The 461,373-nt window shown below is 41.8% G+C and carries 401 protein-coding genes, 1 rRNA gene, 1 other RNA gene and 2 pseudogenes (1 of these 405 only partly in view); 143 read left to right on the top strand and 262 right to left on the bottom strand.

Translation table 11 applies throughout. The annotated features are described in order from the left end of the window. The 6 genes from J8M00_RS13460 to J8M00_RS13435 all read right to left on the bottom strand — a co-directional run. Positions 1-278: the 5' end (the start) of a DUF4145 domain-containing protein gene (locus tag J8M00_RS13460; protein WP_211010874.1), read on the bottom strand. Its footprint begins 604 nt before the window's first position; 278 of the gene's 882 nt are visible here — the first part of the coding sequence; the start codon lies at positions 276-278; its stop codon lies beyond the left edge, outside the window. Further along, positions 278-1,639 carry a restriction endonuclease subunit S gene (locus J8M00_RS13455; RefSeq protein WP_211010873.1) on the bottom strand — a complete coding sequence of 454 codons (1,362 nt, stop codon included), beginning with the start codon at positions 1,637-1,639 and terminating at the stop codon, positions 278-280. The genes J8M00_RS13460 and J8M00_RS13455 overlap by 1 nt, the downstream gene beginning before the upstream one ends. After that, entirely contained in the window at positions 1,639-4,047 is a 2,409-nt protein-coding gene (locus J8M00_RS13450; protein ID WP_211010872.1) for a type I restriction-modification system subunit M, read from the bottom strand. The genes J8M00_RS13455 and J8M00_RS13450 overlap by 1 nt, the downstream gene beginning before the upstream one ends. A 225-nt stretch (positions 4,048-4,272) precedes the next feature. Continuing rightward, positions 4,273-5,412: an HNH endonuclease gene (locus J8M00_RS13445; RefSeq protein ID WP_211010871.1), complete on the bottom strand. Its 1,140-nt coding sequence runs from the start codon at positions 5,410-5,412 to the stop codon at positions 4,273-4,275. Beyond that, the gene (locus J8M00_RS13440; protein WP_211010869.1) at positions 5,412-6,116 is read right to left on the bottom strand and encodes an OmpA family protein; all 705 of its coding nucleotides are present in this window, start codon (positions 6,114-6,116) and stop codon (positions 5,412-5,414) included. Before J8M00_RS13440 ends, J8M00_RS13445 begins: the two co-directional genes overlap by 1 nt. Further along, a complete protein-coding gene (locus J8M00_RS13435; RefSeq protein WP_211010867.1) occupies positions 6,116-7,882 on the bottom strand; it encodes a MotA/TolQ/ExbB proton channel family protein in 1,767 nt (588 codons plus the stop codon). Before J8M00_RS13435 ends, J8M00_RS13440 begins: the two co-directional genes overlap by 1 nt. A gap of 147 nt (positions 7,883-8,029) precedes the next feature. Here J8M00_RS13435 and J8M00_RS13430 point away from each other — a divergent pair, with 147 nt between their 5' ends. The 3 genes from J8M00_RS13430 to J8M00_RS13420 are packed head-to-tail and all read left to right on the top strand — an operon-like array spanning position 8,030 to position 10,940. Further along, a complete protein-coding gene (locus J8M00_RS13430) occupies positions 8,030-8,257 on the top strand; it encodes a hypothetical protein (RefSeq protein WP_211010865.1) in 228 nt (75 codons plus the stop codon). A 57-nt stretch (positions 8,258-8,314) separates the two neighbouring features. After that, positions 8,315-8,551, top strand: a complete 237-nt coding sequence (locus J8M00_RS13425) for a hypothetical protein (RefSeq protein ID WP_211010863.1) — start codon at positions 8,315-8,317, stop codon at positions 8,549-8,551. Between the two features lies 1 nt (position 8,552). Further along, positions 8,553-10,940 carry an ATP-binding protein gene (locus J8M00_RS13420; protein WP_211010861.1) on the top strand — a complete coding sequence of 796 codons (2,388 nt, stop codon included), beginning with the start codon at positions 8,553-8,555 and terminating at the stop codon, positions 10,938-10,940. A gap of 580 nt (positions 10,941-11,520) precedes the next feature. Here the strand turns inward: J8M00_RS13420 and J8M00_RS13415 are convergent. Beyond that, positions 11,521-12,012, bottom strand: a complete 492-nt coding sequence (locus J8M00_RS13415; protein ID WP_211010933.1) for a VOC family protein — start codon at positions 12,010-12,012, stop codon at positions 11,521-11,523. A 125-nt stretch (positions 12,013-12,137) separates the two neighbouring features. Between J8M00_RS13415 and J8M00_RS13410 the strand changes: the two genes are divergently transcribed. The 3 genes from J8M00_RS13410 to J8M00_RS13400 all read left to right on the top strand — a co-directional run bounded on the left by J8M00_RS13410 (position 12,138) and on the right by J8M00_RS13400 (position 15,495). Further along, positions 12,138-13,025: a LysR family transcriptional regulator gene (locus J8M00_RS13410; protein WP_211010860.1), complete on the top strand. Its 888-nt coding sequence runs from the start codon at positions 12,138-12,140 to the stop codon at positions 13,023-13,025. Positions 13,026-13,572: 547 nt separating this feature from the next. Then, positions 13,573-14,238: a hypothetical protein gene (locus J8M00_RS13405; protein WP_211010858.1), complete on the top strand. Its 666-nt coding sequence runs from the start codon at positions 13,573-13,575 to the stop codon at positions 14,236-14,238. Between the two features lie 351 nt (positions 14,239-14,589). Continuing rightward, on the top strand, positions 14,590-15,495 hold the full coding sequence (locus tag J8M00_RS13400) for a DUF1444 family protein (RefSeq protein ID WP_211010856.1): 906 nt from the start codon (positions 14,590-14,592) through the stop codon (positions 15,493-15,495). 346 nt (positions 15,496-15,841) lie between these two features. Here the strand turns inward: J8M00_RS13400 and J8M00_RS13395 are convergent, their stop codons facing one another. Together J8M00_RS13395 and J8M00_RS13390 are read right to left on the bottom strand one after the other, a co-directional pair. After that, positions 15,842-16,114 carry a helix-turn-helix transcriptional regulator gene (locus J8M00_RS13395; protein ID WP_247687363.1) on the bottom strand — a complete coding sequence of 91 codons (273 nt, stop codon included), beginning with the start codon at positions 16,112-16,114 and terminating at the stop codon, positions 15,842-15,844. A 561-nt stretch (positions 16,115-16,675) separates the two neighbouring features. Continuing rightward, positions 16,676-17,971, bottom strand: a complete 1,296-nt coding sequence (locus J8M00_RS13390; RefSeq protein WP_211010854.1) for a PD-(D/E)XK nuclease family protein — start codon at positions 17,969-17,971, stop codon at positions 16,676-16,678. A gap of 218 nt (positions 17,972-18,189) precedes the next feature. On the opposite strand from J8M00_RS13390, the gene J8M00_RS13385 reads away from it, so the two are divergent. Beyond that, positions 18,190-18,696, top strand: coding sequence for a GNAT family N-acetyltransferase (locus J8M00_RS13385; protein ID WP_211010852.1), 507 nt, complete (start codon positions 18,190-18,192; stop codon positions 18,694-18,696). 478 nt (positions 18,697-19,174) lie between these two features. Here the strand turns inward: J8M00_RS13385 and J8M00_RS13380 are convergent, their stop codons facing one another. Next, on the bottom strand, positions 19,175-23,167 hold the full coding sequence (locus J8M00_RS13380) for a hybrid sensor histidine kinase/response regulator transcription factor (RefSeq protein ID WP_211010850.1): 3,993 nt from the start codon (positions 23,165-23,167) through the stop codon (positions 19,175-19,177). Positions 23,168-23,481: 314 nt separating this feature from the next. Here J8M00_RS13380 and J8M00_RS13375 point away from each other — a divergent pair, with 314 nt between their 5' ends. The 7 genes from J8M00_RS13375 (at position 23,482) to J8M00_RS13345 (ending at position 29,819) form a co-directional block, all read left to right on the top strand. Beyond that, a complete protein-coding gene (locus J8M00_RS13375; RefSeq protein ID WP_211010848.1) occupies positions 23,482-25,059 on the top strand; it encodes a hypothetical protein in 1,578 nt (525 codons plus the stop codon). Positions 25,060-25,971: 912 nt separating this feature from the next. Next, positions 25,972-26,253: a helix-turn-helix domain-containing protein gene (locus J8M00_RS13370; protein ID WP_023402153.1), complete on the top strand. Its 282-nt coding sequence runs from the start codon at positions 25,972-25,974 to the stop codon at positions 26,251-26,253. Between the two features lie 12 nt (positions 26,254-26,265). Next, positions 26,266-26,844: a hypothetical protein gene (locus J8M00_RS13365; protein ID WP_211010846.1), complete on the top strand. Its 579-nt coding sequence runs from the start codon at positions 26,266-26,268 to the stop codon at positions 26,842-26,844. Between the two features lie 535 nt (positions 26,845-27,379). Next, complete coding sequence (locus J8M00_RS13360; RefSeq protein WP_211010844.1) at positions 27,380-27,655, top strand: helix-turn-helix transcriptional regulator; 276 nt, start codon at positions 27,380-27,382, stop codon at positions 27,653-27,655. A 16-nt stretch (positions 27,656-27,671) separates the two neighbouring features. Next, positions 27,672-28,292, top strand: a complete 621-nt coding sequence (locus tag J8M00_RS13355; protein WP_211010843.1) for a hypothetical protein — start codon at positions 27,672-27,674, stop codon at positions 28,290-28,292. Between the two features lie 132 nt (positions 28,293-28,424). Beyond that, positions 28,425-28,952, top strand: coding sequence for a hypothetical protein (locus J8M00_RS13350; protein ID WP_211010841.1), 528 nt, complete (start codon positions 28,425-28,427; stop codon positions 28,950-28,952). A gap of 279 nt (positions 28,953-29,231) precedes the next feature. Continuing rightward, complete coding sequence (locus J8M00_RS13345; RefSeq protein WP_211010839.1) at positions 29,232-29,819, top strand: hypothetical protein; 588 nt, start codon at positions 29,232-29,234, stop codon at positions 29,817-29,819. Between the two features lie 12 nt (positions 29,820-29,831). Here the strand turns inward: J8M00_RS13345 and J8M00_RS13340 are convergent, their stop codons facing one another. Then, positions 29,832-30,656: a substrate-binding periplasmic protein gene (locus tag J8M00_RS13340; protein ID WP_211010837.1), complete on the bottom strand. Its 825-nt coding sequence runs from the start codon at positions 30,654-30,656 to the stop codon at positions 29,832-29,834. Positions 30,657-30,696: 40 nt separating this feature from the next. Next, entirely contained in the window at positions 30,697-32,199 is a 1,503-nt protein-coding gene (locus tag J8M00_RS13335; RefSeq protein WP_211010835.1) for a DUF3612 domain-containing protein, read from the bottom strand. Between the two features lie 267 nt (positions 32,200-32,466). On the opposite strand from J8M00_RS13335, the gene J8M00_RS13330 reads away from it, so the two are divergent. Beyond that, positions 32,467-32,952 (top strand): malate synthase, encoded by a 486-nt coding sequence (locus tag J8M00_RS13330; protein WP_211010833.1) that lies wholly within the window; start codon positions 32,467-32,469, stop codon positions 32,950-32,952. Positions 32,953-33,162: 210 nt separating this feature from the next. Next, a complete protein-coding gene (locus tag J8M00_RS13325; protein WP_211010831.1) occupies positions 33,163-35,322 on the top strand; it encodes a cation:dicarboxylate symporter family transporter in 2,160 nt (719 codons plus the stop codon). Positions 35,323-35,399: 77 nt separating this feature from the next. On the opposite strand, the gene J8M00_RS28615 is transcribed toward J8M00_RS13325, so the two are convergent. The 10 genes from J8M00_RS28615 to norR all read right to left on the bottom strand — a co-directional run bounded on the left by J8M00_RS28615 (position 35,400) and on the right by norR (position 47,098). Next, positions 35,400-35,780 carry a DUF1294 domain-containing protein gene (locus tag J8M00_RS28615; protein ID WP_211010829.1) on the bottom strand — a complete coding sequence of 127 codons (381 nt, stop codon included), beginning with the start codon at positions 35,778-35,780 and terminating at the stop codon, positions 35,400-35,402. A 42-nt stretch (positions 35,781-35,822) separates the two neighbouring features. Then, on the bottom strand, positions 35,823-38,009 hold the full coding sequence (locus J8M00_RS13315; protein WP_211010827.1) for an exonuclease domain-containing protein: 2,187 nt from the start codon (positions 38,007-38,009) through the stop codon (positions 35,823-35,825). Between the two features lie 68 nt (positions 38,010-38,077). Next, the gene (locus tag J8M00_RS13310) at positions 38,078-40,786 is read right to left on the bottom strand and encodes a PAS domain-containing hybrid sensor histidine kinase/response regulator (RefSeq protein ID WP_247687362.1); all 2,709 of its coding nucleotides are present in this window, start codon (positions 40,784-40,786) and stop codon (positions 38,078-38,080) included. Further along, complete coding sequence (locus J8M00_RS28305; protein ID WP_247687361.1) at positions 40,684-41,406, bottom strand: hypothetical protein; 723 nt, start codon at positions 41,404-41,406, stop codon at positions 40,684-40,686. The genes J8M00_RS13310 and J8M00_RS28305 overlap by 103 nt, the downstream gene beginning before the upstream one ends. Then, positions 41,403-42,620, bottom strand: a complete 1,218-nt coding sequence (locus J8M00_RS13305; protein ID WP_247687360.1) for an ABC transporter substrate-binding protein — start codon at positions 42,618-42,620, stop codon at positions 41,403-41,405. Before J8M00_RS13305 ends, J8M00_RS28305 begins: the two co-directional genes overlap by 4 nt. A 75-nt stretch (positions 42,621-42,695) precedes the next feature. After that, positions 42,696-43,538, bottom strand: a complete 843-nt coding sequence (locus J8M00_RS13300; RefSeq protein ID WP_211010826.1) for an alpha/beta hydrolase — start codon at positions 43,536-43,538, stop codon at positions 42,696-42,698. Position 43,539: 1 nt separating this feature from the next. Next, entirely contained in the window at positions 43,540-44,127 is a 588-nt protein-coding gene (locus tag J8M00_RS13295) for a TetR/AcrR family transcriptional regulator (protein WP_211010823.1), read from the bottom strand. A 220-nt stretch (positions 44,128-44,347) separates the two neighbouring features. Beyond that, on the bottom strand, positions 44,348-44,839 hold the full coding sequence (gene bfr / locus J8M00_RS13290) for a bacterioferritin (protein WP_211010821.1): 492 nt from the start codon (positions 44,837-44,839) through the stop codon (positions 44,348-44,350). A gap of 3 nt (positions 44,840-44,842) precedes the next feature. Then, the gene (bfr, locus tag J8M00_RS13285) at positions 44,843-45,313 is read right to left on the bottom strand and encodes a bacterioferritin (protein ID WP_023402135.1); all 471 of its coding nucleotides are present in this window, start codon (positions 45,311-45,313) and stop codon (positions 44,843-44,845) included. Between the two features lie 213 nt (positions 45,314-45,526). Continuing rightward, positions 45,527-47,098, bottom strand: a complete 1,572-nt coding sequence (gene norR, locus J8M00_RS13280) for a nitric oxide reductase transcriptional regulator NorR (protein ID WP_211010819.1) — start codon at positions 47,096-47,098, stop codon at positions 45,527-45,529. Between the two features lie 162 nt (positions 47,099-47,260). Between norR and J8M00_RS13275 the strand changes: the two genes are divergently transcribed. From J8M00_RS13275 to J8M00_RS13255, 5 genes are all read left to right on the top strand, one after another. Beyond that, the gene (locus J8M00_RS13275; RefSeq protein WP_211010817.1) at positions 47,261-47,509 is read left to right on the top strand and encodes a hypothetical protein; all 249 of its coding nucleotides are present in this window, start codon (positions 47,261-47,263) and stop codon (positions 47,507-47,509) included. Next, complete coding sequence (locus tag J8M00_RS13270; RefSeq protein ID WP_211010815.1) at positions 47,509-48,723, top strand: NnrS family protein; 1,215 nt, start codon at positions 47,509-47,511, stop codon at positions 48,721-48,723. Before J8M00_RS13275 ends, J8M00_RS13270 begins: the two co-directional genes overlap by 1 nt. 13 nt (positions 48,724-48,736) lie before the next feature. After that, the gene (hmpA, locus tag J8M00_RS13265; RefSeq protein WP_211010813.1) at positions 48,737-49,900 is read left to right on the top strand and encodes an NO-inducible flavohemoprotein; all 1,164 of its coding nucleotides are present in this window, start codon (positions 48,737-48,739) and stop codon (positions 49,898-49,900) included. Between the two features lie 503 nt (positions 49,901-50,403). After that, a complete protein-coding gene (locus J8M00_RS13260) occupies positions 50,404-51,321 on the top strand; it encodes an esterase/lipase family protein (RefSeq protein ID WP_211010811.1) in 918 nt (305 codons plus the stop codon). Then, on the top strand, positions 51,318-52,187 hold the full coding sequence (locus tag J8M00_RS13255) for a lipase secretion chaperone (RefSeq protein WP_211010809.1): 870 nt from the start codon (positions 51,318-51,320) through the stop codon (positions 52,185-52,187). Before J8M00_RS13260 ends, J8M00_RS13255 begins: the two co-directional genes overlap by 4 nt. Before the next feature lie 53 nt (positions 52,188-52,240). On the opposite strand, the gene J8M00_RS13250 is transcribed toward J8M00_RS13255, so the two are convergent. The 4 genes from J8M00_RS13250 to J8M00_RS13235 all read right to left on the bottom strand — a co-directional run bounded on the left by J8M00_RS13250 (position 52,241) and on the right by J8M00_RS13235 (position 56,070). Beyond that, positions 52,241-52,753: a hypothetical protein gene (locus J8M00_RS13250; protein ID WP_211010807.1), complete on the bottom strand. Its 513-nt coding sequence runs from the start codon at positions 52,751-52,753 to the stop codon at positions 52,241-52,243. Positions 52,754-52,783: 30 nt separating this feature from the next. Continuing rightward, positions 52,784-53,875, bottom strand: a complete 1,092-nt coding sequence (locus J8M00_RS13245; protein ID WP_247687359.1) for a YHYH protein — start codon at positions 53,873-53,875, stop codon at positions 52,784-52,786. A gap of 151 nt (positions 53,876-54,026) precedes the next feature. Continuing rightward, complete coding sequence (locus J8M00_RS13240; protein ID WP_211010805.1) at positions 54,027-54,434, bottom strand: nucleotide triphosphate diphosphatase NUDT15; 408 nt, start codon at positions 54,432-54,434, stop codon at positions 54,027-54,029. Between the two features lie 151 nt (positions 54,435-54,585). Then, positions 54,586-56,070 carry a bifunctional 2-methylcitrate dehydratase/aconitate hydratase gene (locus J8M00_RS13235; RefSeq protein WP_211010803.1) on the bottom strand — a complete coding sequence of 495 codons (1,485 nt, stop codon included), beginning with the start codon at positions 56,068-56,070 and terminating at the stop codon, positions 54,586-54,588. 223 nt (positions 56,071-56,293) lie between these two features. On the opposite strand from J8M00_RS13235, the gene J8M00_RS13230 reads away from it, so the two are divergent. After that, positions 56,294-56,767 (top strand): hypothetical protein, encoded by a 474-nt coding sequence (locus J8M00_RS13230; RefSeq protein WP_211010802.1) that lies wholly within the window; start codon positions 56,294-56,296, stop codon positions 56,765-56,767. A 186-nt stretch (positions 56,768-56,953) separates the two neighbouring features. Here J8M00_RS13230 and J8M00_RS13225 read toward each other — a convergent pair whose 3' ends face one another. Then, positions 56,954-57,817 carry a serine hydrolase domain-containing protein gene (locus tag J8M00_RS13225; protein ID WP_211010800.1) on the bottom strand — a complete coding sequence of 288 codons (864 nt, stop codon included), beginning with the start codon at positions 57,815-57,817 and terminating at the stop codon, positions 56,954-56,956. 262 nt (positions 57,818-58,079) lie between these two features. Between J8M00_RS13225 and J8M00_RS13220 the strand changes: the two genes are divergently transcribed. The 4 genes from J8M00_RS13220 (at position 58,080) to J8M00_RS13205 (ending at position 60,542) form a co-directional block, all read left to right on the top strand. Beyond that, complete coding sequence (locus J8M00_RS13220) at positions 58,080-58,556, top strand: low molecular weight protein-tyrosine-phosphatase (RefSeq protein ID WP_211010798.1); 477 nt, start codon at positions 58,080-58,082, stop codon at positions 58,554-58,556. 108 nt (positions 58,557-58,664) lie between these two features. Then, positions 58,665-59,375, top strand: a complete 711-nt coding sequence (locus J8M00_RS13215) for a CTP synthase C-terminal region-related (seleno)protein (RefSeq protein ID WP_211010796.1) — start codon at positions 58,665-58,667, stop codon at positions 59,373-59,375. 65 nt (positions 59,376-59,440) lie between these two features. Beyond that, complete coding sequence (locus tag J8M00_RS13210; RefSeq protein WP_211010794.1) at positions 59,441-60,085, top strand: 2OG-Fe(II) oxygenase; 645 nt, start codon at positions 59,441-59,443, stop codon at positions 60,083-60,085. Between the two features lie 133 nt (positions 60,086-60,218). Continuing rightward, positions 60,219-60,542, top strand: coding sequence for a hypothetical protein (locus J8M00_RS13205; RefSeq protein WP_211010793.1), 324 nt, complete (start codon positions 60,219-60,221; stop codon positions 60,540-60,542). Here J8M00_RS13205 and J8M00_RS13200 read toward each other — a convergent pair. The 6 genes from J8M00_RS13200 to J8M00_RS13175 are packed head-to-tail and all read right to left on the bottom strand — an operon-like array spanning position 60,539 to position 67,756. Continuing rightward, the gene (locus J8M00_RS13200; RefSeq protein ID WP_211010791.1) at positions 60,539-61,831 is read right to left on the bottom strand and encodes a sensor histidine kinase; all 1,293 of its coding nucleotides are present in this window, start codon (positions 61,829-61,831) and stop codon (positions 60,539-60,541) included. The two genes, J8M00_RS13205 and J8M00_RS13200, sit on opposite strands and share 4 nt — an antisense overlap. After that, positions 61,831-63,165, bottom strand: coding sequence for a sigma-54-dependent transcriptional regulator (locus J8M00_RS13195; protein ID WP_211010789.1), 1,335 nt, complete (start codon positions 63,163-63,165; stop codon positions 61,831-61,833). Before J8M00_RS13195 ends, J8M00_RS13200 begins: the two co-directional genes overlap by 1 nt. A 58-nt stretch (positions 63,166-63,223) precedes the next feature. After that, positions 63,224-64,426 carry an ABC transporter permease gene (locus J8M00_RS13190; protein ID WP_211010787.1) on the bottom strand — a complete coding sequence of 401 codons (1,203 nt, stop codon included), beginning with the start codon at positions 64,424-64,426 and terminating at the stop codon, positions 63,224-63,226. 13 nt (positions 64,427-64,439) lie between these two features. After that, complete coding sequence (locus tag J8M00_RS13185) at positions 64,440-65,753, bottom strand: ABC transporter permease (protein WP_211010785.1); 1,314 nt, start codon at positions 65,751-65,753, stop codon at positions 64,440-64,442. Position 65,754: 1 nt separating this feature from the next. After that, on the bottom strand, positions 65,755-66,477 hold the full coding sequence (locus tag J8M00_RS13180) for an ABC transporter ATP-binding protein (protein WP_211010925.1): 723 nt from the start codon (positions 66,475-66,477) through the stop codon (positions 65,755-65,757). Positions 66,478-66,493: 16 nt separating this feature from the next. After that, on the bottom strand, positions 66,494-67,756 hold the full coding sequence (locus J8M00_RS13175) for an efflux RND transporter periplasmic adaptor subunit (RefSeq protein ID WP_211010783.1): 1,263 nt from the start codon (positions 67,754-67,756) through the stop codon (positions 66,494-66,496). A 233-nt stretch (positions 67,757-67,989) separates the two neighbouring features. Here J8M00_RS13175 and J8M00_RS13170 point away from each other — a divergent pair, with 233 nt between their 5' ends. Together J8M00_RS13170 and J8M00_RS13165 are read left to right on the top strand one after the other, a co-directional pair. Continuing rightward, positions 67,990-68,463, top strand: a complete 474-nt coding sequence (locus J8M00_RS13170; protein ID WP_211010782.1) for a SixA phosphatase family protein — start codon at positions 67,990-67,992, stop codon at positions 68,461-68,463. 144 nt (positions 68,464-68,607) lie between these two features. Continuing rightward, positions 68,608-68,802, top strand: coding sequence for a CVNH domain-containing protein (locus J8M00_RS13165; RefSeq protein WP_023402106.1), 195 nt, complete (start codon positions 68,608-68,610; stop codon positions 68,800-68,802). 83 nt (positions 68,803-68,885) lie between these two features. On the opposite strand, the gene J8M00_RS13160 is transcribed toward J8M00_RS13165, so the two are convergent. Further along, a complete protein-coding gene (locus J8M00_RS13160; protein ID WP_211010780.1) occupies positions 68,886-70,325 on the bottom strand; it encodes a PLP-dependent aminotransferase family protein in 1,440 nt (479 codons plus the stop codon). 167 nt (positions 70,326-70,492) lie between these two features. Between J8M00_RS13160 and J8M00_RS13155 the strand changes: the two genes are divergently transcribed. After that, on the top strand, positions 70,493-71,068 hold the full coding sequence (locus J8M00_RS13155; RefSeq protein WP_211010778.1) for a GNAT family N-acetyltransferase: 576 nt from the start codon (positions 70,493-70,495) through the stop codon (positions 71,066-71,068). Continuing rightward, a complete protein-coding gene (locus tag J8M00_RS13150) occupies positions 71,065-71,658 on the top strand; it encodes an FMN-binding negative transcriptional regulator (RefSeq protein WP_211010776.1) in 594 nt (197 codons plus the stop codon). The genes J8M00_RS13155 and J8M00_RS13150 overlap by 4 nt, the downstream gene beginning before the upstream one ends. Before the next feature lie 2 nt (positions 71,659-71,660). Here the strand turns inward: J8M00_RS13150 and J8M00_RS13145 are convergent, their stop codons facing one another. The 4 genes from J8M00_RS13145 to J8M00_RS13130 form a co-directional block, all read right to left on the bottom strand. After that, positions 71,661-73,490 carry a peptide-N-glycosidase F-related protein gene (locus J8M00_RS13145; protein ID WP_211010774.1) on the bottom strand — a complete coding sequence of 610 codons (1,830 nt, stop codon included), beginning with the start codon at positions 73,488-73,490 and terminating at the stop codon, positions 71,661-71,663. Positions 73,491-73,689: 199 nt separating this feature from the next. Then, complete coding sequence (locus J8M00_RS13140; protein WP_211010772.1) at positions 73,690-74,133, bottom strand: Hsp20 family protein; 444 nt, start codon at positions 74,131-74,133, stop codon at positions 73,690-73,692. A gap of 249 nt (positions 74,134-74,382) precedes the next feature. Beyond that, positions 74,383-75,495, bottom strand: coding sequence for a response regulator (locus J8M00_RS13135; protein ID WP_211010770.1), 1,113 nt, complete (start codon positions 75,493-75,495; stop codon positions 74,383-74,385). 157 nt (positions 75,496-75,652) lie between these two features. Further along, positions 75,653-78,229, bottom strand: coding sequence for a TonB-dependent receptor plug domain-containing protein (locus J8M00_RS13130; protein ID WP_211010768.1), 2,577 nt, complete (start codon positions 78,227-78,229; stop codon positions 75,653-75,655). A 509-nt stretch (positions 78,230-78,738) separates the two neighbouring features. Here J8M00_RS13130 and J8M00_RS13125 point away from each other — a divergent pair. After that, positions 78,739-79,782 carry a type III polyketide synthase gene (locus tag J8M00_RS13125; protein WP_211010766.1) on the top strand — a complete coding sequence of 348 codons (1,044 nt, stop codon included), beginning with the start codon at positions 78,739-78,741 and terminating at the stop codon, positions 79,780-79,782. Positions 79,783-79,855: 73 nt separating this feature from the next. Here the strand turns inward: J8M00_RS13125 and J8M00_RS13120 are convergent, their stop codons facing one another. From J8M00_RS13120 to dapA, 4 genes are all read right to left on the bottom strand, one after another. Continuing rightward, positions 79,856-80,521: a GntR family transcriptional regulator gene (locus J8M00_RS13120; protein ID WP_023402097.1), complete on the bottom strand. Its 666-nt coding sequence runs from the start codon at positions 80,519-80,521 to the stop codon at positions 79,856-79,858. 159 nt (positions 80,522-80,680) lie between these two features. Beyond that, entirely contained in the window at positions 80,681-82,180 is a 1,500-nt protein-coding gene (locus tag J8M00_RS13115) for an aldehyde dehydrogenase (NADP(+)) (protein ID WP_211010764.1), read from the bottom strand. A 37-nt stretch (positions 82,181-82,217) separates the two neighbouring features. Then, a complete protein-coding gene (locus J8M00_RS13110) occupies positions 82,218-83,219 on the bottom strand; it encodes a 4-hydroxyproline epimerase (protein WP_211010762.1) in 1,002 nt (333 codons plus the stop codon). 11 nt (positions 83,220-83,230) lie between these two features. Further along, positions 83,231-84,145 carry a 4-hydroxy-tetrahydrodipicolinate synthase gene (gene dapA / locus J8M00_RS13105; protein WP_023402094.1) on the bottom strand — a complete coding sequence of 305 codons (915 nt, stop codon included), beginning with the start codon at positions 84,143-84,145 and terminating at the stop codon, positions 83,231-83,233. Positions 84,146-84,350: 205 nt separating this feature from the next. Here dapA and J8M00_RS13100 point away from each other — a divergent pair, with 205 nt between their 5' ends. After that, entirely contained in the window at positions 84,351-85,589 is a 1,239-nt protein-coding gene (locus J8M00_RS13100; protein ID WP_211010760.1) for an NAD(P)/FAD-dependent oxidoreductase, read from the top strand. A 30-nt stretch (positions 85,590-85,619) separates the two neighbouring features. Then, positions 85,620-86,834, top strand: a complete 1,215-nt coding sequence (locus J8M00_RS13095) for a M24 family metallopeptidase (RefSeq protein ID WP_211010758.1) — start codon at positions 85,620-85,622, stop codon at positions 86,832-86,834. A gap of 45 nt (positions 86,835-86,879) precedes the next feature. On the opposite strand, the gene J8M00_RS13090 is transcribed toward J8M00_RS13095, so the two are convergent. After that, the gene (locus J8M00_RS13090) at positions 86,880-87,611 is read right to left on the bottom strand and encodes a hypothetical protein (RefSeq protein WP_211010756.1); all 732 of its coding nucleotides are present in this window, start codon (positions 87,609-87,611) and stop codon (positions 86,880-86,882) included. Positions 87,612-88,107: 496 nt separating this feature from the next. After that, a complete protein-coding gene (locus tag J8M00_RS13085; RefSeq protein WP_211010754.1) occupies positions 88,108-88,521 on the bottom strand; it encodes a hypothetical protein in 414 nt (137 codons plus the stop codon). A 1,028-nt stretch (positions 88,522-89,549) separates the two neighbouring features. Between J8M00_RS13085 and J8M00_RS13080 the strand changes: the two genes are divergently transcribed. Beyond that, positions 89,550-90,803, top strand: coding sequence for an aromatic amino acid transport family protein (locus tag J8M00_RS13080; protein WP_247687358.1), 1,254 nt, complete (start codon positions 89,550-89,552; stop codon positions 90,801-90,803). Positions 90,804-90,841: 38 nt separating this feature from the next. Here the strand turns inward: J8M00_RS13080 and J8M00_RS13075 are convergent, their stop codons facing one another. Continuing rightward, positions 90,842-91,771: a GGDEF domain-containing response regulator gene (locus tag J8M00_RS13075; protein WP_211010752.1), complete on the bottom strand. Its 930-nt coding sequence runs from the start codon at positions 91,769-91,771 to the stop codon at positions 90,842-90,844. Positions 91,772-91,922: 151 nt separating this feature from the next. After that, on the bottom strand, positions 91,923-92,486 hold the full coding sequence (locus J8M00_RS13070; protein WP_211010750.1) for a YSC84-related protein: 564 nt from the start codon (positions 92,484-92,486) through the stop codon (positions 91,923-91,925). A gap of 426 nt (positions 92,487-92,912) precedes the next feature. Between J8M00_RS13070 and J8M00_RS13065 the strand changes: the two genes are divergently transcribed. After that, entirely contained in the window at positions 92,913-93,788 is an 876-nt protein-coding gene (locus J8M00_RS13065) for a carboxylate/amino acid/amine transporter (RefSeq protein WP_211010748.1), read from the top strand. 16 nt (positions 93,789-93,804) lie between these two features. On the opposite strand, the gene J8M00_RS13060 is transcribed toward J8M00_RS13065, so the two are convergent. Next, positions 93,805-94,239, bottom strand: a complete 435-nt coding sequence (locus tag J8M00_RS13060) for a GNAT family N-acetyltransferase (RefSeq protein ID WP_211010747.1) — start codon at positions 94,237-94,239, stop codon at positions 93,805-93,807. A gap of 410 nt (positions 94,240-94,649) precedes the next feature. Here J8M00_RS13060 and J8M00_RS13055 point away from each other — a divergent pair, with 410 nt between their 5' ends. Further along, on the top strand, positions 94,650-96,194 hold the full coding sequence (locus tag J8M00_RS13055; protein WP_211010745.1) for a basic secretory protein-like protein: 1,545 nt from the start codon (positions 94,650-94,652) through the stop codon (positions 96,192-96,194). 257 nt (positions 96,195-96,451) lie between these two features. After that, on the top strand, positions 96,452-97,621 hold the full coding sequence (locus J8M00_RS13050) for a response regulator (RefSeq protein ID WP_211010743.1): 1,170 nt from the start codon (positions 96,452-96,454) through the stop codon (positions 97,619-97,621). Here the strand turns inward: J8M00_RS13050 and J8M00_RS13045 are convergent. Together J8M00_RS13045 and J8M00_RS13040 are read right to left on the bottom strand one after the other, a co-directional pair. Continuing rightward, positions 97,613-101,029 (bottom strand): hybrid sensor histidine kinase/response regulator, encoded by a 3,417-nt coding sequence (locus tag J8M00_RS13045; protein WP_211010741.1) that lies wholly within the window; start codon positions 101,027-101,029, stop codon positions 97,613-97,615. The genes J8M00_RS13050 and J8M00_RS13045 overlap by 9 nt on opposite strands. Positions 101,030-101,292: 263 nt before the next feature. Further along, the gene (locus J8M00_RS13040; protein WP_211010739.1) at positions 101,293-101,688 is read right to left on the bottom strand and encodes a MerC domain-containing protein; all 396 of its coding nucleotides are present in this window, start codon (positions 101,686-101,688) and stop codon (positions 101,293-101,295) included. A gap of 289 nt (positions 101,689-101,977) precedes the next feature. Between J8M00_RS13040 and J8M00_RS13035 the strand changes: the two genes are divergently transcribed. From J8M00_RS13035 to vioE, 6 genes are all read left to right on the top strand, one after another. Continuing rightward, the gene (locus tag J8M00_RS13035; RefSeq protein WP_211010738.1) at positions 101,978-103,360 is read left to right on the top strand and encodes an MATE family efflux transporter; all 1,383 of its coding nucleotides are present in this window, start codon (positions 101,978-101,980) and stop codon (positions 103,358-103,360) included. 736 nt (positions 103,361-104,096) lie between these two features. After that, positions 104,097-105,395 carry a flavin monoamine oxidase family protein gene (locus J8M00_RS13030; RefSeq protein WP_211010735.1) on the top strand — a complete coding sequence of 433 codons (1,299 nt, stop codon included), beginning with the start codon at positions 104,097-104,099 and terminating at the stop codon, positions 105,393-105,395. 54 nt (positions 105,396-105,449) lie between these two features. Beyond that, complete coding sequence (vioB, locus tag J8M00_RS13025; protein ID WP_211010733.1) at positions 105,450-108,485, top strand: iminophenyl-pyruvate dimer synthase VioB; 3,036 nt, start codon at positions 105,450-105,452, stop codon at positions 108,483-108,485. 2 nt (positions 108,486-108,487) lie between these two features. Next, entirely contained in the window at positions 108,488-109,777 is a 1,290-nt protein-coding gene (locus J8M00_RS13020) for an FAD-dependent oxidoreductase (RefSeq protein ID WP_211010731.1), read from the top strand. Beyond that, complete coding sequence (locus tag J8M00_RS13015) at positions 109,777-110,913, top strand: tryptophan hydroxylase (protein WP_211010729.1); 1,137 nt, start codon at positions 109,777-109,779, stop codon at positions 110,911-110,913. Before J8M00_RS13020 ends, J8M00_RS13015 begins: the two co-directional genes overlap by 1 nt. A 1-nt stretch (position 110,914) precedes the next feature. Then, on the top strand, positions 110,915-111,517 hold the full coding sequence (gene vioE / locus J8M00_RS13010; protein WP_211010727.1) for a violacein biosynthesis enzyme VioE: 603 nt from the start codon (positions 110,915-110,917) through the stop codon (positions 111,515-111,517). Positions 111,518-111,593: 76 nt separating this feature from the next. Here vioE and trpS read toward each other — a convergent pair whose 3' ends face one another. Next, positions 111,594-112,592, bottom strand: a complete 999-nt coding sequence (trpS, locus tag J8M00_RS13005; RefSeq protein ID WP_211010725.1) for a tryptophan--tRNA ligase — start codon at positions 112,590-112,592, stop codon at positions 111,594-111,596. A 550-nt stretch (positions 112,593-113,142) separates the two neighbouring features. On the opposite strand from trpS, the gene J8M00_RS13000 reads away from it, so the two are divergent. Continuing rightward, the gene (locus tag J8M00_RS13000; protein WP_211010723.1) at positions 113,143-118,572 is read left to right on the top strand and encodes a glutamate synthase-related protein; all 5,430 of its coding nucleotides are present in this window, start codon (positions 113,143-113,145) and stop codon (positions 118,570-118,572) included. Between the two features lie 13 nt (positions 118,573-118,585). Next, a complete protein-coding gene (locus J8M00_RS12995; RefSeq protein WP_211010721.1) occupies positions 118,586-120,376 on the top strand; it encodes a sulfite reductase subunit alpha in 1,791 nt (596 codons plus the stop codon). 59 nt (positions 120,377-120,435) lie between these two features. Here J8M00_RS12995 and J8M00_RS12990 read toward each other — a convergent pair whose 3' ends face one another. Beyond that, positions 120,436-121,365, bottom strand: coding sequence for a glycerophosphodiester phosphodiesterase family protein (locus J8M00_RS12990; protein ID WP_211010719.1), 930 nt, complete (start codon positions 121,363-121,365; stop codon positions 120,436-120,438). Positions 121,366-121,914: 549 nt separating this feature from the next. Here J8M00_RS12990 and J8M00_RS12985 point away from each other — a divergent pair. Then, a complete protein-coding gene (locus tag J8M00_RS12985) occupies positions 121,915-122,760 on the top strand; it encodes an ADP-ribosylglycohydrolase family protein (RefSeq protein WP_211010718.1) in 846 nt (281 codons plus the stop codon). A 31-nt stretch (positions 122,761-122,791) separates the two neighbouring features. On the opposite strand, the gene J8M00_RS12980 is transcribed toward J8M00_RS12985, so the two are convergent. The 3 genes from J8M00_RS12980 to J8M00_RS12970 are packed head-to-tail and all read right to left on the bottom strand — an operon-like array spanning position 122,792 to position 124,701. After that, a complete protein-coding gene (locus tag J8M00_RS12980) occupies positions 122,792-123,211 on the bottom strand; it encodes a hypothetical protein (RefSeq protein ID WP_211010717.1) in 420 nt (139 codons plus the stop codon). A gap of 26 nt (positions 123,212-123,237) precedes the next feature. Continuing rightward, positions 123,238-123,600 carry a nuclear transport factor 2 family protein gene (locus tag J8M00_RS12975; RefSeq protein WP_211010716.1) on the bottom strand — a complete coding sequence of 121 codons (363 nt, stop codon included), beginning with the start codon at positions 123,598-123,600 and terminating at the stop codon, positions 123,238-123,240. Positions 123,601-123,660: 60 nt separating this feature from the next. Next, entirely contained in the window at positions 123,661-124,701 is a 1,041-nt protein-coding gene (locus J8M00_RS12970) for an MBL fold metallo-hydrolase (protein WP_211010922.1), read from the bottom strand. A gap of 191 nt (positions 124,702-124,892) precedes the next feature. Between J8M00_RS12970 and J8M00_RS12965 the strand changes: the two genes are divergently transcribed. Continuing rightward, the gene (locus J8M00_RS12965; RefSeq protein WP_211010715.1) at positions 124,893-125,504 is read left to right on the top strand and encodes a TetR/AcrR family transcriptional regulator; all 612 of its coding nucleotides are present in this window, start codon (positions 124,893-124,895) and stop codon (positions 125,502-125,504) included. Further along, positions 125,501-126,190 carry a tRNA (adenine(22)-N(1))-methyltransferase gene (locus tag J8M00_RS12960; protein ID WP_211010714.1) on the top strand — a complete coding sequence of 230 codons (690 nt, stop codon included), beginning with the start codon at positions 125,501-125,503 and terminating at the stop codon, positions 126,188-126,190. The genes J8M00_RS12965 and J8M00_RS12960 overlap by 4 nt, the downstream gene beginning before the upstream one ends. A gap of 25 nt (positions 126,191-126,215) precedes the next feature. Here J8M00_RS12960 and J8M00_RS12955 read toward each other — a convergent pair whose 3' ends face one another. The 8 genes from J8M00_RS12955 to J8M00_RS12920 all read right to left on the bottom strand — a co-directional run bounded on the left by J8M00_RS12955 (position 126,216) and on the right by J8M00_RS12920 (position 132,742). After that, on the bottom strand, positions 126,216-126,668 hold the full coding sequence (locus J8M00_RS12955) for a hypothetical protein (RefSeq protein WP_211010713.1): 453 nt from the start codon (positions 126,666-126,668) through the stop codon (positions 126,216-126,218). Positions 126,669-126,716: 48 nt separating this feature from the next. Continuing rightward, complete coding sequence (locus tag J8M00_RS12950; protein WP_211010711.1) at positions 126,717-127,226, bottom strand: GNAT family N-acetyltransferase; 510 nt, start codon at positions 127,224-127,226, stop codon at positions 126,717-126,719. Between the two features lie 17 nt (positions 127,227-127,243). Beyond that, entirely contained in the window at positions 127,244-127,879 is a 636-nt protein-coding gene (locus tag J8M00_RS12945; RefSeq protein WP_211010709.1) for a LysE family translocator, read from the bottom strand. 107 nt (positions 127,880-127,986) lie between these two features. Further along, on the bottom strand, positions 127,987-129,339 hold the full coding sequence (creD, locus tag J8M00_RS12940) for a cell envelope integrity protein CreD (RefSeq protein WP_211010705.1): 1,353 nt from the start codon (positions 129,337-129,339) through the stop codon (positions 127,987-127,989). 71 nt (positions 129,340-129,410) lie between these two features. Then, positions 129,411-130,853 (bottom strand): two-component system sensor histidine kinase CreC, encoded by a 1,443-nt coding sequence (creC, locus tag J8M00_RS12935; protein WP_211010703.1) that lies wholly within the window; start codon positions 130,851-130,853, stop codon positions 129,411-129,413. An 8-nt stretch (positions 130,854-130,861) separates the two neighbouring features. Further along, positions 130,862-131,527: a response regulator gene (locus J8M00_RS12930; protein ID WP_211010701.1), complete on the bottom strand. Its 666-nt coding sequence runs from the start codon at positions 131,525-131,527 to the stop codon at positions 130,862-130,864. Between the two features lie 118 nt (positions 131,528-131,645). Continuing rightward, positions 131,646-132,122, bottom strand: a complete 477-nt coding sequence (locus J8M00_RS12925) for a macro domain-containing protein (protein WP_211010699.1) — start codon at positions 132,120-132,122, stop codon at positions 131,646-131,648. Next, the gene (locus tag J8M00_RS12920; protein WP_211010697.1) at positions 132,119-132,742 is read right to left on the bottom strand and encodes a LysE family translocator; all 624 of its coding nucleotides are present in this window, start codon (positions 132,740-132,742) and stop codon (positions 132,119-132,121) included. Before J8M00_RS12920 ends, J8M00_RS12925 begins: the two co-directional genes overlap by 4 nt. 244 nt (positions 132,743-132,986) lie before the next feature. On the opposite strand from J8M00_RS12920, the gene J8M00_RS12915 reads away from it, so the two are divergent. After that, on the top strand, positions 132,987-134,762 hold the full coding sequence (locus J8M00_RS12915) for a two-component system response regulator (protein WP_211010695.1): 1,776 nt from the start codon (positions 132,987-132,989) through the stop codon (positions 134,760-134,762). Between the two features lie 246 nt (positions 134,763-135,008). Here J8M00_RS12915 and J8M00_RS12910 read toward each other — a convergent pair whose 3' ends face one another. From J8M00_RS12910 to J8M00_RS12895, 4 genes are read right to left on the bottom strand one after another with little or no spacing between them, the layout of a single operon-like run. Beyond that, entirely contained in the window at positions 135,009-135,443 is a 435-nt protein-coding gene (locus tag J8M00_RS12910; RefSeq protein ID WP_211010693.1) for a response regulator, read from the bottom strand. Positions 135,444-135,446: 3 nt separating this feature from the next. Next, positions 135,447-136,889, bottom strand: a complete 1,443-nt coding sequence (locus tag J8M00_RS12905) for a sensor histidine kinase (protein ID WP_211010692.1) — start codon at positions 136,887-136,889, stop codon at positions 135,447-135,449. A gap of 11 nt (positions 136,890-136,900) precedes the next feature. Continuing rightward, on the bottom strand, positions 136,901-137,878 hold the full coding sequence (locus tag J8M00_RS12900) for an ABC transporter substrate-binding protein (RefSeq protein ID WP_211010690.1): 978 nt from the start codon (positions 137,876-137,878) through the stop codon (positions 136,901-136,903). Between the two features lie 57 nt (positions 137,879-137,935). Then, positions 137,936-139,042: a hybrid sensor histidine kinase/response regulator gene (locus tag J8M00_RS12895; RefSeq protein WP_211010688.1), complete on the bottom strand. Its 1,107-nt coding sequence runs from the start codon at positions 139,040-139,042 to the stop codon at positions 137,936-137,938. Positions 139,043-139,700: 658 nt separating this feature from the next. On the opposite strand from J8M00_RS12895, the gene J8M00_RS12890 reads away from it, so the two are divergent. Continuing rightward, entirely contained in the window at positions 139,701-141,410 is a 1,710-nt protein-coding gene (locus J8M00_RS12890; protein ID WP_211010686.1) for a two-component system response regulator, read from the top strand. A 44-nt stretch (positions 141,411-141,454) separates the two neighbouring features. Here the strand turns inward: J8M00_RS12890 and J8M00_RS12885 are convergent, their stop codons facing one another. The 7 genes from J8M00_RS12885 to J8M00_RS12855 all read right to left on the bottom strand — a co-directional run bounded on the left by J8M00_RS12885 (position 141,455) and on the right by J8M00_RS12855 (position 149,096). Beyond that, a complete protein-coding gene (locus J8M00_RS12885; RefSeq protein ID WP_211010684.1) occupies positions 141,455-141,790 on the bottom strand; it encodes a zinc ribbon domain-containing protein YjdM in 336 nt (111 codons plus the stop codon). A 159-nt stretch (positions 141,791-141,949) separates the two neighbouring features. Continuing rightward, a complete protein-coding gene (locus J8M00_RS12880) occupies positions 141,950-143,029 on the bottom strand; it encodes a lipocalin-like domain-containing protein (protein ID WP_211010682.1) in 1,080 nt (359 codons plus the stop codon). Between the two features lie 8 nt (positions 143,030-143,037). Then, the gene (locus J8M00_RS12875; RefSeq protein ID WP_211010680.1) at positions 143,038-145,449 is read right to left on the bottom strand and encodes an ABC transporter permease; all 2,412 of its coding nucleotides are present in this window, start codon (positions 145,447-145,449) and stop codon (positions 143,038-143,040) included. After that, a complete protein-coding gene (locus J8M00_RS12870) occupies positions 145,442-146,098 on the bottom strand; it encodes an ABC transporter ATP-binding protein (RefSeq protein WP_211010679.1) in 657 nt (218 codons plus the stop codon). Before J8M00_RS12870 ends, J8M00_RS12875 begins: the two co-directional genes overlap by 8 nt. 127 nt (positions 146,099-146,225) lie before the next feature. After that, positions 146,226-146,681, bottom strand: coding sequence for a response regulator (locus J8M00_RS12865; RefSeq protein ID WP_211010678.1), 456 nt, complete (start codon positions 146,679-146,681; stop codon positions 146,226-146,228). A gap of 3 nt (positions 146,682-146,684) precedes the next feature. After that, positions 146,685-148,190, bottom strand: a complete 1,506-nt coding sequence (locus J8M00_RS12860; RefSeq protein WP_211010920.1) for a PAS domain-containing sensor histidine kinase — start codon at positions 148,188-148,190, stop codon at positions 146,685-146,687. A gap of 102 nt (positions 148,191-148,292) precedes the next feature. Then, positions 148,293-149,096, bottom strand: coding sequence for a substrate-binding periplasmic protein (locus J8M00_RS12855; protein ID WP_247687357.1), 804 nt, complete (start codon positions 149,094-149,096; stop codon positions 148,293-148,295). Positions 149,097-149,233: 137 nt separating this feature from the next. Here J8M00_RS12855 and J8M00_RS12850 point away from each other — a divergent pair, with 137 nt between their 5' ends. Beyond that, positions 149,234-149,983 carry a spermidine synthase gene (locus J8M00_RS12850; RefSeq protein WP_211010677.1) on the top strand — a complete coding sequence of 250 codons (750 nt, stop codon included), beginning with the start codon at positions 149,234-149,236 and terminating at the stop codon, positions 149,981-149,983. Here J8M00_RS12850 and J8M00_RS12845 read toward each other — a convergent pair whose 3' ends face one another. Both J8M00_RS12845 and J8M00_RS12840 read right to left on the bottom strand, forming a co-directional pair. Next, positions 149,984-150,520 carry a hypothetical protein gene (locus tag J8M00_RS12845; protein WP_023402040.1) on the bottom strand — a complete coding sequence of 179 codons (537 nt, stop codon included), beginning with the start codon at positions 150,518-150,520 and terminating at the stop codon, positions 149,984-149,986. 100 nt (positions 150,521-150,620) lie between these two features. After that, the gene (locus J8M00_RS12840; protein WP_211010676.1) at positions 150,621-151,493 is read right to left on the bottom strand and encodes a LysR family transcriptional regulator; all 873 of its coding nucleotides are present in this window, start codon (positions 151,491-151,493) and stop codon (positions 150,621-150,623) included. Between the two features lie 105 nt (positions 151,494-151,598). Between J8M00_RS12840 and maoP the strand changes: the two genes are divergently transcribed. Then, positions 151,599-151,943: a DUF413 domain-containing protein gene (maoP, locus tag J8M00_RS12835; protein WP_211010675.1), complete on the top strand. Its 345-nt coding sequence runs from the start codon at positions 151,599-151,601 to the stop codon at positions 151,941-151,943. Continuing rightward, positions 151,943-152,938 (top strand): ATP-grasp domain-containing protein, encoded by a 996-nt coding sequence (locus tag J8M00_RS12830; protein WP_211010674.1) that lies wholly within the window; start codon positions 151,943-151,945, stop codon positions 152,936-152,938. Before maoP ends, J8M00_RS12830 begins: the two co-directional genes overlap by 1 nt. Positions 152,939-152,964: 26 nt before the next feature. Here J8M00_RS12830 and J8M00_RS12825 read toward each other — a convergent pair whose 3' ends face one another. Together J8M00_RS12825 and J8M00_RS12820 are read right to left on the bottom strand one after the other, a co-directional pair. Further along, positions 152,965-153,714 carry an SDR family NAD(P)-dependent oxidoreductase gene (locus tag J8M00_RS12825; RefSeq protein ID WP_211010673.1) on the bottom strand — a complete coding sequence of 250 codons (750 nt, stop codon included), beginning with the start codon at positions 153,712-153,714 and terminating at the stop codon, positions 152,965-152,967. A gap of 262 nt (positions 153,715-153,976) precedes the next feature. Continuing rightward, positions 153,977-154,705 carry an Ig-like domain-containing protein gene (locus J8M00_RS12820; RefSeq protein ID WP_211010672.1) on the bottom strand — a complete coding sequence of 243 codons (729 nt, stop codon included), beginning with the start codon at positions 154,703-154,705 and terminating at the stop codon, positions 153,977-153,979. 409 nt (positions 154,706-155,114) lie between these two features. Between J8M00_RS12820 and J8M00_RS12815 the strand changes: the two genes are divergently transcribed. Beyond that, a complete protein-coding gene (locus tag J8M00_RS12815; RefSeq protein WP_247687356.1) occupies positions 155,115-155,585 on the top strand; it encodes a DMT family transporter in 471 nt (156 codons plus the stop codon). 127 nt (positions 155,586-155,712) lie between these two features. On the opposite strand, the gene J8M00_RS12810 is transcribed toward J8M00_RS12815, so the two are convergent. After that, positions 155,713-155,850, bottom strand: coding sequence for a hypothetical protein (locus tag J8M00_RS12810; RefSeq protein ID WP_211010670.1), 138 nt, complete (start codon positions 155,848-155,850; stop codon positions 155,713-155,715). A 210-nt stretch (positions 155,851-156,060) separates the two neighbouring features. Between J8M00_RS12810 and J8M00_RS12805 the strand changes: the two genes are divergently transcribed. From J8M00_RS12805 to J8M00_RS12765, 9 genes are all read left to right on the top strand, one after another. Further along, positions 156,061-157,665, top strand: a complete 1,605-nt coding sequence (locus J8M00_RS12805) for an esterase-like activity of phytase family protein (RefSeq protein ID WP_211010668.1) — start codon at positions 156,061-156,063, stop codon at positions 157,663-157,665. Positions 157,666-157,715: 50 nt separating this feature from the next. Beyond that, complete coding sequence (locus J8M00_RS12800) at positions 157,716-158,585, top strand: hypothetical protein (RefSeq protein ID WP_211010666.1); 870 nt, start codon at positions 157,716-157,718, stop codon at positions 158,583-158,585. 330 nt (positions 158,586-158,915) lie between these two features. Beyond that, positions 158,916-159,863: a PKD domain-containing protein gene (locus J8M00_RS12795; protein WP_211010665.1), complete on the top strand. Its 948-nt coding sequence runs from the start codon at positions 158,916-158,918 to the stop codon at positions 159,861-159,863. A gap of 240 nt (positions 159,864-160,103) precedes the next feature. Next, complete coding sequence (locus J8M00_RS12790) at positions 160,104-160,433, top strand: hypothetical protein (protein ID WP_211010663.1); 330 nt, start codon at positions 160,104-160,106, stop codon at positions 160,431-160,433. Between the two features lie 431 nt (positions 160,434-160,864). Next, entirely contained in the window at positions 160,865-161,332 is a 468-nt protein-coding gene (locus J8M00_RS12785; protein WP_211010661.1) for a GNAT family N-acetyltransferase, read from the top strand. A 467-nt stretch (positions 161,333-161,799) separates the two neighbouring features. After that, positions 161,800-162,381, top strand: coding sequence for an NAD(P)H-dependent oxidoreductase (locus J8M00_RS12780; RefSeq protein WP_211010659.1), 582 nt, complete (start codon positions 161,800-161,802; stop codon positions 162,379-162,381). 127 nt (positions 162,382-162,508) lie between these two features. Beyond that, positions 162,509-163,051: a GNAT family N-acetyltransferase gene (locus J8M00_RS12775; protein WP_211010657.1), complete on the top strand. Its 543-nt coding sequence runs from the start codon at positions 162,509-162,511 to the stop codon at positions 163,049-163,051. A 457-nt stretch (positions 163,052-163,508) separates the two neighbouring features. Then, the gene (locus J8M00_RS12770; RefSeq protein ID WP_211010655.1) at positions 163,509-164,102 is read left to right on the top strand and encodes a GIN domain-containing protein; all 594 of its coding nucleotides are present in this window, start codon (positions 163,509-163,511) and stop codon (positions 164,100-164,102) included. 22 nt (positions 164,103-164,124) lie between these two features. After that, the gene (locus J8M00_RS12765) at positions 164,125-165,381 is read left to right on the top strand and encodes an amidohydrolase family protein (RefSeq protein WP_211010653.1); all 1,257 of its coding nucleotides are present in this window, start codon (positions 164,125-164,127) and stop codon (positions 165,379-165,381) included. Positions 165,382-165,699: 318 nt separating this feature from the next. On the opposite strand, the gene J8M00_RS12760 is transcribed toward J8M00_RS12765, so the two are convergent. Then, positions 165,700-167,028, bottom strand: coding sequence for a hypothetical protein (locus J8M00_RS12760; RefSeq protein WP_211010651.1), 1,329 nt, complete (start codon positions 167,026-167,028; stop codon positions 165,700-165,702). Between the two features lie 102 nt (positions 167,029-167,130). Further along, entirely contained in the window at positions 167,131-167,949 is an 819-nt protein-coding gene (locus J8M00_RS12755) for a substrate-binding periplasmic protein (protein ID WP_211010650.1), read from the bottom strand. Between the two features lie 242 nt (positions 167,950-168,191). Here J8M00_RS12755 and J8M00_RS12750 point away from each other — a divergent pair, with 242 nt between their 5' ends. Further along, positions 168,192-170,696 (top strand): M1 family aminopeptidase, encoded by a 2,505-nt coding sequence (locus J8M00_RS12750; RefSeq protein WP_211010649.1) that lies wholly within the window; start codon positions 168,192-168,194, stop codon positions 170,694-170,696. 56 nt (positions 170,697-170,752) lie between these two features. On the opposite strand, the gene J8M00_RS12745 is transcribed toward J8M00_RS12750, so the two are convergent. Further along, positions 170,753-171,361: a glutathione S-transferase family protein gene (locus J8M00_RS12745; protein WP_211010648.1), complete on the bottom strand. Its 609-nt coding sequence runs from the start codon at positions 171,359-171,361 to the stop codon at positions 170,753-170,755. 35 nt (positions 171,362-171,396) lie between these two features. Further along, positions 171,397-172,071 (bottom strand): type 1 glutamine amidotransferase domain-containing protein, encoded by a 675-nt coding sequence (locus J8M00_RS12740; protein WP_211010647.1) that lies wholly within the window; start codon positions 172,069-172,071, stop codon positions 171,397-171,399. A gap of 146 nt (positions 172,072-172,217) precedes the next feature. Here J8M00_RS12740 and J8M00_RS12735 point away from each other — a divergent pair, with 146 nt between their 5' ends. Further along, positions 172,218-173,093 (top strand): LysR family transcriptional regulator, encoded by an 876-nt coding sequence (locus tag J8M00_RS12735; protein ID WP_211010646.1) that lies wholly within the window; start codon positions 172,218-172,220, stop codon positions 173,091-173,093. 174 nt (positions 173,094-173,267) lie between these two features. Here the strand turns inward: J8M00_RS12735 and gloA2 are convergent, their stop codons facing one another. After that, positions 173,268-173,654 (bottom strand): SMU1112c/YaeR family gloxylase I-like metalloprotein, encoded by a 387-nt coding sequence (gloA2, locus tag J8M00_RS12730; RefSeq protein ID WP_211010645.1) that lies wholly within the window; start codon positions 173,652-173,654, stop codon positions 173,268-173,270. Between the two features lie 305 nt (positions 173,655-173,959). On the opposite strand from gloA2, the gene J8M00_RS12725 reads away from it, so the two are divergent. Both J8M00_RS12725 and J8M00_RS12720 read left to right on the top strand, forming a co-directional pair. Next, positions 173,960-176,194: a M14 family zinc carboxypeptidase gene (locus J8M00_RS12725; protein WP_211010644.1), complete on the top strand. Its 2,235-nt coding sequence runs from the start codon at positions 173,960-173,962 to the stop codon at positions 176,192-176,194. A 353-nt stretch (positions 176,195-176,547) separates the two neighbouring features. After that, positions 176,548-178,563 carry a tetratricopeptide repeat-containing sensor histidine kinase gene (locus J8M00_RS12720; RefSeq protein ID WP_211010643.1) on the top strand — a complete coding sequence of 672 codons (2,016 nt, stop codon included), beginning with the start codon at positions 176,548-176,550 and terminating at the stop codon, positions 178,561-178,563. 155 nt (positions 178,564-178,718) lie between these two features. On the opposite strand, the gene J8M00_RS12715 is transcribed toward J8M00_RS12720, so the two are convergent. Then, entirely contained in the window at positions 178,719-179,879 is a 1,161-nt protein-coding gene (locus J8M00_RS12715) for an alpha/beta hydrolase-fold protein (protein ID WP_211010641.1), read from the bottom strand. Between the two features lie 745 nt (positions 179,880-180,624). Between J8M00_RS12715 and J8M00_RS12710 the strand changes: the two genes are divergently transcribed. Both J8M00_RS12710 and J8M00_RS12705 read left to right on the top strand, forming a co-directional pair. Beyond that, a complete protein-coding gene (locus tag J8M00_RS12710; RefSeq protein ID WP_211010640.1) occupies positions 180,625-181,467 on the top strand; it encodes a hypothetical protein in 843 nt (280 codons plus the stop codon). A 154-nt stretch (positions 181,468-181,621) separates the two neighbouring features. Next, positions 181,622-182,101 (top strand): hypothetical protein, encoded by a 480-nt coding sequence (locus J8M00_RS12705; RefSeq protein ID WP_211010638.1) that lies wholly within the window; start codon positions 181,622-181,624, stop codon positions 182,099-182,101. 62 nt (positions 182,102-182,163) lie between these two features. On the opposite strand, the gene J8M00_RS12700 is transcribed toward J8M00_RS12705, so the two are convergent. After that, positions 182,164-183,051 (bottom strand): LysR family transcriptional regulator, encoded by an 888-nt coding sequence (locus J8M00_RS12700; RefSeq protein ID WP_211010636.1) that lies wholly within the window; start codon positions 183,049-183,051, stop codon positions 182,164-182,166. A 100-nt stretch (positions 183,052-183,151) separates the two neighbouring features. Here J8M00_RS12700 and J8M00_RS12695 point away from each other — a divergent pair, with 100 nt between their 5' ends. Beyond that, complete coding sequence (locus tag J8M00_RS12695) at positions 183,152-184,258, top strand: FAD-dependent monooxygenase (protein ID WP_211010634.1); 1,107 nt, start codon at positions 183,152-183,154, stop codon at positions 184,256-184,258. Between the two features lie 258 nt (positions 184,259-184,516). On the opposite strand, the gene J8M00_RS12690 is transcribed toward J8M00_RS12695, so the two are convergent. Together J8M00_RS12690 and J8M00_RS12685 are read right to left on the bottom strand one after the other, a co-directional pair. Then, positions 184,517-184,987, bottom strand: a complete 471-nt coding sequence (locus J8M00_RS12690; protein WP_211010633.1) for a hypothetical protein — start codon at positions 184,985-184,987, stop codon at positions 184,517-184,519. A gap of 480 nt (positions 184,988-185,467) precedes the next feature. Next, a complete protein-coding gene (locus tag J8M00_RS12685) occupies positions 185,468-186,928 on the bottom strand; it encodes a hypothetical protein (protein WP_211010632.1) in 1,461 nt (486 codons plus the stop codon). Positions 186,929-187,096: 168 nt separating this feature from the next. On the opposite strand from J8M00_RS12685, the gene J8M00_RS12680 reads away from it, so the two are divergent. Further along, positions 187,097-187,780, top strand: a complete 684-nt coding sequence (locus J8M00_RS12680; protein WP_211010631.1) for a hypothetical protein — start codon at positions 187,097-187,099, stop codon at positions 187,778-187,780. Positions 187,781-188,213: 433 nt separating this feature from the next. Here the strand turns inward: J8M00_RS12680 and J8M00_RS12675 are convergent, their stop codons facing one another. The 6 genes from J8M00_RS12675 to J8M00_RS12650 form a co-directional block, all read right to left on the bottom strand. Continuing rightward, complete coding sequence (locus J8M00_RS12675) at positions 188,214-189,572, bottom strand: DUF3526 domain-containing protein (RefSeq protein ID WP_211010630.1); 1,359 nt, start codon at positions 189,570-189,572, stop codon at positions 188,214-188,216. Beyond that, on the bottom strand, positions 189,559-191,001 hold the full coding sequence (locus J8M00_RS12670; RefSeq protein WP_211010629.1) for an ABC transporter permease: 1,443 nt from the start codon (positions 190,999-191,001) through the stop codon (positions 189,559-189,561). Before J8M00_RS12670 ends, J8M00_RS12675 begins: the two co-directional genes overlap by 14 nt. Positions 191,002-191,072: 71 nt before the next feature. Continuing rightward, entirely contained in the window at positions 191,073-191,795 is a 723-nt protein-coding gene (locus tag J8M00_RS12665; RefSeq protein ID WP_211010628.1) for an ABC transporter ATP-binding protein, read from the bottom strand. 160 nt (positions 191,796-191,955) lie between these two features. After that, on the bottom strand, positions 191,956-192,408 hold the full coding sequence (locus J8M00_RS12660) for a hypothetical protein (protein WP_023401996.1): 453 nt from the start codon (positions 192,406-192,408) through the stop codon (positions 191,956-191,958). Between the two features lie 14 nt (positions 192,409-192,422). Further along, positions 192,423-193,691, bottom strand: coding sequence for an MDR family MFS transporter (locus J8M00_RS12655; protein ID WP_247687355.1), 1,269 nt, complete (start codon positions 193,689-193,691; stop codon positions 192,423-192,425). 4 nt (positions 193,692-193,695) lie between these two features. Further along, positions 193,696-194,517, bottom strand: coding sequence for a nicotianamine synthase family protein (locus tag J8M00_RS12650; protein ID WP_211010627.1), 822 nt, complete (start codon positions 194,515-194,517; stop codon positions 193,696-193,698). Between the two features lie 165 nt (positions 194,518-194,682). Here J8M00_RS12650 and J8M00_RS12645 point away from each other — a divergent pair, with 165 nt between their 5' ends. Beyond that, on the top strand, positions 194,683-195,855 hold the full coding sequence (locus J8M00_RS12645) for an efflux RND transporter periplasmic adaptor subunit (RefSeq protein WP_211010626.1): 1,173 nt from the start codon (positions 194,683-194,685) through the stop codon (positions 195,853-195,855). Then, complete coding sequence (locus tag J8M00_RS12640; RefSeq protein ID WP_211010625.1) at positions 195,852-198,956, top strand: efflux RND transporter permease subunit; 3,105 nt, start codon at positions 195,852-195,854, stop codon at positions 198,954-198,956. Before J8M00_RS12645 ends, J8M00_RS12640 begins: the two co-directional genes overlap by 4 nt. A 63-nt stretch (positions 198,957-199,019) precedes the next feature. Here J8M00_RS12640 and J8M00_RS12635 read toward each other — a convergent pair whose 3' ends face one another. Beyond that, positions 199,020-201,143, bottom strand: a complete 2,124-nt coding sequence (locus tag J8M00_RS12635; RefSeq protein WP_211010623.1) for a TonB-dependent siderophore receptor — start codon at positions 201,141-201,143, stop codon at positions 199,020-199,022. 278 nt (positions 201,144-201,421) lie between these two features. Here J8M00_RS12635 and J8M00_RS12630 point away from each other — a divergent pair, with 278 nt between their 5' ends. Beyond that, complete coding sequence (locus J8M00_RS12630; protein ID WP_211010622.1) at positions 201,422-202,516, top strand: hypothetical protein; 1,095 nt, start codon at positions 201,422-201,424, stop codon at positions 202,514-202,516. 203 nt (positions 202,517-202,719) lie between these two features. Here the strand turns inward: J8M00_RS12630 and J8M00_RS12625 are convergent, their stop codons facing one another. Next, a complete protein-coding gene (locus J8M00_RS12625) occupies positions 202,720-203,778 on the bottom strand; it encodes a Kelch repeat-containing protein (RefSeq protein WP_211010620.1) in 1,059 nt (352 codons plus the stop codon). A gap of 482 nt (positions 203,779-204,260) precedes the next feature. Here J8M00_RS12625 and J8M00_RS12620 point away from each other — a divergent pair, with 482 nt between their 5' ends. Further along, positions 204,261-205,394 carry a helix-turn-helix domain-containing protein gene (locus tag J8M00_RS12620; protein ID WP_211010618.1) on the top strand — a complete coding sequence of 378 codons (1,134 nt, stop codon included), beginning with the start codon at positions 204,261-204,263 and terminating at the stop codon, positions 205,392-205,394. Between the two features lie 148 nt (positions 205,395-205,542). Then, positions 205,543-206,220 carry a DUF4386 domain-containing protein gene (locus J8M00_RS12615; RefSeq protein ID WP_211010616.1) on the top strand — a complete coding sequence of 226 codons (678 nt, stop codon included), beginning with the start codon at positions 205,543-205,545 and terminating at the stop codon, positions 206,218-206,220. Between the two features lie 160 nt (positions 206,221-206,380). On the opposite strand, the gene J8M00_RS12610 is transcribed toward J8M00_RS12615, so the two are convergent. Then, positions 206,381-209,119 (bottom strand): tetratricopeptide repeat protein, encoded by a 2,739-nt coding sequence (locus J8M00_RS12610; protein WP_211010615.1) that lies wholly within the window; start codon positions 209,117-209,119, stop codon positions 206,381-206,383. Positions 209,120-209,416: 297 nt separating this feature from the next. On the opposite strand from J8M00_RS12610, the gene J8M00_RS12605 reads away from it, so the two are divergent. Beyond that, positions 209,417-210,406 (top strand): hypothetical protein, encoded by a 990-nt coding sequence (locus J8M00_RS12605; protein WP_211010613.1) that lies wholly within the window; start codon positions 209,417-209,419, stop codon positions 210,404-210,406. An 83-nt stretch (positions 210,407-210,489) separates the two neighbouring features. On the opposite strand, the gene J8M00_RS12600 is transcribed toward J8M00_RS12605, so the two are convergent. The 3 genes from J8M00_RS12600 to J8M00_RS12590 all read right to left on the bottom strand — a co-directional run bounded on the left by J8M00_RS12600 (position 210,490) and on the right by J8M00_RS12590 (position 215,217). Further along, positions 210,490-212,121, bottom strand: coding sequence for a PKD domain-containing protein (locus tag J8M00_RS12600; protein WP_211010611.1), 1,632 nt, complete (start codon positions 212,119-212,121; stop codon positions 210,490-210,492). Between the two features lie 510 nt (positions 212,122-212,631). Beyond that, the gene (locus J8M00_RS12595) at positions 212,632-214,200 is read right to left on the bottom strand and encodes a HEAT repeat domain-containing protein (protein WP_211010609.1); all 1,569 of its coding nucleotides are present in this window, start codon (positions 214,198-214,200) and stop codon (positions 212,632-212,634) included. 45 nt (positions 214,201-214,245) lie between these two features. Next, positions 214,246-215,217 (bottom strand): hypothetical protein, encoded by a 972-nt coding sequence (locus J8M00_RS12590; protein WP_023401979.1) that lies wholly within the window; start codon positions 215,215-215,217, stop codon positions 214,246-214,248. Positions 215,218-215,639: 422 nt separating this feature from the next. Here J8M00_RS12590 and J8M00_RS12585 point away from each other — a divergent pair, with 422 nt between their 5' ends. Then, a complete protein-coding gene (locus J8M00_RS12585) occupies positions 215,640-215,897 on the top strand; it encodes a hypothetical protein (RefSeq protein ID WP_211010608.1) in 258 nt (85 codons plus the stop codon). Positions 215,898-215,996: 99 nt separating this feature from the next. Here the strand turns inward: J8M00_RS12585 and J8M00_RS12580 are convergent, their stop codons facing one another. The 3 genes from J8M00_RS12580 to J8M00_RS12570 form a co-directional block, all read right to left on the bottom strand. After that, on the bottom strand, positions 215,997-216,599 hold the full coding sequence (locus J8M00_RS12580) for a GNAT family N-acetyltransferase (RefSeq protein WP_211010607.1): 603 nt from the start codon (positions 216,597-216,599) through the stop codon (positions 215,997-215,999). 86 nt (positions 216,600-216,685) lie between these two features. Next, complete coding sequence (locus J8M00_RS12575; RefSeq protein ID WP_211010606.1) at positions 216,686-218,230, bottom strand: sigma-54-dependent transcriptional regulator; 1,545 nt, start codon at positions 218,228-218,230, stop codon at positions 216,686-216,688. Continuing rightward, the gene (locus J8M00_RS12570) at positions 218,230-220,671 is read right to left on the bottom strand and encodes an ATP-binding protein (RefSeq protein WP_211010605.1); all 2,442 of its coding nucleotides are present in this window, start codon (positions 220,669-220,671) and stop codon (positions 218,230-218,232) included. Before J8M00_RS12570 ends, J8M00_RS12575 begins: the two co-directional genes overlap by 1 nt. A gap of 290 nt (positions 220,672-220,961) precedes the next feature. Here J8M00_RS12570 and lnt point away from each other — a divergent pair, with 290 nt between their 5' ends. Continuing rightward, positions 220,962-222,503, top strand: a complete 1,542-nt coding sequence (gene lnt / locus J8M00_RS12565) for an apolipoprotein N-acyltransferase (protein ID WP_211010604.1) — start codon at positions 220,962-220,964, stop codon at positions 222,501-222,503. 72 nt (positions 222,504-222,575) lie between these two features. Here the strand turns inward: lnt and J8M00_RS12560 are convergent, their stop codons facing one another. The 6 genes from J8M00_RS12560 to J8M00_RS12535 all read right to left on the bottom strand — a co-directional run bounded on the left by J8M00_RS12560 (position 222,576) and on the right by J8M00_RS12535 (position 229,683). Next, complete coding sequence (locus J8M00_RS12560; RefSeq protein WP_023401972.1) at positions 222,576-222,944, bottom strand: hypothetical protein; 369 nt, start codon at positions 222,942-222,944, stop codon at positions 222,576-222,578. 319 nt (positions 222,945-223,263) lie between these two features. Further along, complete coding sequence (locus tag J8M00_RS12555) at positions 223,264-224,439, bottom strand: ABC transporter permease (RefSeq protein ID WP_211010603.1); 1,176 nt, start codon at positions 224,437-224,439, stop codon at positions 223,264-223,266. Between the two features lie 4 nt (positions 224,440-224,443). Continuing rightward, on the bottom strand, positions 224,444-225,121 hold the full coding sequence (locus J8M00_RS12550; RefSeq protein ID WP_211010602.1) for an ABC transporter ATP-binding protein: 678 nt from the start codon (positions 225,119-225,121) through the stop codon (positions 224,444-224,446). Continuing rightward, positions 225,114-226,997, bottom strand: a complete 1,884-nt coding sequence (locus J8M00_RS12545; RefSeq protein WP_211010601.1) for an efflux RND transporter periplasmic adaptor subunit — start codon at positions 226,995-226,997, stop codon at positions 225,114-225,116. Before J8M00_RS12545 ends, J8M00_RS12550 begins: the two co-directional genes overlap by 8 nt. After that, complete coding sequence (locus J8M00_RS12540; protein ID WP_211010599.1) at positions 226,990-228,564, bottom strand: TolC family protein; 1,575 nt, start codon at positions 228,562-228,564, stop codon at positions 226,990-226,992. Before J8M00_RS12540 ends, J8M00_RS12545 begins: the two co-directional genes overlap by 8 nt. Before the next feature lie 612 nt (positions 228,565-229,176). Next, a complete protein-coding gene (locus J8M00_RS12535) occupies positions 229,177-229,683 on the bottom strand; it encodes a hypothetical protein (RefSeq protein WP_211010597.1) in 507 nt (168 codons plus the stop codon). 904 nt (positions 229,684-230,587) lie between these two features. Between J8M00_RS12535 and J8M00_RS12530 the strand changes: the two genes are divergently transcribed. Together J8M00_RS12530 and J8M00_RS12525 are read left to right on the top strand one after the other, a co-directional pair. Continuing rightward, positions 230,588-230,962 (top strand): hypothetical protein, encoded by a 375-nt coding sequence (locus tag J8M00_RS12530; RefSeq protein WP_211010596.1) that lies wholly within the window; start codon positions 230,588-230,590, stop codon positions 230,960-230,962. A gap of 90 nt (positions 230,963-231,052) precedes the next feature. After that, on the top strand, positions 231,053-233,047 hold the full coding sequence (locus J8M00_RS12525) for a TonB-dependent receptor plug domain-containing protein (protein ID WP_211010594.1): 1,995 nt from the start codon (positions 231,053-231,055) through the stop codon (positions 233,045-233,047). 154 nt (positions 233,048-233,201) lie between these two features. On the opposite strand, the gene J8M00_RS12520 is transcribed toward J8M00_RS12525, so the two are convergent. Further along, positions 233,202-233,690 (bottom strand): DUF1579 domain-containing protein, encoded by a 489-nt coding sequence (locus J8M00_RS12520; protein WP_211010593.1) that lies wholly within the window; start codon positions 233,688-233,690, stop codon positions 233,202-233,204. Positions 233,691-234,058: 368 nt separating this feature from the next. Between J8M00_RS12520 and J8M00_RS12515 the strand changes: the two genes are divergently transcribed. Next, positions 234,059-236,230: a M3 family metallopeptidase gene (locus J8M00_RS12515; RefSeq protein WP_211010591.1), complete on the top strand. Its 2,172-nt coding sequence runs from the start codon at positions 234,059-234,061 to the stop codon at positions 236,228-236,230. 130 nt (positions 236,231-236,360) lie between these two features. Here J8M00_RS12515 and J8M00_RS12510 read toward each other — a convergent pair whose 3' ends face one another. The 14 genes from J8M00_RS12510 to J8M00_RS12445 all read right to left on the bottom strand — a co-directional run bounded on the left by J8M00_RS12510 (position 236,361) and on the right by J8M00_RS12445 (position 245,876). Beyond that, complete coding sequence (locus J8M00_RS12510) at positions 236,361-236,750, bottom strand: hypothetical protein (protein ID WP_211010589.1); 390 nt, start codon at positions 236,748-236,750, stop codon at positions 236,361-236,363. A 174-nt stretch (positions 236,751-236,924) separates the two neighbouring features. Next, positions 236,925-237,203 (bottom strand): hypothetical protein, encoded by a 279-nt coding sequence (locus tag J8M00_RS12505; RefSeq protein ID WP_211010587.1) that lies wholly within the window; start codon positions 237,201-237,203, stop codon positions 236,925-236,927. A 150-nt stretch (positions 237,204-237,353) separates the two neighbouring features. Continuing rightward, entirely contained in the window at positions 237,354-237,785 is a 432-nt protein-coding gene (locus J8M00_RS12500; protein ID WP_211010585.1) for an RDD family protein, read from the bottom strand. A 160-nt stretch (positions 237,786-237,945) separates the two neighbouring features. Continuing rightward, positions 237,946-238,182 (bottom strand): hypothetical protein, encoded by a 237-nt coding sequence (locus J8M00_RS12495; protein WP_211010583.1) that lies wholly within the window; start codon positions 238,180-238,182, stop codon positions 237,946-237,948. A gap of 48 nt (positions 238,183-238,230) precedes the next feature. Further along, entirely contained in the window at positions 238,231-238,596 is a 366-nt protein-coding gene (locus J8M00_RS12490; RefSeq protein WP_211010582.1) for a Fis family transcriptional regulator, read from the bottom strand. 94 nt (positions 238,597-238,690) lie between these two features. After that, positions 238,691-239,047, bottom strand: coding sequence for a nuclear transport factor 2 family protein (locus J8M00_RS12485; RefSeq protein ID WP_211010580.1), 357 nt, complete (start codon positions 239,045-239,047; stop codon positions 238,691-238,693). A gap of 43 nt (positions 239,048-239,090) precedes the next feature. Further along, entirely contained in the window at positions 239,091-239,837 is a 747-nt protein-coding gene (locus J8M00_RS12480) for a hypothetical protein (protein ID WP_211010579.1), read from the bottom strand. 309 nt (positions 239,838-240,146) lie between these two features. Further along, complete coding sequence (locus J8M00_RS12475; RefSeq protein ID WP_211010577.1) at positions 240,147-240,620, bottom strand: GNAT family N-acetyltransferase; 474 nt, start codon at positions 240,618-240,620, stop codon at positions 240,147-240,149. A 42-nt stretch (positions 240,621-240,662) separates the two neighbouring features. Next, the gene (locus tag J8M00_RS12470) at positions 240,663-241,178 is read right to left on the bottom strand and encodes a hypothetical protein (RefSeq protein WP_211010576.1); all 516 of its coding nucleotides are present in this window, start codon (positions 241,176-241,178) and stop codon (positions 240,663-240,665) included. Continuing rightward, the gene (locus J8M00_RS12465; protein WP_211010574.1) at positions 241,159-241,524 is read right to left on the bottom strand and encodes a c-type cytochrome; all 366 of its coding nucleotides are present in this window, start codon (positions 241,522-241,524) and stop codon (positions 241,159-241,161) included. The genes J8M00_RS12470 and J8M00_RS12465 overlap by 20 nt, the downstream gene beginning before the upstream one ends. A gap of 32 nt (positions 241,525-241,556) precedes the next feature. Next, positions 241,557-242,819: an EAL and HDOD domain-containing protein gene (locus J8M00_RS12460; RefSeq protein WP_211010572.1), complete on the bottom strand. Its 1,263-nt coding sequence runs from the start codon at positions 242,817-242,819 to the stop codon at positions 241,557-241,559. A gap of 13 nt (positions 242,820-242,832) precedes the next feature. Next, complete coding sequence (locus J8M00_RS12455) at positions 242,833-244,026, bottom strand: HD-GYP domain-containing protein (protein WP_211010570.1); 1,194 nt, start codon at positions 244,024-244,026, stop codon at positions 242,833-242,835. 271 nt (positions 244,027-244,297) lie between these two features. Next, the gene (locus tag J8M00_RS12450) at positions 244,298-244,435 is read right to left on the bottom strand and encodes a hypothetical protein (RefSeq protein ID WP_211010569.1); all 138 of its coding nucleotides are present in this window, start codon (positions 244,433-244,435) and stop codon (positions 244,298-244,300) included. A 175-nt stretch (positions 244,436-244,610) separates the two neighbouring features. Next, positions 244,611-245,876 (bottom strand): serine hydrolase domain-containing protein, encoded by a 1,266-nt coding sequence (locus J8M00_RS12445; protein WP_247687354.1) that lies wholly within the window; start codon positions 245,874-245,876, stop codon positions 244,611-244,613. A 155-nt stretch (positions 245,877-246,031) separates the two neighbouring features. Between J8M00_RS12445 and J8M00_RS28610 the strand changes: the two genes are divergently transcribed. Both J8M00_RS28610 and J8M00_RS12435 read left to right on the top strand, forming a co-directional pair. Then, positions 246,032-247,759 carry a histidine kinase gene (locus J8M00_RS28610; protein ID WP_211010567.1) on the top strand — a complete coding sequence of 576 codons (1,728 nt, stop codon included), beginning with the start codon at positions 246,032-246,034 and terminating at the stop codon, positions 247,757-247,759. An 11-nt stretch (positions 247,760-247,770) separates the two neighbouring features. Next, positions 247,771-248,484: a LytR/AlgR family response regulator transcription factor gene (locus tag J8M00_RS12435; protein ID WP_211010565.1), complete on the top strand. Its 714-nt coding sequence runs from the start codon at positions 247,771-247,773 to the stop codon at positions 248,482-248,484. A 103-nt stretch (positions 248,485-248,587) separates the two neighbouring features. Here J8M00_RS12435 and J8M00_RS12430 read toward each other — a convergent pair whose 3' ends face one another. The 5 genes from J8M00_RS12430 to J8M00_RS12410 all read right to left on the bottom strand — a co-directional run bounded on the left by J8M00_RS12430 (position 248,588) and on the right by J8M00_RS12410 (position 252,923). Continuing rightward, positions 248,588-250,348 (bottom strand): ATP-binding protein, encoded by a 1,761-nt coding sequence (locus J8M00_RS12430; RefSeq protein WP_211010564.1) that lies wholly within the window; start codon positions 250,346-250,348, stop codon positions 248,588-248,590. Positions 250,349-250,965: 617 nt separating this feature from the next. Next, the gene (locus tag J8M00_RS12425; RefSeq protein WP_247687353.1) at positions 250,966-251,601 is read right to left on the bottom strand and encodes a L,D-transpeptidase family protein; all 636 of its coding nucleotides are present in this window, start codon (positions 251,599-251,601) and stop codon (positions 250,966-250,968) included. A 143-nt stretch (positions 251,602-251,744) separates the two neighbouring features. Then, positions 251,745-252,005 carry a hypothetical protein gene (locus J8M00_RS12420; protein WP_211010560.1) on the bottom strand — a complete coding sequence of 87 codons (261 nt, stop codon included), beginning with the start codon at positions 252,003-252,005 and terminating at the stop codon, positions 251,745-251,747. A gap of 51 nt (positions 252,006-252,056) precedes the next feature. Then, positions 252,057-252,323, bottom strand: a complete 267-nt coding sequence (locus tag J8M00_RS12415) for a hypothetical protein (protein WP_211010558.1) — start codon at positions 252,321-252,323, stop codon at positions 252,057-252,059. Positions 252,324-252,587: 264 nt separating this feature from the next. Next, positions 252,588-252,923, bottom strand: a complete 336-nt coding sequence (locus tag J8M00_RS12410; protein WP_211010556.1) for a hypothetical protein — start codon at positions 252,921-252,923, stop codon at positions 252,588-252,590. 449 nt (positions 252,924-253,372) lie between these two features. Here J8M00_RS12410 and J8M00_RS12405 point away from each other — a divergent pair, with 449 nt between their 5' ends. After that, complete coding sequence (locus J8M00_RS12405) at positions 253,373-255,418, top strand: protein-disulfide reductase DsbD family protein (RefSeq protein WP_211010555.1); 2,046 nt, start codon at positions 253,373-253,375, stop codon at positions 255,416-255,418. Next, positions 255,402-256,010, top strand: a complete 609-nt coding sequence (locus tag J8M00_RS12400) for a redoxin domain-containing protein (RefSeq protein WP_211010554.1) — start codon at positions 255,402-255,404, stop codon at positions 256,008-256,010. The genes J8M00_RS12405 and J8M00_RS12400 overlap by 17 nt, the downstream gene beginning before the upstream one ends. Before the next feature lie 121 nt (positions 256,011-256,131). On the opposite strand, the gene J8M00_RS12395 is transcribed toward J8M00_RS12400, so the two are convergent. From J8M00_RS12395 to J8M00_RS12365, 7 genes are all read right to left on the bottom strand, one after another. Further along, a complete protein-coding gene (locus tag J8M00_RS12395) occupies positions 256,132-256,356 on the bottom strand; it encodes a hypothetical protein (protein WP_211010553.1) in 225 nt (74 codons plus the stop codon). A gap of 2 nt (positions 256,357-256,358) precedes the next feature. Continuing rightward, a complete protein-coding gene (locus J8M00_RS12390; RefSeq protein ID WP_211010551.1) occupies positions 256,359-257,426 on the bottom strand; it encodes a hypothetical protein in 1,068 nt (355 codons plus the stop codon). 281 nt (positions 257,427-257,707) lie between these two features. After that, positions 257,708-258,487 carry a hypothetical protein gene (locus tag J8M00_RS12385; RefSeq protein WP_211010550.1) on the bottom strand — a complete coding sequence of 260 codons (780 nt, stop codon included), beginning with the start codon at positions 258,485-258,487 and terminating at the stop codon, positions 257,708-257,710. A 337-nt stretch (positions 258,488-258,824) separates the two neighbouring features. Beyond that, the gene (locus J8M00_RS12380; protein ID WP_211010548.1) at positions 258,825-260,039 is read right to left on the bottom strand and encodes a hypothetical protein; all 1,215 of its coding nucleotides are present in this window, start codon (positions 260,037-260,039) and stop codon (positions 258,825-258,827) included. A 516-nt stretch (positions 260,040-260,555) separates the two neighbouring features. After that, positions 260,556-261,458, bottom strand: a complete 903-nt coding sequence (locus J8M00_RS12375; RefSeq protein ID WP_211010547.1) for a hypothetical protein — start codon at positions 261,456-261,458, stop codon at positions 260,556-260,558. 786 nt (positions 261,459-262,244) lie between these two features. After that, positions 262,245-262,955: a cupin domain-containing protein gene (locus J8M00_RS12370; protein WP_211010546.1), complete on the bottom strand. Its 711-nt coding sequence runs from the start codon at positions 262,953-262,955 to the stop codon at positions 262,245-262,247. Positions 262,956-263,460: 505 nt separating this feature from the next. Further along, positions 263,461-264,180, bottom strand: a complete 720-nt coding sequence (locus tag J8M00_RS12365; protein WP_211010544.1) for an SDR family oxidoreductase — start codon at positions 264,178-264,180, stop codon at positions 263,461-263,463. A 294-nt stretch (positions 264,181-264,474) separates the two neighbouring features. On the opposite strand from J8M00_RS12365, the gene J8M00_RS12360 reads away from it, so the two are divergent. After that, a complete protein-coding gene (locus J8M00_RS12360) occupies positions 264,475-265,374 on the top strand; it encodes a LysR family transcriptional regulator (RefSeq protein ID WP_211010543.1) in 900 nt (299 codons plus the stop codon). Between the two features lie 99 nt (positions 265,375-265,473). On the opposite strand, the gene J8M00_RS12355 is transcribed toward J8M00_RS12360, so the two are convergent. Beyond that, the gene (locus J8M00_RS12355; RefSeq protein WP_211010542.1) at positions 265,474-266,100 is read right to left on the bottom strand and encodes a hypothetical protein; all 627 of its coding nucleotides are present in this window, start codon (positions 266,098-266,100) and stop codon (positions 265,474-265,476) included. A gap of 174 nt (positions 266,101-266,274) precedes the next feature. Here J8M00_RS12355 and J8M00_RS12350 point away from each other — a divergent pair, with 174 nt between their 5' ends. Both J8M00_RS12350 and J8M00_RS12345 read left to right on the top strand, forming a co-directional pair. Beyond that, entirely contained in the window at positions 266,275-266,826 is a 552-nt protein-coding gene (locus J8M00_RS12350; RefSeq protein ID WP_211010541.1) for a TetR/AcrR family transcriptional regulator, read from the top strand. Positions 266,827-267,026: 200 nt separating this feature from the next. Beyond that, positions 267,027-267,923, top strand: coding sequence for a hypothetical protein (locus J8M00_RS12345; RefSeq protein ID WP_211010539.1), 897 nt, complete (start codon positions 267,027-267,029; stop codon positions 267,921-267,923). Positions 267,924-268,195: 272 nt separating this feature from the next. On the opposite strand, the gene J8M00_RS12340 is transcribed toward J8M00_RS12345, so the two are convergent. Next, the gene (locus J8M00_RS12340) at positions 268,196-268,549 is read right to left on the bottom strand and encodes a VOC family protein (RefSeq protein WP_211010538.1); all 354 of its coding nucleotides are present in this window, start codon (positions 268,547-268,549) and stop codon (positions 268,196-268,198) included. Positions 268,550-268,888: 339 nt separating this feature from the next. Between J8M00_RS12340 and J8M00_RS12335 the strand changes: the two genes are divergently transcribed. The 4 genes and pseudogenes from J8M00_RS12335 to J8M00_RS12320 all read left to right on the top strand — a co-directional run bounded on the left by J8M00_RS12335 (position 268,889) and on the right by J8M00_RS12320 (position 272,369). Continuing rightward, on the top strand, positions 268,889-270,472 hold the full coding sequence (locus J8M00_RS12335) for a pentapeptide repeat-containing protein (RefSeq protein WP_211010536.1): 1,584 nt from the start codon (positions 268,889-268,891) through the stop codon (positions 270,470-270,472). Between the two features lie 10 nt (positions 270,473-270,482). Continuing rightward, on the top strand, positions 270,483-270,698 hold the full coding sequence (locus J8M00_RS12330; protein ID WP_211010534.1) for a hypothetical protein: 216 nt from the start codon (positions 270,483-270,485) through the stop codon (positions 270,696-270,698). A gap of 51 nt (positions 270,699-270,749) precedes the next feature. Beyond that, positions 270,750-271,097 (top strand): annotated as a pseudogene (locus tag J8M00_RS12325) (endonuclease); the annotation flags it as partial. After that, positions 271,098-272,369 carry a hypothetical protein gene (locus tag J8M00_RS12320; RefSeq protein ID WP_211010533.1) on the top strand — a complete coding sequence of 424 codons (1,272 nt, stop codon included), beginning with the start codon at positions 271,098-271,100 and terminating at the stop codon, positions 272,367-272,369. A gap of 376 nt (positions 272,370-272,745) precedes the next feature. Here J8M00_RS12320 and J8M00_RS12315 read toward each other — a convergent pair whose 3' ends face one another. From J8M00_RS12315 to J8M00_RS12305, 3 genes are all read right to left on the bottom strand, one after another. Next, complete coding sequence (locus J8M00_RS12315; RefSeq protein ID WP_211010532.1) at positions 272,746-274,167, bottom strand: hypothetical protein; 1,422 nt, start codon at positions 274,165-274,167, stop codon at positions 272,746-272,748. Between the two features lie 351 nt (positions 274,168-274,518). Beyond that, positions 274,519-274,812 carry an energy transducer TonB gene (locus tag J8M00_RS12310; protein ID WP_211010530.1) on the bottom strand — a complete coding sequence of 98 codons (294 nt, stop codon included), beginning with the start codon at positions 274,810-274,812 and terminating at the stop codon, positions 274,519-274,521. Positions 274,813-275,129: 317 nt separating this feature from the next. After that, positions 275,130-278,702, bottom strand: coding sequence for an amino acid adenylation domain-containing protein (locus tag J8M00_RS12305; protein ID WP_211010529.1), 3,573 nt, complete (start codon positions 278,700-278,702; stop codon positions 275,130-275,132). 423 nt (positions 278,703-279,125) lie between these two features. Between J8M00_RS12305 and J8M00_RS12300 the strand changes: the two genes are divergently transcribed. After that, complete coding sequence (locus J8M00_RS12300; protein ID WP_211010527.1) at positions 279,126-280,025, top strand: hypothetical protein; 900 nt, start codon at positions 279,126-279,128, stop codon at positions 280,023-280,025. A gap of 328 nt (positions 280,026-280,353) precedes the next feature. Beyond that, entirely contained in the window at positions 280,354-281,901 is a 1,548-nt protein-coding gene (locus J8M00_RS12295; RefSeq protein ID WP_211010526.1) for a glycosyl hydrolase family 18 protein, read from the top strand. A 1,171-nt stretch (positions 281,902-283,072) separates the two neighbouring features. Here J8M00_RS12295 and J8M00_RS12290 read toward each other — a convergent pair. Both J8M00_RS12290 and J8M00_RS12285 read right to left on the bottom strand, forming a co-directional pair. Further along, positions 283,073-283,705, bottom strand: a complete 633-nt coding sequence (locus J8M00_RS12290; protein WP_211010524.1) for a hypothetical protein — start codon at positions 283,703-283,705, stop codon at positions 283,073-283,075. Continuing rightward, entirely contained in the window at positions 283,698-284,648 is a 951-nt protein-coding gene (locus tag J8M00_RS12285) for a hypothetical protein (RefSeq protein ID WP_211010523.1), read from the bottom strand. Before J8M00_RS12285 ends, J8M00_RS12290 begins: the two co-directional genes overlap by 8 nt. A 950-nt stretch (positions 284,649-285,598) precedes the next feature. On the opposite strand from J8M00_RS12285, the gene J8M00_RS12280 reads away from it, so the two are divergent. Beyond that, complete coding sequence (locus J8M00_RS12280; RefSeq protein ID WP_211010522.1) at positions 285,599-286,381, top strand: hypothetical protein; 783 nt, start codon at positions 285,599-285,601, stop codon at positions 286,379-286,381. A 184-nt stretch (positions 286,382-286,565) separates the two neighbouring features. Here J8M00_RS12280 and J8M00_RS12275 read toward each other — a convergent pair whose 3' ends face one another. The 6 genes from J8M00_RS12275 to J8M00_RS12250 all read right to left on the bottom strand — a co-directional run bounded on the left by J8M00_RS12275 (position 286,566) and on the right by J8M00_RS12250 (position 293,683). Next, positions 286,566-287,114, bottom strand: a complete 549-nt coding sequence (locus J8M00_RS12275) for a hypothetical protein (protein ID WP_211010521.1) — start codon at positions 287,112-287,114, stop codon at positions 286,566-286,568. 575 nt (positions 287,115-287,689) lie between these two features. Next, positions 287,690-288,889 carry a DUF642 domain-containing protein gene (locus tag J8M00_RS12270; RefSeq protein WP_211010520.1) on the bottom strand — a complete coding sequence of 400 codons (1,200 nt, stop codon included), beginning with the start codon at positions 288,887-288,889 and terminating at the stop codon, positions 287,690-287,692. Between the two features lie 569 nt (positions 288,890-289,458). Beyond that, positions 289,459-290,283 (bottom strand): sulfite exporter TauE/SafE family protein, encoded by an 825-nt coding sequence (locus tag J8M00_RS12265; RefSeq protein ID WP_247687352.1) that lies wholly within the window; start codon positions 290,281-290,283, stop codon positions 289,459-289,461. Between the two features lie 88 nt (positions 290,284-290,371). Further along, positions 290,372-291,400, bottom strand: coding sequence for a methionine synthase (locus J8M00_RS12260; protein WP_211010518.1), 1,029 nt, complete (start codon positions 291,398-291,400; stop codon positions 290,372-290,374). A 24-nt stretch (positions 291,401-291,424) separates the two neighbouring features. Further along, on the bottom strand, positions 291,425-292,411 hold the full coding sequence (locus tag J8M00_RS12255; RefSeq protein ID WP_211010517.1) for a DUF1852 domain-containing protein: 987 nt from the start codon (positions 292,409-292,411) through the stop codon (positions 291,425-291,427). A 621-nt stretch (positions 292,412-293,032) separates the two neighbouring features. Then, the gene (locus tag J8M00_RS12250) at positions 293,033-293,683 is read right to left on the bottom strand and encodes a hypothetical protein (RefSeq protein ID WP_211010516.1); all 651 of its coding nucleotides are present in this window, start codon (positions 293,681-293,683) and stop codon (positions 293,033-293,035) included. A gap of 633 nt (positions 293,684-294,316) precedes the next feature. On the opposite strand from J8M00_RS12250, the gene J8M00_RS12245 reads away from it, so the two are divergent. After that, positions 294,317-295,213: an ABC transporter ATP-binding protein gene (locus J8M00_RS12245; protein ID WP_211010514.1), complete on the top strand. Its 897-nt coding sequence runs from the start codon at positions 294,317-294,319 to the stop codon at positions 295,211-295,213. Then, complete coding sequence (locus tag J8M00_RS12240) at positions 295,210-295,947, top strand: ABC transporter permease (RefSeq protein ID WP_211010512.1); 738 nt, start codon at positions 295,210-295,212, stop codon at positions 295,945-295,947. The genes J8M00_RS12245 and J8M00_RS12240 overlap by 4 nt, the downstream gene beginning before the upstream one ends. A 212-nt stretch (positions 295,948-296,159) precedes the next feature. On the opposite strand, the gene J8M00_RS12235 is transcribed toward J8M00_RS12240, so the two are convergent. Continuing rightward, positions 296,160-297,068, bottom strand: coding sequence for a LysR family transcriptional regulator (locus J8M00_RS12235; RefSeq protein ID WP_211010511.1), 909 nt, complete (start codon positions 297,066-297,068; stop codon positions 296,160-296,162). A 117-nt stretch (positions 297,069-297,185) separates the two neighbouring features. Here J8M00_RS12235 and J8M00_RS12230 point away from each other — a divergent pair, with 117 nt between their 5' ends. Continuing rightward, positions 297,186-297,968 (top strand): hypothetical protein, encoded by a 783-nt coding sequence (locus tag J8M00_RS12230; RefSeq protein WP_211010509.1) that lies wholly within the window; start codon positions 297,186-297,188, stop codon positions 297,966-297,968. Positions 297,969-298,369: 401 nt separating this feature from the next. Here the strand turns inward: J8M00_RS12230 and J8M00_RS12225 are convergent, their stop codons facing one another. From J8M00_RS12225 to J8M00_RS28695, 7 genes and pseudogenes are all read right to left on the bottom strand, one after another. Continuing rightward, positions 298,370-298,882, bottom strand: coding sequence for a hypothetical protein (locus J8M00_RS12225; protein ID WP_211010508.1), 513 nt, complete (start codon positions 298,880-298,882; stop codon positions 298,370-298,372). A gap of 112 nt (positions 298,883-298,994) precedes the next feature. Further along, a complete protein-coding gene (locus J8M00_RS12220) occupies positions 298,995-299,345 on the bottom strand; it encodes a hypothetical protein (protein ID WP_211010507.1) in 351 nt (116 codons plus the stop codon). Positions 299,346-299,371: 26 nt separating this feature from the next. Beyond that, complete coding sequence (locus J8M00_RS12215; RefSeq protein WP_211010505.1) at positions 299,372-299,896, bottom strand: hypothetical protein; 525 nt, start codon at positions 299,894-299,896, stop codon at positions 299,372-299,374. Between the two features lie 550 nt (positions 299,897-300,446). After that, positions 300,447-300,929, bottom strand: coding sequence for a hypothetical protein (locus tag J8M00_RS12210; protein WP_211010504.1), 483 nt, complete (start codon positions 300,927-300,929; stop codon positions 300,447-300,449). Between the two features lie 484 nt (positions 300,930-301,413). Further along, positions 301,414-301,929 carry a hypothetical protein gene (locus J8M00_RS12205; RefSeq protein ID WP_211010502.1) on the bottom strand — a complete coding sequence of 172 codons (516 nt, stop codon included), beginning with the start codon at positions 301,927-301,929 and terminating at the stop codon, positions 301,414-301,416. 508 nt (positions 301,930-302,437) lie between these two features. Beyond that, positions 302,438-302,938, bottom strand: a complete 501-nt coding sequence (locus J8M00_RS12200; RefSeq protein ID WP_211010500.1) for a hypothetical protein — start codon at positions 302,936-302,938, stop codon at positions 302,438-302,440. A gap of 213 nt (positions 302,939-303,151) precedes the next feature. Further along, a pseudogene (locus J8M00_RS28695) lies at positions 303,152-303,388 on the bottom strand (DUF6348 family protein); the annotation flags it as partial. Positions 303,389-303,546: 158 nt separating this feature from the next. Here J8M00_RS28695 and J8M00_RS12195 point away from each other — a divergent pair. Beyond that, a complete protein-coding gene (locus J8M00_RS12195) occupies positions 303,547-304,764 on the top strand; it encodes an alpha/beta hydrolase family protein (RefSeq protein ID WP_211010499.1) in 1,218 nt (405 codons plus the stop codon). Positions 304,765-305,236: 472 nt separating this feature from the next. On the opposite strand, the gene J8M00_RS12190 is transcribed toward J8M00_RS12195, so the two are convergent. The 15 genes from J8M00_RS12190 to J8M00_RS12120 form a co-directional block, all read right to left on the bottom strand. Further along, positions 305,237-305,569, bottom strand: coding sequence for a hypothetical protein (locus J8M00_RS12190; RefSeq protein ID WP_211010497.1), 333 nt, complete (start codon positions 305,567-305,569; stop codon positions 305,237-305,239). Position 305,570: 1 nt separating this feature from the next. Continuing rightward, on the bottom strand, positions 305,571-306,065 hold the full coding sequence (locus tag J8M00_RS12185) for a hypothetical protein (protein ID WP_211010496.1): 495 nt from the start codon (positions 306,063-306,065) through the stop codon (positions 305,571-305,573). A gap of 542 nt (positions 306,066-306,607) precedes the next feature. Then, positions 306,608-307,036 (bottom strand): hypothetical protein, encoded by a 429-nt coding sequence (locus J8M00_RS12180; RefSeq protein WP_211010495.1) that lies wholly within the window; start codon positions 307,034-307,036, stop codon positions 306,608-306,610. Next, positions 307,033-307,221 (bottom strand): hypothetical protein, encoded by a 189-nt coding sequence (locus J8M00_RS12175; RefSeq protein ID WP_211010494.1) that lies wholly within the window; start codon positions 307,219-307,221, stop codon positions 307,033-307,035. The genes J8M00_RS12180 and J8M00_RS12175 overlap by 4 nt, the downstream gene beginning before the upstream one ends. 123 nt (positions 307,222-307,344) lie before the next feature. Continuing rightward, positions 307,345-307,686, bottom strand: coding sequence for a GNAT family N-acetyltransferase (locus J8M00_RS12170; RefSeq protein WP_211010493.1), 342 nt, complete (start codon positions 307,684-307,686; stop codon positions 307,345-307,347). 184 nt (positions 307,687-307,870) lie between these two features. Next, on the bottom strand, positions 307,871-308,275 hold the full coding sequence (locus J8M00_RS12165; protein WP_211010491.1) for a hypothetical protein: 405 nt from the start codon (positions 308,273-308,275) through the stop codon (positions 307,871-307,873). A 115-nt stretch (positions 308,276-308,390) separates the two neighbouring features. Further along, complete coding sequence (locus tag J8M00_RS12160) at positions 308,391-308,870, bottom strand: DUF1203 domain-containing protein (RefSeq protein ID WP_211010490.1); 480 nt, start codon at positions 308,868-308,870, stop codon at positions 308,391-308,393. A gap of 776 nt (positions 308,871-309,646) precedes the next feature. Continuing rightward, positions 309,647-310,267 carry a hypothetical protein gene (locus J8M00_RS12155; RefSeq protein WP_211010489.1) on the bottom strand — a complete coding sequence of 207 codons (621 nt, stop codon included), beginning with the start codon at positions 310,265-310,267 and terminating at the stop codon, positions 309,647-309,649. A 271-nt stretch (positions 310,268-310,538) separates the two neighbouring features. Then, positions 310,539-311,159 carry a hypothetical protein gene (locus tag J8M00_RS12150; protein WP_211010488.1) on the bottom strand — a complete coding sequence of 207 codons (621 nt, stop codon included), beginning with the start codon at positions 311,157-311,159 and terminating at the stop codon, positions 310,539-310,541. Beyond that, positions 311,156-312,082, bottom strand: a complete 927-nt coding sequence (locus J8M00_RS12145) for a hypothetical protein (protein WP_211010487.1) — start codon at positions 312,080-312,082, stop codon at positions 311,156-311,158. Before J8M00_RS12145 ends, J8M00_RS12150 begins: the two co-directional genes overlap by 4 nt. Next, complete coding sequence (locus J8M00_RS12140; protein WP_211010486.1) at positions 312,072-312,590, bottom strand: hypothetical protein; 519 nt, start codon at positions 312,588-312,590, stop codon at positions 312,072-312,074. Before J8M00_RS12140 ends, J8M00_RS12145 begins: the two co-directional genes overlap by 11 nt. Positions 312,591-312,622: 32 nt before the next feature. Further along, entirely contained in the window at positions 312,623-314,503 is a 1,881-nt protein-coding gene (gmtZ, locus tag J8M00_RS12135; protein WP_211010913.1) for a gamma-mobile-trio integrase GmtZ, read from the bottom strand. A gap of 104 nt (positions 314,504-314,607) precedes the next feature. Then, a complete protein-coding gene (gene gmtY, locus J8M00_RS12130; RefSeq protein ID WP_211010485.1) occupies positions 314,608-316,077 on the bottom strand; it encodes a gamma-mobile-trio recombinase GmtY in 1,470 nt (489 codons plus the stop codon). 184 nt (positions 316,078-316,261) lie between these two features. Then, positions 316,262-316,358, bottom strand: an RNA gene (gene ffs, locus J8M00_RS12125) — signal recognition particle sRNA small type. 147 nt (positions 316,359-316,505) lie between these two features. Beyond that, positions 316,506-317,420, bottom strand: a complete 915-nt coding sequence (locus J8M00_RS12120) for a DUF3014 domain-containing protein (protein WP_211010484.1) — start codon at positions 317,418-317,420, stop codon at positions 316,506-316,508. A gap of 361 nt (positions 317,421-317,781) precedes the next feature. Between J8M00_RS12120 and J8M00_RS12115 the strand changes: the two genes are divergently transcribed. Continuing rightward, positions 317,782-318,927 carry a patatin-like phospholipase family protein gene (locus J8M00_RS12115; protein ID WP_023401871.1) on the top strand — a complete coding sequence of 382 codons (1,146 nt, stop codon included), beginning with the start codon at positions 317,782-317,784 and terminating at the stop codon, positions 318,925-318,927. Here the strand turns inward: J8M00_RS12115 and J8M00_RS12110 are convergent. Further along, positions 318,924-320,921 carry a monovalent cation:proton antiporter family protein gene (locus J8M00_RS12110; RefSeq protein WP_211010912.1) on the bottom strand — a complete coding sequence of 666 codons (1,998 nt, stop codon included), beginning with the start codon at positions 320,919-320,921 and terminating at the stop codon, positions 318,924-318,926. The two genes, J8M00_RS12115 and J8M00_RS12110, sit on opposite strands and share 4 nt — an antisense overlap. Before the next feature lie 196 nt (positions 320,922-321,117). Here J8M00_RS12110 and J8M00_RS12105 point away from each other — a divergent pair, with 196 nt between their 5' ends. Next, a complete protein-coding gene (locus J8M00_RS12105) occupies positions 321,118-322,014 on the top strand; it encodes a GGDEF domain-containing protein (RefSeq protein WP_211010483.1) in 897 nt (298 codons plus the stop codon). Between the two features lie 42 nt (positions 322,015-322,056). Here the strand turns inward: J8M00_RS12105 and J8M00_RS12100 are convergent, their stop codons facing one another. After that, entirely contained in the window at positions 322,057-322,398 is a 342-nt protein-coding gene (locus J8M00_RS12100; RefSeq protein WP_211010482.1) for a hypothetical protein, read from the bottom strand. Continuing rightward, the gene (gene tilS / locus J8M00_RS12095) at positions 322,388-323,710 is read right to left on the bottom strand and encodes a tRNA lysidine(34) synthetase TilS (RefSeq protein ID WP_211010481.1); all 1,323 of its coding nucleotides are present in this window, start codon (positions 323,708-323,710) and stop codon (positions 322,388-322,390) included. The genes J8M00_RS12100 and tilS overlap by 11 nt, the downstream gene beginning before the upstream one ends. Positions 323,711-324,376: 666 nt before the next feature. Here tilS and accA point away from each other — a divergent pair. Then, on the top strand, positions 324,377-325,336 hold the full coding sequence (gene accA / locus J8M00_RS12090; protein WP_211010480.1) for an acetyl-CoA carboxylase carboxyl transferase subunit alpha: 960 nt from the start codon (positions 324,377-324,379) through the stop codon (positions 325,334-325,336). A 71-nt stretch (positions 325,337-325,407) separates the two neighbouring features. Here the strand turns inward: accA and dnaE are convergent, their stop codons facing one another. The 16 genes from dnaE to rpsB form a co-directional block, all read right to left on the bottom strand. Further along, the gene (gene dnaE, locus J8M00_RS12085) at positions 325,408-328,899 is read right to left on the bottom strand and encodes a DNA polymerase III subunit alpha (protein ID WP_211010479.1); all 3,492 of its coding nucleotides are present in this window, start codon (positions 328,897-328,899) and stop codon (positions 325,408-325,410) included. 2 nt (positions 328,900-328,901) lie between these two features. Continuing rightward, on the bottom strand, positions 328,902-329,495 hold the full coding sequence (rnhB, locus tag J8M00_RS12080; RefSeq protein WP_023401864.1) for a ribonuclease HII: 594 nt from the start codon (positions 329,493-329,495) through the stop codon (positions 328,902-328,904). Continuing rightward, complete coding sequence (lpxB, locus tag J8M00_RS12075) at positions 329,485-330,639, bottom strand: lipid-A-disaccharide synthase (protein ID WP_211010478.1); 1,155 nt, start codon at positions 330,637-330,639, stop codon at positions 329,485-329,487. The genes rnhB and lpxB overlap by 11 nt, the downstream gene beginning before the upstream one ends. Positions 330,640-330,751: 112 nt before the next feature. Continuing rightward, a complete protein-coding gene (gene lpxA, locus J8M00_RS12070; RefSeq protein ID WP_211010477.1) occupies positions 330,752-331,522 on the bottom strand; it encodes an acyl-ACP--UDP-N-acetylglucosamine O-acyltransferase in 771 nt (256 codons plus the stop codon). Between the two features lie 2 nt (positions 331,523-331,524). Continuing rightward, complete coding sequence (gene fabZ / locus J8M00_RS12065; protein WP_023401861.1) at positions 331,525-331,977, bottom strand: 3-hydroxyacyl-ACP dehydratase FabZ; 453 nt, start codon at positions 331,975-331,977, stop codon at positions 331,525-331,527. 11 nt (positions 331,978-331,988) lie between these two features. Then, complete coding sequence (gene lpxD, locus J8M00_RS12060; RefSeq protein WP_211010475.1) at positions 331,989-333,029, bottom strand: UDP-3-O-(3-hydroxymyristoyl)glucosamine N-acyltransferase; 1,041 nt, start codon at positions 333,027-333,029, stop codon at positions 331,989-331,991. Further along, positions 333,029-333,547, bottom strand: a complete 519-nt coding sequence (locus tag J8M00_RS12055) for an OmpH family outer membrane protein (RefSeq protein WP_211010473.1) — start codon at positions 333,545-333,547, stop codon at positions 333,029-333,031. The genes lpxD and J8M00_RS12055 overlap by 1 nt, the downstream gene beginning before the upstream one ends. A gap of 11 nt (positions 333,548-333,558) precedes the next feature. Further along, complete coding sequence (gene bamA / locus J8M00_RS12050) at positions 333,559-336,030, bottom strand: outer membrane protein assembly factor BamA (RefSeq protein WP_211010472.1); 2,472 nt, start codon at positions 336,028-336,030, stop codon at positions 333,559-333,561. A 72-nt stretch (positions 336,031-336,102) separates the two neighbouring features. Beyond that, positions 336,103-337,455, bottom strand: a complete 1,353-nt coding sequence (gene rseP / locus J8M00_RS12045; RefSeq protein WP_211010471.1) for a sigma E protease regulator RseP — start codon at positions 337,453-337,455, stop codon at positions 336,103-336,105. After that, positions 337,455-338,663, bottom strand: a complete 1,209-nt coding sequence (ispC, locus tag J8M00_RS12040) for a 1-deoxy-D-xylulose-5-phosphate reductoisomerase (protein ID WP_211010469.1) — start codon at positions 338,661-338,663, stop codon at positions 337,455-337,457. The genes rseP and ispC overlap by 1 nt, the downstream gene beginning before the upstream one ends. Next, positions 338,660-339,526 (bottom strand): phosphatidate cytidylyltransferase, encoded by an 867-nt coding sequence (locus J8M00_RS12035; RefSeq protein ID WP_211010468.1) that lies wholly within the window; start codon positions 339,524-339,526, stop codon positions 338,660-338,662. The genes ispC and J8M00_RS12035 overlap by 4 nt, the downstream gene beginning before the upstream one ends. Positions 339,527-339,537: 11 nt before the next feature. Continuing rightward, complete coding sequence (locus J8M00_RS12030) at positions 339,538-340,311, bottom strand: isoprenyl transferase (protein ID WP_211010467.1); 774 nt, start codon at positions 340,309-340,311, stop codon at positions 339,538-339,540. A 218-nt stretch (positions 340,312-340,529) separates the two neighbouring features. After that, positions 340,530-341,087 carry a ribosome recycling factor gene (gene frr, locus J8M00_RS12025; RefSeq protein WP_211010466.1) on the bottom strand — a complete coding sequence of 186 codons (558 nt, stop codon included), beginning with the start codon at positions 341,085-341,087 and terminating at the stop codon, positions 340,530-340,532. A gap of 104 nt (positions 341,088-341,191) precedes the next feature. Further along, positions 341,192-341,932 carry a UMP kinase gene (pyrH, locus tag J8M00_RS12020; protein ID WP_023401852.1) on the bottom strand — a complete coding sequence of 247 codons (741 nt, stop codon included), beginning with the start codon at positions 341,930-341,932 and terminating at the stop codon, positions 341,192-341,194. Between the two features lie 141 nt (positions 341,933-342,073). Next, positions 342,074-342,925, bottom strand: coding sequence for a translation elongation factor Ts (gene tsf / locus J8M00_RS12015; protein WP_211010465.1), 852 nt, complete (start codon positions 342,923-342,925; stop codon positions 342,074-342,076). A 104-nt stretch (positions 342,926-343,029) separates the two neighbouring features. After that, positions 343,030-343,758 carry a 30S ribosomal protein S2 gene (rpsB, locus tag J8M00_RS12010; protein ID WP_211010464.1) on the bottom strand — a complete coding sequence of 243 codons (729 nt, stop codon included), beginning with the start codon at positions 343,756-343,758 and terminating at the stop codon, positions 343,030-343,032. A 290-nt stretch (positions 343,759-344,048) separates the two neighbouring features. Between rpsB and map the strand changes: the two genes are divergently transcribed. The 4 genes from map to J8M00_RS11990 all read left to right on the top strand — a co-directional run bounded on the left by map (position 344,049) and on the right by J8M00_RS11990 (position 349,308). Next, positions 344,049-344,837 (top strand): type I methionyl aminopeptidase, encoded by a 789-nt coding sequence (gene map / locus J8M00_RS12005; protein ID WP_023401849.1) that lies wholly within the window; start codon positions 344,049-344,051, stop codon positions 344,835-344,837. Positions 344,838-345,027: 190 nt separating this feature from the next. Continuing rightward, positions 345,028-347,646, top strand: a complete 2,619-nt coding sequence (glnD, locus tag J8M00_RS12000) for a [protein-PII] uridylyltransferase (protein ID WP_211010463.1) — start codon at positions 345,028-345,030, stop codon at positions 347,644-347,646. Between the two features lie 11 nt (positions 347,647-347,657). Continuing rightward, complete coding sequence (gene dapD, locus J8M00_RS11995; protein WP_211010462.1) at positions 347,658-348,485, top strand: 2,3,4,5-tetrahydropyridine-2,6-dicarboxylate N-succinyltransferase; 828 nt, start codon at positions 347,658-347,660, stop codon at positions 348,483-348,485. Positions 348,486-348,603: 118 nt separating this feature from the next. Next, the gene (locus J8M00_RS11990) at positions 348,604-349,308 is read left to right on the top strand and encodes a hypothetical protein (protein ID WP_211010461.1); all 705 of its coding nucleotides are present in this window, start codon (positions 348,604-348,606) and stop codon (positions 349,306-349,308) included. A 130-nt stretch (positions 349,309-349,438) separates the two neighbouring features. Here J8M00_RS11990 and putP read toward each other — a convergent pair whose 3' ends face one another. Continuing rightward, on the bottom strand, positions 349,439-350,917 hold the full coding sequence (gene putP, locus J8M00_RS11985) for a sodium/proline symporter PutP (protein WP_211010911.1): 1,479 nt from the start codon (positions 350,915-350,917) through the stop codon (positions 349,439-349,441). A 274-nt stretch (positions 350,918-351,191) separates the two neighbouring features. Here putP and J8M00_RS11980 point away from each other — a divergent pair, with 274 nt between their 5' ends. Next, positions 351,192-352,415: an EAL and HDOD domain-containing protein gene (locus J8M00_RS11980; protein WP_211010460.1), complete on the top strand. Its 1,224-nt coding sequence runs from the start codon at positions 351,192-351,194 to the stop codon at positions 352,413-352,415. A 228-nt stretch (positions 352,416-352,643) separates the two neighbouring features. Then, positions 352,644-354,671, top strand: a complete 2,028-nt coding sequence (locus J8M00_RS11975) for a TonB-dependent copper receptor (RefSeq protein ID WP_211010459.1) — start codon at positions 352,644-352,646, stop codon at positions 354,669-354,671. Between the two features lie 63 nt (positions 354,672-354,734). Here the strand turns inward: J8M00_RS11975 and J8M00_RS11970 are convergent, their stop codons facing one another. The 10 genes from J8M00_RS11970 to ccmA are packed head-to-tail and all read right to left on the bottom strand — an operon-like array spanning position 354,735 to position 362,473. Next, positions 354,735-355,466, bottom strand: coding sequence for an MlaA family lipoprotein (locus J8M00_RS11970; protein WP_023401842.1), 732 nt, complete (start codon positions 355,464-355,466; stop codon positions 354,735-354,737). Beyond that, positions 355,467-356,741, bottom strand: coding sequence for a c-type cytochrome biogenesis protein CcmI (gene ccmI / locus J8M00_RS11965; RefSeq protein ID WP_211010458.1), 1,275 nt, complete (start codon positions 356,739-356,741; stop codon positions 355,467-355,469). Next, the gene (locus tag J8M00_RS11960; RefSeq protein WP_211010457.1) at positions 356,738-357,214 is read right to left on the bottom strand and encodes a cytochrome c-type biogenesis protein; all 477 of its coding nucleotides are present in this window, start codon (positions 357,212-357,214) and stop codon (positions 356,738-356,740) included. The genes ccmI and J8M00_RS11960 overlap by 4 nt, the downstream gene beginning before the upstream one ends. Beyond that, positions 357,214-357,783, bottom strand: a complete 570-nt coding sequence (locus J8M00_RS11955; protein ID WP_211010456.1) for a redoxin family protein — start codon at positions 357,781-357,783, stop codon at positions 357,214-357,216. Before J8M00_RS11955 ends, J8M00_RS11960 begins: the two co-directional genes overlap by 1 nt. Before the next feature lie 2 nt (positions 357,784-357,785). Next, positions 357,786-359,738, bottom strand: coding sequence for a heme lyase CcmF/NrfE family subunit (locus J8M00_RS11950; protein ID WP_211010455.1), 1,953 nt, complete (start codon positions 359,736-359,738; stop codon positions 357,786-357,788). Position 359,739: 1 nt separating this feature from the next. Further along, complete coding sequence (gene ccmE, locus J8M00_RS11945) at positions 359,740-360,219, bottom strand: cytochrome c maturation protein CcmE (RefSeq protein WP_211010454.1); 480 nt, start codon at positions 360,217-360,219, stop codon at positions 359,740-359,742. Continuing rightward, positions 360,216-360,422, bottom strand: a complete 207-nt coding sequence (ccmD, locus tag J8M00_RS11940) for a heme exporter protein CcmD (RefSeq protein WP_063383319.1) — start codon at positions 360,420-360,422, stop codon at positions 360,216-360,218. The genes ccmE and ccmD overlap by 4 nt, the downstream gene beginning before the upstream one ends. A gap of 2 nt (positions 360,423-360,424) precedes the next feature. Further along, positions 360,425-361,162: a heme ABC transporter permease gene (locus J8M00_RS11935; protein ID WP_211010453.1), complete on the bottom strand. Its 738-nt coding sequence runs from the start codon at positions 361,160-361,162 to the stop codon at positions 360,425-360,427. A gap of 1 nt (position 361,163) precedes the next feature. Continuing rightward, positions 361,164-361,850 carry a heme exporter protein CcmB gene (gene ccmB / locus J8M00_RS11930; RefSeq protein ID WP_211010452.1) on the bottom strand — a complete coding sequence of 229 codons (687 nt, stop codon included), beginning with the start codon at positions 361,848-361,850 and terminating at the stop codon, positions 361,164-361,166. After that, complete coding sequence (gene ccmA / locus J8M00_RS11925; protein WP_211010451.1) at positions 361,850-362,473, bottom strand: cytochrome c biogenesis heme-transporting ATPase CcmA; 624 nt, start codon at positions 362,471-362,473, stop codon at positions 361,850-361,852. Before ccmA ends, ccmB begins: the two co-directional genes overlap by 1 nt. Positions 362,474-362,578: 105 nt before the next feature. On the opposite strand from ccmA, the gene J8M00_RS11920 reads away from it, so the two are divergent. The 3 genes from J8M00_RS11920 to J8M00_RS11910 all read left to right on the top strand — a co-directional run bounded on the left by J8M00_RS11920 (position 362,579) and on the right by J8M00_RS11910 (position 366,471). Next, positions 362,579-365,083 (top strand): flagellar hook-length control protein FliK, encoded by a 2,505-nt coding sequence (locus J8M00_RS11920; protein ID WP_211010450.1) that lies wholly within the window; start codon positions 362,579-362,581, stop codon positions 365,081-365,083. 2 nt (positions 365,084-365,085) lie between these two features. Continuing rightward, the gene (locus J8M00_RS11915) at positions 365,086-365,382 is read left to right on the top strand and encodes an EscU/YscU/HrcU family type III secretion system export apparatus switch protein (protein WP_023401831.1); all 297 of its coding nucleotides are present in this window, start codon (positions 365,086-365,088) and stop codon (positions 365,380-365,382) included. Positions 365,383-365,598: 216 nt separating this feature from the next. Next, complete coding sequence (locus J8M00_RS11910) at positions 365,599-366,471, top strand: PD40 domain-containing protein (RefSeq protein WP_211010449.1); 873 nt, start codon at positions 365,599-365,601, stop codon at positions 366,469-366,471. Positions 366,472-366,974: 503 nt separating this feature from the next. On the opposite strand, the gene J8M00_RS11905 is transcribed toward J8M00_RS11910, so the two are convergent. Next, positions 366,975-367,892, bottom strand: a complete 918-nt coding sequence (locus J8M00_RS11905) for a glycosyltransferase (protein ID WP_211010448.1) — start codon at positions 367,890-367,892, stop codon at positions 366,975-366,977. A gap of 98 nt (positions 367,893-367,990) precedes the next feature. Between J8M00_RS11905 and J8M00_RS11900 the strand changes: the two genes are divergently transcribed. Beyond that, on the top strand, positions 367,991-368,209 hold the full coding sequence (locus J8M00_RS11900) for a hypothetical protein (RefSeq protein WP_211010447.1): 219 nt from the start codon (positions 367,991-367,993) through the stop codon (positions 368,207-368,209). A 92-nt stretch (positions 368,210-368,301) separates the two neighbouring features. Here the strand turns inward: J8M00_RS11900 and J8M00_RS11895 are convergent, their stop codons facing one another. The 31 genes from J8M00_RS11895 to J8M00_RS11745 all read right to left on the bottom strand — a co-directional run bounded on the left by J8M00_RS11895 (position 368,302) and on the right by J8M00_RS11745 (position 401,183). After that, on the bottom strand, positions 368,302-369,420 hold the full coding sequence (locus J8M00_RS11895) for a serine hydrolase domain-containing protein (protein WP_211010446.1): 1,119 nt from the start codon (positions 369,418-369,420) through the stop codon (positions 368,302-368,304). A 187-nt stretch (positions 369,421-369,607) separates the two neighbouring features. Beyond that, on the bottom strand, positions 369,608-370,036 hold the full coding sequence (locus J8M00_RS11890; RefSeq protein WP_432652270.1) for a DUF2802 domain-containing protein: 429 nt from the start codon (positions 370,034-370,036) through the stop codon (positions 369,608-369,610). Next, positions 370,037-370,534 carry a chemotaxis protein CheW gene (locus J8M00_RS11885; RefSeq protein WP_023401824.1) on the bottom strand — a complete coding sequence of 166 codons (498 nt, stop codon included), beginning with the start codon at positions 370,532-370,534 and terminating at the stop codon, positions 370,037-370,039. A 24-nt stretch (positions 370,535-370,558) separates the two neighbouring features. Further along, complete coding sequence (locus tag J8M00_RS11880; RefSeq protein ID WP_211010444.1) at positions 370,559-371,344, bottom strand: chemotaxis protein CheW; 786 nt, start codon at positions 371,342-371,344, stop codon at positions 370,559-370,561. Then, positions 371,337-372,122, bottom strand: coding sequence for a ParA family protein (locus J8M00_RS11875; RefSeq protein WP_023401822.1), 786 nt, complete (start codon positions 372,120-372,122; stop codon positions 371,337-371,339). Before J8M00_RS11875 ends, J8M00_RS11880 begins: the two co-directional genes overlap by 8 nt. 59 nt (positions 372,123-372,181) lie before the next feature. Beyond that, complete coding sequence (locus tag J8M00_RS11870) at positions 372,182-373,327, bottom strand: protein-glutamate methylesterase/protein-glutamine glutaminase (protein ID WP_211010443.1); 1,146 nt, start codon at positions 373,325-373,327, stop codon at positions 372,182-372,184. Between the two features lie 84 nt (positions 373,328-373,411). Beyond that, positions 373,412-375,670 carry a chemotaxis protein CheA gene (locus J8M00_RS11865; RefSeq protein WP_211010442.1) on the bottom strand — a complete coding sequence of 753 codons (2,259 nt, stop codon included), beginning with the start codon at positions 375,668-375,670 and terminating at the stop codon, positions 373,412-373,414. Positions 375,671-375,685: 15 nt separating this feature from the next. Next, positions 375,686-376,453, bottom strand: a complete 768-nt coding sequence (locus tag J8M00_RS11860; RefSeq protein ID WP_023401819.1) for a protein phosphatase CheZ — start codon at positions 376,451-376,453, stop codon at positions 375,686-375,688. Between the two features lie 20 nt (positions 376,454-376,473). Next, positions 376,474-376,857 carry a chemotaxis response regulator CheY gene (gene cheY, locus J8M00_RS11855; RefSeq protein ID WP_010364893.1) on the bottom strand — a complete coding sequence of 128 codons (384 nt, stop codon included), beginning with the start codon at positions 376,855-376,857 and terminating at the stop codon, positions 376,474-376,476. 47 nt (positions 376,858-376,904) lie between these two features. Beyond that, entirely contained in the window at positions 376,905-377,639 is a 735-nt protein-coding gene (locus J8M00_RS11850) for an RNA polymerase sigma factor FliA (protein WP_023401817.1), read from the bottom strand. 2 nt (positions 377,640-377,641) lie between these two features. Next, complete coding sequence (locus J8M00_RS11845) at positions 377,642-378,502, bottom strand: MinD/ParA family ATP-binding protein (protein ID WP_023401816.1); 861 nt, start codon at positions 378,500-378,502, stop codon at positions 377,642-377,644. After that, complete coding sequence (gene flhF / locus J8M00_RS11840) at positions 378,495-379,994, bottom strand: flagellar biosynthesis protein FlhF (protein ID WP_211010441.1); 1,500 nt, start codon at positions 379,992-379,994, stop codon at positions 378,495-378,497. The genes J8M00_RS11845 and flhF overlap by 8 nt, the downstream gene beginning before the upstream one ends. 22 nt (positions 379,995-380,016) lie before the next feature. After that, positions 380,017-382,116, bottom strand: a complete 2,100-nt coding sequence (gene flhA / locus J8M00_RS11835; RefSeq protein ID WP_211010440.1) for a flagellar biosynthesis protein FlhA — start codon at positions 382,114-382,116, stop codon at positions 380,017-380,019. 58 nt (positions 382,117-382,174) lie between these two features. Next, on the bottom strand, positions 382,175-383,305 hold the full coding sequence (flhB, locus tag J8M00_RS11830; RefSeq protein WP_211010439.1) for a flagellar biosynthesis protein FlhB: 1,131 nt from the start codon (positions 383,303-383,305) through the stop codon (positions 382,175-382,177). Between the two features lie 9 nt (positions 383,306-383,314). Beyond that, entirely contained in the window at positions 383,315-384,094 is a 780-nt protein-coding gene (fliR, locus tag J8M00_RS11825; RefSeq protein WP_023401812.1) for a flagellar biosynthetic protein FliR, read from the bottom strand. Between the two features lies 1 nt (position 384,095). Next, the gene (gene fliQ, locus J8M00_RS11820; protein WP_023401811.1) at positions 384,096-384,365 is read right to left on the bottom strand and encodes a flagellar biosynthesis protein FliQ; all 270 of its coding nucleotides are present in this window, start codon (positions 384,363-384,365) and stop codon (positions 384,096-384,098) included. 1 nt (position 384,366) lies between these two features. Continuing rightward, the gene (gene fliP, locus J8M00_RS11815; protein ID WP_211010438.1) at positions 384,367-385,110 is read right to left on the bottom strand and encodes a flagellar type III secretion system pore protein FliP; all 744 of its coding nucleotides are present in this window, start codon (positions 385,108-385,110) and stop codon (positions 384,367-384,369) included. A gap of 5 nt (positions 385,111-385,115) precedes the next feature. Further along, positions 385,116-385,475 (bottom strand): flagellar biosynthetic protein FliO, encoded by a 360-nt coding sequence (gene fliO / locus J8M00_RS11810; RefSeq protein WP_247687350.1) that lies wholly within the window; start codon positions 385,473-385,475, stop codon positions 385,116-385,118. Between the two features lie 23 nt (positions 385,476-385,498). Then, complete coding sequence (gene fliN / locus J8M00_RS11805) at positions 385,499-385,894, bottom strand: flagellar motor switch protein FliN (RefSeq protein ID WP_023401808.1); 396 nt, start codon at positions 385,892-385,894, stop codon at positions 385,499-385,501. Positions 385,895-385,918: 24 nt separating this feature from the next. Further along, the gene (fliM, locus tag J8M00_RS11800; protein WP_023401807.1) at positions 385,919-387,013 is read right to left on the bottom strand and encodes a flagellar motor switch protein FliM; all 1,095 of its coding nucleotides are present in this window, start codon (positions 387,011-387,013) and stop codon (positions 385,919-385,921) included. 9 nt (positions 387,014-387,022) lie between these two features. Next, positions 387,023-387,544: a flagellar basal body-associated protein FliL gene (gene fliL, locus J8M00_RS11795; protein WP_211010436.1), complete on the bottom strand. Its 522-nt coding sequence runs from the start codon at positions 387,542-387,544 to the stop codon at positions 387,023-387,025. Between the two features lie 46 nt (positions 387,545-387,590). Continuing rightward, complete coding sequence (locus J8M00_RS11790) at positions 387,591-389,849, bottom strand: flagellar hook-length control protein FliK (RefSeq protein ID WP_211010435.1); 2,259 nt, start codon at positions 389,847-389,849, stop codon at positions 387,591-387,593. A gap of 83 nt (positions 389,850-389,932) precedes the next feature. Then, on the bottom strand, positions 389,933-390,379 hold the full coding sequence (gene fliJ, locus J8M00_RS11785) for a flagellar export protein FliJ (protein ID WP_211010434.1): 447 nt from the start codon (positions 390,377-390,379) through the stop codon (positions 389,933-389,935). After that, positions 390,379-391,722: a flagellar protein export ATPase FliI gene (gene fliI, locus J8M00_RS11780; RefSeq protein WP_211010433.1), complete on the bottom strand. Its 1,344-nt coding sequence runs from the start codon at positions 391,720-391,722 to the stop codon at positions 390,379-390,381. Before fliI ends, fliJ begins: the two co-directional genes overlap by 1 nt. Before the next feature lie 20 nt (positions 391,723-391,742). Then, positions 391,743-392,561 carry a flagellar assembly protein FliH gene (gene fliH, locus J8M00_RS11775; protein WP_211010432.1) on the bottom strand — a complete coding sequence of 273 codons (819 nt, stop codon included), beginning with the start codon at positions 392,559-392,561 and terminating at the stop codon, positions 391,743-391,745. A gap of 3 nt (positions 392,562-392,564) precedes the next feature. Next, positions 392,565-393,605, bottom strand: coding sequence for a flagellar motor switch protein FliG (gene fliG, locus J8M00_RS11770; protein WP_023401801.1), 1,041 nt, complete (start codon positions 393,603-393,605; stop codon positions 392,565-392,567). Next, on the bottom strand, positions 393,598-395,316 hold the full coding sequence (gene fliF / locus J8M00_RS11765; protein WP_023401800.1) for a flagellar basal-body MS-ring/collar protein FliF: 1,719 nt from the start codon (positions 395,314-395,316) through the stop codon (positions 393,598-393,600). The genes fliG and fliF overlap by 8 nt, the downstream gene beginning before the upstream one ends. A 25-nt stretch (positions 395,317-395,341) precedes the next feature. Next, a complete protein-coding gene (fliE, locus tag J8M00_RS11760; RefSeq protein WP_023401799.1) occupies positions 395,342-395,677 on the bottom strand; it encodes a flagellar hook-basal body complex protein FliE in 336 nt (111 codons plus the stop codon). Between the two features lie 153 nt (positions 395,678-395,830). Continuing rightward, complete coding sequence (locus J8M00_RS11755) at positions 395,831-397,240, bottom strand: sigma-54-dependent transcriptional regulator (RefSeq protein WP_211010431.1); 1,410 nt, start codon at positions 397,238-397,240, stop codon at positions 395,831-395,833. After that, positions 397,237-398,343 carry a sensor histidine kinase gene (locus tag J8M00_RS11750; protein WP_211010430.1) on the bottom strand — a complete coding sequence of 369 codons (1,107 nt, stop codon included), beginning with the start codon at positions 398,341-398,343 and terminating at the stop codon, positions 397,237-397,239. The genes J8M00_RS11755 and J8M00_RS11750 overlap by 4 nt, the downstream gene beginning before the upstream one ends. A 236-nt stretch (positions 398,344-398,579) precedes the next feature. Beyond that, the gene (locus J8M00_RS11745) at positions 398,580-401,183 is read right to left on the bottom strand and encodes a leucine-rich repeat domain-containing protein (RefSeq protein ID WP_211010429.1); all 2,604 of its coding nucleotides are present in this window, start codon (positions 401,181-401,183) and stop codon (positions 398,580-398,582) included. A 185-nt stretch (positions 401,184-401,368) separates the two neighbouring features. Here J8M00_RS11745 and J8M00_RS11740 point away from each other — a divergent pair, with 185 nt between their 5' ends. Beyond that, a complete protein-coding gene (locus tag J8M00_RS11740; protein WP_211010428.1) occupies positions 401,369-401,974 on the top strand; it encodes a DNA-3-methyladenine glycosylase I in 606 nt (201 codons plus the stop codon). Positions 401,975-401,990: 16 nt separating this feature from the next. On the opposite strand, the gene J8M00_RS11735 is transcribed toward J8M00_RS11740, so the two are convergent. Both J8M00_RS11735 and J8M00_RS11730 read right to left on the bottom strand, forming a co-directional pair. Continuing rightward, on the bottom strand, positions 401,991-403,427 hold the full coding sequence (locus tag J8M00_RS11735) for a sigma-54 dependent transcriptional regulator (RefSeq protein WP_211010427.1): 1,437 nt from the start codon (positions 403,425-403,427) through the stop codon (positions 401,991-401,993). Between the two features lie 149 nt (positions 403,428-403,576). Next, positions 403,577-404,365, bottom strand: coding sequence for a flagellin (locus J8M00_RS11730; protein ID WP_211010426.1), 789 nt, complete (start codon positions 404,363-404,365; stop codon positions 403,577-403,579). Between the two features lie 225 nt (positions 404,366-404,590). Here J8M00_RS11730 and pseB point away from each other — a divergent pair, with 225 nt between their 5' ends. From pseB to J8M00_RS11715, 3 genes are read left to right on the top strand one after another with little or no spacing between them, the layout of a single operon-like run. Beyond that, the gene (gene pseB, locus J8M00_RS11725) at positions 404,591-405,592 is read left to right on the top strand and encodes a UDP-N-acetylglucosamine 4,6-dehydratase (inverting) (protein WP_023401792.1); all 1,002 of its coding nucleotides are present in this window, start codon (positions 404,591-404,593) and stop codon (positions 405,590-405,592) included. Continuing rightward, positions 405,589-406,767 carry a UDP-4-amino-4,6-dideoxy-N-acetyl-beta-L-altrosamine transaminase gene (gene pseC, locus J8M00_RS11720; protein ID WP_211010425.1) on the top strand — a complete coding sequence of 393 codons (1,179 nt, stop codon included), beginning with the start codon at positions 405,589-405,591 and terminating at the stop codon, positions 406,765-406,767. The genes pseB and pseC overlap by 4 nt, the downstream gene beginning before the upstream one ends. Positions 406,768-406,776: 9 nt before the next feature. After that, the gene (locus J8M00_RS11715) at positions 406,777-407,910 is read left to right on the top strand and encodes a Gfo/Idh/MocA family protein (protein WP_211010424.1); all 1,134 of its coding nucleotides are present in this window, start codon (positions 406,777-406,779) and stop codon (positions 407,908-407,910) included. 37 nt (positions 407,911-407,947) lie between these two features. Here J8M00_RS11715 and J8M00_RS11710 read toward each other — a convergent pair whose 3' ends face one another. From J8M00_RS11710 to pseI, 4 genes are read right to left on the bottom strand one after another with little or no spacing between them, the layout of a single operon-like run. Further along, the gene (locus J8M00_RS11710) at positions 407,948-409,498 is read right to left on the bottom strand and encodes a class I adenylate-forming enzyme family protein (protein WP_247687349.1); all 1,551 of its coding nucleotides are present in this window, start codon (positions 409,496-409,498) and stop codon (positions 407,948-407,950) included. After that, positions 409,467-411,056 carry a pseudaminic acid biosynthesis protein PseG gene (locus J8M00_RS11705; RefSeq protein ID WP_211010423.1) on the bottom strand — a complete coding sequence of 530 codons (1,590 nt, stop codon included), beginning with the start codon at positions 411,054-411,056 and terminating at the stop codon, positions 409,467-409,469. Before J8M00_RS11705 ends, J8M00_RS11710 begins: the two co-directional genes overlap by 32 nt. Next, positions 411,053-411,301, bottom strand: a complete 249-nt coding sequence (locus J8M00_RS11700) for an acyl carrier protein (protein ID WP_211010422.1) — start codon at positions 411,299-411,301, stop codon at positions 411,053-411,055. Before J8M00_RS11700 ends, J8M00_RS11705 begins: the two co-directional genes overlap by 4 nt. Further along, the gene (gene pseI / locus J8M00_RS11695; RefSeq protein WP_211010421.1) at positions 411,301-412,341 is read right to left on the bottom strand and encodes a pseudaminic acid synthase; all 1,041 of its coding nucleotides are present in this window, start codon (positions 412,339-412,341) and stop codon (positions 411,301-411,303) included. The genes J8M00_RS11700 and pseI overlap by 1 nt, the downstream gene beginning before the upstream one ends. Positions 412,342-412,507: 166 nt before the next feature. On the opposite strand from pseI, the gene J8M00_RS11690 reads away from it, so the two are divergent. From J8M00_RS11690 to J8M00_RS11565, 26 genes are read left to right on the top strand one after another with little or no spacing between them, the layout of a single operon-like run. Further along, positions 412,508-413,251 carry a cytidylyltransferase domain-containing protein gene (locus tag J8M00_RS11690; RefSeq protein ID WP_247687347.1) on the top strand — a complete coding sequence of 248 codons (744 nt, stop codon included), beginning with the start codon at positions 412,508-412,510 and terminating at the stop codon, positions 413,249-413,251. An 8-nt stretch (positions 413,252-413,259) separates the two neighbouring features. Further along, entirely contained in the window at positions 413,260-414,324 is a 1,065-nt protein-coding gene (locus J8M00_RS11685) for an FkbM family methyltransferase (RefSeq protein WP_211010420.1), read from the top strand. Between the two features lie 25 nt (positions 414,325-414,349). Next, positions 414,350-415,297 carry an NAD-dependent epimerase/dehydratase family protein gene (locus tag J8M00_RS11680; protein ID WP_211010419.1) on the top strand — a complete coding sequence of 316 codons (948 nt, stop codon included), beginning with the start codon at positions 414,350-414,352 and terminating at the stop codon, positions 415,295-415,297. After that, entirely contained in the window at positions 415,294-415,905 is a 612-nt protein-coding gene (locus tag J8M00_RS11675) for an SIS domain-containing protein (protein WP_211010418.1), read from the top strand. The genes J8M00_RS11680 and J8M00_RS11675 overlap by 4 nt, the downstream gene beginning before the upstream one ends. Beyond that, complete coding sequence (locus J8M00_RS11670) at positions 415,898-416,893, top strand: GDP-mannose 4,6-dehydratase (RefSeq protein ID WP_211010417.1); 996 nt, start codon at positions 415,898-415,900, stop codon at positions 416,891-416,893. The genes J8M00_RS11675 and J8M00_RS11670 overlap by 8 nt, the downstream gene beginning before the upstream one ends. 7 nt (positions 416,894-416,900) lie before the next feature. Then, entirely contained in the window at positions 416,901-417,563 is a 663-nt protein-coding gene (locus J8M00_RS11665; RefSeq protein WP_211010416.1) for a class I SAM-dependent methyltransferase, read from the top strand. Between the two features lie 36 nt (positions 417,564-417,599). After that, entirely contained in the window at positions 417,600-419,066 is a 1,467-nt protein-coding gene (locus J8M00_RS11660) for a GSCFA domain-containing protein (protein ID WP_211010415.1), read from the top strand. Next, complete coding sequence (locus J8M00_RS11655; RefSeq protein WP_211010414.1) at positions 419,066-419,866, top strand: transketolase; 801 nt, start codon at positions 419,066-419,068, stop codon at positions 419,864-419,866. Before J8M00_RS11660 ends, J8M00_RS11655 begins: the two co-directional genes overlap by 1 nt. Then, positions 419,866-420,786 carry a transketolase family protein gene (locus tag J8M00_RS11650; protein ID WP_211010413.1) on the top strand — a complete coding sequence of 307 codons (921 nt, stop codon included), beginning with the start codon at positions 419,866-419,868 and terminating at the stop codon, positions 420,784-420,786. Before J8M00_RS11655 ends, J8M00_RS11650 begins: the two co-directional genes overlap by 1 nt. Then, complete coding sequence (locus J8M00_RS11645; protein WP_211010412.1) at positions 420,783-421,379, top strand: HAD family hydrolase; 597 nt, start codon at positions 420,783-420,785, stop codon at positions 421,377-421,379. Before J8M00_RS11650 ends, J8M00_RS11645 begins: the two co-directional genes overlap by 4 nt. Next, positions 421,376-422,380 (top strand): aminoglycoside phosphotransferase family protein, encoded by a 1,005-nt coding sequence (locus tag J8M00_RS11640; protein ID WP_211010411.1) that lies wholly within the window; start codon positions 421,376-421,378, stop codon positions 422,378-422,380. Before J8M00_RS11645 ends, J8M00_RS11640 begins: the two co-directional genes overlap by 4 nt. After that, on the top strand, positions 422,377-423,429 hold the full coding sequence (locus J8M00_RS11635; RefSeq protein ID WP_247687346.1) for a zinc-binding dehydrogenase: 1,053 nt from the start codon (positions 422,377-422,379) through the stop codon (positions 423,427-423,429). Before J8M00_RS11640 ends, J8M00_RS11635 begins: the two co-directional genes overlap by 4 nt. 4 nt (positions 423,430-423,433) lie before the next feature. Continuing rightward, a complete protein-coding gene (locus J8M00_RS11630; RefSeq protein ID WP_247687345.1) occupies positions 423,434-424,453 on the top strand; it encodes a radical SAM/SPASM domain-containing protein in 1,020 nt (339 codons plus the stop codon). A gap of 54 nt (positions 424,454-424,507) precedes the next feature. After that, positions 424,508-425,152 (top strand): formyltransferase family protein, encoded by a 645-nt coding sequence (locus J8M00_RS11625; RefSeq protein ID WP_247687344.1) that lies wholly within the window; start codon positions 424,508-424,510, stop codon positions 425,150-425,152. Then, the gene (locus J8M00_RS11620; protein WP_211010409.1) at positions 425,149-426,420 is read left to right on the top strand and encodes a hypothetical protein; all 1,272 of its coding nucleotides are present in this window, start codon (positions 425,149-425,151) and stop codon (positions 426,418-426,420) included. The genes J8M00_RS11625 and J8M00_RS11620 overlap by 4 nt, the downstream gene beginning before the upstream one ends. Continuing rightward, positions 426,413-426,916, top strand: a complete 504-nt coding sequence (locus J8M00_RS11615; RefSeq protein ID WP_211010408.1) for a WbuC family cupin fold metalloprotein — start codon at positions 426,413-426,415, stop codon at positions 426,914-426,916. The genes J8M00_RS11620 and J8M00_RS11615 overlap by 8 nt, the downstream gene beginning before the upstream one ends. Further along, on the top strand, positions 426,909-428,117 hold the full coding sequence (locus J8M00_RS11610) for a DegT/DnrJ/EryC1/StrS family aminotransferase (protein WP_211010407.1): 1,209 nt from the start codon (positions 426,909-426,911) through the stop codon (positions 428,115-428,117). The genes J8M00_RS11615 and J8M00_RS11610 overlap by 8 nt, the downstream gene beginning before the upstream one ends. A 10-nt stretch (positions 428,118-428,127) precedes the next feature. Further along, a complete protein-coding gene (locus J8M00_RS11605; protein ID WP_211010406.1) occupies positions 428,128-429,420 on the top strand; it encodes a class I SAM-dependent methyltransferase in 1,293 nt (430 codons plus the stop codon). Further along, positions 429,401-430,462, top strand: coding sequence for a Gfo/Idh/MocA family protein (locus J8M00_RS11600; RefSeq protein WP_211010405.1), 1,062 nt, complete (start codon positions 429,401-429,403; stop codon positions 430,460-430,462). The genes J8M00_RS11605 and J8M00_RS11600 overlap by 20 nt, the downstream gene beginning before the upstream one ends. Continuing rightward, positions 430,441-431,328: an SDR family oxidoreductase gene (locus tag J8M00_RS11595; RefSeq protein WP_211010404.1), complete on the top strand. Its 888-nt coding sequence runs from the start codon at positions 430,441-430,443 to the stop codon at positions 431,326-431,328. Before J8M00_RS11600 ends, J8M00_RS11595 begins: the two co-directional genes overlap by 22 nt. Continuing rightward, on the top strand, positions 431,316-432,779 hold the full coding sequence (locus J8M00_RS11590) for a PfkB family carbohydrate kinase (protein WP_211010403.1): 1,464 nt from the start codon (positions 431,316-431,318) through the stop codon (positions 432,777-432,779). Before J8M00_RS11595 ends, J8M00_RS11590 begins: the two co-directional genes overlap by 13 nt. A 1-nt stretch (position 432,780) precedes the next feature. Further along, positions 432,781-433,482, top strand: a complete 702-nt coding sequence (locus J8M00_RS11585; protein WP_211010402.1) for a nucleotidyltransferase family protein — start codon at positions 432,781-432,783, stop codon at positions 433,480-433,482. Positions 433,483-433,488: 6 nt separating this feature from the next. Next, on the top strand, positions 433,489-434,946 hold the full coding sequence (locus J8M00_RS11580) for an AMP-binding protein (RefSeq protein ID WP_211010401.1): 1,458 nt from the start codon (positions 433,489-433,491) through the stop codon (positions 434,944-434,946). Next, positions 434,943-435,200 (top strand): acyl carrier protein, encoded by a 258-nt coding sequence (locus J8M00_RS11575; protein WP_211010400.1) that lies wholly within the window; start codon positions 434,943-434,945, stop codon positions 435,198-435,200. Before J8M00_RS11580 ends, J8M00_RS11575 begins: the two co-directional genes overlap by 4 nt. Next, positions 435,193-435,927, top strand: coding sequence for a hypothetical protein (locus J8M00_RS11570; protein WP_211010399.1), 735 nt, complete (start codon positions 435,193-435,195; stop codon positions 435,925-435,927). Before J8M00_RS11575 ends, J8M00_RS11570 begins: the two co-directional genes overlap by 8 nt. After that, complete coding sequence (locus J8M00_RS11565; RefSeq protein WP_211010398.1) at positions 435,924-436,757, top strand: AAC(3) family N-acetyltransferase; 834 nt, start codon at positions 435,924-435,926, stop codon at positions 436,755-436,757. Before J8M00_RS11570 ends, J8M00_RS11565 begins: the two co-directional genes overlap by 4 nt. Here the strand turns inward: J8M00_RS11565 and J8M00_RS11560 are convergent. The 23 genes from J8M00_RS11560 to rrf all read right to left on the bottom strand — a co-directional run bounded on the left by J8M00_RS11560 (position 436,736) and on the right by rrf (position 461,279). Beyond that, positions 436,736-438,115, bottom strand: coding sequence for an FAD-dependent oxidoreductase (locus tag J8M00_RS11560; protein ID WP_247687343.1), 1,380 nt, complete (start codon positions 438,113-438,115; stop codon positions 436,736-436,738). The two genes, J8M00_RS11565 and J8M00_RS11560, sit on opposite strands and share 22 nt — an antisense overlap. A gap of 53 nt (positions 438,116-438,168) precedes the next feature. Then, positions 438,169-438,834, bottom strand: coding sequence for a class I SAM-dependent methyltransferase (locus J8M00_RS11555; RefSeq protein WP_211010397.1), 666 nt, complete (start codon positions 438,832-438,834; stop codon positions 438,169-438,171). After that, positions 438,834-440,138, bottom strand: coding sequence for a DUF4910 domain-containing protein (locus tag J8M00_RS11550; RefSeq protein ID WP_211010396.1), 1,305 nt, complete (start codon positions 440,136-440,138; stop codon positions 438,834-438,836). Before J8M00_RS11550 ends, J8M00_RS11555 begins: the two co-directional genes overlap by 1 nt. Positions 440,139-440,141: 3 nt before the next feature. Continuing rightward, a complete protein-coding gene (locus tag J8M00_RS11545) occupies positions 440,142-442,229 on the bottom strand; it encodes a motility associated factor glycosyltransferase family protein (RefSeq protein WP_211010395.1) in 2,088 nt (695 codons plus the stop codon). 18 nt (positions 442,230-442,247) lie between these two features. Further along, a complete protein-coding gene (locus tag J8M00_RS11540; protein WP_036977307.1) occupies positions 442,248-442,544 on the bottom strand; it encodes a hypothetical protein in 297 nt (98 codons plus the stop codon). Then, entirely contained in the window at positions 442,534-442,962 is a 429-nt protein-coding gene (fliS, locus tag J8M00_RS11535) for a flagellar export chaperone FliS (protein ID WP_211010394.1), read from the bottom strand. The genes J8M00_RS11540 and fliS overlap by 11 nt, the downstream gene beginning before the upstream one ends. A 17-nt stretch (positions 442,963-442,979) precedes the next feature. Next, positions 442,980-444,404 (bottom strand): flagellar filament capping protein FliD, encoded by a 1,425-nt coding sequence (gene fliD / locus J8M00_RS11530; RefSeq protein WP_211010393.1) that lies wholly within the window; start codon positions 444,402-444,404, stop codon positions 442,980-442,982. Positions 444,405-444,425: 21 nt separating this feature from the next. Then, positions 444,426-444,836 carry a flagellar protein FlaG gene (locus tag J8M00_RS11525; RefSeq protein ID WP_211010392.1) on the bottom strand — a complete coding sequence of 137 codons (411 nt, stop codon included), beginning with the start codon at positions 444,834-444,836 and terminating at the stop codon, positions 444,426-444,428. Between the two features lie 86 nt (positions 444,837-444,922). Next, positions 444,923-445,882: a flagellin gene (locus J8M00_RS11520; protein ID WP_211010391.1), complete on the bottom strand. Its 960-nt coding sequence runs from the start codon at positions 445,880-445,882 to the stop codon at positions 444,923-444,925. A gap of 159 nt (positions 445,883-446,041) precedes the next feature. Continuing rightward, positions 446,042-447,004: a flagellin gene (locus J8M00_RS11515; RefSeq protein WP_211010390.1), complete on the bottom strand. Its 963-nt coding sequence runs from the start codon at positions 447,002-447,004 to the stop codon at positions 446,042-446,044. Positions 447,005-447,464: 460 nt separating this feature from the next. Then, entirely contained in the window at positions 447,465-448,424 is a 960-nt protein-coding gene (locus J8M00_RS11510) for a flagellin (RefSeq protein WP_211010389.1), read from the bottom strand. A gap of 335 nt (positions 448,425-448,759) precedes the next feature. Further along, on the bottom strand, positions 448,760-450,004 hold the full coding sequence (gene flgL, locus J8M00_RS11505) for a flagellar hook-associated protein FlgL (protein WP_023401747.1): 1,245 nt from the start codon (positions 450,002-450,004) through the stop codon (positions 448,760-448,762). A gap of 2 nt (positions 450,005-450,006) precedes the next feature. Continuing rightward, positions 450,007-452,043: a flagellar hook-associated protein FlgK gene (gene flgK, locus J8M00_RS11500; protein WP_211010388.1), complete on the bottom strand. Its 2,037-nt coding sequence runs from the start codon at positions 452,041-452,043 to the stop codon at positions 450,007-450,009. 1 nt (position 452,044) lies between these two features. Then, positions 452,045-453,034 (bottom strand): flagellar assembly peptidoglycan hydrolase FlgJ, encoded by a 990-nt coding sequence (flgJ, locus tag J8M00_RS11495; RefSeq protein WP_211010387.1) that lies wholly within the window; start codon positions 453,032-453,034, stop codon positions 452,045-452,047. Between the two features lie 106 nt (positions 453,035-453,140). Further along, positions 453,141-454,235, bottom strand: a complete 1,095-nt coding sequence (locus J8M00_RS11490) for a flagellar basal body P-ring protein FlgI (protein WP_211010386.1) — start codon at positions 454,233-454,235, stop codon at positions 453,141-453,143. Positions 454,236-454,246: 11 nt separating this feature from the next. Beyond that, entirely contained in the window at positions 454,247-454,927 is a 681-nt protein-coding gene (flgH, locus tag J8M00_RS11485; RefSeq protein ID WP_211010385.1) for a flagellar basal body L-ring protein FlgH, read from the bottom strand. A gap of 16 nt (positions 454,928-454,943) precedes the next feature. Beyond that, complete coding sequence (flgG, locus tag J8M00_RS11480) at positions 454,944-455,732, bottom strand: flagellar basal-body rod protein FlgG (RefSeq protein WP_211010384.1); 789 nt, start codon at positions 455,730-455,732, stop codon at positions 454,944-454,946. Between the two features lie 18 nt (positions 455,733-455,750). Then, positions 455,751-456,515, bottom strand: a complete 765-nt coding sequence (locus tag J8M00_RS11475) for a flagellar basal body rod protein FlgF (protein WP_211010383.1) — start codon at positions 456,513-456,515, stop codon at positions 455,751-455,753. A gap of 110 nt (positions 456,516-456,625) precedes the next feature. Further along, positions 456,626-457,975, bottom strand: a complete 1,350-nt coding sequence (flgE, locus tag J8M00_RS11470) for a flagellar hook protein FlgE (RefSeq protein WP_211010382.1) — start codon at positions 457,973-457,975, stop codon at positions 456,626-456,628. A 38-nt stretch (positions 457,976-458,013) separates the two neighbouring features. Further along, the gene (locus tag J8M00_RS11465; protein WP_211010381.1) at positions 458,014-458,691 is read right to left on the bottom strand and encodes a flagellar hook assembly protein FlgD; all 678 of its coding nucleotides are present in this window, start codon (positions 458,689-458,691) and stop codon (positions 458,014-458,016) included. A gap of 15 nt (positions 458,692-458,706) precedes the next feature. Continuing rightward, on the bottom strand, positions 458,707-459,138 hold the full coding sequence (flgC, locus tag J8M00_RS11460) for a flagellar basal body rod protein FlgC (protein ID WP_023401738.1): 432 nt from the start codon (positions 459,136-459,138) through the stop codon (positions 458,707-458,709). A gap of 2 nt (positions 459,139-459,140) precedes the next feature. Next, on the bottom strand, positions 459,141-459,554 hold the full coding sequence (gene flgB, locus J8M00_RS11455; protein ID WP_023401737.1) for a flagellar basal body rod protein FlgB: 414 nt from the start codon (positions 459,552-459,554) through the stop codon (positions 459,141-459,143). 1,610 nt (positions 459,555-461,164) lie between these two features. Then, positions 461,165-461,279 (bottom strand): 5S ribosomal RNA (rrf, locus tag J8M00_RS11450). Between the last annotated feature and the right edge of the window lie 94 nt (positions 461,280-461,373).

The raw sequence follows: 461,373 nt of genomic DNA, 5'->3' as shown, positions 1-461,373 counted from the left end.
TCTTGATAAGCACTATAAACCGCTACTAACAATGGTAACCAAGTTCCATTGGACTTGGTTATCGTTTCAATGCTCTTTTGGCTACTTTGTTGCTGCTTTTTCTTTTCCCCTCGGTACTTTCTATTGGCTTCAAGTAAGACCTTTTCTGGAGCGACACGGGTTTGTACACTATCTCGCTCTAATATCAGAGAATGCTTGTTGCAATGAGGGCAAGGTAATGTCGGGTACTTATCAATTGCAACAAAGTTAGAAATTCCCTTCCATAAGTTTAAATCCATTACGCCACTTCCTCTTCACTCACTTTAGGCTTTTTCCAATTGCGTACATCAATTTTACCCGTGACTGCGGCTGATATTAATGCTGTACGGCGCTCATTTAACAGTTGGATGGACAATTCTGCATTTAACACTAACTTGTCAAAAGCGTCTGATTGCTTATCTAAATATTCTGCTATTTTCTTCTGTTCATTAATAGGTGGTAATGCAACCGAAAGTTTCTTTAGCAAATCTTGGCTCAGAGAAGCTCTAGTGACTAAGTTCATTTCTTTAATGAAGAAAACTCTCATCAATGAGCTTCGAAAGTAATATTTGGAAAATCCAGAAAAAAGAGCGTCTGTTTCAGGCCTAAATCTAATTAAAAAACCTGCAAAAGTTGCATCTTTAACTGTCTTCAAACATGTAGATGAAAAGCCAATTTCTTCAACAGTTTCAGACGTTCTAGTAAATATTACATCACCAGTTTTAACAGAATATATTTCTCTATCTTGCTCTGTTGATTGAACTAAGCCGCTACCATTCTCAGGGAGCACTTCATTTTTATAAGCGTCACCGTAACTGATAAACGGGTAACCAGAACCAAAGCTATCTGCACCAATGTTTATTCCATTTTGGCAAGTTCCTAAATATCTTAGTCGCTTAATTCTCCAATGTTCTGGAACATCACCTAACCATTCCACACCTGAATCTTTCAATCGTACTTCAGGATTCAGACCTTTAGTCACCGCATGGCTGATCACGGCTTGGCGCTTTTCTTTTAATAGCTTAATAAGCTGTTGTTGCTTTTCGATAAGGGTATCGATTTTGGCGGTTTCGTGATCAAGGTAATTGGCAATCTGAGTTTGTTCACCTTCCGATGGGGAAGCGTATGTATAGTTAGTTATTGTTTCTGAGGGAACACGTTTTAACCCACCAGCTCCGGTCATAGAACCGATAGCCATATCCATAAAGCCATCTTCTTGTAGTCGATAGAATAAAAATCTTTTATCTACTTTTACACTAGCTCGAATGGTATATATTTCAGAAGAACCAAAACCAATCTTATTTTTAAGTCCACTAGCAATGGCTATATTTTTATTTTCGAAACACGGTGTAACCTTTGCCAACAATATGTCGCCATCAGCAAAGTAGGTATAACCGTCATATACATCGCCTACCTTTTTTGTTTCATCTAGGATGATAGAGTCAGTTTTGAGCTTTTCCATAGGTATGAAACTACAATCTATACTTCGATCAACCATTGGCTTTTTAGGTGTCAATTCCGCAACATATTTCACTCTAGTCAGCTGCCAATGCTTCGGAACATCTCCTAATAAAGAGTCTTGCGAATCCTTGTATTCAGGGTACGGTTTATACTTGCTCATTACGAATGTACCTCTTGAAGTAACATCATAATATCTTTACTGACTTCATCTAGATCTTTATCTATCTCTTCCAATGCTCGAGGTGGTTGATAGATATAGAAATGACGGTTAAAGGGTATTTCATAGCCGACAACACCGATTTCACCGTCTTTTTCATCTCGTTTAGTGGCATTGATCCATGCATCTGCGACGTGTGGTGCAACTTCTTTATTAAAGTAGGTTTCGATTAAATCAGATGTGGTTATTTCAGGAGTGCTCTTACCTTTTTCATAAGCTCCGCTTAATGGCACATTCTCGTTATCGCGCAAGTCGCCATCTTGCTTAAATGACACCACTTTATTTTGCCATTTGGTGACATCACCTTGGTATTCAAACGCACCATAAAGCTCATCAACATCCGTTTTTAAGGCTTTATCAACAACGCGTTCTGCGTCTGGGTTTTTATTGGTGACAGCATCTAAGAATTGCTTTTTCTCTTTAGTATCAAATTTAACATCGATGGCTTTTAGCGCTTTGTTGTAGTCAATATCAAACTGGTTAAAGTCATCAGAACGGTTTGCTTTACCACCTAAAGTATCACCAAGCTGCTCCTGAAGGTTGTGTACTTTCTCCATTAGCATTTTTTGGAACAACCAGATTTTGCTATCCAGCACATCTTTGATTTGCTTTTCTTTTAGCTCACTGAACTCAGCTTTGATAAGCTGGCGGATTTCGCTTTCAACTTCACTTAACTGACCATAGGTTTCGTCAGTCCAAGACGAATTATAATCTTGATATATGCGCTGCATGATTGAGTTGTATGGCTTTGGCGCAAAACGCAGTGATTCAATTGCTTCATCTGTTATTTGCGATGACAACCTTAATGGACGCTCAATGGTTAAACGACGATAGCCAAACTCGTAAGTATTGAAAATTTTGCTCGCAAAGGTTTTCGGCGCTTCTGTTTTAGGGGTCGTTGATTGACGCCCACGGTTAGACTTTTCTTGCCCTTGTGAAGAGATGGGCTTATCAACAGGTCGTACGTCTATCACTTCAAAGTCACCAAAAGCACGGGTGATGGTTTTAATATCATCATCACTCATCAAGTTACGTTTAGAGCCAAGTGATTTGCGCATTTTTCCGCACAAATTAGAGCCATCTATTAACTGTACTTTGCCTTTGCGCTCTGCTTCTTTTTTATTGGTAAGCACCCACACATACGTGGCGATACCCGTGTTGTAGAACATATCAGTTGGTAAAGCGATAATCGCTTCTAGTAAGTCAGCTTCTAGAATATGGCGGCGGATCTCGCTCTCACCACTGCCTGCACCACCTGTAAAGAGTGGTGAGCCATTTAAGATAATACCAATACGACCACCATCGCTGATATTGCCTGCAACAGAGGTAGTGTCACGCATCTTACTGATCAGGTGCATTAAAAACAGTAGCGAGCCGTCGGATACACGGGGAAGACCTGCGCCGAAACGACCATCAAAGCCTTTTAAAATATGCTCATCTTTAATATCACCTTCGATCTTTTTCCAATCTACACCAAATGGTGGGTTAGATAGCATGTAATCGAATTGCTCAGCTGGTAGTTGGTCGTTTGATAAGGTATTACCCAACTTAATACGGCTAACATCTTGCCCTTTGATCAGCATATCGGCTTTACAGATAGCGTATGACTCTGGGTTAAGCTCTTGACCAAAGGCGCGCATCACCGCTTTTGGGTTTAGCTCATGCACATATTCCATGCCTGATGATAGGAAGCCGCCTGTACCTGCTGTTGGATCGTATATGGTACGGATTATACCCTCTTTGGTTAGGGCGTCATCGTCTTCCATAAAGACTAATGACGTTGTTAAACGTACGATATCACGTGGGGTAAAGTGCTCCCCTGCGGTTTCGTTAGAGCTTTCAGCAAATCGGCGTATTAACTCTTCAAACACTAAACCCATGTCGTGGTTTGAAATCGCTTTAGGGCTTAAGTCTGTGTTAGAAAACTTTTCAACCACCTTATAAAGCAAGTTAGCATCGTCAAGCAGGCCAACAAATTCATCAAACTTAAAATGTTCAAAGATTTCACGGGCATCTTTAGAGAAGCACTGAATGTAGTTTTCAAGGTTGTCTTTAATATCACTCTGACCCATTTTGCCAAGGTTCATTGGTGAGGTATTAAAGAATGACAAACCATTTGTTGCCCTAAGCAGCATTTTTTCCTGTGCTTCTTCAGGTAGGTTCATGGCCTTTACTTTTTCAGCCTGTGTAACAACAACCTCTTTTGGTTCTGATAACACACACTCAAGACGGCGCAGAAGGGTAAAAGGTAAAATAACGCGGCCATATTGAGATTGCTTAAAGTCACCGCGAAGTAAGTCAGCTACTGACCAGATAAAAGCAGCGGTTTGAGAGAAGTTATTATTCGTCATTTATTTTTCCAACAAGTCATTGCACGAAGCAATGACTTTTAATTTATTTCCGGTCGTGAATTCATCAACTGATATATCACAAGCGATTTGTTAATTCGTTCCAACAGGTGCCATCTAATTTAGGTTTTACGCACTTAGGCAATTGACCTTGTTTGCTAGCTGAAAACCAAAACCACCTGTTTTTAATGGCAATATCATACCCTTTTTGCTACCTAAAATTGAGCCCTAACGGATGTATTTTTGCATCACATAAAAGTTGGCGAGCCCGTCACTGGCTAACCATACATCCCAGCCCAATGCTCTTAATGCTACTAGTTGTGAGTGCTCTATCACCACGGCAAACTTTTTACGCGGCCAAGCGAGGTCAATCGATACCAATTCATTGCCAAGTTGTATGCAAATACCTAACTCAGGCGTGGGTAAGTTGTGTTTTCTGCACTTTAGCAATAACCCTTCTAATGCTGAGTCTGCATATTGCAGGACATCTGAGTATTCACTACAGTCAAATTTATGTTGCTCTCTTCGGAGTTGATTTATTAAAAGCTGGTCTTTGTGAGTCACCTGCATATATTCATGCTTTGGCTGTTTTTTATGGCAATCTAAGCACAGTGCACGCATGTTATTACTGGAGTTATCTGTCTTTACCCCGTTAATATGATGTGTATGTAAAAGCCACTTGTATTGGTTCAAGTCAACGCCGCACTGCTCACATGTATAATTTTGTGTTTGTCTATATTGACTAGATATTTGTTTCCAGTCTTGCGTATAACTACCAATTGATGTCTTCTGTGTAGGATAGTATTTGAAGTAAGAACTATAGGTTGAAAACAATTCAGGTAATCTTAGGCTTTGGAAAATTTCATTTCGTTCATTATAATTTTTATCAGCATAGCCCTTATAATTAAGAACCTCTAAACAGTTCATGCATACACCTAATTCTGCTATTCCTTCGACTTCTCCTTTAGTTATTTTGCTTTTTCCTTTAACTAAATATTTTCCATTAATATCATTAGTCACAAAATAACTATCATAACGACCATCATTCCTCATTGCTTCCAATGTTCTACACTCAGCGACGTGTAGACGTTTAGCTCTTTTTAACTTTCCATTTTTTATTACGTCTTCAATGGGTAGTGTTTGCAAAGGTATGTAGAGTAAAACTTGCCGACCCTTATATGATAAAATCCCATTATCGTTATCAATTTCAGTTAATTGTAAATCTTCCCCTAACACCAGACCTTTACCAAGACCACTATCTATTTCATTTAATCGACCCAGCCCTGAGTCGAGTTTAATCTGTTTATCCGGCGCCCCCATTCTAGCTACGGCTGCTTGTAGCCCACTGAGGTCTATTTCAATTTCCATTACTCTTGCGCCTCTAAAATGCGCTTAATCTGAATGTGTGCATTGGTGATGGCCCTAAAGCTCACTCGCCGTGATTGCTCGGCGTCTTCTTTGCCGTTTTCAGTCAAAATTAAACGCGACGAAGAAAAGCCAACTGCCGCGATATTGCGTTTTATCCAAGCCGTTTCCTCTGGCACTAAGTTATATAAATAGGCTAAAACCGCCCGAGTTCTGCCTTGTGACAGCTTCATATTTTTAAAATAGGCTTCTTCTTCGGTGCTATCTTTGTTCCACTCGCTACTGGTGTGGCCTTCAATCCTGACTTCATCAATTGAACTACGAAATGGCTTGAGTACGTTTAAATATCGCGGGAAAAAGTCATCTAGTATGCGTGCAAATCGTGGTTTAATGTCAATTTCGCCGCCGTCAAACAACACATCTGGTGATTGAAAATTAAAAGCCAGTGTTTCTTTGTCGATCTCAGCGCCCCATTTTGCTAAGTCTTTTTCAAACTCTTTCATCAGCGAGTCATAAATGGCGACTTGGTTTTCTTGATAAGCGACTGCAACACTCTTTATTTTTTCATTTTCTTTCATGGTGTGGCGCATAAATACAATGGCGATAAATAAAAACACCATCATTAAGCCTGCCATCAAGTCTGAGATAGACAGCCAATGCTCACCGCCCTCTTCTGACGCTTTGCGCTTACCAAAAATATGCTCCATTACACCGTCGCTCCTTGGTCAACCACCCGCTTCATTTGCTGTGTTAGCACTTGGTAGTCATCTGCAAATTTGCCAGAGATTTGGCCCAGTGAATTAGCCATCAGCTGTAGTGCCCGCGTGAGTTCTTCTTGCATCGACTGGTCAATCATTTTGAGCTGATTTTCAACAGTTTCATGTGTTTTAGTGAGTTGTTGGTTCGCGGCTTCTTCAATGGCCACAAACGTGCGCTGGGTTTGTTGCATTTGCTCTTGAGCTACTTGCTCAACAATGCGTTTAATATGTTCGGAGACTTCATTATTGGTTGCAACTAAGGTATCCCTTGCTTGTTTGGTATCTTGCGCAAGCTCCGAATTTGCCTCTTTAAACGTGGTGGTCATGGTGCGTGCTTCAACGACCACTTTTTCAATTAAGTCACGCATGTTGTTGTTTAAATCAGAAACCGCGTCTTTAATGTGTTGCTGCATCTTGTCACTGCCATCTGCTAAATGATCTGAGCTGGTTTGCAAGCTTTCATTTGTTCTGGAGGCTGAATGTGTAAACTCTGTACTGGCAAGATCAAGCGCTTTACCCATATTTTCTGAGCTACTGATCAGTTTGTTGCCAACAGCGTCAATACCTTGCTCAGTAGTACTAACAAACTTATCTAATAGCGCTTCTGAGCAGCTTATGTGTTTATTAATGTATTCGTCAGAATGCGTTAATAATGATGTGTAATGTATGCTTGCTTCTTCTACTGCCGCCCCAATATCCTGTACGGTTTGTTGAACATGTTGCTGTATTTGAGGCACTGCTTCAACAGCTTTGTCGCGCATTTGCTCAAACGCGGCTAAATGCCTTTCTAGTTCAGCCAATTGGTGCTGATTGACTTCCATGACTTCAGTGAGGTTATCCATAGACTGCGGAATTGATTTTGCGTGCTCGTTAATGCTTGCCACTGACCCTTCGGTTTTAATAATGGCTTCAACTCCATGGCTGTACTGTGCTTTCATTTCTTCGAGTTGAAGGCGGTAGTTTTCTTGCCACTCAACGAGTTTAAACACTGCCTCATTAAGCTGTTTAAAGCTGTCGCCAAACTGCTCGGTGAGCTTTTGATTAAAGTCGGTAATCACGTTATTTAAAGCGGCAATAATTTCTTCTGTAGCCGATTTAGACAATGTATCTGCAAAATCTTGCAGTTTGATCCAAAGCTTATCGGCAAATTCTGTTTGCCTTTGCGACTGTGCCTCAAATTGCTCTTTTTGCAATGCTTGTGCTTGCTTAAAATTATCGTTGCCATCTGAACGCAATATTTTAATTTGGCCTAGCAAAGTGCTTTCTTCATTTCCAACTAGTGCATCTTTTAGCTCGCTGGTTGCAACCGTTTGCGCTTTTATCGCTGCTAAAATGGCCTCTGGTGAGGCATCTGAGACTACTTCGCTACCTTGATCTACAAAACGCGTCGTCAATAAGGTTTTAAATATGATTGACAGTAACAGACCTAACAAACTTGTAAAAAATGCAGTCTTTAAGCCAAACAATAAATTGGAAATGCTGGAGTCTATTTGAGTGTGATCAAAATAATACAGCCCCATTACAATACCGGCGAAAGTACCAAATATCCCCGCAGTCGTTAAAAGCGTTGGTACATAGTTTACAAACTCACTTTGCTTTTTATTTTTTCCAAGATAGAGCCCGATGATAAAAATCATAAAGAGTATCACACCAAACCCAATAGTTATGGTGCCTGAACCAGACTCAAAAAATGTCGCCTGCACTGAGGGTTGCATATAATTTCCTTTTGCAGAATATGTATAAATTATTACACATTACTTTAAATCAATTACTCTAAATATTACAACACATTACAGTATTTAAACTGAAAATTATTACCATCCCCAACTCTTTATTTCTAAAATAACAACAATAGAAATATTTTGCTCAGATTCACCACACGGATCAGCCTAAAAGATATTGGTTACCCCAACCCGATAGCCAATGTCGAAAAGATAAAAGTACAGGAGCAAGAGCAGGCGCTCCTGACTCATGAAGATATAACAAAGTTGTTCAAAGCAATTGAAGGTGAAAGGTCTCGCTTGAATGAAGCCAACTACATCTATATTGATTGGCCTTACGAAGTAGAATATGCTTTATCTAACAAATAAAAACCAAAGACACCACTCTCAGCCTACAAAGTTTCTTAAAAAATAAAAGGAAATTTTATGCCAAGACCAATGTATCAAGCAAAGAAGTTTTTAATACAGAAGCACAATTTTATTAGCATCATTCTAAACATTGTGAATTTAACAATTGCCATATATTGGTTGCTCAATCCAGACGATGGTGGTTTGGAACCTCTTTTGGTGACAGCTATAGCTTTTTCAAGCGCACTAAACTTCATTCTCTCCTTGCTGAAAAGTAGAGAGGAAAAAATCCTACCACTTGAAATTAGGAGTTGACATGTCAAAGGAAATATACAATCCCATGCCGCATATTATTGACTCCTTCTTACTATCTGAAAGTTGGCTTGACAAATTCATTAATGAGTACGAGAAATCATTTTCAGCTGAAAAAAGTAAAGAAAAAGAAAGAATAAAACAAGTTAAAAAACTTAGGCGTGATGCAAAAAACCTCTCATTAAACGAATTTAAAAAATATTTAATAAAAAATTACAAAGAAAAAGATGGTGAAATTTCCACCAGGGCACAATATTTAAAACAGAAAAATTGCCTCTTGATTTTCGGAGGTGTTGGCTCAGGAAAGACAACTGTCACCGATATAATAAAAGAAAGAGCAAAATGTTATTTTGACTTCAATGAACATATAAGATCTCAAGGAGCAAAAACTTCGATAAAGTTGTTAGAACAAAACTTTAGCTTTTTTAAAGAAAAGTACAGCTATTATGATGATTTTATTATTTTTATCGACTCACTGGAAGAAGTTATTGAACTTACGGGTTCAAATACCAGCGACATAATTGAATTCATAAAAAACTCAACAGTATTTAAAAATTCAAAGTGGGTTATCACTACCTCAGATACCGCTAACATCATATATGATTCAAATTATAAAAAAATAACAAGCTTTGGCTTTGAGGCGAGTAAAGAAAATGCAAACGGAAGCTCATCTGAATTTTACTCTCTTTTTGATGGCTGGTATAACCTAGATAAACTGAACAAGGAAAAGTCAATAGGGCATAAAATATGGAAATCAAACATTATTGACTCAACTCATGATTATAAATATGAAAAAATTGAGCACTTCCCTCCCGCACTAATTGAAATTTTGTCTAAAAACATCCACCGAGGGAATTTTGATACTATTGATAATATTGACATTTTCCATGTAATTGTGAGATATATCTTCGAAAAGGTTGGAGTCATTACAAGTTCAGAAGAACAAGCTAGACTAATGCTGCTTTTTAGAAAGATATCATATTACCAAGTGGATAAAGAATTTTTAAAAATAAATTTTTGCCCCCTAGGAAAAATTGAAAATCAAACTGAAGAAGTTGCACTAAAAGTCCTACCAGAAATTACGAAGTTCAAGTTCCTCACGCACATATTTAATATAGAAAGTAGTCATTATTTTATCAGATACCCTCATGTTTGGGCATACAACCTTGCCAGCTCATTAATATTGGCCAATAAGGAAGAGTTTTCAAACCTTAAACTTTTAAAAAGTTTAAAAAACAACCAGCTAACTGTAACAACAAAACTGTGCATTTTAAAATACCAAATTGAAAAACAAGAAAAAGAGCTTGATGAAATCATTAACGGTTTAGAAGATATTGAATACTTAGTATTTTTGATGGAATATTCTAGTAGGGATTTTATTAAAAATGTCCTGGAGAGAGTAACTAAGTACATCAAAAAAAACATAAGTGAGAACTCAAGAAAAATTACAAGAAGAAAGGACGGAGTAAAGGTTTTAAGTTATATATTTCATTTAACTTTGAACTCTGTAGAACTGAGCAATCGTTCTACCAAAGAAGTAAGTCAGTTTTGTATAATAATATCTGCAATTTTCAAATCTATAAAACAAGATGATGTACTTTCTTTGCAGTCCACATTCGAGGTGATCGAGTCGTTCTTCTATAGAGTGAGAGAGTATTCCAACTTAGTAGTACACACGCTATTAGAGCTCTTCTCTATGATACGGATTAAAAACCTTAGCCCCATTCACGAACACTTTCTTTATCAAGTATGTAACTCTTTTTTCCAAATAACCAACTTTCATCAATCTTCATTTGAAAGCCTTTTCCACTCAAAAGGCTTGCAAAATAAAGCATACAAAGGATTTTATAGGCTAACACCATTTTTCTTCTCTAGAGGCTTCTCGTATTACCTAAGAGGAGGCCGTTTCGAAAGTAGAGATACAACCGCAGAAGTCTTCTTAAGAACATTAGTAAATAAAAGAATATATGAAGGAAGAACAAAGAAAAATAACAAAGATCTTACTATAAATTTTAATTTTCATATTCGAGCGGGTTTCCACAAAGCTGTAGGATCATTAATTCGTGAAAGTTACAAGCGAGACTCTGCAATAGCTAAAAACTCATTATTTGTAATTACATCACACTTCAATAAAATGATTACTCAGCTCACAAATAGAAAATATGAAAAAGAAAATTTAAAAAGAGGCATGTTGTATATTATAAGACATATCGACATATCGAAAAGCACTGATGGGACCTTTACCCTTCCAGAAGACTTTAAAGAAATTGTGATTTCGAATATAAAAAATAGAAATGAGCTAATTAAATTCAAATTTATAAGCAAGAGTGAATTTATAAATCATATAGAGGAAAGAATGAATACGATATTAAATACCTCTACTGACTCATAAACCTTAAGTTCTCTACATAAGTCAAACGATACGTGATACCTAGAGGATTTTAGCTTGCATCTTCCACATTTAAAACACGGCTGCGGCTCAGTAAAATTTTCAGGTAACTCTGTTACTATTCAACTAGAATGCTTTATAGACCCGTGATTATTAGCCAATAGTAAAACGGCATAAATTAACAAAAAAAGTCACTCAACCTTACTAAATATATTTATTAAGGTTAGTGACAACTCTATACTGTAACAGCTCTATTTTATGATGGCTCTACACGCTATAACTATTAAACACAACAAGTAAAAAAATTCTAAATGATTTAAGCTGCCATATACAAAATCCTTTTTACAAATATAAAAAATGAAAAATCATTATTGTTATATTATTAAATCGCAACGACTGTATCGACTTACTCTGGCTATGACTTGTTCCATGCGGAGCAATCATTGACAATGATGCTTGATTTATCTTCTTTGAATACACTTTTGAAATTTCAAAAAATATAAATTGATATATAAATGCTTTCACAAGTCATTTTTCGTACTCAATTAAACCCCTCTACCCCACTTCCTTCTACCCACTCTTCTTACTCATACTCTGACGCATACGTATCTTCATAAGAATGTGAATAGAATTCAAATAGATTGCCAAAAGGGTCTTCTAGATAAACCATTTGCGCTTGTTTTAACTCATCTTCTGGATGATAGCGCATGATATCCATTCGTACTTTACCGCCATATTCTTCAACACGGCTGATTGCATTATCAAACTGCTCTTTTGGTAGCTGTAAACAGAAATGGAAGATCCCCAAGCGAGAGAAATCAACAACGTGACGTGCATCACGGTCCACCATTTCAAAAAGCTCAACACCGATACCATCACTCGTTACTAGGTGCGCAATATTAAAACCCTTAAATCCTTCGCCAAATACTGCAATACACATGCGACCAATGGCAGACTCTCGTTCTTCTGTTACTTTCGTGTTGTTCATTACAACTCTAAGACCTAGCGCTTTAGTGTAAAACTCAACCGCTTTGCCCATATCGCCAACCATGATACCAACGTGATTCATTTTCATCATTTACCCCTGGATATCTCTTTAACCTATGATCTAATTGTTGAGCAAATGATATGAAAAGCCTTTGATTAGATAAAATTATCAAATATTATTAAAATGATAATTTAAAATTATTGAAGGTGTTTATGCTAAACCCAATCTGGTTAGAAACTTTCATTACGCTTGTGGATACCGGGCACTTTACGCAAACGGCAGAAAAACTGTATATGACTCAGCCCGGAGTTAGTCAGCACATCAATAAACTCGAAGAAGCGTGCGGGCATACCTTGATCAAAAGAGAGAAGAGATCATTTGTCATTACCGAGCAAGGTCAACTCGTCTACAACTACACTAAAAAATTGCTCAGAGGTGAAAAGTCTCTCTTTGAGCAGCTAAGCTTTGACGACCCTTTTTCTGGACAATATTCTTTAGCATGTTCAGGCTCAGTATCATTGTTGCTTTACCCAAAGTTATTAAAACTTCAAAATAAATATCCAGATATTTACATCAATATTAAAGCTGCACCCAATCATCAAATTTTGAGTGATATCAAGAGAGGGCATGTTGACCAAGGAATTGTGACAGATATACCAAAAGAAAGTTTTTTTGATTTTGAGGAGCTTGGTCAAGAAGAGCTTTGTTTGATATTACCGCACAAGACTGACGTTAATAAAAACTGGAAGCAGCTATTGTTAGATCTAGGGTTAATTTCTCATCCAGATGCCGAGCATTATTTATCGTTGTACTTCGGGCAATGTCAAGAACAAGCGTTAAAGCAGCTTGATATCAGCAAAATCCCTGTCGTAGGTTCAATTAATCAAATTAGCCAAATCTTAGAGCCGCTCGCTCACGGAATTGGATTCACGGTCTTGCCTAAAAGTGCCGTGGATAGCTTTCATAGCCCAAACCTCATAAAGGTCCTCAAACCTCAACAACCTGTGATGGAAAGTTTATATTTGGTTCGCCAGAAAAATAGACAGCTACCCGTTCGTTATGAAACCTTGAATTCAATTATCCGAAAGACATGGGCTTAAATCGACTATTTAGCCCTAGACCCCCTCAATAAAAATCATCGATAAGCACACTTTAAACTGAATTTTACCTATTGATATGCGGTTACAGGTCTTTAAATTTACTCCATAGAATTACGAATATAGTGCCCTCTGGCAAGGAGATTTATATCCGATTATTGCATATTCATTATCGTCGTCGTGGCTATTTACCATTTGTAGATAATGGCAAAAGTTAACAAAAAATTTAAGAGTGAATCCTTAAGTAGACGCAACACCTCATAACTCATCCAATACAGCAACGGCCCCCTATAAATAGTTTAATCGCCTTTATTTTTTGATGTAGTGTATTCAGTAGCGCGCACTCCCCCTAAATAAGATATATCTCAGTGCTTTTACATCACTCATTTCTTCAAACAAGCCCGTGACGTGACCCTTTTCTCCAATACTGAACACATAAAAAAGTAAACCAGCCAATTGAGTAACAAAAAACAACACAAAAATACACATTGATTACATTATTGAAAATATGTTATTTTTATTTTGATTTTTTAAACACAAAGGAAATAATGTGAATAACAAAAAACTAAAAACAACCATTATGACAACTCTCTTTGGGCTGACTCTAGGCGCAGGTTCTTTCTCTGCAATGGCAGATAAAGTTAATTGTCGCATGGAAACCACATCTCAAAAAAATATCTACAGTGGTACTGCACAATGTACAGGAACATTTTGGTATACCACCTGGGAAAATAAGCGCATTGTCAGAAAGCAAGGTTCTAAGTCATTGCAGCAATACTTTGACCCTACACCAAACTCAAGTGCCATCCTATCAGGTATCGCATACGTAACGACCAGTTCATATGGCGGGCAGCCTTTGAATGAATCATTCGTTGTGAAATGCTCTGCAAGCATTCCATTCAGTCATAAAGAAGATGTCAAAGAGGAAGTATGTGACAACACGCCAACTGCTTATGTTGGCGTAAACCACCACGAGTTTTGGGATGTTAGTTTTTGGGCTAGCGGTCGAGATGAAGACGGTACCATTGTTTCAAAAGAACTGTGGATCGATGGTGTAAAACAATCAAGCAGCAGTGTGTGGAAAACTTCCTCACAAGATCGCACTTACAATATTCGTGTTCGTGTAACAGACAATGATGGTTATTCATCAGAAGCAACGCGCACCTATCGCGCAACAAACAAAGGTCCTTTAATGTGTGGTAAGTACCCTTGCTAATCATTATTTAAGTATCGATTAATACATTTAAACAGCGTCGTCCTATGTCGGCGCTTTTTTATGCAGCATACAGCAGCTAGCTAATTTGACGCTAACGGATAAACGGCGCTATCAAGCCCACTCTCTTTTGGGCAATTTTCATCCTCGACGTACCTTTTTTTGGAGCGGCTTCCCAAATCCATAATTTTTATAATCACATCACAGTGTCGGCTTAGTTAAATCTCGAAGTACCATAACATTGCAGCCACGCATGATGCGCGAATTATTAAATATATAATAAAAACAAACACTAAAGACACAGAAAGCAAATGCAGTTATTATATTGAAAAATTTCGACTAAGGATTTAATTAATGAAAAAAGCGCTATTTCTCTCTTTGGCAGTAGGGTTATCGTCTTCGTTTTACGCTGTATCATCACCAAGTTCGGAGGCATTGCTTTCTGAGCAGGCGTTCACAAAAGCTTATTTGAAAGAGGTAAAAAAGCACTTCAAGGATGCACAATTTAAGGTTACTGATAATTTATCTATTGAAGTTACGTACTCAACAGGCGCGACTTTTTCAACAAATCTCGTAAACGCTTATTTAAGATACTCAGAAGAAAAAGACACACTTGAAGATATATTTGCAGATTATATAGATTCGACTAAAAGTGCTCGCCAGTTATCAGAAAAGTCAAAGTTACAAGTTAGCCAATTAAGGCCCGTTATTAAGCCAATCTCTTATATCGAACATATAACGGCTAAAATAAACCAATCAAGTGATAAAAAGGTCCCTTTCCCATTTTATTACGAAAAAATTAACAATGAGCTCGTTCTGCTATTAGCAATAGATACACCTGCAAGCATTCAGTATGTCAGTAAAGAGAAGATGGATGAATTTAAGCTACCTGTTGAGCAACTCAAAGAGATTGCGAAGTCTAACTTAGATACACACCTCACTGAACTAGGTGCAAAATTCCAAAGAATTGAACAAACAGAAGGCAGCAGTAACATACATATGTTTATTGCTGACGAGACCTACGAAGCCAGCGCTGTTTTCTCAAATTATTTTAAGCAACAGGTCAAAGCGACATTCGAAGGCCCGGTCGGACTAGTTTTCCCCAATAGAAGCAACGTGTTGGTTGTACCACTAAATGATGAGACTGCACTTTATCAAATTGCGATGCTCGCTTATTCTGAGTATCCAAACCTATCTTACAACGTATCACCATTTGCATATGAATATAACGATGGTGAGCTAAAGCGCATTCAGTTTTAAGTTTTGGGCCTCCTGCCTCTTGCTCACAAGCAAAAGCTAGAGCTCCATTTTTGAAACAAGCCCCTCATTAGGCGTTTTCCCTTGCAATCACCGTAAGGTCTAAAACGCCTGTCACTCCTCGACCTTACCTGTCCACAACTGAAGTGAGTCTGGAACATATTGCAGTTAAAAAAGCAGTTTGCCATTTTTGCCCAGCCGTTTTTCACCAACGAGTTGCTCAGGATACTTTCTGATAACGATCCTGTACTGACATTTTTAGTTGCTTTGCGTGGTTGAGAATGGAATACAGGTAAGCCTCGTCACTGCATATCTTTGCCACGCAATTTCTCGATGTAATATCGTGTATTTACTTCCTTTCAAAATACTGGATATTCGGTAAACAAAACTCATCGCCAAATATTAAATACATCTCGTACACCAGCTCCATGGTCATATAGGTTTTACCGGTTTCAAAATTACTGATCGTCGCTTGGTCAACGTTGAGTTTATCCCCAAGTTGCTTTTGCGTTAAGTTGTTACTTTTTCTGGTGCTCCTTAAATTGTTTTGCATTTCGACCATCAATTTATTTATTACTAACCTGCGCCTGACTGCGTCATGTCTCATAAATCTACTAACCATACAATTTCCTTATAAGTAAGTGATCAAGTTATTTAAACGGTATCCATTTTATATCCATTGTAGATCACCTAAAAATTATCCTATGAAAAAATAGTGTTAAGATTTTAATCTGCTGGGTGTGAAAAAATCTTCAATTACCAATGAGATATTGGGTAAGTGCATGAATTTAATGTTATAAAGCAGCCTCAGTTAGAATCATCAAAGTGTTGGTGTACAAGTCATGATATAACTTGAAATGTTCTCAGTCACAAATAACAAGTTCGGACTCTGCAAATAATAAGCGTCTTTATCGTCCACTTGAGCACTGTAAAACAGCCACTAAACACGCGCTAAATCAGGTCCTTTTACATAAAATATATAGCCCAAAGCGAAACCAATATATTGAAGCTGAAGCCATGCCAAATTCAATTTAAACAATAGTGAAAATATACAACTAATGAGCTTTACTGATTAACAAAAAGACGGTGAGATGTGCCTTATTACTATGTTGGCATACAGGCAACTAGTTGCGCACTCTGCCATTTATTAAACCTTGTTCATTGTTTTTGATTACCTTGAACCTTACTGGTTTTCCAACACATTGTAAGGTGTTAGGCGTTTTTCAAGCTCAACCACAGCAAGAAATACATCACTTTGCTCATTAAAATCAAGACTATCAAATCGTTCGATTAAACTCAGGTGTCTAAATCGCCAGTTGCTCTGTCGTTTCATCTCATAAGATTCAGCAACTTGCTCCGCTAGTTCATGGTGGCTCTTTAGGCCTTTTCTACACACATGGATTGTGAGGGTGTAGTAAATTTCATTGTCATCTGATTTTTTACGCTCAAAATCAAGATAATATGGCCAATACCCACTTGCGGGGCGGTGTTTTTTAAGCATGCAAATCACCGAGTCTGAATAGATCTCAGTAACAAAATTAGGAAACGTCTTTTTTATCCATTCGTTAAATAAATCAAACTCATTGAGGCCATGAAGCTGCTCAAACACGTTGTGATGCTTTTGCACAATAAGTGCCTTTTGAAGGGTATCATCGTCATACTTCTGTTTGGCGGGGAGTATTTTTCCAAAAAACATTGCTGGTGTTACAGTGATCAAAGCGCAGCGCCGCGTGCCAACCTTAATAAACTCAGACTCAAGTTGACGGATAAGCTCACAGTGACCTGCCGACACCTGTTTTAATAACTTGCTGCGACCTTGATAATAGGGATCTGTTTTTTCTGACCAAGTACCAAATACATAATGATACAAGTCTTTGAGCTGATGCTCGTGTTTAGATGTAAGTAATGCCCTGTCAAACAAATCTCTTAACGCATCCTGTAGCCATGTGTCGTCAACTTTCACATAACGTTTATCATATTGCGCACCATGATGTTGAAAGTGGCTATCAGATAAAATATATACCTTTTTCCAACCTGAGTAGTTTTTCTCTGCCCAGTTGGCATATTTTTTAAGTTGATCGTTATGAAGCTTCGAGCCATCTTTTCGCTCGATGATTATCAATAGCTCCTGATTAGGGTCCAGCAATGCGAGATCAATACGCGCGCTATTGGCTTGTAGTTCTGTCATCACTTTTGTTTGGCAAAATGAGCTTGAGGCAAGTTCAAAAGCTGAGGGGAATAGCTCAAGCTGCTCATCACTGGCGCAGCTGTATACATGATTTAGCAAAGCTCTTAAAAAATAATCCCCCTGTTGGTGGCCCGCCATAGGATCTAGCAACCAGGCTAACACAGCTGACTTACGATTTTCATCTAATGAGAACAGTTCAAGTACTGAGTTTTGCTCGCAGCGGCTGGTTAACGCCTGAAAATCTTTATCAATAACAAGGTTACACAGCGCTTTTAAAGTTTGAGTACTCATGATCCCTCCTTGCGACATAAAGTTGCAACATAGCATCTCTACTCTATTTTTATCAAGCACTTATACTTTGAACATCAGATGGCATGACGCATTTTTTAAGTGTTGAAAACAACTTTGCTCCCATCACCCTATTGACCTGTCTATTACTTTACAGTTTAGAGTCACACTCATCGTAATAAAGCATCGCAAAAAATACCAATGACTATCTAGGAGTCAAAATGAACGTTTATATTCGAGACGAACAATCCCGTGACGCAGAGCACATAGAGTCGCTAACTCAAGCCGCATTTTCTGAAGTTACGTATTCAAATCAGTGCGAACATTTTGTGATTCGAGCTTTGAGGCAGGCAAATGCACTCACAATATCGCTCGTGGCTGAGTATGAAGGTGCAGTAATAGGCTATGTGGCTATCTCCCCAGTTGTACTCTCGGACAATCAAAATGGCTGGTTTGGATTGGGCCCTGTAGCAGTTTCCCCTGCTCAGCAAGGTCAAGGCATAGGTTCGCTATTAATCAATAAGGCGCTTGAAGTGCTTAAGCATACACATGCTAAAGGCTGTGTGGTGCTTGGAGATCCGGCGTATTACAGCCGCTTTGGATTTGTGACCAATGAAAAGCTAGTGTTAGCCGACGTGCCACCAGAATACTTCCAGGTGTGTGCATTTACCCAATACGTGCCTACTGCTGTCGTCACGTATCACAACGCCTTTAGTGCAACATCTTAAACCAAGTTAGCGGGAGAGAAGCTTAACGCTCCCGCCTTATTAAGCTACAAATACTTTTCCTGTAATGCGCTCACCGAGCAACCTTTTAAGGCTACCTGTTTGGTTCCTCACCACAATATAAACTCGCACTGCTATAGGCCGGAGACTTTAACGCTAATTAATAAAGAATATACAATGTAATTAGCTTCTCTCATTTCAATGCCTGCACTCATTTGCGCCGCTTCTTTTAATACACAAGTAAGCAACATCGACATCAAGTTAACACTAAGTAATACCCAATCATTATTTGCGTGTTTCCTATGGTATTCACCAACTCCATACTCAAGCAATGTAGGGTGGCAATCGTCGCAGATCAGAGCTGTGCTCTAAGAATGTCGCCCAGAGAGGGATCTGAAAACAACTGAGCTATTTTAAATGTATAACTCAATTGCCAATGTTGAGGAATACTTAGCACCCAACACTGGCTATTTTGACATTATTACAATTTTAACTGGTGTTTATCTCGTTGCTTTTGCACATAACTTTTGGCCGTCATGCCATATTGCTTTTTAAAGCATGCACTAAAGTAAGATGCCGAATTGAACCCAACCAGTTCCGACACAACCGCCACACTTTTACCATGCAATAAAGGGGTGATCGCTTGATACAGGCGGTACGTTCTAAGGTACTCATTTGCCCCCATGGAAATGATCGCCGTGAGTTTTCGATGCAGTTGCCGCTCACTCAGTGCCATCTCTTTAGCAAGCTCAGACACGGTAATGTCTGGGTTTTGGTAGCGCTCGTGGATCACCCCATCTAGTTTATCCAAAAAGTCATAGATGTGCGGTTCATCTTTAAACTCAAATTTTGGCAACATAGGTAAACTGTCAGCTGCTTTTTTATCCCCTTGCTCAATGCGCGCATGCCATCTTGCAGCATTGGCTGCATAGTGCGAAAACACATTGCGGACTTTAAGCTCTAACGCTGGTACGCTAAACGGTTTAGTTATGTAATCATCGGCTTGACGGCTGAGACCTTCAAGTTCTCTCTGTTCATTTAAGTTGGCCGTTAATAAAATAACCGGAATATGCGCAGTTAACGGGTCTTGTTTAATACGGCTCAGTAATCCAAAACCATCAAGCTTTGGCATCATCACATCGGAAATAATCAGATCTGGAAGTTGTGCTTTTGCCACTTCAAGGCCTTGTGCACCATCGACAGCAACCTCTACTTTGTAGTCATGCTCAAAAATACTACTGAGCAAAGTCAGCATATCTGGCGTGTCGTCGACGATAAGAACAGTCTTATCGCTCAAATCATGGCGCGAACTAGATACTAGGGCCTCATTTTCAGAACCCGATATGGCAGGAAGTGCATTGAAGGCCAAACTAAACTCACTGCCCTTGCCTAACGACGACACAACATCAATGGACCCGTTCAGTTCATCTGCGATCGCCTTTACAACACTCAATCCGATGCCCAAGCCAACGTTTTGCCGTTTACCTGTATCGGTTCGATATTCGGGTGTAAAAATGGCATCCAATTCACTTGGCTCAATACCTACCCCTTCGTCTTGAACTTGCAAAATACAGCGGGGCTCTGTTTCATCACCTTGCAAACTCAGAGAGAGGGATACAGTTTTACCCACAGCGCTATATTTAATCGCATTGCTTAATAAGTTACTCACACATTGTTCGAGTTGATCTGGGCGAGCCAAAACATGGATATCGTCTTCAACATTTGTGTTAATCGTAATGTCGCTTTGTTCAGCCATTGGGCCAAATGCAGCTATCTGCTCTAGACAAATTTGGGACAAATTAAAGCTGGTGAGTGACTGCGTCGGGCTGACAATCGGCAACTGAGATTCTTGATTAAGGTTAGACACCCGCATTAACTGCTCTATTAATACCTTTAAACGCTTGGCATTGCTAATCACGATGTTTGCCATTTTGCTGCGCTCATCAGGCTGTTGAGCTCTGTTGAGTTGCTCAGCTGGCCCTTGAATTAAAGAAACAGGCGTCATAAGTTCGTGAGAAAGTGTTTTTAATAGCAGAGTTCGCTGTGCTTGTGCTTGTGCCAATGCCTCAGACTTTTCTGTAAGCAGCTTGTTTTGTTTACTTATTTCTCGTGTTTGCTCAGCAACTTCGGTCTCCAATGCGGTTTGGATCCGTTTCAAAGCTGCAATGCGAATTTGATAAACAATATATAACATCAATATCGCACTGAGGGCATATACACAATACGCCCACACAGTCGCATACCATGGCGTTTTAATCGTAAAAGAAAATCCACTGATGTTCTGCGACCAATTTCCGTCACTGTCTGTACTTTGCAGTAGCAAGTTGTATTGGCCATGAGCCAGTTTGGGGATCATTAATACACGGCTTTTTCCCAGATCAACCCAAGTGTTAGCGACCCCTTCAAGCTTATACCGAAATTGTTGTTTAGAAACACTGGTAAAGTTGTTGTTAGCAAGCACAAAGCGCATACTTGCGTGCTCGTAAGGAAGCGCCAACAAATTCTCTTGATGAAAATAGCGCTTCGATTGCCCGTTTGCAAAAGTGAGTTCAAACTCACTTACTTTAGGCATCGCATCAGAAAAACCAAGTTTGTCAGGGCCGAGTAAAGTCATGCCATCTGGCGCAATAAAAACAAGTTGTCGCTCAAAAACAGTACCAGCACTACCTAAGTACCCTTGTGTAAACAGGCCATCCCCTTTGTCAAAATAGCGAACCTTCGAATCTGAACTGTCAGGAGACCATCCCATCACACCAAAACTACTAGCAAACCACGCATAGCCCGTTTCATCAAACACAATACTGGTATTTGTCAGTTTGTTGAGCTTGTCAGGTAGGGGCTTCCATGACTGGGTTTTGAGATCGAGTGCCCGTAAACCACTTTCAGTTTGAACAAATAAGAAGTCAGTTGGGCTGAGAAATAGATCATAAACCGCATTTGAAACCCCTTCACCTAACTCTGTTTTTAGTTCAAAGCGCTGTGTACTGACATCAAACGCTTGCAGCCCATTTGATGTAGCCACCCACAGGAGGTTTTTATGAAGAACCAAGCTATGTATTTCATCGCTTAACAGGCCTGAGTTTCCACTATGAAATCGCTCGATGAGTTTGGTATGTGGGTTTAACCGCGTCAAACCATCAAAACTATGGGACAGCCATATGGTTTGCTCATCTTGAATTGCAATGCTGTATATCGCATCGGGGATATTATATTTTTCAAAGTCAAACTGTTGAACCACAGTCATTGATTGGGGTTCGACCTTTACCAAGCTTTTATAGAGGCTGATCCACACATGTTTACTCGGTGATACAGCCATAGCTTGAGCTGATAAGTCTTCGGTATCAAGACAGCGTTGAAAGTCCCCCTCCAGCGAGTAACGGCATACTCCAGCTAATTGATCAGCAAGCCAAATAGACTCATCCGCAATTATTACATCATTAATTTCATACTGCTCGGTTTCGCTTGGGTGAGTAAACGCTCGGTTTTTAATTGCATTGTGATTGGCTGATAGCAGCGAAACACCTTCGCTGTAAGTGCCATAAGCCTTTACTTGTTGATCTTGATATAGAGAGAGCAATGGCGGTAATCCATTACTGACCTCCACCTTACCATTGCTTAAAGTCAGTAGGCCGGTGTTCAGTGACGCAGCATAAAGCTTGCTTTCACTTTCTTGGATATCAAATACATAACCAACAGTGTCAAACTCGTTCTCGTCGATATAGCGCATATCGAGCTTACGCTCGTTGGGCTCATAGGTAGCCAAGCCATAGCCATGAATGCTTAACCAAATTGACCCATTATTTAGACGCCACACTTTGTCAGCAAAAGTTGGCTGGCCATTTTCTTGTAATAAGTACTCGACTCGCAACGTATTCGTATCAACAAGCATAATACCGCTATCAGTCGCGAGCATCATTTTGGACTGCTCGACCTCGGTTATCGACAAAACTTGAGGCGTAATTAAACGTCCATCCAGCATCAGCGTTAATGGGTTAAGTTGATTTTGTACAAACTGGTAAAGGCCAGATCTCGCGCCAACCCATACGATACCATCGCTTGATTCAAAAACACTGTATGCATTTAACTGTGGGTGTGGCTGTGGCGGCTCTATCTGTTCAAAGCGCTCACTTTTAGCACCTAGTACTCCGACGCCCTGATCTCCAACAGCCCATAATCGATTTTGAGAATCAAACAATAAATCACGCACGCGTGTCGACTGGCTTGTATTTGGTGTTTTATGAGCGAAAAAGCGCACCGTGTTAGCACCATCAAATCGGGCAAGGCCTTGACCGGTGGCAATCCACATAAACCCAAGGTGATCACGTTCGATGTCAAACACACGATTGCCCGGCAATCCATCTCCCACGCCCAAAGCCAAATGCGTATCAGATTTGCCAAAGCTTTCGCTGCTAAAAAGCACACTAAAAATAATTAAAAAACCGACATAAAGCGCGGTGATGAGATTACTATGCATATTATTAATATATTGTTTTTATTGCTTATTTTTATACTTAACGTTGATAGACTCTGTACCTGCTCTACATAATAACAACAACTTAGCAATTATCAAACTTTGTTGTTATTTGTGATTTAAGGCAGATTATTACGCATTTTTGTCTGTTTTTCGCTATCTGTCGCGCCCCTAATTTCCCTATAATTACCACATTGACTCAGCCTGAGCCTTTAATTGAACTGAGCTAGTCAAGATTCTAATAACAATAGTTAAAGACACATTTGAGCTAAATTCAGCAGTATCCAATAAGCCTGCGCCAATAATAAGGAACGTGCATGTATAAATCACATTTAAAGACCCTCTCACTGGCCATACTCTGTAGCACCTTATTTACGGGCTGTGGTGGCGGCGGCGGTGGCCCCAAAGGACCCAGTATTGATCTGAGTAATAACAATAATACGCCTAGCCAAAATACCGGCTCGACAGCGTCAAATAATAACAATACAACCACAGGTACGGTGAATAACAATGGCGGAAATACCTCAACCAACCCACCCATTACGGATGATCATAGCCGCTATGCTCGACGTGGACGAGTGATAGACGGCTACGTGCAAGGAGCAACCGTTTGGCTTGATTTAAATAACAATGCGGTTAAAGATGAGAACGAACCCTCTGTAATTTCAACAGATAAAGGTAGTTATGAATTAGAGCTCACTGAAGAGCAAGCCCAGTGTGCTGCCTATGTACCAACTTATGTAGATGTGCCAGTTGGTGCCATTGACGAAGATCTTGGTGAAGTGACAAAAGCATATCAAATGGTTCTCCCACCTACTCTAACGAGCCTAGAAGGTGAAGATCAGCAGCACATTACACCACTTACCACGGTACTGTGGCAGTCGCTATACAAAACCGATGTATATAAAGATAAAACATGTACCGCGATACTTGCAGACAATGCGCTTCAAGAGCAGCTAAAAATTGTAATGCGCGAAACCATCGTTCAGGTTATTGAGCATTACAATATTTCTGAGCAGCAACTCTTCAGTGACTATATCGAGAGCGGTGACGAAGCACTACAAAAACTTGCTGAAGACATTGTTAAAGGACTTCAAGCAAGTGTTGAGAAATATCTAAAGCTTGCAAAAGAGTATGTAGACGCGCATGAAATTCGTGTTCTACACTATCTCGATACACCGCCAGAGCAACCAGATAGCAACGAGCTTGTTTGGTATAGAAGTATTCTTATTTATGGAAAAGACGGAAGCACACCAGTTAATCAGCGCGTACGCATGGATGACAATCTTGAGACGGTGTTATTTGTCCAATATGACCGTAAAAGAATAACCAGTCCTTGGAGCGATAACCACACCTATATTCAATCAACAGATTTGGTAAAAAACAGTGCTGACGATATCGGCCACTGCTTCCAGTCTGAGAAATTAGAAGTCAAAATTGACGGCATAACCTATGAGCTAAACAACTGGAAACGCATTGAGCGTACATCACAACAGCAAGCTTGTGATGACAAAGTTGACTTTAGTGATACAAAGAATCGCGTTCTATCTGTGTCTTACAGTAAAGATAGAGTTTCGTATCTGACCGAGTTTCATCAAGATGCAAATTCAATCGCTGAGCTCGACGACTGGTTAAATATGAGTGGTAAGTCAGAGATTCTAGACGTAATTGTGTTAGTGGCGTACTTCTCTTTGGCAGGCTACGAGTTTGAAGATGACGTCAACATTCCTTTTTCTTCTTGGCACAAGCGCATTACCGATGATTCGGGTGACAACCGTATCATCACCTCAAGAGACAGCGATGGCACATGGCAGCGCCAAACATATCAAGACGATGGTACTTATGTGCAGGAATGCAGTACTGATGGGCAAACCTGGACCACATGTAGTGATTAATTAAGACCTATTTTAAGGGCTGCTTTTATCAAAGTAGCCCAGAGTTCTCCCACAAAACGGTGTAAGGATTATTCAACTTACACCGTTTTTTGTACCTACAATTTGCCCCATAGACAGCCCTTGTCAGCTTTGCTTGTACTACCTACTGAATGGCCGAGTAAGCACCTAGAAAAAGCCAACATCAATATCCATATTCAGGCTCCAAAAGAGCCTTTTATTTAACTTTAGCCTCTTGTACGTGTAAATACTCAATCACACCATTTCAACTAACTTCTGAATGCACATCAACTATGCATACTGTGTGAACTAACACCCGTCCAAGCTAAATACAGACGGTGACGAACACTCAACCAATGCTGCACAAAGCAAACTTTTTTGTTTGATCTTTCAACCATAACAATGCGTAGTTAAATACGCTCATTGACTCAAGGTGATTAAAAAACAATCTTGAACAAGCGAGTGAGTTTGAAAAACAGACGGGTATCTTAAAATTAAATTATTGCGTTTTTATATCCAATATGGCGATGCAATAATGACAATATAGCATTACACTGTGATTCTTCAGCTTTTTATTGTTCATAATAAATGAACAATACAATAAAATTCATTAAAAAACATTCCACGCTACACTAATACTTTGTCATTAAACACCCTGTTATAAAAAACAATAAATTTTTTAATTTTTTGTCACTTCAAGGTTTATTTCTTAAAAACACCTTGATATTATCAACCGCAACAAATGAAATATTTAATAAACATCAGGTTTAAAAAAATCGAGTAAACGTTAAATTACCAGTTAGATAACATGATAATATTAATATTAGCTGCTATGCATCGCTAAATGCTTGCAATTACAGGCTTTTCAGTGATAGCTTTTGTTAAATTTGTTATCAAAAGGTAATGTTGGAACATATGAAACTTAGAATTCGACAACTAGGATTGTTTAATGGCTTATGGGGAGAAGCAGCCAAGTCGATAAGATCGATGCGTAAGGATGCAGGCCTCACACAAAGTCAATTAGGACAGAAACTTATCCCTGTAGTGGACCAAGCAACGATATCCAATTGGGAAACTGGTAAAACTCCAGTCCCATTAACGAGTTATTTTTTAATATGCTTTATTTGCGGCTTTAGCCCTGAAGAAAAAACTAAGCAACTACTCGAAAGTCAACAACCAGAAAACAAAAGAAATTAAAGGATATATCTGATGTTTGCTTATGAAAAATTTGCTGCTATATATGATGCAATTTCATATATGCTGATACCAATATACGTTATTTCTATGCTAGTTGCTTGGAAAAATATTAATATTAGGTATCTAATTGGTGTGGTTTTGGCCATTGAAATATTCGATGTTCTGACCCTTAAGTTTGCATTCAGCTTAGGCAATAATTTTTATCTTTGGGCTATTGTTGTAAATGTACTATTCTTTTTTGTACCTGTATTAGGAAGAAGGTTAATCGCGGCCAATTTAAGATCAAGGTTTAAAGTTTTCGAAAAGATTTATTTGGAATATAACTTTACTAGGCAAGAAGGTGGCTTGATTTTTCTATATGCATTAGCAACTTTAGTTTGTTTCATGGCATTTATTGAGGCGTCTCTTTATACTGCTGAGGTAATCACTGTATTCCCAATTATCGAAAATATATATGGTCCCGTAGCCTCAATTGCGCACATGCTTGAAGCTTTCCTGATTCTTAGTTTGGCTATGAAAGGTAAATGGGGTTCTATAATTGGAAAAGCGGATAAGCCAAACAACTATTCAAGCTTAAAAAGAAACGTATAGAATTCGGATAAAAAATAACAACTTGATTTCTCTTTCCCTCAAAAGAGCTTACTGAATGTAAGAGCTGTGATGTTATCAATTACGAAGCAAAAGTTCAAAGTTACAAAATGGATAACATCCACTATTCTAAAAGAGGTTTGATATGAAAGTTGTTGTGAAAAAACTAAAAGAACTCTCGTTATACGAGGCAAAAAATGTCAAGGGAGGCTGGGCTACAGGTGCCAGTGGACCAAACCCTGATGAACCTAAGTAAACACAAAAATTTGATTGTGAGTGTTAGGTTTGCGATATATTTTAAACATCCTCTGACACTTGCAATGTAGTTTTCACCTATCATAAAATTTTAAAAATGGTTTATAAAAATAACTATAAAGAGCTTTTCTTCGCATCAAAATACAGTGCATTATCAAGGCTTACATCTTGCTCGAAAAGCAACCTTCCCAATCAAAATATCTCAGCCTATTTATTTCCACTTTCATTATTGAAGTTTCGATGACGAATGCTATGGAGAAATATTAGTGGAAATATTAAGTTTATGAAGTTTAAAGCACTAATTATCAATGCTATAAAGTTACTTTGGTTAGAAATATCTATCGTAACTAAGTCAATGCGTCTAGATTCAGGGCTGAGTCAATGCGAGTTAGGGAAAAGACTACTTCCCTCAGTCAACGAGTCAACGATTTCTGCTTGGGAGGAAGGAGAGGAGCCCATCCCAGTATACCAATTTATAATGATTTGTTTTGTATGTGGGTTTACTTCTGAAAAGAAAACCAAACAACAATTAAAAAATCAGCGTACTGATAAAAAATAAGAATTGTAGGTGCCCAATGTTTAGCTATGAAAACTATAAAGCATTCTATGATGGCGTTGCTTTTTTCATTACTCCCATTAATTTTATCTGCCTACTAATTGCTTGGAAAAGCATCAACACGCGGATGCTATTAATTTCACTGATAGCGCTCGAAGCCATCGACACATTACTTACTGGCTGGTCATATACTCTAGGCAACAATTACCACCTTTATGGCGCATTTATATGCTCTATGTTTTTGTTCGCCGTTGTGTTCAGACGGTTGTTAGCAAAACTGCTCAGTAAGCATGTAAAGTTATGCAATGATGTATACAACAATTTCAGTTTCAGTAAGCAAGAAGCCGCTATTACTTTTATGTATGTTATTTTTGTCTTACTACATGTAATTGGGTTTATTGAAATAAAGCTGTATCAATATGATATTATTGATGTTTACCCTTTTAGGAACAATGTATTTCCTCCAAGTATAACTATTCTACACTTGCTAGAAGCACTCATGCTATTAAAACTATCAATTAAGCATATTCCTATTGATGAGTATGTACAGCATATAAAGAGCAAGTTTACAAATAATAGAAAGGTAGAGGGAACGAATAGTTACCGAGAATCTACTGAAGATAGAAACGATCGCTCGTAACTGCGTCTGTTAAAGGCTGCTCAAAGTTTTTGATGCTAACTGATGAAAAGTACTTTTCTTTTAATGCACTTGTTTTATTTGGTTAAAATAAGTGTTTTTCACTTAAAGTAAAACGCGCACAGGATTGATAACTTGCTCAATAGCGAATCTCTCAATTACATTTATTATGTAATTGGTCAAATTTCAACGCCAGTGTTTTTTATCGCGCTTATTGCCGGCTGGAAAAGCGTTAATACTCGGAGTTTGTTGTTAATTCTGCTCGTTGTAGAGGCCATCGACACCTTGGTATCAAATATCGCACTGTCTTGGCGATACAACTTTTACCTTTGGGTCTTTTTTTATAGTCTGATCTATATCTATGTTGTATTTGCCAGAAGATTGATAGCAATAAAATTGAGCCCCCATTTTAAGTTTTTTGATGAGGTTCGTAAAAACTACTACTTTAGTAAACAAGAGGGCGGGCTTATTTTTGTATATGCCTGTGCAAGCCTATTTTTATTTATTAACCTAATTGAAATCAAGCTGTATCAATATGGCGTGCTGGGCAGTTTATTTATAGTAGAGCAACTTTTTAGCCCCGCCCTCACCCTACTCTACTTGGTAGAAGCTTTACTGCTGCTCAGGTTATCGATTCGGACCCTACCGATTGATAATGACTAAGTGCACCTATAGCACAGCTGTGTTTGTGTAATAATGCGCTTGCTATCACATTTCCCCACTGTATTTAAAGTAAAACTTTGTATGAACAGAAAAAACTAAGTTACAAATAAAAGGTCCACAATGCATCAAAAAGTATTATATTAAACGCCCATTTTAGGGTGATTGTCACTTTGCATCATTTTATAGCGGATTCATCTTATTAGAGGTCCATTACAAATAAGAACACTATAAACTAAGTAAAAACATGTACTCGCACGTAACTTTGAAAGGCCAACACACTTGCTAGAAGCGTTTTCAATAAATTCCATTTATCATGCAATTAGCTTTGTTAGCTTGCCAGTAATGATCATTGCTTTATTTGTTGGCTGGAAGAGTATCAATACTCGCTGCTTATTATTGATGTTGGTTGCACTTGAGTTAATGGATACTATCTTTACTGAAATAGCCATCAGCTGGGGAAATTATTACTACCTGTGTGTGTTTATAATTAGTTGGGCGTATGTCTATGTTGTTTTTGCTCGTAGATTGATAGTTTCTAAACTTAAAAGTCGCAGTAGGCTTTGCAAAGACGTTTACGACAACTACTATTTCACAAGACAAGAAGGGGCATTGCTTTTTGTCTATATATCCTATGTATTTGTTACTTTCATCGCGTTAGTCGAGCTTGGCCTCTTTGTGTTGTACGTAATAGATTCATTTCCATACATTAGATACCTGTTTAGCCCTTTACTAACCTTCTTCTGCCTCATGGAATCGATAGTGATCCTTTGGCTGGCCACTCGGACAGCGCCGGTTGACGAGCATGTATTGGCAATCAAACATGCTCGAAAAATGCGTAAAAATAACCACTCTGATAGACGCAAGTAAGGCTCAATGGTTTTAGTCTGCGCCATAGCGCTGCTTATACCTTTGAACAACCTCTTCAATGCGTTGTCTGTTTTTGATAATAGCTAAATTAAGCTGCCTCAGTTGTGGCTCGCTGAGCATGCCAGGTCTTAGCATATAGTGAATGGGGTTGTCGTAAATTTTAATCGCTGTGGCTCGAATCACCCCTTTGTAACTAGTCTCCTGAGTTAAATGAGCACCTGTTAAAATGTCTTCTACTGCATATTCAACCCGCTTGTGTTTTATTAAATTAAAACGTTCGTGGGCAAAATTGGTCTCTACTACACAGTCCTCACAAACCTTTCGAAAGCCCTCAAAGCCTTGTCCGTAAACACTGCCTCGGTTAATTGCAATCAAGTTGTTTTTTAGGTGTCTTAAAAGCGCAGTGCTTGTAATTGAACTTTCTTGCATCACTGTGTCTGTGTTGTCTTGATGTGCAAATAGCAACATTACTTCTTGTCGATATGGCAAGCTGAATTCAGCGTATTTTCGTCGAGATTGTGTAAAGCTAGCAGCTGGGATAAGGTCAACTTTGTTTTCTTGAAACTGCTTAAATGCGCGGCTTGATGAAGGCAGCTCAACATATTGCCAACAAAAACCAGCCTCTTTCAACACTAGCTCAACAACTTCAACTTCCAAACCCTCATATTGCCCGTTTACTCGCTGTGAATATGGTGGCCAATTACCACTGATACTTACACGTAAGGTCTTCTCACAACTGTATGCAGCTCTGCTTAGTGTTACAGCCACTAACATCAGAGTAAGCGTACACACATTAAGCATAAGTTCGCGGTAAAGTTTGCTCGTTGCTTTTATCAATCTACTTGGTGCCTTGTTCTTTATAAGCTTTTATCCAGTCCTAGCCAGTTTCATAGCAGCTTGGCTGTCTCGGGCACGCTGTCCCTCTGGTGCAAATGACTCGTACATCATTGTTGATCCCTCTGTCTATCCAATTGATGTTGAGAATTTTTGCTACGCTCATGAGCTGCTTTTTCAGATGCCATGGTACAACACTTGCGCCACCTTGTTTAATACAAAGTGCCTGTAACTCTTGCACTACTTCATCAGCACTTATCCCCTGTGCGTCAATTGCTGGATTTAGGTCTATGCCAGCACACAGTACATGGGCATTCTCTACAAGGTCATTCACTTTAAGTGACTCACAACAGTATAGATGAGGCTTGCCATTTACATTGAGAATGGAGAGTTGCGCACTTGACTGCTGAGACTGTGCAACAAACTTTCTAAACACCGCCCAGTGCTGACAGGGATCTTCAACACTGCGCATATTCCCCCACGGTAAAGGTATACCATTGCCGCGATAAACGGCTTTTAACTTTCCAGGTAAATAGGCGTCAAAGTAATGCCAATGCGGATACGGAGACACAACAGTCATACGGCGCATTGCAACCGACGGAGAAATATTTAAATGTTGGTGAATATCTATTTCATAACCATATGAATCAAGTAACTGACGGTAGGCAACTTTTGGACACAGCAAAGCACCCGCAAAAAAGCTCGACTCAAAATCATGCCATGCTGTCAGAATATCCTGCGCGTTTGGCGTGGTGTCTGTAGCTGGCAGTACTGCAGTATTAAAACCTCCTGTTCGCAACACACAGCGCAGTCCTTTTAGTTCATGCAGCACACTATGACCAATGTGCACAGCTAAGTCATATTTTAGCCTTGCTGGATTTTTCTCAAGCAAGCGGTTTATATGTACCACGTTGGGCTCTTCGAAATAAGAGGTGATCAAATGATTAAAAACATGCCCACTGTCATCCATCACTTCATTTGGCACTTCATCAAACCAGTTCAGCTTCAGACCTTGCTTTTTTATCAGCACCATTAAGTCTTCAACACTTAAATAGAGGTTTTTGTCACCGACTTCGTCGGCGGCGCGCTCAAGATCTGGAAAGTGGTTTTGATGGTGCTCTTGATGCGCTCGGATCAAAAGGTGGGCAAACTGTCTGCCACTGATCCCTGTTTGCGATAGCATCTCTGGTATCGCAATTTGTAGTATGTCATTAGAAAACAAAAAGTTTGGCTCCAGTGCCATCCCCTCAATCCCCCCTGAGCGGCCTTTTTGTGGGGTGATGGCATCTGGCTCGGGATCTGTGTCTAAAAACCACGACAGTGGCTTTTGAAAAACTTCTGCAAAGTTCTCTAACATATCACTACTTGGCGTGCGTTTACCGCGCTCAATCATGGACAAATATGACACCGAAGGCGCAGTGTGTGGGTCTACTCGGATACACCGCGCAGACAAATCTTCTAGCGTTAAATGGTTACGTTTTCGAAGGTTACGGATCTTGGTACCGAGAAAGTGAGACTTGCGCATCAGCTCTGAGCTTTTTTTCATTTTAATACCAATCCTTCTCATTTAAGCGACTTTAATCAATTTTATCGACATTTTTACTACATGTTCATGATATAAAAGAGCATAAATTCGACCATTTTACAACAAGAGGTCTGACCAGATTTTGTAAAATTTACACTGTAAAATTCTTTTTGTGAAATTTATTGATAATTTTTTATACACTGAAATTGTAGTCAATTAATCAGCACACGTTATGTGGCAACCGTAACGTTTCACAACAATTTAATTTCGGTAACTGGGGATACATCAATGAAAGCACAACTTCAAACAACACCACCACTAAGTGAAGAATGTCAAAAGCTCGTTATTGCAAAACAATTTTTAGATCAACACTGCCCGCTCGAATTTGGCTCTCATACTCAAGTCAGTGCTTACGTTGTATATTACAATCACTTGATGGTGTTTTTTGCGGATGGACAGCACTGCGGACTGAAAAACACCAAACAATTTGTAGCCCTTTGTGGTCATAAAGAAGCACCGTCTACCATTTTATTGCAAAAAGACGATGGGCTACACATTGAATTAAGTTTTAACATTGCTGGTGAAACTGGCAAATATGACAAAGCCCATATTAATGATGTGCAATACGAAACGCCATTTAGTGCCATCGACACACAAAACCGCAAGCACACCAAATTGTGGATGAGCTTTATTGACGGTGTCCAGCACACTTTGCTCGAAGAGTCGCGTTGCAAATGCTATCGCAGCAAAAATGGTGAAGATTACGAAATCTAATCTTCAACTTTAAAATTTTCTGTTTTTATTTGCTGTGAATTTTTATCTTGGCCGCAATACAATTTGCGGTCAAATGTGAATACTTACTCGCATCAAATCCATATTTTTTCAAAGCTTACACCCCTATCGCCTTATTTCATTCCATGCATTCAGATTAATTTCAGCTAACCTCAATATAATCGCGCACCAATTTAACTGCGACGGGTGATCATGAATAAACTATTCAACTGGATAAAAAGTATGAACTGGATGCTATGGGCATTGATCCTTGGCATTGCAACAGGACTTATTTTTGGTGAGCGAGTTGCGTTTTTAAAACCAATTGGCGAAGGCTTTGTCAGCCTTATGCAAATCACTATCTTTCCTTACATCGTGGTCAGTTTGATTGTGGGGTTGGGTAAATTCAGCCCAGATCAGGTTAAAACCGTGCTGGCCAAAGCCGCCATCACCATGGTTGCGCTTTGGGTGATTGGCCTCGCGGTGATCTGGTGTTTTACCCTAACCTTGCCAAGCCATGACGCTGGGACTTTTTTCTCCCCAGCATTGGTAGCACAAGCACCTGATATCAATTTCGTTCAGCAGTATATCCCGTCAAACCCTTTCGCTTCTATGGCTGACGGAAATGTACCTGCGCTGGTTATCTTTTGTATTGCACTGGGTTTGGCACTGATCTCCAATGGGCGGAAAAACCAATTACTCGATGTGCTTGAAGTAGTCGGGCAAGGCTTGACTGTGATGTCTAAAAAAGTGATTAAATTCTTCCCCATTGGTATTTTTTCTATGACCGCCAGTACGGCGGGTACAATCGGTCAAGAAGAGCTCAGTAATTTACAAATCTACTTGGTATTGGTTATTTGCTTAGGTTTTTACCTCATGTTTGCCCTGTTGCCAATGCTAGTTGCGGCACTTACACCTGTGAAATATCGAGACTTAATCAAAGTCATGCGCAATGCCTGGATCACTGCGTTTAGTACAGGAAATGTCTTTATCGTGCTACCCGTTATCACCGAGGGCATTAAGTCACATTTACAAAAAATTAAGCGCAGTGATGAAGAGTCTGATCACATTGCTGAGGTGTTAGTCCCCATTGCTTATACGTTCCCAAGCTTGGGCAAACTCACTACCCTTATGTTCGTTACATTTGCAGCTTGGTTAACAGGTAACCCCATTGCCCTAGAGCAGATCCCCAATGTCACGCTTTCTGCCATGCTCAGTTACTTTGCCAATGTACACATAGCTATCCCCTATATGCTGGATAGCCTAAAAATTCCGGCCGACAGTTATCAACTTTATTTGTCGATGTCGGTGTTAACTGCCAAGGTGGTATCACCAACAACCGTTGTTTATATCTTTGCGGTCACGCTACTGTGCATCTTTTACAATAAACAGCAGCTGCATTTAAAGCGTATCCGCTCCCTGTACTATCTCACTCTGCTGTCGGCGTTTTTACCCGCTTTTATGGTGCTCAGCTTTACCACCAATAACTACTTGGCACAAAGTACCAAAGGTGCTGACGATGTGATTGCCAACATGGTTGTATCTGATCAAGTGCCCAATGATGTGCTCAATCACGTGCCAAAAGCATACCAAAGCGGCGAATTGTCGTTGACGAATATCGACATCATCAAAAAGCGTAACGTACTGCGGGTCGGATACTTAGTCGATAATGTACCCTTTAGTTATTTCAACCAAAAAGATGAACTGGTAGGTTTTGATATAGGCCTTGCCCATAAATTAGCTGCCGATCTACAAGTGAAAGTGGAGTTTATTCCATTCAAAAAACACCAACTGGCTGAATACCTGAGCAAGGGGTATTTTGACATCGCCATGTCGGGTTTAGAAATGAGCATTATCGATTTAAGCACTGTTCGCTTTACTAACCCTGTTTTAGAGTTGCAGCTGGCGTTGGTTGCCAAAGATCACCGTCTTAAGGAGTTTGCTTCCAAAGAGCAGGTATTAACAAAAGACAATCTTAGCCTAGCTCATGTAGAGTACCAGCCGTTGATGCGCGATGTTGCCAATAAGTATAAGCAGATCAGTGTTAAACAACTTGGTAATCACCAAGCATTCTTTGAAAAAAGCAGTGATTTTGATGCGCTGGTTATCAGTGCAGAAGCTGGGTTTGCGTGGAGTATGTTTTACCCAGAATATGGTGTAGTGGTACCAAAAGGTGCAGAGCTTAAGTACCCGGTTGGATTTGCCGTCGCAAAGCGCAATGTTGATATTCTCAATTACGTCAATACATGGCTGGCAATTCAGCAAAGCAAAGGCACCATTCAAAATAGCTATGATTACTGGATTTTGGGCAAAGGAACTCAAAGTAAAGAGCATAGATGGTCGCTATTAGATGAGTTTGCCGAGCAAAATTAAACACAACGAAAAAGCGCCAGTCATAGCTGGCGCTTTTTATATTGACTCAAGCGTGTTGTGTTAACCAATCAAATTAACTAAACGTACACTTGGACAAACCAAAACACACTCAACGACAATTGCAAAGTGATTGCTGCCAACAACTTAAGCTGAAACGACCACTTGCTGGTTTTATGTTGCGTAAAGTGCATAGTCAAATGCGTGGTACAATGCAGTGCCAGCATCGACAATACAATAAGTGTTTTTTCGGAGATCCTGCGAGCTTCATTTTTGGCGTTGCGTTTGTCTTTATAAAACCCCAGATACATCACACCATTTGCAATAACCAACCCCGCGATAAGCGCTATTGATAATACAGGGTTACTACTCACCAGAGGCACAATCAGCATACCTAATGCACACAAAGAGATGGCAACCCCGCACTTACTAATAAACATAATCAAAGTATTAAAAATCACGGTGTCTCCCAGTAATGACTCTATCTCGTTGTATATGCATCGTTATTGCGTGTCCTCTTGCCGCTTATCCTTGGTGCTTTCACTCGCTTCTATACGTCGCTGATTGATTAAATTAAATAATTCAACGGTTGCCAGTGCATCGTTGAGCGCTCTGTGATGTCCATTTAGTTCTATGTTCAATGCTTGGCAAATTTTACCCAGTGAATAAGAAGCGTGACCCGGCAGCCACTTTCTGCCCAATTGCACAGTACATAGTTTCGCTCTTTTAAACGGTCGCTCTAAGCGTGCAAATTCTGCTTTGATAAAGCCATAATCAAAGTTGACATTGTGCGCTACAAAAATTGCATCTCGACCAAACCTGTCAATATCATCAACAACTTCACTAAACACAGGAGCATCTTTGACCATTTCATTATCAATACCAGTAAGCTCTGTTATGTACCTTGGGATCCGCCGCTGAGGGTTAATCAGGCTATGCCACTGCCCCACTATTTTGCCATTTACCACCTTCACCATAGCGATTTCGGTGATCTTATCATGCTCCTTTTTTCCGCCAGTGGTTTCAATATCAACAATGACGTAGGGTTGATCTGGTTGAACTTGCCATTGGACGGTTTGCACGCTCACCTCAAATCCAGACTCAATCAGCTTTTTTATCGTGATCAATTGGTTACGTCGCAAACTATCACCTGGCGCTTTGACTTCAACGAATTTAACGCCTTGCTGGCACAACATTAAGTCTGGATACCCATCTTTTAAGCCATTGAAATCTTTACTCATCGCACGCAAATGCGCACATACAGCACCAATAGGTGCATGTTTTGCAAATTCAAATAATTGAGCGAGGCAATCAGGGTCCCAGAACATCAATCTGCTGTGTTGATTGAATTTGTCAGCAGCTTGTTTTATCAGCCAGTTTAACAAGTGATTATTGTCGACAAACGTGGTGAGTCGCTGTTCAATTTCGGCTTCGAATACACTGTAAAACGAGTTGTCTTTGAGGCACTTTGGTGTGTGTTCGAACTCGTTAGAAAACGCATTTCGCTCATCCTCAAATAGCTCGTGCCAAAAGCTTAAACAAAATAAGGCACGCCACAACATATTTTCACAGTGATAAGCCCTTACATTAGAACGTCCATAGTGTTCGATTAGTCCTTGCTCTACATAACCAACAAATGCTTCATCAAGGCAAATAGGCTGACCACTTGCACGCAGCATATCGGTTAGCAGCGAGGTTCGCTTTTCAGTAAACTTAAGTCGATAAAAATCCTCCGCGAAAAACAACAGCTGCTCGTCGCCAGGCGTGTCTAACAGCTGCTCAATCAGCTCTTTGCATTTTTCATGTTCACCTTTGGCATACAATGACCTGATGTATTTCTCTTGCGCTTTGGGGTGTGCGCTCAACGTTAGTAGCGATTCACTCAGTACAACATTGTGTTCAAGCACCAAATTGGCCAATTTATAGCACAGATGATCGTATTTAAGCTTTGCCAATGACCCTATCGGGCTGGTGTAGCTTTGTGTTGTGATGTTGTCCGCTAACTCAAGAAGTGATTGTTGTGGCAAGGTTTTTAAATCGTTGTATAGGTTGCAGTACAAAAATGCACTTTGTGCTTCTTCTCTCGACTCAAAATGCGCATTGCCCTGCACTCGTTGTCGATGGGTTTGCATTACCCCCAAATCCCGCATGGAAAACTGCGATAATGCCCCCCCTAACTTACCAAAAAATAAAAACAGAAAATAAGCCAAGTCTGATTTAAACGTAGAGGTAAAGTAACCTGGAAGTATAGCCGATGGAGCCGCTTCAATACTCGCAAGTTGGCCGCATATATGCTCATGCCATAGTGCTTTTTTAGCAGACTTGACCGGTGTATCTTGAAAATCAAACTCCTTAGCCAGCGCCATTAATTGAGATTTATTTAGCTCAGATATCAACGTACTTAACATGGCTGAGTCTTGCGCTTGAGTGAGCCAATTTTGTTCATTTAATAACTGATAGGCAGCGTGATAGTCGTCTATTTCGTCATAAACTAACTCTTCACTGCAAACATAATGGCGTTTTCGATTAACAACCCGAATGAGTAAACACTGAGCATCTTGCGGCAATAACTTAAAGGCATTCAATTTCGAACGCTGCACGTCACTTACTAAATGCCAACTAGTTTGCTCTAAGTAATCTAACAATTCGAAGAAATGTGTTAGATAGTATTTTTCGGGCAGCGTTTTCAAAATATAAAACCTGTATATTTAGACAGTACTTAAATATGCCAAAATTAAGGTCAATTAGCTATCTATTTTTACTCCGCCACATCAGAGCGTACACTTTGTGTACTCAAATGCGCTTTCAAACATTGCATTAAGGTGTTGGGTTGAATTGGCTTAGTGAGATAGTCATCCATACCCGCATCTCGGCATTTTTTTTCGTCGCCACTCATAGCGTTTGCGGTTAGCGCTATGATTGTAATATCTTGATTACCGTTACCAGCTTGTCCTTTTCGAATATTCCCTGTTGCTTCATAACCATCCATTTCAGGCATTTGACAGTCCATGAGTACTAAGTCATAGGGGTTCGAATGCTGACAGTGGCGTAGCGCATTTATTGCCTCTTGACCATTGGTAACCACATCTACAAACTCAATACCCAATTTTTTCAACATACTTGTTGTAACAATTTGATTTACATGGTTGTCTTCTGCCAGTAGTAACCTTGGCTGAGGATCCCATACTAGGTTTTCTGAGACTTCACTCTCTTTAAACGATTTGAGGTAATGAGAAGTGACAATTGGCTTGGCATTGGCCAATGCCTCCCCATCTTCTCCAACTACCGATAAAGCATTGTATAGATCTGTAGTCGTCGCGGGTTTTGGAAAATACCCAGAAAAACCACGCTTGGCAAAGTAGGCAGCATCGCCCTGATGACCCATTGAAGTCATCATAATAAGTTTAATACTGTTGAGCCTCGGGTCACTTTGCATTTCCTCACCCAGTTGAGCCCCATCCATTACCGGCATTTGCATATCTAGTAACGCAATATCAAACAGGGTTTTATTCGGATCTTTTAAACGTGCTTCACACTGAGAAAGCGCCTCAATTGCCGAAGATGCCTCGGTGACTTTAGCGCCCCAAATCTCTAGCTGCTCTCTTAATACTGTGCGGTTAGTTCGATTGTCATCAACAATCAGCAACTCAAGTTTACTAATATCAAATTTTGGCATTGAGCGGTTATTTTGCTCGCCTGCTTCTAACATAATTGAAAAATAAAACTCGCTGCCATGGCCTTCATCGCTTCTAACGCCAATACTGCCCCCCATCAATTCACATAACTTTTTAACGATGGATAGGCCAAGACCTGTTCCGCCATATTTGCGTGTGGTTGATGAGTCTACTTGCGAGAATGTTTCGAATAGCTTGTGTTGCTTAGATAGCGGAATGCCAATACCAGAGTCAATAACTGAGCAATCTAAGCGTAATTTCCCCTGAACCTCAGTAAGCTCCGCACGTATGATGATCTCTCCCTCATCAGTAAATTTAATGGCATTACCAACTAGGTTTGACAGCACCTGACGCAATCGACTGGGATCACCTTTTACCACGGAGCTGTCGACTTTAACTATGTCCAGAACCAGCTCTATCCCTTTGCTCTGCGCTTGTAGTGCTGCAGATTCTGAAAAGTCTCCAAACAGTTCTCTCAGGTCAAAGTCCAATAATTCTAACTCAAGCTTGCCAGCATCAACTTTAGAAAAGTCCAAAATATCGTTAATAAGATTGAGTAGCGAATTGGCACTGTTCATTGCCAATCTAGCTCGGTGTTTTTGCTCATCATCTAGTGGGCTATTCATCATTAAATTCAGCATGCCTAACACCCCGTTCATAGGCGTGCGGATTTCATGACTCATCGAAGCCAAGAAGGCGCTTTTAGCTTCACTGGCTTGCTCAGCTTGCACCTTGGCATCAGCCAAAGCTTTTTGTTGCCTAATTTGCTCCGTAACATCCTGTAAAATTCCGACATATGCAATCAGCTTTTTGTTTTCGTCCAACACCGGACCAATGTGCATATTATTCCAAAATGGCTCTCCATCTTTACGATAATTCAGAATTTTTTCTCGGTGTGGTTGCTGCATTTTAATGGCTTCGCGAATGGCTTCCAGAGCTGCCTCTGAGGTTTGTTCACCTTGTAAAAATCGGCAATTTTTACCAATTACGCTGTCGTCATAGCCAGTTATACGTTTAAACGCTGAGTTTATAAAACTCAAAGGCATGTCCTTTTTATACGCATCGGTTATCACAATTCCAACATCGCAAGACTCTATGGCATATGCCAATAAATCATTGTGTTCTTTGGCTTTTTTGAGTGCTTCTTGATACATTTTTTGGTCGGTAATGTCAGTCAAGGAGCCTGACATTCGCACCGCTCTGTTTACACTATTTCTCAGTGCCAAACCTTTTGAACGGTAAAAGCGGTACTCACCGTCACGGTTCCTCATTCTAAACTCAACATCAAACACATCGTTGTTTTCTAGATGCGCGTTGAGTGCGCCAAATGTGTGGGTTTTGTCTTTTGGATGCATGCCTTTTTCAAGGCTTTCAAATACATCCGGGAAACCGTTGGTATCATTGCTATCATACCCAAGTAATTCGCGAAAGCGCGGGGAGTAAAACATACTGCCTTTCTCAATGTCCCAATCCCATATTCCATCGTTACTGCCTTTAATGGCTAGTTTAAATCGTTCCTCGCTTTTTTCAGTTTCTCTTTGCGACAACTGTAATTGCTTAAATGGGTTGAGTAGTAGCTGACGCCCAAAGAAAAACAGCAGTAAAAATGACAACAGCAAACTGATCACAACAGCTTTTGCGATGGCAAAAATGAATATATTGACATTATCTTGGATCATTTGCTGATCGATTAAAAACTTAACGTCAACATCGGTATCAGGCAAACGACTTGCAAACAGTTGCAGATAATCATGACCCGATGCCGTATTGCTGTATTGCTGTATTTTACCCATTGTCCGGTTAGTTCTACTGCTAGCTCAGTTTGTGCTGTGTCTATAGCTAATAGAGACGCTATATCAGTCATAAACTCAGAAATTAAAACGCCTTCTGTGAAACCGTTATATTCGATTGGCACCGCTAAAATAAATTTAAATTGTTGGTCTTCATGTTTTAACACCACAGCTTGACCTAGCTCTCCTAGCAACATTTGGTCTAGCCAAGGTTCTTTGCTGAATTTACCACTGTATAAAGGCGAATTTGTAAAAACTGGTTCAGATAACACATTGTACAAATGCAGCGGCACATTTTGCCCCAACACTTTGTAATCTTTCAAAAAGTCTGATAGCGATGCGCGAGAAATATCACTGCCCATCACAGCATTAGACAGCATTGGAATTTTGGCCAAATCTCTTAGCAGTATTAATCGGGTAGAAATAAATTGGCCGAGATTGCTTACAGCAAGCTTGGCTTCAGTCTGTCTGGCTTGTAACTGCAACTCTTTAACTGAGCTATCAGCTCGACTACCAACCAAAGACAGGCTAATAACAATAGACAACACCAAGCTACACAATAAAAATGCGTAAAAAGCTCTGTCCGAAGACATGCTAAAAACCTGATTTAGCCAGCGCTTCATGAATTGTCCACCAGTACTTTGGTACTGCCATTAGATTCAAAATATGCCATGCACAAATCCTCAATTCCTAGCGCTTCATGTGCATCTGGGTTTTGTGCACTCCATTTAGAGTAGGGTTTTTGATAAGTTTTTATAAGGCCAGCAACAGGCGTATTAAGTGACTCTAAAGATTGTCGAAATGCAGCCCTATCTTTTGACATATCTCCTGTAAGCTCAATTTGTGCGAGCGCCGCTAATGCCACTTTTGCTATGTCATAGCCATGTATAAAACCTGTTGGTGCAAATAAAAAGTCTCGTTGGGAAAACTCATCGGGGAATAAATTTTTGGCTCTATTCCACACTTTTGTGGCTTCGTTTGATAGTGGACGTCTTTGGAAAGAAAAACAGCTTTGGATAAAGTGCAGATCAATACCAGAGGCAAGATCAACCTTTGCTTGATTAAAAAAGTCACCGCCAGTGATCCCCCAGTGGCTGATGATCGGGATGCGTTGCTCCTGCGGGTAATCAGCCATTGCTGAGACCAACTGTTTCCCTTCGATGGCATTGCCGACGAATAATAAACAGTCGCTGCCCTTTGCAAGCATCTCCCTGATATGTATTTTGGCACTGCTTGCTTTCATTCCCCAATCAAACCAAGTCACACTCGGCTCAAGCTTACCTAGCGCCTGACCGATTGATTTATAGTTTGATTTCCCCCATGGAGTTCTTTCTAAAAATAGATGCGGGTTTTTACATGCTCTTTGATTGGCAAATTGGACTAAAGTAACACCTGCTTTAGTATCATCAACTGATAGCCGATATACCCAGTTTTCACCTTTGTCATAACGGGTAATAGGTCCACCAGCCGCCCAAGGAACAAGCAGTGGAATTTGGTTTTTATTAATAAACTCTCGATACTTAATATAAGGTGGAGAGTGCAGCCCACCCAATACAAACAACCCGGAAGGGTCTTTTAAAAAGCGCTTAAAGTTCAAAAAACTACGATTACTGTTACCGCGATGATCACGGGACAAAAACTTCAGTTTAAAGCCTTGAGTCTTGCTATCTACTTCGCTCAAGGCGGTAAGAAATCCCATTTTAATCGCGATGGCAGACTCTCTATGTGTACTATAGTCTGAGTCATGATAGATATGTAATTCAGGCAGACCTCTATCATTGGCAAATAAAAAGCTCGACAAAAACACACAGAGCACGGCGCAGCAATATTTGAACATAAGCACTAATCTATTTATTTTGGCTAAATATAAAGTTAGTCTATCTTCGCCGTTAATTACAATTCACTCAAAGTATTAAATATCAATTAATTGTCTAATCGCCTGCCAAGTTTGAGGGCTATTTATTACTCTGCCGTGTCCTTGTCCTTGCGTGCTCAACAAACTCGCATGATCATGCTGAGCAACTTGTTGTAATGTATGTTGATATAGTGCGTACTTATCTTCTTTATCGTGCACCATTAGAATGTGATCTTGTTTGCCTAAATGAAACTCAGCCTGTAGTGACTTAAACACCATGCCATGCTCTGCTTCTACTTCATTAAGTAATTTCTCAACCAACTGATTGGCAATTCCAGTGGCGTATATCCGCTCTTGAAATGAATTATAGAAATCAAATGTTGGCGCAATCATCACGTGACGGCCTTTCTCTATTGCATTAACAGCACCGATGGTGCCCATTGAATGACTCACAATACCTTTAATTTGGTCATCTTTATGCTCAGCCAAGACGTGCTTAAGACCCTTAATAAATAACGGCAGGTTCGCTATCTTGCCGTCGCTCTGCCCATGCCCATAGTGATCGAAACCAACCACTGAAAACCCATGTTCCATCACTTTTTCCATCAAAGGATAAAATTGGCTTACGCCACCGGACCACCCATGTGTGAAAATAACCTTTGGACCGCTACCACCTTCAACAAGGTTGAGACCACCGTAAGGTGTCGCAAGTTTACGGCTTTGCATATTTTTTGGCAGCGCAACTTTTTTTCGTCCCGCCGCAGGCGTTAACAATAATTTGCGTGTTGCTTTTAGACTCGTTTTAGGTGCAACTTTTGCCATCAAACTAGATACACTGCGGGTTAGGTGATAGCTCATGGATTTTTTACCACTGTCCGAAAAGTATATTTTGCTACTCATATTAATTTGCTCCGTGTTTTGCTAGCAATGCATTAAAACCAGCTTGAAAGCGGCTGCGATTATCATCTTCAAGTGCCAACCAGCGTAAATTTTGGCTACCGAGATAAAGAGAATAAAGTTCAAACACAAACTGTTGAGGACAGGTATCTGGGGCGAAGTCGCCATCTTGGACTGCTTGGGTCACGATATGCTGCAAATAGCTTAACCAGTTTTTTAATGTTGCTTGAATATGGTCTCGCAGCGCACCTGGTTGGTCGTCAAATTCGGCTGCTGCATTGATGAATATGCAAGTAGCCGCGTCTGGTTTGTACCAATTTAGCCAGTTTTGACATAGCTGGTTCAGCTTAACCAAGCCTCTAATGTCTCTATCACAAGCCAAGATCACATGCTCTTTGAATAGCTCAGACGCGTATTCGAGCACATTTAGCTGCATGGTCTCCTTAGAATTGAAATGCCCAAATAGCCCTGACTTAGACATGCCAGCAGCCGTCGCCAGCATACCTATGGTCAGATCATTTAAGCCAGTTTCAGAAGCAAGCGCCAAACCCTTGGCCAAAATTTGCTGCTTCGTTTGTTTACCTTTTCCCATCTCTCACCAAAAAAGTACGAACGTTCGTTTTATGTTAGCGGATAATAAGTATGGATCAAGGTTTATTTTTAATTCATAGCAAAAGCACATTCAGTGCGACTCTTGAAAGGGGCTAAAAAATAATGGCTTAACAGATTAAACAAATTTATTTTTTGCCAAAAAGATATAAAAAAAGAGCGCTTGATGCGCTCTTTTACTTTGCTTAACATGCTAACTCGCGTTAGCTGCCAGATCCTGAATCACCATTCATTTGGCTTTGAATGTAATTTTGGATACCGATTAAGTCTATGAGTCCGAGGTGCTGCTCAAGCCAGTAAATGTGGTCCATTTCTGTGTCATCCAGCAGCTCTTCAAGGATCTCTCTTGTCACGTAATCTTGCTCTTCTTCACACACTGCAATGACTTTTTTCAAGTGGTCTTTAACCACAACTTCTGCTGCTAAGTCATTTTCGAGCATTTCTTTGACGTTACTACCTACGTGGATAGGCGCGCGTGAAGCAGTATCTGGTGTGCCTTCTAAGAACAAGATCCGCTCTGAAATGCGTTTTGCGTGATCTAATTCTTCTTCATATTCATGAGATAACTTTTCATGCAGTCGCCCCATGCCCCAGTCTTCATACATTTTCGAATGGGCTAAATATTGATCCATTGAACTAAGTTCAAGGGTGAGTTGCTTGTTGAGCAAATCGATAACTTTTTTTACGCCTTGCATAATTTAGTCCTCCATCTGTGACTGAAGATAGTTTTCAATACCAGTATTTTTGATAAGGAAGTCTTGTGTTTCTAACCAGTCTACGTATTCCTCTTCATATTCTAGAATATCTTCGAGTAGCTCTCTGCTAACGTAGTCCTGCTCTTTCTCACATAAATCAATGGCTTCACGCAGTGCTGGTAATTGCTCATGCTCAAATGCTAGGTCACAACTGAGCATTTCTTCGGTGTGTTCACCAATGCGTAGTTTCTCGAGATGCTGTAAATTAGGTAAGCCTTCTAAAAATAAAATACGCTCAATCAAATCATCGGCTTGCTTCATGTCTTTGATTGACTTTTTGTAGGCTTTTTCGTTGAGTTCTTCCAATCCCCAATTTTTATACATACGTGCATGTAAAAAATACTGGTTAATAGAAGTCAGTTCGAGTGTCAAAATTTTATTCAAAGTGACGATTACTTGCTTGCTACCCTTCATAGGGCCCCCTAGTAACAAATTCAGTTAGACGCCATTTAACACTAGTCCAATATTTGTACTTGGCAAGACTAAATAAAAATAACAAATAAGTTTTAATATCCTTTTAAAATAAATAACTTATAAAAGAATTAAGAACAATTTTCATTGCCAATTACACTAGGGTTTAAGTCTCTATTAACACTTTAAACTCACTATTGCGTTTACCGAAGTTGACTACTTAACTTTCTTCACAGTTTCGACGCCTAAGCGTTTAGCTAAACGCACTAAATTGGCTCTGTCGACGCCAAGTTCGCGCGCAGCCGCAGCCCAATTAAGTTGATGTGTTTTGAGGGCCTGTAAGATCTGTTTCTTTTGAAACTGCTCAGTGGCTTCTTTTAATGGCAGTGCAAAGCTTTCTAGGCTTTTTACCTCACTCGGTTCTGTAGTGATTTGTGGCGCTTCAAAGCTTAGCTCACAGTGGGTCGACATAATCTTTACAATGTCCTTTTGCCAATTAGAATGTTTGGCTTTGAGCGCTGCACGGCTCAGCACATGTTCAAGCTCTCGCACGTTACCAGGCCAATCGTGCGCTTTTAAGCAATCAAGTAAACCACCATCGAGTAAAAGCTGCGAAACGCCTAACTTTTTGCGTAGCTGTTCGGTAAAGTAGCCAGCCAAAGGGACAATATCTGAAGGGCGGTTTCTGAGCGCGGGCACCTGTAGAGGAAACACTTGCAAACGGTGAAATAAATCCGAGCGAAAGCGGCCTTCTTCGACCTCTTTTTGCAAATCACGGTTGGTGGCTGCGACAATTCTCACATTAACAAAATGGGGCGTATCACTGCCGACAGGTTGAATTTCTCCACTTTGCAGCGCCCTCAGTAGCTTGCTTTGAATATGTAGCGGCAACTCACCGATTTCATCCAAAAATAGAGTCCCTTGATCAGCAACCAAAAACTTCCCTTCTCGATGGGCATCTGCGCCCGTAAACGCGCCTTTGCGATGACCAAAAAACTCACTCTCAGCCAAATTGTCTGGTAAAGATGCACAATTCACTTGTACAAAAGGCGCATTGCAACGACTAGATTGCGCGTGTACCTGCCTAGCAACGAGCTCTTTACCCGTGCCTGTTTCTCCTTGGATCAGCACACTCAAATCTGAATTGGCCACTAAATTGATGTCCCCTTTGAGCTGTTTCATCGGCGCCGAGTCACCGACCATGGTGTACTGCTGATGGCTCAGCTCATGTAGCATAGCGATGCCAGATCTAGCCCGCTTGCAAAGCTGATGCATATTGTCGACGGCACTAAAGTGACTCGATACAGAAGCTTGCACCATCGTCAGTAACGACTGGCTATAACTATCGAATGCGTTGGGGCTTAAACTATCAAAGGTTATCACCCCTAACAGCACATCCTGCTCATACATCGCAAACCCCATGCAAGCATGAACCGGGATGTCACCTGTCTCAGCAAGCAACATACCGTCATAAGGGTCACTCAAAGTGCAGTCTGAAGGAAATATAACGGGCTTTTTAGCGCTCTGAGCGATCTGCGCAAGCCTCGGATGTTCAGAAAGTTGAAATCGCCTGCCCATTACTTCAGGTGCCAGCCCTGTTGCAGCAAGAGGTACCAGTGCACCTTGCTGGTGACTCAATACAGCAATTGCATCAGCACCAATAAAAGCTTTGAGCGCGCTGGTAATTGCTCTGCAATAAGGGAGGAGCTCTACTTCATTGGTTTTTGGCAGCGCTTCTGCGAGGGATTGATTCAAAGTGAGTAGTTGAGATAGTGCACGCTGATCCATGTCATTTTGACCTTTATGAATTAATTTGACACATATAAGAGTATGTCAAAATGACTTACAAATTCAATATTAAATTTTTAACTTGTTGATTTATAACAAATATAAAATTGGCACACCTTGTGTATTAAGTAATACATCGAATACTGTTAGATGAGCGTAATCATGCAAACTCAGCAAGGCAATTTCAATCAAGCTTTTACCGTGTTATTAAGCGCCGCAAACTGGCTACTTATTGTTAGTGTAGCGGGTTTTGGTTTGGCTATCATGGCGAGTTACCCTCTTGCTCACGCCTTATCTATTCCAGTACAAATAACGGCACACATCAGCAGCTTACTATTCGCTACCATGCTAAAAATCGGCTATGTCGTGCGCTGTTTATGTCAATACAACTTGGGCTTAGAGGTACGTTAATGAACATACTACCTATTGAAGAGCCCCTCCCGAAGGTGAACCTTTTTAGACCTAATACATGGCCATTTTTAATGCTCGGATTTCGCCCTTTATTTTTACTAAGCGGGATCTGGGCAATTGTAAGTATGTTGATTTGGGCTGGTGTACTGTCGGGCGCTTTCTCTTGGCAAGGTAACGCACCTGCAACCTTGTGGCATGCACATGAAATGCTGTTTGGCTTTGCCAGTGCTATAGCCGTTGGGTTTTTATTTACTGCTTCAAAGAATTGGACTGGCGTTAACACCATGAATGGTAGCCACTTATTGGTGTTATGCAGCCTCTGGACTGTCGCTAGGTGGATATTTATCTCTCTAGAAGAACCGTATTTATGGTTAGCAATATCACAAGGCCTGTTCTGGCTAGTCAGTATTTGTCACCTGGCCAACACACTGATTCAGGCTAACAGTAAACACAACTACCAGTTTATTGTCATTTTATCGCTGGTGGCGAGCTTAAATTTAACCTTTATCTGGCTTTTAGCAACTGAGAAATACATGTTTGCACTGACATTTTCTCACTTAGCTGTATTGGGGTTTACGTTTTTGATCAGTGTGATCGCTGGGCGTGTAACGCCATTTTTTATAGCCAGAGGACTTGGACTTAAAGAGCAAGTTTCCACCAAAAGACTAAACCGAGCTTTATTTTGGTGCTCGCTCATCGGCATGAGCGGATTCTTTGCCCACCATGTTTTGATGAGTCCATTAAACCCTGGATATGTGCTCATACTTACAGCAGTTCTACACCTCATTCGCTGTGTTTACTGGTTCAATATTGGCATCGTGAAAGTACCTCTGCTGTGGTCTTTGTACGCTGCATATTTTTGTATGAGCCTTGGGCTTCTGGGCTTTGGCGGTGCTTATCTAGGATTGCCGTGGCAGGCGAAAGACGCCTTGCATTTAATCACAATCGGTGCGATGGGCCTGATGATTTTATCGATTATGTCTCGTGTATCACTTGGTCATACTGCAAGACCGCTTAAAGCTCACCCTTTGATGAGCGTGGCTTTCATTTTATGCCTGCTAGCAGCTGCTGTCAGAAGCTTACTTCCGTTATTTATCAACCCGCACGATACATGGCTCGCCAGCGCGATTTTATGGGCGCTTGCTTTTGCCATTTTTGTTGCGATTTACACCCCTATTTTAATGAAAAAACGCCTCGATGGGCGTCGTGGTTAATTGGAGATTATCTATGCTATCAACTCAAACAATTAAACTGGTTAAGGATACCATTCCTCTGCTCGCTAACGCAGGTCCCGCGGTTACGGACCATTTCTATAAACGCATGTTTAGCCACAACCCTGAACTGCTAGATATATTCAATATCAGCAACCAAAAGTCAGGCAAGCAACAATTTGCCCTATTCAGTGCGCTGGCAGCATACGCAACACATATTGATAACCCAGCAGTGCTCGCACATGCCATTGATCGAATAAACCACAAACATGCCAGCTTAAATATTTTGCCTGAGCACTACCCCATTGTTGGCACTCATTTACTTGCTACGTTACAAGAAATGTTTCCCAATGAATGTACGCCAGAAATTATTGACGCATGGGCCGAAGCATATGGCTTTTTAGCTGACTTATTTATCACGCAAGAAGAAGGCATTTATCAAAATAACGAGAACAAGACAGGTGGATGGCGAGGTCGACGTCGCTTTACGATCTCAAAAATAGTCAAAGAATCAGAAGTTATTAAGAGCTTTTATCTAGCACCGTCAGATGAGCGCCCTGTCGCAAGCTATCAAGCTGGACAATACCTTGCTGTGGACTGCAAAGTAAATGGCAGTGATAATCGTCAGATCCGTCAGTATTCATTGTCACAAAGCAGCCAACCGGATCACTATCGAATTTCTGTCAAAACCGACGGCTTGGTGTCTGGTTATTTGCACACGCTCAATGAAGGCGACGAAATTGACGCATACCCACCAGCGGGAGACTTTGTACTGCAAAATACACCAGCGCCCAAAGTGTTCATTAGCGCAGGGGTTGGGATCACGCCAATGATGGCCATGCTTGAAACAACCAAGTTACATTCAGCTGAGACTCCTTGTTGGTTTTTGCATGCTGCACGCACCCACACCGAACATGCATTCTATGACGTGGTTGAATCTTACAAAGACCAAATGCCGTCACTACGCAGTCACTATTGGATTGAAAAAGATGCAAATACACACACTCAAGGCCTAATGCAGCTAGCGCCACTTGAAACGCAACTGCCTTTGCAACAAGGTGAGTTTTATCTTTGTGGGCCCAGTGCATTTATGTCTTTTGTGAAACAACAGCTACTTGAATTAGGTGTACAAGACAGTCAAATCTTTTATGAAGTATTTGGTCCACACCAAGACGTCTAAAAGTAACTGTTAAAAGAGCCGCAAGGCTCTTTTTATCTTATTCTAAATAGATTGGAATATTGCTTGGTAATTGAGCAACTCAAATCAAGGAGCGGCCATGTATATTGCCAATCTCCCTAACAGCTAATTGCCATACTCGGGGGTTATTCGAACCCAATAAGCAGCCGCAACGTATGATGATCACCAAGTACTTCTCTAAAAGCTTGAACGCTATCAATTCGACATTAACATCAGCGCCTAACCTAGCCTCCTAATTGAGGTCTCCTTAGACAAGTTATAACTTCATCAACTTGCCAACAAATTATTTCCATTACTTTCAGATATGTAGCTCACAACATAGCAAATAAAAACAACCGTATTTATTGCAAAAAATAACCCCAATTGAAGCGCTGAAATTATTTATCTAAATCGCCTTTATGTTTATTTTTTACACAAAAAGGCTTGACCTCTGACCACTCTGAACTAGCATTTTGTTACTCAACTGTAAATATTGGAGCAAATACATGAAAAAAATAGCACTGACTATCCTACTCGGTATTATGTCACTCTTTGCACATATGGCGCATAGCAACGACAGGCTTGAATACCCGGTTGTATTAGTACATGGCCTGTTTGGTTTTGATAATTTATTGGGTGTAGATTACTTTTATCGCGTGCCTTCTGTCATTGAACAAGAAGGCGGTACCGTCTATGTCGCGGAGGTTTCGTCCGCTCATAACTCAGAACTAAGGGGAGAGCAGCTGCTCGAGCAAATCGCACTTGTTAGAGCACTTACAGGAAAGGATAAGGTCAATTTAATTGGTCATAGTCAAGGGGCGCAAACCATTCGATACGCCGCTTCTGTCAAACCGCAATGGGTTGCATCTGTCACCAGTATTGGAGGGGTGAACTGGGGCAGCCGCTTTGCAGATATCGTACGAAATGGCGTAGATAGAGACTCTTTTTCTGAGCAGTTTTTAGCGTCTTTAGCAAACGCGCTTGCCAGCCTAATCGACCTACTATCGGGAAAAGCCACTGCGCCTAAAGATGCGTTGCAAGCTCTTGATGCACTAACCACTGAGGGCACACTTGTGTTTAATCAAAAGTACCCTGAAGGCGTACCGAGTACCTATTGTGGCCAAGGCCGAATGCGTGATGACAATGGCGTGTATTATTTCTCATGGAGTGGTAGCAAAGCATGGACCAATGTATTTGATCCAGCCGATAGTCCACTGGCGTTAATTTCTCAGGTATTTGATGAGGCCAATGATGGGCTCGTTTCTGCCTGTTCTAGTAACTTGGGTTATGTCATCGGCAATCAATTCAAAATGAATCACTTAGATCAGGTAAATCAAACCATTGGTATACACCACTTGTTTGAAACAGATCCCCTTACTCTATACCGACAACACATCCGCCGTCTGAAAGGGTTAAACTTATGACTCGTAAGCAACTTTTCATACTCTGTTGTGCTAGTGTTGGCGGGGTGTTGCTGTGCTTAACTCTAGATACTGTAGAGCCGACGACATCCTATCATTTTACAATAAAACAAACCGATACGGTGTCCACACCTATTCGGCAAGGGGAGGTGGCACATACGCCGCCTCCTCCATCAGCGCCTTGCGGCGCGGTCAGTAAAGCACATAAGCATTTGCTAGACGACTGGATTTTAGCATTGCAAAGCCAGCAGCAACTTGGCAGCTGGCAACAATCGCTAAAGGCACTTCCGCACTGCCTGCAAGATGTCGCGCATAGCTACATGCTTTACAAACAAGCACTTACCCATGTTGATGAGAACTTGACGATTGAAGAACGCTTTGATTTATTAAGCTCATTGCAGACCGAATATTTTTCTCAACTCGTGATCAAAGCTTGGTTTAGTGAGGAGAATAGCTGGCACGCTCACGCGTTGACGCGATGGCATATCCTGTCAGACAAATCCCTCGGCAAAAATGAGCGCGACGCTCTACTTAGTGCACACATTAGTCAACTCCCCGAGGAGCAACACCACACTATTGAAGCCGCTCAGGCCTTTTTGCAATTACAACAGCATTGGCATTCGATGGACTACAACGACTTTAGCGCAAGCTTTGGTAATGAAGCAGCGCGGCGACTTGTGCAGGCTCAGCAAGACCAACAAAAGTGGCAACTGCGAGTCGACAATTACATACACAAATATAAGGCAATCAAGGAAACGACACCTGTGGCATTACAATCACAAAAAATGGATACACTTAAACAGTCGCTATTTAACGTACATGAGCAAAAGCGGCTAAATGTGGTGATGGCAAATGAGTCACTATATTAACTTAGTATGCCCACAGAGCAGAGAGCAGCCTGAAAGCGGTATTTTAGCTTGCGCTAAAATACCTTTGCATATTGTTGCTTTGGGGTAAGCTCAAATCCTTGCTTTAAACCGAGAAGCTTATATTTTGCCGTCATCTCTAGCTTTGTATGTGCGCCATCTCCGTACAAGGTATTGTGAAAAGACAGGCCCTGTGTGTGATCTATATTGATAAACTTACCCATGACAACAATTTGATCTATGTCCGTGCCATCTCCATGGTGTGAGGCTTGTGGAGACAACATTAGACCATCTATTTGCTTTATTTTATCCGCTTGTTGCATATACACGCCACCAAGTGTTTTGGTAAAGATAATGTCTTTAGCCTGCTTAAACTCGTTAAAAGACAATTGGCCATTATTATCTAAATCCGCTTCGGAAAAGTTTGATGATGCAAGTGAAATGACTAAGTATGCACCTGTTTCGTCAAAATTCAGAGTGCCATGATCTGCAACCATTAGGTGCGCATGCGTTGACATGCTAAGTATAAAAAAGCCAAACACAGCGTATTTTTTTATCATATTAAACATACAAACCTCGTTATCTTATCACTCTGAATTTTATAGCTCGCCTTTCACACAGCGTTGAAAGTATGGGTAGCTATCTGTTGCATAGTAGTGGTAAATACCTTGTGGAAACTCTGGGGTCACGCCATAGCGGCCATTGCATTCATCAAGGTCCCCGCTGCCAGCAACATACTCCCAATCTTGCGCAAACGTACCCAGCGCATACACTGACGTTGAAGGTCTACTATTACTGACACCTTCAACCAGTTGATAACTACCTTCCATGACTTTAAGCGCTGATTGTGCATTTTCAGCGTCGCTGTAACCGTAACGGGCATATATTGGAAAACCATCTGCCGCCCACCCTATCAAGGTCATGGTGGAGTCTGAGCCACCTCGAAGTGCAATAAAGCCTTCTGGCATACCGTGATAGTGATAAGAACCGTCAGGCTGTACATGAGCATTGTTATCATCTGTTCCAAAATCAAAACTCGTTTGGCCCAATGCTTCGATACTCCAATTGCCGGTGTTACCGACTAGAGAGCAATTATCGCCTGAGTCATCGCATGATCCTGCTGTATTGGCATCAATTTTAACCCCATTTAAAACATAACCTGTTGCCCCTCTCGGCCCTCCTAAAGTTGAACTATTGTCAGTTTTAGTTGGCGTTAGGGTGTAGCTAATAGAAACAGACGTTTCACTGATCGTATTGGGGTTACCTGGATTAGGAAATGTGCCAGTTTGATGGTCAGGGATCCCGTTTGCCGTTAAAGTTCGCGCAGTACCTGTACAGCTCCAGTCCGCATTGCTCGTCGCCTGTACAGAGGCTGAGTCATTAAATTCGTTGTAAAAATAATCGCACAACACGCCATCTGTTGAATTAGCGACTAACGCAGTTCCATTATCCGCCTCCGTTGTATTTTGCACAGTGCTTGAATTACTGTCTGCTGTTGTAGTGTTACTACTGGCATTATTATTCGAAGTGCTTGTTGTTGCAGTTGTGCTTGCTGTATTTTGCGTCTGTGCTATTGCTTGGGTTTGTGTACCGTCACCATCACTTGAACTAGAGCCACAGCCAGACAACATCATCAAAGTAATACTGGCTGTGATCATTGAAATAGGTGGTATGCTCAAACTTTGCTTCATATCGCTTGCTCCCATAAAAAATTAACAACTAACGCAACCGTTACGCACGGTACTATTGCTTTTTTTTCACTATAGGGGCGGATTGTGCAAACACTGTGCAACAAGCAAACAATTTTAAATTTGACGAAAAAGTGTAAAGTTATTCACTCAATTATCTCAACGGACTTGCCTGTTCTTTGAGGAAGTTAGCCATGGGAATAAACAGCGGCTTAGGCAATTCATCAAGGCTAAACCAGCGCCATTGTTTGCATTTATTTGGTTCAAGTACTTTTGCATCACCATCACGGCACTGGGCTATCACAAATATCGTAATGTAATGCTTATTCTCGCTGATAAAAATATCATTGGTAAAGCCAACTTCTTTTATCTCTGTCACGCTGAGGCCTGTTTCTTCAAAGACTTCTCTTTTTGCACAGCACTCGATGCGTTCACCAAACTCTAAATGCCCCCCCGGCGTTGCCCATGTATTGGCACCATGCGCACCAATGCGCTCACCAAGCAATATTTTGTCACCTCTTTTTATAATGACGCCAACACCAACACGTACTGCTTTACTCATGGTAGTTCCTTTCAACAGAATGAATCAGCACGGGATTTTATACGTCAAACAAGGATAAACAAGACAAATTTAGTTATCACGACATTGTCAATTGACCCAACCACCTATAAAAACACATCGCGATTGGGCACACAGTGATTAACCTAGAGAGTTAAATAACAAACATATCCATAAAGCGATTAACTGGTGTTTTTAGCAGCTTTTCTTTATCTTCAAATAGATCAATGATTTGCTCACAGCGGTATTTAGGGAAACGTGTCGCTAAGTTATGTTCAAACTTCGCCTTTAATACCGGATTACCTTCACTGCGACGGCGGCGATGTCCAATTGGGTATTCTACTTCTACTTTTTCTGTGCTGCTGTCATCGTTGAAGAAAACCTGAATCGCATTGGCAATTGAGCGCTTTTGTGGGTCGTGATATTCCTCGCTGTAGCGCTTGTCTTCAATAATCGCCATCTTGCTTCTCAACTCATCAATTTCTGGATGCGCTAGATGGAATTGGTCTTCATAGTGCTCCGCGCTGAGTGTGCCAAATAAAAGTGGCACCGCTACCATGTATTGCAAACAGTGATCCCTATCGGCAGGGTTTGCCAATTCACCCTCTTTTGAAATGATGCGAATAGCTGATTCATGGGTTGTGATCTCAATACGTTTTATGTCACTCAGTCTATGCTTTATTTGCTCATGTAAGATTACAGCTGCTTCACAGGCTGTTTGAGAATGAAACTCTGCTGGAAAACTGAGTTTAAAGAGAATGTTTTCCATTACATAAGTGCCATACTCCCTTTGAAAACTAAACTTTCTTTGTGCAGCAGGTTTCAAAGCAAGATCTTTATTGGTCTGGCTAAATGATACGTCGTAAAACCCCCACTGTGGAGCAGTCAATACGCCCGGTATGCCCATCTCGCCTCTCATTGACATGTCAGCTAGCCTCACACCACGAGATGTTGCGTCCCCAGCAGCCCAAGACTTACGGGAACCAGCGTTAGGTGCATGACGGTATGTTCGCAAGGAAGAGCCATCCACCCATGCCTGAGAAATCGCAGCCATGATTTGTTCTCTATCACCGCCCATCATATGAGTAACCACAGCGGTAGTTGCAACACGCACCAATAACACATGGCACAGGCCAACGCGGTTGAAGCTGTTCTCTAACGCTAATACACCTTGAATTTCGTGTGCTTTGATCATTGCTGTAAAAATATCTTCGAGTGTTAAAGGTTCACCTCCAGTTACAGCTTGCTGTTGAGCAATGTGATCAGCTACTGCCAAAATTCCACCTAAATTATCCGATGGATGTCCCCACTCAGCAGCGAGCCAGGTATCATTAAAATCCAACCAACGAATAATACATCCAATGTCCCATGCGGCCTTTACAGGATCCAAAACAAACTGTGTACCCGGAACACGAGCGCCAAAAGGCACCACAGTGCCTTTTACTAGGGGACCTAAATGCTTGCTGCATTCAGGAAAGCCAAGCGCAAGTAACCCACATCCCAAAGTATCCATTAAACAGTTAATTGCTGTATCAAGCGCTTCTTGAGATTCAATTCTATAATTAATCACATAGTCGGTAATATCTTGAATTTCCTGATCGTAATTTGGGCGATTTGCTAAATCGACATTCGCACTCATAGTGCCACTCCTGTAGTTTCGCTGTTAGATGATTTTTATGTGAGGGCGTCATGTATTGCATAACTCATCCTCGAAAAGATAGCTGAGGTCGTTTTTAGTTTAATTAGGATATTAACCACAACTCTTTGCAAATGATATTTATTTTCATTATCATTTGCAACCGTGAGTTTTACGGCAATAAATGAAATGCCATCACTTTATTTCACTAAGCAAAAGGATAAAAATGTCAGCTCATTTACTTACTTTGGTTTCATCTACAGACACAAATTCACCTGCTATGGAATACAATCGACTTATCGATCGTGCACAGTCAGCCTACTTGTTTGGTCATCAAGAAAAAGCTGCAAACTGCTATACGGATGCGTTTAAAATCAGCCTGCAAATATTAAAACAACCTAACGCTAACAAGGTCTCGATAAACCGAATGGTCGAAATTTGTAATTTTTGTTTTGATTACTGCCCGATTTTTGAGGACTCCGAGGATTACTTCTTTTTGGAAGAGGCAGCCTCTGTATTGAGCCAAATAGTACAAAGTCAAAAAGCACTCAAGATCAGAAAAAAAGCTCTTGAAGGGTATAAAGATATTGCCTGTTTGGCATGTGAACTGGTGCGCTTTAATCAAAGTATTCGCTGCCAAATTATTATTGATCAATATGTTCAAATTGAGTCCAAACTCGCGCGATATTTGTCACATTAAATATTCACACAAGGTAGACGCTGGCTGTGTCATGCATCGACACAGCGCAACTAGCTACATTTAATTGAAATTGGTTGTATAGGCACCTAAGTATGTTTAATGATTGCCTTTTTTTGTTCAAACGACACTCAAACGCATCTGCCGTTCCTACATTCCTTTGGCAAGCATATGATTTTTCAAGTCAATTTAAGATCCAGCTCTAGCGAGTATCACGGCTTTATTTTCAACTACGCTTTGATCTTGGCATTGTTTAAATACCGCAACAGTCTTCGGCTTTTGGAGCTTAAAATGGTGCACAGCGATGACACTGCCAGGGCCCATACCTGTGTGCCCAACGGTGTCCAAATTTGCATCCCGATTGCACATCAGACCCAACCCCGCAGCGGGGGTTGTCCATGGTCGCTCACCAACATCTACGTTTAACTTATAAAGTGTTTGCATTTCATTTAAGGCATTCTGACTAACCAATTCACCACGCATCAAATAGTGCAAAAACAGCGCTGCATCTTCTATATTACCAGCCAATAATCCATGATAGCACCAATTGGGATCATAACCCTTAGGACCCACCTGAAGCATATTGAAAGCAGCAAGATCCTCGACCAGAAAAGCGCTCTTCAAATTAAGCTCTTTAACTAAAAAAGCCGTTGTGATGTCAGGCAATGCCATATCGTAAATTCGTTCAATCTCCATACGCAACAACAGATAACCCAAATTTGAATAACACCACCCACGGCCGGGTTCAAAGCGCAATTCATCAACTTTGACTTTGTTCATCAATGTATCCACAGGCCACGAAGGTTTACTGTTTGCGACGGCTTGATGATACTCAGGCAAAAAGCTGTAATCATTCAGACCTGAAGTATGTTGCAGCAATTGTCGATAGGTAAATGGCCTTTTTGGCAATTTCGAGTCTAAATTTAATTTGTCATTATCACAAAGTCGCATTGTGAGCGTTGCAAGGACAGTTTTGGTAAAGCTCCACCATGGCACCAAGCGATGTGCAAGTGGGCTTGTTCTACCCAACTCATCAACCACACTGTGTATCATTCATTACTCCAGTTAAAATCAATGTTTACAACACTACAAGACTTTTTATGGGCGGATAAATTAAGTCTGTTAGATTTACTTTTCCGCAAGGATTGATCTTTTTCGTGCCAAGTTAATCACAAAATATTGATGCAAACTCATAATGATATTAAAAACTTAGCATGTACATGAATTTATCTCACGAACACTTTTATTGCCCTGTTGAGAATGTTAGTTTATTCACCTCTTTAAAGTGATAACTCAATCTTTAGGGCTTGCTAACATGGTTCAAAATCACAAGTTAAGTAATATATTGGTTGTTTGTATGGGTAATATTTGCCGCTCCCCGACAATGGAAGCCGTTTTAAAAGCCAAAGCTCAGACCAATAAGCTAACTTTAAATATTGATTCCGCGGGAACGATTAACTACCACGAAGGAAGCACGCCAGATAGAAGGAGCGTTAAAGCAGGTCAAAAGCGCGGCTATAGCTTTTCAGGTATATACTCAAGACCAGTTTGCCAAAACGATTTTGCTTCCTTTGATCTTATATTATGCGCTGACAAGCATAACATGGCAGATTTACATGCCACTTGCCCAACCGAATACCATCATAAAATACACCTATTCCTAGACTATGCGAACTTAACTGAGCAAGAAGTCCCTGACCCATATTATGGTGAAGGAGATGGATTTGAATTGGTGCTTGACCTTATCGAACAAGCCAGCGACAACATCATTAAGCGTCTATTAACAAGATAATAGGTACACATTACCTTACAGATCTAAGTGCAGTAGCACTAGACGACAATTTTTGAATTACCCATAATAAAAACACATTAGTAATAAGCTAAAGCTTAAGGAAAAGAGATGAAAGAACTCGCCATCGCCTTAGTCGGAGATTTTGACGATACAGTACCCGCTCACCAAGGGATCCCACCCTCAATAGACCTCGCTGCAGAAGACCTGAAAATAAAAGTAACGGCCACTTGGTTAGGCACAGACAAAATCAAAGATACTGACTTGTCACTATTTGATGGAATTTGGTGTGTACCAAAAACCCCGTACGTTGACCCAGAAGGCGCATTAACTGCAATTCGATATGCTAGAGAAAATTTACTTCCTTTTCTTGGTACTTGCGGCGGATTTCAGCATGTTGTTGTTGAATATGCACGAAACGTCATCGGCTGGTCGGATGCTGCCCATGGAGAGTCTTCTCCAAACGCAAATAGGCAGGTCATCTCAGAGCTCAGTTGTGCACTAATAGAAACAACTGAAACCATTAACTTATTTCCAAAGAGCCAGCTTGCTCGGATTTACGATACACTGTCAATTCAAGAAGGTTATCGCTGCCGTTATGGATTAAACAATCATTTTCGAGAGGCGCTTTTACAAGGCCCTTTGGTCGCAGCCGCAGATGACGATACAACAGAGATACGCGCCGTAGAGCTGACGATTCACCCATTTTTTATCGCGACTTTATTTCAACCTGAGCGAGCAGCATTGAGTGGTAAACGCTCACCACTTATCAATGCATTTATAAATGCCTGTGCGCAAAATCAAGGTTTATCCGGTAAGTAACAAGATGCGCTTGCCTTTTAGCACGTGATTCGGTAAAAAGCCTGCACATTATCTGGAGGTGCGACTTGTCTGACTTTGACACTGAAAACGTATATGAGCAAATTGCCAATGATTTGCGTGCGACTGGCTTAAGTATTATTGAAAATGCTATTGACCCATCCATTATTCAAGCACTCAATGAACGCATTGCGAGTTTAGAAGCGGATACATTTCAAACCGCAGGCATTGGTCGACAAAATGACCATGAAAAAAACGCCGAGATCCGCCGGGATAAAATCCGCTGGCTTGATAAAAACAGTCAGCAAGAAGCGGGTTATCTAAATGCTATGGATGATTTAAAAGACTACTTAAATCGTCGTCTATTTATGGGCTTGTTTAGCTATGAAAGCCACTTCGCACATTATGAAGCTGGTGCTTTTTATAAAAAACACTTAGACGCATTTAAAGGCAAAGCGAACCGCGTATTGACCACAGTCTTTTATCTCAACGATGATTGGCAACCCCAAGATGGTGGTGAACTGGTTATTTTTGATGCTGAAGATCATGAAAAAGAGCACTGCCGTGTCTTGCCTAAAAAGGGCACTTTGGTCACTTTTTTAAGCGATGAGTTTCCCCATGAAGTGCTCGCGGCTAAGAAATCGCGCTATTCTATTGCCGGATGGTTTCGGATCAACGCCAGTACTGCTGGTCATATTGATCCACCAAGGTAATCAATTAGATGCGGTAGTGCTCGCTATCGCATCACCCTTCCCTAATTCTCGAATGCTACACCTAATTACAATAATTAACTTTCAAATTATTTGTGATAGCTATATCGTGGCAAAAAAATGAAAGGAAAGTTCTATGCGATTACCACTTCTTTGCGTTTTGCTTATGGTTGTATTAGCTGGGTGTGTCTTTGTTTCTAAAGAAGTCCACTATTACGATGAACAGTGTAATGTCACGAAACGAAAGTACGTATTAACAAGTGAACAAGTCGCTTCGCTTGGTGCATGTTCTGGACAAGCATGTGCGCTGGCAATGGCTGGTGCAGGCATTGTTTCAGCAGCCAGTTTAGTTGTGTCGGGTACCATAGTATTAAGCAAAAATACGTTATCTTGGCTTGAGCAAAGCGAGGGGTGTACAACTCCTAAGCCCTCCACAATAGAATCCCAAGTACGCGGCTAATCAGGTAATATAACCTCAACCATTAGCCCCCCCTCAGCTCTGTTGCTGATGCTGATGTGACCATTGTGTGCGTCTATAATCTCTCGGCACAGAGCAAGTCCTAACCCTGAACCACTTGCCTTGGTTGAATAAAATGGCACTAGCGCATTTGTAAGTACTGCTTGTGTCATACCAGGTCCACTGTCAGACACACGGAACTTCACGCCCTTGGGAATGGCGACAATATCCAGTTCGATTGAGTCCGGCTGCGATCCAGATTCATGCGCATTTTTTAGTAAGTTAATGAGCAACTGCTCCAATTGACCACGATCAGCATGTACGACGCTCACTTCACATGAAACGGTACAAGGCCATTGCATTTGCATTGCGTCTAGCAAAGGCAATAGCTCAACTTTCTTAATTTGTGGGACTGGCAACTTCGCAAATGTGCCATACCCTTGAATAAACTCACATAAGTGTTCAATTCGCTCATCAATCGTACTAAATACTCTATTTAAACGCGACTCATCTAGCTTATTGGCAATGATTTTACCGCTATGCAACATAGACGAAATAGGCCCCAATGAGTTATTCAGCTCATGGCTAATCACTCGAATGACCTTTTTCCATACCGCGACCTCTTGCCTATTTAGCTCCCTTGTTAACTGCTTAAAAATATACAAGCTATGAGGTTGGTTATTCAGTATCAATTTACCAACGGCACTATGCCATATCTGCTCCTCACTGTGCGGCGACTTCACGCTCACCAAACCGTCGGTATGTTGCGTGATAGCATGCATTATTTCCTTGGGGACACCATGTGTTAAATCTGCAACCTTGCTACCTTCTAAAGGAGACGAGCTACCAAGTAAACGCTGAGCACTTGGATTTGCAAATACCACAACCTCTTGATCATTTACGAGCAACAATGCCTGTGGTGCACTTTGCAACATTTTGTCTAGCATCATTTCCCGTTGATAAAGCCACTGTTTTTCAGTTCTTAACTGTTGCGCTGTATCATTATATAGTCGACATAAATCACCAAAGTCATCGTTCGATTGATAGGCCAGCTGATTTGAAAAGTCACCATCTTTGAAATTAAGCAACCCAACTTGAAGTGCATCAAGGGTTTGTAAAAACGGCTTCAGCAATAGCTTTAAGACCACACAAGCCAATATCCAAGCGCTTAACGTGATCCAAAGCCATACCGGCCAAGACACTAGAAACCCCACGGGCAAACAGGCAAGTGCCAAACTTACGCCTATGGCCAAGCCCGCTCTATGGGTCAGTTTACGGTGGGTTTGCTCCATTAATATTCAATTCCATATTTTTGCAAGCGTCGGTACAAGGCTTGGCGACTCATGCCAAATTGCCTCGCTACTTTGGCTATAACACCTTCACATTGACGCATGGCTTGCTGAAGCTCTTGCTTCGACGGTTCACGGCCCTGCACTGGTGGCGCTGATTTTGCTGCAATTGTTGTAAGCCCAAAATCGGCAGCATCGAGTTCACCTGTGGGCTTCAGCACGCCCGCTCTTTTACACGCATTTTCTAGCTCTCTAACATTGCCGGGCCATGAATGAGCACACAGTGACTTTTCTGCACTAAGGGTCAACACGCGAGTCGGCAAAAAGTGCTGAACCAGGGGTAATATATCATCGACTCTTTGGCTGAGGTTTGGCAGTTGTATCTCAATAACATTCAGTCGATAATATAAGTCTTCTCGAAAGCGACCTGCGGCAATGTCATTTAAAAGTTGTGCATTGGTAGCTGAAATCACCCTGACATTCACTTGGCGAGTTTCTACAGAACCAAGACGTTCAAATTCTCCAGTTTGTAGCACTCGTAGCAGCTTCATTTGACCTGACAAAGGTAAGTTACCTATCTCATCCAAAAAAAGCGTGCCGCCATCAGCGGCTTCAAACCGGCCAATTCGCTGTTTATTTGCACCGGTATACGCCCCGGCCTCAGCGCCAAATAACTCAGCTTCGATTAAATTGTCTGGTAGTGCACCTGCATTTACTTTAATAAACGGTTTATTCGCGAGCCTAGAGTTGGCTTGGATTATCTCTGCAACTTTTTCTTTCCCGCTGCCATTGGCCCCCGTGACAAGCACTGCAACATCAGACTTGGCAACTTGTACAGCCATTTCAACAGCGCGCTGCATAGCAACACTTTTATATATCAGACCACAAAGCTGAGCGCCCTCATTGAATTGTGCCCTTTCTTGCTCTTGCCGTTGCAGCTGTTTACTGTCTTCACTGGCTTTGCCAAGCGCTATTAAATTAGCCACGCTCACAAGTAACTTTTCGTCATCCCAAGGTTTAGCTAAATAGTCTGCGGCCCCAGCTTTGACGAGAGAAATTGCCATTTCCAGTTCAGTCCATGCGGTTAGCAAGATGATGGGCAAGCAAGGGTTAATCGCTCGCAGCTTAAAAAACAGCGCCTTACCCTCTTCGCCTGAAGTTGTATCAGCAGAAAAGTTCATGTCCTGAATAACCAAGTCAATTCGTTGATAGCGCACAACTTGTTCAGCCTCAAAAGGAGTTGAAGCCTCGACCACTTGGTAATCATGTAGCTCAAATAATAGAGATAACGACTGCAAAACAGCAGGGTTATCGTCAATAATCAGTATTTTATCCATGTGCTTTTTATAGTTATGTTACACCCTTTCGAGTGTAACATAGTGTTGTTCCTAATTTTTAAATACTTCGAGTTGCCACACTTGGAGAAATATTTGCGGCACGCCGAGCAGGTGAATAGACGGCAATAAAGCTCATCAATAGCATCATCATTGCAGTTATTAAGACTGCACTTGTTTCAAGCGGAGGCACACTATAGTGCCCCATCAGCTCTCTCCCTAGCACCAGTGCACCAACACCGCCAATCACCACACCTAAAGCGGTGACCAGCAAGTTCTCCAATAAAAAGTATTTGAAAATGGTCGATTTTCTCGCTCCCAGCGCACGCCGAGTACCGATCTGCTTTGTGCGTTTACTGATATTAAAATGTGTTAGACCAAATATGCCCAGCGCAGTAATAATCACTAAAAACACGACAATTGCAATTAACATACGGATCATTAATGTGTCACCGGCATAAGTATCCGCTTTTGACGTGTCCAGCCCTTTGATATTCATAACGACTCGACCACGGTCGAGATCTAGCAATAGAGGCTCTATTTGCTTTATGACCTGTGCGCGTTTTTGTGGCGTCGTCTTGACGATAAATTTTTGGTAAGTTAACGCTTCTTCAATGGGAAGAAATATCAAGCTATTTCCCATCTTTGAACGTGGCCATTGGCTTTTCAGCGTATCGATGATCCCGATTATTTTGAATGCATCATCTCCGCTATAAACAGTTTCATTTAACCCATTACCTTTTCCAAAAAGTTTGTCAGCGACTGCTCTGCTTACAATGCCAACTGATGGGTAATCACCATCTCTGCCATAAATCACATCACTTTGCGCAAAGTCTCTTCCCTCGTTAATGGTTAACCCCAGTGCGCCAATAACATGATGATTTGCTCGAATATACCCTGAGTCTGCAGTTTTACCGCTATGCTCTTCTGGATCGGTACTTAATGTCCTTGATCCGCCGCTGCGCGACAGAGGGATAGAGCTTACCGCCAACGCATCAATCACACCATCCAGCGCTTTAAGTTGTCTAATGTCTTCTTTAAATTGTTTTGGTATGTCGGTATCTTTGTCATAAGTTAATAGGGTATAAGATATGATCCCTTGTTCATCATACCCGGTGGTTTGGTTTATCTTTTCTGCTCTGTCTGCAACGATAGACATTGCGTTGCTCACAAGTGCTAAGGTAATGGCAATTTGCATGACCAGTAAAATGGCCCCGGTTTTTGACCGTGTTAAGGCGCTTAAAATAGGTTTGATCTCAGACATTTAAAGCACTCCTTTATTGTATTTTTAAGTGTGTAGCTGGTGATGTTTTACATACAACCCAGGCAGGGAAAAGACCTGCAATTAAACATGCCAAGATAGAAATAACAGGCGAGATCAACAACATCTGCCAATCCATGGTCGCGATCAGTTCATAACCTGATTTAGACTCTCTGATCCCCGCCAAGCCCAACTGCGCCAAAACCACACCAACCACAGAGCCAAGTAACCCCAATATAGCCACCTCAACCAAGTGTTGATAAAATATCTGGCGCTTACTTGCCCCCAGCGCACGCCTTACACCAGCATCGGGCGCGCGTTTTAGAAATTTCGCCAGTAGCATCCCTAATATGTTTGCAATGCACACGGCTAAAAACATAAAGCTCAATCCAACCAATATTTTATTGTCTGCACTCACCACATGATTGTACTTTAGCCACTGCATCACAGGCTGCAAATTGTACTCTAGCTCTTTGCGATTAAAGCGGCCTAGCTGTTGTTGTTCGCGCATATAATCTAGCAAAAACTGCCCGTACTGTGCTTTTTCTGACGCAGAATTAAGTTCAACCCAAAACTGCAACCACACCGTTTCTGAGTTTAAGAATTGCTCAAAAGAGTTAATATCTTCATTCTTCCAGCCATTGGTATTTCCCCAACTTGAAACTCGATAAGCTTCAGCGTGGCTCAGCGGAATAAATACTTCTTCAGCGAGATCAAAGGCGCTATTGTTTACGTCATAAAACTTCACTGCTGGATGCCATTTTTTTGTAACGCCGACAACTTCATGGCGGCGATCACCTAAATACACGGATTCACCTAAGGCATTCTTTCGGCCAAATAATTTTTCCGATAGCACCTCACTGATGACAACAACAGGTGCGGCTTGCTCACTTTGAGCTTCACTCCATACGTTTCCATATAAGAAAGACATACCGAACATGTCGAAAAAATCTCTACTTGTTACCCTCACGTCTTTAATAAAAGGCGCACTGTCGGGCTTATCTAAATGAATCGCAGCGCCCGACTTGAACATCGCAACTTTTTTTTCCAATGATGAATGCTCTAGTAAATACATCGCATCCTGATAAGTTACCTGTTGCGGCAGGTTATCTGGTGTGCGCCAAGTCTGACCATCATCCATAATCTGGAGCTGCAAAGCATGAAGCCGTGCGCTTTTATTCGGAATAGGATCCGCGCTTTTCATGTGATAAACAGATAAAGTTGTCATCGTCACGCCGATCCCTATACCAATCGCGATGACCATCAATACGCTGATAAAGGGCGTCTGTCTGATGTTTCGCCACGCTAAATCGCAATAATGTAGCAACATATTAAACCCCCAATGGCACTTGTGTGTTTTCACGCGTACCTTGTACACCTTGGTATAAGGTAAAATCAGCAACTTGCCCGTCTACAATTTGAATGTTACGCGGTGTTCTTCTCGCAAGCTCTTGATCGTGCGTCACCATCACTATCGTTGTACCCGCCCTATTTAATTCCTCCAACAATGTCATAACCTGCTTTGCCATTAAGCTATCTAGATTTCCTGTCGGCTCATCTGCTAGTAAAAAGCGCGGCTCACCAGCCAGTGCACGTGCAATTGCGACACGTTGCTGTTGGCCTCCAGACAATTGCTGTGGTAAATGACGCGCGCGCCCAGCTAATCCGACTTGTTCTAGACATTGCTCAACACGTCTTTTTCGCTCCGCTGTTTTAATCCCACGATAGCGCAGCGGCACTTCTATATTTTCAAACAGATTCAGGTCTGGAATTAGATTAAACCCTTGAAAAATAAATCCTATTTTTTGATTTCGCAGGTCCGAACGCTGATTATCATTGAGCTTCCCTACATCAACGCCATCGAGCATGTATTGACCAGATGAAAATGGCTCAAGCAGCCCTGCAATGTTTAGAAATGTTGTCTTTCCTGACCCTGAAGGGCCAGTCACAGCAATAAATTCACCTTCATTGACCGTTAAATTAAACTCTCTCAGTGCTTGTGTTTGGACCATTTCGGTTTGATATAACTTACCGATATCTTGCATTTGTAACATCACATGTCTTCCTTATTTATTGTCTGATTAGCACTGAACTTGCATCGCTGAACGCATCATAGCCAGAGACGATGATTTCGTCACCCTCTTGAAGTCCTGCAATGATTTCAATGTCTTTTAAACTACTTGAACCAGTTTTGATATCTACACGCTGCGCCACATTGTCATGCAAGCGATAAGCGATATATCCACCGGTATTTAAAAACGGGCCACGCTTCACTTTCAGCACACTTTGCTTACTTTCCAGTTGAATACGGGCATGTACTCGTTGATTCTGGCGAATACCAGAAATGTCTTGATTGGAAAACTTTACTCGGGTGGTCACTTCACGATCGCTGACCTCTGGCGATATGGCACTGAGTTTACCTTCAAACTCTTTTGCGCCAATACGCATGAGTACAGGCATAGACAAACCCAACTCATTGGCATAACTTTCAGGGACTTGCAACTCGACTTCATAGGCTGACAAATCAACCAATGTCATCAAGGGTTGGTTCTGGCTCACTGCCGATTTATTTTGCACCAATAAGTTACCAACAATCCCGTGCACCGATGCTCGTACTTGTAAATTGGTCACTCTGCGTTTTATTTCTTCAACCACAATAGCCTGACGCACAACATTACTTTTGACAGAGGCAAGTTCAAATTTCAGCGTATCACGGCCGATCTCCGCTTCTTTTTGTGCATGAGTAAAGTTCAGCTTGGCGCGTGCAAACTCGTCCTGTGCTTGTTCCAGATCTATTTGGCTAATTAAGCTTGTCTTAATCGAAATCTGTGCTCGCCGATTCTCTCTTTCAGCAGCATCCAGCGTGACTCTGGCTAAATCTAAAGACTTTTCAAGCGCCAGAGCCTGACGCCGTGACTCTAATTGCTGCCTTTGCCATTCGCTTTCTAGACGCGATAATTCTGATTCTTGTTGTTTCAACTCACTGCTTAACTCGGGGCTATGTAACTGAGCAACGAGCTGCCCTTTATGCACACTGTCACCAGCATTTACATATAAGGTCGTCACACCTATTTCCGGGCTGTAAATGGTTGGCGCATGTGCTGCTACAATTTTGCCTTGGGCACCTACTTCGCGTACTAAATTGCCAAATTCTACTTTGGCAATATCTAACTGCTCTCTCTCGATAGAATGCTGTGCTTGTGGCGATAACTGCAACCACAACAACACCCCAAACAACGCCGCGCCCGCTCCGATTATGGAAGCTCTCTTGCGTTTATAAATTGGCCGCTTTTTCTGAACGCTTTGATCCTGTCCACTGGTATCTTTAATCATTTCAATCACTCATTTATATCCTGATGCATTGAGATATACCAATACCATGCCAAAAATAAGTCATTGATTTGTATTAACTTTATTTTTTATGGTAGGTAAAAAAGCGTCCGCGGACAGAAATTGTGTCCGCAGCGGACAGGTATTGTACTCGCTATGAAATCACTGATACGGGTGCGCCATAGAGCAGAACACGATATAGTACGACAGAGCACAAGAAGATAAGGAGACTCACTATGCGTACTGTATTAATTCTGCTTTTGGGCCTATTGAGCTTTTCAAGCTTCGCTATGCCAGAAAATATCATTCTCGTCAGACATGCCGAGAAACAAAAAGGCGTTGATCCCAGCTTGACACAGCAGGGGATCAAACGCGCGCACTACATCGCGCAAATGATGCTCCCCTATGAGCCTACAAAACTTTACTCAACTGACTACAACCGTACTAAAGCAACACTAGCGCCACTTGCTGATCTAATAGATACGCATATTTCAATGTATAACCCAGGGAAGTTAGAAGAGTTTGCAGACATGCTCAAAAAACAGACAGGCACCATAGTCGTTGCAGGCCACAGCAATACAACACCCACTTTGGTTGCACTGCTAACTGGTCGAGCTGTCAGCATCGCTGAGGACGAATTTGACAAAGTTTTTGTGATCACATTTGAAGACGAAACCGGTAAATTAAAAATCCGCAGTTCAAATAGATAGATTTATTCAGCGGCTATTGCCCGTGTAATAATGTGTAATGTTTATAGCAGTTAATTCCCTTTATAGTGGACATCATCACTTTGTTGGAGCAGCTTAGTTTAGAACAAGCTGCATTGTCATTAACCAAAATGGAGTACTTGATAGATGTCTTTCATAACCCCCCCAGGCTCATATAAATCGAGTTGCCGTAATATCCACTTTGAGGGGATCCCTGGCGAAGAAGATTGCTATATCATCGCATTATGCCAAAAAGAAGATGGTAGCTGGGTTGAAAGCAGACTCAAATATGACATTGCAAATATAAACGGGCAACTTGCTTGGGCGCCTGATAGGAAATAAAGCATTCCCTTTTAAAAAAACATGCAATCATATGTCGATACAGTGGGCCTAGGCATGGGCCTTTTTTCCTGCTTAATTAGACCTCAAAGCAACGCAAACATCCGTTTTAGCCCCGCCGTAATATTCTCTGCACTTTGACCTGCAAACCCGAGCCGTATGTGGCTATATGACGCCTTCGGTGAACCACAAAATGCGTGCTCAGTCAGCGCATAAATACTCGCCTCATGTAATTTATTGGGCAAAAAAGCAATGTCGCGCTTCAGGTCGACCCAAAAAGCCATGCCGCCATCTGGTTGTTTGAAGTCAATGTCATGTCCTTGGCTTTGAAACTGAGACAACTGCGCAGCCATTAAATCACAGCGTTGTTGATATAACTTAGTCATACGTCGTAAATGACGCTCAAAACACCCCGTTGCCATCCAATCTGCAATAGCAAATTGCAACAATACATCATTTTTATGGTTTATTAGCTGTTTTAATCTTATCAATTGCTGTAATACGACAGGCGCCGCTGTGACATACCCTAACCGTGCACCCGCAAACATGATCTTAGAAAAAGTCGACAGGTAGATCACTATTTGAGCCGGATCATTTGCCGCGATGGGCTGTAACGGTGGACAACGATAATGAAACTCATGATCGTAGTCATCTTCAACAATAAACACCCCATGCTGTGCACACAACTTGTAAATCGCCAGTCGGCGGGCAACCGACATGGTGATCGTGGTCGGGTACTGGTGTAAGGGCGTTAAGTACACTAAACGTATATCCGCACGTGACAGACATTCTGCCAGTGAATCAACACACAACCCCTGTTCATCTTGCGCAATATCATGAATGACACCACCAGATGCAAGAAATGCTTGGCGTGCGGGGGGGTAACCTAACGCCTCCATCGCCACGCCTTGCCCTGGCGATAAAAATGCCTGTCCTACTAAAAACAAAGCTTCTTGAGAGCCGTTGCAAACTAAAACATCTTCACAACTCAGTCCGCGCCCTTTTCTTAAATATGCTTTTAGCTGCTCCCTAAGTACAGGCTCTCCTGCGGTATTTTGGTAATGAAATGCTGCCGCGTTACTGCTCCGGCAGATCCGGTTCATACTGCGCCTAAATTCGTCGAATGGAAAATGCTTCACATCGGGTAACCCACCAGCAAAATTATATTGATAGTCACTTAACTGAGTTGATTTTACTGCTGCCAGTGGGTTAGCAAATTGGGGCAATACTGGTTGATACTGCTCGTTTTTTAGTTCTACTTGTGCACTTTCCACCACAGGTAAATGCTGATTAACCTTGTAACCCTTTCGAAGCTCTGAGATCAGCCACCCTTCGGCGACCAAATTTTGCAAGGCTAACATGACTGTGTGCCGATTAAGACCAAATAGTTGCCCTAATGTGCGTGCTGACGGGAGTTTTTCTCCCGGTTTTAATTGACCACTTTGAATCGCTTCGCGCACTTGTTGAGCCATCTGAGCATGTTTAGCGGTTTTAACAAGCTCATCGAGCGGACGACCTGTAAACATAATAAATTTGATAAATATCACGGTAGCCTTAGCGTATAAAAAACACACCTTACTGACAAGCTGGTATAGCAATTTATTTAAAACTGGTTGTTTTAACCTAACCAGTTTCAAGTAGGCTAAAACCTATCGCATCAAGCATGCTTTTCGCCATCATAAAAGGAGTCACCATGTTAAAAGCAATGACATTATCGACCAGTAAAGTAAGATTAGAGCCACTTTCCCAAGCACACCTGAGCCAATTGCAACAGGTAGGCCAAGCAGAAGAGCTTTGGCGCTGGGTGCCCAGTCGCTATTGTCAATCCCAAGAAGTCTTGCAAACTTGGTTTGAACAAACAGCACAGTTTGATCCTCAAGAACAAGTTGTGTTTGCGATTATTGACGCACAAACCAATCAAGTTGCTGGCAATACTCGAATTTTCAGATTAGATACGCACAATTTACAAGCCGAAATTGGCCATACTTTTATTGGTCTAGACTGGCAGCGCAGCCACATTAATACCCATGCAAAGTATCTTTTACTTCAGCATGCTTTTGAAACTCTTGGCTTGGTTCGCATTGAATTCCAGACCCATGAGCAAAATCACAAATCTCGCAGTGCCGTTGCAAGGCTGGGTGCTCATTTTGAGGGCATTCACTTAAAAAATCGAAAACTACCTGATGGCGGTTTTAGAAACACAGCACGTTTTAGTATCATCGACGATATGTGGCCCGATATTAAACAACGTTTGGAATCTTGGTTATGAATTATCCTGTCAAAACCTATGTGGAAAGTGACAACGATGCACTATTTGACGTCATTGAGCGCTTTCCATTGGCAACGCTGTTCTGCAAAGGCGGTGAAACGGCACCATCACATATATGTCACTTGCCAGTCAGCCTATGCAGAGATACTCTGACCATTTTTGGTCATGCAACAGGTGAAAACCCCATAAAGCATTTTATTTCGTCATCGATAGAGGTTGTGTTTCGCGGCCCGGATACTTATCTATCGCCCAAGCAAATCGAAGGTATAAAGTTGCCAACCTGGGATTATGTCACGGTACATTGTACTGGTACGTTGGAATCAATCGATGACTTTGAACAGCAAGTGCTCACCATGCAACATATTTTGAATGCCTTTGAAAACGACAAAGATCCGTGGCAGTTAAGTTCGGTGCCAGAAAAACAATTGATGGCAATGTGTAACGCGCTCATATTTTTCAAAGTAAAACTCGATACCCTCACCGGGAATTTTAAGCTTAGTCAAAATAAAAGCGCTGAAACTCGGGCTGAAATTGCCAATCTTTTGTGCAACACCAACCCGCAAATGAGTCGCTACTACGACAAAAAATAAGCTTACAAGGCGCTGCCATCACAGTAGCTAACTGCATGCCAAGCATCGTAAGGCCCAGCTCTGTCAGGTGCAAAATTATAACTCCAATGACGCGCCTGATATATCACGCCCTGATAGGCAACTTGCTGCCCAGGAGTTTGATATGCCACATCTTTTTGCCAATCGCTTGCAGCACAACCACCAAACTCAAAACCTATTGTGATAGGAATGGATAGCTCGCGCCCAAAGTCAGCTTCTAGCCGAGTTACGTGAGCATCGGCTTCACCACTGTGATGCAGTTTAATTTCACCTTTGCCTTTTTGTTGATTAAAAAACGGAAATGCGAGGCCGTCATGTTCGCTGTCGTTAATTTTCAGTGTATAACATCCTGCGGGCACATCGAGTGGTAGTGCATGCCAAGCTGCGTTCGAAAACGTTGCCCATTGCTTTACGGTATTTTGGTCTCTATCGACGATCGATACACTGGTTTCTGCTCCTTGTTTTCCCGATAACAAATGCAATACGGCGCTTGTGCCTAGCGCAACAGGTGCCTTCATTTTCACCGTTTGGGTATTATTTATGCCCTGTTGATCTGCGGTGCTTCGCACAGCCACAGTAAGCTCAGAACCATTGGCAGCAAACCTTCCCATGTATGCTGTCGCAAAGTTAATTTGCTTAGTTTCTCCCGCTGGCAACTCTCCTTGCCAATAATATTGTTGCGCCTTTTGTCCTTCGACGCCATAGTCAAACCAGAGCTCATCAATGTCCGAATTGCCTAAGTTTTCAATTTCCACCTCTATTTCGCCACAAGACATACCAAAGCGATCTGGCATCGTAGCGTTAGGTTTTAAAATCCGTTTAAGTGCAATATCTTCCTTGAGGTCATAATCTCCGTATGTTACCAATAACGCATTCACAATATACCGAGGAGCATCTTTACCATATTGAGAAGGCTGCCAGCTGTATGCTTGCCAATCTAGGTCAAATTGAGCGCGCGTTTTGTCTGTAGAAACAGAAAAACTAAATGGCGCTACCGCTTCCCCTGGACACCAATTTGCGCGCGAAAATAAGTACGTTCCCCCCTGAGGGAAAGTTGCACTCTGATCGCAGTTATCACGCCATAAGTTTTGTTTGACGATTAGCTCATTGTCTTGACTGAGCGTGAAATAACGGTCACACCACTCTCCACATAACTCTGCTTTGCCTTCGGGGTTGTCATAAGACAGAGCATGGCCGTGCGCCGACACTATCATCTTAATTTCAGCATGTATTTCACCCGCTTCAAATGTCACTGATTTAGCTGGCAGTAAATTGGCAAAATCCTGCGCCGTTTTATATGGCCAACCTTCAGAGCCCGACTCGTACAACGGGATCACCCTTTTCACTTGTCGATTGTAAAAACCCGGTTGAGAAATTAGCTTTGCGCTCACACCAAATGCACTTTTTTTGGCGCCCCACCCACCATAATGCACATTAAATGTGCCTTCACCACTTAATACCGGGGCAAGATGAGAAACATCAAAATAGTAGGTTCTGCGCCAACTGCGATCAAAACCGTGCATTCCTCTTTGCATATAGCCCGCATAAGGAGTGATCAAACGGCCCATTTCATAGCGTGTGTCTCCTTGGTGCCACTCAAACCTCACGGTGTAATCCCAATCACTGCACCCTTGCTCTGCACACCCTAACTCAAGCTCAAGCATATGTCGTCCACTGGGGTCTACTGGGGTTAAATTGACTGCAAAACGGTGATCACCGTGTTGGGTAAATGAGGTATATTCTGTCAATACTTGCGTTTTAGCCACAGCTGCGAAACTCAACCACACAAGAAATACGTAAAAAATCGATTTCATCACACAATCCTTGATTACAAAAAATTAACATAACCATACGGATTGCAAGAAAACATGTAAAGAGCAGCTGTTCCTTTTTTACCTAAATATTTAATTAAAAATGGAAGGGGCTTTTTAGCAATAAAAAAAGCCGCCTAACGGCGGCTGGTTGGAAACATCAATAAACAAATAACAAGGAATAAGGGAAAAGTAACAGCGCTTAGTCGAGCAATTTATTAGCGCCGATTGCGATTTTTCGCGGCTTCATAGCTTCTGGTACTTCGCGTTCCAGATTTATTTTTAGCAAGCCATTTTCTAAATCTGCGCCAATCACTTTAATGTGATCGCCCAGTTGGAACTTACGTTCAAAGTTACGCTCTGCAATGCCTTGATGAATGAACTTTCGCTCTGCTGCGGCTTCTTTATTTTGTTTCTCACCTTTTACGGTCAGCGTGTTATTTTCCGACTCAAGTGACAGCTCCTGTTCGCTGAAACCTGCAACGGCCATGGTAATTTGGTACTTATCTTCGTCTAAGGCTTCAATATTATACGGTGGGAAACCTGACTGTTTTTCTGAACTTCTTTGCGCTGAATCCATTAACGTGGCCAAGTGATCTAGGCCGATAAATGAACGATAAAGTGGTGATAAATCTACTGTACGCATAAGTGTATCCTCATAAAGCGATATTGCACCTATTTCACTCTTCGAAAAGCAGGAAAATAGGCTTATTAAACAATGTATTAAGTAATTTTTCGGCCCCTTACGGCGACCTCATAACTATATCTATGGACAAGGGGAAATGATTTCAAGAAAAAATGCGCAAAAAAATCAACTTAATCTCTAACACACTGATTTTTATTATTTTTAAATTATCACTTTAGGGGCGCAACAGTGTTGCGCTCTTTTGTTACTTTAAAATAGGGTCGCATCAGAGGTGGTCATACTTTCTTTAAACAAAAAGCGTAACTCTTGTGGTGGCTTTTTCAAACTGCCTAAAATTGCGCTGATCTTCTCCGCGTTGTCGCCAAACGCTTCGACCATGCCTATCAAATCATCACTTGAACTGGCGATGAGTTCATCCAAATCATTTTCGTCTTGAAGGTCAAACTGTGAAATAAGACCCGAGTCAAACAATTGCTGTTTAAGGTTTGTGTTAGATTTCGCCTTTGTGTCTTTTAAACTCGCCAAGATCTCTTTGTTGGTTTTTTCAATCGAGAGTATTTGCTCCACCATCTCGGCTCTACGATTGAGATTGCAAATGGCCAGCTCCAACGCATCCATAACGTGCGCGCATATGTCACTTAACTCTCCAACGTTTTTAACCAATAAAATACTGCTTCGCCAGTTAAAAATCATAGGTCCATGATCAAACTGATGGACACGCTCAAAGTCTTCATGGTGCAACAATAACTCTTTCTCGAGCTTTGCGACGTTACCAGATGTACTGCGAAAAAGCGTTCTGTCTTTGAAATGAACGACAGCGCGAAGATCCAAGCTCGATAAGGTATTGATGAAGATCTTTTGTAGTACTTCAAGATCGCTACAATAGTGGGTCGCTTGCATAAACAACCCAATGGTTTTCATACTGGCATTTTGTCTTTGTAAATCCAGTAATAAACACTCTTTTTCAGCAATATCTGCGTGGGCTTCAAAATAGTCATGATCAGCTTCTAGAATTGCCACAACCTTGCTTTTAAGCTCTTCTGGGTGAGTTGTTTTGCACACATAATCGTTTGCCCCAATTTCAAATGCTTTCAAACGACAATCTGACGACGACAAATTGGATATAAAAACAATGGGGGTATGTCTCAAGTGCTCTACTTTCCTAAGCTCAGAACAGGTTGCATAGCCATCCATACCCGCCATCACAATATCTAGCAAAATGACATGGGGTTTTAACTCAATGGCCTTTTTTAAACCCTCTTCACCACTAGATGCAACACTGACGTCATATTCCGCGAAAACCTGTGAGAGTAAAGTACGATATGTGTTGTCATCATCAATTACTAAAATTCGGACGCTCATCCCAACTCCAATTCATTGTTGCTTTCTCACAATATAGACGTTAAACGACATTACGTTACATTTAGCCCACAAATATTTAAAAAAAAAGGGCTGCAAATACTGCAGCCCTTTTGGTCCCTCTACGGAGAGTGTGAAAAATGAATTTTTACCCTTGATATTAAAATTGGATGTTCATACCTGCGTATACATACCTCCCAAGAGTGTCATACGTGTAAGGGTCGGTATTCGAATCATTGTTTCCTGAGTAATAAGGGGGTTGCTTGTCAAACAGATTATTGATCCCACCTGTCAACTTAATCGTATCGCTTACAAAATAGCTCCCTGAAATATCGTGATAAACCATACTTGGTGTACTCGGAGCGTAACAACTCGTTGGATCCTCTAGGCAACTAAAACTATCCATACCAGATAAGTAGCGTACTTTGTAATTGGCACTCCATGACTCTGCTTTCACCGCTAACGATAAGCTCGATTTAATATCCGCATAGCCGCCCAAGCCGGAAGTGATCAGCCCTGTGTAGTCGACCGTTTCTCCTGCCATAGTTACTGTACGCTCTTTCAAGATTGATGTATCCCAGCCTGCGCGCCAGTTTAAGCCAGCTGCATCAAAGCTATAAGCAACGTTGACGTCATAACCTTGTGTTGTTTCGTCACCAATATTTTGCAACTGGTTGTTAAACGTCGCTTTGCCATTAGAGATTTGCATGTTGGCTGAAGCACATACCGGTGAACTTTGATTGATCAACCCCCCATTACTATCAACACAATTGTCTATGATGTACTGGTTATTAACTTCACTAATCGCATTTGTAATGGCTATGTCGTAGTAATCTAAAGTCAGTGACAAACCTTCAACGAAACTCGGCTCGTATACTAAACCAAAGGTCAAAGTGTCTGCTTCTTCAGGAGTTAAGTTGGCATTGCCCCCCACAATCACTTCAGCTTGACTGTCTAACAAAGGATGAGAGATCTGCTCGAACGACGGTGATTTACCGCCGTATAATTCATCCACTGTAGGTGCTCGAAATGCCGTTGATTTCACACCTCTAAACATTAACTGATCGTTCAATTTCCAAGTGAAACCAAGCTTCCAAGTAGAGTCACTACCAAAGCTGGAGTAGTCAAATGCCCGAATTGCAGCGCTCAAATCTAGATTTTGCGCAAACGCTTTGTCTGCCAAAATAGGAATAGCAAATTCTACAAACGCTTCATTGACATCGTATGAACCACTAGTAGGCTCCACTTTAGGGTCATTAGCCAGACCTTGAGAGGTAAGTGAATCTGGCGTATACCACGCTTTTTCTGTGCGCTTTTCAATACCGGTTGCAAAGCCTAAATAGCCCGCAGGCAACTCTATAATATCTCCAGCCAAAGATGCGCTGAAGTTCAACATTTGGCTGCCCCCCGTATTTTGCTCGGTATACAAATAATCTGTCATATTGTCTGCTGACCAAGATGCCTGATCGAGTGGGTTAAAATTACCCAGCTCAATGTCTTCGGTCAAACTGCCAATATTGTGTAAATTTGATAACTGGTCGACAGAGTCATTGCGACCAAAATTAACGGCAACGTCCCAACTCCAATCGTTATCTAGTATGCCTTCAACACCAACAACCGTTCTCACTGTGTCAACAACCTGCGAAAAATCTCGTGTGCCAGTGTCTGTCATACGACGACGGTAGTGAACTGTATCACCGTACTCTGCACCATGTTCTAATAAATCATCCCCCATGGCTTCGGTATAGGTAAAGTCAAACCATACTGGTTGTGGCGCCATTTGCTGTTCTGACCACCGTTTCGAGTACATTGCTTCAGTGAACAATGAAGTATTGTCAGTCAATTCATAATTTAGCACGCCAGTAAGATTTAACCTTTGCATGGGGGTGTACAAATAACTATCTGAAGCATAGTTGTACGGGTCCGTTTCAGGGTTATATTCCGCATAGTTACCCTCTTCGTCACCCTGTAACTCTTTACCATTTTCAAGATAGAGGTGACCATTTGGGGTAATTGTTGATCCACCACATGTCAGCGACTTTCCACCATCAGTCTCATTCAATGGGCATGACGAAAAGTCTCGATCTGCCTGGCTCGCAGATCCACGTTCCATGTATTGAACGCCAAACACCATGTTACCTCTGTCAAAACTAGTACCCACTGTCAGGTCGATATTGTGCTGCTCAGCATCCCCCTCACCAGATAAGCCAGTCTGAGCATTGAGCTCTGCGCCTTCAAAATCATCTTTTAGAATGATGTTTACAACACCTGCCACAGCATCAGTACCGTAAACTGCTGAAGCACCATCTTTTAATACCTCAATATGCTTGATCATGGCGACCGGAATAGTATTTAAGTCCACCGTTGATGCAGCCCCAGTCCCTGAATTAATCATTCTACGACCATTGACCAACACCAGTGTACGCTGTGCCCCTAACCCACGTAAGTTGATGCTCGCGTTACCACCTGAGCCGTTGTTTACTCCGGGGTTAGTCATGGCCCCTGCCGCAGCTGTGATGTCTTGTAATACATCATCGATCGTCACAGCACCGCTCGCTTGGATAGCATCAGCGCCAATAAACGTGACCGGGCTGGCAGTTTCCATATCAGAGCGTTTAATACGAGAGCCTGTAACTTCTATTTTCTCAATTTGTGCGGCCTGCTCATCTGCAAATACAGGGGTGATTGCACCTCCTGCCGACATTGCTATCGCTATACTGATCGCGGTTTTCTTCATAGATACTTTCCTAAATTGATGTTGGTTTTACTTGCCATGGCGCTTGACTCGACATTAGAGCGAGAAAAATGAATGAAAAATTAATAAAAGCGCAATAAAGAATCAACTGACAATTTTTACTCAGAAAGTTATTTAAAATTTGGCCTTTAAAGTTATAAAAAACTTAAAATACAACAACTTAAAAACAATGAAAAGATAGGAAAAGATGCGTAAAGATGCGTTTTCGGTTGTAAATCAATGTTACTTTCATTGATTTACAGGTAGAATGTAAGATTTAACACTCAAAAAAAATGCATAGTACGCAACAATCATCCCCCCTCAAAATTGAACGTACTTTGGCTCTAAAAACAAATCATCCAAACGCAAAAAAGTTAAAAATATAAATCACTTGAAATCAATCACTTAAATTAAATTAGAACAAATAAATTAAAACTCTTTAAAAAAATGTGAAATAAAAGAAAGCAGCGTTAGGTCTTGCTTAGTGTCACTCAATTAAGGAGAAATTAGTCATGACAACTTTAAGTAAACCAGCAACTTACTATCCAAATTATGAAGTAAACGCCGATGACATCATGACGGTTATCGAAATTTGCCACCCCGACAGCCCGCACAAAAAACGCGCTTTTGATATGATTCAAAATGCACAAGTAAAAAAAAGACATCTCATCATGCCTTTAACAGATGTTGTCAAACAAGGTGACTTTGGAGAGCGAGCCAAAGTATATCAAGATGCGGCCATAGAAATGGCGGAAAATGTCGCGCGTGAAGCTATCCACAATGCCAGACTCAACGTGGATGAAATTGATATGGTTATCGCCACTTCATGCACTGGATTTATGATGCCTTCTTTAACAGCACACCTTATCAACCGCCTGTCACTTAGGCCGGATACAAAGCAGATCCCGATAGCACAAATGGGCTGCGTTGCTGGCGCATCGGCAATTGGTCGTGCATTTGAATACTGTGAACACCGCCCGGATAGAAACGTATTGATTGTGTGCGTTGAAACGTCCTCACTGTGCTTTCACAAAGAAGCTGGCCGCCTACAAGATTTTATCAGTAACTCACTGTTTGCCGATGGCGCCGCTGCTGTTGTGATGCGCGGAGACGATCAGATTTCGGGGCTGCGGCTAACTCACAACCAAAGCGTCACTATTGAAGACACCATGCCCTACATCGAATACCAGTTAACCGACAAAGGATTCAAGTTTTCTCTGGACAAAGATGTAATGCATTCAATTCCACATGTTGCGCCTTACTTGCAGTCATTTTGCAAAGACAAATTGGATATCGATGCCAATAATGTCGACAATACGATTTTTCATACTGGCGGAAGGCGCATATTAGATGAACTAGAGCGCTGCTTAGATCTAGCACCTGAAAAAGTTAAACATTCGCGGGCATGCTTGGCAGAAACAGGCAATACATCGAGTGTTGCCGTAATTGACGTGCTGCGCCGAACTTTTGATCATGCAACCAAAGGAGACACCAGTTTACTTGCTGCATTTGGACCAGGATTCACCTCAGAAATGAGCGTAGGAGTATGGCAATAAGCGAGCAATAAAAGTAAGACGGGCGATAAGCCATTTTACTCATCAAACTGAGCTAAATGGCTTGCCACAATCCTTACGCATCTTCTTCAATTTTCAATAAAAGTGCTTTGATGCCGTCTTTTGCGTTTAGAATATGGCATTTTAAGTATTCACACGCACCGTCAATGTCTTTGTCACGGCATAATTGCAACAACTGCCTGTGTTCTTCGGGCGCAGTGTTAATGCCGCCTGCCAATAAAATATGCATACGCACATAACGTTCAGAGTTTTTGCTATAAACAGCAACGAGCTCTCTTGTTTGGGGACGATTTGCGCGTCCATACAACTTGTTGTGAAACTCAGTATTGAGTTTGCCTGTCGCTAATTGAGAGTCCCCCGCTTCAACGGCGTCTTCTAAATCGGCTAAAATCGCTTCCGCTTCCAATAAGTCGCGGTTGGTTAAATGCGTGATTGAGTGACGCAGTAATTCAGCTTCTAACAAGGCACGCAAATCAAATATTTCATCAATTTGATCGGCACTTAAGCTGGTTACCGTAGCGCCTTTATGCGCTTCAAAATTCACTAAGCCTTCCGCTTCTAATTGCAGCAAAGCCTCACGAACTGGAATACGGCTCACATTAAGCTCTTCGGCGAGTGCAGCTTGACGCAACGGCTCTCCAGCTTTAATTTCACCGCTTAAAATTTTGTCTCTAATCGCTTCGGCAACAAGTTGAGTTCTAGTTTTATGTACAATCGCCATAGGGTTAATCAAAAATTTACAGTGGCTTACATTATACGTAGCTAAATCTAAATTGCACGTGAGCCACACTTGAACTTTGCTAAGTTAATCCAATAATAAAGTCTACTTAGTAAAAAAGTAGACTTTATTGAGTAAGAATAGATACCTACCCCTACTTTACTATTGGTCACCTTGCACGCATAACGGACGTAAGAATCGCGTCATTGCTTTAGTACCAACTGAAGTACTTCTTACATCAGTAGAAGAAGGGAAAGGTCCACCATGATTCATAGACATACACACTTCTACACCGGTAGGCGCTTGGCTGTAAATAATACGCCCAACTTTAAAACTCAATGCCTCAATCAGCTTCGCTTGCTCCTTCAGCTCTTGAGTTTCACCGTAAATACTCGCCGTCAATTGACCTGCTAATCCGTCAATGGCCAGCAATAGTTCATCATAACTTCTGTATTTCACTAGTAAGGCACAAGGTCCAAACACCTCTTCTTGCAAATCTACATCCTTCACAAAATCTTGTATATCACAGGAAAACAAATGCGCAGACGCATGATAGTCCTTCGTCTGTGGTCCTTTTGCTAGCAGCGACACTGCATCGTGCTCGTTCAGCGCAGTAGTACTGCGATTGAAAGCCTGTAAAATTCCCGGTGTGAGTAAAGTATCCGAAGGAGTCGCCTCTATCGCTTTAATAGCAGCGTCGACTAAATTGTCATCTTCACTCGGCACAAACCAAACGCCTGGACTTGTACAAAACTGTCCATGGCCCATCGCCATAGAGCTCACCAATTGAGTCGCTAACACGCCACCTTGTTTTTGGCTGTAATCTTGTAAAACAATTTGCGGGTTTACACTACCAAGCTCGCCATAAAAAGGAATGGGCTCAACCCGTTGATGAATTGTTTTAAGCAGCGCATTTGCCGCCCCTAAAGAACCTGTGAACCCTACTGCTTTAACCATAGGTTCGCTCACCAATTGATGAGAGGTCTTGTGTTCGCTGCCCTGTAGCATAGAAAACAAGCCGTCAGGCATGGCACACTTTTCAATTGCACTCGCTATTGCTTTGGTCATTAATTCATTCGTTGCGGGGTGCGCTGGATGAGCTTTGACAACGACGGCACAACCGGCCGCGAGGGCTGAAGCAGTATCACCACCGAGAGTAGAAAATGCGTAAGGGAAATTTGACGCACCAAAAACGGCAACAACCCCAACAGGTAAATAAGTCAGCGCCGTTTTAGGTTTTGGAATTGGTGTTCTTGTCTCATCACCTTCTTCCGCACAGCTCAGTTTCAACGGAGCTAAATCTTGCTGTAATACATCAGCAAATACACGCAGCTGATTTACCGTACGCATACGCTCACCTTCAAGGCGCTGACGAGGTAAATTAGTCTCTAGCATGGTTGTTTCAATGAGAATGTCGCCAAGCGCTAAGATCTCATCTGCGATGGTGTTTAAAAACTCGCTACGCTGCTGATTTGAAATACTTCGATATTGCTTAAAAGCTGTATGCGCGGCATCGGTAGCCTGTGAAATTTGCTCGTCCGATACCTCATAAAAGCGAGTCGGTAAATATTCATTCGTGCCAGGACAAAACCCTTGAAAAACGTTACCTTGGTTGTTCTCAAGCCATTGTCCAGCAATATAACTTAAACCTGTAAATGTCATGATTGCCTCCTGTTTTTTGATGTGTGCACAAAAGTAGTTAGATCACTTGAAACCCAAATGCATAAGGGTCATCGTCATCGACGGTGATACAGTTGGTGCCCGTTCGAATGGCCCAGCCCTGTATACTAGGACGAATTGCAGCTTTGCCAGCCACTTCGGTTACGTCTTCTATTCGGCCGATAAACTGGCTACCTATGTAGCTTTCGTGGATAAATTCTTGTTGCGGTTGCAGCTGTCCCTTTGCAAACAGCTGTGCCATACGAGCACTTGTGCCTGTGCCACAGGGCGAGCGGTCAATGGCTTTATCTCCGTAGAAAACCGCATTGGCCGCTGAGGAATTTGGTTTTTGAGGTTCACCAGTCCAAAGTACATGGGATGCGCCAGATACACTCGGATCTTCTGGGTGTATGCAATCAACTTTTGCGTTGACCGCAGCCCTCACCTCACGACTTAGCTTTATTAACGTATCGGCATCTACTTGCTCAGTTCCTTTGAAGTTTGCTTGAGGCTCAACAATAATATAAAAGTTACCACCGTAAGCGACATCGACCACCAGCTCTCCCAGCCCCGATACCTCAATCGTCAACTCAGAATGAGCCAAATATGCAGGGACATTTAATAGCTTCACCCATTTTACCTTGCCCTCGCTTTGCTCATACTCGGCATTGACTCTCCCTGCAGGCGTGTCAATTTTTACTTTTCCAGGTTGTTTGGGATGAAGTAACCCCTGCTCAAGCGCAAATGTTATTGTACCAATGGTGCCATGACCACACATGGGTAAGCACCCAGAGGTCTCAATAAAGAGAATACTGATGTCTCCATCTTCAGTGCAAGGAGGGTAAAGAAAAGCGCCCGACATCATATCGTGACCTCGAGGCTCAAACATCAAGGCTTTTCTGATCCAGTCATACTCGGCTAAAAAGTGCTGCCGCTTGTCAGCCATTGTGGCCCCCTTTAAGATCGGGTGGCCACTTGTGACAAGACGTACAGGGTTGCCACAAGTGTGGCCATCAATACAAAAAAATGTACCCCTGTTCATTTCGATATTCCTTAATCAAGCTTATATTTGCTTAGGTCAATACGATTGGTGATGGCTTCATCATACAGACGACTCACATAAGCCTTGTCTTCTTGACTCAATGTCAAACGTGGCGCACGTGTTTTCTCACTACCACGTCCAGCAAGCTGCTCTGCATATTTGATGCATTGCACTAATGTTGGGATCGTATCTAAGCGCAGTAATGGTAAGAACCAACGCCACAACTCTCTGGCTTCTTCGTATCTACCCTGTTGAGCAAGCTTGTAAATCGCCACTGATTCACGCGGGAATACATTGGTCAAACCTGAAATCCAACCTGTTGCACCTAGCATTAAGCTCTCTAGTGCAATGTCATCTACACCGCCAAATACGACAAAGCGATCGCCAAATGCAGCAAATAGCTCGCTAATGCGGCGTGTATCTTCAGTCGCCTCTTTAACCGAAACAATATTTGCTTCTTGAGCAAGTGTACGCATACCCTCAATCGAAACATCTACGCCATACGTGATTGGGTTGTTGTAAATCATAATGGGCAATGCGGTAGAACGTGCTACCTGCTGATAGTGATAAATCGCTTCTCGCTCGGTTGAGCGATAAACCATACCGGGCAATACCATAAAGCCATCAATCCCGATTTCTTCAGCATCTTGTACAAATTCAACTGCTAGCGTAGTCGTTGTTTCTGCCACACCTGAAATTAAAGGTACGCGACCTGCCACAACTTCTTTTGCCATGGTCAAAATCTGTCGTTTTTCTTCTGCACGCAAAGAGCAATTCTCACCCACAGTACCCAAAACAATAATGCCGTGTACCCCTTCTTCGATCAGTGAATTGATCATTGATTTGGTCGTGTCAAAGTTAATCGATTCGTCATCATTAAACTGTGTGGTTACCGCTGGGTAAACCCCCTGCCATTCTACATTCATGGTTTTTCCTCTGTTATCGTTCTTGCTTTTTACTATAGGTATATTGTATACAATAATCAATATTCTATTTTAGGAAATTTCATAATGTCTGAGAAAAATCATGAAAATCAAAACTAAAATACTGATATATAAGGGTTTAATTTTTTTCGTTAGCAATAAGCATTACTTTTAAGCGATAGATGCAATTTAAAATGAGGGTAAAACAATGACCAAAAATAAAAAAATTGCAGTAATCGGAGCAGGAATTGTCGGATTGTGTAACGCGCTTCAGTTACAGCGACACGGTTATCAGGTTACTCTGTTTGATCCCAATGGGATTGGCACTAAATGCTCAATCGGAAACGCGGGCCATTTTGCAACCGAGCAAGTTTTTCCACTTGCTGATAAGGCCTTGCTTGGCAAATTACCAAAAATGCTCATGGATAGTTTGAGCCCATTGAGGATTGATTGGCGCTATATTCTTAAAGCATTGCCTTGGTTTGCAAGGTTTTGCGCCAATATGCCGACAGATAAATACCGACGAAATAGCACGGCACTCAAGGCACTTAACACCCCCGCCCTCGATTCATACAAACGATTGTTGGGCGACAACTTTAATGATCATATAAAACTCAATGGTAGCCTGTTAACTTTTGAAAATTTCAGCCTCCGGGCAGTTGAAAAGGTGTATCACACTTATTCATCTAACGGTGTAAATGTCGAACTGCTTGATAGACAAGCGGTGCATGCTTTAGAACCTCAGCTGAGCGATCAGGTCAATTATGCATTGCTGTTTAAAGATGTTGGGCACACTCCTGACCCTCATCAGTTATCTCTTTGTATTTATGATATGTTCGTAAATCTTGGCGGTGAATTTATAGAACAAGCAATCACCGAAATAAATGTTCAGAGCAACTCCGTTGATCTCACAACACCGCAGAGCGAACACAACCACTTTGCCAAAATTGTGATCTGTACAGGTGCTTGGAGTAAAGACCTTTGTGCACAGTTGGGATACAAGCTTCCAATTGAAGCTGAACGTGGTTATCACAATATGCTCAGCACACATGCATTAACACGACCCGTCGCCTCTGCAGATAGACAGTTTATCATGACCCCGATGCAATCTGGATTAAGATTGGCTGGCACCGTTGAATTTGCTGGGTTAAATACAGCACCACTGTACACGCGCGCTGCGCGCCTACTCACCCACGCAAAAGCAATGCTCAAAGCCTTTGCAGATGTTGAGCAAGGCACCCACTGGATGGGCCCTCGACCATCATTACCCGACTCACTACCAGTGATTGGGGCAGCCCCTAATCACCAAAATGTGATTTTTGCACTGGGTCATCAACACTTAGGATTAACACAGGCCGCTATCACCAGTGAACTCATCGCAAACGTGGTTGCAAAGCAGCCAACTGTATTTGATATTACTCCCTACAGCATTGCTCGCTTTCAGTGATGCTGGATTTTAACTAACTAGGATATATTTATGATAGGTATAGGTTTTCAAACTAAGCAGGCAGCCTTAGATAGCCTCAACGATATGACCGCTGGGGCGACTCCCATTACCGAAGCCGAATATCGCGCACGCATGCACAAAGCTCAAACTTACATGCGTGAACACAACATTGATGCTTTATATCTCAATGCAGGTACCAATTTAAAGTACTTCACCGGTTTAAGCTGGTCAGCCAGTGAAAGGTTGGTTGGCGCTTTATTACCTGCAAACGGTGATGTTTGTTTTATCGCTCCCTATTTTGAACTAGGTACTATCAGCGACTATCAAGTTGTACAAGGTAAAATTTATGCCTGGCAAGAAGAAGAGTGTCCATATCAACTACTTGGTCAGGCTTTGTCAGAGTTTGGGATTGGGCAAACCGCAACCTTAGCAGTAGACGAAAGCACTGCTTTTTTCACTGTCGACGGGATAGTAAACGCAAACTCGCAATTGAGTGTGATCAATGCTCATAAAGTTACTAGTCATTGTCGTATGCATAAATCAGACAATGAACTTGCCTTGATCCAGCGAGCAATGGACATGACCTTAGCTGTACACCAAGCTGCCGCTTCAATGCTCCATGAAGGCATTACCACCACTGAGGTGGAAGCGTTTATTGAACAAGCGCATAAAAAGGTCGGTGCACCGGGTAACTATTTTTGTATTGTATTATTTGGTAAGGCGTCTTCATTCCCACATGGCGTCAAAGAACCGCAAACTCTTAAAAGAGGTGATGTTGTTCTTATCGATACTGGATGTAAGTTACATGGATACCTCAGCGATATCACACGTACTTATGTGTACGGAGAAGCTTCTGAGTTCCAACGTGAAATGTGGCAGCATGAAAAGCAAGCACAATTGCAAGCATTTAATGCAGCGCAAATTGGTGCAACATGCGGTGATGTAGATCACGCTGCAAGAAGCTATCTCGCGGCCCAAAGCTTAGGACCTGACTATCAGCTTCCAGGTTGTCCACATCGAACTGGCCATGGGATCGGGTTAGATATTCATGAACTTCCATACCTAGTCAAAGATAATCCACAGGCTTTGGCACCGGGCATGTGTTTTTCAAACGAACCCATGTTGGTGGTCCCTGATGAATTCGGTATTCGTTTGGAAGATCACTTTTATATGACTGAGGCTGGAGCTAAATGGTTTACGGAGCCAAGCTATAGTATAGACGACCCGTTTGGGCTAGAAAAATAAGTCAAACGCTGCGAGTAATGACTCGCAGCTTTTTGAATATGAAAATTAGTTTTGCTGCTCTCGGATCCCCTGTAAATTAACTTTACCCGAGCCATCATCGATCAGTTCAAATGACTGTGCATTTTTTACTGAAATACTGCCTGAACCATCATCGACAGACACTTTGCCCGACACATTTTCAACGACTATTTTCCCAGAACCATCCTCGATAGAAACATCGCCTTTGACATCCTCCACAGAAAGCTTACCCGAGCCATCATCAATAATAAGCTCACCCTGCACGCCCGAAACTTCAATGCTGCCAGACCCATCTTCAATTTCAAGTGCGATCAAGTTGTCATTAACCTGAATAGAGCCGGAGTTATCATCGATATGTTGAATACTCACACCTGACACATCGAGTGAACCCGAACCGTCTTTGATCCGAGTCACAAGTGACTTAGGCGCTGTTATCGATAAGTGAATCAAAGTGTAATTAGTTTCGTGATGACAGACATTGGACTTGAGTAGCGCTTTACCGTTTGACTGCGTAAGATCCAAACAATAGTCATCACTTTCTTGAGATTGATAGATTTCGGCTGTTACGCTTATTTTATCCGTGTCCGCACCAACTACACGCAGCTCTCCTGCCCCAGCTTCTATTTTAAACTGGTTAATATCTGCGACTGGCAAAGACAATGACGTGCTTTTTACAAACTCAAAGTCAGACGAGTAAAACTGGTGAGCCGACGCGTTAAGTGAACAAGCCGCCAGTGCGGCCATCATGAATGCTTTCATCCTATGGTCCTTGTTGTGTGATATTTTTAAAGTAAGACGCAGTGAACGAAAAAAAGGTTTAAACACGGTGAATTTTTTTGGAAAAAATTTACTGTCAATGCTTCCAGCTCAAATTGCAAGCTCGACTTATGAATTCACAGAGGTGGATTTGTGATATCGCTCGATTATACTCATTCACCTATTTGATACTATAGCTGCCTTTGAAAGCCAACTGCTAGATAAAGCACATTTTTCCAGTATCTTCCACAGATTCATTCAAAGTATTGAGCTTACTCGAAAAAAGCAGAATATTTATATCACCCGCCAATTTAAATTAAGATTTAAAAACAGAGTAAAATAACAACAAACTCGTTTAATAAACCCACACCATGACGAAATAAAAATCAAAATATAAATTAAATCATTTTATATAAATTTAGCTGGCAAGAATTATTTAATTTACAATGGCAATTCTTGCCCACTTATTAATTATCACTTCCCTGCAAAGAGAATTAATTTACTTACAGCTAAAGGAAAGGTTTATCTGGTATGGTTCACCCATTGAATCTTCAGCAATGCCGCCACCAATCCACATTGCCGTACCAACATCATCGACATGACCCCCACCAAAAATAGACATGCCAGCACCAGCAACTTCAACAGCTTCAGCAAGGTTGCGATTTTTCAAATACTCTTGCTCAGGCATTGACCCCATGTATGTGATCGTTTCATTGATAACATAGGCTTGTGACGCACCATTTTCAGTGCAATAGTGGTTTGCTTGATCAAGCGCCTCTTTACCCGCTTTTTCTCTAGTTTCCGCAGTTAAATTAGCGTAGTGTTTGCCATCTTCCGCAGGCCTTACATTGTTGTGATGTGCACATCCACTTGCCAAAACGGCGATCATAGATACTGTCAAAAGTTGTTTCATTGTTTTCCCCAATCATGTTTGATGAACAAAGCATAGGACAAGCCGCTGTGTGAATCAGTCAGGGAGTGTTTAAAAATGTAACTCCTGCAACAAACACTTTGACAATTCACCCATTTCGTAAAGTTTTAGGTCAACCTTTTACAAGCAAAACTTGCGCTTTTTCAGGGAAGGAGGGCTTCGGAGAAAAATTTAACACGAAAAAATGTTACCAAACTCACAGTTACATTATTCAGGTCATTACCAGTGCATAGCCAGCTTGAGCATGCACTAAAGTTAGCCTGTCAATCTCATCATTATATCAATCTAAGAAAGATGACGTTTTCTTAAAAAGAAGGAAACAAAACCATACAAGGGAAAGAACAAACAAATAATAAAGCATTCGAAACTACCGTTCTCAACAAAGTTCTAGCACTTAAATGTGCATAAATTAATCTTAAAACAACACCATAATTATACCACCCGATTAAATAACTATTAAGAGCGAGCTTGTATAAATTGAAAATAATATGAAGAAAATCATCTTTAATAAATACCCACATAAAAAACATATCTAATTAATAAACATACATAAAATATAAACCAGAAAAAATTATAGCAAATTGACTTAGTGCTTTTTCTACTCATTCAAAACCTAGACAATTGGAAAGTAGCGTGCAAGATACCAAAAGTAATAGTGGCAACTCATTTGCTTAATTTATTGACCTTTTCGTAAGGGTCCATACTTATTGGACTCAGCAGTTTAACCAGCATTCTTAGATACGGGTTGTGCAATCAAAACCTCACCAACCCTAGACGACATTGGCCGCAGCCACTTGCCAATCGACAGCTAAGAAACGCAGATATAGTCAAAGAACATGCTTTCGATATGCCTAACAGTTGCGCATCAAGAACGCTAAAATATGAATGGTTATTAACCGCAAAAGCCCTTCCCTGTCTATAAAACACGCAAACGAACCGAATAAACATGCATCAGCCATTGAATTTCTATATCATCCGCGCGATTAAAATTAAAACTTAGGACAACAAGTATGAGTAATTCACAGGCGGGAGATTCTCGCACTATGGCAGATATGAGCCATAGCCGCTGGACCCAACATGACACTAATTGGGTATTGAGCCTATTTGGTACGGCTGTAGGCGCGGGGATCTTATTTTTACCAATCAACATTGGCATCGGTGGATTCTGGCCACTATTAATCATGGCTTTACTTGCTTTCCCAATGACCTATTTGGCCCATCGAGGGTTAGCCAGATTTGTGCTTTCATCAAAAAACAATGACTCTGATTTTACAGACGTGGTTGAAGAGCACTTTGGGGCAACCAGTGGTCGCCTTATTTCCTTACTGTATTTCTTTTCAATTTTCCCTATCTTACTTATCTATGGCGTAGGATTAACCAATACAGTCGACAGCTTTATGGTCAATCAGCTGGGTATGGAATCTCTACCACGCGTTTTGCTTTCAGGTGTGCTCGTTGCTGGTATGATAGCCATCATGCTTGGCGGTGAAAAACTCCTGCTACGTGCATTTGCCATTTTAGTTTACCCTCTTGTGGGGGTTTTGCTGTTCTTATCACTATACTTGATCCCCAACTGGCAACTGCCCGCGATTTCATCTCCAGATTTGGGCTCTTTGACAGAAACTCTGTGGCTCTCTGTGCCCATCGTGGTCTTTTCATTTAGCCACGCAGCGGCTATTTCAAGCTTCGCAAATACACAGCGTAAGCACTACAAATCTGAAGCGACAGTCAAAGCCGAAGGAATTTTACGAAATACCGCACTCATGCTCATTGCATTTGTTTTACTATTCGTCTTCTCTTGTATATTTTCACTCACACCTGAACAAATGGCCGAAGCTAAAGAAGCCAATGTATCGGTTCTATCCTACTTAGCAAACGTGTATAACAACCCATTTATCGCGACATTAGGCCCACTTGTGGCATTCATTGCGATCACATCGTCATTTTTAGGTCACTTTTTAGGGGCAAGAGAAAGTTTTAACGGTCTGCTGACCAAACAAACTTCTATTGGCTATAAAGCAGCAGACAAAATTGGCGTGGTTCTGATGTTCATCTCTATTTGGATTTGTGCTGTAATTAACCCAAGCATATTAGATATGATGGGCGCGATATCCGGTCCAATTATCGCATTGATCTTATTTGTGATGCCAACAATCGCCATTTATAAAGTGCCAGCGTTACAAAAATATAAAGGTAACTTAAGTACTTACTTCGTACTGATCGTTGGCTTACTTGCGGTATCTGCATTGCTGTTTAATATGTAATTCTTTGCAAAAGGTGCAATCGTTATAATTGCACCTTTCTACTTAGGTTCTTTGGCAATCAAATAAGCCTGATCCCGACCGTTAGTCTTCGCCAAATACAGACCCTCATCTGCTTTTTGGATTAAATCTTCAATATTATCATAAGCTCCATAGTGGCCCACAGCGACACCAGCACTCACCGTCACTACATCAAATTGAGATTTGCAGTGTGGGATCTCTAAGCCCTTTACCGCATTCACTATAGACTGAGCAATCTTAAGCGCGCCTTCTTCACTGGTATTGGGAAGTAACACTGCAAACTCTTCTCCCCCATAGCGAAACACACTATCAAGCGGCCGGTTAACCATTTTCATTGCTATTTTTGCCACGTCCTTAAGCGCATCATCTCCTTGTAAATGCCCATATTTATCGTTAAACAACTTAAAATAGTCGATATCAAGCATGATGACTGATAAACATTGCTGTTGCCGTAAGTTTTGCCTAAACAAACGCTTGCATTCCATATCAAAGTATCGGCGATTAAATACTTCTGTTAATCCATCAAAAAACGAGTATTGCTTTAATATGTCTGTTTGACGTTTGTACTTTAAGTGAGTCCGAACTCTGTTTACTAGTGTCCTGGCAACAATAGGCTTTCCTAAAAAGTCGACAGCCCCAGCATCCCAACACAGTTCTTGCTGGTTTTCGTTGGTGTTTGATGTCACAAAAATGATCGGGATTTCGTTAAGCTCATCCATAGCTTGAATTTTTTTACACGCCTCCAAGCCAGTCATACCACCTAAAATCCAGTCCATCAAAATCAAATCAGGTGCAGACTTTAGGCAGTAATCGATTGCATCTTCAGCACAGTCGACTGCATCAACTTTACACAGCCCCTCTAAACAAGCACTCAGTACTTTTTGCGTCAGCGCAGAGTCTTCTACAATCAAAACTAAGCTATCACTGAGGTCGTCAATTTCCTTAAACACGCTACCCTCTACAATAATTAAACATGCCTATGTTGTTTATAGCGAATACTTTTGTCCCTCACAAGATCAAAAAGTAAATTCATATAAAAAATGCGTTTGTAGACGCGTCCCAACGCTGCATAAAACCTCTTCAGCTCATTAAGATGAAAAACTAATTCAAAGATTTATCAGGCCAAAATTTGGTTCCCTTCACAGTAGCCTGCAGCGCCAAACCACTTTGCGTTAAAGTGTAAACAGACAGATCACCGTAATATACTTCGCCTTGAATTGCAGCGCCCTTTTCAGATGCTTTCGCTGCGGCATCGGCATTGCCGCCAAAGGTCCAACCGTTATTCACAAATGTATCGAGTGCTGCCGCAGTATGAAAAACGACGATCAGTCTATAATCTTTGACACCTAGGCCCAAACCAACTCCACCTTCAGCCATATTCATATAAGTAAATTGACCCGTTTGATTGTTTTGCACCACCCCATAGCCTGTGCCCGCTGAAACCAACAGTAAGTTAATGTTTGCATTTGAAAACACTGCGTAACCAACCGCTGATCGCAGCTGCGCTCGTGTATCCGGTTTTTCTTGATACAATTGCGCCAAAGTTTCGTTTTTCATTTCTATTATTTGTGCACGTTTTTGCACATTGTCCCCCGGCCCCATCGATGCACAACCACTGATTGCTAACATCATCAGTAAAACACTGGCTTTAAAAAAATATGTCATTTCTTACTCCTCAATTACTACCAAATTTGCCTAAGCCTTATGCCGTAGCGCACCAGTAGCATAAGATGCAAGCATCAAGTTTAGCCTAAGATGAACAGCGCAATGCGCAATTGTATAAAAGTGTAGAGTGAGCTTAGAAAAAGCAACCAATGAGGGACTCAAAATAAAAAGGCCACCATAAAATGGTGGCCTTTAACACATCATGGGTAATCATGAAAGGGATAAATGTGAAAACAACTTCATTGTAGCGACTAGGTAGTAAATTAAAATCATATTATAATGGGCAATTAGTTCGAATTTTTCGAACAGTTTCCACCCAGTCCCCCCGCTTCGAGATCGTTTAAGGTTATTTTGTTCTTTCATGGCCATTTACTCGATTTATTGAGTGCGAACTTTTACCATACACAAAAACTTTATATCGACACTATGCATTATCTTTCATTTGTAACCGTGCTCTGGGCATTTTCATTCAGTTTAATTGGAGTGTATTTGGCCGGACAAGTAGACTCTTGGTTTGCGGCGTTTAGCCGTGTCGTCATCGCATTATTGGTTTTTTTGCCTTTTACCAAAATTACCAATGTAAAGCCTCATGTTGCAGTCAGATTAATGGTGATTGGCGCAATCCAAATTGGTCTAATGTATGGATTTTATTACCATTCTTTCCTATATCTCAGTGTACCGGAAGTACTGCTTTTTACTGTAATGACGCCTGTATATATCACCGTAATTAGTGATTTACTAGAGAGGAAAATACAGCTTCATCACCTGTTTGTAGCGCTAATTGCTACATGTGGAGCAATCACCATTCGTTATGCCCAGCTCAATGATGACTTTTGGTTTGGTTTGATGCTAGTGCAAGGTGCCAATATCTGCTTTGCCTTAGGTCAAGTATTGTACAAACGTTTGCTTGCCACAGAGCAGCTACCAGCACAACATACCTGCTTTGGTTTTTTCTTTTTTGGCGCACTCATTATCACAGGACTCAGCTACGCCATTTTAGGCAATGAAAATAAACTTCCTACGACTCAACTGCAATGGGGTGTACTCATATACTTGGGACTAGTCGCCTCGGGCCTAGGTTATTTTTTATGGAATAAAGGCGCGACCCTCGTCTCCGTCGGTACATTGGCAATTATGAACAATGTACTGATCCCAGCTGGTGTACTAGTCAACATTGTTATATGGAATAAAGATGCCGAATTAACCTCTCTGTTAATTGGCAGTGGCATCATTTGTGTAGCGTTGATCTTAAACTTTATTTTTGAAAAAAATGCTGCCAACAAAGAAACGGCTTCGCACTAGCAAAGCCGCGCTCAACCTATAGCGTTTTTAGAAAATGAATTTTACTGTCTGTGCCATCTTCTAGAGGGTGGCAGTCGACAATGTGATAGTTATTTTTTAATAGCATCATCAACATAGACCTAAAACGGTTCATAGACTTAACTGCAATACTATGAAACCCATGTGCTTTACACCAGCGCTCCTGTTCGGTTAATAAAGCTTGTGCAATGCCGGCACCACGGTATTGGGGTATCACTGCACCTAACCAACTATAAAAACGTCGCGCATCGACCGCATAACCCAACTTGTACGCTACAGGCAAGCCATCTACTTTCGCTATCAACAGCAACACTTTTTTCCCTTGCAATCGAGCGTCTAAAATTTCTCTCGTTTTTGGTGTTGCGAATTCAGGGATTTGATTTTCTATGTCTATGAGATCTTCCACACAGCCCTGTTCAATATGCCACTTCATTTATCACTCCAACATCGCCTTTTTACATTTTTTGACATGCCATACTAGCTATGCGTTTTTTATTTGGTCAATTTTCTTACTTATCGACTGAGCTTTCAACTTTTCTCAAATTAAATTATTGAAAAATCGATTTTTTAACGGTGAAAAGTTGGGAATATTTAACCACTACACCTTTTAAGAAAGCCATATAAATATTCTTAGAACCAATGCAAATCGGATATTAAAACACCTAACTAGTTACAAAACTGTAAAAAAACCTTTGACAAAGTTCAAAATACAACCAATTATTTAAAACGTTCCAACTCAATTGGCAACAATAATGCCTGTGAAAAAATAACAACAATCAAGAAGCCAATAAATACAGTGGAACAAATCACAATCATTTTTTGGAACGATACAAGGTTGAATATATGAAAACTCAAATTACACACGTGTCACTGAAGAAAACTAGCTTAGCCTGTCTACTCAGCGCTCTTTTTTCTGCGTCTGTCATCGCACAAACAGACCTTACATCAGATAATCCAAATGCGATCACCGCATCGGGAGAAAATGGTAACTTTGAGGGCAGAACAAAAGCGTTTGATAATAATCAATACAGTAAATGGCTGACTTTCTCGTCATCAGGTTGGATAAGTTACCAGTTTTCTCAACCACAAAGAGTGACTTCCTATACACTTACCTCAGCAAATGACGTACCTAGCCGAGACCCTCAAGATTGGCAGCTACAAGGCTCCAATGATGGGGTCAATTGGTTTACCCTTGATACCAGAAACAACCAATCATTCAGTACCCGACATCAAACTAAACAATTTACGGTGGCAAACCCGCAAACATACTCATTTGTAAGACTCAATGTATTCTCAACAAATGGTGCCAATATTCTACAAATTGCAGAAATCGAAATGTTCGGCTCAGATGTTGTGACACCACCCGATAGTTTACCTATTTCACAAAGCAACACATTGAATGCCGGACAGTGGCAGCACTTTGGGCCATTTAATGTAGCGAACAAGATTGTTGCAACTACTTCGGGTACGGGCGATGCTGACCTATACATGCGACAAGCAGCTCAACCAACAACTCAAACTTTCGATTGCTCTAGCACGAGCCCCAATGCAGATGAGTCTTGTTCACTACAAGGTAATGATGTGTATGTCTCAGTGTATGGGTATTCAAACACAAGCTATACCATTAATATAAAAGAAGAAGTGGCGACTCCACCAAACGGCGAATGGAAAAAGCCACAAGTGAACTTTGTCGATGTAGATCCGCATACACAAGGTTCAATATTATTCAAACGCATTATCTCAGATCCAGCGGGGCATATGGCTAACCGCTGTGTCGACGTCGCAAAAATACTCTATCGTGATGCAGTTGAATCCAACAGATTCCGGAACCTACAATTTGAACTGAGAGCCAAAGATCATTGGGGCAATGAGTTTGTTGCCTACAAAATGGGAGAAGACGGTTCTGGTGAAATGACCATTGTTGTCAGTACCAGCCACTTAGAAAAAATTTACCGCGACAATGGTAATTCAGATTCAGCGATCCGCGATGAAATAGACGGCATTTTATCTCATGAAGTTACCCATGGTTACAATAACTCTCCACTTACACACGACAACTACGGGGACGGTAAAGCCTATTGGGCATACACAGAAGGACTCGCTGACGCCGTAAGAATTGGTGAAGGCTTACACAAAACCCGCACGCCTAATGTGAATGATCCGAAAAAATGGCTCGGTGGCTACACCACAACAGGGTTTTTCTTACACTATGTTCGAGTAACCCACGACCCAGATTTTCTTTACAAGTTTAACAAGGCGGCGAAGGATCTAGGCAATTATACTTGGTCATTTGAAGCAGCCTTTCAGCATGTACTAGGTCGTGGTGTAGATGAGCTATGGCAAGAGTATGTCACCTTCATAAATAATGGCGGTCAATTACCGTACTAACCAAAAAATATCAGCGAGAGTGCAATACCTCTCGCACATTCTTCACTTAATTCACGTCACCTTATTTAGATTTTATAGCCACGCACACATCATCCTAGTATCCACATTAGAACATGCATCCAGAATTTTGAATTAGTTTAAATAATTTACTCTATACTCCATACTAAATACTTAGCATATGTCACAGTTGTACACTATGCTGATGAGAGTCAAAAGATTATGAATATTTTATAGTTCTGTGCAGGAGTATGTGTGCTATGACAGACATTGCCAAGGTTCTTATTGTTGATGATGAAGAAGCAGTAAGGGATATGATCACCGCAGCACTAAAGCCTTTTTTTGTTTGTGAGCAGGCTGAATCAGCAAGCGATGCCTTCGCAATTTTAGAGCACTTTGATCCTCAAGTCGTCCTAATGGATATTAGTATGCCAGGTATTGATGGCTTAGCTGCATGTGAAAAAATAAAAACTGAGATTGCACCTGCAAATTGCGCTGTATTTCTTGTGTCTGGTTATAACAACCTCGATATGCGGTTACGTGCTTTTGATGTAGGAGCCGATGACTTTATCGCCAAGCCATTTCAAATGAAAGAACTAGTTACAAAGGTGCAACGAGTCTGTGAATTTATCAACTCGCAGACGCTGCTTAAGGCCAGTGAACAAGAGTCTATAACGCTCGCGCTTTCCTCAATGCAACAAGCGTCACACTACAGCTTGGTTATGCAATTTTTTAAACTTCTAAATCAATGTAGTGATCAACAACAAGTTATCAACCAATTCTTCTCTACGATGAAACAATTGGGCATGCTAACCAGTATTATGATCAAGCAGGAGCAAATGCACTTTTATGGCCCAGGAGGTACTCAAATAAGTCCAATTGAGCAAAATATATTTGAGCTATTATGCACAAAAGGACGCTTACACAATTTTGGTAGGCGTCTGATTGTCAACGAAAAGCACATTTCATTTTTAATAAAAAATATGCCTGAGTCACCAGAGGAAAATGGCGCTATACAGGATATTTCAGTTGCCATAATTGAAGGGGTCGAAGCCAAGTTAATTGATCTCGGTAGACAGCACGCAGTTGAAAAAATTGTATTAGATATTACCAATGGGATCAGTGAACTTCATACAATTTCCGAAGAGTATAAAAGCCTGATCCTTGATGTGACCAATGATCTAAATCAGCAAATCTCTTCCAGTTTCCATATTCTTGATTTAACCGAAGAACAAGAACTCTTTATTGCCAATCTAATCGCCAAAGAAGCCAAAAAACTCAGTGCAATCGAGCCAAAAATGGATCTCCTGAAGTCAAATTTAACTGACATCATTGAGCAAACTGATAAATACTTCGCCATGGAGAAAAAGTCAGTGCCCGAAGCGGACACAAATATGGATATAAATACCACCAAGCCTGAATTATTTTAGGCATAACTGAGACACTCGATTGAGTAATTCCTGAGGGCGAAAAGGCTTGCGTATCAGGCTCTCATATAACTGCGGGTCAAAATCCGTGACTTTCTCGATGTCGACATAACCACTGATCATTTGCACTTTGATGTCAGGCCGCACTTCACGCGCCCTTTTGGCCAAACTAAAGCCATTTAAGTCCGGCATTAGGACATCTGAAATTACCAAGTCGTACTGCGTACTTTGCAGTGCACTCAATGCATCTAACGCACTTTCATAGATATCCACTTGATGGCCAACTTGACGTAATAATTTCGCCACGACGTCAGCCAAAGGTAACTCATCGTCTACAACAAGAATTTTCTGCGAGGCGTGATGTGGCTGATTAGTCACCATTTCAACCACTGAATTTTGCTGGGCTTGCGACTCAATTGCAGGAAAGTAGATTGAAAACACAGTGCCTTTTTCACTCGTTTTAACTTCTACTTGCCCCTTGCTTCGCTGTATGAATGCATACACTTGACTAAGACCTAGGCCCGTCCCTTTTTCTCCTTTGGTTGAAAAGAAAGGGTCAAAAATACTGTCTAAGAACTCCTCTGGGATCCCTGTTCCAGTGTCCGACACCTCGCACCTCACATGTAAACTTGGCGAAGCGCCGACAAGATCATTTTGATACCATTGAGTTGAAGTTTTAATGATAACCGTACCGGCTTCGTTTATGGCATGTACACTGTTTATCACTAAGTTTAGTATCATGTCGTCGAAATCGTGTTTATCTAGATTCACGCTCGGTAGCTCTTCCGCTAACTCGAATATCAATTTAACATCGGCTTTGAGTGACTTTTCTAAAAGCTGCTGACTCTCTAGCAGCGCCTTGTTTAAGCTAAATATTTCACTCAATTCACTTTCTTTTTTCGAAAAACTTAATAACTTTTGAGTTAAATTTGTAGCACGCTCACCCGCTTTAACAATGGCTTGAATGTAGCTTCGTGAATCCTCATCTAACCCTTCTTGCATCATGATAATATCGCTATAACCTAGCATGATACCAATCAAGTTATTGAAATCATGCGCGATCCCCCCGGTTAATTTACCTAACGCATCCATTTTCATCGAGCGCCTCAACTGCTCTTCCTTTTCCTTTATATTGGTCAAATCAACACAGTTGCCAATGAAGCGACGAACACCATTGGGCATAAGAGGTAATTCACTGATTGATAAGTGCATTGGAAAAACACTGTTATCTGCTCGCTTTCCCACGACTTGACGACCAATGCCAATTACTTGCTTTTGTCCAGTTGTCATATAATTTGAAATGAATTGGTCGTGATGCTTTGCAAACTCATCTGGCATGAGCGTCTTGACGTTTTTGCCAATAACGCTTTGTGCCTGATATTGAAAAGCCACTTCTGCGGCCTTATTGAAGGTGAGTATTTGCCCTCTATCATTTATCGTGATAACTGGGTCGACCATAGATTGCAAAACTTCATCCTTTTCAGCTTCTTTTAACTCAAGTGATTCAATAACGTCGTGCAACATCGTAATGTCAGAGATCAAGGATGCATAACGCGGCGGCTCGCTCTGTGTATCAAACACCGTAAAGCTCTGCCACTCCGTCACTCTTTGCTGACCTTTTGCATCTGAAATAGCAATTAGCTGCTTGGCTGCATATTCATCTGACATGGTACTGAAGAGGTAACGCTCAAGTTCAACATTAAATTCTGAGGTGACAACTTCTGTCAAATTGCTACCAATCAGCGAGGTTTGGCTAACACCAAACAGGTCTGAGGCTGCCTGATTGCAAAATACGATGGTCAGAGATTTATCCCATTCAATAATTGCAAGCGGTGCGTGACGAACCAATCCAGCTAGTCTTTTTTGTGTTTGCTGTAGTGTATAGTCGGTTCTCTTTTGAATCGTAATATCGGAAATAACGCCGGCCATCGCGTATTTGCGATCTGCTCTTTTAACGATGGGAAAAAGCGTGATTGCACTATAAAAGGTCTCGCCACGCCGCTTATAATGAACCTCTTCTCTTATATAGCTATCTCCGGTCATGACCGAGTTCATGCGGTTATCTATAAAGTCCGCAATATTTTTTGGACAAGCTTGCAGTAGCTCTTGTGCGTTTTTAATAGGCGTAGTGACAGATAAAAACTGTTTTAGCTGACTGTTTAGATAGGCCACTTCTGCATTTTCTTGTAGTAAAAATACACTTTCGGGAATGTTTTCAATGATGGAATAAAATTTACGCTCACTTAGCTGCAGCTGTAAATTCAATTCAAATTCTTTTTGTTGGTCAACAAATGCTACCAAGTAGAAACCTTGTGCCTGTTTTTTTAAATTCAGTTTAGTGACGGACAAGTTTATTGAATGCCATTTTTCTCGATACAGCCAGAAACTTTTCACGCTTTTTCCGCTATTTCGTTCAGCCTCAATTGACAAGCTTAACAACTGATCAGTATCGCATGTATGAGACAGCTTGAAGAATCGCTTGAATTTCGCGAATGATTGCGGTTGAGATGTAAGGTAAGACTGAGCGACATGATTAAGATCTAAAATATGGCCCTGCTCGTTAACGATAACCACAGCATCGGTGATCCCTTCAAACAAAGCTTGAAAATAATCTTTTTGTTCTCGGGTTGCCGCGTGACTCGCCGCTAGGTCTTGAAATAGCCTATTGCTTCTGCGAGCAAGTTCACTGATCTCATCCTTTCCGCCTATCTCTATTAAAGTAGTACTATTATTTGAATTATAAGTATCGAAGTGACGAAAAATTTTCTGCAGCCGATTTCGAATCGATACGTGAAATATAAGCGCAACTAAAAGCGCGGTTACCAACATAATCACAAATAATGGTGTAAATGCGTGCATCGTTGAATTTTGAATGTACCTTGCCACAAGTGAATAATCAGCCAAAATTACAAGGTGTTTATTCTGATCGACGTTTTGCCCAAGTGAAATAACGCCAACCATCACTAACATATTGGTTGTTTTATCAAAATATGAGTAATCTTGCTCGTTTGACAGGGCATTGAGAACCTCAAGAGTTAGCTCAGGTGGCATGTCAAATGCCGTGGTCAATGCCTGAGCGGTAACACCACGATACTTTTGATTTGTACTAATTTCAACGTGACCTTGGGTATTGAACACCACAGCTAGAGCAACTTCTGAATGGGTTTTCATTAAACTCAGATACTCTTCAACCACATCCATTCTGTTTTCAGAAACCATAAATTCAATGGCCGTTTTAGCTTGCACAAACAGACTGCTCACTTCGTCTAACCTTGTCTCCAAATGGCTATCGGCCGTCTGTTTCAGTGTAAATATGTGCAAGGTTGCTACTTGCGCAAGTAATCCAAACACCACAACAACAAAAATCTTAAGGGCAATAGGAATTCGAGCAAAATTACTAAGCCGCTGCATAATTCAGACTGAAACGAATTGACGACGGAGCGAGACAGAAGTAATCGATAGCAAAGTAACCCTGCTAAAAACCACAACGTGTTGAATAAGAGGGACAATTCTAACCACATATACTCCTGCAACATAGCATCAATGCATTGAGCATAGTACAAGGTGATTAAATCACCTACTCGCAAAAGATTTGGTATCGATGTAATGAGTGTGATGCCAAAGGAGCTGTGTAAGGGGTCATTGCTCCCCTTACACTCTATAAATGAAGCAAGTTAATCACAGCAAACCGTATTTCGACATGCTCTAATATTATTGATATGGCAATATGCAACAATCAGGCTTCCTATCATAGTCAAGATAGTTTCCCCGTAATCACCAATCAAGTCGTGACCAAAAAGCGCAGCTACGCTTAACGTAAACAGGCCAACAATACCGGTCGTGAAAATACGCCATTGCTTATGAGCTTTGCAGCCGCTGTACAGGGCCAAAATACTGGTTAGCAACACACCAACCAATAATACTTGATGAAATGCCTCTTCTTTTAAAAAACTCGTAGCTAAAAAGGGCAACAATGTGATTGCAATAGGTAAAACCAAACAGTGCGCCAAACACATCACCGCCAAACCGATAGACACTCTGTCACCTGCTAATTGATAGTTGCCAAGCATTAATCTCTCCACACACCAAAAAGAGATAATATAACATAATATTTCAGTAATAGAATGCTCCATATCCACTATCAAAAACGAATACATGCTCCCTAGAACCTATGGATGTTTTAAAAAATCATAAAAAATACATGCCAAAATCATCAAGGATTTTTACTTATTCGCTTAGATAACCCTTACCCGAAAAGCAAATAAACATAAAAACCCAAACAACAAAACAAATAATTAACCCCATTAATGTTTTTTCAGTAAACTAGCGAGATAAATTAACAGTTCACAAGGATCATTTATGAGTACGACTACCGCAGACATTGAAATCGCACAGCAGCAGGATTCCCCATTGCTAACCGCCCCCATTTTTAAACAGTTTTGTTTTTTAGCAATCCCTACTATTTTAGGAATGCTAATCAGTGGCTTATACAGCTTTGTAGATGCCCTCTTTATATCTCAGGGTATTGGCGCACACGCTATGGGGGCTGTTTCTGCTGTATTTCCAATACAAATGCTGTTGATCGCGATTAGTACTATGTTAGGTAGCGGCATGGCATCTTTGGTTTCACGGTATTTGGGAGCAAATCGCCAGCAAGACGCCAACCAAGTATTTTCAGCTTCTTTTTTACTTGCTATTGGATCCGCATTTATATTGTGTGTTCTAACGTATCTTAACCTAGACAGTATTTTTAATTTGCTGGCTGTGCCTGAGTCACTTAAAGCGCAGGCCACCAGCTATATCACACCGATCATACTATTTTGGGTGGTAGGCTTTATTTGTAATCAAATTACTGAAGGGTTTCGTGCTTCAGGCAACCCAAAAGCAATGATGCAAGTGTTAACTACGGCCTCAATCTTGAACATCGTACTTGATGCCCTCTTTATCTTTGTATTTGAGTGGGGAGTTGCAGGAGCGGCTTGGGCAACGATTTGCGCTATCAGTATTGCACTGGCTATCGCAATACAGTTGCAACTAAAAGGTGAAAGCAAAGTCCAGTTTCATAAGCAGCAAGTTTTTAGCCCGCTACAAATACACACAAAAATTTTAAGCCTCGGACTGCCTGTTTTGTTATCCCATGGCGGATTTTCTGTCATCCTTGGTGCAACGGTGTACTCAATATCTACGGTATTTGCAGATAATTCTGAGCCGCTTATCACAGCGCATGGAATTTTAGTGCGCAGTTACATGTTCTTATTTTTGCCCGTTATCGGCATGATGGTAGCGCTGCAAACCTTAGCGGGCTTCAATTATGGTGCAGGTCAATACCAGCGTGTTTATAAAGCATATATAGTCGCATGTGCGATGAGTTTCGCTTGGGGACTTATCGTGACCTTTATATTGTGCTTTAAAGCCCAATGGCTGATTGCCATGTTTACTCAAGATCAGCAAGTCACTGAACTGGGTGTTCAAATCGCACTCATCTCATTTTGTGGATTTGCCCTATCAAGCTTTTGCATGATGTCTAGCGGTCTGTTTCAGGGAATGGGTAAAGCAATTCCCGCTACAATGCTAGATGCCGCCCGTACCTATATTCTACTTTTACCCCTCATGGCAGTGCTACCTGAACTGTTCAACCCAAGTGCTCTATGGTGGTCTTTCCCCATTGCAGACATCGTTGGCGGTCTATTTGCGCTGAGTTTTTCACTCATCACCCTTAAAAAGCTAATAAAAAATAACTAGATCGGCACCAAGTTATAAAAAATTCATCTTAGTTTTTACATTGCAAATAAACAAATACCGATTTACCTATTGTTTTAGCACTTTAGGTAATCGGTACAATTGCAAAGCAAATTCAGATAAAAAATTCAAGCAATCACTTGTAAAACTTACCCACTCCCCGGCACTGGCATACTTTGATTAAATCGCGAGCAAAACCTTCAATTTAACTAAAAAAACCCTTTAGAATCTTATTATTATGAAATAGTCCGATGAGGCTATTTACATCCCCTGTCCCTAAACTTAGCGCCACGTGTAATGCACTGAAATCAACTCTCCATAATTCATACATATTTATCCCCAAATTGAAAACAAAAATTCATGTACCAATCATGAAACTTGAACACAACTTTATCCCAAAAAAACAAACTAAAGCTGATTTTGCAATAAAGTAAATGCACAAATTGCAATAAATAAAACAATTTAAGTTTTGTTACAGACCGAAAATATCATTATTTTAATAACATTTCAGTGATCATTGTTAATTATTGCAAACGTTAATGGTATCATTCTCCACAACAGATATAGCGAGTTTAATTAATCATAATCTATTGATTTTATGGAATACGAATTTAACACTTTCGTGTTTCAGTGAATAAACCGGCTTAACAATGATTTTTAATATTTAAATAATGTTAATTATTAATGAAGTTTCATTTAGAGCTACAAGTTTTTAGGAAAACTCAAGGAAACATGGAACATGACGGTTAGAGAAAACACCATCTCAATCATCGGAGCGGGCATTTCAGGTATTTTTTGCGCGCTAACGTTAGCAAAATCAAAAGAGTGTAAAAATACAACCATTCGGGTTTATGAACATAAGGATCGCGTAGGTGGTCGCGCACATGCAATAAAAGTCAATGATCATTATGTAGACTTAGGTGCAGGACGCTTTTCTTCGGGGCTTCATCATAATGTCAAAGAGCAAGTTAAGTTGCTTGATTTGGCGTATGAAAAATTCCCTTTTACACAACTAAAACGACCGCAAGCATTGCATAAAAGTTTAAAGAGCATTCTGAAAAATTTGAAACCACTTTGTGATGAACATCCCCACGATTCATTTGAAGAATTTTTAACTATTTACGTAGGTAGAATCCAAGCAAGAGAGATGATCAACGCATTAGGTTATGACTCTTTAGCTCTGCCGAATATTACGCCTCATATCGCTTACGATATAATTGAAAAACACCCCGAAATTCAGGGGTTTTCTGACAATGCCGGCTATGAGTGGTTTAACTTAAAGGAAGGCTTTTCGGCACTGACCGAGAAGCTTTATGAGCAGGCTCTGGCACACGGTGTTGAGTTTCATTTTGGGCATGAGCTGATCAGCCTAGAAGCTGATACCACAGCCCCTTCACTCATATTAAAGAAAGACAATCAGCAAACAGTAGTCATAGACGAAGGTGAAATGATTTTAACTTTTCCTCCAACAGCTATGAAAAAGCTAGATTGTGGTTTCCCACAAGATTGGAGCAACTACACCTATGGTTCAATTCCATTGTTCAAAGGGTTCTTGTTTTATGATACACCTTGGTGGCAAGAGCTAGACTTAGCCGATCATGTTGTCATTGCCAACAGCCCGATGCGCAAGCTGTATTTTAAGGACAACAGATATGTATTTTTTTATACCGACAGTGAATATGCCAACTTTTGGCGTGACGCCACATTAAAAGGTGAAGCACATTACTTACAAACGGTAAAAGAACTTATGGCAGAGGCGCTAAAGTGTCATGTAAGCCAACTCCCTGATCCAAACAATCACACATACAAACACTGGGTACATGGTGTTGAGTTCTCTCAAGAATCTTGCCCAAACCACCCTGAGACACTTGAACATAAACAGTCTCATATCATCTCAGCATCAGATGCTTACACATCTCATTGTGGCTGGATGGAAGGCGGCATCATGGCCGGGACGAGTGCTGCAAATACCTTACTTGCGCGAATTAAGCAATCCCAAGTAAAGGCTGTAACAAAGAGTGAGCTTGAACACGTTTAACTGTCATTTGATAAAGACATACTGTAAACAAAGTAACTAGGAAGTTTTAAATAAATGAGTATTCTCGATTTTCCCCGAGTTCATTTTAAAGGGGTTGCGCGTGTCAATGTGCCAACAGGTAACCGTAATATCAACAATACCTTGGATATATCGACAAACACGGCGATCAAGGATGGTAAACCCTACGACGTATCAAAACCGCCGCAAGCCTTTCATGACTACGTAAAGTCACTGGGGCCAAAATTTAATGCGCAGGGCCGTCTGGACGATGAAGGTGAATTTAACCTCGCTGCTGGTTACAACATGTGTGGTAATAACCACTTCAGCTGGGAAAACACCTTAATTACATCGGTTCAGCTAAAACCTGGAGAATACATTACCGAAGATAAGTTAGTCGGCAATAAACTGTCGCTATGGGGGCATTACAACGAATATTTGAGAACATCATTTAATCGCGCACGCTGGGTCGACAACGACCCGACTCGAAGAGATTCGGCACTCATTTATGCTGGTCAACTAACTATCACGGACCCAAAATCGTCTGCCAATACTGCACATATTTTGTCAGCAGACATTGACTGCACACATGGCGTGCGATGGATTAACCGTGGCTATATTGAAGAGCCGATTAACCACTTTCTCCATGAAGAAATGAGCGAAGCTCGCCTGTTTCAGTTCACGGTAAAAAAAGACAGTGAAGAATTTATATTTAATCAACTAGGTCTTGAGTCAGAATTTCTATCAGCATTGAAAGATAAGCTACAAGACCCAACGGTGAAAGGCTTAGTGGTACAGTACTGTGTAAGTAACCTGTCTCCACCTATGACACCTAACAAACCCGTTTTTTGCGAATTACACGGCTCCATTGGTTTGTGGTATGACGATGATATGAAAACCTCACCAACAGGACGAATTTTAAGGCCGGATAATAGCGAGCAGTACGCGCCTATAGCGCTATCAGTTAAAGATAATTGGCTCAGTTTAAACAGTGCGATTAGTTTTCCCCATCAAAATTATGAGCAAGCTATTCCCGTTCAAAACGGCATGCCACCCGCACTAAGTGACAAGGTTGACTTAGGTAACCTGTACTTAAAATCTAATAGTGGTCAGGTGGTAGCCGTCATACAACCACAAGACTATTTAAGCAATCACCTTAATGCGGGTATCATTGATATTCAATTGCCTGAGATCGATGCACAATTTCATCAGCAATCTCTCAAGTTATGCTCAGAGCGCCACACTTGGTACGAAAGTGACTGGTATATTCAAGCTGAGCAACACATCCTCTCTATGGAAAGTCCAAACACGAAGCTAAATAAGCCAAGTACCCAGGCACTGGATATACGCAGTTACTACCGAGGTGAACCTGCATCCGTTAGCCAATTGGCCACTCACGTGTTAACACCTGACAAAGTGGCTTGCTCTCCTTTTGTCGAAACAGATCAAAATGGACGAGGAAAACTCGACATTGAGAGCCTTAGTGCAGGCAGTGCAGAACTCTTTTTAGGTGAGTTTTACAGTCCAGTGCAAATCCGTGTGCTTGCAGATGATTGGGCATTGGCTGACACGCCGACAGAGCTGGTTGACTATGACTTTCTCTATACCCATGTAATGGCCTATTACGAACTTTTTTATCCATTTATGACTGAAGCGGTATTCAGTATGGCGGATAAGTGTAAATGTGAAACCTATGCCCGACTAATGTGGCAAATGTGTGACCCAAAAAACCGCGACAAAAGCTATTACATGCCAAGCACTCGGGAAATGCCGGAAGTTCACTCACAGCTATTTTTAAAGTACCTGTGTAATGTAGAGCAATCTGCGATGCCAAATATATTGCCATCAGCGCAATCCGAGGCCAAGATCAGCGGCAAAATCAAAAATAAGAAGCAGCTGATCAGCGCACTAAAAGACGCTGTGGATCTAGAACTTTCAATTATGCTGCAATATATATACAGCGCCTATTCATTGCCCAATTACGCCATAGGCGAACACTTGGTCTCGATCGGACGTTGGAACGAGCAACAACTAGAACTTGTAAACGGTGGCGAAGACAGACGGCTCAATAGCGGCTGGCGCGGTGCATTACTTGAAATCGCACACGAAGAAATGATCCACTATTTAGTGGTAAACAATCTCCTTATGGCATTGGGCGAACCATTTTATCCGGGTAAGCCAGTTTTGGGAGAACAAGCAAAAGACACCTTTGGTCTCGATACAGAGTTTTCGTTCGAACCATTTTCAGAGCACATAGTTGCTAAGTTTGTTCGCTTTGAGTGGCCAGCATTTTTCCCAACCGTCGGGAAGTCTATTGCAGACTTTTATGCCGATATCACAAAAGCAATCGATGAATTACCTGACTTATTTGGTGCAGAAAAGATCAATTTGGGCGGCGAGCACCATTTGTTTCTTAATGAAATTATCAATCGAGAATATCCGGGCTATCAGTTTGAAGTTTATGATAAGGAGACAGCCTTATTCGCTATTAACTTCGTGACTGAGCAAGGCGAAGGTGTTGCCGCAAACTCCCCCCAATTTGAGGTCAGTCACTTTAGTCGTTTGCGAGCGATCTCGAAAACCTTAACTAACAGTGATATCCCATTTGAACCAGCATATCCAGTGCTGAAAAATCCAGTATTTGAAGCGCGAAGCGGGTGTAACCTCGTGACGGACCCCGCAGCAGTAGAACTTATGCAGTTTTATAAAGGTTGTCATGAATTAATGTTCCAGCTGATGATGCAACACTTTGCTATCAGGCCGCTGGGCAGTATGCGCCGTTCACGATTAATGAATGGTGCTATCGATCTCATGACGGGGATTTTAAGGCCACTTTCAGTGCTACTTATGACATTACCTTCAGGCGTACCAGGGAGAAATGCGGGTCCACCTGTGCCTGAAGCTATTGACACACACGTATTTCCAGACCTAGAGCAAGGGTGTATGGCCATATCTGAGCAATGTAAAAAGCTTGCAGCTATGGGCAGAGCTATGGTCTGTGCAAAACCTCCAACAACACAAATCGAGTTATTAGAGTTTTTTCAAAATCAGATGCATGAAATCGCAACTGGCAAACTTTCAAGGGAAGCTTAATCATGAAGAAAATAATTGTCATTGGCGGCGGTCTAGCCGGTGGCCTGACAGCCATATACTTAGCAAGACGTGGATACGATGTACACATCATAGAGAAACGTGGAAACCCTCTATTGAGCCAAGCAGACTACATTGATCAAGTCAGCTCACGCGCCATTGGTGTAAGTATGACGGTGCGGGGCATAGAGGCTGTGGTTGCGGCAGGGATCCCGCTTGAAGAGCTTCAAGCATGCGGTGTAGAAGTATCTGGCATGTCATTTTTTGTTAAAGGAGAGCCAAAAACACGTGAACTACCACCGCTTGATAAACTCAAGCCGCTATCTCTTAGTCGCAGTGCTTTTCAAGTTTTGTTAAACAAATATGCAGAGCTTGCTGGTGTGAACTATCACTATGATCAACGCTGTATCGAAGTCAATTTAGATAACTGCTCAGTGATGACAAAAGACAGCAATGACACTTTTGTCACTCATAAAGGTGATTTACTTATCGGTGCAGATGGTGCGCGCTCGTGTGTCAGAGAAGCGATGCAGTCTCATTGTAGACGTTTTGAGTTCCACCAATCTTTTTTCAAACATGGTTATAAAACACTGGTTGTACCCGATGCATCTAAAGTCGGACTGCGCAAAGACCTACTCTATTTCTTTGGTATGGACTCAGCAGGACAATTTGCAGGGCGTGCTGCGACAATCCCCGACGGTAGTATCAGCTTTGCAGTTTGCCTTCCTTATACTGGTCAAGTGAGCTTGCACAGCGACGACAGCACAGCGATGCGAGCATTCTTCGACAAATACTACCCAATGGTCCCGGAAGATATTCGTCAAGATATGTTTGAGCAATTCATGATTAAGCCGAGCAATGACTTAATCAACGTGCGGTCATCTACTTTCCACTATAAAAACACCGCATTACTAATTGGCGATTCAGCCCATGCGACAGCACCATTTTTAGGTCAAGGGATGAATATGGCGCTTGAAGATGCCTATGTGTTAGATACCTTATTTGATCAGTATGGCGATGACTTTGCAAAGATCCTCGAAGAATTCACCGCTCAGCGTAAAATTGAAGCCGATGCAATGCAAGATATGGCTCGTGCCAACTATGAAGTCCTTAGTTGCTCAGACCCCATCTTTTTTATGCGCGCTCGATTTGCTCGCTATATGAATCAGAAATTTCCAGATCATTACCCGCCAGATATGGCAGAAAAACTTTACTTCACATCAATGCGTTACAGTGAATTAAGAGACAAGCAAGAAAAGCAAAACGTTTGGTACAAAATAGGGAGAATGAATTAATGAAGATTTTAGTTGTTGGTGCCGGTCCATCAGGTTTGATGTTTGCAAGTGAAACCAAAAAGTTAAAGCCAGAGTGGGAAATTCGCATCATTGAGAAAAACCATCCTGACGCAAACGTTGTTGGTTGGGGTGTAGTTCTGCCAGGGAGAGCGCCGCATCACCCAGCTAACCCACTGTCTTATATAGAAAACCATGAAATATTGGACGCCCAGTATTTAGAAGACTTTAAACTAACGCATCACAATCAAAGTGCGTTAAAAAGTACAGGCGTTACCTTATGTGGTGCCGAGCGAAAGTCGATGGTGCGTGAACTTAGGCAATTATGTCAAAGCTTAGGTATCACCATAGATTATGAACAGCCTGCCGTAGAAGATGCAGAGCTATTGTGCAACGAATACGATTTAGTCGTTGTTTCAAACGGCATCAACCACACCACGACTTATTACCGAGACACCCTTAAACCCAAAGTGGAATTCGGTAAAAACCGCTACATGTGGTACGGCACGCCAAAAACGTTTGATGCCATGAACTTGATCTTTAAGTCGCACTCAAAAGGTATTTTTGTCGCACACTCTTATAAATATTCAAGCACGATGAGCACATTCGTCGTCGAGTGCAGTGAAGAAACCTATCAAAAATCGGGGCTTGATGAAATGTCGCCGCAAGAAGCAGAGAAATTCATCGCTTCTGTCTTTGAAAGTGACTTAGACGGCAATCCGGTTATGGCGCAAGAAGGCTTAAAATGGCGTAACTTTATGACGCTTAGCCATGAGAAAGCATATGACGGTAACGTTGCTCTGCTCGGTGACGCATTGCAGTCGGGCCACTTCTCTATCGGTCACGGTACGACCATGGCCGTGGTTGGCGCACAAATCTTGGTTAAAGCCGTTTTCGATAACCCCGACAATGTTGAAGCTGCATTGGCTGACTTTAACCAGCACGTTATGCCAATCATGCGCCTATTTGACCAGCATGCCACCATCAGCCGCCTGTGGTTTGAAACGGTCGAGGACAGAATGCATTTGTCTACGGGTGAAGTCGCTCAGAGCTTTGCTGAGCGCCGTGGCGAGCTTCCACCATTACCCGCAGCTTTAGGCCAAGCGCTTGAAAGAGCCCTTGCCCGCGGAGACAAATAATATGGATCTGCACAAACAAAAGCAGCCCCCTAAGCTCCCTGCGCAGTGGAATAGCAGTTACATTTCGTACTGGCAACCAATGCAGCCGGAAGACCATATCACGTCCGGTTATTGTTGGTTTGATTACAGTAATAATGTTTGTCGAATAGATGGTTTGTTCAACCCTTGGTCTGAAGAAAAAACCGGCCATAGATTATGGATGTCGGAGATAATGTACCCGGCAACCAATGAATCTTTTAAGTCCAAAATCGCTTATAGTCGTGCGCACATGGATCAGCAAAGCTCGTTTCAAGAGCAAATATTGAACGATGAGGTTGACCCTTGTCACGAGTTGATCTTAATGCAAGATGTGCTTGAGCAATGCAACGCCGAGTTGATAGGCACATGTGAGGTGATGGGCATTGAAGCTGATATTTGGCACTTTGAACGACCTAACGGCAAAGGACCAGCCACTTACTATTTCAAAGCGGATACCAATCAACTTTTGCGAATGGTCACAGGCGATCCACAAAAAATGGCATCGGTGCGAGATTTCCCCAATTTTAATACTCGAGAAATTGACCCAGAAATTTTTCAACCGACCCCATTAAAGCAACCAGAGTAAGACACCCAATCGCATTGGGAATGAGGCGTGCCGACCACCGTTTATTTAAACCGTGGTCGGTCACATAATACTCCTTTCAAAAAACACTTAAGCCAAATGCGCTTTTCACTCTACCTAATACTTGCTGTGACTTTTGATCAGCTTGCTCAGTGCCGGCTTTAAGCAAGGCTTTCAACTGATGTTGATCCGCTAAATAGTGCGCTCTTCTCTCTCGAATGGGCGAGATTAAATTAATTAAACAATCCACCAATATGCCTTTTAGTTTGCTGTCACCAAGCCCGCCGCGTCGATAATGCGCTTTCAGTGACTCGATGTACTGCTTGTCTTCATGAAATGCATCTAGGTAAGTAAACACCACATTGCCTTCAACCTGCCCAGGATCTTGGACACGCAGATGATTTGGGTCAGTGTACATCGCGCGCACCGCTTTAACTATTTCGTCATCTGTGCTGCCAAAGGTGATGACATTACCCAATGACTTAGACATTTTTGCTTTTCCATCCACGCCAGGTAACCGAGACACCTTGCTTAGCAATGGTTTTGCCTCCACCAATACTTGCTGTCCGGCAATATTATTGAGTTTTCGAGCAATTTCGTTGGTAAGTTCTATCATCGGAAGTTGGTCTTCACCTACTGGCACCAAGGTCGCGTCAAAAGCAGTTATATCTGCCGCTTGACTGATCGGATAATTTAGAAAACCCGCGGGGATTGATGCGCCAAAATCCTTGCTGGCAATTTCAGCCTTCACTGTCGGGTTGCGTTCAAGCCGCGATACACTCACTAGGTTTGCGTAATACATCGCAAGCTCCGCCAAAGCGGGTAGCGCTGATTGCAAGCAAATGGTGGTTTTAGTAGGGCAAATACCCACTGCTAAATAGTCAGCCATCACATTAAAAATATTGTCAGCAACTTTTTTCGGGTTATGACCATTGTCCGTCAGCCCTTGCATGTCAGCAATCAAAATCGTTTGATTGTGTTGTTCTTGCAGCGCAACTCGATGTTGCAGTGAGCCGACAAAATGTCCTAGGTGCAATGGGCCGGTTGGTCTGTCACCGGTAAGAATGGTATGTGTCATAGCTGTCTCCTTGTTTAGTTGGCTACCGAAAGAGACAGTGTTTTTGATTCAACCCTTACCTTTCGGCAGCAGTTGAACACACGTATTCAAGCGCCGCTCTATTAAGAGCGCCACCAAGAAAATTTGATAAGTGTTTCAAAGATAAAAGTATTCATAACAGATTTAAGCTAACACAGGGCTGTGTATACAGCAAGATCATTTTTTGTTAAATAAACAGGCATTGCAATACGACCTCGAACAACAAAAAACCTCATGTCGAAAGCTGATGAACACAATATAAATTCACTGGCGTGAAAAATATTCAACAAGCCATCAACTGCTATCCAAAACTAGGTAAAACAACTAAAAATCAATAACATAAATTAACACCATTTAGTTTTCACACCGCAAGAATTGGCGTAAAAACCAGATCAAAGAGAATACAAATATTTATCATTTGCATATAAATTCACAAAGAAGTAGCTTGGAAAGCCTGCTTAAAAAATGTGTAGCTCGTTTTCAAAGGCAAATACTAGGATGAGCACACCCGTTTTACTGAATTGGGTACACTATGAAACGATATTTATTTGATAAAGACCTCGATAAGTCTAGTTGTGGTGTCGGCTTTATTACTCACAAGCAGAGCTTAAAAACACACCAACTTATCCAACACGCACATCAGGCACTTTGTATGATCCCACATAGAGGTGGAATGAATGCCGAAGGAATTGGCGATGGCGCTGGTGTAAATATTGATTTATCTCTCACATTTTTTAGAAAAGTGACCAAACAACCTACTCTTGAGCTGGGTGAGTTTGGTGTTGCTAACTTTTTCCTGCCAAATGACAATGCCAATCGAGAAGATGCATTGTCTTTGATAAATACAGTACTGCGGCAATATGAGCTAGACGTGCTGACAACCCGCGATGTTGCAACCGATGCCGCAGTGCTAAATAGCGCAAGCCAGCTGGCACAACTAACCATAAAACAGCTCATTTTTTTGCGCCCCGCTCATATCCACAGTCAGGCAGTTTTTGAATCTCTTATTCATCAAGCGCTTGAAGAAATTGAGCTACACGCGTTTACCACACAAAAGCTTCGGGGTTTATATCCACTGTCCATGAGTTCCAGAACGCAGGTTTTAAAAGGCCGATTGAACAGCTGGGAAGTGGTCCCCTATTTCAAAGATCTCAATGATCCTGACCAACAGATACATACACTGTTTTTTCACACCCGGTTTTCAACTAATACGGCCCCTAATCCCATGTTTGCCCAACCATTTAGACGTATGGCACACAATGGAGAATTAAACACCGACCGTAAGAACCGGCTCAGTGAAAACGCCATTGCGAAGTATAAAAACAAACGGCTTATCTTTCCGGCCGGACAATCAGACTCCGCGCGGCTAGATCAAACCCTTGCTCGGCGTGTCATTGAAGATGATATGCCTATTGATGTCGCCGCTCTTGCGATGATGCCGCCAGCTTGGGAAAACGATGACAGCTTGTCCGAGCCTGTGCGTGCGATGCTAGAGTATTTCTCGCTTTACGAAGAGAAAAATGATGGCCCAGCCGCCTTTATTTTTGGCGATGGCGTAAAGGTAGGCGCAAGACTCGACAGACTTGGCCTGCGACCTTTACGTAGTGTCGAAACTCATGACTATTTGGCCGTGATGAGTGAAGCAGGTCAGATAGACTTTCCCGCTGAGGAAATTATTCGCAGAGGAAGGATTGAAGCTGGCGGTATGATTGTATTTGACCATCAGCACAAAGAGATTAAATTCACTGCTCAAATTCTAGAAGAGCTCGCCTCAGAGCATGACTATGCGACCTTGTTAGATGAAGCAAGGCTCACGCTCGCTGAATTACCCGATGTAACGCACAGTGATATAACGCAAAACACCCATTTAAACATTACTGCGCAACATGTCGCTTATAGTATGAACCAAGAAAGCTTTAAGTTTATGCTAGATCCTATGCTGCAAGATGGCTCAGAGAAAATATCGGCAATGGGCTATGGCCTTGCGCCCAATGTTTTGACCCGAGAGGAAGGTGGCGTTTCTCGCTATTTTAGTCAGCGTTTCGCCCAAGTGACTAACCCACCGTTAGATAGCATACGCGAAGTTGACGGTATGACGCTGCGTGTTGCTCTGGGGGCAAAACCCAATATTAGCTCGACTAGCCATCGTCAAATAGTGCTTAATTCTCCACTATTAAAACCCCATGATTTAGCCAAAATTAAGGCGCAGACTGCACTCAAAGTCGAAACACTACCGATGCTCTTCAATGTTGATACAAGTTATACAGACCATCAACAGCAACTACTTGATGCACTAAAAACTCTGGCCTGTCGAGCACAGCAGCTAGCCTGTGAAGGTTGCGATATCATTGTACTGAGCGATCACAAGGTTACGCACCAACAAGCAGCTATTCCCGCGCTACTTGCCGTTGCTACTATCAATCAAAAGTTGATTGCCGAAGGTCTGCGCTTCAACACCAGTTTAATTTGTCACACCGGACAAGCCGCGAGCACACATGACATTGCCTGTCTATTAGGGTTTGGCGCATCAGCAGTCTGCCCTATCACCGTTTACAATCGTGCGATCGAGCTATTTAAAGACGAAGATATGGTTTTTGATGCGCTTGCCAGATACCAAAAAGCGGCTGAAAAAGCACTGATGAAAACAATGGGTAAATTTGGTTTGTGCACTGTCGAGAGCTACATTGGTGGAGAGTTTTTTGAAGCCAACTTCATCGACACACACGACCCACTGCTCAAAGCTATTTTTCCAAATATTCACTCGCCAGTTGGCGGAGCTCGTTTTAAAGATCTGGCTGATAGTGCCATTACATGGCACAAAAAAGTATTTGAGGTTCAAGCCGAAGATCAAATTCCTGTGCTCGGCTTGTTTAAGGAGCGAGCCCAAGGGGCTGGCCACAGTTTTGGCACAACTGCCGTACGTGAATACATCAATATGACCGAGGAAAAAATTCAATATATTGATGAGTCACAGCTCGAGTCCACTGATACTGGCGTTATTTTACCCGAAGATGACGGCTATAAAGATCTTGGCTACAAAGCCAGAACCCCCGCGCAAATAGCCCAATTTGAAATCACACAAGCTTATCGAGATTTTAGTCACAACCTACTTGTTGAACGACATCATCGTCCAGCTGCACTGCGAGATGTGCTTTCTCTACCGCTTGATTTTACGCATCTTGATAGCACACAGGCCTTTGTTGATGCTCTAAAACTGATAGAGATCTCAGGTTCCTATAAAGTCAATATTAGAGGTTTAAGCGTAGAGCCGATCGCTCAACATAAATGGCTGCTTAGCCACAGTGCAAAAAACCCAAAAACCAATTTGCACCTCGCAGAGGCATTAAACCAGTTATTCAAAACTGAAGTGTATGAGGTGCTACCAGCCAATGATAAGATCCTAATAGTCACACGAACCAACTCTACGCTAGATAAACTGTGCGGAAAACTTTGTACAGGGGTGGCGCCTGTGTCTCTGGCCAAAGTACAACCCGCCCACGAAATCACTGCCTCTTTCGCTTCTGGCGCTATGAGTCACGGAGCACTCGTTGAAAAAGCCCATGAAGCCGTAGCACAGGGCACCAACATCGCAGGTGCGATGAGTAACTCAGGAGAAGGCGGAGAAAACTCCCGCCGTTACAATACGGTCAAAGCCAGTAAAATAAAGCAATTTGCTTCTGGGCGCTTTGGCGTTTGGACCGGCTATTTAGCCGACCCGGCACTTCAAGAAATCGAAATCAAAATTGGCCAAGGTGCAAAACCAGGTGAAGGTGGTCAGCTTCCTGCGCCCAAAGTCAATGTCGTGATAGCCGCGGCACGTGGTGGCACACCGGGTGTTGAGTTGGTTTCTCCACCGCCACACCATGATACATACTCAATAGAGGATTTGGGCCAGCTGATCCACGATGCCAAAGCGGCACGAGTCAGAGTTATTGTTAAACTGGTTTCTTCAGAGGGTATCGGTACGATTGCCGTTGGCGTTGCCAAAGCTGGGGCTGATGTCATCAATGTCGCTGGAAACACTGGCGGTACAGGCGCGGCACAAGTAACGAGCTTGAAACACACTGGCCGAGCAGCAGACATTGGCATTGCTGAAGTACATCAAGCACTCAGCGAAAACGGCCTCAGAGATAAAATCACACTGCGCTGTTCCAATGCGCATCAAACGGGTAGCGATGTAGTTAAATCCGCTATGTTAGGCGGAGATTCATTCGAATTTGGCACCACTGCACTTATGATGCTCAAGTGCGTTATGGCTAAAAACTGTAATTTAAAGTGCCCTGCTGGACTCACCACTAACCCAGAAGTATACCGAGGCGATCCAAGAGCACTTGCACAGTATTTTATGAATGTAGCACACGAAGTACGAGAGATCTTAGCCAGTATAGGCTATCACTCTTTATCTGAAGTGCGAGGACGCTCAGATTTACTGCATCTTGTCTCCCACCCTGCCATGGTTGGCAAGTTAGATATGACTGCAATGTTAAAGCCTGCCGAAGAGATAAAATTCGACTCGCCAGTCTATTTGGAAGCCAATTTTGACATTGATAACAAATGGCTAAAACAGTTACAAAGCGAGTTTGTAACAGCAAATAAAGTGTGTTTTGACAGTGAGTCAATCAAACTCAATAACTGCAATAAAACCGTTGCAGGTCAATTAGCTATCGACATTGAGCGCATTTTAAATTACCAACTGTCAGATAAAGATATCAACGCCCACCCCGCCATCATGCGTCTTGAAAATGGCCGTATTGTACTCAAACCGCATAGTGTTAACTTGCACACCTCAGGCTCTGCTGGTCAAAGTTACGGGGCCTTCAATAACTCAGGCATGTCACTTCGCCATATTGGAACGTGTAACGATGGGGTTAGTAAAGGTGCCAGTGGCGGTCATATCACCATTACCAGCAGTGGTAAAAATATCGATGAAAATGTCCTAATTGGAAACTTCGCACTATTTGGAGCAACTGGCGGACAGCTCTATGTTTGCGGTCAGGCAGGTGACCGATTTGGAGTGAGAAACTCCGGCGCTGTCGCTGTCGTAGAAGGCGTTGGCGACTTTTGCTGTGAATATATGACCAATGGCGCTATCGTCAACCTAGGCGCTTATGGTAAAGGGTTTGGCAATGGCATGAGTGGCGGAACCGCGTATCAATATGATCCATCGGGACAAATTAGTGAATTGTGCTCGCAAGACTCAGTGTCGACGCTGTGCTTGTCTACCGACAATGAACTAAGCCGCGGACAGGAACTGGCGCTGTTGCAACATTTGCGTGAACACCTCAAAGCTACTGGCTCACCACGCGTGCAGGTACTTTTAGATAACTGGCCATCCGCTAAGCAACATTTTTACGTGCTTATTCCAAACGCACTTTACCAGTACCACTGCGCAGAACAGATTCTCCTGTCATTAAATAGGCGGACAATGCTCGAAGAGCTGTCGCTCGGCTGGGCAGATAAGTCTGTCAAAGCTATCCAGCTTGCATATCACAAGTATCACAATGACGCAGCATGCCTGTTTTCTGGCAAGCTTCCGGACTATGGCGATTGTGATACTGAATTAGTTTACAACTACATAACTAGTGCGGGAGTGCTTCACAGAGCGGAGCAGTTGGCGCAAAAACAACATACACAAGGTTACACGGAGATCACCGCAAAGTACTTATTTGAAACCTTAGATCACAAACTAATTGATGCACTTGCCAAAGATGCAAAAGAAGCCTTGGCTAGTTATGACGATCAGGCTCTTAGCTGCCTGTTGGCTTTAAAACGCGTTCAAGATTACAAAGATGCGCTCTCGCTCAGAGAAGTCTGTGACTCACATGCGTTAGGTACGAGCGTGTGGATCATACACAGAGACAGAGCCGTGCAAAAAGCACTGCTCAAGTACCGTAGTGTCGATGAACTGCTCGCTACACACTATTGCTATGTACTGTCTGAAGCCGTTAAAACCGCTGCGTAAGAAGGAGAACCTTATGGAACAATTAAAAAGCAACAAAAAAGTCCCGTTTTTACCACAAGATATTCCGTTTAATGACGATCAACGGCAGTGGCTAGGCGGCTTTTTAGCTGGACTACACACGCGTTTATTGGTTAAGGAAGAGCATGTTTCGACCACCAGCGCCCCCCAACAGCAGATCAAGCCGCTAACCATTATTTATGGTTCGCAAACAGGCAATGCCGAAGGCGTTGCAGAAGAAGCAGCAGAGATTGCTAAAAACCATGGACTGTCTCCGCTTGTTATTGACATGGATGACGCTGACCTTACACAGTTAAGCCAAGCCGAACGATTGCTGGTCGTCACCAGTACCTATGGTGAAGGAGAAATGCCTGACAATGCCCAAGCTCTGTGGGACGATATTTCGAGCGCAAACGCACCGCGTTTCGACAATACTTATTACTCTGTACTAGCGCTTGGCGATACCAACTACGACGATTTTTGTCTAGCGGGCATTCAATGGGATGAACGCTTAGAAGCATTGGGGGCCACACGGATTGCTGAGCGGGTCGATTGCGATGTTGCCTTTGAATCTCCAGCACAGGAATGGATCGCAGAGACACTGCCAACCATCGCGCAAAAAGGCAGTAATGGACATAGTGATGTCGTGCCCAGTGCAGCCCCTGCGGCAACAAAAAAGGCAAAATCCAAATTCAATCGAGATAACCCGTTTGAAGCAGAGCTAATCAGTACGTATATATTGAATAAACCGGGCTCTGGCAAAGAAACATGTCACTACGAGTTTTCACTACTCGATACAAACGAGAGCTACGACGCTGGTGATGCCATTAATTTAATTCCATCCAATCGACCAGATATAGTCGAAGAGTTGATCAGCATACTCGGCGCAAGGAAAGAACAACACGAGCAATATGATGGGCATACTCTTGCATTGCAAACCATCTTCAGTGAACATTTGGAGATCCGAATACCTAGTAAAGAGTTTATCGCTGAGGTAGCCGCACGCAGTGGCAATGCCGAATTTATTGGCAAGCTCGAAGAGGGCCCGCAGAGTCTCAATGATTTTCTTTGGGGACTAGACTGCGTTGACCTATTAACAAAATATGCGCCCACTGCCTTTACAGCCAGCGATTTTATACGTCTCGCTAAGCCCCTTGCTCCGAGAGCCTATTCCATCTCCTCGAGTATTAAGAAACATCACAACCAAGTGCATTTAACGATCGCAAGCGTCCGTTATACTCAGGATAACCGCACACATAATGGCGTTTGTTCAACGTTTTTGGCCGACATTTGCAAACCAGGTGACAAGGTTAAGTGCTACTTCGCACCCAATAAACACTTCTCCGTCCCAGAGGACGCGTCAGCCCCCATTATCATGGTCGGTCCAGGCACTGGTATCGCGCCATTTAGAGGCTTTTTAGAAGAGCGCGCAGCAACACAGGCAACTGGAGACAACTGGTTGTTTTTTGGCGACAGACAAAAGGCGTGCGACTTTTTGTACCAAGAAGAGTTAGAGGCAATGCAACAATCTGGGATTTTAACCCGCCTAGACTTAGCATTTTCCCGAGACCAAACACAGAAAATCTATGTTCAAGACAAGATGCAAGAACAAGGCGCAGAACTATTTTCATGGCTCGAACGCGGTGCGTACTTCTACGTCTGTGGAGATGCATTTAGAATGGCCAAAGATGTCGACAAAGCCCTCCATGATGTGGTAGCTGAACATGGCGGATTAGATGCTGAACAAGCCCAAGCCTACGTGGCGAGCCTGAAAAAACAAAAGCGTTATGTCAGAGACGTGTATTAATGAAAAAGAGGCTGCAAGTTGCAGCCTCTTCGCTATTATATCAATGTCACTCGACCTGCCTATTGGCTTTTTGCCGCCTCAGCTAAGCCATACATATCTGCGGTAAACAAACCGATCCCTTGCTCCCTATAATCGCTCTCTTTGGCGTAAGGTTGCTTGGTTTGATACAAGTATACTTCGCTGCCATTTTGCTGGGCGCGCGCAGCAAATTGATCCGGCCACCCCCACAATATGCGACCAAATTGCTCAGGTAACACCAGTGTTGTGTTGGCACAAGATTTTGGATAATAACGAGACCAACCAATAAAGATATATTTCACCAAACAGCGCTTACCCACTTCTTTTGAGTACGTCTTTTGGTTTGGGAATTTTTCTATGATCCCTTCAGATACACTTTGAAGACCAATAAAGCTTAAACGATTGCGCTGCGCTTCAGAAAGCTTTTCCAAATGATTCGTAAGCACTTCAACGGCGTCTGGCCCAGCTGTTTTTAGGTTGAGTAGAAATGACTTTTCAGGAAACTGCTCTAGTACTTCCGCAAGGGAAGGGATAAGCCCGAGCCCTTTACCTCTCAATGGGTAGGTCTCCTCTTCACCAACACGGTAGCCATACCCGGCATCCAGTGTTTTGAGGTGCGCCATTGTTTGCTTAGAGGTCACACCTTCGCCATTGGTTCTGCAATCTAACGTCCAATCATGAAACACAGCCAACTGCTTGTCTGTTGTAGCATGAATGTTTAGGTGTACCGTGTCTGCACCTAGCTCAAATGCTTTGTCTATCGCAGGTATGGTATTTTCAATATAAGGGTGTTCAACAGAGGAAAGTCGACGTGCTGTGCAAGTTTCATTTGTTACACCTGAATAATCCGTAGGTTGTACTAATCCTTTATACGAAATGGTTTTTCCTTGATGATCCAGTTCAAGGTCAGGTTGCCTAGCGACCAATATGATAACTATTAAGACGGATATACGTACAGCCCAGTGTTTCATGAAACTCCTCAAAAATAAGCTCTTAAGCGCGCTATTTTAACAAAAATGTCTTACTGAAGGAATTATCAAACCCCTTACCTGGGCACAAATGATACAGTGGAGCCTGATCGCAACGGAAGGTGCTTTATTTTTATCCATAGCAATGATAAAAATACCCATAAAAAATACAAAGCCACTCTGAACGGTATCCGTCGTTATGTAGTCAAGCGTATTTATGATAAAAAAGCGTTGTTTATAGCCTGTTGATAGGCCTTTTGGTTTGCTCATGCCGCCTAAAATCATAACAATGATGGATAAAGTAAGTGCACAGCAAATCTCCAATGCATGAAGTTACACCCTGAATTATTAAATAGAGTGTCGTTAGTCGAATGGGTCACGTTTTGAGTATCGCTGTTAAGTACTAGCTCCTAACCTTTATGACCTACAACTCAGGATATAATACAGAAAATCAAACCTTCACTTTTTACTTATTTAAAAAGCTAAACGGCCAGCTCAGCAATGACAAAGGTAGAAAACTAATTTACTGATGGAACAATTAGAGGAAGTTACATGTTACTAGAAATCGCTATCGGTGACGCTTACGGTGCAGGCTTTGAGTTTGCTAGCAAAGAAAAAGTTACAAACTTTAATAACCTGACAGCCTACCATGAACACGGTTTAGGTATTGCACCAGGCCATTATACAGACGACACACAAATGTCGATTGCGTTAGCAGAACTCATAGTAAGCTCTGAATCATGGACTAAGGAAAGTATTACACGAAAGTTTGTTGAGTGTTTTAAACGGGACAAGCGACTTGGGTATTCAAAAGGGTTTTATGCCTTTTTGGAATCAATTGAATCAGCGGATGAATTTTTGGCAAAAATAAAGCCCAATAGCACAGCAAACGGCGCGGCAATGCGCTCAGTCCCAATAGGGTTGTTTCCCAACATTGACGATGTTCTCAACAAGGCAAAGCTACAGGCTTGTGTGACTCACAACACACCCATCGGTATTAATTCTTCTCAAGCTGTCGCGCTAGCTAGTCATTACTTTTACTATCAACTAGGACCCAAACAGCAAGTCGCTAATTTTGTACAATCTCATACCGATATTGAGTGGGATGTTAACTGGAGTAAAGAGGTCGCTTGTTGCGGTCATGAAACCGTAAACGCCTTACTCACTGTTTTAATTAACGCACGCAGTTACGCTGAAATACTCACTCAATCGGTCGCATTTGGTGGTGATGTTGATACGGTCGCAGCATGTGCGCTGGGTATTGCAAGCTTAAGTGAAGACTACGTTAATGATTTGCCTGCCTTTTTATTTGCAGAGCTTGAAAACAAGCAGTATGGTCGTGACTACTTAATTCAGCTGTCCTCACAATTAAAGCGTGCAGTAAACAGCCTTTCATAACACCCATATTTAAACTTACTTGTGTTTAATATCACCTCACTTGCGGCAACAAGGGGGTGATATTATTGCCATAATAGGCAAATACCGTTTTGAGTTGTTTATCTAAATAAATAAGCTCAGCTAGACACATATTTTGAAAAGACAAATTAGCAGCCCCCCGGCCATAATTTAATACCAAATTACGCCTGATCCACATTTTTAAATGAGTAACATGTAACGGATCACCGCCTTTTAGACATACTTCTACAAATTTGCGCCCAGCATCTATGTATGCGGCCAAGTTATCAATATTGGCAGGGTTATGTTTAAGGATCATTGCCTTTACTGCAAATTCCGCACTTGCGTTTTGATACGCTTTTTCAAAAGCGTCTTTAGCAATTAGCTGTTGATAATTCATCCTGAAGGTAATTTGGTCGTTGATATTGATAATAATAATCAATATCAACAACACTGTAAATGCTGCGAATGATCTAAATATTAGCCCATAAAAGTGACTTTACAGATAAGGCCATCTTTTACTTCGTATGCAGCAACCACTTTAACGCTATGATCAATCTCTTTACTGGGTAGAGTTGACGATTGAGCCAGCTCATGATCGATTAAAAAGTGCCCCTGAACAATACGCGTCAAAGAAGAAGCATTTAAGTAACTAAGGCTTGAAAACTTTTTGCCATAACGTTCAATGAGCGCTTGCTTCCCTTTAAAGACCAAAGTTTGAGATTGGTAAATTTCTACGTCTTCACTATAAGTTGCAGCAAATGCGTCGATATCTTGATTGTTATAGGCTTCAAGCTGTCGGTCGACAATATTAATGGTGGTTTGTTCTATTTCTGTATACATAGGTCTGGTCCAAAACAAGATTGCTTTGGACCGGTATACTATACAAACAAGACGCGGCTGTTAACCTTTCGACATCAGAGATTTCCACCAAAAGGCATTGTTATGAGGCGTGCCGGCCGTGATCACTTCCCCTACAATCGGCGTGTTTATTGTCACCTGCTCATGCTCAGCCGCTTTGCTCACACGCTCAAGCGGGTCGTACCATGAGTGGAAAGCCAAATCGAATGTTCCATTGTGAATAGGGAACATGACCTCACCATTTAAGTCGAGATGCGCCTGCACGCTCTGCTCTGGGGTCATGTGGATATCTGCCCAATCTTTGTCATATGCACCAGTTTCAATGAAGGTATAATTGAATGGCCCATAGCGACGACCAATTTCTTTAAATCCATCAAAATAACCGGAGTCGCCACTGAAATAGATACTTTGATCGCCAGCCTTAATTACCCATGACCCCCACAATGTTTTGTTACTATCTCCCAATCCTCTACCGGAGAAGTGTTGAGTTGGTACAAATGATACTAGGCTATTGTTGTCCGTGTGCTCTTGCCACCAGTCAAATGCCTTGATCTTAGTGTCATCAACACCCCATTGTTTTAGGTCACCTTCAACGCCAAGTGGTACAAAGATCTCTTTAGTTTTATCTATGAGCGCCAATACACTGTCTTTGTCCAAATGATCGTAGTGGTTATGAGAGATCAGAATACGTTCAATGGGCGGCAAGTCTTCAAGGGAAATAGGCGTGTCTTGAAAACGTTCAGGACCTGCAAAACTGAAAGGCGAAGCACGCTTTGAAAATACCGGATCAAGCAGCCAGTACTTGCCGTACACTTTCAGTAATACCGATGAATGACCCAGTTTTATCATATGGATCTGCGTATCTGACAACTGAGTCAGCATAGATGTGCTTTGCTGTACCATAGGTAAAGGCTTACTCGGCACTGGCGACTGCTTGGTTTCAGTAATATAACGCCAGAAAATGCCTAGGGTTTTTCTCATGTTGGGCTGTTCAGTTTCATTGCTATTATGAAATTTACCCGCTTTAAACTGTGTTGAGTAATAACCCGCTTCATTCACTTGTGCATCTAAGTTTGAAACCATAGTGCATCCTCCAACCGTTAATCCAAATAATACTGCTGCAAAAAGGGAGATTTTATATCTAGCTTTCATTTGCCATCACCAAAAGTAAACTACACGGTGCAGTTTTTCACATCCAATATAAAAAGTAAACTATGCAGTGCAACTTTTTTTAAATTCAGCTACACTAGCCTCGTCAAAATGAGGAGTTAACAATGAAGCTGTCCGAAAAAAAACGTCTGCAAATCATTCAAGCAGCAGAGCTTTTATTCGCTGAACATGGAGCACAACAAACCAGTATGGATTTGGTGGCACAAACTGCCGAAGTATCAAAACGTACGGTTTACAATCATTTTGATAGTAAAGAAGCGCTACTTTACGCCGTGATCGAAAACATGCTCGACCAAGTGACACAAGAGCAGGAGTTGATCTATACAAGTGACAAAAGTATGCGCCAACAGCTTATAGAAATTGCGCGCTCCGAAGCAAAAATGCTGACTTCAGCGCCCTTTTTACGTATTGCCCGGGTTGCGTTTTTAGAGTTACTGCAAAACCCAGATATGGCTGCACATTTGAACAACACCAAAGTCGGTTGTATGCGTTATTTTGAAACTTTCATAGATCATGCAATCGCAGCTGAGCAGCTTGAAATAGACGATATTACATTTGCGACCAAACAGTTTGTCTTTCAACTTAAATCATTCATATTCTACCCACGTCTATATGGTTTTGAGATGGACGCCCATATTACTGAAGATAAAATCATTGAAGAGACGGTGGATACATTTCTAGCTCGCTACCAAGTCAAAGGTGATAAGTTAAAATGAAGCTAGGTAAACGACTTGCTCAAATAAGTGCATTGATTGAAGACCGCTACACCCATATATGGGATTGCTGCTGCGATCACGGTCTACTTGGTGCCGACCTGCTCAATAAAGACCTCAATGCCAAGATTCACTTTGTCGACATTGTGCCCCACTTAATACAAGACCTTGAAGTGAAACTACAGCAATTCTATCCACACAAAAGTGACCAGTGGCAAACCCACTGTTTGGACGTCGCCAAGTTGCCACTAAGTGAGAAGCAAGGCAAACACTTAGTGATTATTGCAGGTGTTGGCGGCGATCTATGTAGTGCATTTGTGAAAAAAATATTGATCGATAACCCGAATGCAGATATCGAGTTTGTGCTCTGCCCTGTGCATCATTTATATGCATTGAGGCAAGATCTCAGTGCTCTAAAACTACATTTAATCGACGAAGTGCTGGTCAAAGAGAACAACCGTCATTACGAGCTGCTAAAATTGTCAAATAAAGAAACTAACCAAACAGCATTTGACGACATCTCGCCTGTTGGTGAAAAGATTTGGTATTACCGTGACGAGCAAGCCCGTGCTGTGGCGTCAGAATATCTTAGTAAAACCATTGCCCACTATAAGCGTATAGACCAAGGTGGTGGCGATGTATCTGCCATTGTTGCGGCCTATGAAAATGTTGAGCTAATAGCTAAGTAGTCCTTTACATCGCCTTATGGAACGTTCAAGTACGATGCACTTGCCTAACATATTGCCGCTTTATCCATGAACATATGAGTGTAACTGACCACAGTATCAAAAAGTAGCCTAGAGAAAACCACGCGCCAGTAATTGGCGCAAAATTGCGCCCCGTATCTGATACTACTCGTTGCATCGCTTTTTGTTGCTCTGGTGTTCTCTCGGTCTCCGAAAAAAAACCGTCATTATTGAGGTCAAAAGCCTTAAGCTCTTTCTCTAATTGATGATCTACATAGGAAACGTTTATCAGTAAAGAGGCATAGCATACAAACGTAGCGATCGCGGATAGCCAAACTGGGCGGTATTTACGCTTTAGTACGCTCGCATTGAGCCAATATAGCAATATGGGGGTCAGGCATAAAATAACGAGTATCATCATGCTTCCAGTACAATTGAACACGCTCATATCGAGGCCGACAGATATAAAAGATGACCACACATTACTCGGCCACCTTATACATCTGTAAAATGATTTAGCAGGTGTTTGTTATTGAGGGGCGTTTATCGTATAAATATCCCGATATAAGCCGTCAGGGAAACACATTCTATCAGTTTTAACACCACCCAAACGCTCTACTAAAGCGCGAGCGGGGGCATTATCGTCATTCATATAGGTTTGCACATGTTCAAAATTCAGCTCGTCATATGCATGTTTTATAGCAGCTTCAGACGCTTCAATAGCATAGCCTTTGCCACGACCTTCGGGTAGCAACCACCATGTCAGTTCCGTTGGCCAGTTGTAACCACGCCAAAAGCCACATGTACCAATATACTTTCCCGTTGCTTTTTCCTGCACGACCCACACGCCGAAACCATACAAATACCAACAACCTAAATCGGCTTTAAGCCTTGCCAGTACTTGCGCCGGTTCGATGGGGCCACCATACATTTTTGATGCGTCTGCGTCGGTATAAAACTGTAAATACGCGTTTAGGCAATCCGTTGTGGGCGCGATTAATTTCAGTCGCTCTGTTTCTAATGTTGTTATTGTTGTCATTTATGTAATCCAAATTATTATTCTTTTGAAAGCGCTAATCTCGCTGCTAGTGCTAGAAATAACGTGCCAAGAATACCGTCAAAGTGTTGCGCTAATTTAAATTTGCCAGCAAAAGCGCTCGCTACTTTGCTGAAAATAATAGAAAAAGCAAAGTTAACTAGCAAAACGATAGTGCATAGTAATATACCTAAGGTGATGATTTGAGATACCATCGGCTGCGTATCATTTGTAAATTGAACTAAAAACACGCTAAAAAACAAAATGGCTTTAGGGTTCATTAAATTATTTAAAAACCCTTTGATAAGAAGGTTTTGAGAAGACAGCGGTGTGGCTTTAACTGACTTTTCAGGTTGCGTTTTATTTATCCACCATGTTTTTAGCATATTCACACCAAGCCAAGCTAAATATAAGGCACCGAGTAACTTTACCATCATTATTAGTGGTGGAAACTGTTGCATTAACTGCCCTAAGCCCAAAGCAACGCCCAACGTTTGCAACAGGCCCGCAATAAAAATTCCCAGTGATATCCTCACCCCAGCTAATACACCTTGTCCAGAAGAGTAAGCAGAAATCAATACCAAATCAGGTCCCGGTGAAATCGCAAGAAGTAAGCACGTCATGGCAAACAGTGGTAAAATCGAAAGCTCTAGCATTTATACAATCTCCATCATTATTGCTGCAAAAAACCAACAATTTTGCCACACATTGTCTATCTAAATAAATCACCTTTAATTATTGATTTTATTGGCCCTGATCCTCGCTAAGTCGCAGGGGACTGGTTTTTAATATTTGCAGTGGCTTCTGTGGCACTTTGCTGACTACGAGCATGGCCATACCAATTCACTTTGCGCGTTAAAATCATTACCAAAGAAAGCACCATAAAACACATTAAACTGCCCATCAGAAGTGCATAGTCTTCTGCGCCTAACATGCTATAGAGCAAGCTATACAACATGATCAGGCCAGCACTGAAGTAGAGCCCCAGTTTGATACTTTTGAGTATCCCTGTGACATACCAACCAAGTAAACCAGTTGCACTTAACGTGGAAATTAGATAAGCAAATCCAAACCCAAGATGCTCACTTAATGAGATTAGTAGTAGATAAAAGATTGCCAACGCTAGTCCAACAAAGCCATATTGCACTGGATGGATTGGCTCTGAACGCACCAGTTCGAGCAGGAAAAAGCTTGCCATTACCAACAAAATAACCAGTAAAGCATAATTAATTGCTCGATGACTTTTCAAATAGTGGTCGACCGGATCGACTAACGCAACACCCATAGTTCTGTTGTATAGCATCTGACATTGACTGCGCATGACACAATTAGTAAAAATGCTTTGCATATTGGTTGAGAAATAACTCGCCTGCCAGCGTGCTGTAAATGACTCGTCACTGATATCAGAGCGCAAAGGCAAATATTCACCTTCAAAACTTGGGTGAGGCCAATTGGCGGACATACTCAAATGCGTTTCACTGCCAAGCGGCGACACAGAAAGCCTTGTCATCCCTTGTAAATGCAGATCCGCTGAAAAGGTTAAAGTCTCGTTCGCCAATTGCGACACTGAAATTGGCGCATGTACCCCCTCTTGGATGCTGTTCAAAAGTGTCCCGGGTAACATCTCGGCCTCTTGACCAGACACCTTTAATATTGAATCTAACCCGATACCTCTAATGTCCTTGATACCAAATACCAAGCTTGCACCTGTCACTTGCTCTGCTCGCAGTGCGTGTAGATGAGCAATCGAAAACTCACCTGAAATAGTATTGATGGAGCGATACAAGGTCGCTTTGTAAATACTTCGATATTTCTCAAGTGTATCTAATTTGCTGTGTACTTTAAGCGTTTCAGGTAATACAAAGGCTTTGTCCTTAATCACCTTGGTTTCATTTTTCTGCTCTACTTCTCGCTCAAATTCGATATATAAAAATGGACCGATTAAACGTTGCTCATCGCTACTGCTTTTAGCTATCTCACGCTGGACCTGCTGCTGCATTTGACTGCGCTCATCAATCAAATCTTTGATAAGCATTAACGGTATCATCAGAAAGATAATAATCCCGATTAAGGTCGCAAATTTTACACCCATTTTTTCTTTGTTTTGATTATTCATGATTAACTCCTCAGGTTTACCAACAGTCTAATAATTTTATTTGGCTTACATGTGGAGTTAATGTGGAGACTTTATGGAGTTTTCACTGCCAACGTCACTTCGACTCCCCTATCGCGGTTGCGAATTTGCAAGTAACCAAAGTGTAGCTTGGCCACTTGATCAACAAAGTTAAGTCCAAGCCCTGTGCTTTTATTGCCGTTGGCTCTGGGCAATGAATAAAAACGTTCGGTGAGGCGAGCAAGCGCATAATCTGGGATTGGCGGCCCTTCATTAAAAATAACGAAACAACAATGTTCATCTCGTTGCACTATGTGTACCTCAAGCTCCCCGCCATGAGTAACAAAATCCAATGCATTATCAAACAGATTAAGTAAAGCTTGGCGCAGTAAAAAGATATCGCCGACAATAGCAATGCTATGTGTATCGTCAAATTGATATTTAACCGCTTTTTGTTCCATCTTGATGTTCAGCGTATCTGCAACATAGTGCACTAAATCGGCGCTATTAATATCACTTGTTTGTTCAAGTTCAGGCTGTTTTTCTAGTTTTGCCAGCACTAATAGTTTGTCAATCAAAGACTGCATGCGTTCAGACTCGCGCTCAATATTTGTCGCGAATCGCTGTCGTTTAGCCTCTTCTAGCGGCATCTGTAATAGCTCACTTGCCCCTTTTATCCCTGAGAGCGGGCTTTTCAATTCGTGGGTCAGTGTTTCAACATATGACTCAACGTAATTTTTACCGTCGAGTTGATTTCGCATATCCGCCAGTGCGTCACTGAGCTTTCCATATTCATAAAATACCCTGAAAACTGGCTTTGCCGCCTTCTCACCCCGCCCCATTTTATAAGCGTATACAGAGAGTTTCTTCAATGCTGAGTTAATGCGCCATGCAATCACGGCCCCAACCAATAACACCAGCACACTCATGACGGCGAGCCAATTAATCACTCGCTGTTTTGACAGATCAATAAATGGCTGTACAGAGCGGTTCGCTTTGGCAACCGTTAAACTCCCTATGGTTTGACCTTGATATATGACTGGCGCAGCCACATGCATGACCGTTGACAGTGGATCATTTGGATCTGTCGCAGTGGAACGAGCGCCGTATTGGCCCCTTAACGTAAGGTACACGTCATTCCAGCGCGAAAAATCACGCCCTACGTCCTGTTGCCAAGAATCTGCAACCACAATACCCGACATATCAGTGACATAAATTCGGTGAGTCATGGATTTCTTGTCGACCCCCCAGATCGCCGCATCGACACTGCGATTGCCAAACTGCTGAATTAAGTGGGCAATTTTACTACTTTGTAAGGTGTCATTGGCTAAGTCATCGGCCACCAATACCGCTAGTAAATTTGCCATATCAACGAGCGTTTCTTCTGTGGTTTGACGCACTGTTGGTTTGATTTCCTTGAGCAGTGTTGAGCTGACAAAATAGGTCGTCATAATCACAATGACGAAGTAGAGCAAAAATAATCTCAGTCCGAGTGGAATTTTAGGCCAGCGCTGCATCGTACTTCCTAATCTTCAAAGTAATAACCAAAACCACGCTTGGTCTTTAAGTTATCACTCATTTGCACAGATTTCAGCTTATTGCGAATGGATTTGATATGCGAATCAATGTTTCGCTCATAAGCTTCTTCAATCGGCATATCAGCAAAATCCATCAGCTGTTGCCGGCTAAGGACACGTGGCGATGCGGCGATCAGCGCATAGAGCAAGCGAAACTCCAATGCAGTCAGACCTAATGCGACACCATTTTTATGATAGTCGTAATTTTCTTCTGTTAAGCCGGATGTAGGTTTATCTTTGGCATGCAATAGTGTTTGCGGTCTAGGGTTTAGTCTTAATTTGATTCGCGCTAACATCTCTCTTGGACTGAATGGTTTAGTGACATAGTCATCAGCGCCTATTTCCAACCCAACAACGCGATCAATTTCGTCTGACCGTGCCGTCAAAAAAATAATTGGCAGCGTTGAAAACGCACGGATCTGCTTACAAAGGTCAAAGCCATTACCATCAGGCAAGCCAACGTCCAGTACCAAAAGATCGGCATGTGCTGAACGTAAATACTCAATTCCTGCACCTGCGGTATTGAACCACTTCACCTCAAAGCCATCTTGCTCCAACACGTGTGTTAATGTATCCGCGATTGCCGGCTCATCTTCAATAATGACTATATTCAAAGCACCCCCTAGACTTGCTTGACAGCATATGATCGTTTTTAAGCCGCTTAGTATAGGGCAGCACGAGATATTCTTCTATAAAAGTATATAAAAAACGGTAGCTTACAAAGAGAAAACGTCACCGTGTCGACACATACTTAACGACTCTAACAGCTACAGGACTGTCAATGTCTTTGAGTGTTTTCATGATGCACTGAAAACACCAGTCCGCCGATCTGTTGCCAGAACCGGCGCCAATTAGCGGCATAGCGATTTCCTTAAACCCGTGTTGCTGAGCTAGGTTTAGTGCATTTTTTACTGACTGGCTTATAGAATATTCGGTGGCAAACCAACACAAATTAATCCCCGCAACATGAATGATCCCTTTGAAATTTAATTCACCCGCAGATGTAAAACGCGCCTCCCCAAGTGGAATAGCACCATATTTCGCCACCTCTTTAAAAGGGTTAGTGCCTGCTTTTCGTTTGATTGCCCCAGAGACCCCTTGTGGTAAAAGTAACCACCAAGGAATGATATTGCGATTCCAACTATTGACGATCGCTTCAACATCTTGCTCTAAAATATCCCCGTGTACTACGGTTACTTTGACGCTCATAATCCCTTCTCGCCGAGCTGTGTATACACTTCAAACATCACAGGTATTACAGATAAAACCAAAAGAGCAGCCATAAAATAATTAAAATATACTCTGGATTTTTGCTGCTTTAATACACGTTGTAGAACAGACCCACACAATAGCCAAATACCAACACAGGGAAATGCAGCAATCAAAAATATCAATGCAATTGTCATATTTTGACCGTAATAGCCTTCACCTATAGAGGTAAAAGCGGCAATTGCGCCAGTTGCTACAACCCATGCCTTGGCATTCACCCATTGAAATAAAGCTCCGTTAATAAACGTAAGTGGCGTTTGTGCTTGTGATTCCATAGTTGCTCCGCCTGAGCGAGCAATTAGCCAAGCGAGATACAGCAAATAGGTGACACCCGCGCACTTAATCACTAAATGCAAATCCGGAAACCAGTTAAATACTTGCCCAAAGCCCAGTCCCACCACCAGCAACATCAAACTAAATCCAACACAAATTCCCGACAGTAAGGGTAAGGTTTTTTTAATACCAAAGTTTAAGGCACTGGTCATCACCATAATGTTGTTTGGCCCCGGAGTGATCGAGGTGGAAATTGCAAATAGGGTTACGGCAATCAAATACTCCATTTTCAGTATTTCCTCATGCGGCATTGTTCTAATCAAGTCAATATCACTATACAAGCATATTTTTTCAATCAATGTATATAAAAAGACACACCTTATTCACGCTATCGTGATTGGCAGGATCAATTTATAGGCGCTATTTTCTTTCAACACTTTCACTTCAAAGGGTTTGGTCTAGAGTTAAAGTGGAATAACCCAGAAACAACATTTGTTGTCTCGATGCTGAATATGCAAGGAATAGGACCATATGACCTACACAAAGTTACTTGTCGTTGACGATGATGCAATTGATAGAAAAACGGTGATAAAAACACTTTCTGGCGAGCAGCAACATTATGATATTGTCGAGGCCAGTAGCCTTATCGAAGCGTATCAACTCATTCAAGAGATTCAAGTTGACGTCATCTTACTTGATTTCAATATGCCGCTGGTTAACGGTGTAGAAGCGATCATCGAGTTAAGAGGCAATTGCTACCTAAAACATACTGCAATCGTGATGACCTGTAATATCTATGATCAACAACTTGCATTGGATTGTATTAATGCAGGCGCCCAAGACTTTTTGCTCAAGCAAGAAATCACTGGTTCTCAGTTAGCACGCTCCATATTACAAGCTCGAAAGCGCCATGAACTAGAGCAGCAGTTACATGAAAGTTATATACATATCAAAGAGCTGGCTGAGAGGGATTCATTGACTGGTTTGCATAATCGCTTCCACTTTGAAGAAATGTTGAATCGTCTGCTCTGCTCCCGAGCTCGCCGCCAGAACGAATTAACTGCTGTAATGATGTTAGACCTCAATAAATTTAAACATATCAACGACAATTTTGGCCATCATACTGGTGATAGATTGCTAGGCGCTATTTCTGGCAGGATAAAAGAAGTATTGCGTGAAAATGAGTTACTCGCCCGACTAGGTGGGGATGAGTTTGCATTTGCTTGTGGTGAGCTATCATCAATATCGCAAGCACAAGTCATCGCTAGGCGCATACTCGCTACCCTTGATACGCCTTTTGAAATCTCAGGTCATGCGCTGCATTGCAGCGGCAGTATTGGCATTGCCATCGCGCCTTACAATGCAGAACACAGTCAAGATTTGATGAAACTAGCTGATATCGCAATGTACCGAGCAAAGCGCAAATCTGGTGAGCAGATCGAGATTTTTCAAGATAATATTCAAGCGCCCTTTTTACTTAAATACAAAGTTGAAGCTGAGCTGCGTCAAGCGGTCAACAATAAAGAGTTTGATATAAAATACCAGCCTATTATCGACAGAGAGTCCGAAAAAATCGTGATTCTAGAAGCCTTGATCCGCTGGCCTATTGCAACAACGACTCAACTACCTGCCGAGTTTATACCAATTGCCGAAGAAGCCGATTTGCTCCAGTCAATTGGTCAATGGGTTTTAGAATCAGCATTTAAACATTTCGCCGCTATGCTGCAAAACCAACAGTACCAATTTAAGCTCGCAATCAATGTTTCACCAGGCCAGTTGAGCAAAAGTGGCTTTGCTTATATGGTAATAGAAGCGCTTACTAGATTTAAAATACCACCGGATCGACTGATCCTCGAGTTAACCGAAGAAGCACTATTGCAAAATTCATCAATGATCAATGAAACCCTAGCCAGTCTCTCTGAGCAGGGAATTGGGCTAGCACTGGACGACTTTGGTACCGGTTTTTCGTCTCTGCCATATTTGCTCAAATCCCCCATCAAAATTGTCAAAATAGACCGTTCGATAATTCAAAGTATCTCGCAGCCAGACTCAACTAGTCACGACATGCTTAAAGGGCTGACTTACATGCTCACTAAATTAGATTTTGATATTGTCGCTGAGGGTGTTGAAACAAGTCCACAATCAATAACCTGCGCAGATTTGAACATTAATTTATTACAGGGTTTCTTGTATTACCAACCCATGAGTGAGCACAAAATAAAACAGTTACTTGAAGATGAAAATAACACAAACCATTTATCGGTTGTGAATAGCAACTCACCTTTGAGTCAAGGTACAAAGAAATAACACGGTTAGCCTCAAAAGCGCCTGCTATTCCTCACAAAGAGATGGGGAGTTAAGGCGTTTTCGCATTAACTTGACCTATTAGACAATACGGAAAAGGAAGTGCCTAATTCATTTTAAGGCAACAACGTTTTAATTGATGGCGCAAAGCTATACTGTGATTACAACACAACTTACCCCACATACCTATACGTCACACATTGCATAGCAAATAGAGTAATTAGATAGCTTTGGACATTAGTCGGCTCTTCAGCTGTTTGAGTCGGCCATCAATCTCAGCTGCTCTGTTAAACACTCAACGCCATATGCGCCTTTGATAAAATAACCTTTCACTTGAGAGTGACTCAACGCCATTTTTCTATCTTGCTCTCTTTCCGAGCTACTAAACATAACAATGATAATTGAATCAAGGCTTAGCTTTTTAACCACTCCCTCAAATACTCTTAAAAACTCAAAGCCTCCCATCAGTGGCATATTGATATCTAGGAATATAAACTTTGGCGGATAAACCTCATCACTCATTGCTGCATGTTGTTTACTGTCTTCAAAAAAATCCACAGCATTGACACCATCACACGCTTCAAATACCTTGCTAATGGGTAATTTTGAATCCCTTAGTTGTCGCTTTAAAATGTACCTATCATCTTCATTGTCATCAACTATCAATACTGAAAATGGCGTCATTGTCTATTTATTCCTTTTAATGTGTATCGTAAATCGAGTTCCCTGATCGGACGTATCAAAATTGATATAACCCTTCAATTTATCAACGTGTTTTTTGACAATTGCAAGGCCAAGTCCGGAACCAGAAGATAGCTGAGGGTGGAATCGCTTAAACATATCATAGACTTCGTGATGATACGTTTTTGGTATACCAACACCGTTATCTTCAACTTCAAGCATAATCCCATCATGGTCATTATCTTTCAAAGTAACTGTGACAAAACACTGCTTTTTAGCAGCGTCTTTGTATTTAAAAGAGTTAGATACCAAGTTTTCAATTATTTGTTTATAACGCACTCGCTGTCCAAATATTTTTGGGTCGTCCATATCAACTTTCATAGTCAGCACACACTCTTCGGTGTGAAAAAAAGTGTCTATTTTAGCTTTGACTTCACTTAGTAAATCATGAACATCAAGAAATTCATCTCTTTCTGTCACCAGATCAACACGGGTTAAAGACAACACGTCGTCGACCAGGGATTCCAACTTAGACATTTGATTAAAAATGCGTTCAACACTGCTGGTTGCTTCTTGTAAATTACCACTTTTAATATCTTCCAATACGTACTTAGCAAGCTGCTTAGACGCGGTCAGTGGAGACTTTAAATCATGCGAAGTTCGATAAGAAAACTCACTGAGGTCTTCATTTGCAGCCTCAATTTTTTCTAAGTTGTCATTCAATTTAACCCGCATTGTTTCCAATGAATGACTCAAAACAGCAAACTCTGTCGGCGACTCTATAACCAGCTTATTATCAAGCTTTAGCATTGACACATTTTCTGAAAACTGCGTGATTTTAGTTAATGGGTTAAGAAATAAATATCTATAAATAAAGGAGGTTATGACAAAAAGTAACATTAAAATAAACGCACACACCCAAAATACAGCAAAGCCAATTTCATATAAAAGCCCGCTCGCCTTAGATAGCGGATAGATGCCGTATATTTCCCACTCCCAAGGGGAAAATACATGTTTGGAATAGATATATTGCTCTGCACCGATTTTAACCACATTGACGCCATCAAGGACATCAAAGCCGATTGCACTTAAATGCGTCTTAGACTCACCCTTTAAATAGCCTTCTTTGTAAAACCACTTATCGAGGGTCTTATCAAAAATTAAAAAGCTGCCGTCGTAGTGCTCATAGCTTTGCTTAACTTCTAACAGCACCTCTTTTTTATACGCATTTACATAGCTCGGATAGCTATCCAGTTTGTTTTTAATTAAGGTCTGATTTCGTGACTCAACATGTAAGCCTATAAAATCTGTCGTATGCATATCATTTAGCAATGTTAATTTTTCGAAAGTTGTTTGCTCAATAAACTGATATGCAATAAACCCCACCGCAGCTGGACCAAGTACCATTAAGGGGAAAAAAATTATAAATAAAAGATACTTAAGTTTCATATTGTCGCCCGTTAATGATACACATGTTCGCCTGCTATTTTGAGCAAGCTAAAGGGTATAACAACGCCCAGCGATGTGGCGGTTTTGACGTTAAATGCGAGAATATTCTTTGACGCAGAGCGAATTTCAATTTTGTTGGCAGGGGTACCACTTAATATTCTAACGACAATATTAGCTATTTCTTTCCCTGTCCACTCTGGATCAGGAATAACCGTAAACAACGCGCCTTGTTGCACTGATTTAATATTTGCACCATACAAGATAGGTTTCAAAATGGACATGGCAGGGACAAATTCACTCTTTTCGCTAAGTGGTCCATTCACAGACCAGAAAAAGTCCACTTGTGATTGAATCGCACTTGCAGCTTGATACGCTGCTAAATAGGTATCATCTAGTGAGGCGTTACTCACATCCTGATACTCAATGACTTTTTTAGTTAATTGAATGTTTTTATATTCTTTGGCTATTACCTCAATCCTGCGTATGTCTGTCAAAGCGGCTGGATATGTTGTCGCAACAATACCAATGTTTACTTTATCATTCTTAAATAGTTGATTGACGATCTCTAACTTGGTGCCGCGCCTTACTGAATATGCTCTACCCGTAATAAAGTGATTGCTGGAGTTGTCAGCCATGGTTAGCCCGGCACCTTGTGGATCAGCAACTGTCACAAACACCATAGGAATACCTTGATCGACCAGCAGTTTTTTACCTATTTTCGCAGCAAGTGTGCCATTAGCGATCAGTAAATCAAAGCAGCGACAAGCAAGCTTTTCTTGTATATGCGCTTCTATGAGAGCGCTTTGCCCATTGCCATCAAATACATCAATTTCCAATTGGTTATCCAATCGTTTCAATCTGGACACTATGTGCTTGGTGTGAGTGGTGACAATAGGGACCTGAAGCGTTTCTACAATCAGTATTCTTTGGGCTTCGGCATTTGAAGATAGCACCAATAAAAACAGTAATATGAATCGACCTATAAACACACTATATCTCCTTGGAATACTCTTGCAGACCTGCTTATTCACTTACCCAATTTTGACCTACCTGAGCGCTTGTTCTTTTTCAGATACCTTCAGTTTTTTAGAGACAGAAAAGTGTAGCTTACTGCCTTGACCACATTCACTATCTGAAAAATAGATATCTCCACAGTGTTTGTTGACGATTCTTTTTGCAGTAGCCAACCCTAACCCGGACCCTGCGTAAGATTCACTATTGTGTAAGCGGGCTAATGGCTCAAACACTTTATGTCTCAATTGTGGTGGAATACCAATACCATTATCTTGTACGGTGAAATGCCAACAAGTTTCATCACACTGACAAGAGATATCAATAAATGGCTGACTTTCAGAGTATTTAAGGGAATTTTCTAAGATGTTTTGAAACAACTGTACAACGAAGCTTGGGATCGCCGTAATGGACGGTAAATCTGAACATGTAATTTTAGCACTGGAAGATTCAATTTGAGTGGTGAGATTCGATATTGCTATTTCAACACACTTGTTAAAATCCGTTTTTTCAAAAAGGTGTGAATCGTCTAAATCTAGCTGGGTATAACATACCAATGCATCAATTAGCCCATACATTTGCAACGATGATTGGTTGATCAGAGTCAGTTTATCCAACACATTGGCAGGAACACATTGATGATAATTTTGTACAATCACTTGGCTCATTTTTTGAACTGCGTTTGCCGGCTGCTTTAGATCATGAGCCAATACGTATGCAAACTGCGAAAGCTCTCTATTTTTCTCCTCAATTCTGCGATGCAACCGCGCAGAGTGCATTGCAGAATTGATTGATTTCATCAATGACAGGTGCGTGAGACCGCCTTTGCTTATGTAGTCTGATGCACCATTTTTGATAGACTCCGCAGCCACTGTTTCACTGCCCTGCCCTGTGAGCATTATAACGGGCAATAGCGGAAACTGTTTATTAATGGCCGATAACGTCATTAATCCATTGGTGCCAGGTAACGAATAATCTAACAGAACAATATCAACCTGATGGCTTTTCAATATATCCAAGCCATGTTCACCTGACTCCGCCTCCAAAATATGCCAATGAGATCCATCGCTCGTCAGTGTCCTCTTTAAAAAATAGCGATCGTCCTCACTATCATCTACTAACAAAACATTCAAAACGTCCATCTATACTCCTTTATACCTCACCCCAAACCAAATCAGCGATTTACCTGCTTAAGCTGTGCCCAAGCTCATACCTAAACGACCATTATTATCAATTGAATGCAAGCCCTGCCCTTGTGTCGTTCTCAACTGGCATATAGCCAAATAATGGCAGCATTATCTTCTCAACGCTTTTACGTCGGCTTTTTTGTTTGTGTGCACACTCTCAAAGATGCGCTATGAGCGCTTCAATATCCGTGTTTATTTAGGTAATTGCGCGACCTTACAGCCATTGCACTTGTTCTTTTTTAAAGGCGCAATGAACACCAACCATACCGTCCCAGTGCGTCTATGCGCTTCGCTTCAAAAAGTATAGTAAACCACTGGCTAAGTTTTCCATGTGAACTAAAAAATGTATGTTGCCACTGACAGCATAAGCCACGATTTCGCACGGCTCTTTAGCAACCATGACCAACGTATATTGGTATCCTGCACTGCCGCCCTATCCACCTAAAAAAAGCATCCTTAATCAAGATAAACATCAACTAAGAGTAATACTAAGTTAGTAAATAAATAGCCACTTCGCTAGCCAAATATTTACTCCTAAACTAGGCTGATTATTAACACTAAAATACATCAGAAGATCAGGCCACAGCCACCGTGGCGACAGGGAGCGCAGCAAATGAACATATTGCTGGTTGATGATGAAAAAATTGACCGTGAGCTGGTGAAAGAAGCTTTAATTTGCTCGGGGAAAAAATTTAATATAAAAGAAGCAATTAGCGCCGAGGACGGGCTGACTGCTATCGCACAAGATGAATTCGATATTGTATTGTTAGATTATCAAATGCCCAAGCAAAATGGGCTTCAATTATTGATGACATTAAAATCGAAAAACATCTGCGAGGATTGTGCGATCATTATGATCACAAACAATAGAGATGAAGAGTTGCTGGTTAACTGTATTAATGCCGGTGCTCAGGATTTATTGCTCAAAGATGAAGTCACTTCAACCCAACTCATTAGATGTATCAAACAATCTCAAAGAAGAATAGACTTACAGAACAAACTTACTCATAGCTATCAACAAGTTAAGCAACTAGCCGAGCGCGATACATTAACCGGGCTTTTCAACCGTAGATATTTCGAAAATGCACTAACTTCGCTGCTGGTCAATATGCGTAGCCTCGATGGATATGTAGTTGTGATGTTGTTAGATATCGATGGGTTCAAATTGATTAATGACAGTTTAGGGCACTCAGCGGGCGATGTTGTTTTAAAAGAGTTTGCTAACCGGGTTAAATCAAGCTTTAGAGAAAGCCCCCTATTTGCAAGGCTTGGCGGGGATGAGTTTGCATTCGTATTTTCTGGCGTTAGGGACTCAAACGCAGCCTTGGCGATATCTGAGCGACTACTGTCTAGTTTCGACGAGCCATTTCACTATGATAAACATCAAATTTACAGCACTGCCAGCATAGGTATTACGCTTTGCGCTTCAAAAACCACAGCGGAAGACATGCTAAAACAAGCTGATATCGCCATGTATAAAGCGAAAAAACAAAAAGAAAACAAAGCCTGCTTTTTTGATGAATCTTTGGAGCGGGAATTTTATCGGCTCTTTCAAATTGAAAACGAACTTAGAACCGTGATAAAAAACCACAACTTTGACGTTTTTTTTCAACCTATTTTTAATACAACAGGCGCCAATATTATTGCCATCGAAGCCCTTGTAAGACTCCCTCTCGGTGACTCCAAAGCCTCACCAGCTGAGTTTATCATCGCTTCAGAAAAGCTTCGACTGATTGAAACATTTGGCAGGATGATCATTCAAAAGTCATTGGCTAAATACGCACAACTGGTCGATGAAACAAACTCCAACAACATCGCGCTGTCAATCAACCTCTCTCCTTTGCAAATTCATGATTTAAACCTCAACGCATTTATCATAGAGCAAGCTAAAGAAAATCACGTCAACCTCAACAATGTTATTGTGGAAGTGACCGAGACCGCACTGCTGGAAAATAATACCGCAACTTTGGAAACCCTGAAATTAATCAAAAGCAGCGGGTGCAAAATTGCCCTCGATGACTTTGGCACCGGGTTTTCTTCTATATCGCACCTGTTAAATTACCCGATTGATATTGTTAAGCTCGATAAAAGTTTAATTGAGAGAACAGTTGATGATAAAAAAGCCCAAGCGATGCTGGATGGACTCACATCCATGTTACATGGGATCTCAATCGAAACTGTCGCAGAGGGCGTAGAGTGCAAAGCGCATGTAGATGTGTGCCAGCGAGCTGGAGTATCTCGCCTACAGGGGTACTTTTTTGGTAAACCTATGCCTGTCGATACATTAATCGAGTGTATTTTAGATAATTCGACAGAAGATTGAGTGCACTGCTTATGCTGCTCAGTGCACTAGTGACTATTGGTATTTTATGCTTTTTTGACGAACTTTGCAGTTACCATCATTTCACCTACACCATCAACTTTACAGTCAAGCTCGTGGTCTTTTTTGTCCAACACGCGCCTAACTAGGGCTTTAGTGCCGATTTTTATCACCTGTGAACTGCCTTTAATTTTAAGGTCTTTAACCACTGTTACTTTATCACCATCAACGAGCAATGTGCCGTTGGCGTCTTTTACTTGCGGTGTATCATCTTCCTCAGATTCAGACGGATCCCACTCATAAGCGCATTCTGGACAGATTAATTGGCTCTGATCCTGATATACATACTCAGAGTTACACTTTGGACAAGGAGGGCAAGACATACTTTACTGCCTATATAAGTTTCTTTGTGCGCATGATAATCCCTCCTTCGCAACATCGCGAGAAAAAATCCACACAATGTTGGAATTTTTTAACACAAACAATTATTCGCCTGATTTTGATCAAACGTCTATTGCTTTAGTAACCTGCAAATTAATGGGTTAGTACCCTACTAACTCCCCATACCCTGCACCTGAAAACCCGCCACGGCTCTTCACTCGCCCTTCCCAATAAGGAATGCTCAGCTTATTGCGCGAGTCAGGGTTAATGCTCTGAATCTCAACTGGCTCAATCCCTTCGACCCTAAGCTGCCAACGCGTTGGGTAAGTAACATCTCCCAATTGAGTATGTTCTAATACTTCTAATGAAACTTGATCATTATTAAATGCCTGAGCTTGCCCATTTTCATCAATCTTCGTCGCGCTGCAATATTCATAGCGGCGACTCGATGAGCGAATGCAAAAAGCCATTAATCCGCCATCTGCCGGGTTATCGGCTTGCAAACTAAACCAGTCCCACCCCGCCTGACTCGGGTCAATAAATGCTGATGACCACTCTCTATCAAGCCAAGCTCGCCCTTTGACTGTGTGAAGCTGGGAGTCAAACTCCACTTCCCCTGTGACGTCTAAAAATGGATAGCTGTAGTACATTGACGCATGACCATCCTGAGTTTTTTGGCTATACCCCTGCTTGCCATGCAAGACTCTTGGGCTGTTGTCGAGCTGCAGTGCAACACGATACCCTTTTTGGCTGGCAGTTAAGCTTAAGGGCAAAAAGGACTCGTCAACACTTTCCAACGACCAGTTCTTTAGCCTAGCTTCAAACGGAAATGCATTAATCGTAACATCTGATACCCTACCCGACTTTTCGAATGCCATATGTTGCGTGTCAGTTTGCACAGCAAAGTGAGCAAAATAGAACTGTCCATCCCACCAAGGGCTCGATGTTTCAGAAGAGACTTCTGGCATACTTACTCTAAACAATGTCCATTGCACACCCAGCTTTTCACCTGTTGTGCTTTCTAAATTTGCGGTCACATACCACCACTCAATGCCTTGCTTAGGGTGAATACCATGATCTTTAGGAAACGCTAAAGTGGTCCCTGGCTCAACCTCCTCACCACTTTGCAAGGAAAAAAGGTGAGCACTTGGCAGCGTATTTGTCACTTCATCACCCATTTGCAATAGCGCGGCAATCACTATCACAAAACCTATTATTATTGCTGTAAACTTTGTTTTCATTTGACTCTCTATAGCTTAGCGACACTATCTGCTACATTGCGTTTTAACAGTCTCAGCATAGGTAGTGCGCCAACAAACATGGCTAGGCTCAATACCACCAGGCTAAACGCGAATATACTCTGCCAATCCAAAACCATCGCCATGCTCCAACCAAATGCCAAAGGCATCACATAAGTCAGGAGCACCCACCCCAATAAAATCCCCAAAGGTATTGCCAATACAATGGTAACTGTCAAAATAATCAAGGTTTGTAGGAGCTTGGCGCGCAATAATTGTGAGCGAGTCACGCCCAAAGTTTGCAGCACAGCCATAGGCTGAAGTTGTCGTCTTCCAAGTGTCAAAAAGCTCACCCAAACACCAAACAACGCGATTAACATAATAAATATGTTTAACGCATGAGTGACGCTAAACGTGTTTTCAAATAGCTGTTTTGCATACTGCTTGAACACTTTATTTACGCTCACCTGCGTGCGCTCAATGGACAGTTGCTCAACTAGATAATCAGTTACCATATTTATATCGCCGTCATTGATGAGCGTGAGTGAAAACCCAAATGCTTGATACTTAAAATCACTGTGCTCTATGACACTTGTGGCAGTCAACAATGTCGCTTCCTGTTCGCCGTAATCATAAAATATCCCGGTAACCAAACATTCAAACACCTGCCGTCCCTGCCTAACCTCAACAGTACGTCCAGTTTCAATGCCATATAAACGCCAACCAGGCTCATTTACCAAGCACCGAGGCATACCCGCTTGATGGGGAGAGATATGCTGCGCCGTTACCTCATGGCCTCCCAGTAACGTAACATGCTGATGAAAGCTTGCGTCGCGACCAAAACTAACGAGCTTAACGGGTATTTGCCTACTCTTATCAATCAGCTCGCTACGTGCTTGCCAATACACCCCTACCCTCTCAACTTGAGGCATTTTCGCCAATTGACTATGCATTTGTGTGGTAACCTCTGCCGGGCGTACATACAAATCGGCACTTAGCCTGCTTTCCAAATGGCCGTCTAACGTATGGCTAAAACTTTTGACCATCACTAGCATGCCAATTGCAGCGCCCATTGCCATCAAAGTTGCCAATACGGCACTTAACAAAGATTTAAGTTGCCCTTGACTGTCTGCTTTGAGCCACAATATCAGAGGCGATTGCGTAGGCCAGCGAGATGAAAACACTCGAGTGATCACACTCGGTGTAATACAAAAGAAAATCAGCAATATAACCGCGCATAATAACAAGGCGACAAGTTTACTTTTAGCAAACAAAGCAAGTAATACCGCACCACTGCAAAGCCCAGCCAGTACAAGCCATATAACTCCTTTTTTCGCGAATAGGTAGGTGAGTCGATTTGAAAAAAAGAAGCCTGACAACACAGCGATATTAAGCACAAATCCCAGTGCCACCATTGACCAATTTAGGTGCACTATTAATGCTCTATCTAACTGATAAAAACTGCGCAAAACCTGCGTGACATCAGCAACCAACACATTAGCCAGCGAAACACCAAATAACGCTCCCAAATAGGCACACACTAACCCAAGTAAACCCAACTCTATAAACATGGCTTGCTTTAACCTGCTCGGTTGACAGCCCATCAAATAGAGCTGTTTGTGCAAGATTGTCCTAGCAGAAAATGCCAGCTTAACTGCGTTAAAGCTTAAAAATGCGCCAACAATGTAACCCAGTAATGCCAAAGCTTGAAGGTTAAAGAAAAATGGTCCTGAAAGCGTGTCAAACGCCTGAGAGTCGGCCCGCTCTAATCTTGCATTACCTTGCAGCGCTTGCTTCAAATAAATAGTGGCGGCTTCATCTATGTCAAACAACTCCAGATAGCTCACTTCACCTTTGGCATTGAGTAACCTATCCGCCAAACTGATGTCCATAAGCGCTTGATAACCCAACCCTTCAAATGGTGAAATGTGATAGCTGACGCCATTGATACTAAGTGAGTTCGAGCCTAACCTTGCAATCATTTTGGGGTCTAAGAAAACCGTATCAAATAGTGCTCCGCGAGCATGGTTTTGCTCATTCAAGGCTGTTTGCGAACTTGATGCCGATTGCGAGGCCCAATGAAGTAAATTGACTCCTTTGATACTGAGCCATTTGTTATTTTCCAGCTGTACACGGCCCTCTAAGACGACTTCAAAATGAATGTTAGTTTGGCGCGATAATTGTTTTCTCACCGACTCAGGGAGGCGCTGTGTACCGAGGTTAGGTTTAACAAAGTGAGTAACCGGGACTGCGAGTAACGCACTGCTATTGGTATAACGCTTAGACGCTTCTAGATTTAAGCCATAAATAGCGCTGATCAAAGCCGTGCCCAAACTAAAACCTAATATAAAAAGTAAAAAAAGTCCCTTGTGACGAAGATAAAACTGCCAATAAGCGAAAAATATAAGCCTAAATTCAGTCATGTAGCTGCCCATTTTTGAGCCTCAACTGCCTTTCAAACTGAACGGCCAGTTTTTCACTATGCGTTACCATCACTAAGTTGATTTGATGCTCTTTGCATAATGACTGTAGTAACTCTAGTACTTCTTGACTGCGTTCACTGTCTAAATTTCCGGTTGGTTCATCTGCCAAGATCACCTTGGGCTGGTTGATAATGGCCCTTGCAATACCAACTCGTTGCTGCTCTCCGCCACTCAATTCACAAGGCAAAGCCGTGAGCTTGTGTGCAATTCCGAGTCGCTGAGCGAGAGTAGAAAGCGTTTGTTGTGATACTTCGAGGCCATTTAAACGCGCTTGAAAGGTAATATTATCCGCCACATTTAATGCTTCAAGTAGCTGATAGTGTTGAAATATCACTCCTATTTTACGCCGATATAGGGCGAGCTGATTGTCATCGAAGCCAGAGATCACGGTACCATTAACTTTGATTTCACCGCTGTCAGGCATCAATAATCCGGCCAGTAAATTTAACAGAGTCGTTTTTCCCGAACCACTGTCGCCCACCAAGGCGACTTGCTGCGCGCCCTCAATTGTCACAGAAACATTATTAATAATACGTCGTTGAACCGCGCCATCGGCTCTAGAAAATACAACATTTTTTAACTGGATCATGTCAGCCTCGAGATGTTTACGTACCTATTGTGCACCCTCAGGCCTGCTTGATCTAGTCAGAAGCAAAAATTAAATTGTAACAATTTTTGGGTAACTGTTTGAAACTATTAGCGTCTACTGCACAGTGTTAGTCATAGCCATCTATTGTGGGCAATAGCGCAACATTAAACCAGTAGTCTTTTAGAACCTTAAAGGCATTTGCCAAGTCGTCAAATTCAACGGGTTTTTGAATATACGACGCAGCGCCTAAGGCATAACAAGATTCAATATCTTGAGGGTCGCTTGAGGTTGTTAACACCACAATGGGAATAGAACACATTTTAGGATCAGCTTTGAGCTCTCTGAGCAATTGTCGGCCATCGACACCGGGCATATTTAAGTCAACCAGCGCCAGAACGGGCCTTTTTAAATGTTCATGCTCGCTATACTTGCCCGTTTTATACAAAAAGTCTTTCGCATCTTGGCCCGATTGGCACCATTGAATTGGATTCATAAAGTGACTTTTTCTTAAGCTTCTTAAAATCGCTTCAAAATCATCGGGATTATCGTCGACCAGTAACAGCAGGCCCAAATCTTTATCCATTTCTCACTCTCCCAACTTTAGGGTGAAATTAAAACAGCTACCTTGTTCAAGTTCCGATTCGACCCATATTTGACCATTGTGTCTCTCCACAATCTTTTTAACAAATGTGAGCCCTACGCCCGTGCCACGCACCGAATCATCTTCTTCATTAAGCCGTTTAAATATTCGAAAAATATCTTCAAAAAAGCGCCCTTCAATACCTATGCCATTGTCTTTTACATAAAAAACCTGATGCTCCAATACATTAGAATGAGGGTTTACACAGGACTTGACCCCGATTTCTATCTCTTTTCGAGCTGAATTATTGTACTTCACAGCATTAGATATCAGGTTGCGAAATAACTCTGACACCCGAGGTTTATCGCAAGTAACTTTGGGCAGCGCTTTTGGGATTAACAAATGCACACTTTGAGTAGTTTCTTCCGGTAAGGTGAGCTCTGCTACACTGTCAATTAGTTCATTTAAATCTACTTCTTCAACCGCCAAGTCTTGACGGCCAAGTCGAGAGTAATACAGTAAACTATCAACGAGCTTTTCCATCCGGGTACATAAAAAGCGGATCCGAGCAATGCGTCTAAGCCCTTCTCCTTCTAGGGAGTCGGCATGATCTTCTTCCAAAAAAAGTGCATTGTTCGCCAAACCCCGTAATGGCTCTTTCAAATCATGAGAAGCAATATAAGCAAATTGGTCGAGCTCTGAATTACTTATCTGCAATTTTCGAATATAGGAATCTATGGCTATTTCTGCAGCTTTTCGTTCAGATATATCGCGTACAGTACCGACAAACATTGTTTTGCCCTGCACGGTCATTTCATTTACACCCAGCTCCATAGGAAATAAATAACCATTTTTGCGCTTGCCTGTTATTTCGCGCCCGATACCAATGATTTTCTTATCACCTGTTGTATGATAATTATCTAGGTAGGAATCATGTTCAGATTGAAAGGGTTCAGGCATCAGCATTTTAACATTGCGACCGATCACCTCTCGAGCACGAAAACCAAATATAGATTCAGCCGCCGCATTAAAACCGTGGATCACACCTCGCATATCTATGGTGATAAGCCCATCCAGTACCGTATCCATAATGGTTTCGATATGTTCAACATAAGACTTGATTGACAGCTCAGCTTGTTTTCGCTCAGAAATATCTCGCACAGTGCCAAGCACAATATCATTAGAGGGTAAAACACTTATGGCAAGCTCAAGTGGAAATGTATTGCCATCTTTATTCAGAGCAATCATTTCAATGCCTATACCGTAGTCTTTACTTTCTTGCTCACCAAATGTTGAGTTGGTGACATCAAGCAAATACTGAGCATATTTTGGCTGTTCGGAGTCAGGCAGAAGTAGGGAGATGTTTTGGCCAATGACTTCGTGTTTATCGTAACCAAAAATTTGCGTTGCTGAGTAATTAAAGCTGAGGATCTCCCCGCTTTTGTTGGTCATAAAAAAGCCATCTTTAACGCTATCCAATACAGTATCTAGCTGCAACTCCCTTGTTTCCATCACGCTTTTGTTGTTTCCTGACTTTGAGATGATGATCAAAGTGTAGTCAATGAAAAATCATAGCGCTGATAAATCGAATAAAAATAAGTTCCCGCTATAGGGCTAATTGATAAACCGCCATTTTTTGACTATCTCATCGTAGCGTCCCGAAGCCTTTATCGCCGCAAGGGAATGCTTGAGTTTTTGCGCATCCAACTTGGAAAATTGCGGATTGGCTGCAAGGTGAAGTTCAGAAGGAAAATCGTGTAACGTCAGCTTGTATTCGAGCAGCTGTGGATCTAGCCCGAGTTCATCTAACTCGCGTTTTAGCGTTCTTGTGTTGGTTAAAATGAGGTCGGTACGGCCTTTGTACAGCATTTGCCACATACTTTTGTAATGAGACACCAACACCAAATCATGCTCCTCAGAAAAGCCTGCTTCTTTTAAATACTGCTCACTGTAATACCCTCTGATAGTACTCGTGCGCAGGCGTTTTGCATCGTCAAGCTGACTCAGTTGGACGACATTGCTTTTTAGTCCAATCAATGATGCAGAGCTTTGGCACATAGAGCCCAAAAATTGAAAGTGTTTTTCTCTTCTCGGCGTTTTTAACCAAGCCAACATTACAACATCAAATTTTGTCTGCAATTCGTGGTGGGCCCTTGCCATCGGCAAAATCTCTATTTTTGCATCAAGTCCACTGTGTAATTGGAGTTCTTTGGCGATGTCGACCAATACACCATCAGGTTTTCCCTGCTCATTTAAATAGTGATAGGGCGGCAGATCTTCGGCAACAAACCTAATTACCTTGGCTTGAGCAGAAGTAACAATGAGTCCACAAAAGACCATGATGAAAACAAAAAGACAGCGACGTAACATTGTTTTTATTTTTGCTATAAGGGTCGTTGAGTTTGACTGGTTTCGCATAAAAGATCAACAGCACTCACTTTGTATCTTAAAGTGATACAAGCGAAGCAAATCATCACTAACATAACTGATTTATATTACAAAACTAGAAATAAAACGCTAAGATGAACAATCGGTCCAACTCCTGATCTGGTCTTATGAGTGATTCACCTGTAAATTCGACGCCGCCAAACGTACTGTTAAATACAGTAATTGAGCAACACACATTCGAAGTATTCGAAAACGATACATTGCGCTGGTTTTGCCTTGACGGCGTTTTACAAACCGCTATGTCAAAAGCGGAGCCTGAGAGCTTAATGTTTCCTCATATGTTATTTATGACCATTCCGTTGTTAGAGGCTGTGCAGGTAAACTCTGTACTTGAATTGGGCTTAGGTGGTGGTGGCCTGCTTCGATATCTCAATGCCCATAATCCAGATATACAGGTTGAAACCGTTGAAAAAAGTGCACAAGTTATAGAAATATACAATCAATTCTTTAATCCGCAGCAAACAAACAACCTGATCCACTGTGCGGATGCATATGATTTTGTGCAACAAGCACCTAAACATGAGATTGACTTGTTAATAGTGGATATTTTTGCTTCCCAAACGCTCGTGCCCTTTATCTTTGATAGCAACTTTTACACTAACCTGAAAAACTTACTAGCGAAAAATGGCTGGCTTGTTATCAATACCGTATTCACTGAGCAGTCACACATTGAGCAACTTTCCAATGTGCTCACCGAGCTATACCCTAACGCCCTCATTTATGGTTTTAAAGCGGCGCAGTTTGCGAACATTGTGTGGGTGATGAGTTGCGAAGGTAAAAAGCTTAGCTCAGTTTGGCATCAACAAGCATTTTTTACCTCCAGCAAAGCACAAGGGCTGTCTTATCATTTAACCTAACTATAGCTGATGCGCTTGCTTGTCCATCAAAGCAATTTTGTAGGCTGCCTTTAACATTACGCCGATAGCGACCACATTCAAGACAATACTAAACCAAGCTTCAAACATTAATAACTCGACTTGAAAATTACGCAGGTAACTGGCTAGCTGATCAACTATTTCAATGGATATACCTATCACAATCAGCATAAAGCCATAGTATTCTGATGTTTCGTTTAACATTTTATGTTGTTCTAGATTAGGGTCTTGTTTACTGTCCCAAGCCCTTTTAGAGAGAATCTTTCTGCCATCCATCACTGCGCCAAAGCCAATTAATAAAATCGTGATAGTCGCTTCATTATCAATGATATTTTGGTAGCCATGTTCGTCCATATGCCCAAATAAAAAGCGTAGATCTTCCACCGTAATATTGGTCACCAACAAACAGATCAACACTAAAGGAAACAGTAAAAAAGCTCTATTCAGTACCACTGTATAGATTAACTGGCTTGTTCTAGATTTTGGCATAGGGTGCTCAGCAGTTAAGTAATGAAACATTTCAAACGCTCGATCTTAGCTAGATATCCTAGATTGACAAGTCTCCAAGACCGATTTATGAGGGCAAAACACAAATTGGCGTGCCGATATTTGTTACTCTCTATGGTGTTAAAATAGAAGGCGCTTCTGGTTCTTCCTTTCTCAGCATTTTTCTAATCTCATGCAATTTGTCTGCATTTTCATTGTCTTTATGATAGGCGACAAACAGTTCTCTGGTGAATGTTGGTAAATCATCCAAACGATAGAGCAACTTTTGGTCTATGTAGGGCTCTACAATCACATCTGGTAAGTAGGTGCTACCACCACATTGTAATATCAGATCTAGCGCAATCCGAGCGGTACTAGTCCTAACTGACGGGATCGCGATATCTTTCAATTCTTTCGCATGCCAACTATTAAAGTTCGTTCCCCAGTCCACCATAATGTAGCGTTTTACTTCTTCAGGGTTTTCCACTTCTGCTGCAAAAGTGGAAACGGGGATAAGCTCAAATGTGTGCAAGTGCTCAATTTTTAATTCATCCACTTTAGGTGGATCAAATAGAATCGCAACGTCTAATGTGCGTTCAATTAAATGGCGCGAGATCTGCTCACGGGACTGAATTTCAGCTACCAAGCTTAAATTTGGATGCCGAGCATAAATTTTTGAGATAGCATCATGGATATAAGTATCCCAAGTGTTCGGCGTCCCCGCTAAACTGATCTGAGTTAACTGCTCTGTTGTGAGCGCGACATCTTGTTTTGCCATTCTCAGTGTTTTAATCATGGTTTCAGCATGGCTAACTAGCCTTTCACCTGCGGGGGTTAGCTGGATATTATTGCGATTTCTTACAAAAAGCTGTACTCCAAAATACTGTTCCAATTGTCTAATTCTAGAGCTAACAGCAGCTTGCGTTAAATATAGGTTCTCCGCTGCTTTCCCAAAGTGACGACTATCCTTCACTTCAATAAATGTTTTTATTAGCTCAATATCCACCGATTACCTCTTATCGTTACGATAAAATTATATTGTTGTACACGGACTTAATTCATCCGCATACTCCGTGAAAATACCATTGATTGTCAATATGAGCATTGCGTTATGGAACTATTACATGGCTTTTTAAAATCTAGTAACTTCTATGATGATATCAACTTTCCCAACGGCTTCAACAGAAGCGGGCACTTCACTATTCAAGAGTCGGAAATGCTCACTCTAGTGGGAAGAAGGTTATTTATTCTAGAGCAAGGTATCGAGGCGCCAGCCAATCAAGTAGAAGAGCTGTTTTTGCAAACAATAGACGGCTCAAAGCAAAGCGATACAAGAATTGAAAGGCTCTGGCAAAAATACAAAAAGCTCACCCAAAAACGATGTATACACACATTAAGTTCCACATCTAAACCAAGCAATCAAGATTCATACAGCGATACAGAGGAAAACTATTAGTGCGAGGCTGGATAATATACAAAGAAAATGCGAGTTTATTGCGACAAGAAGCCTATGAAATTCACAGGCTAGTAGAAGTTGCAAAAGAGGAAAATATAGAGCTCGAGGTATTCTCTCCAGATCAATTTGATTTAACTGTTACCCGAGATGATGAAAAAAGTATTCTCATTGATGGGAAAAAGCATCAGCTACCCGACTTCGTTTTACCACGTATGGGGGCGGGCACAACTTATTTTGCATTGGCTATTATTCGCCATTTAGAGCGATTAGGTGTGTACTGTGTCAACAGTTCAAATTCTATCGAAACAGTAAAAGATAAGCTATTTGCTCAACAAATTCTAGCGGAGAAGAATCTGCCAACCCCAGATACAATGTTGGTCAAGTTCCCGGTTAATGTCGCACTTGTAGAGCGGCAAATTGGTTTTCCTGTTGTAGTGAAAACACTTTCAGGCTCACAGGGAAGCGGCGTATTCTTATCCAAATCGAAAAGCGAATTCGATGATTTGATGCAACTAATAGAAGCCACTAACCCTAAAGCAAACATCATCTTGCAACAGTTTGTAAAAGCGAGTCATGGCAGGGATTTACGCATTTTCACCATCGGTGGGCGAGCGGTTGCCTGTATGGAGCGTAATTCCAATGGTGAAAACTTTAAAGCCAATGTAAGCGCTGGTGCCAAAGGTCGACCTCATCCAATCACACCAGAAATTGAATGGCTAGCCACGCAAACTGCCAATGTTCTGGGATTAGATGTAGCGGGTATTGACCTGCTATTTGATCAAGAGCACTTCAAAATTTGCGAAGCGAACTCTTCCCCTGGTTTTGAAGGACTAGAAACGGCTTTAGACATTAATGTACCAAAAGAGATCTTCCACTTTATTCGGATCCGCCTTGGTATCTTTGACAAAACACCAGCAGATACAAAAAAAGCGGGTGCTGCTAAAAATAGTTCAAATGTGCAGCCTCAAAAAGAAACTGAGTCAGTGAAAGGCTAACATCAACAAGAAGCCGAGCAAAGATATTAGTCTGCCTTTGCTCGGCTTTTGCTTCCTAACATCAACCTCACGAAACCTTTAAAGGGCATAAAGCGCATTAATAGCGCGATTAACTGCCACCTTTTAGTAACATAGGCAATACGCTTTTTCTTCTCGATAGCAGACAGAATTTGTTGTGCAGCTTTGTCCACGGGGGCCAGCCAAAAGATGCCATTGCCTTTGGCCATGTCAGTGTCGACAAACCCTGGTCGTATATCCGTCAACGATATATCAATACCGTCTCTATAGGCTCGGCAATATAGACCTTCAAGGTAACTGGCAATGTAAGCTTTAGATGCGTTATATGATGCGCATGGCCCACCTCTCAATGACATAATTGATGACGTCGCAACTAGGTGTCCCGCCCTTTGCTGAGCAAAATAGTGGTAAGCCGTATTGGCGATACCAGTAAAACCTGTCACATTGACAGCTATTGTTTCGAGCTCTCCACTGAGCGGGAAATCAGGCTCGCAGCTGCCTATTCCCGCATTGATAATAATGATGTCGACACCTTGCATCTGTTCAATCAAATATTTAAGCTGCGCAATCGCGTTTTGTGGCTGAGCAATATCCATCACGGAAATACAAGTTTGAGTGCCTAGTTGTTGTTGCAATGAATGCAGAAGATGTTCACGCCGCCCAGTTAAACCAAGTTTATAACCCTGTTTTGCCATATGAATGGCAAGTGCTTTGCCAATGCCTGAAGTGGCCCCAATAATAATGGCTTTTGCTGACATGTTATTTTCTCATGATTTTTTATTTTTTTGTAATAGGCGATACTGAAAAAGCATCGGAAGCGCTTTTGAATTAAAACACGTTAATGCGCCCACTCTCAAGCGCCGCAATGTAAATATACCGTTTTAGATAGTTTGATTTAATCTATGACCATAAAACACTACACATAAAAGAAAATAGCATCCATTAGCAAAATTAAACCAAGGTATTGATTGAAATGCGCAATAGCCTGTATTGCGCACTATAACCTAAATACGTATTAAATTAGTTTACGTCAACAGTGACTGTTGCAGGCGCACTGGAAATATCATATAAATTATTTCCTTTAATGCGATATTTAAATGAATCTTGCCCAACAAACCCGGCATTTGGTGTGTAAGTGATCGTTTTGTCATTGTTTACAGTGACACGTCCATTGGCCGCACTGGCATATACTTCAACGCCAAAGTAATAGGGAACATCACTGTCATTGGCTTTTACATCAATAGCAACGGGTTGACCCATACTAGTTTGTGAGAAGTCATCGCTTGGATAAACATCATAGTGCCCGTCAAATGCATTATCTAGGCTGATCCTGATTTCTCCCCACTCGGAAGCTTCCCCCGCGGGGTTCAATACCCGAAATGGGATGGTCTCAAATTTATTTGTGCCATCAGATACAGCCGCAAAGTATAAAACTTTTCCTTTGAACTTAACCCAACGCCTGTCAACGGTATTGTACGCAATCGCTTGGCCATATTGAGTTCGGATTTTATCGTAAAAGCCAATCTGGCTATATGACTTATCAGGACTGAGTTGGATCCTTAGCTCCTGACTTGCATAGTTTGGGTCAATGACATTGTCATCTTTTAAAATATTAAACTCTTCTTGAATATAAAGTCCGGCATTAAACTCATGAATGGCCTTATTCAAAACAGGTGCGGCTTGGGCTGTGCTCATCAATAAGGTTGAGCCAGCTAAAGCCATAAGCGCTTTATATGTATTTTTAATCATTTAAACAATTCCTTCTTTATTACTTTTTATTGCAAATAAAACAATTTTAAATTTCCACAAAATGTAGATTAAAAAATCCCACACAATATAAATCTATTTATAATTAGTTTCTATGATCCAAACGAAAATTCACATCCTTACTTGTATTCCATTATTGACTTCAGCATTTACAGCTAATATTCATGACCATATACACCCTAGTGCCAATTAATTTGTCAACAATCACGCTATGGCTGATTTTAGCTTTTCAATCACAGGTAATGGCGCGCCGTCAATCCAAACCATTAAGCGGTTAACACGTTCAGTGAAATAAATAATCCGGATTTTACAACTGCTGTGATGGTGGATAAAGTGACGGCTGACAATTACTCAAGTACAGACCACAACATATAGAAACGAGGAAAACAACATGCTCCAAGGAACACAGAACTTTATGCTATACGGATTCATTATGTTTGTTGCGGGCTTGGGTATTCCTATCATGGCGGCATTAAATGGTGGACTTTCTAATAAACTGCAAAATACAGCCCTTGCAGCTGTCATTTTACTTTTTGTTGGATTCTGTATCGCACTTACCTACCTGTTTACCACCAGCGGATTGCCCAAAACACTCTATGCAACAGGCACACCTTGGTACTTTTATTTCGGTGGATGTTTTGTCATGTTTTATATTCTGACTATTAGCTGGGTGGCGCCTAAATTTGGCATTGCTAATGCCATCGCTTTTGTATTGCTAGGTCAACTCATCGCAATGGTAGTGATTGATCATTTCGGCTTTTTTGGGGTCAAACAGTACGCGTTAGATTATAAGCGCCTCACGGGGTTAACTTTGATGATTGCAGGAATAGTGCTCGTGCTGAGCAAACCACAACAGAGTTAATGAGCACTTCAAACGCTTTGCAGCATACTTTTAGCAACTAAAAAGCGCGCCAAGTGAGACACCGAGCGCGCTATTTAATTACATTCGTGAAAACCTATTCGATTACCGTAAAAAACGTTTCTAGTAATTATTCTGGTTTATTAAATAACCATGTCATTTTGGTTTCACAAGATTGGCCCACTTCATAATCACATACAGTGATACCCTCTTGTGCGTACTCAATCAGCTCAAATGTCCACTCTTTATCATCGAGTTTAAAACGCATTTGCCCTTTTAAGCGATGATCTGACTTTCAGTAGCATCAACTAGACAAAGCCAGCTTTTATAAACTTGCCCTTTTTTGATCCCCAAAGCCGGCTCGACATATCAAACTCTTTCTTTGTTTATTGTCATAAATCTATGACCAGAGATGTATATGCTAGCTCACATTTTAATCAAAGCATGCCTTTGAGCATTACATAATAAGGAGTTAAAAATGAATAAGGTTAATTTAAGTCTAATAACGTGTTTATTAGCAGGGCTTTTAAGTGCTTGCAGTGGTGACGACGGCAAAGATGGTTCAAATGGACAAGCAGGCCAAAACGGCGCGGAAGGTTCCGCTGGTAAAGATGGAAATGCAGGCCTAGCGAGCCTCATCGATCAACAAGTGCTCAATATGGGCGATACCCATTGCTTTTTTGGCGGTGTAGCTGTGCACTCTGGGGTCGATCAAAATAGTAACGGCGCGCTAAATAACAATGAAATCAATCAAACTAATTACGTGTGTCAGCCTTCTCCTCTCACCGCCAATGGCGCAAAGCTGCCCTATACAGCACTGAGAAAAGATATACAAAACGGCAGTGTTGAAGGCAGTGTATTCGAAATTCGTAACGGCGGATATGGCTCAGATATGGTGGCGCACCCAAGCATTAAAAATCAATTTTATGCACTCACAGATCGAGGCCCAAATGCCAGTTTCACGGGCGACTACGGCAAAGGAAAAAAATTCCCTACTCCTGACTATACGCCGCGTATCGGTCTATTCGAATTGACCGCCACTGGTAAGGTAAATAAATTAAAAGAAATCCTTCTCAAAAGGCCCGATGGCACACCTATTAGCGGCCTGCCTAACACTTCCGATCTAGGTGGAACCGGAGAGACGCCATACACAGTTGAAGGCCAACCTGTTTTGGTTGATCAAGCTCAGCCTTTTGATCAAACGCACAACCCAATTAAGTTGGATGATTATGGATTAGACGGCGAAGGGCTTGTGGCTCTGTCGGATGGCAGTTTTTGGGTGAGCGACGAGTACGGTCCGCACATTGTGCACTTTGATAGCGACGGTAAAGAGATAGGTCGTATCAATGCATTTTCCCATGATGAACGTGTCACTATCAATTTACCGCAAGAATATGAACATCGCAGGGCAAATAGAGGCATGGAAGGCTTAGCAATCACACCTGACGAAACAACACTTGTGGGGATTATGCAATCAACGCTCTACAACCCGGACAAAGCGGTTAAGGCACTCGATATCACTCGCATTGTGACCGTTAACTTGAAAACGAAGCAAATTGGGCAGTTTTTATATAAACAAGAAAAAGCGCAAAACTCCAATTCAGGCATTGTGGCGCTTTCGAATACCGAATTTTTAGTTATTGAACGAGATGGTGCATTTTATGAGCAAAACCCTGAAGCCATGAAACGCATTTATAAAATTAACCTCGAAGGAGCAACCGATCTTGAACAGGTAGCTGAAACAACAGACCTTACGCAAGATCCCAACTTAGGTTTATTGGTCGCGGGAAAAACGCTCGAGCAAACAGTGCTAGAGTCAGGATGGGATACACTCTCAGCGCATGCGATCACGCCTGTTAGCAAGTCTCTGGTATTGGATCTAGTGCAAGAAATTGCATACCCCCATGACAAGCTTGAAGGTATGTGGCTAATAGATAACAGTCGACTGGCCGTACTCAACGATGATGACTTTGCTACTTGGTCAACCGGTGGCGTTTTGGAACAAAAGTACTTAGATACCGCCAAATCAAAAGTTGATGGCAACACACTCTATTTATTTGAAAACCTCACACTCGACAAATAACCATTTGAGCGGCTTCGGCCGCTTTTAACCACAATATAATAAGGAAAGTTATGAACTACCGAGCTACTCTCCCCCTGCTTGCTTTTTGCTACGCCAACATGGCATGCGCCAACCCTGTTGTCGACTCAAAAGAGTACAAACTCATGTTAGACACGAGCTTATTCACCAAATCAACAGAGTTGTCAGATGTAAACAGCGTATTCACAGAGCTGGCGTCTCTCGCTCGCCAAGCTACCAGCAAAAATACGACTGGTTCAGTATTTTTGGCAAAAACGCGCGAGGTCACTTTTTATGACATCATCCATGAATGTACTCTCGCAAAACTAGGTTATGTGTTTAGAGAAAGAACAGATCAAGATGGATCTGAGGTCACGTTAAAATACCGCCATACCGATCGTTACCTATCTGCATTTGAAGACTTATCTGCCGACTCTAATGAAGCAAAAACTAAGCTCGAAGCCGACTACAGTATTGCGGCATCAGGAAATTGGAAGGTCACCTACAGTCATTCTACCAAAACCCCTAACACACGTAATATCAATGAAGTAAAAGATATTAACTATCACTTTTCGGGATTTCACCAAAAATACCAGCTTTCAAGCTCCCTACCTTTACAGGCGGTTTCTGGATTAGCAATCTCTGAATATGTTTACGAAGGCATTGTGATTGATTTAGGCGAACAAGACGCGGAGTTTGCACTGACACTCTGGTACACCGCCCAGCAATCAAATACCCCTTTAATTGCCGAATTATCATTTAAGTACCAAGATAATCAGGGAGATTACAGCCAAAAGGTTGCATCACGTGCGGCCGATTTATTTGACAAGCTGGCAAGCGAACACAGTGCTGTTAACGCCCTTAGCCTAACCAAAACCCAGTTTGTCTATCAGTATCAGCCTAGTTTCTGTGCTGAAAATTAAACAATTCGTCTTCTTCCTGCAATGCACTACTTGGTCATTTAAATAATAAAAAATGCATCAGAAACGCAATAAAAATAGATAATTCAACCCAAGAGTTTAAGGGGTATTTATAATTAAAAATACTATGGACATGCTTAATAAAATTAAAAGTGGCCAAGTAAAGTTCATATTTAAGACTTCATGAACTTCGCATGATTGCACGTTGAATACATAGTTAATAATTCAACGTTAAGCCATATAACCGTCATAAATACATTTAACAATACTAATTTACAACTCTTAATTATTGTTAATTTGAAAAGATTAATATCACAATCAAGGAAATCAATTATGCACGTTTCTCTGTTGAAAACTTCAGTGTTGTCTATGGCTATATTGTTCAACTCAATAGCCAGCGCCGATGTAACCACTAGAGGTCATGTTTTGACCAGCACCATCTGGAATACCAACAGCATTCATGTCTGCTGGGAAAACCTCAATGACTCGACAGCAGCAGATAGAGCATCAGTACGGGAAGCTGTCGAAAACTCTTGGGAAGCCAATTCAAACGTAAACTTTTTTGGTTGGAATGAATGTGAAAGAAGCTCAGATGGCATCAGGATTCAAGTGGCTGATAGCACAGAATTTGGAGCGCATGTAGACGGGCTAGGCACCAGAATACGTGGGCGTCAAAATGGTATGAGTTTAAACTTCACATATGAGAATTGGAATCAAAACTGTCAATCCTCCCGCAGGTGGTGCAATGAAGTTATCGCTGTACATGAGTTTGGTCATGCCCTTGGGTTTGCTCACGAACAAAATAGACAAGACACACCGGATACATGCGATGAGCCTACACAAGGGACAAATGGCGATATCGACATTGGCCGCTGGGACTTGAGCTCTGTCATGAATTACTGTAATCCGCAATACAATGGTAATGGCGAACTAAGTGAGACGGATATTTTGATGGTGCGCACATTTTACGGCCCCGAAGTACAAACTAGCGTATTGTTAGACAACGACCATTATTCCGTATACGTTGGCAGTAACCTTACGATTAACGCCGCCTATTCAATAGAAGATATCGTAGATTCAACCTCTTGGTTGTGGTCTTTAGGAGATGGAGCGAGTTCAAGCTCGCAGAATTCTGTAACTCATAGCTATGCCAATAAAGGACGTTACAATGTGACGGTTTCTGTATCTGACTCCGAAGGGTATTCTGCGGATAAAAGCGCTGAAGTTTATGTTTATGGTTTCGAGGCATTGCTCCCTGCAATCAACATGATGATGTTTTGATTTTATAACCGAATGTGTTGCAGTTATTATTGAAAAGTGATGGCTGCATCACGGCAATCATCATAAATTGAAAGAGGCTAGGAATGTACATTTCTTGTTTTCAAATTGTATTATATAAATACCTAACTACAAATAAGTCACAACCTAAATGAGCGCGCTGTATGGCCTCCGTTCATTTATTACAAAAATATAATAGCGTTATCTATTCACCAAACTAACGATTATAACTATGGAGAGATCATGAAATTTATTTTTTTAACTGCCGCACTTGCTTCACTTTTTTCTTTTAATGCCGCTGCCGAGTGTGCAGGAGTAAGCTGTACTAATGTCAAAATCACAAGAATTGTTACTATAGCTAAAGGCGGCGTATCCGTAAGTACTTCTGGTGACGAATCAAAGCTATCATGCAATGCTGGAAGCTCTGGTTATATAAAATTACGCCCTGAAGACTCAAATTATAACGCCGTGTATTCGCTTTTATTAACAGCCCATACTACAGGCCACCCTATTTGGATAAGAACATCGGAAAGTGGTGAGTGCTCACTTGTCTATGCGGTATCTGATAAATAGACATTAGTAAATGGAACCAGCCACTTTAGCATATGTGTATACATAAGGCATGGTTCCTTTTATTATCTAACAGACAGTACTTTAGCTTATAAACATATATTTATAACTTCCTTATTAATGAACAATTAGCTCCCCTCCAGCTCAAAAATATAAACCAAGGCTAAATCCATTTACGCCGCGTGCTCACTAAAATTAACCAACAAATTAATTGCAGGAAAAGTTGAAAGCCATGCTTTGCCACTTCTTCTTCAAATCAAAAAATATATAGATAACTGAAGACAAAGTGATACTCTGTAGAGAGAGGAAGACATAGAAGGTTAACCACACCTTATAAAAAAGGTTAACACTATTTAGCGCTAAATTTACCTAAGTATTTCCCCCCAAAACTGTAAGCTTTATGCAAATAAAAAATGAAAAACTAAGAAGTTAATATGAAAAACAACGTAGTAATAAGACAAGCAAATGACCATGACAGAGCGTTTATTTTTGAGCTTTCTCCTTCTTTAGCTGAGGTTGCAAAATTAGATTGGCATACTGATGAAGCGATCCAAAAAATGCAAGACGATTACATTACACAAATGCTCTCAAAGACATCAGTTCCAAATACCACTTTGATTGCCGAGGTTCACAATACGCCTCAAGGTTTTGTACATGTTCGAATGCACCAAGATGGCATTACTGGCGAAACATGCGGTACCGTTCCACTGCTCGCCGTATCATCCAAATCTCAAGGGCTAGGTATTGGAAAATTATTAATGGCCAGCGCCGAAGAGTGGGTCAAAAGCCAAGGGTGTCGATTATTACACCTCGAAGTATTTGCCAATAACCTAAAAGCCAATCAGTTTTATGAAAATTTAGGTTTTAAGCCTGAAATGTTACATATGATTAAAAGTATATAAGGTCGTTATCGACCTTCATGTTTTGGGCGGTGTTGCCCTGCTAGATGGAGATCCCTTTCAATCACTCTGGCAAAATGGGACATAAGCTACGCAAGACCTAAAACCTGTTGGTGTGTAGAGCAGCTACGAAAACCACAGACACACAATGCGCAATGACAACTTTGAATTGAAGGCAAACTCGATACTTCGATTACCTATTGTCATGCGGCCCATTAGATCTTCGCAGCGTTAATATCGCCTCTTTCGATGAGTCGCATTTGTTTTCAAAATTTATACAGATTGCGCTTGCTAAGTATCACAGCGCTGTGGATACTAATGACGCATTGGGATTATTGCTAATAAGGGATAATGCCGTAATCAGCCCACAAAGAGACACTCGCCGCCAACGCTCAACCATGCCATAACGGTCTGTGTTTCATGGTATGCGAAAAGTCTATCCCAACCGTTAAGTGCACAAGGAGGCATTGGTGAATTGTTTAGTTGTTTTAGCCCACCCACTGGAAAACAGTTTATGTAAACACTTGGCCGAAAAAGCAATTAACCGCTTAGAGTCCAAAGGCTACACCGTCACTGTTAAGGATCTCTATCAAGAAAAGTTTGATCCTGTGTTGACCAAAGGAGAGCGAGAGAGTTATTACCAAAGCCAATTTGACCAGTCACAAATCGAGTTAGATATTGCTCAGCTAAAACAAGCTGAGTCGTTAGTTTTGATTTTCCCCACCTGGTGGTTTAGTTTCCCCGCAATTTTGAAAGGCTGGTTTGACCGCATATGGGCACCAGGACATGCTTACGAACATGCTTCCGATTATGGACCGATAAAACAATCCCTAAACAATCTCAAGGAAATGACTGTTATCACTACCCTTGGCTCGCCTTGGTGGGTGGACTTTTTTATCTTAAGAAAACCTGTAAAAAAAGTTCTAAAAATCGCGTTGCTTGGCGCCTGCGCAAAAAACTGTAATTTCAAAATGCTGTCACTATACAAAAGCGAAAGCCTTACAGAAGCTCAAATTGCCAAGTTTGTAAAGAAAATAGAAGCTAGGTTATAAATCACACAAAATTTGGATATTATAAGAAGAGATGGACTCTTGGCCCAAAATAAGGCTTTCGTACCTATCCAGTAACCTGAATAAGTTTGTATCCTACAAAGTAGCTAGGTGTATAAAAGGTGTTTAGATGTCTTCCATAGAAATAACAACTCACAACTTCATTATTCGCCCTTTTGAACGAAAAGACTTGGTGAAATTTGCGAACTACCGAGCATCAGAATCAGTCGCTAGATACCAGAGCTGGGCAGATTACACCTATCAAGATGCGATTAAGCTATTTGAGAGTATGGATTACGCCACTTTTGGCGCTGCTGGACAATGGTATCAATTAGCTATTTCAGATAAGAGTAATGATGCCATAGTTGGAGATCTCGCTATTCATTTCATTGATGCTGAACAAGTTGAAATTGGTTTTACTGTCGCACCTGAATTTCAAGGTAAAAATGTGGCGACAGAAGCGATCTCTGGCCTAATAAACTATCTGTTCGGCTGTTTAGGTAAGCACAGAATCATTGCTACGACCGATACAAGAAATATTGCTTCTTATAAGTTACTCGAGAAGATGGGCTTTCGTCGAGAAGGCCACTTTATAAAAAATATATTCTTTAAAGGTGAATGGAGTGATGAATACCAATATGCCTTGCTGCGTTCAGAGTCGAAAATTATATAACAAAGCATTGGGAAAAGGTCACAGACAGATGATGCATACACAATTTACAGACAGATTAAACTTGGCTTAGCAGTCGAACTGCTGATGCTTTATCAAGAATTTCAACTAGAGAAAAGTGCACACGCGACAGCCCTTAATATGAATGAGCCTTTACCTGCCAGACTTGATTTTTATGGTTGCATCAAACGAGACATTGAATAACTGCGGTGTGCCAAAAGCGGTCATTGGGTAGATATAAGTCAATGATTCTGATTTCATTAATTTCAGCACAAAAATTATGCTGCCTTAACCAGTTTAATCAGCACAATTGGTTACTTTCTTAATCACCACTCAATCTCATAAACTACTGCTTTTTAGACAAATGACAAATGTCATGTTTTTTTCATGACATTACTCCATTACTTACATCTAGCGTTTTCTCAATAATACCCACATCAATAAAGCGCTAGGGGCTAATATGCATCACTCACTATCTATTGTTTTAATCTTATTCACCACTATTTTGTCAGGCTGTACCAACTTTATCTGTCAGCAAGAAATAAGAGAAGTCAAAGATTTTGACAGTATTGTTGTTGGTGGACTTGCTGATGTCTTTATCACTCAATCCGATCATCAACAAATCAAAGTATTCGCCCGTGGCATACCCATAACAGATGTAATCACACACATTGAAAATGGCACCTTAACCGTGACCACCCAAGGCTACCACAGTGGTGAGTCGGTAAAAGTTTACGTGTCATACAAAAAATTAAAAAACATTAAAACCTCTGGTTCTGCCACATTAACAGGCGAAAACCAATTGATCGCAGACCAAATCTCTATTGAGACCACAGGATCCGGCGATATCACAAGCTTATCCTTAACTGCCAAACAACTCAGTGTACAAACTAACGACACTGCTAACGCGAATCTTGTCGTTCAAGTAGAAAACTCAAACATAGAAATGAATGACGCTGGTGACCTTGATATCCGTGGAGTGGCTAAACTACAGCAACTGCGTTCGAACGGCTCCAGAGGTACTTTGAACAACACCAAATTAAAATTTAATTAAGACCAATAGCCGGAGAAAAGTTATGAAAAAGCTCTTTGCATATCTGTTAGTATTTTTAATTATTTCTGGTTTAGCGTTGGTGCTAGCGTATAAACACGACCTGTACACTTGGGAAAAACCGCAACAAAATATGTGGATACAAGGCGGCACTTTATTTGACGCCACCTCAGAATTTGCAACAAGCAACCCGGGCATATTGGTAGCTGATGGTAAAATCGCTTGTCTTGGAGAAAGTTGTAATGTTACGGAAGCAACTTTGATAATTGACGCCACGGGAAAGTCAATTATGCCTGGTCTAATTGATTTGCATGGCCACTTCTTTGGGGGGAAAGAACAATCCAAACATGACAACATGCTAAATACAATTTGGGCTCAACTTCGCTTTTTACCCAGTGTTAGACAAGACCTAATCCAAGCTGGCGTAACCAGTTATCGTTCGCTTGGAGACATAGCGCCAGCCATCTTTGATTTAAAAAAATCATTGTCTCAAGATAAATTAGCTGGTCCTCGATTATTTGTCGCGGGCCCAATTTTTACCGTTGCAGGTGGTCACCCCACCCAACGTAAAGACATTCCAGCCTGGGTACTAAAACAAATGACTTTTCAGTCAGATTCACCAGAGCAGATCACAACACAAATCGAACAGTTAATGTCACAAGGGATTGACGGTATTAAGGTTGTTTATCAAGGTCACACCGACAGCGTTAATGATATTGAAATGCCTCGAATGTCTCGGGAAACACTGGCTACTATCACCTCGCTTGCAGAAAAGAATGGCCTTTGGGTCGCGGCGCACACAGGTGGTCAAAACGAAACAATCGAAGCAATTAACACTGGGGTGACAAGTGTTGAACACGGTATTCGACATGGAAACATCATTCGCCAAGAAACTCTTGATGCTGTTACAAACAATCAAGTGACTTATGTTCCCACGCTCGCCCGAGAGCCAAAGGGTCACTTAAACATCCCACACTTGGCACAATCTGATGTCATGTTAGGAGTTGGCACTGATTCACCGGTAAAAGTACATGGTCAATACAGTTATCATATGGAATTAAAACGTTTAGTTGATGCTGGTTTAAGTGATACTCAAGCCGTTATCGCCGCGACAAGAAATGGCGCAATAGCCCTTAAAAAGTCAAAGCAACTTGGAACCATTGAACAGGGAAAACTTGCCGATATCCTCATAATAAATGGCTATCCGTGGGATAATATTAGGGATATAGAGAAAATCGACACCGTCATAATCAACGGCCGTATCGGGCATACCATTAACTAAGCTGACAGAGACAGACTTGTCGTTCTTGATTACATTAGCGGATTACAAAGACACCAGAACCATGAAATACCGTGAGAGGAGTTAAGCCTCTCACCCTACATTAATCTTATATTTTTAAGCTTATTTTTTGGCTACTTGCACTATTTTCGGTTGCGGTGTCGAAGCGGTTATTATGAGATTGGATTTCCTATTACTACTCATTTTATCGACTACCCTAGGCCGCTTGCATCTGCCTCTAAGGTAAAGTCTAAGCTTGTTCACCTAAACTGTAAGATCAGGTATGAGCCACTACACTTGTTACGTGTTAACAACGCTATGCTACACATGCTCACTCCCTGATTTCCTAGAAAGCTCAATCTCCCTTAACTCGGAGTCAAACCCAGACTCAAAATGCCACTTGAAGCTTTCACGTATTTCATCTCGAAGCTGCTGTTGCTTTACCCCTGAGTTATCTTTGTTTGCATCAATTTGCTCTGCGAGGTTATCAATTGTCGTCTTCCCAGTGTCGTCATTCACCTCAATCCACTGCTGCCAAACATCAGCTCTGTCAGATGCATCAACGTCACGTAATAACTGTGCAGCCTCATTTAGAAAATCAGCACCCTGGGTTTTATGCAAAGCTAATATATCCGCCATCATGCTCTGGCGCTGCTCATCAGAGTCCGTATTATAGGCGTAATAAAGCTTAACAAGGTGCTTGTCCTCACTATCTTGGTTTTTACTCGCATGATAAAAAGACGTAAATTCCAGTTTGTCCGATTGCGCCCCAAACAGTTCGAAGAGTGCGTCTGTCTGCTCACTTGGTTCACTAAGTAGGTTAATAAAAGCCCCTTTCTCATGCTTCGACGAGAGTGCGGCCATATCGACTATGCCGCGAACAGCTAAGTAGCTACGCCCTTCTATATTTTGGCCCAGCATAGTTAATTCATCTGAAGTTAGCTGCTCGGCAGCCTTAGTTAAACGCTTAACCATCTGTGCACCGATTTGGTCATCGCTAATAAACCCTTCCGTGGGGTGTTCATAATCAGGCTTATACAAGCGTTTGTTCTCAGTTGTGCCCCACATAATCCCCGGCGGGTAGCGCTTGCTCACAGACCTTTCAAGTAACTCTTGCTCGCCAATATCAAGCAATTGCTTGGTCAAGCCTAGTGTAGTTTTAAGTTTGTCATCCGACATGGTCGCCAATCCATGTACATAGTCAATAATTTGCTCTGGCATATAGTTTTGATTTAGCACTTGATCTTTATGAAGTGAAAACGCGCTATCAATTACCGTTTCGATTTGTTGCGTTGTAAGCTTATCAGTGAGATCTAAAAATGATTCATCAACAGGTAAATAACGCAATTTGTCTTGGTGTTCCATAGACACGCTCTCAAATACTGCCATAAATTCATTGACCTGTTCTGGAGAGTTAAGTTTGCTATAGCCAATAAGCTGCCCTTCACCATTGACTTTAGCGGCATCGACTAGGTCAGCCGAATTCGCAAGACGTTTAGATGTGCTCAGCAGTGGATGCATTTTTTTTGACTCTGGCGAGAGCGAAACCTTATCAAGGCTTGCCGCCCCCTCATTTGAAGGTCGCCTAGGTTGCTTGGGAGTATACGCGAGTGAATAAACAGCCATTTGGCTGTTCGAAGTTACTTTCATACTTATCCTTATAATCCAGTTATTTCTCGATATCGGCAGGTCGGCTCAGAGCTTAAGGTGGGGAGCAAGATTAATTGCGCTAAATCAATTTTTTAAGGGAGTTCAATTGCTGTCTTCAATCGACTCACTGGGGTCCGTCAAAACACCTGACCATTTTTGTTTAATGTGTTTTAAGGTGCCATTTTTTGAGATCCGCTGGCGGCCTAGATCAAATTGTTTCAATAATTTTTTCGCCATTGGATTGGCATAATAAGCAGCGATAAACTCTTTGTTGCTGTCAAACATAGGTAATTTAGTGAATTCTGCTTCAAGGTTATGCCGTTGCAATACAATGTCCCATATGCCTTCATACCCAGCAAATCCATGAACCCGGTTACTCTTAAGCATTTCAAACCCTTGAATGATTTTACCAACATCATACTTTTTTATACCTGTTGCCGCTTCCCATTGAGCGCCGTAATTAAACCCGCGCATTTGTGCGATGGTTTTTCCGTTCAAAGTATCCAATGAATTCCAATCAAATGACTGTTCTTTTAAAACATAAACGCGGTAATAGACGGTATTTACGTACTCTTTAGAGTACTTATATATTTTTAGGCGCTCTTCGCTAATGCTCACAGGAAAAATTAAGTCAACTCGCCCACTCTCAAGGTAAGTTAATGCCCTCGCCCAAGGTACGACCCAAAGTTCAACAGTGTAGCCCATCTCGTGAAAACTTTCGCGTACAACATCCCATGCAAACCCTTGAAAGTTAGGACTATCTTCACCTGGTGCGACACGCGCTACATGTGTGTCACCCTGATCTAAAAAGCCAAATGGAGGATAATCTGGAAGAGTTATAACAGACACGGTTTTAGCTGCATGACAAGCATAACCAAAAAATAAACATATCAGGATAAATGCTCGTAACAACAGGGCCATTTTGCCGCCTATAAAAATGTCTCTCTTACTGAGCTTAGTTAAGTTCGAAACATCTGACAAAACAAATATGACCGTATTACTATAATTTCACCTTTTTTACCTAGCATATTTGGGACCATGTTCTCAATTAAAAACTAGATATTATGTGCGACTTGAATACAGGCTCTGTATTATGCTGGCAAACACAGTACCTTCTTTTTCTATTTGGAAGACCCAAATAAAAAAACCTCAATGGGAATTATATGAGTTTTACGCAAATTGGTTATGTAGTTGTCTTATGCATGAGTTTATGGCTAGGTGCAGCCTATGCTGCAGAGCACCGCTTGCCACAGCATTTATCACTGCAACAACAAATAGTGCATTTAGAGTTGGACCCTAATAAGGTTACACTTATAGGTTCTACAACGCTTGAGTTTAAGTTAGAAAAGCCCAGTCAAATACTGGCTTATCACAGTAAAAACCTGAATATCAAAGAAGTGCAACTTATTTATCAAGGTAAGCACTGGTCACTCCCCGTCACCTCCCCCAACCGATATGAAATTATTGAGCATGAATTACCTCTAGTGGTGGAAAGTTCTGCGCAATTACATATTGTCTATAGCGCACGGTATTCCCAACATGTTGAAGGGGTTTTTCAGGTTAAAGGTAACCAAGGCAACAATTATTTACTATCCCAATTCCAATCCATGGAAGCACGCAGGGTATTCCCAACGCTTGATGAGCCAGATAAAAAGACACAATTTACTTTTCACATTACTACGCCCAAAACTTATTCAGTACTACACAATACAAACTTAAGGTCGGTTGAACTCAGAGATAACATGAAGGTCTCGGAGTTTTCTACCACACCTCTTATGAACACAGATATTCTTACATTGGCCGTTGGAAAGTTTAAAACCCAAGCCTTTCCTGACACTCGTTTGAACACCAAGGTGTATAGCCCAGCTGGCAATCAAGTATCACTACCTGACTACTTCAGTAGTACAATAGAAGGCGCTCTCTCATTTCTTGAGCAATATTTAGCAAAGCCCTTTCCATTTAAACGATTGGACTTTGTTATCGGCAACTTCGGCAGTGTCGCAGCAATGGAAAACTTGGGTTTAATATCTTTAAATGAAAATCAAATTCCACAGCCAAACGCATCAATCCATGCACATTGCCAATTTAGAAAATTGCTTGCCCACGAAGTCGCACATAGCTGGTTTGGCAATGACATTACGATGGCATGGTACGATGATTACTGGCTCAATGAATCGTTCACCGAGTTTATTGCAGCCAAGGTGACTGAATCTCTTTACCCAAATGACGCTGCTTGTACCCATATTCCACAAGCAAAAGCGTTTTATGATGACAACAGCCATGCTTTACCGCTTATATTTGACGTTAAAAACCGCGAAGATACATTAGCCTATGGTCAATTGCACTACACCAAGGGCAGAGCAATCCTAGAAATGCTCGAACAAGCCGCTGGTGAGTCTGCTTTTCAGAAACACATTCAGCAATATGTACTTTCCTTCGCTGGTGGTAATGTCAGTACAACACAGTTTTCTGAATTGTTTAAAGCACGTGATTTACAACGCTTTATTGCTAGTTTTACACAAAGTACTGGCTTCCCTCTTATTTCTGTCTCTAAAAACAAACAACATTTGGTGTTTGAACAGCAAGATTGGTTAAACAGAGAAAATCAATTTTGGACTGTCCCACTGACCATCAAACTTTGGGATGGACGTAGCCTTTCTCAGCGTAAACTCACACTAGAAGGTGATCAGGAAACACTGTCAATCACACCCCAAACTAAAGCGGTATTCATCGATGCTGGTGGCGTCGGATATTTTCGCTATGTGGACAATACTGGGCTCGAAGAGTTTCCGTTTTCAAAATTGAACGCCTCTGAGCAGGCATCCTTTAGAGATAATCAACAAGCACTTGCTATAACTGGGTACATCAATTATATGGATTATATTCAAGGTATTGTAAAAGAGTTAAACCAACTCGATATTGATACCTCTGAAGCAAATGAGCTCATTGGTAAACTACTTGACGCATTTTTGGAACATGCACAACTCGGCAGCCAAGAAAAACTCGCCGACTACTTGAATAGGCATATAAAACACAAACTCGATTGGTCAGATATTCTCGCTCAACCATTTGGAGGGGATACACTTAAGCTATTCGGTCTATATTTAAAAAGACCTACTGCCATTGCTGCCGCATTGCACCATTATAGAAAACCGCACAGTCAATCACACGCATACTTTTCAGATATGGTATCCGTATTGGCAAACAGTGCCACAAAGTCAGAATATAAGCAGCTGATAAAACAGTTTAAGCAGATGCCCAGCTCTGTCAAAAACGATATGCTCTCCGCACTTGGCTATGTAAGTAGTGAAGAAAACGTTGCACTCTATTATGACCTGTTACTCAGTGATGCCACGCAAGGTATGGTAATAGACTATCGTTTTCAGTACCCAATTTTTAATCCTGCGCTTAGGCTAGCCAGTGCAAAACAAATAAAAAAGCGTGAATCAGAAATTTTTAAACGGGTTGCTCAATCTGCCCTGCAATGGTTTCCTTATAACTTTTTATTGGCCTGCTCAAGTGCTCAAAAGCACGCTGTTGAACAGTTATTTCTCGACTGGCAACACATCGAAGGGATCAAAGGGAAACTAGACATCGTGAAAGATAATATCGATCAATGTACACAAAGATCGCAAAAGATCAGCAAAAGTATCTCTGCTGCAAACTAAACCCTAAAAAGAGCTGGGACCAGCTCTTTTATTTACCTTATATCTAGCCAAAATACCTAACCAAACTCGCGTGCTTTTTTATAGGCAGTTCGCTCCTGAATGCGAGCAAGATATGATTGGATATTAGGCCTGTTTTCCAACAGTCCTAAACTGCCCGCTATCTCTAAAGATATCGCCATCATGATATCTGCCGCGCTAAATATAGCGCCAGCGAAATACGTGCGCTGCGCAAGTATTGAATCGATATAGCTCAAATCTAAATTCAGTTCCTTGGTTATATATCCATCTAGAGGCGCATTTCCAGATCGAGTTTCCATTTGCATTAACAAATGGGTGATCATAGGCAGCCCAAGTGACCCTTCAGCAAAATGCATCCACTCCAAATACGCATAATATTCACTACTTTGTTTGTCTGGGCGCAGGTGGTTTTGCGTACTCTGGTCAAGAATGTACTCCAATATAGCCCCAGACTCGCAAATTATATGGCCGTTGTGCTCTATAATTGGAGCCTTATTTAGAGGGTGGATCTTGCCAAGACTAGCTGGTGCCAGTTTAGTGGTTTCATCTCTCAGATATTGCACCACATGATATGGCATAGCCAGCTCTTCCAATAACCAAATAACGCGTGTTGAGCGGGATGCATTTAAATGGTGAACGGTTATCATTAATTAATTCTCTATCTATTCCGACATACGCTAACCTAGCGCGCAATCTTGCTCACTAATAACTCGCCAACAGCATGCGCACTGGCAGGGTTTTGCCCAGTGATAAGCCTATCATCTTCGATTACGAAGCTCTGCCAAGGTTGTACTTTGTTAAACTGAGCAGCCTTTCGCGTTAAAGACTCCTCAAGCAAAAAAGGAATGTCTTCAATGGTGCCAAAGTCCACTTCTTCCTCTCGCGTAAAAGACGTGACTTTTTTATCCGCTAACAATAACTCGCCAGAACTCAAAGTAATTGGCAAGAGCGCAGCAGGCCCATGACATACAGCAGCTATGATGCCGCCACTTTCATAATGCTTGGCCGCCAGTGAAGCCATCACCTTATCCTCGGCAAGATCATTTAGTAAACCAAAACCACCGGGGTAGAAAATAGCGTCATAGGATTCAATGTCGAGTTTAGAAATGACCTGCGTATTGTTCACTTTATCCATGAAATCAGGATTTGAGAGTACGTCAGAATTAACTTGATCATCTTCAATATCAGTACCATATAGTGGCACTTCGCCACCAGCGAGGGATGCTATGTCAAACCCGATATTGTGAGCATTTAGAATAGCGACAACATGTGTTAACTCAGGCGCATAGGTACCATTTGGCTGCTCTGTGCTACCTAACGTAGGGTGATTTGTTACAGGGATCAAAACTTTTTTCATCTTAATTGACCTTTGGCTTTTGTTATCTCGATAAGTACTTTATATTTTTTCTATATAAATGATAATTAGCTAAATTGGTTAAACTCTTTTGCTAATTAGCAATAATAGTAGACACTCATGAATACGTGGTAAGAAGTGGAGTCCAAATGGATAGTTTTGAGGGTATCTTTGAGTTTGTCGCTGTTGCAGAAAGCGGCGGGTTTTCCTCTGCTGCCAAAGTACTAAATTGCAGTACAAGTCATATAAGTCGGCAAGTTGCTCGTTTAGAACAACGAGTTGGGTGTAGTTTATTTGCACGTACAACAAGGCAGATAAACCTCACAGAAAATGGGACATTTTACTATCAACAAAGCAAACAACTGATCACAGGTTTACAGCAAGCAAACGAGCAATTAGCACAGCAACAATTTAACCTCAGTGGCACACTCAGAGTAAGCGCAGCAGGTGGATTTGCTGAAAACTATATTGCACCAGCCCTTATGGAGTTTGCAAAACTGCACCCCGAGCTATCTATCGACATTGATTTCAACAGTCGCATGGTCAATTTTGTTGAAGATGGTATAGACTTCGCTATTCGCTATGGTGAACTCAATGACTCGAATCTGATCGCACGTAAACTGGTGAGCCGTTCAATGATGGCAGTGGCCAGCCCAGCCTATTTAAAAGAGTATGGCACCCCTACTCACCCCTTGCAGTTAAAACAACACAACTGCGTAATTGCAAACAACGATAACTGGGTATTTCAAATTGACGATACTAAACACACAATAAAGGTGAAAGGCAATTGGCGCAGCAATAATGCCAATGTGGTTGTGTCTGCCTGTGCCGCAGGATTAGGTATTGCCTATATGCCACAGCGCACATTTGATAGTGCAATATCAGAGCGCACGCTCATACCCGTACTGGCGCCTTTTTGGAGTTCCGGCGCTACCAGCTGGATTGTCTATCAAAACCGTCAATTTCAGCCCCTTAGGACACGGCTTGCAATTGAATTCTTGCTCAAGTACTTTGAGCATTATTAAGGTCTCGAACTTTTATAGTCGCATACTCTCATGTGAGCGTCATATTCTGGGCAATGTTTGCCAGAGCACTGTGACCACTTAAAACACGGCTTTAGATTCAGTCAATATAAACCGCTCTCCCATTTCGATTATTTGATCCGTTAGGTAGCGACTAAGCAAATTCTGTATTTGTCACTAGGTCACTTCATAGAGTTCTAGTGGCAATCCATCCGGATCTTGGAAAAATGTAAACTTTTTACCTGTGTACTCATCTACTCTAACAGGCTCTGTAGACACTCCCTGTTCATGCAGATCTAAAATTGCGGCTTCAATATCAACTACTTTAAATGCGAGGTGACGAAGCCCTGCTGCTTCTGGCCTACTGGGTCGCTCTGGTGGTTCAGGGAAAGAAAAAAGCTCAATTTGGCTGCCATCTTCCAACGCTAAGTCAAGCTTATATGAATCTCTTTCCTGCCGATAGTTTTCAGCAACTATAGTGAAACCAAGTACTTCGGTGTAAAACGCTTTGGACCTTTTATAATCTGAACATATAACCGCCACGTGATGAAAGCCATTCAACATATTATCTACCGCCTAATGAAAGTTTATAGTTAGTGTTACGCTATCATTGGATATGATAGTAAAGGTAGACCTCACTGAAAAAACAACAAGCTCAAGCCAATCTTATTATAAATCTTTTAATATAAATAAAAAGCAAAAAGCAACGCACGCACCAAAAATAAAAATATACATTAATTACATCAACTTACACTTTCAAAACTCAACTGAAGCAGAGAAATAAAAAATAGAACAAAATATATACTTAACAAGAAAAGTATGAAAGTATGGGTAATGAGAGTTAAAAGATAAATATAAAAGGACATTGAATGAATAAAAACATAATAAAGGCAAGCATTTTATCAGCACTCAGTATAGTTACTTCAAGTGCTTACACTCACAACGAAAAAACACCCGAACAATTTTTAAACCAGCAAGAAAACCAATCAGCCTATTTACTTTACTTTAATAGCCCAGAGCAAAAAGCACATTATTCTGGGCTATACCATGAAAAAATAATTGATGCATCGCACAATGCATTTAAACTTTCATTAAACAAGGAGGAATATAATACTATACTTCAGACCGGAGTGATTATTGTCGAGCAAAATATAGCAAAACCTTTCGCCGCACCGACTCTGCCAAAAGCAATGAAAAGTATGTCCGCAACGCCTACATCAGGCGCTGAAGTATTGACTTCAATTCCAAATTTCCCTTGTTATCCAACCGTAGAAGAAACACATAAACGAGCTCAACAGCTCGCCGAAAAATACCCGGATTTTGTTGAGCTAAAAACCATAGGCCCATCTTGGGAAAAAAGCCAAAGTATAGGCGGCTACGACTTAACCGTCTTGGTGTTGAAAAACAAAAAACGTAATAAAAATAAACAACTTCCAGCTCTGTTTATGCAAAGTGTATTACATGCTAGAGAATACACCCCCGGAGCAACAACCCTGCGCCTCGCTGAGCACCTGTTAGAAAATAGAACGACGGATGCCGACATTCATTGGATTTTAAATCAAAGAGAGATCCACATTCTTCTGGTTGCCAACCCAGATGGACGTAAATATGCCGAGCAGGGTCTGCTATGGCGCAAGAATACCAATACAAGCTATTGTGCACAAAGCGAGCAAGACCGTGGTGTTGACCTAAATCGAAACTTTGACTTCGCTTGGGCGGCAACTTCAGGATCGACAGATGAACAATGCGCCAGTACATTCCATGGCCCAGTTCCCGCCTCTGAGCCTGAAACACAAGCTATTCAAGCTTATGTCAAAGCATTATTTGGAGACAACCGTGGTGACTCACTCACTGATGCTGCGCCATTAGATACTCCGGGCGTATTTATTGATATTCATAGCTTCAGCCGTTTTGTTATGTGGCCTTGGTCACACGACACGACGCCACCACCAAACGCGGCCGGATTGTCTATGTTAGGTCATAGAATGGCAGCTTACAACGATTACCTAGCGCTACAAATCAGTGAACAATTTAATGCCGGTGGTTCAGCTGACGGCTACGCATATGGCGAGTTAGGCGTGGCGGCTTATACGTTTGAACTCGGTTCAACCTTCTTCGAGAATTGCTCTAATTTCGAAGGGGAGATTTTACCCAATAACCTTCAGGCACTTATTTACGCTGCGAAAGTAGCGAAAAAACCATATAAGCTCTCAGGTGGACCACAAATTGTAGATTTCAGGTTAGAAGGCGCTGGGGAAACAGCTGTACCGGCAGGGACCCCGATAAACCTTATTGCTGACGTACATGATGATGCATTTGGCCCATCCCTATCTGGTGTTGCACCACCGAGCCAGGCTATCAAAAAAGTAAGGCTAACCGTCAGAAAACAAGGAGAAGGCCGGATCCAGCGCCTCATACTTCCCCCCGCTGACGGCATTTATGATTCCCCACGAGAAAAGATTAACTATGCCCTAGATACAAGTGATTGGGATGATGGCCGCTACACGGTCATTATTAAAGCGCAAGATACGACAGGGCAATGGGGCGTAAAATACGCCAAGTATTTAACCATTGATGATGATGCCAGTGAGCAAAACCAAGCGCCGATAGCTAACTTCACACCAAATTGCACATTTGGTGCGTGTAAATTTGACGCTTCCAACAGCACCGATGACAAAGCAGGCTTAAAATACCGCTGGTACATAAGCAATGACGCAACTCAGTTTGAGTACTTTGGTAAACAAATAGAGTTTGTCAATCGACGAGCGGGCACCTACAAAATTGCATTGGAGGTAGAAGATGCCAACGGAGTACGCGCCAACAAAGAGGTGACTATGGACTTACCGGGCACAGTTCCTCCCGTTGCGAATTTAACCTATCAGTGTAACGGCTTGACCTGCGAGTTTGACTCTTCAGGATCAACTGATGCTGATGGCCAGATAGTTAGGCGTTTATGGCGCATTGGCTCAGATGATAGATTTGCAGATGGTGACGTAAAGGTCACACGCACCTTCCCTGCCCCGGGTGATTATTTCGTTAGTGTTGTCGTACTCGATAACCATGGTGAATATGGCCAGGTTATTGAAACTATCACTGTTAAATAAAGCTAGCTTAACCCAAGGCAGCACATTAACTTGTGCTGCCAAATTTCACCGTTAAATATTTACCCTGCTGTAATTTATAGTTTAAAAATAAAAAACAGGCATTTACCACCTCTATATACTAAAAACCCACGAATCATTAAAAATCAATTAACAGAACCATTAAATATAAAATTAAAAACCACCACTCACAACATCACCAACTCAAATTAAATAAGCGAACCTCAAAACAAGTTCGTTAAATATTAATATAATTATAAAGAACCTCCTTTATATTTTTATTTAAATTTACCAATGCGTATATCCAATTTACTGCTATGCTTATTTTTTTAGCAGTTTAAAGAGAGACGACGTTGATGTTGTTACGTTGTACAATTTTGATAGTCCTGTTTTTTAGCACAGCAGCCTTGGCAGCACCTTTCAACGAAGATGAATTTGAACAGCTCAGAACTGAAATACGCAGTGCATCTTCGCAATCTCCTTTTCAAGCAATCATTACTACTGAAGAACTCCTGATCAGGCATAGTGGAAAGCTCACCACTCGACAAAAAATACGTTTACTGTACGGTAAAGCTTGGTTTCAGATTCAAACTGACGATATTCACGGCGCTATTTCAACTTTGTCGCAGTGTAAAAAAATGAGTATTGACGTCTCAGATCCAACGATCCTATTTAGCTACCATAGCCTTACAGCCGGTGCATTAACTCGTATGGGGCTATATGAGAGAGCACTGGAAAGTTATCTAGAAAGCTACAAACTAGCCGCCTTGATGGACACTGAATTGTTCTTGCGTCAAACCGAAAACAATATCGGCAATGTCTACCTCAAGCTCGGTCGATTTGAGGACGCAAAAACCTACTTTCAACGCTTTTATCAAGATGCAAAAGCAAGAGATCTACCGCAACAGATGGGCGTCGGCTTAAATAATCTAGGCGAAGCTTATTTTGGTTTGGAGCAATACCAAAAAGCCTTAGCACTGCATTTAGAAAGCTTAAACCTCAGAGAACAACATAACCTGACTTACCATAGTTCGTGGTCTCACCATAATTTAGGTAAAACCTACCTTGCACTTGAAGAGCTTGAATTAGCAGGGCAACACTTAGCAGCTGCAATTAAGATCCGCCAACAAAGCAATGCAATTGCCGACAGTATCGGACCACAAATTGACGCAATTAAAATCAAGATAATGCAAAAGTCATATCGTGATGTTGAGTCTCAGCTTAGGAAAATAATTGCGTTGAGTGACGAGCATTCTCGACTTCAAGAAGAAACCCAAGCATATCAATTGTTAGTAGATTATTTTAAACAGGTCCAAGATTGGAAAAGTGCACTTGAAACTTCTAAGCCCCTGATGCAAAGCAAGTTTGACTATTTACAAGGGCAAGCTGAAATAGGCGTTGCCTTTTACTCCGCACAAATGAATCTAGCAATTAAAGAGCGAGATATTGCCAAGCTAACGCAGGAAAATGTTTTGCACCAGATAAATACTCAAGCTGCGAGAGAGCAGCTCATTGTTGTATTGATAGCCGCAGCCATCATTACACTGCTCACCGTGTTCTTTGTTCGCAGGATCAAGTCAAAGAACCAAACACTCACTGAAACTCTAGAAAACCTCAAAGCGACACAAAAACAACTGTTGGAGTCAGAAAAGATGTCAGCCATGACAACGTTAGTTTCAGGAATGGCTCATCAACTAAATACGCCGTTGGGCTTGGTGGTCACCTCTGCATCATGTCTTGAAGACAAACTAAAAGAAATACGCGAACTACTCACGGTTAAAAAACTCAGCGCTAGTCAACTGACCATATTTTTAGAAGAAGCGTCAGAGATGCTTGCAATGACAGCAAACAACTCCACCCGCGCAGCCGATTTGATTGCGCAATTTAAAATGATTGCTGCCAATCTAGATTCCAGTGAAGCCGTTGATTTTGAAGTTTTTGCATACCTTACAGAGCGATGTGAATTGCTCGCCCAAAGCTTTGAGCAGGACATCAATCTCACCGTATTTGGCAACCCGGTACATGCCCATTCTCACCCTGAAATTGTACTAAAAGTTGTCGCTCAATTGGTTAACAACTCCTGCGCACATGGTTTTACAGCCCGATCCCCAGGAAAAATTAACATCGATGTTGAGGAAGAGGATGAATACGTGGTAATCACCTACCAAGATAATGGTATTGGGATCAGCGAAGAAGATCAGCTGCATATGTTTGACCCTTTTTACACCAGCCAATTGGGCCAAGGGAAACTAGGGTTAGGCTTAAATATTGCGTACAACTCAGTCGTTCAAATCCTAAAAGGGGAAATAAGCTATGAGCATCAATCAAGTGGTGCGAAGTTTATAGTGCGCTTTCCTAAAAAACTGCAATGACTATGGTGTCGGAGGCTGGTTTCGTAAACCTAGCCCCATTACCTCAAATCAAATTGACACTCTAGCGCTGATTTAATCGGCTGAACCCCAACTTGAACACGGGAGTACCCTTTTCATCAGTCAGTTATGCACTAGAGAGATGCGGTGCTTAAAAGTTACAACTGCAACAGTGACTTTAAACGCGTTTGTCGACTTTTATAAACATCAAACCCGCTGTCTCCTTCGTTTGCAAGTGACAAAGCAATATTGACTTGCTCCAACGCATTGGAGAATTGTTTTGCTTGCTCATAGCCATATGCCAAACCATTATATGCATCTGCATTTTTCGGGTATAAAGCGATGTTGTACTTAAATATTTCAATCGCAGTTTTAAAGGCTTGTTTTTCAACTAATCCGTAAGCCAGTTCGCGTAGCACCCACTCTTGAGGCTGTATCTGCTCACCGCGCTGCAAAGATACTTTCAGATAATAGTCTTTGATGCTGCTCACACCATTTACTAACGCTTTATTTGGCATAACTAACGGTAAAAAAAGTGTGTGGTACGCATTAAATGCACCTGCTGCAGAGGTCATAGCATGCGGTACGTCGTTAAAGGTATTTAATACGAGTTTTAAATCTGAAGGTTTGTTTTTTTGTATATGGACAGATAAGTCGTCATAAACTCTTCGCATGGATAGATGCTCTGAGCCAATATTCATATATAGATAATTATTATACGACGATACAGATGACACAAATTGCTTCACTTTTTTCTTGGTTGTCTGATCTGCCCACCATACAGCCGGACTATAAGCTATATGCCCTTGAAAAAGGTGAGGTCTAGAATGAAAGCTATGCAAAACGAGTAAGCCACCAATTGAAGCTCCCGAAAACACCTTGAAGTCGTGGACACGATAAGACTGATTGACGTAAGGGATAAGCTCTTTTTCAACAAAGTCTAAAAACTTGTCTCCACCACCGCCCGCGCCAACAGGCCCTCTCGGATCGTAATTAACTGTCGGCGTTAGATCTCGTGTTCTGTCAGTGTTTTCAATTGCAACTATGATCACTTCAGGTGCAGATCCAGATTGGTATAGCTTGTTCAACATTGCAGATTCAATCGCCATGCTCTCTTTACCATCAAGACGATAAATCACCGGATATTTTTGATCTGTGTTATTTAAGTATGAGTTAGGTAGTTGAATTGTCACAGTCCGTTGCTCATTGAGGAGCTTGGAGTTAATCGTTCTGGTTTGTTGATGTTGCTCATGAGCTAACGCAGAACCACAGCCCGATAACAAAGTTAATAATATCCCTAACATGTACTTATGAAGCATATGTATTCCTTATTTATTTTTAATCATTATTATAATACTTAAAGCATGTTCTACTCCCATATTAACTGAGTTGAAGGGTGCTGAGAATAGGGTTTGCTCCACTTCAAAATTTCAGAGATTTTACTACTGAACAAAATGGCGAAAATACGAAGAAAACCGACATACACTTTTTTTAAAATGACTCTACCCACTCATATTCCCCAACTCTTTGTTATAGAGTGCGACCTCCAGTAGGTTCTACGCAATGCTAAATCAATAAAATACAGACATAAAACCACCAAGTGGGTGCCAATTAATTTTACTAGAATATTTCCCTTATTTTGATCGAACCCATTCTTTTTGTGACTTAGTAACCTTATGTAGTCAACTTATCTGATCCACGTCTTTTAAATGTAAAAACGACTTCCTGAACCACACTCAATAACCATCTGATTTTTAATAAAAAACCACCAAAATCACTTGGCGACAATTCCAATTTTTAAAGAGACATCAACAAGGTACCATATACATCAAGGGCTCCCGATATCACTCGGAAACGCCTATAACACAGTTCTAAAAATGCTCAAATGGAATATTTTACAGCTTTTCAGTTGTTACCAGATAAACAACAATATAACCACTCTTGTCAATTTATAAACTTTTGACTTTTATAATAACAAATGCAGCAATTGAGTTCGGCCATCAAATATATTTTTCGTGCTGTTAATTCATTGCGCCAAGCAAACATAAAGAAAGAGTTATCAATATGAAAGAAAGAGCACTATATTTTATCGGTGGCGCGGTAGTTGGATGTATCTGCGTATCTCTGCTGCAACCCTCGCCTATACAAAGCGAATCGCCTAGCGCTATAAACTATGATCCAAGTTTAGATTCACAAATCGTTGAACTGATAAAAGAAAACCAGAGCTTGAATTCAAAAATTCAGGCGCTTGAAAGTGCTTCGCCTACCGCAATTCGTACTCAAATTGATACTCAGCTCCCTTCTCAGTCATTAGATTATATCGATGAAACTCCTCAAATATCTGAACCAGCAGTACCGTCGCCAAAAATACAGGACGAAGCCGTGATCAGTGCGATTGCCAACCAAACAGTTTTACCGGCATCAAGACATATCGCAACACAACTCAATTTAGACAACAGCTCTGAAGAAGCGCTGCAGCAACTACTACAACAAAAAGCAACACAAGATTACCTTGCTTGGAATGCAGGCGCTGGTGAGTCTCATTTAACTCAAGAACAGATAGCGACGAAGCTGAACAACAATACACAAGAATACCTTCATGCCTTACACACTATCTTAACGCCAGAGCAGCTTGATAATTACGCCCGTATAGAGCAACAGCAAACTGAAATTAAGCTTGAACAAAAGCAGCTGTCACTACGCCAATCATTGGTGGGCCTCGACTTAGATGATTTTCAACAGCAAGAGGTTGCACGGCTTTCTACAGCGCTTTATTCAACGAACAAAGTCGAGCTTGGGAATATGGGCAGTCCCTACGGTATGGATAATATAGAAATAAACAAAGACGTACTCTCTGAAATTAAGTCTTTGTTTACTGAAGAGCAGCTAAAAAAGCTCAATATGTAACACCAATATTGCAACTTGTGCTCAATTATATTTAAAACACTGAATCACAACAGGTTCAGGCTCCGTGCTGTGTCGCTTTACTTGATACACAAAACGGGTCTAACAATAAATCAGAAACTAATTCTGATAACAATAATAAACTTAAGGAAAAAACATGAAATCAATCTTAGCATTAGCTGTTGCAGCTATCGCCTTTACAAGTGCATCTGCCAACGCGCGTCCAAACTGTCCTGGTGGTCAGGGTTATTGGGAAGAAGTTGTGCGCAATGTACGCGTTTGTGACACAACTCAAGAAACATACACCGTGACATTTAAAGATTGCCAATACCACGGTATTTTAAATCTTGGTCATTTGTGGCATCAGCCTACGTCTTACTTACCACGCACCAAAGTGATATGGGATACAAAGTTTGCTCAATCAAGCTGTCCATCTTCTGAATACAGAAGTGAGTCAACAACTTACTGGTATAACAATAGTTCAGGTCTGCCATCGATCGCTACGGCTAATTACACTGGATGGGTAACTAAAATCTCAGAAAACACACGTACAGAAGAGCGCACTCGCACAGTTGAAACTAACTGCCGTACAGAGCAGCGTGTAACACGTGTATTCCGTTGTGGTTTTGAGCCATAACTTCTTTGGTTAGGCTATAGCCTAATATAGGGGCTTGTATACCAGCCCCTATTGCAAATTAACTACGCAAGAGATTTTAATTCAGTTTGAAGGTGTGCTAAAAACACTTTGACCTTTTCCAAAGGGTACTTACGACCAGAGTAAAAAGCGTTCAAAACAAGATCTTCAGGTTCACGGTCTAACTCTACCTCTACAAGCAAGCCCTGTGCTATCTCACTTTGACATGCATGATAGGGTAAAATTGAAAAGCCGAGCCCTTTCAGTGCAGCCGCTTTTGCCATATTACCACTATTTACCTTGTAACTCGATTTCACTTTTAATAGATAACCCTGCTTGAAGCGCCAAGGCGCTCCCTGCAAAACCGATAATGTCGTGATACAGGGTAAAACAGCCAGCTCATCAAGTGTATTTGGTTTGGTGTGCCTGTTAAGCAAGCTTGGAGCGGCCACAATGCAACTGCGCCAACGCACCAACTCCCTCACCACCCAGCCAGAATCTTCCAAGGCACCGCGACTAAAGCTCAAGACAAGGTCGAAGCCATCTAACAACCCTTCCTTTGGTGCCAACTGAGTGTCACAACTTAGCTGGATCAAGGGATATTGAACACTAAAATTGGCAAGCACTTCAGCCATAAAGGGCAAGTCGGGCGTCATTATTTTTAAATGACCTGATAGGTTATTTCCCTGCTGAGATACAGCTTCTAACGACGCTTGCAAAGACTCTAGAAGTGGGCTTACTGACCGATAGAGCTTATGACCTGCATCCGTAGCGGTCATTTTTCGTGTCGTTCGCTCAAACAAACGTACATTGAGTTGCTGCTCCAAAAGTGCCACATGCCGGCTCACATTAGATGTCGGCAGCGCTAACTGCTCTGAGGCTAGCTTAAAACTCGACTGCAAAAATACTGCTTCAAAGCTTAGTAACCATTTTAACTCGACTCTATCTAGCACTATTAACTCATCTTTTGGGATTATAAAAACAACAAATCACAATTTATCCCATTATTTTGTTTTGTCAAAATTCAGATGGATTCTTTTGGAGATAAATTAAATGTACGAAAAAAAAATTGCGATTGTAGGCGCTGGTGTTGCCGGCCTAGCGATGTCGATTTTGGCCGCGAAACGCGGGTATTATGTTGAGATTTTTGAAAAGAGAGGCCAAATCTCTGATCTTGGTGCTGGCGTCACTTTGTGGCCCAATGCCATGTTTGTATTGAGTCAAATGGGCTTAACTCAGCAAATTCTGCAACGAGGAAATCCCCCAAGATTTGTCCAACAGCTAAATCAACATGGCCTTGCCTTAGCACAATTAGATATTGCTCAGCTCAATCAAAGTTGCGGACATGAAAGTGTTACTATTTTACGTAAAGACCTGATGCAAATTTTATATCAGTGTACACAAAGCCTAGATATCCGCTGTCATTTTAATACTCAAATAGGTGACGCAGATATTGTGTTGCTCACAAACAAGTTTGATCTGATTATTGGTGCCGATGGCAGGATGAAATCAAGTATGCGTGCAGTCATATTTGGAGATAAGTCCCGCCCTTCCTTTCAGGGCTTTGTCAATGTGATTGGAATAAGCCCACGTCCACAATGCCTGCATGCTAACACCATCAAAGAATATCGAACAGCAGGCTTGCGTTTTGGTATTGTTCCGGTGAACGATGACTTATGCTATTGGGCTGCGGCTTGGGGGTGTACAATTGATACCACTCGCTCCACTGAAAGTTACGTTGAAGACGCTCAACGTCACTTTGAACAGTGGCCTGCGGCCATAACAACAGTTTTACGCACATATAATATGGGCTCAGTAAAAAGAATATTTGTTCATGACCTCGACCCGTTCCCGCACTGGCACCGAGATAATTTAGTGCTCATCGGTGACGCCGCCCACGCTTCGCTTCCCACTTCTGGTCAAGGGGCTTGTCAAGCACTAGAAGACGCATGGCACCTAACGCAGCAACTTGAATCTCACACTGATATTCAACACGCACTAAGTGCTTTTTATGACATAAGAATCGAAAAGACCACAACAATTCAGCAGATTGGCAGGCAGCTGGCCGAGCAATTTTTTTCAAACCAGCCGCAAGAACCAGTTAGGATGGATGCAAAACAAGTAAGTGCACTTTGGATGCAAGGATTAGAAAATACCTAAGAGATGCTGCACTTAAACAAAGCGCTATATAGGATATGGCGCTTGCAAAAGGATAATCCAAATACCACACCTTTCAATTTGCGCCTACAACATCCGCTATCGCGCTGCTATAAACAAACTCCATTGACTCTGGCGGCGGTACAGCCATTTGAAAAAAACAGGTTTAAAGCAACTGGGCATGACAAAAAAATCAAACAGCCAATACATCAAGTGGACTAAATCTATATAATAAAACACCTTTATATATCGGGTCTAAAATTACGAACGGGGATAACACTTGACAGCTTCACCGTTGGCTATTTTCTCTACATCGTCAAATGTATCGCTTAGCCTGAATAAAACTTTTGAATAAACTTGGACTGTTGGCTGAGATTGATTTTCGTCACCCTTTCTTAAAGCATATAAAAGCTGGTAATGAAACCCACTCTCGCGAAGCATTCCGCCATTGAGGTACCGCTTGAGAACAAAGTCCACTCCATTGTCTACCTTGTGTTCTTCAAGAGAAAAAGCCGAACTGCCTAGATTAACACCATTCATCTTAAAATCTTTTGAGGTTGAACTAAAGCAATCAGTTAAATAATTTATCATGTCATATTCTAACTTTTCATAATTATTAACAGCGCTATAAACTGGGCTTTTATCCGAATTAACCCTTAGATCATCTATTGTGTTAACACTGACACAAGCTGATAAAAATGAAAGTAAAAAAATAGGTATCAAAATCTTCATAGATTGTTCCAAAAACTCTATCTAACAAAAAAACGCATAGCATAGAGAGAAGATAAGCGTGCGTATCGAATATAAGACGCCATTTTTACAACTTGTAGAAGCAACTTCAATGGGTTATTCATCATTAATTTAGTAATTAGCCCCTTTTTAATTTATGTTAGATTTTAACTGGGTAAGCCCCCCCTGAAGGCAACGTCAATATTTTTATGTAATACGCTTCCATTCATACTATATACTTCTCATGCCGAAAGTTACTTCCTACAATCCACATACTGCTTCGCAATCTCGATAGTTTTAGACATTCCGTTATATGCCGGATAATTAGCTGCACCATTTTCCAATAAATTTGCAGGGTTAACAGGCCAAGTGTTTAAACTATGCAGCAAAGTAATTAGTCTCTATCACGCCATGCGAAATAGATCATCAAAAAAGAGGAGCGAACTCCCCTTTGTGGCATTTCAAAAAATAAAACTTAGAAATTTAGAAACGATTACAAATGTACTTATCCTCACCGCTACTAAAATCTCTATCCCAATAGCAGCTTCTGGTTATTTTTTCTTTGCAGATATGTGCAAATTCCACTACGATCCCGCGCTCTGAGTTTGGTGCTTTATACTCATAAACGCCACTATTCCAATTAATGTCCCAAGTCAGTTCAGGTCTAGTTGGCGTACCACGTGTGACACGATTTTGGCGAGTGTGATCGTTTGCACCTACGCAATCGGGTAATGCAACTAGCTGATTGAACTTACCGTTTTCATCAGCCTGTATGGCTTCGTTCGCAAGCACGCCGATTGGCTCTCTATTATAAACATTCAAGTATACCAAGCCGAAAGGCACAGGTTGCCCTGAACCATCAATTACCGTTCCTGACATACCAATTTCTTGGTGTGCTTCTAATAAGCTTGGCGCGAGTAAATTGGTTAAGTTTTCGTTGTTGTATGTTCGAATACTACCTACACTTGCGCCCGATAGCGGATCTGATACGGCAAAAGAATATTGCGCTGAAGTGGGAGGTAAGTTAGCCTGATCGCCTTTAACTAAAAAAACAGTATTCGTACTTGGCGTAACATCAATATTAAGCCTCTGATTATTTGGTACTTTAGTCCAACCAGAACCATTCCAAATTTCTAAGCTAAATTGGTCACTCGCCGCAAAGTTAAATGACAACTTCGACTGCGATGCGCCAGCACTATACACAAAGAAATCCTGATCATTTTGACTATCAATATTGCCAACAATATTACCATTACTCGGAAGAGTAGTTGCCTGACCCGGCTTATCATTAGCCTCTTGCGCATCAAAGTTAGGGTGGCTGAACCATGCCATAATACTTTGGTCTGCACTCGTTCCAGATATAGATTGCGCAACCATAACATACGCACCAGGGTCGGCTTTATATACAACCTGCTCTGTTGCCGCTGTTGTTGAAACCGACGTATCCAAAGGTGTTAAACTGTTGTCATCTTCTAACTTAAATAAATACAAATTGTAGTCAACACCTTGTGGAATATTTACTAATAAGCCTTCGATTTTAGTAGATTCAGTGATTTGAGTACTAAAGCAAGTTATATCGTTTGGTTGAGAGAATGACGCATAAACTGCACTATCCAAGCCAAGTTCGGGACACCCGCTGCGCTCTTGGAGTGTCGGACTGGTGTTATTCTGAGACATCGTTGCGCCAGCACTAAACGTAGAAGTATTCATAGCATTGACTATTTGATTGCGGCGTTCTAAATGCTGGATTTGGAAAGGAATGTTCGTTTTTAGACCCCCTTCCTCTGCTGATCTTACTTGATTGCCGTCAAAGTGAGTACCTGGAAAATCATAAATAGAAACAGGTTGATCTATCAATTTTGGAACTACAATATTACTTGCGAATGTTGAACCTGCCATTGTTACAGCAATAGCAACCGAGGAGTATTTTAGTAATTTTAACATTATCAAATCCTTCTTATTTATAAATGCTTAAAGTTTTTAAGCATTTTGACGATAATAAATATAAAGGAACAAATCAAATTAACTATTTCATATTTAAATCAGTTTTGAAAACGACTAGATTTATATTAAAGTACTGATATTAAGATGTAATAATCAAGGAAAAAAATTATGGATATAAAATCTTCATTGCAAAAGTCACAACATGATTTAGTCAACAATAACGCAGCTTTAACAAAAGCAAAATCTACTACTATTGATACACAATCTCCCGCTGAAAAACTCAACGCTGTCCCTGCATCGATTATAAATACGGTTGTTGCAAGCGAAGAAGAAATAAAGAAATTTCAACAAGAAGCATATGAATATAATGTAAAAAACTTCGAAATACAGGACAAAACACAAGCTGCTTTTGCCACAACACTAAAAGAGTTTGAGAAATTTAAAGATACACAATCGACTTTACACCCAAATATCGATTTCAATGCACTCGACCTTGCTCAAAAAGAAGATGGCACCCTCCAATTGGTAGGAGGAAATATAGCTACCTCGCTCCGAGCCGAGCTGGAAGCACAAATAAATGGTAACGAGGAGCTGAAAAGCGCTTACAAACAGGTGCATGAAGGTATGGCTGATATTGTTCGCTATTTTGATGTAAATAGTAATGTCGAAGCTAAAGACTTCTACGGAAAATTTAGACTAAACGAGTTAAGTCACAGTTTTGAGAAACAATTTCATGATGACGGTTTTGGCCAAGATTATCAAACGTTAGAAGAAAAAGTATTAAGCAACTCTTTACTATTTTCTTCCAAAATGGCCGATGCAATAAACCCGAGAATAAATATATCCGTATAAATCTTTTTTATAACTGACGTGATAGTGATTTATAAAAAACAGAATGAAGCAAGCTTTAATATCTTGTTAACTCAACTTACCACTATTATAAAACACAGAAAAAACAAGGTAATAATAAAATTTAAATCACCAAACTTTTTAACATGTAAAACTATTTTTATATGAGTAAATGTTATCCGCCTAGAAGAGTGTAAACAGAAGGCTGCATGGTAATTGAGCCTAGTTGATTAGTCAGGGAAAACTAAACTGCATGGGCCGTACTTAAAAAGTGCCCCAATGGTTTAGAAACATGGACAAGATTTGGTTTGTGGTTTTTGATATTTGATTTCTTGGAGTAGACATAAGCATGCAGACTAAGCGGCTCATCACTTTAAATCGCATTTTACTCTGTTGATGAAAGAGGCCCCTATTGTTAGGGCCTCTATTTTATTGTTTAAATTGGTCGAAGTTGCTTTAATCTAAGAGTCGCAACAATCACCAAAATCAAAATAAACAGTGTACTTATCAACAACTGCCAAACATCGACACCTTTAGCTGGTGTTTTTGCTTCAAATAGCGGGAAGTTTTCTACATCCGTTTTTGTCACTGGCTTATCAAAAAACATGAAGTCATAAAAGAAATGACGGATCTGCTGATGATACTCAGCTACCTGCAAACGGTAGTCAGCTTGATCTGCGCTGCTGGTATTTGCCAACTGGTTCAATTTCAGTTGAAAAAATAACGATGGAGATAGCGCACTCAAACGTTGCAAACTTTGCTGTCGCATCAGATTGGTTTCACGGTACTGCTGCCACAGCTGTTCAACCTCTACATCACTTAAATGCTGTTGAGCATAATACCATTTCCAGTCAAACGCCTCACCTAATGGCGCCGTGTCTTGCCAGTTGGACTCATGCTGTAAAAATGTATCGAGGGTTTGTTGCTTGTCTTTGTCCCATCCATCATTGAGCGTTACACGCTGCTTGAGGCTTATTTCAAGTGGCGCGTTGGTTTGATATTGATTTGACAAATATAGGTGCACTGCACTGGGCAGTAACATGGCAAACACAACCCAACTACTTAAATAGGTTAAGCTGTTAAACACACTGCTTTTACCAAAACTCATAATTAGCGCGGCAATGCTGAACCAAAAAACCATATATAAGCTGGTCGCGGCTATTACAGTCCAAAATATGCCGTCAAACGGCAAAGACAATAGTATTGCAGCGCTCACTAGCAGCAGTATAACTAACAGCCAAATCACCGCAAAGCGCAGTGCAAGTTGCTTTGCCACCTGACTAAACGCGCTGGTTGGCAGGGCATTTAACATTCGCCAACGGCCAGCATGCTGTTCATCAGATATCAGTGTCACCGTCAATATGCCAATGACTAAAGGCAGCAAATATACCAATACAAAGCCCAGATCTAAGCCACCAGTACGCTGCTGCGCAGGGTTCACAATCTCGCGGTTAAAAATCTGGCTTTGCAATGCTGTGGCACGCACTTTAGTTGCAACCATTGAAGAGTGACTTTCTCCCACAAATAAAGCCGCCCATGGACTCAACTTCCACTCAGTTGGCGCACTGGCATAATAAGCTAGCGAGCCAGCAGCTGGGAGAGTTTCTCTTTTATTGACGTGTTCACGTTCCTTTTGAAAAACTATTTTAGATTTGTATTGATCGATACGTAACGTTTTATAGCCTTGAGCACCTTGATAAATTGCAAAAATACCTGCAACTAAAAAGAGTAACAGGACGAGTTTGTTTACAGCCCCTGAAAACAGTCGCTTACATTCAAGTTTAAACAGTAGCATAAACTCTCCTTTGCATACCTTTAGAGTTCAAAGTCCCAAACATCGCTAAGACCACCAGCAAAGGCAGTAACCAAACCAAAGAAAACGGACTTAACGACCAACTCAATACTGGAGACCGATAAGAGAACGCTTCAAACTCTTGCCAGTAAGATTTATCAATACGTTGATCGCTGTCGTTGTGATGATGGATCTCATTGGTGTGCAATTGGTTCAACTTTTGAATACGCGCGTAGCGATGCGCTTCTGCCTGTTGCTCAAAGTCCAAAAAGTGTCTCGTATCTGTGCGTGTCAGTGCCATTGAAAAATCGCGAACAAATAAATAGGGATTTAACCAGTAAAACTGGCTAACAAAGCGCTGCTGCGCCGCAAATTGCGCTAGCTGGTTTTCATAGTGCTTTTTATAGATTTCGGCATTGAGCTTTTCACCTTCTTGCATCACCAAGCCTCTATAATTAACTGGCAACTGCTCCACTGTACTAACACCATACTTTTTGAGGGTTTCCTCTTTGAACTTGTTAAAGTAAGGATCATTTGGATTATGGCTGTCACCTACTTTGCGGTTATCTAACTTGATAGCCAACTCAAAGTCATTTCGCTTCTGATGTGGGTACTGGTTGTGTGCAAATTCAGCCAGCATTCGAGGCATTAAAATGGTTAAAATAAACCATAAAGATGTCAGTAATACCAAGGCTTGTTTTGGTGCTTTCACTAGGCTTGATACGAACAGGGTTAAGCCAATCCAAAATAAGCAATACAATATGTAGACGGTGAATAAAAGTAATAACCTAAGCGGTGCTTCTGAAGAGAAAGAAGCACCAGTGCTAAAGGCAAGTAATAATGCCAAAATAAACACTGGTAAGATAAATATCACTGACAACAACAAGTAGCTCAGACTTTTCCCAGTGATCAAATCTCTGAATGAAACGCCCATGGACATCAGCTGGCGCAAAGTACCACTTTTTTGTTCACCACTGATGCTGGCAAAGCCCAACGCAATGATCAACAGGGGCCAAATGGTTAAAAGGATATTAGCAGTGCTTAACTCAGAGAACCTCAGTAACGTACCGCCATCTTGATCATTGGCGAAGTTTGCACTGTTTTGCTTATGGGCCTCTAAGAATATGCTGTTGCCAACCCATGAGTTCACGCCTAGATCAAAAAAACTTAGCGCACTTGGCGTTCTAAAAGCAAAATGGCCAAAATGCGCCACTCGGTGTGGATGTCTATCTGGCTGAGCTTCCCACTGCTGTTCTACCAAGGTCTGTGCCGTGGCCTGCGTTTGTGCATTGTGTTGATATTGCTGCCACCCGGTAAACAAGGCAACAGCGAGCAATAGTTGGATCATGATGAAGATCAACCACAAGCTAGGGCTTTTACGCTTACTGGCTAATTCGTGGCGAAATATCTTCATTACTCTGGTATTAATCATGTAATTATATTTCCTGTATGAACGCGGTTTATTTACGCAACGAGTTTGATTTTGTTGCGTTAAATGCTGCGTTAGCTTGCCTCGCGTATCGCACTTTTTCCTGAAATTAACTCATGGTAGGTATTTTCCAGGGTGTTGAGCGGAAGTTGTTGATTATCTAGTAGTGTTAACAGCGTCCCTTTGTCCATAATGCCAATTTTATCCGCTAGGGTATGCGCACAATAAAAGTCATGGGTTACCATTAAAATAGCCGCCCCCTTTTTTGCAAGTTGCTCGATAATACGAATAAACTCAAGGGTTGCGCTCGGATCTAATCCTGAAGTTGGCTCATCGAGTAAGAGTACTTTGGCTTCACGAATAATCGCAAAAGCAATGCCCACTTTTTGTCTCATGCCTTTTGAATAGTTTTTTAATGATTGAGAGCGTGCTCCGGGCTCTAAACCGGTCTCATCTAATGCAGCATTGATCTGTGCTTCAGACACTGTTAGACCAGACAAACTGGCGAGGTATTTGAGGTTATCTATCGCATTAAATTCTTGATAAAGGTTAACTTGTTCTGGCAGGTAAACGAGTTTTTCCTTTGAGCCCGAACTGCTGTGTACATTCACACCGTCGATCAGGGCTTGGCCACTATCAGGCTGTAAAAAATTAAGAAAAATATTTAGGGTAGTACTTTTACCTGCTCCATTTGCACCCAAAAGGCACATAATTTCGCCCTGCTCGACCTTAAAGCTCAGGTCATTAATCACTTGTTTTTCTGAGAATGATTTATTTAAATTTTTGGCTTCTAACACAAAACACTCCTTATACTAAAAAATTCCGCCTCAGCAAAATGCATCATCCCTGATACGAGACATAACGCACTTCACTTGAGCGGAACTTGAAATATGCGATGAACGCAATATTGCTTAGTTATAACATAACACTTGTTGATTAAATAGAAACATTTATCATTTAGCCGATAGGCACTAGAAAACTAGCTGTGCCTGTAAATGCGCCTCCCTCAACATGGATCTGCCCATTTTTATAGTACACAAGGTCTTTTGACAGTTGCTTCTTACAGTGTTTTGGAAAAAATCCTTCGAATCGAACTTCTTCTGTAATGTTAATAGGCCGCTTAAATTTTATATCTAAATCTCGCAGGTATACCTCCCCTACTTTTTCGGTAAGTTGATTGTCCCAACAGCCATAAATAATGCCCAGCTGAGATATCCAAATCATGGCACTTTGCGCACTGAAATGGAATTGACCATCTCCAGGCATCTGAAAATGCTCTACATTGATCCTGCCATCAATATAACCTGGCTCTAGAGAAACTGAACTAAAAGACATACGCTCTTCACGCCAACCATTTTCTAAATAGTCCGACATATAAGCGCGCTGCTGCTGTGGTGTGAGTTGAATCATTTGATGTTCCTTACTTAATGGGTAGATGGGCTGGTTGTTTGACTTTCGTCTTCTTGGGTAGCTGAAGACATCAGCAGCGTGTTTAGTATCGCCGTAATAAGGCCAATGAAGATTAGGCAATACCATGCTAAGTGCTCACTAATGTTTGACAGATCAAACGCAACGCCGACAACGCTACTGCCTGCGATCAAACCAACGCCAGCAAATAGATAAAAAAAGCCATAATGAGTTGCCACTGACTTGTCTTTAGCAAGTTCAGAGATTTGACTCATAATAAACGGGAAACTGACCATGGTACCCACGGTAAAAATAACTGCGAGCAAGCTAAGCGGAAGGTAATACAATACGCCTTGGCTATAAGGCCAGCTTGGAATAAGCGTTAAGAAAGACACCCCCATCAATGCAATACCAATACTTATCCATTGTTTTGGTGACAGCCAACGCTCACATAACTTGGTAACTGGAAACTGTAAAAATATCGAGATCACGGCACATAGCGTTAGTACCCATGCCACATCTTGCGGTGCACCTTGTTGATTGACAATATGCATAGGTATCGCAAAGGAAATTTGGTTTATAAGCATAAAGTAACCAGCCATCACCGCCGAGAACTTTAGAAACTCTCGGTTACTCAGTACACCCGCGACCATCGCTTTTACGCCACCTTGTTTGGATGATGAAGACACATTGGCCTTGTCGCTTTGCTGCTTTTTTTGATGTTGTGGGATCAATAACGTGAAAACAACCGCAAACATGGCAAATGGCAATGCGGAGACGATGCACAAGATATCAAAACTGATATTGAGCAAAAGCAAGCCGCACACCGGGCCCAGCAGTTCCCCGCCATTTCTTGCCACACCAACCAAAGAAAACATTTGTGCGCGACTAAGCACTTGTTGCTTGGAAAAATACGCTTGTGCCGCTGGAGTAAACAATGCCCCTGCAAACCCTGTTAAAAACGCTGCGAGAAATAGGATTGCCGTCACATCAGCAAACAGGAATAAACAAAAGCCAATTGCTCTTAGCAAACACCCAATGACAATGAGTTTTTTTTCGCCGAATAGATCAGCTAAAAGACCACCGACAAGGAACAGTCCTTGCTGACAAAATGAACGTACACCAAGTACCACCCCGACTAAGGTCGCACTCAGCAACAGGTCTTGCTTCAAATATCCCGCTAAAAACGGGATCAGCATATAAAACCCAAGGTTAAATACAAAGGCAGCGATCAGCATCCAGCGATATTCTGCTGTCAGCTTAAAATATGAGGTAAAAATAGACATAGTCTTAAACTGGCTTCTGCGCTATCAAAATTGAGTGAAAATTATCCGCATAAGTTTGGATCTTAAGTTTCAACTGAAACGGCGCTAACCCCTGCTCATCAATACTTGGATAAAGCAAGGTTCGTAGATTGTATGCAGTTCGCACAACCAGCTGTGCACCCGGCTTCATGTGTTCAAACAGGTGCGCGACAATTTTATTTTTTAGTGATTCATCACCAACAAGGGCTGCTAGCCAAATGACATCGTACTGCGCCAAGTTACCTTGCTGACATATATCATTGTGAATAAACGTCATTTCATTGTCAGGTGAGAGTGACTGACACACTTGCTGGCCCAGCAACAGGTCCGGGCCATTGATATCTAGGTTATCAACCTGTAAACCCGAGTTGTGCAGCGCTAACGTCGTCAATGGCAATGCACCTGAGCCGACCATAAGTACGTTTTTCACCGGTTCGTCCGCCAAAGAGTGAATGGCGTTTATTTCCAGTCCAGTGGCACGCTGATAGTGTTTGTAATATGGATACTCGTTGCCCAGCACCTCGTTTGGGTCATCACTTGCCACAATCCGCTCAGCCCAGTGTCGCTCGTATAGGCTAGAAGCGTGGCTGAACAATTGCTGGATCCCCGGTTTGATTTTTTGGATCTGCGGCTGCGCAAGTACATTATCGGCAAACTCACTGCCGTGTTCATTGGACAGCAAATCTAAAAATTGGTGAAAGGTAGCCATGTTATCTGGCGTGATCTCAAGCGTAGACATCGACTTGATATGCTCGAACCCATCCACAATTTGAGTCGCGTGAATGGCAGCCTGATTTGAAATATTCATAAGTTAGTGTTTACTGTATTGTCCCTATTTTTATGTTATAACATATCCCACAAGTAACCCCGATGTAAACTACTCAACTGAATTAATTTCAATTAGCTTAGTTGGTTAGTTAAATATTGAAACAATATATTTACAATTAAACCAGGTGCAAACAGAGACATTTTCATGGGAATAAATAAAAATAAGTCTTATTTTCATATACATACAAAGCGAATTGCGATTTTGCTTGTGGTGTTAGTAACAGGTGGTTCAGCATGTGCAGCGCTACTGAAATTTGGTAAAAAAAGTGCGGCGATAACACCGCCTGTGGATACTCGTCCCCATGTTGTAGCCCAACCACTCAATGTTGTCGATTATCAAACAACACTGTCACTATCCGGTGTATTACAACCTGCCGAAAAAACGGACGTCGCTTTTGAACTTGGCGGTAAAGTCGCGTGGCTAAACATGAAGTTTATTGAAGGTGGCATTGTCAAAAAAGGGGAAGTATTAGCAACACTTGACCCTTTTGACTATGAAACAGAAGTAAAAGACAAACAAGCGGGTGTCGCATTAGCCCAAGCGCAGCTCTCAGAAGAGCTAGCCAAAGCTGAGGTAGCAAAGAAAGAGTGGGCTCACACATCCAACACCACAGCGCTGGCCCTTAGGAAGCCCCAAGTTGCCAGTGCAAAGGCACATCTAAAAGCAGCTCAGGCCAGCTTAGACAAAGCGGAGCAAAATCTTTTCAGAACAAAATATTACGCACCTTATGATGCGCTGATACTCGGTCGAAACACCGGCCTAGGTCAGGTGGTTTCCAAAGGTCAGAGCTTAGGGCAGCTGGCCAACTTAAAATATGGTGAAATCCACGTCCCAGTCGCTGGTTTTGACCGTCCATTTTTACCTGAACTCCCCGCCGATAACGTCAAAATCAGCGTCGATAATTTTGCTCGATTGGGCACTTTAACACGCCATATAGGGCGTTTTAGTGAGCGTACTCGCATGGCTTACTATGTAATTCAAATTGACGATCCCTATGCACTTAACAATGATAAATCGCCTCTGTATTTTGGCCAGTTTTTAGAAGCCAGTGTATCTGGGATCACACTAAAAAATGTACTAAAAACCCCTCAAGCACAACTAAAAGATAACGCGGTGTGGTTATTATCTGCAAATAACGAGCTGATCAAATATACCACCGAAGTCATTCGAAAAGAGCACGACTTTGTGTTGTTAAAAGCACCAAGTCAGGATAACTATCAATTGGTTACTCAGCTCCCTGAATATCCGCAAAACGGTATGCAGGTCAAGTTGCGAACTGAGCGGCTGCAACTTGCAGAGAAAGGAGATAGACAATGAACCAGCGACAAGGTCTGATAAGTTACTTTGTACATCACCCTGTTGCAGCTAACTTAATGCTGTTGTTGATTGTGTGTATGGGTTTGCTTAGCTACAACAGTATTCAGCGCCAAACCTTTCCTTTGTCTGAGAGCAATAAAGTGACAGTCAGAGCAATACAGCTCGGAGCATCTGCAAAAGAGATCGAAGAGAATATCCTACTTAAAATTGAGCAAGCACTTAAACCCCAAGTTGGTGTAAAACGCATCATTAGCACAGCTTCCCCCTCCCGCGGACGAGTTGAAATTCAGTTGCACAATGGCGAAGACATGGCATCACGACTAGACGAGATAAAACTCAAACTAGACAGTATTGCCACATTCCCTTCAAATATGGACCCCTTGCTTGTCTATGAAAATGTTCAGCGCCAAAGAGCATTTAGCGTCGTCGTCTCAGGGCTTGAAAACCCAGTTGCACTCAAACAACTCGGCGATGAAATGAAAGATGAGCTACTGCAACTTAAAGGGATCTCCTATGTTGATTTATCAGCAATGCCTGATTACGAAGTTGCCATTGAAGTTTTACCTAACAAGCTTAGAGAGTATAACTTAACGCTTTCGCAAGTTGTCTCGGCACTGCATGCACAATCAGACAATCTCTCGGCAGGTCAAATAAAAACAGCCAGCGGCAATATCTATTTAAGATTGGAACAGCGCCAGTATTTCGGTGCAGGTTTAGCCGAAGTGCCGATACTGACAGGCATGTTAGGCGAAAAAGTGTATCTTAAAGACATTGCCAATATTAAAGATGGCTTTAAAGAGTCACTCAATCAAGGCCGCTTTAATGGCAAACGCGCTCTATACATAATGGTGTTAGCATCTAAAGAGCAATCATTAACTGCTGTCGTTGATACTGTTAAACCATATATTGAGCGCAAGCGCCAAACACTCCCAAGCGAAGTAGACATTTATGAATTTGTTGACGTGACCTATTACCTCGATGGCCGCTTAAATATGATGCTGACCAATTTAGCTCAAGGTGCCATCCTGGTATTTATAGTGCTGGCGGTATTTTTGCGCACACGTTTGGCATTGTGGGTCATGGTGGGCTTACCTGTCGCCATGCTAGGCGCATTTTGGCTGATGCCATTTTTGGGGATCACCATTAACTTGGTATCACTCTTTGCGTTTATTATGGTACTTGGGATCGTTGTGGACGATGCCATAGTCATAGGCGAAAGTGTCTGTGATCAAATTGAGCACCACGGGCATTCAAATACGCAGGTAATACTCGGAGCCCAAAAAGTTGCAATGCCCGCCACGTTCGGTGTACTCACCACCATTGCTGTTTTTATGCCTTTTATGCTCAGTACTGGCCCTAATTCAGGCCAATTTATTGCCATTGCTGGTGTATGTATTTTGTGTTTGTTTTTCAGCTTGATTGAATCTAAATTGATTTTGCCAGCGCATTTAGCCGCAACCCCTATGCCTACCCAGCCTGACAACCACTGGCGTGTGCGCTTCAACAACAAATTCCAGCAAGGTTTGTACAATCAGTATGTACCGCTGCTAACACGCAGTATCAATCACCGCTATGCAGTGATCATTGGATTTGTTTGCTTATTTGTCTTTGCTGTGAGTTTATTAATAAGTGGTCAGGTGCGTTTCACACCGATCCCAAAAGTTCCTCACGACTATCCATCGATTAATATTCAAATGAATCACAATGTGTCAGAAGCCCAAACGCTCGCCGCAGTCGCGCAAATAGAAGATGTAATTCAACGTGTTGAGAGAAATATTAAAGCTGAAACAGGAAAAGGCATGGTTGAAGCTATGTATACACGTGTCGATCATCTCACCGAAGCTGAAGTAGTCACTCCGCTGATCCCTGAAGCCGACCGTCCTTTTGATACTTTTGAATTGGCTAGGCGCTGGCGTGAGCAACTACCTAGTATCCCAGGGGTGAAAAAACTCACGATCGAATCAGACGTCATTGATATCGCAGAAAAAGGTGACCTTCAGTATCAGCTATTTGCCCATGACATTGCGACTTTACAACTCGCTAGTAAGGATTTCATCGACAGAGTGAATGAAATACAAGGGGTTCATAGCGTCTTCTCTTCTTTAGATAGCGCACAAACCGAATATCAGGTAAAGCTAAAGCCACTCGCTCATCAGCTGCAACTCACGGCGAGGGACGTCACGCAACAAGTATCCGCTCGATTTTACGGTATTGAGATGCAACGCGTGATGCGTGATGGTCAAGAAGTTGTATTCATGGTCAAAGGGGTGGAACAAAATCGCGAACGAATAAGTGCTTTAGAGCGCACCGTGATCAGCCTTAAAAACGGTGAACAGGTCTTCTTTGGAGATGTTGCTGAAACAGTAGAAGTGCCAGGGATATCCGTTATCACCCGAGAGCAAGGCCATCAAGTGGTTACCATCAGTGCTAATGTTGACCAACAGCAAACAGCGTTAAAGCAAGTCTCCGATGTAATCGAAGATAAAATACTGCCCGAGTTAAGTATTAAATACCCAGAGCTAATGACACAGCTGGGTGGCGACTTACTTGCACAGCGCAAGGAACAGAGCCAAGTAGTCAGTTTTGCCATCGTGGGGCTGCTAGTTGTCTACCTTTTATTAGCGTTACCACTGCAAAGTTATGTGCAACCTCTCATCGTCATGTCTGTGATCCCATTTTCCTTGGTCGGTGCGCTGTGGGGCCACTATTTCTTGGGATACAGTGTCAGCATGATGTCTATTTTTGGGATAGTTGCAGCAGCTGGTGTTGTGATCAATGACTCGCTTGTTATGACAGATGTGATAAACAAAAACAGAACGAACGGCTTGGATATGACAGAAGCCGTCATCCGTGCTGGCGTATCACGTTTTAGAGCTATCTTATTGACCTCATTGACCACCTTTCTCGGATTAGTGCCTATTATGTTTGAATCTAGTCTGCAGGCGCAATTTGTCATCCCTACCGCCATTTCGCTAAGCTTCTCAGTTGTGTTTGCGACTGTAGTTACGCTGGTCTTGGTGCCCTGTTTATATGTTGTGATAGAAGATATCAAACGACTATTTATCTTACTGAAAAGCAGTTTGGCTACGCAACAGGCATAAAAAAATGCCTTGGCAGGGAGACTGACCAAGGCATTTTTTTTGAGACTTATCGGTTCACGTCAATTAGAATTGATAAGACGTCGAAACTAAGATTTTACGAGGCTCGCCCGGCTGTACCCACATCTGAGTATACGAATTCGTATAGTGCGTACGATCAAATGCATTGTGTACTTGTGCTTTTACTGACCAGTTGTCACTCAGATCATATTGTGCAAAAAAGTTTGCAGTCACATAAGATGGTAAGTAGAAGTCTGAACCACGCTGACCAAGTCTTTCATCTACATATTGTAAGCCCCCGCCCACTGTCAGTGCATTACCACCAACCTCATAGTACTGGCTCAGCTGTAGACTTGCAGAGTGCTCTGGAATATTGAGCAGATCGTCACCCTTTTTAATTGCTGCAAAAATACCTGTATCTACATAGTCTTCTTCAACTTGCGCATCTAACAACATGTAAGAGAATCGAATTTCAATATCGGCAGGTAATTGACCAGCAATGTCGAGCTCATAACCTGCGCTACTAGCTTCACCAATGGCAAGGTGGCTGCCTAGATTCTTGGTGTCCGCAACAATGATGTTCTTCTGTTCACTGTCGAAATACGCAAACGTAATGTCTAAATTATTGTCAAGTAAAGACCATTTACTACCAAACTCGATCGATTCCGTTTCGTTTGGATCAAAAGCACTGCCTTGGGCGTTGGCACCAAAGTTTAGTCGGTAACCTTCACCATAGGTCGAGTATAAAGACCAATTGTCCGCCACTTGAAATACCACGCCAAGCTGTGGGCTAAAGCGGTTTTCAGACTGTTCAGTGTTACGGCCTTTTACCTTGTCTTCTAAAGTTTGCTTTAATGAGTCAAAGCGACCACCTATACGGACCGAAAGCGCATCAGTTAATGCCATTTGGTTCTGAATATACAAACCAGTTGCCCATTGATTTTGCTGACGAACAATCGCAGGAACGCGTGTTCCAGGTGTAAACTGACCATATACAGGCTTGTGCACATTTATCGCATACATTTCTGCGTCTGTTGGATTTAACTGCAACGGCTTACCACGCGCGACAAGATAAGAACGATCGTATTCAAACCGGTCGTAATCCACACCCACAATAATATTGTGCGTGATAGCACCTGTTTCTATTTCACCAGCGAGTTCAAAACGTACAACATATTGATCAGTGTCATAATGGCGCTCACGGTGCTGACGCGCTAGAGTTTGGCCATCTAGATAAAACTTTTGGAATTGAGGCGCGATTTCAGCATCGCTTGAAAAACTATCTAGCTCAGTTTGTCGATACGCAGCGGCGGAGCTAAGCGCCCATGTTTCATTAAGGTCGTAATCCCACTTTAGCTGATGGCCAAGTACACTTGTGGTCGTTGGCCCATCTCCAGGCTCCCCTAAAAAGCGTTCAATTGGCATAAAATCAAAGTTACCGCCAAGTGCGATAATGCCACGATCAAACGGGATCTCATGCTCAGCGTATTCTAATTCATAAGAAATACTAGAACGTTCGCTTTGTTCAAACAATAGTGAAGCCATAAACCCTTGCTTTTGCGTCTCAATGGTGTCGCGGAAACTATCTTCTTCTTGATAAAAACCAATAAAGCGACCAGCAACATCATCAGCAAGTACAGCGTTTACATCGGCTTCTAAGCGACGGTGAGCGCGACTACCAGCTGTCAACGCAATCGAGCTTGCAGAGTCAAACGTCGGTTTTTTTGTCACCAAGTTAATTGAACCACCCGGCTCGCCACGACCATATAAAGCAGCCTTTGGTCCTTTCAATACTTCGACACGCTCGATACCTGATACATCGCGCGGCCCAGAAAACCCTCGTCCAGCATTAAAACCATTGACTAAATAACCACTGGGTACATTCTCATCGCCAAAAAAGCCACGTATAGCATAACTATCCCAAAGCCCGCCCAAACTGTTTTGACGGCTAACAGATGCTGACATGTCTAAAACATCTGTCAGGTCAGTTAATCCCGTATTTTCAATGAGCTGTGAGTCGAATTCGAAAGTAGATTCAGGTGATTGCAAGTGTGTGAACTCACCTCGATAAGCTTGGCGTTCACCGGTGACTTCTATTTTTTCAATACCGTTGTCGGCGTGAGCAGAGAAAATAGCAGCAAGTGACAGAGAAAGTACGCTTAAACGACAAGCATAGTTTAGGGGTTTCATTACAAATCCTTTATTTGATATGTTATAACGTTTTTGGGTACTTTAGCATGTGTCAATGCGAGTGTTAAGGATTATCGTTTAAGTATTTGTTGCAAAGTGTTTTTCTGTTTTTATCGAGCTGGCTGCCAGTCCCCTAACCAGCTTCGAACTTTTCGAGCGCTGTAATAATGCGTAATGTTTTTTTCTCCCTTTCTTGCTCTAACTTGTAAATACAGCTTTCTTTTAAGTTGAAATAGCTGTCTCTAAGCAACAAACCGTCAAACTGAAGGAGCAAGAAAATGTCACATGTCATACCCAAAAAAACCAGTGATCAAAGTGTTAGCTTGTTGTCCTCTACGCAAACTTCGTCTTTGCCAGGAGTGGAAACCTTAACCCAATACAGAGAGAACCAAATGCGTGAGCCTCGATGGGACCATGTTAGTATTGGCGTTAGCAAAGCAGATTTAGACAACAACTTTGAGTTTTTAAACGGAGCGGTCTTAAACCGTAGTGCTGATGAACAACTGCTGCTAACCACCACAGGGCTATTTGGCCCGATCAGAACAGGCACCTTAGTTCACTTAGACCCTAACGCCGACAACCTCGTTGTACAAAGCGAATGTGCGCCACTTAATCCTGAGGCCGATCTAGTTACACGCTTAAACCGACTGCATGACGAAGCAACACACAACCCTCCTGGTAATAAACATGCGCTCAGTGTATCTGGGTTTTGGACATCAGCGACAGATGGAGGTGGGATCCCAGGCTTAGATGGCGCATCTAATGTATTTGGTAGTACGGGCCAGCTAATCTGCGACACCGAACACCTTGAGTTCCCAGTACTCACATACGGTAGTGATGCTAAATCTCAACAAGAGTACTTACAAACACTTGCCTACTACGGTGGCACTTTGTTAAGACCTAAAGAAGAATTTGCATTAGGGTTTATTCAAGATTTGTGGGGGATCCAATATGATCAAAAGCTCCCGCAATATGTCACCGACTATCAATTTGGCGAGCATAAAGGCGGAGGCCTATTTGTAGAGCACCACCCATTTCCACATATTTGGCTGCCAGCAACTGGCTCTGATCCCGTTTTCCATAGAACCACTAAGTCGCGAATATTGCTGGGTAGACGACGAGATATAGACCACGAAGATGGTTACTATCGTACGGTTAAAACACAGCATTTTCATTTTACGCTATTTGAAGTACCAAATGACGGTAGTGCACTCGCCATCAGGCCTCAGTGCATTCATAACGACAGCTTTACCGATGGAGCCCAAACGGTATTCTTAGCAAATACCCCAGCTAACACCGTTGCAATAAGGCAAAGTGCACCGTTGACAGATATGACGTTTGATAAATATACGACCATGGATATGTGCAAATAAAGATATAGTATGGCGGCAAAGCGACGATGAGAAATATCAGGCGCAACTGAGTTTTTGTGAAGTAAAAGCATTGCCTTGACATCGCATTACTCTTTTAAATAAGAAGCTAGCTGTACTGAAATTAAGTGGAAATATTGCGGTTTTTTACGAAGTTCATTGAGAGTAACCTTTTACTTAAGCCATTACTCTCTTACATCACTTTTCTATTCTTTATTTCCTTGCAATGATAACGTGCTTTGCAATGTATTTTGCGGTCCAACTTTTGCCGCGCCGCCAATCAAATACAGAGTATTATTCAGTGTCACAGAACCATGACCATGCCGTGCCTGTGGCATATCGGGTAACGTCTCCCACTTGTCTGTATTTGGGTCATAGCGCCAAGCATGTTTAAACGCTTTTCCCAATTTCCATTGGTGGTTAGGACCAAACACTTCTCCGCCTGTCACAATCACTTTGCCATCAAGTACACTGGCTGAAAGCCCCGCCGAAGCCACAGGTAGCGGGCTTATTGTGGTCCATGTATCCATTTTTGTATCATAGACTTCCGCATGACTTAAATTTTTGCTGCCTTCACTCGCGGAACGCCCACCAAACACGTAAATTTTGTCGTCAATCACGGCACTTGCTGCGGAATTTCGTTTAATCGAAGCAGGCTTCGCTTTGCGCCAATAAGCATTGTTGACCAGAACATAGTGGGCGTTTGAGTCGACATTTTTGCCTGTTTCAGAAGAGATTGTTTTGCCGCCAATAACGTGAATATACTTTCCGACGTTGGCATACACTGATTCTGCGAGAGGGATTGGTAAAGTAGGCCCAGAACGCCAAGCTTGAAATTTACCATCCAACCTGAACACAGACTTTTTGATTTGCCACGCGTTGCTTTTAGGCCCGGAGTAGCCACCAATACCATAGACATAGTGTCGATTACTAACCATGCCCAAATGATGACGCGGCTCGGGCAGCGATGGGGCTTTTTGCCATTGACCCGTTGGCGGATTCAAAATATACACATCTTTGGTTGGCCCAAGTCCAAAAAATGACGGTGACTGGGACGGAGTAAATCCTCCGCCTGTGATTATCCGCTCTTTAAATACAGCCGGATAAACTTCTTGAAATGCAACGGGTAAGCTGGGGGCTTGCTGCCAATCATTAACGCTGTTTTCAACTGCTTTAGTACTTGACCAAACACTGCCCGAAGCTAAACCACTTAGCACTATACAGCTTTGTACCACTAAATTGACTTTCGCAGATAAACAACGCATTGGCACTCCTTAATTTTGGACTAAAAATTTATACCGACGATAGGGATTACGGGATCAATATACACGCTCGCTTATCATCAATTTTCGACTATTGATAAATAACACATCCATTACAATAGTAGATAGAAATGCGCCAAACCGCTGTAAATTCAGTTAAACACCAAATCATTATGGCCATGAATATTCAAAAGATGTTGCTGTGGTAGAAGCCTAATTGCAGCGAATGAAGCTCACAGTAACTTAGCAACTAGCTCCCTACTTCCTTAAAAAATAAATCTACCACTTAGTCTTTTTAAATTATCGCTAACAATTGGCAAGGCCGCTAAAATCAGTCAATAAAATTGATTAATCTAGTCATTACCTTCTGCTCATAAATTTATTAATTAAAATTCAATAGCCTGACTCCTTCATCTTTACATGGGTGTTACACATACATACTATACTGCGAGTTTAAATCTACTATATCTAGTATGAGGGAAATTATGGATGTTTTAGACACCGTCATCTACTCCGGAATGTGGGGCGCAATCTTACTTGCACTTGTGCAAGCTGTGAACAAGCCCAAACAGCCACAAACAACTTACCTCATCGCGCTTTTATTCTTGCTACTTATACATGTTAGCGGAGAGCTCGTTATTTATACTGGAGCATATCAGTACTTCCCAGCTTTAGTAGGCATGCAAATGCCAGTCCGTATCCTGCTCGGCCCCGCGTTGTTTTTTTATGCCTGTGCAACTATGTCACCAAGTCTGTCTATTTCCAAGAAAAGCTACGCTCTGGCCATGATTGGGCCCGTGGTTGCGATACTTGTGATGCTGCCATTTGCAATCGGATTCACATCAGAAGAAAAGCTCGCTTTGGCGGATCCCGCGACGCGTAATCCAGAGCATTTTAAAGTTGCCTTGTACACCTGTGTCGCAAATATGCTGGTATTTATGGTGTTCAATGCCTTTTATTTCATTAAAGCACTGCAAGTTCATGCTAAGCATCGCCAGCAATTAATGGAGCGCTTTGCAGAAATACAATCCAGATCACTGGACTGGTTTAGGATCATGTTGATGCTGTGGGGGATTGTTTGGCTTTGCTACTCACTCTCTTACATTCCAACTTTAACTGGTTGGAAGCTACCGTGGTTGAAGCTTCTGCCGCTTTTTGAGGCCGTCGTTTTACTCGCTTTTGCGCAATTGGCACTCAATCAACCTATTTTAACTAAAGAAGATAAAGGAGAACCCGTGTCTGCACAAACCAGAAGTGCAACTTTAAGTCTAGATAAAATGGATGCAATATCAGACGAACTGAAAAATATTATGAGTGAACAACAACTCTTTATGGATGAAGAACTGTCTCTCAACAAGCTCTCAAAAGCCATTAGCGTAAGTGAAAACCATATCTCAGAAACTTTGTCGCAAAGGCTAAAAACTAATTTCTTCCAATTCGTAAATGGATATCGAGTGGCAGCGGCCGAAATACTTTTACAAGAAACAGATAAACGCGTCTCCACAATTCAATATGAAGTGGGTTTTAATTCAAAGTCGACTTTTAATACTGCGTTTAAAAAAGCAACAGGTTTAACACCATCACTATATAGGAAGCAAGCCACGTTAGTAACTCACTAAAAAATATACGAATAAAAAGACCGAACGGGCCCATTCGGACGATTTACTGACGATAAACGACAACAATAGAACCATCTTATAAACGCACCGTCGGCATACACAACTTTAAAAAGCACGCCGGCGAGAAAAAATAAAAAGGGTTTTATTTATGTCTAATTCACTTGCAATACGTTTTGCCGGATTACTTATCCTGATCTCTACCAGCTCATTTATGTATGCTGATTCCATCATCTATGAGCTGCTCACTAAACCAGACTTTTTAGAGCAAGCCGCCCTAAACAGATCATCACTTGCATTCGCAGCCTTATTAGAATTTATAAATTGCGCAGCGGTTATTGGCATGTCTATTCTGATTTATCCGACTATCAGGCAGTATAGCGAGCGTGTCGCCATCGGCTATGTCAGCGGTCGCATAATAGAAGGTGCAACCTTAATTACAGGCGCAGTCACGCTGATGACACTTATCGCCATGGGTAAGCAAATAATCGATAATCCAGATGTGTCTAGCGAGTACCTTTATATGATGGGCAGTGCGCTCAAATCTGAGCGTTGGTTTGGCTTTCTAATGGGGATGTTTTCTTTAGGCTTGTGTGGCTTTTTACTCAACATCACTTTATATCAGTATCGCTTAATTCCAAGAGCCATCTCTGTGCTTGGTATGGTAGGTTACGCGATTTTATTACTAAAAGTTGCTTTTGATTACTTTGGTGTGAGTTTTTCAGGCTCTTGGATGTACATCCCAGGAGGGTTATACGAGTTAATTTTCCCTCTTTGGATGATTTTCAAAGGCTTTGATTTAAGCGCTAAACCCAAGTCCTGCTCATAATAACAATAAAGCCCTCCAAGGAAGCTATATAAGGCTTCCTTTTTATATTCAACCTCAAACTGTTCTAATATCAAAAACATGTATTCTGGTACGCAGAACATCATATTTAAGCATAAAACTCTAACATCATTCATTCACCAACGCGTTCTTATAATCGCATTTATGTACGCTGCTGAACCGCCGGAAAGGTGATCTCGAAACATGCCCCCTTGTGCGTGCCTGGTAAATAACGAATGCTGCCCTGCAATACATAAGTCACCAAGTTAAATACCATATATAGACCCAGACCGACCTTGCCCTGATGTCGGGCTGTAGTATAAAAAGGTTCAAACATATGCGCTACGGCTTGCTCTTTAATGCCTCTCCCATCGTCTGCAAATAACATGTTTACATGCCCATCTTTTAACTTTACCGTAATCAGAATATGACCCGCTTTTCCTTCAAACCCATGCAGTGATGCATTTAGATATAAATCCTCTAAGATTTTTGCCAATGCTTGCGAATCACATTGTATTTGAAGGTTTTTTGGGCAGTCAATTTCTACCACCACACCACTCCCTTTACCATGAAATGCAGTAATACCTTCAATAGACGCTTTGAGATCTATGGTCGTTTCGTTACCAACGTACTCCTGTGCCGAAGCTTGTTTGAATCGCTTGATCAATTGCGCTGCGCGCTCTGTGTTGCTGTCTATTAGCTCGATACTCGATAGCGACACTTCAAGAAATGCGTTGGTATCACTCAGAGTGAGTTTGCTGTTCTCAAGTTTAGCTTTAAATTCGTATAACTCTTTTAATAAAATTGAACTTGCCGTCACCGTCGTGCCAAGTGGTGTATTCAATTCATGTGAAACCCCCGCAACCAAACGCCCAAGCGAGGCCATTTTTTGCGCTTCTACCAAATTCGCCTGTGTCGAGGTAAGTTCATCTAAAATCTGCGCCAATTCATCCCGTGACTGCTTCAAACTGACGGTGCGCTCTTCAACTCGCTTCTCAAGTGTTGCGTTTAGTTCTGCTAAAGCCAATTCAGATGCTTTAATGTTAGAAATATCCTTAATCGTGCCACTCACTCGCAATGGCGTTCCATCAGCGCTGCGCTCAGTAACTTTGCCGCGATCCAATACCCACATCCATCCGCCACCTTTGGTCTTTACACGATAACTCACTTCATAAAATTCACTGTCTCCTGCTAGATGGCAATGAAACCTTGCATGCAAATCAGCATAGTCATCTGGATGAACTGATGACTCTAATGCGTTTAGGTCTGAGCCAATCTGTTCACAGGGCAAGCAAAGGTTATGCATTCTATTGTCGCGGACAATCAAGCCTGTGTCTAAATCCCAATCCCACAGCTCATCTCCACTTCCCCAAAGCGCATGCTTGAGACGATCTTTGACTTTGCTTACTTGTCTAAGTGCAGCTTGCTCAACGCTCAGCTGCTTGCTTTTATTGCGCCAGAAATATGTAAAAGATAAAAAGCTGAATATAAATAGCATGGCGATCAATATCATCACTTGCTGTACAGATTGCTTATCTATTTCAAGATCTTTTATCCGATTTTGTTGCACTAGACTGGCAATTTCCCGCTCTTTTTCATCAACACCAAACTCGATTGCCAAGGCGCTGATCCGATATTGGCTATTTTTTTCATTCCAAGAATTTTGAAGTGCCAAATAAGCTTGCATATAAGACAATGCTTGTTGAAATTCGCCCTGTGCTTTGAATATATCTGCAACTTCAAGCTGGCAATCCATTAGTAATGCGTCCCTTTGATGCTCCCGCGCGATTTTAATTGCAACCATATACGCATCAATGGCTTTTTCGGGTTTATTTTGTTTAAGGTAAAGCTGGCCTAAAGCTTGATGGATTTCAGCAAGCCTATCTTCCCAAGGAGAACCGTGATACAAAGGAATACTTTTATTCAGATAGTCTTCGGCCATAACCAACTGGCCAGTTTCAATGTATAAACGCCCTAGGTCGAGAAAAGTTGAAATATTCGGATCAGGGCGGTTAACTTCAGCTTTGAGGGCTATTGCTTGTTTTAGTACATCTTCTGAGTTTTCATAGTCGCCCGCTTCTCGATACACACTACCCAACCGGTTGAGACTATGGATCATGCCCATTTTATATCCAAGCTGAGACTTGATAGACAGAGACTTCAAGTGCATTTCAATGGCTCTATCAAACTTACCGACTTCATCTAAATATGTACCCATATTGCTATAAAAAACGGCTTGTTGATTGGGGTGATCTAACGTGAGTGATATCTGAATAGCTCTATTTTGATGAAACAAGACCTTTTCATATAAATTCATTTTTCGGTAAATCGAGGCAAGACTTTGATGGCTTGAAGCGATGTAAACAGGTTTGTTCAACTTGCGATATAAACTTAAGCTTTGTAAATAACTACCAAGTGCAGCCTCGTAGTCTTGAGTTTTACTGTATAAACGTCCTAAAAGCCTTTTTGCGTTGGCTAAAAAGCGCTCGTATTTATCATTAGTCGCTTGCTCGATAATATCTATCAACCGTGCATTTGCGAGATCATACTTTCGCTGCCTGATCGCAATATCTGCAAGCACCAGCTGCACCCTGAGTTCATTTTCCTTGATACCACTGCGTTTTGCATAGCCTTGTGCTTCAAGTGCTAGAACATGAGCTTGCGCCAAATCACCATAGGAAATATACGCCCGAGAAAAGTAGCTGAGTAATCTAGCCGACTGATCACTATTTGGCACTGAACTTAGCAATGCACGTCCTTTTTCGGCGTATTTAATGGCATCTTTGGTTTTATAGTGAAAGTTTTTGGACACATAGTCGATTATCAATTCCACCTTGTCTGAACCACTGCTGCTCTCTATTTTGCTGATCAAATGTTGATTTTTTAACGCAGTAGACGCCATACAGATACTGCTAAAAACAAGTAAAGCAATACAAAATATAAACATTCTATGCTTCAAGGTTAGTTCGCGTATAGTCAAAACCTATGTTCCATATCTGTGGCACCATCACGATACGTATTTTGAAACGCAGCGCACTTGGTGCAACGACATCATTCGAGTAAGTTTAGCTGGTTGTAGAAAAACTGTTCAATGTAAACTTATTGGGAACATACAATTGAAAAGCTGTACACTCGACCCATATAGATAGTGTTGAAATTTAAAATGGAGTACAGCCTATTTCCCGGCTGAATTTTTAATATGGATAAAAAACTCACCTTTAAGTCATTAAACAAGGCGACCCATCAAGAGCTTGAGCGAATTACCAAAGGGTTGATTAATACCTATGACACCTCGCCACTACGCAAATTAAACTCGGCTCTTGCCATGACTGCTGAGCGCGAAGATATCCGAGCTCGAAGTGATGATTATCAAGACGGTTTTGATGAAGTTCGCTCCCGTAGACAAATTCCTGACAGTGTCCCCGATGAACAGCTGCACGATCAAATCGTGTATTTGCCCAGTGGGGAGATTTGGTTAGCCAGTATATACCGCAACCACATTGACCAAACCATTATTGAAATAATTGGTGAATCTCGAACAGAATATGCCGACTTAAAAATTTATTTACCCGAGATACTGGCGTTTTTCACCTGGTGTCAACCAGAGTTATTGTCTGTTTGGTCCAAACCCAACAGCCAGCACTTTGATAGCCTGTTATCGTTAAGTGGTGCGCATTTAGAAGATTGTTTTTGGGGTGCTGAAATCGATCATATACCCTTGGCAGCAGCGGATGATGTAACGCTGCGTCCACTAGATATGGAAACAGACTGGCACTGGTATAAAACAGAATATGATCTCTTCCACAAAGAAACATCTGAGCTGAAGGAGCGTGTCGAAATCGAAGATAAAGAAACCTTTGAAGAGGCATTGAAACGCCAACTTCTTTTTGTCGCAGAATCACATCACCAACCAGCACAAAAAATTGGCATCATTATGTTAGAGCCTTGCACTGAACTTGGGTATAACGGCGTTTTAGTCAGTGACTTTATTATTGCTAAAGCTTTTCGAGGCCAAGGGTTGGCTGTTAAAATTCAAGCCGCAACTTTAAATAGATTAAAGCAAAAGTATGACTTTTTTTGCGGCTACATATACGGTGGCAATGGCGCATCACTGCAAAATGCCAAAAAAAACCGACATTTACTGAGAACAGAAATCACATTGCCCATTGAGCACTTCATTTCGGTTTAAAAGTCATAATCTCCACACTCAGACAACAAAAACGCTCATTGCTATGCAATGAGCGTTTTATCTACCAAGAATCATAAACAAGCCTATTTACAGTCTCTAACCCACTGCCAAACTTCCCATTTTCCTGAATTGTCAGCTGGCGAAGCACCTTGTGTCCACCACTGCGCTTCATAAATGCTGCCATTTTGCGATGCCTGATCGCCTTTTAAATAAGTCTTGCTGCTTTGCCATGCATCAACTGTGCAACCGCCGCCTACTGAAACTGAGATCTGCTCAGACTTAGTAGATTGTGCACCTTCTGCATCAGTGACCGTCAAAGTAACCGTATAGGTATTAGCTGCACCGTAGGTATGTACCGGGTTTTGAGCCTGACTCGATGTGCCATCTCCAAACTGCCAGTCGTAGCTCACCACACCTTTGTCATCAAATGACGTATCAGTAAAGGTGACAGATAACGCATTTTTGGTGAAAGAGAAGTTTGCAACTGGCGGTGTATTATCAACTGGGCCATTGTCGCCTTTAGGCACTACGCCACCGAAGTGTGATGCAACTTCAGGCCAGATCAATTCAATTCGAGTACCGCGATTTAGTTTGCTTGTGCATTGAGTACTGTTGCCATAGTGGTGCAATGCAATAACATTGTTATGTTCTGCTGACACAACAGGAGAACCAGATGAGCCGCCAATGGTGTCACATTTATAGCCCATATCTGTATCTGAACCACGACCTGCTGTCACAGTTTGATCAATTTGGCAGTAACCACCAGCATTTTGATCACTCTCAATCGCTAACTCTTTAGGGTTACCACTGCCGTGTTGAGGGATAAAAATGCGCTGTCCTTTCAACTGAGAAGTAACATCCAAACCAAAGTGGCCAAACTGCTGAATTTTATCGAAATCTTTTACAGTAAAAAGTGTATAGTCTAACTTATAGTCAGTCGCGAGTAGCTGATCACCCATTACTTTAACAGTGCCGTTTGTATCACCTGTGCCGCAAGCTGAACGCTGATAGTTAAACCATACTTCTACGTTTTTTGCATCTGCCGCAGAGTCGAAACAGTGGTTATTTGTGAACATGTGGTTGCTCGCGCCTACACGCCAAGCAGTACACAAACTGCGGCCACCAATCAGAAGACGCGCCACAGGACGACTGCGCTCATATTCTACTGGGTGAGAACTCTGCCAACACGCCACATCCCTGCGCTCATTAATACCGCAAGTCGAGTTCGGTTGTACAATATCCATCTCTGACATGATTTCATTTGCAGCGAGCTCTGTATCCGAGTAACCGGCAAAAAAGTCTGCTATTTCAATACCGTGATCATTGTTCCACGCACTTTTGTCAGTAATTACTAACTTAAGCTTAACAGCATCAGCTGATACTGACATTGAAGAAGAGACATCGCTGTCATTATGGTCATAACGATAAACCTCACCACCTTTAAGATCACTCACTTCTAGGTAAGCGCCTTTTGGTAAAGCAAACTTGGTAAAATTGATTTTAATAAAGTTGGCGTTTGGATGGTGGATGATGTGTTCAAATTCATTACTGTCTGCGCGAGACATACTGTGCAAACCTAAATTAGCTTGATAAGACACAGCATGCGCTATATCTGTTTTTTGCACAGCGCTTTCAAGTGAGCTGGCCTGCACGTTTGAAGCGAGTACAAGTGCGCATACAGGGAGTATGGTTTTGATTACTTTACATGATGTCATAAATTTAAAATCCTTTAATTGTAATTATTGTGCTTTTTTAATAAAAGACTTTTGAAATTTATGTTATATCAAAGTTAAATTCAAGCGTATTCTTTAAGCATTTTGCAAAAATCATGTCACTGACGCCCCCTAACTTGGATCGATGCAATAAAACACGATCCATACACATGGCATCACTATCACCTTGAATGTCATAAAGCAGCCAAATTATTATTGCGTGATCTCGCCCATAAACTGACTTTAGTTTTGGGAGTGATAACAAGTAAATACTAACTTCTAAGGAAAATACTTATGAGAATCAAACTGAACAAAAAAACAAAAATCTAAATGACGACAAACTTGCATTGTCGCAGCGGCGACCAAAGAGCTCAAAGCATATCCTAATTACTGTAATTACGCAGGTGACACACAGCGTATGTGCACTGAATTATAACCTCAAACTAAATAGTGAGCCTCTTTGTAGCCAAAATAGAGACTCACATGTAAATTAGCTAAACGGCGTAAAAACAACTACATATTCACAATTGAATTAAGACGCTTTTTTACTACCGGATTTGATTGTGATTGATAAAGGTGTTCAAGCCTATCTAAATTATGCGTCGACAGCTTGTAGTTTGCCTGTTGGTATACTCGAGAAAATGCATCAATTGCACCTACTTGTGGTGATGCAACTAAACTCGATACGACTTGATCTTGGTAGTCTGCCATCCGCGCCAAAGATTTGATTGCGCTTTTTCTCACTTGCATATCTGAATGTTGTAAATATACTGGCAATTTTGCAATTAACTGCGGGTTTTTGCTATTTGCCATTGCCAAAACTGCCGTTGACAATTGTTGTGGATTTGCTAACTGATCGGTCAAATAATTCGCGACTTGTCGTGATTGATCAGGAGAGAATTTACTCATAGTACCGATACTTAACAATGCCATATCAGATAAAGCTGGCGTTGATGACTGCTCTACAACATGCCGTAAACTGGCGAAACCAACCTCTGACGCATTTTCAAAACGCCCCAACGCCATCACTAGTTTTTGCTGTACTTGCTGGCTTAAATCACTATCAATTAACAGATCTGACAACATCTGCTCTGCTTGCATTGTCTGTGCTTTTTGTAGTGCATAAATGAACGCAGACGTTGCTCCCTCATGTTCTTGAAAAAGCCTTTTAAGCGCACTTTGATCAAAGTTTTCTAGCATAAATAAGCCAATTTCTTTTGCTAACATGGGATCTAAATTAGTTCTAAGTGACTGGATATGCTCTAAAAAGTTTTCGTTGGTCACTGTTACCACCTCCTGCACCTGAGCTGTTGGTGGCAAAACATGTTGGTTGTGAGAAGCTAACCAATCTGTTGGTTCAAAAGGTGTATGTTTAATCGGTTTCACCGTAACAGATTGCACCACTTGGTATTGCTGACCATCGCGTCGCCAAATTTGTTTGTTGCTATAATCCAGTGCCAGTATACTCTCCGGTTTATCGCCATCTAATGTGATCTGCCACTGCTCTAGCTCTTCGTTATCAGCACGTTTTTTCTGCTCTGTAATTGAGCGTTCTATCATATTTTGACGCTGCACATACTGAAATGTTTTTACACCCAGCGCATCCTCAAATGTCAAAGGCTTGTCTAAAGAATAACTCATTAAATCCAACACTTTTGACAGCACGGATAACGGATGCTGGCTGCTCAGACCCAACATATCTAACTCAGAAAACTGATGATTCTTATACTTCACCAAAAATGGCAACTGTTCAGGCATTGCCTGTACTTTATTGTCTGCAACAAACTGAATATTGCTGAGCATCGCAGCCGACTTGGTTGATGCCGAAGCATGGGGTTGGAAATTCATTTGCCAGCTGAATTCCGAGAAAGTCATCGCACTGCCCTGATCTGTCAGCACTGCCGAGTGTATATCTACCTGATACGCAAAAAAGTATGCATTTGCTGATATTTTGTCGCGCTGATTTGCTGTGGCGGTTGTCTGCTGCTGGGCGCTGACCTCTTTTTTATCTCCAGAGACATTAAGAAAGATGAATCCGACCAACAAAACAGCAACAACGCACATTAAAGTTATTTTTTTCATGGAATCTTCTCAAAAAGTGGTGGCAAAGCCACCACCTATAGCATTTTATAGATTTTCCCAAACTGGGCTTGCGTATTCGTATAGCACGGTTTCACGTGTATAAAGTGGATCCCACTTCATCACGTCGACATTGAATTGCAACAAACCCCACAGCTTTTTGCAGTAAGCTTGGATTTTGCCATCACCACCAGTCAACTTAGTGCTGATCTTCAGCTCCAAGAAGCCCTGCTCTACAACTTGCTCATCTTGAACAACACGGCGTATACCCGCCTCTACGTAGCCTTTTCCTTTTACTTTCAACAGGTTTAATTTTCCTTTAACACCCGCTTCCGAGATACCATGGCCAAATGAACCATAGGCTGAGCTAGACACCAAGCCACCAACATAAGGTTCAACTGAGGCATACACATAATCAGGGCGTCTTACACCATCTACCTCAAACGGCTCTTCATTGCCATGACCTCCAATCACACCACCTACTGTAAATTCAGCACCTGCTTCTACACCTGCACCAAATTTAACGCCCACTTTTAGCAGTCCTAGAGGATCAAGCGGCAATTCAACTTTTGGCTTAATTGGCTCAGGAATAAGATCAAAGTAGTACTCAACTGGGTAAGTGATTGACGCATTCAATAGATCATCACAATTTGGTTTAAAACTCGCGACTGTGTCATCTCCAACTGTGAAATTGAAGCTCATCCCTTGCGTACAGTCGAGCTTGCTTGGATTGAATGAAAACTCAAGCTCACCAATAGACATTTTGAAATTGCGATTATGTAATTTCACCCAGTTGCCAGCCTGATACACCCCTTGTGTTGCGCCATTGCTCACCTGATCTACATACATCCAACCTTGCTGATCGCGATACTGGTGTGACTGCCCAATCACATTATTTTTTTGAATTGAGCGAACATTTCGCTCTACATAGCCCGGATCTTTATATAAATAGGCATTGGCAGCAGGTGACAATGTGATAGCAGAGATAACGCCTAACAATGCAGCGTATTTAAATTTCATGGTTATCCTCATATATTTTTTTAGGTTTAAATTGTCTATATGTTGCGCAACACAAATAAGGTAACACACAATTTTTACACTTTGCTTTCATTTTTACCTTTTTTAGATAAAAAAATATTTGAATTCTATTACTTTTAGTCAGAATAATGCGCATTCCCACCATGACTAATACCAAAAAAAGGATAATTAATGACGCTCACTATTGTTAAATTTAAATTAAATTTATTTATTAAAAGCGCTATAGATAGAAGATTAATTTTTATTGCTATTGGTATAGCTGCCACAGCGGGAAAATCGAACTAAGCTTTGCATTCATTTAACTCATGAAAAAAGTAAACTAATTAAATGAACATTTATAAAATTCATTTGAATTATTAGAACAGAAGAAATACTGTATATTTTTCAAACAAAAGGAGTTAAACATGCGATCTAAATTAACATTAGCCCTAACCACTGCGCTTGCAACTGCATCGCTTTTCACATCTCTAGCAACAACAGCATACAGTGAAGTTAGGTATAGCAATGCCTATACTTATGTAAGCCAAAGTGAAGCACGCCGTTTATTTATCAATGATTTTAAGAGCCAGTATCCTGGTGTAAGAATTACTTATACGCATTGCTATTACCCAACTGGCGCAGGTATGCCAGTATTTATTTGCAATGGCAAAGGTAGATTATAAAAGCAGAAACAAAAATACGCTGACCGAAAATCATGCAGTTTTTCGGTTTCAAAACTTGCTCATCTATGAGTTCGTCGTTAAGAACAAAGCACAGTTATATCAGCGTTCATCATTTTCGAAGTGGTAAACCATGGTCGTTGAGCCAGAAAAGCCAAGCAACCATTTTAGGTAAGGATAATGCTCGGTTTGCGTCGCAACAAACCCTTTAGATTCATATAGCTTTTTCGCTCTCGTGTTACCGTCTATTACGTCGAGACGCACCGATTGATAGCCATTATTTTTTGCATGTTCAATGATCGCATCCAAAAGTCGGGAACCGTAGCCACTGCCCCTAAACTGCTCGTCTACAGCAATTCCGTCCATAAGCAACTCATTTTTTTTGACCTGCCTCTCAAGGAGGCTGAATATTAGTGCGGCTCTCACTCCTTTGATAACCCCTAAAAGCTCAATTAGCCCAGCAAAGCTCAGCCCACCTGTCAACGAGCCTTCGTTAGTATGAAACCCGGCAATTCCCGCAATTCTATCATTCACCGTAACAACGTACGAAAAAGAAGGTACGAAGCTTTTAGATAAAACGAGTACTCTGCTCTGTTGGCAATTAATTGCTTTAGCAAACTTTGCACCAAACGCCACTTCGTACAATTCGGCCACTTTACCAACATGTGACGGATCCCATCCTCGCTCTACCTTACTGTGGTCCATCATATCCTCTATCGCTGTTGCTTGGCTATTTTCATTGTTCAGCCTTTGCTATCAATATATTTGTACCCATAAAAGGGCGTAAACTATCATGTTTCAGGATGATTCGAAAGGCAATAGTAACTCCAACGTCTTTGTCCCTGTTTGCTTATTTTTCCTTCTTTATGTAGTTTTCTTAACAAATATGATGCGCGGTCATGGTTCACATCTATCAACTTTTGGCATTCCATGTTGGTGATTTGGTCATGTGAATTTAAATACGCTAAAATCACGTCTTCGTCTTTTCTACGCGTAACAAACGACGGCGTATGCTCCAAAGTTTTGCCGCTTTGTTGCAAATTCACCTCAGCGTCTTGAAACTGCATAATTTGTAGTTGAGCTGGCGTAATGATTTGTTGGTTACTGCGAATAAGTGCAAACTCAATCAGGTTTTTAAGCTCTCGAACATTGCCTGGAAAATGGTGTGCAGTAAGTATCTGCATTGCCTCGTCATTGATGGAAACAGGTGCTTGGCCCATTTCCTGTGAGAACAATTGAATAAAATGTGTAACTAGCAAAGCAATGTCTTCTTGACGGTCACGCAGTGCAGGTACATTGACAACATAACTCGCTAGGCGAAAGTATAAATCCTGTCGAAACTGTTGTTGCGATACCTTTTGATGAATATTGACATTGGTTGCGCAGACCACCCTCACATCGACTTTTTTAGATTGGTTTCCTCCAACGGGGGTCACAACCCCATCTTCAAGCACCCTCAACAATTTAGCTTGCAACTCCAAGGGCATATCGCCAATTTCATCGAGAAACAGAGTGCCACCATCAGCTTCGACAAAATGCCCTTTTCTATCACTCACAGCCCCAGTAAAGGCGCCTTTAACATTGCCAAAAAACGTCGCATCCGCAAGTTCCCTTGGTATTGCTGAGCAATTTACTGCTATAAATGGCTTTTTTGATCTTGGGCCACCAAAATGTATGGCCCTTGCAACCAACTCTTTACCCGATCCCGACTCACCCAGTACTAACACACTGGTTTTGTCTATTTGTTGCAATCGGTTTATGTCATCGTGCAATGCCAACATCGCAGGACTTCGGCCAATGAGGTTTGAACCGTCCCACTTTTGTGCTTCATGGCGAACCAAGGTATTCACTTTTGCATCTGCTTTTTTTCGCTCTGCGCTTTCTGTTTTTAGCTCTTGTGCCAGCTTTTCCAAAGCTTGGTTTTGCTTGGCAAGCTCATCTATTTGTCGCTGTAGCGTCAAGTGTGTGGAGATCCGAGCAACTAGCTCAACCTCACACAGTGGCTTACGGATATAATCTACAGCCCCCACAGAAAAGCAGTCTACTACTTTCTCTTCATCGTCATGGGCGGTAATGAATATCACTGGGATCTGCGCACTTTTTTCGTCAGCTTTAATTCGCTTGCATATTTGTAAACCGTCCATACCCGGCATCACCACATCTAATAATATTAAATCTGGTAGTTGCTTATTAATGGTATCAAATGCCTGCACACCACTGGTTGCAACTATAATCTCATAGTCTCTAGATAAACTCATACCAACCGCAGTTATATTGGTTGGGTTATCATCAATTATCAGTATTCTTTGGCGTCTATCGTGTTTGTTATCGTGCACTATTCTTTTACCTCTTGCTTAATTTTCAACGCCAGTTGCAAAGCAAGTTTAAAGTCAAACTCAGTTAACGCTTTGTCTAATTCTGCGGTTAATTTGGGGGAGATTGTGGCCAGTTCATGTTTGATATTGTCGAACTCAAAAGTGGCATCAAATTGCTGCATTTCAAGCTTATTTATTAAATTAGTCAGTGTGATTGTTGATGGCTTGATTGATGTAACTTCAGGTACAACCACTTTCTCATTAAGCTGAATATATGTCTCTATGTCTATTATCAAGTGCTTTAAGCTAGATTTGATGTCGCTTAAGTGGGTACCCAGCTCTTGCTCGTTAATGTTTGATAACTCAGCCTCTAATTGCACAATTTGTCGCTCAGTTTGAGTTGCCGCTATCGTACCAAGCGACCCCCTAAGCCCATGTAATTTACTTGCTATAACAGCCTTGCTGTCATCCGTATCTAATCGATTAATCAAATCTGGCTGAGAACGTAAAAAGCTATTCAGTACCCTAATATAACTCTGCATATTGCCACCAGCTTGACGAAGCCCCTTTTGAATATTCAGGTGTTTAAATGAAGCGCTAGCTATTTCTGTGCAGGCTGTTTGCATTTCATCTTCACTTTCCAACAACCACTGGGCGAGTGTCTCATATAGGGTGTTTGGCTCTATGGGCTTGGTCAAATGCGCATTCAAACCCGCACTGATGGATTTTTGTCTGTCACTTTCATAGGCATGAGCTGTCATGGCAATAATAGGTAAGTCTTTAAGGTTCAGTTGATTGCGAATTTTATCTGTGGTTTGTAATCCATCCATATCTGGCATTTGAATATCCATCAACACCAAATCAACACTGCGGCTTTCAAGATAAACTAACGCATCGCGACCTCTTGATACCACCGATGCAGCAACATGCCACATATCAAGTAATTCACGTAATACTTGTTGATTAACAGGATTGTCCTCAACGATCAGGATCTGGGCTCCCTTAAAGCCTTTAAAACAATCTGATACTTCAGCGGTAACGCCGTCTTCAATCGGTGAGTTATATGGCTCAAAAGCCAGTTCAAAACTAAAAGTACTGCCTTTATTCGGTTCGCTTTTCAGTTTGATTTCTCCCCCCATGGAACGCACCAAATCTTGGCTTATAGTTAAACCAAGCCCCGTTCCTCCATATTGACGGGTAGTCGACAAGTCAGCCTGAGTAAAAGCTTCAAACAACTGGGCTTGATTTTGTGGCGCAATGCCAATGCCGGTATCACTTACCTTAAACTCATGGTTTACCTGCGCGTCCACTCGCTGTTGGGTCACTTCTAAAATAACTTGTCCAGTTTCGGTGAACTTAAAAGCATTTGAAAGTAAATTTGTCAGTACTTGTTCAAGGCGTAGGGCGTCCCCCATAAAGTGTGCTTGCTGGTATTGAGGCTGGATCACGTCAAATCGAATGGGCTTTTGAAGTTGCTGTGGCTGAAACATCTGTGCCACTTTGCTAACCAATTCAGGTAGATTAAAAGGCACCTTTTCTAGCGGCATTTTACCTGCCGCTATTTTCGAATGGTCTAACACATCGTTAATTATCCCAAGCAAGCTGTTGGACGCCGTCCCGATCCGCTCAAATAAATGTTGATGAGGATGAGCATCCGATTGCTTTGACAATTGCGCAAGCTCAGCACTGCCGATGATAGCATTTAGAGGCGTTCGCATTTCGTGACTCATCATCGCCAAAAAATCACTTTTTGACCTATCTGCCGCTTCTGCTTGCTCTTTAGCTTGGATCAAGTTTTGTTCTGCTTTTTTACGCTCAGCAATTTCTTTTTGTAGTGCATGACGAAGGCGAAACTCATTCAGCAGCCGCCGAGAAACAATCACTGATGTGTACAAAATATTCACTGTCAGGATCAAAGTGAATAGCGCCATGGTGTAGTAAATCCAGCCACCAATAATGATAAATTTAATAAATACGGCCAGAGTCGTTGGCAAGCAGTACGACAATACCGTTCTAAAACTGGTGCTAAATGTTACCCCGACAATTCCGCTTATCCCAATCACGGCGCTACAAGATAAAACATTGTATAGAGGTGGTTGGTATGGGATCAGTGTCAGAATACCTATACCAGTTAAACACCCAAGTACCAACACGCCAACAAAGTATCGACTTTCCAACCCGCGTACAACGTCATCTTCGTCCAAATCCGGTTTAATTAAATACAGGCTGCTAATACGAAACAGTGACAAAGAAATAATTACAATTAATAGAGTAACTAAGCCTTCAGGCGCATCAGCATCAATTGCAGCCAAAAGCATTAATACGTTTGCCAACATCCCCATTAGTATATTCGTTGGCGCTTTAACGGCTGTTTCACGACAACAATCTACCCATAATTCAGGCTCCTGCTGCCTGATCTTTAGTAGTCGCCGCATTTCATCTAAAAACTGTTGAACAACCATAAACTTCCCAACCAAAAAAGGAATTAATTATTACTTACCACAATTACTTCATTATAAGTTATACGTAAATTTTCGCAAATTACGCATAAACAATATATATAGGTAAAAATACGCATAGACTTATATAATCACGCATAGAGCATATGAAATTCAAAGACTTATATGTGGCTTACTACTTGCTCATAGGTAATACAGGAATGTTTTAACTTTTAATTCAGTATATGTTCGCTTTGCAATTTTTCCCATCTTCAGTATGTCGCACGCGCCTCGTCAAAAGCCAAGTGTATTTGTTGGCTGGCTCATCAGGCTGTATCAGTGCGCTCTCTTTCGCTCCATACAACCTGTCTTATTTAGCTTTTTATGGCCCGGTAATTTGCTTCTGGCTTTGGGAGCGAGTTTCAATCACAAAGGCTTTTATAACTGGCTGTTTATATACCGTAACTTTGTTGTCCACTGCCGGAACTTGGTTATATTTGTCGCCTAACCAACTCGCTGATATGCCAATGCCCTTGGCTGTTCTTTTCACAGTTTTAATTATTGCTGTTGTAAGCTTGTGTATGGGCGCTGCGGGCGCGATATATGTATTGCTCAGGGCGCGCTCTTTGCTTTCCCGAGCGTGTTTGCTTTTTCCAAGCCTATGGTGGCTTGCAGAGTGGTCACGAGAATGGTTTCTCAGCGGTTACCCATGGTTCAACATTGGCTATTCACAGCTTGATATGCCTTTGATTGGCTGGGCAAGCGTATTTGGAGTCAATGGCGTAGCTTATTTGGTAGCAATGAGTGCAGCGCTGATAAAGGTTGCGCTGTTTTATACACGCTATAGACTCATCGCAATTAGCATAACTATCATTGCTTGGACATCAGGCATGTTCTTACAGACCATTTCTTGGACTAAAGAGATTGGCAACCCAATCCAAATTGCGCTTGTGCAACCAAACCAGATTTACAGCGCCTTATCGAACAAGGACAAGTGGCAACGCGCTGTTGAGTTAAATCGGCAGCTGCTAAGTAAACACCAACTCGTTGTTTGGCCGGAAACCGAATTTTCAATGCATGCAGTAACACCGCAACCTTCGCATACAACTGAGTTAAATAAACATATATGGCAAACAGTCTCATTTAGTCTAAATAATACAGTTTTACCTTTTGCCACTAGCACTGCCCAATACAGTGATTTTATCGCACAGCTTGAAACCATCACAGCTTCCCAAGACAAGTCTATTTTAATGGGAATGAACTTTCGCGATCACCTAAATAACCTCACATATAATAGTGTTCTGGCGATCAATGCCACCGACAAAGCGATTTACGATAAACGTCATTTGGTGCCCTTTGGTGAAACCATTCCACTGCGCCAATCTCTCGCACCACTTTGGCAATTGCTGAATGTCCATGAGGACACCTTCAACCCCTCGCGCACACCCACCCCACTATTGCCAGCCTCTGAGTATTTGGCCGGGGTGTCTATTTGCTACGAAGCCGCCTTTGGCTCCGAAGTCGCAGAGGCGTTGCCTGGGGCTCATTTCCTGATAATGCTTACCAATGATGGTATGTTCGATGGAACTGCTCAGCCCGAACAGCACCTTCAGATCGCTCGAATGCGTGCAATAGAAACTGGTCGCTGGGTAGCACGCGCTGCAAGAACGGGTATCACCGCCTTTATTGCGCCCAATGCGGTGGTGACAAAACGAACATCGCAACAAAAGTTTGCGACACTAAGTGCAACCATACAACCTCTTCAAGGCATTACGCCATTTGTTTACTGGCGCAATACCCCCTTTTTACTCTTCATTCTCACCATCATTGGATGGTTTGCTTTTAATCGGCGCTAACAAATTAAAAAGCCCAGAGTAGTGTCTACTCTGGGCTTTTTAAACGCTTAGATGCTCGGTTTAAACCAACCTTTACTTGGTGTGCCAACCGTTTTTATCAAAGCTCGTAAAGGTGTAAGTCGCGCCACACTTTACTAGAGGAATACTTCTAGTCCATGTAGGGACCCCATCACAGTTGCTGCCACTTTTTTTGATTTTCAATGCGCACTTGCTGCCTTTACAGGTAAAGTTTACCCCCTTGCCAAACTCAACCTTTCCTTTTGAATAAGGAACAAATAACACTTCATCTGCACCATCAAAAGCACACACATAACCATCAGGGCCGCCGCCATCGTAAACAAGGTTCTGTACTCTAATGCTACATGTTTTACTTCCTGCAAATGCAGAAGCTGACGCAAACATTGCGATTCCTATGCTTACTAATCCTAATTTTGATTTCATTATTTATCTCCACTTGGCCCAACTGGCCGTTTATAGACTACGGTCATGGAATGTGCTGCTCTCTAAACTATCAGCAAGGACCAATAGCCCAATTACTTTCATTCAGAGAAATACTCCATGTGATGAACCGGGTTTTATCACGCCGGTTTCATACTCTATTAAGAGCAATCAGTAGGCCAAAAAAAGATAAGCTTTACATTTCAAATAGTTAGAATTAAAACAGAATTGCATATACGTAATTTTATTGAGAAACCCGCATAGAATTCAAAGTTAATCCACATAGGCACTTATAAGAACGCATAAATACTCTATATGATATTTAATCGCACTGTAAGGCGTCGATTGGGTCCAACTTGGCGGCGTGATTTGCCGGAATAAAACCAAAACATATCCCGGTTAATATAGAAACACATGAACCCAATACAATTGGGTAAATGGGCATCAGATACACCCAATGATAGAACGATGACACTGCATAACTCGCCCCAACTCCTATCAAAACGCCCATTACTCCGCCAATAACACACAGGCAAATTGATTCAATTAAAAACTGGCTACGAATATCCTGTTGTTTCGCCCCCATCGCTCGACGGATCCCAATCTCTTGTTTTCGTTCCGTGACTGACATCAGCATGATGTTCATGATCCCCACCCCCCCTAATAACAGAGAAATGCCTGCGATCATTGCCAGCATAATATCCAACAGCTCTGTTTGTTCGCGCATTTGCTCAAGTAATTGCTTGGCTGTTACCGTGTTGACGTGAACGCGGTCATTTAAGATGTATAAATGTTGATGGATCTGCCGCTCACAAACTTCAATATCAAAATTTTCCCCTACCTTTATCAGCGCATGATGAAAACTAACTTGTTTGTCGCGTTTTTTAATATAATCCAGCGTTGTGAAAATGCTGGTGTTAATTGAGAGGTTAAGTGTGCTTATATCTGGTGATTCAGTTAAAGCACCAATTACAGTAAAGTGGTGTTGCCCTACCTTAATGCGCTGACCGATCAGCGCGTTTGTCGTTGCGCTAAGCCCCAACAATTCCGGAACATGCGCGCCTATCACGACATAAGGCTTTGCACCATCAAAATGAGAAAGCTGCCTGCCCGCTGCTAGCTTGGCTTTTGTCAGGGTAAAAAACTCAGAACTCACACTTGCCAAAGTTCCGTTCATCCCTCTATCCAATGTCACGCCTTGTGTGCTCAATGGCGCACTTAACTCAACGCAGCTCAATCTCTGATGTAACTCTGCCGTATTTCGGGTAGATCTGAAGGTCAACTGTTGTGTACTGATATCGTAAAGACTCAAGGTGATCAAATTTGAGCCCAAGCTTCTAAATTGTCGCAGCGCTTCGTTTGATACCATTTGCCCAATAGCAACCATAGATATCACCGCGCCAATACCAATACTGATCCCTATCAGCGCCAGCAGTGTTCGCTGTTTAGTAGCAATTAAACTGCGCCACGCTTCTCTAACGTAGGCTTTTAATATCATCGTTTTAAACCCTTGGTTCAGTCGACAGCTTACCACTTTGCATATATAGAGTTCGGTGGCACTGCGCTGCAACTCGCGGATCATGAGTGATGATCACCAAAGTTATCCGCTCTTCTCGATTTAAGGTCAAAAACAGTTCCATGATCTCTTGAGCGACTTGTGGATCCAATGCACCGGTTGGTTCATCAGCTAAGATTAAACTAGGCTCTCCCACCAATGCTCTTGCAATAGCCACCCTTTGACGCTGCCCTCCAGAGAGCGCATTTGGTTTATGTTCGGCTCGCTCCGCTAAGCCTACTTTTGCCAGCATAGCCAAACTGCGCCTTTTTTGTTCCTGTTCTGAGATACCTCTATATAACAAGGGAATCGCTACATTTTCCCAGGCACAGAGCCGTGGCATTAAATGAAATGACTGAAATACAAAGCCTATTGATTCATTACGCACTTGAGAAAGCTCATTATCAGGCATATGTGTAATCGAGCGACCATTAAGCTCAAACTCTCCTGAGTCAGGATGATCTAACAACCCAGCAATATTCATTAACGTTGTCTTGCCACTACCAGAGCGACCCATAACGGCGAGCATTTCTCCCTTTGCAACAGACAATGACAAGTTGTTCAAAATAGGTAATTGCGTGTGACCACTACAAAACGATTTACTAATGTTAGTCAGTTTAAGCATTCGTACTTTCTCCATGCCCAATCACTATTTTGTCGGCCGCACTTAACCCCGAAGAAACTTCTAGCCCTTGAGGTAGACTGGAACGTATCTCAATGTACTTGCGGATCACTTGTCCCTGCTCAGTTTGAACCCACACAAACTTTTTATTGCCTTCGAGTTGCACTGCTGAGAAAGGAATTACCAGCGCCTCTGGGTTAGAATAAATGAGAACACGGGTATCAACAGACATGCCTATGCGGATCATATTGCGCTGTCGCTTTGTTAGTTGCTTCACTTGGATCTGAATATTAAAAACCCGACTGCGACTCCCTTTATGTGCACTGGCCCGCGCATCCACGTAGTGAATTACGCCTGACAATGACAAATCGTTGAGTGCCTCAATACGTACATCAACACTCTGTCCCGGCTTGATTTTCAACAGATCTACCTCATTCACTTGGCTATCTATTGATACCCCACTCATGTCGGCAATCATCACCAACGGCTGATTTTTAGCAACTTGAGCCCCAGAGTATATGCCCCCTTTAGAAGGCTGTTTTTCTTGCTTTGAAGTCGCGGGTAGGATTATGCCCTGCACGGGGCTGTGGATATTTGCCTGATCTACTTGCAGTGCCAAGCTTTGCATTTTCTGCTCTGCGTTTTGCAAACTAAGTTGCGCTATTTTCAGTTGTACATCGCTAGCAACTGACCGCTGCGCAATCAGCGACTCTTGAGCCATGGCTAAGGTGACTTCTGCTTCCGACACAGCGCGCCAATCCGAGTCCAACTCAGTTCTGGCAACAATGCCTTTTTGAAACAACGAGCTGGTGGAGGCATGACGCTCTTTAGCCAATTGCAGCGCTTTGTTCGCCCTAACGACAGCTCTTTTGGCGTTTTTAACTTCTATACTATTCGACCAATTTTTTAATCTTTCTAACTCTTTCAAACTTTGAAAATAGGCGGCAGTGGCATCTCTATGAGCTAACTGAATCGTGCTCTGATCTAACTCCAATAAAAGCTGCCCCTGATGCACGGTATCACCATATTGAAAATTGACATGCTCGATTGCTGCATCTAACGGCGCGTTCACCTTAACCCAGCTCAGAGGCTGTAAATTGCCAGACAAATGTAAAAAGTCTTCTACCCGCTCAACTTGAGGTGAAATCAGCTGACTTTGTAGTCGTTGTTGCATACCTCCTCCATACCACGTTTCAGGTGCTGTATTGAAAGAATGGGCAAAAAATAGATAGAGAAAACCAGATAGAAAAATCATAACCGCAGTAGTAACGGCACGCTTCTTTGTAATGCGCCTGCTACGGTAACTGCTTTGTAGCCGGTGATTGTCCTGACATACTTTTGTGTAAGCTGTTTGTAAGTCTTGAAATTGGCTTTTCAGTTGTACTTTTTTTACTTGCACTTTGTCTACTTGCAATGTTTGCTCGACAACCCAACCAGCCATACAAGTCAGCTTTTGCAACAGTTGCAGGTCTGGCGCTGTAAATTCCATTGGAGCATCTCCTTGGCTGGCCATTTTGTTGAGTGCTAATACAAAGCCTAGTGGTTCATTATTCGAATTGTTCATAATTGCTGATATGCTGCTTTGCACACGTAACTTAAGTTTTTCGTCAAGCTCCTTTATAAAATCAGTGCTCAAGAGTGCCTCTTGCAATGTGGAAATAGAGTTTACGAGGCAGCCATCAGTCGTGATGCGAATATCTACAACCCGCGCTTCATTTTCCAATACCCCCACAAATTGGCTTGCCCCTTGGTCCAATAAAAACACAATGGCGTGTTCTGCAGTGAGCTGCTCAGCCACTGTTTGGCTTAATTTCAAACTCATACTATTCATTGGTGACAAAGACTTGCGTGTTACTTCTATTACTTGAACCCTATTCATGACCGCTCCCCCCAGCTTGATGCCAGCCGGCCGTTAAGCGATACGCATCCATATTGTTGACCGATATACCTGATTCTGGCTCTAGTTTGATCTGCCACGCTGTCAAAGTAGTACCCAATTGCGCTTGTAACACAGTTAACAGGTTGAGGTAGCTTATCTGCGCGGAAATAAACTGATTTTCGGCATCCACTAACTGTGTTTCGAAGCTCACTACATGAAAGTTTGAAGACAACCCCGCCGCCAGTTTTTCTTGCTCGAGAGATAACTGTTCTCGGGTGAGCGTTAGATAACTTTTTGCAAGCTGCAACGCTTCCCAGCCAGTTTCAATATTTCGTTTGCTATTTAGCAGCTCAAGGCGAATTTTATTTTCGAGTTCATAGAGCGTGTTTTGCGACTGATACAAGGAGATTTGAGCATTGTATAAAGACTGCCTTTTACTCTTATCACCTATTGGAATATTAACCTGTAAACCAATGCTATAGTCCCCTTGGTTAAGATGACCTTGGTACGCTAACGAGTCATTAAAGTGTCCTTCACTGCCCATTAATTGATACGACAAATTAAGGCTTAAGTCCCAGTTTTGCTCATCTTCCGCCACGGATAAGTTGAGATTGTTAGAGCGCACACTGAGCTGAGCTTGCAAATAGTCAGGGCGGTTTTTGAGCCCTGTTGTCACCAAGCGAGCCAAGTTTAAATTAGGTGCTGACACCGCAAGCGGCTCGGTTAGATTTAAATGTGTGTGTTCTTCCATACGCAGTGTTTGCAACAGCAGTAAACGTGCTTGGTCAAGCTCATTTTCAGCTCGCTTTAATGCTAACTTTTGGTTTGCCAATGCCGCTCTGCTTTGAACATACTCTGAATGGGATAAACGACCAGCTTCAACCAACGCACTATTTGTCTGTACTTGATGTTGCGCCCTTTGAAATGAGTGCTGGCTAATTTTCATCGCGTGCAAAGCTAATTGATAGCTGCGATATTGCATAACAACTTGACCAATCACCTCAGTTAAAAACTGCTGCATATTAAGTTGTTGACTGAGTTCTTGCCACTTGGCCTGCCTTAACGATGCCCCTGCGACTTTAGAGCCGGATCCTCGCAACAAAGGTTGTTTATAGGCCAAAGTCAACGTAGAACCATACTGAGGTTCAAACCCCTCATAGTCGCTTTTTTGCTGTACAGCATTTAACTCTAACTGCCCACCCAACTTGTTTTTTAGTCGGATAGATCCGCCAACAGACGTTTGCATGTTTTGCTCATGCTGCGCCAAGGTCGATGAGTATACTGAGTTACTTTGCTCACCCACGGTGATTAAATATTGGGGCTCAAACTCTTGCTCTGCGGTCTCCAATGCAACTTTATCTGAGATACGAGACAAGTATTGGTTTTGCACACTGATATTGTGCGTCAGCGCCCTATCTATTGCTTGCTTGAGTGTTAAGTTGACTTCTTTGGCTATAGCTGTGGACGCCCCAAGCAAATTTGCAGCGACAAGCAAAAGTACAAAGACATTGCGACTAGAGCACAAATAAATAGCAGGGTTGTAAAAGTAAATTAAATTGAACTGCAAAATGAAAACGCATAACGATGTAATTGGATGACTTTTCAATCAGCAATAAATAAACCACACTCAGGGCATTTTTTGATAGCATTGATACAATTAACGCCATTCTGTAGTACAAAGCAAAATCACGCTGTAGATAAATGATTTTATTCACTAATTTCACATGTCGCTGGCAAATTAGCGCTGTCCACCAAGTTGGTGCCTACTTGGATTACTTATCTCGCTATACATAACAATACGAAACCTATCCGTAAAAGTTACTTATATGACCGCATAGTGAATGGCACGCTATGCGTCCCTCAATATCAGTAAGGTAGAACAAAAAATTAGTTAGGTACCTCATACTTTATTTATATCAACCACTCTCCCTTGCAACACAAAGAAGAACAAACTGAGTCAGTTTTGCGAGATAACAAGATAGGGGGAGTAGTTCGCTGAGGCGCGCCAAATATGAACTTTCCTGCGGTTAAGTAATTAGCCCAAAGAGAAGTTCATCTTGATTTAAATCCAATTCAACTTATCACAGACCCTAAAGCCAAATTTTTATCAAATGACAGCGAAGCACACAACAATAGTTCATGTACTTCTAGGTGGGTTATTAGTCACACGTTATCTAGGCTAGACCACATGCATAAAGTTCACGTCAAAACGACCATCCGGATCTTCCACTCGGATCACTTCGCTATATCGTGTATTTTGGTAGTTGTTATTTGTCTCTAAGAGCACTTCTAACAGTGGTTTTACACGCTCACTACATAGGGCTATAGCAAGGGCTTCATGGGCAAGTTTAAACTGCAGATCTAAGCTTTCATCTGAATCTTCAGTGGCCTCACTTTCTGACCAGCCATCAAAAATATCTCTCAAATTAGAGATTTCAGGATGCCTGCCTTCATAATCAGATAAAATAATAAACTCTTGATTGTCGTATTTAGCATGGCATGTGAACTCGCAGCGCTCCTTTTGATACAAGTTCCAATACATATCGCTATGCCAAAATGCCACTGACAACGTCATATGGGAAAATGCGGGTTGCTGTATATAGAATTTCAGTTCTATTTCTCTTTGCTCAATCAGTTTTACTAACACGTTTTCATATACATAGGAGAGCTCTTCAGCACTGACCATTTGATTTAACTCCTTTAATCGATAAATTCAGTGCCATTATTACGTCCGTTCACTTAACTGGGACAAAACATCTGTTCAATATTCAAACAGCCAGACAGCTATCCATTTTTCATTATTGCCTGAACGTCCACGTCCAATGGCGTTAGCAGCTAAACAGAGCGCTTTTTGATAGGTGCCGCTTGGTCTCTCAATTAAAAATAATGGCTGCACTAACTAACGCAGTGCCTAGTGAAGCAAGTATGCAAGATTTAAGTGGCCTCAGATTATTTTCAACGTCGAGTGGTTCACTTTCCAATACACTTAAAGCGCGCGAATAACCCCCAAGTTGAAAAACTAAGATTAAGCAAAATATTGCTATGAATTGAACATATATAGAGTGAATATACCCGCCAAAATCACCAGGATTTACAATAGATATAACTAACGCCATCACAGATGAAAACAACACATTGACCAACAAAGCGTTGTCTTCAAAAAATTTGCCCAGTTTTAATTCATGATATTGTATCGCGCACTCCTCAAGGCGCCCCATGCATTGCAAGCAGCGATAGTGACTTTTTTTGGCTTTATCTTCTCTGTAAGCAACCTGTTCACAACAGTGAATATTTGTACACTTGTAAAAGCGCATTTTGACTAGACCTCTAGCACGTTTATAAATGTAGGATCGAATTCTAACTTGTCTGATAATCCAATGCCTAGACCCAAAGAGAGAAACTCGTTGAATTAACGGTAATGATTGTTACACCCATTTCCTCCAATCCCATTATGTATAAGCACAGTTAAAAGTAGAAGTACACAATAATTACTCTGTTCACCTTAATGACAAGGTATAAAGAGCCAGATGACTATTCACTTATTCGTGAAAATATCATAAAGTATGCACGAATTATTTTATGAGAATTATATGCTTAAGCCCATATCACAGGTATTCATTATCATCGCGATGTTAATTGCCTTCGTTGGACAAGCTATGGCGTATAATTTTACTATGTCTTTTGAGCAAGCCTCAACGTCACTTGACCTAGCACAAGCATCGCAGACTTTGGCAGATCACTCTGGAAAAACAGGCGCTTCTGAAACAGACGACTGTTGTGAAGTTGAATGTTGCGAAAATGATTGTGTCTGTCCGGGAAATGCCTGTGTCTCATTGATGTATTTAAGCACAGACGTGCAATCAGCCCAAGTTGTCAAACACAGTGAACTTGTTATCAATATAGATATCGGCCGACCTATTCCAATGACCGACTCTCTGTTTCGTCCCCCCATTTTTGCCTCTTAAGGGTCAGTGCACCCTAAATTCAACCATTTTGTCAAAACGTATCAAGAGTGCGCTATTTGCGCTCAGTTTTTTGCATTCTTAGAGGTAAAAATGCTTAACAAATATTCAAAACTCGCTATTTCAGCGATGTTGTTACCGTCTGTTTCTTATGCAGGCGAGCACCATCATGATGAACATGGCCACGACGAACATCATCATGAACACAAAAACAGTCAAGTTGAAAAAATCCAAGTCACGGCATCTCGACTTGGTCGTATTGTTACAGAATCCGCAACACGCACAGAAGTGATCAATGCAGAAGAAGTACAAGAAAAAGCACTCATGAGACCGGGGAATATATCTATGTTGGTTGCTGAAACCGGCGGTGTCAGAGTTCAAAACACCTCTCCAGCTTTGGGCAGTGCAAACATCAGATTGCAAGGGCTGTATGGTCGCTATACCCAACTCCTCAGTGACGGCCTGCCTCTCTATGGCGGTCAAACTGCATCTATTGGTTTACTGCAGATCCCACCAACCGATCTTGCCAACGTTGAAATAATAAAAGGTTCTGCTTCTTCACTATATGGCGGTTCGGCACTCGGGGGGGTCATCAACCTTATTTCTCGCACACCGTCTGACGAATTTGAAGGAGAAGTGCTACTCAATGCAACATCAAAAGATGGTCAAGATATTACCGCCTATGTTGCATCTCCATTGACGGATACCGTTAGTGCATCAGTCACTGCCGGCGGCCACCACCAAGCGGCAAAAGACCTCGATAATGATGGCTGGATAGATATGGCAGCTTACGACAGAGCAACAATACGACCACGCATGTACTGGTCTAGTGAGAACGGCGCTAACCTGTATGCCACCTTTGGTGCTATGACGGAAGAGCGCATGGCAGGTACCTTAGCCGGCGCTACCATGCCCGACGGCAACCCCTATATTCAAGCACAAGATACCGTGAGACTAGATAGCGGGTTTATTTTTGAACAGCCATTAGGAGATGTTTTGAACCTGAATGTTCGGGGTTCTGCAATGCATCAAGAGCATGAGCACCAGTACGGCGAAGTATTTGAAGAAGATACCCACGAAAGCTATTTAATCGAGTCGAGCATTTCTGGTTACAACGATGATACCGCTTGGCTAGTGGGCATCGCACATCAAACTGACAAGTATGAATCAGTTGAGTACCCCGATTTTAACTACACATTCGACGTACCCGGGTTATTTTCACAACTAGACTATGATGTTGCTGACAACGTGGCATTATCACTCAGTGCCCGTGCTGATTGGCATAGCGAATACGGTTCGCAATTCAGCCCTCGAATCTCCATGCTATACAACCCAAACAATTGGACAATACGAGGTTCATATGGACAAGGGTATTTTGCGCCAACACCATTTATTGAGGATATAGACGACACCGGACTATCTCGCCTTGCAGCTCTTACCGATTTAGAAGAAGAGCAAGCGTCCACCGCATCACTCGACATCAGCTACGCATTTGACAGCATTGAAACCAGTGTGACCTTATTTGCTTCTGACGTAGACAACGTCACCGAACTTCAAATGATCGACAATGTGACAACTAATATGGATAAAACCGTACGTATTGTAAATGCGTCTGGCCAGAGTGAAATTCGCGGTGCCGAGCTATTACTTCGCTATCGATGGCATGACATCAAATTCACGGCCAGCTACTTGTACACTGATGCCAGCAAAGACAGCAGCTCAGGCTTTGGTCGCGAGCAACTTGCTTTAACCCCTAGGCATTCAGCTGGTGCAGTGATTATGTGGGAGGAACATGGCAGCCATCTAGTCGGCTTTGAGGCATACTACACAGGCACACAAAAACTAGATAATAACCCCTATTTGGATAACAGCGATCCATACTGGCATTTAGGTCTACTTGGTCAAATTACCTTGGGACATGTGAGTTGGTTTGTGAATGCCGAAAACTTGCTTAATGTGCGCCAAACTAAAGAGCACTCGATGTTATTACCTAACCAAGCACCGAGCGGACGTTGGACTACGGATATCTGGTCACGCAATGATGGGTTTACCGTCAATGCGGGAGTAAGAATCCAATTTGGTGGTTAATGCGCTAACCTAACCGATAAAGCTCAGTACCAATGCAAATAGTTTGGCGAATTGCATTGGTACACTGCAACGTTTAGTTCTGACTGAGCAAGCCTCCCAATGACTCTTATCTAATCTAAACCCAACATCTGTAAAAGCAGAATTCGTAAAGAGTTTACTCTACCCGGCTAAACTCCATCTGCCAGTTCACTTCCCAGGTTTCACCATTGTCTTTGGAAAATGCTTGTTGCCATGTCGGTTTTTCGGGCGTTGTCGAATCCCAAATAAACCTGACTTTTACCGCCAAGCCATTGTAAGTTTCGTCGGCGAAAAAGTGTCCGATACCATCTACAAATCGCCCAACTACAGGTGTATCCATTGTCATTGGATTGCGCCCATCTAGCCACCAAATAGACCACTCCTTTGATTTGCCATTGTACGAGCGTATCGCTTTTGCTCTGATAGATTCACTGGGCATATGCAAAAGGTTGTCTTCTACATTGCCAAGCCCGCCCAACGTTTTTACGGTTGATGATTTTCCCTCAAACTCTATCCATTCATCTGAACCATTTAAAATGTCTTTTAAACGGCGGTGCTTAACCTGCCAATCACCAATGATGAAGTCAAAATCCTTTGGTTCATTGGGGTCTAGTTCCTGAAGCATATCTTTTCCTTTGTATTATTTTTGGTTTGGAAACACCCTAGCACGACAACTGTATATTAATACAGTTAAAATTCGTATATCAACAAAAATAGTGCTGTTACAGTGATATAACATCTAAGCTTATTCGTGAACAAAGCCAGCAAAAACGCGGCAATTCACCTCATTTTCCGCTCAGCGTTGCTAGATTATTTCCCTGTCAAGTTGGCTGCAATGAGAATTGTTTAGGCATAAACTGTACCCAATAAGTAATATTTCAGTTCAACTGTTAAATTTATGCGATAAATGCCAACAATGTAGTATTGTTATACTGTATCATTTGATAACAACAAAAAATATTAAGTTTCACTACCTTTATTAGGGGAAATCCAGTGTTAAGAAAAACCCATTTGGCTTTGGCCATTTCGGCTGCAATGTTATTGAACGGTTGTTCAGACGCACCTGAAAAACAAACAACCCAAGTAGAAGCAACTGACAAAGCGTCAGCAAAAGCGACTTCAACAAACGACATTTCGCAAAATCCATTCTTCCAAGAGTGGAATACTCCATTTGGTGCACCACCGCTTGGCGATATTAAAACAGCGCACTTCTTACCAGCATTTAAACAAGCAATTGTTGAACATAAAAAAGAAATTGATGCTATTACTGAGAATGAGCGCCCAGCTGACTTTGACAACACCATTGCGGCAATGGAGCTTGCGGGCTCTACACTGACAAAAGTAGCCCAGGTATTTGGTAACTTGGCAAATACTGAGTCAAACGACGAAATGCAGTCATTGCAACGCGAAATTTCACCTATGCTAACACGTCATCGCAGTGAAATTCGTATGAATGAAGCATTGTTCAAGCGCGTAGCAGCGGTATATGACAATCGAAAATCAGCGCTACTGAATGCAGAGCAAACACGTCTACTTGAGCGCGTTTACAATAGCTTTGTGCGTTCAGGTGCCAAGCTAACAGGTGAACAACGTGCTGAATTTGCGAAAATCAATGAACGTATCTCTGCACTTACGACTGAGTTCGGTCAAAACGCACTGAATGATTCTCGTGCATTTACCATGGTTTTAGAAGAGTCTGATCTTGCCGGATTACCACAAACACAGCGCGATGCTGCTGCAGCTGCCGCAGCTGCTCGAGACTTACCGGGTAAATATGTCATTACCTTGAACCGTTCTAGTGTTCAGCCTTTCCTTGAGTTTTCAGACCGCCGCGATCTACGCGAAAAAGCCTTCAAAGGCTGGGCAAATCGTGGTGACAACGACAATGAGTTTGATAACAAAGCCATTATTGCTGAAATTGTCGAGCTACGTGCAAAACGCGCTCAGCTGCTTGGTTACAAACACCACTCTGAATATGTATTAACCAATTCAATGGCAAGCAAACCTGAAACGGCAATGGATCTATTGCTAAAAGTGTGGGAGCCAGCGGTTGCTAAAGCAGAACAAGAGCGCGAATGGATCCAAGAGTTGATGGCTGCTGAGGGCGTCACTCACAAGCTTGAGCCATGGGATTGGCGTTATTATGCTGAAAAAGTACGCAAAGCCAAATTTGATCTAGATCAGGGTCAAATCGCTGAGTACTTCGAGTTAAACAACATGATCGAAGCGCAATTCTATACTGCTGAGCGTCTATTCGGCCTTAAGTTTGTTGAGCGTACAGACATTCCTGTATACAACCCTGTGGTACGTGTATGGGAAGTTCAAGATAAATCAGGTAAAGCTATTGGCTTGTTCTACGGCGATTACTATGCACGTTCAACTAAACGTTCAGGTGCGTGGATGAGTTCTTTCCGTTCACAGCAAAAACTTGCTGGCGACGTTAAACCGCTGATCTTAAACAACATGAACTTGAACAAGCCTGCTGAAGGTGAGCCAACATTAATGAGCTACTCTGATGCAGTTACCTTGTTCCATGAGTTTGGTCACGCATTGCACGGTTTACTATCTAACGTAACTTACCCGACACTGGCTGGTACAAGTGTACCTCGTGACTGGGTTGAATTCCCAGCACAGTTGTTCGAGCACTTCATTGCGCAGCCTGAAATGCTGAAAAAGTTTGCTCTACATTACAAGACTAATGAGCCAATGCCAGCTGAGTTGCTTGAACGTATCAAACAAGCAGGTACATTTAACCAAGGTTTTGCAACGGTAGAATTTACCGCCTCTGCACTTGTAGATATGGCCTATCACCAGCTGACTGATGTGAAAGACCTAGACGTTCGCGCTTTTGAAAATAAAGTCCTTGGTGACTATGGCAAACCTGAAGAAATTATCATGCGTCACCGCAGCACGCACTTTGGTCACATCTTCGCAGGTGGATACTCTTCAGCTTATTATGCGTATATGTGGTCTGAAATCTTAGATGCGGATGGCTTTGACGCATTCCTAGAGAAAAAAGATATCTTCGATAAAGAAACCGCTGAGCGCCTATATCAATTTATCTATAGCCGTGGTGATACTCTAGATTACTTTGAGGCATATCAAGGCTTTAGAGGAAGAAAACCAACTACTGATGCACTATTACGCAACAGAGGCTTAGACTAAATCCCCAACCAAAAAGCCGAAGTCATCGTGCTTCGGCTTTGTTTATACAGCTTATACTCTCTGAATAAGCAAATATAATTTCTACATCATTTCAATTGGTTAATATACTTTGCGGGCACAATGGGCAGCTTTAACGATGTATTCCCTTAAGCTCCTTAAACAGCCTAAGACAGCCATTAGCAAATGATCCCACAGTAAAAGAGACCAATAGAATATAAGGCCCCACGCCATGCCGAGTGGTTGCATATAAGTGTGTCAACTTGTTATACCCAGTAGCCAAACACTGTGAATTCTCCGATACTGAAAAGATGTTGTCATTACATCCCCATATTGATAAAAAGCCGTAGCTCAAGCATAAGCCAAGTGCTGCTAACCCCATGTGAGACAGCGCATTATATCTTTTTAAAAAATAAAGCATAAATGAGGCTGCGATAACGATGCTCGGTATATAAAGCGCTAAGTTAAAAAGCACAATTTGAAGCACAAAAACAGCAGAAAGTAGCAGCTTTAATAATGACATGTATAAACCCTATAGCAATATACCGCAAAGATTTACTAAGGTAACTCTTTCAGTCAAGATGAAGGGAATGTGAAATTAAAATTAGCCTTACTCTTTAATCGTTAAAGTAAGTTCAGTTTAAACTCGTACCAGTATATCTTTAAATATACATAAAACTAAATAAGCTTTGACGCTCTATTTTAGTAATTGCAAATAGCCGATTGCAACGAGTGCAGCTAGAAAAGACAGTCGTTTACACCAAATTAGCCCAAAATATACTTTTTTTCTGCGTTCACTTACCAGCATTGCCAAAGGTGAGCTATCTGTTAATGCCCGTTTCACCTCTGTTAACTCAGGGGGCAATATACTGTGCGCATTTTCAGACGGCAAATCTTCTGCGGTCCTCTTCACAAACTCAACTTCGTAGGCAGCTAAAAGCCCCCAAATTATCAATGTAATAATTGCATAAATCATCCAGTCCGCTCCTATTTACTGAATATTTGGTTAAAGTTTATTGTCGGCGTCAGCACAGTCTAAAAACATCTTACCGCCCAAATTATTATTCACGCTTTTAGCAAGTGTGCGAGACCACATAGCACAAAAACTAATTTATCGCCGTGGTTACTAGATTTCATTATTTGGCTCTCGAATAACCACAGTGCCAGCTAATTTGTCATGCCACCCCTGTTTTTTAGGGTCCCAAGCCACCCAAAAAAAGCCCAAACCGAATGGTAGCAAAGAGACATAATAGGCTATATACCTGATAATTGACTGTCGAGCAGATAGCGCGCGGCCAGTCTTTGCATCCACTATTTTTGCCTTGTAGACCATTTTCCCTGGCGTAGTCGATTTGTATAGCCAGAATAAGATAATTGCCGCAATAGGCAAAACATAGTTAATCAGCAACTCCGCTGGTCCTAGTATGATCTCCCTTGAGGTCCAGTAATCACCGCCATAAATTGAATATATGAGTGGGATAGTAATAAACAACAACATTATGCTATCAATAATACTGGCACCAAACCTTGCCCAAAACCCTAGATAGTTTTGAGACATACTTTCACTTTTAATTTCTGAAGTCACAATACTTATATTTTCCTTTAAAGTTATTTTTAATGAACAATAATATATTTAATCAAGTTTGTGAATGTAATAAAAACACACTTTGGTAAAGTTGATTTTTCGCTGTTCAAGCAAACAAGATTTTTATATATTTTCAGCTCAGATTTTTAATTTTTAGCGCAGTGTATACTGCAAGGGTAATATCAACGGCTGCACCAATAACTCCAACAATAAACGCTTGAAATGCTATCTCAGGATCTTGGAGTAAAGGAAAAACCGCATGACCTTTAAAGTGAGCGGCAGCCCCAAGCGACAAAATAAGATAAAAAGGGAAACCAATTGCGCCTATAATTGAGAGCCTTTTCTGATATTTTTCTTTTTCACTAGACATAACTTCTCCAACTTATTGTATATTCATTAAAATACTTAACGGTTATGGTTACACATGGTGTGCATTTTGTAACCCTTCCAGTCTCCGTTTCCAATTGCCGTCGTGTTCAGTATGACAAGCTTCCTCAGTATCAAATACAATGCGTTTTTTCACACCTTTTGCTTTAATACCAAACGAAAAAAGCTTAGCTTCAATCGAGGCTTTTAGTTGATTGCCTTTATCATCGGCAAGGGTTTGTACTAGGTTTTCACGAGTATCAAATACACACACGATAGATAAGCTCTCTGGAAAAGACTGAAAATTGACTGCGTGGGTAAGCCATTCAAACCCTTTATAACGCTTAAGTGCATCGTCACAAGCCTCGGTTAAAGCTAAAACAATATTTTTTTCTAGTTTTTTATCTGACTTTCTCATGCTGCTCTCGGTGTTTGTTCCCAACTTAAACAGGAGGATATATACATAGATCTGTATTCCCGCTCCGCTTTGTAGTATCTGGCAGGCTTAGCATCTATTGGGGAATAGGCAAGTTATTTGCTTTAAGAAAGCTCAACTTATCCCAATACCCCCGTTGAAAAGTAATTAACTCATTTTCAAACTGAAAGAAACCACAGCCACGAAGCCCAATGGGGTCTTTCCACTCTAAAATAACCCATTGACCATCTTGGAATATATTTTCCACGATACAGAACATATCTGCCGTGGCAAACTCACTTGCAAACATCTGCTTAATGGCGTCTTTACCGACGATAGGATCATTTGCAACTTGGTGATTTACTGCGTTGTCACAATAAAATTCAGCAATTGCATCGGCATCACCGCGATTAAATGTCGCAACCCAGTTTTCAACAATTTGTTTTAACTCCATCAAAACACTCCTATTGACTATGGTTTATAAAAGTACTGTTAATTTACTTTAACAAGGGATCTGTGCATTTAGGGTAGGCTTTGTAAATACCACTCGACATCACGGCGACTTTTTCTAAATTTTTGCTATTGTTTGCACCTCCAAGGAGCATTACCGAAAATGGCGGTAATATTTTCACAACATTAGGACATTCATCTTTATATGTCACCGCCACAGCGCTGGCTAATACTGTATTTCTATTTAACCATACTTTGGTTTTAAGTCCATTGTCGTTAACTTCTGCAACGCTTTTACCAAACTTCCAATCTAGATATTCAATCACTTTTGTAGTTGGTGCTGAGCCTATAAACCGAACTTGGTCATGGCGCATTTCTATCTTTTTGGCAACATAGGCATGGCTAAAATAATCAACTTGCTGAGCACTTGATTCTTGCCAAGCGAAGTCTGTTAAAACAGACGAACCAGCCTCTTGAACATGGCATTTGATTTTACCCAACAAAATTACATCTTGAGTGCCTAAGTTTACCATTTGGCCTGCGACTGGTGATTTAACCGTGCCGCGGATCACGTCTTCAGTTTTTGACAAAGTTTCAAAACCGCTAGGACAGGTTTCATTCGCCGCTTGTAACCAACTATTCTCAACAAAACCCTTGTCTGTACCGTGGTATTCAATATGGTGAATATCGTTCTTAGGAATAACAACATAGCCGTATGTACCGGTCAAAGGTTGATAAGTTGCCGAACACCCCACTAATGACAGTAACGCCAGCGCAATAACAGCTTTATACATATTTTCTTTACTCCTTATCGTACGAATTACACAATAAGAACGCGTGTTTCTTGCTACAAACTAGCTTTACGGATGACGTTCCCAAAAAGGCGATTCTATCACTTCCGAATCACCGATTGAATTTTTGTGCATCATTATTGATAAAAAACAAACAAAATACCTTGCTTGATCATGCGGCTAATCATGGTTGAAGATTGAATGACAAAGTAACTAACGCTCAGCTCCCTTTAGAGTTACTGTTAGTCCTTGTTATTAAAATAGATGAGTGAGTATGGGTTGTTTTGGCGTTTTCCTTTACCCATTTGGACTTTATGTAAACATTTGTCTCATTTTTCTTCCACCAACGGGTACCAAGCCATTGCGTTGATAAAAGCTCAATGTACGTTCAAATTCTGGTAAGGGTGGTGTACAAAGCTCAAGACAAGACCAGCTACGTTCGTGACCATACGCCTGTACTTGCTCTATCAACATGGACCCTACACCGTGAGACCTATACGCATCAGACACATAAAACTCTTGAACAACACCTATTTTTCCTCCCGCATACAGTGCATAAGTCTCAGTCATCGTCGCCACTGCAATCGGCTCATTTTGATAAAAACCTATGATTGCAGAGTAATGCCCTTCACCCATCAGCTTGAAACAACGCCTAGCGGTGCTTTTTAGATCTATCTCAAAATGCTGTGCACGGGTTAACTGACAAATTTCAGTAGTCAGCTGTACAACCATTTCTGCAATGATCTCGCAGTCTTCTCTTGTGGCAACTTTAAAGCTTATATCCATATTTATTCACTCAAGTTTAATGAGATAGAAAGAAATACTCAGTTAAAAACACGCCCAAGCCGTTTTTTTAACTCTGAAAAAACAATTGTACGCCTTATCGGCATCAAGCACCTCTAAATCATACGCACTGTCTAGCAGCAGATAAACCCTATCATCTTCCAATCTAATGTGGACTGGAATTTGCAGGTGTGCCTGTTCAAATTTAGGATGTCGCAAAATAGCGCGGCTGCTTTCCTCAGGTAAATTAAATAACCTCAAGACCGCCATGTTGATGACTAACTCACCATCTCCATTGTGATAACAACCTTCAAACTCGACTTTCGCCGAATAGTATGATTTGGTTTTTGATAGCATGCTGCTTTTAAAGCGAATTTTGTTCTCTTGAGGCAACTGGATACGGTATTTAACTCCAGGCCCGCCATTAACTTTCGCCAATTCTGTGATCACAAATACATCTTGTTCGGTATTTCTAAATGCCAAGAAAAACTTCCCATACTGTTCCTTCGAGTAAGCGCATAAGCCCATATTTTGTAATGGATTAGTGATGGACTCCGTCATTGTTTAACCTTTTCTCCATAGCAGTTTGATAGTTAAATTTGAGATAGTTCAAATGTTCAATTATGAGTACAGCTTCTGCATCCGTCATTGCTTCAAATGAGGGCATGGCTCTTGGTATTTGCTCACTATTTTTTAACCATGCAATCAGTTCTAATTGCGTTTTCTGGGTTTTTACGTTGGCAGGAACCCCCTTAAGAAAGTTCCCTTGCCCTCGCTCCCCGTGACACCCTTGGCAATGATGTGCAAACAACTCTTTACCAGTTTTGAATGCGGGGTGCTCATGTGATTCGTTATCTGTGCAACCAAAAAGCCAAATCGATAACACCAAAGTAAGGTAATTTTTCATTCTCTTTGCGCCTGTACCTAACTGTTATGCATTTATGTTTCGCTTGATAGCAATACACTATTCATTTGTTTGTAGGCCCAATTAACAGCTTCATAATGACACGCTTTAACCGTTTGCTCAGTTACATTACAACAGGCGTAATCAAATTGTTGCTGGCATTCAATGGCGATGGCACACTGTAGCACCTTGCCCCCATGGCCTTGCTTTTTTAATATCGCTGTTTTGACAGAGCCACATAGGGGAATATGATGAAACAACTGTTGAGCCGGTATGTCTAAACAAGTTTCCAACAAAGAAAACAGACCCGTGGTAAAATAAGCATTGCGCTGCGCGCTCGTCAGTCGCTGCTGCTCAGCCATTAATTCGCAAAACTTGGCGCGCTGCAACATCAATAAAAACAGCATAGGCGGTTTATCTGTCATACGACTGAGCGCCATAATACAAACCAAAGTACGCAACTGCTCCAAACCTAAAAAAATCAATATTGATTTAATATCATGAAAAACCTTCCCCATACCGGTGTAAGCAGAATTGATATACCTCAGCAACTTATAGTAAATAAATGGGTCTTGAGACACCAAAGTTTCCAACTCGACAAAACTGACCTGTGGATCGTTAAGTTTTATCAGCAACCTAAGTGTTGAGATTCGATTGTGTGGCGCTTTTTTACCATTTAGCATTTCCGGGGAAGCAAAAAAGTACCCCTGAAACAGCTCAAAACCCAGCTTTTTGCACATTCGATACTCTTGCCAAGTTTCAACCTTTTCGGCCAACAATTTCACAGAAAAGCGCCGTAGTAAATTGACTTGGCGGATTAATGCCTGTGTATTAAATGCTCTGATATCCACCTTAACTATATCTGCACACTCCAACAGAGGAATAGCCGCTTCACTGTATACAAAGTCATCGAGCGCTATGGTGTAGCCCCGCTCAGCCAACGCCTTGACGGAATTAACTAAATACTCATCTATTACCACATCTTCCAAGACTTCAAATACAACCGAACTTGCAGATAAGCTCAATGACTGAGCATGATTTAAAGCATCTTTTGTCATATTGATAAAACAAGGTACATCCGCACTGAGCAAGTCCATGCCTACCTCTGTCATCGCTGTGATCATCACCTGCGCCGTCGCATATTCTGGGTCAGGCTCAGTACAGCACGTCGACTGACAATGTGGACGGTATAACAGCTCGTATCCAACTAATCTTAATTCTCGGTCACAGATTGGCTGGCGGGCCAAAATGCACTCGAACTCAGATGCAGGCCCACGACAATTTTCTTCTGTTGCCATGTTTACTCCCTTTTTACAAAACTGTCTCTGCTAATTTTTCCAATATTTGAGAAATCCTAGGATCATTTGGTGACATCACCGCTTTGATCTCCATATGCATATATTGTCTGTCACTTAAATCCAGCTTGTGCCCACACTTGTTGCCGCTCAACAACTCTAGTGTTGGCCTTAGACGACTTTCATTGCAGGCTTTAACAACCACAGCAATTTCACCACTGCTGGTCTCAACCACACACCCTATCGGATAAATACTTAGTGCATGAATGAACTTTTCCACCAAGCGCTCATCAAATTCCGCCGCACGCCGACTATACAGATATTGCAACGCTTCAATGGGTGAATACATTTGTTGATAGCTGCGTTGACGAGTCAAGGCTTCATATACAGATGTGATCGCCACCATGCGTGTTAGTAAACTCATTTTTCGCTCTGCAAGTCCGCTTGGATACCCTTGCCCGTCAATCCGCTCGTGGTGACACAACACAATGTCTTTTACATCTTGTGGTATGTCTGGTGCTTTATTCAGTATGTCGACGCCAAGTTGAGGATGCCTTTGCATTTTTTGTCGCTGCTCCACGGTAAATGCTCTATTTTGCGCCAATACTTCAGGCGTTACGTACAACATACCGACGTCATGCAGCAACGCCCCTAACCCAAGATGCAACATCTTTTTATTGGCAATGCCTATGTGCTTGCCAAAAGCGAGACTAAAAATGCACACGTTCACTGATTTTTGCGCTAAGCAATTGGACTTTTTCCTCATTTGCGCAAGATAAAGCATGGCATCAGTGTGACTGATTACGTGTGTAGTCAATTCAGTAACCACGTGCTTGGCTGCACCCGTATCGAGACTTTTGCCAAAACGCACATCGCTAAATATTTCGTTTAGAACCGACACACCTTTACTGTGCACAGTGCGGCAACTATGCATTGTCTTATGCTTGCTATAAGCTGTACGCTGCCTCTCTTGGCTCTTTGCTTTTATAACAATGTTGTTGTTTTTGGTCTGCTCTACTTCTTGGGCAAGCATTACTTCCCGCTCAGTATCAACCGTAACTCTACGACAGTATTTCGAGAGTTTGGCAATTTGCTCTTTAGACTCAACCAAAAACGCATGACACCAAAATGGGGTATGTAACCATTGCGCTTCTATGGCACAGACATACATGCCTATTCTTAAAGATTCGATGGGAATTTGTTTTTTCAATCCAATACTCCAGTCCCTTCGGCCAAAAAATGGCTACCTGAGTAAAATCCAATCAAGGAAAAAGATCATTGTGTAAGTACAGATTCAGGGCCTTAACAGCCGACATTAACGAAAGGACGGAATGATAGAGTGGATCAGGACATATAGCGTACGTTTGACAAAAACGTAACTAGCATAGTCACGCAAAATATTAAGGTACCTTGAATGCAGGCGCGAATACCTTAAATGATGTTCCGCCCTCTAAAATATTGCTTTAGAAGGTGTAATTAACTCAATCGGATACATCTTTTTCCTCTTGCTTTGTGCCATCCCCACTGGCTGCAATCACTTTCGAGTCCATGAAAGTGCAAGCATAATACTGCATAACATTTTTCTTTCTCAAGCCTTTGAGCAATATTTGTTCTTTCATTATGATTCAGATCAAATTGACTATGCATTTATCAATTGCGAAGGGGCTAGCTGAACATCTGCAGCTACCTAGAGTCGCCAAACCTACCTGCGTGCGCTATTCAATGTATTGCCTTTACTTTCACATAGGCACCGGAATGCGAAAAGGGGCAATCTGCCCCTGCGCACTGGTATGTTTACTGTTTCCTGGTGTAAACAAAACCAAGAACACTCAATAACAAAATGACGCCACAACCAATGGCAATCAAATTAAACATATCAACCAGCATAAAACGCAGCTGAAACATGTCTGGCGTTCCTGCTTCCCAGTTTGTCCATTTAGTTGCCATGTTAGATGCAAATGCGCGCTTGTTACCTGTTTGAAACATGATAAAGGCATTGCCAGTATGGGGGTTCATGCGCGCTGTTGCATTGAGCATTGGGGAGCGACCACCATGTCCCAAAATAAAACTACCATGATTATTATCTGCATATAACATGACTCCCGCTCCCCAGATCTCAAGTCCGCCCGATTGGCCAATTGGCTGATGCATTGCCAAAAGACTCTGATCGGTTAGTATTCTTTTTCCGGGTGTATTTAGGACTGAAACCGGAATTTGTGAACGCACAAATTTGGCAAGGTCTGACGTTGTACTATACAACCCCGTTGCAGCTAAAGACGTATAGTTTGGATAAACTAACAAGGTTTGATTTTCACCAAAATACTGAGCCGTTTGGGGTGCGCTTCTATCTACACTATATCCAGTATTTGTCATACCCAAGGGCTGAAATATCGTTTGTTGCATATATTGTGCAAAACCCTGCCCAGAAATCTCTTCAATTAACAGCTGAAGTAAGTTGTAGCTACCGCCCGAGTACTGCCATCTAGTACCCGGCTGTATGCCCACTGCAACTTTTCCCGATTTATCCGGTTCGCGATCAGCTGCCAAGGTCAAATGTTCGACCAACGGCTGAACCGGCGTACCTACAGGGAAGCCATCGTGACCTAAGCCATCGGTAATGCCGGCGGTGTGGCTCAGTAACCTTCTTACTGTGACGCCATCATTGCCAAACTCGCTCGGCGGCAATTGCCAGCGTGTTAAGTAATTAGACACTGGAGCATCGAGATCCAACTTGCCCTGCTCTGCCAATTTCATCGCAGCCACAGCAGCAACCCACTTGCCCAGAGATGCGACGCCAAATATTGAATCAGCATTCACTAAATCGCCCTTCGACACATGATGCGTTGCAATGACCTCCCCTCGCTGCATCAATAACATCGCTGCATTGCCCTCAAAGCCTTTATCAACCTCAGTTTTAATGTTGGCCACAAACTCTTGTATATCGCCATCTGCTGCGATTTTTTCGATAAACCACCCCTGTGTTGTGGCATAAAAATTCAGTGCAGCCCACAAACTCATTACACCCAATGTCGACGCTAACCAAAGCACCCCTTTTTTCATTTCAGCTCTCCTCATATAAGGTTTGAGCCAATTATCCAAAATTGAACTCAAAATAATTGATCAAACTCACCAACTGCACCTGAGTTGCATTAAACGCATTTCATGCACTGAAAGATGGTTTACAATGTGCAATATGTTAGGGAACGGTATTAACTGTGATTAAAATAGAAATTAGAAATGGATTGATTTTAATGTGCCTACTCATTGGGGTATTGGCGCACAAATCTTTCGCCAACTCAGCGCTTCAAGGGGTAAGCAACCTTCGGCAGGCGCCTTTCTCAGAAAGTTTAGGGCAAGGTTGCCACAGCATAGAGCTAGATGATCGTCATTGGCAAACTTTTCAATTTCCCAATATCCAACCCCAACAACACCTCTGCATTAGAGGTACTCTCACTATCGATCAGGAACAGCTGCCACCAAATCCAACACTATTGTTTTTAGCGCTCGCTGCCTATGAGATCTATCTAAATGGTGAGCTGATTGGCAAAAATGGTGTACCTGGTAGCTCTAAAACCTACGAACAAGTCGGTGCGATTAGCAGTTTGACCCAATTGGACTATAAAACAATGCCCCCCGGTGAGCACTTGATAAGCCTTGAGCTATCAAGTTTTCACACAGCAGATGCATTTGCAGCAATCGCCTATGCACTTGCAATTGTCGACCAACAAACGTTTTACCAAACAATTATTGTTGCCAGTAGCATTACAGCAATGTTAATCGGTGGCTTATTAGTGCTATTTGTGATCTTTCTTACTGTATATCTACGCTATAGCCATCAAACTAGTCACCTCATATTTGCGTTGTTGTGTGTTTTTACGCTTGCTCTATTGGTTGCTGAGCAATGGAAGCTCTGGGTAAATTATTACTATGATGTACACCTCCTGCGAATGAATATTGTGGTTGCATTGACCCTTGTTGTGACCTCCCTGCTTCCGAGTTACTACCTTGCTCAGCACAATATCTCTCGCAAGTCTCTCTGGCTCACCGCGCTTGCTTTAACGCTACTTGCAGTGGTGTATTCTACAACCAGCTTTGATGCTCGCAGTGCATGGCTCTTTTGCTCCTCATTGCTATTTGTTGGCGCAATCAATGTTATTGCTTTGAGGCACAACAAGGCTGGAAGTGTCACAGCCCTGCTGATCTGTGCCGCTTCTCTAATAGGGTTCATTTTAGCACCTCGGCTATTTTTAGAGTTTGGCTTTGCACTCAGCATTACCTTAGTACTGGCTTCAATTGGCATATCACTTTTAAATCAACTTATCAAACAGCGAAATTTGGCTTTGGAAGCAGGCAAAGTAAAGGGCGAGTTACTGCGCAGAAATCTGCAACCGCACTACCTTATGAACTGCTTGATGCAGGTTCAGGAACTTATCGACTTTGCTCCGACACAAGCCAACGAATTTGTGCAACAGCTAGCAGAAGAGTTTCGTGCTCTGGTAAAAGTGAGCGAAAAAGAAGTTGTCACGCTAGAGGAAGAATTGCGCCTATGTCACAGTCACCTCAAAATAATGTCAGTACGTTACCAGCAAAACTATCAATTAGTGACACACATACTACCTGATAGCGCCTCTCATTGCGCTACTCACATACTAGTGCCGACAGCCATTGTTCACAGTCAAATTGAAAACTGCTTTACTCATAATCGCATCACGTCAGACAGACCCATTAAACTCTCCATTCAAGTCGGTAAAAGCCGAATCATTTTAGAGCTTACGACACCAATTGACGCCGTTACTCAACATCAGGGCATGGGAATTGGTGATGCATATATTCGCGCTAAAATGGCACAAGTTTGCGAGTCTGATTGGCAGCTAGACAGTTGCCAAGTTGCTGACCATTGGGTAACACGATACGAATACCAAATTAGACCGAAGTTTACATAGAGGAGTGTTTTATGAGAGTCGTCATAGTAGAAGATGAACCTCTATTACAACAAAGGATTGCGCGATTTACACGCAATATTTTAGGACAAAAACTCACCCACTTAGGGCAATTTTTTACCTTATCTGAAGCTGAGGACTATCTTGCAGATAACGAAGTAGATCTATTACTGCTCGACCTAAATTTACAGGGCCAAAATGGCTTTTCTTTACTTCAAAATCAACTGGCAAAGGCTTTTCATACCATTGTGATTTCTGCCTATGCCGACAAAGCAATCGAGGCATTTGAGTTTGGTGTTCTGGATTTTATCGCAAAACCATTGGAGGAACACAGACTAGCTAAGGCCCTCGCCAAGCTCACTGATAACACTTTGCGAAGCCATTATGGTTGCCGTTACTTAAGCGTAAAAAAACGCGCAGCTATCGAGTTAATCGAAGTCGCCAATATTGCTTGGCTCAAAGCCGATGGCCACTACAGTGAAATTCATCTGATAAACGGTGAAGAGGTCTATTTGCACAGCAAAAGTATTGAAAAAATTCAACTGCTTTTACCAGAGCAATTTGAACGGATCCACCGCTCATACGTCGTCAACATCAATCAGCTAGCACGCATACAGGTAGAGTCTGGCGGACGTTATTTTGCACAGTTACGCGATAACACGCAATTGCCGATTGGACGCACCAAATACCTCTCGATTAAAAGTCATATAGACACAAACAAAAGCTAGTAAATCACTATACTGAAATTAAATGTATAGTAAGTACTTACAATCAAACTAGATATTGTTTAATGCATCGCTATGGATAAACATGCAAAACAAGAAAGGTCAATTAGCATTGGTTATTAGACAAATCATCCCCTTGTTCTAGGTTACGCGTATTTTGCTTTACTGATTGTTTAATGGTGCGGTACATCGCGTGCATAGCCACTGGCTTACCAATATGGGCTGCAAAGCCGAGACTTTTATAGTGCGCAATGTCTTGCGACATCACATTTGCGGTGAGTGCAATTACAGGTATGTTTGGATTGGCTTTTTGAATTAACAAAAATGCTTCTATACCGTCCATTTCAGGCATTTGTATGTCCATTAAAACAATGTCATAGTAAGACTGATTAAAGGCTTCTACCGCAAGTTTACCATTCTCAACGACATCCAAAGTGGCACCAGTTTTCTCTAGCATCTTTTTAATCACTATTTGGTTTATTTCATTGTCTTCAGCGATTAGAATTTTCAAAGTTGCAAAATTTGGAAAGCAGTCTTCGTCTCCCTCTTTATTTGGATCAGTTAGCTCAGCAGGTGCCAGTGATAAGATAACATCAATCGTGGTGCCTTTACCTAGTTCACTTTTAAGATTAATTGTGCCACCCATTAAGTGAACTAAGCTCGCCGTGATGGCAAGGCCTAACCCAGTGCCACCATACTTGCGTGTGGTCGACGAGTCAGCTTGTTGAAATCGGTCAAATATCGACTGCTGGGCGTTTTTATCCATTCCAATTCCGGTGTCTTTTACTGCGATATGTAGCGCCGATTCTCCTTGGAATTGAATGGCCTGCACTTCAATTTTTATTCCGCCTGAGTCAGTAAACTTGACGGCATTTGACACCAAGTTGAGCAGGATCTGCCGAACTCTGACAGAATCACCCAAGCGGCCATCAGATTTCCCCAGATCAAAACTTGTATCGAGTGAAATAAATTTTTTTTCTGCTTCAACTTTTAAATCTGACACGACGGACTCAACAGTATCTGCCATTGAAAAAGGAGCGAGCTCTAGCGCCAATTTATGCGCTTCAATTTTTGAAAAATCCAAAATATCATTAATAACCGTAAGTAAGGATTGCGCAGAATATACGGCTTTTGACATTAAACTTTTTGATTCCTTATCGAGATTTCCTTTCTCAAAAATCTGTAGTGCACCTAGAATACCATTCATCGGTGTGCGTATCTCATGGCTCATATTTGCCAAAAATTCGCTCTTAGCTATGGAAGCTTGTTCTGCCTTTACTTTAGCCTCTCTAAGTTCTTCATTTTGCTGTCGCATTTTATCTCGAGAGCGCTTTAGTTGCCCTGAGTATTTTCGATTGAAAAAACCAACATTGCAACAATACAAATAGACACTTGCGGCAGCTACAACCTGCGTGATAAGCGGTGACTGCTCAACAAACTCAAAACCGAACCACACCCCACCGGATATACAACCCAATGCCAATACGGCAGTACAGCTGTAATACCTTTTCACACCACCCAAGATAAGGCTATTTAACGAATTAACGATTAACAACGCAAAGACCACCCAAACCTGAAACCCAACCACTGCGCACCAAATCCCATAAAATAGAGCATCTAAGTGTAAGTTAATGTATTCATGGCTATTTTTGTCCGAGAAAAGTTTGCTGTGTAAGCGCGCTACGTGAGGCCAAAGTGCACAATTTAGAAAAATAAAACAACCAGTGGTAAAGCTCAGGCCTTTGTACAGTGCCCCAATGAGCATAATTGCCATTAAGACGCAGCCAATTATGCGTGGCGCATAGTTAAGTTTAGCCAAGGAAGGCTTCTGTTCAGGTGTATCGTTGCTATATTGAGCAGACGTCATGTGAAATGTTTAAGTCCAAAGCGCAGCTAATCTTTTAACTTTATACACTAAAACAAGGGTTTTTATTTAAGTTTAGGTTAAAAAGTTTGCATTTTTGCACTGGTACACGTGTACAGGAGTATTGTTCTCACCACACATCGGAACTCAATCTACCGCTATATTGCTACAAGATGTTCAAAATGCACACTTTTATTAAAAGCACCAAAGTGTACATGCTCACACTTAAAAGCAAAACACAGATCAACAACTTACCAAGCTTAGTGTTTGCCACCGTTTTTGTGACGACACACCATAACATCAACATGTACAAGGCTATTTCGCCAGAATGTTTAAGCACCAAAGCTTGATTGAACGTGCCTGAAAGCCAAAATTGCGACGAGACGTTAGAAAAATAAACTCCCCAGCACAGTTGATAAAGACAGGCGATTGGTACAAAACAAAAGCTCACCGCCTGCCATAGCCTAAATGATTGCATAACGCCAAATACCCTATTCCTTTTATGTTCTCAATGACTGACGCCTTATAAGACGACGGTATGATCAGCATCTGCACAACCAGACATATGTATGTCACCAGGCTCAGCAATCGCGATACATAGCCCGAAAATGACAAGCAAGCTATCTATCATGTTTAAACCTCTCAAAATAGTTTGAAATGTTTAAATACAACGTCTTCACCCACTGCGGTTTATCGCTCGCTAACTTTGAAATATCATTAATTCGTGGGTCCGACGGCGCAATCGCGACGTTGACATTCGATTTGCCTACTAGCGTTGTTAAAACAAAAAGTTCTTCAGCAACTTCATCACCCATCGCTAAACAACCAATTGAAATGGCCTTTCCATGAATGAAAATATTGGTGCCGGGCTCTGCTCTACCCTCTTCTTTTGCATGCAGTAAATCAAAATCATTTGGGTAGTTGAGCTTCATGGACAGATGAAATGCACTATTAGGGTTTAAATACTCTAGCTGGTAAATCCCTTCTGGAACTTGCTTATCACCTTCCCTTAGCTTGGGACCTAACACACCACTAGCTGCCAGCACTGGGTAGGAACGTATAAAGGTTTGCTCCTCGGCATTTTCAACCCACAGTTCAAGCTCATTTGAATCTTTGATTGCTAGCAAGGTAACTTTTTCAGGCGGAAACTGAACATTTGCAGTTTTGAAAAAAGGCAATAACCTATCTTTTGAGGCCTCACCATATAGGTCGACAACATCTGCAGTAGTGCGCTTTCCAACAATTTTATGAAACATAGGAACCCATATAGGCCTCATAAAAAAATAGACACCAGCTGTGACTACAATAAAAGAAATGAGTGCTAGAAGTTTTACAAAATGCATTGTTGATCCTTACTTGCTATAAAATACTATAGATATTAATTCCACTTTAATCTTCTTTAAACTAAGCCAATTCCCAAACCAAGCACTAGGATCACAAAATACAACGGGCCGTGATTAAATCTATTTAAAAGCCAAAAATACAAAAAAGATAAACCAAACGATATCAAAGTACCGACTAAAACATACGAAAAGCTGGCGCCGCTCATCCAACCAAATACTAACACCACTGAGGAATATATACCTGCACATAAGATTGGTTTTTCGGTGATAGCTAATACTCTCAGTAAAGCGAGTAACAAAATTATTTTTATAATCATTGTATTTTCCTATTTGAGCAAAATGAGTTACCTATTCTGTGCTCATTGCCACTAACCCTCACTAAAATCAGTCAAACAAAACTCAAGTATTCCCCATGCTTGTTCTACAGTTTCAGTCAACTGAACATTAAACTCTTCGCTCACCTTTACATTTAATATATGTTCATGCCAGCCAGTCGAATCTTCCACCAACAGATGCAGCATGGCGTTTTGGCAATGACTCGGTTCGTAAAAGTCTTGGAGAAAAAAGGCACAATTATCAAGCCTAAAATAAGCAGCCCCTTCAAATTCAGAAGTTGCAGTTAATGTTAAGCTCATTGTCGACAAATACGAAGTTTTCGGATTTACAAACGTGAGAAGCATTCTCTGTTAATGCAGCTTGAAGATCCTGAGTAGTGCTGCATACGCAGTCTTATGTAGCAATTTTATACTTGCGGTCATTCAAGTTTTCTGCCGCTGAATAAGTGAAAGAACACTCAATCAACAATAGTCAACACAGTAGGCTATCTAATTCATAATATGCCGTTTTGCGCGTGTTTCACACGCTTACCAGTCAGCAAGCGTGCTAACCCCAAGTGCCTTTTACACAGCTGCAAAGTTATAAATGTCAGACGCCTGCAAACCGTAGAAAAGGCCAGGTATAAGAACAACACACGCTGCTATAAATGCGTAGGTGAGAGATTTATTCTTTTTACCTCTTACATACGTGAGACCAATAGTTGCCGCTATCAGAAGAGGCAGTAAAAAATGCACTCTCATGAGCGCCATTAAAACAAACAGCCGCTGCACTTCGATACTCATTGATATATCGTAAGCATAAGCCAACAAAGGAGCCCCAATAAAAGTTCCGATGATCAATGTAGTTACATATAAAAGAATTAAGAACCACCACGGCGTGTTTTCTATCAGTTTAATCATGTTTCAGTGCACTTAACGCCAACATAAACGGCGTATTAGGCTTGGCTAAAATTACCTAAGAATGGACGCCAGCCAAGCATTAAACGGCCCATTCATCATTGTGATGCCATTTTACAACTTTCCCCGCCATTGAGGTACTTAAATCACTCATCATGAGGAATTACGCGCCAATTAACCAAGTTATTCTGCTCAATTACGACTCTTTTCGGCCAAAATATATATTCGCCACCCTACTTATCTAAATCAAAGTAATTAAACCGGTTGCGTAATAGCAAGCGTACTCGCGATAAGAAGGTAATGTTAAAAATCTGCAATGTTCACAATAACCTAAACAAGCTGGCGACTGATAATTACACGTTAGTCGCAAATCATTTCATGCCACGTAAGTACATAGTAGGCTTATTAAGTTGAGTGTTTTATGGACTAAATTATTGAGTTTTGAGACTACAATGATAAAAGACATTTTCGGAACAGATAATTGCATGGTTAAACTTATCTTCATTTTTCTGTTGGTATTTTCATGTGGGGGATTTGCACAGAATTCAGCCACAGGGCCACATATTGAAGTTTCGCTGGTATCCGAAACCAGTCAGCTTAGCATAGGGAAAACCCACTGGATCGGCATCATACTGAACCCGGAACAAGGTTGGCACACCTACTGGTTAAACCCGGGAGATTCAGGTGAAGCCCCCAAGATTGAATGGCACAGCGATGCAATAGAGTTTGGGAATATTCAGTGGCCAATCCCTAAAGCGATAGAAGTAGCACATTTAGTGAACTATGGCTACGAGGGCAGAACTTTACTAATGGTGCCAATAACGCTTAAAGAGCAATCCCTTCCCCATGCAACCATAAAGGCCGACTTGTCTTGGCTAGTCTGCAAAGAAGACTGTATACCTGGGTGGGCTAAGTTAGAACTTGATTTACCAATAGTGCCAACAGGGCAGTCTATCGACTATTCCGATCACCAAGCCTTATTTGAGCAAACTCGCCTACGTTTGGCGAACAAGCCATTCATTGAGGCTAAATTTGAACTAAGCGAAAGTCATATTGCTTTGCAAATGGCATGGCCTTATCAATCGAACTGGCAGATATTTCCATTTAGGGGGGACGTGATCCAGCACAATGCTGCGCAAGATTGGACACAATCACAAGATGTAGCCCAGCTAGTGTTACCATTATCCGATTATTTCTCTTCACAACCCGACTCACTTAAATTTTTGTTGAGTGATGGAGGTTCTGGGTATTATGTCAACGCTTTGCCAAATTCTCCGGACTTTATCCGAACCGATAACACTGCATCGAAACCGATTTGGGTTATTTTAGTTTTCGCATTTCTTGGTGGTTTAATCCTCAATATCATGCCTTGTGTACTGCCTGTATTATCGATGAAGGCCTTGGCGTTAAGTTCGACTGAGTGTAAAAGTCATTGGGGGTACCCACTAGGGGTCATTATCAGCTTTTGGTTATTTGCTGCGGTTGTTATTTCGTTAAAGGCAGCTGGCAGCGCTGTTGGATGGGGTTTTCATTTACAAGAGCCATTGCTGATTGCTGCATTGGCCTTTTTGTTCACTTTCATTGCGATGATGCTGTGGGACTTATTACCACCAAGCGTAAACATGTCTGGGATTGGACACTCATTGACGCAAGGCAGTTCTTTTTTCAGCCAGTTCTTTACAGGTGTACTTGCGGTTATCGTTGCATCCCCCTGTACCGCACCATTTATGGCGACCGCACTGGGTGTTGCCATGCTTAGCCCTGCATTTGAAACCTGGCTAGTTTTTACAGCATTAGCGGTTGGCTTTGCGCTACCTATGACACTACTCCCTATGTCGTCACACTTTGCAAAGTTATTGCCAAAGCCCGGAGCATGGATGGAAACCTTCAAACATTTTCTCGGCTTTCCTATGATTGCGACTGTAGTGTGGTTAGTTTGGGTATTTTTATCTCAGACCAGCAGCATGGGCCAATTGTGGTTATTGTCTGGATTATTACTTTTTGCACTCTTTATCTGGCTGTCGAGTAAAATGGGTCGCCCTTTTAGCTATATTTTTATGCTCATGGCGGTCGGCATCGCGACACTTTCAAGTATGAAAGGCACACACATTACTAGCGATGATCAGCAGCTCGGATCCGACCAATTTAGTGAACAAAAACTCTCTCAACTACGTAATGAAAATCATGTTGTAGTAGTGAATATGACCGCCGATTGGTGTATTACTTGTAAGGTAAATGAGCAAGTCGCCTTTAAGGATGATGCGCTAAAAGCGCTCTTTGAAGAAGGTGATATCGACTACCTAGTCGGAGATTGGACAAACAAGAATACAACTATTTTAAACTATTTGAAGCAATATCAACGCTCAGGTGTACCCTTATATATAGTGTATGCAGGAAACCACAGTAAGCAGATTTTGCCTCAAGTGCTAACACCTGAGATAGTAATCGATGCTATCTATGAAGCTAGGAAGGAAATTAACAATGCAACGTCTAATTAAATGGTTTGTAATTACAACCTTTTTTGCCCCAGCCATGAGTATGGCGGCAGCAAAAATAGATGCCATCGCTCCTGATTTTACACTGCAAGATTCCTATGGAAAAACGGTGACTCTATCAGATTTCAAAGGCAAATATGTGGTACTGGAGTGGACAAACCACCTCTGTCCATATGTCAAAAAGCATTACGGGAGTGACAATATGCAATCGCTGCAACGCAAATACACGCAGCAGGATGTAGTTTGGTTGTCTGTCATTTCCTCTGCAAAAGGTAAACAAGGGCACGTTGATGCCAACAAAGCAAATGATTTGACCAAAACTCGAAACGCATCCCCTTCTCATGTGTTATTCGACGAATCAGGGGCTGTTGGTCGCCTTTACAAAGCCAAAACGACACCTCATATGTACATCATCAATCCTGAAGGTAAATTGAGTTATGCTGGTGCCATCGACAGTATAAAATCGGCAAACCCCGCAGACATTCCAAAAGCGACCAACTATGTCGTCAGCAGCCTAACCAACTTATTGGCAGGTAAAGCCATCAACAAGAAAATTACTAAACCGTATGGCTGCTCAATCAAATACAAGAGTTAGTCGACGCAGTTCAGTTAGAGAAAGAAACAAGCTGGTCATACAGAAGGCTTGGCAAACCTATTTCACCAGCTTATTTCAACGCCTTAACAGTGAAACCTAACTTCCCCCAAAACACCGTTGATTAGTTTTCAGCGTTGGGATCGCGAGACTTTCTCTCTACTTTGCTCGTAAGCGCAGTCGTCAATGTGCCAAAGAAAAACCCTAAAATAATGCCACCCCAATTAACCAATACTTCCGGTAGCTCATTTTCAGGGTACATCACGGTCACAATTGCGACGGGAAGGATCACCATGACCGCCAATATGGAAGCCACAACAACCAAAACGCTAATGTGCCAATTAGACATATTTACCTCCTTTCTACGATGTTTTTGAGTAGAGTTGTTGCGTCACGTATCCGTTTCGAGCTAGGTTTATTATCATGCTTAAAAATCGATTCGTACTGCTGTATCGTCACTAATAACCTTTTAGCCATGTCATAGTACAAAGTGTCTTTTGCTATATCCTCCCGTGAGGTATAAGGAAACCCTGTCACTTTTTCAAAGCTCGTTAACCAGTCCCCCAAAAAAGTACGTATTGTTGATCCTTTTTTTATCACCGCGTTATTGTCGAAATAGCTTTGGATCACCATAGCAGCGTCAAAATGATTACCCGTCTTTTGATACAACTTGTATTCGCCCTGATAGGGCCTTGCGTTTGCTGGATTTGCCTTTTTAGCAACGGCATAAGCCGACACCGCCACATCAAAATAAGATGTTGTTGCGTCAATCTCTTTTTCAGGATCTGGTACATTCGTATATACGTGGCCTAGCTGTAAAAATAGCTTATATCTTTCAAGATCACTGAGGCCTTTTGTGTAATTCAAAAAGTCACCATCAGTAGTTAGATCCATATGCCTGATTGGCAACGTACTTTGGGTCTTTAACGCATCGCCAATCAGTCTTACTTTGTAAGAGTAAATGTCAAAGCTTTGATAGATGGCACTTGCAGAATCTAGCTGATCCAACGCCTTGATATAATCACCTGTTAAGGCTGATTTTTTTGCAGAAAGCACTAAAGTATCTGCTAGGTGCTCCTTTGTCCTAACATTGATGTGGTGTTCTGTTTTGCCACTAAAGCCTGTTCTTACCCTATCCCGCTCAGGATCAACCTGCACAAAATCAGTATGTAGGACCAAAAACGCGATGTGCTCCTTGGCATATTTATCTGGCGCTAGCCGCTTACTAAATGTGCCTTTCGACGGTAAATACTCCGCTTCGATACGCTCTTCATTGACTAACAGGATCACTTTAGCGTTTTCAACATGTTGACTTGGTGGGGTTTGATTTATAACCGAACCGACGACAAAAATATTCTTGCTAAAGCAGCCAGCTGAGAAAAAAACAATTTGTATGGCTAAGATAAATTTCAGCATCATACGCCCTCCTCTGGCCCGCTTTTTATTCAATTATTCAATGACACTACTAGCATAGCAGCAGGTACCTCCTTTTGCGTTCATTTGATACATCATAAAAAAGGAGTAATAACTCTATCAGCATCAACACATTCACATTCGTGACTATTTACTAAAGCGTATTAATTTAAATAAACAGACCAGCCAAAAGCAAACTACAACAACCATTTAACCACACAAATTTAAAACAGAGATTTTTATACCTTCAATATGAAAACAAAGAGTAAATATGCAATATAAGCCAATTACTTGTTATTTTTCTTAGCAGCTCGTTTTTGCCTTATCCGTTTCTCCATATTATTATAGTCTTGCACTCCGTCTTCAACAACGTAGTAAGTCACTAGAATCTCTTCAGCTGGTAGCTTCATTGCGGCTTCTTTTAGATCTTTTAAAGATTCCAACTTATCAACTACTTCTAGTGGATTGTCATTAATATTCAAAAATTTCTCTTCGCCAAGTTGTTTTGAAGCTTGATTACCATCCATTTCTGTGTTTACTTCCCGCAAATACAATGGCAAATTACGTATATTTTCTACTTGTCGTTTAGCACTTATATATTCTCCTAAATTTTGCAAGCGATCGTTTGTTTTTGTTACAAAGTCATGCTTGAATTTCCATGGCATTTTATATAAATTTATCCTTGTTTTAGAAATTGCTGTTTCTAATGATTTTCTCTCTGCCCACCCCGATTCGAAAAACTGTTTAATTCGGCTTTTTTCTATTCCTAGCTCCGTAAACCTCCCTGTTTTACGTATGGAATCTAAATTTCTAGCGGCCCAAATTGCATTATTGTATTTATTGACACTCTCCTTCTCCAACTCTGTTAACGCTTCAATTTGCAATGGTGTAATTTGTTCTTCAGACTCTTTGTTTTGTGCAATTACTTGAGAACCCGTAATATCAGTCGTTGGTTTACTTGGTCCTTTTTGCATTAGAATCATTTCTGACTCTTTGTTTTGTGGCTTAATCTGATTACCCGTAATTCCTGTTGCTGGTTTAATCGGTCCTTTTTGACTTTGCATCACTTTCTGACTCCTTATTATTTAAGAACAAACCTTAAAATCAACTCTAATTATATAAATTTAATATATAATTTAAAATCACCCACCAACAAAAAACACAACACATAAAAAATAAAAATTAGAAAAACAATATTATAATTAAGTTTATTTTAAATGTGACACCCCCCGAAAAATGAGGTTTTCACGCTAAGAAATGAATGGCATTCATGCCCCTCGCATGACAAATAAAAAAAAGATTAACTATAAACTAAAAATCATGGCGCAATTACCTTAGCCAATTAAGGTAAAGATAAACTAATTTAAATATGAAAAAGCAAGAAGCTTAACTACTTACAGGTTACTATTTTTTTTGAGTGTTCCACTTATACACGTTATCCTCATACCCATCTTCAAAAGCACTTTGATCTATAGAGGTCCCCATTCCTGTTTCAATCGCTCCTTTTCGTTCAGGATTGTCCAGCCCTTTAACAGCTGTATACAAATCAACTAACGATTTGGCCCTGTCGCCCGGAGCGGAAGTGAGTTTTTGGTCGTGCAAAAACTTAAACATTTTTTTCCAATTGGTAACTGACACATCGGTCGCGTTCGTGCCATCCTTCGTGGTGTCGTCAGTCGCTGTTTGCACAACGGTTTCAACTATACTGGTAATTTTAGCCGCGCCTTCGAGCACACTATCTCCTTTAGAAGGGTGAATATCAGCAGCTGCCCGAGTAAAGTAAGTTGTCGGCTCTGGATAATAAATTTTTAGTGGATGTTTATCATATAGCGCTTTTCTTTTATCCACTTCATAGCCATTAAGTTCATCTAAAAAGGTTTGGTATTTATAATCTTCAGACTCTTGTAAATCGCTCGCCCCTGTCGAGCTCCAGTGGTAAGGCGTTGTAAGAACTAAAGGCATATTGAGCGTATCAGGTGCAATACTCTTGGCCCCTTTTGAATCACCAATTGCTTTGGCAGCAGCGTCAAGGCCATTCTCTATTTCAGACTCCGACCAGTCTTGATCATCATCCGCAGTTTTGTATATCAAATCTCGTCGTTCATCTCCCGCAAGCCACTTTTTAGCGCCCCAGTGCCCTAAAGCAGTTGTATGAGCAAGCTCTCGCCACGCGCGAAAAGGGAAGTTAGTTCTTATTGGCCGCCCTATTTTATTTTGCTTTCTCGCGAGATCTGATGAATTTAAATTTGCCCAAATCCAAGTCGCAGACCCCCAACGCAAGAAGTTTTCGATGTAACCAAAGGTGTCATCTGATTTTTTTTCATAATCTCGCTTTTGTACTTTGTCATACTTGTATTTGGTACCATTTATTTTTGTACTGCCTTTTTTAGCTACCCCTTGGTTTAAATCAGGTTCCCCATCAGCATTCCCTTCTCTTTTGTTAAAGCCAATGGCGTAGAAAATTCTATTTTTCAAACTCGGTTTTAAGCCACTGTGTTTTGCAACGACACTGTTTATTAGTTTCCGATCTGTGTGCAAGCCTTTTTCAGCAGGCGCTATCATTTCAACAATGACACCTGTCTCCTTCTTTGACTGCTCACTTTGATCTGCATTCAGCATAACGCATCCTTAGTTTTGTTTGTGAATTGAAAAGCGCATTTGTGCTGGGCAAAAACAACCGCAGTAAGCCGTCAACCTCTGATCACATAGACCGACTCACACGCAGCACAAAGCTAATTTATGATTTAAAATAATTAAGTTAGAGATTTAAATTTAGAAAAAGGGGGCGAGGAGCTTGTTCTACAACATAATCAAATTGTGGATCCGCTGATTTGAATTCTCACTTGTGTCACCTTGCTGCAATTATGATTGATGCATTACCACAGCTAGCTGAGTCACCGTAAACAAGGGTAACTCTGTTGTAAAACCCCTCTCATTTTCAAGCAATGTAGAATTAAAAGCTTATACGGCTACAACAAGTGGGAATACTGATCATGCAAGCCGCTCGGCCCCTTCACATGATTCCGAGATTACGTCATTTAATTTAGATACCTACATGAACAGTCTTTAGATATCGAGAATAAAATGCGCAGTTACTTTTTAATACAAAACTGAAAAGTCATATGGTAGTAGCAGTTATACCCACTTTTTGAATGTCAAATCAGGCGTTGTAGTGACGACCTCATAAGCGTCAGAAGTATGGTTGCCCTTTCCTGCCCCCGAATGATAGCCGTTAGCCGTGACACTTTTACCTATCTTCGTAAACCAGAACTTCCAACGCCCCTTCACTCGCTCTAGTGAGTCTGTCAGTTCGTAACCTGAATTGGGAACCACCTTGTCTTTCACATCGGTGCGACCACATTTAAAGATACAGGTTTGTGTGATATGTCCATCATAACGAGTGCCATCTTTGTCCGGTTTTAGCTTATTCTTATCGATAGAACCATACGAGATGCGCGTGTGGGAGTCACTTCCCGGTGAGTCGCCATCCAGATAATCTGAGTTATCTCCTGGACCAACTGTTAACGGACCAACAGGCGCGCCCCCTTGCACTTGCTCTGAGATCATTACTTCATCCAGCCAACTATAGTCGTTTGGCACGCCATCGCTCTCATAGGCATCAGAGACTTCCATAATGGCTTCATCATCATCGACAAGACTATTTTTTGCGCTAGGAAGATCCCAGTTTTGCGGGTATGAGGCAATCGCAAAACGATTGGTGATTGCTGAATCATCGATTTCTTTGTTCTCAGATTTTACCGTCAGCTCTTCACCCAGCTTGGTTTGCTGCTTTGGACTAACGGTGATTTCTATTTCTTTGCTTAATTTAACATCTCCGAGTACGGAGACGTCGCCTTTGGTTTTGGATTGGTTACCTTTTGCATCATACAATGCCAGTTTCAACTCCTCTTGCTTTATCGTCCCTTCAACTTTTGCCGCCACTTTGGCCGACGCGCCCCCCGGACGAAGACGCTCATAGGTCCCCAACTTTGTCGCTTCCTTTATATCTTCTGAAGCTGTGATTTTTGGTTTCATCATAATAAAGATCCTTAATATTGATGGTGCCACTTACATAGTTTTACTACTACTTACATGTAAAAAGGGTTGTTCCACTTTCCAAAGAAAGTGCTTAACCCCCTTGTTTACTCGGTTCTTTAAAATCTGCTTTCAACCAAAATTCATCTTGGTTAGATTTGGAAGTCACTCTCCATCTGGTCTAATAGACTGGAAACTAGAAACCAAAAAATAATTTCTCTCTATTAATGCGCCAGATATATACCTTGAAAGTGAATTAGTCTGCTTGTGTGCCAACAGCCGTGGGAGCAATTACTTCAGCACATCATTACCCTTAATAGTGGCGCTGTAGAAATGTCATTTTAGAACGTGTCAAAGAAGCTTTAAGTACCAACTACGCTCATTAAAACGGACTCTATGCAGAGATATGCAGTGCTCGTAATAGTTGGCAATCATCACTGTGTTTTAAGCGATTCGAATCAGTAAAAGCGCACTGCTCTTAAGTTTTTTATCGAATTTAGATAGTAAAACAGCATTGCCGCTTAACGCGTAATACGCTAAAACGGCTTCGCCGCATCACCTACATTTAGGTAATCGAATTTAAAAATACTGCCGGTATTATTGAAAAACGCAATGTACGCTGCGCTTTATTAATACTAATAACGCAGCCGATGCGATTTTGTGAACAATATTTATGGTTTTAATATGCAGGTTAATCCTCCCCAAACTTATGTAACGAATTCGACTTGGAGCAATTTCATTGCGCACAAGGACATCCAATCAGCAGTTGTTTGAGGTAACTCACTCAACCTAACGTTCAATAGCACAAACGCGCTCTGTTGTTTCATAACCGCCTAAAGCATCAATAAATTCATCTCCCCACTCCATCACCTGATGTTCACTCAACTCCACTAGCCCTTGCGCTTGTAACGCTACGACCCTATTGGCGACTTGCTCTAGTTCATCGACATGGCAGGGTCTAAATAGATCCGGATAGTCTTGTGCTATGACTTTCGCTTTTTTAGGGCAAACAGTATGTAACGGGTGTTCAAAGGGCACATAAGGTCCGAGCATTACTTCAACAACCATAGGGGCATCTTCTGCTCCCCAAAAGCAGTGTGGCGTCGCGTGCGGAAACAATATCACATCACCTGGTCCCACTTCTTTTTTTGCCATTTTCCCCTTACAAGTTTGCACTATGGCAGTACCGTAACCTTCTAACACGGTGATTAAGCGGCTACTTAGTGGGTGTACATGCATATCCCCTTTGGCCGCTGATTTTGGCGGGAACATATCAAAGCCAAACGAAAGCCCATCCTCTTGTTGTCTAACAATTTTGGTCAGCATGCAATCAATTTTTTCCCAAGGAAAAGCGTCAAACTTTTTGTAGTCTGGCAATGCGTTTGAAGGCAAGCGATCAAAGTGCTTCCCCTGCTGCCATTGAACGAGTACAAATTGATCAAGCTGTGCTTTGGAGAGTTTTTGCCTGTTATTAAATAGGCTCAGTAAATTATCTGTCATTTTCATACTCCTTTTTGAAAAACTGTTTCAGACTTAAGAATCTAATACGTCTGTATTGGAAGCTGTCATCAGGCTAAAAGCAGACAGCTTAGCTCTGTCTCTTAAAGTAATTCCCCAATGTTTGCTTTTAACGAGCATTTCCAGCGACACAAGTCACCGCCCAAACTTCTTCGTATAAATTAGGTATACCTTCAACTTCATAAGTTATCGGCCCGCGAAAAGGTTAACCCAAGGTTGCAAAAATGCAAAAACAAATCTTCAGATTCATGGTTGAGGCGAAAAAGCATTCAGTGCATGCAAAGAAAATACAAAATAGTAAGTTGGACATTGGTGCCAAACATGAGGTTGCTTGATTACACAACAAAGGCCGGAGTTATTCAGGCTATTTCACGTACGTGCCCACTGTGTTGGGCTGCTCAATCACCAATTCATGCGCAACAGCCATGGCAGAGTGAATAACTCTGCCATGAAGAGCTCAATGCCAGTGTGGCTTTTGTTCTCTGTTCTAAGGTTGCTGACGTGTTGCAGCAATTACCAGCTCTCGAATGCACACGTATTGCGGCTGCTCTTGAATAAATAGTGCGGCTCTGGCAATGTCATCGGCAATTAACGCGCCCCCCATGGTCTGCTTCCAGTCTTCATAACCGGCTTTAATCTCTGTTGAGGTTGTATGACTTAACAATTCTGTTTCCACCGCGCCTGGACAGATGCTTGTCACCCTAACACCAAACTCTGCAACTTCTTCACGGATATTTTCGCTGATAGCAGACACCGCAAACTTAGTACCACAGTACGCTGCATGGTTAGGGAATGTTTTCTTTCCGGCAATAGAGCTAACGTTGATGATCGTCCCGCTTTGTCTGGTTTTCATAGGCTCAAGCACTGCTTGCATACCTCCTAATAAAGCCAGTACGTTGACATCAAACATCTTTGACCATTCACCGCTGTCTTGAGAGTCAATTTGCCCAAGCAACATGACGCCAGCATTGTTAATGAGGCACTCAACGGGACCAAATTGAGCTTCAGCTTTTGAAATCGCTTGTTCAAAAGCGTGTCTATCCGTCACATCGACTTGTTCACACAAACAGTTTGGTAGGTCAAGCGCTGCCAATTTCTCAATACGTCTAGCAACTAATAAAAGTGGGTAACCAGCTTCACTAAAACGCCTCGCTATAGCTTCTCCAATACCCGAACTTGCTCCGGTGATAACAACCAATTTTTTCATACTTTTTTCTCCAATATCTGATGCGTTCGTCTTGCCTATGCAGCTCTGTTATTGCCCATAAGTGCGCTGCAGTATCAGCAGCTGATTATTCGACCTACTTTTTAGGAAACAGAACACTTTGTCGTAAGTGTTCGGAACACCTTTTTCGTGCCACATCGTACTTTTCAAGTAAATTAAGCTACGAGCAACTTAGAACGCCATTGTATGAGATTGACTATTGGTGATATATACTTATCAATTCACAACAATGTTTACTTATAGTTACCAATAAAATCACTTTATGGACCAAGCAGTATGAATAAAAGCGTGAGCTATTCAGATATAAAAAGCTTTTTAGTGTTAGTCGAGTCTGGCAGTTTCACCAATGCAGCAGAAACGCTACGTTGCTCTCGGTCCCACATTTCCAAACAATTGACTCAACTTGAGTCTGATTTAGGTGTGAGCTTGCTGGTTAGAACAACACGAACACAACACCTCACTGATGCCGGTGAGATCTTCTATGACAAATGCAAACAGTCATTTTTAGGAATTGAATCGGCCATTGATCGCGCCAAAGAGCAAGCTTCTAGCTTATCTGGGAAACTTAAAATTAATAGTGTTGGTGGCTATATCGGCGAAAACATCATCGGCCCTTTGGTGTCAGACTTTATGAAAGCACATCCAGAGGTAAGCGTTGTACTTGATTTCAGTAGTCAAAGAGTTGACCTAGTCTCGGGTGAGTTTGACTTTGTGTTTCGAATGGGAGAGCTATTCGACTCATCCCTGATCGCGCGAAAGTTGACAGATATCGAAGTTGGTACTTTTGCCAGCCCTGCATATATTGAAAAATACGGTCGCCCTGCTGAGCCTAAAAGCTTAGTTAATCACAAGTGCATCGCTGGCAGCATGAACCAATGGAGCTTTGTACATGCGTCGTCAAAAGCAAAGCAAAATGTCAGTGTCAATGCAGATTTGTCTTGCAAGAATGGCCGAGTGATGCTCTACAGCGCACTACTTGGCAACGGCATAATTCGCGTACCAAATGTTTACTGCTCCGATGAAGTCCTGCAGGGGCTCCTTGTTCCAATATTTAAAAATTGGCAACCGGAGCCTACACCGTTTTATTTGCTCTACCTAAAGGATAAACATCAACCTGCACGGGTCATCGCTTTTAAAGATTTTGTTTCAATGCACTTTGCTAAATACTTTAAATAAGCCCATCAATTTATTGTTGCCGTGTTGCAAATAGCTGCGCACACCTCGCAAGCTTGGCCTGTATTGCAACGCCTACACAGGCCCAGTCCTCAGAAGGCTCTACTTGCTTGCTTCTACATTCGGCCTGTAGGGCTCCTCACGCACACCATGAGATAAAACCAGCTTAATAATGTAGATTGACGCCAACCATTCAAGCCCCGGCGGGCCGACAAAAACCAATTGGCTCAACATAATCGAGAGCATAACGATAAGAAGTGCAACAGGGCGATGAATGTACTGTGGTAGACAATGGATCAACACAACTGACAACATCATTAAACCGTACCAGAAAAATGCGTATGACCAACTGACATCAAAACACAGTGGAGCTGCAAAAATTTGAAAATGTATCGCCGGGAATAAGAACTTACTGCCAACGAGTTTACCTAAAAAGTTCAGCTCTAGGGTTTGATTTGTATGTAAAAACCGTTTCATCGACCCTAAAGAATTAGTCAGCACACCCCCTACCATATCCAATGCTAAAAAACTGGCAACGGCATACTGCAACACCGACCAATCGAGCGTACGCCACAGCGCAAAATATAGAATGACCGGCGCTAAAAACGCAGCATAATTGGCGATTGCACTTTCCGCCTTAGTCGGACTAAACCCCGCTGTAAAATTAAACTTGCCTGCACAGTGCCAATCAATATTTGCCCCATTAATAATGTGTTTATTTTGTGACATTCTTACCTCTACTTACAAAAGCCAAAATTAGCCGCACACCTTTATCGACCATCTGGACTATATAATAATCACAAGCGTAAAGTTTGATCAACCTTTTTAGTCCACTTGGTCTAAATAATGTTTGTGCGTTATACTGGGCTGAGTAAAATTACCAAATAGATCATGAGTTAAACGATGCCAAAAGTTATTGATCGAGATGCATACCGGATTGAGCTGGCCACAAAAGCCATAGATATCTTTACAGAACATGGATACAACGGCCTAGGGATGCGCGGTATTGCAGAGGCATTAGGTGTTTCTAAAAGCGCTTTGTATCACTACTTTCCAAGTAAAAAAGACTTATTTGAAGCAAGTACGGAGATCGTCACGCAAAAGCACAGCTTATATGGCACAGAAGATGAGCAGAGCATACCCACATCAAAAGCAGATGCATTGCACGCGATAATCTCTACCTTAGACAGCAGATTTCAAGGCGAAATGGTACTGCTTTTAGAATATATAAAAAACCGCGATCCACAGGATATCGCCGATGATAAATTACTGCAAAAAGCAGACTCACGCTTTATGGATGAGCTCGCAACCATAGTCGGTAATGAACAATCAGAGCAAGCCTATGCATTGTTGATGGGCGGCTTATTACTTAGGCTATTAAATGGCCAGCAAACTTCAATTGACGTGATCAGTGATTGGATAAAAAATATGGCAAAAACTGACCTTGCTCCATAAACTACAAATTCATAAACCTGCTTCCTATCAACCCGATGGGAAGTCGCCACGTTAACAAGCAAGTTGACGCGCTTTCCTTGCCAAGCGATTTATGCACAAAACCCTCGACACCACATTTATTTAACCAAAAACACAACATTGATTCACAAACAAAGATTAAATATAATAATTCTCATTTTTATTAAAAGGATTATAACCAAATGAAATTACTCTCTGTACTCTTGTTGTTGCTGTTTTCTCTACCCGCACTAGCAAAAAAACCAGTACGTGTGGTGGATATAGGCGTGATGGGCTTAGCTTCCCATGACTTATTTCAATGGAATGCGCAGACACGTGAAAACGAGGAAAATGGACGTTTTGATTTAAGTACCATTTTTGACTATGCCAATGGCACAAAAATATACCAAGGTGGCAACCCCAAAAACTCTTCAAATGCCGCAGTCTATTCAATTACACAAAACCTAGTGAGTTTCTATGCTGGTAAAAAAGCTACACTGCTTATGTCTAGACAAGTGACTGAAGAACAGGCACATATCATCGCTCGACAGCAAACTGTAGCGTTTTTTATGGGTATGGTCATTGAGTCTTACGAACGCTTTACCAACGCTAGGTTTCCTAACTATGCACTCGCGCAAAGTGTTACCGACGATGAGCAAGGCGTAATGCGCGCACTGCATGATATTTTACCCGGCAAAATTTATGTCAATCGTAATTTCTCTCATCAGCAGCTAGAAGTAACCGATTTTAAACTCGCGATGAACCAACTGTCTCCAACAGAAATGATGCAATTCGTGAAGTTCTTTGATGGTGCATACGACGAAGAATACCTGCATGTTGTGATCCCAGGCTTCCCAGATTCTCGGGTAATCAATTTAAAAGAAATAGATCAAAGCTTTATTGCAGAGCAAACCAATTACAATTTGGACAATATGCTCAGGGAGTTGCATTTTTACGGCAAATTTCCTTTCTTCGGTAACCTTGTTGAATTTACCAGTTTTGGCTATCACCTAGAGAACCTGTTCGCAAAAGGTATATGCAATAAATATGTTGATGGAAGCCCAAACCCTTGGAACTCAATTTCCATAGAGTGTTACTAATCGACAATCTGACTTAAACATATGGCTGGTTCTTATCTGCCAGCTATATTTTACTGCCCTCAAGTGGAGTAATTTAACAAGGTACTTACTCTCCAACTTAATAATTCGTCGAGGCCAATGTCATATACAAACCAGGTTTTTATTAATCCAAAGAGTGAGAGATCAGCATAGAGTAAGTAGGCATTTACAAAACTGTGCGTTTGTTATGTGGAACTATCGTAGCACGCCAACTCTACGACATTTTGTTCTGGGCCTTTTCTATAAAGAGGTTTTCAATGACACCATTCATGTTCTGCAGTAACGACTTCGCATCCCGCCTTTTCTAACAGAGACTTCTCAACCAAATAGTCATCTGATGATATTTCCAATGCGAAGTGATGTAAGCTTGAGCAAGTCGGCTCAATAAAACTAAGGTTATCTTTAGAGAATGCGCTGGGTAACTCGTGAGCAAATGAACCTAATACTTGCGTATGTCCTCCATATCCTTCTGTGATTTTAAAAAAAGCGACTTTTGGAAACTCTTTGATAAGTTCAAGACCAATAACATTAGTATAAGAGCCTTTCATGTTATCCAGATCACGCACTCTGAGTACCGCTTCCCCTAACCCTTTGATTGCAGGGTTCATCACTTTCTCCTTAAAACTGTTTGGTGCACCTGCATAAATTCATGACTCGCTGATTTATGAAAATAAGAGGCATTGAGAATCACGTGCACTTACTTAATAATTTTAATAAGTTACCTGTATAGACATACGCCTTTAACGCTATCTTCGTCAGTAAAAATACCGCCCTCTCTTATGTCAGCTTTATTTTGCTTTGCCAGCGTTGAAATCTCATACCAGTAGATGAGTTATATCAGAAAACCAACGACTCTGACCCCATTGATATTCGAATTGCATAAATTGACCTGATTGAAAAAGGAACGTAAATTTAGCCCCCACCAACTCCAAGGAGCAATAAACCGCATGGCAAGAGATGACAACAAAAAGACAATACTCGAAGGTCAAGCAGCGATAAACCTTTGGCTAGAAGGTGTCGATGTCTGGAATCAGTGGGTAGCAGACAACCCTGTTGCCGATATCAGCTTTGAAGATGCTGATTTTAGGCAGTATGACAAGGTTTCGTTTGAGCGTTACATGTTCCCAAAAGGTCATGTTAACTTTTCCCGTGCACAGTTTGGCAAAGGTGACGTTTACTTTGATCGAGCGCGATTTGGAGAGGGGGACGTTGACTTTTCCAGTGCACAATTCGGTGAGGGCGATATTAGCTTTGAAGGCGCACAGTTCGGTAATGGTAGTGCTTACTTTTTCAGCGCACAATTTGGACCAGGTAATACTGACTTTTCTCGAGCACAATTTAGTAAGGGTATTGTCAACTTTGACTTTGCACAATTTGGTGAGGGCGACGTTAACTTTTTCTCTACACAATTTGGTGAGGGTGATGCTTACTTTTACAACACCCTATTTAGTAGGGGCAATGTTTACTTTTACTGTGCGCAATTTGGTGAGGGCAATGTTAGCTTTGAAGGTGCACAATTTGGCCAAGGGTTTGTTAATTTTTACGGAACACAATTTGGTACGGGTGATGTTTACTTTGATGGCGTACAGTTTGAACAAGGCGATGTCAGCTTTTACGGTACACAATTTGGGGAGGGTACTATTGGCTTTTCCAATGTACAATTTGGCGAGGGCGATGTAAGTCTCGCTTCAGCCAAAATTCTAGGACGGCTAGAATTTTCTAACCTTGTAAAAGTACATAAAATTAGTGGCTTATCTTTCAAATTTACGACTTTTGAAGGCCCTGTTGACATGGATGGCAATGAGTTCCACTGCATTCCTGACTTTACCAATACCAAACTTTCCCACCAGCTAAGCTTAAGCCACTTCTCTGTTAAACCCAAAATGCGCAATAAAGGAAAGTTATTTGTAAAAACTCTCATCGGGTTACGGCAGATTTGGCTTGGTTCCCAACTTAGGTTCTCAAGCACTAAAAAAGCGATAAAACTATCAAGAATAATGGCGAAAAAATTCCCTTGGTTAGCCCAAGCTACTGCGGCAGATAGGCAAGATATAGACCGGCTAAGACGACTTAAGGAATTGGCTGAAAGTAACAAACATCATAAGCTCGCTTTAGACCTACATATTGAGGAAATGAAATGTAGCCGCTGGATTGAAACGCCTTGGCATCAGCTATTTACTGAGTTTCTATTTCAAAAGCTTGGCAATTATGGGCGAAGTATTTTGCGGCCCATACTCTCACTCATTTTACTCTGGTTAGTATGTGCCCCAATATATGCAGTAGCATCCAATAACAAAGAAATTTCCTCTGATGCACTCATATTTTCTTTTTCTCAAATGTTCTCCATAATACCGAGTTCAAAAGATGCACGTACAGAGTCCTCACAAGCACTCTACGGCACCTTGATTGACGGTAAACTTGTTGTGGATGTCCCTCACATGGTGTTTGCTGTAGCTGGGGTACAATCTCTTGCATCTGTAGCGCTGGTGTTTTTAATAGGTCTTGCGCTGCGTAACAGGTTCAGAATATAAGGATTAATTGATGAAACATATCATTTTTTTATTAACAGGGCTTGTAATGGTCTCCCCGACTTTTGCCGATGAATCTGAGTACAAAAAAGTGCGCGACAAAGTGTTCTGGCTAAAACTATACAATCAAGCTTATGAAACTTTCTATTGTGGTAAACCCAAAAAAGCAGGTGAAAAGGTAACACTTGAGCACATATATCCCACAGCTTGGATCGCCGAATCTTTATAGTGCACGTCACGCAAAAGCTGTAAACACGATAAATACCGTGAAGCGACATCAGACTTACATAATCTATGGCCCGCAGAAAAACGCTATAAAATAAGCCGACAAGGCCTACCCTTTGGTGTTATCCCAGAAAAGAATCCTTATTTTAAAAACGACAGCTGCAACTTTGAGCGCACATTGGGTAAGAAGGCAATTGTCGAGCCAAGAGACGAAATTAAAGGCCAAGTTGCACGCAGTTTGTTATACATGATCCACTACTATGATTTACCACATAAGGACATGTTGCCATTGCTCATAAAGTGGCATACTGAATATCCACCAACTCTGGCAGAAATAGAAAGACAAGATCGCATTGAAGCAATTCAAGGTCGTACCAATGAGTTTGTAAAAGGAAATATTTAAATGTTTCAAGAGTTTCGAGACTTCCTAACCATAACGCTTGCCAAGCGGCTATCCAGCCCCTTTTTAGTTACACTCATTTTTACATGGGCTGTCGTGAATATAGACATGGTATTGCTGGTCTTTTCCAATGTTCCTTGGGATGTACAACAAGCAAACATAACCAATTACTATACTAAATTTGAATGGTACCGACTGGCACTTCCGTTATTGATAACCGGGTTTTATGTCTTCGTTTGGCCTTTTTTAGACATGTATATCTTTAAATTTACCAAAGAACTTAACTTTAAATTTAAAGAGTTGCAGATCAAACTCGAAGGTGAACAACCAATATCGAAAGATGAGCTCGATATACTTAGAGCCAGCCATAAAGCAGATAAAAAAGCTTATGATGCAGATATTGAAGCGCACGAAAAACCAATTAAGCAATTGAAAGATCAAGTAAATGAGTTAGATTCCCGGCCAACACAAGAAGAGCACGATAAGTTAGCTATTGAACGAGACTCTCGACCAACTCAAGAGGCCTTTAACAATATACAAGCGGAACTTAAAGAAAGGCCCAGTACCTCTGAGTATGAAGCTTTGAAAGAAGAACGCTCAAAAGCAGCCGAAGATGCAAAGGTAAATAAGTCAGGCTGGGATGAGGAAATAAAATTACACGAAAACCTCAAACAAGAGAGAAAAAAAGTAAATGATCGGCTCTCGGAATTATTGGCTGAAGTCGAGCAGCTCAAAAAGAGTAATGCTGAATTACAGAATAATATTAATGATTCTCGAATTGATTGGCTCAATACTGTTAATAATGAACTTAAGTCTGAAAAAGCAGCTTTTACAATAGAATTTGATGAAACTGGCGCAGTCGTTTTAAAACCAACCCATGATGAGATCAATAGAGAAGATGTATACTACAACTACTCATACAGGCTGGACAGTGATTTAGTTAAACTAACCCTCTCTAAGAAGAAAACGGTACCTAAGCCAGAAATTAGGTTTACACAAAAAGACATCCCTGATCATATTTGGGAACACTTTACCAATGTTCACTTTGATCGTCTTTCAAACACCTTGCCTACTGATGGCTCATTAATAGGTAGTATTCCGGTTGTTTTTCAAATGAAAGAAGATCTTGATTCATGGGATGCTCGGAGTGTTCTTGAGCATTGGTATTCAACTGAACAAGCCAATGATCCTGCGCCCATGAAAAATAAAAGCACAATACAAAACAAGTACAACTCTTCACTGGTGTCAAAAAAGGCAGAAGCCACGAAAAGTTGACTGACTCCAATGAAACAGAAAGTGAAAAATAAATTAATCAAGAAAGTAGCTTAAGAACAGTTGGCTTGCTTCACAGTACTTACTAGTTATTAAATGTGTTGTGAAGCAATAACTTTGAGCTCTATTTTTGACATGCGATCTAAATACAGTCACTTCCACAGACTAAATCGTATGCATTGTCTAGACTGGTAGAACTTGATCAATTTAATGGAAGTTAACCATCAACTTCCATTTTTTGATATTTATTCTCACTGCGCTTAGCAGCTAGCAACACCCTATTACTAGCCACATAACTACATTGACCACCCTTTATGCAACCGCATTTTGAGGGAGTAGAAATGCACAATTAAAGTACAGGGTCATATTTGAGACCCCCTTAAACACTGAGCGGCTCAGGATTGGTGTGTAAATCTTCGATCATTTTATCTGTGAACGGGTTTTCAAAAGTTTCCCACGTCCCTTTTATATAACCAATCATTGGGTGATCTGACGTGCCAGTTTGGCGGTTTTGACACCAGTCATAGGTGCCGTCACAAAATCTTCGCTCGTCCAAACCATACGTTAGTGTTTCGTCTATTCGTTTAGCATCACTTTTATGATAAGTCATAGCATCTAAAAAAAGATCCCGTGCTATTGTGTTATCCTTCTTTGAACCTTCTAGCTTTAGCAATAGCTTTTCTAGTGCGGCTACGTGAGATCTACTCACCCAAGATAGCGTGTTATTCATCACCTTGGCACCTATGTTTAAGCAGGTATGCATGAATTCAGCATATTTGCTATTACACCTTTTAATTGCCTCTCCTATCCCACCTTCTATGTGATCTTTATAACAAGATTCATTATGCGACTCACTTGTATAGTAAGGTGCCCAAGACTCACCACGGCCCAAGTGAGAGGAAGAGGGGTCGACATTATTCGCCATCATAAATGAGCTACACGCGGCACATGAAGCCAATTTGAATGTATCTTTTCCAATAGACATCTCAAATGCGGTGCCTTGGCCGATTCTTTCGGTCTCATAAATACAGCGGATCATCCCATGTGTATAACCGACAATATCATTGTCTGAATTTAAATCTTGATCACTTGGATAAAAGCGCATGCCTTGCTCACGCAATGTTTCCTGCAACTCTTCGTTTCCAATGACTCCCCAGGTATCTGTTTTGTTATTATATTGAGATTTTCGCACCTCAGCTTCTTTATTTGGCTTCCAGCGATTCCCTACATCTATAGTATCTTCATTTAGAGCTGTACATATCGTGCTCATAGCAGAAACGGCATTCCCATCATCATCAACTACTAGGCCACAGTAGGCACCACGCCCAATATACATTTCATCCTTTCGCTCGCCGTCTTGTGAGCTTTTTTGTGATGCAGTGAGATACTTATATGCAACCTTGGCATAATTGGGGTCCACTTTCGAGTATTCAATCCCAGCAGTACAACCCGCATAAATCATCCCACCACGGTCAAAAGAAGGTGTTAACCCCCAAGAAACACCACCGACATCCTTCTTTGCATAGCTTCTTACCAAGTGGTTTACTTTAGAGCATATGTCATTTAACCTTTTCATAGATGCCCTGTCGTCTTTGGTTCTGGCTTCGCGATCGGGCATTTTTGTACTTACAGGGTCGGTATTTGGCTCCATATCAACTCGCCACGTCAGCCCCCCTTTTTTTTCATTTTGGTAATTCACCATACCAATAAACGCGGCGGTAAAAATGACGTCAGCCTCACGCTCTACATCCCTGCTGGAATCGCCAGTCCCCAATATTGAACAACTTGTGTTAAAAGCCATGATAAATGCACCTTCTCTGTAGTTTACCCTAACGGTTTGTATTTCATTTGATACTAGCTAGCGTACACAGCTGAGCTACGGATAACTCGGGGAGAATGATGCGATTTCGATTACTTTACTCGAAATAAGAGAGGTATTTTAGAGCTCTGAAAATAGGCAATATGAAAGGTGGGTTAATAAGTCAGCATACTGTTTATATGAGCATGGTTCGCTTAAAATTTGCAAAAGCTACTTCCATATTTTTGGCGCAGCTCCTGCACTGTATGGATTAAATTATATAAATCAAAGCCAACAAGAGCGATGCACTGGTTTATTCTCACTTAAACTGAACAAGCTAGTGCATTTACACTTTTAATCTTTTTTTATTTCAAATTCGAGCTGAACTTTTTGATTTTCTTTTTTAGTTGGTACGCCATTTACCAATTTAGGCCTGTACTTCCACTTTTTTAGAGAGTTTATTGCTTCATTATCAAAAAACCCCTCGTGACTAGATTCTACGACCTCAATATTTTCAGTTTGGCCCTGCTCATTAATATCAAAAGACAAAATAACATAGCCATTCCCTATCGCTTCCTGTTGCTTATTGCTTGAACTAGCACATGAGCATAAAATCAAGATTAACGACAATATTAAACTAACTTTCACTACGACCTCTTCTTTTTACAACGCGCACTCGTATCATCAGTGCAAAAAATAGTGGCTAACAATCTGCCATGAACAAGCGCAAATTACCACTTTACGACCAAGGTATACACGATTTTTAAACTACTTTTGGAATTGGAGCCGCTATTTTAATGAACAATAGCTTGAGAAAATAGCGAGATATCAGCTCCATAGCATGCAATAAATCAAATCAGCAATGATAAGTCGGATATGTCATTTACAGGTAAGTATAACTTACTGCGTGTAAACGCGGGCCAAGAAAGCACACCACTTGACCCATTTATCGAATCGAAAATTAACTAAATAAGCTCTGCTACTTCGCGATTTTGGTGAGTACTTGCGCGGTTACTACTTTGCTCAATAAACCTTGCCATAAACCATATAAACGCTTCTGTCTGCCCTTTCAAAGTACAGCCACTTTGACACACAGCTTCAAGTAAAGCCTGCACATTACCCGTGATTAGCGCCTCTAGAGTCTGTAGGCTTGTGATATACAACTCACAACATGCTAAATTGCTCTTTTGACCACACTGAATATCCACTTGATCATTTTTTATCACCAGAGTAACTGCGGGGTCATTTGAGTTAAGGCATATAGAAACGGCTAACTCAGGCTGCTTTGTATTGCTCCGTAGGTAAGCCCTGAGATAACGGACGAATCCATCTAACCAGCGTTTAAAATTAGGTGATGCGATAGCAAACTCCTCTACCGCTGTATAACTGCTACTTTGTGAAAGCTGAGCAAAATACGCATTGACTTCCTGCTCAGCTTCGATGAGCGCATTAACTGTATAATCAATATCCTCATAGGTATGTGATGCCGAGCAAATAAACCGCAAACGCCCACGCCCTTTTTCAACAATGGGATAAGTTACCGCCAAGGTTTGCACACCTCGTTGATACAAACTTTGAACTATGGCATATAACTTGTCTTTGTCTCCAAAGTGAGGCGTCACTATTGGCCCATCGCCTGTACCAAGATCAAAACCTGCTTGCTTGAATTTATTGCGCATATAACGTGTACGATCCCAAAGCTGCGCCCTCATTGCATCGTCACTCTGTAGAATACGCAGTGACGCCAGCGCGGCGGCAATATCCGCTGGGCTAATAGATGCTTGAAAGATATAAGCTCTCGACGCCGATTTAAGCAGGTTTACATGCTTTTCACTAGCTGCGATAACTCCCCCAATACTCCCCATCGCCTTACTTAAAGTCGTCATAATAAAGTCGACCTGATCGCTAACTCCCTGTTGCGCACAAACGCCAGCACCTCGCTCGCCGTAGAAGCCAAAAGAGTGGGCTTCATCTACCAAAACAAGCGCACCATATTGCTTTGCGGTTGTTACTATCTCTGCAACTGGTGCGATGCCCTCTCCCATGCTGTACACACTCTCTAATACGACTAAAGTAGTGCGATATGGAGATTGCTCCTGTGCCAAAACGCTTGCAAGGTCGGCTTTGTCATTGTGTTTAAACGTGCGAATAGTTGCACCACTCAATCTAGCACCGTCAACAATAGAGGCATGACAAAGCTGGTCGATCACAACAACATCATTTGGTCCAAGGATCCCAGAAATTGCGCCCAGATTTGCCGTATAACCTGTTGGAAAAAGGCAAGCACAGTCTTTGCCAACGAGTTTGGCAAACTCTTTTTCGAACTCGACATGTTGTCCTGTCATGCCTGTGGCAGCTGCCGATATCCCCATACCTGTGCCATAAGTTTGTAGTGCATCAGTTGCTTGCGCGATAACATGCGGGTCACGATTAAATCCAAAATATAGGTTAGTGGACCAAATTATGGATTCTTGCTGTTCATCATTGTAACTGTCACCTATCAGACCCCTAGACGCGCTGCCCGTGTGTAGCACCTTGCCATAGGGGTTCCGTCGTAACTGGTTGACCATGCTTAATATCGCTTCAACTAACACGCTTTTATCGTCAATACTCCAGGCTTGCACACTTGCACAGCCGAATGTCGGGTGGCTGGATTGCAATAAGGTTTGAAATTGGCTTAATGTTTCTACATCATGTGTAGCCTCATTTGCATTCAACCGCGCTTGCGAATGACCAGCCAATAAATGATTTGCAAGCAATGCGGGGGTTGGAAAAGTTAAAATGATGGCAGGAGTCAAAGATGAGCCAAGCGCGCTGTTTATTCTGCTTGCAAGCTCCATCAGACTCAACGAGTCAACCCCTAAACTTTCAAAGCTGTTATCCTGATTCACCAAAGTCAGATCCGTGACACCCAATAATGCTGCAACCGATTGTTGAATAAGAGAAATCGTCTCGGAGAATTGCGCATGATTAAGGTGTTTGCTTTGAACTAATTGGTGAGTTTGACTTGCGCGTCTTACTTCGGCCAAATCGGGTAGCTTACTGCGATCTAACTTGTCATTGGGTAACAGTGGAAGTGCGTCCAAAGACATATAAAGTTGCGGCACCATGTAACTCGGTAACTGCGCTAAAAGCAACGACTTTAAATCCTCATGGCTAGGCGCACCTTGTTGCTCTACCAAATATGCTACGAGTGACTTTTGCCCTGAATCACTCTCTACAGCGCTCACGGCGGCTGCGCGAATAAATGGTAGTGACTCGATCTTTGATTCTATTTCACCCAACTCAATTCTGAACCCACGGATCTTTACCTGTTGATCTATTCTCCCTAAAAACTCAATGTCTCCGTCATCATTCCAACAGCATAAATCACCGGTTTTGTAGAGCCTCTGCTTGGGTGTGTGTTCATCGACTTGTACTTCAACAAAACGAGCGCGCGTTTGTTCGTCATCATTTAAATATCCTCTTGCCAACTTATCACCGCCAAGACAAAGTTCCCCTGCCACTCCCTGACCGACGGGCTGAAGTGCGTCATCCAATATGTATGCGACCGAGTTGCCAACTGGTCGACCTATTGGGATCGTTTTTGCGCCCACTGCAATGTCTTTTAACGTTGAAAATATGGTGTCTTCAGTGGGACCATAGGCATTGACCACACGTGGCCTTGGGCTGAGATTGTGCACTTTATCAACCAGTGCAGATTTAAGCGCTTCTCCACCAAATACCACACATTCGATATTTTCTGGCAATGACCCGCTATTGAGTATTGCCTGCATCGATGAGGGCACCATAACACAGGCTTTAACTTTATTTGCATGAGGCAATGATGTAAGCGCGAGCGCATTTTGGGCAAGAATAACTGTGCCGCCCAAAGACAAGGTGCCTAGAGTCTCCATCACGGATGTATCAAAACACACTGACGCTGCAGCCAATACCCCTTCTAACTCCTGCGGTCCGAACAAATGACTTAAAGCATGGCTCATAGCCACGAGGTTTTGATGTTCAACTGCCACCCCCTTAGGGTTTCCTGTAGAACCCGAGGTGTAAATAACGTAGGCCAAATCATTGTATTTTGGCCAATGATTGGATTCAGCACTACGTTGGAATAAATCAAGCGAACTCAGACTAATGCAGGTTTCCACATTTGCACAAAGGGCAGCCGTATCACTGCTGTCGACAATAGCAGCCTGTGCCTTCGAGTGAGACAACATATACTCCACACGGCTTTTTGGATAGCTTGGATCAAGTGGGATGTATGCACAGCCGGCCTTGTGTATGCCAATCATTGCAGCAATTAATTGCCACTTTCTCGACATGCACACAGCAATAAGAGAGGTCTGCGGTATGTTCCGGGCTTCAATGGTCGCTGCAATTGTCCCAGCAGCTGACATGAGTTGTGTATAGGTGATTTCTTCAATCCCATCAATAATTGCGATACTGTCTGGGGCCTGCTGTGATTGCCGCTTAATAAGGGCATAAATCGTTTCATGCTCATCACTTACAATATGATCAGCTACATTGTTATTAACCTTGTGCATTTTACGTTTCCTTCTATGGTTTTTGTTATGGATTTAATTATTCTTAAACACGGTATAAAAGGTATCAGAAAGGTAGGTAAAATACGTTTAAGTTAATTGGGTGTTTCTAATATATGTACTTAATTCTGCTTAATTTTTTGTAATCACAGAGAATCATTAAACAACAGCCAAAAAAGTCAGAAAAATTTAGTGATTATTAGGATTCATAAAGCGTTGTGGTGTTATTACCCAAAACAGAGATTTCGACTTTGCGCTTGAGACTCCAACCAGTGTGGAGTTTTGAATTGTTGTCACCAATTAAAATTAGCAACTGGCGCAAATAGTAATGGCGTATAGCACCGCGATCCTTTCGTCCATTTCCCCGAGTCTCAATCATCATGAGCAAAATACAATGTTCCGTCTCTTAGTTTACGAGAATATGACATGGAATCGACCAAACTTTACGACCATTACAAATTACCTGATGAACTCGACGATACTCTAGCCATTACTGAAATTAAAGAATCCATCAACGCCACATGTGATGAACTCAGCGCCTTGTATGCCAAGAAAAGTCCAGGGCAAAGCCTAACTCGCAGCGATCCAGATGCAGGCAGAGCTGCGGTGTTAAACCAACGACTGTTTTCCCTGCAAGAAGCGCTCTCTTTTACCAAAAAAGGGGGTGGCAGTGCCAATGACTACAGTAAAGACTGCCAGGAAATTGGTAAATTGTTCAAAGCCGGAGCTTTGGATGCAGCAGGCGCGGTCAATGAATTGCTACTGAGAATAAAAAGCAAACGAACTAGAACGCGGTATTCTTTTGACGTTGTCAGTGGTATGCAGGGCCCGCATACCGTCGCTAGAATATTGGGCGTGTGTCTCAGAAGAACCGCCATCATGAATAACATTACCAAGCTGAAAGTGGCTGATCTGGGCGCGCTATATGACCCCCATATCGATACAGGATTAGCAGCTGCCATGGGTAATTCAGACTATCAAGCTTTTTATAGCGAAGTTGCAAGCAATTATGTCAATGTGCCGAATGCTGATAGTCTCGAGAATTATTTAAATAAAATCGCCCTTGGACAAATGCTAGTTGACCTTCATCCCTATGCGACTTCGATGAAAGTAGCCAGCGCGAAACATTTACAGGGAAAAGGGGAAGGTCATTTAATCGAACAGTTGTATTACAGCAAAGATGAAGCCAAGGTTGAAGAGTTAGTTGATTTGGCCTCATTGAAAGACCTAACTCCGAGTGCTTCGCTCAGTGCGGTGACACAATTTGTGAAGGAGACCATCAAAGGGTACAAACAACTTGCAAAGAAAATTGGTGTAGTGAATTGACACCTTTTATTATTATTTGCTGCCGCGTTGTCGGCAGCTATAAAATCACTCAGTATCTTATCACCTGAAATTGTTGATACAGAGCTCTTAACGCGCTCGACCTATTAAACCAAAATAAATGTAAGCACTTAGTCAACCCATCTTCACACTGCCTTTAGATTTCAAAACCACTTCCTACGGCCGCTATTTAGACACAAAAATCTCATCAAACGACAACCTCCTCATCAAGTGGATTAGTTCCCTTTTTAAATAAATTATTCGACCATAGTCCAACTTGGCAAATCGAATTGTATAAAATATCCTCAAAAAGCTGATCTAGGAGCAGTTAATGTCAGCGTTATTGATCCGTAATTATTCGGTAGATGGCGTTTACGGTAGTGCCACCTGCCAAGACAAAACATGTAAAGGGATACTTATGAAAGTATATAAATTGAATAGCATGGGCTTGTTTGGCCTTATGTTGATGTCAGCAACCCAATCCTCTTGGGCGCAAGAACAGTATCAAGAGTTTACTGGCACACACCAGCAGTTTAAACAAACGAGTAATAAAGTTGTTGGCACATATATCGCAAATTGGTCAGACCCAAATTCCATTGATGATGTGCCAGGTGATAACTTGACCCATATTTTATACGCCTTTTTGCGAGCTTGTGGGCCAGGAGAGCTCCCCAATGACGCCACAGTGTGTGCCAACAAACCCGATTATGTCCTCGCCGAGGACGACACCACAATAGACAAACAGTTTGCGTCTAAATTTTTGCAACTAAAGCAAAAGTACCCACACCTGAAAATCCTTCCTTCGGTCGGTGGCTGGGGCGGTTCAGACACGTTTCCACCCATGGCTAAAGATCCACAAGCAAGACAAGTATTTGTCCAATCGGTCGTTAACTACTTACGTACGCACCGTGCTTTTGACGGCATTGATATCGATTGGGAATGGCCCAACACACCTGAGGAAGGCGGCCACTATGCTGATCTGATGCAAGATTTAAGAGCTGCGTTTGATGTGTTAGAAGCTGAGCTTGGCAGAAAGTACTCGATCACAAGTGCCATAGGGACACACGCCAATAACGTTAGAAATATAGATTATGAACGCGCTGCGCCTTATCTTGATTATATCTTTTTGATGACATATGACTTTTTTGGTGGATGGTCTAGAAACAATATAGGGCATCACACTTCATTGGATGCGCACAGCGCGAACATGGCAGCGTCACATGGCGTAATGCAAGGCGTACAAAACCTGCTTAACAAGAGCGTCCCAGCCAATAAACTGGTTGTGGGAGTCGCCAAATATGCACGTGGTTTTGATGGTGTTAGCCTAAGTGCTTCTGGTACGCCTATTGGAGGACAAGCGTCTGGGTTATTTCCGAAAGCTGTGCAACCGTGGGATGAAGAAGGTGTTGGCACATATCGACGTATTGTTGATGAAGTTATCGGCCAAAATGGTCAAGGGATCAATGGCTTTACCATTCGTTACGATGCAGACTGCGACTGCCACTACGCTTGGAGAGAAAGTGACACCGCCTTTGTTGGGTTTGATCACCCGAGCAGCGTGATTAAAAAAGCCCAGTATGTTTTAAACACTAATCTAGGCGGCATATTTGCGTGGGAGTACGCTCAGGACAATGGCGATATTCTTAGCGCGATGAACTATGGTATTGGCAATCAATGGTTAGGTAATTCGAACCCGGGCGACGGCGTTGGTGCATGTAGGGGCATTGCAAATTGGCGCGCGGAAGATGTCTATCGCAAAGGCGATCAGGTACACATCGACAATCGTTTATATGAAGCTAAGTGGTATTCAAACAACCAACATCCTGCTCAGTACTCTGGTCGTTGGCAAGTATGGCAGTTTATTAGTGCATGTAATTAGCATATCAAATTGAAAGCCCGGTTGGCGGGCTTTCGTTTAGGCTCAACCTGCTCATATTGATAAAAAATACATACCGTTATTGAGCTTACTCAACTTCACAACCGCAAATAGAGCCAGCTGTCGTATTAATATTGGTCCAGTTCCCGTTCCATTTCAGGTCGCTTCTGGCATTTTTACATGTGCCCTCGCGTTTTGTGTGGTCTTTATGTGAGGGATCTCCGCCACAAATTAAAGCAGCATAATCACTCGAACTAAGTAACAAAGCTTTTAGCCTGCTTTTCACTCTCACTTAATACTTTTCAAGCAAACTTAAGCTCTGTTGTACCTGATGGAAAGTTAATGATATTTTTTTGCCCCACTCTACTGCGCTGGAAGACAAATTACATAACGACTTATTAAACCTCACATCGTAATAAACGACATTGCCATCTTGCGCATAAGTGGAGGAGCCTCCACCAGCTGGACCTGTAAAAATAGATGATTTTTGCAAAGACGTACGCAAGCTTTTTGGGCTTGTTAGACTGAGCAAAGAAACGACATAATCTTTTCGGTCTACTTAATTATTTTGATAAGTCACTAAATACACTTAATTCTCCCGGTTTGTATTATAAGTTCAGCATCTTTATAAACGGATAGCAAAGGAGGTAGTTTGCCACTGTTCCCAATAGTGCTCGCTGTTTTATGCACTTCGTATTTACCTTGACAGCGTTCAGAGGCCCTTCTGTGCCAATAATTACTAACCTGCTCTTTGTTCCCATGTCCGCTCCCATAAAATGCGACTCAATATAAGCCCTCTCCCAGTTTCCAGTCATCATATCCACCTACTACTCCGTTAGGTTTATAAGGGGCAGCGCAACCAGCAATGGCTAAAGGCAATAAACAGTACAGTAAGTTTTTTTATACTCATACCCCAGCCATTGACCATAATGTCAAACAAACCTGCGAGCATTCGTGCTGCGAAAAACAATGATTAGCGGTATTACTCTCTGGGCCCCAAATAAACAAATCAAAATAGTTCGGCTACAAAAATAGAGTAGAGAGGGAGTGGACTTTGCCAAGTTTAAAAACGCGGATAGATGACGTACTTTGAGCACTTTATCAAAACCACCTAACACAGGCGTGATAGGCCTTCACAGTATAAATTCACATGTCGAAGGCCGTAATTTCTATTCTAGCAAACCTTAACAAGGGCTATTGTTCTGCCATCATCTCCAATAGCAATAACTTTTCCAACACTGTCCATGTACTCAGTCATAGATAAATCTGATTTACTCTTTGCGATAACGCCAATTTTTCCATTGCGCTCTACTGGTACCAAATAAGCGCCCACCTCGGCGTCAATAATATTTACAGGTACCTGTCCACTGAAAGCTATTCTATCAACCTTTTTACGCTCTTCTTGCAGACGCTTTAAGTATGATTCACGTTCTTGCTCAGTAGCCTGCTCAGATATCGGTTTTAATACCTTTTCGTGCCAATCATCTCCGCCCACAAATGATGGATTGGTCGACTTTATCACAAACGAAATTGCTTCATTCCACTTATCAGTCAGTAACCCTTTATTATCAATGCCACATACATCGCCTTTTAAGATCTCGCCGCAGGATGCGTTTTTAAACATATATTCAGCATAATCTCGACCCTGAGTATTAATAGTTCCTGAAACATTTATCGAACGCTGAGTTTGAGAATTGTGTCCGAGTTTTAGTGCAGCCCCTTGCCAGTTTGGTGAATACGAATTCACGATATAGAAAAAGCCTTTATTTAAGGACAAATAGGCATCGCCTTCGGAAGCTCTATGCAAGGTCGAAACCTTTAGGGTCTGTACTGAGCTTTACGCCTGTACTGACTCCTTTTATATTTTTTTCTAAAACAACTTCAGGTGACTCAAAACGATTCACATTATCATACTGATTAAACTCAGGGCCATGTTGATCAGTTGATACTACTCGCATACCACCCGCAATATCCATTGGAAACTGTGGGTTTCCCCTTTGTATCCCAACATCACCCGTGTCGCCACTCATAACAAAACGGTTAATTAGCAGCCCTTTACTTTCACTCCATAAATTCTTGCGGAATAACCGATCGCCATTTACGATCCATTGCCAAACATTATCGTCATCAATTCTAAATCCTATTGTTGATGATTCTGTTGTGACCGAATTATTGGCCTCTCCTACGGTATGCGCTTTTTGTGCTATCCCACCAAAAGACTTTTTCGTTTTAACGTTTAAAATTAGCGCAGGATGATAAGGGGCTGTGATATTTAACTCATTGACAGGAACACCCTCTGTATATTCTCCATAAGGGCCACTAAAATGATTCAAAAACAGTACATTTTCACCCGAAGGGCCAGTGTAATTAAACGTTGTATTGTTCGGCCACTTTAATGTTTGAAAATCAACAACGCCCGGTGCTGATGAACTTTTATTTACAGATATTCTTGAAGGGCCGCAATCAACAACTTTTCTTTCACCATTGTGGCTTTCTTGATTAGCAAACTCGAACGCAGCATTTAGTCCTTCAATATTAGAACTAGCAGACATATCTTGGTGCCAATAGGTTGCACCAAAATCTTTTGCATAAACTCTATCAGTAAACCTTTCATGTAAAGGCCTAGGAACTGTTGAAAACTGAGTGCCAAGAGAAGACGTAACCGTATGTGCACTAATATCTGTTCCAGAAGCTTTTGATTTTGTCGAAGCCAAAATCGCCGCACCGCCTAATGCAGGCAATGCATACATTATTTTTCTACGCGATCTTTCGAAATTATCATCCTGTAATTGTGTTTTTTCGTCTTATTTTTAGACATTTATTCTAACAACCTTATTTTTTAATTTAAATTTGGTTCAAAAACCCACACCAAACAATTAAATTACATTTAAAATATAAATTCCACACAAATATAAAACCCATAGAAACCACCATTAAAACCCAACACAAAACCAAAATAAAAACCTTATCAACCTACACCTTAAAATTATATAAAAAATATTAATCATTTTATATTTACTACCAAATTATAAAATAATTGACATGATAAATTAATGGAAATGGTATTTATATTTTTAACCTGTCTATAATGCCCCTGAAGGTAAAATCCCTGTTAGCACCATTGCGGATGAGTAGAGCCTCTCACGTTCTGTACTGAAATTGAATCGTTACAAATTAGCCTAATATCTATTTATTGATGAAAAATCCATTGTATTTCCATACCTGTAACTTGCAATAAGTTTAGAAAGCGCTTTTTTACTCATCTGTTGAATCAAAAATGGGATCAAATCGGCATATCCTCATAGTGAAAGAAACAAAACACATGACATCCAGCTGTATTTCTAACACAGCTCTACTTAAACACGTCTGATGCTAAGGAAAGTAGGTGCCTTTGAATCCAACTCCGCGCTTGCAGAGTTATGCTAGAGAATTTCCAGAAATAGTAAATTGAATAAGAAAATGACTAGGCCAACTAGATAGTCAATGATTCAACAGGTCTATCCACTATTTCAACTCAGCCCAACACAAAACTTTAACTTGAAATAAACATGTGTAAAACATAACATCTTGTTTCCAAAAAAGAGAACTTGGATGTATTACTTGCTCTTCCAAACACTTGAGAGAGCAACCGTACACAACTGTTTTTTGTTCCCTCTCTCGCTCAATTATTAATAGTTTCAAATACGTTAAGGATAAAAAGATGAAAATAAAGAAGGCCCTAATTAGTTTAACTTTGGCAAGTGCTGTTTTAAGTATTAACGCAAATGCAAAGCAAGATATAACGTTTAAATTAGCAGCAACGACTGATGGCACTACGCATTCAGTACCTATGCCTATTGCGGGGCAGAATCCATTTTCTTTTGACATTCTATTGGACTACCAATACCAGACTAATGGTGGCCGATGCATTATTGTATATCATCAAGACTCTTGTACCATTGAAAATATGAACGGAGCTGTGACTCTATCGAATATTCACTGGGGCAGAGCCTCGATTAACGGCTCCATTCAGCAGATCTCTAACTGGATGTATGTCAATCCAAAAGAAACCAGCTCTACTATTTTAATTCCATCTAGTAATGTTCACTTCTACTATATAAATAATGACAAGCCAACCTCTACGCTTAATGTATATGGCCGCTCTTCACTTCAAATTAGTAATTATGGTAGAGCTAGCTTACAAACAACTAAAAATGCTAACAATGCAGGGTTTGAGATTGCACGTGTCCCTGCTAGTACAAGCCAAGATGGCGTAAAATTTCCTATGATGGCAGGATGTATCAATTTGGCAGTGCTTAACACCACGTCATCCAGTATTGCTCGTGTTAACTTTACCGAGGCAAACCAAACTACTGGCCCAATTACTACCACCTTGTGTGTGCCAGGAAATGACACAACCACATTTGTTGGTATAGACGCAAAAGCAGAGCGTATTGCAAATATCACAGCTCAAGTGCCAACTGAACTAAAGCACCTGTATTAAAAACAAGCGAAAGCTACTAACCGCGTTTAAAATTAGCTGCTAAAAAGCAGCTAATAATCGCTAAAATCACTTTTTGTGATAACAATCATATGGGTTTGAATACGAAAACAAACCCATTTTAATTGATGAGGCCGATAAAACCTCATTGCGTTTACTTACAGTAGTTTTCTACTACCTTGTAATCTCACACTTCAACCTTTTTGTACTCCCTTTGTGCATCCTCAACTATTTCAAAGAGTTTTACACCGCAAGTCTCTTTGCCATTTGGGAGTTCTATATAATCATATAATGCCTCGTAGTTGGCATTTTCTATCGGTGTAAAGGTAATGATTTTACGGCACCAAGAATAAAGCGCTCCACCGGAATCAGTTTGACCTGGTGTGAACCCTGATATTCCGACGCCATTGAATTGGAAAGAGAAAGGCTTTTGTGCAGGAATATAAACTTCATTTTGATGTGAATCACCTAGTTTTTCGTCATATGCAGGCATATCTAGACGACTTAAGCTGCGAACCAAATTAGCTTTAACGCCCAGTGTCGCTATATGCGCACCAGGTTTAAAATCTGTTGAAATACAGCTTTCTGATGAAGGCACCGCAACAAAGTTATTGTTACTTGGCACAGAAGCTAAACGCAGCTTGGCACTTGGTCCATCGACCATTGGCTGAAGATAAGGGTTTACGGCACAGCCAGACAGCACTGAAACCGCTGCAATCAAACAAACTTTTTTCACAAAAATACACTCCACTAGCAATATTGGACACATAGCTCAACTTGAGAGATAACCAATCTATTTGTTAAACACGTGTTCAATATGATCATTTTTATTGAGTGAGATCTTAAATTTTTGTGCTGTAAAACTCAACAATTTAAATCACGAGAGCTTTTTCACTTCGCAAAAAAGGCCACCGAGTATATACCCTGTCAAAGTGAATTGACGGCTTACTTCAATCAAAGCCTGCGCTTGAGCCATAGAAGTTATTACCCTATATCCAAAAGCTACTTAACCGTTTCTCCTTCAGTATATTTATTGTAGATTTGAATCATGTCTTGGCATAAACCTTTATAACTGCTATCGAAGGGTAATTTAGCTTTATAGTTGCTTGAATCACTCTCGCAAGTACGTGACATGTCACAAATGTGGTTAGATATTTATCGTTCTGAGTAACCTTGAGAGCACCTATGTGCTACTTCAAGGCCACATGGGCTGTATTAAAATTAACGTAGCTTAAAAGCGATAACTATATAAAACCATCAAAGTGCCATAAAAATAGCCAATATCCCTAGCCATTTTTTTATCGACACAACTTAATTACAGTAATTATCGACGAAAGTTAGATCATTAATATGCTCTGGTGCGTCCATAACATATGTAGACACTGCTGTTTGAGGATTAACGGTATAAATTTTCGCGTTTTCACCTGAGACTCTTCCAGAGACATAAAATAAACCATCATCAGAAATTGCTAAACCAGACGCCCAGTTAATACCATGATGACCGATCAAGGTTAATGCCATTGAACTCTCATCGATTGTATATAAGGATTTACCCGTTAACACATAAAGTGTGTTGTTATCAGCAGAATATGCAATGTCGCCGTGTGAGAAGGAGTCTCCTGAGTAACGCATCTTACCTAACACGGTTTTTTCGCCAGTTCGAAGATTGTAATCATACATATACGTTTTACTGGTGGCGCGCAAAGTTTGCCCATTGGCTGTTACTGCAGAACGATAAATTGGCCAGGATTTCGCATCCGTCTCAGCGACTTGAGCACCGGTTTCTAGATCTAGTGACCAAAGTTTTGAAGCCTTGCTGCCAGAATCAAGCTGTTCCATGAAATAAAGCTTACCATTGTGACTCGCAATGTTTGACGCAGTATTTTGAGCCCCAGCTACGACACTGAAAGTCTTTGTCTCTATATTAAACTTATAGACATAACCCGTCTCAAACGAGCCATAGTTATTAATCCCAAAAATACCCGTGTGGCACGCCTGCTTTTCTGATACGACTACGTCGTCAATAAAGCCTCCTAGACTATCGTTTGTGCCAGTCCCAGTAAAACGGATCTCTGAACTACTTGAATCCGCCTCTACAGACAAGGTGAAAGATTGCCATCCCCTTTGCGCTGCGTTTAAATTTAAAACCGTCGTGCCATTCCACTTAACATCAACTTTATTTGTCTGGTTGTTCCCAGTAACACGCGGTGAGTAGTAAAAGGACACTTCATAGGTTTTCCCAGCTTCTGTTGCTACAGTTTGAAATACGCTGTGATTAGCAGTCGAATCAAGCTCAATATATTGATTGCCATCTTGAGCGGTAATGATACCGAGGCGTGACGTTTGAATTTCAAACCTCGCCCCTTCACGTTGCCACCCGGTTACTGTACTGAGTAATTTCCATTTAGAATTAACGACATCCTGTTCGAAAGAGCCGTTTGTAACTAAATTGTCCGCTATTGCAGTTTGCGAAGCAAAAAGCGTGGACATTGCAAAAAGAGATAATTTCATATCGTAATACTCCCAGTTTTGGTTGTGTTTACAGCACATTCGAAAAATATTTAGTCAATAAATTCAGGTGATTAAATTAAATACAAACGTTCAATTAGAGGTGAATGTATATATTCATGTGTAGTGAAGTTGCACAAATAATGCCTAAACTGAAAGGAGCACTTATCAATCGGGAAATTGCCACAAAAGATCAGGGTTTCACTGGCAACTTTTAAGGGAGTTTATTAAGTTCAGTTGAATGAATTGAATTAGAGTTTTAGCATGCTTAAACACATCATCATAAAACAGCAAGTCATTGAAAACAAACTGCTTTTACAGAAAATAAAGGAGTAAGCCTGTATCGAGAGGATTTTGATATTGAAAGGCTGACTGATTATTTTGAGGCTTAACAATAGGTCAGCCACTTTCCAAGTGGCTGACCTATGGCAAAAACCTAATAGTGAAAGAGTCAGATCTTGCAGTATGCAGTAGTGATTAAATCACTTTCAGCTTTGAGCCAAATACTTCCAGCGCCCGCTTACATTTACTTTTTCACATTTTTGCAGGTTAATGTCTGCGCTTGTTCAGCCCTACAAAAATAATTGTATTAGCATACGCATGCCTGTAATAAGCAATACGATAGAAAATACTTTCTTGAGCTTTGTTGCGTCTAATTTAGCTGCGAGTGATGCGCCAACTGGCGCAAATAACACGGTTAAAGGCACAATACATAGAAATGCAACTAGGTTCACAAGTCCGAACGTGCCCACAGGAGCATCAGCTGGTGACTGACCTAAAATGAGCATAGTCGCGGCACCTGGCAAAGAGATAATTAATCCAATGGCAGCGGCTGTACCCACAGCTTTGTGAGCTGGGTAGTTACAAAGCGTAAGTAATGGAACAGAAATAGTACCGCCACCAATACCCACCATTGAGCTGAAAAACCCGATTGAGGTACTCATTGTTGCTTGTCCGGCTTTACCGGGTAGTGATTGAAATAAAGCTGACTTGCCTGTTCGAAACATCATATTCAGGGCTGATAAGGTAGCGATCACACCAAATAGCCCTGTCAACCAAGCGCCGTTGATGCGAGTTACCAGCCAACTTCCTGCCAAAACGCCAATAAATATAAACACAGCCCAGCGCTTTAAAAGGTCAAAATCTACATTACCTTTTTGATTGTGCGAGCGAATTGAGCTGATGGAGGTTGGAATAATTGTCGCTAACGAAGTCGCGGTGGCGATGACCATGGCCGACTCAGGCGATACGCCAAAGCTCTGAAAAACAAAAAATAGCACCGGCACTATCACAATACCGCCGCCTACCCCCAACAAACCTGCCAAAATCCCCGCAAATGCACCAGTTGCAATCAGCGCGATAAGTGTTGAAGTATTATTGCTTAAAAACTCTATCATAGTGTGAATCAACAACGTTTAAATGAAATAAATAAAACCAACAAACGGAAAACCCACTTGTTGGTTATGTAAAAGACAAACGAAGAAATTATGCAGAGAGCTCTTTTCTTACTATTTCAGCCCCTGCTGCTAAAGCCTGCAATTTGCCTCTCGCTACTTCTCGTGATAGCGGTGCCATACCGCAGTTTGTACTTGGGTAGAGCTTGTCGGCATCGACATATTTAAGTGCTTCGCGAATAGTGTCGGCGACTTCTTCTGGCGTTTCAATGTCATTGGTAGCTACATCAATAGCACCTACCATCACTTTCTTGCCTTTAAGCAATTTCAGAACTTCTAAAGGCACTCGCCCGTTATGACATTCTAAAGAAATAATGTCGATGTTAGAGCGTTGGATAGCTGGAAAGGTTTTTTCATAGTGACGCCACTCATTGCCCAATGTTTTCTTCCAATCGGTATTTGCTTTGATGCCATAGCCATAGCAAATATGTACAGCGGTTTCGCACTTAAGCCCTTGGGTTGCGATTTCAAGGGCTTCTATACCCCACTCGTTCACTTCATCAAGGAACACATTGAACGCAGGTTCATCAAATTGAATGATATTAACGCCAGCTGCTTCAAGCTCTTTTGCTTCTTCATTCAATGCTTTAGCAAATTCGAATGCCAGAGTTTTACGGTCTTGATAATAATCATCATAAAGCGTATCTACCATGGTCATCGGCCCAGGTAACGCCCATTTGATTGGCTGCTGTGTTTGCGAGCGTAAAAATTTTGCATCATCAACAAACACCGGCTTTTGGCGGCTTACTGGGCCAATAATGCCCGGCACACTGGCGTCGTAGCGGTCACGAATTCGAACCGTTTTCTTATTTTCAAAATCAACACCGCTTAAGTTTTCGATAAACGTGGTGACGAAGTGCTGGCGTGTTTGCTCACCGTCACTCACAATTTCAATACCCGCACTGTCTTGTTCTTGTAATGTTACTCTCAGTGCGTCTTTTTTGCCGGCAATCAGTTCTTCACCTTCTAGTTTCCAAGGTGACCAAAGCTGTTCAGGTTGTGCTAACCAAGATGGTTTTGGCAGACTTCCTGCGGTAGAGGTTGGGAATAGTTTTTTCATAATTAATGCATCTATACCTTAAAATCAGAATGACGGCTGAACAAAGTTAGCGGCCCATTTTTCCAGCGTTGATTGGTGTCGCTGAATAAAGTTATCTTCGCACCACTTGCCTTGTTCAATTGCAAGGCGAGCGCGCTCCTCTCGGTCATAAACCACTTGCGTTAAAGAGCAATCTAAGTTTTTCAGGCTTGGCTTATAAGTTTCACCAGCGGTAGAGTTCGCGTTATAAATCTCTGGGCGATAAATTTTTTGGAACGTTTCCATGGTGCTCAGCGTACTGATCAGCTCCAATGTGCTGTAATCGTTTAACAGATCACCGAAGAAAAAGAATGCATACGGAGCAACACTGTTTTCAGGCATAAAGTAACGAACTTCCATGCCCATTGTTTTGAAATACTGCTCTGTCAGTGATGATTCATTCGGCGTGTATTCAACACCTAAAATCGGGTGTGTATTACTTGTACGATGATAGGTTTTGTTGTCTGATACACTTAAACAAATGACAGGCGGCTTACTAAAGTTTTCTTTGTAAGCACTTGAATTAATGAAATCTTGAAACATTTTACCGTGCAATTCACCATAGTTATCTGGCACAGAAAACTGATCTTTTCCTTCATTATGTTTACGCAGTAGCACGCTAAAATCGTAATCGCGTACATACGATGAGAAATTGTTACCCACAATACCTTCGATACGTCTGTTCGTATGGTGATCAACGATGTATGTTTTTAAAACTTCGATAGTCGGGAAGGTTTCACCATTGCCTTCAACATCAATGTCTACATGCACAATATCAATTTCAACAGCGTAGCGGTCTTTGTTTGGGTTATCCCAATTTGCCAGACTATTAAAACAGTTATTGATCATGTTAATTGCTTTACGCAGGTTTTCCTGACGTACTTCACCACGCGCCAAATTAGCAAAGTTTGTAGTAAGGCGCGTATCGTTTGAAGGTGAATAGTGCTCATCAAATCGAATGGTCTTAATGGAATAGGTGAAATCGCTGCTCATAATATTGTGGTGTCCCTAGCTTAAAATTAAATCTGGCCTTAAAAGTAATGAAGCGATTCTATGATGAATAACCCATGATTAATATTGATTTAATTTTATGAACCTATGAGTTTTGCTCATGGTATTATGTGAACGGAGCGAATACGTAAATACGCAGGAATTGTTAATCGCAGTAAGCGACGAGCTTGGGTGGTAATTAATTCTGTGTTTAGTGCTACAGTTTTATGAACAAAGCCGTTGGCTTTTTAAGTATATTTGCAATCGTTCGAAACAGCGTGTTATCACTGAAAAGCTGTTTTACTACGTGAAGGGCTGCGCTCCAAGCCCACGGCAAAATATGCAGTACAACGAGCGCCGCGTTTAGGTCATATATCATTTCTCTAATGCAATTACATAGGTTTTGGACCACCACTCTATATTTGTGGAGCACAACTCTATTTTTTGTGGACCACAATTACGAATGATGGACCAAAAAACACATGGGTTTGTGCAATCAACAAAGACGAGAAAACATACGTTTTAGAATTATTATTTTCGCAAAAAAATATTGCTCAAATAACAAAAGTGAAAGCCCCAGCATGTGTACTAGGGCTTTAGATTGGGTGTTTTTATATGTTTACCTTAAATATTCTTGCAAACAAAACTCTTAATTAAGCCTAATTCATAATTTGACTCTATGTCATAGCCATTTTCTTTAGCCGAATGAAGCGTATCTTCAAAAGAAGGCGCAGTTAGAGTATTGTTAGCGATTTTCTTTTTTAAGCTAATTAAATATAAATCCGCTATGAGCCAATATGTATCACGATCTCCAAATGATAAGACGCAATCAGTGAAAAATGTTGGCAATTTATAGAGCTCTACAGAATGAATATAGTCGTTAACTATACTCTCACTATTGCTCTTAATATAAGTTAACCAAGACTTAAGCCGTGTTATGGTTTCTTGCAAATCTTCAGTAACACCAAATTTACCTTCATTAATGGATGAGGCTTGACAGGCGATCCCAAAAGACAATCGATTTTGCACAAGTTTTATTGGAATGCCTGTAAGAATATTCATTGCCTGTGCGACGTCATTATCTACGATACCTATAGAAACTAACGGCGTATCTCCATATTTATCCCAATTAAGATCAACAGCAATCGATATGTTCCCTGCACCATGTAAACTAAAAACTCGGTGGCCTTTTTCATTTAGAACTCTTTTTAAACCAAATGCTTTTAACACAGCCTCTATCTCGGCAAGTTCTTGTTTAGTTTTATTTTCATTCATAACTATAATCCAGTTATTGGAACTGTAAATAATTCTACTTGAGTAGGTCCAAAAACTCTATTGGGGCTCCTGACATGCGGTATGGTAGGCGAACAATTTTGAGATGACACATATGGACACTCCATATATGTCATCTTTATTTTCTAGTTGGTCGTATACACCGCTATATATTTGTATATAGCACTTCACTTGGACCAGAAAGTCGAAAGATACGGTCACAAAAGTCAAATAGGCGTGACCAAAATATCAGCGACATGCGGCCAAATACAAAAAAGCCCCAGCATTTGTACTAGGGCTTTAGATTGGGTGTTTTCTAAATTTTTTTCGTCGTTTTAACTTTATGTGTTTACAACAAATTGAGATAGGAGTCATGTTTATTTCTTACCTCAATATGACACTTGTCATAAAAATCAATGACAAAGCTCACTAATCCCAAAGCAAATACATTGCCATACTCACCTTGCCAACAAAATGACAGCATGGCAGAGGATAGATGGAAGTATTTATTTGGGGAGCACAGGCAATGGGATATAGCTTAATGCAATGCCAAAAGACGCTTATAGAAGTAAACATATCGGCTCCTAAAGAGACAATAAAAAGTATGCGAAAGCAACCATGATGAGGGTATAGACTATGACTGAACACGCTGCCATTACCGTAGAGGGGCTATGCCACAGCTACGGAAGTAAAACGGTGCTAAATGAGCTTTCATTTACCTTAGAGAAAGGCAAAGTGTACGGCATATTAGGCGCTAATGGAGCTGGTAAAACTACATTAATAAATCTTTTGTTAGGCCGCTTAAAACCCACAGCAGGCAAGATAAATATCTTAAATATGCAAGCTGGATCTGTGCAAGCGAAAGCGAAAGTGGGCGCTATGTTACAAGTAGGCAGCTTACCTGGCAGTTTAACCGTAGAGGAGCAACTAACCTTATTTGCCAGCTATCATAGTGCCCCGTTAACGATTGCTAAAGCGCTGCGTTTGTGTGACTTAAATCAGCATCGTGACAAGGCATTTAACCAATTGTCTGGCGGATTAAAGCAGCGACTACTATTTGCCATCGCAATTATTGGCAATCCTGAAATTGTGTTTTTAGATGAGCCAAGTCTAGCGATGGATGTAAGTGCACGCAAACAGATGTGGCAAACCATTGGTGCGCTTAAAACTCAAGGAAAAACAGTTTTACTCACCACACACTATATGGAAGAAGCAGAAGCTTTAAGTGATGAGCTATTTATTTTAAGTAAAGGTCATATTGTAGCGCAAGGGAGTGCCGCTGAGCTTAGTCAAAGCATGCAGGTGAGTGAAGTGAGCTTTCGTTATAACGATAGTCTAGAGTCTATACAAAAACAGCTCAATAAGTGGCGTTGGCAGCTAGATGAGGGCATAGCTAAAACGCGGTGCTCGGCCCCAAATGAGTTATTAAAAGCCGCGTTTAATGCTGGGTTGGAATGTCAGCAACTGAGTGTTAAACCCAGTTCATTAGAGCAGACATTTATGACTTTAAACAAGCAGGAGCAAGCGGCATGATGAACATCCCCCTATACAGCTTACGTCAAGAAGCATGGTGTGACTTAAAAAATGTATTTAGGAGCTTAGGGTTTGTAATCCCAGTCCTCGCTTTTCCATGTGCGTTTTATTTATTTTTTGGTGTGACGATGGGCGATCCCACAACAAGCAGCTACTTGTTGATCAATTACATAATTTTTGGCGTGATTGGCCCTGCTTTATTTAATTTCGGTGTGAATGTTGCGACCGAGCGAGAAAATGGTCTTCTGACACTCAAGCAGTTATCGCCAATGCCTGCCAGCCAGTATCTATTAGGGAAAACCTTTACCGCTATTGTGTTTTCGTCCTTGATATTTGTGTTGTTAAGCTGCTTAGCTGTTGTGCTTGCTGGTGTAAATATGGCTTTTCAGCAATGGATGCTGCTATATTTTCTGGCTGTTTTTAGCACAATTCCATTTTGTATGTTGGGTTTATGTATGGGGTTGAGCTTCTCAGCAAAAACCGCACCCGCGCTGGTGAACTTAGTGTATTTACCCATCTCAATGTTGTCAGGTTTGTGGTTGCCGATCGCCCTGTTTCCCGAGGTATTACAGCTCTTAGCATGGTTGTTACCGAATTATCATCTTTCGCAATTGGGACTGAGTATTTTATCTTTACATCAAGGTTTTGAATTGAGCTGGCATGTGATTGGAGTAATGGCTTTCACCTTACCATGTGCTTGGTTAGCAACCAAAAAATATAATAGCCTTCAGTAAGTCCGTTGGTGTTGTCATACTTTCAATACACCTTGTCATGAACAGGGGGCATATAAATTTCTATTGGGATGATAAATATGGACACTCCATTTATGTCATGTTTATTTACTTTTAGGCCAACATTACACTCATCTTTTTACCGCGATTTGGCTCGCAACAAGAATGTAATAATAGGTAGTTATAGCCATTAGGAAATGCTAATGGCTGTTGATTTACTCCGCGCCTATAGCCATAGGGTGTTTATAACCGTGCGCCATTTTGATAAAAGCTCCGAGGTAATCAATATTACTATCACCTTCGCGAGTACCTAAATAAATTTGTTTCGCGATGCCATTTTTACCTAAACGCACAACAGATAATGGTAATTTTACACTGTACTCTTCTGCCAACCAGCGTGGTAATGCTGCGACACCTCGACCACACGCGACCATTTGTAACATGATGTCAGTGGTTTCAACGGTTTTATGTTGTTTAGGGATCACTTGATCTGGATTGAGGAACTGCGTGTAAATATCAAGGCGATCTTTTGAAACCGGATAGGTAAATAGCACTTGGTTTCTAAGATCTTCTGCCTTGGCAAATTTTTGAGCTGTTAATTCATGATCTTTAGGGACGACGAGCACTTGCTCATAATCGAATACTGGCTCAAAGACCAGACCACTTTTAAAATAGGGATCAGGTGTTACCAGCAGGTCTATTTCGTAATCTAACAGAGCGCCTACTCCACCAAATTGAAATTTTTGTTTAACATCTACGTCTACACCCGGCCAGGTTTCTAAAAAAGGCGATACCACCTTTAATAGCCATTGGTAGCAAGGGTGGCATTCCATCCCGATCCTAAGTGTGCCGCGCTCGCCCATGGCGATTTGTTTTAACCTTTCTTCAGCACCGCTCAATAGCGGAAGCGCACGGTTTGCGATATTAAGTAGATAATGGCCTGCTTGTGTTAGCCTTAAACTTCTTCCGTCACGTACCCAAACTGCAGTACCGAGATTGTCTTCCAGTTTACGTATTGTATGACTTAATGCCGATTGTGTTACACAGAGCTCTTTTGCTGCGGCAGTAAGAGAGCCTTGCTGATGGACAGCATGAATGATACGAAGGTGGATACGTTCTAACATTTTTAGTTATGAGTAAAATTAATAGATTGTTTATAATATATCATTATCTCTCATCAATAAACTCATCTAAACTAGCGCCAATTAAATAATCCATACGATTAAATGTAAGTTTAGAAAATGAAAAATGAAGCTAAAACGCCCCTTGTTGCACATTATGACGTTTTTGTAACCAAGATCGAGTCACTGAATAAACATACCTTCCAAATTGAGCTGTTAGCCCCTGAGGGAACCGTATTGGACTATAAGTCAGGGCAATATTTGAAGCTCAAACTTGATGTTAACCATGATGGTAAACCATTGTGGCTTTCATACACAATTTCCAGCCGTTTAGATGCTGATAAACCGAATAAAACCTGCTTGATTATTCAAGTTACCAGTGACTTTTCAGGTAAAGTTGTCGACTGTTTGTTTGCTGCCAAAGCAAATAATCAGCCAGTTACTATCATGCTTGCAATGGGAAAAGCATTTTTACAAACCAATCTTGAGCAACCTCATTTGTTTGTCGCAGCGGGCTCTGGCATATCCAAGATTAAGTGTATAACTGAAGAGATTTTGCATCGAAACCCTGATGCGAATATCAACATTTACTGGTCCAATCGTCATAGCGATGACTTTTTCCTTTTGGAACAGTTTCATGATTGGGCAATTGCACATAAAAACCTGAGTTTCAATACGATTTTAGAGTCGGCTCAGTCGGGTTGGACAGGAAGAACAGGCTTTCTCTACGAAGTCATACAACAAGACTATTCTGATCTTACGGATACACATACTTACTTGTGTGGCTCATCAAAAATGGTTTATGGCACGATTGACCAGCTCAACTCTTTAGGCTTACAAGAGCGAAATTGCTATTCAGACGTTTTTGAATTTTCACCTCGAGACGAAAAGCTAGAAGCGTAGAGTAATTCAGGCTATTTAAAGCTGATAGCACTTTTCAAGTCACGGTCAAATATGTTTTTGGCGTTTTAGCAAGTGATTTTTCTGTCAGCAAAATCATGAGATCAGGTCTTAAATTGTGCAAAGTATTCACTTTTCAAGATATGACCTCAGAAGCTGCTCACGTCCACCTTAAGGGGTGAATAATTGTTATCTAAAATTTGTAGCAAAGCGCAGCTGAGCCTACGGTTACGAATCCGACTTTAAGGCTTTGTTGTATGCCGTTAAGTAATCAATAATCTTATCTACAATTGCTTCTAACTATGGTTGAGTATTTCTACCTGCGAAGTTTGTTACGATGAAGATACCCATCTTTTTCTTTGGGTAAATGGCAAGCCAACTGACTAGCGAATTGGTTTGCATTGCTAGGCATTGGTGAATTTCCGATGGTAAATTAAGGCGGATAACCTCAAACCAATAAGTATACCAAGTCCAAAAGAGGCCTGCATAGCCGCTATGAGCATACCCTCCTCATTCTCACTCATTAGCGCAAATAAGAAACCAGGCAAAGAACCAACGAGCGTGAACCAGCCCCCAAAATGAAAGAACTGAAGAGGCTGCTTTAAATCAAATGGATTGTGTTTCCAAGCTGGAAGTAGCCAAACCTTTGCTGACATTGGATTGAACGCTTGAAGACCAATTATAAACAGCAGACCGACAATACTAAAAAGTAATACTACGGGAAGGAACTGCCACGTCAACGACAGAGTTTCTGGTACAGCATCAGAAGTAACAAAGAACTGCGGAGCTACGCCTATGGTAATAAATAGCAGCCGGACATATAGCCAGTTAACTCGAGCTAAAATAGCTAAGGCCGATTCGTTGATATTTGCCGTAAAGTTATCAATGGCAACTCTACACTTTATAAACAGACTCATGATTTATTGTTTAACGTATTAATAAATTGAGAAAAGTGACAGGCTAAACTAAGCAAAGAATAAGCACAAGCCTGCTGTATTACGCCCATTGTTTAATTAACTTGTTATGTGTTTATTGGCTACAACTTATCCTGTTACGTTTACTAACTGTAATCATAAACCGTTTATTGAATTCATTGTTTGTTAAATAACCACAACTTCCAGTGATTGTTTTGCCGTCAATTTTAAATGAATAATTATAACTACCATCATTTTGAGAGAGTGAATGGTAAATGGTGTTTTCTTGCTTGCGTCCAATAGAGCCAAAATTCAAACGACTCTCAGGCAAACGAACAATGGCCTCTGTGATAGCGTTATCTGATTCATTTATGACAGTAACACTTGGTTTAATAAAAAAATACAGATGATAAAAAGCAATGGCAATAAAAGGGATAGCCACGGTTATCTTAATAAGCTGATTCATCAATAACCTCACTAGCACAGAGCGCCCTAACCAGCCGGGCCTTTGTTTGGCGTCGCTTGAACTTGATTGTTATGTTCCAACTCGTCTTTCATTGCTTGTTTAACTTTTGGGTTCTTAAGCAAGTTTTCATAACCATCAAGCATTGACTCTATTTTATTTTTCGGAATTTGTTCAGTGCTTGGCTTTGAATAAAACTTCATGGCTGCTTGAAATCGAGTCATGGAAACTCGCATGATTGAAGAAATCAACTCATTGTTGTCATGAATTTCGGTGATGTCAAAACAGCCTTTGAGTTTCGTTTTTTCTTTGCCATCTTCACCTTTATATTCATCTACACTCGTAGTCCAAGCCGACCAATCAATATCTTGTTCAGGAAAACGCTTATCCAAGTTCTCAAATAGTTGCGGAGCAAATACGTTCTGCAATACAAACTTCCCGATGTCTTTATCAATTCTACTTATTTCATAAGACAAGCATGAAGCGAGTGGAGCTGGTTCTTGCGCCTCACTGAAATAACTAAAAAACATTAATGCGATATAGAATGTGCGCAAGCTTCCTCCTTGTAACGCCTCGTCAAGGGGCAATAAAATAGTTGGCTAAAATTTGTGAGGTGCGAACAAAGCCAACTGCTTTTTGTCCACAATTTTTAATTTTTCTTGTTATACGATAGTATCCACTATCCCTCGGTTCGAAAAACACCATGTAATTACCAGATAAAAGTTCAACATCCCAAACATCACAGCCTTCTTCAGGCTCTCAGGTAATTAGCCCAATGTTTGTTCTCTTGTGATCTATTGAAAATAGTTTAACCTCAATACGCTAGAAAGTTACATCTCCTATTTTTCCAATTTTTCATTATTTTTTTATTTGCATCACCCTCAGAGTAAGTGCCTCTCGGATCAAGCTCTTCAATTTCCGAATCAACTAGATTACCAGCAGGGTCAAATAGAAATAGAGTTATATACTCGCAACCAGCAACATCAGGGCGTGCTGGCTCAAATGGATTAGTTAAAAAAATTGATGGTCATTCTGTGTTACCTAACGCTTAAATGTGGGGCGCAGCTTGCTGCGTCCCTGACCAACATGTTGAACGAACATAATTTACTTGTTAGTTTTAAGTTTTGCCGCGTCTTCTAGTTGATTAAGCACATTAATTAAATTCGGAATTGATGATTCTGGAAACAAGTAAGAACCTTCTACTGTATTGATCCTTACATACTCTTTATCCCCAGCTTTAGTTTGCCCGAATACCCCTTTATCACGACCAAAGTTGACAGGCTCCAACATATCTTTAACTGTCAGCTCATCTTTCAGCACTTTAGTTAGCAATGACTTTAATGCAGGTACGTCTTCATCAAATATATACAACCGGTGAACTCGGTTTGGTTCTGATTTATATCGAGTTTCAAAACGAACAGAAGCTCTATCAGTACCTTCATTGTTTAGATAAACTGTTACTTTTGATTGAGAAAGCTCTGTTCCATTATTTAATTCTGCAACATCTATATTACTGTCGATCATACGTGAAGTAGATGAACAACCAACAATAAGCGCAACAGCTAAACAACAAACTAATTTCTTCACTAGCACTCCTAATTCTCAAATATTGATCTTAAAACTAACTTTTGCGCTAAACGCGCAAAACCATGTTGGCTGTAATGGTGAACCAACATGGTTTTGAGCGCAGTTGTTAGGTACCACATGCTGATAGCTTTCTTTTATCCAACTTGTTCGCGATAGCACTATCTGGTTGAAAGCCAAAATAGGACTGTCCAATTGAATATCGATGAAAAGAGCTTAGAGTGTGAATAGCGCTACATTCTCCTAATTCTGCAGATTTTAGCAGACATTAACATGCTAAGTCTTTCTCTGCTTTTTCTAGTTCTTTGAAACCAAATTCTTCAGAACCACTTTTTTGCTCGAAAACTGTAGTAAAAAAGAAATCGTACATGCCTGCTGCATTGTTAATGTGTGAACAACCAGCGCGCACTCACATTCATGGATAAGAGCAAAGTGAAGAAAATTGATAATTTCACTAGGTACCTAACGCCGTAAGCAAAGGTATTTTTTAGTCCAAATTAGCCATAAACGACACTGCTAGCGATAAGGCTAACCTCTCATTAATCCGAAAGGAATTGTATTTAATTCCACTCCATTTTCGATAGCGAATTTCACGACCATGTAAAATGGTCTTACAAAGCCAACTAATTCTATTTTCTCCACCGATAGCAGCTACTAATTCATCGTTTAAATAAATTTTGCTGTAGTTGTCTATTTTCAATTTACCTTCAGCTAGATTGCTATATTGGCTACCAAACCATACAAAATCTTTAATCGTCTTTTTGTTTAAGTATGTTTCAAAGTCACCATTGCAATGAAGCTTGGCTATCAAAGACTCACCTTTGGGTTCTATCAATTCATAAACGTAGTACTTATTGTCAAAAAAGCTTCGGAACACTCTATAGGTATTATTCGTATCTTTAACTAAGTACTCCCACAAGTCTCCCTTTAACTCTTTGAAGCCCTCTAAAGTGTCAGAGGTAAGAGAAATTTTTTTATTCCATGAGAGACTAACAACTGACAAACCAACTTACCTATTTGTATAAACTCGAAACTTGACTGAAAACACAACATTTTTATCTACGATAAACGTCGCATAACAACAGCTATTCAGACACACACTTTATTACCCCTCAATAACTTAAACAGACGTCATCAAGTTAGAAAGGGGCAAAGTACGTCAATTGTCGCATAACAGTGATATTTAACAAACACTAAGCAATGTATATACATGAAATAAAATGTAACTTACTATGGAATCACGATTTTTATCCATGACCCAAGCGTATATGTATAAGTAGAGATATGCTAAAAAGACCATCTCATGCTACATGTACTGGATAATAGAAATCGCGGGGGCATGCTTTGAATTGTGCAAAGCCTGCTCATTGCAAGACACGACTCCATAGATTTTCTTGACGGGAGACGGTTCATATGTGTTAGCTGTTTTACTTACCTTTTTTCGTCGTCTCTTCCACATTATGCCAACGAAACAAGGTACTACTAGCCACACAATAATATCGAAGATTAAACTACCATAGGTTATTTTCCAGGTTTAATACTGTATTCGGTTGCTGAGAGGTAAGTACATTGCCGATATTGCATGCATTACCATAATAAATGTTATATACATGCTTATAATAAGCCCAAGTATACTCTAATGAAGTACGTTCATTTGTAATTATCTTGAGCCATGAATTTGCTTTTAAGATACCAACTCTTTTCAAATGTCCACTACTACTCCACATTGACACTAACAATTCACCACCTAACTCTTCAAACTCAAATCCCAATTGTCGTTGCTGATTTTCATTTATGGCTCGAAAACGTGAAACAGAGGGGTTATGAAAGTTGCTATATTCAGAGTGCTTAACTTCGATTAATAATACACCTTGAGTTTCTGGTACATTTTCTATTGGAAAGACTTCTGGCACTGCGTTTCTTAGCGTTGCTTTAGGGTGTCCACGGGATTTTTTTGTCCAATATGTTTCAATATGTTGAATTATCGTATTCATAGCACTTACATTAAACACCTAGCTCACCTACTGATACTGCGGAGAGCGTTTTTGTATATAGTTGGAGCGTAGCGACATACACATAGAAAAGCGCATCAATATGTGTAAGCGTGCAGATTTTTGTTATGCTTTGCGCAGTATAATAAAGTTACAAACACTATAATAGCCCTCTGATTTTTCCCAAAGTTCTGCGCTTAGCATTGAAGTCCCTTTTTCCCAAACCTCATTTTCTTATAGAGCTTCTAAGGAAAATTCACCAGATACACGCTCGAAGAAAACTCTAAACCAAGGTATTTCTGAATCTAGCGCTCCATTTTTAGTTGATTTTTCTAAAGACTCAAAAGGCGTTTCTGGAATTGATGCTTCGACACCTTCGGGAGATCTTGTTCCAAAATCACCAGTATAAGCTCGATAATTTACTCCGTTTATTAGCCAACTTTCGATTTCTACCTTTTCGAGTTCGTACTTCCTCCAAAAAGATAAATTACCTTAAAAACAACAAAATAAATTAGTAATGAGGTAGTATGGTGACAGGTATTGCGACCTTTCTGAACAAACACTCATTATGGAAAATGGGGAATTACTGAGCCGCACTATCAATCACAAACAAAACATTGGAATAAATAATGAATCCTGAACGCCTAGCGAAATTACTCTCTGTGGCAATTGTTTTTTTCCTAGCAACCAGCAAGGTGCAAAGCTGTGAGTCTGAAACAGGAAATAATCTGTGTATCCACCAGCAGACGATATCATTACCTTTAAAGCAGCCAGTTGGGAGCTTTGTTGTTCACCTAGAAGATCACAGTCGCAACGACCATAGAACGATTGATTTGGGCCCCAGACAGCTGGGAGTTAGGTTTTTTTATCCCGCTGTAGTCGATAATAAGGAAACTAAGCTAGCGGCTTTGCCGGACAAGTTTGCAAGGGTTAACCAGCTTATTTTCGATGAAGTAATAGCGCCACCAGCAATAGAAAAGTTAAAGCCCTTAAATTGGAACATCGCTGAAGGAGCCGAAATAGATGACTCTTTGGGGGCTTTACCCCTTATCATTTTATCGCATGGGTACTATCTCAACCCGGAACTGTTTGTCATCACGGCTTCGTATATTGCCAGTAGAGGTTTTCTAGTCGCTTCTATTAACCATACTTTTGGTTCGTCTCACTACGCTCCCCCTGACTCTGAGACCAAGCTGACCATAGAGTTGCCTCAGGATAACCTAGGAATTGACCTGGCAATGTGGACCGCAGATCAGCTCTTTGTTATTGAACACTTACAGCAACATAGCCAAAAACCAGAGAGTGTTTTTTACAACAAGATCTCCGAAAAAGTCGGGATTATCGGTCACTCTTATGGTGGTGCAGCAGCTTTTCATAGCGCAGCACTGTCAGACAAAGTCGATGCCATCATTAACCTTGACGGTACAATTTTCAATAGAAAAGGGCTTATTATTAAACAGCCTTTTATGTATGTGCACGCCTACGAAGAATACTTCAGCGAAGTTTTTCTGAACGTGAAAAACAAAGGCTATGTTGCCATTTTTGAAGACCTCAATCACTTGTCTTTCACCGACTTTGTCGTCTTCAAAGAGATGATTCAACAACCGCAATCAACACTGCAAAGAGATAATAAGTTCAAAGCGATTGTTGATGTGGCCAACCTGAGCACAGGTTTCTTTGAGCATCACCTTGGTAACAATAAAGGCTATTTTAAGCCACCTACCAGTTTGTCCAGAGAAGATTTTAGTTTCAAAGTTTTTGACTGCAACTCTGAGGAATTATGGCCAAAATCGCCAATGCTCTGTGCCTACTATGAATTGAAAGATTGGTTAACACAATTATTTTGAATACACTTGTATGAGCAGTTTCCAAAGCTGTGCTGATAGCAAACAAAAAATATTTATGTGAGTTTAGATGAAAAGCACCTAATTAATTGACGCTCCTGATAACAAATAGGACAGGCACTTTTCTTTTTGCCAAAAGTTTCACCGTTAAGATGTCTATCAATGATTGGACTCCCTCTGTAAAACTTATACCACCTAGATATCATCTCGTTGTCTCGCAAATACACTGCTTGGCAGCTTCATTCGCTCTACTAATCTATGTCCGTCTGCGGTCAAAGTTTTTACCTGTTTACTTACCCTGTCCACACAAAAAGCACGGCGTATACACCGTGCTCTTATCATTCCTATTCAACTCAAGCTAGATATTTAAACTGAAGTAAAATAGCACGACTTAAGCAATAAATTTGTGCCAGCCCTAAATGGTGCCAAATTACTTTCTATATCGTGTCTACCTAAATCTTAAATATTTATTGCTCTAAAAAAGAACTTTATGAATTCGACACAAACCCGTCGCATTCTTACTTCTATCTGTTTGGATAGTAACGTTACCGCCAGACACCTTTGATGTAAGTAAACCGCTATAAACGATATCTTTGTTTGAAGCGTTATGTTGCAAATAATAAGTCAGACTACAACCACTTGGCGTTACGGAGCCACTCTCTAAAGTAACCCAGACTCCATATGGATCACTACCATTGGCCCATACTTGAATATTACTGATTTTTCCAGATGCATTGGCCCATGTACTCGCTTTGGTGCCAAAAGAAATAGCCCCAATGAGTAATCCAATAAAGAGAGTTGTTTTCATATTACAGTCCTTTTTTTAGTTTTTTTTCGAGGTGTTGCCAGAAAGCATCTGACGTTTTTAAATCATCGAACTTGATTATTTCTAGTTCAATAGATACAAAATCAATGGCACTGTTTTCTTCCACTTTAATAACCAAGCTCGTGTTCACCAAGTTTTCATCGTTTCGTACAGCAGTGAACTCAAGCCGTGACAAGCTAAAACTTTCGGCGTTTGGAAAGTAACCTTTTAGTAGAACAGAAATATTTTTAATATATTTGGCTTTATGTATTTCAATCTGTTTGTCAAAGTCTTTAGCTATACCCTTATCTATTGCTATACCTACACCAACCCCCACAGCACCAAGAGAGCCAACCAACATCGGCCCTGCATTTGTTCCCTTTCCTGTATATGACGCCTCTGGAATTTCCGGGCTAAGAGATGCTGTAACTCTTGAACTGGAACAACCTGTAATTACGAAAGTTACGATAGATAGAAATAATAATATTCTTATATTCATGTTAATTATTACCAATGATGGCTTTTGAGATCTAGATTAAAATAAAACTTATGGCTATTTTAAGTATTTTAAAGTAGCTAAAACCAGTCCTTCAAGCAGCCTTGCAATTTAAAACCGCACACAACTATTAAAAGGAACCTAGTTCAATAAATAGAAAACTAACAATAGGAGTATACACCTATTGATTTTTTCTTAAAACTATTCTTCGCAACTAAATTTGGTTGCATTAATTCACCATATAAAATGCCCCACACTTTTTAAGCTAAAAAGTATTACATTTATTTGTTTATTTAAAAATCAAACGCAACCATAAAGCGTGTTGTTTATAAAATAATGGTAAAATTAACTCTGCCTTATTAGTTTGAGGCATTTTTGAATGTTGACAACTGGTTTTAATACAATCAAAAAAGCAACTTTTTAAAAGATCTTAGAAATCGATTGAGCAAATAGGACAGGCACTTTTCTTTTGTATGGATAACACCGCCTAAAGTAGTGAGTAATTGTTGGCTAAAATATGAAGCTAAGCGGAATCGAGTCAACTGTTACGAGTCTGACTTTAAGGCCTTACTAAGTCTCGTTTCATACTGAACTAGTTTTTCTAAAAACTGTTCAATAAAGTCTATGTCCGCTTGCTCAGTCACAAGCGATAAAGCAAACTTTACTTCATTTCTTATCTCTTCGCATTGCTCAATACTTGCGCCATCATTACCGTATAAAATACCAGCTGGCCATTCATGTTCACAATATGAAAACCAGTTTAAAAGACTGCCAAGTAGTAGGCCATTTCCTTGATTATTTTCGGGATCTATTTCGTGACACCTTTTATAAAAATCCATTTCAACCAGAGAGCCAAGTTCTTCAAATAAGCCTTTGGTTTGATAAATATTTTGAATAAGCTTACCAAGCCACAAAGTTGAATCGTAATCTCCAACCTCAAAACCTCTTTTCAAAGTAGGATAAACGAGGTTCATGAATATTTCGTAGCGGATACAGCTATGTCTGTTTTTTCAAGGTTAGGTAAATACGACCATACCCAGTTGAGAACCTCTTCCTCTCCGTTAAATGACTCAACAAAAAGTTTCACTGAAGCTGCTGCTTGTTTCTTTAGCCCGGCTTCTAATTCTTTCTCAAATTTTTCGTAATACCCGATATTCATAAGAGGCTTAATACCTTGTTAAGTAACAGCTAACTACTGCTAATCCCAAACAGAGCCACCATAATCACTGAGCTCAAATCAAACCAAAATCGCCGACTGTTCGCTGTCCGCATGAACAGTTTATTAGGCATTTTCACATCTCAACAAACGTATTCCGCCCACCTCTGAGGTAAAACCAAGCTTCTCATAAAATGGTTCCATATCAGGCAAGCAATAGAGCTCAAAATGACGAATCTTGCTCAGTTTAGGATGATGTTTTATCAACTCCATTAGCTTAATTCCAAGGCCGTTCCCGCGTTCTTCCGGAGCTGCAATGACATCAAAAATAACAGCTTTATAGATAAAGTCACTCAAGACACGTGCAAAACCGACTAGTTCACCTTGGTCACCTACGATACCAACACAAACCTGTGAACCAGATACACAGTCTATTGTGTCAGCTAATGTACGAGTTTTCCCCTCCATACCTGTTGGTACAACATATGAACTTGTTTTACATGTTCACTACAAAATTGTTCAATTACTTCCATGCTGCCTCTTGATGCCTAGCGCTTGCCGTAAACAGCGCAAAATTACAGGCTAAAATGAGCGACGCGGAGCACAAGCCTGCTGTTTTTAGCCCTTTAGCTTAAGCGTTTGTTAGCTGCTGTTACACCAAGACTAATTTGAGTTCTTCGAGAAATGAAGGCAAACAAGTTTGGTCCGTTTTAAACTCTACAGCCAAATTTTGAGAATGTTCACTGTACTCTACGAAACAAGCACTGACAATTAAATGCCCTAAGTGATTAAGCTCAAATTTAAGGAAGTGATCGTTATAATCCTCTTTCAACTCAGCAGAACCTTTCATTGTGGAATTCATAATCTCAATATCACTGAGAAACTTCTTTGGATTGTCAAAGTAAACAGTACCATGAAACCCAAAGCCTCTAGAGCTTAAAGTAACAAAGCATTTGAAGCTACTGCCTAGAAGTTCAAATTCACTTAACTTTAAAGTGGTTCGATCATCATTTGTTTTTAATTGGACTGTTTGAGTAAATTTAGATTTCGTATCCATGATTCTATTGGACAGCTAACGCCTTGATAATTGGAGTTTTCTCTGGGTAGTTTTTGCGCGTGAAACACAATGCATAAAGCGACACAGTAAATTTTGCCAATTATCAACTTGTTAGCTATGCCACACGTTCAACTCTAAAACTGTAACAACCATAAGCAGCATATCTTGCAATTACAAAGCTTACCTTATCATTGGTTAAAAACTCTTCAAGGTCTGACTCTGCGTGTTCTGGTGATGTCAATTTCGCGTCTAATATACGCTCGTTTTCACAGTATGCTTTTAATACAAATGTGTGACCTAAATAATCGGTTGCTGATCCATTTGGCAATGGCAGTTTGTTAACATCAAACTCCTGACTCTTCGAGTTTGCCAACACAAAAATGGGACCATACTCTTTATACGGGCCTGTTTTAGTGAAAGGACAATAACTGGCCAATATTAGTTCTTCACCAGCCTTAGCGCCACGAAGCACATCTCGGCATGGTTCACCACCTTTAGCTTCCAATACTTCTACAGGTTGGTTTTGATCGTCTATACCTACATTTCTAACTTTATCTAAAAAATCCGATCTTACAGGTACTACTTTATACTTCATTTGACTCCCTCAATAGCTGACATTTTTATCAACGAAAAATGTCGCATAACAATAGCGTACTCGCCGCCGCATAACAACGGCTACTCATACACACACTCTATTACTATCAACCATAACTTAAATAGGTGTCACCAAATCATAAATGGTAAAAACGCGTCAACTTTCATATAACAGTGATATCTGGAAAACACCCAACAATATAAATATGCAAAAGCAAATTGTTCAAAATGGGAGCTCTTCTTTACTCATGTTCCAAGGCACATGACTACGCAAAGATATGCTAAAAGTACTATCCATATTACCTAGGCTAGATAACAGAAATCATTGATGGCAAACTTTTAATGTGCGACTGGCTTATAACGTAATCAAGTAAGGGCTCAAATACACCATATTCGCTAAGCAACACAGGTACTTCAATCAATAAGCCTGAATTATCTGTTTTAACTTGCGCAAGAACTTTGACTAACATGGTAACTATACGAATTAGTACGGATGAGTTTTAGTAGATTAGTATATGAAGTACTATTGATCTAATGAACTGAGATCTAGTTTTTAATTGGATTTATAAGGGAATTAGTATGTTTTAGTATAGTTTTGAGTACTATTAATAAGACTTACACTTCAAACAACTGGAGTTTATAGCGACATACAAATTTATAGTGGAAAGTGTACCAGCCTAATAAATACCTATTAGAACATAAAGATAATTTAGTAAGGGCCTAGTAATTAAAAAACACTGTCTTTTGGTTATCAATTGCGGGTCCCGAAAACTTTTGTCAGCTCTGTTCCAATATTGTACTCAAAAACTTAAATTGAGGAGTACAGGTTGAAACGATCATTTCGTACAGTTTTCGATCACACCCAGAGTGTTCTCCTAGAGATAGGTAATAATTCTCATCATTGTATTTTGCAAAAACTATCCACTCTCCTGTCAGATTACCTTTATTTGACCTTTCTTGAAATGCATTTATTCCAAAGTCATCTATGATGTTTGAAAGCTGCTCATCCGAGATTTCGCTCTTACCATCCCAGTGCTTTGCAATGAGCCTTTTAATACCACTTTGACCATGGTGAACTACTATATTTTTCATTAGAAAGCGTGCGGAAAAGTAGTGTTTATGCCATAACCCTTTCAGTGGCTTTCTCTTAAACTGAGTTTCTTTTTTTATAAGATTTACTTCTGTGCATCCTTCTAGCTCTTTTATTGCATCTACGATCATATATGGTTCTATATCAAACATTTTGTGATACATGAACATTTGTAAAACAAAAAACCAGCTGAATCTTCCGTTAGCATATCTGTCCAATTTGTATTTAGCCGCATATGCTTGCAAAAAGTCTACACCGATAACTTCTTCTTTCTCTCCAAGCTTTACTGTGTATTTCGGATTAAACAATATTACTCCTAAAAGATAAAATTAGGCCCGCTTTACAGGCTAAACATAGTTAGTAACAATACTGGGCTACCAAATAACAGTATTTATACTACATTGCGCTTTAATTCATTGGAAGTAAATATAAAATCGATGGAAACGGCTGCTCAAACCTATTGTAGAAAATTACTTCTGCAGCAAAGTGAGAGCATCTGAGTCAAGTATTTAGTCTTGCTGTGTAGTTAAACGCCAATTTATTAAAAGGCAATACCTCGTCATTTTCCTTATATACAACTTACGAAGATTCAGACTGTTCAGCTAAGTAATTACTTATCGACTTGATCGCTATTTCAAGCATAAGTTCTCTGCTTATTAAATACCTTTTGGTTGAAAATGAACCGTACTCCCCCACATTTCTTAGCTCTTCAAAAAAACGTTGCCACGAGCCTAATTTTGGATTTCGATGCGGTGTTGATTCTCCTCTATGAACAAATTTAGATCTGTAATTATATGTTTCTTTAACAATGCCTTTTAATTGTTCTGGAGTAAAATGGTTAGGTCTAAATTCAGAGTGCTTTCTACTTAACTCTGTGGCCTCATTATAAGGTGAGTTAAATCCATGCATAAGAATGCCATCATCGTAGAGGTCCCACCACTTCTCAGTTGGAAAATATTTAAACACGAAACTAGCAAAACGCTCTTTCAAACGTTTATCATGAACCCGTAAGTCGCAGTAGTACTGGAAAAGCGCTTTAAGATCAGGATCATTCTTCGTAGATTTTTTCCATACATTGTGAAGTTCATGCTTCTCAGGTTCTGGCATGGCAATTTGCGCAACACTTTCAATAGCAGAAACTAGCATAGAAAATGATAAGTCGAAATCTTCGTCATAGTTATGACATGCTAACTGAATCATTCGTATAGTTTGCATACACTTTTGTAGTCAAAAGCTTTCGCGCTCGATTTATATGGGAGCTTCCATAAATTTGAGATTACATTTGATAATCGAGTATTCCATTCAGCCAGCACATCTTCGTGTATCTTAAAGACAGAGCTACGGCCTAATACCGCCACTGGGCCAAATGCCGCAAGCTGGCGAAACTTATTAATTTGAAAGACCAAAACTTCATCTGTAGACGGATTATAAAATGGTGTATGAGGTATATCGATAAAGTTATAATTCTTATCAAGTTTTACCACTAGAAATTGGTCATTTGTATTATCTATTTGAATCGACAGATGGGAAGAAAAAACAGGGTGCGTTGTTTCATCTATGGGACGAAACTTCCAGAAACGGCCCCAAATATCTCCTTTGTCGGTTTTGATAACAATTTTGATTCCCTCTATATCTGCAAAACTACCTTGGCGATTTTCTTCAACAAACTGCTCAATAGGAACTAGCTTATCGGCAATTATGCTTTCAAATGAGCTACCTTGTGCGTAGGCGGACCTAGCTGTAGTAAACGAAACAACCGCAGCCAACCCCTGTAAAAACAATTGACGGTTATAGGCAGTCACCCAATCTGGTAAGAGCACTGTTGACACGAAAGACTGCATACACTCCTGCCCAGCTCCGTCATCAACTCCATGGTTAATCACAATCGAACGCTCTATTACTATACCTCCTGGTAACTCCCAGTCGCTACTTAGTCTGAAATCCAGCAAGATATAACCATACAAACGAGAACCAGCGGCATTTCCTATGTATTTGTTAAACATTTTTTCGTGTGGATTGTTAGAAAAATATTCGCCTCCAATCTCTGGATGAAAGGCTACAATAGCCTCTTTAAATAAAGTTTGCTTACCTATTGAGTATCTAATTGATTCACTATTTTCCATTTTGAAGCCTATTCACTATCCACCTATAACTGCATGGTTTGAATGCACTTAAATCTTCCCCCTTCCTTTCGGCATGAAGCGTATCAAGCTTTTCCAGAAATTGCTCATACACCTTTTGATACCTCACCACCGTATGCGTGCGAAGGTATTCATTGATCACCTCATCAATTAGGTCATGCACTTCTTTAGGTAATTGCTTGGTCCGGTTGCCTTTGGCTTTATGCCTTGGCATCAGTGCGTGTTTATCCCAGCCGCTTTCCACAAAGGCTTTGTTCCAATGGGCTAGCGTACGCCATGACGGTGGGCTGCTGTCGTTTATCTCCGCCGCCTTTTGAGTAATAAACGGGGTTAACCATTTCTCTGTATAGGCTGGAACGTTTTGTTCAATTGCACCTTGCACATATTTGTAGCGACGCTGCATTTCTTTTTTGGATGTAACATCTTCCGTAGTTTCAGCTTTTGGCTTTTTAACGTTACAGAGTGGTTTAAAGGTTAGCTTGGTTGGCAATTCACGCCGAGCGATAGTTCTGAGCTGGCCGTTTAGCACCAGTTGTTAAATGGGGTGCCATTTACCTCGCAAAAGTATTCTTCATCCAATAAGCTCGCTTGCTCGCCCTCTAGTTCCGCAGCAATTTTAGCGGCTTCTGTGGCATGGTAGCTTAAGTTGTTAAAATGAGCTGTGAGCGATTGAATGTATCGAATGCTGGTAATAAACCAGCGGCAGCGAATACAGTTCTCAATCCCATGGGGGACTGGCGTGTGTAAATCGGCTTGGTTTCGATTCGCTTTTTTTAGTTTATCGCCGCCATTCCAGCACCCAGCAATAGAGGCATGTTCAACCAAGGGTGAAGTGTTACCTCCTGCTAAACAAATGCCTATCGACTTTTCTTGCCACCCAGCTGGGTTGCGCACTCTCAATGCGGTTTGTAGCGATTCAATGCCTTTAAACGCGGCTTGCAAGCCGATTTCTTCAATGGATTTATTGGCCAAGAATGACTGCAAGCTATCGTCTTCTTTGTCAATTATTTTGCCTTCAGCCTCACGCATTTTCTTGGCCATCATCACAGGCGTGAGTTTGGTGTAGTGCAAAGTCATGATCAAACGACTGTGGCCAACCAACAGCTTTGACAATATTGGTGTGGGTATTTCCCCCTCAATGGCGTAGCAAGTAATCAAAGAAACGCGTAATGCATGCGAAGGAAATAGCGGCCTTTTGGCATTTTTAGGGTCAACAAAATGCACTTTGGCACCATCTCTTAAAGTGTGCTCTTTTTTTGCCACATCGTCCTCGAGTTGGGCAAGCAAAGCCACCCAAAGTGCATTAACGTAGCCGTCAGTAATTGGCATACAACGTTCGCGCTTGCGATACGCTGCGGCATTGCGAAACAAAAAGCAAATATCACCAATTTCACTGCGCTGAATTTTGGTTTTAGTGCTACCAAAGTGCTTGTAATCTAAGTCGTAAATAGAGGTAGGTTTACTGATTGGGTTGTACTTTTCTTGCCAGTTTCTGAGCTTTTCTAACCAATACAACACCTCTTCGTGTTGCCACGGGATCACGTATCCCCGAGTTATTTCGTCTTTGTTTCTATCTGCGGTTTTATTTGTGTTTATGTACATACCCGTCATCACATCACCAATATCTGGCGTAATAATGCGGTGGAATACCCCTTTTTGCCATGGGCGCTTATCGCTGCCTTCAGCAAAATGATGTTCCGTATTCATTTGCCACTCGCCATTGCTGTAACGCCATGTATCTGCCTCGCCCGAGTCCAGCATTCGCACTTGAAAGGTTCGTAAAGGTAACTGCAACTTAAGATATAAAGCCATGGCACGAACAGGCGACCAAATTAAGTAAATGCTGTCACCTTTCTCTAAGGTTCTCAGTGCACCATCTATTCTTATTTGCCGCTGTTTATCTAGCGTGTGTTTCTGCCAAACACAATCAGGGTCCGCTTTGTCTATCACCGACTTATCAACTAAAATCCAGTCTTTTAAAAAACGAGCATTAGTAAAGAAGATCTCACTGTAGTCGATGGCCCACTGCCATTGCTTAAAGTGACCTCGAGGCGCGGGGCATAATATGCTGCGCAATTGCTTTATATAGGCGTAGGGTAAAGCGTTGTAGACAGTTTCCTGTCGTCTTACAGGGTTTTGCTCTTTTTCAAAAGGGTTTTGAAATAGTGGCACAGGGTCGCCATTGTCATCTGGCTCTGAGTAGTAGGTATGAATAATCCAATCAATAAAGCGGCATACATCGTTGTTTTGCCTAACACGATACCCTTCATTCAGCTCAAACGGCATAAGAAATTTGCTGTAGTCTTGATCTGCCAGTGTAAATAGCTCAATGGGATCGGTAATAAATCGCGGTACCAGGTATTCATCTAAAAAGCGAGCGATTGCGGCGCGTGAATGATCAATGCCGTATTGCTTTTATTCAAGCCAAGTTGAGGCCAGCTCCCGCCATGTCTCCCAGCCTGAGCCGTTTTTCTTGATAAACCAATTAAACTCATAATCCTGTGTTTTCATGGTTTATACCTCCTTAATTTGGGGTATTTACCGCTAAATAACCCATCAGGGTCAATATCTTGAAAGCCTGATTCCATCACGCTTTGCCAGCTCATGCTGACGTCTTCTTTAAACTCGGCATAGTGTTGGCCATCAAGGTTTTTTGACGCTCTTTCACATGCCATTGTCACGTCTTTAATGCTTGGCTGGGTGTAAACCGCTTGCGATAATAACGAAGCATGGTGAAGTGCCTTTTTGATCAGTCGTGGATCAATGCCCGCGCTCGACATACGCCTGCCATAAGCATGACGGTGGGCATGTGGGGTTCGTCCTTCAGGTTTTGACACGACAAGGTTGATACGGGCCATGGCCGCTTTATAACTTTGGTTAAACGCGTTTAGGGTGAGTGATTGGCCTTCGTGAGCTTGTGAAAACGACACAAATGCATACGGGTACATTCTTGGTAACGGCAACAAATACAGTAAGTATTGCTGCCACAACTTGGCAAATAACTCACCGTAAAAGGCAGGAAACCAGTGCAGTTGAATGTAGTTTTCGTCTTCATCAACCACTTTGGTTTTCCAGCCAACTCGGGCGGTACCCGTCATGCGGTTACGAGGAATTAAGTTAAATTTCTCAGCCAAATACGCTGCGCGTGTTTTTTGTCGTTTGCGGCCAGTCCAATTATTTGGAGCTCTGCCATCTTCAGGATGATACAAACGTACTATCACACCGCTTGGGTTTTCTGGGTCGTAAAACACATCATCCACCCAAAGGTGCAAAGCATCACTTTCTCGTACACCGGTACCATGCATCAGCAACACGATAAGCTGATCACGCAATGCCACGCGTTTATCTCTGGCTTTGCCCAAGCCTTGAATAAAAAAGGGTTTAAAGAGTTTTTCTGGAAATGAAATAGCATCCCCATCAACCTTGAGCACATCCTTTTTACCACGTACCTTGCGCACGCTTTTAAGTACACTAGGTAATGGGTTACTTTTGATATGGCCCAAAAAGTTATACTGGTTACGTTTGTACCATGCAGCATAGTTAAGGCGTTCTTGATGAGAGCTGGCTTGTTCAAACGGGTTTAAGCTAGTTGTATTTCTGTTATTGGCGAGCCAATCCGTTAAACCATTTAGCGCAGATAAAAGTTGATTTACGTTTGCAGTAGAGCGAGGTAACCAATATAAACCCGATGGATCATTCCCCTCTGGGCTAATGGTACCCAATGATAAACGCATAACAAATGATTGAAATAACTTACTGGCGTCTGAAAATAGCCCTGTGTTGGCTTCCATGTACTCAAGTAACAGTTGGCAAGCAAACGTAATGCGGTTCATCCATGGCAAACTTTTGATGTGCAACTGGCTTATAACGTAATCAAGTAAGGGATCAAATACCCCATATTCACTAAGCAACACAGGTACTTCAATCAATAAGCCTGAATTATCTGTTTTAACTTGCGCAAGAACTTTGACTAACACGGTAACTAAACCAATTAGTACGGATGAGTTTTAGTAGATTAGTATATGAAGTGCTATTGATCTAATGAACTGAGATCTAGTTTTTAATTGGATTTATAAGGGAATTAGTATGTTTTAGTATAGTTTTGAGTACTATTAATAAGACTTACACTTCAAACAACAAATGAGGAAATTTGGGTGGTAGTCTTACCAGCCACATCCCGGCACACAAGTCATCCGCTGTGGCTGCTTCCTTCCGGACCTGACCAGGTTCACGAACTATTGTTGCGAGAGGACCAATAAGACTACCATTGAGGGCCTTGTTTGGCGCGGGTTGAATTATGGCGATTTTCTTACTGGGATGCAAGCGAAAACTAAAAAAGCTTGCTCGTTTGCTGTTTGTTTAAGCAAGTAAGCAAGCTTTTGATTATTTAAGTATTAAATTTGTACTAGTTAGCCAATGCACGCTGAAAAGCTTGTAGGCGCTTTTTGGCTTTTTTCATATTTTCAGGGCCCATACGCAAGAATAGTTTCTGTGCATCAGACAACTGTTCCCACTCTGCGTAAGCATACTTATAGGTCACTGACTCTTGAATAAGCGGCAAGTTTGACTCTGGAATAGGCGTTTCAAGTAACTCGCCCAGTGCCTCTTGTAAGGTATAATCGAATTCACCACCGTTGTAGCCAATCTCTTCATAAGCTTCATTGATAAGCGGCTTATACTGCTCATATAAACGCACAAGTTGCGCTGTGCTCATTGAGTTCAACATATTTACATAAGGCGTGTAGCGCTCAAAGCTATTCGGATCAGTGATAATTAAGTCATCTTCAATGACCATAAAGTTATCGGCTGGTTTACTCACAGGGTAATGTTTTTTAGCTACTTTACCTTGCGCTAAGTTGTCAATAAATACCACACTGCGCCTAACCATATCTTCTGTTACCAGCAGCTCCATCGCCTGTTTGCTCAAGTAGTTTGCAACTGTGTCACGCACACTATTGTCACTGTCATCTAAACTTGGTAGCACAGGTTCAACTGGCTCTTGAGGTCTTGGCTCAGGTTCAGTCACTTGAGAAACCGTTGGCTCTTCATCAACGGGTTCTGGCTCAACACTTGGTGCAACCTCAGCTGACTTATTTTGCTCAGCTTCTTGACGCGCTGTATTCACAACGGTTTTAGGGGTTTCTTCAGGCACGACGACATCCTGTCGAAATTTTGTATTTTCTGCGGGCTTACTATCTTTGTTCGCTAATACAAATACAGCCACAATGATCAAGGCAACCACTGCGATTGCCGCAAGAAGTAATTGACTGTTAGAAGGCTTTTTATTTGTCCTTGGTTCTGCTGAACTGTGCTCTGACATGGAGGCTCCGTAAAATTCGCTTAAAAAACTCGGCAGCTAAGGCATTTACCTCAGCGGCACCTTGTAATTAAAACACAAACTAAAAGATATCTCATCTGCGTCAACGCGCATTAACGAGAGTTTATCTCAAACTCGCACCGATTTGCTGACAATTACATGAACACCCGCGCAAACAAGCACCAAATCGACAATAAACCACATAATCATGACACTTTTTTACCACTTAATATTTGTCAAAATTACGTAACAGGCTGATATTTATAAGAGATGTAAAATATACATTCGTCATCAATTGATTATAGTATAAGAAAGCGACTTGTTTTTATCGTTGCAACTTACACCCTACTTCGAAGGAACAAATATGAAAAAAGTACAGTGTAAAATTGGCAAGCCGCATATCGCGTTGTTACTTACCGGTGGTGGAGCGAGAGCGGCATATCAAGTGGGTGTACTCAAGGCCATTGCGCTGAGTTTACCCAGAAGTGCCCCCCTACCATTTAAAATTATCAATGGGACATCTGCCGGGGCTATCAACTCCACCGGCCTTGCGTGCTACTCCTCTAACATGCACCTCGCCATTCGAAAAATTGAATGGATCTGGAAAAATTTTCATACCAACATGGTGTATAAAAGTACATTGCTCGGCGCATTCGGACACTTATTTAATAACGTTATGCGCAGTTTTCAAGCTGATTACTTAAACCACCCCCCAGCCAGTTTGCTCGATAACACCCCGTTACGCGTCTTGCTAGAAGAGGTGCTTGATTTAGCGAGAATTGACCGAAATATTCAACGTGGTTTTATTGATGCTTTATCAGTGACCGTATCGAGTTACTCAAGTGGAAAATCGGTGGCATTTTTTCAGTCAAAAGAAGCCAAGCCATGGCAGCGCGCTAAACGCGAAGGCATTCAAACGCAGTTGAATATTGATCACCTTATGGCTTCTAGCGCCATTCCCATGGTGTTTCCAAGTGTTAGAGTCAAACATAACTATTATGGCGACGGCTCAATCCACCAGCTCTCGCCTTTGAGCCCATCAATACACCTAGGTGCCAGCAAAATATTCATCATTGGTGTTGAACAACCAAAAGTACAACAGCCCCTAGGCTATGAGCCTCATTTCCCGGGTATGTCCGTGGTCGCAGGCCACTTGTTAGATAGTATTTTCAGCGATACTTTACAGTCGGATTTAGAGCGACTTGAACGAGTCAATCGCACACTCAGCTTGCTGCCAGCCAGAGATAAACATAAAGAGTTAAAACGCGTTGATACACTTATTGTCAATCCATCACATAACTTCAATGAACTGGCGATCGATTTTTACGACGACCTGCCCATTGCAGTGAAACTCCTACTGAGAACCATTGGTGTGAAAAAGCACTCTCAATCGAGTTTAACCAGTTACTTGTTGTTTGAAAAAAGCTATACCCAAGAGCTCATTAATATCGGGTATCAAGACGGGCTCGAGCGGTTGGACGAAATTAAAGCATTTTTAGAGTTAGATTAAGGCAAACCGTCTAGAATAAACTGCTCAGCCCGCTCTACCCGCCGAGGTTTGCCTTTAAGCAATAGCACATCGCTCGATTGCAGCAAAATATCTTCATCAGGCATGGAAATTTCAATACCGTCACGCCTGAGCGCCTTAACCACTACTTTATGTCTAACGAGTTGTAGCTCTGATATGGTTTTATCCACTGCATAAGCGTCTTCGGGCAGCGCAACCGCATGCAAATACTCTAATCTATCAGTCACAAAGCTAGAGTGATTGTTCCCATACTCGTTCATTTCATCCGGGCTGCCAGTAAAAAAGCCATGGAGGTATTCATAGCGATTCTGCCGCTCTTTACTCACCCGCTTAAATATTCGACGCATCGGCACCCCTGACATATAAAGTACATGAGAAACCAGCATGAGACTTGCCTCCAAAGACTCCGGAACCACTTCTGTCACACCCAGTTGCTTTAAGTCCTCCAAATGGGTGTCATCTTGCATTCTTACCAAGATTTTTACTTCAGGGGCGTAGTGCTTCAAAGCATCTATCACGATTTGGCTTTGCTCAAAGTCATCCATGGTCACAATCACCAACCGCGCTTTATTGACACAAGCCGATTTTAAAATGGCCTTTTGTCCCGCATGGCCAAATATAACAGGCTCTCCCGCGGTTTGTGCTTCTTGTACAATAATTGGATTGCGCTCAATGGCAATATAAGGGATTGCTTCTGGTTTTAAAAATCGCGCGATGGTTTGGCCAACCCGGGCATAACCAAAGATCACCACATGATCTTTCACTGTGTTTTCTTTAAATCCAGCATAAGAAAAATCAGATTTATGTTCACCATCTAATTTGAACAATTTAAGTAGCCGCTCTATTTCTCCAATTAAATACGGGGTAAGAGCCATAGATAAAACACCCAGTGCAATCAAAAATGAGGCAGTATCTGGGGTTAGTAAATTATGCTGTCCTGCTAGGGCAACCAACACAAAACCAAACTCCCCCATTTGCCAAAGCATCACACCGGATGCCAGGGCATCTCTTTTCCTCTCCCCCATCAACTGAGCGCTAAAATAAATAATGGTTACTTTAGCCAACAACAACGCAGCAAGTGCCGCCACAATATAGCCAAATGCTGTTATCACATAAGCCACATCTAATTGCATGCCGACGGTCACGAAAAACAGCCCCATCAAAATATCTCTAAATGGTCTTATTTCTGCTTCAAGCTGATGCCGGTATTGGCTCTCTCCGAGCATCATACCTGCCAAAAATGCCCCCAGAGCCATTGATAATCCAAATGCATAAGTAAGCGCTCCAGCACATAAAGCGACCACGAGCGTCGTTAAAACAAACAGTTCATCGGTCCTAGCCAGCGCAACTTCATTGAATACTTTAGGTAGTATCCACTTACCAATTGCCCATAGTAGTAAACACACAAAAGCGCCCTTAGCCAAAGCTAAGACCAGCGCGCCAACTAAAACTTGATTGTCAGTACTCGCCATGAGCGGAAAGATAATCAGCATAGGCACTACTGCAATGTCTTGAAACAGTAAAACCCCTATTGCAAGCTGGCCTTTACGCATATTCAACATACCGCTTTCTTTCATGATTTTTACGACGACAGCTGTTGAGGATAGCGAAACAATGCAGGCAATCATGAGGGATTCAGAGCCACTAAAGCCAAATAACGAAACCAGCGATGTTCCAATTAAGATAGACAGCAAGACCTGTGCACTACCTAAGCCAAATACCACACTGCGCATGGCCATTAGCTTCGGGATAGAAAATTCCAAACCTAAACTGAACAATAAAAAAACAATTCCCACTTCCGCGATTAAATGGATCTCATGGCTGTTATCTATCAAGCCATAACCTGCGGCGACCAAACCAGTGAGTAAATAGGCTAAGATCGGCGGCAGCCCTACCCTTTTAAATGACCAAACCAAAATTACCGCACATAAAAGAAGAGCGACAACATCGGCAAAATGACCATGTACGGCGTTCATGAGCCCGGCGATGATTTTATCGGAAAAAAGCCCGGCAAAATTTTGCTGCAAACTGCCCCCTAAGTGTCAAAGAATTGTTTTGGATTATTTTTCATACAATTTAACTATAGCAACCAACTGTTTTTCAGCCAGTTTAATTTTTTGGCACGAAACTCGCTTATATGTTCGGGAATGTTGTAATTAGGGGAATTACCAGATGGAAAATGTCCATATTTTGGCACAACGAACGCCTACGCGCGGTGATTATGTTCCGTTCGCCACCGAGCAGTACGTATCGCAGGCGCCTGAACAACCCAATGTGCTCGTTGAAAAGCTGCAAACAACGCTAGAGGTCAATGGTATTTTAGATATCTTTGCTTCCTACGTTAAGCGCATAACTGATCTTGCAGGGCTGCAGTTTCATTCCAATCAAGGACTGTTTCAAACTCAACAAGGTGACAACCAGCTTAAACCTTATACATTTGATCTAGACCTAGACGGTCAGCACTTAGGGCAACTAGTGTATTTTAGCAAATACAGCCTCAGTGGCACGATACGCGCACGCTTAATGCAGCTGCATGCCTGTCTGCTCTATCCATTGAGAAATGCCTTGATGTACCACCGAGTGTTGCAACTAGCAACGAAAGACACACTGACCGGGCTATATAATCGCAGCCAGTTTAATGAGTACCTGGACACCAAGCTTGAGCGTAGTCGCCGACAACACCGTAATTTTAGCTTGATGCTGCTAGACCTAGATAACTTTAAACAAGTGAACGATGAATATGGCCACAAAAAAGGTGATGAAGTACTCATTGGCTTTGCCAACATCTTAACGTCAAGTATTCGAGCAACTGATGCCGTATTCAGGTTTGGCGGAGATGAGTTTGCGATTTTAATTGACGATCCTGCATTTACAACCAATAAAGTCATTGCTGAACGCATCATGCAACGTGTCAACAATAATAGCCTATTGGCTAAACACCAAGTTACCACCAGTATTGGTTTTACACTGGCGTCGAGTCAAGATTGTTCAAATGAAATCTTTGCCCGAGCAGACAGTGGTTTATACAAAGCGAAACAAGCAGGCAGAAATTGCGCACGGGCGGTCTAGCATGTTCGGTACTTACCATCCCCTAATTGGTAAGTACCTCCCTTAACGCTGACTAGATAGCAGTTTAAATAGCCAAAGGAACATGGCAAAACCACAGAAAAATCCACTTATCACCCAACCCAACGACCAAAAATCGGGAAGCTCGCTTAATACGATAGACAACATAGGTGCTAACAGGCCTAAAATAAAGTAACTTCCGCCCTTACCATGCCAATACGCTAACAAAAGCCCGGCAGACAGCGACCCGACACCAAGTGATAACAAGAGATTTAGCCAATTTAGTGGTGAGCAGAGCGACAATAATATAAAAATCGCCACACATGTAATGACAACAATGGGTGCCTTATTTGCCAGAGACTGGCCAATTTGTTTGTTATTCTGCATCTTGGATCTGCCAATTAATGCCCGACTTTTCGGCATAATCTGAGTTAATAAAATAACCAGCTACCGCAACGAGCGTATCATTGTAATAAACCATGGGTATTTGCGTGCGCTCCCAACTGGGCACTTTAGCTTCTTTCAACCAATGTTTTACGGAGTTACGACCGGGTTTGCCAAATGGCTTTATTTTTTCGTTTGTGCGCCCGAAGCGAATGGTCACAGACTCTGTTGCTAGCGGCGCTCTCACACCCTCACTGGAAATCGTAAGCAATGTACGCCCATCAGCCAATTTCATCTCAGCGGTTAGGCTAATATTCTCAATGTCGGCCAACTCAATGTGATTTTTTGGTACCCAATACAGCAAAGCGTTGTAGCGTTTAACTGACCCAGAACGCAGCAGGATATTCACTTGTGCGTCCTCTCGTCCGTTAATCGCTTGGTCAAGAATTTGTGCCAACTGCTTTTGAGACGGCATGCTGATACCTTGTTTGGCAAACCAAGCTCGAACAGCATTACTTTGCCTTAGTGCTGACAACCCTGTTAATCGTGCGATATCAAGCTGCTTTTTGTCGCTACATGATTCTAAGTCGCTTTGGGCGATCTCATCGATCAAAGCTTGCTGCGCTTGCAATATCGATATTGACCTCAAAACACTAGGCACAAAGCCACTAAAACGAGATTTTAAAAGTGGGATCACTTGATTGCGTAAAAAGTTCCTGTCAAATACGTCGCTGTGGTTTGATTCATCTTCAATGTGTGTCAATGAAAAGGTTTGAGCAAACGCTTCGATATCTTTTCTCTCTATATCCAGCAAAGGCCTAATACAATACCGACCGCTAGCTAGCTGCGTTTTTGCTCGCATAGCTCCTAGCCCTTGTAAGCCAGAGCCACGTTTGAGGCGAATTAATAACGTTTCAATTTGATCGTCAGCATGTTGTCCAAGTACTAAAGTTGCGTCTTTACTGGCATGCGTATCCAGTGCTAAATAACGCGCATCCCTTGCTTGCGCTTCCAAGCTGGTACGAGATTTAGTTTGTATATCTACACTAACTGCACGAAAGGGAACTGCCAGCTGTGCGCATAACTGTGTACAAAACTGCTGCCACATCAAAGCATTGTCAGATAAACCATGATTAACATAGATGGCTTCAAGTTTGACCGTTCCTTTTAACTTGGCATATTGATGGCATAAATGTAGTAGTACCACAGAATCAACCCCGCCGGATAACGCAACACATAGCCGCTGCTGTGTGCGATTATGATTTTGCTGCTCAAGCGCGGTGACAAACTTTTTATAAACGTTGGTCGATTCCATACTATTTCCTCTAACAATCCCGTGCGTTATACCTGATCCTCCCTAAATTGCAATGCGATATACGATGACAGCTACTTTATTGTGCGCCAGATCAGCGCTTGTTCAAAACCTGCCCTTGGTTTAAGTAATATTATTCTCTCAGAGATATATAATTTTGTTTCTCAAATAGGCTAGGCTTTAAACGCCACAGCAACTTAATTATACAAAAAAACAATTTTACCAATTGCTGTGAACTGACATTGATTTATTGTAAAAGGTATTTTCAATATTTACATCGATAAAACAAACCCGAAATTAATTGACATCAGTGCTAAAATCTAGGTAAATCCCTACTTATGTTTAAAAAGTCGCATTATCTTGCTGGTCTGTTTTCAAGATGCAGCTCGGGGCAGTATAATGTGCATAAAATTGTATGTGATGACAGAGAACTCGCCTTCACGAAGGAAAAACAGTTAAAAAATGAAGAAGGTAAATGTAGCTAAAATACGCTATCTTCTGCAAAAACTGACTTAAATAAGCGATACTAACACTTAGTTTAAGCTCCATTTAGCACATTAGACTATGCTGAATATTATGCTGAAAAATAACTGAGTCACGGCATTTTGAATCTGTACTCTCTACATAAAACCGAGACAAACTTTAAAAAATTATCAGATAGGTTAGAAAATGAGCTTAAATTATCTAGAATTTGAACTTCCAGTAGCTGAATTAGAGCAAAAAATTAAAGAGCTACAAGCTGTTAGTCGCTCAGGTTCTTTGGACCTAAGTCTGGAAGAAGAAATCAGCAAGCTAAAGGAAAAAAGCGTTCAGCTTACTGAAAAAATTTACTCAGAACTAAACCCATGGCAGCTACTACAACTTGCTCGCCACCCAATGCGCCCTCACGCAAGCGATTACATCAAGCGCATGTTTACAGAATTTGACGAGTTTGCAGGTGACCGTGCATTTGCAAACGATCCTGCGATCATTGGTGGTACAGCACGATTGGACGGCAAGCCTGTTATGGTTATCGCACAGGAAAAAGGCCGCGACACAGCAGAGAAAATCAAACGTAATTTCGGTATGCCACGTCCAGAAGGTTACCGTAAAGCAAAGCGTTTAATGGAAATGGCAGAGCGTTTTAAAATGCCTGTTATCACATTAATTGATACACAGGGTGCATACCCGGGTATCGGTGCAGAAGAGCGTGGTCAAAGTGAAGCTATCGCAATGAACTTAAAAGTGATGGCTGCATTAAAAGTACCTACAATCTGTAGTGTTATCGGTGAAGGTGGTTCTGGTGGTGCACTTGCCATTGGTGTCGGTGACCGAGTAAACATGTTACGTTACAGCACATACTCTGTAATCACACCTGAAGGTTGTGCATCAATCCTTTGGAAAAGCGCAGAAAAAGCACCGCTTGCAGCTGAAGCCATGGGTGTTTCTGCACAGCGTATTAAAGACAATAACCTTATCGATGAAATCGTATCTGAGCCGCTAGGTGGCGCACACCGCGATTACGATACTGCGGCGAGAAACCTAAAAGCACAGATCCTAAAAGATCTTGATGCGGTTTCTAAGCTAAGCCAAGAAGAAATGCTAGAGCAAAGATATCAGCGCTTAATGTCATTTGGTTACTGTAACTAAATAGAACACAAATTAAAAAGGCCACCAAGTATCACTTGGTGGCCTTTTTTGTATCTCGCTTTTGAGCTGAATTAATCGAAGATCAATTCAACTTCTTGCCCAGTGAGCTTTTTCAACGCTCGGATCAACTCATCACTGGGGGTCACACACCACTGTGTACCTAACGTCAAATCAGCCGTCGCATCGGGTCGATGGTATTCTATAATCACTTGGCACGTACCAAACTTATATGGCTCTAGTACACGTTTTAAATTTTCACCAAAGTCGGCGTCAATTTGCGTCATGCTGAGCGTCATTTTAAGTGCATTGATGCGCTTTTCTCTCGCTTGAGCAATGGTATTCACGTCTCTAGCGGTCATGGTTATCCCCCCAGAGAAATTATCAAAGCTCACTTGACCGGTGATCACCAATACTTGATTGACCTGTAGCAACTCTTCGTACATTTCAAACTGCTCAGGGAAGAAGCGGACATCAATACGCGCACTCTTATCATCTAACGTGATCAATCCCCAGCGATTACCCTTTTTGTTTATTAACGTCCGGGCGTTAATGACAAGTCCTGCAGCAGTCGATTGCATATCCCTATTAGTAGGCTGCAAATCCACTAACTTACCTGAAGTATAATGCTTTAATTCTTTGCGGTACTGATTAATTGGATGACCGGTCAGATATAACCCAAGGGTCTCTTTTTCACCATGTAGCCATTCGTTGTCACTCAGCGGCGGTGCATGTACAAATGCCTGTGCCACTTCATCTGGTTCAACGGCGAGCAATCCAAATAAGTCAGACTGACCAAGTTGCTCTGCTTTGTGGTGCTGCTCAGCGGACTTCATAGCGTCTTTTAAGCTTGCCAATAATGTGGCACGGCCGCCTTGCTTTTTCTCTGGACCAAGCTTATCTAGTGCGCCCGCATAAATAAGCTTTTCAATTACACGACGGTTCAATCGTTTCAGATCAACACGTGCACAGAAATCAAATAGGTCTTTAAACTCACCGCCTTGTTCACGCGCTTCCAGTATGGCCTCTACAGGGCCTTCTCCAACCCCTTTTATAGCACCAATACCGTAAACAATTTCCCCTTGTAGATTAACGGCAAACTTGTACACACCTGCATTTACATCAGGTGGCAACAAGGTCAATTTCATATTTTCACATTCATCAACCAAGGTGACGATTTTATCGGTATTATCCATATCTGCCGACATAACAGCGGCCATGAACTCTGCGGGGAAGTGGGTTTTCATCCATAGCGTTTGATAAGAAACAAGCGCATAGGCAGCCGAGTGAGATTTGTTAAAGCCGTAGCCCGCGAACTTTTCTACAAGATCGAAGATCTTCATTGCAAGTTCGCCGTCAACACCGTTATTTATTGATCCCTCTTCAAAGGTTGAACGCTGCTTTGCCATTTCCTCAGGTTTTTTCTTACCCATCGCACGACGTAATAAGTCAGCGCCGCCGAGGCTATAGCCCGCTAATACCTGCGCGATCTGCATTACCTGTTCCTGATACAGGATGATCCCGTAGGTTGGCTCTAGAATTGGAGCCAAGCTCTCATGTTGATATTGTGCATCTGGAAATGATATTTCTTCTCGACCGTGCTTACGGTCGATAAAGTTATCTACCATCCCCGATTGCAGAGGGCCTGGACGGAAAAGTGCAACCAGTGCGATCATATCCTCAAAGCAGTCCGGCTTTAGACGGCGAATAAGATCTTTCATACCACGCGATTCTAGCTGGAAAACGGCGGTTGTTTCGGCTCTGAGTAACACTTCAAAGCTGGCATGGTCGTCAAGTGGGATGGCATTTATATCGACAAATGATTTTCCTTCACGCGCCAAGCGCTCATTGGCCATGTCCAACGCCCATTGTAAGATCGTCAGGGTTCTTAGACCAAGGAAGTCAAACTTAACCAGACCGGCAGTCTCTACGTCGTTTTTATCGAATTGCGTAACAGGGAATTTACCCTCTTCGTCACAATAAAGTGCGGCAAAGTCAGTAATACTGGTTGGCGAGATAACAACACCACCTGCGTGTTTACCTGCGTTACGAGTACAGCCTTCTAGGATGCGGCATTTATCGATTAACTCTTTAACCTCATCATCGCCATCATAAGCTTCTGGCAGCCTTGGTTCGACTTCAAAAGCTTTGGCAAGTGTCATACCCGGATCGCCCGGTACTAACTTTGAAATACGATCGACAAAGCCGTAAGGATGTCCGAGTACTCGACCTACATCTCGAATTACGGCTTTGGCCGCCATGGTACCAAATGTGATGATCTGTGATACCGCTTGACGCCCGTATAGTTTGGCAACATGATCGATTACCTCATCTCGTCTATCCATACAGAAGTCAACGTCAAAGTCCGGCATTGATACACGCTCGGGGTTCAAGAATCGTTCGAATAGTAAGTCGAACTCAAGTGGGTCAAGATCTGTGATTTTGAGTGCATAAGCAACCAGTGAACCTGCACCCGATCCTCGACCAGGACCAACAGGTATATTGTTATCTTTACTCCACTGGATGAACTCCATTACGATCAAGAAGTAACCTGGGAATCCCATTTGGTTGATTACATCTAGCTCAATTCTGAGACGATCGTCATATTCGACACGCTTAACTTTGCGGTCTTCTTCGTCAGGGAATAAAAACTGTAAACGCTCTTCAAGGCCATCCTCTGACACCTTAACCAAGAAGTCGTCAATTTTTAAATCGCCAGTTGGATAGTCTGGTAGAAAGTATGTGCCTAGTTGTACCGTCACATTACAACGCTTGGCGATCTCAACTGTATTCTCAAGGGCTTCGGGAATATCACTGAACAGTTCAGCCATTTGCTCTGGCGTTTTTAGATATTGTTCCTTAGAGAAGCGTTTAGGTCTGTTTTTATCTTCTAGGGTGTAACCATCGTGAATAGCAACGCGGATCTCGTGCGCTTCAAAGTCTTCTTCATGCAAGAAGACCACTTCATTAGTTGCTACAACAGGTAGGTTTCGCTCAGTTGCCAAAGCAACAGCGGCGTGCAAATACTCTTCTTCTTGCTCACGTTCAGTACGATGAAGCTCCAAATAATAATGATCTGCAAAGTGTTCTTCATAGAATGCGAGCGTGTCTGCTACAAGCTGCGGGTTGCCTTTGAGCAACGCCTTTCCGACATCGCCATCTTTCGCACCAGAGAGAAGGATCAACCCCTCTTTATATTGTGCCAACCACGCTTTGTCGACGACTGGGCGATGAAACACATGACCACGCAAAAAGGCTTCTGAAATCAGCAATGTCAGGTTTTTATAACCTTCATTGTTTTTTGCTAAAACCACTATCCGGCAAGGTTCTTCAGGGAACTCATCACTTTTAAGCCAAAGATCTGCGCCAACCATTGGCTTGATCCCTGCGCCATGAGCTCCACCATAAAAACGTACCAAACCACATAAGTTCATTTGGTCCGTAATTGCAAAGGCTGGCATTTCAAGCTCTTGGGCTCGAGCCACAATCGGCTTGGTTTTAGCCAAGCCATCTACCATAGAAAAATCGCTGTGTACGCGTAAATGTACAAAATTAGGCGTTGGCATGATTACGACTGCTCCGCTAGGATGCGCTGTACAGGCTTAAAGCTTTTTCGATGATGCGGCGTAACACCATGCTCAGCCAGTGCTGCAAAATGCGCTTTGGTCGGATAGCCTTTGTGACCAGCAAAACCGAACTCTGGATATTGCGCATCTAGTTCAATCATTTCGTTATCACGTGTCACTTTAGCCAAAATAGACGCGGCACTGATCTCGGCTACTAAGCTATCCCCTTTGACCACAGCTTGTGCAGGGACTGAGATATCAGGTAGGCGATTGCCATCTACAAATACAAACTCAGCAGGGATTTTTAAACCTTCTACTGCACGTTTCATCGCCAACATGGTGGCGTGTAAAATATTCAGCTCATCAATCTCTTCGACAGTTGCACGGGCAATACAGTAACACAGTGCCTTTTCTTTGATTTCCTCAGCAAGCGCATTGCGTTTCTTTTCAGAGAGTTTTTTAGAGTCTGTTAGCCCTTCAATTGGTTTGGACGGATCTAAAATAACTGCGGCAGTCACCACATCACCAACAAGAGGACCACGCCCTACTTCGTCTACACCTGCAATATGATTAACTTCTGGACGCTCAATCTGCATCTATAACCTCCGCAACAGCAACCGCTGCCTGTTCACTGGCATTCAAACGAATGTCTTTATGTATTTTATAAAAGCGCTCTATCAAGGCTGAGTTATCCCCTCTTAGTAACGGCAACAGCGCATCTGTTAGCGCATCAGGGTTACAATCATCTTGTAAAAACTCAGCAACAAGCGGCGCATCAGCCAACAAGTTAGGCAGTGAAAAGTGTTTAATGTTAAACGTGAAGAATGTGCTAAATATCTTGTAGCTTAGGGTTTTTAGGCGATAGCCAACCACCATTGGCTTTTTATACAGCATGGCTTCTAGGGTAGCCGTACCCGACGCCAACAACACCGCATCTGCTGCGCTCATAGCCAATGAAGACTTACCATCTAATAAGATAGGTCTCAGCTCTGGCGCGACTTTATTCAGTATCTGGGAAAATTGTTTTTGACGCTTTTCATTGACCAAAGGAACGACAATTTTTAAGTCTGGAATTTTATCTACCAACTGTTTTGCTGTCAGTAAATAGGTCTCACTCAGTAGCCCAACTTCTGAGCCTCGGCTCCCCGGCAGCAACGCCAGCACAGTGTCTGACTCATCTAACCCGATTTCTTGCCTTGCAGCCCGTGTATCTGATTCAAGTGGAATTTCATCTGCTAATGTATGACCTACAAATGTACACGGCACTTCGTATTTGTCATAAAATGCTTTTTCAAATGGAAGTAACGATAGAACCAGATTTGTTGCCTCTGCAATAGTATGGATACGCTTTGGACGCCAAGCCCACACTGATGGGCTCACGTATTGAACGGTTTTAATGCCAGCTGCTTTGAGTGGCTTCTCAACACGAAGGTTAAAATCAGGTGCATCAACGCCAATAAACACATCTGGTGGATTGTCGATAAAGTAATTTACCAGCTCTTTGCGGATCTTAAGTAACCTAGGAAGGCGCCCGAGAACTTCCACAAGCCCCATAACAGCCAGCTCTTCCATATCAAATAAGCTTTGACAGCCTTCCGCCTGCATTTTGGGGCCTGCGATACCTACAAATTGAGCATTAGGAAAGCGCTTTTTTAATGCCTTGATCAGGCCTGCGCCAAGAATATCGCCAGATAACTCGCCTGCGACGATACCGACAGTGATTAATTTTTCGTTTGCCATTTTTGTTCTTCTAGAAAATAAAAAACGCCATACTAAGTATGGCGTTATTATATCAGAACCAGCTCTTTGTTATCTGATAAATTACAATAAGGCGACAAAGAGCATGCTTGGATTAGCGAACTAATCCGCGTTCTGATGTCGCAATAAAGTCTATCATTTGTTGCACTGCTGGGAATTGCTTTGCCTCATCTTGTAATGCTGCGACAGCTTCATCCAATTTAAGTCCTTTGCGGAACAAAGTTTTGTATGCTCTGCGCGTTGCCATTACTTCGTCAGGCTCAAACCCTCTTCGTTTTAAGCCTTCAGTGTTGATAGCAACTGGTCTTGCTGGTGTGCCTGTGGTCGTTACAAAAGGCGGGACATCTTGATTAACCCCTGAGTACATACCAACAAAGGCGTGAGCGCCCACTTTACAGAATTGGTGTACACCAGAATTACCCGCTAGAATAACCCAATCGCCAATATGAACATGACCAGCAACACTTGCGTTATTCGCAAAAATTACGTTACTACCGATGACAGCATCATGTGCTACATGGGTATACGCCATGAATAAGTTGTTACTACCAATGATGGTCACACCTTGATCTTGGATAGTGCCACGGTGGATCGTTGCACACTCTCTGATCACATTGTTGTCACCAATAATCAATTTGGTTGGTTCATCCTTGTACTTTTTATCTTGACAGGCTTCGCCTACCGAAGCGAATTGGAAAATATGGTTTCCTGAACCTATCTCACTTGGGCCTTTAATCACTACATGCGATTCTATTTTACAGTCGTCACCGATAACGACATCATTACCAATATAACTGTAAGGTCCAACCGAGACATTGTTTCCTAATTTAGCGCCAGGCTCAATAATTGCAGTAGGATGGATCACGCTTAAAACTCTCTTCTAGCACACATAATTTCAGCACTACATACAACATTGCCATCAACTTTCGCTTCAGCTGAAAACTTCCAGATGTTGCGGCGCTCTTTAACAAATTGTACGTGTAAATGCATCGTATCACCAGGAACAACTGGCTGCTTAAATCTAGCGTTGTCAATGGCTGCAAATAAGTATAGCTCATTATCACTGCGGTTCTCGACCGTCTTAAAACCGAGTAGACCTGTTGCCTGAGCAAGTGCTTCTAAGATCATTACACCTGGGAAAATCGGTTGATCAGGAAAGTGTCCGGTAAAGATTGGCTCATTTGCCGTCACATTTTTTACTGCGTGTAAATACTCTCCGGGCTTATGATCGACAACCTTATCCACTAATAGCATAGGGTAACGATGAGGAAGTAACTTCAAGATTTCTTGAATATCAAAGCTGTTTAATTCGTTGGCCAAAATAGTACCTTTTATTTATCCGTATGTTGTAACTGCTCGGTAAGATTCTCGAGAGCTTTAATGCGCGCTTTAAAATCAGAAAGATTACGCAAATGGGCAATACTCTTGCGCCACTCTTTGTTGGTGGTATGTGGCATACCTGACGAGTACACTCCAGGCTTTGTGATGCCTTTAGTAACCATACTCATACCAGTAATCACAACGCCATCACACACCTCGTTGTGACCATTAATAGCTACCATGCCGCCAATTTGGCAGTACTTTCCGATTTTTACGCTTCCGGCAAGTACCGTACAACCAGCTATTGCAGTGCCATAACCTATTTCAACGTTATGTGCGATTTGAATTTGATTGTCGAGAATGACGTTATCGTGAATGATTGTATTGTCAATTGCCCCTCGGTCAATTGAAGTACATGCACCGACTTCAACGCGATCACCAACGATCACAGTACCAATCTGTGGAATTTTGACCCACTCACCTGATTCATTAGCGTAACCAAAGCCGTCACTGCCAATCACACTGCCTGATTGAAACAAACAATGTTCACCAATTTCTACTTCATGGTAAATTGTTACGTTGGCCCACAGCTTCGTTCCAGCACCAATACGTGCATGCTTTCCAATAAAACTGCCAGCGCCAATTTCAACATCATCACCAATCACAGCACCAGCTTCAATCACCGCATTCGCGGCAATTTTAACATTGTTGCCCAAAGAGGCACTTTCGTCTATCACGGCACTGCTGTGTATTGAACTCGCCGCGCTAGGCGTTGTATCCATATATTGCGCAAGTTTTGCGTAGGCCACATATGGGTTATCACAAATCAGTTTGTTACCCGAAAAATAAGCCGCATCTTCCGCTGATAAAATCACAGCGCCAGCTTGTGTTGATTCAAGCTGGCTGCGGTATTTTTTATTTGCCAAAAATGCGATGTCTTGATCTTTCGCATTTAGTAAAGTGGCAATTTTTACAATTGGCTGATCCGCATTCCCATCAAGGGTTGCACCTAAATGATCAGCCAGTTGCGACAACGTGTAGTGTTTAGTCATTACTTTTTGCTAACTGCTTCAACAATATCATCCGACAGATCGCTAACTTTATCAGGGTTGAAGTAGATTGTCGTTTCTTTTAGTCTAACTTCGTCAAACTTTCCTTTTTTAGCAACATTTTCAATTGCATCTAGGATCAGTTTTTGTATTTTTGCTAACTCTTGGTTTTGGCGCTGCTTAATTTCTTGCTCAAGCGGGCGACCCTTCTCAGCAAGTGTTTTTTGCATGCCTTGAATTTTGTCACGTAATGCTGTTTTTTGTTCTTCACTCATTGTCGCGCTTTCACGCTTAAACTTTTCAGCTTCAAAACGGATGTCACCTTGTAGTTTTTCAAGTTCTTGGCGACGCTCTGAGAATTCACTTTTCAAAGTTTGTTCAATTTTAGCCATTTGTGGCAACTGCGAGTAAACAGTCTGCATATCAACAATGCCCACTTTATGTGCAAATGCATTGATTGAATTACCCATTAATAACGCTGCTAAAATACCCATAGCAGAGGTTTTAAACATCTTTTTCACAATTAAACTCCTTAGAATGTATTACTGATGTTGAAGCTGATGTTCTTAGTATCATCATCTTCTTCTTTCTTCAGTGGATACGCAAAACTAATTAACATTGGTCCCATCGGTGAGATCCATTGAATAGACATACCGGTTGAAACCCTAAAGCGGCTCGGGTCAGAGAAATCTGATAGTTGATTATATTGATGCTCTGGTAGGTTTGCGTAGCGGTCTACGTCAAACTCAGTATCCCAAACGTTTGCTGCATCGACAAAGAAACTCGTTCTCACAGAACTTGTGTTTTCTTCATCTAGAAACGGTGTAGGCACAATCATTTCTGCACCAAATACGGCTTTGGCATTACCACCAATACGTCCAGCAGTAATCAATTGATCGAACGCTGGATCACCCCCAATAACATTACTATTTGAGCCATCTGGAAGTGGAGTACCTATAATAGACTGAGGTCTACGTTGTACTGCGAGTGGTAATATCGTATTTCGCTCAAAACCTCTCAATTCCATCTCAGTGATACGATAGAACTCTTGGAACGGAAGAACTTGGTCAAAGCCATTCTCCGAACCGTAGCCATTACCATATGCCAATGATGCTCTAGTTGAGAATACCCAGCGGTGATCATTACTTACTGGCCAATAAAAACGCGAATCGTAACTTAGCTTAAAGTAATTTAAATCTGAGTTCGGCGTCGTAATATTAAAGTTGGCGTTTTGACGAGAGCCATCTGTTGGGAACATACCACGGTTTACTGTAATACGTGACCAACCAATACCTAACTCATATTTAGTGAAATCATAACCACCATCTGGGTCATTTGGATCTTGGAAAGTTAGCCTAAGAACGCGCGTCTGTTCATAGTCAGCGATACGGTCAAGTTCTTCTTCAACCCAACGGAAACTAAAGTTCAAACGGTTAACCGGGTTAATTGGAATACCAAAATGCGTACCAATACCGTAACTACGAGAGTCGTAATCGATCAGGCCAATCTCAGAACCGTCAAATTTACTGAAAAAGACACTGCTACCTTGAGAAATACCATCTGGCGTGAAATACGGGTCTGTATACGATACGCTGTAGCGTGTTGATGCCTTAGACGTATTTACGTTAAAAGCAACTTGGTCGCCAGAGCCTAAGAAGTTTGATTCACTCACACCGACATTAAACTGTAAGCCCGCGTAAGAGCCATACGCAACACCTGCTTGGAAACTTCCAGCAGGCTGTTCTTTAACGTTAAAATCTACATCTACTTGATCGTCTACACCTGGAATCGGTTTAACTTCAAAGTCCACGGTTTCCATGTACGGCAAACGTTGGATTTGTAACTTAGAACGTTCAAGGCTTTGATTAGATAGCCAAGCACCTTCAAGTTGTGTCATCTCTCTTCGAACAACGTGATCAGCTGTACTTTGGTTACCATTGACAAGAATACGACGAACATAAACACGCTTGCCCGGATCCACGGATAAGGTTAAATGCACTTCTTTGTTTTCATCATCGATATCTGGGATAGTACGTACTTCCGCATTGGCATAACCAAAGCGCGCTAAGTAACTCTTGATGAACTCTTCCGATGAAGTAACCAATGAACCGTTATAAAGCTCACCAGATTTTAGTGGTATGACACTTTCAATCAACTCTTCACGACCAAGTAAATCACCGATAAAGTCAAACCCTTTAACTGTGTACTTTTCGCCTTCTGAGATGTTTGCTGTCACGTATACAGACTCACGCTCTGGACTGACAGAGACTTGTGTAGAGTCGATGTTAAATCTCAAATAGCCTCTATCTAAATAGTAACTACGGATCTTCTCCAAATCACCTTCGATAGTTTGTTTTTGATAACGATCGCTAGACAAGAACTTCCACCAAGGTAAATCTTGTTGAGATTCAACTAGACGCAATAATTGCTCGTCAGAAAATAGCTCATTACCAACAAGGTTAATCTGGCGTACAGAAGCTGCGTCCCCTTCATCAAACTCAAACTTGAGCTTAACTCGGTTACGTGGCAATTCGATGATGCTTACTTCCATTTTTGCATTGTATTTACCAATACTATGGAAGAACTCGATAAGGCCTTTTTCGATCCCATCGATAACCGTTCTATCTAGTGTTTCGCCTGTTCGAATGTCTTTACCATCCAAACTTTCCTGCAGCTGTTCATCTTTTATGTCTTTGTTGCCATCAAATTCAATTGAAGCGATGGTTGGACGCTCTTTCACCTTGAAAACAATTTGATTACCATCACGGTAAGCAGAAATATCGTCGAAATGCCCTGATGAAAACAGCGCCTTAATGGTTTTTGAAACCGTATAGTTATCAACTTCATCACCAACGTTAATTGGAATATGAGTCAAGGCTGCACCCAGTGCAACACGTTGTAACCCTTCAACTTTTAAATCTTCTACGATAAAGGAGTTTTGCCCTAGAGCAGCAAAACTAGCGCCAAGTAAACTCGTTACAGCTAAATGTTTTTTTATAGGCATTTTGTTATCTTTATCCTTTACAGCTTACGGCGAACTACGCGCCACGTGCGCTACCGCCCTTATTCTAAGAGCCTAGAGCCTCGATACATCATTAAACAGTGCAAAACAGGTCAGTGCCAGCAACATCATTGCTCCCAGCTTATAACCTAACTCTTGTGTCTTTTCAGAGACCGGTTTTTTTCGAATTAGTTCAATTAAGTAATACATCAAATGTCCACCATCCAACATCGGCAGTGGTAAAAGGTTAAAAACCCCTAAGTTGACGCTGATAAGAGCTAAAAAGCTCAAAAAGGCAACTAATCCATAACTAACACTGTCACCAGCCCCTACTGCAATTCCAACAGGCCCACTGATATTTTTCACAGAGACTTGACCTGTGATCAGATTGCCAATCATATCGAAGCTCAGCATTGTCAGGGCATAGGTTTTCTGAACGCCAAGCACGATACTATCGAACACACCATACTGTCTAGTCTCAATGTATCCAGAAGGCCAACTTTTCTGTCTAGGCACGACCCCTAAATACCCAATGGATGTCCCCGGTGAAGTTTCGCGAGCATCAGGTGTAATATTCAACGTCACTGTCTGTTTGTCTCTCAGTACAGTGAGCACACTTTGTTTGTTGGGTGATAACTGAACTAACTCGACAAATTGTGACCAGCTAGAAATTTGCTCTTGGTTAAACGATACAATCACATCGCCTACTTGCACGCCCGCTTTTTGAGCAGCAGAGTTTTCAGCTACCAGTGCTAACTCTGTTGTAATATCAGGCCGATATGGCGTTATACCGATTGAAGTCAACGGCGCGACATCCCGCTCATCTAACTTCCAACCATCGACATTGAGTGTTCTTATCGCTATTTGGCCTTGTTTATCTGTCACCTTAATATCTAGGCGTTGTTCACCCAGGCTTGATATCACAGCAAAGTTTACATCTTGCCAAGAGGTGACCTCTTCGTCTCCAATACGCTTTATGATATCTCCCGATTGCACGCCCGCTTGATAGGCAATTGAGTTTGGTACAATGGTACCTACCACAGGCTTTATATTCTGTACGCCGATGATATACATTATTGCTAACGCAAATATTGCAAATAGGAAATTAGCCAGTGGTCCAGCGGCTGCAACCGCCATTCTGGCATAGACAGACTTACTGTCTAAGGTGCGCGTGCGGTCGTGTTCTGCCACATCATCCACGCGGGAGTCCAACATTCTAACATAGCCCCCTAAGGGGATCATTGAAATGGCGTATTCTGTGCCGAGCTTGTCGTACCAAGTGACAAGAGGCTTACCAAAGCCTATTGAGAAGCGTAGCACTTTCACACCGGCTTTTCTGGCAACCCAAAAGTGTCCATATTCATGTACTGCGACCAAAATACTGAGCGCAACAACAAAAGAACCAAGATTCCAGAAAAAATCAATCATTAGCGCATCTGCCTCATAACAAGTTCATTAGCACACCTGCGAGCCGCTGAATCTGCGTCCATGATCTCATCCAGTGAGTTTACATCTCTTTGTGCACTCATTGACAAAACTTGCTCATTAACTTTGAAAATGTCCATAAAGCCGATTTGTTTTTTCAAAAATGCTGCCACTGAAACTTCATTAGCGGCATTGAGCGTCGTCGTGGCGGCCTGACCTAGACGGCAAGCTTCTATTGCTAATTTTAAATTTGGATAGCGAGCGTAGTCAGGCTCGGTAAACGTAAAATCTTTCATGTCAGAGAAATCGAGAGGCTTTACACCCGCATCAATACGCTCAGGATAAGCTAACCCGTATGCAATAGGAGTTCGCATATCTGGTTGCCCCATTTGAGCGATAACAGAACCGTCTTGGTACTGTACCATTGAATGGATCATGCTCTGCGGATGGATCACGACCTCTATATCATCAGCCTGACAATCAAATAACCACTTGGCCTCAATAAACTCAAGACCCTTATTCATCATCGTAGCAGAATCGACGGAAATCTTTTGGCCCATAGACCAATTGGGATGAGCGACGGCTTCGGCGACCGTAACATCATCTAGCGTATTAATATCACGGTTTAAGAAAGGCCCACCAGAGCCTGTTAAGAGTATTTTTCGTATTCCCAATGGCGCAAAATTGGTTTGAATACCTTGTTGCATTTGGCGAGGCATACACTGAAATATCGCATTGTGTTCACTGTCTATCGGTAGCAGTGTCGCACCGTGGCGCTTCACTTTATCCATAAACAGCTTGCCAGACATGACCAGTGATTCTTTGTTGGCCAGTAGTACTTTTTTGCCTGCCTCGACCGCTGCTAAAGTCGGTAGAAGCCCCGCAGCGCCAACAATGGCAGACATCACTATATCTACATCACTATGCGCGGAAACATCGCACATTGCTTGTGTGCCGCTAAGTACTTCGGTATCCACACCCTGCAAGCGCTCTTTCAAAGACAGAGCGGCGGGTTCGTCATGCATAACCACATATTTAGGTGTATGGAGTAAAACTTGCTGGTGAACCACATCGACGTTTTTGCCCGCAACAAGGGCAAAAACGTTAAATCGTTCTTTGTTTCGGCTTATTACATCTAGTGTTGATGTACCGATAGAGCCACTTGAACCGAGTATAACTACTTGCTCAGCTATTGACTTTGCTACGCTCATAACGTCACCGTCCACGCATAAAATAACGCGAATATAGGTGCAGCAGCTGTAAGGCTGTCTATACGATCTAAAATACCGCCGTGACCAGGCAAACAACTTCCCGAATCTTTCAACCCGGCTTCTCGTTTGAACATACTCTCAAGCAGATCACCAATTGCCGAAAATAGAGCGATAACGACGGTTAATAAACCGTACATCAACCAGTGTTTGTGCTCAATATCTGCGCAAAAACAAAAAATTAAAACAAACACAACAGCCGTAAGCAGGCCACCAATAAGCCCTTCGATTGTTTTGTTAGGGCTCACATTTGGCATTAGTTTTCTCTTGCCTAGATTTTTACCGGCAAAATAAGCGCCAATATCTGCACTCCAAACGATGCCAAGCACTACCATAATTAACACCGAACCTAACTGTTCAGACGAATGGTATTCTGCGCTTCTTAGAACATTCAAAGCTAGCCATAAAGGAATGAGTGTCAAAAAGCCTGCAATCCCGGGCATTACGATACCTTGACTCCAAGACTTAGCCATTTTTGGATATCGTAGCACGAGCAGTGTCGCAACAATCCACCACGCCGCAGCAAGGGTAAATATATAATTGGCATCCGCGACTAACTTATTCTCATGCCATAGGCTTTCAATTGGCCAATGAAAGTGCAGTGTCGCAATTAATACACCCGTTACAGCAACATAAGCCAACCGATATAGTGGCTTGGTGATACCCATTAGTGACGCCCATTCCCAGGCACCTAATAACACGATTGATGCAGCTATCACACTAAATAGGTTCAGTGGGGTATAAAATACTAAAATTAGCGCCAGCGGTGCGAGCACAGCTGACGTCATAATGCGTTGTTTTAACAAACTGTATACCTTTAACTTGTTGAATTGCTCTCGGCGAGTAGTTGTTTTATTTGTTCACCTGTGCAACCAAAGCGCCTTTCTCTAGAAATATAGCAAGCGATCGCTTCTGAGAAAGCTTCTTCGTCAAAATCAGGCCAAAGAGTCTCTGTAAAATACAGCTCTGCGTATGCTGCTTGCCAGAGCAAGAAATTGCTTATCCGGTAATCTCCTCCAGTACGGATGAGAAGGTCTAGTGGGCTTTGATCAGCCATAGTTAGCTGTTTTGATAATGCTTCTTCAGTGATATCAGTTACATCCAACTCGCCATTTTTTACTTGCGATGCTAAAGATTGAGCTGCCGTGATGATATCCCATCGGCCTCCATAGTTTGCAGCAATATTTAATTGCAACCCAGAATTTTCAGCAGTCAATGCATGAGCGCTATGTACTTTATCTTGCAAGCTTTGAGGAAACTTTGATATATCGCCAATAATATTTAGCTTTACATTATTTTTATGTAACTTTTTTACTTCTTTACTCAAGACGAAAAGGAATAATTCCATCAAGGTACTGACTTCATCCTCAGGTCTACGCCAGTTTTCACTGCTAAATGCGAATAGAGTTAAAGACTCTATGCCTAATTTAGAGCAAAACTGTACAGCGCTGCGAACAGAGTCTACACCTTTTTTATGACCATAAGCTCTTGGGCGCTTTCGGGCTTGGGCCCAACGTCCATTGCCATCCATAATTATGGCAACATGCTTTGGTAGTGATTGTTGAGAAATCGCGTCAGCGTTTAAAACCATAGTACTATTTTAAATAAAAAAAACGCCGCCTAGTATAGCGCAGTCGTCGCTGCAAACCTAATAAAATTCTTTATCTTCAAATTACAAAGAAACTGCTCAAATTTCACACCGAAACTTTATGAGTATGTAAATATCTTAAATCCGCAATAATTTTAACCTCTAAACATGAAAAAAGCCGCTATAAAGCGGCTCTTCATTTCAAGCTGTGGTAACTGGAATTAGATTTCCATCAGCTCAGCTTCTTTTGCACTTAACTGCGTGTCCATTTCTTTGATGTGCGTATCTGTGATCTTTTGGATTTGATCTTCAGCTTGACGCGCTTCGTCTTCAGAAATTTCTTTGTCTTTTAATAGTGCTTTGATGTCACCATTCGCATCACGACGAATGTTACGAACCGCTACGCGGCCACCTTCCACTTCGCCACGAACAATTTTGATTAAATCTTTACGACGCTCTTCCGTAAGTGGAGGAAGCGGTACACGAATAACTGTACCTGCTGACATTGGGTTTAGGCCCAAATCAGAAGCCATAATCGCTTTTTCAACCGCTTGCGCTAATGACTTATCGAAGACATTGATAGCAAGTGTACGTGAATCTTCAACAGTTACGTTCGCAACCTGGTTAAGTGGCGTATCTGCGCCGTAGTATGAAACTGAAATACCATCAAGTAGTGCTGGGTGAGCACGACCTGTGCGAATTTTTGATAGTTGGCTAGCTAGCGCCGCCACACTTTTTTTCATGCGCTCTTGAGCGTCTTTTTGGATATCATTAATCACAGTTGCAATCCTATTTTTACTGTTCCAACCTTTAACTAAATCATGCTATTTAGGTTGGGTTATTCTAAGAGAATGGGGCATCAAGCCCCATTCTCAATTGCTGTTTATTCCGCTGCTTTTTTCGACGTGATCAGGGTACCTTCATCTTCACCCATGATGACACGCTTCAAGGCACCCGGCTTGTTCATGTTAAATACGCTTAACGGCATATTGTGGTCACGAGCCAGAGTGAATGCAGCTAAATCCATTACTTTTAATTCTTTATCAATTATTTCGTCATGAGTAAGCTGGCTATACAAAGTTGCTTCAGGGTTCTTAACAGGGTCGTCACTGTAAACACCATCTACTTTCGTTGCTTTGATTACTGTGTCAGCTTCAATTTCAATGCCGCGTAAACACGCAGCTGAATCAGTGGTAAAGAATGGGTTGCCGGTACCTGCTGAAAAGATAACAACACGGCCTGATTTTAACAAGCTAATTGCCTCAGCCCAATTGTACGCATCACACACACCATTTAGTGGAATTGCAGACATCAAACGGGCATTAACGAACGCTCTGTGCAATGCATCGCGCATCGCTAAGCCATTCATCACTGTCGCTAACATGCCCATATGGTCACCAACAACACGGTTCATACCCGCTTCCGCTAATGATCCGCCGCGTAAAAAGTTACCGCCGCCGATAACCAAACCCACTTCTACGTCGAGTTCTACAAGCTCTTTGATTTCTTGCGCCATACGATCCAATACTTTTGGATCAATACCAAAGCCTTCATCTCCCATTAAAGCTTCACCGCTTAATTTAAGAAGAACGCGTCTAAAAACAGGTTTTCGATTGATAGTCATAATTTCCGGGCCAAGTTAAAATTGAGACAAAAAATAACCGCGCTTATGATAGACATAAATGCGCGGTTATTTTAGAGAATTTTCTTCATTGACGCAAAAGCAAATCAACACTTTTATGTCAATAAGATTATTCTATTGCGATTATTCGCCTTTTGCAGCAGCGATTTGTGCAGCAACTTCAGCAGCGAAGTCTTCTTCTTTCTTCTCGATACCTTCACCAACTTCTAGGCGAATGAATGAAGAAACAGCAGCACCTTTCTCTTTAAGGTACTCACCTACAGACTTCTTAGGCTCCATGATGAAAGCTTGACCAGTAAGAGAGATCTCACCAGTGAACTTCTTCATGCGGCCAACAACCATTTTTTCTGCGATTTCAGCAGGCTTGCCTTCGTTCATAGCGATTTCAACCTGAACCGCTTTTTCTTTCTCTACAACGTCAGCTGGTACGTCTTCTGGGTTTAGGTAGTCAGGCTTAGAAGCAGCAACGTGCATTGCAACGTGCTTAAGCGTTTCTTCGTCAGCATCACCAGTTACAACAACACCGATACGGTCGCCGTGACGGTATGCAGATAGCTTGTCACCATCGATGTACTCAACGCGACGAACGTTGATGTTTTCACCGATTTTAGCAACTAGCGCAACACGTGTTTCTTCGAACTTTGCTTGAAGGTCAGCAATTGATGCTTTAGTAGCAACAGCGTCATCAAGAACAGTGTTAGCAAAACCTAGGAAGTTTTCGTCTTTAGCAACGAAGTCAGTTTGACAGTTAACTTCAAGAAGTGCAGCGAAACCTTCACCTTGCTTGATAAGGATTGTACCTTCAGCAGCGATGTTACCTGCTTTTTTAGCAGCTTTAGCAGCACCACTTTTACGCATGTTTTCGATAGCTAGATCGATGTCACCATTTGTTTCAGTTAGTGCTTTTTTACAATCCATCATGCCAGCGCCAGTACGCTCGCGAAGTTCTTTAACTAGGGCAGCAGTTACAGCCATTAGAATATCCTCAATTCTGAATTCGGTTTTTTGATAAGCGAATTACCGCTTGTAAAGAATATCAAGCCTTCATCACATTTGGATGAAGACTTGATGACAGCTAATTACTCAGCTTCTACGAAATCGTCGTTTTCTGCTTGAGCAACGATGTTGCTTTCACGACCTTCAGTGATAGCAGTTGCAACAGCGTTAGTGTAAAGCTGGATTGCGCGGATCGCATCGTCGTTACCTGGGATGATGAAATCAACACCATCTGGGTTTGAGTTAGTATCAACAACAGATACTACTGGAATACCTAGGTTGTTAGCTTCGCGGATAGCGATGTGCTCGTGGTCAGCATCGATTACGAAGATAGCGTCAGGTAGACCGCCCATATCTTTGATACCGCCAAGGCTCTTCTCAAGCTTTTCCATTTCACGCGTTTTCATTAGCGCTTCTTTCTTAGTAAGCTTCTCGAAAGTACCGTCTTGGCTTTGAGTCTCAAGGTCTTTAAGACGCTTGATTGATTGACGAACTGTTTTCCAGTTAGTCAACATACCACCTAACCAACGGTGATTTACGTAGAACTGCTCACTTGAGATAGCTGCTTCTTTAACTGCTTCACCAGCTGCGCGCTTAGTACCAACGAAAAGGATTTTACCTTTGTTAGATGCAACGTTTGATAAAAACTTAAGTGCATCGTTGAAAAGTGGAACTGTCTTTTCTAGGTTGATGATGTGAACGCGGTTACGTGCACCGAAGATGAACGGCTTCATCTTAGGGTTCCAGTAACGTGCTTGGTGACCGAAGTGAACACCAGCTTGAAGCATATCGCGCATTGAAACGTTTGCCATTGTATTTTCCTCTATTTTAGTAGGGTTAGGCCTCCACATATCCCATAGCACCAACATGCTTATTGCGTATCTTTAACCGATACAAACATGCACCCAAGTGTATGTGTCGATATGTGTGTGTGTTAAAATTAAATTTTGCTTGTCTTAAGTACAAACAACCTCAAGATCAAATCTAGAAGATTTATTTGTAAAAAGACGGCGCGCTTTATACCATATAAAATAAATTAACTCAATGATGAGAACAAAAATTGCTCGTCATTGCTTTGTAAAAATTATGACTTGGAGTCTCAATGAGTGCAGTGATTAAAACCCCTGAAGAAATCGAAAAAATGCGTGTTGCCGGTAGGTTAGCGGCTGAAGTATTGGAAATGATCGAAGAGTATGTGAAGCCTGGGGTTACCACAGACGAATTAAACACAATTTGTCATAATTACATTGTGGATGTTCAAGGCTGCATTCCTGCACCACTCAATTATCACGGATTTCCAAAGTCAATTTGTACCTCAGTTAACCATGTAATCTGTCACGGTATCCCAAATGAAAAGCCGCTTAAAGAAGGCGACATTATCAATATTGATGTCACAGTCATCAAAGACGGTTACCATGGCGATACGTCAAAAATGTTCTATGTCGGCAAGCCTAGTATTCAAGGTAAGCGTCTTAGCGAAATCACTCAAGAATCTCTTTACCTTGCAATTAAAATGGTAAAACCGGGCGTACGCCTCGGTGACATCGGTGCCGCAATTCAAAAATATGCTGAAGGTTTCAATTACTCTATCGTTCGTGAATATTGTGGTCACGGTATCGGCGCACAATTTCACGAAGACCCGCAAGTCATGCACTATGGAAAGCCCGGTACAGGCGAAACCTTAAAAGCCGGTATGTGTTTAACAATCGAGCCTATGGTTAATGCAGGCAAACGCCAGTGTAAATTGCTTAAAGACGATTGGACAGTCGTAACTAAAGACCGCAGTCTATCAGCACAGTGGGAGCACACATTGTTGGTGACTGACAACGGTGTTGAGATCCTAACCCACCGCAAAGACGACACCATAGATCGTATTATCGAACACGGATAATACAATGGTAGCTGCTTGCAAGTTCAAGCAGCTACCACAAACAAACGCTCTGAAAATTGGCATAATTTTAGGTAAAAATTACGCAATTAGAAGACTTATGAAATAAAACCGACAAAAACGCGCGCTCCCTGCTTCAAGTCATTCCAATATACAAGTAAACTGACTTTATCTCGTGTTCCAAGGATATCTCGTGGCGTTACCCAATAAAGTAAAGTTGCTGCTCGAGCAAGCAGAACAACTCAATGATTATAAAGGCTGCCTGACCTATTTCTATAAGTGGCTAAATAATCAGTTTTCAAAACAACCTGTTAGATTACTCATCAACGCACGCTCTGAATTTATCGACACCCTGCTAAAAGAACTATTTGTTCAAACTGGATTGTCCAAATTTCCTCAATTGGCACTGATAGGCATTGGTGGATACGGGCGTGGTGAACTTCACCCATTTTCCGATATTGATTTTCTGTTGCTAACAGATGGCGATCCCAGTGAAGAGTTGCGGCATGCATTAGAAGCGTTTGTCACCTATTTATGGGACCTAAACCTCGACATCGGTCACAGTGTACGCACCCATGAGCAAGTCCTGGAGCAAAAACGCAAAGATGTTCACTTTACCACCAGCTTGCTTGAAAGCAGGCTTATTTGTGGCAACTTGGTTGAATTCGAACGGTTAAAAAGTCACATCGTCAAGACACCAATTTGGCGGTCTGACGACTTTTTTATCGCCAAAGTTAAAGAACAAAAATTGCGGCGAAAAAAGTGCCATGGTACCGCTTACAATCTCGAACCGAATATTAAAGAGAACCCCGGTGGACTCAGAGATCTGCAAACCATTTTTTGGGTCGCAAAAAAGCATTTCCACGCAGAAACGCTTGAGGAGCTAATCGGTCACGGTTATTTGACGCACGAAGAATATCAAGAGCTGATGGAGTGTCTGGAAAACCTATGGAATATACGCTTTGCGTTGCATCTGGCTGCAGGTCGTAGTGAAAACCGTTTGTTATTCGACTACCAGCCTCACGCAGCCGAATTGCTGGGCTTTGGCTCAGAAGGCAAACCGTCAGTTGAACGTATGATGAAACGCCTCTTCCGCATCATGAGCCGAGTGCGAGAAATGAATCAAATGCTGCTGGCTTACTTCGAGCAAAGTATTTTGCCTGAACAAGATGCACTTGTCGTTACGCCTTTAGATGCCCACTTTGAGCGGATCGGAAATAAAATTCGAGTCAAAGACCCATCAGCTTTCTTTTTGCGAGAAAACCTCTTAGTGCTCTTTGAGCATATTGCTGATAACACTGATATCACCGACATTGACCCAAATACGATACGCTCGGTCCGCCAAGTAAGAAGACGCCTCCTTGGAGATTTGCAAGATTATGCCGCATGTCGAGATGCATTTATGCGGCTGCTCAAACATCCAAATGGTATGGGTCGCGCCTTCACGCTCATGCATAAACACGGGATCATTGCAGCGTACTTACCGCAATGGCGTAGCATTTTCGGTCAAATGCAATTTGATTTATTTCACGCATACACAGTGGACGAGCATACCCACAAACTGATTAATAATATTCATAAATATCGTGATAAGCAGCTTAACAAAGCGTTTCCGATTTGTGCCGAAATCATGACTCGCATGGATAAGCCTGAACTCCTTTATCTGGCTGGTATTTTTCATGACATTGCCAAAGGTCGAGGCGGTGACCATTCTGAATTAGGCGCAGTCGATGCCAATGCGTTTGCCAGCATGCATAAATTAACGCCTTCAGACGCTAAACTAGTCGCTTGGTTGGTAGAACACCACTTACTCATGTCTGTTACAGCACAACGCAAAGATATTAATGACCCCGACGTTATCAATGAATTTGCCTCCAAGGTTAAAAACGAAAGACAGCTGGACTACCTCTATTGTCTGACTGTTGCAGACATTCGTGCAACTAACGATAACTTGTGGAATGACTGGAAAAACACCCTATTAAGAGAGCTCTATTTACATGCTCAAAGAGCTTTGAGGTTAGGCCTAGAACACCCAATGGATATGCGCGATCAGATCCGAGATAAAAAAGCGCAAGCCATGCAAAGACTTATAGAAGCAGGTCATTTAGAAGAAAAAGTAACAAAACTTTGGTCTCGATTTAAAGCCAATTATTTCACTGGCTTTAGTGAAGAGCAAATCTCGTGGCAAAGTGAGTACTTACTTTCTTTAAGTGAGCATAGCGTCTCTGGCGTTGCAGTATCTGAAAAACCCATGCATGGCGGTACTCAGGTATTTGTTTATGCACCATACGAAGCCAGTTTATTTGCTAAGCTAGTTTCAGTGATAGGCAGCAAAAAAGCGCAAATCCAGCACGCGCAAGTCATGACGACTAAAGATGGCTATGTGGTCTTTAGTTTCGTTATTTTGGAGGTCAACGGCGATGCCATTAGTGGCAGCCGAGCCAAAAACTTACGCCGTGGGCTGGACAGTATTCTCGCAGATCCTAAAAAGAAGATACGCTTAAAGAAAAACCGTTCACAGCGCTTTAAAGATTTTAATATCAAACCAAAAGTTATTGTCCGTCCACATGCTCGCGATGATAGAAACTTAGTCGAAATACAGGCTGTGGATATTCAGGGACTGTTAACCAAAATTGCGGAAGTATTGCAGGTTCATAACCTACATATCCACGCAGCGCGGATCACCACCGTTGGGGAACGTGCAGAGGACTTTTTCGTAGTCTCAAATGAACATTATTTAGCCTTGAGTGAAGATGAAAAAACAGCTTTACATTACTCACTTATGAAAAAATTAAACGCCGAATCTGAATAAACGAGGAAACTATGTCGGATTTAAAAAGTATTATTGAACAAGCGTGGGAAAACCGCGATAACATTACACCTTCATCTGTCGCGCCAGAAGTGAAAAAAGCGATTGTGGATTCACTAGAATTGCTCGACAAGGGCGCAGCGCGCGTAGCGGAAAAAGTCAGCGGAGAATGGGTAGTACACCAGTGGTTGAAAAAAGCCGTACTATTGTCGTTTAGAATTCGTGACAATCAACCAATGAACGATGGTGTAAACCAATTTTACGACAAGGTACCGCTTAAGTTCAGTGATTACACACCAGAGCAATTTCAGCAAGGCGGTATGCGCGTAGTTCCTAACGCTGTTGCTCGTCAAGGCAGTTTCGTCGGTAAGAATGTCGTGTTAATGCCGTCTTACGTAAATATCGGCGCATATGTAGATGAAGGTACCATGGTCGATACATGGGCTACTGTTGGCTCATGCGCGCAGATTGGTAAAAACGTTCATCTATCGGGTGGTGTCGGCATTGGTGGCGTGCTAGAGCCATTACAGGCGAACCCTACCATTATCGAAGATAACTGTTTTATTGGCGCCCGTTCAGAGATCGTGGAAGGTGTTATCGTCGAGGAAGGCGCGGTGATTTCAATGGGTGTTTATATTTCTCAAAGTACGCGTATTTATGACCGAGAAACTGGCGAAATTCACTATGGCCGAGTGCCTGCTGGCTCAGTTGTTGTGCCTGGTTCACTGCCAAGCAAAGACGGTACACACAGCCTATATGCTGCGATTATTGTTAAAAAAGTAGACCAACAGACACGAGAAAAAGTGGGTGTTAATGCCCTACTTCGCTCGGTTCAAGACTAAATTATACTCGCCGTGTAAGCCTTTTGCACGGCTGCTTTTTCAGCACTCGATTATTACTACTTACAACCCATTCAATGTGTGTTAAAAATAATGGTACGTTTGGATGTAGGTAATAATAATGATCACAACTGTCCGCCAAATCACGGTCACAGCACTCGCTTTTTGTATAGCTGGATGTGCCAACACCACAACGGTTCATATTTACGCAAAGTATATTCCCAATGAAGCAAGCATCAATTTACGTGCCGCACTGGAGGAAAAAGGCTTCACTGTCGAAACCAATACGCTTGATTTTCCGACAACAATTTCTCGCAATACCATTTTACATTCATTGATGTTACAAGACCCAGATGCCCTGCAGTTGGTAAAACAAATGGCACAAAATAGTGGATTTAAAACAACAAATATTCAAGCGCTAAAAGAAGGTAACCACTGGTACACCAAGAACTCAATCGCTATCTATCCCTTTCCAAAAGATAAGCAAAATAGCCCCCTACTCAAAGCCGATCTAGTTCAAGAATTCGAAACAAGCAGCTGTGGAAGCTCTTTTAAACTCAATTTATTGCAAAATGGGGCTTATGAAATATCAGGAAGTAATATTGCGCAGGAAGACTCAGCGCTGCTAAAAGGCACTTGGCACTATGCCCAATACCCTTATATGGAACTCAGACCTTATAAAGGCATAGGATGGAGTCGTTACTTTGAGATCCGTCAAATGACAACTCAGGATAAAGTCAGTCAAATTAAGTTGATCCAATTAGATCCCATTGAGCCACATCACGTTAGTAAACATTGCGTGTATGAGTTTGGCACCAGAATGTAGCTTATCGCAACGGTTATCACTGACAAGCGCTCTGAGTGCTCATTCTCCTACAAACATTCGATGTGCTTAACAATGACTAAAATAAAAAAGGCGGGCCGAGCCCACCTTTTAAAATACTTGTACTTTCGTGTTACAAGCCGCGATGCATTTCTTCAAACTTCTCTTCGATAGTTGTCGAAGGTGGTGATGTCATTAAACTGACAACAACAATCGCAATTGATGCGGCAATAAACCCAGGCACAATCTCATAAATAAACCCGCTTGGACTTTGTCCAGTAATGGTAAATGGTGCATAGATCCAAACCAACACAGTTGTCGCACCAACCACCATACCTGCCAGCGCGCCTGAGAAGTTCATACGCTTCCAAAACAGGCTAAATAGTACCAACGGGCCAAATGCTGCACCAAACCCAGCCCACGCGTTACTTACCAAGCTTAAGATGGTACTTTCTCTGTCATGGGCAAGATAAATCGCAAGAACAGAAACCGCAGCCACACTAATTCGTCCAACTAAAACAAGTTCTTTATCCGTCGCATTTGGTTTAATAAACACTTTGTAAAAATCTTCCGTCAACGAGCTAGAGCTGACTAATAACTGCGAAGAAATGGTACTCATGATGGCAGCCAAAATTGCAGCCAGTAAAAACCCTGCTATCAAAGGGTGGAACAGTAATTCAGACAAGACTAGGAATATTGTTTCGGCATCTTTGACAACAATATTGTTTTCATGAGCGTATGCAGCGCCAAATAGACCTGTTGTAATAGCCCCGATAGTCGCTACGACCATCCAACTCATACCTATGTTTCTAGCCGTTGGCATATCTTTTACACTGCGAACAGACATGAAACGCACAATGATATGCGGTTGACCAAAATAACCCAAACCCCAAGACATCGCCGAGATAATACCAATTACACCACCGGCACCAACCCAAGTTAACATCTCTGGATTTAACTCATTTAATGTTGCCGAGAGCGGCTGCTCTAGCAAACTGAATGTCACTAGCGGCACAAGTACAAGCGCAATGAACATGATACAGCCCTGTACAAAATCGGTCAGGCTAACGGCCAAGAATCCACCAAATAGCGTATAAAGAACAACAACACCCGTTGTGACATATAAACCCGTTTCGTAGCTCATACCAAATGAATTTTCAAATAACTTGCCACCAGCTACAACGCCCGACGAGGTATATAACGTGAAGAACACAATAATCACGATTGCAGAAACAATACGTAGTGCATTGCTGTTATCTTCAAATCGATTAGCAAAATAATCCGGAATGGTAATTGCGTCGTTAGCAACCTCAGTATAAACACGCAATCTTGGTGCAACGAGCAAGTAGTTCAAAAACGCGCCAATAACTAATCCCACTGCGATCCAAGTACTGCTGAATCCGGTTAAAAACATCGCGCCTGGCAAACCCATTAAGATCCAACCACTCATATCAGAAGCGCCTGCTGATAGTGCCGCTACACTCGGTGGTAAATTTCGACCGCCCAACATATAGCCTGATACATCATCGGTAGATTTACGATAGGCATAAAGGCCAATAGCCAGCATTGCCGCAAAATACAAAGCCAGCGATATCATTGTGCCAATTTCCAAAATGACCTCCGTCAAAAAGAGCTTCTCTCCGAATAGCAGTTAATCAAGTCAATAACTGATATTGGAACAAAAGCCAAATACAAAGCCGCACTATATCACGGCTCCACTCGGCCCCCAAGTAAGTGAGATTAAATAGGTTCTATTGCACATTTAGCACTCTAAAATATTACCCTTTAGTACGAAAATACTAAGAAAGTGTAAATTTCATAATGAAATACGTTGTAGATTGCCTTATATTGAAATGAAATGAAGTAACTACTGGGTGTCTCGTTCCATGTATTTTTATGCCGCTAGGCAACCTATTTTAAATATAAATAAAGAAGTCGTCGGCTATGAACTGTTGTTTCGCGATGGCGTAGACAATGTGTTTCCAAATGTCGATGACGTGGAAGCAACTTCCAAACTCATTGAAGGAAGTCAGTTTAATTTTGGCCTAGAAGATCTCACTGATGGTAAACCTGCGTACATCAACTTCACCTTAGAAACTATTTTAAAGGGTTACCCCACCATGATGGGGCGCGACCAATTAATAGTCGAAATTTTGGAAACGGTGCAACCCGGTAAACGGTTGCTCGCCGCAGTTCAAGATCTTAAGTCCAAAGGCTATAAGCTCGTTTTAGACGACTATAAACATCAAAAGGTATGGCGCCATTTTTATCCGTTTATAGACCAAATCAAAGTGGATATGTTGGTAACCAGTATTGAGGAGATCCACGAGCTCAAACAAGCCATTGAACCCTATAAAAATATTGAATTAGTCGCTGAGAAAGTCGAAACTTATGAGCAATATCAGCTCGCACTAGAGTTAGGCTTCACCCTGTTCCAAGGCTTTTTCTTCGCCAAACCTGAGATGGTGCAAACTAAGGCGCTGCCACCATCAGAGATGACCTTGGCAGAACTTTTATATGAAACATCCAGTGTTGATGTTGACCTTAAGCGCATTACGCAAGTTTTTGAACGCGACGTTAATCTCAGCTATAAGCTGTTACGCTATTCAAATTCTGCGGCGTTCAAACGTAGAGCTGAGATTTCTACCATTAAACAAGCACTCGTGGTGCTTGGCAACCAAGAGCTGAAAAAGTTTTTGTCGCTGCTGTTTGCATCTCAAGTGGCATCAGAAAAACCCATGGAGCTTATTAGGCTGTCCCTCACTCGCGCGAGGTTTTGTGAGCTGATTGCGATCAAACATAATAAAATGAAAGACACTGGGATGGCATTTTTGACCGGTATGATGTCCTTGATGGATGCCATCTTGGATGAAACTATGCAAAGCGTCATGCAAAAACTGCCTTTAACCATAGATATCAAAGACGCTTTATTACTTGGTGAAGGCATGCTAGCGCAATATTTGCGTCTCGTAACGTCATACGAACAGGCCAACTGGAATGACGCATCACAGTTAACAGAACAACTCAACCTTCAGGCTCAATCACTACCTGAGCTGTATAAAGACGCATTACAGTGGTGCGATCAACAAATAGAAGCAATGGGAATATAATATTATTTGCTTTGATAACATAGGTGGTGGCACTTTCGTTCCACCATCCACCTAAAACACTGTATTGACTTAAATCAAAAAACGCTTTGCCTACCAGTGAAGTGCGACATTATGTCACATCCCAACGCCCTTCCTCATCAGTAGAATACGCGCCAGAATAATCTATTGGCAATTAAATCAACGTCATTACTAAAAATTACGTTGATACATATACCTATGAGGACAAAAATGAAAAAGCGCCTGATCTGCACGGTTATAACAGCAGCAATTGCTTGGCAAGGGCACGCACAATCGGACCACACCATGGAGCATATTGAGGTAATTGCGCCAATGCACAGTCCACTCGATATTAAAACAGATCCCAAGGCAACCAGACAACCGCTCCCAGCGCAAGATGGTGCAGATCTGTTATCGAGTATTGCCGGGTTTTCGTTAGTAAAAAAAGGCGGCGCAAGTAGCGACCCTGTATTTAGGGGAATGGCAGGATCACGTATTAACATCATCACAGATGGTGGCGTTACACTTGGTGGTTGCGGTGGCAGAATGGACCCACCTACCGCTTATATCACACCACAGACATATGACACCCTAACGGTTATCAAAGGTCCGCAAACTGTCTTATATGGACCGGGAAATAGTGCTGCAACAGTTGTCTTCGAGCGCGAATCGGAGCGCCTGTTGGAAAGTGGTACAACTGGCTTTATCAATACAACAATCGGCACGTTTGGCAAACGCGTCTTAAATAGCGATATAAAAACGGGTACTCAAGACTATTTTGCTCGAGTGGCTGCCAGCTATAGTGAAGCCGACGACTATCAAGATGGTGATGGCACGCACATTCATTCAGCATATGAAAAATGGAATTTAGATTCTCAATTTGCCTACACCCCTGACGATTCGACTTTGTATAGTGTCAGCATTGGCCGTAGTGACGGCGAAGTGGCTTATGCTGACAGAATGATGGACGGCAGCCTGTTTGACCGCACACAAGTCGCTTTGCAAATGGTAAAAAGTGAGCTAGACGGTTTTGTCACTAGCATCGAAGCCAATGTGTTTTTTAACGACATAGATCACATCATGGACAACCACAGTTTGCGCCAGTTTATGCCAAACATGATGATGAAAACGCCGGTTTCCTCAAATCCTGATAGGCGCACTTGGGGTGGCAAAATCCTCCTAAACTCTCAATTCAATGATCAGATAAGTTTGGCTTACGGATTAGACCACCAACAAAATCGTCACCGTTTGAGGATCAGCCGAGATCTCGTCAACATGCCGGTTGAATCAATGGTGCGATTAGAAACCGCAAAATTCGAACAAACCGGCTTATTCGCAGAAGTTGAATATAGCCTTGGCCAAAGCAGTCAATGGGTGAGCGGTTTACGAATTGACGACTGGGAAGCTACTGATAGACGCCAAACCCGCTCTGTTATGATGCAAGTAGTACCGAACCCGACTGCAGATCTCTCACGAAGTGACACATTGATAAGTGGTTTTACTCGCTATCAAGCGCAATCTAAAAACAGCAGTTACTACATAGGTGTCGGCCGAACAGAACGTTTTCCTGACTATTGGGAGTTGATGGGCGGTGGTCGCGGTGCAGTCGATAGCCCGAGTGCATTTTTAGTCGACCATGAGACAACGGACCAACTAGACATTGGCTGGCTTGGTCAATCAAAGTCCTTTACGAACTCAGTCTCGGTTTTTATTAATCGTATCGACAATTACCTGCTCACCGACAACCTGTACGAAAAAATGGGCATGATCAGCAAGGTAACACGAAATATAGACGCACAAACTTATGGCTTTGAAGCTGAGAGTCGCTACAACCTGACTAAAAATCTCGTAACCACTGCAAGCATCAACTATGTCAAAGGAGAAAATCGCACTGATGATGTTGCGCTTGCCCAGCAGCCCCCTTTGCAGGTTCGCTTTGCACTCAGTTATATCAAAGGTAAGTGGCAGTTTGGCAGCTTGTGGCGAATCGTTCAAAAACAACACCGTGTCGCCATTGGCCAAGGTAACATTGCAGGTCAAGATGTCTCAGAAAGTCATGGATTTGGTACGCTAGCACTAAATACGTCATATTCTCATAACGCTGATCTCGTCTTTAATTTAGGTGTAGACAACGTATTCGACAAAACCTATGCCGAGCACTTGAGTCGCTCCGGTACAATGGTAAGTGGTTACCCACAAACCGCGAAAGTCAATGAAGCTGGCAGGACACTTTGGCTCAATATGAACTGGAAATTTTAGAAAGTAACCATCTGAAAAACATAAAAAAAGCCAGCTAACGCTGGCTTTTTTTATACGCATGACTTAAAGGTTTTCTAAAAAGTCATCATCGAAGTCTTCTGGTTCTTCCTCCATAGGAGGATTGCCATCATGGAGTTCATAAAGTTGTCTTTGAAAATACACATCTTTTAGAAAGGTGTACGGATCCAAAGACTCATTTAGTAGCTTCTCTTGCGACATCAGTGATGCACGCGCCTCTACCGCTCTCAACGCAAACACAATTAACGTCTGCGGTGTCGTTAAAGCGATTTCAGGTAACACAAGGTTGTCCACCAAATCACCCGCAGTATTACGAACTGTAGAAGGGCCCATTGCTGGTAACATTAAATACGCACCATCGCCAACGCCCCACACACCAAGAGTTTGACCAAAGTCTTCATCTTTATGCTCAAGGCCTATTTCTTTGGCAACATCAAACAGACCTAAAACACCTACTGTTGAATTGATCAAGAAACGTGCAACATTGATACCGGCATCACCGGGTTTTCCCTGCAATGCGGCATTGATAGCGTCAGTAGGCGCTGCAATATTAGTAGTAAAGTTTACAATACTACTGCGCACGGGTGTTGGAGTAATTGCGACATACCCTTTCGCAGCTGGGCGCAAAATATAGGCATCAAGCACATCCATATTGAAATCATAGATGGGCCTATTCATTGATTGCAACGGATCACGGGGATCTTGCTTCACCTCGGGGACCTGCGCACAGCCAACAAGCATGAACGCAAGCGCTGCACCGACAATTTTTTTATACATTTAGCTTCCTGTGCTGGTTATAACACGACTTATAGTGACACTAACCTGTTGGCGCAAATCTTTATTCAGGGTGATCACATCAGAATTACCTTCAAGCTCACCAGCTTGTGTCATAACCGAGTCATCAACCGAGATACGCGCCGTTATCACAACTTCATCGAAATTGGACAACTTCAGATCTGGCAACATTGCCATACTATCATTCAAAGTGACATCTAAAGGCAAGTTAAAAACTGTAAGTTTTTGCACTGCAAGTGGCATTCTTGGTCCGTTTGCTGCTTTTGCAAACACAAACAAAGTCGCATTGTCGGGTAATTGAGCTTTTAACTTATCGTCAAGGTGAACACGCACACTTAATTCCGGGCCGTTAGCATCTGATGCTGACTCATTTGCGCCAAGTTTTTGAGTAACTTCATCAATGCGCTGTTTGATCATGTTATAGCGCGGGTCGTTAGGCTGCACTGTTGTCAATAAAAGCTCAAAAGCTGACTTTGCTTCTAGCCAGTCTTCTCGCTGATAAGCAATTAACGCAAGTAGTGATACTGCATCAATATTCTGCGGGTCTTTTCTCAATACGCTCGACAGCATTCGCGCAGCACGATTAACACTTGACTCAGACCCCTCAATCAATAGTGCTTGGCTGTAGTTGACCAACACGTTATGGTTATCTGGTTGCATAGCTAGCGCTTTATCAAACGCCTGCATTGCCATTTCGTAGTCATTCAATGACATCGCAACACGACCCAATAACATCCACGCGACAGCGTCATCCCCACTGTTTGCCAATTTGGTGCGCAGACCCAATGCAAAAGCTTGTAGCTCATTCGCTGATAACGGTTCGCCTGTTTGCAGTACGGCTCTTTCACCATATTCTGGCAATTTTTCCACAGCTTTTTGCCAATTGGCAATTTGCTGATGGCTACCGGTAAAATAGTAAAAGACACCGCTGACAACGAGCGTAAATGCAATGCCCGTTGCTCCCAAAACCAGATTATTGCCGCGAGTATCCAGAGTTTGCTCAGGTGAAAGTTCATTGAGCAATCGCCTTTTTAACTCTATAACAGACTCTTCAAAGTCAATTTTTCCAATACGCTGGTTTTCCAATTCGGCCTTTAGTTCATCTAATCTTTGATGATAAATATCAATACGCTGCGCATTGGCATCATGATCAACTGACACAACCTTTTCTTTTCGTAAAAAGGGCACAACCACAAATAGGCAACTCAAAACTGCCAATAGGGCAAATATTCCCCACATTTGTGTTAATTCAATCATTGATGACGCTCCTTACGCTGATATTGCGCTATCAACTTTTCTAGCTGCTTCTCCTCTTGCTCACTCCACTGCTGTTTTTTTGCCGCTTTCTTTTGTCTAAATACAATAAAGCCAAAGCCCAAGACGACAATGATGACTGGTAAAACCCAAAGAATGATAGTCGCTGGTGTGACCGGTGGTTGGTAATGCACAAAATAACCGTACCTATCTATCATATAATCGATTATTTCTTGCTTTGAATTTCCTTCATGAACCAGTGACAGTACTTTGTCTCGCAGATCTTTGGCAACCACGGCATCGGAATCTGCAATATTTTGATTTTGACACTTAGGGCAACGTAGCTCCAATGTGAGTTCTTTAAATGTTTGAGCTTGCGTGGCATTTTTAAATTCGTATTGATCTTCCGCCGCATTAACGACAGCGATACTACAAAGTAACAACGCAACCAACAGGAGCACAGTTCTAATGTTCATCACTGTATCTCCTCTAGCACCGGTAAAAACTTACTGCGCCACACTCTTTGGTTAATGTCGCCAGTATGATGCAATAAGATGGTGCCTTGTTTATCCACTAAAAAAGTTTCAGGTGCGCCTGAGACACCCAAATCCAATGCCAAGCTACGCTCCAAATCAAGTATATTAAATTGATATGGATTGCCTGCCCGGCCAAGCATTGTCTGCACTTCATTTCTCAAAGCATGAATATCAAAGTGATCACCAAAGTCAGGGTCATAGGCTTGCTCATAATACAAGCCGACAATTTTGACGCCCTGCTCACGCAGTCTAGTCAGATAACCCAGCTCCGCGATACAGGTTGGACACCAAGTACCCCAGACATTCATCAAATACACTTCACCGAGCAACTCTTTTTCTGTCCAACGGGTTTGCTCATCCATTAAATCTGGTAAATTAAAACTCGGCATAGTTTGCCCAAGGCGACCGGTTTGCAATTCTCTTGGGTTGCCAAAAAGCCCTTGATAAAGAAACACACATAACAATACAAAAATTAAAAATGGCAAAAAGCCCAGTATTTTACGATTCATAGTTACCCCTGAGCGACTTTTTTAACACGACGACGGTAGCGTTTATCTGCCAATACAATGAAGCCCGCTAGTGAAATTAAAATCCCTCCCAGCCACATCCAACGTACATAAGGCTTGTGATAAATGCGTAAAGACCAAGCACCTCGACTCATTTGCTCGCCAAGTGCCAAATACAAATCACGGAAAAAACCATCATCAATCGCAGCTTCGGTCATAAATTGCATACCAATATCGTATAAACGTTTCTCAGCGTACAATTCTGTAACCACGTTTTCTTGTTTCAGTACAGTCACCACACCTGCATATCCGCTGTAGTTAGGTCCTCGGATCTCTTTCACGCCCTCAAAACGGTATTGATATTCGTTCAGTGTTGCAATATCCCCAGGTTTCATAGCCACAGAACGCTCTACCGAATATGCAGAGGTCAGAGTGACGCCAGCAATGACAAATGCCAGTCCAACATGGCCCAAGACCATTGCCCAGTAACTAAGCCCTAGTCTCTTAAATCCCTCTGTTATAGAGCTTTGCAAAGAGACTTTTTGTAACAAGTCTGCCACAGTAGCAAATACAATCCACACAGCCAGAGCAGTCGCTACAAACGTTAACCCAGAGACCATGTCATAGCTGGAGAACAGCCATGCAGCCGTAGCGACCAAACTTAGGCCTATCGTTACCAACCACTTTTTAGCCATTGCTGACAACTTGTTCTGCTTCCATCTGAGCATTGGCGCAATTCCCAAAAGTAGCGCAAATGGCACAATGATGATTGAAAACATTTGATTAAAAAATGGTACACCTATAGAAATTGACCCTAAGCCCAACTCTTTATGGATCATCGGCAGTAAAGTACCAAGCAGTACAATTAGAGTCGCAACGACCAAGAAGATATTATTCAGCCACAGCGCCACTTCTCGAGAGACAAATCGATAACGTCCTTCACTATGAACCTGAGACACTCGAGCGGCATACAGTGCTAAGCTGCCACCGACAACAACAGCAAGGAATGACAGAATGTATAAGCCTCTATCTGGATCTGTTGCAAAAGCATGTACAGATACAATGATCCCTGATCGAACGATAAAGGTCCCCAGTAAGCACAAACTAAATGCGGCAATAGCGAGCAACACCGTCCATGATTTAAACACACCGCGTTTTTCCGTCGCGGCCAGAGAATGCAGTAGCGCGGTGGCCACAAGCCAGGGCATCAAAGAAGCGTTTTCTACAGGATCCCAAAACCACCAGCCACCCCAGCCTAATTCTGCATACGCCCACCAACTTCCTATTGTTATGCCCAAGGTGAGAAAGGCCCATGCAACCATAGTCCATGGACGAGACCACTTAGCCCAAGTATTGTCGAGTTTGCCAGTCAGCAAAGCCGCAATAGCAAAAGAGAATGATACCGAAAGTCCTACATACCCCATATAGAGTAAAGGTGGGTGAATGATCATACCAGGATCTTGAAGTAGCGGGTTTAAGTCTCGGCCTTCTACTGGGAAGTATGGCAGCAAGCGCTCAAATGGGCTCGACATCCACAGGGTGTATAGCATAAAACCAACCCCTAAAAAGCCAAGTACGCCCAATACTCTTGCTCTTAGCACCCAAGGTAAGGATTTAGACATCATTGCAACCAGTGCTGTCCAACTAGATTGCATCACAAGCCACAACAAAATGGCGCCTTCGTGCCCACCCCAAGTCGAAGTAACTTTGTAATACCATGGAAGCGTACTACTGGAATGGTGAGCAACATATGCCACCGTGAAATCATCAGTGAGGGTAACGTAGATCAGAATGCCAAATGAAAAGAGTACAAATAAACACTGCCCTAATGCCAATGCGGGCGCAGCTCGCATTAATCTCAAGTTACCCGTGTATGCCCCCCACAAGGGAAAAATACACAGTAAGAGGCTTAACGCCATAGCTAAAACTAGAGCGAAATATCCTATTTCTGGGATCATACTAGTTCTCGCTATTTAAATTATATTTTGGTTTTTCGTGCTTGATCCCTTTGACTGCCTCAGCAACTTCTGAGGGCATGTACTCCTCATCATGCTTGGCCAATACTTCAAAGGCTTCAATAACGTCTGACTCAACTAGAGTCCCCTGCGCAACAATCCCCTGCCCTTCACGGAACAAATCAGGCAGAATCCCCTGATATCGAATAGTCACTAAAGGCCCTGTATCTATCAACTTAAACTCCACATCTAACGATGTTTCGTCACGCACAACCGAACCTGGCACCACCATGCCGCCAATACGCAGCTTCTGGCCTATTTCAGGTTTCTCGTTTTCAGGCCCCTTACCATTAACTAATTCACTCGGGGTATAAAACAGATTAATGTTCTCTTGCAACGCATATAACGTAAGACCAACTGCTGAGCCAATACCAAAAATGACCGCCAACACTGTAAACATACGTTTTTTTCGTCTTGGATTCATACTTGCGCCTCCAACTCTTTGGCCTTTTTAATACGTTCTTCTCTGGCCATTTGGGACTTCACTTCTTGTTTTAATTTTTTATTTTCATAAAGTGAAGAGAATAACAAACCTAATATGATCCCTGCACAACTTCCATAAGAGAGCCATACATAAAACCCATAACCGCCCATGGCGATAAAGTCGCTCAATGATTCAAACTGCATAATCAACCTCGACTAACTAATTGACGGACCCAAGGACGATGCTTCTCAACCTGCACAATTTCATTTTTAAGGCGGATCAGAGAAAGCGCGCCTACCAAGGCTGCAAAACCTAGGATATTGATCAACAGCGGCCACAGCATAGAAGGATCAATAGCCGATGTATCAAACTTAGTGATGGTCGCCCCTTGATGCAATGTGTTCCACCACTCTACCGAAAAATGGATGATCGGTAGGTTAACTACGCCAACAATTGCCAAAATACAAGCCGCTTTGCCCCCTGCTTTTTTATCTTCAAAGGCGTGAAACAAAGACAACACACCTAGATACAAGAACAACAAGATTAACTCCGATGTGAGTCTCGCATCCCATACCCACCAAGCTCCCCACATAGGTTTGCCCCAAGCAGAACCTGTGATCAATGCGATGGCCGTCATTGCAGCCCCCACCGGAGCAATCGCAATCACCGCAAGTTCTGCATTACGCAACTGCCAAACCAACGCAATAATGGCCGCAATAGCCATTGAAGAATATGCCCCCATGGACAAAATAGCCGACGGCACATGAATAAAGATAATCCGGTAACTATCCTTTTGTTGATAGTCAGCAGGAGCATAAGCCAGCCCCCAGACCCACCCAACGACAATACATAGCACGGACACCACGGCAAAGTACGGAAGCAAAGTGTTACACAACTGGTAAGCACGCTCCGCTTTGGCATAAGGATGTAACCACTTCCACATTTTAACTTACACTCACTCTTAAAGCTGACGATATAGCAATTGGTGCGGCGACAAAAGCGACGGCTAACATCGCACCAAGGATCGCAAGTTGTCCACTATATGCTAAAGACATTATGCTTGTATCAATAGCAGACGTTGCAAAAATTAATACCGGTATATACAGTGGCAAAACAAGTAAACTCATTAAAATACCACCTTTTTGCAGGCCAACGGTCAAACCTGCACCAATGGCACCTATAAAACTCAATAGAGGGGTGCCAATTAATAACGTTAATAAAGTTGCACCAAGTGCTTGTGATTCTAAATTCATCAACAAGGCAAATACAGGTGCCATGATCACCATAGGTAACCCAGCAGTCGTCCAGTGAGCAGCCACTTTGGCTAAAACAGCTAACGACAATGGGTAGGGAGAAGCAATTAATTGCTCAAGTGATCCATCCATGTAGTCATCACGAAAAATCTTATCTAACCCTAACATAGTTGATAATAGTGCCGCGACCCAAATAATGCCTGGCGCCATTCGCGCCAGTAATCCTGGTTCAGGTCCGATAGCGAGGGGAAAGAGGGTGATCACAATCAAGAAGAATAGCAGTGGGTTAACTATCTCTGCACGCTGCCTAAATGCCAACGTGAGGTCTTTTTTATATACCGTACAAAATAGAGTCCAATATGAGTTACTTACGTGCATCAGTGACGGTACTCCAAAGCCAAGGTTTGTAATGATGCAAATGTGTCTGTCAAATCCTGATGAGTTGTTAACAAAATTGCGCCTCCCTTGTCCAAATGTTGCTGAAATCGGGATTGCAACATGGCGACCCCTTTCTTGTCGAGGGCGGTAAAAGGTTCATCCAAGATCCACAGTTTAGCGTCATTTAGCCAAAGCCGAACCAAAGCAACACGTCTTTGCTGTCCAGCTGATAAGGTTCGCACAGGGACATCTTCAAGACCGACCAAACCAAGTTTGCCTAAGAGGGAATAAATTTCCGATTCGGTGCTAGTATAACCGTGAACGCTGAGCCAGTGGGTGACATTTTCATAGGCTGTGAGCTGTTGATTGACGCCGGTTTTATGGCCTATAAAGAGTAATGATTGCGCATAGCCATCGTAGTCTTCTTTAATATTTCGCATATTAAACAGAACGTTACCATCATCAGGTTGAGAGAAGCCAGCTATAATTCTCAACAGTGAGGTTTTCCCTGCACCATTTGGGCCTTCTATTTGCATGATTTGACCAGATAACAATGAAAAGTTAAGTGATTCGAACAAACAACGGTCTTGTTTGATACAAGTTAAAGCCTTAATCTCTAGCAAAATTTGTTATTCTCACGACCCCAAAAGTGGGCGTAAGTCTATCATAGTGATATGGTAATACGTATATCACGTTGCGACCAATTACCGAAAATTTGATTTAGAATAATGAATAAGCAAACAATTCCTGTACAACATCAGACAAATGTGTCACCTACAACACCTTATTCACAAGGTCGCAACACTCAGCCGCAACTTGATGCAGAAAAAACGTTTTTGGCACGTAATATTGTAATTAAGCCAGATTCAATTCAAATGGAGGTGGCCTTAGATGGACGTTGGCAACCTGTTCGACTGAGTAGCCAAGCAAATGTAGAACAGGCATTAAAATTGCCCGAAGCTCAGTTAAAATTGGATGCAACAGGCACTGTCCTTACGCTGATCACTCCCGAGGCGAAACTCTCTCTTAAATCGGCTCAGTCGCTACTCAGCTTGCTCGGCGTGTTAAAAGGATTTGGTGATCATAGCGCCATTCAAACCGATGCTCGGATCAAACAAACTTCTGGTATGCAGCTAACATTACCAAAACTTGGAATTAACGTGCCTCTTCCACCCAGTGTCGGAAGCTTGCTTCAACAAGAGTCAAAATTGATAGCCAGCCTAAGTACCAAAAGCGATAAAATATTGATGCAAGTATTTAATATGTTTGGTGACAAATTACACCAAATGCCTATTGCAAAAAAAGCAATTGCTCAGCTAGTTGGTCAACTTAGCCAGAAAGAAACCAATTATGTACAACTGACACAAAACAAAGGCACGCTAAAACTTGGTCGAAATCAACACAACATCACGCAACTTCAGACACCAACGCCCTCTGAGTTAAACCAATTGCAAAAACAGGTTTGGCACAGTGCAAAGCTCAGTAGTCATCACGATGGTATTGAGGTAGCGATTGCAACCAAATCAACCACAATCAAACTCACCACCTCACTGAAGAGCATATTGCCTAAGTTAGATACACATGAATTTCAAGAGCAACTGAAAGTCGCCACTCGCACACAAAGTGAACCAACCTTAAAGTATGACAAGCCACTATTTAACGTTTCATTGGCGGATATCAAACAAACAGTCAAGCAAGCACTGCAATCTATCACCCAAACTCCATTTTTTAACCGCACTGCGAAACAAAGTACTGCCCAAACAGGTCAGCTAGCCCAACCGGCCATACCTGCTATGTCTTCAACCAATTTGAGCTATTTGCACAAACCATTAGTTACACCCGATGCAGTACGCCCAAATAATTCTCCGTTGATGACACTGAGCGAAGGTATCAAACAAAATTTTACGGGGCTAGATAAACTTAATTCCTCGCCCAATGCGCCTCAGGCTTCGAGCCAACCAATCAACACTACTGCGCAAAAGGCAACAGTTCAACCAAATACAGTACAAAGTGATCACGCACAAAAACAACAAAATAAAGTGCCAAGCGCTGAGATGCCAGCGCCATCGTCTAAACCGGTTCTACCCTCTTCAAATAACAGCAATATAAAAATCCCATTCGAAGCGCGCATGCAACTGCTCCAGCAAGTATTCGCCGCAGCCTTGCCAAAAGCAGCTGCGCCCATTGCCGCTGAACAGCTCAATTTAACGCAAACCAAGTTGGGTTCACAGCCGCCTCAAAATACTTCAATACCAATGCGCGGCGCACAAGGTACAGTCACTACGAGCGCACCATCATTACCGCTCACTCACATTCTTACAAAGCCTTTGCGTGAATCAAGCTTAACTCAAGAACTGACTCCTGATCACAAAGATCCGGCATTGTTAAGTGAAAAGATCTCTGAAAAAATAACCTTTAGAAGCAGCCAGTCCGCAGACCTCACACGCCTTGTTCATCAAGCTTTTTCACGCTTGATGGATGAGCGTAATGCAACCCCAGAAACAGTTAGCCAAGATCTCTTTAGCCGATTGCCCAACATTGCTACACCGCTCAATACCAGCGTGCCAATTACCAGCTTTACTCAAGCCTTAGACAAACTGCTTGTGACCTTGTTGGGCACACAATTAAGTACGCAAGATGACAGTCAATTACCCAAGAATGTGACTCAAGAACAACGGGTTGCAACTATGGTTGAAACTTTGTTCCCAGGCAACAAACTACAGCAACCAAAACAGTTTATTCAAGCCGTTAACTTAACCGCACAGCAAAGTTTGGTTGAAGATCTCGGCTTTATTCAAAATGCCATGTCTTTGACTAATCAACCCCAAGCACTCGGTCAAAAGTTTGATAGTGAGAGTCAGCTGTTAATCAACTTGTTTCTGCCAATGAAGACCCCACCGGAATGTAAGCAAAGTGAACTACAAATTGGTAATTATAAAAAACCAAGTAAGGCCGGACTTCCAGACAAACAGGTATGGTTTGTCAGACTAAACTTTGATTATGAAGCTCTTGGCCAGCTAAGCGTGCAAGCTGAGCTAATGGACAGAGCTGTCGATTGTGAAATCATTGGCGATAGCCCAAGCGTGTGCCAACTTGCAGCGCCACATCTTGATGCACTGCGAAGCAAACTTGCTGCACATGGATTACAAGTCGGAGATATTGAATTACGCGAAGATGCTGTCCAAGTAAGGCAGTTTTATGATAAACATGCCATCGTCAATATAAAGGTATAAAAATGGAACAAAAAACAGCCGTCGGGCTATTATATGAAGCAGGTAAATCTCCTGAAGTTGTATGCAAGGGGTTTGGGGATCTTGCCGAAGAGATCATCGCACTTGCGAAAGAAAAAGAGATCATGATCCATGAAGATGCAGCGTTAGTTAAAACACTAGGGCAACTTGACTTACATGAAGAAATACCAAAAGAACTCTACTACGTAATCGCAGAGCTCATCGCTTTTTCATATGTTTTACGGGGTAAATTCCCACCTGGATGGAAAAACTTTCAGGGTAAATTGAATATAAAAGCTTAGGGACTGTGAGGCCTTTAAAATAGTACCCCAACTAAATTATTTTTTGTCGCAATAATGAGTAAGCAGTTGATAATAATGAATATAAATCCGTTCTTCATGTTCGATTGATAAATCAGCAGGAAATCATTACAACATCAAGTGTCATGTAAACGCGTACCTTATTATATGTGTAAATTAACCTAGCTTGCTAGGGTCATTCGAATATAAGGTAACTCCATGATGCAAACAAACTTGATTGCCACACTTGTTTTATCTGCCGTATTTATTTCAGTCGCAGCCAATAGCAATGAACCCTCTTCATCTAACCTCAATCCATATTTAGGTGAACAGCCCCCTGGTCTAACTCCTAAACCTTTTGCGCCAGGAAAAGTCACGACAAAGCACTACGAGCTCACAGGGTTATTCTCCCATGACATGTCTTCATTCTATTTGATACGCAACGGAGGGCCTTACACAGCACCAACATTGACAAGATATAGAAATGAAAAAGGTCAGTGGCATGAGGAAGTCGTTTCAAAACGAGTTGGCACCCCGTTTATTTCTCCTGATGGCCAAACTATGTATTTAAGTAGCCGCTACAAAACCAAAATAGGTGATAAATGGTCTGAAATAAAAAAGCTACCGGCACCATTTGGTACGTTACCTACAATGCGCCTGACAGTATCAGCAAAAGGAACCTTCTTTTTCGATGAATTTAAAAAAGATTTCACTGGCGACATCCGCTACGCTCGATTGATTGAAGGAAAATATGAAGCTCCCAAGCTTTTAAGTAAAAACATCAACGCAGGAAAAAGCTTCCACCCGTTTATTGCTCCAGATGAGTCCTACTTGATTTTTGATGCCACCCGAGCTGAAGGGTTTGGCGGTTCAGATCTTTATATCAGCTTTAAGTCTTCCGATGGTAGCTGGGGAGATCCGATAAATATGGGCGACAAGATTAACACGCCAGCATGGGAAGCATTGGCCAATGTTACACCTGATGGAAAATATCTTTTTTTCAATCGAAATATGAATACTGGCAACTATGACAATGTCGATATTTTCTGGGTCGATGCACAAATCATTAAAAATTTAAAATCACAGCAGTAACGCTTTTTAAACAGCTCAATCAATTGCAACCTTTAAGGATTGCCTCTCACACTTGGGCAACAAAAAGTTGTCTAATAATTGAATGTTATATGGCTGTCCCATCAATAAACACCGAGGCGGGCTCATTGCCAACCTCTCCTCTATCTCGGCGATAGAATCCGACTAGCGTCCCTCCTAAATATGAAAATGTTGAATCGCTTCCAATATCATCATGCTATGCAATTCCATACTATTCCGATTGGCATCTTCAGGAGATTAAAAACAAAACAGTTCCAGCTGCAAGGCTACTACCAACAAAAAACTGGTGAAAAAACAAACAGCGCTTTAGCATAGGTATAATTCATTACTCAAATGCGCCTAACAAAGAACACTTCACCACACTTTTAGCACAGTTCAGCACTGTCTCGTGATATAAACCGAACAGGCAGCTTGAGTAACAGGCTCCAAATAATTACTAGATGTCTGCACATTCGCCGCGTTTCTCTAAGCAGTTGCTTAATGAATTAATGCCTATGTCGAAAAGCCTCATTGTACGCCAAAAACTCTGCGAAGCTGCGCTTATTGAGGAAAGACAAATAGTATTCACGATGTGCTTGGACTTCTTCGCGCATATCATCTAGCAAATCTCGGGCGCCTTCAACTTGACTTACACTGTTCAAAAAGCGGTTCACCATGCGATCTGCTGATGCCTTTGGTTGCAGTACTGACGCAATATAAAGCTGATTGTAAACATTTAGAGTTTGGGAGCATTCGTATGGATATATTTCTCGATATACATGACCCACAGAGAGTTCAGGAAGCAACGCGCAGCGCCCGCCAAACATAAAAGCTTTTGCACTCAAAAACTGCTCATCTCCACCCCACTGAAGTAAACCAGATAATCCTCCAAGCTGCTCATAAAAGCTTTTATTAAAACAATACGCCGCACCAAAAATACAAGGTATTGAATGATCATCAGTCGGATTAATTAACCACTTTGTCGCCAGGAAATCTTGTACGTTCTCAAATGGTATGAACGCGCCACAACCTTGGGGTGCATTGCTAACAACCTCCCAATTTAAATTCATGTATACTGAGCGGGCACAAAAAATAGTGTTCGGTTCGTGTAAAACTCGCTCAAGTACCAGCTTATCCCAACCCGTTTGGAAAAACTGCATGTGCGCATCTAGAAACATTACGGCTTCATTACTCGCAAGTTTGACCCCCAGATCCCTACATGCTGCGACGCCAACCCTGAATGAGTTACGAACGTATTCACAGTGATATTGCTTTGCAACCGACTCATATGCAAAATCATCATCACTGGCATCGTTAATCAAAACCACTTCGACATCACCTTTGACAGTACTAAAAATGCTAGTTAAGGTTTTTTCAACGTTAATCCCTTCATTTAAAAAGGGAATAATTATACTCAAACTCATGCCAACTCCTTGACGTACCGATTAAATGTTGTACTACAGTACCACATAAGGTACATTTACACAAAATTAACTTAAATGAAACAAAAAAGGAGTGAACTATGAAACCTTCAATGAACAAAAAGCATCTGAAGCAACTGATGAAAAATGACAATGCCATGCGAGAGGCAACCCCCAAAGTTGCCGGTGGGTTTGGATCTTTGCCCCCTACAGATCCAATGAGGAACTGTAAAGTGACCAAAGGCCATACCGGCTGCATTGCATGCATGCCAACCCAAGAGTATTCTTGCCGTGACGGTTGCACGACTAAGTGGGATTAACATAACGCGTTAGTCAGTCTAAGTTTGAAGTATGCAGTCTCAGACTTAGTGAACAAGATAGGCATCAATTACTGGGTTTTGTTATGCCAGCTTTAAAATATAAACCAGTCTTTATATCTGGCCCAAGCTATCAATCGAGAAAAAGTGTCTGGCAAGACGTGCTGCTGTAATGAACCTATGAGGCGATTGCTCCAAACGCCATCAAGATTACCGTTGGTTAGATAGATAAAAAGCATATACTCACCTGATCTCTGATTTAGCATAGCCGTTACTCGCAACAAAGCACCACCATCATGTCCAACACTCTGCCAAGGCCCCATTTTTTCTACGTGCCAACCAGAAGAAAAATAATTCATATCGCCATTAGTGAGCTTATTTTGCTGCCAAAGCTCTCTCAAGAGCGTAACATTCACCAATTTGCCTGACATGAGTCCTGATAAAAAACTATTTAAGTCGTGTGTCGTGGAGTATGCACCCGTGTGTGAGTTACCGTAGGTAGGAAAAACATATTGATTAGCCACAAGATCTTGCCCGCCGTTGGGAAGGTATGATGCTACCGAGTTACTGGTATCTGAACGCCCATGCAGATATGTGTTTGACATTTGCAATGGGTGAAATATGCGTTCCTCTACTAACGTTTCGTACGATTGTGCTGTGATCGCCTCTAATAGTAACTTAATCAGCAAATAATTGGTTTGTGTATATGCTATTTTCTCATTTGGTTGTGATGTTGGCTGCTGGTCCTGAAACGCTATGATTACCTCTTCTATCGTTTTCGGTGCGACAACCTGACCATCCGTCATTGTAAAATATTCAGGTATGCCAGATGTGTGGTTGAGTAGTGCACGTAAGGGGATTTTTTGCCACTGCTGCGGTAAATTTAAATAGTCACCTATATTATCTTCTAAGTTTAATTCTCCCCTTTCTAAAAGCTGATAAACGAGCACATTAGCAAAAAGCTTACTCACAGAAAAGATAGGAAAAACACTATGTTCATCTAGAGTTTGGGGCAGCCTAGAGCTCGGTGAATTCGTAGCAAACTTAAAAATCACCTTACCATTTTTATTTACCAGAACAGCTTGAGCTGGTATGCCATGCACTGCTGCATTGTTGACAACCTGCTGTTCTAATTTTTGTTGTAGTCCATTTACTGTTTGACTGCAGCCTATAACAGTCCAAAATGCGATTAAGCCTATCAATATTTTGACCACTGCTCCTCCTTGGAACAACATAGTAACCAGATAAATACTGCGAAACCATTAAGGTTGCAGGCAACGACTTACTATCACTAAAGTAAGCCACATATAGGAAGTGAACGCTGATAGAAGGTTAGGCTGAGCTGAGCAAAAATCGTTAAAACCTTAAAACTAAAAAAGGCGCCATTTGGCACCTTTTAATTTAAGACTTATTATGTAAAGACATAAGTAGTTCAGCTTCAGCCCTTGGCAGCTCACATTCCCTCATGATCTCCTCAAGATCTGCGCCAAGTTCCACCATTTTAACGGCCCGAGAATATATTTTTGCGTCCGGGTCATCATATTTTTGCGCTGCTTGCTGCTGCGCCAAATCTTTGGCAAAACTCTCACTAGCGACAAGACGCTTTCCGATACTTAGTACACTTGCTCTAACTTCAGCAATTTCGCTTCTTAAAATGCTAATTTGTTCTGCATCATTTTGTGTTTGTTTAAGCAATCTAGCATTACTTTGCTGGGCTTGATATATGCGCTTACTAAATACAAAAAGCAAACCTAAGCACAGCAAGCTAATCACGCTCGCCGCTATCACAAGTACAATAAGTACGTCATCTAATGTTACTGCCGCCACAATCTACAGATGACTCAACTCATCCCACTCATCATCGCTGAGTAGTTTGTTAAGATCGACTAAAATCAGTAGCTCACCTTCACGGTTAGAAACACCTTGAATAAATTTAGCACTTTCTTCAGTGCCAATATTTGGTGCGCTGTCGATTTCTGAACTGCGTAAATAAACAACCTCAGCAACACTGTCTACTAAAATGCCAATTACTTGCTTTTCAGCTTCAATAATAACGATGCGAGAATTGTCGGTTACTTCAGCGCTCATCAGTCCAAAGCGGGCACGCGTATCTATAACAGTTACAACATTACCACGTAAGTTGATAATACCTAACACATAACTTGGTGCGCCTGGAACAGGGGCTATTTCAGTGTAACGAAGCACTTCTTGCACTTGCATTACATTGATACCGTACGTTTCTTCCTCTAGTTTGTATGTCACCCACTGCAGGACTTCATCATTACTATCGGCATTTTTATCTGCAGAAAGTATTCTTTCTTGGCTCATGATTAAACTCCAGATTGATGCTAGTTACTGCTCTCGGCTATCGAGGCCTTGTTCTAGCAACCTATTTAAATTCTCTACGTCAATAAGCGCACACATTTTTTCTTTGATAACACCAGCAAGCCATGGACGCTTACCACATGCTGTTCGCCACTTAACATCATCTGCTGAGAGCGTAATATTATTCACTAGCTTTTCCGCTAATAACCCCCAAGGGCTGTCTCCTAGCATGATTAAATATTGATAGTTAAGCTGAGATTCTAACTCAGGGGTATACTTTTCAGGCATAACCCAACGCGCCGTATCAACAACATTTAACTTTTCTTCGCGGTTTAACATCACGCCTTTAAACCACTTCGGTTTACCAAATAGCTGGTTAACCTCTGTCAGCTGATGAATTCCACCAAGTGCCTGTAAAGGAACCGCTAACGTTAACCCTGCCACTTCAAAGAATAAAGCCTGAAATTCACCTTCTATAAAAGCTTCCTTTGCAGCACTTTGCGCGGGAGCTTGTTCTTTGATAATAGTTGTATTTTCAGTTATCTCAAGCTCTTGAGTTGGCTTCACAGGAGTTTCTTGTAGAACTTCCTCTACAGGAACCTCCTGAGTTTGAACTTTCAGCTCAACTTTTGCTTTCGGTTCTTCTATTGCCTCGGCTTGTTTGAGTAGCTGCTCTTGCTTTTGAGCATCTGGGACAGATTCAAGCAACTTTGCAACGGGTGCAAGTGCAACATCCTGATCTTCCTCTTCTTGCAGTAGAGCACCAAGATATTGTTTCATCACTTGTTCGTTTGCAAACAGGTGCTTACTCATTCTTACCTCTTTCTAATTCACCAATATGCTCAAGCAAAGCTCGATACGCATATACTCCCCTTGATTTTGGGCAGAATTGTACCGGAACCTTTTGCGCCAAGCTAGCATCTCTGAATTTAGTATCAACTGGGATAACACCTGGCCAGACTTTATCCCGATATGACTCAACCAAAGATTTGTATGCTTCTAGCGACGCTTTAGTACGCTTATCATACATTGTAGGAACTATAGTATATTGATATTGCTTAGAATGCGAACTTTGCATTAATGTCATTGTTCGCATCATTCTATCGAGACCTTTAAGTGCTAAAAACTCGGTTTGTACTGGGATTAATATTCGCTCACTTGCAGCCAACGCATTAACCATCAGTACACCAAGTACTGGAGGGCAATCTAAAATAGCATAGTCGTAATACTCACTGATTTTCGCTAAGGCTTTTTTTAGTATCAGCCCCATACCTGAGCGGTTTCCCATACTTCTATCTAGTGTTGCAATGGCCATAGTTGCCGGCAAAATATCTAGGTTTTCAACAGTTGAAGGACACAGCGCTTGCAAAATTTCTTCGCTTTGCATATTAGAGCCGCGTATAAAAATATCATATACGCTCACCTCTAGATCTTCAGAGTCTATTCCAAAATAATAGGTTAGTGATGCATGTGGATCCGTATCAATCAATAATACTCTCTTACCTTCAGCGGCCAAAATACCGCCCAAGCTCACAGCTGTGGTTGTTTTACCCACACCACCTTTTTGATTAGCTACCGTCCAAATTTTCACTTTATTATTTTATTCCTTTGTGACTCATGGCAAAGCTGTTTTTAACAATTCAATATGCCCTAAGCGATCCCCAGCTCTTTATTGATACGTAAAGCTACATCCTGCAACGCCAAGCTTTCAGACGATAAACCAGCAGCGGTAACTGCTTGTGGCATACCATAAACAACACATGTCTTTTCATCTTGGGCCCAAATAGTTGCACCTACTTGCTTGAGCATACGAGAACCATCTCTGCCATCTGCGCCCATACCAGTTAAAACAATTGCCAATACATCTCCAGAATATGCTTTTGCAGTACTCGCAAAAGTCACATCCACACAAGGTTTATAGGTAATTCTCGGGCTGTCATCTTCAAACACTTTTAATGATTTACTACCGCCTCTTGATTCAACCATCATTTGTTTTCCACCTGGTGCGAGATAAGCAACACCCGGCATCAATTTGTCACCTTGCTCAGCTTCTTTCACTTTAATCTTACACAAGCTATTTAATCGCTGTGCAAACGCTGGTGTAAACGCCGCAGGCATATGCTGAATAAGTAATATCGGATGGGGGAAGTTAGCGGGTAATTGAGTTAATATTGTTTGCAAAGCTACCGGACCACCTGTGGATGTACCAATAGCGACGACCTTATATGACTTGCCCGACGCCTTGAAACTTCTTTGTGGTGTTGCTTCTGGCGTAGCTCTTTGAAAACTTCTATCCGGTTGAGCGACTGTCGATGTAGAGCGTAAACTTGATGGCGCAGGCTTCGCAGCAGGTGTCGCTGGTTTAGACGAGGTCATTGGTCGAGTAAATCGACTTACTCGCTTCCTACCAATTTCTTTTACTTTGCTCTGTAACGCACGTGTAGCGTCTTCACTATTTCGAGCAATGTCTTCAAACTTTTTGGGTAAAAAGTCAACCGCACCAGCATCTAGCGCGTCTAAAGTGGCACTGGCCCCTTCTCTTGTTAAAGACGAAAACATTAAAATTGGCGTCGGATTACTTTGCATTATTTTTTTAACGGCGCTGATACCGTCTAATACAGGCATTTCAACATCCATTGTAATTACGTCAGGACGTAATTTACTGGCTTTTTCAACGGCTTCTTGACCATTTACTGCAAAATCAATGACTTCAATACCAGCATCTTTTTCCAGTATTTCACTTACACGACGACGAAAAAAACTTGAGTCATCAACAACTAATACTTTTACTGCCATTGGCATCGCTCTTTTTTATGTTACAGATCCGAAAAGTGGTGCCCTTGGCACCACTAATTCGGTGACAGCAAAAAGCGTCAAACGCTATTTGCCCGCGTAATGCTTCAACATACTTGGTACATCCAAGATCAATGCAATTCCGCCATCTGATGTGATGGTCGCACCTGCCATGCCTGGAGTACCTTGTAGTAGAGAATCAAGTGGTTTAATGACCACTTCCTCTTGACCTATTAATGAATCAACTACAAAACCAACTTGCTTAGTACCGATTTGCACTATTACCACGTGGCCTTCAGCTTTCTTCTGACTGATGTCAGTACCTTTGACTAGCCAATGTTCAAGATAAAAGAGTGGTATCGCTTTTTCTCTCACAATAATAGTCAATTGCCCATCAACTACATTGGTTTTAGTTAAATCGAGGTGGAAGATTTCACTTACCCCAGCCAATGGCAAGGCAAATGTCTGCTCTCCAACCATCACCATTAATGTCGGTAAAATAGCAAGCGTGAGTGGTACTTTAATTTCTAATATAGTGCCCACTCCCAGCTCTGACTGAATGTTCACTTGGCCATTAAGCTGGGTAATTTTAGTTTTTACAACGTCCATTCCAACACCTCGGCCTGAGATGTCAGATATTTGTTCTTTAGTCGAAAATCCAGGAGCAAAGATCAGGTTATATGCCTCAGTATCCGACAATCTGCTTGCCTGATCAGAGTCAATTACGCCTTTACTAATTGCTATTTTCTTCAGTTTTTCAGGGTCCATACCCGCACCATCATCTCTGATGGTCAATAGGATATGATCACCTTCTTGTGAAGCTGACAAGGTCACAGTACCTGTGCGCACTTTTCCAGCAGCTTCACGGACATCTGGCATTTCTATCCCGTGGTCAACCGAGTTTCTAACTAGGTGGACCAATGGATCTGCTAGTGCCTCTACGAGGTTTTTATCTAAATCTGTATCTTCACCCTCTAGGATCAGATTAATATCTTTTTTAAGGCTGCGCGCCAAGTCCCTAACAACGCGGGGGAAGCGACCAAATACTTTCTTAATTGGCTGCATTCGCGTTTTCATAACGGCACCTTGCAAATCTGCGGTAACCACATCTAAATTTGAGATGGCTTTACCCATTGCTTCGCTGTTGCTGTTATTAGCAAGGCTTACTAAACGGTTGCGCACCAATACTAACTCACCGACCATATTCATTATTTGGTCTAAGCGCTTTGTATCAACACGGACTGTCGTCTCAGCCTGAGCTGCTGGCTTCTTCGCAGCTCCACCTTTTGGCTCTGCTTTGGCAGGCGCTGGTGCCGATTTTGCTGCTGGTTTCGCAGCCGGTTTTGGCGCTTCCACTTTTGCAGCTGGCTGGGATTTAGGCTTTGGAGCCGCGGCAGGTTCAACTTTTGGTGCCGGTGCAGGATCCGATTTTGCTGAAGATTCTTCCTTATTTTTAGGCGCCTGACCTTTGCCATGTAGCTCGTCTAATAAGGCTTCAAATTCATCATCGTTTATTTCTTCATCCGTACCTGCCGATTCTGACGCAGGCGCAGCTGGCGTTGCTGGTGCAACAGGAGCTGCTGGCTTCTCAGGTTCACTGGGCGTAGAGCCAAACTGGCCAACACCGTGCAATTCATCTAATAAGCTATCGAATTCATCGTCGGTAATATCACCATCATTTGCATTTGCTGGCGGTGCAGCTGGCGCTGATGCGGCCGGCGCTTGCTCTTCTGCCGACGGGCCGTTCCCAGAGCCATGTAGCTCATCTAACAGGCTTTCAAATTCTTCTTCTGTTATTTCATCAATGTTGTCAGACTTAGCTGGCTCGCTACTTTCTTCACTACTGCCATCTAAATCGAAAAATACGTCAGCTTCAGGTTCAGGAGGGGCTTCTGGCGGCGGTGCAACAACAGCCTCTGGTTCTGGAGTCAGTGCAACTGGTTCTTCGTCAGCAGATTCTGGTTGGCTAAGCTTGTGCAAGACGTCAAGTAACGTCTGGTCAGCTGGCTCTGGTTGCTCGCGGTTTTGAATACAAGCAAACATATCGTTAATTGTATCCAGTGACTGTAAGATCACATCCATTAATTCTGGGTTGACTGAACGTTGACCTTGTCTCAGTACATCGAAAACATTCTCAGCACCATGACAAGCATCAACCAGCTCATTCATGCCTAGAAAGCCAGCACCACCTTTAACTGTGTGGAACCCTCTAAAAATTGCATTTAGTAAATCTTTGTCATCTGGGTTGTTTTCTAATTCAACGAGTTGCTCAGATAACAGTTCGAGTATTTCTCCAGCTTCAACAAGAAAGTCTTGTAAGATATCTTCATCGACTTCAAAGCTCATTATTATACTCTCCTATTAGAAACCCAAACTAGATAACAAATCATCAACTTCATCCTGACCAGACACGACATCGTCTCGTTCTTCAGCGTCAATGATAGGTCCTTCTGGACCTGATAGTTCATCAGTGGTGGTTTCAACTACTTCTTGTGGTTGTTGAGCCGTGCTAAGTTGACCCACTTCTGACGTGCCAAATACAGTTAATAAATGAATTAAACTGTCTTCAACCTCTCTGACAAGTTCAATGACTCGGCGAATAACTTGACCAGTCAAATCTTGATAATCTTGCGCCATCAAGACATTTGTCATCAAGGTTTGTAGCTCATCGGTACGGCCTTGTGAAGATTGCATAAAGTCATTTAAGTCGTGACACAGGGATTTAAACTCCCCTAATTGTATATCACGACTCATTAACCTATCCCAGGTAGGCTTTATTTCAGAAAGCTCATCTGCCAACTGTTGAGCAAGCGGCAAACTCGCTTCCACCGCGTCCATTGTTTTATTAGCCGCGTTTTCTGTCATTTCCATGACATAATTTAAACGTTGTTTTGCATCTGGTAAGGCTTCAGTTGTTAAGTCTGATAAACGCGTATCTAACTCGAAGTTTTTCAACGATTCGTGTAATTGGCGTGTCAATTTTCCGACTTCAGCAAATAATTCAGATTGTTCTTTATTAGTCGCTTCAATTAGAATTTGATCAGCTTTTTCTTGTTCACCATTTTCAAGAAACTCAACAAGTTGCTTTGCTTGCTCTAATGTTATTTGTGGCGCAGAGGATTCTGACATAAGCCTATCCTTACTTGTAACTAGCCTAAGCGTTCAAAGACTTTTTCTAACTTAGTTTTCAATGTTCCAGCTGTAAATGGCTTGACGATATAACCATTTACACCAGCTTGAGCTGCTGCAACAATTTGTTCTTTTTTAGCTTCTGCAGTTACCATCAGCACTGGAATGTGCTTAAGGCTATCATCGGCTCTTATCGCTCTTAGCAGATCGATACCTTGCATGCCTGGCATGTTCCAATCGGTAACAACAAAGTCAAATTCTTGATTTTGCAACATTGGAAGCGCAGTGCTGCCATCATCTGCCTCTTGAACATTTGTAAAGCCTAAGTCTCTCAAAAGGTTTTTGATTATTCTTCTCATTGTAGAGAAATCATCAACCACGAGAATTTTCATGTTCTTATCCAAAACTTCCTCCGGTGAGGTTTGAACCTAAATAAATAATAAAATGTACTCTAATTGATCCAGTCATTTATCTTGGCTCTGAGTTTAATCATTGCCTGACCATGAATCTGACTCACTCGAGACTCGCTCACATCAAGGATCTGGCCAATCTCTTTTAAATTCATTTCATCGTTATAGTACAAAGACAAAACCATCGCATCTCGCTCAGGTAATGTTTTAATTGCTTCTACTAACGATTCATTAAAGCGCTCATTCTTAACGTTATTGAATGGTTTGTCTAGCGCTAAATCACTGCCTGCAGGTGAAATTACATCTTGATCGACACCCAAGTCTTCAATGCCAATAATTTTACTTGCATTTACGTCATGTAAAATATGATGGTACTCATCTAAGGGAATATCAAGTTTTTCAGCGATTTCAGTATCTTTAGGCTCTCTGCCTAAGGCTGTTTCCAGCTCAGAAATAGCCTCTGCCACCATACGGCTATTTTTATGAACTGAGCGTGGTGCCCAGTCTCCACGGCGTATTTCATCTAACATTGCGCCGCGAATTCGAATCCCAGCAAAGGTTTCGAAGCTAGCCCCTTTACTTGCATCAAAATTCTTTGTCGCTTCAATTAAACCAATCATGCCAGATTGAATTAGGTCATCGAGTTGAACGCTCGCGGGTAATCTCGCGAGCAAATGACAAGCAACTTTTTTGACTAAAGGTGTATGACGCTCAACCACCTTATTCAGATGATCTGCTGTTTGATATCCCGCCATTCGATTGACCGGTGTAGCCATAATTACCCGTTAACTAGTTGCTCAATGAAAAACTCTAAGTGACCTGAAGGCTGGTGAGGTACAGGCCATTTCACTGCTTTACTTGCCAATCCCCTAAATGCAACTGCAGCTGGGGAATTAGGGTAGAGTTCCACGATCGTTTTTTGACGACGCGAAGACTTTCGCATATTTTCGTCGAAAGGTATTGTTGCAACGAGTTCAAGCGCTACATCTAAAAACCTATCCGTTACTTTCGAGAGCTTTGCAAAGAGTTCCTGACCTTCACGAAGGCTTCTCACCATATTCGCGACGATTTTAAATTTGTAAACTCCGTGCTCTCGGCTTAATACTTTTATCAGTGCATAAGCATCTGTGATTGACGTTGGCTCATCACAAACTACAACCATGACGTCTTGAGCTGCTCTTGAAAAACTGAGTACCATATCTGAAATACCAGCAGCCGTATCGACAATCAGAACATCAAAATCGTTACTTAATTCACTGAATGCTCGAATAAGACCGGCATGTTCTGCTGGGCTTAATTCAACCATATTTTGAGAACCTGAAGTAGCAGGTACAATTCTTATACCAGCAGGCCCTTCTACTAAAATCTCATCTAATTCACATTCGCCGGATAGCACATGAGACAGGTTGCGCTCAACACGTAACCCTAGCATTACGTCACAATTTGCTAATCCAAGGTCAGCATCTAAAACTAATACTCTATGGCCTTGTTGTCCTAACGCAATCGCAGTATTCAATGAAACATTGGTCTTACCGACTCCTCCTTTACCACCAGTTACTGCTATTACTTTTACTCCGTGGTTACTTTTTTGATTCATTTTACGCAGGCCACTTGCTTGATCTAAAACTGTATTAATCATACATTCCTACTGTCTGGGACGCCACTGCTTCACGTCGTGAATGTTGTGCTTTTGTTCTTTTTAAATACAATTGCTCAGCCTTTTTAACTAATTTTTGAGCATTTGCTACACGAATGTCTTCTGGCACTCGCTGTCCGTTGGTAAGATACCCTATTGGCAAACGATTTTGAATCGCAATACTAATAATCTCACCTAAACTTAGACATTCATCAAGTTTTGTAAAAATGCAACCGCTTAAATTTACTTTTTTAAAGTGATTGACAGTTTCTTGCAAAACATGCATTTGCGATGTTGCACTTAATACTAAATAGCTACGAATATCAACTCTTGAACTACGCATCAATGTATTAAGTTGTTCAGTTAAACGCAAGTCTCTTTGACTCATGCCCGCAGTATCTATTAATACTAGTCGTTTATTTCGTAAATGATAAAGAACTTCTGCTAATTCATTAGCATCTTTAACTTGCTTTACCGGACAGCCAATGATTCTACCATAAGTTGCCAACTGCTCGTAAGCACCAATTCGATATGTATCTGTAGTAATTAAAGCAACTTTATCAGCACCATATTTTTGAGCGCCTAGCGCTGCAAGCTTTGCAACCGTCGTCGTCTTACCAACTCCAGTTGGTCCAACCATCGCATACACACCACCTTGACGAAGAATATCGTTGTTGGTTGTGTGCATTTGATTTACAACCATATTTAAAAGTGCATTCCACGCTTCTTTTCTCGATACATCGTCAGGGATAAAACAGGCCATTTGCTCAGCGACATCAGAACTAATTCCCATACCTTGAAGGCGGTCTACTAAACAAGCTCTAGTCGGATCACGTCGTTCCATTTCTTGTTTCATTAAACCAGAAAGCTGATATTCAAGTAATTGACGTATCGCATTCATTTCATCACGCATCGAGCTCATTTCATCTTGCGGAGCGGCTGCTGTTGCTGTTTGTAGCGGATCCAGCTCTGAATCTAAATCATCGTCAAAACCCCAGTCTGAAGAAATAGGGTCGGCTTCTTTTACAGGACGTTGACGAGCACTGATGGGCTGCGCTTGCTGAGTTTGATTGAATTCAGGTCTCTGTGCTTGTTGAGGTTGAAACAAGTCATCTGTGTCTATCCCTGAATGCGAAAACATAGAAGCAAGCTCAGGTGAACGAGGTTTTGGAGCTTGACGCTCTAGGAGCGCTTCTAGGCTATCAGCCACTTGAGCCTGAGGCTGAGCTTGAGGACGACGAGTTTGAGGCTTAACCACTCTTGCTGGCTGACTATACGTTGGCTTTTGTACGGCTGCTGGCGCAGGCTCAGGACGAGTCTCCACAGGAGCAGCCTGTGACTGCGGCGCTACGCGGTCGTTGTCAATTGCAGCGACGATTTCTACGCCATCAGCAAGCTTTTTGTTTGACATGATCACCGCGTCTGCACCTAATTCATCTTTTACTTCTTTCAAAGCAGTACGCATATCTTTTGCAAAAAATCTTTTAATCTTCATAACTCAGCACCTCGTTCCTCTATTATTGCCCTACAGAGCTAATAATCTTGATTTGTCTCTCGTCTGGTACTTCCTGGTAAGACATCACTCTTAATCCAGGGATCGTATGTTTGACAAATCGAGATAAAACACTTCTTAACATACCTGAGGTTAATAAGATGGACGGCTCGCCTAGCATTTCTTGCGTTTGATGCGCTTCTCTCAATGAACCTTGAAGTCGCTCTGCAAGTCCTGGCTCTATGCCTGCCCCCTCATCACCTGCGTTCTGAAGTGACTGATGCAACATCTGTTCCAACTCGGGCGCCAATGTTATGACAGGTATCTCATCAGCATTGCCAACAGCATCTTGAACTATGAGTCTGCGTAGTGAGATTCGCACTGCAGCCGTTAGTACATCAGGGTCTTGGCTTCGAGGACCATATTCAACTAAAGTCTGCACAATTGATCTCATATCTCGAATTGCGACTCCTTCATTGAGTAAATTTTGCAGTACTTTAACAATCGTTGTCAGTGGTAGTACATCAGGAACTAACCCTTCAACCAATCTAGGGTGGCTTTTCGCCAACATATCTAATAAGTTTTGAACTTCTTCATGACCTAACAATAAAGAAGCATTATTGGTCAATAACTGACTAATGTGTGTTGCAACCACAGTAGCTGCATCAACAACCGTATAACCTAAAGAATGAGCTTCATCTTTTTGGTCGGGTTTAATCCAAACTGCATCCAACCCAAAAGCTGGATCTTTTGTTGCGACACCTTGAATTGGTCCAAATACCTGACCTGGGTTAATCGCGAGTTCATCACCATGTTTTAGTTCACCATCGCCAGACCCAACGCCCATTAGCGTGATCTTATAAGCGTTCGGGTCTAGCTCTAAATTGTCACGAATGTGAACAGGAGGGACGAGAAAGCCTAGCTCTTGTGATAACTTTTTACGCACACCTTTTATGCGGCTGAGTAACTCACCACCTTGGGCCTGATCGACAAGTGGTATAAGTCTATAACCCACTTCTAAGCCAATAACGTCAACTGGTTGAACATCGTCCCATCCAAGCTCTTTTTGATCTTGCTGCTTATTGGCAACTTGTGTGCCTTTAGCTTCTTGCTCTGCTTGTTCTGCAGCTGCCTTTGCTTTGTGCTGCTTTGAGTAATATGCTAAACCACCGATTAAGCTCCCCAAACCTAAGAATGCAACATGTGGCATGCCCGGTACTAAGCCCATTACAATGAGGATACCAGAGGCAATATATAGAGACTTTTCATTGCCTAATTGCTGTGTTACCTGCTCACCCATGTTGTGAGATTCATTTTGACGTGTCACAACGATTGCAGTGCCAATTGACAACAGCAGTGATGGTAATTGTGCAACAAGGCCATCACCAATCGTCAGTAACGTATAGACCTCCATCGCTCTGCCAAAAGTAAGGTCATGCTGTACCATGCCGACAAATAGGCCACCAATAATATTGATCGCAAGTATCACAATGCCTGCGATTGCATCACCTTTTACAAATTTGCTGGCACCGTCCATCGAACCATAAAAGTCCGCTTCTCTTGTCACTTCATCACGGCGAGTACGTGCATCTTCAGCAGAAATGAAACCGGCGTTCAGGTCGGCGTCTATTGCCATCTGTTTACCTGGCATTGCGTCTAGTGTGAAACGCGCTGATACTTCTGAAATACGTCCCGCACCTTTGGTGATTACTACAAAGTTAATTATGATCAGAATTAGGAAGACGACTAAACCAACGGCATAGTTACCGCCAATTACAACAGAGCCAAATGCTTCAATCACTTTACCAGCTGCATCACCACCGTTGTGACCTTCGAGAAGCACTACTCGGGTACTGGCAACATTCAGTGCCAGTCTCATGATTGTCGCAATAAGAAGCACTGCCGGGAACATACCAAACTCAAGGGGTTTTAGCGTATATACCGTTACTAATAATACGACCAGTGCCAATGCAATATTGAATGAAAATAAGATATCTAACAAAAACGGAGGCATGGGTAATATCACCATACCTAACGCAGCAAGAACCAGTAACGGTGTACCTATCCCCTTAGCATATTCTTTTTTGTCTCGATTAATTTGTTGTAGAACCGCTTTAAAATCCATAACTTATCAACTTCAATTTATTGACGCAGATAAGTTAAAGCAAAGTTCGTTCCAACTATTAGTGTTTCAAGCTATCAGGAATAGGTAAGTCTTTACTCAGTTCGTTAGGCCTGCGACCACGACCTTTATTGAATTTTTTCAGCTGGAATACATAAGCGAGCACTTGTGCCACCGCTGTAAATAACTGATCAGGTATTTGGTCACCCACCTCTGTGGTGTGGTACAAAGAGCGCGTCAACACAGGAGATTCGACAATCGGCACCTCATTACCTTTAGCAACCTTTCGGATCTGCATTGCTAGCTCATCGACCCCTTTGGCTATAACCATAGGTGCACCAGCTTTTTCCGTGTCATATTTCAGTGCTACTGAGTAGTGTGTGGGGTTTGTAACAACAACATCTGCATCAGGTACATCTTGCATCATGCGTCGCTGTGACATTTCTCGTTGTGTTCTGCGAATACGCGCTTTAATTTGAGGATCACCTTCTGAATTTTTATACTCATCTTTCACTTCTTGCAATGTCATCTTCAATTGCTTGTTGTGGTTATAACTTTGATAAGGTGCATCAATGGCAGAAATTATGATCATGGTGCAACTGAGGGCGAGGAACAACCAAGACAAAATTTCCAGTGAATGAATAACACTTCCAGGGACTGATTCAATACTCAGATGCAAGATGTCGTAAAACATCCACTTGATGAATAAGATAGCAAACCCAGCAACCAGTACAAACTTTAAAATAGATTTAAACAGCTCCACGGCGGCTTGCGGACCAAACATACGTTTGATCCCTTTCATCGGTGACATTTTACTTGGCTTTGGAGAGGCAGCTTCCCAGCTAAAGTTAAAGCCGCCAAGCAGTGTATTACCAATTACACCGGCGACAAGAATAATCAAGACAAACATCGACATAGGGAAGAAAAGTTCGGAGAAAGCATCGCCCCAAACAGCAAACATCTTGGTTGTATCATATGTTTCGTTGCGATTGAGAGTGAGCATGCGGCCCATGATGTTATAAAGGCCTTTAGCGATATCGGCCCCATATAAAATAAGTGCGACCGCAGAGAAAATAAGTACAAACGTCGTCCCCAGCTCCTTAGAACGAGCGACTTGACCCTTTTTTCTAGCATCACTGATCTTTTTCGCCGTGGGTTCTTCGGTACGTTCTTGACCTGAATCTTCAGCCATCTTACTCTCCTACACCGTACAGCCAATTAAATTACACATCAGCTCAGTCATTTTAAGCCACTGAAACTCGTACTGCATAGTAAAGTTGCCCAATGTCGCCCAAATAATCATTAGTCCAGCGACTAGGGTAAACGCAAAGCCAACCGAGAAAATATTCATTTGTGGTGCTGCACGCGTCATAATGCCAAAGGCCAAATTTATCACTAACATCGCCGTTAAAGGTGCCAACGAAAGAGATAAAGCCGTTGCGAACAGCCAAGAGCCCCAGTTAGCAATGTCATAATAATTATCAACATGCCACCAGTCTCCTCCGATGGGCCACGACTGAAAGCTAAACACAATCATTTGGATCATCATCAAATGACCGTTGAATACAAAAAATAACAGTGTTGCTAGGATCAAATAAAACTGGCCTACGGCTGGCACACTTAAACCATTTGATGGGTCAACAACGGATGCGAAACCCAGACCAGTTTGCATCGCCAGAACTTGACCGGCAAGAATAAAGGTGTTTAATAACAGCAGCGAAGCAAAACCAATCGCTACCCCAACAATCATCTCTTGGATGACCACCAGTATCATCTGAAACGAAAATAAATCGGTAAACTGAGATTGCGGTATCGCAGGAGCAACAGCTAAGGTCACCACCATAGATAAACAAATTTTTATGCGCTTTGAAACACTCTGTGCACCTAAACCTGCCATGACCATGATCATTGAACTAATGCGAATGAACGGGATCAAGTAATCACTTAACCCCTGCATTATGTCTGAGAATAAAAACTCCATCCTAGCCTGCTATTTCAGGGATACGCATCACCATTAATTTAAAGAAATCCATCAGCTCTTGAGTCATCCAGTGCCCCCCTGCGATTAAGGCAACCAGAGTAATGATGAGTTTTGGTAAAAAGCTTAGGGTTTGCTCATTGATTGATGTGGCGGCTTGAAACACGGACACCACAAGACCAACCATCAAGCCGGGAAGCACAATTGCGGAAACTAATTTGATGACGATAAACAGTGAGTCACTTAAAATATCTACAAATATTTCCGGTTCCATCTTACACTCCTAAGCCGAAACTTCGTGCCAATGTCCCCATAACCAAGGACCAGCCGTCAACTAAGACAAAAAGCATGATCTTAAATGGTAAAGAGACAATCATGGGTGATAGCATCATCATACCCATCGCCATCAAAACACTGGCTACCACCAAATCAACAATTAGAAATGGAATGAAGAACATAAACCCAATTATAAAAGCGGTTTGCAGTTCGCTAGTTACAAACGCCGGTATGATGACGATAAATGGCGTATCTTCTGGGCTATCCAACTTATCATAACCAGCTATTTTGGCAAAAGTCTCCAAATCTTTTATTCGTGTTTGCGACAACATAAATTCCTTCATAGGCTCTTTTGCTGCATGCAAAGCTTGTACCGACGTCATTTCTTCATTGATATAGGGCTGCACCGCTTCATCATATATTTTGCTAAAAATGGGGGCCATAATGAAAAATGTCAAAAACAATGACATACCAACCAAAATTTGATTTGACGGTGACTGCTGTAAGCCTATTGCCTGACGTAATATCGCCAGCACCACGATGATCCGGGTAAATGATGTCATCATTATCAATGCGGCAGGTATAAAACTAAACGCCGTCATGATGGCTAACACTTGAAGTGTTACAGAATACTCTTGAGACCCGTCAGGGTTGGTCGTCACACTCAGCGCTTCGATACCATCATTAGCGCTTACTTGCGGAATAAATACAGTTAATACAAGTAAAATTAGCAATCGAAGCATGATATTCACTTTGTTTTTTTTATGGGTTGATTCATAAAACGACTAAGCTCTTTGACAAAAGGGGCCGTTTGATTTTCACTTAAAGGAGTTTCCAATTGATATAAGTAGTTGATATTTTGGGGAGTTACACCGAGTAAATGTTGTTTGTCATCAATTTCTATTACAAGCAGCCTTTCACGAGTCCCTAAAGGCATGCTTCGGATCACTTTAAAATCTTGATTGTTACCCACATTAGGGTTTATCCGCTTCACCAACCAAGCTAAGCCAACTATTAGCACAACAATAACAGCCAGCGAAAACATCACTGTCACTATTTCCAAGCTTGGCCCTTGTGGCTGCGATACGGCAGCCGCATTTGTAAACATTATCCAAGTCATTTTTTAATATATTACCTGAGCTTTTTAATACGCTCTACTTGGCTAATGACATCAGTTAGACGAATACCAAACTTATCGTTTACTACCACTACTTCACCGTGAGCTATCAAAGTACCATTGACGAGTACATCTAACGGCTCACCTGCAACCCTATCCAACTCAACTACCGAGCCTTGGTTTAATTGTAACAGGTTACGTATGTTTATTTTAGAACGACCTACCTCCATCGAAATGGTAACAGGAATATCTAAAATCGTGTCTAACTTTCTTTTTTCATCAACACTTAGGTTGGCGTTGCTTTCTTCAAGCTCTTCAAGCTCGGCTACTTCAGCATCCCCTTGATCAGCATCTTCTGCTTCAGCAAGTGCTGCCGCCCATTCGTCCATTGTATCTTGATCATCACTCATGCACTAACTACCTTAAAAACTTGATCACCAGTCAAGGTCTACACCTTCAGACAGGTGCAGATCTTCTTCTAATTCCGCCAATTCCGCATCCGAATCGAGCTTTTTACCACCTTTGGTAAATACGTGAAGCTCTGATTTAACAGACTCTGGACGTTTGATTTTTTCACTTATTTGTAAAGCAACATTGTCTCTGGAACGCCCCATTTTTGCTCTAAATGTAGGCAGTTCTTCGACAAAAACAGTAATATGTTCTGGCATCTCCACAGGAATAATGTCTCCTGCTTTTAAATCCATAATTTGTTGCAGTGACAAGTCGACTTCTAACAACTGTGTTGACATTTCGACTTCAACGTCCATTATTTCATCGCGAAGCGCCTTACTCCAACGAAGGTCTGTGTCTTCTGTATCCGACTGTACACCTGCGTCCAGTAATTCCCTTATTGGTTCTAGCATCGAGTAAGGAAGAGAAATATGAAAGTCTCCACCCCCTCCATCTAGTTCTATATGAAATGAGCTAATAACGACTACTTCGGTAGGCGAAACGATATTCGCCATCGCAGGGTTAACCTCTGAATCCAAATATTCAAATGACACATCCATAACAGGTGCCCAAGCTTCTTTATAATCTTCAAAGATGATCTTGAGCAGCATTTGAACAATACGGCGCTCTGTCGGCGTAAACTCTCGTCCTTCAATTTTGGCATGGTAACGTCCGTCACCTCCAAAGAAGTTGTCCACCAATATGAAAACCAGTCGCGCTTCCATAGTGATAAGACCGGTTCCTTTGAGTGGACGAAACCGCACCATATTCAAACTAGTAGGTACAAATAGAGTATGAATATACTCACCAAACTTAAGCATTTGGACGCCATTGATTGACACTTCAGCGGTGCGTCTCATCATATTGAACAAACTGATCCGCATGTGTCTCGCAAAACGTTCATTCACAATTTCAAGCGTCGGCATCCGACCACGAACAATGCGGTCTTGCGATGAGAAGTCGTATTGCAAGGCATTTGCATCCTCGCCCTCTTCACCTGTGGATACTTCATCTTCTTCAACTTCATCAACGCCATGAAGTAGCGCATCGATTTCGTCTTGCGATAATAAGTCACTCACAATTTAGTCCTACTGCATTACAAAACCAGTAAACAGCACTCGCTCTATCACTTTGCTGCCCTCAACGCCTTCCATTGCAGCTTGAACCTTGTCCAATGCTGTCAAGCGCAACGTCTCTTTGCCTGCACTTGTACTTAGTTCATCTGCGGTAGTCGTCGAAAATACACTCAATAAAGTGCCCTCGATAAGCGGGATATGCTTCTTGGCTACCTCTTCATTGACGTCTCCGCGTACCAAGAGTTGCACTTTAATTTGCACAATTCTGTCTCTGCTCGCTCCTGGCACGTTGAATACGAAAGGTCTTGGCATTGCAACATATAGTGCGCTACCCATTTCAGCTGAGTTTTGCTCGCTTAAGTCTTCCTGTACAGCGGTTGCTTCTTCTTCTAACGAAGCTTCTTCTTCGTCACCACCAGACAACAAGAAAAAGGCTGCTACACCACCTAAAATAACTACCGCAGCAGCAATGATGATAAGTTTCTTCTTCGACCCACCCGTTTCTTCTATTTCTAAATCGGTTTCTTCTGCCATATGCGCGCTTCTATAACTCAATAATCTTTTTTAATAATAGCAGTTGTTAAGCATAGTAATCTATCGCCGAATCACTTTGTTTTCTGCTAGTCACTGATTGTTCTTTATTATTTTGCGCTTCACTGCCTTCATTAGCAAGTTTTCCATGACCATTTTGCTCATTCCCTTCGTTGTCACCGTTGCCTTCAGACTGCTGCTGAATATTACTTTCTCCTAACTCAATCCCTTGTTCTTCTAACATTTCTCTCAGTTTAGGCATGGATTCTTCCAACAACTCTTTTGCTTGTTGGTTTTGTACCACAAAATTTATTTGTGCCTGTTCTGCATCTGAGCGGATACGGATTTGCATACTGCCCAGTTCAGCCGGGTCAAGACGTATTTCAGCCTCTTTATTGTTCAAGTTAATCATCATGTTAACTTTGTCTTGCAACATTTTTGCGGCATCATTTCTAGCAAGATTCAACGCTTGTGTTACAGCCGGATCAGCCTGCAGTTTGGCTTGAGCCGTCGCTTGTTGCTGAACAGTTTGCTGACTCTGACGGGACTGCTCAACCTGATGGATCACTTGCTCAAACTCTTCTTTGCTCTGTATTTGCTCTGTACCTAGAGTGCGGATAGCTTTAAAGATATTTTCCACATTGGCGCTCGCTGTTTGGCGCTGGTTGCTACCCGAATTTTGCGACTGTTCACTATCTGTATCAGAAGTCATCTCCTGAGACTCATCACTTGGAGCGACCTCAACGTTTTGTTTAGGTGACTCTGCGGTAGTTGTTTCTTTGGCTGACACAACTTTTGTTGAGTTATACGTTACTTCTGGTTTAGCAGTTTGAGGTGTTTTGGCATCGCTAACCAAGCTATCCAACTTAGAAGGATTTTCAGCCGCCTTGTCTGGCTTTTGCTCTACAACTGCAACGTTTTGAGTCTGTGCTGCCCCAACTTCTCCCTTGCTAGCTTCTCTTGCGGGTTTGCCGGTTACCATTTCATACAGCGTACTTTCAATTCGCTTAACTTGGGGATCAGCTGCTTTATCGCTATTAATACTTTCTTTGAGCGTCACTTCTAATTGTTTTTTCTCTTGGGGGGTCAGTTGTTCGACCATGGCTTTTAAATCAGACATGGACTTGTTACTCATGTCAGTGGGGATGCGCTGCGTAACGCTAGCCTCTGTGCTCTTATCAGTATTCACAGCAACAGGTTGCTCATCTGCCTGTTGTGTAGAATTCGATGTAGATATTGGTTCGCGGGCTTGTAACAAGGCTTTTTTAATATCGGCTGCCAACTGAGTTGTTTCAGCTTGAGGGCCAACTTTAGGTTGCTTAACTGGCTGTGTTAGATGCTCTGTAGACTCGCTTTTAACGCTCGGAGCTACAATTGGCTTCTCTTCACTTTGGGGCACTTGGGTCGCTTTTACATCAGCTTGCTGCTGGGCTGTCACTTCTTGGCTTGCAGCATTTTTATTATGTAAAAACCATTCTCTCGGCTTAATTTCACCGTCAAATGCTTCTACTTTGGAATTAAAGTTTCTGCTGCGTTCAAGCTGGTCGTTATTCGTTTGGCTTACAATAGCGTCGGATGGCGCCTTTGAATCAATAATTGGGCCTTCAGAATATCTTGGACCTGGTTCTGTTGCTTTGAAGGCTTCTACTTGAGTATGTTTCGTTTTTGCAGTCTGATTCTCTTCTAAGCCACTTTTATCGCTCACCTTGACACTATCCGTTTCAACTTGCGGCGCTTCTCCTTGCTTAACTATCGGGCCAATTAAATCAATTGGACCTTTTTTAGTCTCTTTCGCTATTATGTCAGGTGCAATAATTTCAACCTTTCCGGCATGTTCCTGCATAGATTTTGGCAGTGCACCAAGGTGGTGTTCAACATCTGTTTTTTGGTTATTTGATGCAGTAATTTGAGATAACAAACTATCAGGGCTAGTCGACTTTGATTGGTTTTGCTCTCCCACTGACTTTTCAACTTGCAATATGACATCAGGGCCATTTTTTGGTTTTGGCAAGTGTGAATCATCTAGTTTAAGGCGTTCATCTGGACCGATGTGGTTGGGATTATCGACACTATTGACCTGCTGCTCTTCACTACTTTCTTCGTTTTTTGTCGTGAAAAACCCGCGTAAAACCTCTTTGCTTCCTTCATTGTCAGTACTGGTCTTTTTTTCTTGCCCCTGCTCCTGCTCCTGCTCATTCGCCTGCGCCATAATGGCCATAAACTTCTGATCATCTTGACTTTCTTCAGTCTGTCGATGTTGAGGTGAAACTGTTTTGTTCAAACCTACATCTAGTGAAACATTAGCCATACTCTCACCTTTTCATGTGGCAATTTAAAACCGCTTGCCTACTTCAAATACTATTATTTCCAAAAAATGCAATTTTCAAGCCACTAATTGAGCAGTTTGTTGCGCATAAATATGTTGGTCGCAAATTCGTCGAGCATTTTTTGCTCTGCCTTTGCTTCTAATCTTTGTTTTTCATCTTGTTTTTTCTCAATCAACTTAGCAATCGCCTTTACTTTTGCCTGTTGAGTTAACCACAGCTTTCTTCGCTGCTCGACAACTCGCTTTGCAGTTGCAACCGTATTTGCTTGTTGTTTGATCGCTTCTTCAATTTTATTTATGAAGCTATGGTATTGAGTAAACCCGCTACTACTTAGCCCCTGCTGTGCCTTTGTATGCAGTTGTTGTGTATATTCCAAGCGAAAATCATTTAACCCTTTGAGCTTCTGCTGATTCTCATTGAGGCTATTTTCGGCTTGTACAAAATTAATTCTCAGTGAGTCTTCTTTATCTGTTTCAAGCTTATGTAACAAAGATAATTTATCTGCAGCCATTAACCTTGTCCTAGTATTTGTGATAAGCCTTGTAAGCACTCATCATAGTTAAGTACATCTTTCATACCTTGTTGCAGGAACCCATTTACAGTCGGCATCATCGCTATCGCTTGATCTAACATGGGATCACTCCCTTTTTGGTATGCCCCTAGGGTGATCATGTCTTTGTTCTGTTGGTACATTGAATAGACCTGTTTTAGTACTCTTGCTTGCTGCATATGCGTATCTGAAACAACTTGAGGCATAACACGACTAATGGACTTTTCAATGTCAATCGCGGGATAGTGCCCACTATCGGCCAGCTCTCTAGATAGCACTATGTGACCATCAAGAATTGCCCGTGCGGAGTCTGCAATTGGATCTTGCATATCATCCCCCTCACTGAGCACAGTAAAAAATGCTGTAATTGACCCCTGTCCTTCACCACCGTTACCCGCTCGCTCAACCAGAGCCGGTAACTTGGCAAATACAGAAGGTGGATAGCCCTTTGTTGCAGGCGGCTCACCAACTGCCAATGCTATTTCACGCTGTGCCATTGCATAGCGTGTTACCGAATCTAAAAGTAATAAAACGTTTAGTCCTTGATCTCTAAAATACTCAGCAATGGTGACTGCACTTTCACAGCCTTTTAACCTCATCAAAGGAGATGCATCTGCTGGTGCGGCGACAACGACGGAACGACGGCGACCTTCAGCGCCCAATATGTCATCTATAAACTCTTTGACTTCTCGTCCACGCTCTCCGACGAGGCCTACCACGATGACATCTGCTTCACTGCCTCGTGTCATCATGCCAAGTAATACCGATTTACCCACACCACTACCAGCAAACAGCCCCATCCGCTGCCCCTGTCCAACTGTGATGATGGAATTTATCGCTCTAACACCCACGTCCATTGGCTCTTTAATTGGTCTTCTGGCAAGAGGGTTTATGGGGGCCTGTGCAAATTTCAGTCGTGTGTCAGCTTGAATTGCACCTAACCCATCTAAAGGTCTGCCTAAGCCATCCACAACACGGCCCAATAGCCCCATGCCAACAGGCAAGCCAGCTTCTTTAACTTGAGGAATAACTCGTGCGCCAGGTAAGACGCCTGATATACGATCATTTGGCATAAGATACAAAACATCATTATTAAAACCGATGACTTCAGCATCAACAAAGCCATTGATCGTTTCAATTTTGCACTGACTGCCTACTGCTGCATTTAAGCCTTTCGCTTCGAGCGTCAGCCCAACAACACGTGTTAGGCTCCCCGCAACGGCAACACCGAAAGGATGGATATGTTTTTGATACTTATTTAAACGTTGCGCAAACGATTGACTTTGTGATTCAAGATCTGACATGACACATGATGCGGTTATTCTTAGATACCGCTATCATGCAAAAACTTTTCCAATATTTCAGTCAGGCGTGTTTTTATTGTTAAATCAATAGAAGAGATAGGTGATTTTATTTCACACCCTCCACGGTCAAATGTTGGCTCAGGGATCAGTTGCCATTGCTGCTTTTGTATCATTTCTGCGCCGTAGGCCTCTTCAACTAGCGCCAAGTCTTCTGGATGAAGATGTACTTTTAACTGCACCTCAGCAATTGGCAGTGCATCCAAGCCTTTTTTCAACGCTTGAAGAATTAAATTTGGATTGGCTTTAACTTCATGAAAAGTAATTTGTTGTGTCAATAAACTGACAAGTTCTATCAATTGCTTTTCACACGCCTCATCAACTTGCTTAAGTGGATCATGCATCTTTTCGATCAGTAATGATAACGTGTGTAGCCTTTCTTCCACCAAAGGCTTAGCATCTTCGAGGCCTTGTTGTTTACCGATCTCAAGCCCTTCTTTCTGGCCTGCTTCGTTTCCTTCTTTGGCGCCTTTTTCAAAGCCCTCTATATATCCTTGTTCATGACCCTGTTTGAGGCCCTCATCGTAGGCATCTTGGCGGATCTGCTCTAGTTCTTCGAGCGTCAGAGTGGGGATTTCTGGCTCGACTGCTTCTGGTTCAACATTGCGCTCGGTTTTGGTATATAGCTCTTCTAGGGGTGTGCCCATCGCTGTTGATCGGCCCGATAAGCCACTCAGGTCCTCTTTCACATCAGGAATGGGCCAATCTTCTAAGTGCTCCAATAGTGCATCGACTGCATCACCTTGCACTGGTCTGCCGCGTTGTAACTTTGGTTCAGACATGGTTTATAAGAACTCCTCACCGCCACCGCCGCCAAGCATGATCTCTCCAGAATCAGCCAAACGTCTTGCTGTTGCCAATATTTCTTTTTGTGCCGCTTCTACTTCACTAATACGTACAGGTGGCATTGCTTCAAGGTCATCAGCCATCATTTCTGCAGCACGCTTCGACATATTGCTAAGGATCTTGTCTTTCAAGGAATCATCAGCGCCTTTAATGGCCTTCATTAACACATCCTGCTGTACTTCGCGTAATATTGCCTGAATACCTCTATCTTCAACATCCATCAAGTTTTCAAACACGAACATAAGGTCTTGGATCTGCTGCGACATTTCTTCATCATGCTCACGGATAGAATCCATTAACTGACCTTCCACATTCGTATCAAGGTAGTTCATGATGTCAGCAGCCGCTTTCAAGCCACCCATCTTCGCAGCCTGTGCACCAGCTTGCCCCGCAAACTGTTTCTCCATAATTTCGTTTAACTCTTGCAATGCAGCTGGTTGAACTTCTTCTAAGTTTGCAATACGCATTGTTAAATCAAGTCGTACTTTCTCAGTAAACTGCGACAAAATTTCCGCAGATTGCTCCGGCTCTAAATACGACAAGACGATAGTTTGGATCTGAGGGTGCTCATTTCGAATGATATTCGCAACCTGCTTAGAGTCCATCCATTTCAATGAATCTAAACCCTTCGCGCCTGAGCCCATGACAATTTGGTCAATTAAGCTCGCAGCCTTATCTTCACCCAGTGCGGCTGTTAATGCCTTTTTAATGAAGTCTTCTGATTGGAAACCTATGGTACTAAAGCTTTGAATTTGTTCGATGAACAGATTATGTACCGCACTAATTTTAGATTGCGACAGGTCATCTATCGCGGCCATAGCCATACCGACTTTTTGCACTTGCTTAGGCTCTAAGTGCTTTAAGATTTGCGCCGCATCCTCCTCTGTTAGGCTCAGAAGCAAGATGGCTGCCTTGTCGACACCATCTAACTTCTCAACATCGAATGTTGGGGGCAGTTGTTTTTGTTCTTCATCACTCATCTTCAGTTAACCACGCTTTGACCACTTGTGAAGAAAGCTCTGGTTCATTTGCTACCAATGCACGAACCGCTTTCAATAGATCTTCATCTCCATGTAAGTCTGGCAATTGTAATGTACCATCCGAGGAGAAGCCAACAGCTGATTCATCAAAGTCATTACTTAACATATCTAAAGTACTATCTCCTAAGTCTACACCAGCAGTAAGTGCATCCTCATCGTAGTCCTCAAGTGTATCATCTGGGTAAATAAGTCTTTTCAGCATAGGGCGAACTACTGCCATTATCAATACAATGATAACCAAAGCACCTGCCGCTAAACGGGCAACCTTCATAAACCACTCTTGTTCCCACAGTGGTTGCTCTGATGCCTCTAGAATATCTTCACGTACAAATGGGACAGTAACAACCTCTAGTGCATCACCACGCTGCATATCGAAACCAACACCACCTTGCAGTAAACGACGAATGTTATTTAATTCTTCTTGAGCGCGGGGCACCATGGAAACATTGCCTTCTGCATCCGCTTTTGCAACATAATCAACTGCAACGGAGACGCTGATCCGACGGATCACGCCAGTTTGTTGACGCTTATGAGAAATCGTTGTATCCAGCTCGTAGTTGCGCGTCGCCTCTTTTTGCGAACGACTCGGTGTAGTACCTTTGCCGCTGCCACCAGCACCTGCTACTTCAGGAATATTCGAGTCCATCGGTGGCTGATTACTCAACGCACCTGGGATACCTGCGGTGATCCCACCAATGTTACTCTCTTCAAAAGTGGTTTCACTGCGCACTGCGGGTAAGTCAGGGTTAAAGCGTTTTTGCGTTTCTTCAACCGCACTGAAGTCCATAGTCAAGTCAACTTGCGCTGTGAAATTGCCCAGCCCAACAACCGGGATCATAATGCTGTCTATTTTAGATAAATATTCAGATTCACGTTTGCGTTCAATTTCATACTCTTTGCGTGAGCGTGCAGCCAATGAATCTTGAGAACCTGAGTTGAGTAGTCGACCATTTTGGTCTGTCACGGTGACACGTGATGGCTCCAAGCCTTGTACTGCGGACGCGACGATATCTACAATTGAGTCAACCTCTTCACCATCTAGCGTGCGGCCGCGTTTCATTGTTAATACCACAGTCGCTGAAGGCTTTTTCTCTCTGCGAGCAAATACATTCTCTTTTGGTATTGCCAACAATACTTTTGCACGATTGATGTCTTGCAACTCTTCAATTGTGCGAGCTAGCTGCTGCTCTCGGCTATGCTTTAGTCGCTCTCTTTCAAGACGCTGACTCACACCAAAGCCCATATCCTGCATTAAGATATCTGCGCCTGACGAAGGTGATTGTGAAAATCCATCTCGCGCCATTTTTAATTTGATGTTTTGGTAATCCGACTCGGCAACCATGATGGTATTGCCTTCAAGGTCATACTCAATTTTTTGCGCGTCTAAAAAGTCTAGGGTTTGCACCAATTCATCAGTGGGATATTGACCCAGCGGACGCATATCTGGCTGACGCGCCCAAATGATGATGAAAACAGCGATTGCCAAGCAAATTGCCAGTGCGATGACGAGCGTAACTTGACGTAGCATATCAACGCCGCTCAAAGCGCTAAAATAGCCAGACTTTTGCTCTTGCTGGGTGTCTGCGCCTTCAGCTACAGCACCTGCTTGGTTGTCTGAAAGTGCTAAATCTGTCGTTTGATTCGTAGCCACAGTTACTCTCCAATCATCTCTTCAATTATACCGGCATGCTCATGATATCTTTGTAAGCTTCTACAAGTTTATTACGAACTTGTACAGTTGCTTCAAAAGCGACCGATGATTTATTTTTTGCAATCATCGCCTCTGCCAAAGAGACACTGCGATCTCCCATCTCAACCGCAGTCACTTTTTCTTTTGCATCTCTTTGCAAACCGGCCACTGTATTCAATGCATTTTGCAGCACGTCACCAAACTGCGCCGTTGACGTAGCAGCACTTTCTTGAATAGGCGGCTTCGCCTGTGGTTGAACTCGGCCCGCTTGCGCTGCCATAGATTGCATTTCTTGATATAGACTGGTGTTTTGAATTTTCATGTCGCTCACCCTGTAAATACTCTTACACTGGATAAAGCACTAATCATGCCAACTTTTAACCCTTTAATTTCAAAAGGTTACAAGTTAATTTGGAGGGGCAATATTTTGACAGGTTATAAAGCAACCAGTTGATAACTGGTTGCTTTATATAAATTAGGCTGGAACTGGTAATCCTAAATCTCGCATTTTAGCTAGCTTATATCTCAGCGTTCTGGGGCTTATCCCGAGTATTTCCGCTACGTCCTTACGCTTACCGTTACAACGCGTTAATGTATCCAGAATAATTTGATGCTCCTTGTCTTGGAGCTCTTCTTTGTAGCTCAGGCTATCTACTGGTGTTGTATGGTTTTGCTCTTCAACAGGCTCTACTTTAAAAGGAGATGCATCCAATTCCACTGGATTGGGGTTGAGGATAGTTTCTCCTGAAGCTTCAATGGGAATCAAATTTTCAATAAAAACATCCGCATCAGATACTTCATTGCCTTGTTGTAGAATAAGGGCACGCTGAACTACGTTATCGAGTTCCCTAACATTACCCGGCCATGCATGTTGCAATAATTTTTGCTGAGCAGCCACAGTAAGCTGAGGTGTCGGCTGGTTGGACTTCTGACAATGTCTATCCATTAAATGCATCGCCAAAGGCACAATATCTGCGGCTCTGTCTTTCAATGGTAGCCATGTTAACGGAAATACATTCAGGCGATAGTATAAATCTTCACGGAATTTGCCTTCTGCAACCGCATCTTTTAAATCTCGGTTACTGGTTGCCAAAACTCTGACATCCAATTCAATGGTTTTCCTACCACCTAGCCTTTCAACTTCACGCTCTTGTAATACACGGAGCAGCTTAGCTTGCAGACCAAGATCCATTTCAGTGATTTCGTCAAGTAAAATAGTCCCCTTTTGCGCTTGCTCAAATTTACCTGGACATGCTTGAATCGCGCCGGTAAAGGCACCTTTTTCATACCCGAATAATGTTGCCTCAAGCATGTTTTCAGGTATTGCAGCACAGTTAATTGCAACAAAAGGTTCGCTCTTTCGCTCAGAGTTGTCATGGATATAACGTGCCAAAACTTCTTTACCTGAGCCACTTGGACCCAACACCATGACACTGGCATCTGACAACGCCACTTTTTTGGCGAGATTCAAAAGCTGCAAACTTTTTTCATCTGCAACAATTGGCCCATCCGTTTCTTTCTCTTTCTCCGGCATATAACGGCTAACCATATTGAGTAGCACCTCTGGCGCAAATGGCTTAGCCATGTAATCAATGGCACCCAAGCGCATTGCTTCAACAGCATCATCAATGGTTGCATATGCCGTCATCATCAATACTGGTAAATTTGGAAAGTTCAGTTTAATACTTTTGAGCAGGTCAATACCGCTCATCTGACCCATTTGAACATCACTGACAACCAGTGAGAAGCTCTGCTGTTTTAGCAATATCATTGCTTGCTCAGCGCTATCAGCCTCAACACAATCAATACCAGCGAGCTCTAGAGTATCCAAAAGTGCTTCACGTAAACCTGCGTCATCTTCAACGACTAGAATTTTATTGCTCATACAACCTCCTGAAGTTGAGTATGTTGAGAAATGGGTAATAGCATACTGAAGCATGCTCCTCCGTCTTGCGCGTTGTTCACTTCAACGCGCCCTTTATGCGAATTGGCTACTGAGCTAACAACTGCTAACCCCAACCCAGTACCCTGTGATTTGGTAGTAAAAAATGGTTCAAATAGTTTATCGGCAACCGTCATATCCACACCCGGGCCGTTGTCACACACAGAGATCCGCACAAGGTCTGCTTCGTCTCTCACCGCACTCAAGGTAATTTGAGCACCGGAACCAATAACCTGCACACTGTTGTGAATAAGATTCTGAATAGCGCTAGCAAGTGCGGTTTTATTGCCGATAATTTCTATATCTGGATCAGGTAAAATAACCTCTAGCTCTGCATTATTGAGCGATAACATGGCATCAGATCCCGCTTTTACTTCATTGAGTAACTGTTGCATAGAGACCTGCTCAATCACTTGTTGCTCACCACTTTTGGCAAATAACAGCATGTCGTTAACTTGATTTTCGAGGTCTTTCAGACGCGACATTAATTTGTTATGAAACTTTTCGCGGGATTTAGCAGGCAAGTTTTCACTGCCTAGGTTCGCGCCGTAAAGCATAGCGGCTGAAAGCGGTGTACGGACTTGATGCGCAAGTGATGCAACCATCTTGCCCAATGCACTTAAGCGTTGCATATGGGCAACACGCGCCTGCAAACGTCGCGTTTCAGTCAAGTCTGTCATTAAAATCAGTTGGCCTGGCTCTGGCGTTAGGGCTGTGATCTCAAGTTTGATCAAACGGCCGTCACGCAGTGATACCTCATGACCATCATCTTGTTGCGGACTAAAAGAACGCTGAATGATGTTGAACCATTTTTCGCCCTCAAGCGGTTCACCAAGCATATCTTTGGCTATCTGGTTTGCTTTGGCAATCATGCCTTGCCCATCTAATACAACTATGCCAGCGGGCATAGTGTCAACCAAATGGCTCAACCAACTTGCCTGCTGCCGCAAATCGCTCAGCTCACCAATATACGCCTCTTGCAGTAAGCAAGGGTTAAATTGGTTTTCTGGCACAAATTGTGGATTTATCACTTTCGCTAACGCCATGACACTACTCTCATGAATCTTCCTAACAAGACCAAAGCAAATGATGTGCCAACTTTATTTCCTAACTATTACAACAACTTAAACCAAGCCTGTGGGCAGACAAAACTTTGACACAGCTTTATTTAGTCAATTCATGTGCCACATTTGATGAGTGATATTAAAGAGGGCTCTAGAAGAGATGGGGGGGGAGAAAACAATAAAAGGGCTGAACTCTGTCAGCCCTTTTTTGGGTCAATTTAATAACTAATATTGGTGTATCCTTGGGCTACCATTTCCGTCAAGTAGGCTCTAGTGTCAAGGGATAAAGGACTATCATATAAAAAAATATACGCTTCTTTATTATTGACCCCATCGATATTTGTTACATCATTCATAAAAGAGGAGCGGCCATAAAAATAATCTAGATTGGATAAGTTCTTAAAGTCAACCTGAGTCACAAATGTACCATCAATATCAATTGACTTAATTTGATTACTTGCTGGTATTTCAATACTGCTTAACTGTGTATTTGACAATTCAATTGATTCAACACTGGGGAAGTTATGCAAATTTACACTGCGTACATTGCTGTTTTTTGCACCTAGTCTCACCAACCTTGGAGCATTAAATTGAGCAAGGCTTGTTAACTTACTATTTGAAAGATTAAGCACTTCCAAAGCTTGCTGTGATTGGGTGTCAATGTTTAACTCCAATAGCGGGTTTTTATCAATATACAACTCCTTTAAATAATGAGCACCAGTTATCTCTAGTGAAGAAATATCATTTCCTGATAAATTGACATGCTCGAGAAACTCGCTAATACCAGTCGAATAACTTGTTATTGAATTGTATGATAAATCTAGATATGTAATATCAGGTAATTGTGTATTCCAAGATTGTAAATTATTATTACCTAAGGAAAGTTTTTCAAGGTTATCAGCACCGTTTAAATCAATTGTGGATAGTTGGTTTAGCACAGCATTGATTTCGATGATTGAACTCACATTACCAAACTTTAACGACGCAATTTGATTAAACAAAACATCCACAATCTCCAATCTATCAGCTCCTGATAAATCTAACTCTACCAATTCATTGAGTTGTAAATAAACAGCTTCCAAGTTTTTGTTATTGGATAAATTAATAGTTTTTAAGCCAATATCATTCGCCCTAATATCGCGTAGGTCTGGCGCTTGAGAAAAATCTAAACTCTCTATACGGCCTCCAGAGATGCTCAAACTCACGAGCGCCTTAAAATTACTTCCTTGAAATTCAGTTAGACTAGTTTCGGATAAATCAAGATTTGTAATCTTATTATTTTCATTCACCCTTAACGCAACAAGCGGGTTTGAATTTAAAGAAATTCGATGTAATGAATCAACTTGTGCGGACAAATCAAGTTGACTTATTTTATTATTTGATGCCCCTAAAGTGGTTAATTCAGTATTCTTTGATAGATCAATCTCAGATATTTTATTATTTGATGCCCATAAAGCGGTTAATTCAGTATTCTTTGATAGATCAATCTCAGATATTTTATTATCATCAACTTTGAGTTTTTCAAGCTTAACTAAGTGTGACAATGAAAGTTCAGTCAAAAAGTTATTATTTAAATGAATAATTTCAATATTGTGAGTCCCAGTTAGATCAATGGATGTTAGCTGTGAATGTGACGCATCTAAATAAACAAGGTTAGGTTTATTCGTTAACCCACTGACTTCTACCGGGCGGTCGTATAAAGCACCTATGTTAATCGACTCTATCTTTTTATTGCTACTGAAATCTATATGCTCAAGTGGCGCGTTTTTTAAATCTATAGTTTTTAACTTACCTTGCTTGCTTAAATCAATCGTTTTCAATTTTTGCTCGGGAAGATGTATTGCTTGTAATTCATTGTTATTCTTTAAATCTAAAGCGGTTAACCATCCTTCACACCCTTGAGTTAATATACAACCTGGCACCCCCAAATATTTTAAAGGTGATGAGTCTGGTAGTATTAGCTCTGTCAGTGAACTCAACTTTAACACAACTACCTGTATGTGACTTGCTTTGCTAAGGTCTACACTCTTCAACTTTCCGCCAGATATTTTGATGTCCATCAATAAAGTATTGTCAGCGAGGATTAATTCAGAAAGGTCAATATTTGAGAGTTTAACGGTATCTAATTTGGGGACCATAGATAAATCCAATGTACCAACGGGTATAGCCGTATCATTCGAAACCTCAAAGTGTTTGAGTTTTTCAGGCCCTAATAATTTAATACCACCCGTTAATTCGCTATTTCCAAGATAAAGAGAGGTTAGCTCAACCACATTCTCAATACCTTCCAATGATGTAACATTAGAACAATGTAATTCGATTACATCTGACGAATATAAATAATTATCAACGCAAGAAGCTAAAGCAGTATCCTTAATTTTAAACATCTCAGAGAGCTTCAAGCCATTGTCTTTGGCTATAAAGGGTAGGTCTAGCGAACGTTGGACTTTGCTGCCAGATTCTCCTGTGACCCATGACACCGATAAACTTGCATCAGAATCATGCACTAACTCAGGGATTGAAAAGGATAACACTTTGCCCGCAGTGTCAACTGACACCTGCTCGAAATATGCAATCTCAGGTATCGAAACTGAGGCAGTGAGCTCGCTCATCCCTTTTTCATCACCCAATACGCTATAAGTCACTTTATATGTTTGTAATTCAACATAGCTGCTATCTAACTGCGCAGTAACTTCAACCGGATCAGCTTTATTATCTGTTCCTTGGTTTGCGGTACTTGGTGTACTTGGACTATCGCTACCGCCGCCCCCACCACATGCAGCCAGTGCCGCTGCAAGCAGGACTATTAAATAGTTCTTCATTTTATAACCTTTGTGAAATAAACAATTCTTAAACACTGAAATTATATACCCAAATTAGTTACAGCAACACCAAATTTAAAAAAAAAACAAATGAGAAACAATGTATTTACCTAGATACTCTATGAATTGTGAAAGCATCAGTTAAAATATTGATAGAGAATGTATAACGTTTCCCCGGACGAAATATGTGTAAAAGATGCCTATGGCTCGATGAGAGCAAACCTGACTATGTGGCCTATCATGATGATGAGTGGGGCGACCCCATATGGGATGACAATAAATTATTTGAGTTTATCACCCTTGAGTCTGCTCAAGCTGGGTTAAGCTGGTATACGATTTTAAAGAAGCGTGCGCACTATAGAGACGCATTTCATAATTTCAATGTTCAATTGGTGGCAGATATGAACGAGGGGGATGTTGAGCGCTTGATGCAAAACCCAGGTATTGTTCGAAATAGAGCAAAAATAGTGGCCACCATAAACAATGCGAAGCGCTTCATTGAAGTACAACAAGCCTACGGAAGCTTTGCCAAATATCAATGGGAGTTTGTCGATTTCACTCCCATAGTGAATGACATCAAAAGCAAAGCAGATTATCCAGCTACCAGTGAAATAAGTATTCGATTTGCAAAGGATTTAAAAAAGAAGGGGTTTAAGTTTTTAGGTCCTACTACTGTATATGCACATATGCAGGCATGTGGCATGGTCAATGATCACGACAACGACTGCCATAGAAAACAACCGTTAGTTGATAAGTTGGCGACGCTAGACTTAGCCAGTAAGCTAAACTAGCGCCTAAAGTACAGCTTTAGTCCCTATTAAGGTTGTACTTTTTCATTTTTTCGACCAAAGTCGTACGCCTCACACCCAAAATTTCAGCAGCACGTGCCACGACATAGTCATATCGCTCGAGCGCTTGTGTGATCAGACTTACTTCCAATTCAGCCAAGTAGTCTTTCAGTTCAATTCCCTCGTCAGGCAAAAGACCGAGCATGGGTTGTTCAGGTGCCACATCCACATCTTCTTCTTCAAAGTCGCTAAAGCCCTCGCTGAAAAGCTCATTGAATGCATCTTTCTCCATCAGCTCTTCTGGGTATTCAGGTTCAAATGCTTCTACTTCAATATAACGGTATTTTGAGGGTAAGTCAGTGACATCCACCAGCTTATCTGGAAACATAATGGCCATACGTTCTACCAAGTTAGCCAATTCGCGAATATTGCCCGGCCACGCATGGGATTTAAGGCTTTCTACCGCTCGATCTGTAAACTTAACAGCTTTATTGCCTTGCTCTGTCACTCTTCGCAAAAGCTCTTTAAGCAACAAGGGGATGTCGTCTACTCGTTGGCTCAAAGATGGGTTTTCAATTGGGAAAACATTTAAACGATAGAAGAGATCCTCACGAAATTTCCCTTCTTCAATCATATGTTCAAGATTTCTATGTGTAGCAGCGATAACTCGCACATTTGCTTGAATAGGTTTAGTACCACCGACGCGCTCATAGCTTCGCTCTTGAAGCACGCGCAGTAACTTAACCTGCATTTGCAGTGGCATATCACCAATTTCATCTAGGAAAAGCGTACCATTTTGGGCTAGCTCAAAGCGACCTTTTCGAGCAGAAATCGCACCTGTAAATGCGCCTTTCTCGTGACCAAACAATTCACTTTCTAGTAATTCACCGGGAATGGCACCACAGTTGACCGGTACAAATGGGCCTGAAGAACGATTTGAAAGCAAATGAACATTGCGTGCCACTACTTCTTTACCTGTACCAGACTCACCTAAAATCAAAACGTTAGCATCGGTTTTGGCAACTTGTGAAATTAAAAAGCGCACATCCTTAACCGCTTCGGTATCACCAACTAGGCCATCAAAAGACTTTGCATCTCTGCCTTGGTTTGTTTGGCCTGGTAGCAAACTCAAATATTGCTGACAGTCGTGAAGTAACTGCATTGTCACGTCATGACTAAACGGTTCACTGATTAAACCAATCACATTTGCAAGAGACAATAAAGGCCTGAGAGTTTCACCTACTAGGATAAAAGGTTGAGCAGGCAAACTTTTTATATGGCGCTCATGATCCAATCCTTCGAGTGCACCTAATACAACTTTACATTCTTGATATTTTTTAACCAACTCGGGGGAGAACTCTGATTCAACCACGACTCGAGCAGGTTGTCCACAAAATGATAGTGCAGCTGCTAGTCCAGAGGCGCGATTATTGTTGTTATCGATGATCAGTATCATTTGGACTGGATCCGAGAGTTTTTATAAGTCTATGGGTATGATTGTAAGGGAGTATAAAAGGGATGCAATACCTAAGTGGCATTTTATTGACGTAAACGCCAAATAAATGCCACAGGGTATGTTTCAAATCAATACAATAGTATTAATTTTTACTGAAGTAGGCCAAGTACTGACGACGCAGACTGGTTAGCTTGGCCTCGAAGTGCAATAGATGCCTGAGACAAAATATCGTTTGCAGTTCTTTCAGCAGCAGCTTGTGCAAAATCCGTGTCAGCTATGCGACTTTGACTTTCAGCAATTCTGTCACTTTGGTTACCTAAACCTCGAATCGTGCTGTCCAACGTATTTTCAAAGGCTCCCAATTGTGAGCGTTGTGTATTAACGTCTTTTGCAACTTGATCTGCGGCGGTAATGGCTGCTTGAGCACCCGCTTGAGTAGAAATATCAACACTTAAGATACCTGCGGCGACAGTTCCATCAGTTGGCGTAAAACTTTGCGTTGTATTTGCATCCGGACCAACCTGAAAACTAGCTTGTTGTCCATCAAATAGTGGATCGCCACCAAATGTTGTATTTTCAAAGGTCTCTGTAATTTGTGTTTGCAGCTGCGACACTTCATCCTGCAGAGCTTGTCTATCACTGTCGGTTAAAGCACCACTACCAGCTTGCAGAGATAACTCCCTGATCCGGCTGACAGCATCATTCACACCAGACAATGCAGAGTCGGCAGTTTGAGAATATGATATGCCGTCATACGCATTTCGGATAGATTGGTTATACCCCTCTTGTTGAGAGGTTAAACGATTAATAATCTGCAGCGCTGCTGCATCATCAGCCGCTGAGTTTACCTTTTTACCCGTCGCTAGTTGCTGGTTTAATTTATTATTCGTTTGCTCAATCCGGTTAAAGAAAGAGTTACTCGGTGAATTGACTTGCATGACACCTTCCTCCGCAATACCCATTGTTCCAGTCTACGCCTATTAGTGCAAAAAGTCACCTATAGCTTAAAATTCACTACTCAGTCCCTGTTAAATACTGCAAAAAATAAAAAAGTGATATAAAGTATTGAGTAATCACTTTTTTTAGGATGCAGGGGCAAATTCTTTACCTAATACTTTTTTCCATAGTGTAAAGAAATGATTGCACCTTTAGATGGGTAAAATATGTTTGATAATAAAACAATCTTGATTACTGGCGGAACTGGCTCGTTCGGTAAGAAATACGTCAAAACTCTGCTTGAAAGGTATCGCCCTAAAAAGATTATAGTTTTTTCTCGCGATGAACTGAAACAATTCGAAATGCAGCAAACTTATAATGCCTCGTGTATGCGGTACTTTATCGGTGATGTTCGAGATAGAGAAAGACTACGTAGAGCCATGCAAGGCGTAGATTATGTTATTCATGCAGCGGCATTAAAACAAGTACCAGCGGCCGAATACAACCCTATGGAATGCATTAAAACAAACATAAATGGCGCAGAAAACGTGATTGAAGCCGCCCTTGATTGCAATGTCGATAAGGTTATTGCACTCTCTACCGATAAAGCTGCAAATCCAATCAATTTATACGGTGCTACAAAACTGGCTTCAGACAAATTATTTGTCGCAGCAAATAATATTGCAGGTGGGCACAAGACGATGTTTTCGGTGGTTCGCTATGGCAATGTCGTGTGCTCGAGAGGCTCAGTAGTGCCCGTTTTTCAAAATTTTATTGACGAAAACAGAGACCACATCCCAATCACCCACCCGGATATGACTCGATTTTGGATAAGTTTGCAGCAAGGTGTTGATTTTGTTCTTAAGAATTTTGAGCGTATGCTAGGTGGTGAAATCTTCGTTCCTAAAATTCCATCTATCAAAATAACCGATTTAGCAACCGCTATGGCGCCCAATTTGAAACAAAAAATTGTCGGGATCCGACCTGGCGAAAAGCTCCATGAAGTTATGTGCCCTGAAGACTTATCATTTGATACCTATGAATTTGACGATCACTTTGTCATCGCGCCTGGGATCAAATTCAGTAGTCGTACAAATAATTTCGACACCAATGCACAAAATGAAAAAGGAAAGCCTGTGCAGCCTGGGTTCGAATATAATTCACTTTCTAACCCGGAATATTTATCTGTGGAAGAAATTGTAGAATTTAACAAACAGGCCCTATTATGATCCCCTACGGAAAGCAAGCGATATCACAACATGATATTGATGCTGTTGTAGATGTGTTGAAGTCAGATTGGCTCACACAAGGGCCGAAGGTTCCCGAGTTTGAAAAAACTGTCTGTGCATATAGCCACGCCCAATATGGTACTGCCACCAATAGTGCTACCTCTGCACTGCATATTGCGTGTCTCGCTCTAGAAGTCGGGCACAATGATATTGTTTGGACCTCCCCTAACTCCTTCGTCGCGTCGTCAAACTGCGCCCTGTATTGTGGTGCAAAAGTTGATTTTGTGGATATAGACCCTGATACCGGAAATATGTGTATTGATGCTCTAACTAGCAAACTAGAGCACGCATACAGCAACAACATATTACCTAAGGTGCTCATACCCGTTCATTTCGCCGGTCAATCATGCGATATGCAAGCCATTGCGCAACTTTCAGAACAATACGGCTTTAGTGTCATTGAAGATGCTTCACATGCTGTAGGTAGCAAATATCAAGATCTCCCTGTTGGCAATTGTCAGTTTTCTGATATCTGTATCTTTAGTTTTCACCCTGTGAAAATAGTGACGACAGCAGAAGGTGGTATGGCGCTTACCAATCAACCTGAGCTCGATAAAAAACTCAAACTCTTTCGCAGTCACGGAATTACAGCTGATAAATTACAATTACAAAACGAAACTGACGGCCCTTGGTATTACGAACAACAAGCACTAGGTTTTAATTACCGCATGACTGACCTGCATGCGGCTTTGGGAATTTCTCAATTTTTGCAGTTGGACCAGTTCGTCGCCAAACGTAATCAACTAGCCAGCTATTACGACGAGCAATTAATTAGCCACCCTCATATCAAGCCTCTGAAACAAAGTGAAAACGTCTACAGTGCATATCACCTGTATGTTGTTAGAGTGATATCTGCGACTCCTGATATTCACAGGCAATTGGTTACACAACTAAGAAGTAAAAATATATTTTGCCACGTGCATTATATCCCTATCTACTTACAACCTTACTACCAAGAAAAAGGCTTCAAAGCCGGTTACTGTGTAAACGCTGAAGCTTATTATCACAGCGCTATTACCTTGCCTTTATTTCCAGCGTTAACACAACAAGAACAAGAGTATATTGTCGAGACATTGACTGAATCAGTCGCGGCCTTAGAAATCCCAACTCAATAGGAAACACAGATGTCAAAACACTGTTTAAAACTCGCATTTATTGGTGGTGGTGCCAATTCAGCTGTGGGCTACGTGCATTTTTCTGCTGCACAATTGGACAACAGATTCAAAGTGGTTGCGGGGGCATTTAGTCGAGACAGTGAGCACAATTTACTCACAGCACAACAGTGGGGTATCGAAGCCAAACATACCTATAGCAACTGGCAAACCATGCTGGAAAAAGAACGGCAAAATATTGATGCGGTGGTTGTACTAACGCCCACACCTCACCACTTAGAAGTGCTTGAAACACTTTTTAAACTTAATATCCCAACCATTTGCGAAAAGTCTTTGGTGTGTGGAAGTGATGAAATGCAACAATTGGCTAAATGCTATAACCCAAAAAAGCACTTTTTGGCGGTCACTTTTAACTATTCTGGCTATGCCATGATCAGAGAGCTCAAAAACTTAATTAAGTTAAATAAGCTTGGAGATATTCAAAAGATCCACCTTGAGATGCCACAAGAAGGGTTTAAACGTCCGCCTGAAATTGCGGGTAAGGCATCCCCTCCCCAATCTTGGCGTTTGCAGGATTATGCCGTACCGACGATATGTCTTGATTTGGGCGTACACCTGCATCACCTCTCAAGTTATCTGCTAGATTTGGAACCAACACAGACCAGTGCGTTGTATGCAACACACTCCCAATACCCAAATTTGGTTGATGATGTACAGATGTTGCTAAAATACCCAAACAACATTACTGGCAGTATGTGGATGTCAAAGACGGCCATAGGCCACAGAAATGGCCTTAAGGTAAGAGTGTATGGCACAGAGGGGAGCGCGACCTGGTATCAACTTAACCCGGATGAATTGGAGCTGTACTTTAACGATGGCCGCCGAGAAATATTAGACCGAGCAGGACAATGTCAATACGCCCACCAGTTTAGATACAATCGAATGAAACCTGGGCACCCAACCGGATTTGTTGAGGCCTTTGCTAATTTATACACGGATATTCATCAAGCGCTGTGCAGCTATTTAAATTCAGAAGAAAACGCCAACGAGTATGTCTTTGGCTTTGATCAAGCACGCGACGGATTGGCATTATTTGAGGCTGCAACTCGCTCAAATCAGTCTGGAAGTTGGGAAGCCGTCAAATAAATTGGTTGCCTAAGTGAAGGGCTAGCCCTTCACTTCGTTATCGATTTTGCAGTTTAACATCATTTCTGAGCACTTTACCCATTTGATTCCTAGGAAGTTCACTTAGACGTACAAACGTTCTCGGCTGCTGATAATCTGTCAGCTCCTGTAAGCACATTAACCGCAATGCTCTATCTATCGACTCTTCACCTTGCTGCTCATAGACTACTTTAATGATTTCACCTAGCTGTGGCTCATCTACACCAAATGCGACACAATCGATAACATCAGGATGGCGCTTGATCACAGCTTCAATATCTTGGGGGAATATATTGATACCGCCACTGGAAATTACCTCTTTTTTCCGCCCGACATAGTACAAGTACCCCGACTCATCGAGATAGCCTAAATCACCAGTATAAAAGTACCCTTCTTTATCATAAGCAGCTTCTGTGGCTTCCGGCATTTTATGATAACCACTAAAACCTGTAAGCGTTTTACAGGCAATCTCCCCCACCACACCTTGCTGAACTGGCTGGCCAATTTCCGAACATATTTTAACATTAACAAATGGCAAAGGACGCCCAACACTACCATTTTTTTCTGGAGAATCCGACACGCAAAAATCGGTCACAACCCCCACTTCAGAAGCGCCATAACACTCATGAAATGTACATTGTAATTTACTTAGCAATGCGCGTTTTGATTCAGCATTAAGCACTGCGGACGAAGAGACAAGACAGCGCAACGAGCTCAAGTTAAAAACAGGCCCTTGATAGGCGAGAAAACTCTCTAACTGTGCAGAAACCGCAAACAAGAAACTAATACGATGCGTTTCAATCGCATCCAGCCAACCCTGCAAAGCAAATTTAGCCATAATTACCGTTGTTGCGCCGAGCATTAAAGGCATAAGCACGCCTCTTTGAGCCAAAGAGTGATACAGCGGTGTCGCAACCAATACTTTGTCATTTTCATCCAAGCCATAGTAATTCTGCGTCGCTTCAATAGCGCGCATGATTTTACAATACTGGCTAAGCACGATGGGCTTCGGTGTTCCGGTCGAACCTGAAGTCATTGTTAATATAAATGGCGCATTCACATCCACTTGTTGTGGTATCTGCTGCGTAGACGGACTTAATGGTGTTTGTTGCTCAAAAACTTGTTGCCAAGTAACCTCTCCTGCGACGCTTTTCTCAAAACTAATCAGCTTGTCTCTTTCTATGAGATCTTTTTCTAGCAATATTTTGCTGATACTGGGCCAAGACAAGACAGCTGCAACCGGCGTTTTTTTAAGTGCGACTTCAAGGGCCGTCCCTTTGAGGCTGATAGGTAAGGGCACAACCGCCAAGCCGATTTTTGCGGCAGCTAATAGGACGATTGGGTACTCAATCCCATTGGGCGCAAACAGCGCAATTCGATGGCCTGATTTTAGTCCAATACGCTCAAAGTATGCCGTTAACTGGCAAACTTTTTGGTCTAAGTCTCTATACGTTAAATATGTGTGCTTAAAAATAACAGCCGTTTTGTCTGGCGCCGCTAAAGCGCGGCGTTTAAAAATTGGATATATCCCGTCCATATTAGGCTCTACTCGCTGGGAACTTTGCGACATAATTAAACTCATCTTCTGATGCTTGAGGAAATAACCTTTGCGTGACGGAAAATTCTTGAGACTCTGGTGTCAAAGTTACAAAGCCTTCCTTTTGGTTCAACAAATTTACAAATTTATTGTCTTTGTTGATCACAGCCAACCACACTGCCTCTGAGTGTTGCGCTGCGCAGTATTCTAGCTGCCACTTTAGAATAAGTTGTGCGTGTACAAAGTTAACGTCATTGCTGGCGGCAAACCATCCACCAAAGAGGTAATCTTGCTGGTCCTCTCGATACACCTGATGCCACACATAAATGAGCGGCTTGCTGTCTTTTTCTAACACATACGAATGACGATTGTTGTTAAACCACCATACATAGTGATCAATTTCCTTTATGGTATCTGTTATCGTCATGCGCCACATATTTTCAGCGCGATTGCGTGCTTGCAAATAACCATTTACATCATTGTTTGTGACTTTGCGTACGTGAAGCGAATCAGACAGCTCAGAAACAACCTCAACGCCATTGCTAGGCTCAGATTGAAGCTGTTTGCGTTGCTTCACTGGTGTCCCTAGCAAGATATCTGCGATGCGTTCTCGGCCCAAGCCATCTACATGAACGTCAGGGTATCTTCTCTGCTCTGCGATGGTTGCGCGATGTTCAAATAACGTAAAAATAAGCTTAGCGACAGTATTAATAGGGTAATTTAGCAGATCCGAAACGTGATAATAGTGCCCAAGATCTTGTAAATTTTCAATTTCGTTATGTTGGTTTACAGCAAGCGAGAAAGTCAGTGCAGGTGTTTTCGTCACAGCTAATTCGTACAAAGATGTACCAAGCGCACCGACAAATAACCCCGTTTTTCTGTAAATAGATGCCAAACTCTTAGGCGCATCGACTAGTACTAAATTGTCGAATTGACTCTCTATTTGGCGTAACTTTTCGGTATTCAGCGCTTTTGGCCCTATCACAGCCAATATATTGCACGTTTGCTCACTACAATGGCAAAGTTGTTCAATAACCTCTGTAAGTTGAGTCCAATCTCCGCCGCCACCCAATGAAAAAGTAATAGTATCCGGCCTTGGCTCTAAGCTTTCATTTTCCTGATATTCAGGAGCAAGAATGGCAAATTCAGGTCCTAGCAAACAGTCTGTACCCGGTGCCACCAAACTCTCATATCTTGAGTGAGTATCCTTACCAGCCCATTTCATATCAACAACCAGATCTGCGTGATGTTCGCGACCCAAATCATCCATACTCATGAGTTGAATACCTTGCTGCTGGGCCCTGTCCTCCCACGTCACATCAAAGCCATAACCATCCAATACGAACCATTGAATATTCATGGCTTGAGCGTCTAAATAGGATAAGCAAAACTCAGCATCCTCTCGACAGCTTTGAAACTTAGGCACCCAGACAATTTTCGCTTGTAGCGGCGCTATAAACTCACCAACAGTTGTGTTTTCATCGACAAAAAACACTGTCTTAGCGCCTCTACCTTCAAGCGCTACAGCGAGCCACTTCATACGCATAAAGTGGCCCAAACCACACTGTGTATCAACCCGAAAAGCTATCATGCCTGTTCCAGCACTGCAGTCACTAGATTACCGACAATGGCATTACTTTCATCTAACAGTAATGAAGGCGATACCTCAATCGAGAAATGTGCCTCAAGCCCCATTGTTAAAGAGAGGATCTCAAATGAATCTAGAGCACCTTCCGAAATAAAGTTGTAACTTTCCAGCTCTGAAGAGCTTAACAAAACGCCACGCTCTTCCATAAATTGCTGAATGTATTCTAGTAATGCTTCTTTTGTAGCCATTACAGCATGTCCTCCCAACGTAGCTGCGTGCCGCAAATCAACGGCTTGTTTACTCTGCGACCTATCAAGTTAGGCAACTCTTTAGGCATAATTTCTCCACCTCCGGGACGCATTTGTCTTAAATGTTCCGCAGTCAAAACTTCGTTGGCCTGAATATCTTTGACGATATAAACGCAACGACGGGCTTTAGATGCCTCACTCGGATAGTGAACCGTCCCCATGGCTTTTTCTATTTGTCGCACACCGTGGACCAAAGCTTTTAACTCATCAGGGGTCATCGAAAAAAAGCTATCAGCAGTGTTGTCTTTTTTGTCTAATACGAAGTGCTTTTCAATCATACACGCCCCCACTGCCACAGACGCCAGAGGCACATCATTGCCGAGTGTATGATCGGACAAACCAACAGGGCAGCCAAACGCATCGCGCAGATGCGGCATTGTTCGTAAATTTATTGACTCAGCAGGCGCTGGATAGGTGCTCGTGCACTTCATCAAAGCCAACTCTTCAATCCCAGCATCATGAGCTACTTTAACGGCTTCTGCAATTTCAGTAAGCGTCGCCCCGCCCGTTGACATAATCACGGGCTTTTTAGTTGCCGCGACATCTCGGATCAATTGATGATCGATAAGCTCTGGAGAAGCAATTTTATATGCTGGGGCATCAAATTGTTCGAGTAAATCGACAGCTGATTTATCAAATGGAGAGGAAAAACAAGTCAGCTCCAATTTATTTGCCAGTTCAAATAGCTCAGCATGAAAATCCCAAGGCATGTAAGCGCCTTGATAAAGGTCGTATAAATATTGACCTTGCCAGGGGCCTGTTGCTTCAAAGTGTGGCAACTTACAATTCATCGTAAGCGTATCTGCGGTGTATGTTTGCAATTTAATCGCATCGGCACCAGCCTCTTTGGCGGCGTATACTAATTCTTTGGCTTTAGTCAGTGATTGACCGTGATTAGCTGACATCTCGGCAATGATATAACATGGAAAGTCATGACCAACATCCCTGCCTGCAATTTGGAATTGAGATTTAAAATTCACAATGCTCTCTTCTTTTTTGGCATATAACTTTAACTGTGTAAGCAAATATCGCGCCGACAATTAACATTGGTACAAAAAGCACCCAACACCAATAAATACAACGCACACAATCACTTTTTTATTCTGTATTTGAGTGTAATGATTTGCTATATTGAACGCAATTATAATGATAACAACGACTTCGATGGAAAACGTTCAAATCATCATTCAAGCGCGAATGACGTCAACCCGTTTAGCGGGAAAAGTACTCTTACCATTGTGTAATTCAACCGTCTTACAGGTTATGCTGCAAAGGCTCAATGAGTTTAAAGATCACATCGTAATTGCGACCACGAATGACGGTACGGAAGCCCCCATTGTCGAACTCTGTAAACAGAATAAAATAAAATATTATCAAGGCAGCACCGAAGACGTGTTATCGCGTTATTACGAAGCGGCCACTCAATTCGGCGCAACTGACGATACGACCATAGTGAGACTGACAAGTGATTGCCCTCTCATTGATCCTCAATTGACGAGGCAAGTCATAGAGAAACACCGTCAATCTCAATATGATATTGTCAACCTTGGACCGCACAGCGGGTACCCTAGAGGGTTGGATTGCACCGCGTTTTCATACCAATTACTGAAAAAGACCCATCTTCTGGCCACCAGCGCGCCCGATAGAGAGCATGTGACACTTGGTATGGCAAAGTTTTGCTCGATATCAACGTACTCATTTGCCGAAGGAGAGTCTTTGGACCACTGGCGTCTCACGCTTGATGAACCAGATGACTATACCGCAATTAAAGCAATTTATGCTCAGTTTGGCGATAGCCTTGATTTTTCCTATCTCGAGCTAAAAAAACAATTAAAGGAAAAGCCTGAACTTACCGATATAAATAAACACGTAAGTCAAAAAACTGTTTAGGGGAAACAATGGAATATATTATTTATGGTGCGGGTGGCAATGGTAAGGCCATTTTCGACGCCATGTCTAAACAGGGTGACAATGTATTATTTTTCATTGACTTATACTCAACTGAAGATAGCTACAAAGGCGTCCCAATTTATAAACCTGATGCCGTAGAGCCGAGTGAAACGCCTGTTCTAGTGTCACTTTCGTGTCTAAGCCAAGTGGTCAAAAAGCAACTTGAACTCAAAGGCTTTAAAAACTGTTATAACTTAAATGAAGTGATGACAGGGTTTAAATATATATTTGATGCCTTTTTTGACGATTCACATAAGCAAGCGCTACAGCAAAGTGAAATTCAGTTTGTTGACCAATTAGATAAACTTCACAATAAACTGGCCAATGCCCAAAGCAAGCAGTGTTTAGAGCGGATCAGAAAGTTTAGACAAAACCCAAATCATGATACGTATTTGGAAAATGATTGGGAAACCCAGTATTTTCCAAAAGAACTGATGTCAAAAGGCCTAGTTCAAGCGCCATTTAAAATGGTTGATTGTGGTGCCTTTAACGGGGATACGCTGCAGCTCGCCACAAACATTACGCAGCAATATGATATCGAGTTCGACAGTATCGTTTGTTTTGAGCCCGACCCAAAAAACTATCACAAATTAATGACTAGACTCCGAGGGAAGAGCGGCGTATTTCCTCGCGTTTTTACACAACAAGCCGGAGTGTGGTCTAAAAATACAACCCTGAGCTTTAGCTCATGCGGAGACCAAAGCAAGATAACTGAAGATGCGAATACACAAAGCAATAGCTTGCAGGTCGCAAAAATAGATGATGTTTGTTATGGGCTCGCACCCAACTATATAAAAATGGATGTGGAAGGCGCAGAAATTGAAGCCTTGAAAGGTGCATCTGAGATTATTACCGATTTTAAGCCGAACCTTGCAATCTCAGTGTATCACCACCCAGAACACTTATGGCAAATAGCTGAGTTAATTGAAGAACTCCACAGCGAATATCAATTTTACTTACATGCACACGGCGATTTTTGTAATGAGATCGTGCTCTATGCAATCGCAGAGTAATACAGTAATTCCGAGCAGAGAAAACATGAACGAGAAAACGATTTTAGTAACTGGTGCAACAGGCTACAAAGGCACCGTTTTAGTACCTAAGCTTTTAAATAAAGGCTATCGTGTCGTCGCTTTAGACACACAGTGGTTTGGCAATTTCCTACCTACACACCCTAATCTTACTGTAGTAAAAGGTGATGTAAGAGACACTCATTCAATTGATTTAACTGGTATCGATAGCATTATTCATTTGGCGTCTATCGCCAATGACCCATGCGGCGACTTAAACCCTAAGTTAACTTGGGAAGTCAGCGCATTGGCTACGATGCAACTCGCTGATAAAGCTAAAAAGTCTGGCATAAAACAGTTTATATATGCCTCTTCAGGCAGCGTATACGGTGTTAAGGATGAGGAGCAAGTAACTGAAGATCTATCTCTTGAACCGATCTCAGAATACAACAAAACCAAAATGGTTGCTGAACGCGTGCTACTGAGCTATGCAGATGATATGGCAGTGCAAATTGTTAGGCCTGCAACCGTATGTGGCCTCTCAGCGCGTATGCGTCTTGATGTCTCTGTCAATATGTTGACAATGCAAGCGCTTAAAAACAAGAAGATCACAGTGTTTGGTGGTGCGCAAGTTCGCCCTAATATTCACATCGATGATATTACCGACCTGTATATCTACATGCTTGAGCACCCAGAAAAAACTTCTGGCATATTTAATGCTGGTTTTGAAAATATCTCGATCATGGATATTGCCAAAATGGTGCAAAGCAAAGTGAATTGCGAAATAGAAGTCACACCTTCTAATGACCCTAGGTGCTACAGAATCAACTCTGACAAACTATTGGCAACCGGTTTTAAACCTAAAAAGGATGTAAACACCGCCATCGGCGAATTGATCACTGCTTTTGAAAATGGAGAGTTGGAAGATCAAGATCGTTTTTACAACCTAAAGTGGATGCAACGAGAAGTACTATGAGCAATAAACAAGGTGCAGTTTCTGAGCTGCCAGTCCAACACCCTGCAGAATCCATAGCGCAAGCGTACACCGATACACTTAGCTGCGTGTTACAGCAACTCGATACAAAGCAAATAGCGCGACTTGTTGATAGTCTACTGGAAATGAAAAGGCAAAACGGCACCTTATTTATTTGTGGCAATGGGGGCTCAGCAGCCAATGCTATTCACCTTGCCAACGACTTCACTTTTGGCATCAACCCTCAAGGCAATGCCATTAAAGTAGAAGCGCTTGCAGCCAATAGCTCGGTGCTCACATGTCTTGGTAACGATATTGGTTACGAGAACATATTCAGTCACCAACTTAAAGTCAAAGCGAATTCAAATGACCTATTGTTGGTTTTATCTGGAAGTGGCAACTCTCAGAACATCATTAATGCGATCTCACAAGCTCAGGCAATTGGGATGACTACGGTTGGTATTCTTGGGTTTAAAGGGGGTAAAGCTAAACCCATGTTAGATCAAGTATTTCATTTTGATGTTCAAGACATGCAAATATCTGAAGATACACAAGTTATTATTGGCCATATATTGATGAAAGCGCTTTATCAGGAATTAAAAAATGTCTAACTCGCCTATATTAGTACTGGGAAGCAACTCCTTCTCCGGCGCTTCTTTTTGTGCTCATATGCTCTCTCAAGAGCATCAGGTTATAGCGGCTAGTCGCTCCGAAGAACCACATAATGCCTTATTACCTTATAGCTGGCAAAAAAACCGCGACGCACTCGACTTTCATCAACTTGATTTAAACCATCACCTAGATGACATTATTGCACTGGTCAAAAAGCATAAGATCAAACACGTATATAACTTTGCTGCGCAAAGCATGGTTGGACAGAGTTGGGATTACCCTGAACATTGGTTCATGACCAATTGTGTTTCTACTATCCAATTTCACAACCAACTAAGACATATTGACCACTTAGACAGATACATTCATATCTCAACTCCTGAAGTATATGGCAGCTGTGAAGGGCTAGTACCAGAACATAGAAATTACAATCCAAGTACCCCATATGCCGTTTCAAGGGCTGCTGCTGATATGAGCTTACACACCTTTTTTGACGTGCATCAGTTTCCTGTACTTTATACTCGTGCAGCAAACGTCTACGGTGAAGGTCAGCAGCTCTATCGCATCATTCCACGCACCATTTTATTTGCCTTGTTAGGTAAAGTGCTTCCGCTCCATGGTGGGGGACACTCGACTCGCTCCTTCATACATATTGACGATGTCTCTCGTGCAACCCAAGCCATTGCGCAACACGGTCAACTTGGTGATATCTATCACATATCTACCGAGCGAACTATCTCAATTAGAGCACTGGTTGAGCTTCTTTGTGACATGCTGCAGGTGCCGTTTGAGCAAGTTTGCGAAGTCACTGAAGACCGCCTCGGAAAAGATGCAGCATACTTGCTTGATGCACAAAAGCTACGTGGCGAGTTAAATTGGCAAGATCAAGTATCGTTAGAAAATGGACTTGAGCGCACAATTGCGTGGGTTCAAAAACACCTTGGCGATTTAAAACAACTACCAGATTCATATATTCATAAACCGTGAGAACTCTATGCTAGGACAAGAAATAGACCTATTGAAAAACTACCCAAAGTCAAAACGAGACACTAAGGGCAGAGCGAATGTGATCACCGAAGCTGACAGGGAAATTGCTAGGCAATACGGTAAAGACTTTTTTGATGGCGACCGCACATATGGTTATGGTGGTTTTAGTTACTTTTCTCGCTTTTGGCAACCGGTTGTACCTGACTTAAAAGCACACTTTGGCTTAAGTGAGCAAACCAGTTTACTGGATGTTGGCTGTGCCAAAGGCTTTATGTTGTATGACTTACAGCAACTTATCCCTGGGATAAAACTACATGGTATAGACATTTCTGAGTATGCACTCGAAAATGCCAAAGAAGAAGTGAAGGATATCCTGACTCAAGGAAATGCAAAAAACCTTCCGTTTGACGACAACAGTTTTGACGTTGTGATGTCAATCAACACTATCCACAACTTAGACGAACAAGAATGTGCGCTTGCATTAAAGGAAATTGAACGTGTGAGCCGTGGAAAATCCTTCATCACAGTAGATGCCTATCGCAATGATGAAGAAAAAGAGCGCATGCTTGAGTGGGCTTTAACCGCCAAAACTATCATGCATGTTGATGACTGGAAACAGTTTTTCCTAGACAACGGCTACACTGGCGACTTTTACTGGTTTATACCTTAAATACGCACTCAACAAATACCTAGCAGGAGAATGACCATGCAAAACTTACTCCTTGGAAATATCCCAAGTCATGAGCGCCTTAACTTAGCGTTGCCTCATTACAACCTCATTGACAACTTAGACAAAAGCTTTGTCACGTTTGGTAGTTGTTTTGCATCCTCAGTGAGTAGAGGGCTGTGGCGGCTAGGGTTTGACACTTATTTTTCTGAAGAAGAGAGCTTTCACTACTCGCCAAATTCGATTAAACAATATTTTGAGCAGCTTTCTTCTTCAGCAAAAGATTTAGAAGATTATGTCGTCCCACTGGAAGATGGCAAGTTCAAATCTGTGGCGACACGGTATGTATCAGAACCCGGTCAGAGCCTTGAATCTTTTTGTGCGTTTCTAAAAAAGTCAAATCAGCAAATGAAGCAGCGTATTGAAAAGGCTGACTTTATTGTGCTCACTTTGGGCAATGCTACCTATCAAAAGCTAAAAACTTCGGGCCTTACGCTATGCCATGGTGGTGGTTTACCAACCGATTTATATGAAGTCATTAAAAGTCCGTATGAAGAAGTACTCAGTGACCTAACTTCATGCTTAACGCAATTGAAAACGCTAAATGCATCTTGTCAGGTTATTCTCACAGTATCTCCACAGAGGTACGGTTGGTTGATGAATGCCAACTTGTCTACTGGCATTAATGAAATTTTAGATTTAGATAAAACGGCAGCCACTAACTGGCTATTAAATAGCAATATTGATAAAGCTAAGCTAAGGCTTGCTATCGACTCAATGATCGAAAGTAATTCTGTCGAGCACATGCATTATTTCCCATCTTTTGAAATCGTTATGGATGAGCTCAGAGATTATGAGGGCTTTAACCATGACGTTAAAGATTTAATGCACGTCAATATGCCAAATACGCCCAACTTCGTTATTAATAAGTTTTTAAACTCATTTTGTGATGAGCAGCTTAGAGAAGTATTAGCTTTCTTTAGAGCAACACTCGATATTCTGATTGATATCTACCCGTCGCGCCTTAAGAAAATGAGCAGTGAACAGGCAAAAAAATACATTGAAGATAAGCTGCCAACCATCTCAAAATATGTTGATGCTGTGCAGTGTGACAAGCTTGCTGGCTATGTTCTCAGAGGCATGATGATTGCTTTTCCTAGCATCACCGCAGAGACTATTGCAGCGCATAAATTGAAAAATCTGGAATCGTATTTGTCAGATCCGATGAAAGACAAGATTACACAGATAGCCGCTTTACAATCTGAAAGCATATGCGTGATTGGCAATACTCAAGACTTAGATACGCTGTGCAAGTCGTCAGCGCTGTTAAATAAAAATGTAACGCGTATTCTTACCACCAACCAAGATGACAAGCTCTGGGGCATCCCAGTGGTGAGTGTAACTACTGATATCCACATAGAAGAGCAAGTTGTCTTGGTATTGGATGACAACCTACAACGCCAACTTGAAGAGCAAGGTAAGTTACGCGCGAAGGTAATAATATAATGAAGTACACCGAAATCGCATCACAAATTAGATATACGCTGTGTGATGTTTCTAGCAAGACAAAAACGCCCCACCTTGGGAGCTGCCTATCGTGTGTTGATATCTTGGTAGCTCTATATTGGGAGATCATGAATATAGATCCAAAGGCACCGACAATGCCTGAAAGAGATTATTTTTTACTCGGTAAAGGCCATGCAGCCAGTGCCTTGTACACCGCTCTCGCCTATCGAGGCTATTTTTCTATAGAGTCTCTATATCAGCACGGTCAAACCAATAGTCAATTTGAAGAACACCCAGGCATTCACGCTCCAGCCGGTGTCGAAACCGTATCAGGTTCATTGGGCCACGCACTTTCTCTGGCTGCCGGTATGGCTCTGAGCACCCGTCTAAGTGGTAAAGAAAATCGCTTTTTCACTCTACTTGGTGACGGTGAACTAAACGAAGGAACAATCTGGGAAGCCGCGATGTTTGCTGGGGGCAAAAAATTAAGCAACTTGGTTGCCATTGTCGACTTTAACAAACTTCAAGGTACGGGTGAAAGTTGTGAGATCATGCACTTAGAGCCACTAGAAGACAAATGGTCGGCTTTTGGGTGGCACACTATTCGAGTTGATGGCCATGATATAGCGACGCTGATCAGCGCCCTTGCAGATGCAGGCAAGCACGATAAACCGACCTGTATTATCGCCGATACGGTGAAAGGCAAAGGCATTTCATTTATGGAAAATGACAATAACTGGCACTATCGGATCCCCAAAGCAGAAGAAGTAGAGAAAGCAAAGCAGGAGTTATCAGTCTGATGAGAAATGCATTCGCCAAAGTATTAACGGAACTTGCAAAACAAGACAGCCGACTCTTATTGTATTACGCTGATATTGGTAACCGTCTGTTCAATCCATTAAAAGAATTTGCCGCCGATAGAACTATAAATGCGGGTATTGCCGAAGCTAACATGGCTTCTATGGCTGCTGGCAGTGCCATGATGGGACACAAGCCTTTTATTTACACAATTACCCCCTTTACCACTGCCAGAAACTTTGAACAAATAAAAATTGATATCGCTTATCAAAACCAGCCTGTCATTATCGTTGGCACCGGCTCTGGTTTGTCATACGCTAATTTGGGTCCAACCCATCATTCGTTTGAAGATATTGCCTTAATGCGTTCGCTTCCAAATATGAATATTGTCTGCCCTGCTGACGCGGACGAACTTGAAATATTAATGCCTCAGCTAATTGCACTCAATAAACCCTGCTATTTTAGGATAGGTAAAAAGAACGAGCCACAGGTTCACCCAAGTCGCCCAGATTTGAAATTTGGTAAAGCACATGTCATGCATCAAGGTGAGCAAATCGCTATCATAGCAACAGGTACGATTATGCCATTAGCGCAAGCACTTTATGGCAAATTGGCTGAGTGTGGACTCTCACCAGAGCTGGTCAGCTTACATACTGTAAAACCGCTCGATAAAGAGTATTTGAATGGCTGTATGAGCCGCTTCAAACATGTGATCACGCTTGAGGAGCACAATGTAAATGGTGGTATGGGCAGTGCAGTACTTGAATATTTTAATGACCAGAATCACCAAATAGCGGTGCACCGATTCGGGATCCCTGATCATTTCATTGACCAAGTGCATAGCCCTGACGATGCAAGAGAAAAAGCGGGGTTAACGCTCGACGCTATTTCAAAAAGCCTGACCGAGCGAGGCGTTTTATGATCATTGGCGTTGATTTCGACAATACAATAGCAAATTATACCGGCGTATTTTACCAAGTTGCGCTCGATCTAGGGTGGATCCCAAAACAGACTGGCAAGTCAAAACAGGACGTGAAACAGTATTTCATTTCACAAGACAATGAAAAAAAATGGACTGAGCTACAAGGTATTGTTTATGGGAAAGAAATTTCAAATGCCAAGCCTTACCCAGAGAGCCTAACGCATCTAAAAGCGTTAAAGGCGCAAGGACATCAGCTAAAATTAATATCACACAAAACCAAGTACCCCATAATTGGTGATAAAGTCAATTTTCACGACGCAGCCAGAGGGTGGCTTGAAGCACATGGTTTTGTAAATTGTCCCAATGCCCCTTTTGATCCTGAACATGTTTTTTTTAATGAAACCAAAGATAAAAAGGTTATGTTGATTGATTCGCTAGCATGTGACTTCTTTATTGATGACTTAGAAAGTATATTGCTACACAAACATTTTCCCACTGCGTGTCAAGGCATCCTATTCTCACCCGATAAAGTGAGCCAATCATCTCATTTGCAAGCCCAAGCATGGACACAAATTCCAGCACTCATTGTATGATTGAGCCCAGTATCCTCAAGTGGCTACAGGAAGTAGTCAACAATGAACAGGTTTTGCTCACTCCTATTGATGGGGGCGCAAACAATCAGGGTTTTCGTGTCAGTTCAGGAACGGAGCAATTTTTTCTAAAGTGTTTTGAGCCACATAATAGCCGCTCACTGTCTAAATTACGTAATGAGTACGCCTTTGCTAACCACTTAAGTAAAGCGGAAATACCCAATATTGGTAAACCCATTGCGTACAGTGAGGAATTGAAAGTATCGTTATTTTCATTTATTGACGGGCAGGCAATTGCCAATTTAACGACCAGTCACATTGACGCCGCCCTAGCCTTTATCGAAGCAATAAATGCTCCGGCAATATTTGATGCTACTCTGCCAATGGCCAGCGAGAGCCCAGCGACCTTATATGGGTTTGTTGACATTATAGACAAACGGCTTGAGAGGTTTGCTCAACTGAGCTTAAATAACAATCATCGCTTACAGTCGTTGCTTCAAGCCATAGCATCTCGTACTCAGCAAATCGCTGAGACTGTTGAGCCTAGCTGGCATGAGCCATTGCAGAAAACGATCCTTTCACCTTCGGATTTTGGATTTCACAATGCAATTGAGACACCCTCTGATATATATTTTATCGACTTTGAGTATGCTGGCCGTGACACTGTTTGGAAACTGTTAAGCGATTTTTTTGCTCAGCCTGCAATACCTGTCCCTTTGGAAAATATCACGCGCTTTTTGCAAAGTGCTGTATTTTCTGAAATAAGCCAACGAAGGCAAGAATTTGTCACAATTTACGAGCTAACATTGATGAAGTGGTGTTTGATCATGCTCAATGAGTTTATTCCTGTGATTGAACAGCGAAGACGATTTTCATGGAACAATTCTTGCTTGGACATAAATAATGACGTGCTCAGTCAAAAAAAACAGAGTCAGCTTGAAAAAAGCATACGCTACTTTGCACATATACCTGAAAAGATTAAAATTTTAGATAAAAATCTATGAAAAAACATATGAAAGCCGCCGTGCTTTTTGAAACCGGCAAACCTTTAAAATTGATTTCAAATATTAAAGTACCCGCACTCACAGCCGGACAAGTACGCGTCGAGATCCTTTACAGTGGGTTGTGCCACTCCCAATTAATGGAAGTAAAGGGCGGCAGAGGCGAGGACAAATACTTACCTCACTTACTTGGTCATGAAGGCGTAGGTTACGTCACCGAGGTGGGTGAAGGCGTCACAAAGGTAGCTGTCGGTGACAAAGTCATTATTGGTTGGATCAAAGGCCAAGGACTCGATGCACCCGGGGGGAAATACCCACATGAAGATTACCTAATTAACTCTGGCAGTGCCACCACACTGACGGAACAATCAATTGTCGCAGAGAATCGCTTGGTAAAACTACCTGAGGGTTTTCCCGAAAAGCTCGCAGTATTACTAGGGTGTGCTCTGCCAACAGGTCTAGGATTGGTATTTAATGAATTAAAACCTCTTCCAAATAAGACCATTGCTGTTTTCGGCCTAGGTGGAATAGGTCTAAGTGCGCTACTAGCGGCTAAATTGAGTCAGCCTACCAAGCTAATTGCCATTGATGTTAACCCAGATAAACTAGCGCTCGCAAAGCAGCTTGGTGCGACACATTGTATCAATTCTTTAGAAGTTGATCCTGTCACCGAAATATACCGCCTCACTGAACAACAAGGTGTAGACTACAGCTTGGAAGCTGGCGGTACGACACAAACGATTGAGCAAGCTTTTGAAAGCGTTCGCGATGGCGGTGGTCAATGTATATTTGCATCTCATCCAAGTGACGACTTAAAAATACAGTTAGAGCCTCATGCATTCCACCGCGGAAAGTCGATCCGAGGAAGTTGGGGGGGGGGCGCTCAACCTGATAAAGATATTCCGCTTTTTGCCGATATGTACTTTGAAGGAAGGTTAAACCTAGAGCCTCTGATCAGCAAGGAATACACGCTAGACGAAATCAATGAGGCAATTGACGATCTCGACAATAAAAAAATCGTCAGAGCTTTGATTAAAGTCACGCAAAGGTAATTCTATGAGTGAGAAAAAAATTCCGGTGCCCCATTTACCGCCTAGGTTATTGATGGATCTGTATACTGATTGTAATTTGAAGTGTCCAATGTGCATTGTTCACGGACAACCAGATGCACCAGAATTAAAGGGGATGCTGAAAAAGAGTATGACATTGGCAAACGCCAAGAAAATTCTCGATGAAGCGATGCCAGCAGCTCCTGCTGTTGGCCCTACGCTTTGGAGCGAGCCATTGATGAGCAAAGATATACTCATTCATCTCAAAAGTATGAAAATGAGAAATATGAATATATCCATGAACACAAATGGCTTGTTGATGAATAAGAAAATGTCAAAAGCCCTCATTGAGATTGGTGTAGATAGTATTACTGTGAGTGTTGATGCCACGACACCGGATGTCTTAGAACAAGTTCGTGGCATTAAAAACCTAGATAAAATCAAAAACAATTTATTTACTTTGCTAGAGCTACGAGGCGAACATTCATTACCACGGATCGGGGTTTCTTTGACCAAGCAAGATTGTAACCTACATCAGGTTGATGAATTTGTTGATTATTGGGTCAACATTGTTGATTTTGTCCGCATTGGTGAGATCTTTGAAGAAGGTACTTTTCCTAATGTGTCAGTAGATCATAGTCAACGTAAGCCCTGTCCAGAAATTTACTCGACGATGCCAATTCATACCGATGGCGATGTGTCACTTTGCTGCCTTGATGGTTTCAAAGATCAGGTCGTCGGCAATGTACTGGAAGAGGGTGTATCCGGTGTTTGGAATGGTGATAAACTTAACGAAATCAGACATTACCATGAAACGGGTCAATGGGATAAAGTCCCATTCTGTAAATCATGCGAGCGCTGGTCTTCTTCAGATTACACCGAAGAAGTCGTAGGAGAGGTCTTGATCAGGCGCTCTACTGAATATACTTTCTATAACGATATCCATAAGCTAAACAACTGGCGTGAAAATTGTCGGCATGAAAGGGAACAACAATCCCAACAAATAAATATAAAAATGGTGGATTAACTAATGCATGTTGGCATTTTTACTTACCAAACAGGGCATTTGAAGACCTATCAAATGATCCAAAAATTTTTGGCAAAATCTTATAAAGTTTCACTTTTTGCATTTCCGTTTCAACATAGGCCGCACCAGGCACGCGCCTTTGAAGAACGCCCATATCAAATTATTCCACTAGATATCGAATCGTTCTGTCAAAAAGCTGGTGTGAACTACATTGAAGTCCCTGGATGGGATGAAGCAGGCGCTTCAGTGGTAAACAGCGTCGCACAAAAACCCGATTACTTTATTACCGTGATCGCCAAGATTATTCCTCAACATTTTATTGACGGCAATACCATTATCAATGCCCACCCAGGCCTTCTTCCTGAAAATAGAGGTGTTGATGCATTTAAGTGGTCTATTGTGAATCAGGCGCCTGTTGGTATCAGCTTGCATGTAATTAACCGACATATTGATGCCGGACGTGTACTTAAAAGATTGGAAGTCCCTGTGATAGCAAGCGACAGCTATGATGATCTATGCGCTCGCGCCTATGACATGGAGTGTGATCTTTTGGCAAACTTTGTACAGTATTTGGATAACAACCAAGCTTGCAATGAAGTCGATATTAATTCACCACTGAGTAGAAAAAGCATACCCGAAGAACAAAATCAAAAATTTGACTCTGTTTTTCAAGAATATAAGAAACGCGTTTGTTTATGAATACCCATTTGAATAATGTCATTTTATATGGCATCAACGGAGTCACTGACCTCCTTAATAATAACTTAGATGGCGATAATATTATTGCTACAACCGACGGCAGTGGTGCTTTCGAAGAACAGCCCGTGCTTTCACTGGAGCAGCTTACACAACATAGAGACCGCAATGTCATTATTTGTTCTATTTTTGTTGATGACATTGTTGCATCCCTGCTGTCAATTGGCTTTCACATTGAGCAGATTTTCTTTTTCCATATGGTGAACAACCAAATAGAAAGTGCCTGCGACTTTCTTATCTCCCCTTGTCAAAAAGAAGATATCCTATATGCCATCTATGATTTAGGCAGTTCCATCGCAACATTTGATGCAACGAACTTTGCCGTATTAGCTGAGGCCAAGCGCATTGAGCTAGGTAAAAAGCATATTCATTTTATAGTTGTACCAAAACGAAACTTTCAACAGAGTATTCGGTTGCATGCGGTTCACGCTGAAGACGACGTAAATTGGCGAGTAAACCACATCCTGAACCCACTCTTTCAATGTATTAAGTCAACAACCGGGATCAGCTATTTAAACGCGAGGGAAGAATTAAGCGGGATACTCGGTGAATCCGCACACGTATTTCCGAGTAACTTTTCTTTGCAACACACTCAGCCACAGATGGGCTATCCAGAAATCATCGCGCAAACGCGAAAAGGGGTTGATGTAGCCCATTTAGAAGCGCCTGCGACAGCAAAAAGATTGGTCGACAACTACATTCAACACCATTGTGCTGACAAACAAATTATTACGATCACCATGCGCGAATACAACATGCATGAGCAACGTAATAGCTCAGCCGATGGTTGGTCAAAATTTTTGGCTGAGCTCGATACTGACAAATACTATCCAATTATTATTAGAGATACATACCAAGCGACGACACCAATCGCTGAGTCACTATCACATATAGAGCAGTTCCCACTTGCATCAATGGACCTAACGGTTAGAGTCGCACTGTATCAGCGAGCATTTCTCAACTTTTCGATCCCCACTGGCCCGGCATACATGTTTTACTTTATTAAGCCTTGTCCATCTATTGTATTTAGAACGTTTAATGAAGAGCATTTCTCGACCAGTAAAGTCACAGTGGAGAAAGGCGGATTCTTTTTCGAACAGCAGCCTGAATTTAGACAACATGACAATCAACGTGTTTTTTGGGGTGAGGAGAATTACGAGAATATAACCGCTGCTTTCAATGCTTTTGAAAAAGATTTTGCACATGACTAACGTGTTTTTCAATGACCAAAATACCATTGCTTTTGACCAAGCTGGTATTGCACATCTCAAAGAGGTAGCTCAGGCTCACCCTCAAAAATGTGCGCGATTTTGCCTGCACCATGACAATCAGGCTGGCGTGCAAGAGATGCTTTTAGTCATGCACAGAGACAGTCGATTTGCACCGCACCGCCACCCAAACTACAAATCTGAGTCCATTCATATTGTTGAAGGGAAAATTGGCATGAGTGTGTTTGACCAAAGCGGACAAGTGACACAGCTTAATGTGCTGGCACCAAATGCGCAGTTTTTATTTCGCCTCGAAGGCGGAACATGGCATTTGCCTATTGCACTTAGTGAGTGGGTCGTATTTCACGAGGTGTTTCACGGACCATATAGCAAAGAAGACGACGTTGAATCACTAAGGCATTATCAATCAGAAGCGGCCATAAATTCGCTATACAATCAGTTAATTTCACAATTTAAAGAAATGGAAAGTAATGAGTAAACTTGCAATATTTGGTGGAGAGCCAGCCATACAATCTGCAATGCCAAAACGTGTCGCATTTGGCCAAAATGAAATTACCGCGCTTAATAACGCTGTTGAATTTTATTCTGGTGAAAGTGTTGATCCAGGTTACTTTGGTAAATTTGAACACGAATATTGTGAAAAATTTAACCAGTATATGGGAGGTGGCTATACGACTGCCGTGGCGACGGGAACGGCGGCCTTATATGTCGCGATTGCCGCCCTAGAACTGCCAAAAAACAGTCATATTGTGATGTCCCCTATCACTGACCCAGGCTCATTCAATGCCGCTGTTTTGCAAGGGTTTAAAGTATCCTTGGCCGACACAGCAACGGACAGTTTAAACACCAACTGGACACAAATTGAAAAGGTGCTTACACCAGAAACCAGTGCTATTTTACTCGTGCATTGTGCGGGCATTAACGCTGACATCGAAACCATCGCCAAAAATGCCAAAGCAAGAGGCATTAAGCTCATCGAAGACTGCTCACAATCACCAGGTGCAGAGGTCAACGGCAAAAAATTAGGTACTTTTGGTGATATTTGTGCACTTTCCACCATGTACCGTAAGAGCTTGGCTTCGGGTGGCAGCGGTGGGTTGGTATTTACATTGGATCAAAAACTGCACTACAAATGCCTATCTTACGGCGATCGTGGTAAAGACTTTGAGAATCCAGAATATCAAGAGCGCAATGCTGAAGGCTATTTGTTTCCGGCACTCAATTGGAACACCAATGAATTGTCCTGTGCCATCGGCATCGCTTCTTTGCAGCGACTAGACGACACTATTCGTGATCGCGCTAACTTCTGCAAAGCCTTGACTGATATGATGCAACAGTCAAAATTCTGCACTGTTCCTTCATTTATCGAGGGAACTTCCCCCTTTTTCTTGACTGTTTATTTAGAAGATCTCGGCGTCAGTAAAGCGCAGTTTTGCGATGCGCTGCTTGGCGAAGGTGTCGAGCTAAATCCACATTACAGGTTTGTGATCTCACAATGGCCATGGGCAAAACCGTATTTAACCCAGTTTCATCATACCCCAAATGCTCAGTCTGCCAGAGATCGATCATTCAACATTTATTTGAATGAAAATTATACCACTGATACAGCCAAAGCTATTTTTGCCGCAATCATCAAAGTCGAAAATTACTTTCTGGATCACCTTAGCAAAGAAATGTAAGAGAATTAATATGAATCAGTGTTTAGAACAAGAAAGCAACCGCCATTACCAGCACCGAAACAATTGTCGTTTGTGCCTGAGTACGGACATTCCGTTGGCGATCCCATTTGCACCAACTCCAATTGCAGAAAAATATGTATCTGACCCCAAAGGTGTGAAAACCCCATTATTCCCCGTAGATCTATATATGTGTAATAACTGTGGTCACGTGCAAATTTTAGATGTAATTGACCCTGAATATTTATGGGCTGATTACACCTATCACTCAGGTCAAACTCAGGGAATTATTGACCATTTTAACGATGTTTCCCAACAGATACTTAGCAATTTTGGTCCGTTTAATAAAAAGTTTGTGATCGATGTTGGCAGTAATGACGGTACTTTTTTGAAATGCTTCAAATCACAAGGGTTTAAGGTTCTCGGCATAGATCCAGCGACCGAGATCGCAGCTAAGGCAACCAGTGAAGGCGTTGAAACAATTGCTGATCTAATGACTGAAGCACGCGGTCAACAGATCCAGTCCGAGTACGGTCAGGCAGATCTTGTAACTGCATTTAATGTATTTGCGCACGCAGATGAAATGATTGATTTGCTTAAAGGTATTGTGAAAGTTTTAGATAAAGATGGCCTCTTCGTTTTCGAAGTTTCATATCTAAAAGATATCATCGATAAAATGCTTATCGGAACTATCTTCCATGAGCATTTATGCAATCACTCATTAAAACCTATGATTGCATTCTTAGCCGCACAAGGGTTAGAAGTATTTGACGTAGAACATGTCTCTATTCAGGGCGGATCAATCATTGGCTTTGCCCAGCACAAAAATGGCCCACGCGAAATAAAGCCGTCGGTAGCAGCTATGGTAGACGCTGAAGACAAGGCTATGTTGCACGAATTGGCAACTATGGAACAATTTGTATCTCGCTTTGACGCTATGAAGCAACAAGTACGTGAAGCAGTCCAAAATACGTTAGACAAAGGCGGCGTTGTAGCAGGTTATGGTGCGGCGCGCAGTGGTCCAATGCTATTAACACAATACGAAATCGGCTCGGATGTTAGTGAGGTTTACGACGATCACAAACAAAAAGTGGGGCTTTTCACACCTGGCGATCTGATCCAAGTTAAGCCGACTCAAACCATTAATGAAACGCAGCCCGAGTTGACCGTTATTTTAGCTTGGATACATGCCAAAGCGATTGTCCGTAAGCATGAAGACTATCTTCAAAATGGTGGCCAATTTTTAACATTAACGCCAACCGTTCAATTAATTAATAAAGATAACTATGCCAACTTCATCGCGTAAAATTCGTTTAGGCTTTATTGGGGCTGGCTTTATTGGGCAAATTGCGCATCTTGAAAATTATGCGCAATTGGACAATTGCCAGCTGCACGCAATCGCCGATCTGCGCCCTAACCTCCTAAATCAAGTTGCCGACAAGTTCGGCATAGAAAACCGCTATGGCTCGCATAAAGAGCTTCTGGCAGATGAGCAAATTGATGCGGTCGTTGTTGTCACTGCACGCGCTCATACGGCAGACGTTGTGCGAGATTGTTTGTTGGCTGGCAAGCATGTCTTCAGTGAAAAGCCAATGGCTGGCAACAGCGAGATAGCAAGTGCTTTGGTTCAGCTCGCAGAACAACACGGGTTAGTCTATTGTGTGGGTTACATGAAGCGCTGTGATGCCGGGGTTGTAAAAGCCAAAAGCATATTTGATGAGCTGATGTCTCAAAATACACTCGGTAAACTTTTACAAGTTAGCGCGCAATGTTATATGGGGAATAGTTACTGCAAAGCGGCAGGCTATATCCATGGTGATGAGGCCAGACCAGATATGGTCAGTGAGGCAAATTTTGCGCCGAGTTTTTTAAGCGACAACAATAAGTCGTTATTTGCGCGTTATGTCAATGTTCATTCGCATTTATTGAACTTCATTCGTCACTTTTTAGGCACCAAGCCTTCCGTCGAGTACTTCAATACCCTTTCGCCTTTAGCACATGTCTGCGTTATGCGGGCAAATGAGCAGCTAGTAGTGCTGGAAACCGGAGAAGTTGAGCAAAAGGACTGGCAAGAAAGGTGCACATTTATATTCGAACAAGGTCAATTGATAGTCACATTGCCACCAGCCTTATTGCGCAATGTACCTGCCACAATTGAGCTGCAAAAAAATGCCGAAGTATCTCAGCGCACCCAGTTTCAGGTAGAGTGGTCTTGGGCATTTAAAAATCAAGCAGCTACATTTATAGACAGTGTTCAAAACGGAAATATCAATAACTTGATCTGTGCCAAAGAGGCATTGGTTGATATTGAATTAGCAGAGGATATATGGAAAAAGCTCAGCAATTAACACCGATTATTTTTGGTGCCAGCGGACTACTCGGCGGGCATCTATTCGAGCATTTTCATGCTCAAGATCCGAATACAATTGGTACTTTTGGCCAAAACCCCAAAACGGGGTTAGTCGAGTTTGACTTGGTCAATGGCAATATAGAGACTTTAAATCTGCAAAAGGATCGCAGCTATGTTGCAATTATCTGTGCCTCACTGACAAATATTGGCTATATCAACGCAAACCCGCAAGCCAGCTTTGAAATAAATGTCAGCGCGACGGAGCGGCTTATTCATTCATTGACGGATAGGCAAATCCCGGTGGTGTTTATTTCATCAGACAATGTCTTCCCAGGCCGTGCAGGCGCTTATACAGACGATAATATGGAAGCACCTGTTTCTGAGTATGGTGTGCAAAAGCGTGCTCTTGAAGCAAGGTTAACGGCAATCACCGATAGCAACTGCTGCATCGTAAGGCTTGCGAAAATTATCGGCCAAGCTGGAAAAGATGGCACCATATTGAATGACATTGTCGGCCAATTGCAATCGGGCAACGAAGTAAAAGCAGCTTCAGATCTGATATTTAACCCCACAGCAGTCCAAGATATTGTTTCTGCAATTGAGCACCTAATTAAAGGTCAATACAAAGGCACCTATAACTTTTGTAACCCTCAAGTTTTTAGCCGATTAGATTTAACAAATATGCTTGCTAAATCGTTGCATATTGACCCAGCAACTATCACAGATATTAAGTTTTCAGAGCTCGATAGCTCAGGTAAAAGGCCTCTCAATACAACAATGATCAACTCCTCAATCTTTGATGACTTTGACTTTACAGATGTTGAGACTTGTATTCAAAAAGGGTTGAGTTCATGGTGCAAATAGCCACTTCGAAAAAGTGTGTATTAGTACAGGGTAATTTTGACGTACTGCACCCGGGACATATTCGGCTTTTGAGCTTTGCAAAAGCATGCGGTGACCAATTGGTAGTCGCGGTGAACACTGACAGTGCAATGGCGGTAAAAAGCCGAGTCAGTGAACAACATCGTCTAGAGTTGGTTAATTCACTGGAGTGCGTCGACCATGCATTTTTAACAGGCGATACAGCCGAAAAAATTGTAGAGCAACTTCAACCCTATGCCGTGGTAAAAGGTAAAGAGTTTGAATGCCGGGAAAACCCAGAACTTGATGCCCTCAAAGTCTATGGCGGTAAATTGATTTTTGGTTCTGGTGAGTTTGAAAGTAATGCTGAGCAGTACATCAAAAAAAATAACCGCGTCGCCAGTAACCTCGACTTTTCGGAAGTGCAAGAATATGCCAAACGTCATAGTATCTTGCCCTCCAGCATTGCCAGTACACTAAACCAAGTTAAACAGTTGAATGTACTAGTCATTGGCGAAGTGATTGTCGACGAATATATTCAGGGTACGGCTGTCGGCATGTCTCAAGAGGACCCGACAATTGTGATGACACCGAATAAAACTGAGAAGTTTTTAGGCGGTGCTGCAATCACCGCCGGACACATTAAAGCACTAGGCGCTAAGTCGGTCTCGTTATTCTCTGTCATTGGCAATGATGACGCGGGTGAATACACCAAAGAAAAGGTTTTAAAGTATCAAGTAGACGCACAACTGTTTGTGGATTCAACTCGACCGACACCACTTAAAACCCGCTATCGTGCATCAAACAAAACGCTCCTGAGAGTCAACCAAGTACGGCAGCACAAAATTGCCAAAGAGCTACAAAGAGACATTCTCGAAAAAATAACCGATGTGATCACCTCAGTTGATTTACTGGTGTTTTCAGATTTTAATTACGGTGTTTTACCGCAGCCCTTGGTGGAATCCATTGCCGCCTTGTGTCACGAGCACGGCATAAACGTGGTGGCAGACAGCCAAACATCTTCACAAGTGGGCGATATTTCTCGCTATCATAATATGGACCTTATCACCCCAACAGAAAGAGAAACACGTGTTGCACTAAATAACCCGGATGATGGCTTAGTGATCCTCGCCAACAAGCTGACAAATAGAGCAAGCCCTAAAAACCTTGTTATTACATTAGGTGATGAAGGGATTTTTATTCACGTACCAGACCATAAACATAACAGTTGGGAAAATGATAGATTACCAGCCTTAAACCGCAGCGCCATCGATCCAGCCGGTGCTGGCGATTGCTTTTTAGCGGCAAGTGCCTTAGCACTGTCTGTAAATGCGTCTCCTTGGGAAGCATTCTACCTTGGTAGTCTCGCGGCGGCATGCCAAGTCGGCTCTTTGGGAAACACACCTTTATCACTCAACGTACTTGAACAAGCTATTTCTGAATCATTTAAGTAATATGAAAGCAATACTATTAGCTGCGGGATTAGGTACTCGCTTGCGTCCCCTCACAAATACCATCCCTAAGTGTTTGGTGCCCATCAATGGAGAGCCGTTACTGGGTTTGTGGATCAAAAAACTTATCGCACTGAATGTGGATGAAATTCTCATCAATGTCCACTACTTCGCAGAGCAAGTTGAACAATATGTCGCTCAGTCCCCTTATCGTTCTCGAATTACTTTAGTAAAAGAAGAAAATCTGTTGGGTACTGGGGGAACGCTTATTGCAAACCAAGATTTTTGGAAAGATGACACAACCTTAGTTATTCACGCTGACAACTACTGTGAAGATACACTCAGTGCGATGCTACAAGCGCACAACCAACGACCAACTCACTGTGATGCAACCTTGCTGCTGTTTGAAACGCCACAACCGCAGCAATGTGGTATTGTTGAACTGTCAGATAATGGCGTTATTGCTGCGTTTCATGAAAAAGTTGCCAATCCGCCGGGCAATCTAGCCAGCGGAGCACTGTTTATTTTTTCTGAACACGTGTTTGACAAACATTTATCACATTTTTCAAAAGGTCACTTTTATGAGATCAGTGTCGACTTCGTACCCCTTTTGATTAATAAACTGTATACATATAAAACTTCGGGTCTATATGTCGATATTGGTACACCTACTGCATACAAGAATTTGCAGTCTAAATTAAAGTAGCAAATAATGAGATTAGCCGAGCAGTTACTAAAAGCAAACAATGAAAGTCGCGATGCCCTGCATGTTAATGATCGCGGCTATTCGTATCAGCAGCTGCTGAACATCGCAAATAACATCATGGGTCGTTTGAGTCAAAAGACGCGCAGTATTGGTATTTTAAGTTACAGAGATATCACATATTTTGCTTCAGTGTATGGCTGTGCAACGAGTAATAGAACCTTTGTCCCGCTCGGTGTGAAGTTCCCAATTGAGCGCTTAGTGTCTATCGTACAACAAAGTGCACTTAACACTATTGTTGTTGCTCAGCAGTATGCAGACCTAGCTGAGAAACTGTCTCTGCACCTGCCTGACGTCACATTTATTTATATCGATAATACTGAATCGGAACACTACGCAACCCCGCCTGAAAGTTTGGAGCCCTGTGAGAACAACAATATCGCGTATATTCTCTTCACATCGGGGTCCACAGGAATACCGAAAGGCGTCCCCATTAGTCTCGAAAACTTGCAAAGCTACTTAGACTATATGACTGACTATCTAAAATTGACACCCCAAGATAGAGTCAGTCAAATATTTGACCCCACATTCGATTTAAGTATTCACGATATGTTTGTTACATGGTTAAGTGGCGCATGTCTATACGTTTTACCGGAAGCTGCAATGTTTGCCCCCGGCAAGTTTGCCAAAAAGCATGAAATTACAGTGTGGTTTAGTGTGCCCTCTACAGCCGCCATTATGGCGAAAATAGGCATGCTCAAACCCCAAGCCTACCCTCTACTCAGATATAGCCTGTTTTGTGGAGAGCCACTTCCAGTAGAATTAGCTAGAAAGTTTCAGCTTGCCGCACCAAATAGCCAGGTAATCAACTTATATGGACCAACAGAAGCCACTATCGCCTGTACCCACCATATTTTTGAGCTTGAGCGGGAATATAGCCACAGCTATATCCCAATAGGCACTTGCTTCTCGCATATGCAAATGGCACTAAATGCTCAAAGTGAATTACTAATTTCTGGTAAGCAAGTGTTTTCAGGTTATTTAAATAACCCAACAAAAACCCGTGATTCATTTGATGTTATCGACGGACGGAGGTTTTACCGCACGGGTGACATCGCCAAATACAATCATCTAAACGAATTAGAGTATGTCTCACGTCTTGACGATCAGGTTAAAATACAGGGATATAGAATAGAACTGTCAGAGATAGACACGCTAAGTAAAGCATTAATCAGCAACCCGCTGGTACAGAGCATTGCTTACCCTAAAGGTGCACCACAATTCATTGCTTTATTTATTTGTGGTCAGGCCGATAAAAATATTGAACAGCAATTAATGACTAGTTTAAAGTCCAAATTACCCAGCTACATGATCCCAAAAAAGGTTCTATGGCTAAATGATATGCCATTGAATTCAAATGGTAAAATAGACAAACTAGCCTTGTATGCTATGTTGGAGAAAGAATGAGCTTAGCAAAAAACATCGAAGAAACAATTTATCAAACACTGGCTGAAAAGCACAGTGATGACGTTATCAATACCATCAATAAGGATGAAAGCCTTATCACCACAGGCCTGTTAGACTCAATGGATTTCATTACTATGTTGATGAACATAGAAAATACCTTCGATCTTGATATTGATTTTGAAGACGCTGATCCTGTCGCCTTTACTGCTATTAACGGCCTAGTAAAACTGCTTAGTGAACAACAAAATGCCTAATAAAGCGAACTGGCAGCAAATTTACAGCACAGAATATGTGAAAGCACCCGAGTGCTGGAAAACATGTGGTGGCTATTGCTGTAAAAACTTCTACGGTGAACACTTCAATATTCTTGATAAAAACGGGGTTTCATTACCCTTGTTAGAAAAAGAATATGAGTACTACCAATCTATTGGTGGTATTAGCAATATTACAGAGCCGCCCAAAAAGCGTACCTTTAACTTATCCAACGGTAAGTCTTTTAGTATATATTTACTCTCCTGTAACTGTGGGGGCGTTTGCGAGCCTCACGGCCATAGACCCTTGATATGCAGAATTTATCCATACTTTCCTGTGGTTGATGCCACAGGAACTATTTATGACTTTGAATACGCTGCACTGATGGATTTATTCTACCGAGACCCTGATGCTGAACATAAATGTACGCTCGTAAGAGAGCAATCGGAGCGTATAAAACGGGAGCTCACGATAAGTTTACGGCCTTTGTTACAAGACCCTGAAGTTGTATTTGTATTCCGCTGCTTAAAAGAGCTCGTAGATAGGCTAAAACTTAAAATGAACGGCTATATTAATACCTTAGACGAAAAGCAACTCAAGAAATTTATCAGTAAGTATGAGTGGATGATCCTCTCAGGAAAACCATGGAAAGACAAAGCCTTTGCACAACGTATTGATGATATCTATGACGAAGTCAAAGCAGCATTTGGAGGGAAAGATTTCTTATGAAGGCCAGCTCAACACAAGATATAAAAAATACATTGGCCGAGGTCGGTATAAACAAAAGTGACAATGTCTTTATACACTCATCTCTGTTTACATTAGGAAGAGTGAGCGATGTTACACCGAGAGATATACCCGCCGCCCTACTAAATTGCTTCGAACATGCAGTAGGAAAACAAGGCAATATATTTATGCCTTGTTTTAATTATGACTACCCTAGAACGCGTAGTGAAGATCTCCGCTCTCAAGAGACCGTTTTAGGCTATTGGCCGGAGTGGTTTCGAAATCAAGATCAAGTTTCTCGCTCAGGGCATCCCATGTTCTCAATATGTGGCCGCGGTCCAGATGCACAGCAGATTTGCAGATCAGAGCAACCAGAATTTTTTGCATTTGGTGAAAACTCGACTTTTGAGCGGCTGATTAATTCCGATAGTGTGCTAATTCTTCAAGGTATAGGTATGCGTGTTGCAACCGTCGTTGTTCAAATTGAGGCAATGCTCAATTTAAAATATCGCTTTAACAAACCCTTTATGGGTGAAGTCACACTCGCCAATGGTCAGATGGTAAAAGACAACTTTTACCACTTTTGTTTTCCGATAAATAACGCGTATCGTGAAGATTACTCTCAACTTGAGCAATCGTTGCTGGTAAACAACATTATGAAGAAACAAACATTGGGTCGTTCATTTATCTATGGCATTCGCATGAAAGCCCTGTATGAGTTTATTAAGCAACTAACACAAAAAGATCAATACGCGCTGTTAAACTGCCGCCCACAATCGCTCTATCGCTTTGAAGACGGCAAAGAAGTTAGTTACCCAGCCCCTAAATATTGATTTATTTCATTGAATGCGGCAACCAGTACATCTGCTTGCCGCCACTGCTTACCACCTGAACGACCAGAAATAATGATATTGTCGACACTACTTGCCAAGGTACTGTAATTTTTTTCATTATTTTGTTCAAATGCTTCTGTGGGAACAGGAAACGTATTGTGTATGACTTGCTTAACATGACTTAAACATGTTGCGTTGGGGTCGACAACTTGCATCTCTTTTAACTCATGCATGATTGCATCCAGCTGATAATTTTCCACCTCCTCTGGGCGACACAGTATTTCTGCGGACAAGGTGTTAAATTCACTTTGAGGGTTTAAATTAGGATACAGTGTAAGTCGAAATATATCGCTATATTTATCCCAAACCCACAGGTAATGCGACTGTTTGTCGACTAAAGGCTTGCTGAGATTTAAATGGAAAACAATGGCTGTTCTTAACTCAGGTCTATTCGCGACAACTGGCAATCCAAGCGCGTTGAGCGCAATAAATGGCGGAGCACTCCAAAACAGCAAATCACACTCCAGCGCCTGTGGCTCCCCTTCGATAAATACTTTCTCAACTTTGCGTGCTCGTGTTTCCAAAGATGAAATTTTGCAATTGCACCGAATATCAACACCCGCCTGCTCCACTTTAGTTTTTAAGTAGTCGACCCAAGCTTGAATACCACAATGTGAGGTAGGGTAATAATAATCAGGTGTCGAAGAGGCATCTTTTTGCTGCCTTGCAATAAAATGAGCCTCAGTTTGATAACCCAGTTTAGCGTCAAATACCGGCAGATCCTTTAGTGCATTTGCGACCTCAGCATCAAAAGCCAAAATGCGCGTAAAGCCGAATAAACCCGCGCCCATCGTCAACTTCGAAAGATCAGTGTGACGTCCATATAACTTTTCTAGAATTGGCTTAATAATATGCTGTGTAAACGTCTCACCTAACACTTCTTGGCAATAAGGCATGATGTGATTTTGGCTTGAAGGGGTAGTACTTTGAATTAATTCTGAACACCCTTGTTGATATGTCGCTACATCAAGCTTCTTACTATCTGCAAATGGTGAGTTAAGGTCCCATGAGCCACCAAAATAATTACCCGACTTGAGTTTTTTAATCACATTCCAATGATTGCCTTGCTCATTTGGGGCGCCAAATAAAAGGGTATCGAGCTCTTCGATCCCTGTCGCATTGGGGATATGAGAACCCATATCATAGTAAGCCCCTAGATCATCTTTGACAGAGCGAAACAGACCGCCGACTTCATCACTTTGTTCAATAAGCGTGACTTCTTTAAAATTGCGTTTTAGTAGTAGCGCAGCCATTAAGCCACAGATGCCACCACCCACTACCACTGCTTTATTTTGCATAATTGCCTCTTGAACTTGGAAACTAGATATCTCAATACTGCCCTTTCGACAGTTCAACCAACCTGATCTGTATCAGGTTTAAAAGCGCTAATAGACCACTGAGCACTAAGGATATTCCCTGACAATGTTTGAGACGTACTCAAGGCAATATTCACTTTTTCAAAACCACCAAATAACAGTGTTACATCCTTTTCAGATGCAAAATAAAGGCCATCAATATCCTGATAACCTTCATATCTAAACCCTGTTGTAAACTCACTCGTTGCGTTCAATGCACTGTTATGTGCAGGGTGGCTATCGGCATACATTTGAGAAAATAGGCGACCTTTTGGTCTGAGAACGCGAAGTACTTGCTGTAAAGCAACCTCTATCTGAGGCTTAGGTACGCAATTAAGTGCGCTCCTATCAATCACCAGATCAAAACATTCATCAGGCCAAGGTAAATCTGTAAAGCAACCCACTTTAAGGTCGGCATTAAGGTTGCGCTCCGACAGGCGTGCTTGGGCGAAGTCTATTGCACTTTTAGAGCAGTCTATTGCTGCGCATGTGACACTTTCAGACGCCATGAAAACCACGTTATTACCAGCACCACAGCCAAGCTCTAGTACTTTAAGAGCGGGGTTATCACGTTTCATTTGAAAAATCAGGGAAACAATGTCACTAAACGGATAACGGTTTAACTGTTTACCCGCTTGATAAATTGATTCCCAACTCGCCATTACACCATCTCTAAAAGTGATTGTTGCTCTAATTTGCCAATTGCATTTTGCATATCAGTTACACACTTATTTTGTAGGTTGGCAATATCAATTGTATCGTGCTCACAGTCACCATAGTTGAGTAACATGCGCATGTCATTGAGCTCTGAAGCTTGACGCTCACGTTCTTTTGTCACCATGCTCACAGTCGGATACAAACCTCTACTGCCAAGGTTTGGCTCGCCATAAGGACAAGTATTTTCAAATGTTGCGCACTGTTCATGTGCTAAAAATATCTGCTCAAGTTTATCAATGCTATCTAGCAGAGGGTCAATACCCATGGCTTCTTTGTTGTCGAGCGATGTGTGATATTCATCAAATCCGGTGTGAAATGCCCTACTTACACAACATACAGGTAATTGAAAACCAGGGGAATTGTATTGCCGCTCATCAGACCCCTTCAACGGACTAAAAGGAATATTACTGTGCTTATAGCCAAAGCGATTCAAATGCGGCAGCAATTTATCAAGAATACCTTGCTCATTACGGCTTTGTTTAAAAACAAGCTCGTCTGGTTCTCCTCCCATACAATTGATCACTAACCCGGATACCATATTCTCTTTAAAATGCTCTCCAAGCATATGCAATACCGACAAGCTACCAATTGTTTCAGGGTTTAAAATAAATCGATAGGTATAACGACGGTTTGGCCACTGCTTTATCCGATTGTATAAACCCAATAAAACCAGTGGACCGCTTAATTCATTGTTGGCCATAGATGGATGACAAAGATATGAGCTAAGCATTACTTCTTTTTTGGACTGGCCTTCTAATACTGTTTGAGCGATATCCAAAGTGCCGTCTACAAATTCGCTTTTTACCACCGCTTTATATGTGCCTGGGCGCAGCTTATCTCTTGATTCCTGAGAAAGACAAAACCCCCAGCGTTTTTTATAGTAGCTAGTTACGTACGGGACCGCAGCCGGAAGATCTGGCAAACTATATAAGTGGTTTTGCAATTCATCCAGTTCAATATCTCTATCTACTGGCTCAGAATAATTTAAAACCTCTATGTTCAAGCGCTTCATATCAGCGACTTTATTGCCTTCAGGATCAAGTAAATAAGCATCTTCACAGTGCCACTCTTGCGGAATTTTCCAGTCAAAAACACGTGAGCCTGATTTAAATGAACAAATTTCTAACGGCATATAGCGGCCAAATATGTCGTAGCTTTGACGCAAGCCCGGTCCTGTAATAGAACGTAAAATAGGGAACAACTCGTCGTACAGATCGCTATAAAACTCCGCCGTTTCTTGATAACTCACTATTTACTCCTTGCCCAAATCACACTTAGCACGATAGTTATCTCTGTAAAAATCTTTCATTTCAGTGATATAACCTTTCCATAATTCATTTAATTCGCTGTAACTCTCTAGCGTAAACTGATCATCTTCGTAGGTGTACAACAGAGACAACATAGGACAGTGATAATACAGTAATGCACCTTTAATCATATGATGAAGGTGATGCAATGGCGTATTTCTAAACGAGTAGATATACCTTGCTTGCCTAAGTAAGATATTTGACGCTTGTTTTCGAGTCGTTACTGGTTCATTTGCCAAGCTAAGTAAGTGCTCACAGATATCTTCAAATACATCAACACCAAGTAATTTGTCATCATATTGCTCTACGTCAAATTGCATAAAGTAATCTTGCTTGAGAAACTCAATCTGCTCGAATTTGTCCCTTGCAGTTGGCAAAGGTAATAATTCTTCCGCACGTACTTCATGTGCACCTGCTAACTTTGCGCCATTACCAATATTGTAAACATTCCTTCCAGTTGGGTAATGAGCAATCAGCTTCTCTAGCTGGCTATGAGCCATCATAAACAAATCATTACTTTCGACCTGCCCACCAAAATTGGCTGGTAAATATTTACCATCCATCCTCAAACAAGCGATCCCTTCTTCGCTTTCATCATCTTGGTTGATGCGATAGATACTGTCTTTACTATGGTGCTCACCCGTCAGTAAGTTGCCATTATCAATACCAAATAAATAAATATTCTTGAAACCAGTAAACATGGCAAAGGAAAGCGCCGCATTCGCAACCACTGGGTTACAATATGGCATCAAAGGAATACCGACATTTCTTTGAGTCTGACTCAATATTTCCAGTAAGAAAGTACCTGCCTCATTGCCTTTGCCAGCAATTCCCGACCATTTGTATCTATCGGTGTTATCGGGATAAAGCGTATTAAGGCCGATCAAATTTGTCTTTTTATATTCCTCGGCAGGAAAGATATCACCAAATATTTTGTAGTTAGAGTAAGGGCGCTCGACCAGTACGTGGAAGTCAACTGGAATACCCTTTTTATATAAAGACGCAATTGAAGTACCGGCAGCCATCAAAATAGCACGATCACAGTTTTCTTTTATAAAAGCTTCAGCTTCATCTAGCGAGGGACCATTACCTAAAATAAAAACAGGAGTAGATAAATCCAAACGTTTGTCTTTGGGCTGAACCAACATCGGAATATTCTTTTCTAACAGATGCACAGTATGAGACAGACCCGTTATCGCATCGTTAAAGAACCCATGCCCGAATTGAAACTTGAAGTATTGCTGAGACCACTGTTGGATCAGTTCGATAATTTCTGGTAGTGGCGTGTGTTGATAGCAAAATGACCTAACCACAGAGAAGGCACCAACATTGTCGGCCAATACTTCCAAATCTTTGATAAAGTTATCTTTATTCGCACCAAGCTGGAAAAACAAAGAACCACCTTGTTCATCTACCTTTTTTATAATGTCATACCAATTAGTACAAAATAAGCTAGCAAAGAATACTTCAAAATCAGGTTCAATAAGAAAGCAATAATCAAATGTGGTTTTTTCAAGCAGTAGCTCTATATGGTAGCCTAGGCCAATGCCAAAAATCATAGCTGACGGAAAGTTTTCAGGTAATTGAGCAAAGTGCGCCTTTTTCTCTGCCTGTACTTTACGTAATGCATCTGTCATAGCACCCATATAACGCACATGAATGCGTGTATCATTCGGATCAGATTGATATGACGTATAATCTGTCGCGCTGAACATGGGGTGCTGTATACTGTACTCAACTTGTTGTGTTACCTGCCCTATCGGGTCATCACTATATATCGGCGCTGAAAGGTTTGCAGGAACGAAGTTGCCGTGTCCGGTTGATGTGACATGAAGACAAAAATCTTCACGTACGTTGAATTCTTTAATTGCGTTGGCGATATCCGGGTAATACTCTTCAAAGCAAGTGACATTGCGAGCAAACCTTTCATTTGCTTCTGTTGCAAATTTTGCTTCCCGAGCTTGATGTTCAATTGAATTTGCTAACTGCTCGTCAATAATTTGAATTTGTTCTTCGAGGGATTTTTGACTCATATTAAACTTGATTGTTGGTTAGATGCTTTTATATGCGTTTATTTTCTTTTTATTGCCTAAATGTCGAGATAGCTGCGTAGTGACATCACCCTTTTGTTGTCGTAGCCTGTCATTTATAGCCGATATGTTCGCATAGCAATTTTGTAGGTGCGCGACTTGCTCTTGGGTCAAGTTGATATCATCACTTGTAAATATCTTCTTCAAAGACAAGTCTAGATTGGTTAGTACTTTTTCTGCGCTTTCTAGCTCACCAGCCTGACAGTGAGCTTCCAGTTCTTCTATATGGTCTTCAAGCTTAGCTAGCTCAGCCGACATTTGCATCAGCACCATTTTGGTTTAGCGTCTTTTCTCGTATATCATAAGGAATAGCATCCCAAGCAGACTTGATTTCCTTCAACAAATTAGAAACTTCATCTATGATTGCCGGGTCGTTTTGCATACTCGCATCTAACAAACGCTCTAACATGTAAGTATACAGAGCATATAAGTTTTCAGTTACTTCGCCACCAACTTCAAAATCCAGACAATCTCTCAATGCACCAATAATGGCAGATGATTTAGAAATATGTTCAGACTTGGCTTCTAAATGTTTTTTCTCAATTGCCACTTTTGCGAGGACCATTTTTTCAATCGCGCCCGCCATGAGCATTTGGATCACTTCATATCTATCAGCACCAGCAACACGCGTTTTAAGTGCCTCACGCTGATAATTTTTGACTCTTGCGTTATACATAACGGCTCCTTACAGTGTTATTTCTTGCTAGTAAATCCTGGTAGGTTTGCAAGCTGCGCACCTAAGTAGTTTTGAGTTTGCTGCATTTGCGCTATCAAAACGTCTAGGCCAGCATATTGTTTCCTTAACCTATCTTCCAGAGATTGCATTCTATACTCATGGTTTACGACATCGTCTTCAAGGTCTTTAATCTGACCATTAAGGCTGTCTTCCCTTTGTTTTAGCAAACCACCTGAATCTACGTAGTTGCCAAGTAACGATTCGAGTTCTTTGGCAACCCCATTAGGTCCTGCAAACGCTGTGCCAATATCATCAAAATTAGAATCCATTGCGTCATTCAAACTGCGTACTAGCGATGACTTTTCAAGGTAGCCCTCTTTATCTACGCCCAAACCAATATCAAATATCGATCCGAAGGGACCGGCATCGGTTAACGGTTTAGAGAGTGCTGATACTAATTGATCATCTAAACTACGCATAGATGAATCACCATTTAATGGCCTACCTATTCTCGTCTGAAAGCCAATCTGGCCAATAACTGCATTATAGTTGGTAATGAGCTCATCAATTAATGTATTGACCGACTCTCTGTCATATTCAACACTTAGTTTAGCCGTTTCGTACACGGATGTGGTTGCATCTTGAACGCTTTTTGCCTTTGCTGTGATGGTCATGTCTTGCACAGCATCTTTAAAGGTATTAGTAGAGCTCGTTACTTCCAAGCCATCTACGGTAATTTTTGCGTTTTGTGCTTTATCACCATCAGCAATGGTCATCCCACCAGCTGGGTTATTTGTTGCATCATGGGTTTCTAGCGCATCCATTTCGGACGTATCACTGGTAATTACCAAGTCATTACCATCCCCAGTTATGCTAGACGTTAACACCAATTTACTGCCAACCGTCGGATCACCGGTGTTGACTATGTTCGCTGTGAGGCCAAAGTTATTGGTGTCGGCATTAATGGCATCTCGTAACTGATTGAGTGTCATGCCTGCTGTAACAGTTAGGTCAAAGGAATTGGTGCCCGCTGCAAATGACAAGGTGCCGCCTGAAGCACTGACTACCGTGTCACTGGACGCAAACGCGTTGTCCGCGGTTACAGCGCGACTACCTTGAGCAAGTTGTGTTACTGCAATGTCAAAGTTACCAACTGAAATATCTGACGTTGGTGTAACACTGATGATATCACCGCTTGTAGGCTGCGTAATATTTGCAACCCTTTTGTTGAAGTTTGTGATATCTGCCAATTTTTCGACAGTATCGTTAAGTTTGGAGATAGCAGACTTCACTTCGCCAACCGCCGATAACTCGACTTTGAGCGCTTCGTCCTTTATTGCGAACTGTTGCATCTTGGGCCTATTTTCAGCATCAACAGACGCTTTAATAATGCTTTCAAGATCTAACCCTGAGCCTACACCAGCAGATGTAATAAGTGGCATTTTGCTACCTCCAACTAACAATCAAGCTGTTCTATCAAACAGCACACCTTTACCTGATACCTTATCGGCAAATTCATCCAAAGCCTTAGCTACTTCTCGAAACTCTTCAGAAGGAATTTCTCTGATCACCTCATCGCTATCTCTGTCGATCACTCTAATGAAAGGGGGATCCCCATTTTCATCAAACTCAAACGACAAATTCGTCGAAGTCACAGGCAAAACATTACTTAGCCGATCGAGATTGGCTTTCACCTCCTCAAACAATTCAGGTTGTACTTTACCCTCTTCTTCCTTTTTTTCTCGAGATAGTTCAAGCTTGTTATTACCTTCAACAGCTCGTAATGTTTCTTGTCCTTCTTCGGGCTTCGCAATATCAGGAGTTGGCACCATGCCGTTCGCTCCAACTCCAGTAGCAGATTGAACGTCTTTCATAATACACCTCCAAGTAACAAGCCTAATATATAGTATACGTCAAGTTTGTATTGAGTCCCAAACTTGACGCAACCATAGCGCCAAAATTAACCAAGTAGAGAGAGTGCGACCTGAGGTCTTTGGTTAGCCTGACTTAGAATTGAACTACTTGCCTGCTGCAGTATCTGCATCTTAGTTAAGCTAGCTGTTTCGGTAGCAAAGTCTGTGTCTTTGATACGTGAACGTGCAGCTGATAAGTTTTCAGATACGTTAGACTGGTTACGAATGGTTGATTGGAATCGGTTTTGAACCGCACCTAACTCCGCACGCTTTTTATCTACTACAGCGATAAGAGAGTCCATACCCGCAAGTACTGCTTGTGCATTTGCTTGAGAAGATACACTGATAGAGCCTGCTTGGAACGTATCACTAAATGTGTAACTATTTGACGCTCCAGAAATCGAGCTCACACCAGACGCCAACCCTGATAAGTTACTACTACCTACAGCACTAGCAATGCCTGCAATACCTGACAAGGTGAAACCACCGTTTACAGATACGTCATTTGCAGTACTTGATACGTTTTTCATACTAAATGTGATGGTCTGAACCGCATCGGCACCAACCTGAAAGTTAGCGTCATAAGTACCGTCTAACAGATTTTGCCCACCAAAAGTAGTATCTGCCGCAACCCGGTTAACCTCAGCTGATAGAGAGCGGATTTCCTCTTGGATCGCCAATCTATCTTCATCAGTATTTGAACCGTTTGAAGCTTGTTGTGCAAGTGTTCTAATACGTTGGAACATTTGCGTCGTTTCATCTAACGCACCTTCAGCAGTTTGCGCCAATGAAATACCATCGTTTGCATTTCGAATACCTTGATTAAGACCGTTTATCTGGCCTGTTAATCGGTTTGAAATCTGCAAACCTGCCGCGTCATCTTTCGCACTGTTAATACGAGTACCTGATGACAACCTTTGGAATGAAACATCCAAAGAATTTGACGAGTTGTTTAATTGCCTTTGGGCATTCAAAGAACTCACATTGGTGTTTACGTATAAAGCCATAATAGCCTCCGCTTTATCAATTTTGGTCGCTAAAACGGGATACCCCTACCCTGTTTTAGCGATTGTCAGAGTCCTAAAGTTATAGTTCTCTAACTCCGCTATCGACTGATAAAGCGAAAGCTTTAGCTTTATTTGCAAATAATTTTAAAAATAATTTAATTACCCTTGTAATAAGCTCAATGCAGCTTGTGGTCTCTGATTCGCCTGACCCAAGATTGTTTGGCTAGCTTGTTGTAAAATCTGATTTTTAGTAAGCATAGCTGTTTCATGGGCAAAGTCAGCATCTCTAATACGCGATTTTGCAGCTGCTAGGTTTTCAGAGATATTCGATTGGTTACGGATAGTCGATTGGAATCGGTTTTGAACCGCACCTAACTCTGAACGCTTTTTGTCCACAACTGCAATCATAGCATCCATACCAGCCATAACAGCCTGTGCATTCGCTTGCGAAGAAACGCTGATAGAGTCCGCTTGATATACATTACTAAAAGTAAATGAGTTAGAAGCGCCTGAAATCGCACTGACACCACCTGATAGACCAGAAAGGTTGCTGTTACCTACCGCACTCGCAATACCGGCAATACCAGACATAGTAAATCCGCCATTGGCTGCCATTGAGTTTGCTGTGGCACCAACATACTGCATACTAAAGCCAATTGTCTGTACCGCATCAGCACCGACTTGGAAATTAGCAGAGTAGGAGCCATCGAGTAAGTTTTGACCACCAAACGTCGTATCCGTGGCAACACGGTTTACTTCTGCCGCTAGTTGTCTAATTTCCTCTTGAACTGCCAAACGGTCTTCATCAGTATTCGAGCCGTTAGCCGCTTGCTGTGACAAAGTACGAATACGTTGAAACATACTGGTAATTTCGTCCATCGCACCTTCAGCTGTTTGGGCCAGTGAAATCCCGTCATTTGCATTTCGGTTACCTTGGTTTAGACCCAGTATTTGCGATTGCAAACGGTCTGAGATTTGCAGACCTGCTGCATCGTCTGCAGCACTATTGATACGAAGACCTGAAGATAATCTCTTAAAAGATGTATCTAGTTCTACGCCCGACTGCTGCAACTGTCTTTGTGCATTCAGCGAGCTGACGTTAGTATTTACAAATAAAGCCATGGTTCACTCTCTCTATTCAATGCTCTTATTCAAGAGCAATATATGAGTACAAGAAGGCAATCCGAATCGATAAAGTTTTTAACGATGGGGCAATAAACTGCCACTTGTACAACTATTCAAAGTTTGAATAAGTAAAAGCAAGCTGCATGCCAACTAACAAAAATAATTTTTGACAATATTGAAAAGACAGACTTAAAGGCTTGATTTTTATTTGCTTTATTTATTTTCTTCGTAAAAAAAGGAGGCTAATGCCTCCTTTTTTAAAAGTTTGAGAGTGAGTGTCAATATTTTATTCTAAATATTGGCACGGAAAGTGCTAACATTAATGTGTTCATTGAATACATGAACTGATTTGGATTATAAGCTCCTCCGCTTTACCATCCAATTCCGGTGTCTGTGTTAATACCCCATCAAGCACAGACACCATTTTCATCCTCCGCTTTACATAGCCTCTACTTTATTAACCTAGAAGACTTAATGCTGCTTGTGGACGTTGGTTCGCCTGACTTAGAATCGTTTGGCTCGCCTGTTGTAGAATCTGCATCTTAGTTAGTGATGCAGTTTCTGTAGCAAAATCAGTATCTTTGATACGAGATTTCGCAGCTGATAGGTTTTCAGCAATGTTCGATTGGTTACGGATTGTAGATTGGAAACGGTTTTGAACCGCACCAAGCTCCGCACGCTTTTTATCAACTACGGCAATCAATGAATCCATACCTGCCAGTACAGCCTGTGCATTTGCCTGTGACGATACACTGATCGAACCCGCTTGGAACGTATCACTAAACGTGTAACTGTTCGATGCATTTGAGATAGCACTTACACCGCTTGACAGGCCTGATAAGTTACTACTCCCAATTGAACTTGCAATACCAGCGATACCAGATAATGTGAAACCACCATTTGCTGAGATATCGTTTGCCGTACCGGCAACATTTTTCATACTAAAGCCGATGGTTTGTACTGCATCTGCACCCACTTGGAAGCTTGCTTCATATGTACCATCTAGAAGGTTTTGACCACCGAAGGTCGTATCTGCCGCAACCCGGTTAACTTCTGAAGATAGAGAACGGATTTCCTCTTGTATTGCTAAACGGTCTTCATCTGTGTTTGAGCCGTTTGAAGCTTGTTGTGCCAATGTACGAATACGTTGGAACATTGAGGTTACTTCATCCATTGCCCCTTCAGCTGTCTGCGCTAAAGAGATACCGTCATTCGCGTTACGGTTACCTTGGTTTAAACCGTTAATTTGTGAAGTTAGACGGTCTGAAATTTGTAGACCTGCCGCATCATCTGCTGCACTGTTGATACGGAAGCCTGATGATAAACGTTTGAATGAAACGTCTAAGGAATTGCCTGAATTGCTTAACTGTCTTTGAGCATTCAATGAACTTACGTTAGTATTTACATAAAGTGCCATGGTAATTCTCCCACTGTAAACTGAGTACTTACTCTCAAACTTATAACTCTCTTGGCCTTCGAGTTATTTAAACTGTCCGGCTTGGTTAATTAAGTTATCGGACGGCAAAAAGTTTCCTTTAGAATTTTTTTAATTTTTTTTATAAACCACTGTATTTAAAAGACTAAAAATGTAATTTACAGCCTTCTAATAATAGAAGGAAAGGACTTTCCGCTTTGACAAATAACCGAGATAAGGCAATGTTTTTATATGTGGGTCAGGGGGTTAACAAGTAAACTTTAATATTTGGCGGGTTTAATAATAAAAAGCCGTCAAATCGATGACGGCTAAATAGTTTATCGAATGTAATCGAGCAAAGACAAATTGGATAATCTGCCGTAAGTCGCCTGGGAAGCCTGAAGTTGCGTTTCGTGTTTAGTTAATTCAGTAATGGCCTCAGCCATATCTAACTCAATCAAATCTGCACGCGCAATTTTATTGTTAATATCCAAATCCGTGTTTGCATCGGTGATCCGTGTGGCGGTATTCATTCTGCCACCTAACCCCGATTGGATCTGAGAAACTCGATTTTTTGCATTTTCCAACCCTATCATTGAGTCCGCCAATACTTGGCGATAATCTTTGTCGGAAAGGTTGGGGTCTTGCACTGCGGTTATGAGGCTTTCCAAGGTATTTAATACATTGTCTTTCTCGGGCGTGCCCAGTTCGAAGGTGATCGTATCGGCAGCCCCCGCAGTCCCGGTAAAACTAAACTCCATACCCGCCACTTTAATATTGTTCTCAGTATAAGTACCGGTCTCAAATACCGTTGCACCTTGCATTAGTCGGTAGCTTGGGGGAGCGGTTGTGCCATTGAGCTCTAATTGAAATTCGTTTCTCGTCGCTGGCGCCGTTGGGTCTGGATTGTAATTGGCTTTGTGGAACAGATCGAAAGGGCCTTGTTGTGTAACGTATACATCTGCACTGACAATACCACCAGAAGGTGTAGCCGTGTTGGTTGTGACATTCAGGCGCTGCTCTACACTTTCAAAAACATCATACCCGTTGTCACTAGACTTAATCTCAACACCTTCGGCCACTTTAATTTTATGCTGACCCTGATCGCCTCGATAAGCATATCGATTATTGTTGCTGTCAAATTCATAAGTTCGAGTGTTATCTTGATAACCCGAAAAGATATAACGACCATCTTCCGTTTTGGAGTTCATTAACTCTAGAACAGCAGTTTGAATTGACTCCAGCTCTTCAGAGAGTGCCGCCTTATCAGGCGCGGTCAATGAACCATTACCAGCGTTAACAGTAAGCTCAATCGAACGAGTCAAAGAATCTTTAATGTTATCAAGCACACCTTCTTGTGTATCAAGACGGCTTTTTAACATCGTTAAGTTCTTTGTGTACTGTTCGTTGGTCTGGATCTTGTCGGAGTAAAGTAATGATCTCGCCATTGCAGAAGGATCATCCGACGCAGTTAATACACGTTTTTGTGTATTAACTTGCTTCATCGAATTATTCACTTCTTGCTGACTGTTCAAGATAGAATTCAAGTTACTTTTGAAAATCATGTTATGAGATAAACGCATAATTACCTCGCAGCACTAAGCAGTGTATCAAACACTGTTCTGGCAGCACTTAAAATTTGTGCTGACGCAGAATAAGATTGTTGGAAACGCAATAGATTTGCCGCCTCTTCGTCTAAGTTCACACCTGCTACCGATTCAAACCACGCCTCAGACTGAGCTGCAAGCGCATCGTACGCTGCGCCATTCGTTTTAGCTTGGTTGGCGACTACCCCAATATCGGTAACTAGCCCGGCGTAAGCTTCATTAAATGTTTTTAAGTTGTCCGCAACGGCGGTAGTAACCACATTTTGCCTTACTAATTGTCCAGATTGTAATTGACTTAACACCAATCCATTACGGTTATCATCGAAACCGCCTTGGTTGAATTCAATGGTATAAGTATCACCCGTTGATGGCTCACCGTCGATATTGAAGTCAAAACCATACCCCGCAAACACACCACCAGCCGAAGCCAAGATATTTTCTCTCGGTGCTGGTGCGGTAAATGTCGTTGTACCACTTGCATCGGTGATCTGGTATTCATCTGGGTTACCCGTTTTCACCAACGTGATCGTGCCATTTGTCAAAGTAGGAGGACTCGTAGCAGCAAAATTACTACTTGCTGGATCTGTACTTGTCACTGTACCGACAGAAATAGTTGCGTTACTCACATTATTGGCTGAAGACTCAGTTCGAATTGGAGACGCAAGCGCTAGACTCTCTGGTCTATCAGTTGCCAGTGTCATGGTGCCAGCTGCTGCTGAATTCAATTTTATATCAAACATATCTCCATCAGTTGGCGTGGCAGCTGCACCGTTCACATCGGTAAAATTGATTTGCAAACCAAATAGTTCTGACCCTGCTGGTACTGCTGTCTGAGAATTAAGCGGGTTTGCATATGTCACGTTTGTAGCTGTGCCAATGGTATTGCCTTGCGCATCAATCGCAGCGATAGAAAGCTGATTTGTAGCCGCAGTATAAGTTACTCTAAAATCCGTTGCCGGGATCTGATTACCTTGCCCAGGCTCTAGCGTCGCAACGAGTTGGGTTGTGCTGGTATTGCTTCTATGGGGGTAACCGGCTGTGGTCGGAATTGAAAATATATCTCCGCCTAAGTTACCATCTAAATCCATACCGAGTTTATTTTGTTGGTTAAAAGCATCTGCTAAAGATAACGCTATTTGACCCAACTGGTTTTGTGCAGGGATCAATATTTCGTCACGAAATGCCAGTAACCCGCCAATCTTGCCTTGTAATTTGGTTTGATCTACATCCAGCGCAACTGCCGTCCCATCAGTGACATCAAGTTTTAATTCTTTCTTGTTTGGATCGGGATCGCCATCTAATGAAAACAAGTTAAAACTGCCATTTTCCATCACTACCGACTGACCTGATCCTAAGAAAACCAGCTTCTCGCCATTTGAACCGTCAAGGGTTTCAATATCAACTAACTCTGCCAAATCTTTAATTGCCTGATCACGCTCATTGAGCACTGAGTTTGCATTATCACTATCAGGGTTCGCATTAAGCGCACCTACCTGACCATTCAAATCACTTATTTTTTGAATTAAGTTATTGGCCTCTTGTGAGTAAATTGACAGCTGCTCATTTACGATATTATTTTGGTCAAAAACAATACCAGACAGTCGGTCCATTTGATCAATGAGATTTTGTGCATCGGTGAGAAACAATGAACGCGTCACCGTAGACGACGGCAGGTTCATCGCTTCTTGTAAATTATTAAACAGAGAGTTAATGCTGCTGTTTAAATTATTTGAGTCTTCGCCAAATAGTGTATCAACACGCGTAGACTCAGTCACAAACTGATCATAATAGGACTGACTAGATACATCTCGGTACAACTGCTTTTGCGCAAATTCATTTAGTAAGCGGACGGTTTCACCACGACCCACTTGATTACCAATTAACGTAGCATGTTCAGTACGCTCTCGAATGTACCCAACTGTGTTTAAATTGGCGATGTTTTTACTGGTCGTTTGCAGTAGTTCACTACTTGCTCTTACGCCAGATGTGCCAATATTCATTAAGTTAAAAGACATCTTAGTTTACTCCCTGACGTGCAAATGAGGACACTGCTGATTGAAAATGTGACCCACCCAATACATTTTTTATTTTATTCGCATAATTAGGATCAGTCGCATACCCAGCCTGTTGCAGTGCATCTAGGTACTCGCCGGGTTTAGATGCTTTTTGTAGCGCCTCTTCATAGCGAGGATTGGATTGTAGAAAGTCAACGTAGTCGCTAAAACTCTCTTTTAACGAATCATAAGCGCGAAAGTTTGCTTGTTTTTTAACAGGTAAGCCCTGTTCAAATTCGAGTGTCATTTTACTGGCACTGTCTCCTGTCCAGCGGCTATCCGCCTTAATATTGAATAAGTTAAAACTACTATTTCCATCTTGTTTGGAGATAACATGTTTCCCCCAACCAGTTTCCAGCGCCGCTTGTGCCACCATCACAGCAGGGTTTAAGCCTATTTTTTCTGCTGCAGACTTAGCATAACCCCATAGAGTTTTGACAAACTCTTCTGGGCTTTCAAAAGCCTGAGGATCAGCTGGGGTGTCTGCCACACCTTTAACTGTGCTTTTTTCTTCTGCCACATCTTTATCGGGCTGATTAACCGTAGCCTGACCGTTAGCAATGCGATCACTTTGTAGCTCGGCGCCAGTGCGCACAACCGATGAAGGCATATAGCCATTTTTTTCTGGTGACAGCTGCTGCACAATCAAGTCAGCGAGACCTAAACTACCTTTATTCGATAATTCCAATGCCATTTGTTGGTCGTGCATATCACGATAGAATTTGACACTGCTAGAGTTGAAAGGGCTATCTTTGTCTTCGAAAGCCTCATTGGCTTTACGCATACTGGTTAACAGCATTTGAGTAAAAATTGACTCAAACTGCTGTGCAGCTTTTTTTAGCGCTTGTTTTGATGCATCACCATCACCCGCGCTTTTTAACGCATCCTGTCTCAATGAGTTCAGGTTGTTTAAATCAAAAAAGCTTTGATTATGTGTTGGATCAGTATTCATAGTTCAAAAACACGTCGCTAAAAAAGAATATTACTAACAATGCAAATTTTGAGCCAAAAAAAAGCCTCATTAAAATGAGGCTAACTTATTGATTGTTAATTAATCATCATATGACAACAAGTTGACCATGTATTGCACCAGCTTCTTTTAGCGCTTCAAGTATCGCCATTAAATCACCTGGAGCTGCACCTACAGCGTTAATCGCACGAACTAAGTCATCCAAGCTGCTGCCGGGGTCAAAAACAAATGCTCTTGAATCATCTTGGTCTACGTCAACAATGCTTTGACGCGTGACAACAGCATCTGCATCAGTGAGAGGCTGTGGTTGCGAAACATTGGTCTGCTCTGCAATTGTTACCGTTAAACCACCATGAGTAATTGCAGCGGGCTGTAACTTCACATCTTTACCAATTACAATTGTGCCAGTTCTTGAGTTAACAATGATTTTTGCTGATGTATCTGCTGGTTTAAATTCCAAGTTTTCAAGAGTAGAAAGGTAAGCCACACGTTGCGATGGATCTCGAGGCGCAATCACTCTGACTGAAGCTGCATCTAACGCACTAGCGCTGTTTGGTCCAACTAGTTCATTTATCGTATCTGCTAAACGCTTAGCCGTTGTAAAGTCAGGACGATTCAAATTGAATGTGATGTGGTCCCCTTGAGTGAACGGGCTTTTGACGGCACGTTCTACCATACCACCATTTGGAATTCGACCAACTGTGGGTGTATTGATCACCACTCGGCTCCCATCCAGCCCCTCAGCACCTAACCCGCCAACAATCATGCTACCCTGCGCAATCGCATATACATTGCCATCAACACCTTTTAAGAAGGTCTGTAATAACGTACCACCTCTTAGACTACCTGCACTGCCAATTGAAGATACTGTTACGTCAATGCTCTGACCTGGCTTTACAAAAGGTGGTAAGTCTGCGTGAACCGCTACCGCTGCTACATTTTTGATCTTTGGTTTTAAGTTTCCAGGTAAGGTAATACCAAAGCTATTCAACATTGCTTTAAAGCTTTGTTCGGTAAAGCGGCTTTGCTCCCCTGTTCCTGGCAGGCCCACAACTAACCCGTAGCCAATAAGCTGGTTGCTTCTTACCCCTTCGACCACACTAACATCTTTAATGCGTTCAGCAGCTACCTCAACCGATAAGAAGAGTGTGAAGAGTATTACTAGAGTTTGCAGATTACGCATAATTGACTTCCTTAAAATGGCATCAAGGTGCTCATGAAGAACTTGGTCAACCAACCAGCACTTTGAACTTCTTGTGTTTGCCCTTTACCCGAATATTGGATCCGTGCATTTGCAATGCGGTTGGATTCCACTTCATTTTCAGCAGAAACATCCTGCGGTCTGACCAAACCTTCAAGGCGAATAAACTCCTCTCCAGTATTGAGTGTTAACCATTTTTCACCTCGGATCACCAAATTACCATTCGGTAAGACTCTCATTACATTCACTGAGATATTGCCAAATAAGCTGTTTGATTGATTTGCTTGAGCATCGCCCTGATAGGAAGAGTTAGCCCCCATATCTAGTTGAATAGCGTCACCACCAATATTAACTGGAAGATTGCCAAGACCAAGAAATGGATCGACATTGACCTCACTATCTTTGTCTAACTTTGAGTTTGCTGCTTTTGAAGCTTGTGTCGACTCCCTGAGCACCACTGTAATGATGTCGCCCACTCTCACCGCTTTTTTATCCGAGTACAGATCATTCGAATATGAATTGAACAGCGATCCTGTTGAAACTACAGGCTCGGCCTCCATGTCAGGATACATAGGCGCGTAGTAAGGATCATCTCTTACTACATCACTATTTTCTGTTGACATGCAACCACTTAGGCCTAAGCCTAGCGCAACTACCAATATACATTTACGCATGATCTGCCCTACCTTATTAAAGTTGTTGATTGATGTAACTCAGCATTTCGTCAACAGACTTAATCACTTTTGAGTTCATTTCATAAACGCGCTGGGTTTCGATTAGATTCACCAGCTCTTCGGTGACGTTTACATTAGAAGTTTCAAGTGCCCCTTGCACCATTGTGCCAAGACCTTCAACTCCCGGGTTACCTTGAACAGGTGCACCACTTACCGCAGTTTCGGTATATAAGTTTTGACCTATTGGTTCCAAACCTGATGGGTTAATGAAGTCACTAATCACAAGCTGACCGATAACTGTATTTTCTGCTTGTCCATTAATACTGACAGAAACTTCACCATCTTGAGAAATCGTTATCGAATTTGCGTTATCTGGTACCGTCATTTCTGGTTGCACAGGGAAACCAGCACCGGAAGTTACAACACGACCTGTTTCGTCTGTTGTAAACTGACCATTGCGCGAGTAAGCAATTGTGCCGTCAGGCATTTGAATTTCAAAAAAGCCAGGGCCTTGTATCATCCAATCAAGAGAGTTTTCGGTACTTATCATATTACCTTGAGAAAAGTTCTTTTGGTTGGCAACTACCTTTGAGCCAGCACCGAGCATTAAACCCGAAGGGAGCTCGGTATCTTGCGATGAACGTCCACCCGGCTGGTTAATATTTTGATAGAGTAAATCTTCAAATATTGCTCGGCTCTTTTTATAACCAACGGTACTGGCGTTGGCCAAGTTATTCGAAATAACTGAAATGTCAGTTTGTTGGGCGTCGAGCCCTGTTTTACTTATCCACAATGCAGGATTCATAATCTATACCTCACTCTCTTATACTATGCGCAGGAGCGAAGTGTGTCGCTCGTCGATTTCTTCTGCTGACTTCATTAATTTCATTTGCATTTCAAACTGCCTCTGGTGGTTAATCAAATCCACCATCTCATGAACTGGGTTGACGTTGGACATTTCTAAATAGCCGCTCATTACTTTTGCTGTGGGTGATATTTCACAAAAACCACAATGACCATCTTCAAGCTGGTCTTCTTTTGGTCTAAATAGACCATCATTACCTTTCTCCAGCTTTGTGTTGTCTGCGGTAATAATTTTGAGTCTATCTACGGTTTCCAAAAAATTGGCAGGCGCCCCCTGAGGGCGCACCTGAATTGAGCCATCATCACTAAATACCACTTTATCTATTGGAAGGGGTAAGATGATTGGTCCGCCTTCGCCAATTAATTGACGACCATGACTAGTAACCAAAGAACCATCACTGGTAATGTTTAACGTGCCCACTTTTGTATAGGCTTCTTCACCACTCGCATCCATAACACTTATCCAAGATTTGTCATCAACTGCAATATCCAAATCTCGCCCAGTTTCTGCGACAGCACCACTTAGCATGTTTGTTCCTGGACGCTCTTGCATGGCGAATACACGTGTCGGCAAGCCTTCACCAAACGCTTGCATAGAGCGAGCTTGAGCAAAGTCTGCTTTAAAACCCGTGGTATTAGCATTTGCTAAGTTGTTCGCTTTTAGCGCTACACCGCGTAAGCTTTGTTTAGCTCCAGACATGGCGACATATAGCATTTTATCCATGAGAACGACCTAAAACTGTTCAATATATAGTGATAAAAGCAATATTAGTGCCAAGGTGAGTGTCAAAAAATAAAAAAGCCGCGAATGCGGCTTTTGAAGTGTGGTTGATGTTATCGAATTTGCAATATATTTTGTTGTAGTGTCGAGTTTACTTCCAGTGCCCTTGAGTTTGCTTGGAAGTTCCGCTGCGCACTTATCAAATCAACCAGCTCGTTGGTCAAGTTTACATTCGACTGTTCTAAGGCTGAAGAGTTGATGGACCCTAACGTACCTGAACCCGGTTCACCTGCGATGGGCTCACCTGATGTCAAACTTTTCTTCCACCCTGTATTACCAGCTTCAGTTAGACCTTGCGAGTTAGAAAAACGTACCATTGCTACTTGGCCTAGGAAGGTAGAGTCACCATTACTGTATGAAGCAACGATCTTACCATCCGCGCCGATATCAATACCCGCTAATCGACCAGTCGTCGCACCATCTTGATCAAGCGCCTTAACTTCGAATCGGCTCGCAAACTGAGTTGGGAGTTTTGAGCTGGTATTGGTTTCATCACGCCAGTTCATCTGAATATCTGACGGGAATGTCGCGCCATTAGTCAACAAGCCAGATAAGTTCGTACCGGTAAGTGTTAATGGGTTGAACGTAGTACCCGTATTTGGCACTGCTGGGTTACCTGTATCTTCTGGAAAACCTTGTGCGTTAAAACCAAATTCAGTGATAGGGGTACCAGGAGGCGTTGCGATAAGCGTACCAGTGGCATCAAACTGTTGTCCTCCAAGCGTTGCATATACTTGCCACTCATTTGCATTGGTTGTCGGGTCTTCCTTACGGAAAAAGAATTGCAATGTATGAGGTTCACCCAATGAGTCGTAAATAGTCGTCGACGTCGAGCTGTTATATGACGCGCTCACTGTAGGATCAAACGGTACAGACGGTGCCGTTGCACGTGAATCTAGGTTAAACGAAGAATAAACATTTGTGGTAGCACGAGGTGAACCTGATGCATCCGGAATTTGCAACGCAGAAGAGGTACTCAAACTCACCGAAGTCGTATCACCAGTACTTGGGTCTACAGGGAAGCCTTGTAAGAAGTTACCATTGGCATCAACAATAAAGTTATCTTTATTGAGCTTAAATGCACCGGCTCGTGTAAACGTATAGTCTTGGCCGCCTAATTCCTCACTTGTCGCAAAATAACCTTCACCTGTAATTGCGAGGTCAAGTGAGTTTTGGGTAAAGTTTAAAGAGCCTTGGTGAAACTGTTGGGCAACCATTGTCGTTGAAACACCATCACCATTTTTAGTTTTACCTGCACTAAATACTGACGATGCGTAAACTGAAGCGAACTCTGCACGCGACTCTTTAAAGCCTGTCGTATTTACGTTTGCAATGTTGTTAGCTGTGGTATCCAAGTCTTTTTGGGCAGCAGCTAGTCCTGTTAAAGCAATATTAAAACTCATACTCTAATACCTCTACAATTAAGGTTAAAATCTTTTGATTACGCTATTTCTGCAACGTCAGTTAATCTAACTGCACCAGCTTTGGTGTTAATTACAATGCCCTGAGAGCCATTGACGTTAACACTATCAATATTTCTAAAAGTCGCTGTAGGCAAAGATTCAAACTTACCGTTTGTTTGCCCTTCAGCTTTAATCGTGTATTCACCAGGAGGAACTGGATCGCCGCTTTGATTTAAACCATCCCACTCAAAACGTGTGGCGCCAACACTCTGTTCCCCTAGCTCTATTTTCCTAACGAGCTCATTTTTATCGTTAACAATACTCAAAGTGAGCTTTTCAACGGGCTCTGCAACAATGATGGATCCTCGTGACTGCATGCCAGGCCCATGCTCAACAGTGTCAGACTCAAGCAGTGCCTTTTTACCAATTAACGCCGAAGCTTGAAGCGCTGAGTTTGACGTCATCGATGCGGCTAGTGATTCAAACTTGGTATTCAAGTTTGATATTCCCTCAGCCATGGTAAAGTTTGTCATCTGAGAAATCATTTGATCATTGTCAGCAGGTTTACTCGGGTCTTGATAAGACAACTGCTGAGTGAGTAACGCAAAGAAGTCTTCCTGCTTTAACTCATCATTTTTCTCAGTTGGCACTTTTTTATCCGGCCAACGCAACGAGTCTACAAAGGACGAAGTTGCGGAATTGACATCATTACTCATCAGCTATACTCCCAATTAGCGCTGACCAAGCAACAGAGTTTTACTTAACATCTGTTTTGCTGCGTCTGCTACTTGAACATTCGTTTGGTACGAACGTGAGGCGGAGATCATATTTGTCATCTCTTCCACAACATTCACATTCGGTTTATAGATATAACCATCTTTATCAGCACTAGGGTGGTTTGGATTGTATTCAACCTGTAATGGCTTATCGCTCTCTACAATTCCTAAAACCTTAACGCCTACCGAAGAACTCATTGTATTTGGGTGCGCTGCGGCCGCCTTGTTTAACTCAGCGGCAAAAACAGGGTGCCTTGCCCGATACACTTTGTCCTGACTAGAACTGATGCTGTTTGCATTGGATATATTACTGGCAGTGGTGTTCAAGCGAACATTTTGTGCACTCATGCCAGAGCCTGCGATATCAAAAACGTTATATAAACTCATAATTAGGCTCCTTGACCACCACCAAGCGCTTTTTTCAAGCTTTTAAATTTACCACCCAAAAAGTTCAAACTAGCTTGGTACTCTAATGCATTCTGTACATACAAGTTTCGTTCCACTTGTATATCTACTGAGTTGCCATCACCTGTATCTGTTTGATTTGGATTACGAAATAGTTCATCACTGTTAGTCAATCTTGTCCCGCCACTAATGTGTCTTTCGTTGGTTCGGGTCATTTGATTGCCGCTTTGTTGTGCCGTCTTTGCCGCACTGAGTGCTCGACCAAAATCGATGTCTTTTGCTTTGTAACCGGGAGTATCAGCGTTCGCAATATTACTTGCCAAAATCTCGGCTCGTTGAGAACGGATCAACATTGTATGCTGATGCACCCCAAGCGCTTTATCAAAACTAATTGCCATAACCAACTCCAAAAATTTGACTATATACAGATTAATGCAAAAGTAGGACCAACTTTAATTTAAATTAAAACACAATATTTAATCTTTTTATATCAGTAGGTTAGAGTTAAACTTTTAGCTCAAAACCTTTGACCAATAATGTGTTTTTAACTTTTATATAGCTTTGTATAAGCAGGTTTTATTCCAGAAATTGGAGGGAACTTGATGTAAAGGCCACACGCATTTTATTAAGTTAGTCATGATTGAGTTGTCAATGTAATGACTGGAAGGACCATAGCCTTGCACTTGCACATACAAGTTTGCAGTAAAAAGCTGCTGTATGATTAAGAATGGGTGTATGGTATCAAAAGTACTAATATCGAACAGATAAATGCTCCTCACCAGCCTTTAACTTCAAGGAATGCCCTAACAGGCAAGATTCTATTTTCATATGAACGAATTGAGAGCAAAAATAAAAATTTGGATCTAAAAAGGGTCGCAATATTCAAGATACATTGGTGTACTTTACTGATGATATCAGTGTTGAACTGGGTATAACCGTATTCATGATGACATGACACCTAGTTCAGCAGCTGTGTGTCTAGCCGTTAAATTTTTGGAGTCTGAGCTGTATGCGCCTATGATGCATTAAGACTGATTTGAACGACAAAAGGCATGGCTTCCTAGCTAAGATGCGCTTCTATTTCCATCAAGAGTTAAGCGTCAAACTTGTAGAGGTTAGTAGCCAAAAACATGGATCCTGAAGCGAGTTCAGGATGACGGTATTGAACAACTCAGTTGTATTCCCCCACTTCGTCACCCTGCACTTGCTTCAGGGTCTAAAGTGTAAAAGGCTACCTACAGCGGACGTATTGAGTACCGTTCTTTTATAACGTACAAAATGTAACGGTAGCGAGCGAAGCAAGCTCCTTCAATTTGCGCAAGTTAGGTGTAAAGGTTTAGCGACAGTGAACGAAGTGAATACGTTTACTTTATGCAAGGTGAAATGAGCTATTTTGACAATTGTTAAGGCAAGCAGCTCTACATCTTAGCTTGTATCGAAAACCCCTAACCAACATCAAAAACATGGATCCTGAAGCGAGTTCAGGATGACGGCATTAAACAACTCAGCTGAATTCTCCCTCCTCGTCACCCTGAACTGGTTTCAGGGTCCATAGTGCAAAATATTAACGACAGTGAGCGAAGTGAATACGTTTACGTTGCGCAAAGTGAAATGAGCCATTTTGACAATCGTTAAGGCTACCATCTCGTAAGATTGACTAATACCTGAAGCGAGTTCAGGATGACGACATTAAACAACTCAGCTGAATTCTCCCTCCTCGTCACCCTGAACTGGTTTCAGGGTCCATAGTGCAAAGCACTAACGGCGATGAACGCAGTGAATACGTTTACGTTGCGCAAGATGAATAACGAGCAAGATGAAATGAGCCGTTTTGACCGCTGATGAGGGACTATATTTAAGAGGAGTAAAGGGTGAAAGCTGTGAAGGTTGCTCCCCTCACCTTGCGCTAATTCGTCTCTTTATCAATGTGCATGACCTCAGCAATATTCGAGACGATTTAGCACGAAAAAAGCCCGACTCTTTCGAATCGGGCTTTCTTTTATTTGGCGCTTGGCAATGTCCTACTTTCACATGGGAAACCCCACACTATCATCGGCGCTATTTCGTTTCACTACTGAGTTCGGCATGGGTTCAGGTGGTTCCAAAATGCTATGTTCACCAAGCAAATTCTTTGCTTTTAGTTTTTATTATTTATTTTTAAATTGGGCCCTGGCGATGTCCTACTTTCACATGGGAAACCCCACACTATCATCGGCG

Origin of the sequence: Pseudoalteromonas luteoviolacea (assembly GCF_018100925.1) — a bacterium.
Classification (GTDB): domain Bacteria; phylum Pseudomonadota; class Gammaproteobacteria; order Enterobacterales; family Alteromonadaceae; genus Pseudoalteromonas; species Pseudoalteromonas obscura.
Note: the sequence above shows the minus strand (reverse complement) of the source record. Positions and strands in the feature narration are given on the sequence as shown.

Coding starts and splice junctions, on each gene's coding strand:
- J8M00_RS13455 (WP_211010873.1), bottom strand. CDS start 1,639: ATGAGCAAGTATAAACCGTACCCTGAATACAAGGATTCGCAAGACTCT.
- J8M00_RS13450 (WP_211010872.1), bottom strand. CDS start 4,047: ATGACGAATAATAACTTCTCTCAAACCGCTGCTTTTATCTGGTCAGTA.
- J8M00_RS13445 (WP_211010871.1), bottom strand. CDS start 5,412: ATGGAAATTGAAATAGACCTCAGTGGGCTACAAGCAGCCGTAGCTAGA.
- J8M00_RS13440 (WP_211010869.1), bottom strand. CDS start 6,116: ATGGAGCATATTTTTGGTAAGCGCAAAGCGTCAGAAGAGGGCGGTGAG.
- J8M00_RS13435 (WP_211010867.1), bottom strand. CDS start 7,882: ATGCAACCCTCAGTGCAGGCGACATTTTTTGAGTCTGGTTCAGGCACC.
- J8M00_RS13425 (WP_211010863.1), top strand. CDS start 8,315: ATGCCAAGACCAATGTATCAAGCAAAGAAGTTTTTAATACAGAAGCAC.
- J8M00_RS13420 (WP_211010861.1), top strand. CDS start 8,553: ATGTCAAAGGAAATATACAATCCCATGCCGCATATTATTGACTCCTTC.
- J8M00_RS13415 (WP_211010933.1), bottom strand. CDS start 12,012: ATGAAAATGAATCACGTTGGTATCATGGTTGGCGATATGGGCAAAGCG.
- J8M00_RS13410 (WP_211010860.1), top strand. CDS start 12,138: ATGCTAAACCCAATCTGGTTAGAAACTTTCATTACGCTTGTGGATACC.
- J8M00_RS13400 (WP_211010856.1), top strand. CDS start 14,590: ATGAAAAAAGCGCTATTTCTCTCTTTGGCAGTAGGGTTATCGTCTTCG.
- J8M00_RS13395 (WP_247687363.1), bottom strand. CDS start 16,114: ATGGTTAGTAGATTTATGAGACATGACGCAGTCAGGCGCAGGTTAGTA.
- J8M00_RS13390 (WP_211010854.1), bottom strand. CDS start 17,971: ATGAGTACTCAAACTTTAAAAGCGCTGTGTAACCTTGTTATTGATAAA.
- J8M00_RS13385 (WP_211010852.1), top strand. CDS start 18,190: ATGAACGTTTATATTCGAGACGAACAATCCCGTGACGCAGAGCACATA.
- J8M00_RS13380 (WP_211010850.1), bottom strand. CDS start 23,167: ATGCATAGTAATCTCATCACCGCGCTTTATGTCGGTTTTTTAATTATT.
- J8M00_RS13375 (WP_211010848.1), top strand. CDS start 23,482: ATGTATAAATCACATTTAAAGACCCTCTCACTGGCCATACTCTGTAGC.
- J8M00_RS13370 (WP_023402153.1), top strand. CDS start 25,972: ATGAAACTTAGAATTCGACAACTAGGATTGTTTAATGGCTTATGGGGA.
- J8M00_RS13365 (WP_211010846.1), top strand. CDS start 26,266: ATGTTTGCTTATGAAAAATTTGCTGCTATATATGATGCAATTTCATAT.
- J8M00_RS13360 (WP_211010844.1), top strand. CDS start 27,380: ATGAAGTTTAAAGCACTAATTATCAATGCTATAAAGTTACTTTGGTTA.
- J8M00_RS13355 (WP_211010843.1), top strand. CDS start 27,672: ATGTTTAGCTATGAAAACTATAAAGCATTCTATGATGGCGTTGCTTTT.
- J8M00_RS13335 (WP_211010835.1), bottom strand. CDS start 32,199: ATGAAAAAAAGCTCAGAGCTGATGCGCAAGTCTCACTTTCTCGGTACC.
- J8M00_RS13330 (WP_211010833.1), top strand. CDS start 32,467: ATGAAAGCACAACTTCAAACAACACCACCACTAAGTGAAGAATGTCAA.
- J8M00_RS13325 (WP_211010831.1), top strand. CDS start 33,163: ATGAATAAACTATTCAACTGGATAAAAAGTATGAACTGGATGCTATGG.
- J8M00_RS13310 (WP_247687362.1), bottom strand. CDS start 40,786: ATGGGTAAAATACAGCAATACAGCAATACGGCATCGGGTCATGATTAT.
- J8M00_RS28305 (WP_247687361.1), bottom strand. CDS start 41,406: ATGAAGCGCTGGCTAAATCAGGTTTTTAGCATGTCTTCGGACAGAGCT.
- J8M00_RS13305 (WP_247687360.1), bottom strand. CDS start 42,620: ATGTTCAAATATTGCTGCGCCGTGCTCTGTGTGTTTTTGTCGAGCTTT.
- J8M00_RS13300 (WP_211010826.1), bottom strand. CDS start 43,538: ATGAGTAGCAAAATATACTTTTCGGACAGTGGTAAAAAATCCATGAGC.
- J8M00_RS13295 (WP_211010823.1), bottom strand. CDS start 44,127: ATGGGAAAAGGTAAACAAACGAAGCAGCAAATTTTGGCCAAGGGTTTG.
- bfr (WP_211010821.1), bottom strand. CDS start 44,839: ATGCAAGGCGTAAAAAAAGTTATCGATTTGCTCAACAAGCAACTCACC.
- bfr (WP_023402135.1), bottom strand. CDS start 45,313: ATGAAGGGTAGCAAGCAAGTAATCGTCACTTTGAATAAAATTTTGACA.
- norR (WP_211010819.1), bottom strand. CDS start 47,098: ATGGATCAGCGTGCACTATCTCAACTACTCACTTTGAATCAATCCCTC.
- J8M00_RS13275 (WP_211010817.1), top strand. CDS start 47,261: ATGCAAACTCAGCAAGGCAATTTCAATCAAGCTTTTACCGTGTTATTA.
- J8M00_RS13270 (WP_211010815.1), top strand. CDS start 47,509: ATGAACATACTACCTATTGAAGAGCCCCTCCCGAAGGTGAACCTTTTT.
- hmpA (WP_211010813.1), top strand. CDS start 48,737: ATGCTATCAACTCAAACAATTAAACTGGTTAAGGATACCATTCCTCTG.
- J8M00_RS13260 (WP_211010811.1), top strand. CDS start 50,404: ATGAAAAAAATAGCACTGACTATCCTACTCGGTATTATGTCACTCTTT.
- J8M00_RS13255 (WP_211010809.1), top strand. CDS start 51,318: ATGACTCGTAAGCAACTTTTCATACTCTGTTGTGCTAGTGTTGGCGGG.
- J8M00_RS13250 (WP_211010807.1), bottom strand. CDS start 52,753: ATGTTTAATATGATAAAAAAATACGCTGTGTTTGGCTTTTTTATACTT.
- J8M00_RS13245 (WP_247687359.1), bottom strand. CDS start 53,875: ATGAAGCAAAGTTTGAGCATACCACCTATTTCAATGATCACAGCCAGT.
- J8M00_RS13240 (WP_211010805.1), bottom strand. CDS start 54,434: ATGAGTAAAGCAGTACGTGTTGGTGTTGGCGTCATTATAAAAAGAGGT.
- J8M00_RS13235 (WP_211010803.1), bottom strand. CDS start 56,070: ATGAGTGCGAATGTCGATTTAGCAAATCGCCCAAATTACGATCAGGAA.
- J8M00_RS13230 (WP_211010802.1), top strand. CDS start 56,294: ATGTCAGCTCATTTACTTACTTTGGTTTCATCTACAGACACAAATTCA.
- J8M00_RS13225 (WP_211010800.1), bottom strand. CDS start 57,817: ATGATACACAGTGTGGTTGATGAGTTGGGTAGAACAAGCCCACTTGCA.
- J8M00_RS13220 (WP_211010798.1), top strand. CDS start 58,080: ATGGTTCAAAATCACAAGTTAAGTAATATATTGGTTGTTTGTATGGGT.
- J8M00_RS13215 (WP_211010796.1), top strand. CDS start 58,665: ATGAAAGAACTCGCCATCGCCTTAGTCGGAGATTTTGACGATACAGTA.
- J8M00_RS13205 (WP_211010793.1), top strand. CDS start 60,219: ATGCGATTACCACTTCTTTGCGTTTTGCTTATGGTTGTATTAGCTGGG.
- J8M00_RS13200 (WP_211010791.1), bottom strand. CDS start 61,831: ATGGAGCAAACCCACCGTAAACTGACCCATAGAGCGGGCTTGGCCATA.
- J8M00_RS13195 (WP_211010789.1), bottom strand. CDS start 63,165: ATGGATAAAATACTGATTATTGACGATAACCCTGCTGTTTTGCAGTCG.
- J8M00_RS13190 (WP_211010787.1), bottom strand. CDS start 64,426: ATGTCTGAGATCAAACCTATTTTAAGCGCCTTAACACGGTCAAAAACC.
- J8M00_RS13185 (WP_211010785.1), bottom strand. CDS start 65,753: ATGTTGCTACATTATTGCGATTTAGCGTGGCGAAACATCAGACAGACG.
- J8M00_RS13180 (WP_211010925.1), bottom strand. CDS start 66,477: ATGTTACAAATGCAAGATATCGGTAAGTTATATCAAACCGAAATGGTC.
- J8M00_RS13175 (WP_211010783.1), bottom strand. CDS start 67,756: ATGATTAAAGATACCAGTGGACAGGATCAAAGCGTTCAGAAAAAGCGG.
- J8M00_RS13170 (WP_211010782.1), top strand. CDS start 67,990: ATGCGTACTGTATTAATTCTGCTTTTGGGCCTATTGAGCTTTTCAAGC.
- J8M00_RS13165 (WP_023402106.1), top strand. CDS start 68,608: ATGTCTTTCATAACCCCCCCAGGCTCATATAAATCGAGTTGCCGTAAT.
- J8M00_RS13160 (WP_211010780.1), bottom strand. CDS start 70,325: ATGTTTACAGGTCGTCCGCTCGATGAGCTTGTTAAAACCGCTAAACAT.
- J8M00_RS13155 (WP_211010778.1), top strand. CDS start 70,493: ATGTTAAAAGCAATGACATTATCGACCAGTAAAGTAAGATTAGAGCCA.
- J8M00_RS13150 (WP_211010776.1), top strand. CDS start 71,065: ATGAATTATCCTGTCAAAACCTATGTGGAAAGTGACAACGATGCACTA.
- J8M00_RS13145 (WP_211010774.1), bottom strand. CDS start 73,490: ATGAAATCGATTTTTTACGTATTTCTTGTGTGGTTGAGTTTCGCAGCT.
- J8M00_RS13140 (WP_211010772.1), bottom strand. CDS start 74,133: ATGCGTACAGTAGATTTATCACCACTTTATCGTTCATTTATCGGCCTA.
- J8M00_RS13135 (WP_211010770.1), bottom strand. CDS start 75,495: ATGAGCGTCCGAATTTTAGTAATTGATGATGACAACACATATCGTACT.
- J8M00_RS13130 (WP_211010768.1), bottom strand. CDS start 78,229: ATGAAGAAAACCGCGATCAGTATAGCGATAGCAATGTCGGCAGGAGGT.
- J8M00_RS13125 (WP_211010766.1), top strand. CDS start 78,739: ATGACAACTTTAAGTAAACCAGCAACTTACTATCCAAATTATGAAGTA.
- J8M00_RS13120 (WP_023402097.1), bottom strand. CDS start 80,521: ATGGCGATTGTACATAAAACTAGAACTCAACTTGTTGCCGAAGCGATT.
- J8M00_RS13115 (WP_211010764.1), bottom strand. CDS start 82,180: ATGACATTTACAGGTTTAAGTTATATTGCTGGACAATGGCTTGAGAAC.
- J8M00_RS13110 (WP_211010762.1), bottom strand. CDS start 83,219: ATGAACAGGGGTACATTTTTTTGTATTGATGGCCACACTTGTGGCAAC.
- dapA (WP_023402094.1), bottom strand. CDS start 84,145: ATGAATGTAGAATGGCAGGGGGTTTACCCAGCGGTAACCACACAGTTT.
- J8M00_RS13100 (WP_211010760.1), top strand. CDS start 84,351: ATGACCAAAAATAAAAAAATTGCAGTAATCGGAGCAGGAATTGTCGGA.
- J8M00_RS13095 (WP_211010758.1), top strand. CDS start 85,620: ATGATAGGTATAGGTTTTCAAACTAAGCAGGCAGCCTTAGATAGCCTC.
- J8M00_RS13090 (WP_211010756.1), bottom strand. CDS start 87,611: ATGAAAGCATTCATGATGGCCGCACTGGCGGCTTGTTCACTTAACGCG.
- J8M00_RS13085 (WP_211010754.1), bottom strand. CDS start 88,521: ATGAAACAACTTTTGACAGTATCTATGATCGCCGTTTTGGCAAGTGGA.
- J8M00_RS13080 (WP_247687358.1), top strand. CDS start 89,550: ATGAGTAATTCACAGGCGGGAGATTCTCGCACTATGGCAGATATGAGC.
- J8M00_RS13070 (WP_211010750.1), bottom strand. CDS start 92,486: ATGACATATTTTTTTAAAGCCAGTGTTTTACTGATGATGTTAGCAATC.
- J8M00_RS13065 (WP_211010748.1), top strand. CDS start 92,913: ATGCATTATCTTTCATTTGTAACCGTGCTCTGGGCATTTTCATTCAGT.
- J8M00_RS13060 (WP_211010747.1), bottom strand. CDS start 94,239: ATGAAGTGGCATATTGAACAGGGCTGTGTGGAAGATCTCATAGACATA.
- J8M00_RS13055 (WP_211010745.1), top strand. CDS start 94,650: ATGAAAACTCAAATTACACACGTGTCACTGAAGAAAACTAGCTTAGCC.
- J8M00_RS13050 (WP_211010743.1), top strand. CDS start 96,452: ATGACAGACATTGCCAAGGTTCTTATTGTTGATGATGAAGAAGCAGTA.
- J8M00_RS13045 (WP_211010741.1), bottom strand. CDS start 101,029: ATGCAGCGGCTTAGTAATTTTGCTCGAATTCCTATTGCCCTTAAGATT.
- J8M00_RS13040 (WP_211010739.1), bottom strand. CDS start 101,688: ATGCTTGGCAACTATCAATTAGCAGGTGACAGAGTGTCTATCGGTTTG.
- J8M00_RS13035 (WP_211010738.1), top strand. CDS start 101,978: ATGAGTACGACTACCGCAGACATTGAAATCGCACAGCAGCAGGATTCC.
- J8M00_RS13030 (WP_211010735.1), top strand. CDS start 104,097: ATGACGGTTAGAGAAAACACCATCTCAATCATCGGAGCGGGCATTTCA.
- vioB (WP_211010733.1), top strand. CDS start 105,450: ATGAGTATTCTCGATTTTCCCCGAGTTCATTTTAAAGGGGTTGCGCGT.
- J8M00_RS13020 (WP_211010731.1), top strand. CDS start 108,488: ATGAAGAAAATAATTGTCATTGGCGGCGGTCTAGCCGGTGGCCTGACA.
- J8M00_RS13015 (WP_211010729.1), top strand. CDS start 109,777: ATGAAGATTTTAGTTGTTGGTGCCGGTCCATCAGGTTTGATGTTTGCA.
- vioE (WP_211010727.1), top strand. CDS start 110,915: ATGGATCTGCACAAACAAAAGCAGCCCCCTAAGCTCCCTGCGCAGTGG.
- trpS (WP_211010725.1), bottom strand. CDS start 112,592: ATGACACATACCATTCTTACCGGTGACAGACCAACCGGCCCATTGCAC.
- J8M00_RS13000 (WP_211010723.1), top strand. CDS start 113,143: ATGAAACGATATTTATTTGATAAAGACCTCGATAAGTCTAGTTGTGGT.
- J8M00_RS12995 (WP_211010721.1), top strand. CDS start 118,586: ATGGAACAATTAAAAAGCAACAAAAAAGTCCCGTTTTTACCACAAGAT.
- J8M00_RS12990 (WP_211010719.1), bottom strand. CDS start 121,365: ATGAAACACTGGGCTGTACGTATATCCGTCTTAATAGTTATCATATTG.
- J8M00_RS12985 (WP_211010718.1), top strand. CDS start 121,915: ATGTTACTAGAAATCGCTATCGGTGACGCTTACGGTGCAGGCTTTGAG.
- J8M00_RS12975 (WP_211010716.1), bottom strand. CDS start 123,600: ATGTATACAGAAATAGAACAAACCACCATTAATATTGTCGACCGACAG.
- J8M00_RS12970 (WP_211010922.1), bottom strand. CDS start 124,701: ATGGTTTCAAACTTAGATGCACAAGTGAATGAAGCGGGTTATTACTCA.
- J8M00_RS12965 (WP_211010715.1), top strand. CDS start 124,893: ATGAAGCTGTCCGAAAAAAAACGTCTGCAAATCATTCAAGCAGCAGAG.
- J8M00_RS12960 (WP_211010714.1), top strand. CDS start 125,501: ATGAAGCTAGGTAAACGACTTGCTCAAATAAGTGCATTGATTGAAGAC.
- J8M00_RS12950 (WP_211010711.1), bottom strand. CDS start 127,226: ATGACAACAATAACAACATTAGAAACAGAGCGACTGAAATTAATCGCG.
- J8M00_RS12945 (WP_211010709.1), bottom strand. CDS start 127,879: ATGCTAGAGCTTTCGATTTTACCACTGTTTGCCATGACGTGCTTACTT.
- creD (WP_211010705.1), bottom strand. CDS start 129,339: ATGAATAATCAAAACAAAGAAAAAATGGGTGTAAAATTTGCGACCTTA.
- creC (WP_211010703.1), bottom strand. CDS start 130,853: ATGCAGCGCTGGCCTAAAATTCCACTCGGACTGAGATTATTTTTGCTC.
- J8M00_RS12925 (WP_211010699.1), bottom strand. CDS start 132,122: ATGAGCGTCAAAGTAACCGTAGTACACGGGGATATTTTAGAGCAAGAT.
- J8M00_RS12920 (WP_211010697.1), bottom strand. CDS start 132,742: ATGGAGTATTTGATTGCCGTAACCCTATTTGCAATTTCCACCTCGATC.
- J8M00_RS12915 (WP_211010695.1), top strand. CDS start 132,987: ATGACCTACACAAAGTTACTTGTCGTTGACGATGATGCAATTGATAGA.
- J8M00_RS12910 (WP_211010693.1), bottom strand. CDS start 135,443: ATGACGCCATTTTCAGTATTGATAGTTGATGACAATGAAGATGATAGG.
- J8M00_RS12905 (WP_211010692.1), bottom strand. CDS start 136,889: ATGAAACTTAAGTATCTTTTATTTATAATTTTTTTCCCCTTAATGGTA.
- J8M00_RS12895 (WP_211010688.1), bottom strand. CDS start 139,042: ATGGACGTTTTGAATGTTTTGTTAGTAGATGATAGTGAGGACGATCGC.
- J8M00_RS12890 (WP_211010686.1), top strand. CDS start 139,701: ATGAACATATTGCTGGTTGATGATGAAAAAATTGACCGTGAGCTGGTG.
- J8M00_RS12885 (WP_211010684.1), bottom strand. CDS start 141,790: ATGTCTTGCCCTCCTTGTCCAAAGTGTAACTCTGAGTATGTATATCAG.
- J8M00_RS12880 (WP_211010682.1), bottom strand. CDS start 143,029: ATGAAAACAAAGTTTACAGCAATAATAATAGGTTTTGTGATAGTGATT.
- J8M00_RS12875 (WP_211010680.1), bottom strand. CDS start 145,449: ATGACTGAATTTAGGCTTATATTTTTCGCTTATTGGCAGTTTTATCTT.
- J8M00_RS12870 (WP_211010679.1), bottom strand. CDS start 146,098: ATGATCCAGTTAAAAAATGTTGTATTTTCTAGAGCCGATGGCGCGGTT.
- J8M00_RS12865 (WP_211010678.1), bottom strand. CDS start 146,681: ATGGATAAAGATTTGGGCCTGCTGTTACTGGTCGACGATAATCCCGAT.
- J8M00_RS12860 (WP_211010920.1), bottom strand. CDS start 148,190: ATGGAAACAAGGGAGTTGCAGCTAGATACTGTATTGGATAGCGTTAAA.
- J8M00_RS12855 (WP_247687357.1), bottom strand. CDS start 149,096: ATGCGAAACCAGTCAAACTCAACGACCCTTATAGCAAAAATAAAAACA.
- J8M00_RS12850 (WP_211010677.1), top strand. CDS start 149,234: ATGAGTGATTCACCTGTAAATTCGACGCCGCCAAACGTACTGTTAAAT.
- J8M00_RS12845 (WP_023402040.1), bottom strand. CDS start 150,520: ATGTTTCATTACTTAACTGCTGAGCACCCTATGCCAAAATCTAGAACA.
- maoP (WP_211010675.1), top strand. CDS start 151,599: ATGGAACTATTACATGGCTTTTTAAAATCTAGTAACTTCTATGATGAT.
- J8M00_RS12825 (WP_211010673.1), bottom strand. CDS start 153,714: ATGTCAGCAAAAGCCATTATTATTGGGGCCACTTCAGGCATTGGCAAA.
- J8M00_RS12820 (WP_211010672.1), bottom strand. CDS start 154,705: ATGATTAAAAATACATATAAAGCGCTTATGGCTTTAGCTGGCTCAACC.
- J8M00_RS12815 (WP_247687356.1), top strand. CDS start 155,115: ATGCTCCAAGGAACACAGAACTTTATGCTATACGGATTCATTATGTTT.
- J8M00_RS12810 (WP_211010670.1), bottom strand. CDS start 155,850: ATGCGTTTTAAACTCGATGATAAAGAGTGGACATTTGAGCTGATTGAG.
- J8M00_RS12805 (WP_211010668.1), top strand. CDS start 156,061: ATGAATAAGGTTAATTTAAGTCTAATAACGTGTTTATTAGCAGGGCTT.
- J8M00_RS12800 (WP_211010666.1), top strand. CDS start 157,716: ATGAACTACCGAGCTACTCTCCCCCTGCTTGCTTTTTGCTACGCCAAC.
- J8M00_RS12795 (WP_211010665.1), top strand. CDS start 158,916: ATGCACGTTTCTCTGTTGAAAACTTCAGTGTTGTCTATGGCTATATTG.
- J8M00_RS12790 (WP_211010663.1), top strand. CDS start 160,104: ATGAAATTTATTTTTTTAACTGCCGCACTTGCTTCACTTTTTTCTTTT.
- J8M00_RS12785 (WP_211010661.1), top strand. CDS start 160,865: ATGAAAAACAACGTAGTAATAAGACAAGCAAATGACCATGACAGAGCG.
- J8M00_RS12775 (WP_211010657.1), top strand. CDS start 162,509: ATGTCTTCCATAGAAATAACAACTCACAACTTCATTATTCGCCCTTTT.
- J8M00_RS12770 (WP_211010655.1), top strand. CDS start 163,509: ATGCATCACTCACTATCTATTGTTTTAATCTTATTCACCACTATTTTG.
- J8M00_RS12765 (WP_211010653.1), top strand. CDS start 164,125: ATGAAAAAGCTCTTTGCATATCTGTTAGTATTTTTAATTATTTCTGGT.
- J8M00_RS12760 (WP_211010651.1), bottom strand. CDS start 167,028: ATGAAAGTAACTTCGAACAGCCAAATGGCTGTTTATTCACTCGCGTAT.
- J8M00_RS12755 (WP_211010650.1), bottom strand. CDS start 167,949: ATGGCCCTGTTGTTACGAGCATTTATCCTGATATGTTTATTTTTTGGT.
- J8M00_RS12750 (WP_211010649.1), top strand. CDS start 168,192: ATGAGTTTTACGCAAATTGGTTATGTAGTTGTCTTATGCATGAGTTTA.
- J8M00_RS12745 (WP_211010648.1), bottom strand. CDS start 171,361: ATGATAACCGTTCACCATTTAAATGCATCCCGCTCAACACGCGTTATT.
- J8M00_RS12740 (WP_211010647.1), bottom strand. CDS start 172,071: ATGAAAAAAGTTTTGATCCCTGTAACAAATCACCCTACGTTAGGTAGC.
- J8M00_RS12735 (WP_211010646.1), top strand. CDS start 172,218: ATGGATAGTTTTGAGGGTATCTTTGAGTTTGTCGCTGTTGCAGAAAGC.
- gloA2 (WP_211010645.1), bottom strand. CDS start 173,654: ATGTTGAATGGCTTTCATCACGTGGCGGTTATATGTTCAGATTATAAA.
- J8M00_RS12725 (WP_211010644.1), top strand. CDS start 173,960: ATGAATAAAAACATAATAAAGGCAAGCATTTTATCAGCACTCAGTATA.
- J8M00_RS12720 (WP_211010643.1), top strand. CDS start 176,548: ATGTTGTTACGTTGTACAATTTTGATAGTCCTGTTTTTTAGCACAGCA.
- J8M00_RS12715 (WP_211010641.1), bottom strand. CDS start 179,879: ATGCTTCATAAGTACATGTTAGGGATATTATTAACTTTGTTATCGGGC.
- J8M00_RS12710 (WP_211010640.1), top strand. CDS start 180,625: ATGAAAGAAAGAGCACTATATTTTATCGGTGGCGCGGTAGTTGGATGT.
- J8M00_RS12705 (WP_211010638.1), top strand. CDS start 181,622: ATGAAATCAATCTTAGCATTAGCTGTTGCAGCTATCGCCTTTACAAGT.
- J8M00_RS12695 (WP_211010634.1), top strand. CDS start 183,152: ATGTACGAAAAAAAAATTGCGATTGTAGGCGCTGGTGTTGCCGGCCTA.
- J8M00_RS12690 (WP_211010633.1), bottom strand. CDS start 184,987: ATGAAGATTTTGATACCTATTTTTTTACTTTCATTTTTATCAGCTTGT.
- J8M00_RS12685 (WP_211010632.1), bottom strand. CDS start 186,928: ATGTTAAAATTACTAAAATACTCCTCGGTTGCTATTGCTGTAACAATG.
- J8M00_RS12680 (WP_211010631.1), top strand. CDS start 187,097: ATGGATATAAAATCTTCATTGCAAAAGTCACAACATGATTTAGTCAAC.
- J8M00_RS12675 (WP_211010630.1), bottom strand. CDS start 189,572: ATGCTACTGTTTAAACTTGAATGTAAGCGACTGTTTTCAGGGGCTGTA.
- J8M00_RS12670 (WP_211010629.1), bottom strand. CDS start 191,001: ATGATTAATACCAGAGTAATGAAGATATTTCGCCACGAATTAGCCAGT.
- J8M00_RS12660 (WP_023401996.1), bottom strand. CDS start 192,408: ATGATTCAACTCACACCACAGCAGCAGCGCGCTTATATGTCGGACTAT.
- J8M00_RS12655 (WP_247687355.1), bottom strand. CDS start 193,691: ATGTCTATTTTTACCTCATATTTTAAGCTGACAGCAGAATATCGCTGG.
- J8M00_RS12650 (WP_211010627.1), bottom strand. CDS start 194,517: ATGAATATTTCAAATCAGGCTGCCATTCACGCGACTCAAATTGTGGAT.
- J8M00_RS12645 (WP_211010626.1), top strand. CDS start 194,683: ATGGGAATAAATAAAAATAAGTCTTATTTTCATATACATACAAAGCGA.
- J8M00_RS12640 (WP_211010625.1), top strand. CDS start 195,852: ATGAACCAGCGACAAGGTCTGATAAGTTACTTTGTACATCACCCTGTT.
- J8M00_RS12635 (WP_211010623.1), bottom strand. CDS start 201,143: ATGAAACCCCTAAACTATGCTTGTCGTTTAAGCGTACTTTCTCTGTCA.
- J8M00_RS12630 (WP_211010622.1), top strand. CDS start 201,422: ATGTCACATGTCATACCCAAAAAAACCAGTGATCAAAGTGTTAGCTTG.
- J8M00_RS12625 (WP_211010620.1), bottom strand. CDS start 203,778: ATGCGTTGTTTATCTGCGAAAGTCAATTTAGTGGTACAAAGCTGTATA.
- J8M00_RS12620 (WP_211010618.1), top strand. CDS start 204,261: ATGGATGTTTTAGACACCGTCATCTACTCCGGAATGTGGGGCGCAATC.
- J8M00_RS12615 (WP_211010616.1), top strand. CDS start 205,543: ATGTCTAATTCACTTGCAATACGTTTTGCCGGATTACTTATCCTGATC.
- J8M00_RS12610 (WP_211010615.1), bottom strand. CDS start 209,119: ATGGCGTCTACTGCGTTAAAAAATCAACATTTGATCAGCAAAATAGAG.
- J8M00_RS12605 (WP_211010613.1), top strand. CDS start 209,417: ATGGATAAAAAACTCACCTTTAAGTCATTAAACAAGGCGACCCATCAA.
- J8M00_RS12600 (WP_211010611.1), bottom strand. CDS start 212,121: ATGACATCATGTAAAGTAATCAAAACCATACTCCCTGTATGCGCACTT.
- J8M00_RS12595 (WP_211010609.1), bottom strand. CDS start 214,200: ATGAAAAAAATAACTTTAATGTGCGTTGTTGCTGTTTTGTTGGTCGGA.
- J8M00_RS12590 (WP_023401979.1), bottom strand. CDS start 215,217: ATGAAATTTAAATACGCTGCATTGTTAGGCGTTATCTCTGCTATCACA.
- J8M00_RS12585 (WP_211010608.1), top strand. CDS start 215,640: ATGCGATCTAAATTAACATTAGCCCTAACCACTGCGCTTGCAACTGCA.
- J8M00_RS12580 (WP_211010607.1), bottom strand. CDS start 216,599: ATGGACCACAGTAAGGTAGAGCGAGGATGGGATCCGTCACATGTTGGT.
- J8M00_RS12570 (WP_211010605.1), bottom strand. CDS start 220,671: ATGGTTGTTCAACAGTTTTTAGATGAAATGCGGCGACTACTAAAGATC.
- J8M00_RS12560 (WP_023401972.1), bottom strand. CDS start 222,944: ATGAAATCAAAATTAGGATTAGTAAGCATAGGAATCGCAATGTTTGCG.
- J8M00_RS12555 (WP_211010603.1), bottom strand. CDS start 224,439: ATGATATTAAAAGCCTACGTTAGAGAAGCGTGGCGCAGTTTAATTGCT.
- J8M00_RS12550 (WP_211010602.1), bottom strand. CDS start 225,121: ATGCTTAAACTGACTAACATTAGTAAATCGTTTTGTAGTGGTCACACG.
- J8M00_RS12545 (WP_211010601.1), bottom strand. CDS start 226,997: ATGAATAGGGTTCAAGTAATAGAAGTAACACGCAAGTCTTTGTCACCA.
- J8M00_RS12535 (WP_211010597.1), bottom strand. CDS start 229,683: ATGGTCAGTGCTGAAGAGCTCTCCTATGTATATGAAAACGTGTTAGTA.
- J8M00_RS12530 (WP_211010596.1), top strand. CDS start 230,588: ATGCTTAAGCCCATATCACAGGTATTCATTATCATCGCGATGTTAATT.
- J8M00_RS12525 (WP_211010594.1), top strand. CDS start 231,053: ATGCTTAACAAATATTCAAAACTCGCTATTTCAGCGATGTTGTTACCG.
- J8M00_RS12520 (WP_211010593.1), bottom strand. CDS start 233,690: ATGCTTCAGGAACTAGACCCCAATGAACCAAAGGATTTTGACTTCATC.
- J8M00_RS12510 (WP_211010589.1), bottom strand. CDS start 236,750: ATGTCATTATTAAAGCTGCTACTTTCTGCTGTTTTTGTGCTTCAAATT.
- J8M00_RS12505 (WP_211010587.1), bottom strand. CDS start 237,203: ATGATTTATGCAATTATTACATTGATAATTTGGGGGCTTTTAGCTGCC.
- J8M00_RS12500 (WP_211010585.1), bottom strand. CDS start 237,785: ATGTCTCAAAACTATCTAGGGTTTTGGGCAAGGTTTGGTGCCAGTATT.
- J8M00_RS12495 (WP_211010583.1), bottom strand. CDS start 238,182: ATGTCTAGTGAAAAAGAAAAATATCAGAAAAGGCTCTCAATTATAGGC.
- J8M00_RS12490 (WP_211010582.1), bottom strand. CDS start 238,596: ATGAGAAAGTCAGATAAAAAACTAGAAAAAAATATTGTTTTAGCTTTA.
- J8M00_RS12485 (WP_211010580.1), bottom strand. CDS start 239,047: ATGGAGTTAAAACAAATTGTTGAAAACTGGGTTGCGACATTTAATCGC.
- J8M00_RS12480 (WP_211010579.1), bottom strand. CDS start 239,837: ATGTATAAAGCTGTTATTGCGCTGGCGTTACTGTCATTAGTGGGGTGT.
- J8M00_RS12475 (WP_211010577.1), bottom strand. CDS start 240,620: ATGGATATAAGCTTTAAAGTTGCCACAAGAGAAGACTGCGAGATCATT.
- J8M00_RS12470 (WP_211010576.1), bottom strand. CDS start 241,178: ATGACGGAGTCCATCACTAATCCATTACAAAATATGGGCTTATGCGCT.
- J8M00_RS12465 (WP_211010574.1), bottom strand. CDS start 241,524: ATGAAAAATTACCTTACTTTGGTGTTATCGATTTGGCTTTTTGGTTGC.
- J8M00_RS12460 (WP_211010572.1), bottom strand. CDS start 242,819: ATGGCAACAGAAGAAAATTGTCGTGGGCCTGCATCTGAGTTCGAGTGC.
- J8M00_RS12450 (WP_211010569.1), bottom strand. CDS start 244,435: ATGAAAGAACAAATATTGCTCAAAGGCTTGAGAAAGAAAAATGTTATG.
- J8M00_RS12445 (WP_247687354.1), bottom strand. CDS start 245,876: ATGAAAAAAGGGGTGCTTTGGTTAGCGTCGACATTGGGTGTAATGAGT.
- J8M00_RS12435 (WP_211010565.1), top strand. CDS start 247,771: ATGAGAGTCGTCATAGTAGAAGATGAACCTCTATTACAACAAAGGATT.
- J8M00_RS12430 (WP_211010564.1), bottom strand. CDS start 250,348: ATGACGTCTGCTCAATATAGCAACGATACACCTGAACAGAAGCCTTCC.
- J8M00_RS12425 (WP_247687353.1), bottom strand. CDS start 251,601: ATGTTTCATAAAATTGTTGGAAAGCGCACTACTGCAGATGTTGTCGAC.
- J8M00_RS12420 (WP_211010560.1), bottom strand. CDS start 252,005: ATGATTATAAAAATAATTTTGTTACTCGCTTTACTGAGAGTATTAGCT.
- J8M00_RS12415 (WP_211010558.1), bottom strand. CDS start 252,323: ATGAGCTTAACATTAACTGCAACTTCTGAATTTGAAGGGGCTGCTTAT.
- J8M00_RS12410 (WP_211010556.1), bottom strand. CDS start 252,923: ATGATTAAACTGATAGAAAACACGCCGTGGTGGTTCTTAATTCTTTTA.
- J8M00_RS12405 (WP_211010555.1), top strand. CDS start 253,373: ATGATAAAAGACATTTTCGGAACAGATAATTGCATGGTTAAACTTATC.
- J8M00_RS12400 (WP_211010554.1), top strand. CDS start 255,402: ATGCAACGTCTAATTAAATGGTTTGTAATTACAACCTTTTTTGCCCCA.
- J8M00_RS12395 (WP_211010553.1), bottom strand. CDS start 256,356: ATGTCTAATTGGCACATTAGCGTTTTGGTTGTTGTGGCTTCCATATTG.
- J8M00_RS12390 (WP_211010551.1), bottom strand. CDS start 257,426: ATGATGCTGAAATTTATCTTAGCCATACAAATTGTTTTTTTCTCAGCT.
- J8M00_RS12380 (WP_211010548.1), bottom strand. CDS start 260,039: ATGCTGAATGCAGATCAAAGTGAGCAGTCAAAGAAGGAGACAGGTGTC.
- J8M00_RS12375 (WP_211010547.1), bottom strand. CDS start 261,458: ATGATGAAACCAAAAATCACAGCTTCAGAAGATATAAAGGAAGCGACA.
- J8M00_RS12370 (WP_211010546.1), bottom strand. CDS start 262,955: ATGACAGATAATTTACTGAGCCTATTTAATAACAGGCAAAAACTCTCC.
- J8M00_RS12365 (WP_211010544.1), bottom strand. CDS start 264,180: ATGAAAAAATTGGTTGTTATCACCGGAGCAAGTTCGGGTATTGGAGAA.
- J8M00_RS12360 (WP_211010543.1), top strand. CDS start 264,475: ATGAATAAAAGCGTGAGCTATTCAGATATAAAAAGCTTTTTAGTGTTA.
- J8M00_RS12355 (WP_211010542.1), bottom strand. CDS start 266,100: ATGTCACAAAATAAACACATTATTAATGGGGCAAATATTGATTGGCAC.
- J8M00_RS12350 (WP_211010541.1), top strand. CDS start 266,275: ATGCCAAAAGTTATTGATCGAGATGCATACCGGATTGAGCTGGCCACA.
- J8M00_RS12345 (WP_211010539.1), top strand. CDS start 267,027: ATGAAATTACTCTCTGTACTCTTGTTGTTGCTGTTTTCTCTACCCGCA.
- J8M00_RS12340 (WP_211010538.1), bottom strand. CDS start 268,549: ATGAACCCTGCAATCAAAGGGTTAGGGGAAGCGGTACTCAGAGTGCGT.
- J8M00_RS12335 (WP_211010536.1), top strand. CDS start 268,889: ATGGCAAGAGATGACAACAAAAAGACAATACTCGAAGGTCAAGCAGCG.
- J8M00_RS12330 (WP_211010534.1), top strand. CDS start 270,483: ATGAAACATATCATTTTTTTATTAACAGGGCTTGTAATGGTCTCCCCG.
- J8M00_RS12320 (WP_211010533.1), top strand. CDS start 271,098: ATGTTTCAAGAGTTTCGAGACTTCCTAACCATAACGCTTGCCAAGCGG.
- J8M00_RS12315 (WP_211010532.1), bottom strand. CDS start 274,167: ATGGCTTTTAACACAAGTTGTTCAATATTGGGGACTGGCGATTCCAGC.
- J8M00_RS12305 (WP_211010529.1), bottom strand. CDS start 278,702: ATGCACAAGGTTAATAACAATGTAGCTGATCATATTGTAAGTGATGAG.
- J8M00_RS12300 (WP_211010527.1), top strand. CDS start 279,126: ATGGAATCGACCAAACTTTACGACCATTACAAATTACCTGATGAACTC.
- J8M00_RS12295 (WP_211010526.1), top strand. CDS start 280,354: ATGTCAGCGTTATTGATCCGTAATTATTCGGTAGATGGCGTTTACGGT.
- J8M00_RS12285 (WP_211010523.1), bottom strand. CDS start 284,648: ATGTATGCATTGCCTGCATTAGGCGGTGCGGCGATTTTGGCTTCGACA.
- J8M00_RS12280 (WP_211010522.1), top strand. CDS start 285,599: ATGAAAATAAAGAAGGCCCTAATTAGTTTAACTTTGGCAAGTGCTGTT.
- J8M00_RS12270 (WP_211010520.1), bottom strand. CDS start 288,889: ATGAAATTATCTCTTTTTGCAATGTCCACGCTTTTTGCTTCGCAAACT.
- J8M00_RS12265 (WP_247687352.1), bottom strand. CDS start 290,283: ATGATAGAGTTTTTAAGCAATAATACTTCAACACTTATCGCGCTGATT.
- J8M00_RS12260 (WP_211010518.1), bottom strand. CDS start 291,400: ATGAAAAAACTATTCCCAACCTCTACCGCAGGAAGTCTGCCAAAACCA.
- J8M00_RS12255 (WP_211010517.1), bottom strand. CDS start 292,411: ATGAGCAGCGATTTCACCTATTCCATTAAGACCATTCGATTTGATGAG.
- J8M00_RS12250 (WP_211010516.1), bottom strand. CDS start 293,683: ATGAATGAAAATAAAACTAAACAAGAACTTGCCGAGATAGAGGCTGTG.
- J8M00_RS12245 (WP_211010514.1), top strand. CDS start 294,317: ATGACTGAACACGCTGCCATTACCGTAGAGGGGCTATGCCACAGCTAC.
- J8M00_RS12240 (WP_211010512.1), top strand. CDS start 295,210: ATGATGAACATCCCCCTATACAGCTTACGTCAAGAAGCATGGTGTGAC.
- J8M00_RS12235 (WP_211010511.1), bottom strand. CDS start 297,068: ATGTTAGAACGTATCCACCTTCGTATCATTCATGCTGTCCATCAGCAA.
- J8M00_RS12230 (WP_211010509.1), top strand. CDS start 297,186: ATGAAAAATGAAGCTAAAACGCCCCTTGTTGCACATTATGACGTTTTT.
- J8M00_RS12225 (WP_211010508.1), bottom strand. CDS start 298,882: ATGAGTCTGTTTATAAAGTGTAGAGTTGCCATTGATAACTTTACGGCA.
- J8M00_RS12220 (WP_211010507.1), bottom strand. CDS start 299,345: ATGAATCAGCTTATTAAGATAACCGTGGCTATCCCTTTTATTGCCATT.
- J8M00_RS12195 (WP_211010499.1), top strand. CDS start 303,547: ATGAATCCTGAACGCCTAGCGAAATTACTCTCTGTGGCAATTGTTTTT.
- J8M00_RS12190 (WP_211010497.1), bottom strand. CDS start 305,569: ATGAAAACAACTCTCTTTATTGGATTACTCATTGGGGCTATTTCTTTT.
- J8M00_RS12185 (WP_211010496.1), bottom strand. CDS start 306,065: ATGAATATAAGAATATTATTATTTCTATCTATCGTAACTTTCGTAATT.
- J8M00_RS12180 (WP_211010495.1), bottom strand. CDS start 307,036: ATGAACCTCGTTTATCCTACTTTGAAAAGAGGTTTTGAGGTTGGAGAT.
- J8M00_RS12175 (WP_211010494.1), bottom strand. CDS start 307,221: ATGAATATCGGGTATTACGAAAAATTTGAGAAAGAATTAGAAGCCGGG.
- J8M00_RS12170 (WP_211010493.1), bottom strand. CDS start 307,686: ATGGAGGGGAAAACTCGTACATTAGCTGACACAATAGACTGTGTATCT.
- J8M00_RS12165 (WP_211010491.1), bottom strand. CDS start 308,275: ATGGATACGAAATCTAAATTTACTCAAACAGTCCAATTAAAAACAAAT.
- J8M00_RS12160 (WP_211010490.1), bottom strand. CDS start 308,870: ATGAAGTATAAAGTAGTACCTGTAAGATCGGATTTTTTAGATAAAGTT.
- J8M00_RS12150 (WP_211010488.1), bottom strand. CDS start 311,159: ATGATTCAGTTAGCATGTCATAACTATGACGAAGATTTCGACTTATCA.
- J8M00_RS12145 (WP_211010487.1), bottom strand. CDS start 312,082: ATGGAAAATAGTGAATCAATTAGATACTCAATAGGTAAGCAAACTTTA.
- J8M00_RS12120 (WP_211010484.1), bottom strand. CDS start 317,420: ATGTCAGAGCACAGTTCAGCAGAACCAAGGACAAATAAAAAGCCTTCT.
- J8M00_RS12115 (WP_023401871.1), top strand. CDS start 317,782: ATGAAAAAAGTACAGTGTAAAATTGGCAAGCCGCATATCGCGTTGTTA.
- J8M00_RS12110 (WP_211010912.1), bottom strand. CDS start 320,921: ATGAACGCCGTACATGGTCATTTTGCCGATGTTGTCGCTCTTCTTTTA.
- J8M00_RS12105 (WP_211010483.1), top strand. CDS start 321,118: ATGGAAAATGTCCATATTTTGGCACAACGAACGCCTACGCGCGGTGAT.
- J8M00_RS12100 (WP_211010482.1), bottom strand. CDS start 322,398: ATGCAGAATAACAAACAAATTGGCCAGTCTCTGGCAAATAAGGCACCC.
- tilS (WP_211010481.1), bottom strand. CDS start 323,710: ATGGAATCGACCAACGTTTATAAAAAGTTTGTCACCGCGCTTGAGCAG.
- accA (WP_211010480.1), top strand. CDS start 324,377: ATGAGCTTAAATTATCTAGAATTTGAACTTCCAGTAGCTGAATTAGAG.
- dnaE (WP_211010479.1), bottom strand. CDS start 328,899: ATGCCAACGCCTAATTTTGTACATTTACGCGTACACAGCGATTTTTCT.
- rnhB (WP_023401864.1), bottom strand. CDS start 329,495: ATGCAGATTGAGCGTCCAGAAGTTAATCATATTGCAGGTGTAGACGAA.
- lpxB (WP_211010478.1), bottom strand. CDS start 330,639: ATGGCAAACGAAAAATTAATCACTGTCGGTATCGTCGCAGGCGAGTTA.
- lpxD (WP_211010475.1), bottom strand. CDS start 333,029: ATGACTAAACACTACACGTTGTCGCAACTGGCTGATCATTTAGGTGCA.
- bamA (WP_211010472.1), bottom strand. CDS start 336,030: ATGCCTATAAAAAAACATTTAGCTGTAACGAGTTTACTTGGCGCTAGT.
- rseP (WP_211010471.1), bottom strand. CDS start 337,455: ATGATTGATTTTTTCTGGAATCTTGGTTCTTTTGTTGTTGCGCTCAGT.
- ispC (WP_211010469.1), bottom strand. CDS start 338,663: ATGAGCGTAGCAAAGTCAATAGCTGAGCAAGTAGTTATACTCGGTTCA.
- J8M00_RS12030 (WP_211010467.1), bottom strand. CDS start 340,311: ATGGTTTTAAACGCTGACGCGATTTCTCAACAATCACTACCAAAGCAT.
- pyrH (WP_023401852.1), bottom strand. CDS start 341,932: ATGACTATCAATCGAAAACCTGTTTTTAGACGCGTTCTTCTTAAATTA.
- tsf (WP_211010465.1), bottom strand. CDS start 342,925: ATGGCTGTAACTGCTGCCCTAGTTAAAGAACTTCGCGAGCGTACTGGC.
- rpsB (WP_211010464.1), bottom strand. CDS start 343,758: ATGGCAAACGTTTCAATGCGCGATATGCTTCAAGCTGGTGTTCACTTC.
- map (WP_023401849.1), top strand. CDS start 344,049: ATGAGTGCAGTGATTAAAACCCCTGAAGAAATCGAAAAAATGCGTGTT.
- dapD (WP_211010462.1), top strand. CDS start 347,658: ATGTCGGATTTAAAAAGTATTATTGAACAAGCGTGGGAAAACCGCGAT.
- J8M00_RS11990 (WP_211010461.1), top strand. CDS start 348,604: ATGATCACAACTGTCCGCCAAATCACGGTCACAGCACTCGCTTTTTGT.
- J8M00_RS11980 (WP_211010460.1), top strand. CDS start 351,192: ATGTATTTTTATGCCGCTAGGCAACCTATTTTAAATATAAATAAAGAA.
- J8M00_RS11975 (WP_211010459.1), top strand. CDS start 352,644: ATGAAAAAGCGCCTGATCTGCACGGTTATAACAGCAGCAATTGCTTGG.
- J8M00_RS11970 (WP_023401842.1), bottom strand. CDS start 355,466: ATGTATAAAAAAATTGTCGGTGCAGCGCTTGCGTTCATGCTTGTTGGC.
- ccmI (WP_211010458.1), bottom strand. CDS start 356,741: ATGATTGAATTAACACAAATGTGGGGAATATTTGCCCTATTGGCAGTT.
- J8M00_RS11960 (WP_211010457.1), bottom strand. CDS start 357,214: ATGAACATTAGAACTGTGCTCCTGTTGGTTGCGTTGTTACTTTGTAGT.
- J8M00_RS11955 (WP_211010456.1), bottom strand. CDS start 357,783: ATGAATCGTAAAATACTGGGCTTTTTGCCATTTTTAATTTTTGTATTG.
- J8M00_RS11950 (WP_211010455.1), bottom strand. CDS start 359,738: ATGATCCCAGAAATAGGATATTTCGCTCTAGTTTTAGCTATGGCGTTA.
- ccmE (WP_211010454.1), bottom strand. CDS start 360,219: ATGAATCCAAGACGAAAAAAACGTATGTTTACAGTGTTGGCGGTCATT.
- ccmD (WP_063383319.1), bottom strand. CDS start 360,422: ATGCAGTTTGAATCATTGAGCGACTTTATCGCCATGGGCGGTTATGGG.
- J8M00_RS11935 (WP_211010453.1), bottom strand. CDS start 361,162: ATGTGGAAGTGGTTACATCCTTATGCCAAAGCGGAGCGTGCTTACCAG.
- ccmB (WP_211010452.1), bottom strand. CDS start 361,850: ATGCACGTAAGTAACTCATATTGGACTCTATTTTGTACGGTATATAAA.
- J8M00_RS11920 (WP_211010450.1), top strand. CDS start 362,579: ATGAATAAGCAAACAATTCCTGTACAACATCAGACAAATGTGTCACCT.
- J8M00_RS11915 (WP_023401831.1), top strand. CDS start 365,086: ATGGAACAAAAAACAGCCGTCGGGCTATTATATGAAGCAGGTAAATCT.
- J8M00_RS11910 (WP_211010449.1), top strand. CDS start 365,599: ATGATGCAAACAAACTTGATTGCCACACTTGTTTTATCTGCCGTATTT.
- J8M00_RS11905 (WP_211010448.1), bottom strand. CDS start 367,892: ATGAGTTTGAGTATAATTATTCCCTTTTTAAATGAAGGGATTAACGTT.
- J8M00_RS11900 (WP_211010447.1), top strand. CDS start 367,991: ATGAAACCTTCAATGAACAAAAAGCATCTGAAGCAACTGATGAAAAAT.
- J8M00_RS11885 (WP_023401824.1), bottom strand. CDS start 370,534: ATGAGCCAAGAAAGAATACTTTCTGCAGATAAAAATGCCGATAGTAAT.
- J8M00_RS11880 (WP_211010444.1), bottom strand. CDS start 371,344: ATGAGTAAGCACCTGTTTGCAAACGAACAAGTGATGAAACAATATCTT.
- J8M00_RS11870 (WP_211010443.1), bottom strand. CDS start 373,327: ATGGCAGTAAAAGTATTAGTTGTTGATGACTCAAGTTTTTTTCGTCGT.
- J8M00_RS11865 (WP_211010442.1), bottom strand. CDS start 375,670: ATGAGCTTTGAAGTCGATGAAGATATCTTACAAGACTTTCTTGTTGAA.
- J8M00_RS11860 (WP_023401819.1), bottom strand. CDS start 376,453: ATGTCAGAATCCTCTGCGCCACAAATAACATTAGAGCAAGCAAAGCAA.
- J8M00_RS11850 (WP_023401817.1), bottom strand. CDS start 377,639: ATGGCTACACCGGTCAATCGAATGGCGGGATATCAAACAGCAGATCAT.
- J8M00_RS11845 (WP_023401816.1), bottom strand. CDS start 378,502: ATGATTAATACAGTTTTAGATCAAGCAAGTGGCCTGCGTAAAATGAAT.
- flhF (WP_211010441.1), bottom strand. CDS start 379,994: ATGAAGATTAAAAGATTTTTTGCAAAAGATATGCGTACTGCTTTGAAA.
- flhA (WP_211010440.1), bottom strand. CDS start 382,116: ATGGATTTTAAAGCGGTTCTACAACAAATTAATCGAGACAAAAAAGAA.
- flhB (WP_211010439.1), bottom strand. CDS start 383,305: ATGGCTGAAGATTCAGGTCAAGAACGTACCGAAGAACCCACGGCGAAA.
- fliR (WP_023401812.1), bottom strand. CDS start 384,094: ATGGAGTTTTTATTCTCAGACATAATGCAGGGGTTAAGTGATTACTTG.
- fliQ (WP_023401811.1), bottom strand. CDS start 384,365: ATGGAACCGGAAATATTTGTAGATATTTTAAGTGACTCACTGTTTATC.
- fliP (WP_211010438.1), bottom strand. CDS start 385,110: ATGCTTCGATTGCTAATTTTACTTGTATTAACTGTATTTATTCCGCAA.
- fliO (WP_247687350.1), bottom strand. CDS start 385,475: ATGTTTACAAATGCGGCTGCCGTATCGCAGCCACAAGGGCCAAGCTTG.
- fliN (WP_023401808.1), bottom strand. CDS start 385,894: ATGAGTGATGATCAAGATACAATGGACGAATGGGCGGCAGCACTTGCT.
- fliL (WP_211010436.1), bottom strand. CDS start 387,544: ATGGCAGAAGAAACCGATTTAGAAATAGAAGAAACGGGTGGGTCGAAG.
- J8M00_RS11790 (WP_211010435.1), bottom strand. CDS start 389,849: ATGGCTAATGTTTCACTAGATGTAGGTTTGAACAAAACAGTTTCACCT.
- fliJ (WP_211010434.1), bottom strand. CDS start 390,379: ATGGCTGCAGATAAATTATCTTTGTTACATAAGCTTGAAACAGATAAA.
- fliI (WP_211010433.1), bottom strand. CDS start 391,722: ATGTCAGATCTTGAATCACAAAGTCAATCGTTTGCGCAACGTTTAAAT.
- fliH (WP_211010432.1), bottom strand. CDS start 392,561: ATGTCTGAACCAAAGTTACAACGCGGCAGACCAGTGCAAGGTGATGCA.
- fliG (WP_023401801.1), bottom strand. CDS start 393,605: ATGAGTGATGAAGAACAAAAACAACTGCCCCCAACATTCGATGTTGAG.
- fliE (WP_023401799.1), bottom strand. CDS start 395,677: ATGAAAATTCAAAACACCAGTCTATATCAAGAAATGCAATCTATGGCA.
- J8M00_RS11755 (WP_211010431.1), bottom strand. CDS start 397,240: ATGAGCAATAAAATTCTAGTCGTTGAAGATGACGCAGGTTTACGTGAA.
- J8M00_RS11750 (WP_211010430.1), bottom strand. CDS start 398,343: ATGGCGTTAGCGAAAGTGATAAATCCACAATTTGTGCCAGAAAACCAA.
- J8M00_RS11745 (WP_211010429.1), bottom strand. CDS start 401,183: ATGAAGAACTATTTAATAGTCCTGCTTGCAGCGGCACTGGCTGCATGT.
- J8M00_RS11740 (WP_211010428.1), top strand. CDS start 401,369: ATGTGTAAAAGATGCCTATGGCTCGATGAGAGCAAACCTGACTATGTG.
- J8M00_RS11735 (WP_211010427.1), bottom strand. CDS start 403,427: ATGATACTGATCATCGATAACAACAATAATCGCGCCTCTGGACTAGCA.
- J8M00_RS11730 (WP_211010426.1), bottom strand. CDS start 404,365: ATGCAAGTCAATTCACCGAGTAACTCTTTCTTTAACCGGATTGAGCAA.
- pseB (WP_023401792.1), top strand. CDS start 404,591: ATGTTTGATAATAAAACAATCTTGATTACTGGCGGAACTGGCTCGTTC.
- pseC (WP_211010425.1), top strand. CDS start 405,589: ATGATCCCCTACGGAAAGCAAGCGATATCACAACATGATATTGATGCT.
- J8M00_RS11715 (WP_211010424.1), top strand. CDS start 406,777: ATGTCAAAACACTGTTTAAAACTCGCATTTATTGGTGGTGGTGCCAAT.
- J8M00_RS11710 (WP_247687349.1), bottom strand. CDS start 409,498: ATGTCGCAAAGTTCCCAGCGAGTAGAGCCTAATATGGACGGGATATAT.
- J8M00_RS11705 (WP_211010423.1), bottom strand. CDS start 411,056: ATGATAGCTTTTCGGGTTGATACACAGTGTGGTTTGGGCCACTTTATG.
- J8M00_RS11700 (WP_211010422.1), bottom strand. CDS start 411,301: ATGGCTACAAAAGAAGCATTACTAGAATACATTCAGCAATTTATGGAA.
- J8M00_RS11690 (WP_247687347.1), top strand. CDS start 412,508: ATGATAACAACGACTTCGATGGAAAACGTTCAAATCATCATTCAAGCG.
- J8M00_RS11685 (WP_211010420.1), top strand. CDS start 413,260: ATGGAATATATTATTTATGGTGCGGGTGGCAATGGTAAGGCCATTTTC.
- J8M00_RS11680 (WP_211010419.1), top strand. CDS start 414,350: ATGAACGAGAAAACGATTTTAGTAACTGGTGCAACAGGCTACAAAGGC.
- J8M00_RS11675 (WP_211010418.1), top strand. CDS start 415,294: ATGAGCAATAAACAAGGTGCAGTTTCTGAGCTGCCAGTCCAACACCCT.
- J8M00_RS11670 (WP_211010417.1), top strand. CDS start 415,898: ATGTCTAACTCGCCTATATTAGTACTGGGAAGCAACTCCTTCTCCGGC.
- J8M00_RS11665 (WP_211010416.1), top strand. CDS start 416,901: ATGCTAGGACAAGAAATAGACCTATTGAAAAACTACCCAAAGTCAAAA.
- J8M00_RS11660 (WP_211010415.1), top strand. CDS start 417,600: ATGCAAAACTTACTCCTTGGAAATATCCCAAGTCATGAGCGCCTTAAC.
- J8M00_RS11655 (WP_211010414.1), top strand. CDS start 419,066: ATGAAGTACACCGAAATCGCATCACAAATTAGATATACGCTGTGTGAT.
- J8M00_RS11650 (WP_211010413.1), top strand. CDS start 419,866: ATGAGAAATGCATTCGCCAAAGTATTAACGGAACTTGCAAAACAAGAC.
- J8M00_RS11645 (WP_211010412.1), top strand. CDS start 420,783: ATGATCATTGGCGTTGATTTCGACAATACAATAGCAAATTATACCGGC.
- J8M00_RS11640 (WP_211010411.1), top strand. CDS start 421,376: ATGATTGAGCCCAGTATCCTCAAGTGGCTACAGGAAGTAGTCAACAAT.
- J8M00_RS11635 (WP_247687346.1), top strand. CDS start 422,377: ATGAAAAAACATATGAAAGCCGCCGTGCTTTTTGAAACCGGCAAACCT.
- J8M00_RS11630 (WP_247687345.1), top strand. CDS start 423,434: ATGAGTGAGAAAAAAATTCCGGTGCCCCATTTACCGCCTAGGTTATTG.
- J8M00_RS11625 (WP_247687344.1), top strand. CDS start 424,508: ATGATCCAAAAATTTTTGGCAAAATCTTATAAAGTTTCACTTTTTGCA.
- J8M00_RS11620 (WP_211010409.1), top strand. CDS start 425,149: ATGAATACCCATTTGAATAATGTCATTTTATATGGCATCAACGGAGTC.
- J8M00_RS11615 (WP_211010408.1), top strand. CDS start 426,413: ATGACTAACGTGTTTTTCAATGACCAAAATACCATTGCTTTTGACCAA.
- J8M00_RS11610 (WP_211010407.1), top strand. CDS start 426,909: ATGAGTAAACTTGCAATATTTGGTGGAGAGCCAGCCATACAATCTGCA.
- J8M00_RS11605 (WP_211010406.1), top strand. CDS start 428,128: ATGAATCAGTGTTTAGAACAAGAAAGCAACCGCCATTACCAGCACCGA.
- J8M00_RS11600 (WP_211010405.1), top strand. CDS start 429,401: ATGCCAACTTCATCGCGTAAAATTCGTTTAGGCTTTATTGGGGCTGGC.
- J8M00_RS11595 (WP_211010404.1), top strand. CDS start 430,441: ATGGAAAAAGCTCAGCAATTAACACCGATTATTTTTGGTGCCAGCGGA.
- J8M00_RS11590 (WP_211010403.1), top strand. CDS start 431,316: ATGGTGCAAATAGCCACTTCGAAAAAGTGTGTATTAGTACAGGGTAAT.
- J8M00_RS11585 (WP_211010402.1), top strand. CDS start 432,781: ATGAAAGCAATACTATTAGCTGCGGGATTAGGTACTCGCTTGCGTCCC.
- J8M00_RS11580 (WP_211010401.1), top strand. CDS start 433,489: ATGAGATTAGCCGAGCAGTTACTAAAAGCAAACAATGAAAGTCGCGAT.
- J8M00_RS11575 (WP_211010400.1), top strand. CDS start 434,943: ATGAGCTTAGCAAAAAACATCGAAGAAACAATTTATCAAACACTGGCT.
- J8M00_RS11570 (WP_211010399.1), top strand. CDS start 435,193: ATGCCTAATAAAGCGAACTGGCAGCAAATTTACAGCACAGAATATGTG.
- J8M00_RS11565 (WP_211010398.1), top strand. CDS start 435,924: ATGAAGGCCAGCTCAACACAAGATATAAAAAATACATTGGCCGAGGTC.
- J8M00_RS11560 (WP_247687343.1), bottom strand. CDS start 438,115: ATGCAAAATAAAGCAGTGGTAGTGGGTGGTGGCATCTGTGGCTTAATG.
- J8M00_RS11555 (WP_211010397.1), bottom strand. CDS start 438,834: ATGGCGAGTTGGGAATCAATTTATCAAGCGGGTAAACAGTTAAACCGT.
- J8M00_RS11545 (WP_211010395.1), bottom strand. CDS start 442,229: ATGAGTCAAAAATCCCTCGAAGAACAAATTCAAATTATTGACGAGCAG.
- J8M00_RS11540 (WP_036977307.1), bottom strand. CDS start 442,544: ATGTCGGCTGAGCTAGCTAAGCTTGAAGACCATATAGAAGAACTGGAA.
- fliS (WP_211010394.1), bottom strand. CDS start 442,962: ATGTATAACGCAAGAGTCAAAAATTATCAGCGTGAGGCACTTAAAACG.
- fliD (WP_211010393.1), bottom strand. CDS start 444,404: ATGCCACTTATTACATCTGCTGGTGTAGGCTCAGGGTTAGATCTTGAA.
- J8M00_RS11525 (WP_211010392.1), bottom strand. CDS start 444,836: ATGAAAGACGTTCAATCTGCTACTGGAGTTGGAGCGAACGGCATGGTG.
- J8M00_RS11520 (WP_211010391.1), bottom strand. CDS start 445,882: ATGGCTTTATACGTAAACACCAATGTGAGTTCTTTGAATGCCCAAAGG.
- J8M00_RS11515 (WP_211010390.1), bottom strand. CDS start 447,004: ATGGCTTTATTTGTAAATACTAACGTCAGCTCGCTGAATGCACAAAGA.
- J8M00_RS11510 (WP_211010389.1), bottom strand. CDS start 448,424: ATGGCACTTTATGTAAATACTAACGTAAGTTCATTGAATGCTCAAAGA.
- flgL (WP_023401747.1), bottom strand. CDS start 450,004: ATGCGTTTATCTCATAACATGATTTTCAAAAGTAACTTGAATTCTATC.
- flgK (WP_211010388.1), bottom strand. CDS start 452,043: ATGTCTTTTAACTTAATGAATATTGGCACATCTGGCGTAAGAGCAAGT.
- flgJ (WP_211010387.1), bottom strand. CDS start 453,034: ATGAATACTGATCCAACACATAATCAAAGCTTTTTTGATTTAAACAAC.
- J8M00_RS11490 (WP_211010386.1), bottom strand. CDS start 454,235: ATGCGTAATCTGCAAACTCTAGTAATACTCTTCACACTCTTCTTATCG.
- flgH (WP_211010385.1), bottom strand. CDS start 454,927: ATGCGTAAATGTATATTGGTAGTTGCGCTAGGCTTAGGCCTAAGTGGT.
- flgG (WP_211010384.1), bottom strand. CDS start 455,732: ATGAATCCTGCATTGTGGATAAGTAAAACAGGGCTCGACGCCCAACAA.
- J8M00_RS11475 (WP_211010383.1), bottom strand. CDS start 456,515: ATGGATAAAATGCTATATGTCGCCATGTCTGGAGCTAAACAAAGCTTA.
- flgE (WP_211010382.1), bottom strand. CDS start 457,975: ATGAGTTTTAATATTGCTTTAACAGGACTAGCTGCTGCCCAAAAAGAC.
- J8M00_RS11465 (WP_211010381.1), bottom strand. CDS start 458,691: ATGAGTAATGATGTCAATTCCGCAACTTCGTCCTTTGTAGACTCGTTG.
- flgC (WP_023401738.1), bottom strand. CDS start 459,138: ATGAGTTTATATAACGTTTTTGATATCGCAGGCTCTGGCATGAGTGCA.
- flgB (WP_023401737.1), bottom strand. CDS start 459,554: ATGGCAATTAGTTTTGATAAAGCGCTTGGGGTGCATCAGCATACAATG.